The organism is Arthrobacter sp. AFG20, assembly GCF_002892795.1.
In the GTDB taxonomy this organism is placed as follows: domain Bacteria; phylum Actinomycetota; class Actinomycetes; order Actinomycetales; family Micrococcaceae; genus Arthrobacter.
In genome coordinates this window covers 113385-444696 of sequence record NZ_PJMC01000001.1, presented here as the reverse complement: position 1 = coordinate 444696, position 331312 = coordinate 113385, and the positions used below count along the sequence as shown (strand labels likewise).

Here is a 331312-nt window from a genome sequence, read left to right as displayed (position 1 = left end):
GAAACCAGCCAAAAACACCAGACCACACCACGGAGGCGGCACGGTCCGGCAAATTCAACCAATTCATGAAAAAATCGGTATCAACAAACTTGGCACACTATTGAGTTCTCAAACAACAGACACATTCGAATACTCGCGAAACAATTCCGTATAAATACTCGGGAATTTTATTGTTTCGCATTTCTTCGCTGCGATGTTTCCAGCTTATTTCATTCATTTTCACTTTGCAAATCCGGGTTATTCACCCGGCATTTACCCCGTGGAACGAATCCGCCCAGCACTAATGGAAGCTTTTCTTCATTCATGCTTTGAAGTTGAAGAATTGCTTCTCAGTGAAGGGGGTTTGTCACCGCTCAGCGGCGGCGACTCAGAAGACATTACACGCTCCCCCACGGCCGTGCAAATCGGCTGCGGAGGAGCGTGCAATTGCTCGGTTCCGGTGCTAGGCGCCGGTTACCTCAACCGTGGCCAGGTTTTTCTTGCCGCGGCGGAGCAGCAGGTACTTGCCGTGCAGGAGCTGGGACGGAGAGATCACCGCGTCCGGGTCCGTGACCTTCGCGTTGTTGACGTAGGCGCCGCCCTCGCCGACGACGCGGCGCGCGGCGGACTTGCTGTCCGACAGTCCCGAGGCCACCAGCAGGTCGATGATGCCCAGGCCCGCTCCGTCCACGGAAGCAGACGGCAGTTCGGCCGTCGCCGCGGCCAGCGTCTGCTCATCGAGCACCGACAGATCGCCGTTTCCGAAGACAGCGGCAGAAGCGGCAATGACCTTTTCTGTGGCTTCGGCTCCGTGGACCAGGGCCGTCACTTCGTAGGCAAGCTTCCGCTGGCCTTCGCGGGCGAAGGGGCGCTCGGCGACGGACGCTGCCACATCCTCGATCTCGGCACGGGTCAGGAAAGTGAACACCTTCAGCCGGTCCACAACATCCGCATCGGCGGTGTTCAGCCAGAACTGGTAGAAGGTGTACGGGCTGACCATGGCAGAGTCCAGCCAGATGGCGTTGCCCTCGCTCTTGCCGAACTTGGTGCCGTCCGAGTTGGTGATGAGCGGAGTGCCCAGAGCGTGAACCGTCTTGCCCTCAACCTTGCGGATCAGTTCGGTGCCGCTGGTGAGGTTGCCCCACTGGTCGGATCCGCCGGTCTGCAGCATGCAGCCATAGTCGCGGTAGAGCTCGAGGTAATCCATGCCCTGCAGGATCTGGTAGCTGAACTCCGTGTAGCTGATGCCTTCCTCGGAGCTGAGGCGTGAAGCCACGGCGTCCTTGCGCAGCATCGTTCCCACGCGGAAGTGCTTGCCGACCTCGCGGAGGAAGTCGATCGCGCTCAGCGGCGCGGTCCAGTCGAGGTTATTGACCATCCGGGCAGCGTTGGCGCCATCGAAGCTGAGGAAACGGCGGACCTGGGCCTGCAGGTAGCCGACCCACTCGGAAACGGTGTCCTTGGTGTTCAGGGTCCGTTCCGCCGTCGGTCGCGGATCGCCGATCAGCCCGGTGGAACCGCCCACGAGGCCCAGCGGCTTGTGGCCGGCCAGCTGAAGCCGCCTCATGAGGAGGAGCTGGACCAGGTTTCCCAGGTGAAGGCTCGGTGCCGTGGGATCGAATCCGCAGTAATAAGTGACCGGTTCCCCGGCGAGGAGCTTCTCCAGTTCCACCTCGTCGGTGGATACGTGGACAAGGCCGCGCCATTTGAGCTCCTGCCAGATGTTGGCGAAGCTGGGGTCGTTCTGCTGGGATTCGAGGTCGTTTAGTTGTGACACGCCTTCTAAGTTAGCAGGATCAGCGGCCTCCGGACCCTCGTGAAGGGCTGGAGACAGGCCGGGCCGCGAACGACCGGCCTGCCCAGGAGATATTAACGCTCGATGCCCGCCGGAACGTCCGCGGCCGCGATCAGCCGAAGCCGCTGGGTGGGGCGGGTCATGGCGACGTACAAATCACCGACCCTGCCGTGCTCATGGTTCAGCATGGCGCTCGGTTCAAGGACCACGACGCCGTCGAACTCGAGTCCCTTGGCTTCCCGCGGGCTGATGACCACCACGTCCTGTTCGTAACTGCCGGCGCCGGTACCGAGCCTGGAGCCATACTTCGCGCGGAGCGCGGCGGTGGCCTCCCTCAGCAGGTCGCCGTCGGCAATCACGGCGAGCAGGCCGCCGTCGAGCGCTTGGAGCTCCTCGGGAAGGACCTCCACCAGCCGGTTCACGAGGTCCGACTTCTCCACGCGGTCGATGATCGGCGACCAGCGGCCTTCCCGGACGGCCTTCGGGGCGGAGACCACCAGCCCGGCGGCGTTGGCCATGCGTGCCGCCGCTTCGGCGATTTGCGACGGCGTCCGGTAGTTCACCGTCAGCTCCTCCAGCTGCCAGCGGTCGCCGAACATCGGTGCGAGGGCTCCCTGCCATGACTTCGCGCCGGCCACGGAGCTGGTCTGCGCGATATCCCCCACGATCGTGAAGGACTTGAGGGGGCAGCGCCGGACCAGGAGCCGCCACTGCATGGGCGACAGTTCCTGGGCCTCGTCGACAACGATGTGGCCGAAGGCCCAGGTGCGGTCACTGGTGGCGCGCTCGGCGGCCGTCAGACGGGCCTCGCGCTCCTCGTTTTGCTCAACGAGTTCCTCGGCGGACATCAGGACATCGACGCCGGCGGACTCCATGTTGACCAGGGTCTGCCGGGCGTTGGCCAGGGCGCGGGCCCGGTCCTGCTCCTGCTGGGCGAGGCCGCGACCTGCAGCCGGGTCCAGCTCACCGAGCAGTTCAGCTGCTTCGTCCAGCAGGGGGACGTCGGCCTCGGTCCAGGGGGCATCCGGAGCCCGCAGCAGGAGCTCGCGTTCCCTGGCGGTCAGCCCGGGGGTGCAGGCTTCAAGGAGCGCGGGCTTGCTGAGGAGTTCGCCCACGAGCTTCTCGGGCGTCATCGGCATCCAGCAGAGGTTCAGCGCGACACGCACATCGCGAGCTGTCCGGACGTCCTCGGCAAGGTAGGACCGGTCGGCGTTATTGCCGATGTTGCCGGCTTCGACGAGCTCGGTCATCTGCTCGGTCAGCTCGCGGAGCAGGATCTTGACGAACGTAACGCGGGCCTCGTTGTGCGGCTTGCCGGTGGAGCGTGCGCGTTCACGGGCGCGGCGGACCTGACGGGGCGTGAGGGTCAGCTTGCGGCCGTCCACTTCCAGGATCCGGTTTTCGGCCGGAATGCGCTGCCGGTTGGCCACGGCATTCGCGATGACCTCAGCCATCTCCAGCCTGCCCTTGATGGCGGCAACATCCGCCTCCTGCTCCGGCACGGCGTTGATGCCCGGCATGAGCCTGCCCAGGCTGGCCATGACGACGCCGGTTTCACCCAGCGACGGCAGGACGCGTTCGATGTATTTCATGAACGACGACGACGGCCCCACCAGCAGCACGCCGGCGGACTTAAGCCGGTCACGGTGGGTGTACAGCAGATAGGCGGCGCGGTGCAGGGCCACGGCGGTTTTTCCGGTGCCGGGGCCGCCCTGCACCACGAGGGCGCCGGAGATGGAGGACCGGATGATGCGGTCCTGCTCGGACTGGATGGTGCCCACGATGTCCGACATGCGGCCCGTGCGCTTGGAATTCAGGGCGGCCAGCAGGGCGCCCTCGCCCTGCAGCGAGTCGGCGTCGGAGAGCATGTCGGCGTCCAGGACGTCGTCCTCAATGGCCTTGACCTCGCGGCCCTGCAGGATCAGGTGCCGGCGCCGGCGCACTCCCTGGCGGTCAAATGCTGTGGCCTGGTAGAAATGGCCGGCCTCAGGCGCGCGCCAGTCGACCATGAGCCGGACGAGGTCCTCGGTGGTGAGCCCGATGCGGCCAATGTACTGTGCCTCGCCGGAGTCCAGGTCCAGCCGGCCGAACACCAGGCGGTCGTCGACGGCGTCGAGCTGGGCAAGGCGGTCCTCGTACAGGGCCGCGAAGGCATCGCGTTCAGAGACGTTCTGCATGGTGCCGATTGCTCCCGCGCGGCGCACCTGGGCCAGCTGGGCGCGCTTTTCCGCGCGCAATTCATCAAGCCGTGTGTACAGGCCGGCTACATAGTCCCGTTCGTGGGCCAAATCGGCGTCGTGCATCGTTCCCCTATCGCAAAAGACAGACCGTCCATTCTATAACCTTTTCGGCTCACGTGGCGGCTGTTGAGTCGCTTAGAGCAGGTTATCTGACGTGGCGGCTCCGTCCCTCACCGACAAGGCCGCTGGTCAGAGCCGCAACAGTGACCGCACGCGGTGCCCGGCCAGGGCGGAGCGGCCGCGCAGCTCGCCGAGCTCCATCACCACCCCCACGCCCGAGACGTGGACCCCGCAGCGTTCAAACAGGCGGGCGGCAGCCCCGAGGGTGCCGCCCGTGGCCAGGACGTCATCGAGGATCAGCACCCGGCTGCCGCGGGCCAAATCCGTGGTGTGAAGTTCCAGCGTGGCGTTGCCGTATTCCAAGGCGTAGTCCTCGGAGTAGACCTCGCGCGGCAGCTTCCCGGCCTTGCGCACTGTCACCACGCCGGTGCCGGTGGCGTAAGCCGCGGCGGCGGCGAGCAGGAAGCCCCGTGCCTCGACGCCGGCCACGGCATCGAACTGCCCCTTGAACGGTTCCACGAGCGCGTCAACGACTGCCCGGAACGCGGGACCGTCGGCAAAGACGGGGGTCAGGTCCTTGAAGGTGATTCCGGGTTTGGGGTAGTCCGGAACGGTCGCGCAGAGGCTGGTAATGAGTTCGTCCACGGGGACGGGCCGAGGGGCAGGGGCTTGTTCGCTGTGGTTCACCCGTCCAGCCTACGCCCGCGGCGGACGCGCCTTTGCAGCCTTGTAACGGGACACCGTGGGGTCGCCGGTGAGCCAGAACCGCCATGGATAATCGTGCGTGCCGCCGTGGCCGGCTACGCCGACCCGCGGCCCCGTGCTGACGTGGGCGGCTGGTGCGGGCGGCAGCACCAGGCCAAACGGTGTGTCCAGGGCGTCCCGCCCACTGTCCTCGGTAGTCAGCCCGAGTGCGGTGGCCAGCCGCGCGGGTCCGCTGGCCAAGTCCTTTGCGGCTTTCGACGTCGGCCGGCGCGCGAGGGCCAGTTCCCGGCCCTCGACGATTTCACCCGCACGCAGGAGGACAGCGGAGGCGTGGCCCGCCGGGCCGCAGACGATGTTGGCGCAGTAGTGCATGCCATACGTGAAGTAGACGTAGAGGTGGCCGGCCGGGCCGAACATGGGGGCGTTCCTGCGGGTGGGTCCCCGGTAGGTGTGGGAGCCGGGATCAGGGTGCAGTGAATCGACGGGTCCCATGTAGGCCTCGAGTTCGGTGATCCGGACGGCGACGGAACCCTCCTCGCTGTCGTGCGTCAGGACGGCACCCAGGAGCAGCGGGGCGATTTCGCGGGCGTCGCCGGACAGGAACTGCCGCACAGGGCCGCTGGTGGTCATGCCCCGACTTTACCGAAGCGCCTGTTGTCCGGGCCTGATGCCTCGGGAAGCCTTCCATGGCCATGTCCGATTTCCGCTAGCAGGCCCCCTTGGGGACTGGCAGGATGGAGTCATGGACTTCTGGCAGCGCTACCGCGCCATCGACGCGCGGGACACCCGTTTCGACGGGCAGTTCTTCACGGCGGTGCGGACCACGGGCATCTACTGCCGGCCGTCGTGCCCGGCAAGGACGCCCAAGGCGGAGAACGTAACTTTCTATGAGACGTCCGCCGCCGCCCACGAGGCCGGCTACCGCGCCTGCAAGCGCTGCCTGCCTGAGGCCGTGCCGGGCACACCGGCCTGGAACCTCCGTTCGGATATCGCCGGCCGGGCCATGCGGCTGATCAATGACGGCGTGATCAACCGCGACGGCGTTGAGGGGCTCGCGTCGCGGCTTGGCTATTCGTCCCGGCAGCTGAACCGGATCCTCAGCCATGAACTCGGCGCCGGTCCCCTGTCCCTGGCCCGGGCCAGCAGGGCACAGACTGCGCGGACGCTGCTGGTCTCCACCAAGATGAAGCTCGCAGATGTCGCCTTCGCCGCCGGCTTCAGCAGCGTCCGCCAGTTCAACGAGACCGTGGCCGAGGTGTTCGACATGACGCCCACCGCGATGCGCAGCACCGCCCGGCACCATCCGTCAGGCACCGCGAGCACCTCACTCACGCTTGCGCTCCCCTACCGCGAACCGTTCGACCCGGGCGTGTTCAGCTTCCTCGCCGTCCGCGCCATTCCGGGGATCGAGGCCGGAACCGCAACGTCCTATGCCCGTACGCTGCGGCTTCCGCATGGGGACGCGCGGTTCAGCGTGGAGTACACGGGCGTCGAATACTCCGGTGCAGGGAACGGCACAGGAGAGGGTGCAACTGTAAAGTACGACGGCGGGCCGCGCGGGCGGCCGCTGGTGCTCACCATCGGCGCGGTGGACCTCCGGGATCTGCCGGCCCTGCTGAGCAGGGTACGCCGGCTTTTTGACCTCGACGCCGATCCCGTCGCCATTGACGGCGCGCTCGGTGCGGATCCCCGGCTTTCGGCGTCCGTGGCGGCGGTGCCGGGGATCCGCCTGCCGGGCGCCCTCGATCCGCAGGAACTGCTTATCCGGGCGATGGTGGGGCAGCAGATCACCGTGGCCGCCGCGCGCACGGCCCTCACGCAGCTGGCCGCGGCCGGCAGTCCCAGCGCGGCCGCTGGCGACGGGCTTTCCCGGCTGTTCCCGTCGCCGGCGCAGATCGCCGAAGCCGGCCCAGAACTGCTGCGCGGGCCGCGGCGCAGGACTGAGTCTCTGCTGGGCGTTGCCGAGGCGCTGGCCGAAAGCACGCTGGACCTTGGCTACGGGGACGACCTGCCCGGCCTGTCCGCCAAGCTGCTGCCGCAGCCGGGCGTCGGACCGTGGACCGTGGGATACGTGGCCATGCGGGTCATCGGCGCACCGGACATCTTCCTCGCCAACGACGCAGCGGTACGCAACGGCATCCGGGCGCTGTCCGGCGACGACAGCCCGATAACCCGTACTCCGGGACCGGGCGCCGCGCCGTCGCCGGACTTCCGCGAAGTCGGTCCCTGGCGTTCGTACGCCACCATGCACCTCTGGCGCGCCGCTGCAGCTGCGTCCAAAACTGCTGTATCCCGCACTCCCGCAGCGCACAGGGCGCAGCCAACCAAAGCGACAGCGTGAAATGAAAGTGACGAGTGCAATGACAAGCGACAGTGCGATGAAAAGTGACAGTGCAATGAAAGCCCAGCTGCTCACCATGACAACGCCGGACGGGCCGTTCACCATCATCGCCCGCGACGGCGTGGTGCTCGCCTCGGGCTGGACGGCCGACCCGCAGGACCTGACGGGCCAGATCCATCCGCAGCTCCTGCCGGAAGCCTACGAGGCGGTGGAGCATCTCGGGCCGATTTCCGCGGCCGTGGAGGCCTTCTACGCGGGCGATCCTGCTCCTGCCATGAACGTGCCCGTCCTGCAGAAATCGGGCCCGTTCCGCGCCCACGCGTGGGACGTGCTCCGCACCGTCAGCCCGGGGACGCCGGTCACCTACACGGAATACGCTGAGCTGTCCGGCAATGCAAAGGCAGTCCGGGCCGCCGCCAGCGCCTGCGCCTTCAACGCGGCGGCGCTGTTCGTTCCGTGCCATCGGGTGGTCCGCACGGACGGCACGATGGGCGGCTTCCGCTGGGGGCTGCGGATCAAGGAAAGCCTGCTGGCCCGCGAAAAGCAGGGCTCACCGCCGGTTGAGCTGCTGACGTGCGGATAGGGCCCTGGTGCTACTTCGCCGGAACCCCGGAAGGCCACGGCAGCAGTTCCGGCAGGTCCACGCCGTCGGCCGCGGCTGAAGCGCGCAGGCTGCCCAGCGACGGCTCCCGTCCGGCGAGCCACGCGGCGATATCGGTGACCATGCCGCTAATGACCGTAGAGCGGCCGCCAGTCCCGATCGTCACCGGCTGCATGCCAAGCGGCTGCAGCACCAGCTTCTGCTCCTCCGGCACGCGTGCGGCCAGGAAGGTGAACAGGTGCTCGCAGAACGGCCTGCTCCACGTTTCCGGGCCGCGGCCGGTATTGAGGTCGGAGGCGTGGATCACGAGCTCGCGCCATAGCGCCAGGCCGCCGTCCAGCACCACTCCCCCGCGGTAGGAAATGGGCGCGCGCCAGCCCGCCGCGCCAACCGCACCAGCGTTCCCATTGAGCGAGTCGAAGGCGCGCAGCGCCCGCTCCAGTGCTGCGTCCAGGTCCGCGCGGTGCTGGGCCAGAGCATGCCCGGCGCTCATTTCGATGGCCTTCGTGCGGCCCTCATAGCCGCCGTCGTACAGTTCCACCGTTTCGCCGCGCGCGGCGTATTCGAGCTGCCGCGCCATCGCGTTGGAGATGCCCGCTATGTGCGCGAGGACGTGCCCGCGGGTCCAGCCCGGAAGGGCCGAGGGGGCCGGGACGTCAGCCTCGGTGAGTTTGGCCACCAGGGAGGACACGGCGTCGGCCGCCTTGTGGAGTTCGGCGAGCAGAGTGTCAGGTGTGATCGCGGTCATGCCGCAATCGTAGCGGAGGGTTAATCCCGCTTAACGCCAACGAGATGGCACTTCGCGGCAGCAGTTTCGAAAAACATTGCCGCAAAGTGCCACCTCGGTGGCTGGGACGTGCCGGACGCTATCCCGCGTACCCGCGGACGCCGTTAAGCTCGCCTTCCAGCGCAGCTAGCTGGCGCTCGACGGCGGCCGGTGCGGTGCCGCCCTGCGAGTTCCGGCTGTTCAGCGAGCCCTCGGTGGACAGGACCGAGCGGACTTCCGGCGTCAGGTGCTCCGAGATGGCGGCATACTCCTCGTCCGTCAGGTCCCAGAGTTCGACGTTGCGGCTTTCGGCCTGCTTCACGGCCGCGCCGGACAGTTCGTGCGCTTCGCGGAACGGCACACCCTGGCGGACCAGCCACTCGGCGATGTCCGTGGCAAGCGCGAAGCCCTGGGGAGCCAGCGATTCCATCCGCTCGGTGTTGAACGTCAGCGTGGCGATCATGCCGGAGACAGCCGGGAGCAGGAGCTCGAGGGTGTCGGCGGCGTCGAACACCGGCTCCTTGTCCTCCTGCAGGTCGCGGTTGTACGCGAGCGGCAGGCCCTTCAGCGTGGCCAGCAGGCCGGTGAGGTTGCCGATCAGCCGGCCGGCCTTGCCGCGGGCCAGCTCTGCCACGTCCGGGTTTTTCTTCTGCGGCATGATGGACGACCCCGTGGAGTAGGAATCGTGCAGGGTGACGAAGGAGAATTCCTTCGTGGCCCACAGGATGACTTCCTCCGAGACCCGGGACAGGTCAACACCGATCATGGCGGTGACCCAGGCGAACTCGGCGAAGACGTCGCGGGAGGCGGTGCCGTCGATCGAGTTGTGCGTTGCCGAGAAGAAGCCCAGGTCAGCCGCCACGGCCTCGGGGTCAAGGCCCAGCGAGGAGCCCGCGAGGGCACCGGAACCGTACGGCGAAACGCCGGCGCGCTTGTCCCAGTCCTGGAGCCGCTGCACATCGCGCAGCAGCGCCCAGGCGTGGGCCAGCAGGTGGTGGCTGAGCAGGACGGGCTGCGCGTGCTGGAGGTGGGTCCGTCCGGGCATGGCCACACCTTGGTGCGCCTTGGCCTGGTCCACCAGCGCCTCGATCGTTGCCAGCACGCCGCGGGCAATGATCCGGGCGTGGTCGCGCAGGAACATGCGGCCCAGCGTGGCCACCTGGTCGTTGCGTGACCGCCCGGCGCGGAGCTTGCCGCCCAGCTGGGTACCGGCGCGCTCGATAAGTCCGCGCTCCAGCGAGCCGTGGACGTCCTCGTCGGACTCCGCGGGCAGGTAGGCCCCGGAGGCAACGTCGTCGTCCAGCTGAGCCAGGGCAGCAAGCATGCCTTCGAGCTCGGCATCGTCCAGCAGCCCGGCCTTGTGCAGCACGCGGGCGTGCGCCTTGGATCCGGCGATGTCGTAGCGGGCCAGGCGCCAGTCGAAGTGCGTCGACTTGCTCAGCGCCGCCAGCGCGTCGGCGGGGCCGCCGGCGAACCGGCCGCCCCACAGTGCGCCTTCATTTGTCCCCGAGCGCGCCCCAGTCTCGCTTCGCTCGGCTGGGGACCCCTGCGCTCGTGGGCCCAGGTCCTCCATCACTGTCCTGCGACGCGGATATCGCGGCCGGAGGCGACCTTGGCGGACATGCCCCACAGCTCGATGAAGCCGCGGGCCATGGACTGGTCGAACGTGTCGCCGGTGTCGTAGGTGGCGAGGTCGAAGTCGTAGAGCGAGGTGTCGGAGCGGCGTCCGTTCACGATCGCCTGGCCGCCGTGCAGCACCATGCGGATGTCGCCGGAGACGTACTTCTGGGTGTCCTCGATGAAGGCGTCGAGGGAGCGCTTGAGCGGGGAGAACCACTGGCCGTCGTAGACCAGTTCGGCCCAGCGCTGGCCAACGGTGGCCTTGAAGCGGGCCTGCTCGCGCTCGATGGTGATGTCCTCGAGGTGCTTGTGCGCGGTGATCAGCGCCATGGCACCCGGTGCTTCGTAGATTTCGCGGGACTTGATGCCCACGAGGCGGTCCTCGACCACGTCGATCCGGCCCACGCCCTGGGCGCCGGCACGGCGGTTCAGTTCCTTGATGGCCTGCAGCGGGGTGACCTTCACGCCGTCGATCGCCACCGGCACGCCTGCCTCGAAGGAGATGGTGACTTCATCCGGGGCCGGCGGGAACTCCGGGGTGGCGGTGTAGTCGTAGATGTCCTTGGTGGGGGCGTTCCAGATGTCCTCGAGGTAGCCGGTTTCGACGGCGCGTCCCCAGACGTTCTGGTCGATCGAGTACGGGTTCTTCTTGGTGGTCTCGATCGGCAGGCCCTTTTCCTCGGCGAAGGCGATGGCCTTGTCGCGGGTGAGGGCGAGGTCGCGGACCGGAGCGATGCACTTCAGGTCCGGTCCGAGGGTCTGGATGCCCACCTCGAAGCGGACCTGGTCGTTGCCCTTGCCGGTGCAGCCGTGGGCCACGGTGGTGGCGCCGAATTCGCGGGCGGCCTTGACCAGGTGCTTGACGATCACCGGGCGGGAAATAGCGGAGACCAGCGGGTAGTGGCCCTGGTAGAGGGCGTTGGCCTTCAGCGTGGGCACGCAGTATTCGTTGGCGAACTCGTCAGACGCGTCGGCCACGTAGGCCTCGACGGCGCCGCAGCCGAGGGCGCGCTGGCGGATGGTCTCCAGCGATTCGCCGCCCTGTCCGACGTCGACCGCCACGGCGATGACCTCGGCTCCGGTGGCTTCACCGATCCAGCCGATGGCTACGGAAGTATCCAGGCCACCTGAGTAGGCCAGAACAATACGCTCAGTCACGGAATATGCTCCTTAGTTGTTGTTTGTTTTTTTGTTTGTCTGTGTTTATACGTCGTGGAAGAAAGCGGCCGGACGCTACTGGCCCGTGCCGGCTTCCTCGGCGAGCTGCAGGAACCGGGCCGCCAGGTCCGGCCCGCCCAGCGGGTCCCGGGCCACCAGCAGCACGGTGTCGTCCCCGGCGATGGTGCCCAGGATCGAGGGCATCACGGAATGGTCGATGGCGAGGGCGAGGAAGTTCGCCGCGCCCGGCGGCGTGCGGAGCACGGCCAGGTTGGCCGAGGCCTCCGCCGTGACCAGCAGTTCGCCGCACAGCCGTGCCAGCCTGGCGTCGAGGATTTCCTGGCTGACCCCGCTCTTGGCCGCCCGCTCCCCGCCTTCACCGGGGACCGCGTACACCAGCACGCCTTCCTTGCCGCGGACGCGGACGGCACCAAGCTCCACCAGGTCACGCGACAGCGTGGCCTGGGTGACCTGCACGCCGTCGTCCGCGAGCAGCGCCGCAAGCTCCGCCTGCGAACGCACCGATTCGCCGGTCAGGATCGCGGTGATCCGCGCCTGGCGGGCGGTCTTGGTGGCCGGGCTCGCGCCCGGGGCCGCCGGGTTGGTGGACACTAGAACGTGCTCTCCCCGGTGCCTTCAACCGGAGAAAGACCGTCGACGAACGCCAGCCCGGACCGGTGCATGAGCCAGGCCATGAGCCCCTTCTGCGCGTGCAGCCGGTTCTCCGCCTCGTCCCACACGATGGACTGCGGGCCGTCAATCACGCCGGCCGAAATTTCATAGCCGCGGTAGGCGGGCAGGCAGTGCAGCACGACGGCGTCGGCAGCGGCCTGGGCCAGCGCGGCCTCGTCCACGGAGTATTCACGGAACAGCTGCATCCGTGCTTCCTTTTCGGCTTCCTGGCCCATGGAGACCCAGGTGTCGGTGGCAACGACGTCGGCGCCCTTGAGTGCCTCCGCCGCGTCGGTGGTGATGAGGACGGAGCCGCCGGTCTCGGCGGCACGTTCCTGGGCGGCGGCCACGATGCCGGCCGCGGGCAGGTAGCCCTCGGGGCCGGCGATGCGGACGTGCATGCCGGCCGTGACGCCGGCCAGCAGGTAGGAGTTGGCCATGTTGTTGGCGGCGTCGCCGAGGTAGGCCATGGTGAGGCCCTTGAGTTCACCCTTGTGCTCCTTGACGGTCAGGAGGTCAGCCAGCAGCTGGCACGGGTGGTAGTCGTCGCACAGCGCGTTGATGACCGGAACCTTGGAGTTTTCGGCCATTGCAACGAGGCCGGAGTGCGCGCCGGTCCGCCACACGATGGTGGAAACCATGCGCTCGAGGACCTTGGCGGTGTCCTCCACGGATTCCTTGTGGCCGATCTGCGCCTCGCCCGGGTTGATGATCAGGGCGTTGCCGCCCATGTCCGCCACGCCGGTGGCAAAGGAGACCCTGGTCCGGGTGGAGGTCTTGTCGAAGATCACCGCAACGGTCTTGCGGCCGCTGCCTTCGGCGGCGAACGGCTGGACACTGTACGGCGCCGCCTTCATGCGTCCCGCGAGCTCCAGGACTTCCGCCTGCTCGGCAGGGCTCAGGTCCGTGTCCTTGAGGAAGTGGCGGATGGTGCCGGTGGAAGTCACTGTGCGTCCTTTGCGGTTTGCAGGATGGCCGGAAGGGCGGCCAGGAAACGGTCCGCCTGCTCGGTGGTCAGGATGAGCGGCGGGGCCAGGCGGATGGTGCGCGGGCCGGGGCTGTTGATGATGAAGCCGGCGTCCAGGGCCGCGGTCACGGCCGCTGGGGCGACGTCGGCGTCCAGGTCGAAGCCGATCAGCAGGCCCTCGCCGCGCACCTCGGTGACACCGTCGACGGCGGGCAGAGCCTGACGGATATGCTCGCCCACGGCGCGGACGTTGTCCAGCACGTGCTGGCTTTCGATGGCGTGCAGGGTGGCCAGGGCCGCCGCGGTGGCCACAGGGTTGCCGCCGAACGTGGTGCCGTGCTGCCCCGCGGACAGCAGCGACGACGTCTGCGCTCCGAACGTGACGAGCGCACCGATCGGGAAACCGCCGCCGAGGCCTTTGGCCAGGGTGATGGCGTCCGGGACGATCCCGGCGTCCTCGCTGGCCAGCCACTTGCCCGTGCGGGCGATGCCGGTCTGCACCTCGTCCAGGATCAGCAGGGCACCGGCCTCCGCGGTGAACTCGCGGGCGGCCTTCAGGTAGCCGGCCGGAAGGGGCCGGACGCCTGCCTCCCCCTGGATCGGTTCCAAGAAGACGGCAGCCACGGTGTCATCCACAGCGTTGCGCAGCGCTTCGATGTCCCCGAACGGGATGTGCTCAACGCCGCCGGGCATGGGCTCGAAGGGCTCGCGGTACGCTTCTTTGGCGGTGAGCGCCAGTGCACCCATGGTCCGGCCGTGGAATGCGCCTTCGAGCGCGATGATCCGGGTGCGGGGCTTGCCGCTCTCGGTTCCGGAGTTGCGGCGGGCCAGCTTAAAGGCGGCCTCGTTGGCCTCCGTCCCGGAGTTGGTGAAGAACACCTTGGAGCCGGCCGGGGCTGCACTGAGTTCCAGCAGCTTTTCGGCCAGCGCGATCTGCGTGGGGCTGGTGAAGAAGTTTGAAACGTGTCCCAGGGTGGCCAGCTGGCTGGAGATCACCGATGTCACGAACGGGTGGGCGTGGCCCAGCGCGTTGACGGCGATACCGCCCAGGAGGTCCAGGTACTCCTTGCCGTCGGCGTCCCAGACGAGGCAGCCGGCGCCGCGGACCAGCACCCGCTGCGGCGTACCGAAGACGCCCATCAGCGACGACGAGTAACGCGCCAACCAGTCGGCGCCGCTGGAATGGCCCTTGGTTTCGACCAGCTCAACCACCGGGGACTGCTCAACGACTGCGGATTGTTCAAAGTTGCTCATGCGTTCGTCTCCTCGTCCGGGACAACCTGGGTGCCGATGCCCGCCGTCGTAAAAGTTTCAAGAAGCATCGAATGGGGCAGCCGGCCGTCCACGATGTGCGCCCGCTCCACGCCCTCGTCGATCGCCTTGAGGCAGGCGGCCATCTTGGGGATCATGCCTGATTCGAGGCTGGGCAGCATGTCCCGCAGCTCGGAGGCTGTCAGGGAGGAAATGAGCGAGGATTTGTCCGGCCAGTTGGCGTAGAGGCCTTCGACGTCGGTCAGGATGACCAGCTTCGAGGCGCCCAGCGCGGAGGCCACGGCCGCCGCTGCGGTGTCCGCGTTGACGTTCAGGACCTGGCCGGTGGGCTGGAACCGGGCGGTGCCCGTCACGGCTTCCCCGGCGTCGGTGATCTCCGGGGCGACGGTGGAGATCACGGGGATCCGGCCGGCGTCGAGAATGTCCACGATGCCGGCGGGGTCGACTCCCACCACCTCGCCCACGAGCCCGAGGTCCACCTGCTCGCCGTCAACGACGGTTCCGGTGCGGACGGCGCGCAGCAGGCCGCCGTCTTCACCGGACATGCCGACGGCGTAGGGCCCGTGCGAGTTGATCAGGCCCACCAGTTCGCGGCCCACCTGGCCGGTGAGGACCATGCGCACCACGTCCATTGCCTCGGGCGTGGTCACACGCAGGCCGCCCTTGAACTCCGACTCGATGCCGAGCCTGCCCAGCATCGAGTTGATCTGCGGGCCGCCGCCGTGCACCACCACGGGGTGGATGCCCACGTGGTGGAGGAACACGACGTCCTCGGCGAAGGCGCGGCGCAGATCGTCATTGACCATGGCGTTGCCGCCGTACTTGATCACCATGGTGGTTCCGGCGAAGCGCTGGATCCACGGCAGGGCTTCGATGAGGGTGCCTGCCTTGTCTTGGGCATCACTCATGGACGTTGACTCGCGGGTCTGGGTGTTCATGCGGCTGGTTCTCCAGGGTTGCCGGCGGATCTAGCTTGAGTAGGCGCTGTTCTCGTGAACGTAGTCGTGCGTGAGGTCGTTGGTCCAGATGGTGGCTTCCGCCCCGCCGGCCTGCAGATCGATTTCCACGAGCACCTCGCGCGGTTCCAGGTCCACCAGCATGCGGTCCTGGCCGATGCCGCCGTTCTGGCAGATCTGGATGCCGTTCATGGACACGTTGAGCTGGTCCGCTTCGAACGCGGCGTCGGTGGTTCCCACGGCGGAGAGCACGCGGCCCCAGTTGGGGTCCTTGCCGAAGATGGCTGCCTTGAAGAGGTTGGAGCGGGCCACGGCGCGGCTGACGGTTTCGGCGTCGCGCTCAGTGGCGGCATTGAACGTCCGGATCGCGATGTCGTGGCTGGCGCCCTCGGCGTCGCCGATCAGCTTGCGGGCCAGCTCGGCGCAGACCTGGGTGAGGCCCTGGGCGAAGGTCCCGTCGGACGGAACGGCTTTGGAAGCGCCCGAGGCGAGCAGCACCACGGTGTCGTTGGTGGACATGCAGCCGTCAGAGTCGGCGCGGTCAAAAGTGACGCGGGTCGCGTCGCGGAGGGCAAGGTCGAGCAATTCCGGCTGGACGTCCGCATCCGTGGTGAGCACCACCAGCATGGTGGCCAGCCCGGGCGCCAGCATGCCTGCGCCCTTGGCGATGCCACCGATGGTGAATTCATTTCCGTCGGCGTCGGCGCCGGTGAAGACCGCCTGCTTGGACACCGTATCGGTGGTCATGATGGCCGTGGCGGCGTCGGGCCCGCCGTCCGCGCTCAGAGCTGCCGCGGCGGCATCGATGCCCGGGACGATCTTGTCCATGGGCAGCTGCTCGCCGATCAGGCCGGTGGAACAGACAAAGACGTCGGTGGCGGACAGGCCCAGCGCCTCGGCCGTTTTCTCCGCCGTCGTGTGCGTGTTCTGGAAGCCCTGCGGGCCGGTGCAGGCATTGGCGCCGCCGGAGTTGAGGATCACAGCGTCCACGCGGCCGTCCGAGACCACCTGGCGCGACCAGTGGACGGGGGCTGCGGCCACCCGGTTGGAGGTGAAGACGGCGGCTGCGGCCTTGGAGGGCCCGTCGTTGACCACGAGTGCGAGGTCCGGATTTCCTGAGGCCTTGAGGCCGGCCGTGACGCCGGAGGCACGGAATCCCTTGGGGGCGGTAATGGTCACGGGGCAACTCCCTGGAGGTTGAGGCCGGCGGTTTCCGGCAGGCCAAGGGCAATGTTCATGGACTGCACAGCTCCACCGGCGGTGCCTTTGGTCAGGTTGTCGATGGCGCAGGTGACAATGACGCGGCCGACGTGCTGGTCGAAAGCCAGCTGCATGGCGGCGTGGTTGGAGCCCTGCACGGACTTGGTGGTGGGCCACTGGCCTTCGGGCAGCAGGTGGACGAACGGCTCGTCGTCGTACGCCTCCGCCCAGGCACGGCGAAGTTCCTCGGCCCCGACGCCGGGCTTGACCCGTGCGGTGGCTGTGGTGAGGATGCCCCGGCTCATGGGTGCCAGGGTGGGCGTGAAGGAAACAGTCACCGGCTCGCCGGAGGCGTTGGACAGGCCCTGTTCGATTTCCGGCGTGTGCCGGTGGCCGCCGCCGACGCCATAGGGGCTCATGGACCCCATGACCTCGGCGCCGATGAGGTTCACCTTGGCTGCCTTGCCGGCGCCTGAGGTGCCGGACGCGGCGACGATGACGACGTCGTTCCCCTCGAGCAGGCCGCCGGCGAAGCCGGGCGTAAGGGCAAGCAGCGCCGACGTCGGGTAGCAGCCCGGAACGGCAATCCGGTTGGCGCCCTTGAGCTTCTCGCGCTGGCCCGGCAGCTCAGGCAGGCCGTACGGCCACGTTCCGGCGTGGTCCGAGCCGTAGAACTTTTCCCACGCGGTGGCGGACTCCAGGCGGTGGTCCGCGCCGGCGTCGATCACCACCGTCCCCTCGGGGAGCTTGGCCGCGATTTCGGCGGATGCCCCGTGCGGCAGGGCCAGGAACACGACGTCGTGCCCGGACAGGTTCTCCACGCTGGTGTCCTCGAGAATCCTGCTGGCCAGGCCATGGAGATGCGGCTGCAGTTCGCCTAGTCTGGAACCGGCGTTGCTGTGTGCCGTGATGGCTCCGATGGTGACGTCCGGATGGCCGGCCAGGAGGCGGAGGACTTCGCCGCCGGCGTAGCCGCTGGCCCCGGAAACGGCAACAGAAATAGTCATGAAGACGACTATACAGCAAGAGTATGCATAGGTCCCGATATTTATGCATGAACTGGGCGCGCCCGCCCGTCCGCCGCCACTCCCAGCCGCCGTATGATTGACAAAGGGTGATCCACTCCGCGCATGCCGAACGTCGGCAGCAGCGTTGCCCGTAAACAGTTACGAGGCACGCCGTTCATGACGTCCACCATCACTTCCGAGCGCCCGCAGCCCCGGATCAGCCGGGCCAGCAGGGTCCGCCAGGCCAATCCGGTCACACAGAGCTACACCGACCTACTTAAGACGGTGCGGGCCGCCGGGCTCCTGGAACGGCGCCAGGGCTTCTACATCACCGTGTTCTCCAGCCTGGTCGTCCTGATGGCAGCCACCTGGTTCGGTTTCGCGCTGATCGGCCAGAGCTGGTTCCAGCTCCTCATCGCCGCAGCACTCGGCATCATCTGCACGCAGCTGAGCTTTCTGGCCCACGAGGCGGGCCACCGCCAGATATTCGCCTCCAGGCGCGCCAACGACTGGTCAGCACGGCTCCTGGCAACGTCCGTGGCCGGCGTCAGCTACTCGTGGTGGGAGCAGAAACACGGGGCGCACCACAACCACCCCAACGTCATCTCCAAGGATCCGGACATCGCCCCAGGCCCCATCGCCTTCCACCCGGAAGCCGCGGCCGCACGGCAGGGCCGGCTGGCCCTGCTCACGCGAAAGCAGGGCTGGCTCTTCTTCCCCCTGCTCTTCCTTGTGGGGCTCGGCCTGCAGATAGATTCTGTCCGCTTCATCCTCCGGCGCACCAAGGTCACGCACCGCTGGGTGGAACTGCCGATCCTGCTGACCCGCCTCAGCATCCTTCCGGTGCTGGCGTTTTCCTTCCTGCCGCTGGGCATGGCTGCCGCCTTCATCGGCGTGCAGCTCGCTGTTTTCGGGTTCTACATGGGTGCGTCCTTCGCGCCCAACCACAAGGGCATGCCGGTGCTTCCGGCAGACAGCCGCGTCGACTTCCTCAGCCGTCAGGTCCTCACATCACGCAACATTTCCGGCGGCCGGTTCATGGATATCCTGCTCGGCGGCCTGAACCGCCAGGTGGAGCACCACCTCTTCCCCGACATGGCACGCCCCCAACTGCACAAGGCAACGGCGATTGTTCGCCAGCACTGCGAAAAACAAGGGATTCCCTTCACGGAGACCACGCTGGCGGCGTCATTCGGAATCATCGTCAGATACCTCAATGAGGTGGGGCTCGCTGCGGGACGCCACTTCGAATGCCCCATGGCAACGGTCTCCCGGCGCTACTGACCCGCCGCCCCGACTTCGCCTGCACGGCCCCGGTCCCTAGGATGAGGTGAGGAAGGGTGCCGGAGGTCCCGGCCCGGAAAAGGAGAAATTCCATGACGCACGCCATCGTCGCCCGGCAGGCAGGCGGTCCCGAGGTTCTGGACATCACGGAGATCGACCGCCCCGTCCCCGGTCCCGGCCAGCTGCTGGTGAAGGTCGCGGCAACGGGCGTCAACTTCATCGAGACCTACCAGCGCAACGGCACCTACAAGGTGGCCTATCCCTTCACCCCGGGATCTGAAGCGGCCGGCGTCGTCGAGGAAGTCGGCGAGGGTGTCGAGGACGTTTCGGTAGGCAGCCGAGTGGCCACGGCGGAGGGAACTGCGTGCTACGCCGGGTACATCGTGCTGGACGCCGCGAAGGCCCTGCCCGTGCCGGACGGCGTGGACGACCACACCGCCGCTGCACTCCCCCTCCAGGGCATGACGGCCCATTACCTGATCAACTCCTCGTTCCGGGTTGAGCCCGGGCACAACGTCCTGCTCCATGCCGGCGCCGGAGGGGTGGGCCTGCTGCTGATCCAGCTCCTGAAGGCCCGCGGCGCCCGTGTCATCACCACCGTTTCAACGGATGAGAAGGAGTCCCTGGCCCGCGGTGCCGGCGCAGACGAGGTGCTGCGCTACGACGGCTTCGCCGACGCCGTCCGGGACCTGACCCACGGTGCCGGCGTGAACGTAGTGTACGACGGCGTTGGGAAGGACACGTTCGACGGCTCGCTGGCCAGCCTGCGCACCCGCGGTTCGCTGGTGCTCTTCGGCGCAGCCTCCGGACCCGTCCCGCCGGTGGACCCGCAGCGGCTCAATGCCGGCGGTTCCCTGACCCTGACGCGGCCGTCCCTCGCCCACTTCCTCGGCAACCCGCAGGAACGCCTCTGGCGCTCCACGGAAATCTTCGGCGCCGCAGCGGACGGCAGCCTCAACGTCCGTATCGGCGCCACCTACCCGCTGGCTGAGGCACGCCGGGCCCACGAGGACCTCGAGGGCCGGCGTACCACCGGCAAGGTGCTGCTGGTTCCGTAGTAAACCAGCCTCGGATGAACACGAAGGAAACGATGTCACCTTCCGTTCATCTCGCCGGGAAAGAATCCAGCCGTGACTGACCCGCTCCTGCACACCTTGGACACCACCGATCCCTCCGCCGCCGGCAGGCCGGCGGCCGCTGTGCTGCACGCCGCGCAACTCCCGGGTGCTGCTGAGGCTCCGCCGGAGCGGACGCTGGTGGACATCCTGGCCGAGACGGCCGCCCGGTATCCGGACGCTTCCGCGCTCGACGACGGCCGCCGCTCCCTGAGCTATGCCCAACTCCTCGCCGAGGCCAAGGCTGAGGGCCGGCGGCTGCACCAGGCCGGCCTCGGAGCGGGCGACAAAATCGGGGTACGGATCCCGTCCGGCACCAACGAGCTCTACATCGCGATCCTGGCCGTCCTGCTGATCGGCGCGGCCTACGTCCCCGTGGACGCGGATGACCCGGACGAACGGGCGAAGCTGGTGTTCGGTGAGGCCTTGGTGGCCGGTATCCTGCGGGCAAACGGCGAGATCGTCACGGCCCGCAAGCGTCCGCGCCCCTTCCCGGCTCCGCGCCCGGCCGCGCCTGACGACGACGCCTGGGTCATCTTCACGTCCGGTTCCACCGGGACGCCCAAGGGTGTGGCGGTGCAGCACCGCTCTGCGGCCGCGTTCGTGGACGCAGAAGCGCGTATTTTCCTGCAGGACGATCCGGTGGGTCCGCAGGACCGTGTGCTCGCAGGTCTTTCGGTGGCGTTCGATGCCTCCTGTGAAGAGATGTGGCTGGCCTGGCGCCATGGCGCCTGCCTTGTGCCTGCCCCGCGGGCCCTGGTTCGCACCGGCATGGACCTGGGGCCGTGGCTGATCAATCACGGGATCACGGTGGTCTCCACCGTTCCCACGCTTGCGGCGCTGTGGCCTGCAGAGGCCCTGGAGAACGTCCGGCTGCTGATTTTCGGCGGCGAGGCCTGCCCGCCGGAGCTGGCCGAGCGCCTGGCCGTGGACGGCCGTGAGGTATGGAACACCTACGGACCCACAGAGGCAACAGTTGTGGCGTGCGCGGCTCCGCTGGGCGGTACCGGCCCGGTCAGGATCGGGCTCCCCCTGGACGGCTGGGATTTGGCGGTGGTGGACTCCGACGGCGTCCCGGTGGCCGAGGGCGAGGCGGGCGAGCTCATCATCGGCGGCGTGGGGCTGGCCCGCTACCTCGATCCGCAGAAGGATGCGGAGAAATATGCCCCCATGCCCTCGCTGGGATGGGGACGCGCGTACCGCTCCGGCGACCTGGTCCGCTTCGAGCGCGCCGGCCTGATCTTCTTGGGACGCGCCGACGATCAGGTCAAGCTTGGCGGCCGCCGGATCGAACTCGGTGAGATCGAAGCAGCCCTGCAGTCCCTCCCGGGCGTTGCGGGTGCCGCCGCCGCTGTACGCACGACGGCGGCCGGCAACCAGGTCCTCGTGGGTTACCTCGCTCCCGCCGGCGGGACGGAGCCAGCGCCTGACCTGGCCGCGTTCAGAGAACTGCTGTCCGCCACACTGCCCGCTCCGCTCATCCCGATGCTGACGGTCGTCGAGAGCCTGCCCACCAAGACCAGCGGAAAAGTCGACCGGCATGCGCTCCCGTGGCCCCTGCCGGGCGCCGGCGCCGCGGACGCGGACGCCGCGCCGCTGAACCTGCCGGAGGATGGGCAGTGGATCGTTGACCGGTGGCAGGCGGTCCTGGGCAGCAGCGTTGCGGGCCTCGATGCGGACTTCTTCACACATGGCGGCGGTTCGTTGGCCGCCGCCCAGCTCGTCTCCGCCCTGCGGGTCCGCTACCCCACCATCACCGTGGCGGACATTTACGCCACCCCGCGCATCGGCGCGCTGATCGAGACGGCCCGCCAGTCACTGCCCGACGGCGTCTCCGCCGGCCCTGCCCCGGAACGGCCGGTCCGCCCCACGGCCCTGAAGTCACAGGTCTTCCAGACCCTCATGGGCATACCGCTGCACATCCTGGCTGGCATGCGCTGGCTGACCTATCTGATGGCCGCAAACAACGTCCTGTTCACGTTTGCCGGGTTCACGGCCGCACCCACCGTGTCATGGTGGTGGGTGGCAGCGTCCTGGCTGGTCTTCGTCAGCCCACTGGGAAGGATGGCCATTTCTGTTGCCGCCGCACGCCTCCTGCTTCGAAACCTGCAGCCCGGAAACTACCCGCGGGCAGGCAAAGTGCACCTGCGCCTCTGGCTGGCCGAACAGATCCAGGACCTGGCAGGCGCCATCAGCCTCGCCAGTGCGCCCTGGGTGCCGTACTACGCAAGGGCCCTCGGCGCCAGGATCGGGAGCGACGTCCATCTGCATTCCCTACCCCCGGTGACCGGCCTGCTCACCCTGGGCCGCGGCTGCAACATCGAGCCTGAGGTGGACCTGTCCGGGTGGTGGATTGATGGCGACATCGTCCGCATCGGCCACATCCATGTCGGCGCAGAAGCCACCGTGGGAGCCCGCAGCACCCTGATGCCCGGGGCCAGCATCGGTGCCGGCGGCCAGGTGGAACCGGGCTCCGCCGTGCTGGGCAAGGTCAAGTCCGGTCAGGTGGTGGCGGGTTCCCCGGCAGAACGGCGGGGCAAGGCAAAGCAGGGCTGGCCCGCCGCTCAGCCGGTCAGTTCCCTCCTGCGGCATCTCTGGTTCGCGGCCTTCGCCGCCGCGTCCGCCGTGCTGGCCCTGATTCCGTACGCTTCAGCCGTAGCTGCAGCCCTGGTAGTCTTCCTGTTCATCAGGGGCAACGACTCACTGCTCAGTGCCGTGCCGCAGGTGCTGGCCTCGCTTCCGCTCGCCGCTTTGACCTGGTGCCTCACCAATATGCTGCTGATCCTTGCCACCACCAGACTGCTGGGCGTCGGCCTGAAGGAGGGCTACTACCGGGTCCGCAGCCGCGTCGGCTGGCAGGTGTGGGCCACCGAGCGGGTGCTGGACATGGCGCGGGACCTGCTGTTCCCCCTTTACGCCAGCCTGTTCACGCCGGTCTGGCTGAGGTTGCTGGGGGCGAAGGTCGGAAAGAATGTTGAGGCCTCCACCGTCCTGCTGCTGCCGCGCATGACCACCGTGGGCGAGGGCGCCTTCCTCGCCGACGACACCATGGTGGCCTCCTATGAGCTCGGCGGAGGATGGATGCGGATCGCGCCCGCAAAAATCGGAAAACGTTCCTTCCTTGGCAACTCCGGCATGACCGCCGCCGGACGCAGCGTGCCAAAGAACTCCCTGGTCGCAGTCCTCTCGGCGACCCCGGGCAAGGCCAAGTCAGGCACGTCCTGGCTGGGCAGCCCACCGGTCAGGTTGCGGCGCACCGCGGTGGCGTCCGACAGCACGCGCACCTTCCAGCCGCCGGCCAGGCTCAAGGTGGCCAGGACCCTCTGGGAACTGTGCCGGTTCGTGCCGGTAGCCCTGACGGTGGGCCTGGCCCTTGGCGTGCTGCTCGTCTTCGACTGGCTCGCCACCGCCGTGGGCTACGGGGCGGCAGCGGGACTTGGAGGCGTGGTCCTCCTGCTCGCGGGCGGGGTGGCGGCAGGCTGCTCCGCGGCGGCCAAGTGGCTCCTCGTGGGCAGGATCAGGACCGGTGAACACCCGTTGTGGAGCTCCTTCATCTGGCGCAACGAGGTGGTGGACACCTTCATCGAGATGGTGAGTGCCCCGTGGTTTGCCCGGTCGGCCAGCGGCACCCCTGCCCTCGTCTGGTGGCTGCGTGCCCTCGGCGCCAGGATCGGCCGCGGCACGTGGTGTGAAAGCTATTGGCTTCCCGAGGCGGACCTCGTGACCCTCGGCGCCGGCTCCACAGTCAACCGCGGCTGCGTGGTCCAGACCCACCTCTTCCACGACCGCATCATGAGCATCGACACTGTTAGTCTCGAAGACGGGGCGACGATGGGCCCGCACGGCGTGATTCTGCCGCAGGCGAGGATTGGCAAGGGTGGGACCGTTGGTCCCGCGTCCCTGGTAATGCGGGGCGAGACCGTTCCCGCCGGGACGTACTGGATGGGCAATCCGGTCAGCCCCTGGGCCGCCGGGCCCACCGTTCCCGCACCGCGCCTCAAATAACAGCTAAGGAAGTCACACGCAGAATGAGCTCCGGAGAATCGCCAGGCCCGGCCGCCGTCCTCTCTGCGGGCGCCGCCGCCACCGGCGACCCGTACGTCCCGGGCCACGGAACGGACGCCTACCGCGTCCTGCACTATGAACTGGAGCTGGATTACAAGCTGGCCAGCAACCGGCTGACCGGCCGTGCGGTCCTGGCTGCCGTGGCAGCGCGTCCCACAGCCGCCGTCGTGCTTGACATGACCGGTCTCCGGGCCCTCAAGGTGCAGCTGAACGGCTCCCGGGTACGGAAGTTCACCCAGCGGGCGGAACAGCTGGTGGTGCACTGCGAGCAGCCCCTCGAGGCGGGCTCAGAATTCAGCCTCGACATCCGGTACGACGGAAACCCGCGGCCCCGAAGGGGGCTCTGGGGCGAGGTGGGCTGGGAGGAGCTCACCGACGGCGTCCTCGTGGCCGGCCAGCCCAACGGCGCGCCGTCCTGGTTCCCGTGCAACGACCACCCGCGGAACAAGGCCAGCTACCGGATCGCCGTCACCACCGACGCCGGCTACCGCGCCGTGTGCAACGGCCTCCTGGTGGGGCATACCGTGAAGTCAAGCCGGGAGACCTGGGTGTATGAGCAGAACAAGCCCATGGCAACGTATCTGGCAACGGTCCAGATCGGCCGGTACGGCCTGGAGCGCCTGCCGGCATCCGGCGGCGTGCCCCAGTTCGCGGCAGCGCCGGCCCAGTTGGCACCCCGGGCACGGACCGCGCTGGCCCGGCAGGAAGCCATGATGAGCGCGTTCGTCAGCCGCTTCGGCCCTTATCCCTTCCCCGAATACACAGTGGTGGTCACCGCCGATGAGCTGGAAATCCCGCTCGAGGCGCAGTCGCTGTCCATCCTCGGCGCCAACCACCTGGATACCGGATGGGAATCACAGCGCCTGATCGCCCATGAACTGGCCCACCAGTGGTTCGGCAACTCGCTGACGCTCGGCACGTGGAACGACATCTGGCTGCACGAGGGGTTCGCCTGCTACGCGGAATGGATCTGGTCCGAGGACGCCGGCGTGATGCCCGCCCACGAGCGGGCGCGTGCGGCATGGCAGCGGCTCAGCGCCGGCGCTCAGGACATACTGGTGGGTGATCCCGGACCCGAGCTCATGTTCGACGACAGAGTCTACAAGCGCGGAGCCCTGGCTCTGCACGCCCTGCGGCGCCGCTGCGGCGACCTTGCATTCTTCGCGCTGCTGCAGGAGTGGACCCGAACATACGCGCACAGTTCCGTGTCAACGCCCGAGTTCATCCTCACGGCCGACCGTGTCACGGGGCTGGACACGGAATCGCTTCTGCACCCCTGGCTCTACGAAGAAGCCCTGCCGCCGCTGCCTTAGACCGGACGGCATAAAGCCATTCAGGCATAAAGAAAGACCACGCCAGATGGCGTGGTCTTTCTTTATGCACAGCTAGCGCTGGACGGCACCAAACCGCTCGGCTGCGGTGGCGACGGCGTGCTCCCGCGCCTCCGACGCCTCGTCGGCCGTCAGCGTCCGGTCGGTTGCGCGGAACCGCAGGCCGAAGGCGAGGGACTTCTTGCCGTCCTCGATCCCCTTCCCCGCGTACACGTCGAACAGGGCGACGTCCTCGAGCAGCTCCCCGGCGCCTTCACGCAGCGCTGCCAGCACGTCGTCGGCCGGGACGTCCTGCGGCACCACGAGTGCTACGTCCTGCGTGGCCACCGGGAACGTCGAGATGTGGCGCGCCACGACGACGTCGGCCGCCGCCTCAAACAGGGCATCCGCGTTCAGTTCCAGCGCGACGGACCGCGCCGGCATGTCGTGCGCAGCCAGGAGCTTGGGGTGCAGCTCGCCGGCGTAGCCCACCACCTCGCCGGAGCGCAGGGAAAGCTGCGCGGCGCGGCCCGGGTGGAAGGCCTGGTGCCGGCCCTGGGTGACCACAAGCTCCACACCCAGGACGTCACCGGCCAGGCGGGCGATGTCCAGGGCGTCGGCCCAGTCCCACAGGCGCGGGGCGTGGCCGGCGGCAGCCGGCGAATCGTGGCCGGTCAGGACGGCTGCGACGTGCAGCGGCTGGTCCGGAACGCCGTCGTACAGCGCGTCCAGCACCTCATCGGTGGGCTTGACGCCCAGCGGAGGGATGGACGGCGTGCCGAGCGTGTCACCGGGCAGGAACACCATGCCGGCTTCGAAGACGGCGAGGTCGCGGAAGCCGCGGGAGTGATTGCGCTTGGCAACCTCCAGCAGGCCCGGCAGCACCGATGTGCGCAGGTAGCCCTGCTCCTCGCTGATCGGGTTGGCAAGCTTGACCGCAGTCCGGGGTGCACCCTCCTCGGCCACGCCAAACGCCTCGTTGGCGGCCTTCGACACGAAGGGGTAGGCGAGGACCTCGGTGAGACCGGCGTCCGCCAGGGCCTGGACCAGGCGGCGGCGCTGCTGCTGCACGCGGGTCAGGCCCCGGCCGGGGGGCGCCACCGGCAGGGTCGCGGGGATCTGGTCGTAGCCGACCAGGCGGGCTACCTCCTCGGAGAGGTCCTCCTTGGTTTCCAGGTCGTTCCGCCAGCTTGGCGCTGTGACGGTCCAGCCGGCGTCGGTCTTTTCGAGAACGGCACCCAGGTCCTCAAGGGACGTGACGATCTGCTCTTCGGTGAAGTCGATGCCAATCCGGGCGGCGGGGAATTCCCCCGGGAGCGCGATGGTCACCGGATCCGGTGCGGTTCCGACGTCGGTGCCCGACTCATCGGCGGTCCCGCCGGCCAGTTCCACGAGAAAGTCGACGGCGCGCTGGGCCGCGATGTTGGCGATCTGCCAGTCGACGCCGCGTTCAAAGCGCTTGGAGGCTTCGGACGGGAGCTTGTGGCGCCGGCGCGAGCGGGCAATGGAAACTTCCTCGAAGTGGGCCGCCTCGATCAGGACAGCCGTGGTGGCGTCGGTGACCTCGGTGGACGCTCCGCCCATGACGCCGGCGACGCCGATGGGACCGGAGGCGTCGGTGATCAGCAGGTCCTCGGCGTCCAGCGCTCGTTCCTTGCCATCGAGCGTGGTCAGCTTCTCCCCCGTCACCGCACGCCGCACCACGATGTCACCGGACAGCTTGTCCTGGTCGTAGAAGTGCAGCGGCTGGCCGAGCTCGAGCATCACGTAGTTCGAGATGTCCACCGGCAGCGAGATGGACCGGATGCCGGCCAACCTCAGCCTGGAAGACATCCACGGCGGCGTGGGCCTGGTGGCGTCCACACCGCGGACGGTGCGCGCCACGAAGCGGTCGCAGCCCGGCTTGCCGTAGATGGGCGCGTCGTCGTTGATCTTGACGCCGTAGCCGCCGGAAAGGACAGCCGGCGCAGTGACCTTCGACGCGGGATCGGTGAATACCGTGCCGGTGGCGTGGGCGTATTCGCGCGCCACGCCCCGGATGGAGAAGGCGTAGCCGCGGTCCGGGGTCACGTTGATTTCGGCGGCCTGGTCGTAGAGACCCAGGAGCTCCATGGCGTCGGTCCCGATCTCGGGGTCCAGGCCGATCCGTGAAAGCACCAGGATGCCGTCGTGGTCCTCGCCGATGCCCAGTTCGCGGACGGAGGCGATCATGCCCGCGGACATGTGGCCGTAAGTCTTCCGTGCCGAGATCTGGAAGTCGCCGGGAAGGACGGCGCCCGGCAGGGTGACCACCACCTTGTCGCCCTCGACGAAGTTGTGGGCTCCGCAGACGATGCCCTGCACGCCGGACGGATCAATGCCCTTGCCGGTGAGGGTCTGCTCCTGCCCCTCGGGGACGACGCGGACCTGGCACCAGTTGATGGTCTTGCCGTTGGACTGCGGTTCCTTGACCAGGCTCAGGACCTGGCCCACCACGACGGGTCCGCGCAGGGCGTCCGTGGGGCGGTGGACCGCTTCCTCTTCAAAGCCGACTTTGACGAGGTCCGTCATGACGTCTTCGGCCGTGGCTCCGGCCGGTATCTGCGCGAATTCACGCAGCCAGGAAAGTGGGATACGCACTGTTAGATCTCCATCCCGAAGTGCTCGCTGAAACGTACGTCGCCCTCGATCATGTCGCGCATGTCGCCGACCTCGTTGCGGAACATGAGCGTCCGCTCGATGCCCATGCCGAAGGCAAAGCCTGAATAGATGTCCGGATCGATGCCGGCGGCCCGCAGGACGTTGGGGTTGACCATGCCGCAGCCGCCCCATTCGATCCAGCGGGGCCCGCCTTTGGCGCCTGGGTGGAAGATGTCCAGCTCGGCGGACGGCTCGGTGAACGGGAAGTAGTTGGGGCGCAGCCGGATCTGTGCTTCGTCGCCGAACATCTGGCGGGCGAAGTGCTCCAGGGTTCCGCGGAGGTCAGCCATGCTGAGTTTCTTGTCGATGGCCAAGCCCTCGAACTGGTGGAACACGGGGGTGTGGGTGGCATCGAGCTCATCGGTGCGGAACACCTTGCCGGGGCACAGCACGTAGATGGGCAGCTCACGTTCCAGCATGGACCGGACCTGCACCGGCGAGGTGTGCGTGCGCATCAGCAGGTGCGCTTCCGGCGGCTCCACGAAGAACGTGTCCTGCATTTCGCGGGCCGGGTGGTCCGGCTTGAAGTTCAGTGCGTCGAAGTTGAACCACTCGGATTCCACCTCGGGGCCTTCGGCGATTTCCCAGCCCATGCCCACGAAGATGTCCGCGACCCGGTCCTGCAATGTGGACAGCGGATGGCGGGCTCCGGCCCGGCGGCGGCGCGGCGCTGCCGTGACGTCCACGGTCTCCTCAACGAGGATGCGGGCGTCGTTCTCCGCTTCGAGCTCGGCGGTGCGGTCCGCGAGCGCCTTATTAACACGTCCGCGCGACGAACCCATCAGCTTGCCGGCGGCGGCCTTCAGATCCTTGGGCAGGCTTCCGATTCCACGGTTGGCCAGGCTGAGCGGCGACTTCTCGCCGGTGTGGGCCAGGCGGACTGCCTTGAGTTCATCGAGCGTGGACGCGCCGGCAATGGCGGCGACGGCCTGGTCCACGGCGGCGTTGATGGCGGTTTCATCCAGAGGGTTCGGGACGGCGGCGCCCGGCAAAGTTTCAGTCATCTACTGTTCTTAGCTACGAGTCGGGTGATGCCAGCGGCTTGTGCAGCCGCGCCGGTTTCCCCGGCAGCGCGTCCGTCGCTGGCACGTCATTGCAGAAAGTCGCCCAAGGACGTCATACAGAGACGCCATCCCAGGACTAGGGCAGGCTCACCGGCGGATGGCCGGCGGGCACTGTTCCCAGTCTAATTGACGGCGCCGGGCTAATTGACAGTGGGCCCGGCTGCCGCGTGCCCGGGGCTGTCATCGGCCTGTCATGTGCCCGGAATGTGCCTCTCACGCACCGCCGGAGCCGTTGCCTGTCCTGCCCGGCCGCCCCGCGGCTAGCATGGCCTCATGACGCAAGGCCCCCAAACGAGAGGCCCCCTGACGCAAAGACAGCGCCTCAGGCAGCTCGCAAACGTGCTGAACGCTTCCACGCCCTTGGGTCTGGTGCTTGCCGGGCTGGCCGGTACAAGGACGTTTCGGGGTCCCCGCGGCCTGATTGTCGCCACCGGTTACTGCTGGCGGCTGCCGGTGGCTGGTGCTTTCACTGTGGGCAACGTGGTCATCTTCCGCTCGGGCGCCGACGCCGCTTTGACAAGCCGCGCGCTCCTCGGCCACGAGGAGCGGCACAGCACCCAGTACGCGTGGTGCCTGGGGCTGCCCTTCCTGCTGTTCTACTTCGCGGCCGCGGCCTGGTCGGCCGCCCGGTACGGCGATCCGGCGTCGGGAAATCCCTTCGAGCGGCACGCGGGCCTGGAGGCCGGCGGCTACGTGGACCGGAGGCACAGGCGTGACCGGAGGCACAGGCATGAGTGAACCCGCGGGCCGTACGGAAGCCGGGACTGTCACGGTCACCGGAACCGGTACCGCGGAGGCCGCGCCGGACCTGCTGACGCTCTCCATTGGCGTGGAAAGCCGGCGCGACAGCGCAGGTGATGCCTATGCCGCCGCCGGCGAGGCCTCCGCTGCCGTGACGGCTGCGCTGCGCAGCCGGGGCGTGGAGAACCGGGACATCAGGACGTCGGGGCTCAACGTCCGAGCCGACGTCGTCTGGCAGGAGGGCCGGGGTCAACAGGTCACCGCGTACGTGGCATCCAGCATGCTCAGCGTCCGGTTGCGGGATCTTGCCTCCGGCTCAGGGGTCATCGCTGCTGCCGTGGAGGCCGGCGGCAACGACGTCCGCCTGGATGGCATGCAGCTCGGCTTTGCCGATGCCGCAGCCGTAATGGCGCTGGCCCGCGAGGCCGCCTGGGCTGATGCACGGGCGGCGGCCGCACAGCTCGCCGGGCTGGCCGGAGCTGAGCTGGGTGAGGTGGTCTCCGTGCGGCAGCACCCCGTGCCGTCGGCGCCCGTTCCGGTGGGCGGGATGCAGCGGGCCTTCGCCGCCGACGCCATGGCGGTAGAAGCCGGTGAATCCGGAGTCAGCACCAGCGTCACGGTTGAGTGGGAGCTGCGCTTCAGGACAGGGACACCGCCGGTGCCCCAGTGCAGACTGCCGGCGGCGAGCGCGACGTCGGCTAGCTGGGTTACGTCGGACAGCTGGCTTACGTCGGATGGCCGGGACGTGAGCTCGTGAGCAGAATTATGGACCCAGCGCAGTCGCCGGTCCGTGGGAAACGCCGACGGCGGGCCTTGACTTAAGTTCGAACATACCTTCGAATGGAGGGCATGAGATGGGACGCACAGGCACTCAAACCCGCACAGGAAGAGATGCCCGGGACTGCACCGCTGCTGCCCCTGGCCGGCCTGGTGCGGTCTGTGTCCACGCCCGAGTTCGCCGGCGTCACCTTTCACGAGGTCACCGCCAAATCGGTGCTCAACAAGGTGCCCGCCGGCTCCCGGATGCCGTTCGAGTGGACCGTGAACCCGTACCGCGGCTGCAGCCACGCCTGCGTTTACTGCTTCGCCCGCAAGAGCCACACCTATCTGGACTTCGACGCCGGCCTTGATTTCGACAGCCAGGTGGTAGTGAAGATCAACGCGGCCGAGGTGCTGCAAAAGGAGCTGGCCAAGCCCTCCTGGAACCGGCAGCATGTGGCCTTGGGCACCAACACCGACCCCTACCAGCGGGCGGAGGGCCGGTACCAGCTGATGCCCGGCATCATCGGCGCGCTTGCCGATTCCGGGACTCCGCTGTCCATCCTGACCAAGGGGACGTTGCTAGCGCGTGACATTCCGCTCCTGAAGCATGCCGCGGCACAGGTGCCGGTGGGCATCGGGATCTCGCTCGCCATGACGGACGAGCAGCTCTCCGAGGCCATCGAACCCGGCACTCCCGGACCGCGGGCCCGGCTCAAGCTCGTTTCCAGGCTCCGCGACGCCGGGCTGCCCTGCGGGGTGATGGCCATGCCCATCCTGCCGTGGCTCTCGGACAGCGACGAGGCACTGGACTCCCTGTTCGCCGCGCTGGCGGCTGCGGGTGCAACCGGCGTCTCGGCCGGAGCACTGTATTTGAAGCCCGGCACCAGGGAATGGTTCATGCAGTGGATCGCGGCCCGGCATCCGGAACTCGTGGGCCGCTACCGCAGGCTGTACGGCACGGGCTCATATGCCTCCAAGGAATACCGCACCTGGCTGGCGGGCAGGGTCCGCTTCTTCAAAGCACGGCATGGCTTCTCCGGCTCGCACGGGTTCAGCCACCGGGACGTCGACGACCACCATGCTGACGATCCCCGCGGTGAGGAAGCTGCCTACCCCGAGGGAAGCATTCCGCAACAACGGACACGGGCGCATGGACCAGGCCGGCCTGACCACCGCAGCGACCCCCGGACGTCCCAGCCCACACTGTTCTGAGCCTGCAGCAACACTGCCGCCACCAAAAGCGCCCCAAGCAAATAAGCGGAGGGCAGGACGGTCACCGTCCTGCCCTCCGCGGGGTTCCCTGCGGCACAATCCGCAGTAAGCCAGTCAGCCTTAGCCGGTCAGCCTTAGGTAGCCGGAATCACCAGGCCCTTGAACTCCGCCTGGATGAAGTCCCTCATCTCCGGCGACGTCAGGATCTTATAGAGCTTCTGCACCCGGGCGTCGTCCTTCTTGTCGGCGTTCACGGCCAGCACGTTGTAGTAGGCGCTGTCCTTGCCCTCGACCAGGATCTGCTTGTCAGTGCTCAGGCCGGCCGGCAGGGCGAACGCCAGGGTGACAATGGCGGCATCCTTGTCGTTCAGCGCCTGCGGGAGGCTGGCGTTCTCAATTTCCGTGAACTTCAGATTCTTCGGGTTGGCCGTCACGTCCTTGAGCGTGATGGGGTTTTCCGTCACCTCGATGAGCCCCTTGGACGCGAGCAGCTTCAGGGCGCGGGCCTCGTTGGTGGGGTCATTGGGAATGGCCACCGACGCGCCCTCAGGCAGGGCGTCCAGGCTCTTCACCTCATTGGAGTACAGGGCCATCGGCGGCAGGTACACCTTTCCGACGCTGACCAGGTTCTTGCCCGAGGCCTTGTTGTACGTCTCCATGAACGTGGTGTTCTGGAAGAGGTTGGCGTCAACGTCGCCGTCGCTCACGGCCGGATTCGGCGTGTTGTAGTCGCTGAACTCCTTGTATTCGACCGTCAGGCCTTCCTTGGGCGCGAGCTCCCGCTGGACGTGCTTGAGCATGTCGCCGGCGGGCACCGCAAGGGCACCCACCTTGATGGTCTCCGAAGCGCTGGAGGAGCTTGGGCTGCCACAGGCAGAGAGGGCCAGAACGGCGGCGGCTCCGGCAGCAGCGGCCTTGAGGATGGTGGATCGGATCATGCTGGACTCTTTCAGGATGGAGCGGATGGGGATGAAAATCGCGTGGGAGGAATATCGCTGTCAGCGGTGGGACAGCCTGCGGGCGGCAAAGTTGCCCAGCGACTGGAAGAGCTGGACCAGGAGGATCAGCAGGATGACGACGGCGAACATGTACTCGGGGCTGTAGCGCTGGTAGCCGTAGCGGAAGGCCACATCGCCGAGCCCGCCGCCGCCAACCGCGCCCACCATGGCGGAGTATCCGATGAGGCCCACAACCGTGGTGGACAGCCCCAGCGCCAAGGCGGGAACAGCTTCTGCCACCAAGACCTTGGTGAGAATCGTCCACCGGGTGGCGCCGAGCGACTGGGCTGCTTCGATAAGGCCCTTGGGCACTTCGCGGATACCGATTTCCACGAGCCTGGCGAAAAACGGAATGCCGGCAATCGCCAGCGGTACGATCGCCGCCGTCGGACCGATGAAGGAGCCGACCAGCAGGCGGGTGAAGGGAATGAGCAGGATCATCAGAATGATGAACGGGATGGACCGGCCGATGTTCACCACGACGTCCAGCACCCTGTTCACGACGACCCCCAGGGCGCGGCTGCCGAACGGCCTGGCCAGCAGCCCGTGGGCCTCGGTGGTAACCAGCAGCACGCCGGCCGCCAGCCCGAAGAGAACCGTGAGGAGCAGGCTCACGCCCACTGTGTAAAAAGTCTCCCCGGCGCCCTTGAGGATGGTGTCCAGCAGGTCCGCCCAAAAGTACGGATCGTTGCGGTCGATCACTTGATTACCTCCACGTAAAGTCCTTGGGACCGCAGGTCGGCGACGGCGCCGGACACGGCCCTTTCGTCACCCGGCAGTTCCAGCCGGGTCCGGCCTGTCTGACGGCCGTGGATCGTCTCCACGGCGGCGCCCAGGATCCCCACGTCGATGCCGTGCTGGCGTGCCAGCTGGGCTATGACCGGCCGGTCGGTGGCCACTCCGGTGAAGGTGATCTCCACGACCGCGTTGGAGGTAGGGGGGATATCGCCCAGGGGGAAGAGTGCCTGGCCAAGCAGGGACTTCTCGGTGGTCAGCAATTTCTCCACGGAACCCTGCTCCAGGATCCGCCCCTGGCTCATGACAGCGGCCGAATCACAGATGCGCTTGACCACGTCCATCTCGTGCGTGATGAGGAGCACGGTCAGGCCCAGGTCTTTGCTCAGCTGCCGGATCAGGTCGAGGATCTGGCGTGTGGTGTCCGGGTCCAGCGCCGAGGTGGCCTCATCACTGAGCAGCACGGACGGGCTGGATGCCAGCGCGCGGGCGATGCCGACGCGCTGCTTCTGGCCGCCTGACAGCTGGGCGGGATACGCGTCCGCTTTGCCGTGCAGATCCACGAGCTCAAGGATCTCCAGCGCCCTGGACCGCCGCTGCGCCCGGCCTGCACCGGTGATTTCCAGCGAAAGCTCGACATTCGCCCGCACAGTGCGGCCGCTAAGGAGGTTGAAGTGCTGGAAGATCATGCCGATGTCGTGCCGGGCCTGCCGCAGGTCCCGGCCAGCCAGCTTTGTCATGTCCCGGCCTCCGACGTGAACGGTTCCGGAATCCGGCTGCTCCAGGGAGTTGATGGTGCGGATCAGGGTGCTCTTGCCCGCGCCGCTCTGCCCCACGACGCCGAAAATTTCGCCCTTTTTCACTGTCATTGTCACGTCGTCGAGGGCGCGGACCTGTGCGGTCCCGGAGCCGTAGCTCTTGACGACACGGCTCACGGATATCATGCGGTTCCTTCAGGGCTGGGCGTGGAGACCTCCCGGAGCTGTCCAAGGAGTGAGACACCGCGGGGGTGTCCAGCATGTAATTCTGCCCAGCAGTCCTGAACGGCAACAAATCCGAATAATCAGCTCGATGAAGGCGCCGAAGGGTGGCGTTAATTTCCGGGGAGGGAGTCCGCGCGGCTCGCTGCGGTGACGCTGGCAAGCAGCGCCTGGACAATCGGGAGGTCGGCCGGAATCCAGGGCAGACTGAGAGCTTCATCACCTTCGCGGATGCTGACCCAGCGGAGTTCATCATGATCTTCCAGTGGCCGCGGGTCGCCGTCGGCCACTTCGGCGAACCACACGCGCATCGCGGCCCTGTCATTCAGGGGCCAGCCGGCTGGCCCGGGCGCCGCCAGCTCCGCCCCAAGGACGACGCCGATGCCGAGTTCCTCACGGAGCTCCCGGTGCAGTGCGCTCTCGGGGGCCTCGCCCGGTTCCACCTTGCCGCCCGGGAATTCCCACATGCCGGCAAACTGCGGCGGTGCTGTGCGGCGTGCCACGAGAAGCCGGGCGGGAGCGGACAACGAGTCCAGCACGGCCCCGCCGACGACGTTAATCATTTCAGTCACCGGTCCAGTCTATGAGGGCACGGGTTTTTCATGAGGCGGGCCCTCCCCGGGCTGGAATATCCATCTCGCCACGAAGCTTGTTAAAATCAGACATAACGGTGGCAACAAGGCCTACTCCGCAACTCCCCTTCGAAAAGCAGGCACATGACTTCCACTGTCCAGGCTCCCCGCACACCCAAAGCCGCCACGAACATCGGACCCGCCATCCTTGCCCTGGCCATGGGCGGCTTCGGTATCGGTGTCACCGAGTTCGCCATGATGGGACTGCTCAAGGAGGTCGAAGTCGGACTCCGGATCAGCACTCCCGAGGCCGGCCACCTCATCTCGGCCTACGCCTTGGGCGTCGTCGTCGGAGCTCCCGTGCTTGCCGCCGTCGGAGCGAAACTGCCGCGCAAGCTCCTTGCGCTGGGCCTCATGCTGTTCTTCAGTGTTGCCAACCTGTCCGCGTTCATCGCTCCCGACTACGCGAGCATGCTGGTCTCCCGGTTCGCCGCCGGTCTGCCGCACGGTGCATTTTTTGGCGTGGCCGCGGTCATCGCCGCTTCCCTGGTGGCGCCGACCAAGCGGGGCTGGGCCATCTCCATGGTCATGGCGGGACTCACGGTTGCCAACGTGGTCGGTGTCCCCTTCGCCACCTGGCTCGGCCAGACGTTTGGCTGGCGCCTGCTCTTTGTCCTGGTGGGAGTGCTGGGACTGGTGACCCTGGCGCTCATCTGGAAATTCGTTCCGTTCCAAAAGGCGCACGCGGACGCCAGCATCCGCAGGGAGCTGGGCGCGCTCAGGCGGGCGCAGGTCTGGCTGGCTATCCTCATCGGCATCGTCGGATTTGGCGGGTTCTTCGCCACGTACACCTACATCTCCCACACCATGACCTCCGTGGCCGGTATCCCCGCCGCCCTGCTCCCGTTCGTGGTGGCCCTGTACGGCCTGGGAATGGTGGCCGGCAACATCGTCGGTGGCCGGATCGCGGACAAGTCCGTGATGGGGACCATCTACCGCGTCCTGCCGGGTATCGCCGTCGCACTCGTGGTGTACGCCGTGGCCGTGCACTGGCCGTGGTCGGCCTTCGTCATGGTGTTCGTGGTGGGCGGCGCCGGGTCCATGCTCGTCCCGGCCCTGCAGACCCGCCTGCTGGATGCGTCTCCTGATGCGCCGTCGCTCGCGTCCTCGCTCAACCACGCCGCTCTGAACGTCGCCAACGCTCTGGGCGCCTTCCTGGGCGGCCTGGTGATCGCCTGGGGCTGGGGCTACGTTGCGCCCGCCCTGGTGGGTGCTGTTCTGGCCATTCTCGGCCTGGTCGTGGCCCTGTTCAGCGGCCTGTTGGAACGCAAAAAGCCGCTGGCTCCGTAACAGCAGTCACGGAGCCAGCGGCTCAGAATTGCACGGGGGCCGGCGGCCCCAGGGGTAAGCAGCTAGGCGCCTGAGTCGCCCGCAAGGGCGGGCCCGCTGGCCACCTGCGCGCGGCGGATGTCGGGCTCCAGGTAGATGACCCGCGCGATGGGAACCGCCGAGCGGATCCGGGCTTCGGCGTCGTCGATGGCCTTGGCAATATCCAGCCCCGAATCGCCCGCCTCCACGCTGATCTTGGCGGCCACGAGCAGCTCCTCCGGGCCCAGGTGCAGGGTCTTGAGGTGGATGATGGCGGTGCCGTCCGCTTCGATGGCGTGCCGGATGCGTCCGACGTCGTCCTTGGTTGCCGACTCCCCCAGCAGCAACGACTTGGTTTCCATCGCCAGAATCACAGCAATGGCCACCAGCAGCAGGCCGATCATTCCGGTACCGATCCCGTCCCAGATGCCGTCGCCGGTCAGCAGGGTCAGCCCCACGCCGAACAGGGCGAAGACCAGGCCCAGCAGGGCACCGAAGTCCTCGAGCAGGATCACCGGAAGCTCGGGCTGCTTGGCGGTCCGCACGAAGCTGATCCAGCCCTGGCTGCCGCGCACGTGGTTGGCTTCGACGATGGCCGTTCGGAACGAGAATCCCTCGGCGATGATGGCACCCACCAGCACGGCTAGGGGCACCCACCAGAAGTCACCTTCGATCCCGTGCGGATGCTGGATTTTTTCCCACGCTTCATACAAGGCGAACAGGCCGCCGACGCTGAAGAGCACGATGGAAACGATGAACGCATAAATGTACCGCTCGCGCCCGTAGCCGAACGGGTGTTCCGGGCTGGCTGCCCGTTGGGCGCGCTTTCCGCCCACCAGCAGCAGGACCTGGTTGCCCGAGTCGGCGACAGAGTGGATGGCCTCAGCCAACATGGAAGACGACAACGTCAGGATGAACGCGACGAACTTCAAAACGGCGATTGTCAGGTTTGCAGCCAAGGCCGCGACAATCGCCTTGGTACCGCCATTTGCAGCCAAGGGAGGCTCACCTCTTCACGTGGATATTTCAACGGATGGGACAGGGCGGTATGGAACCGCCGTCTAGTAAATACCGTACCCGTCCGGCCCCGGACAGACACCGGACACGGCTTCACACGCCACGAAAAGTGCCAAAAGTAAGCCTGCTGACAAGTAATCACGTGCTGTGTTAGCTTGAAGCCATATCGGGACTGATAAGAATCGATCCCGACGAATATGAAGGAGCAGACAATGGGATTTCTTGCTTGGATTATTCTCGGCCTGATCGTAGGCGCAATCGTTAAAGCCGTCATGCCCGGCAGGGTCGGCGGCGGCTGGGTCACCAGCCTGGTTCTGGGCGTCGTTGGCGCCATCGTTGGCGGCTGGATCGGCAGCCTTCTCTTCGGCAAGGGTGACCTGGCGTTCTTCGACCTTGGCACCTGGATCCTCGCCATCATCGGCGGCCTCGTAGTCGCAGGTATCTACGGCGCCATCACCGGCCGCAGCCACAGCACCCGGGCACCATAACAGGCCCAAGTCACGGGCCCTGGGCCGCAACTGGCCCGGGCCCACAACAGACAAAATAGACAGGAGCGGGGGTCCACCGGACGGTGGGCCCCCGCTCCTTCGTGTACGGCTGCCGACGCTGCCTCCCAGTGGAGTTTTTGTCCAGATATCGCGACTAAAAACGTCTTTTGCGGCCGATATCTGGACAAAAACTCCAGCGCTAGGCGGGCTGCTGGGACCTCGCACTCGCGTAGAGGCAGACGGTGGCGGCCGTTCCAAGGTTGAGGCTCTCAGCGGCGCCATAGACTGGCACCGCCACCCGGTGGTCGGCCAGCGCAAGCTCGTCCTCGGAGAGCCCTTGGGCTTCGTTGCCGAAAAGCCAGGCCGTGGGGTTTTCCAGGGCGTAGTCAGAGCCGGCGGCCGAAGCGCCAAGCCGGCGTGCGGCGTTCTCGTCCTGCAGGCGGTCGAGGTTCAGCTGCCCGTAGCCGTCCGCTGCTAGGACGCCAATCCCCCGCTCCTTGCACAGCGCAGCCAGTTCGTTGACGTCGGCACCGAGGACCACCGGAAGGTGGAAGAGGGAGCCGGCGGTTGAGCGGACCGCCTTCGGATTGTAGATATCCACGCTGGAACCGGTGAGGACCACGGCGTCGGCGCCGGCGGCGTCTGCGGCCCGAAGCACCGTCCCGGCATTCCCGGGATCGCGGACCTGGCAGAGCACGGCAATCAACCGCGGTCCGGCGTCGAGCACGTCCGCCAGGGCGACATCCACGAAATCGCACACCGCAACGATCCCCTGCGGCGTGACGGTGTCCGCCATGGCGGCAAGGACGTCGTCCGTAGCGAGCCGGGCGCTGGTTTCCACGGCCAGTTCTTCAAATTCGGGGTAACGGTCCAGGCAGGCCTCGCTGGCATACACCTCGCGGACTATGCCCGGCTGGCCCGCAGCGATCCGCTTGCCGTGAAGCACCAGGGCCTCACGTACAGCCTGGGGGCCCTCGGCCAGGAACTGCCGGCGCTTTAAACGGGCCGGGCGCCCTGCAAGCTTTGCCACGTCCCTGACCCGATCTGCTCGGGGATTGGAGAGTGGAAAGTCTTGCGGGCGCCCGGTTTCGTTCATATAAGAAACCTTAGTGGCTGTTGCCACCGGTCCTTGAACTGGGAGTTGCCTGCTTACTCAGCAGCTGCAGCAGCCGGCTTCTTCGCAGCGCGTGCGCGGGTAGCCTTGGCCTTCGGTGCAGCCTCAGCCTTGGCGGCCGGAGCGGAAGTGTCTGCAGGCAGGGAGTCCTTGGCAACCTGGACCAGCGCAGCGAAAGCGTTGGCGTCGGAAACGGCGAGCTCGGCCAGCATGCGGCGGTCAACCTCGACCTCAGCGGCCTTCAGGCCCTGGATCAGGCGGTTGTAAGTCAGGCCGTTTGCGCGGGATGCAGCGTTGATGCGCTGGATCCACAGGCGGCGGAAGTCGCCCTTCTTCTTCTTGCGGTCGCCGTAGCTGTACACAAACGAGTGCAGCAGCTGCTCTTTGGCCTTGCGGTACAGGCGTGAGCGCTGTCCACGGTAACCTTTGGCGCGTTCGAGGATAACCCGGCGCTTCTTGTGGGCGTTTACCGCCCGCTTCACACGTGCCACGTGCGTACTCCTTCAAAAATCTGATCCCAAGCGACTACTGCCGGTAACCGGCTGGCCTGAGAAGGCTTATTGGTAGTTGACTGCTGCCAGGCGGCAGTCAGTCAGAATGCTTGGAAATTAGATGCCCAGCATCTTCCGGATGACCTTGGCGTCGCCCTTGAAGACGATCTTGTCGCCGGCGAGGCGGCGGGTCAGCCTGGAGGACTTGTGCTCCAGGTAGTGGCGGCGGTTGGCCTGCTGGCGGCGCAGCTTGCCGCTGCCGGTCAGCTTGAAGCGCTTCTTAGCACCGCTGTGGGTCTTCATCTTCGGCATGGGAACCGATCTCCTTACGTATCCGCGGACAATGTCCGCAGTTCTATCGCGCAGCCGCCCCTGCGGGCGGCATGCTGGTTGCTGGCTGCCTGAAGGCGATGCCTTCCGCAGTTTCGAACTAGGTGGTCTTCTTGCCCGCCGGCTTCGGCGTGGGCCGGGGCGCTGCGGGTCGCGCAACAGGCTTCGGCGCTGCCGGCCTGGCCACCGGCTTGGGCGGGGCCGGGGCAGCCGCAGGCTTCGGCGCTGCCGGAGCAGGCGATTCAGCTACGGGAGCCTTCGGCTCTGCAGGCGCTGCCGCCTTCGGTGCTGCGGCCCGGGGAGCAGCGGGGGCTGCCTTGGGTGCTGCGGCCTTGGGTACCTCGCGCTTCGGCTCGGCCTCCTTGGCAACCTTGGGCGCTTCGGCAACCTTGGGTGCTTCCGCGGGAGCCTCGGCAGCCGGAGCTGCTTCGACCGGAACCGAGGGCGTTTCGACGGCGGCTTCCGGAGCGGCTGCCTCAGCTGCTGCCGGGGCGTCCTGCGCAGCGGCCTCCGTGGAAACCTGGAAGCCTTCCGGCAGAAGGTCGGCAAGCGACTGCGTCAGGGGTGCCTGATCGTCACCGGAGGTGTCCACGCGGCCTGCGGCCTTGGCTTCATTCTGGGCCTTGGCTTCTGCACGCTGCGTTGCACGGCGCGCTTCGGCCTTGGCTTCCGCCTTGTTCTTCAGCGGACCGATGACCATGACCATGTTGCGGCCGTCGATGCGGGGGCTGGACTCGACCACACCGACCTCACCGACATCTTCCGCGAAACGCTGAAGCAGGCGCAGGCCCATTTCGGGACGCTGCTGTTCACGGCCACGGAACTGGATCATGGCCTTGACCTTGTCCCCGGCTCCGAGGAAGCGGAGGGCGTGGCCGCGCTTGGTCTCGTAGTCATGGGTGTCGATCTTCAGGCGGAACCGGATTTCCTTCAAAACCGTGTTGGTCTGGTTCTTCCGGGCCTCACGGGCCTTGACCGCGGCTTCGTACTTGTACTTGCCGAAGTCCATCAGCTTGCACACCGGAGGCTTAGCCTGCGGTGCAACTTCAACGAGATCCAGGTCGGACTCGGCAGCCAGACGCAGGGCATCCTCAATACGGACGATTCCTACCTGTTCGCCGGCAGGGCCGACCAGCCGCACCTCAGGGACGCGGATACGCTCATTGATTCTTGGCTCGCTAATGTTAAAGCTCCTGTGTTCGTGATGGGTGTTCCACCGGCAAAATAGAGAAGGCCCCCAATTGCCGGAGCAATCGAAGGCCTCAAAGGATCGGATGTGCACATCCCGCGAGGGACCGCACGCACTTCCCCGGGCTCCTAACCCGGTGAACCGCCCGACCGTTACCCGGCAACCTTGCTTCCCTAAAACTTCCGGGAAAACGGCTGACGCGGGTGGGAGAGAACTCCGCTTGCAAACTGAATATCAATTCTACATAAAGATGCCCGCTTACCGCACATTCGCGGCAGTGGGTCTCATCCACGGCAAAATAACGACATCCAGTCGGTCTGTGACAAGCTTACCAGTATGAGCACTCCAGACAGCAATTCACACGTCTACCAGGCGCCTGGCGCCGGGGACGACGTGACACAGCAAATCCGCGACATCTCCGAAGTTCCTGCGATCGAGGTCATCACCACGGCGGCCGTGCACCTGATGAGCGCCTCGGCCGTGAAGCTCGGCCTGGCCGCAGAGGAGAACGCCGCTGAGCTGAAGGACCTGGATGAGGCCCGCAAGCTCATCACCGCCCTTGCCGGCCTGGTGACGGCGGCCGCCCCGGAAATCGGTTCGCAGCATGCCGGTCCGTTGCGCGATGGCCTGCGGTCACTGCAACTCGCCTTCCGCGAAGAGTCCATCATTCCGGATCCGCCGGGCAAGGGTCCCGGTGAGAAGTTCACCGGGGCAGTGAACTAAAGATTGAATTACGACGGCGGCGGGCCGGCTCTTCGGGGCCGGCCCGCCGCCGTTTTTGTCTTTTGGGGCACTTCGTCCGGAAGCGCTCCGCAGGGAACCTCTTCCGAATGAAACCCGAGACCGTCAGGATGAGGCGGCGCGGCGGCGCCGCTGCTGCAGGACAAGCCCCACGGCGCAGAGCAGCACCCCTGCCGTCCCGACCGACACGAAGCCTCCCGCCGCGCCAATGCTGTCGATGAAAAGTCCTGCCAGCGGAGCCCCCAGTGCCACGCCGGCGGTCAGCGCGGACCCGTACCAGCCCATGGCCTCGCCCCGCCTGGCCTCGTCAACCAGTTCGGCAACCTTCTCGGATGCTGCCGAGAGCACCGGTGCACAGAGGAGCCCCGGCAGCAGCGACAGCAGGCTGAGGGTCAGTGTGTCGGTGGCAAACCCCATGGGAATGGTCAGGGCAGCCATGCCCAGCAGCAGGAGGATCGGTGAAACGGGGCGGTGCATGGCCCCGTAGACGAGGCCGCCGACCACCGACGCGGCGCACCAGAAGAGGAACACCACGCCAATCTCGCCCTGGCGGCCGCCTGTCTCCAGCGCAGCCACGATTCCCACATCAGTGCCGCTGAGCACCATGCCGGCGCCGGCGGCAACGGCAAACACCGCGGCCACCGCAGGGATGAACCAGCCGAAGCTGTGGGCCACCCTGCGCCTCAGGACTGCCCGCCGCCTGCTGCCCGCAGCCGCCGGACCGAGTTCCGCGGCAGCCTCCTGCAGGTGTGCTGGGGCGGCAGCCACAACGGCCACCTCTGCGGCAACCTGTTCGTCCGCCTCACAGGATTCGCTGCGAACAGTACTGCGGGTGGGCGGGTTGAACGACATGAGGAAGAGTCCGGCCAGCGATGTCGAGACACCGACGGCGGTCAGCCCCAGCACGGAATGCCCGCTCGTGGCCACCACGGCACCCGCGGCCGGGCCGATCATAAACACCATCTCGGTGCTGACTGCGTCCAGCGCGAAGGCGGTCCTGCGCTGGTCGCCGTCCGCCAGGACTCCCAGGGACTGCCGAACCACACTGAAGATGGGAAGCGTCAGCAGGCCGCCCACGAACACGAGCGGCAGCAGCCACTGATAGGAGACGTGCGGCACGATGGACCAGATGACGGTTTCCGAAATCACGGATGGTATCAACGCCGTCCGCAGGCCCACCGTATCCACCCGGCGGCCCCGCCAAGGAGCGCCGACCGCGATGCCGATGGTCATCACGGCGGCTGCCGTTCCCGCGGCCGCGTAGCCCTCGCCGAGGGTAAGGACGATGTGCAGGGTCAGCAGGACGCCCGCCGCCGAGTGGGGAATGCGGGCGATCATGCCGACCGCCAGGAGCCGGCGGATGGGCCGGACGGCCAGCAGCTCCCGGTACAGGCTGAAATTCACAGGTGGGTCCTCAGTTCCGCCGCCGGACAGCACCGGAACGGACCCCACCGGGCCGGCGGCTACTGCGCGGCGCGCCTTAGCTTGACTTCGATCGAATCAACGCGCTCACCAAACAATACATTCCGGCTCCACTCGGTCTGGAGGCCGGCAACGAGGGCCTGGACCGCGGCCGCATCGAGTCCGTCCTCCAGGTAGAGCACCACCCGCAGTTCCGGTCCGACGCCGCCGCCACCGACGCGGTCGCCCGAGGCCGTGGTGGTGGCGACTCCCCCGCCGGGAAGGACCTCGAGTCCGCGGACGGCGGGCTTGCCTTCGGCTCCTGCGCGCAGCACCTCAGCCAGCTCGGTGTCCAGGTAGGCCGGCACCCACTGTTGCTGCTGCGCGAGGGCCCAGACGCCGGGGCGCCGGACCACAAAGGTCATTTCGGAACCGGGGTCCACCACCAGCAGCTCTGCCCCCTCGGCGACGGCGGAGAGGGCTGCCCTCGCGGCGTACACGGCCACTGGCCGAGCCTCCGGGTGCCATGCCGCCAGCGCTTCCGCCGAAGTGAACACGGGCATGGCAAGGCGGCCGTCGGGAGCCTTGAGCGTCACCAGCGCCATGTCCGCCTGCTTGTCGGCGTGCACGCCGTGCGCGCCCTCGGCTTCCTCCGCCAGCTGTGCCACGACGGGGACAAAGACGCGGGCACTGGCCAGCGAGGCAACCACCGCGGCCTCGTCGCCGTCGCCGGCAACAAGAGCGGAGACTGCGGTGAGGTAGCCGGCGTCGGCTGTGCCGTCGTCGTCCTCGAAATTGTGGATTTTGGCGTCTTCACCGGCGAGGCTCCGCCCGGCCCAGGGCTGTCCGGCCGAATCGGCGGCGCCTCCCGCGCCGGCAAGGGCGGCCTCGATGTGACCGGGCAGCCGGCGTGCCGGGGGCAGGTCCGCTGCCTGTCCGCCGCCGTCCGCGGAGTTGCGCTGGTGCTCGGTCACGGCGATGTCCTAGCGGCGGCCGGCGACGTCGAGGGCCTCGGGCAGGGTGAAGGCGCCGGCGTACAGGGCCTTGCCAACGATGGCGCCTTCGACGCCGAGCGGCACCAAGGAGCGCAGGACCTTTAGGTCATCAAGGCTGGAAATGCCACCGGAGGCCACCACGGGCTTGCCGGTCTTCTCCACCATCTGCCGCAGAAGTTCTACGTTCGGCCCCTGCAGCGTCCCGTCCTTGGTCACGTCAGTGACGACGTAGCGGGCGCAGCCGGCCTCCTCGAGGCGGCCCAAAACGTCCCACAGGTCCCCGCCTTCCTTGGTCCAGCCGCGTCCGGCCAAGGTGGTTCCCCGGACGTCCAGGCCGACGGCGATCCGGTCACCGAATCGGTCGATGGCCCGCGCGGTCCAGTCCGGGTTCTCCAGGGCGGCGGTGCCGAGGTTCACCCGGGCGACGCCCAGGTCCAGCGCCTTTTCCAGGGATTCATCGTCGCGGAGCCCGCCGGAGAGCTCAACCTTGATGTCCAGCCGGCCCACCACTTCGCGCAGCAGGTCCGCGTTTGAGCCGCGTCCGAAGGCAGCGTCCAGATCCACCAGGTGGACCCATTCTGCGCCCTGCTGCTGCCAGTTGAGCGCCGCCTCCAACGGCGTTCCGTAGCTTGTTTCGCTGCCGGCCTCGCCCTGGACCAGGCGGACGGCCTGGCCGTTCACGACGTCGACGGCGGGTAGCAGTTCAAGTACCGGCAGCTCGTTTTGGCTGGTCATCAGGGGTCCTCAGTTCTTGTAGGCGCTGGTTCCCGTGGGCGGCGACTTCTGCGCCGCACACGGCGGGTTAGTTGGTTATGTGCCGGGAAGGGTCAGCAGGTAGGCGGCCAGCAGCGACATGGCCGCCAGCACATAGAAACCGATCTGGATCCAGAGCGGCTTGCGCTGCTGCCTGAAGGACAGGCCGCCACCCACCAGGAGACCGGCCAGTCCCATCAGGAGGATTGACCACATCTAGGCGTCCGCCGCCTGCCGGGAACGCGGCCCGCGGAGCCCGTCGACCCAGTTTTTCAGGAGACGCGCGCCGGCGTCACCGGACTTTTCCGGGTGGAACTGGGTGGCGCAGAGGGGGCCGTTCTCCACGGCGGCGATGAAGGGGCCACCGTGCTCGGACCACGTGACGAGGGGCGGCGCCATCCGGGGCTGGATCACGTCGAAGTCCCAGTTTTGGACGCCGTAGGAGTGCACAAAGTAGAACCGCTCGCCCTCGACGCCTTCGAAAAGCCTGGAGCCTTCCGGGACCTTGACGGTGTTCCACCCCATGTGCGGCACCACCTCGGCCGGGAGGAGCTCCACCTTGCCGGGCCACTCCCCCATGCCTTCGGCTTCGGTTCCGTGCTCGACGCCGGCCTCGAAGAGCACCTGCAGGCCGACGCAGATGCCGAGGACCGGACGTCCGCCGGCAACGCGGCGGCCGATCATCCGGATTCCATCAACGGCCTTGAGTTCGCGCATGACCGTTTCGAAGGCGCCGACGCCGGGAACGACCAGCCCGTCGGCGTTCAGCACGTCCTCGGGCTTGGAACTCAGGATGACCTCGGCACCGGCACGTTCCAGGGCACGCACGGCCGAACGGACGTTGCCGGAACCGTAGTCCAGGACGGTGACGGTGGGCTTGCCCTCCGGGGAAGCCAGCTTCAGCGTGGCCGACGGATCGATGATTGCGCCCTCGCGCAGTTCTTTGCCGGTCACAGTGCTCCCTTGGTGGACGGAATGCCTTCGACGCGGGGATCCGGCTCGACGGCTGCGCGGAGGGCCCGCGCGAAGGCCTTGAACTGGGCTTCCACGATGTGGTGCGGGTCGCGGCCGGCGATGACGTTCATGTGCAGGCAGATGCCGGCGTGCAACGTGATGGCCTCGAACACGTGCCGCGTCAGCGAACCGGTGAAGTGGCCGCCGATCAGGTGGTACTCCTGCCCGGCGGGCTCGCCGCCGTGCACCAGGTAGGGCCGGCCGGACACGTCAACGACGGCGTGCGCGAGGGCCTCGTCCAGGGGCACGGTGGCCTCGCCGAAGCGGCGGATGCCCGCCTTGTTGCCCAGCGCGGTGCGCAGGACCTCGCCGAACGTGATGGCTACGTCCTCGACGGTGTGGTGGACGTCAATGTGGGTGTCGCCGGTGGCCTTGACGGTCATGTCGATGAGTGAGTGCTTGCACAGCGCCGTCAGCATGTGGTCGTAGAACGGGACCGACGTGCTGATGTCCGACACTCCGGTGCCGTCGAGGTTGATCTCCACCAGCACGGAGGATTCGCTGGTGGCGCGCTCCATGCGTGCAGTCCGTGCCTCGGCAGCCTTGATTCCGGTGTCGCTCATGGTGATAGATGTCCTTTGACGAAGGATGGGGGCGGACCTGACCCGGTCCATATCCAAGTTTAGGCCGGAAGTGCGGCCTGCCGGGCCAGGATGGTTTCCAGCGCTTCCAGGAAGGCTGTGGTTTCCGTCTCAGTACCGGCCGTCACCCGCAGGTGGCCGGCGATGCCGACGTCGCGGACGAGCACCCCTGCATCCAACAGTCCCTGCCAGACCTCATGGGGCTTCTCCAGCCCGCCGAAGAAGACGTAGTTGGAGTCGGACGCCGCGGGCCGCAGCCCCATCCGCGTCAGTTCCGAGACAATCCGGTCACGCTGCCGCTTGATGTCCTGGACATCGGCCATGAGCGCCTCGCGGTGCTGCAGCGCCGCGAGGGCGGTTGCCTGCGTGACGGCCGACAGGTGGTAGGGCAGGCGCACCAGCCGGAGGGCGTCAGTCACTTCCGGGGCGGCCGCCATGTAGCCGACGCGGGCGCCGGCAAGGGCAAACGCCTTGCTCATGGTCCGGGAGACGATGAGCCGCTCCCGGCCCGGCAGCAGGGTGAGGGCGCTGGGCGTGCCGTCGTGCGCAAACTCGTGGTAGGCCTCGTCCACGACGACGACTGCCTGGCTGGCCTCGCCCGCCTCATAAACGGCTTCCACCACATCCAGGCCCAGGCCGGTGCCGGTGGGGTTGTTGGGTGAGCACAGGAAGACGATGCTGGGCTCGAGTGCGCGCACCTGGCTTGCGGCGGACTCGGCGCTGAGGCCGTAGTCGTCGGCACGTTTGCCGGCAATGTAGGCGGTGTCCGTGCCGCTGGCGAGCAGCGGGTACATGGAGTAGGTCGGCGGGAAGCTCAGGAGCGAACGGCCGGGGCCGCCGAAGGCCTGGAGGATCTGCTGGAGGACCTCGTTGGAGCCGTTGGCTGCCCAGAGGTTGTCCGCGCCGAGCCCGTGGCCGAGGTATTCGGCCAGGGCTTCCCGGAGTTCGGTGAATTCGCGGTCAGGGTACCGGTTGAGCCCGGCCGCAGCCTCGGTTACCGCCGCGGTGATGGCCGCCCGCACGTCGGCGGGCACGCCATGCGTGTTCTCGTTGACGTTGAGCAGGATCGGAACGTCAAGCTGCGGGGCGCCGTAGGGGGACAGCCCCCTCAGGTTGGTCCGCAGGGGCAGTCGGTTCAGTCGCTCAAGCTGGTCAGTCACTAGGACAGTTTAAGTAGTGCGGAGGGCTGGCCGGAAACTGTGACGGTTCCGGCCACGGGGAACGCGCTCCATCGCCCCTACTTGTTGGGCACAAACAGCTGCTGGCCGGGCATGACCTTCCCGGCCTGAAGGTCGTTGAGCTGGACAATGTCCGCAATCACGTCCCGGGGATCGCGGTCCGGGTCGACCTGCCCGGCGATGGCCCACAGTGATTCGCCGGGCTGCACCGTGACCGAAACGGTGGGAGTGACCGTCAGGCCACTGGCATTGTCTGCGGCCTTGGCCGGAGAGTTCAGGAGCCCGGTCAGGGACAGGATAACGGCTGCCAGCAGGACAAGCGGCAGGCCGATCAGGACAATGCGGCCTCGTCGGGTGAGGCGAAGGCGCGGCGGCTTGCCTGGCCGGGACGCTGCACGGGACTGAGACGCCGCGCCGCGCTGGGAATCTGCAGACGGGATTGCCGTTGAAGCCGACACTGCTGTTGAAGCTGACATGGCGTGAGCCCTCCTGGACCAAGTTGTACTGCCTGGTGTTCGAACAAACAGTTCGAACACCGGACTGCCGAGCGGCCCTCACTAGAACACATGTTCGAACTTTGCTTTTCCTAGTTTTAGCACCTATCGACGAATTAAGTCGAGACTCGCTAGAACAAATGTTTGAAAAAGCCCTATGGCTGGCCTACGTTGGAAATCACAGAACAACCACATCTGCAGTTGATCAGCAGGGTCTGACATTTTCAGGCCGGAAGTTCCCGGCCACTGCAGCTACCGCGGCCGGGAGGAACGGAAAGGCGTTGGCGAACATGGCAGCACAGGCCTCTGACGGCAAGGCTCCCCAGCGCAGCCCGCGGTCTCAGCGGACCCCCAAGGGACTCACGGTCCGCCAGAAAAAGATCCTGGAAACCATCCAGCGCTCGGTCAACGACAACGGCTACCCGCCGTCGATGCGGGAAATCGGTGACACCGTCGGCCTGGCCAGCCTGTCCAGCGTGACCCATCAGCTCTCGCAGCTGGAAAAGCTTGGCTACCTCCGGCGCGACCCCAAGCGTCCGCGCGCCATGGAGGTCCTGATGCCGCTCACCCTGGATGCGGGGACGGCGAAAACCGGCGGTGCGGACAAGGCCCCGGCACTGAGCGCGGCAGGCGCTTCAGTCACCGAACTGCCCAGCGCGATGGACACCGCAATGGTGCCGCTGGTCGGCCGGATCGCGGCCGGCGGCCCCATCCTCGCGGACCAGGTGGTGGAGGAGCTGATGCCGCTGCCCCGCCAGCTGGTGGGCCACGGCGAGCTGTTCATGCTCAGGGTCGCAGGCGACTCCATGGTTGATGCAGCCATCTGCGACGGAGACTGGGTGGTGGTCCGGCGGCAGAGCGACGCGGTCAACGGCGACATCGTCGCGGCGCTGCTCGACGACGAAGCCACGGTCAAGACCTTCCGGCAGCGGGACGGCCACACGTGGCTGCTTCCGCAGAACACCCAGTACGAACCCATTCTCGGCGACCACGCCGTTGTCATGGGCAAGGTGGTTTCCGTACTCCGCTCGCTGTAGCCGCTGCAACCTTCGGCCCCGGGCTGTTGTAGCCCGGGGCTTCTCTACGCCTGTGCGCCAGCGAGCCGTTCGAGTGCTGCGACGGCGGTCTTCTTGTCGGTCGTCGGCCAGAACGGCGGCAGGGCGGCCCGCAGGAACCCGCCATAGCGTTCCGTCGACAGCCGGGAGTCCAGCACCGCCACCACGCCCTTGTCATTCGTGGACCGAATGAGCCGTCCTGCCCCCTGGGCCAGCCTGACGGCCGCGTGCGTGGCTGATACTGCCATGAAACCGTTGCCGCCGGCCTGGGCAACGGCCCGGGACCGCGCGGTCATCAGGGGGTCGTCCGGGCGCGGGAAGGGGATCCTGTCAATGACCACCAGGCGGCATGATCCGCCCGGGACGTCGACGCCCTGCCAGAGTGACATCGTGCCGAACAGGCAAGTATCAGGCTCGTCGGCGAACTGCTTCACCAGTGCGGTCATGGTGGATTCGCCCTGGCAGAGAATGCTGACATCCAGCCGCGTGCGCAGGGCGTCCGCCGCCTCCTCGGCGGCCCGCCGTGAGGAGAACAGGCAGAGGGCTCCCCCGCCGGAGGCACGGATGAGCGACTCGAGTTCGTCCAGGGCCTCAGGCGAAGTGCCGCGGCCCGGTTTCGGCAGGTGCCCTGCCACGTAGAGGATGCCCTGCCGGGGGTAGTCGAAGGGCGAACCCACGTCGACGCCGGTCCAGCTCGGCGCACCGTCGCCGACCAGGCCCAGTCCGCCCGCGGCGGGTTCGAAGGCAGAGCCGATGGCCAGTGTGGCCGACGTCAGGACCACTGTATGGCCCGCGAACAGGCCTTCCCGGAGCCTGCCTGCGACGCTCAGCGGGGCGATGTTGACCAGAGCCGGGGCAGTCTCGTCCGGCGCCGAGTATCCCTGCTGGGGATCAAACGTGCTGTTCCGGGAGAACCAGACCACCTCTCGGTTTTCGCGCGCCGCAATCAAACGTTCGCAAAGCTCCAAAATCACCAGCAGGCGGGAGCGCGCAAGCTGCCGCCCGCCGTCGGCCGTTGTGTTGCTGTCCCCCTTGGAGTCCGACAGCGCCGCCCGGCAGGCCTCACCCAGCTGGTCCACACAATCCAGCTGCTCGTCGTTCAGGCCGTTGGGCAGCAAGCCGCTGGGAACGCCGGCGAGAACCACCTCAAGGTTGGCTGCCGCTGTGTTAAGCGCGTCCACAGTGATGCCGGTGTGCTTGCGGGCGCCGGAGGCCGCGGCATGGACCATGGCCACCGACAGCTGCCCCGAAACCGCGCCGGTCACCCGGTCCTGGAGTTCATGTGCCTCGTCCACCACCACGACGTCGTACTCCGGCAGCACCGCCAGGCCTTCGAAGGCGCTGACGGCCAGCATGGCGTGGTTGGTCACCACGACGTCGGCTTCCGTGGCGTTATGGCGGGCAAGTTCGCTGAAGCACTCTTCGGCGACGGGGCATTTCTGCGCGCCGAGGCATTCCATGGACGTGACGGACACCTGCCGCCAGGCACGGTCCGTGACGCCGGGAAGGAGCTCGTCCCGGTCGCCCGTGGTGGTCTGCTCCGCCCATTCCCGGAGCCTGACCACCTCCTTGCCGAGCTGCGACGATGGACCGCCCATCGCCGCAGCGAAGTGCGGGACGCTGGTGTCCTCACCCAGCGAGAAGAGCTGGCCCTCCGAGGGTTCCTCGGAGGGAAAGCCGCCCTCCAGCTTGTGCCTGCAGGCGTAGTTCGCGCGGCCCTTGACGAGTGCCACCTTCACGGGCCGGTCGAGTGCCGGTTTGAGGCTCTCCAGCAGCCGCGGGAGGTCACGGCCCACGATCTGGGTCTGCAGCGCGAGGGTGGCGGTGGAGACGAGGGTCGGCTTATTGCTCTCCAGCGAGTGCGCGATGAGCGGGACCAGGTAGGCCAGTGACTTGCCGGTTCCCGTGCCGGCCTGCACCAGCAGGTGGTCGCCGGTTTCTATTGCGCGCGCCACCTGCCGGGCCATCTCGTGCTGGCCGCTGCGGCTTTGGCCGCCCATGCCAGCCACGGCACGGTCGAGCAGGTCAAGTACACGCTGCTCGCCGGCCGTGGCCGCGGCGCCGCCGGCCGTGGCCGCGGCGCCGCCGGCTGCCGCCCCGTCAGTCATCGATGCTGAAGGATTCCAGTTCAGCCGCGAGGCCTTCCCGGACCATGACCACGGCGCGGGTGCCGCCCTCTTCGTGATCCAGGCTCAGGATCTCCGCGTCGGAGTCGTGCAGCTTGCTGATGAGATCCCCGCGGTGGTACGGCACGAGAAGCTGCATCTTGACGTTAGGCCGCGGGATGGCCTCGCTGATGGCCCTGAGCAGCTCGGCAATGCCCTCCCCCGTACGTGCCGAAACCACCACGTGCCGCGGTTCGCGCTGCTTCAGCCGCTCCACGACAAACGGGTCGGCGGCGTCGGCCTTGTTCAGGACGATGATCTCGGGCACCTTGCGGGCGTCCACCTCGGCGAACACCGAGCGTACGGCGGCGATCTGGCCCTCCGGGTCCGGGTGCGACACGTCCACGACGTGCAGGATCAGGTCTGCATCCGCCACTTCCTCAAGGGTGGAACGGAAGGCCTCCACCAACTGGGTGGGAAGGGACCGGACGAAGCCCACGGTGTCGGCCAGCGTGTACCCCATTCCGTCGGCGGTCTCGGCCTTGCGGACGGTGGGATCCAGGGTGGCGAACAGGGCGTTCTCCACCAGGACCCCGGCGTCGGTGAGGCGATTCAGCAGCGAGGATTTGCCGGCGTTGGTGTACCCGGCGATGGCCACGGACGGGACTTCATTACGACGGCGGTTGGCCCGTTTGGTCTCCCGTGCAGGCTTCATCGCGGCGATCTCCCGCCGCAGCTTGGCCATCCGGGTGCGGATCCTTCGCCGGTCCAGTTCGATCTTGGTTTCACCGGGGCCACGAGAGCCCATGCCGGCGCCGGCGCCGCCCACCTGGCCACCGGCCTGGCGGGACATGGATTCACCCCAGCCGCGGAGGCGCGGGAGGAGGTACTCGAGCTGCGCCAGTTCCACCTGGGCCTTACCTTCCCGGCTCTTGGCGTGCTGGGCGAAGATGTCGAGGATGAGGGCCGTGCGGTCGATGACCTTCACCTTGACGATGTCTTCAAGGCCGCGCCGCTGGGACGGAGCGAGTTCGGCGTCCACCACGACGGTATCGGCGCCGGTGGACATCACCACGTCCTTGAGTTCCAGCGCCTTGCCGGAACCGAGGAAAGTGCCGGGGTCCGGCTTGGCGCGCCGCTGGACCAGTCCGTCGAGGACTTCCGAGCCCGCTGTTTCCGCCAGCGCGGCGAGTTCACGCAGGGAATTCTCGGCGTCGGCAAGCGTGCCTTCGGTCCAGAGACCGGCGAGAACGACTCGTTCCAGGCGCAACTGCCGGTATTCGACTTCGGTGACGTCCTCGAGTTCGGTGGACAGCCCGGCCGTGCGTCGCAGTGCCCGGCGTTCCTCGAGGTCTTGCTGGTCGCCGTCGAACGTGCTGTGCTCTTCGGCGAGCTGCGAAATGGCCTGCGCCTTGCCCAAAACGCCCTGGCTGTCGGCGCGGCTGCCGTTGGCAGGTGTGGCGTTCCTGGCCGGGACGTCTTTAGCGAGGATCCGGTCGATAACAGCCTGGATTTCCTCAGGACTCATGTCCTGGGCTGCTGGCTCGGATCCGGGATTTTGCTGATTGGTCATGGTCTCCTTTGAAGGTTCTGCATCTTCAGAATAGTGCTGATTGCCGCCCTTGGCAGCGGTATTCGCGCTGGGCTGACTGCGAGGGGTCATGGAGGGTCTCCTGAAATGCCGGCAGACGTCAGGCATGGCCGGCGGGAAGCGGTCTGATTGAGTGCTGTTCGGGCTGCGCTCCTGCGGAAGGTCTGTGCCTGCAAAGGGCAATACCTGCGTCGCACTGGAGGGGAGCCATGGGCCGGTGCCGGCGGCTAAAAGGCCGCGGGCAAAAAGAAGTACCGGCTACTCAAAAATCAGGAACATGCCTTCAAGGATACCAGACCGGCCAGCCGGCTTTCCCATTAGCCGGTTTCCCATCGGGCGGGCAGCCCACTAATCTGGCCAGTTATGGAGTCTGCCCACTATTTCAGTGCCTCACCCGCGGGGCCGTTTACCCGCAAGCCCCTCACAGTGGAACTGGCCGGTGAAAGTCGGAAGCTGCAGACCTCGTCCGGCATCTTCAGTCCGGACGGCATCGACAAGGGGACGGCCGTCCTGCTGGCCGAGGTTCCCGCGCCTGCGCCACAGGGTAACCTGCTCGACGTCGGCTGCGGATGGGGACCCATCGCCCTGACCATGGCGCTGCGGGCACCGCACGCGCAGGTCTACGCGGTAGACGTCAATGAACGATGCATCGCGCTCACCAACGGGAACGCCGAACTGCTTGGCCTGAACAATGTCACGGCCAGCACGCCGGAGAACGTGGATCCGGAAATCCGTTTCGACACCATCTGGTCCAATCCGCCGATCCGGATCGGCAAGGATGAGCTGCACTCACTCCTGCTGCTCTGGCTGCCGAGGCTGGCACCGGGGGGTTCCGCCTGGCTGGTGGTGCAGAAGAACCTGGGCTCGGATACGCTTCAGCGCTGGCTGGCGGAGGTTCTGGATGACTCTTTCACGGTGACGCGGGAAAGCACGTCCAAATCCTTCAGGATCCTGCGGGTCAGGAAAGCGTCCCGGTAGCAACGATCGTTGCCGGGCCGCTTAGCTCAACGTGCTCGCGCCCGCCGGCGACGGTGAAGAATTTCACGCCCACGACGCCGCCCGGGACCTTCACCTGCCAGGCGTCCGGGGCGCCCTGTCCGGCCCAGTGACGGATGGCCACCGCCGCGGCGCATGCGCCGGTGCCGCAGGACTGCGTTTCCCCGACGCCCCGTTCGTGGACCCGCATGGTCACCGTGCCCACGCCGTCGTGCACCAGCGGCTCGGCCGGAACAACGAACTCGACGTTCGTGCCATTGGCGGGAGCCGGGTCGACGTGCGGGGCGGTAAAGAGCCGGGTGTCCCGGAGCTCGGACAGCTCGGCCAGGGCTACGACCGTGTGGGGGTTGCCCATGCTGACGGACAGCGCCGGCCGGGGCACTTCGAGTCCGTCTGCGCTGACCAGCGAATCCATGGCGCGGGCAGCTGCTTCCGGGAAGATGAACTCCCAGGGGCCCATGTCGACGGCGTAGCCGTCACCTGTGCGGACAATGGTCTTGACGCCGCCGCGGGTGCCGATGGTCAGTGAGCCGCCGGCAGGCAGCTCAGCCAGGCCCTCGGCCAGGAGGAAGTGGACGAACACGCGCACGCCGTTGCCGCACATCTCCGACAGGGAACCGTCACCGTTGCGGTAATCCATGAACCACTCGGCGTCGGGGTTTTCGGAAAGAATCTGCCGGCCCTCGTCAAGGAGACGGGACGGGACGGCGCGGATGAGCCCGTCACCGCCGATGCCGCGGTGGCGGTCGCACAGCTGGGCGACCTGCTCAGCGGAGATGGAGTGCACGCCCTCGGGGTCAGCGACCAGGACGAAGTCGTTGCCTGTTCCATGGCCCTTGGAGAACCGCAGTCCGCTCAATGTGGTGGCGGCGGGCCGGACTGATTCTGCAAGGGTTTCATTCATGATTCAAGGTTACCCGCCCGCCGGCGGCGCCAGAAAAACGGCGTGGAGCTGCCTCGCCGGCCGCGGGTGCTGGTCAGGAGGATGCCGGCGACGACAATCACACCGCCTGCTATCTGGGCAAAGGTGTAAGGATGTCCGGCGAGGATTGTGAACAGGGCTGTAAAGACGGTGATGAGGTTGAGGAACACTCCGGCATTGCCGGCAGGGATGACCGCCAGCGCGCGGTTCCAGAGCAGGTAGGACAGCACCGATGGGAACAGCGCAATGAAGGCCAGTGAAGCAACCGCACCCTGCGTGGATGGCAGGGCTGGACCGCCGGCAGCGAGGCTGAACGGTGTGAGCACAACGATGGTGATCGCGGCCTGGATGGCCGTGGCGGTTATCGGGGGCAGCGGCGGTGCCAGCCGCCCGGTGATCGTGTAAGCGGACCACGCCGCAATGGCCCCGAGCATGAAGAGCTCACCGGTCCCGAATCCGGCATGCAGCAGCTTGCCCAGGTCGCCGTCGCTGAGGACGAGGAGCACGCCGGTAAGTGCGATCAGGACACCGCCAACTGCCCGGCGAGTCAGGCGTTCGCGCAGGAATGCGGCAGCGGCCAGCGTTATGAGTGCCGGGTTGAATGCATTGATGAGGGAAGCGCTGAACGCATCCGTGTGCTCGAGAGCCGTGTACAAAAGCAGGTTGTAGCCCAGCAGTCCGAACACGCTGAGGGCGATCAGCCATGGCCAGGCGGCCAGCACCTGCCGCCATTGCGGGCGCTCCGCGATCTGTGCGATGGCCAGCAGGGGAACCAGGGCGAGCGACCAGCGCAGCAGGACCAGACTGACGGGGTCGATGCTCTCGACCGCGCCGGCCCCGACGATGTAGTTGCCGGCCCAGAACAGCGTCGCCCCCAGCAGCGAGGTGATCGCAATGGTGAGGGTCCGCCGCGAGGTGCGCTTTGGCGTGGTGGCAACTGCGAGGGTCATTGGGATCTTTCTCCGAGTGCGTTGGTGCGCCTGGCTCAGCGGCAGAGCCCGGCTGCCTTGGCGGCGAGATCAGGGTCCTGCCAGTCCAGCCAGCTGATGCGGGGGTCGGCCCGGAACCAGGTCAGCTGCCGGCGGGCGAACTGCCTGGTGGCCACTATGGTTTCTTCCGCTGCCTGCGTTGCATCCGCTTCGCCGTCGAGCACCCTGAGGAACTGTGCGTAGCCCAGTGCGCGGGGTGCGGTCCTGCCGCGGCGAAGGCCCTGGGCGTCCAGCCGTTCAACTTCCGCCAGCAGCCCCCGCTCCACCATCCGGTGCACGCGGACGGCGAGACGCTCCCGCAGCTGCTCACGGTCAACCTCCAGTCCGATCTGGATGGCCGGCTGATGGTATTCGCGGGTTGGCATGAAGGAGCTGAACGGGCGTCCCGTCAGTTCGAACACCTCCAGCGCGCGGATGATGCGGCGGGCGTCGCCGAGGCGCCCGGCGGAGATGGGATCTACCGTCCGGAGGCGGTCCAGCAGCACCGCAGCCCCGTCCGCGGCGTTCTCCTGTTCCAGCCGGGTGCGGATTTCGGGATCGGTTCCCGGGAAGTCGAGCACATCGAGGGCGGCGCGAACATACAGGCCCGACCCGCCGGCCAGGATGGCCCGCTTGCCGCGGCGGTGGATGTCGGCGACGGCGTCCCTTGCCTGCTGCTGGAAGTCGGACACGGACGCTTCCTGCGTCACGTCCAGGATGTCCAGCAGGTGGTGCCGGACGCCCCGTTGCTCAGCCTCGGTGACCTTGGCGGTGCCGATGTCCATGCCCCGGTAGAACTGCATAGCGTCGGCGTTGATCACCTCGCCGTCCAGGGCCAGGGCAAGATCGACGGCGAGGTCGGACTTGCCCGAACCTGTGGGGCCGACAACCGCTATAACGGGGGGGTGGCCCGCCACCGGGTCAGCGGCTCCGCACCGGGAGTGCGGGCATGCCAAGCGACACGCCGGTCCTGCCCGCGCCCCCCGCCGCACCAGGTGCCGGCACGCCGCAGGAATCGGCCTGCGCCCTGTCCCAGGCATCGCCGGCGCGGGACCGGCGCAGGGAGTAGTCGGCCGCGGTGGCCGGATCGGCGACCAGGTGGAAGGCAGCTGCTTCCGTAATGGTGACGGTCACGAGGTCTCCGGGACGCGGTGCAGGAGCACCCGCGGGGACCGTGAAGTGGACGAGGCGCTGGTCCTGCGAACGGCCTGAGAGGCGGTGCGTTTCCTCGGACTTGCGGCCGGACTGGGCAGTGACCATGACCTCGACGCGGCGTCCCAGCTGCTTGGCGTTCTCTTCCGCGGCGATGCGGTCCTGGAGCGCGGTGAGCCGTTCAAAGCGCTCCTGCACCACCGCCTTGGGCAGTTGGTCCGGCAGGTCCGCGGCAGGCGTGCCGGGCCGCTTGGAGTACTGGAAGGTGAAGGCCGTGGCAAAGCGTGCCTTTTCGACGACGTCAAGGGTCGCCTGGAAATCTTCCTCCGTCTCCCCCGGGAAACCGACGATGATGTCCGTGGAGATCGCCGCATGCGGCATCCTGGCGCGGACCTTGTCCAGGATCCCCAGGAACTTCGCCGACCGGTAGGAACGCTTCATGTCGCGCAGGACTTTGTCCGATCCCGACTGGAGAGGCATGTGCAGCTGCGGCATGACGTTGGGCGTCTCGGCCATTGCGTCGATGACGTCATCGGTGAACGCCGCCGGGTGGGGGCTCGTGAAACGCACCCGTTCCAGGCCCGGAATCTCGCCGCAGGCGCGCAGCAGCTTGGAGAAGGCCTGGCGGTCGCCGAACTCTACCCCGTACGAGTTCACGTTCTGGCCGAGGAGCGTCACTTCGATGGCGCCGTCGTCCACCAGCGCCTGGACCTCGGCAAGGATCTCCCCCGGCCGGCGGTCCTTTTCCTTGCCCCGCAGGGCAGGGACGATGCAGAAGGTGCAGGTGTTGTTGCAGCCAACCGAAATGGACACCCAGCCCGAATAGACAGAGTCGCGTTTGGTGGGCAGGGTGGACGGGAAGACGTCCAACGACTCGAGGATTTCCAGCTGCGCCTCGTTGTTGTGGCGCGCCCGGTCCAGGAGAGCCGGCAGCGCGCCGACATTGTGCGTGCCGAAGACGGCATCGACCCAGGGCGCCTTCTTCAGAATGGTTTCGCGGTCCTTCTGGGCGAGGCAGCCACCGACGGCGATCTGCATCCCAGGGTTCGCTGCCTTGATCGGCGCCAGCTGGCCGAGGTTGCCGTAAAGCTTGTTGTCGGCGTTTTCCCGCACGGCGCAGGTATTGAAGACGACGACGTCGGCCTGGGCACCGTCCGCCGGTACATAACCGGCAGCTTCCAGCATGCCTGCCATGCGCTCGGAGTCGTGAACGTTCATCTGGCAGCCGAAGGTACGCACCTGATACGTGCGGGGCACAGCGGCGTCGCCGGTTGCTGCGTTTTCGGTGACGGGTGCGGGGGAAGGATGGGTCAGACTCACCCAATAAGGGTACCGGCTGCCAGGAGTACCGGCTGCGTTCACTCCCGGCGTTCGATCATTCCCAGGACGCGGCAGCCTCGTAAGTGTCCTCGTCAGACGCGGCGCCGACGGCTGCAGCGTCTAGGACCTCCCCCACGATCCGGAAAGCCTGCGAGGGCTGGTATCCCTTGCGGGCAAGCATGGACGCGAGCCGCCGTGTGGTCTTGTCGCGTTCCGCCCGGTCAGTCAGGTCCGTCCCCGGCCGAAGCTTGCGTTCCACCAAGTGGCGCGCGGCGGCTTCCTCCTCCTCGTCGCTGAGCTGCTCAAGGGCCGAGGCCGCCGTATCAGGGTCAATGCCCTTGTCCGCGAGCTCCCGGCGCAAGGCTCCCTTGGCCAGCCTGCGCGACTGCGACCTGCTCCGCACCCACATGTCCGCGAATTCGGCGTCGTCCACGAGCCGGACCTCTTCGAAGCGGTCGAGCACGGCCGCGGCGACGTCCTCCGGCACGTTTCGCTCGGCCAGCTTGCGTTCAAGCTGCTGCCGGCTCTTGGGCGATGCGGTCAGCTGGCGCAGTACGATGGCGCGCGCCACCGATGCCGGATCTGCGTCCCGGTCCTTATCGGGTTCCGGGCTGGGCTCTGCCTTGCGGCCCCCTCCGGCCTTGGCGAAGGCCGAAGAGGACCGGCGCTTGCTAGAAGCCGTCAACGGCCTTCAGCTTCGGTGCAGCTTCGGCATCCGCCGCGGGCTTGGTTCCCACGCCGAGCTTTTCCTTGATGAGCCGTTCCAGTTCCGTGGCAAGTTCAGGGTTGTCGCGCAGGAAGCGGCGCGAGTTCTCCATGCCCTGGCCGAGCTGGTCGCCGTCGTACGTAAACCAGGACCCGGACTTCTTGATGATGCCGTGCTCCACGCCCATGTCGATGATGCCGCCCTCGCGGGAGATGCCCTGACCGTAGATGATGTCGAATTCGGCGATCTTGAAGGGCGGGGCCATCTTGTTCTTGACGATCTTGGCCTTGGTCCGGTTACCGACGGAATCGGCACCTTCCTTCAGGGTCTGGATGCGGCGGACGTCGATACGCACGGACGCGTAGAACTTCAGCGCCTTACCACCGGTGGTGGTTTCCGGTGAGCCGAAGAACACGCCGATCTTTTCGCGCAGCTGGTTGATGAAGATGGCCGTGGTCTTGGTCTGGCTCAGCCGGCCGGTGATCTTTCGCAGGGCTTGGCTCATGAGGCGTGCCTGCAGGCCGACGTGGCTGTCGCCCATGTCGCCTTCGATTTCCGCGCGCGGCACCAGGGCAGCCACGGAGTCGATGACCACGATGTCCAGCGAGCCGGAACCGATGAGCATGTCCATGATTTCGAGGGCCTGCTCGCCGGTGTCTGGCTGGGACACGAGCAGCGCGTCGGTGTCGACGCCCAGCTTGGCTGCGTATTCCGGATCCAGGGCATGTTCGGCGTCAATAAAGGCGGCAATGCCGCCTTGGCGCTGAGCACTGGCGACGGCGTGCAGGGCAACCGTGGTCTTACCGGAGGATTCCGGTCCGTAGATTTCCACGATGCGGCCGCGAGGCAGGCCGCCAATTCCCAAGGCGACGTCCAGGGCTATGGAGCCGGTCGGAATGACCTCGATGGGCGCACGAACTTCGTCGCCGAGGCGCATGACCGAGCCTTTGCCGAACTGCTTGTCAATCTGGGCAAGCGCTGCGTCGAGCGCCTTCTGGCGATCCGGGGCTGCGGCCATGGTTCACACCTCTAATGCTTTCTCGCTTGGGAGGGCCTCTGCGGCCCTTTGTCTGTCATCACCGACGCTATCGCCACCCGCTGACATTCTTACCGGGCAGGCGTGCGTATGTGGATAACCCGCTGCCAAAAAGCATAGTCGCACCCGAACAGATATTCGAACAATCGGTCGGCGTGTCAGCAGGTTCCCCAGTCGCGTCGGTATTTGCTCAGAGCAGGTCTGCTCCGTTCTGGCGCGGCTTGATGTCGCGGCCGAGGCGGCGCTCCTCAGGGACGTCCTGCACGTCGCACACCGCCAGCCAGATGTCGCGCGGACTGATGCCCGCGGCGAGGGCCTGGTTAGCTGTGCGGCCGCCGACCCCGGCAAGGACGAGGGAGCCGCCCAGCACACGCGAGTAGCCGGCCCCGAATTCGTCGTCCATCAGCCGCCAGAAATCACTAATCCTCACTCGATACAGTCTCTCACGGACCCTGACTCTAGAATGGTTATCATGAGCAACCCCGCTGAAGCCCCCGAAGCCGCCGCCGCCTTCGAGGACACGCTTGATACGGCACTGACCAACGTGGAGCACCAGATCAGTCTTTTCTGGCGACGGGCCCGGTCCATTTCCCAGCAACTTTCGCGCGAGGTTCACCCGGACATGGAGCCGGCCGCCTACGGACTGCTCAGCGTGATCCGCAAGAGCGGCCCCATCCGCCTCACCGACCTTGCATCCAGCATCGGCGTCGGCAAGCCGTCCGTCAGCAGGCAAATCGCATTCCTTGAAAGCATCAACCTGGTGCTCAAGGAAGCCGACCCGCTGGATGGCAGGGCGCAAACGATCCGGCTCACAGCCGAGGGCGAAGAGAAGATGCACCAGGTGCAGGATGCCCGCCGGAAGGTTTTCCGGGAGCGCCTGGGCGAATGGCCGGTGGAGGACCTCGAGGCACTGGCCGCCTACATGGCCAAGCTTAACGCCACGTACGAACGTGACGGATTCCCGCGGGACGACGCCTAGATTAAGAGTCGATTTCAGGGCACGACGAAGGCCTCCGGCAGATTGCCGGAGGCCTTCGCTGCAGTTATCTGGGCCGGGTTACCGGATTCTGTTAGCGGGCTCCGGAGAGCATTTCCGTGGCGAGCTCGTTGTTAAGCTCGCTGTTCAGGTCGCGCTCAAGGTCACGGCCGTAACGCTGGGAGAATTCCTGCGGGACGGTGTCAGGCACGGCAACGCCTTCGGCGACAGCCACGCGGTCGCTGACCTCACGGAGCATGCTCGAAAGCGGAACATCCAAAGCCGAACAGATCGAGGACAGGAGTTCCGAGGAAGCTTCCTTCTGGCCGCGTTCCACTTCACTCAGGTAACCCAGGGACACCCGGGCGCTGTGCGAGACTTCGCGGAGGGTACGCCCTTGACGCTGGCGGACATCGCGCAGTACATCACCGATTTCGTGACGAAGTACAACCATCTTGCGCTCCTTCTGTTCGCTCTTGGCCTGATCGGCGAGGCCCACGTCCTTCCAGCGGACAACGCCGTTTACGGACACGGGCTGCTTTACCATCTGTATCGCCTTGCTCCCTCATGGTTCCGGTTCACGTGACGTAAACCGCATATGTTCTCTTCATCCTAGGCGCCTCCCTGAAGGAGAGGCGACACAATGTGACAACTATTCGGACTCGCTTTTTGTTCCCGGCAACCTTACTCCGGGTAGCTTAGCGCAGTCGATGGGCCAGGCCAGCGTAGCCGGAAACTCAGCTTAACGCAGCCAGTGCCTCCAGAAGCCGCTCCAAAGCAGCGCCACAGGCCAGGCCGCGGATTTCTGCCCGGGTGCCCTGGAAGCGGTAAGGAAAGGTTTGCACACCGTCCGCGGTGGCGAGGCCCACGAACACCGTTCCTACCGCTTTGCCGTCGTGCGCGTCGGGGCCGGCCACGCCCGTGGTGGAGACGGCGAGGTCGGCGCCGCAGACCCGCCGGGCGCCTTCGGCCATGGCGGCAGCCACTGCTTCATCGACCGATCCGACGGCGTCCAGCAGGTCCTGCGGAACGCCAAGGACGTCCCGCTTCACGGTGTTGCTGTAGGAGACCACGCCGCCCTGCAGCATGGCGGATGCCCCCGGGGTGTCGGCCAGTACGGCGGCGACCATTCCTGCGGTGAGTGATTCCGCGGTGGCCACGGTGACGCCGCGCCCAACGGCCGTAGCCACGGCTTCCCCGGCGATCCGGTGCAGATTCGTCACGGCTGGCCCTCCTCGTTCTCCTGCTGGCCGAGGTCCGCAGCCCGCCGCCGCAGCCCCTCCGACCTGACTTTCAGTGCCTGAACGACGTATTCGACGCCGGTCCAGACGGTGATCAGCGCGGCTGCCAGCATTACCGCGAAGGCCACCCAAACCAGCCACGGGGCGATGGATGCCAGCGGAAGGAGGTAGAGGAAGATCGCCACGGTCTGGACGACCGTTTTAAGCTTGCCGCCGCGTGACGCCGGGATGACACCGTACCGGATTACGAAGAACCGCAGCGCTGTGATGCCCCACTCGCGGACCAGGATCACGATCGTCATCCACCAGGGCAGCTCATTCAGGAGGGACAGCATGACCAGCGCGGATCCGGTCAGCAGCTTGTCCGCGATCGGATCGGCTATCTTGCCGAAGTCGGTGACCAGTCCCCTGCTGCGGGCGATGTCGCCGTCGAGCTTGTCCGTGTAGATCGCGACGGCGAACGCCGCCACGGCTGCCCAGCGCCACCCGCCGGACTCGCTTCGCAGGCCCGGGGCATCGGCGACGAGGAACCACACGAAGAACGGCACCAGCACAATGCGGAGCATCGTGAGGATGTTGGGAAGATTCCAGATCCCGGAGCTGTTGGAGCCGGCCGCGGTCGCTTCGGTGCTAGTCACCCTTCTAGGCTACCGTCTTCGGCGCTGCCGCTTTCTTGCCGATCGTCATGAGGACTACCTGCCCGTGAGGGACCAGGCGTCCTCGGAACCGTCCTCGTCGTCACCGGAACTGTCTGCGCCGTCGTAATACTCGACACTCTGGGTGCGGTTGTCCAGGTCGGCGGCAACGAGGTCCTCCGCGTAGCCGCCCTGTGCGATGTTGGCGTTGGCGTTGTCACTGAGCGCGGCGGTCTGAGAATCGGCCGCGGCGGGAGCCTCCTGGCCCTTCATCGCGGCCAGCACCGCGGCGAGGTCGTCCGGCTTGACGAGCACATCGCGCGCCTTGGAGCCTTCCGACGGGCCAACCACGCCGCGTGATTCGAGCAGGTCCATGAGGCGGCCTGCCTTGGCGAACCCGACGCGGAGCTTACGCTGCAGCATGGACGTCGAGCCGAACTGGGTGGTAACAACCAGCTCCGTGGCCTGCAGCAGCACTTCGAGGTCGTCCCCGATGTCGTCGTCGATCTGCTTCTTCTGGGCCTCGGGCGCGACGTCGTCACGGTAGACGGCCTGGAGCTGGCCCTTCACGTGTTCCACAACCTTGTGGATCTCGGATTCGGTCACCCAGGCGCCCTGCACACGCATTGCCTTGGAGGCACCCATGGGAAGGAACAGCGCATCACCCTGTCCGATCAGCTTCTCCGCCCCGGGCTGGTCGAGCACCACGCGGGAGTCCGTCACGGATGAGGTGGCGAAGGCCATGCGGGAGGGCACGTTGGCCTTGATCAGGCCGGTGACCACGTCAACGGACGGGCGCTGCGTGGCGAGCACCAGGTGGATACCGGCGGCGCGGGCCAGCTGCGTGATGCGGACGATGGAATCTTCCACGTCCCGGGGTGCCACCATCATCAGGTCGGCGAGCTCATCGACGATCACCAGCAGGTACGGGTAGGGCCGGATGACGCGCTTGGAATCCACCGGCGGGTGGACCTTGCCGGCGCGCACTGCCTTGTTGAAGTCGTCGACGTGCTTGAAGCCGTAGTTGGCGAGGTCGTCATAGCGGGCGTCCATTTCACGGACCACCCACTGCAGTGCCTCGGCCGCCTTTTTGGGGTTGGTGATGATGGGCGTGATGAGGTGCGGCACGCCTTCGTAGGCGGTGAGCTCCACGCGCTTGGGGTCCACCATGACCATGCGGACCTCGTCGGGCGTGGCCCGCATCAGCAGGGACGTGATCATCGAGTTCACGAACGAGGACTTACCGGCACCGGTGGCACCGGCCACCAGCAGGTGGGGCATCTTCGCCAGGTTGGCCACGACGTAGCCGCCCTCGACGTCCTTGCCAACGCCCATGACCATGGGGTGGTCCGTACGGCGGGCGTTCTGGCTGCGCAGGACGTCACCCAGCGACACGGTCTCGCGGTCCGTGTTGGGGATCTCGATGCCGATGGCCGACTTGCCGGGAATGGGGCTGAGGATGCGGACGTCGCTCGACGCGACGGCGTAGGAGATGTTTTTGGACAGCGCGGTGACCCGCTCCACTTTGGTGCCCGGCGCCAGTTCGATCTCGTACCTGGTCACCGTAGGACCGCGGCTGAAACCGGTCACAGTGGCATCCACGTTGAACTGCTGGAGCGTGTCGGTCAGGGCGGCTACGACGGCGTCGTTGGCTTCCGTGCGTTCCTTGGGAATGGAGCCGGGCGTGAGCACGTCGGACGAGGGCAGCGTGTAGGTGACATCGCCTGCGAGGGACAGCTGCTCGGTGCGCTGCGGAATCGGAGTGGGCGGCGGCGCGGGCGCCACTGGCTTGGACGGCACCTGCACGGCAGCAGCGGGAGTCGCGCCGTGTGGATTAGCCGAACCGGCCATGCCCGGGATCACGAGCGGAATGGCTTCGGTGGCGTTCTCGGCGTCGGCGCCCTTGGCGCCGAGTCCCTGGGCTGCCTTGATCTTCTCGACGGCGATCTCCGCCTGGGTGGGCCGCCGGACTCCGGGGGCCACGGCGGGGCGCCCCTTGCCGGCCTCCCGTGACGGCTCGTCGTCGTCGACCACGGCATGCTCAAAGGCTTCGTCTCCGACGTAGCCTTCCAGCCGGGGGTCGGCTTCTTCGTCCTTGCCAAAGAGCCGTTTGCGCTTCCTCTTGGGGGCGGGCGGGCTGTTCTCGTACAGGTAGCTGCGGTCGTGGGCGTCACCGTCGTTCTCCTGCAGGTCGATGCCCATCAGGTGCTCATAGGCGCCGCGCAGCCGCCGCGGTATGGCGCCGAACGGCGTGGCCGTGACGATGAGGACAGACACGAAGGCCAGCAGCCCGTACAGGACCACGGGGACCGCAGGGTGGATGGCGGCCAGCGGCGAGGCAGCCAGGAAGCCCAGCATGCCGCCGGCCTGCCGCAGCCCGTCGAAGCCCTCGCTGACGGTCGGCTGGCCGCCCACGATGTGCGCGATGCCGCACCCAGCGAACGTCATGATGAGGAAGCCGATGCCCACGCGGTTGTTTCCGCGGCCGTCTACAGGCTGCCGGAACAGCCTGCAGGCGCACACGAAGAGCATGAGCGGCAGGACCAGCGACATCCAGCCAAAGGTGCCGTTGACCACAGCGTAGACGGCGTCCGGGAACCAGCCACGGAAACCCCACCAGGCGAAGGTGGCGATGAAGACCGCCAGGGCCAGGTTGAACAGGGCGGCCCCGTCACGGCGGTCTTCGGGTGCCAGGTCGCTGACGTCCTGGCCGATCCGGCGCACTCCCCCGCCCACCAGGTGGCCGATGCCCAGCCAGGCCCCGCCGGCCACACGTAGCAGCCAGGGCTGCCGGTGTTCGACGGCGGGAAGCTGGCGCGTGCGGGCGCTGCCGGCGGACGATCCGGCACGGCCGGATTTGGCCGCCGAAGAGCCGCTGCGGCCTGCGGATGCGCCCGTTTTACTGCTGGGGGTACGTTTTGGCGCGGGGGAAGTACGTGTGGCCATATCTGCCACGGTACTCCACTGCGGCCGCGGAACCGCGGATTTCCGGGCCTTCCGGGGGCTGTGTTCAGCCCCCCGGGCACCGGCGGTTACGCCTCCAGGACCACCGGGATGATCATGGGGCGCCGGCGCAGCTTGCGGTTGACCCAGGTGCCGACGACCCGGCGGATGATCTGCTGCAGCTGGTGGTTGGTGTGGTCGGCGTTGCTGAGCACGGCATCCTCCAGTGCGGCGTTGATCTTGGGAATGATGTCGTCGAAGACCGAGTCGTCCTCGGCGACGCCGCGGGCGTGGATCTCGGGCCCGGAGACAACCTTGCCGGTGGCCCTGTTGATGACCGTGATGATGGAGATGAAGCCTTCATCGCCCAGGACGCGGCGGTCCTTGAGGTCGGCGTCGGTGATTTCGCCGACGCTGGAGCCGTCCACGTACACGAAGCCGACCTCGACCTGGCCAACAATGTCGGCCTGGTGGTCCCGCAGGTCAATTACGGTGCCGTTGTCTGCAAGCAGGATGCTGGCCGCAGGAACACCCGACTCCTCCGCGATCTTGCCGTTCGCGATCAGGTGGCGCGTCTCGCCGTGAACCGGCATGGCATTGAGCGGCTCGAGGATGTTGTAGCAGTAGAGCAGCTCCCCTGCCGCGGCATGGCCGGACACATGGACCTTGGCGTTGCCCTTGTGGATCACGTCGGCGCCGAGCTTCAGCAGGCCGTTGATGATGCGGAAGACAGCGTTCTCGTTGCCGGGAATGAGGCTGGACGCAAGGATGACGGTGTCGCCCTGGCCTACCACCACGCGGTGGTCGCCGTTGGCCATGCGTGAAAGCGCGGCCATGGGCTCGCCCTGGGAACCGGTGGACATCAGCACCACCCGGTTGTCGGGCAGCGTGTCGATGTTCTTCAGATCCACCACGATGCCGTCCGGCACATGCAGGTAGCCAAGTTTGGCGGCGATGGCCATGTTCCGCACCATGGAACGCCCCACGAAGGCGACGTTGCGGCCATGCTTGGCCGCGGCGTCCAGGACCTGCTGCACCCTGTGGACGTGCGAGGAGAACGACGCGACGATGATGCGCTTGGTGGCCTGGCCAAAGAGCCGGTCCAGAGTGGGGCCGATCTCCTTCTCCGCGGTGGTGAATCCCGGGACGTCGGCGTTGGTGGAGTCGGACATGAACAGGTCCACGCCTTCTTCGCCCAGCTTGGCGAAGTGCCGGAGATCGGTGATGCGGCCGTCAAGCGGCAGCTGGTCCATCTTGAAGTCGCCCGTGTGCAGCACCGTGCCGCCGGCTGTGCGGATGAAGACCGCCAGGGCGTCCGGGATGGAGTGGTTGACCGCAACAAACTCGCACTGGAAGGGGCCGAACTGCTCCACCTGCCCCTCGGTGACCGACAGCGTGTAGGGCCTGATCCGGTGCTCCTGGAGCTTGGCTTCAATGAGCGCCAGGGTCAGCTGCGATCCCACCAGCGGAATGTCGTTGCGGAGCCGCAGCAGGTACGGAACGGCTCCGATGTGGTCCTCGTGGCCGTGGGTGAGGACCACAGCCACGATGTCGTCGATCCGGTCCTCGATGTAGGAGAAATCGGGCAGGATCAGGTCAACGCCGGGCTGGGTTTCCTCGGGGAAGAGGACACCGCAGTCGACGACCAGCAGCTTGCCGTCGATTTCGAACACAGCCATGTTGCGGCCGATTTCGCCGAGCCCGCCCAGCGGAACAATCCGCAGGGTGCCTTGGGGAAGGCTGGGAGGCGTAACGAGGCCGGGGAGGGCTACTTGGGTCATAATGCACTTCTTTCCAGACGGAAGAGTGCCGGTCTCAGTCCGTCAGGAAAAGACCAGCCCTCCTTTCGCCAAGTCCTCGCGGATGGTTTCGATCTCGGCTTCGTCCGGCTCCACGAGGGGCAAGCGGACAATCGAGTTGGGCAGGACTCCCTGCCATTTAAGAATTTGCTTGGCTGCAACGGCGCCCTGGACGCGGGTCATGGTGGCGCGCACTACCGGCTCAAGCTCGAAGTTGATCTTGCGGGCCGTGCCGAGGTCGCTCGCGTTGATCGCATCGATGAGCTCCCGGAAGCGGCGGGTGGCAACGTGCGTGGTGACACCCACGAGGCCCACGGCGCCCAGGGCCATCCACTGCAGGGTCAGTCCGTCGTCACCGGAGTAGAAGGCAAGGTCGGTCTCGGCCAGAACGCGGGTTGCCGCGGCGAAGTCGGCCTTGGCGTCCTTGACGGCAACGATGTTCGGGTGCTGGGCGAGGCGGATCATGGTGTCCGGCGCGATCTCGATGGAGGACCGTCCGGGGATGTCGTACAGCATGACGGGCAGGTCCGTGGCGGATGCGACCGTCTCGAAATGCGCCCGGACGCCGGCCTGGCTGGGCTTGTTGTAGTAGGGCGTGACGATCAGCAGTCCGTCGACGCCCAGCTTGGCGGCTTCCTGGGACAGGTGCACCGAGTGGGCGGTGTCGTTGGTTCCGGTGCCGGCGATAACTGCGGCACGCCCGCCAACGGCTTCCATCACGGCGCGGAACATTCCGAGGTTTTCCTCGTCGGTGAGGGTGGATGTCTCGCCGGTGGTTCCGGTGACAACCAGGCCGTCGCAGCCGTCATCAACGAGCTTGCTGGCCAGTTCCGCTGCCTGCTGGTAATCAACCTTGCCGTCCGTCGTGAACGGGGTGACCATGGCGGTCAGGAGGGTGCCCAGGGCAGGAAGGTTCGCGGAAGTGTCAGCCATGGGAAAAACGTTACCCTGTCACGTGCAGGTTAGGACAATGGCCACCGCGTGATGATCGTCAAATTCCGGTGCGCAAGCTGGCCGCGGTTCCACGCTGGCTACCGGTACCTCTCCAGGGAACCCCGGCGCAGCACAGCGGTGACCACTTCCGTTCCGGTACCGCCAGCCTGCTGCATCGACAGCCCGTCCGGTCCCCAGAAACCGCTCAGGCCGCAGGACGGACCCAGCGGCGTACGGCCACCCAGGTTGGCAAGGACGCCATACATGCGGTTGTCCATGGCCCGCGCTCCGAGATGCAGCCCCAGCCGGTGGCCTTCCTCCTGCGTGTAGAGCGCCGAGACGGCATACACGTCAGCTCCCGCGGCGGCAGCATCGCCGGAGTGTGCGGGATGGGCAGCATCGAAGCAGATGGCCAGTGCAATCTTCCAGCCGTCCACGTCCAGCAGGAGCGGTTCCTGCCCTGCTTCAAACAGGGACTGCTCGTCGCCGTGAAGGTGCGTCTTGAAGCCAGCCTCTTCTGCGCCATCAGGGTGGACGGCCAGGGATGCGAGCCGCGGAGTGCCCTCCGGCTCCCGGAAGGGTGCGCCAATGACGGCGGTGATCCCGGTTCTGCGGCAGATCTCCCGGATGGGGTCCAAACGGCGGTCCCCCGGCGCCACCCACTGGTCCCCCGCATCAATCTGGTGCCCGCTGCGAAGCAGCGGCAGGTCGTACCCCGTTAGCGAGAGCTCGGGGAACACCACGAGCCGGGCACCGTGCGAGTCAGCGTCCTCGATGAGGCGCACATGCTCCGGTGCGTTGGCATCGATGCCGCCGGCCAAGGCCGCGTACTGGATGACAGAGACTGTCAGCGGTGGTGTCACGAGCCCATCCTAAGCGGGCTCTGCGCCCGCGCAGTAACGTTCCACGGCCACCTCCCGCAATGACTCTGCCCATTGGGAAAGACGCTGTGCGGCGCGGACATAGTGGAACAGCTCCGTGGGCGTCAGCGCATCAAGGTCCGTTTCGGACAGCCGCCGCGCCAGCTCTGGCCCCGGCGCCTGCGCCGAAAGCGCAACGCCTTCCCGGCTCCACTGGACGTCCTCCGGCGGCTCCCCGGCCACGAGTTGCCGGAAGAGATAATCCACAACGCCCGGGCTCATGGCCTTCAGGGGATCGCCCTTGGGCGCATCATTCCCGGGAGCAAGATCCTGTGGGGCATCACCCCTGAACCGGCGGCCCCCGGGCGGATATTCTCCCGTTTGATGACCGGCCGGCTGGCGACCCCCCGAACGCCCTGATGACTTCTTCATGCCGAAATCCTATTCGAATATATATTCGAATACAAGGGCTCGCAGAAACTCGGGATCGTACTGCCTGCGGTCCATTGGCCGTGGAATGATCAACATGAATCAGGCCGCGGCGAAGGAGCGATTGTTGACTGTCAGCTGTGCCATCGTGCGCGGCCGGGCATGGTTCGAAGCACCCGGGGACGACGGGGTCAGGCCGCCGGCCCTATTGCTCTAGCCGCAACGGGCTTTCTCTCGGGGAGGGCGCCCTGCGGCCAATCAGGAACCACGCCACCGGTCCAAGCACTGGCAGCGCAAGAACTACCAACGTCCAAACCACCTTGCCGCCGGAGGTGTGCTTCCTGTTCCGAGCAATGCTGATCAGCGCAGCCATGAACAGGACAACGTTCACAGTCAGGACGAATCCCAGGATTCCAAAGGGCGGCATAAACGGTTCTGCCACCTCGGCGGCAGTTGATGCGATCATCTTCGTCCCCCAAAGACCGACCAGCTTGCGGATACAGAAACCCTACCGCCAGCGGTCCTGCTCAGCAGGAAACCTCCCACTTTTGCTGCCGGCCGGACCATGTCCTGTCCCACGGGACACCTAAGTGCTTCGCGGAGGGTACTGCTTCACTCGAAGGTACTGCTTCGCTGGAAGAACGACGGCGACCTGCCGCCTTTGGCGGCCACCTGGAGGTGCTCGAATGCGCAAGATCATCCCGATGATGTCAGTCTCTTTGGACTGATTTTTCGAGGGTCTCGACCGGGCCTGATCGACGAGTTCCGGATTCTCGTCCGTCCTGTGGTTCTGGGGCAGGGCCGGCCACTGTTCAAAGACCCCGATATCCGGATGAGCCTCAGGCCCGAAGGGACGCGGTAGTTCGCAACGGCGTGGTTTTGCTTAGTTACTCGAGCGACCCCGGTTCATGAAAATCAGTGCGCCAATGCGGATGTGAGACGATCACATCATGACCTCGCGGAGCACGGCTGCATCTTCCAAAACAGCGAAGGGGCCGGCCACAGGCGTCCGACTGGCCGGTATCGACGCTGCCCGCGGCCTGGCCCTCCTGGGCATGATGGCCACCCACCTGCTCCCGACCTTCGAGCCAAATGCCGCCCTGACGCCGACCTGGGTGGGCCTGACGTTCTCCGGCCGTGCCGCCGCACTGTTTGCCGTGCTCGCCGGAATCGGCCTCGCCCTGTCCACCGGCAAGCAGCAGCCTCTTGACGGACCTGCACTCACCGCGGCACGGCGCGGCATCGCGATGCGGGCCCTGGTGATTGCCGTCGTCGGGCTCGCGCTCGGCGGACTTGACGTCAACATTGCGGTGATCCTGGTGCACTACGCCGTGCTGTTCCTGTGCGTTCTGCCGTTCATCGGGCTGCGGCTGAAGGCCCTGTGCGCCTGGGCTGCAGGCTGGATCCTGCTTTCCCCGTTGATTGCCTTCCTGCTTCGGCCCTGGCTCATGGCTGCAGATCCGCCGCTGCAGCTCAGCCACAATCCGGGGTGGGAGGATCTCACCACCCCGGGCCAGCTGCTGGGCGACCTGTTCCTGACGGGGTACTACCCGGTGTTCCAGTGGATCTCGTATCTGCTGGTGGGGCTCATCATCGGCAGGCTCGCGCTGACCACGGCAATCGTTCCGGTGTTGCTGCTGCTCGGCGGCATTGCCGTGGCGGCATTCTCCAAGGTCCTGGGCACGGCGGCGATGGAGCAGTGGGGCGGCCGCGCCGCCTTGCAGGACATCCTCACTGACCCCAACTATCCTCTGGACAGCCTCCTGCAGGTCAATCTTGCCGGCGTCCGCCAGGAGGGATCGTGGTGGTGGCTGGCCAGCAGCGCGCCCCATTCCGGGACCACTCTGGACCTGCTGCATACCAGCGGCGTGGCGGCCGCCGTCGTCGGCTTTTGCCTTCTGGTGGGCAGGCTGGGCCAGTGGCTGGCTCTGGACCTGCTGCTTCCGCTGCGCGGACCCGGCGCCATGACGCTGACGCTGTATACGGCCCATGTGTGCGTGGTGGCGTCGTTCCACCTCAAGCCATTGCCTGTGGGATGGACCGAGGACGGGATGTACTTCGCCCACGCGGCGCTGGCCGTGGTGATCGGGATGGTCTTCGCCATCCTGAAATGGCGCGGTCCGCTGGAATGGCTCGGACACGCCGCCAACCAGGTGGGCCGCCACCAGACGGCAAGGATCCGCTAAACCTGCTGTCTGGTTGGGCCTGGTGCCCGGCTAGCGCGCCACAGCGTCGCCGGAGGCGCGGAACAGCCGCACGGCGTCCCGCATGGAAGACCGTGCCCGCTTCCGGTCACCCGACGCGTCATAGGCGCAGCTGAGCCTGAACCAGGAACGCCAGTCGTCGGGGGCCGCTTCGGTTTCCGCGCGGTATTTCTCGAACTCCTGGTCCGCCGCAGCCCGGATAATCCGCCCGGCCGGCGTGCGGGGCAGGTTGTCCTCCGGGAGGCCGCCTTCGGCCTCAAGCACCCGTGCCATCTGTTCCGTCCGGGCGCCGAAGAGGAGTTCCCGGATCAGTGCCCAGGCACCGATCACCGGCAGCACGAGGTACGCCGCGCCGATGGCCTTGGCCACGGGCTCGGGATCGGTCAGCAGCAGGACCGAGCGCTGGAGTGACACCACCAGGTAGAAGACCAGCAGGAGCGTCACCGCGCCCACCCAGATCTTGGTGCGGTTGGTCTTCAGCCAGCCAAGAAACGGTTTCACTGCGTTACAGCCCCAGATCCAGGTAGCCGTCCAGGCCGACGGTCAGTCCCGGGTGGGCGGCAACGTTGCGGACACCGAGCAGGACACCGGGCATGAACGAGGCTCGGTCGAAGGAATCATGACGGAGCGTCAGCTGCTCCCCCGGCCCGCCGAGGAGGACCTCCTGGTGGGCCACGAGCCCCCGGAGCCGGACGCTGTGCACGCGCACGCCGTCCACCTCGCAGCCGCGGGCTCCGGCAAGTTCAGTTGTGGTTGCGTCCGGGCTGGGGCCGACGCCGGCCGCCTCGCGTTCCGCTGCTACCAGCTGGGCGGTGCGCACCGCGGTACCCGAGGGCGCGTCCACCTTGTCCGGGTGGTGGAGTTCGATGATTTCCACGGATTCGAAGTACCTGGACGCCTTGGCGGCAAACGCCGACGTGAGCACGGAGCCGAGGGCGAAGTTGGGTGCAATGAGCACCCCGACTTCCGGGTGGCCTGCAAGCAGGGTCTCCAGCGACTCCAGCCTGCCCAGGTCCCAGCCCGTGGTGCCCACCACGGCGTGCATGCCGTTTTCGACGGCGAAGCGGACGTTCTCCTCGGTGCTTTCCGGAACGGTGAGGTCCACGACGTACCGGGCACCGGCGTCGAGCAGGGAATCGAGGGAGTCACCGCGTCCCAGCGCGGCGACGAGCACCATGTCCGGAGCGGCCTCCACAGCCTTCACGGCCTCGGCGCCCATGCGCCCGTTTGCGCCCAGAACGGCGACAGGAAGTTGTTGGGTCATGGATTCAACACTACCGTTCGGGCGACCGGCGGACGGAACCGGAGCGCATGCGTTACCTCACGCGGGGACGGCGTGTTCCCCGGACGCTGCCGGCCCTACTCCCCTGCCCCGACCCATTCGACGGTGCCGTCGCTGAAGAACTGTTCCTTCCAGATCGGCACCTGCGCCTTGACCCGGTCCACCAGTTCCGAGCACACGGCGAAGGCCTGCCCGCGGTGGGCGGCCGCTACGGCGCAGACGAGGGCAGGGTCGCCAATTTCCAGCGGACCCACCCGGTGCGCGACCCAGATCCGGACCGGCGGAGCCGTGCCGGCGCCACCGGCGCTGTCCTGGCCAGCACCGTCCGCGCCAGCCGGTGCGGCCTGTTCGGCCGCCAGCTGCGCCACAACGTCGTCCAGCACCTTCCGGGCCGTGGGATGGGCGCTGTAGCTGAGCCGGTCAACCGGCTTCCCGCCGTCGTGGTTCCGGACCACGCCGCTGAAGCTGACCACAGCTCCGGCGGTCTCCGACTCCACGGCGGCGATGGCCTGGTCCACGGAGATGGGTTCGGCGCTGAGCACCGCGGTTACTACTTCGAACGAAGCCTCAGTGGCCATGTCCGCCCTCCAACTGGTCGCACAGGTGCCCGATCACCGGGTCCAGGACGGAAAGACCGTCCATGACCCCCTTGGGTGATCCGGGCAGGTTGATGATGAAAGTCCGGCCGGCCGAACCGGCATGTCCCCGGCTCAGCATGGCATGCGGCGTCTTCGCCGTTCCAGCCTGGCGGATGCCCTCCATGATGCCGGGGATTTCGCGATCCAGCAGCGGCAGCGTCATTTCCGGCGTGCGGTCGTCCGGGCTCAGGCCGGTGCCGCCGCTGGTGATGACGACCGCGGGTTCCTGGGTCAGGAGCGCGCGGATCGCCGCGCCCACCGGTTCACCGTCGGGCACCACCATGACCGGAAACGGCACGAAACCGTGTTCGGTGAGCCAGTCGGTGATGACGGGCCCGGTCTCGTCCTGGTAGGCGCCGGAGGCAGCCCGTGTCGAGGCAATGACGACGCCGGCTTTCCGGCCCTGCACCTCGCCGTGGACGTGCGGTGCCGCGGTTTTCGAAGGCTGGTTGCTCACAGGGCCCAGTCCCCGCTCTTGCCGCCGCTCTTGGCCAACACCTTGATGTCCGTGAGGACGGCGTGTTTGTCCACGGCCTTGATCATGTCGTAGACGCTCAGCGCCGCCACGGAGGCGGCAGTCAGGGCCTCCATTTCGACGCCGGTCACGCCCCGGGTCTTGACGGTGGCCAGGATGTCGACGCTCTCGGGTCCGAGTTCGAAGTCGACGGTCACCTTTGAAATCGGGAGCGGGTGGCACAGCGGGATCAGCTCAGGCGTTTTCTTGGCCGCCATGATCCCGGCAACCCTGGCCACCGCCAGCGCATCGCCTTTGGGCAGGCCGCCGGTGCCCAGCAAAGCCAGGACCTCGGCGGTGCTGCGGACCGTGGCCGTGGCCGTGGCCTCGCGCGTGGTTTCCGGTTTTCCTGAGACGTCCACCATCTGGGCCGTGCCGTCACGGCGCAGGTGGGTCAGGGCGCCGTGGTCATTTTCTGCAGTCACAGCATCCATACTTCCACCTCGGCGCCCTCGTCGAGAGCGGCGGTGCCCACGGGTACGTGGACCAAGGCGTTGGAGTGGGCCAGCGCCTGCACCAAATGGGAGCTTTCGCCGCCCTGCAGCCGGACTGTGCCGTCACCCTGCAGGGACCCGCGCCGGACCTGGTGCTTGCCGACCGGGGAAGACAGCGGCTGAGCCAGCCGCGCCCGGACCGCTGGCCTGGGCGCGGGCGCGCCAAACAGTTCGCCCAGCACCGGACGGAGAAACATCTCAAAGGAGACGAGGCAGCTGACGGGGTTCCCCGGAAACGCAAGGAGGGGGACGCCGTCGAACGTTCCCAATCCTTGGGGGCCGCCGGGCTGCATAGCGACGTGCTGGAACGCGACGTCCTGGCCGTCCATGGCCTGCCGCACCACCTCGTACGCCCCCTTGCTGACTCCCCCGGTGGTGACAATCAGGTCCACCGCGGACGTGTGGATGCGCAGCAGCGTCCGCAGGCCTTCCGGGCTGTCGGCGGAATTGCCCGCCCGGGTCACGGCAAGTCCCGCCTGCCGCAGCGCAGACTCGAGGAGGGTGCCGTTGGCGTCGTAAATTTTGCCGTCGCCCAGCGGTTCCCCGGGTTCCACCACTTCATCGCCGGTGGTGACCAGCAGGACGGACAGCTGCCTATTGACCAGGACCTCCGGCAACCCCAGCGCCGCGAGCAGGCCCAGCTGCGCGGGGCCGAGGCAGGTTCCGGCGGCCAGCGCCTCCTTGCCGGCCTCGATGTCGCTTCCGGCGGTCCGGATGAACGTCCCGGAAGCCGTAGCGGGCAGTCTCACCTCCGCCTCATCGCCCGCTGCCGGAAAGATGGAGGGGACGGCCCGTTCAATGGGTACGACGGCGTCTGCCCCGGCGGGCACCATGGCGCCGGTCATGATCGGGGCAGCGGTGCCCGGCTGCAGGGGCGCGGGATGTGCGCCCGCCGGAACCGGTGCCGCGACGCGCAGGTCCGCGCCGCCGTCGGGCACGTCCGTGGAACGGATGGCAAAGCCGTCCATCTGGGAGTTCGGAAACGGGGGCAGGCTCAGCGGCGCGGTGATGTCCTCGGCGAGCCCACGGCCCAGGGCCCGGACCAGCGGAAGCCTTTCGGTCCGCTCCGCGGACAGTAGCGGTTCAAGGAGCTCCCTGACCGCCAGCCGGTGATCCGCGACGCTCCTGTGGGTACCGTGATCGTGGTGGCTGCTGTGCATGGTCCGGCCTTTGGTGGGCTACGTTTTCACGTCCACTCTAATCGTGTGGAAGCCCGTGGCGCCGTCGGGTGCCACCGAACGGTGTTCCTCAGCCTGTTCCGTGCCCTTCAGGTCCGTGGCCCGGACCTGAACCTCGTGCTGCCCGGGCTGAAGGTCCAAGCCGAGCTGCCACTGGTACCACGTGTCCACCGAGATGCCCGGAGCGAGCCGGGCCGGCTGCCAGCTGCCCCCGTCCACGCGCAGCTCAACCTTGCCGATCCCTGTGTGCTGCGCCCAGGCCACACCGCCAAACACCACGGCCCCGGCCGGTACCGAGGCGCCGTTCCGGGGCACGTCGACCCGGGATGAGATCTTGATGGGGCCGCGCTCGGACCAGCCGCGCGGCGTCCAGTAGGCCACGTCGTCGGCAAACTTGGTGACCTTCAGTTCGGTGAGCCACTTGGTCGCGGACACGTATCCGTACAGCCCGGGGACGATCATCCGTACGGGAAAGCCGTGTTCAAGCGGGAGCGGTTCGCCGTTCATGCCCACGGCCAGCAGCGCATCACGGTTGTCTGTGAGCACCTCCAGCGGAGTGCTGGCCGTAAAGCCGTCGGAGCTTCGGGACAGGACCATGTCCGCGTCCGGCTTGGGGCCGGCCATCGCCAGCAGCTCCCGCACCGGCCAGCCCAGCCACCGGGCGTTGCCGATCAGGTCGCCGCCCACCTCGTTGGACACGCAGGCGATGGTAACGTGCCGCTCGATCAGGGGTTTCGCCAGCAGGTCCTCGAAGGTTAGCTCAACCTCCCGTTCCACCAGCCCGGTAACCTTGAGCCTCCACTCGCGGGAATCAAGCACGGGGACGGAGAGCGCGGTGTCAATCCGGTAAAAGTCAGGGTTGGGTGTGACCAGCGGCCCCACCCCGGCCAGTCGGATGTCAGCGCCTGCCGGAATCGGCGGCGCCGCAGACCGCGGCACGGGCAGCCGCAGGGTCCGGCGGACCTCGTTGACGCCTGCGGCCCCGCCCCGCCAGACGGTGACGACGGCGCCGCCGACCAGGACGCCGGCGGCGGTGCCTCCCAGCAGCTGGAAGAAGCCCCGACGGGCCGGCCCCGGGCCGGCATCCCCGCCAACGTCTGCAGGTGCCAGGCGCCTGACCAGCTTCAGCAGCACCGCGATCCCAATCCCGGCCGCAAGGAGCGGAAGAACGACGGCGGCGGCGGTCACCTGGGCGCGGGTCAGGACTGCCGTCAGGCCCACGACGCCGAAGACGGCAAAGACGGCGGCGCCCGCGAAGCGCCGGCGCAGCTCGAGGACACCTGCCGCGGCGGCCAAAGCGGCGATTCCCAGCGCCATGCCGGCCAGCAGCGCAAGCTTGTCTGCTGTGCCAAAGAGGGAAACAGCCCAGTCCTTAACGCCCGGCGGGACAGCGTCGATGACGGCGCCGCCCAGTGCTGTCATCGTGGAAAGTGAAGGGCTGACGAAGCCGGCGATGAGTTCGCTGGCAACGAGTCCGGTGCCGGCTGCCACCACGCCTGCGGCCGCCGCCCACCGGCGCCGGTGCCGGCCTGGCTCATGGGACCCGTTCACCCTTCCAGCATAGGTTCACCAGCGCATTCCGGCACTCCCGTCATCCCGGCGGCCGCCCTGTCTCCGGGTCCGCAGCCACAGCCGCCGGTCACGGGACGGGCCGGGTGTGATCGGCGCCCCATCGTGGCGTAGCCTGAAGTCATGAGTGTTCAGCTAGGAATACCGCAGCGCCGCGAAGGAGGCGCACCCGATTCCGGTTCGCAGCCCCTTTCCGCTGCGCGCCCGGCCGGGGTCCCCGCACGCCGCCCGGCTGACGCTCCCGCTGGCCTCGCGGACCGCTACGGCCGCAGGGCGACGGATATGCGGCTTTCGCTGACGGACAAGTGCAACCTGCGCTGTACCTACTGCATGCCGGCCGAGGGGCTGGAGTGGCTCTCGAAGCAGGCGGTCATGACCGGCGAGGAAATCGTGCGGATCGTCGGCATCGGCGTGCACCTGCTTGGCGTGCGCGAGCTGCGGCTGACCGGCGGCGAGCCTCTGGTCCGGGCCGACCTCGTCGACATCATTGGTGCCCTGCGCCAGGCACACCCCGAGCTTCCCATTTCCATGACAACGAACGGCGTGGGCCTGGACCGGAAGGCTACAGCCCTCAAAGCCGCCGGGCTGACGCGCATCAACGTCTCCCTTGACTCCCTGCACGAGGAAACCTTCACCAAACTGACACGGCGGCCGTTCCTGGACCGGGTGCTCGCCGGGGTGGACGCCGCCTGGGCTGCGGGCCTGGGACCGGTGAAGCTCAACGCCGTGCTGATGCGGGGCATCAACGACACCGAATCGCCATCCCTCCTCGCCTGGGCGCTGGAGCGCGGCTACGAACTGCGGTTCATTGAGCAGATGCCGCTGGACGCCGACCACGGCTGGACCCGCCGGAACATGATCACCGCGGCCGAGATCCGCGAACTTCTCTCCGGGGAGTTCGTGCTGAGCCCGGATCCGCGCGCCCGGGACGGCGCGCCCGCGGAACGCTTTGAAGTACGACGCCGGACTGCCAGTTCCGGTGATCCACACGGCCCGGTGCTGGGAACCGTGGGCATCATCGCCTCGGTCACCGAGCCCTTCTGTTCCGACTGCCGGCGGACCCGGATCACCGCCGAAGGCAAGATCATGAGCTGCCTCTTCTCACGCGAGGAATTCGACCTGCTCGGCCTGCTGAGGCAAGGGGCGAGCGACGAGCAGCTCGCCGAACGCTGGCAGGATGCCATGTGGCTGAAGCCCAAAGCCCACGGCATGGACCACGTGGGACTCGACGCTCCGGACTTCGTCCAGCCGGACCGCAGCATGAGTGCCATCGGAGGCTAATCCTTGAACGTACGCTACTTCGCTGCCGCACGGGCCGCGGCAGGCATGGATGAAGAGCACTTCGAGCTTCCCGCCGGATCCACGGTGGAGTCCCTGCTGGCCGCCGTGCTCGACGTCGAACGTCCGGAGCCTCCGGCCGGGACACCGCCGCTGGAAAGGATCCTGGCCCGGAGCAGCCTCCTGCTGAACGAGGTCGCCGTCCGGGACCGCGCCACCGTCCTGGCAGCTGGCGACGTCGTGGACGTCCTGCCGCCCTTCGCCGGCGGCTAAACCAACTGGGTGGTACGGGCGGATGCCGGGCCCTACCATGGCACTACCTCGCCATTTCACCGCGCCGGAAACGGACCGCGCGGGGACTGGAACGCACCAGGAATGGAGTTCCTGGCGAAGCTGCGCGAAAACGTATGGAACTCCCCCGACGTCGCACCGTCCCTGTCCGGCTCCCCGGAGACACGGGTCATCGAACTGGTGGGCTGAGGACCGCGTACTTACTTTAAGCGCGGTGGCAGATCGAGGTCATGAACGGCTGGAAGTCCTGGGTCTCCCCCAGCCGCAGTTCGGCCGTGTGGGTCAGCATGCCCTGGTCCACCCGGAAGGTGTGCCGGGCGGTGCCGCGGTCGCTGTGCCGCTCCACGGTGAGGGTCGAGTCGTGCCAGACGCCACGGGCCGGGGCTGACGGGGGCCGGCCCATGCTGTCGACGTAATACCAGAGCGTTTCGTCGTGGTCGGGGTCCACTGTGAAGACCCCGTGCCCCTCAAAGTGCGTGCCGTCGGCTTCGGTATGGCGGTAGGACTGGACGACGGCGAACCCTCCGGCGGCGCGGGTGAATGTCACCTCCGCGGTGGCGGTGCGTGGAGGACCCCACGGAGAGGCAGCCAACTCGGTGGTTCCCAGCCAGCGCCCGACGAAGATCTCGAGCGCCTCGTGCGCTGTGCCCGGTAGCGGCTGGTCCATCATTCCTCCTACGCCGGAACTTCCGTAGATTCAGAGCCCGAAGGTTTCCGATTCGTCGAAGGGGCCGACCACCGTCACGGTCCGGGGGGCCGCAGCCAGCTCACTGGCCAGCTCCTGGACCTGTTCCGCCGTCACGGCCTTGATGAGCCGCAGGGTCTCGTCGATGTCCTGGTATTCACCGGAAACCAGCTCGGCGCGGCCCAGCCGCGACATGCGGGAGCCGGTGTCTTCGAGGGCCAAAACGATCCCGCCGCAGAGCTGCCCGACCGCCTTGCGAAGTTCGTCCTCCGAGATGCCGCCGGCCGCGAGACTGTCGAGTTCTGCGCCGAGGAGTTCCAGGACCTGGCGGACCTTCGTGGGCGTGCAGCCGGCGTACATGCCGAAGTAGCCGGCGTCGGCGTAGGACGAGGCGAACGAGTACGTGGAGTACACGAGCCCTCGCTTTTCGCGGATCTCCTGGAACAGCCGTGACGACATACCGCCGCCAAGCACCGCGTTCAGCACGCTCATGACGTAGCGGCGCTCATCAGTGGCCACGATGGTGGGACAGCCCATGATGATGTTGGCCTGTTCCACCGGGCGGGTGACCACATGCAGCCCGGCGGTGCCGGTGATCGCTGCGCGCTCGGTGGAGCGGCGCTCCACCGGGGCCGCCCCGGACTCAAGTGACCACCCTGCTGAGTGGAGGGCATCCACCACAAGCCGGCAGACGACGTCGTGCTCCAAACCGCCGGCGGCGGTGATCACGAGCTCGTCCGGGCGGTAGTAACGGCGGTAGTGGTCCCAGACGGAGTCACGCGCCACGGCCCGGATCGCGTCCGGAGTGCCGCCAATGGGCCGCCCGAGCGGGTGGGTGCCGAGCACGGCGGCGACGAAGTGTTCATGGGCGACGTCCGTGGGGTCGTCGCTGTCCATGGCGATCTCTTCGAGGATGACGTCCCGCTCCTGCTCCATCTCCGCAGGGTCGAGCACGGCGCCGGTGATCATGTCGGCGATGACGTCGATGGCCATCGGCAGGTCAGTATCCAGCACGCGGGCGAAGTAGCAGGTGCTCTCCTTCGCGGTGGCGGCGTTGGATTCACCGCCCACCTCGTCGAACGCCGAAGCAATCTCCAGGGCGGTCCGGCGTTTGGTGCCTTTGAACAGCAGATGCTCCAGGAAGTGGGTGGAGCCGTGCTGCCCGGGAGCCTCGTCGCGGGACCCCACGCCCACCCAGAACCCGATGGTGGCCGAACGTTGCCCCGGCATCGCCTCGGTCAGGACACGCACGCCGCCGGGGAGGACCGAACGGCGGACTTCCGAACCGCCGTCGGCTCCGTGGATCAGGGTGTCGCCGGGATGGTTCTGCTCCAGCGGCAGGGGTACGACAGTCATCAAGGCCTTTCGGGAAGCGGAGCCAAATCTGCCTGCAATCGTACCAGCGGGCCCCGCCGTCGGCGTGGCTCTGACATGGGCTTATTTGCGCCGCAAGCGGGTTTGGGGGTGGGTTAAAAAGGGCGGGGCCGGTGGTACAACCAACGGCCCCGCCTTTATGGGTTCCGGCAGCGTAGCTAGCCGGAGCCTGGAACTACTCGGAAGCGTCCGAGCCTTCTGCCGGAGCGGAAGCGTGAACGCGGTCGGCGTCGCCGGCGCCTTCCTCTTCAGCCACTACCGGAGACAGGGACAGCTTTCCGCGGTCATCGATCTTGGTGATCTCGACCTGGATCTTCTGGCCCACGGAGACGACGTCCTCAACATTGTCCACGCGCTTGCCGCCGGCGATCTTGCGCAGCTCGGAGATGTGCAGCAGGCCGTCCTTGCCCGGGGTCAGGGACACGAAGGCGCCGAAGGTCGTGGTCTTGACGACCGTGCCCAGGTAGCGCTCACCGATTTCCGGAACCTGCGGGTTGGCGATGGCGTTGATCGCGGACCGTGCTGCGTCGGCAGACGGGCCGTTGGTGGCGCCGATGTAGACCGTGCCGTCGTCCTCGATCGAGATGTCCGCGCCAGTGTCCTCCTGGATCTGGTTGATCATCTTGCCCTTGGGGCCGATGACCTCGCCGATCTTGTCCACGGGGATCTTGACGGCGATGACGCGCGGAGCGAACTCGGAGAGCTCGTCCGGGGTGTCGATCGCAGCGTTGATGACCTCGAGGATGTGGAGGCGGGCCTCGCGTGCCTGCTTCAGTGCTGCTGCCAGCACGGACGCCGGGATGCCGTCGAGCTTGGTGTCCAGCTGGATGGCGGTGACGAACTCGGAAGTACCGGCAACCTTGAAGTCCATGTCACCGAAGGCATCTTCGGCGCCGAGGATGTCGGTCAGCGCGGCGTAGCGGGTCTGGCCGTCCACCTGATCGGAGACCAGGCCCATGGCGATGCCGGCAACGGCAGCCTTCAGCGGAACACCGGCATTGAGCATGGACAGCGTCGAGGCGCAGACCGAGCCCATGGAGGTGGAGCCGTTGGAGCCGAGGGCTTCGGACACCTGGCGGATGGCGTACGGGAACTCCTCGCGGGACGGCAGCACCGGGACGAGCGCGCGCTCGGCCAGGGCACCGTGGCCGATTTCGCGGCGCTTCGGGGAACCAACGCGGCCGGTCTCACCGGTGGAGTACGGCGGGAAGTTGTAGTTGTGCATGTAGCGCTTGCGCGTTACCGGCGACAGCGAGTCGATCTGCTGTTCCATCTTCAGCATGTTCAGCGTGGTGACGCCCATGATCTGGGTTTCGCCGCGTTCGAAGATGGCGGAACCGTGAACGCGGGGCAGGACCTCGACCTCGGCGGTGAGCTGGCGGATGTCCGTCAGGCCACGTCCATCGATGCGGATCTGGTCCTTGAGGATGCGCTGGCGGACCACGTGCTTGGTCACAGAGCGGAACGCTGCGGACAGCTCCTTCTCGCGGCCTTCGAACTGCCCGGCCAGGGAGCCAACAACCTCATCCTTCAGCTCGTCCGCTGCGTTGTCGCGGTCCTGCTTGTCGGCGATCTGGAAGACAGCGGTGAGCTTCTCCGCGGCAGCAGCCTCGACGGCGGCGTACACGTCGTCCTGGTAGTCCAGGAAGACGGGAAACTCGACGGTGGGCTTGGCGGCGCGGGCAGCCAGGTCCTGCTGGGCTTCGCAGAGTGCCTTGATGAACGGCTTGGCAGCCTCCAGGCCCTCGGAAACAACCTCTTCGGTGGGGGCGGTGGCGCCCTGTTCCTTGATGAGGCTCCAGGAGTTGTCCGTGGCTTCGGCTTCGACCATCATGATGGCGACGTCGTCACCTGCAACGCGGCCAGCTACGACCATGTTGAAGACGGAGTTCTCGAGCTGGGAGTGCTTCGGGAAGGCAACCCACTGCGAACCCTGCTCGTCGGCGACGAGGGCAACGCGGACGCCACCGATCGGGCCCGAGAAGGGCAGGCCGGAGAGCTGGGTGGACATCGAGGAGGCGTTGATGGCCACGACGTCGTAGAGCTCGTCCGGGTTGATTGCCAGGACGGTGACGACAATCTGGACCTCGTTGCGCAGGCCCTTGACGAACGCGGGGCGCAGCGGGCGGTCCATCAGGCGGCAGGCCAGGATGGCTTCCGTGGACGGGCGGCCTTCACGGCGGAAGAACGAGCCCGGGATGCGGCCGGCAGCGTACATGCGCTCTTCGACGTCAACCGTGAGCGGGAAAAAGTCAAAGCCTTCACGCGGGTGCTTGCCGGCGGTGGTGGCAGAGAGCAGCGCGGTGTCCTCGTCGATGTACACCATGGCTGCGCCAGCTGCCTGCTTGGCAAGGCGGCCGGTTTCGAAGCGGATTACACGCTTGCCAAAGCGGCCATTGTCAATGACTGCTTCTGAGAACTGGATTTCGGGACCCTCCAAGAGAGTCACCTCCGTTTCTTTTTATTTAACGGAAGTCCAGCCGCATCAACCCAGCCAGCATCTGTCTACTGGCCCTGCACCCGGTCATCGATCGAGACCCACGGGCCGGCTTCTGTCAGCGAAGCTTCCCGGGGATCACTACCGAGGACCGCGAATGCGTGATGCGGTTGATCCTCCTGTTTAGTTTTTATGTACTACTGACGGGGCGGCCCGTTCCGGCAAGGAAAGGGCCGCCCCCAAACCAGACTAGCGGCGCAGGCCGAGACGCTCGATGAGCGAACGGTAGCGGGCGATGTCGGTGTTCTTCAGGTAAGTCAGCATGCGCTTGCGGCGACCAACCATGGCCAGCAGACCGCGCTGGGTGTGGAAGTCGTGCTTGTGCTCCTTCATGTGCTCAGTCAGATCCTTGATCCGCTGAGTCAGGACCGCAATCTGGACCTCCGGCGAGCCGGTGTCGCCCTCGGACGTTGCGAAATCCTTGATGATGGACTGCTTTACGGCGGCGTCAAGTGCCACAATAACTCCTAGAGATGTGCCGTGAGGCCCGAGTCAGTACTTCACTGCCGGGGGTGCCGGTGCCGACTTCCGAAGAAGTTTCCGCACAAGGCAGGATCCAGCAACCACGGACTGCAGCCGGATCCACCGCTTAGTTTACCGGCCGTGTTGCAATCTTGTCGAAACGGCAACAGTGCTTCCGGGTTGCGGTTCAGGCCTCCGGAAGCAGGTCCCGGATGGCTGCCATGCCGCGGTGGAGTTCCGCAAAGCCCGTGCTCAGCGGCGAAAGTCCAATCCTGATGCCCTGCGGCGCCCGGAAGTCGGGGATCACATCCCTCTCCCACAGCGCCGCAGTCACCTCCCGGAAGGCGGGATGATCAACGGTGATGTGGCCCCCGCGGCGGTCGGCATTCCGCGGCGTGGCAAGCCTCACGCCAGCCGGCGCGAGCCAGGCATCGTGCAGTTCCAGGGCGTAGGCGGTCAGCTGCCGCGACTTTTCGCGGATGGCCGCCATGCCGGCCTCTTCAATCAGGTCCAGGGTGCCTCGCATGGCGATCATTCCGAAGATGGCAGGCGTGCCGCTCAGGAAACCGCGGATACCGGCGGCCGGTTCGTAGCCGGGCCCCATCTCGAACGCATCCTTCCTGCCCATCCATCCCCAGATGGGCTGCGCGAGTCCGGACAGGTGCCGGTCGTTGACGTAGGCGAAGGCGGGCGAGCCCGGCCCGCCGTTCAGGTACTTGTAGGTGCAGCCCGCGGCAAAGTCAACATTCCAGGCGTCCAGCTGCAGCTCCACTGACCCGGCGGAGTGGCACAGGTCCCAGACCACCAGCCCGCCGGCGTCGTGCACTGCCGCCGTGATGGCCGGCAGGTCCGCCAGGTAACCGGAACGGTAGGCCACGTGGCTGAGGAGGACGACGGCGGTGGCCGGCCCCACAGCCTCCCTCACCTGATCGAGGTGGACACCGGAGGCGGGATCCGACTCGATCCAGCGCAGCGTCAGGCCCTCCTCCCTGGCGATGCCTTCGACGAGGTACCGGTCGGTGGGAAAGTTGTCCGTGTCCACTATGATCTCTGTCCGCGCCGGATCCACGACGGCGGCCAGCGCCGCCCGGATCAGCTTGTACAGCACCACGGTGGTGGAGTCGGCGATGATGGTCTGGCCTGCGGCGGCGCCCAGCACCGCCCGCCCCAGCTGATCGCCGATGGCCTGGGGCATGTCCAGCCATTCCTCGTCCCAGCCCCTGATCAGGCGACTGCCCCAGCCCTCCTGGATGAAGGTGGTTATGTCACCTGCGGTCCGCTTGAGCGGGCGGCCCAGGGAGTTGCCGTCGAGGTAGGACAGCTCGGTGTCCGCGCCGATGAACAGGTCCCGGTACCGGGCCAGGCGGTCTTCAGCATCGAGGCGCGAGGCCTTTTGAAGCAGGGCGTCGGCTGGTTGCGTGCCCAGCTCTCCGGCGCCGGTCAGGTCACCCGAGCCGTCCAGGGCGGTCACTGCCCGATCTCCGTACGCACGGCGAACAGCTCCGGGAAGAACGTCAGCTCAAGGGCCTTTTGCAGGAACGCCGCCCCGGTGGAGCCGCCGGTCCCCGTTTTCATGCCGATGGTCCGTTGCACTGTGCGCAGGTGCCGGAAGCGCCACAGCTGGAAGTTGTCCTCAAGGTCAACCAGCTCCTCGCACGCCTCATACGCTCCCCAGTTCTGCGCAGCGTTCTCGTAGATGTGCTTGAAGAGAGGCACCAGCCCCGGTTCAAACTCATGCGCCCGGGTGACATCCCTGTTGAGTACTTCCTCGGGCACGTGGAAGCCCTGGCGGTGCAGGTAAGCGAGGAATTCGTCGTAGATGCTCGGCGCGTGCAGGACTTCGGTGAGCAGGGCGTGGGCATCGGGGTCCGATTCGAAGACGGGAAGCATCTTCCTGTTCTTGTTGCCCAGCACGAACTCCACGGCACGGTACTGGCTGGACTGGAATCCGGATGAATTGCCCAGGAACCCGCGGAATTCCGCGTACTCGGTGGGTGTCAGCGTGGCTAGGACGGACCACTGTTCGGTGAGGGTCTTCTGGATGTGCTTGACCCGCGCGATGCCCTTCAGGGCCGAACCGAGGTCATCGGAACGCAGCCACTGGGCGGCACTGCGGAGCTCGTGGAGCACCAGCTTCAGCCACAGCTCCGTGGTCTGGTGCTGGATGATGAAGAGCAATTCGTCATGGTGTTCCGGGACGCTGACGGGCTGCTGGGCGCTGAGCAGCGTGGGCAGCTGAAGGTAGGACGCGTAACTCATGCGGGAACTGAAATCGCGCACAATGCCCTCGTCCAGTTTCCTGGTGTTCTTCTCTACGGTCACAGCGTCGCCTTCCTTGCCAATACTGTGTGATGCGGGACGGTGTGTTGCAGGCCCGGAGGTTCAGGCGGGTCAGCGCTTGAGCAGGATGTCGTGCGTCTGCAGGACGTCCTGGCGCATCTGCTCCACGAGGGCTTCAGGCCCACGGTATGCCACCATGCCGCGGAGCCTGGCCACGAACTCCACAACTACTGTCTGGCCGTACAGATCGAAGTCCTCGATGCGCTCTTCGGGCCTGTCGATGACGTGCGCCTCCACCTGGCGGCTCACACCGTCGAAGGTGGGGTTGGAGCCAACGGAGATGGCGGCGGGCCAGCGCGTCCCCGCCTCGTCCACGAGCCAGCCCGCGTAGATGCCGTCCCCCGGAATCAGTCCGCTCGCATCGCTGGAGAGGTTGGCGGTGGGGAAACCGAGGTCCCGGCCGCGCGCGGCGCCGTGGACCACCTCGCCCCGCATCCGGTGTGCGCGGCCAAGGACAGCGCCGGCGGTGCCGACGTCTCCCTCCCGCAGCGCTTCGCGCACCCAGGTCGAGGAGCAGCGGCGGTCCGTCCCGCCGTCGTCATGCAGCGGGAAGCCTTCCGAGCCGAACTCGCTGATCACCAGCACCTCGAAGCCGAACTTCTCCCCCAGATCCTGCATGGTGTTCAGGTCCCCGGAGTTGCCCTTGCCGAAGCGGGTGTCGTGGCCGATGACAACGTGGCTGGCGTGGAGGCTGTCCACGAGGACCGAGCCGACGAACTCTTCCGGGGTAAGGCCGGCGAGCTCCAGGGAGTACTTCATGACCAGAACGGCGTCCAGTCCGAGCTCGCCGAGGGCCTGGAGTTTGTCCTGCAGGCCCATGATCAGCTCTGGCGCGCTTTCCGGCCGGTGGACCAGTGCCGGATGGGGGTCGAACGTCACGGCAACCGACTTGGCGTTGTTCAGCCGCGCGGTCCTGATGAGTTGGGACAGCACCTGCTGGTGGCCGCGGTGGACGCCGTCGAAATTGCCGATAGTGACAACGGAAGGACCAAAGTCTTCGGGGACCTCGGTCGGATCATTCCAGATGTGGACCATCAACCTCGCCTTTTACTGCCTGCCAGAACTTGCTTCCGGCGCGCCAGGCCCGGAACTCTCTAAGGTTACCCGCAATCACTGCCGGTCACGGACGCCCCGGGGTGCGGGCCGGTGGCCTGGTGGACCGCGCTGGGCGCAACCCGGGTCGGCCTACCGTCTGCAGGTACGCCCCGCTAGGATGCAAAGGCAGCGGCCCGGGCAGCACTGCCCTGAGCCTTCGAATTTCATTCGCGTTTCAACTGCACGGATCGCCTGCGAGATGATCGGGCGGGAAGGAGCCACGCCATGAGTGATATCCAGGAGTTGCTGGGACAGATCCCTGTCCAGCAGATCGCCTCCCTGCTGGGGACCGATACGGCGTCCGCCCAGGCCGCCGTGGAAGCCGCAGTGCCGACGCTGCTTGCCGGAATGCAGAGCAACGTCCAGGCGCCGGATGGCGCTGCTGCGCTTGAATCCGAGCTGGCCAGGCACCGGAACGGACTGGCCGACGTCGGCGTGGACCCGTCGCAGGTTGACACCCAGGACGGCGAAAAGATCGTTGGCCACGTCTTCGGCGGCCAGCAGGACCAGGTGGCCAATCAGTTGGCGGGAACAGCGAACCTCGGCGGAGTTGGCGGGGACCTCGTCCGCAAGCTGCTGCCGATCCTCGCCCCGATCGTCATGTCTTATCTGGCCAAAAAGGTCCTCGGCGGCGGGCAGGGTTCCGGAGCGCAGCCCTCCCCTACCGGTGGAGGCGGAATTGACTTGGGAAGCATCCTCGGGGGAATCCTGGGCGGCAGCCTCGGCGGGCTTGGTTCCGGCGGGCAGGGCACCGGTGGACAGGGCGCGGGCGGGCCCGGATCAGGAGGGCTAGGTTCGGGCGGCCTTGGCGATATCCTTGGCGGCATTCTTGGCGGCGGCTCGCAGCCCCAGCAGGCTCCGCTGACGGAGCAGGACCAGGAACCACCCACGCAATCCGGCCCGGCGCAACCGAACGATTCAGGGCAAACTAACGATTCGGCGCCACCCTCGCACCGGTCGGTGACGCCCGGCGAGCTGATCGAAGTGGACCTGCCGGACGAGAACCGCTAGATCCGTGCGGCAGGGGCTGCGGGCCGCCGTCGGTAAAGCCAGATGAGGCCAAGAATCGGCAGGATGAAGGGAACGAAGGCGTAGCCGCGGCCAAACGCGGACCACACGGTTTCGTGCGGGAACTGCACGGGGTCGAACAGGCTCAGCGCCCCCACGACAATGACGCCGACCAGTTCCACCAGGACGGCGACCAGGGACACCTTGAACCAGGTGCGGCCGGCCTTGGCCAGCGACACCGTGGCCACGACGTAGACGACAGCGGCGAACGCGGAGAGCAGGTAGGCCAGCGGGGCTTCGGAGAACTTGGTGAGGGTCTGATAGCCGGCCCGGGCGGTGGCCGAAATGGCAAAGATGGCGTAGACGGCGATGAGGAGCCTGCCGGGACCGGTGTTCCTCGTGTCGGCGGGGCGCTTGCCTGTGTGTTCGGACGTATCAGCCACGTTGCGTGCTTCTTCCACTTCAGTACCAGATCTGATTCATGCGGGCGGCCATGACGAGGGCGGTAACGCCGACGGCGGCCAGGACAAAGTTGCTCCAGCGGGTCCGTTCCAGGACGGACCAGTACACCGCGGCTACCGGCAGCAAGAGCGCGGTGGCGAGGTAGCCCCAGAACTCCCAGGCTTCTCCCGCGATCTGCTCCCCCGCGATGACCCGCACTATCGAGCCAACGAGGTAGACCAACAGGGCCAGTTCGACGGCGGCCACCGAAAGGATGGTGATGTCGTTCGGGGCCTTCTTCATGATGCCCGCCGCCATGCAGATGAGCGTGGACAGCAGGCCGACGCCCAGGATGATGTAGAAATACGCGTCCAACGCTAGGCCCGCCCGCCGCCGTCGGCACCCGGACCGCCAGGAATGCCGGCGCCTGCGCCGGAGCTGGAACCGCCTGTGCCCGAACTGTTGGAGCCGCCCGGTCCCGTTCCCGGGGCGAAGACCAGCACGGGTTTGGCGAAACTTCCGCTGTCAGCGAGAAGCGCCACAAGCGATCCGTCAGGCGCGAACGCGGCTGCTGGCTTTTCGGCTGTCGCGGCGGCCGGTGTGCCCGCAGCGGCTCCGGCCGCGATGCGCCGGCCGAAGGAAATCTCTGTGGTTTCGTCTGCGCTCAGCTCCCGGTTGGGCATGAGCACCCTGGCCGCCTGCGACATTTCGAGGATTTCGAGGTCTTCCGCGAGCTGCTCGAGGGTGCGTGCCTGGTCCAGCGAGTACGGTCCCACGTTGGTCCGACGCAATGCGGTCAGGTGCCCGCCGACGCCGAGGGAGTTACCGAGGTCCCGGGCGAGGGCACGGATGTACGTGCCCGAGGAACATTCCACCGTCACGTCGACGTCCACGACATCGGTGTCGTGTCCGGCCGCCTGGTCCCGGCGGATTCCGTGGATGTCGAAGCGGTGGATGGTGACCGGCCGGGCAGCCAGCTGGACATCTTCCCCGGACCGGACGCGGGCATAGGAGCGCTCGCCGTTGACTTTGATGGCGCTGACGCTGCTCGGGACCTGTTGGATCTCTCCCGTCAGGGACTCTACGCCGGAGCGGACGGCATCCTCGGTCAGGAAGGCAGCGCTGGCGCGGCTGACAACTTCGCCTTCGGCGTCGTCGGTGATGGTGGATTCCCCCAGCCGGATGGTGGCCGTGTAGGTCTTTGACGTGCCCACGATGTACGTGAGGAGCCGCGTTGCCTTGTTGATGCCGAGCACCAGCACGCCGGTGGCCATGGGATCCAGCGTTCCCGCGTGGCCCACTTTCCGGGTACCGGCGATCCGCCGCATCCGTCCAACCACATCGTGGCTGGTCCATCCCTGCGGCTTGTCCACTATTACCAGTCCAGAAAGCACGCCTATCAGTATATCGGGCACCTGGCAGGGGAATTGGGACCCATCGGTGATGCGGCAGGGCCCGGCGCTAGGATGGCAGTCATGCCCGAGCTTTCCGCGCACATACGCGACGTCCCCGTCAACCAAATCCGCGAGATCACCGAGGCGGCGTGGCGCACCCCCGGAGCGCTGATCCTGAGTATCGGGGAGCCCGGGTTCCCGCTCCCCCGCCATGTCCTGGATGCCGGAATAGCTTGCCTGGACCGTGACGAGACCAACTACACCCCGAACGGCGGCATCCCGCCTCTCCGGGAGGCCTTCGCCGCCAGGTTCCGAGAGCAGTCCGGCGTAGATATCGGAGCGGACCGCGTATACGTGGTCGACGGCGCCCAGCAGGGCCTGCACTTCGCTATGAGCCTGCTGCTCGCCCCCGGCGACGAAATCCTGATTCCCAATCCCGGCTATCCCACGTTTGGCATGACCAGCCGGCTGCTGCATGCCGTCCCCGTGGAATATCCCCTGTACCCCGCCCATGATTTCCAGCCCCGGATCGCGGACGTCGAGGCGCTCATCACGGACCGTACGCGCGTGCTGATGCTCAACTCGCCGTCGAACCCCCTGGGCGCCGTTCTCCGGGAAGACCTGACCCGGGAACTGGTTGAACTGGCCCGCCGCCATGACCTTTGGATCATCTCGGACGAGTGCTACGAGGCCTTCACCTACGACGTCCCGCACGTGAGTCCTGCCCGGTTCGACAGCACCGACCCCGGCGAGGCGCGTGTCTTCACGTCGCTGACGCTGTCCAAGACGTATGGGCTCACCGGCCTGCGCATAGGGGCACTGATCTGCCCGCCCGGGCTGGAGCAGCGGATGAACAACGTCATGGAGGCGATCGTCTCCTGTGTGGCCTCGCCGTCCCAGTACGCGGCGCTCGCCGCGTTGACCGGTCCGCAGGACTACGTAGCGCAGGCCCACGCGCATTACCGGGCCAACCGCGACGCGGCGTCGGCTGTCCTGGCGGAGAAGGGCATTCCCTACCTGAGCGCGCAGGGGGCGTTCTACCTGTGGGCGGACGTCTCGCACGTGAGCGGCGGAAATGTCCGGGCCTGGGTCAAACAGTTTCTCGCCGAGGCCGGAGTCTCCTTTGCACCCGGGACTGCCTTTGGTTCGATCGGCGAAGGGTGGATCCGGATCGCCTTGTGCGGCGAACAAAGCGAATTGGTCGAAGGCGTGGGCAGGCTTCCCAGCAGGCTCGCCGGGTAGCGAGCGTCAGTAGTCGGTGCGTTCGGCGTTGTTGCGCCAGGCATCGAACGGATTGCCCGACGTCGGGACCTGGGTATGGCTGACCGGCAACAGTTCGGGCCGTGTGCCGCCGAAGTACTCGTAGAAGACGGCGTCGTCGAATCCCGCGGCGGCTGCGCCGTGCCGGTCAGCGGCGAAGTACACACGGTCGATCCGTGCCCAGAGCGCCGCCGCGAGGCACAGCGGGCAGGGCTCGCAGCTGGCGTACAGGACAGCGCCACTGAGGTCGAAGTTCCGGATCTCCTTGGCGGCGGTCCGGATAGCCACCACCTCGGCATGGGCGGTGGGATCGTTGTCCCGGGTGACCCGGTTGACCCCTTCGTGGACGGTGCCGTCGGCTGTCACCACCAGCGCGCCGAAGGGCCCGCCGCCGGATGCAACATTCCGTTCGGCAAGTGCCACCGCCTCGGTAAGGTATCCGGTTACGTCTGCAGCAGATGGGTGGGCGCGCATGGTCTGATCATAGCCAGCCGGGTGACGCTGCGGGACTGCCGGCTCCCGTTCATTCCTTTTGGGGTCGGGCGTGGAAGTAGTTGTTGCGGCGGGGTTTTCGGTGGGGGTCGAGTTCGGGTGGGGGTTTGAACCACGGCACCCCGCCGGTAACTTCGATGATCCACTTTTCCTTGTGGATGAGGTGGTGGTGGTGGCTGCAGAGCAGGACGCCGTTGCCGGTGCTGGTGGTTCCGCCGCGTGACCAGTAGGTGATGTGGTGGGCTTCGCACCAGGGTGCGGGGATGGTGCAGCCGGGGAACGCGCAGCCCTGGTCCCGGGCCATGATGGCCTTGCGGATGTGGGGCGGGAAGACCCGTGAGGCGCGGCCGATGTCCAGGATCCTGCCCTGGCTGCCGAGGACGATGGGGATGATGTCGGCGTCGCAGGCGATTTTACGGATCGTAGCCGGGATCACTGGCCGCTGAAGGCGAACAGGGCAGTGCCTTGGTTGGTCCGCCCGGTGTAAGCGGGATGCGGTTCTTGGGTCTCCTCGGCCCACTGCGCTTCGTGGTCCCACTGCACGCCTTGGGCCAATTGTGCGTCTTGTCGTTTCCGGAGGTCGGCGAGGAGGTCGCGGTAGTACGACACTATTTGCCCGGCCACAGTCCGACGCGACATTCCAAAGTCAGCTCCGGCCCATCGACATGCCCCGAAGGCTGGGCTTAGAATACGCGCGTCGGGGGACCCGATTTTCGGACCATATATCGGTCTCAATGCTCTGAATGCGCAGCATTGACATTGGAGACGGTATGGAAAAGCAACGAGCACTCTTGGCGGCTGTCGCGGCTGCCTCACTCCTCTTGTCCGCGTCCCCGGCGGGCCACGCAGCCCCGGCCGGCAAAACAGCAGAAAGCCAGTCCGCACCGACCGTGCTCACAAAAGGCCTGCTGAGCCCGCTCCACCTCAGCGACGGACCGGACGGTTCCGTTCTGGTCAGTGAGGAATTCGCGGGGAAGCTGACGAAAATTGCGCGGGACGGCAGCAAGTCGATGGTTTACCGGAACGCAGCCTGGGACGTGGCCGGCACCGATCGGGGTGGCCGCACCATTTACCTGGCCGAGAGCCAGGGCGCCGGACCCATGGATCCTAGGCCGCTGGCCGGACACATCAGAAGCATCGGCGCCGACGGCAAGCACCGCACCTTCGGCGACCTCGCTGCCCTGGAGGTGAAACACAATGCGGACGGCGGCACGAGCTACGGCTTCAAGGACCTTCCCGCTGCCTGCGTTGCCAAGCTGCCGAAGGATGTGGAGGCTTCCTACAAGGGGCACATCGATTCACATCCCTATGGAATCGAGGTTTACGGGAACACCATCTACGTTGCCGACGCCGGGGCCAACAGCATCGTGTCGGTCGACGTGAGGTCAGGCAAGGCTGAAACCGTAGCCGTGCTGCCGCCCCGGCCGCACACGTTCACCACAAAAGAAACCGTGTCACTGAAACTCCCTGGTTGCGTCGCAGGCCATACCTACCGGTTCGAGCCCGTGCCTACCGACGTCGAGCGCGGACCGGACGGCTGGCTGTACGTCTCTGTGCTGCCCGGCGGACCGGAGGACCCGGCACTGGGTGCCCGCGGAGCGGTGTACAAGGTCAACCCCCACAATGGCCGCATCAAGCTGTTCGCGGATGACGTGATGTCACCCACCGGCCTGGACATGGACGACGACGGGAACGTGTACGTCGCGTCCCTCTTCGGCAAGGGTGTGCTGAGGCTGTCCGCACATTCAAGCAAGCAGACGGTAGTGCTTCCGGGAGCGCTCACCGCCGACGTCGACATCAGGGGCGGGACCATCTACGCGACGGTCAACTCACTGCCGGCACCTAATGCGGCGCCGGACGGCCGTGTCGTGAAGGCCCCACTCGACGACTAGCAAAGTAAGGGCAGCAAAAAAGTAAGGGTGCGGCCGGATTGATTAGATCCGACCGCACCCTTTCAGTGCGTGATGGCATGAGCTCTGCGGCGCAGAACCGGCAACGCTAGCTAGCGGTTCCGGTCCTCATCGATTGCATCGTCATCCGCCAGGTCGAGGTCCTCTTCGTCGAAGTCGTCTTCGTCGATATCCACGTCCGGCTGGACGTCGCTCTTGTACGGGTCGGCGTCGCCCGCGGGCTTGGCGTTCCGGGCCAGCTCGGCCACCTCGGCATCGCGCTGCTTCGCGGTGCGGAGCAGTTCTTCGAGATTGGACGCGTTCACAGGAATCTGGTCCGCGACGAACTCCAGCGTAGGCGTTAGCCGGACGGTGATGTTCCGGCCCACTTCCTGCCTCAGCACACCCTTGGCCTTCTCCAGCCCCTTGGCGGCATCAGCCTGCACGGCCTGGTCGCCGAACACGGTGTAGTAGACGGTGGCATGCTGCAGGTCATTGGTCACACGGGCATCGGTGACAGTAATGCCCTCAAGCCGAGGATCCTTCACCTTCCGGCCCAAAGCCTCAGCAACAACAACCTTAATCCGCTGCGCCAACTTGGCAGCGCGTGCCGGATCAGCCATTTTTACTCCTAGAAATTTTGGATGTACGACGGCGCCGGAACGGTGCCCGCACAACTGTTGGGTTTGGTGCCACTCACCTAAGGCGAGTCTACGACGGACTCCCGTTGGATTTTCCCGGGGCCCCCTTGTCGGCGGAAAACTGCGGGGCCGCCGGAAAAATCCAACGGCCCCGCACCGAGACTGCTAAACCAACTTAGACGCGCGGCTTCTCGCGCATCTCGAAGGTCTCGATGATGTCGCCTTCGGTGATGTCGTTGTACGAACCCAGTCCGATACCACACTCGAAGTCCGTGCGGACCTCGGTGGCGTCGTCCTTGAAGCGCTTGAGCGTCTCCACCGTGAGGTTGTCGCCGATGATCTTGCCGCCGCGGCTGATGCGGGCCTTCGTGTTGCGTCGGATGGTGCCCGAGCGAACGATGGAGCCTGCGATGTTGCCGAACTTGGAGGAACGGAACACTTCGCGGACCTCGGCGGTGCCCAGCTGGACCTCTTCGTACTCCGGCTTGAGCATGCCCTTGAGGGCTGCCTCGATGTCATCGATTGCTGCATAGATGACGGAGTAGAAGCGCATGTCCACGCCTTCGCGGTCTGCCAGTTCGGCAACACGCTCGGCGGGCTTGACGTTGAAGCCGATGATGACGGCGCTGTCGACCGTTGCCAGGTTGACGTCGTTCTGCGTGATCGCACCGACACCGCGGTGGATGACGCGGAGCTGGACACCTTCGCCGACGTCGATCTTGAGCAGCGCGTCTTCGAGGGCTTCCACGGCACCGGACACGTCACCCTTGAGGATGAGGTTGAGGGTGTCGATCTTGCCTTCGGCGACGGCCTGGTCGAAGTCTTCCAGGCTGATGCGCTTGCGGCGCTTGGCCAGGGCGGCGTTGCGGTCGGCGGCTTCACGCTTCTCGGCGATCTGGCGGGCCGTGCGCTCGTCGGAGGTCACCAGGAAGGTGTCACCGGCGCGCGGCACGTTGGACAGGCCGAGGACCTGGACCGGACGGGACGGCAGTGCGACGTCGAGGGCGTCGCCGTCCTCGTCGAACATGGCGCGGACGCGGCCGTGGGCCGTGCCGGCCACGATCGTGTCGCCGACGGCCAGGGTACCGGACTGCACCAGGACGGTGGCCACAGAACCGCGGCCCTTGTCCAGGTTCGCTTCAATGGCGATGCCTCGGGCGGCCTTGTCCGGGTTGGCCCGCAGGTCCAGCGCGGCGTCGGCGGTCAGGAGCACAGCGTCAATCAGCTCGTTGATGTTCAGGTTCTGGCGGGCAGAGACCTCAACGAACATGGTGTCGCCACCGTATTCTTCCGGAACCAGACCGTACTCGGTGAGCTGGCCCTTGACCTTGTCCGGGTTCGCGCCTTCCTTGTCGATCTTGTTCACGGCCACGACGATCGGCACGTTGGCCGCCTGGGCGTGGTTGAGGGCTTCAACGGTCTGCGGCATTACGCCGTCGTCCGCTGCCACAACCAGGATGGCGATGTCCGTGACCTTCGCACCACGGGCACGCATGGCGGTGAACGCCTCGTGACCCGGGGTGTCGATGAAGGTGATGTCGCGCACCGCACCCTCGTGCTCGTGGCTGATCTGGTAGGCACCGATGTGCTGGGTGATGCCACCGTGCTCGCCGGCAACGACGTCAGAGTTACGGATGGCGTCGAGCAGGCGGGTCTTACCGTGGTCAACGTGACCCATGACGGTGACTACCGGAGGACGTGCCTCAAGTACTTCGTCACCCTCGGCCTCGAGTTCGGCCTCGACGTCGATATCGAACGTGCTGAGCAGCTCGCGCTCCTCATCCTCGGGCGAAACGACCTGCAGCTTGTAGCCAAGTTCCTCGCCGAGGAGAGCGAAGGTGTCCTCGTCCAGCGACTGGGTTGCCGTTGCCATTTCACCGAGGTGGAAGAGCACGGTAACCAGCGCGGCGGGGTTCGCCTCGATCTTGTCAGCGAAGTCCGTGATGGACGAGCCACGGCGAAGCCGGATAACGGTGTTGCCGTCGCCGCGGGGTACGCTCACGCCACCCAGCGACGGTGCGCTCATCTGCTCAAGTTCCTGGCGCTTTGCGCGCTTCGACTTGCGCTGCTTGCCGCGGCCAGCGCCGCCCTTACCGAACGCACCTTGGGTGCCACCGCGACCGCGGCCACCCTTGCCGAAGCCACCGCCGGCCGGAGCGCCGCCGCCGCCACCGGGACCGCCGGTTCCGGGAGCGCCGGGACGGCCGGGACCGCCGGGACCGCGGCCGCCGCCACCGGGACGCCCGGCACCTGCAGGTGCGGGACGCTCGGTGCGGTTAGGCATCATGCCAGGCGTGGGCCGGTTTCCACCGGCACCCGGACGGGGACCGCCGGGACGGGCGCCGCCTGCGCCAGCCGCAGGACGCGGGCCGGGCGTAGCGCCGGGACGCGGAGCACCGGGGCGGGGTCCGCCTGCACCGGCTGCCGGACGCGGGCCGCCGGGACGCTCGCCGTCAGTGCGGCCGCCGCCGGGACGGGGCATGCCCTGGGAAGTTGCAAACGGGTTGTTGCCCGGGCGCGGCGGACGTTCACCGTCTCCGCCGCGGCCGCGGGGCATGCCCTGGGACGTGGCGAAGGGGTTGTTGCCGGGGCGGGGGCCGCCGGGACGCGGAGCGCCGCCCGGACGTGAGGGGGTCTCAGCCTTGGGCGCGGGACGTGCCCCCGGCTTCGCACCAGTGGAGGGCGCAGCAGGCGTCGAGGCAGCCGGAGCTGCCGGGGCGGCGGGAGCAGCCGGAGCTGCAGGCGCCTCGGCCTTGGGGGCCGGTGCCGGTGCCGGTGCGGGAGCCGGAGCAGGCGCCGCAGCCTTGGGGGCAGCGGGGCCGGGAGCCGGCGCGGGACGGGATTCCGCCGGCTTGGCCGGGGACTTGGGGGCGGCTGCGGGGGCTTCGGACTTCGAAGCGGCGACAGCCGGGAACGCGTTGCGGAGTTTCCGCACCACGGGGGCCTCAATGGTGGAAGAGGCGGAGCGAACAAATTCGCCCAGTTCCTGCAGTTTGGTTACTGCATCTTTGGAAGTAATACCGAGCTCTTTTGCAAGCTCATGTACGCGGACCTTGGCCACATTTCTCCTGTCTCGGTCCGCACCGAGCCAGGCACGAACCGTCTACTTCTTACTGCGGGCCCCCGCTGCGGTTACAGCTGAAAGGCCCATTGCAGAGCGCAACAAAGTTGTCATCGTTACGCGCTCATCGCTGGGAACTCATCGGGTTTCCATCAGATTTCTGACCCGCTTTCAGGTTGGACGGTTGGTACTGCAGACGCCGGGACATCCGCAGCGTGCGCTCCTGCCGTTATCCGGCGTTCGACGGCGGCGGTTCCGGTCGACCCGTTGAGGGCCCTACCGAAGGCTCGCCGCTTGACCGCCAGGGCCAGGCACGCTTCGCTGGGGTGCAGCCATGCACCCCGGCCAGCCATCCGGCGTCGTTCATCCACCACGACGGCGGACGAACCGCCGGTGTCGGAGACGAGCCGGAGCAACTCTGACCGCGGCCCCTTTTTCCGGCATCCGATGCAGGTACGCTGTGGCTGATTCCCGAGTTGTTGCACGTGTGCCACTGCCGAGTATCTTCCTGCCTGTACCTATCTGCCTGCCCGGACACCCGCCACTGCCTTTCGGCAGGACCTGCTTGCGGCAGGAACCCGGGCGCACGAACACGCTGATGCCGGCCGCTGGGCGCGGCCAAGTTCTATTCTAGCCCCTCACGGGCCCCATACCCGAAACCGGAATCCGAAACTGCCCGCCGCTGGGGCGGGCAGATCGGTCGAGGTCAGGGCTCGGTGCCGGACGGTCTGACCTCCGTCCGGAACGGCGCTAGCCGCGGGGAGTGGCGGCGTCGGAGACGATATCGATGCGCCACCCCGTCAGCTTGGCGGCGAGGCGGGCGTTCTGGCCCTCCTTGCCGATGGCAAGGGAGAGCTGGTAGTCCGGCACCACGACGCGGGCCGAGCGGGTGGCCTCGTCGGTGATGGTGACTGAATTCACACGCGACGGCGACAGTGCGCTGGCGATGAAGGTGGCAGGATCCTCGCTGAAGTCGACGATGTCGATCTTTTCGTCGTTCAGTTCGGTCATGACCGCCCGCACGCGCGAGCCCATTTCGCCGATGCAGGCACCCTTGGCGTTGATGCCCTGGGTGTTTGCCTTGACCGCGATCTTGGTGCGGTGCCCGGCTTCGCGGGCCAGAGCAACGATCTCCACGGAGCGGTCGGCGATCTCGGGAACCTCCAGTTCGAAAAGCTTCCGCACCAGGCCCGGGTGCGACCGGGACAGGGTGATGGACGGGCCCTTGGTGCCGCGGTGCACGTCGATGACGTACGCCCGCAGCCGGTTGCCGTGGGTGTACTTCTCCCCCGGCACCTGCTCGGGCGGCGGAAGCAGGGCTTCCACGGCGCCGAGGTTGACCTGGATCATGTGGGGGTTGTTGCCCTGCTGGATCAGCCCGGCAACAAGTTCACCCTCACGGCCCTTGAACTCGCCCAGGACGTTGTCATCCTCAACGTCGCGCAGCCGCTGCAGGATGATCTGCCGGGCGGTGCTGGCGGCGATGCGGCCGAAACCGGCGGGCGTGTGTTCGAATTCGCCGATGGGTGCGCCGTCGTCGTCAATTTCGGTGGCCCAGATGGTCACGTGGCCGCTCTTGCGATCCAGTTCCGCGCGGGCCTTCTCGAAGGCGCCCGGCGACTTGTGGTAGGCGACGAGCAGTGCCTGCTCGATCGTGGGGATGAGGAGATCCAGCGGGATTTCGCGCTCACGCTCCAGGAGTCTCAGCGCGCTCATGTCAATATCCATCAGGCCTCCTCAGAAGGTCCATTGTGCTCAGTTTCCAGACCGGCCTCGTCGAGGCGGCTGAACTCAATTTCGACTTTTCCGCTGCGGATCTTGTCGAAAGGAAGCTTTACGGGGTCGCCCTGCCTGGGCTTCATGCCCTTTTTCACGGCGATTTCGGGGACGAGGGTCACACCGGCGTCGTCAACGGAGCTGATCCTGCCCGTGACGTTCTCGCCCTGGATCACGTTGACCGCAACCATCCGGCCGCGGGCGCGGTGCCAGTGCCGGGGCTCGGTCAGCGGCCGCCCCACGCCGGGCGATGAAACCTCAAGGTCATACGGACGGCTGTCCGTGTTGGGGTCGCTGTCCAGGATGTCGGAGAGTTCCTTAGAGATGTCTGCGATGACGTCAAGGCTCACCCCGCCCGTTTCTTCCTGCGGCAGATCCACCACGACGTGGACCACGCGGTTGGAACCTGCGATGTGGATGGCAACATCCTCGAGGTAAAGCCGGTGCGACTGGACTGCGGGCTCCAGCAGCGTCCGGAGGCGCTCAGCCTCGGGATTGTGGACAGGCGCGGGTTCAGCCTTTCCCGCGTCGGTCCGGTCTGATGAAGTCGTGGCTTCTGCATTGCTCACGATGCCGGCCGCCTCCCGTTAGATGATGTTGTGAGTACTAGCGTAGCGATTTTCCGGGCGGCTTGGTGCACCGACTTCCCCGCGGCCGTGACAACATGGTCTGTTGTGAATGACGACAGCGGGCGAAAAAGAACGCCGGCCAGCTATCTCCGGTATGGCCTGCTGGCGCTCGCCGCATTCCTGGTGCTGAGCCTTGGTTTTGCGCTGATTCCGCGGGAATCCCCGGCACCGGCAGCTCCTCCGTTCTCCGAGCAGGCGCGCGCCGCCGCCCTCGCTCAAACCCTGGAGCTGAGGGCTGCCAGCCAGCAGCTCGCGGACGGGTCCTCCGGTGCGCGGCGGCAGCTGTTTTCGCACACTGTGACTTTGCTGACTACGCAGGCACGGGCTCTCCTTCTTCCGGGCGGCGCCGCCGCCACCTCAGCGGCCGGCGCAGGTTCAACGGCCGGGGCAAATTCAACGGCCGGGGCCCCGGAAACCGCCGGACCGTCCGCCACTGCATCATCGGGGACACCACCGCCGCGCCCGGCCACGCTGCCGGCGCTGGTCGATTCACTGTCCAGGAGCGGCAAGGAACGCCTCGCCCATGCAGAGAAGGCCGACGGCGGGATGGCCCGCCTGCTCGCCGCGGTAGGAACCGCTCAGCTGCTCGAGGCGACGACGCTGGCACAGGTTGCCGGGACGCCGCCCCCTGCCCTTTCGGCGCCGGGGACTACGCAGCGAAACGCAGCCTCGGCGTGCTCTGTCACCAGCCCCTCAGGTGGCAGCGCCCAATCAGGCAACAGCGCCGAGGCAGGCGATGGCGCCCAGCCAAGCAAGAGTGACCAGCCAGCCCAGGCAACCGACCCGTCTGACAGCGCCACGCTCGCCGCCGCCCTGAACCGGGTGGTCCGGACAGAAGTTGAGACGGTGTACGGCTACCAGGTGGCGCTGACGCGCCTGGCCCAGCCCGCCGCGGACCAGGCGAGGGCATTGCTGGCCACGCATGAAACCCTCGTTGGCCAGGCCGAGGCCCATACCCGCGCTCATTGCGTGTCAGTTCCTCCCCGTGAACCGGGCTACACCCTGGGCACCTCGTTCCTGCAGAAGCCGGCTGCGGGACTGGCCAGCCTTGAAGCAGGAACGCTCCCGGTCTACGGCGACCTTGTGGCACTGAGCGAGGGTGAGACCCGGCGGTGGTCTGTCTCCTCGCTGGTCGCGGCTGCCCAGCGGACCATGCGCTGGGGGTCCGATCCCGGCCCCGTACCCGGCATTGTGCTGGACACCGCGCTCCTGCCGGAGCTTCCGGAATCGGCTGAGGCCTCACCGCGCCAGACCGACGGCGGAACAGCGGCAACTCCCGCCGCACCCTAGAATCAGGGCGGCCCACGGCCGAGTGTCCAAGGTCGGCCGATGACATTCCACTGGCAGCCGGCTACCTCCAGGTGGTTTGCTGGAGCCATGGATCCAGCGGACAAGCCGACGTTGCCCCCTGAGGGGCAGCACGCCAATGAGCCCCACAGCAACGACCTTGTGCACCGCCTGAACTGGCTGCGTGCCGGTGTCCTTGGCGCCAACGACGGGATCGTGTCGGTGGCTGCGATTGTGGTGGGCGTGGCCGGTGCCACCAGTGACAACGGTGCCATCCTCGCAGCCGGTGCTGCCGGACTCGTGGGCGGTGCCGTATCCATGGCCCTGGGCGAGTACGTCTCCGTCAGCAGCCAGAGCGACAGCCAGAAGGCGCTGATCGAGAAGGAACGGCGCGAACTAGCCGAGGAACCGGAAGAGGAGCTGCTGGAGCTCGCCGAGATCTACCGAAACAAAGGCCTGAGCGAGGAAACAGCCCGGAATGTGGCGCGGGAACTGACCGAGCACGACGCCCTGGCCGCACACCTTTCCGCCGAGCTGAATATTGACGAACAGGACATCGTGAGTCCCTGGCATGCCGCCTTCGCGTCCGCCATCGCCTTCACCCTGGGGGCCATTCTGCCGATGCTGGCCATCCTGCTGCCTCCTGAAAACATTCGCGTTGCCGTGACTTTCGGAGCAGTCCTGTTGGCCCTGGCCGTAACGGGCGCCGTGGGCGCGTGGATCGGCGGCGGTTCGAAGACCCGGGCGGGCGCACGCGTCGTCGTGGGTGGCGGCCTCGCCCTGGCTGCGACGTTCACCATCGGCAACCTGCTAGGCGCCAGCGGCATCGTGTAGTGCTGCCAGCGGCGTCGTCTATGCGGGAGCTGCCCGGGCAGGAGGGGTCCGGCCTCCCCAATCCGCAAGGACAGCTCCACTACGCTGGAACTGTGAGCCGGCCAGCAGACGTTCCCATCCCCCTGGACCTGACGCGCCGCTACTCGCGCAGCAGCGCCGGCAGGGCCTGGCTGGCGTCCCTTCCTGACATGATCCGCGGCCGGATTGACCAGTGGCAGCTTGAGCTTGACCTGGAACCGGGAGCATTTCCGTGGAGCGGGCACGGCGCGGTTGTGGTTCCGGTCCGCGTGGCGGGATCGGCAGCAGCGTTGAAGGTGGCCTTTCCGCATGACGAAGCCCTCGTGGAACGCCATGCGCTGGCCCTGTGGAACGGCCATGGCGCGGTGAAGTTGCTGGCGTCCGACGCCGGAACGTGTTCGATGCTCCTTGAGCGCCTGGATGCAGGCCGGTCGCTCCGGACAGAACCAATGGACACCGCCCGTGAGGTGTGGGGCGGGCTGATGCGGGAGCTGAGCCTCGTGCCCGACGCCCGGCCCCAGTGGCAGGAATTTGTGCACGTGGCCGCCCGTGCGGAACAGTGGAGCGACGACTTGCCTGCCGAATGGGAACAGCTGGGCCGCCCGTTTCCCAGGTGGCTGCTGGAGGCAGCACTCGAGGTTTGCCAGACGCGAGGCGCCGTGGGCCGCCGCTCCTCTGAGGACGTCCTGGTCAACACGGACTTCCACTACCTCAACATCCTTGCCAGGCCTGACTCCCCAGCGAACAATGCTGCAGGGAACCATTCAGTCCGGAAGACTGTCGCCGATGGCTTTGCCGCCATCGATCCCCAGCCGATGGTGGGTGAGGCGGAGTTCGCCGTGGCTCCCGTGCTCTGGAACCGGATCCCGGACCTGCCGGCATCGGATCCCGCCGCCGGCCTGCTGGCAAGGTGCCATGACTTCAGCGTCGCGGCCGGGCTGGACCCGGAAGTGGCCCGGCAGTGGAGCCTGGCCCGGGAGGTGGACAACGCCCTGCACTACGCCTCGAGGCCGGCGCACGGCGGTGACATGGCCCGGTCCCTGTGGGTGGCGAGCACCCTTGCCGGCCGGACGCTGGACGGGCTTCCGGCTGCCCACGACTTGCCCGAACCCGGCGAGGATGCCATGTACACATTGCGGTCGTAGGGCCCCAGCAAGCACAGGGCCGTCAGGGCCCGCCGGACCGGACGGCTTCGACTGCTGTCCGCACCGCCTCCACCGCGGTGGTGACGTCATCGGCGTCGGTGGTCCAGTTGCTGACAGATATCCGCACCACATCCCTGCCGTGCCAACGGGAACCGGACATCCACACCTTTCCGTCGGCGATGAGCCGCTCCGCCACGAGCCGGGTTGTGGCGTCGTCGCCGAAGGCCACGGAGATTTGGGTGTAGCCGACGTCGTTCAGGACTTCCAGCCCGTCAATGGCCCTGAGCTGTTCCGCGAGCTTGGCAGCGGAGGTGGCAAGGCGGCGGATCTGTCCGGCCACACCGTCCCTGCCGAGGGACTTTAGCGCTGCCCACACGGGCACTCCCCTGGCCCTGCGGGAAAGCTCCGGAACCCGCTGGCTGGGATCAGCCGAGCCGTCGGCATCCTGGAGGAGGTAGCTGGCGTGCAGCCCCATGGCGCTGCGCAACGCTTGCGCATCCCGGACAACTACAACGCCGCAGTCGTACGGGACGTTCAAACTCTTATGCGCGTCTGTGGCCCAGGAGTCGGCCCGTTCCACCCCGGCTGTCAGCCCTGCCAGCTCCGGGACGGCCGCAGCCCAGAGCCCGAAGGCCCCGTCCACGTGGACCCAGGCGCCGTGTGCCTTGGACACCGCAATGGCTCCGGTGAAGGGGTCGAAGGCTCCCGAGTGGAGGTTTCCGGCCTGCAGGCACACCAGCACCGGGGCCGGCCCCGAACCCGGGGATCCGCCGGACTGGGCGGCGCCTGAACGGTCCGCTGCTGCATGCTCCAGCGCGATCCGGTCCAGGGCACAGTCCAGCTCCGCGGCGTCAATGCGTCCCTGGCTGTCGGCCGGAACCACGGTGGGGCTGCCCATTCCCAAGTAACGCAGCGCGAGGTCCACCGTCTCGTGCCGTTCCTCCCCCACAAGACAATGGATCCGCGGAGCGCCGAAGAGCCCGTCACGTTCCAGGTTCCAGCCCGCGTCCTTCAGAAGCCGCCACCGTGCGGCCGCCAGCCCGGTGAAATTGGCCATGGTAGTTCCCGTGACGAAGCCGACGTCGGATTCCTCCGGCAGGCCCAGCAACTGCAGCAGCCAGTGGCCCGCGGCGTCCTCAATGGCGGCGATGGCTGGCGTGGCGTAGCGGAGCCCCGAGTTCTGGTCCCAGGAACTGACCAGCCAGTCGGCTGCCATGGCAGCCGGGAGGGTACCCCCGATGACCCAGCCGAAAAAGCGTCCGGATGGCATGGCCATGAGGCCCGGTTCGGCGCGGCTGGCGAGGTAATCCACGACGTCTGCCGGGGGCATGCCGGACTGTGGCAGCGCTCCGTCGAACGCTGCGGCGAGTTCGCGGGCTGCCAGCTGCGGACCGACCCGGCGGCTGGGCTGGCTTTCCAGCCAGCGAGTCGCATGCCGGACGGCTGCAGCCAAGGCTTCCCGGTACGGTTCCGCACCGGCTGACATAGAGGCATGCTACGCCGTCCCGGGACCGCCCGCGAGAACTTGGCTCCACCGGGAACCTGACTCAGCCAGAATGCCGGCCCAGCCGGAAAGCCAGCTCAGGCGAAGTTCTCCTGCCAGACGTCGAAGGCGAGCTTGACGATCAGGGCGAAAACTACAATGAGGAACACCACACGGACGAATTTGCTCCCCTGCCTTACAGCGGTGCGTGCGCCGAGGTAGCCCCCGGCCATGTTCGCTGCGCCCAGCAGCAAGCCCACTCCCCAGAGCAGGGAGCCGTGCGGGAGGAAAAATATGAGCGCCCCGGCGTTCGTCGCCATGTTGACGATTTTCGCCTTGGCGCTGGCCTCCAGGAAGGCGTACCCCATCGCTGAAACCAGCGCGATCACCAGGAAGGATCCGGTGCCGGGCCCGATCAGGCCGTCATAGAAACCAATCACGGCGCCGATGGCGCATGCCACCACGTAGTGGGTGCGGCCGCCGTGCCGGAGTTCGGTGAGGTGCCCGGCGTCGGGCTTAAGGGCGGTAAACAGCGCGACGGCCACCAGGGCCACCACGATGATCGGCTTGAATACCTCCGCCGGCAGCCGGGTGGCCAGCAGCGCACCGCCGAAGCTGCCCGCCAACGCGATCGCCGCCATCGGCACGGCCGTCCGCAGGTCGGGCCGGACGCGGCCGTAGTAGGTCACGGCGCTGGTGGTGGTGCCGAAAATGGAGCCCATCTTGTTGGTGGCCAGCGCCTGCACCGGGGTGATCCCCGGCACGAGCAACAATGCCGGCAGCTGCAGCAGGCCGCCGCCGCCCACGACGGCGTCCACCCAGCCGGCGGAGAAGCCAGCCACCACTATCAGGACGATAGTGGCGAGCTGGATCGACTCAAACCCCGAAACCACTGGGAGGGCAGGCGTCAGTTGCTGCGGACGGCGTTGACCACGTAGTCAACGGCCTTGTCCACGGCCACGTTCTCAGCCTCGCCGCTTCGGCGGTCCTTGATTTCGACGACGCCGTCCACCAGTCCGCGGCCGACGGCAAGGATGGTGGGCACTCCAACAAGCTCGGCATCGCCGAACTTCACGCCCGGGGAAACCTTGGGCCGGTCATCGTAGATGACCTCCAGGCCGGCGCCCTCAAGCTCAAGCGCGAGTTGCTCAGCGGCGGCGAAGATTTCCTCCCCGCGGCCGACGGCCACCACATGCACGTCGGCCGGAGCCACAGAGCGGGGCCAGACCAGGCCCTTGGCGTCGTGGTTGGATTCCGCCAAGGCGGCGACGGCCCGGGTGACGCCCACGCCGTAGGAACCCATGGTGACCACCACCTGCTTGCCGTTCTGGTCCAGGACCTTCAGTTCCAGCGCTTCGGCGTACTTGCGGCCCAGCGCGAAGATGTGTCCCATCTCGATGCCGCGGGCCGTTTCGAGCGGACCGGAGCCGTCCGGGGCTTCGTCACCGGCGCGCACTTCGGTGCACTCGATGACGCCGTCCCACGTGAAGTCACGTCCTGCCACGAGCCCGAAGACGTGCTTGCCCGCCATGTTGGCACCGGTCACCCAGGCCGTGCCGCTGACGACGCGCGGATCCACCAGGTACAGGAGCTTGGCGGCGCCTTCGAGGCCAAGGAGCGGTGCGCCCAGCGACATGCCCGGGCCGAGGTAACCGCGCACGATGAGCGGGTTGCGGGCCAGGTCCTCCTCGCCCGCGGCTTCCACTGCGATTTCGCCGGCGACCGGAAGGTAGGCGCCGATGTTGGCCTCGACGCGCTTGAGGTCGACACCCCGGTCGCCGGGGACGCCGAGCACTACGATCTGGCGCTCCCCGGTGGGCAGGGTGACGGCGAGGACAACGTTCTTGAGCGTGTCAGCGGCAGTCCAGGGGCCGCCGTCGGCCTCGCTGCGCGGCACGAGCTCGTTGGAGGCAGCCACGAGCGTGTCGATCGTGGGCGTGTTCGGGGTATCGCGGATCTCGGCGGCCGGGGCGTTGGTGAAGTCGATTTCGGCGGGAACCACCGTGGTCACGGCTTCGACGTTGGCCGCGTAACCGCCGGCCGAGCGCACGAAGGTGTCCTCGCCGATGTCGGTGGGGTGCAGGAATTCCTCGCTCCTGGAGCCGCCCATGGCACCTGCGGTGGCCGTGACGGGAATGACTTCCAGGCCCAGCCGCTCGAAGATCTTCAGGTACGCCGCCCGGTGGGCTGCGTAGCTGGCGTCCAGCCCGGCGTCGTCGACGTCAAACGAGTAGGAGTCCTTCATGATGAACTCACGGCCGCGGAGAAGGCCGGCGCGCGGACGTGCCTCGTCGCGGTACTTGTTCTGGATCTGGTAGATGCTCAGCGGCAGGTCCTTGTACGAGGAGTACAGGTCCTTGACCAGCAGGGTGAACATCTCCTCATGCGTGGGGGCCAGCAGGTAGTCCCCGCCCTTGCGGTCCTTCAGCCGGAACAGGCCTTCGCCGTATTCGGTCCAGCGGTTGGTCGCCTCGTAGGGCTCCTTGGGAAGCAGTGCGGGGAAGTGAACTTCCTGGGCGCCGATGGCGTCCATCTCTTCCCGGATGATCTGCTCCACCTTGCGCAGCACGCTCAGTCCCAGCGGCAGCCAGGTGTAGATGCCCGGAGCCGCGCGGCGGATGTATCCCGCGCGCACGAGCAGCCGGTGGCTGGCCACCTCGGCGTCAGCGGGGTCTTCACGCAGGGTGCGCAGGAAAAGCTTGGAGAGTCGAAGAACCACGGGTAGGTGTCCGTTTCTGGGGGAAGTGCTGATTGTCTGGGTACTAATGTACCGGCTGGGCAGCAGCACAGGTTGCGGGCCCTGTGGGAGCTGAACAGGAAAGCCACGCCCCGCAGGAGAAGCCCCTGGCCGTTTACGGCTGGTCATCCCTGTGGCGGCGTGGCTCCGCGGCCGGTCATGCCGCTAATTCTCAAAGACCACCCGGGTCCGAAAACCCGGTTGAAACGAACCTATGTGATAGCCGTCACCGATTTCAAATCCGGGGCGACCGGTGCGGCTTTGGCCGCCGGCTAGAAGAGAACCGTAGCGAAGGTCCCCACCTGCCGGAAACCCACGCGTTCGTAGGTGGCCCTCGCCCGGGAGTTGTAGTCGTTGACGTAGAGGCTGGTGACGGGTGCCATTTTCTGGGCCAGCAGCACCACGGCCGCCATATAGCCGGCGCTCAGCCCGAGTCCCCGGTGGCTGGGGTTCATCCATACGCCCTGCACCTGGGTGACCTCGGCGGTGACAGCACCCAGCTCGGCCTTGAACACGACTTCGCCGTCCTTCAGGTGGACCAGGGAGTGTCCCTGCCGGATCAGGCCTGCCACCCGGCGGCTGTAGAAGTCGCGGCCGCCGAGGTAGGGCGAGTAGCCAACCTCTTCCTCGAACATCGCCGCGCAGGCAGGGAGGATGGCGTCAAAATCTGCGTACTGCCCGTGCCCCAGCTCCCAGTTCGGTTCAACGGCCGGGGGGCCGGATATGGTCATGAGTGGCTGGTCGGGCCGTACCTCGTGGGCCACGTGGCCCAGCTCCTCCAGCCGGCTGTGCAGCGCAAGGACCGTTCCGGCCGGTCCGAAGACCGACGCGTACCGGCGCCCGGAGCGGTGGGCCGCAGCGGCCACCGGTCCTGCCAGCTCGGGATCCAGTTGGACGGGGACCAGGTTGGCGCCTGCCCAGCAGGCGCCAACCAGCACGTCGTCGTCGAAAACGCCCAGGATGTTGGCTCCGCCCGGGGTGGGCGCGGCAGAGCCCGTTGACTCCAGATGCGCCAGGATGAACACGTTGGAGACGGGATCGATCTCTGCCAGTTCGTGCAGTTGACTGGTGTCCGCAACACCCAGTACCCGGACGGTGGCACCGTCCGGCGCGGCGCCGTCCTTATGTGACGCTAACCACGGGGCTACCCTTGACAGCATCTTCGCCATCGGCCTCCCCCATCTCTTCCGCGATACGCATGGCCTCTTCGATCAGTGTCTCAACAATCTGGCTCTCGGGAACAGTCTTGATGACCTCGCCCTTCACAAATATTTGGCCCTTGCCGTTGCCGGAGGCGACGCCGAGGTCAGCTTCCCGTGCTTCACCCGGGCCGTTGACGACGCAGCCCATGACGGCGACGCGCAGGGGGATCTCCATCCCCTCGAGGCCGGCCGTGACCTGCTCGGCGAGGGTGTAGACGTCAACCTGGGCGCGCCCGCAGGACGGGCACGAGACGATTTCCAGCTTGCGGGGGCGCAGGTTCAGCGACTGCAGGATCTGGTTGCCCACCTTGATCTCCTCGACGGGAGGGGCCGACAGGGACACGCGGATGGTGTCGCCGATGCCGCGCGAGAGGAGTGCGCCAAAGGCTGTGGCCGACTTGATGGTTCCCTGGAAGGCGGGGCCGGCCTCAGTGACGCCCAGGTGCAGCGGCCAGTCGCCCTTTTCGGCGAGCATCTCGTAGGCCGCCACCATGACCACCGGGTCATTGTGCTTCACGGAGATCTTGAAGTCGTGGAAGCCGTGCTCCTCGAAGAGCGAGGCTTCCCAGACCGCGGATTCGACCAAAGCTTCCGGAGTGGCCTTGCCGTACTTCTTCAGGATGCCCGGCTCCAGCGATCCTGCGTTCACGCCGATGCGGATGGACGTGCCGTGGTCCTTGGCCGCCCGGGCGATCTCCTTGACCTGATCGTCGAACTTGCGGATGTTGCCCGGATTGACGCGCACCGCAGCGCAGCCGGCCTCGATGGCCGCGAAGACGTACTTCGGCTGGAAGTGGATGTCGGCGATGACCGGGATCTGCGATTTCCGGGCGATGATCGGAAGCGCTTCCGCGTCATCGGCGGACGGGCACGCCACGCGGACGATGTCGCAGCCGGAGGCCGTGAGCTCGGCAATCTGCTGCAGCGTGGCGTTGATGTCCGTGGTGGGCGTGGTGGTCATCGACTGCACGCTGATGGGGAAATCGGAACCGACGCCGACGGAGCCCACCTTGATCTGGCGCGTCTTGCGTCGCGGGGCAAGGACGGGCGGCGGTGCTGATGGCATTCCCAGGCTGACCGAGGTCACGTGGACTCCTTGAATTCGAAAATTGGTGGTGCGGGCGGCTAGGCTGCGTGCTCAGCCAGGAGACCGGTCACGGGTGCCCATTCGGTGGTTCGCGTGCCGGAAATGACGCCCGCTGCCGCGAAGGGATCCTGCCGGAGGATCTCGTTGAGTGCGGCTTCATCGGCCGCCTTGAAAATGAGCAGGGCGCCGGCGCCGTCGCCGTAGGGTCCGCTGGCCAGCAGCCTGCCGTCCTGCGCGAGTCCGGCAGTCCATTCGCGGTGGGCGGGGCGGGTGGCTGCGCGCGTTTCGGAGGACTCGGCGTCGTATACGTACTCAACAGCAAAAACAGTCATAGAGATACCCTATCCCGGGGCCGGGCTAGCCGAGGAGCACGACCTTCGTGACGGCGGCAACTCCCGCAGCCCACAGCATGGAGGTCAGGGTGCCGATGATGAACCGCTCCGCGGCCACCGGCGTTTCCTTGAGTTCCGCGAACCGGCCCAGGCCTTTGATGGCCACCACGTAGGCGATGGCCACGGGCTGCCCGGCCAGAATGGCGAGGCAGACTGCCAGCCGCTCGAGCACCCCGATGATGGCCCCGCCCCGGAGAATCCGTTTGGCCGACGCCTCGCGTCCGGGTTCCGGCGCGGCCGCACCACCTGCGTCCACCGTGATGTCGCCGTTCACTGTATTCACCCTGTCCCCTGCGGCCGGGCGGTCCACCGCGGCGGGGCTGTCCACCGTTACGTCAGCCGAGGGGTCGTCGGCGCCGTCCCTGCCGGCGCTGGCGGCGGCATCGGCTTTGTCGTCGATGGTGCGGGCCAGCCGGAAAACCAGGGCCGTGACGGGCCAGCCCACGAATCCGGCCGTCAGCAGGGCGGCTGCGATCCAGACTGCGTTCACGCTTCTCCTCGGTTGTCGTCGCCGTCCTGAGTCCCGGGGGTGGGGTTCTCCAGGATGAGGCGGTGGGCGGTTGCCAGCAGCATTTCCACCGCCGGCCTTGCGGCCCATTCTTCCTGCCAGCCCGACCGGAGGACGGCCCGGCTCACCGACTGTTCGGTGATTCCCAGTTCCCGCGCCACCTGTTTCTGGCGTCCGTGGCGTCCGGAGCCCTGTTCGGTTGCTGCACCGCTCTTTGCACGGAGGGCATCCACCACGCGCCACTGGGCCTCGGTTCTTGCCTGCACCAGGCCGCCGACCAACCGCAGCACCGCTTCCGCGTTGGCGCACGCCACGGCGGCCTCGTGCTTCCGACTCCCGGCGACCACGGCGGCGGGGACATGGCTCGCGGCTGACTTGGCACGCTCCACCGCCCGGCGGGCAGCGACAAAGGCGGGGCCGGACCCTTCACGCGGGCTCGCGTCCGGCGGGAGGGATCCGGGGCCGACGCCGATTCCGACGTACCAGTGCCCGCTTCGCAGAACCAGCAGGGCCACGTCGACCACCAGGGCAGGGTCCTGCAGGACTCCCTGCACTTCGTCGCCGACGGAGCGTTCAAAGCGGACACCGGCATGGCTGCTGAGGTCTCCGAGGAGCTCGGGCACGCGGTCCACGTCGCTGGTGCTGCCACGCTGGTCGATGGTCAGAACGTACATGGATAAACCGTATTCGGCTTATATTCATAAATCAATCGTTTAGAGCTGATTTTCAGTTATCAGCCATTTGATGCTGAGCCTAAGAGAGCTAGCCGAAGAGATTCACCGGCTTCACGATGTCCGCATAAATCAGCAGCGCACCCATCCCCATAAGCAGCGCCGCCACCACGTAGGTCACCGGCAGCAGTTTCGCGATATCGAAGGCGCCGGGATCGGGTTTGCCGAGCAGCTTTGCCGCCCGCCGCCGCACTGCCTCGTAGAGTGCGCCTGCCACGTGGCCGCCGTCGAGCGGGAGCAGCGGGATCAGGTTGAAGACGGCCAGGGCAAAGTTCAGCCCGGCGAGCAGTCCCACCAAGGCGGCAAGCCGGGCCTGGGCCGGCACTTCCTCCATGGCAGCCACCTCGCCCGCCACCCGGCCCACGCCCACCACACTGATGGGGCCGTTGGGGTCGCGGGGTTCTTCGCTGAACGCCGCCTTGGCCACGCCGACCACCCTGGCCGGCAGATTGAGGACCACCCCGGCAACCTGTTTGATGTTCTCCCCCGCCATGGGCAGGACGGACGACGCCGGCTGGGGAACCAGGGCGGTCTGCGCACCGATGCCCAGGAAGCCAACGTCCTGGTACAGAAGGGTTCCGGCGTCGTCCTTTGCCTGGCGCCCGTCCGGCCCGACGACCGGGCGTGCCGACAGAACAGGGGTGACGGTGCTGGTCACCGGAGAGCCGTCGCGCTCCACAGTGATGGACACTTCCTTGCCCGCGGAAGCACGGATCCAGCCCGTGAGCTGATCCCAGCTGGTCACGGTTTTTCCGTCGAAGGCGGTGATGACGTCGTTGGGCTTGAGCTGGGCGGCAGCCGCCGGAGTCGGTTTGCAGTTGGCCGAGTCCGGATCGACTGTCTCCCCCGCCTTCACCTGGCACTTGGAAACGTCGGCGATGGTGGTGGTGGGCTCGGAGATGCCGAACCCCATGAGCAGCACGGCCGTGAGCACGAGGCCGATCAGCAGGTTCATTGCCGGGCCGCCCAGCATGATGATGATCTTCTTCCAGACCGGGAGCCGGTAGAACACGCGGTTCTCGTCCCCCGGCCCCACATCTTCATGGGCCATGGAACGGGCCTCGCTGGCCAGCGTCTGGAACATGCCCGTGCTGGACGGACGCACCGAACCGTCCTCCTTGTTGGGCGGGTACATGCCGATCATCGAGACGTAGCCGCCCAGCGGCAGCGCCTTGAAGCCGTACTCGGTTTCGCCCTTTTTGGTCGACCAGATGGTGGGGCCGAAGCCGATCATGTACTTGGTGACGCGCACCTTGAACAGCTTGGCGGGTACCAGGTGGCCCACTTCATGCAGCGCAATGGATACCGCGATGCCGACCGCCACAAAGACGACACCAAGGATAAAGAGGATGACGGGACTCATGCTTCAGATCTGCTGCTTCCTAGAGACTGCTCACTGCTAAACGTTCGTGGGTGCGCGCTCGTGCCCATTTCTCAGCATCGAGCACGGATCCGACCGTTAGCCCGGAGGAACCCGAATGTTCACCGAGAACGGCCTCGATGGTGTCCACGATGTCCGTGAAGCGGATCCTGCCCGCATGGAAGGCCATCACGGCCTCCTCGTTGGCGGCGTTGAACACTGCGGGGTACGTGCTTCCCTGTTTCGCCGCGTCCTTGGCCAGCCGGACGGCGGGGAACGCGGAGGAGTCCAGCGGCTCGAACGTCCAGCTGGTGGCCCGGGTCCAGTCGCAGGGCGTGGCCGCATTGGGCACCCGGTCCGGCCAGCCCAGGCCAAGGGCAATCGGCAGGCGCATGTCCGGCGGCGAGGCCTGGGCGATGGTGGAGCCGTCCACGAACTGCACCATGGAGTGGATCACGGACTGCGGATGGACCACCACATCGATCCGGTCCAGGGGGATGTCGAACAGCAGGTGCGCCTCGATGACTTCAAGGCCCTTGTTCACCAGGCTGGCTGAGTTGGTGGTGACCATCAGGCCCATATCCCAGGTGGGGTGCGCCAGCGCCTCCTCCGGCGTCACGGCGAAGAGCTGTTCGCGGGTACGGCCGCGGAAGGGCCCGCCCGAGGCGGTCAGGATAAGCCTGTCCACCTCCGCGGCGGTCCCCGAACGCAGGCACTGGGCGATGGCGGAGTGCTCGGAGTCAACCGGCACGATCTGTCCCTCCGCGGCGGCGGCCTTGACCAGCGAACCGCCAACGATCAGGGATTCCTTGTTGGCGAGCGCCAGGGTGGCGCCGGATTCCAGCGCGGCGAGCGTGGGCGCCAGTCCGATCGAGCCCGTGATGCCGTTGAGCACCACGTCCGCCTTCACGGCAGCGATCCTGGTTGAGGCGTCGGGGCCGGCGATGATTTCGGGCCGGTACTGCCCCAGCCCAGCTGTCCGGGCGGCGTCGTTGATCAGGTCCCGGAGGCGCCCGGGATCACCTTCGGCGATGCCGACAGCGCCTGCCCGGGTGTGCACGGCCTGCCGGGCGAGGAGTTCGAGGTTGCCGCCCCCGGCGCTCAGCGCCACAACCTCAAAAAGGTGCGGGGCGCCGTCGACGACGTCAATCGCCTGGGTGCCGATGGAACCGGTGGATCCGAGGATGACGATGGTGCGCGGCTGGCTGTCTGGACGGCTGGAGCCGGAAGTCTGCATGGCTTAAGTATCCCGCACCGCCAGTGGCCGACGGACGGCGGGGAACGGCGCGGGCGGGCTGGGCGGGCAGCCTCGCAGCACCTTGACGCGCATCGGTGCCGGGGTAACGTGGTGCCCGTGGACTGGGCCGCATGGTTCGATGCGCCGGACTATGAATTCGCCCGGCAGGTGCTGCAGCGCGGGGTCGCCGCACTCTACTTCGTTGCGTTCCTCTCCTCCCGCAACCAGTTTCCCGCGCTCCTCGGTGAGCGCGGCCTCCTTCCCGTTCCGGACTACCTGAAGGCTTTTAGCCGGATGCGCAGGCCCACGCTGTTCCGCTGGCGCTACTCGGACCGGCTGTTGCGGGCCGTCTGTACAGTGGGGCTGGTTATCTCCGGCGTCCTGGTCCTCGGCCTCCCCCAGATGGGCCCGCCCTGGCTGCCGCTGATCGCGTTCCTGGCCTTGTGGCTGCTGTACATGTCGGTGGTCAACGTGGGCCAGACGTTCTACGGGTTCGGCTGGGAGATGCTGCTCCTGGAGGCCGGCTTCACCGTGGCGTTCCTGGGGTCGGACCAGACCGATCCGCCCAGGACTATCCTGATCCTGGTGGCGTGGCTGGTGTTCCGGCTGGAATTCGGTGCCGGCATGATCAAGATCCGCGGCGGCCGGGAGTGGCGCGACCTCACCGCCCTGTACTACCACCATGAGACGCAGCCGATGCCCGGCCCCCTAAGCCGGCAGGCGCATCTGCTGCCGAAGCCCTTCCACCGGCTGGAGGTGGTGGGGAACCACTTCGCCCAGCTGGTGGTGCCGTTCTTCCTCTTCGCGCCGCAGCCGCTGGGCAGCATTGCGGCGGGCATCATCATCTTCACCCAGCTGTGGCTGGTGGCCAGCGGCAATTTTGCCTGGCTGAACTGGATTGCGATTGTGCTGGCCTTCGCCGGCGTCAGCGATCCCGTGGCGCATGCGGTGCTGCCGGTACTTCCGCTGGAATGGCACCCCACCGGGGAGACGCCGCTGTGGTGGCTTCTCATCACGCTGGCCGCGTCCCTGCTCCTGGTGGTCCTCAGCTACTGGCCCATCCGCAACCTGTTCTCCCAGTACCAGCTGATGAACGCCAGCTTCAACCGCTGGCAGCTGGTGAACACGTACGGCGCGTTCGGCACGGTCACCAAGCAGCGCATCGAAGTGGCGGTGGAGGGCACCCTGGACGAGGAGGCGGACGAGGCGGCCGACTGGCGCGAATACGGCTTCAAGGGAAAACCGGGCGAGGTGCACCGGCTGCCCCGCCAGTGGGCGCCCTACCATCTGCGGCTGGACTGGCTCATGTGGTTCCTGCCCCTGCGCACGGTCCACGAGGAATGGTTTTACGCCTTCCTCGGCAAGCTGCTGGAGGCTGACGCAGCCATGCTGCGGCTGCTGCGCCATGACCCGTTCGACGGCGAACGCCCCCGCTGGGTGCGCGCCCGCACCTACCTGTACCGCTTCGCCACCCGGGCGGAGTTCCGGGAGACCGGCCAGCGCTGGATCCGGACACCGCTCTACGAGGCGATCCCGCCCATCTCCCTGAGGGCAGGAAAACGATAACGTCCGGAAAATAGCGAGGACGACGGCGGGCTACCGGGCTGCGTGAACCCACCCGGCCGTGTGCAACCTACCGGGCCCTCCGGAGCACCGACTCCGCGTGCCGGAGGATGGGGCCGTCGATCATCCGGCCCTGGTACTGGAACACGCCGGTACCGGCTTCCTTCGCTGCCTCCAGCAGGTGCGTGGCAGCGGCCACGTCCTCGCCCGAGGGTGCATAGGCGGACCGGACGGCGGCCACCTGGCTGGGGTGGATGCAGGCCTTGGAACCGAACCCGGAGGCAGCGGCGTCCCGGGCCTCCGCGGCCAGCCCGTCAAGGTCGGGGATGTTCACGTAGACCGCGTCAACGGCCTGCTTGCCGGCTGCGCCCGCTGCCAGGAGCACAGCGGAACGGGCGTGCAAGGCAACGGCGCGGTAGCCGCCGTCGTCGTTCCTGCTGGAAGTCCCGCCGAGGGAGGCGAGCAGGTCCTCCGCACCCCACATCATGGCCACGACGTTGGGTTCGGCGGCAATGGCGGGTGCGTGGACCACGCCCGCGGCCGTCTCGCACAGGGCAATCACGTGGAAGTCCGGCAGGGCCCGGAGCTGGCTCGCGCTCTCTGCCTTGGCGAGCATGACGGTGCGGTAGGGCGTGTGCGCCAGGCAGTGCAGGTCCTTCTCGAAGTCCTCGGTGCCGGCCGGGTTGATCCTGATGATGGTCCGGCTGGGATCGAGCTCCGGCCCGTCGCCGGAGCCCCCGAGCTGGGCGAGGATGGCGCCCCGTGCCCGCTGCTTGTCCGGCGCCGCCACGGCATCCTCAAGATCCAGGATGACGGCGTCGGAGCGCTCGGCGGCCTTTTGGAAGCGTTCGGGGCGGTCGGCAGGGCAGAAAAGGAGGGCAGGGCCCATCACGAAAGTCATACAGTCATTGTCCGATTATTTGGCCCGCTGCGCCTCTATATGCGCCTCGCGCGTCCACATCAGGCAGCTCCGCGTGGCCAGCGCCACCACCGTTCCGTCCTGGTTGCGGCCGGTGTGCTGCATGGTGACAACGCCCTGCCCCGGCCGCGACCCGGACAGCCGCTTGCCGGTTATGACGGTCTCTGTGTAGAGCGTGTCACCGTGGTAGAGCGGGTGCGGGAAGGAGACGTCCGTCAGCCCGAGCTGCGCAATGATGGTTCCCTGGGTCAGCTGGCCCACGGACTGCCCCACAACCGTCGCCAGCGTGAACATGGAATTCACCAGCCGCTGGCCGAAGGGCTGGCCCGCACTCCAGGCCGCGTCCAGGTGCAGCCCCTGCGTGTTCATGGTCATGGTGGTGAACAGCACGTTGTCCGCCTCCGTGACAGTCCGGCCGGGGCGGTGGGCGTAAACAATGTCTTCCTCGAGCTCCTCGAAGTAGAGTCCGCGCTGCTCGACGACGCGGGCGGCGCTGCCGCTGCTGGACCTGCCTGCGTCCCCGGCTGTGCTCATACGGTGAGTTCCTGGTCTTCCTCGAACAGCTCCGCACCGGTGGCCGCGGCGACATCCTCCGCGGACACGTTCGGGGCGAGTTCGCGCAGGACCAAGCCGTCCGGAGTCACGTCGAGGACGGCAAGGTCGGTGATGATGCGGTCCACGCAGGCCTTGCCCGTCAGCGGCAGCGAGCAGCGGTCCACGATCTTCGGTTTCCCGCTGCGGTCCACGTGCTCCATCATCACGATCACTTTCTTGGCTCCGAAGACCAGGTCCATGGCCCCGCCCATCCCCTTGACCATCTTTCCCGGGATCATCCAGTTGGCCAGGTCCCCGTTGGCGGCCACCTCCATGGCGCCGAGCACGGCCACATCCACGTGCCCGCCGCGGATCATGCCGAAGGACTGGGCGGAGTCGAAGAACGCGGCCCCCTTGTTGACGGTGACGGTCTCCTTGCCGGCATTGATCAGGTCGGGGTCCACCTCGTCCTCGCTGGGATAGGGGCCGACGCCGAGGATGCCGTTCTCGGAGTGCAGGACCACCTCGACGCCGGCCGGGATGTAGTTCGGGATCAGGGTGGGCATGCCGATGCCCAGGTTTACGTACTGGCCGTTGCTCAGCTCCTGGGCCACGCGGGCGGCGAGCTCGTTGCGCGTCCAGCCCTTGCCTTCCGGGTGCGAGGAGGCGGCGCGGCGGTATTCGTGACGGACGGCCTCGGGGCGTGGCGGCATCCCCAGTGCGCTGTTCGGGTCCATGGCTACGCTCCTGCCTGTTCGGGGGTGGTGGTATCGGTGGTGCCGGTGGTTCCTGCCGCGCCGGCAGTCCCGGACGGGGCCGCGGCACCGGTTGCGGACGCCGCCGACAGTGCGACCGTCCGCTTCTCAATGCGCTTCTCGGGCTCGGACACCACGACCACGCGCTGGACGAAGATGCCCGGCAGGTGGACGTGTTCGGGATCCAGCTCGCCCGGCTCCACGAGTTCCTCCACCTCCGCGATGGTGATCCGTCCCGCCATGGCGCAAAGGGGGTTGAAGTTCATGGCCGTGGCGTGGAAGACCAGGTTCCCGTGGCGGTCGCCCTTCCAGGCATGGACCAGGCCGTAGTCGGGCGTGAGCGACTCCTCCAGGACGTAGTCGACACCGCCGAAGCTCCGCACTTCCTTCGCCGGGGACGCGACGGCGATGCCGCCGTCGGCGTCGTATTTCTGCGGCAGACCGCCGTCGGACACCTGGGTCCCAACGCCCGCTTTGGTGTAAAAAGCGGGGATGCCGGCACCGCCGGCGCGCAGCTTCTCGGCCAGGGTGCCCTGCGGGGTCAGGACCACCTCCAGTTCGCCGGCGAGGTACTGCCGGGCGAACTCCTTGTTCTCCCCCACATACGAGCTGACGGTCCGGCGGATCCTCCCGTCCCGAAGGAGGATCCCCAGGCCCCAGTCGTCCACGCCGCAGTTGTTGCTGACAGTCTCCAGGTCCGTGGTGCCGCGTCGGTGGAGGGCGTCGATCAGCGCCACCGGGATCCCGCACAAGCCAAAACCCCCGACGGCGAGCGACGCGCCGTCGGCTATGTCGGCGACCGCTTCGTCAGCGCTGGCAACAACCTTGTCAATCATCGTTGATCCTTTCGGCGTCTCCACAGACTTTCGACAGACACGGCCACCGGGCCTGTTACAGCCCCAGTTCCCGGGCGATCAGCATCAGCTGGACCTCCGTGGTGCCCTCCCCGACCTCCAGGATCTTGGAGTCCCGGTAGTGGCGCGCCACGGTGAACTCGTTGATGAAGCCATAGCCGCCGAATACCTGGGTGGCATCCCGCGCATTGTCCATGGCTGCCTCGCCTGCGACCATCTTAGCTATGGCCGCCTGGGTCTTGAACGGCTTGCCGGCGAGCATCCGGGCGGCCGCATCGTAGTACGTAAGACGGGCCGTATGGGCACGCGCCTGCATGCGGGCGATCTTGAACGCAATGGCCTGGTGCTTGCCGATATTGGCCCCGAAGGCGCTGCGGTCCTTGGCGTAACGGACCGACAGATCCACGCAGCCCTGCGCAGCGCCGGTGGCCAGGGCAGCGATGGCGATCCTGCCCTCATCCAGGATGGACAGGAAGTTGGCGTAGCCCCGCCCCCGCTCCCCCAGCAGGTTCGCCTCGGGAACAGTGACGTCCCGCAGCGTCAGGGGGTGCGTGTCCGAGGCGTTCCAGCCCACCTTGTTGTACGCCTTCTCGGCCTTGAAGCCGGGTGTGTCGGTGGGAACCAGGATGGTGGAGATCTCCTTCCTGATGCTGCCGTCCTTGCGCTCCTGCTGGCCCGTGACGGCGGTGACGGTCACCAGCTTGCTGATGTCTGTTCCCGAGTTGGTGATGAACTCCTTGTTGCCGTTGATGACCCAGTTCTTGGCGTCTCCGCCGCCTTCCAGCCGGGCCGTGGTCTTCGTGCCGCCGGCGTCCGAGCCGGCCTCCGGCTCGGTCAGGCCGAAGCCGGCGAGCGCCTTTCCGGACGCGAGCAGCGGCAGCCATTCCTGTTTCTGGGCCTCGGTGCCGAACCGGTAGACGGGCATCGCACCGAGCGAAACGCCCGCCTCGAGCGTGATGGCAACTGACTGGTCCACGCGCCCAAGCTGTTCCAGCGCGAGGGCCAGCGCGAAGTAGTCGCCGCCCATGCCGCCGTATTCCTCAGGGAACGGCAGGCCGAACAGCCCCATGTCCGCCATCTGCGAGACCACTTCGTAGGGGAAGCTGTGCTCCTCGTCGTGCTTGGCGGAGACGGGGGCCACCACTTCGTCGGCGAATTCGCGGACTGTCTTGCTGAGGTCCTGGTATTCCTCGCTGAGGTCAAAATCGGCCATGGCTAGGCCTCCTTACGTTCATCTGTTGGATCCTGGCGTGCGGTGCCGGCCGCGTGAATGGTGGCCGTGTGAATCGTGGCGACGACCTGGTCGGCCTTGACCAGGTCGCCCGTGCTGACGCTGATGTGGACCGTGCCGGAGACTTCGGCCACGAGCTGGTGCTCCATCTTCATGGCCTCAACGGACAGCAGCACCTGCCCTGCTGTCACTTGCTCGCCGTCACTCACCGGCACCGCGACGACGGTACCGGGCATGGGTGACCGGACCTCCGGATCCGCGGCGCCCTCTTCCCGCTCGATGGCGGCCAGGATCCGTTCCAGGCGCGACTCCCGGGTGAGGACTTCGAGCTCGCAGGACCAGCCGCCGCTGCCCAGGTAAACCTGCCGCGGCCGCGCTTTCCGCCTATGGTCGCCGTCGGAGTGCTTGTCCCGGGACACCCCGATGGCGAACGTATGCTGCTTGTCCTCCACCTCGAGCCTGATGACGCCGGGTCCGGCGGCGTCATCTCCGCCGGCGTCCGCCGCCGGCCCGAGGACCCGGACTGTCAGTTCCGGCCCGCCGTCGACGCTGACCAGGGCATGGCCGGCGTCAGGGGCGCCGTCGCCCGCCCAGGTGATGGCCACGGTGGCCATGGCACCGCCGGGAAGGCCGAAGCTTATCCGCCACGGCGCCGGAGCGCCGAGGCGCCAGCCCCGGGCGCTGTCCCAAGGCGATCGGGGACCTGTCTGTCCCCCGTTCTGTCCCCCGCCGGGCTCAATTCCACCGGCCTCGCCAAGCCAGAACCACAGGGCAGCGGCCGCGAGCTCCGTGCTGCCGATGTCCCGGAACGCCAGTTCCGGCATCTTCCGGTCAATCAGCGTCGTGTCCAGGCGGCCGGCGCGGACGTCCTCGTGGTTGATCAGGAGCCGCAGGTACTCCACGTTGGTGTCGATGCCAAGAACGGTGTACCGCTCCAGCGCCGCGTCCAGTTCGTCGAGGGCAGCCTTGCGGTCGGCCCCCCAGGCGATGACCTTGGACAGCATGGGGTCGTAGTCGCTGGAGATTTCCAGTCCCGGCAGCAGCGATGAGTCGATCCGCACGTCCCGGCTTTCGAGATCTGGCCGGCCGCGTGGCGTCAAGAGGCTGCCGCGTTCGTCGAGGAGCACCACCTCGCCCGAGGACGGCAGGAAGTTACGGTGCGGGACCTCGGCGTAGACCCGGGCCTCCGCGGCGTGGCCTTTAAGAACGACGTCGTCTTGCCCGACGGTGAGCACGTCACCGGCGGCGATGCGGACCTGCCACTCGACGAGGTCGATGCCGGTGACCATTTCCGTCACCGGATGTTCCACCTGGAGCCGGGTATTCATTTCCATGAAGAAGAACTCGTCCGGGGAATCGTCGGAAACGAGGAACTCCACCGTGCCGGCGCCGGTGTAGTGGACGCTGCGGGCGGCCTGGCACGCGGCCTCGCCGATCTTCGCGCGGACGGCCGCGCCGTCGGCCAGCGATTCCAGCAGGGGTGACGGCGCCTCCTCAATGACCTTCTGGTGCCGCCTTTGCAGGGAGCACTCGCGCTCCCCCAGGTGGATGACGTTGCCGTGCGTATCGGCCAGGACCTGCACCTCGATGTGCCGTGGGGACGTCACCAGTCGTTCCAGGAACAGGGTGTCGTCCCCAAACGCGCTTGCAGCCACCCGGCGCGCGGTGGCCAGGGCGGACGCCAGGTCCCCGGGCCGGTCCACCGCATGCATGCCCTTGCCGCCGCCGCCCGCCGAGGGCTTGATCAGCAGGGGGAACCCCACGGCCGGGGCGGCGGCGATGAGTTCCTCATCCGTCATGCCGGGCTCGGCGATGCCCGGAACCACCGGAACGCCATACCCGGCCACGTGGTTCTTCGAGCGGATCTTGTCCCCCATGACGTCCAGGGCCTCGACCCCGGGGCCGATGAAGGCGATGCCGGCGGCCTCCAGCGCCCTGGCAAAGTCCGCGTTCTCACTAAGGAATCCATACCCTGGGTGCACCGCCTGGGCACCGGTGTCCTGGCAGGCCCTGACGATCGCATCGATGCTGAGGTAGCTTTGGGCGGCCGCGGCGGGGCCGATCCGGACGGCGGCGTCGGCCTCGCGCACGTGGCGGGCGCCGGCGTCGGCGTCGCTGTAGACGGCAACCGACCGGATGCCCATGGCGCGCAGGGTCCTGATCACCCGGCAGGCAATCTCGCCGCGGTTGGCCACCAGGACAGTGCGAAACACGCTACTAATGGTCATCGCCGGCTCACATCCGGAAGAGGCCGAAGGAGGTCTCCGGCAGCGGGACGCGGGAGATGACGTCGAGGGCCAGGCCCAGCACGGTGCGGGTGTCGGCGGGGTCGATAATGCCGTCGTCCCACAGCCGCGCCGTGGAGTAATAGGGGCTGCCCTGGTCCTCGTACTGCTGCCGGATGGGGGCCTTGAACGCCTCCTCATCCTCGGCGGACCACTCCTGCCCGGCCACCTCGAACTGGTCGCGCTTGACGGTCGCCAGGACGCTTGAGGCCTGGTTCCCGCCCATGACCGAGATCCGGCTGGCCGGCCACATCCACAGGAAGCGCGGTGAATAGGCCCGGCCGCACATCGAGTAGTTGCCGGCGCCGAAGGACCCGCCGATCACCACTGTCAGCTTGGGTACGCGCGTGGTGGCCACGGCGGTAACCATCTTGGCACCGTTCTTGGCGATCCCGCCCTGCTCGTAGTCCTTGCCCACCATGAAGCCGGAGATGTTCTGCAGGAAGAGCAACGGAATGCCGCGCTGGTCGCACAGCTCGATGAAGTGGGCGCCCTTGAGCGCAGACTCGCTGAACAGCACCCCATTGTTCGCCACGATGCCCACGGGATGTCCGTGAAGCCTGGCGAAGCCGGTCACCAGGGTGGGGCCGTAGTTCTTCTTGAACTCATGGAAGCGGCTGCCGTCCACCAGCCGGGCGATCACCTCGCGGACGTCGTATTGCGCGTTGACGTCCGTGGGCACGGCGCCGTAGAGCTGGCCGGGCCCGGCAGCCGGCTCGACGGCGGTGTCCACGTCCCAGGCGGGCGCGGCGGGTCCGGGCAGCGTGGCGACGATGTCGCGGACGATCTGCAGGGCGTGTTCGTCGTTTTCGGCGAGGTGGTCCGTGACGCCGGAGATCCGGGAGTGCACGTCGCCGCCGCCTAGTTCTTCCGCGCTGACGATTTCGCCGATGGCGGCCTTCACGAGCGGCGGCCCGCCGAGGAAGATGGTGCCCTGGTTGCGGACGATGACCGTTTCATCGCTCATCGCGGGAACGTAGGCGCCGCCTGCGGTGCAGGAGCCCATGACGGAGGCGATCTGGGGAATCCCGGCAGCGGACATTCGGGCCTGGTTGTAGAAGATCCGGCCGAAATGGTCCCGGTCCGGAAAGACCTCATCCTGTTTAGGGAGGAAGGCTCCGCCCGAATCCACGAGGTAGATGCACGGGAGCCGGTTCTCGAGTGCGATCTCCTGGGCCCTGAGGTGCTTCTTCACCGTCATGGGATAGTAGGTGCCGCCCTTGACGGTGGCGTCATTGGAAATCACCAGCACGTGGCGGCCGTGCACCAGGCCGATGCCGGCGATGATGCCGGCGCCGGGCGAATCGTCGTTGTACATCCCGTTCGCGGCCAGCGGGGCGATCTCCAGGAAGGGACTGCCGTCGTCGAGAAGGCGGTCGATCCGCTCCCGGGGCAGCAGCTTGCCGCGGGCCACGTGCCGCTCGCGGGATTTCTCCGGCCCGCCCAGGGCTGTGGTGGCAAGACGCTTTCGCAGCTCATCAGCGAGCGCGCACTGCGCAAGGCTGTTGGCCTCGAAGGCGCTGCCGGCGGTGTCCAGCAGGCTGGCGAGTGTCTCCATTGACCGCTTCCATTCCCGGGCACTGCCGGCGGCAGTCCCGCCGCATTTCGGTTAGTGCCTCGTAACTGAGTTTAGGTTAGTCTCTAGTAACTGTGATGTCCAACACAGGATGTTGGTAGAGTTCTTGGGTTCCGAGGAGGAAATGTGCCCACCACAGATCACGGAGAGCTCACCGCTCCTGTCCAGGCCGCAGCCGGCCATGAGACATCCGTTACCACGCAGCGCAGCCGGGCGAAGGAGTCCCGCCGGAAGGCACTCCTGTCCGCTGCGGCCACGCTCTTCGCCGTCAACGGGTTCAACCGGGTCTCCCTCGAGGACCTTGGTGCCGCGGCCGGCGTGAGCGGACCCGCCGTGTACCGCCATTTCCCCGGAAAGCAGGCCGTGCTGGGCGCGCTGCTGCTCACCGTCAGCCAGGACCTGCTCGACGGCGGCCGCCACGTGGTGGCCGACGCCTCCGATCCCTCCGCCGCGCTCAACCGTCTGGTGCAGTTCCACGTGGACTTTGCCCTCAGCAACCCCGACGTGATCCGCGTGCAGGACAGGGATTTCAGCAACCTGACCGGCGAGGACCAGGCACAGGTGCGTGCCCTGCAGCGCAGCTACGTGGAGGTGTGGGTTGACGTGCTCGCCGGCATCCATGGCACAACAGACACGGCCGACCTCCGCATGCGCGCCCACGCGACATTCGGCCTGATCAACTCCACGCCGCACTCTGTCCGCAACCACGGCCGGCGGATGGCGATCAAGTCAGCGCGGCCGCTCCTGGAGAACATGGCCCTGGCGGCGTTGCTGGTGACGGCCAGCCCGCTCTCCGACTAACTGCGCTCCCCGGTTGCCTGCCGCTCGAGCGTGAGCGGCAGGCAACCTGGAATCGCGGCTATGCCATCGCTAAGGCCATGCCGGGATCCGCGAGGAGGGCGCCCACGTCGGCCAGGAACCTCGATCCCTGTTCGCCGTCCACCAGCCGGTGGTCGAAGGAGAGGCTCAGCGTCATGACCTGCCTCAGGGCTACCTGGTCCTGGTACTCCCACGGGGTTTTCCGGACGGCACCCATGGCGAGGATCGCGGCCTCCCCCGGATTGAGGATGGGCGTGCCGGCGTCGATCCCGAAGACACCGATGTTGGTGATGGAGATGGTGCCGCCGGAGAGGTCCGCCGGGCTGGTCTTGCCGGCTCTGGCGGTGTCCGTCAGTTCTGCGAGCTCGGTGGACAAGTCAACGAGCGCCAGCCGGTCCGCGTCCTTGATGTTGGGAACGGTGAGACCACGCGGGGTTGCGGCCGCGATGCCGAGGTTCACGTAGTTGAACTGCACGATCTCCTGGTTGGCCTCATCCCACTTGGCGTTCAGGCCGGGATTGCGCCGCAGGGCGATCAGGACAGCCCTGGCCACGAGGGTCAGCGGCGTGAGCTTGTGGCCGGCAAAGGCCTTGTTTTCCTTGAGCCTGGCCAGCAGCTCCATGGCAGGAGTGACGTCGACAGTGAGGAACTCCGTCACATGGGGGGCCGTGAAGGCGCTGCTGACCATGGCAGCCGCCGTGAACTTGCGGACGCCCTTGATTGGTGTCCGCACTTCACGCTCGCCCTGGGCCGGCGCGGGCTGAACTTCCTGTGCTGCCAGCTCCTGGGCGGCCGCGGGAAGATCCCCGCCGCCAACGAAATTACGCACATCGTCACGGGTAATGAGACCGCGGGGGCCGCTCCCCGGGACACTCTCCAGGTCGACTCCGAGGTCCTTGGCCAGCTTCCGGACGGGCGGCGTGGAACGGGGCCGCTCGGCTGTGCTGGTGTTGGCAAACCTGGTTTCGACAGGCTCAGCCAGCGGGGCGGGCTCAGCCAGCGGGGTGGGCTGAACCAGCGTGCGCTGCCGTCGGACGGGACGGCCGGTGCTTTCGACGACGGCGCCGTACCCGACGAGGTTGGGTTCCCTCTTGGGGAGAGCCACCTCAGCCGGAGCGGCAGCGGCTGTCTGGTTACCGGCGTCGTCCTTCACCTCGAACGAGACAATCGGCTTGCCCACCTCCACGACCGTTCCCGGCTGTTCATGCAGGGCCGTGATCACGCCCGCGAACGGTGAGGGCAGTTCCACCACTGCTTTGGCGGTCTCCACCTCGGCGATGATCTGGTTCAGACTGACGGTGTCCCCGACCCCCACTTTCCAGCTGACGATTTCGGATTCGGTCAGTCCTTCCCCGAGATCGGGCAGCCGGAATTCCTTGATCATGGTGGCGGTCATCCTTCCAGCCCGCTTAGCGAATTCGGCCGGCCCAGCGCGCGGTCCACGCCGTCGAGGATCCGGTCAAGATTCGGAAGGTGGTGCATCTCCACCTTCGAATAGGGGTACGGCACGTCAAACCCGGTGATGCGGACGGGCGCCGTCTCAAGGTGGTAGAAGCAGCGCTCGGTGATGCTCGCCGCAACCTCCGCGCCTAGCCCGCCCGACTGTCCGGCCTCGTGGGTGATCACCAGCCGTCCCGTCTTGCGGACCGAGGCCTCCACGGTGGCGAAATCCACCGGAGCGAGCGACCGAAGGTCGATGACCTCAACCGAGACGCCTTCGTCCGCGGCCGCCGTGGCAGCATCACGGGCCGTCTTTACCAGTGGCCCGTAGGCCACGAGCGTGACGTCGCTCCCATCCGTGACCACCCGGGCCTGGCCCATCGGCGGGGCTGAATCGGGATCGAGCGACTCGTCCACTTCGCCTTTGTCGTGATAGCGGCGCTTGGGCTCGAAGAACACCACCGGGTCATCGCAGGAAATGGCCTGCTGGATCATGGTGTGGGCGTCCTGCGGGCTGGCCGGGGTGACCACCCGCAGGCCTGCCGTGTGGGCGAAGTAGGCCTCCGGAGACTCGGAGTGGTGCTCCGGCGACCCGATGCCGCCGCCGAACGGGATGCGGATGGTGATGGGCATTTTCACCGCGCCCCGGCTGCGGTAATGCATCTTGGCCACCTGTGACACGATCTGGTCGAAGGCGGGGTAGACAAAGCCGTCGAACTGGATTTCCACCACCGGCCGGTACCCGCGGTAGGCGAGGCCAACAGCGGTGCCCACAATGCCGGATTCGGCCAGGGGCGTGTCCACGACGCGGTGCTTGCCGAAGTCCTTCTGCAGTCCGTCGGTCACGCGGAAGACGCCGCCCAGGGTGCCGATGTCCTCACCCATGAGAAGCACCTTGGGATCGTTGTCGAGGGATCTGCGCAGGCCTGAGTTGATTGCCCGCGCAAAGGTCATCTGCGTCATCAGCGTGCACCTTCTTCTTGTGTTGCCCCTGCGGGATCGCCGAAGGAGGCAAGGTAACGGGAGTAGTGGTCCTGCTGGCGGTCCAGCCAGGAGTTGGGGGTGCTGTACACGTGCTTGAAGACGTCCAGGGGTTCGGGATCCGGCATGCCAGTGCAGCCGGCACGCAGCTCGCGGGCGACGGCGTCAGCCTTGGCCCGCACGCCGGCCTCGAACTCCTCGGTGAACAGGCCCTTCCGGTCAAGCAGCGCATGGACCCGGCCGATCGGATCCTTGGCCGCCCAGTCTTCGAGTTCGTTGGGGTCGCGGTACCGGGTGGGATCATCCGCCGTCGTATGCGGTCCCATTCTGTAGGTAACGGCCTCGATGAAGGTGGGGCCGCCGCCCCGGCGGGCCCGGTCGAGGGCCACTCGCGTGGCTGCCATGACGGCCAAGACATCGTTGCCGTCGACCCGCATGCTGGGGATGCCGAATCCGGCCCCGCGGTCCACCAGCTGGGTGTGGGACTGGAGGCGCACCGGTTCGGAGATGGCCCACTGGTTGTTTTGGCAGAAGAACACCAGGGGCACCTGGAAGCTGGCGGCAAAGACCATGGCCTCGTTGACGTCGCCCTCGCTGGTGGCGCCGTCGCCGAAGTACACAATCGCTGCGGAGTCGGCACCGTCGTTCTGGATTCCCATGGCGTACCCGGTGGCGTGCAGCGTCTGCGCGCCGATGACGATCTGCGGGATGGCCATATTGACGGTGTACGGGTCCCAGCCGCCGGAGGCAGCGCCGCGCCAGACGCGCAGGATGTCCGCCAGGTCCACCCCGCGGCAGTAGGCCACGCCGTTCTCGCGGTAGCTGGGAAAAATAAAGTCGTCATCCCGCAGGGACCGCACGGATCCCACCTGCGAGGCCTCCTGGCCCAGGAGAGGTGGCCAGAGGCCCAGTTCGCCCTGGCGCTGCAGCGCGGTGGCCTCTTTGTCGATCCGCCGGATCACCACCAGGTCCTCGTAGAGCGAGCACAGCTGCTCGTCTGATACGTCCTTGACCCAGAGGTCATACTCCGGATGGCTGACACGCTCCCCCGCGGGGGTGATCAGCTGGACCATGCCGTGGCCTGCGCCATCCTGGTGCCCTGCATAGTTGTCCTGGCCGGCGGCTGTTCCGCCCTGGCCCGCATCGTCTGTCACCACTGTTGCCGCAACCTTCTGACGTCGTTTAACCATCCCGCGGCAGGACTCGTGATGCCGCCGCGTTCCGGCCTCCCGGGCGCCTTTGCCCCGGTTAATTGTGACCCTACTCACAATGTTCAGGTGGTACAACTACCGTCGATGAAACTGAGCAGAATGCACTGTTTTGCTGCTTCGGACCGTGCTAGCCTTGCGCATTATGCAAGCTTTGGATGGCACAGACACCCGGCTGCTCTCGGCCCTGGCGCAGGACCCGCGCCGCACGGTGGTGGCCCTGGCCCAGAAGCTCGGCCTCTCCCGCAACACCGTCCAGGCGCGGATGGTCCAGCTCGAGAAGAAGCACGCTTTCCTGTCGTTCGAGCGGCGCATCAATCCGGTGTCCCTGGGCTATCCGCTGATGGCTTTCATCTCGGTCCATGTCCAGCAGCAAAAGCTCGGTTCCCTCGCCGAGGACCTGGCGGCCGTGCCGGAGATCCTCGAGGGCTACGGCCTGACAGGCTCGGCCGACCTGCTGCTGCGCGTGGTGGCACTGGACGCCGAAGACCTCTTCCGGATCAACGGGAAGATCCTGGCCTGCGACGGCGTCGAAAGGACCGACACCGCCCTGGCGATGGGTGAACTGATACCTTTCCGGATTCAGCCGCTGCTTGACCGCAACTCGGCGGAAGACTGAGCGCACCTGGCAGTCTGTAACGACGGGAAACCATCGCGGTTCCCGGCGTTTCGATGCAATGCGCCGGCGCTATAGGCTATTCCACAAAAGCAACCGGGCGCCGGCTGTGCCGCGTTAGTTGGAGCGCCGCCGGTGCGGTGCCGGAAAGGCCCAACCCTTGAGCAATCCCCCGCTCCCCCCGCAGCAGCCCGGTCCCTACCAACCCGGTGCGCAGCAGCCCGGTCCCTACCAACCCGGTGCGCAGCAGCCCGGCCGACAGCAACCGCCGGGCCGGCGGTCCCTTCCGCCTTCCCCGTTCGGCTTGCCGGGGCTGCCTCCGGCCAAAAGCCGCAAGGGCCTCTGGATCGTGGTGGGCATTGTGGCAGGCGTGCTCCTGCTGGTAATCGTCGGGGTCCTGCTCCTGGTGAACCTCGTGGGCGGGTCCACCCGGCAGGCAGGGGACCTCGCGGACGACTTCACCAAGCTGGTTATCGCCGGCGACACGGACAAGGCTTACAACGACTACATGGACCCGAGCCTCAAGGAGCAGCTGAGTCGCGAGGAATTCGCGTCAGGCGTCAAGAGCCTCCAGTTGGACCCGTCCTGCACCACCGCCTACGACGACCTCAAAGTCAGCACGCAGAACGACAACAACATTGCGGATGTCGCCGGGCTCATCAAATGCCAGGGCAAGGACATCGAAATGGTGTACCGCTTCGCCGGCAAGGACGAACTGAAGCTGGTCACCATCAAGCTCCGGCCAAAGGCCTGACCCTCTTCCGACCTCGCACCCATCCAAGCGCCAACCGGACCCGAATTGCTTCCGAGAGTCCCAGCCGGGGCTCCGCAAATCTGGCCAGGGCTTCTGCCCCGGGCCGGCAACCGGAAGGAATTTGGGCCATGCGCAACTCACCGAACCGTCTTATCGCCACTGTTTTCGGGGCCGTCTACCTGCTGGTGGGACTCGTCGGCTTCGCCGTGACGTCTGGAGTCGGCTTCTTCTCCACCGAAGGCTCCAACCTGATCATCTTCGAGGTCAACCCGCTGCACAACGTGATCCACCTGGCCATCGGCGCCGCGCTGCTCTACGCCGGCGTCAAGGATGTCCAGCTTGCGCGCACCGTTAACACGGCTGTGGGTGCGGTGTATCTGCTGGTGGGCATCCTCGGTCTGTTCCTGCTCAGCTCGCCTTTGAACATCATTGCCCTCAACGGCGCCGACAACGTTCTCCACCTCGCGAGCGCCGTCCTGCTGCTCGGCGTCGGCCTGTCCCTGGACAAGGTCCCCGCCACGGCCCGCGCGTAACAAATGATGACCAGCCAGGCCATCGCGGCTGTTCCGGCAACACAGGGAACGTACCGTTCCGATGCCGTCAGGCTCTTCGCCGGCTTTGCCGGCCTCGGCGCCGCAGCGGTCAACCTCGCCGTCGCCTCCAGCCTGTTTGCTGCCGCCGGCACCGACTTCCCCGGCAGGGCGGCCGGCGCCACGGCCGCCCTGCTCTGGGGTGCAGCCCTGCTGGGGTGGACCGTTGCCGGGCTGAGCAGGAACCGTTTCCCGATGCCGCGGGCCTCCGCTCTCCTGCTGCCCGCGGCAGCGGCCGCGCACGTGGCGGCCATTGTCTTGGGCGCAGGGAGCGGCATGGCCGGCCTGGGCATCAGCCACCTCGCCGCCCTGCTGCTGACCCTCATGATCCTCGCGGCCACGTCATGGCTCGGCCACAGGGCCCGCAATCTTCCCGGCGGACCGGGCCAGAACACATCGGGCCGGCCGGGTGCGGGAACACTGCTCGCTGCCGCCTTCGCCGGAGCGCTGCTGGTTGCCGCCATCACGACGCCGGGACTCGCCGCATCGACGGCGGGCCAGTTCGCTGTGCCGCATGGTGAACACGCCGGAGGCCACCACTCACCCTGAACGCGCCGACGCATGCCTGGCAGCTGCCAAAACGGCAGGAGCCCCCGAGTAGTGCGCGGGGGCTCCTGCCGTTTTGCTTGTCCAGCGCTAGTGCTCCACGGCCCTCTCAGCGCCGACACCGGTCAGCGACCGGACTTCCATCTCGGCCTGCTTGCTGCGGTCCTCCTGCCTCTTGTCCAGGACCGTGCCGAGCCAGCCCAGCATGAAGGCCAGCGGGATGGACACGATGCCCGGGTTGCTCAGCGGGAAGACGGCGAAGTTGGCGCCCTTGATCATGGAGGTCGCGCCACCGGACACCACCGGTGACAACGCGATCAGGATGATGGCCGACGCGAGCCCGCCGTACATGCTCCAGACCGCACCCTGCGTGGTGAACCGGCGCCAGAACAGGGAGTAGATGATGGTGGGCAGGTTGGCGGAGGCGGCCACGGCGAACGCCAGCGCCACCAGGAAGGCCACGTTCTGGCCGTTGGCAAAGATCCCGCCCAGGATCGCGAGGATGCCAATGACGATCACGGTGCGGCGGGCCACCTTAACTTCGGTGTCGGCGTCGGCCTTTCCCTTTGCGATGACGTTGGCATAGATGTCATGGGCGAACGAGGCGGCGGCGGTGATGGTGAGGCCGGCAACCACGGCGAGGATCGTGGCGAAAGCCACGGCCGAGATGAAGCCCAGCAGCAGCGGGCCGCCCAGGTGGAAGGCCAACAGCGGCGCTGCCGAGTTGACGCCGCCGGGGGCGCCCTTGATGGTGTCCGCCCCCACCAAGGCAGCGGCCCCATAGCCGAGGACCAGCGTGAAGATATAGAACAGCCCGATCAGCCAAATGGACCAAACTACGGACTTGCGGGCTTCCTTGGCGGTGGGCACCGTATAGAAGCGCATCAGCACGTGCGGCAGGGCGGCCGTACCCAGCACCAGGGCCAGGGCCAGGGACATGAAGTCCAGCTTGGACGTTTCGGTCTTGCCGTACTGCAGGCCTGGGTTGAGCAAGGCAGGGTTGTTCGCCGCCTCGGCCGCGCCGCCCAGCAGGCTGGAGAGGTTGAACCCATAGATGGCCAGGACCCAGAGTGTCATGACAGCGGCACCGGCGATGAGCAGGCAGGCCTTGATGATCTGCACCCAGGTGGTGCCCTTCATTCCGCCGATCAGGACATACATGATCATCAGGGCGCCGACGACGATGATCACCAGGGCCTGTCCGCCCCAGTCGCTGATGCCCAGCAGCAGCGAGATCAGGCTTCCGGCGCCGGCCATCTGGGCCAGGAGGTAGAAGAAGCAGACGGCCAGGGTGGAGATGGCTGCCGCGATGCGGACCGGACGCTGCCTGAGGCGGAACGACAGGACGTCGGCCATGGTGTACTTGCCCGTGTTCCGGAGCAGTTCCGCCACCAGCAGCAGTGCCACCAGCCAGGCGACCAGGAAGCCAATGGAGTACATGAAGCCGTCGTAACCGTTGATGGCGATGGCACCGGTGATGCCCAGGAAGGACGCCGCCGACAGGTAGTCGCCGGCGATGGCGGTGCCGTTCTGCGAGCCGGTGAAGGAACGCCCGGCGGCATAGTAATCGGCGGCCGTCTTGTTGTTCCGGCTGGCCCTAAGAACGATGACCATGGTGACGGCGACGAACAGGGCGAAAATGCCCATGTTCAGCAGCGTGGTGTCCTTGAGTGCGGCGACGTCAACCGCTGCGGGAATGGTGATCATTTTGCTCCTCCGCTTACTGAACTGCCCGGCGCGCTGCTGCCTGACTTGTCATACTCGTGGCCTTCAATGCCGTGCCGGATGTCCGCGGCGATCGGGTCCAGGCGCCTGTTCGAGTAGCTGACGTACCAGCCGGTGATGGCGAAGGTGGTCACGAACTGCAGCAGCCCCATGATGATGCCGACGTTGATGTTGCCCCACACCTTGGTGGACATGAAGTCCACGGCGTAGGCGGCAAGGATGACGTACGCGAAGTACCAGAGCAGAAACGCGATGGCCATGGGGAACACAAAGCTACGGTGGCGCTTGCGCAGTTCCTGGAACTGCTGCGTGGCCTGGACTTCCTCGAAGTCCGCGGACGCCGCCGCGGCCGGGGTTCGGGCATCGTTACCCATCATTCCTCCTCGTTGAGACTGACTCACACACGGCCGCGCTTCACCAGCCGATGTGACTGCCATCACTGTGCGTCACAGCGGGGCCGAAGTTCCAGTGGTTGCGCGTTGCCGGTCGGTCAGCGGCGTCGCTGCTGCGCCAAACGGCACGCGCTACGCTGGCAGCATGCCGGACTCCCCTCTCTATTCCGCGGCCGCCGTGGCCGTCATCGCGCTCGCAGTGGCCGCCGTCGTCGCCGTCGGACTCAAGGTGCTGCGCTCCTTCCGCGAGTTGGGAACGGACGCCGAGCGGGCCACTTACAACACCCTCCACGCCGCGTCGAAAGCTGGACGGCACCTGCGGACGGGCTTAAACCCCGCAGGTGCCGCCAAGGCAAGCCGCCAGCTGCGGGCCCTGCTTGGCTGTGATGCGCTGGCCATTCTGGACGTATCCGGCGTGCTGGCCTGGGACGGGACCGCCGAGGAGCTGCGTCCCGGCCTGATGGCGCTCGCCGCGGAAGTGCTCTCCAGCGGCAGGACCCAGGTGTTCAACGCCGCCGACCTGCAGCTCCACTCCCCCAAATCCGGACCCGTCGCCGCCGCCGTCGTGGCCCCCGTCCGGTCCGGTGTGCGCGTGGTGGGAGCTGTGGCGGCCTTCGCACCGCAGGCGGGGGCAGGGCTGGTGCGCGCCACCACCGAAGTAGCAGACTGGGTGGCCACACAGGTGGAACTGGCCGAGCTGGACGCCTCCCGGACGCTCCTGATGGAGGCGGAGGTGCGGGCCCTCCGGGCCCAGATCAGCCCGCACTTCATTTACAACTCGCTGAACGCCATTGCCTCCTTCATCAACACCGATCCGGCCCGGGCGCGCGAACTCGTGGTCGAGTTCGCGGACTTCACCCGGTACTCGTTCCGGCGGCACGGGGACTTCACCACGCTGGCCGAGGAGCTGCGGTGCATCGACAGGTACCTGCTGCTGGAGCGGGCACGGTTCGGCGAACGGGTGCAGGTCAGCCTGCGGATCGCCCCGGAGGTGCTGAGCACGGTGATCCCGTTTTTGAGTCTGCAGCCGCTCGTGGAGAATGCGGTCCGGCACGGCCTGGAGGCGAAGGAGGGTCCGGGCCACATCACCATCTCAGCCAACGACTCGGGCGCGTTCGCGGAGGTCACCATCGAGGACGATGGCGTGGGCATGGATCCTGTGCAGCTGCAGTCAATGCTGGCCGGCCACGTGGACGGTGAGCACGTGGGCCTGCGAAACGTCGATGCCCGGCTCCGGCAGGTGTACGGCGACGATCACGGACTGGTGATCGAGACGGCTCCCGGCGAGGGCACGCTCATCACCATGCGGGTCCCGAAGTCGCAGCCGGACCATGATGCCTGAAATTGTTCGCGCCGGAAGTTTCCTAAGCACGAAGCGGCGGGCCCCGAAAGATAACCTAGGACCATGATTAACGTTCTCGTCGCCGACGACGAACTGCCCGCAGTTGAGGAGCTTGCCTTCCTCCTGGGCCGTGATGAGAGGATCGGCGCCATCCTGCGCGCCTCCTCTGGCGCTGAGGCGCTGCGGGTCCTCGAAGCCGAGGCCGTAGACGCCGTCTTCCTCGACATCCATATGCCGGCGGTGTCCGGCCTGGACATCGCCCGTGCCATTTCCCGCAGCAGCCGCCCGCCCGCCGTCGTTTTCGTGACAGCCGACGAGGACTGCGCGCTGGAGGCATTCGAGCTTGCGGCCGTGGACTACCTGCTGAAGCCCGTCCGGGCCGAGCGGCTGGCCCGCTCCGTGGGCCGGATCAGTGAACTGATCCGCGACGGCGGTGCCACGCCGGAGATGATTACCGTGGACCAGGGCGGCACCACCAGAATGATCCGGCGCGACGACGTCACCTACGTCCAGGCGCAGGGTGACTACGCCCGGCTCCACACCGCCGATGCCAGCTACCTGATCCGGGTTCCCCTCGCCGACCTGGAACAGCAGTGGTCGGACGCGGGCTTCATCCGCACCCACCGCTCCTATCTGGTAGCCCTCGCCCACATCTCGCACCTCAAGCTCGCCGCGGTCCGCCCCAGCGTCTCCGTCGAGGACGCCGAACTGCCGATCAGCCGGCGGCACCTGCCGGCCGTCCGCGAGAAGCTTGAGGCAACCAGGATCCGGCCGCAGGCATGACGCGTGTCAGGGTCACGGCGCCCCGTTCGGCGTCCCGCATTTCGGCCGACTCCTCGGCCGGGCCGCGCGAGTCAGCCGAGGAGTCGGCTGTGGGCCAGGTGTTCGTCCGGTCGCTGATCCGCTCCCAGCTCCGGCTTGCCCTGGTGGTGGCCGGCGGCTTCCTGCTGATCCTCGGCGCTTTTCCGCTGCTGCTTGCCGCCGTACCGGGACTGGCGCAGACGCGGATTGCCGGGATCCCGTTCGACTGGCTCCTGCTGGGCGCCGGGATCTACCCCGTGACCGGGGTCAGCGCCTGGCTGTATGTCCGCAGCGCCGCGCGGAACGAAACCCGCTACCGCGACCTCGCCGGGGAAAAGTAATGCTCCAGAAGGTGATCCTCCGGTGAATCCGGCGGTGGGCATCGCGGCGGTGGCCGCCGTTTCCGTGGCGACGGCGGTGATCGGCTTCTACGGGCTGCGGATCTCCCGCACCACCGGCGACTTCTATGTTGCTTCCCGAACCGTGCCGCCCTGGTGGAACGCGTCGGCCATTGGAGGCGAGTATCTCTCCGCCGCCAGTTTCCTGGGCGTGGCCGGCCTGATCCTGCTGTCCGGCACGGATGCCCTGTGGTACCCCGTGGGCTACACCGCCGGCTACCTGATGCTTCTGCTGTTCGTGGCCGCGCCGCTCCGGCGTTCCGGCGCTTATACCATTCCCGATTTCACCGAATCCAGGCTCGATTCGCGGGCCGTGCGCCGTGTCACCAGCCTTGCTGTGGTTATTGTGGGCTGGCTGTACATCGTCCCGCAGCTGCACGGCGCTGCCCTGACCATCCGGACCACCACCGGCCTGCCGTCGTGGGCCGGATCAACCGCCGTCGTGGTGGTGGTGTGCCTCACCGTGGTGGCTGGCGGCATGCGCTCCATCACCTTCGTCCAGGCCTTTCAGTTCTGGCTGAAGCTTACGGCACTGGCCGTGCCCCTCATCTTCATTTTGCTGGTGCTGGCCGAAGATGGCGCTCCAGCCCTGGCGGCAGTGGCCGCGAACCCGGGCGGGGCGAGTCCGGCCAGCCCCTACCAGAGCATCTCGCTGCTCGTTGCCCTGCTGTTCGGAACGCTGGGACTGCCGCACGTCCTGGTCCGCTTCTACACCAATCCCGACGGGCAGTCGGCGCGCCGGACCACGCTGATCGTGCTGGGCCTGCTGTCTGTGTTCTATCTGTTTCCGACGGCGTACGGACTGGCCGGGCGCCTGTTCGCCCCGGACCTGGCACGGGCCGGGCAGGCGGATGCCCTGGTGCTGTTGCTTCCAGGCCGCCTCGTCGGGGGCCCGGCCGGCGAGCTGCTGTCCGCGCTCGTCGTGGCAGGGGCCTTCGCCGCGTTCCTGTCCACAACGTCGGGGCTCGTCGTCTCGCTGGCCGGCGTGATCAGCCAGGACGTGCTGGGCGGCAGTGTGCGCGGGTTCCGGGTGGCGGCCCTGGTCTCGATCACCGTTCCGCTGGGCCTGGCGCTCATGACGGACTCGCTGGCCCTCGCCGGGAGCGTGGGCCTGGTCTTCGCCTTTACGGCGTCCACCATCTGCCCGGTCCTGCTGCTTGGCATCTGGTGGCGGGGCCTGACCGACGCCGGTGCCATAGCCGGCATGGCGACCGGCGGCCTGCTGTGCGGCGGCGCCATGGTGGCGGGGACGGTGCTCGGGGTGGCGGGGACGCCGCCGTGGCTGGCCCAGCCCGCGGCCTGGACAGTGCCGGCGGCATTCACCGTGATGGTCCTGACGTCGCGTGCCACAAGTTCCCGGGTGCCCCGGACCACCACCAGGGTGATGACCAGGCTGCACACGCCCGAGCGGCCGCTGGTAACGGAACGCTGAGCGGCCAGCCAACGCTGAGCGGGGGGCCGTCAGTCGATGGCGGCCATCAGCTCGACCACCCGGTCGAGGAAGGCGTCCACCTGGGTCTCCTCGTAGCCGTCCTTGCCGGCGGCAGGGCGGAAGACGGCGCGGCGCACATTGTCAACGCTGAGGGGTTTGTCCTGTTCCAGGTAACCGATCAGGTCCAGGCACAGGGCGTCCACATCTTTGATGTTGTAGCTGCGTGCGTTTTTCCTGACCGGGCGACGGAACCTCTCGCCGTCGGGCCGGTGAAGGCGGCCGCGGAGCGTTCCGGAAAGCTGCCCGATCTGCCGGAGCCAGGCGTCCTCGCCCCGTGCGGCGATGAGGTCGTCCCGCTCCCGGCGGGCGAAGGCGTCTTCAAGACGGTCCAGCGCGGCGTCCACGGCGGTGGCGGAGTATCCGCCCCTGATGGGGTCGAAGGACACGGACCGGACATCGGCGCTCTTGATGGGGTGGGCGGCCGCTTCCGGCGTCTCCAGTGAAACGCGGGCCTGCTGCAGGAACTGGTCCACCTGCTTGGCGTTGTAGCCGTAGTCCGTCCGCGCCACGCGTTCGAACGACGCCGGAATCTGCCGCTTGCTGTCCACTCTCACCATGTTTCCTTCGATACTTCTTCGGCGGGTCGTAACCGCATTATTTTAGGTCGTTGCGGAGGGCCGGGTGCCAGAGGCACCTGCAGGGAAGCCCTGCTGGGAAAAGCAAGTCCGGGGGAAACTCAGGCCCCGGAGAACAGGACGAACAGCATGAAGGCCACCGGCGAGGCGAACACAATCGAGTCGAGCCGGTCCATCACCCCGCCGTGTCCTGGCAGGATGCTGCTCATGTCCTTGACGCCGAGTTCGCGTTTGACCATCGATTCAGCGAGGTCGCCGGCGGTAGCGGCCGCCACCATGCCGATGGCCAGCACAACCCCCACCCACCAGGGCTTGTTCAGCAGGAAGATGCTGGCAAGGATCCCGACGAGCATTGCGCCCGCAATGGATCCGGCAAAACCCTCCCAGGACTTTTTCGGGCTGATCTTTGGCGCCATGGGGTGCTTGCCCAGCCGCGCTCCCACGAGGTACCCGAACGTGTCGTTGGAAACCACCAGGAGCAGCAGGATGACAATCTGCCAGGCGCCTTCCGGCACAGTCCCACCCGGCCATGGACCCGCCGGGGAGGCGCCGCCTTCGACGTGCAGCGGCAGCGCGGCGAAACTGATCAGGAAGGGCACCCAAGCGAGGGTGAACACCCCAGCGAAAATGCTGCGGGCCGAGCCGGTTGCGCTCTCCACGGACCGCCAGAGCAGTGCGGCCACACTGCTGGCGAGCATCGCGAACAGCAGGCTTTCCAGGCCGCCGAAGTAGGCCGAGAACGGCATGGCCAGCGTGCCCACCATGACGGGCACGATGGGCAGGCGTGTGCCATTGGCTTCGAGCGCCCGGAAGACCTCCCACACACCGAAGGCGGCGAAGGTGGTAACCACGGCAACAAAGCCGAGCGGCAGGAAGAGCAGCCCGCCAAGCACCGCCAGGAGCATGGCCAGGCCCACGGCGATTGCCGCCGGAAGGTTGCGTCCCGCCCCAGGGGTGGGGTTGGGCCTTGGCTGGCGGGTCCGGGTTCGGGCCCGCGCACCGGGGGCCTGCTGTGCCTGGCCCATCAGACCTCGAGCAGCTCAGCTTCCTTGCGCTTGAGGAGCTCGTCGATTCCCTCGACGTGCTGCTTGGTGATCGCGTCCAGTTCCTTTTCGCCGCGGGTGCCCTCGTCCTCGCCGGCTTCGCCGTCCTTGACAAGCCGGTCCAGGGTTTCCTTGGCCTTGCGGCGGATGTTGCGGATGGACACCTTGGCGTCCTCACCCTTGGCCTTGACGATCTTGACGTATTCCTTACGGCGTTCCTTCGTCAGCTCCGGGATGGTGATGCGGATGACGTTTCCGTCGTTGGACGGGTTGGCGCCGACCTCGGAATCGCTGAGCGCCCGCTCGATGTCCCGCAGGGCGGTCTTGTCGAACGGCGTGATGAGGATGGTGCGGGCATCCGGGATCGCAAAGGATGCCAGCTGCTGCAGCGGAGTGGGGGTTCCGTAGTACTCCACCATGACCTTGTTGTACAGGCCGGGGTTTGCCCGCCCGGTGCGGATCGAGGCGAAGTCTTCCTTGGCGACCTCAACAGCCTTGTCCATCTTGTCCCCGGCTTCGAGCAAGGTTTCTTCGATCACGATCTCTCCTCAGACATTGGTTCCCGGTCAACCGGGGCATTTCACAATCCTGGTCCCGCCCAATGGGCGGAACCATCCTAGAAATATCCTAGCCGTAACTAGGCCGTGACCAGCGTTCCCAGCTTTTCGCCGCGGATGGCACGCGTGACGTTGCCTTCGCCTTCCATGCCGAACACCACCATGGAGAGCTTGTTGTCCTTGCACATGGTCATTGCGGTCTGGTCCATGACGCGGATGTCACGGCGGAGGGCGTCGTCGTAGCTGAGGTTTTCCAGCTTCTCCGCCGTCGGGTCCTTCTTCGGGTCGGCGGTGTACACACCGTCCACGCCGCTCTTGGCCATAAGCACCACGTCGGCGTGCACCTCGAGTGCGCGCTGGGCAGCCACGGTATCCGTGGAGAAGTATGGCAGGCCTGCGCCGGCGCCGAAGATGACAACGCGGTTCTTTTCCATATGGCGGATGGCACGGCGCGGAATGTATGCCTCGGCCACCTGTCCCATGGTGATAGCGGTCTGGACCCGGGTTTCAACACCGGCCTGCTCCAGGAAGTCCTGCAGGGCGAGGCAGTTCATGACGGTTCCCAGCATGCCCATGTAGTCGGCACGCGAACGGTCCATGCCGCTCTGGGACAGTTCGGCGCCCCGGAAGAAGTTGCCACCGCCAACCACGATGGCCACCTCGACGTCGGGAACGGCGGCAGCGATTTCCTTGGCTACTGCGCGGACGGTGTCCGGGTCGACGCCCAGCTTGCCGCCGCCGAAGACTTCACCGGACAGCTTCAGGAGAACCCGTCGCCTGCTCTTCTCAGACTGGACGGGAGTATTGACGGCTTCCATGGTGCCTTCCGGTTGGTGAACTCTGAGCTAGGTTATCGCGCATCCGGCCAGCGCTCACATTTCTTATGTGGCCGGTGCATGCAAAAGGGGCGGCCACCGAAGTGGCCACCCCCTTGCTTGTCAGACTAGGAGCCGACGCGGAAACGCGTGAACGCGGTTCCCTTGACGCCGGCCTCTTCGAGGACCTGCGCCACAGACTTCTTGGCGTCCTTGGCGAAAGCCTGGTCAACCAGGACCTCACCCTTGTAGAAGCCGGTAACGCGGCCTTCGACGATCTTGGTCATCGCAGCTTCGGGCTTGCCCTCGGCCTTTGCGGTTTCCTCGGCGATGCGGCGCTCGGACTCGACGAGCTCGGCCGGAACGTCCTCGCGGGAGAGGTAGTTCGGAGCCATGGCTGCAACGTGAACGGCAACATCGTGCGCGGCGGTGGCAGCTGCTTCGCCTTCGCCGTCAACAGCGAACAGGACGCCGACCTGGGCCGGAAGGTCCTTGGACGTCTTGTGCAGGTAAGCGTCGACCGTAGCGCCCTCGATGCGGGAGATGCGGCGGACGACGACCTTTTCGCCGAGGATAGCGCCCTCTTCGACGACAACCTCGGACAGCGGTTTGCCGTCAACATCGGTGGCGAGCAGGGTCTCGAGGTCGGCAGCGCCCGACTCGACAGCGACGGCCAGGACCTTGTCAGCCAGCTGGATGAACTTGTCAGCCTTGGCGACGAAGTCGGTCTCGCAGTTGACCTCGATCATTACGCCGACGCCGCCCGCGACCTTGGCAGCAACCAGGCCTTCAGCGGTGGAGCGGCCTTCGCGCTTGGTGGCGCCCTTCAGGCCCTTGATGCGGATGATCTCGATCGCCTTCTCGGCGTCGCCGTTGGCTTCGTCGAGAGCCTTCTTGACATCCATCATGCCGGCGCCGGTGCGCTCGCGCAGAGCCTTGATATCAGCGGCAGTGTAGTTCGCCATGTGAACCCCTCTGTCTAGAAAATTTTCGTGTGTACGGACCGACAGGACGGCAGCTCACCTGGTGAGCGGCCATCCTGTCAGTTGCCCGGTCGCTGCGGACAGCGCCCGGAAATCCCGATGAAGTTGTTACTTCGCGGAGTCGGTGCCCTCGGCAGCAGCCGGGGCTTCCTCTGCGGCAGGAGCTTCCTCTGCGGCGGGAGCAGCCTCGGCAGCCGGAGCTTCCTCGGTCTTGCTGCCTTCGAGGAGCTCGCGCTCCCACTCAGCCAGCGGCTCTTCCGGGGTCTCGGTGGTGCCGGTTGCGCGCTGGTTGCGGGCGATGAGGCCCTCAGCAACGGCGTCAGCAACAACGCGGGTCAGGAGGTTGACGGAGCGGATGGCGTCGTCGTTGCCCGGGATCGGGAAGTCGACTTCGTCCGGATCGCAGTTGGTGTCCAGGATGGCCACAACCGGGATGTTGAGCTTCTTGGCCTCGTCAACAGCCAGGTGCTCCTTCTTGGTGTCGACAACCCACAGCACGGACGGTGCCTTGGTCAGGTTGCGGATACCGCCGAGGTTGGACTCGAGCTTGGTGAGCTCGCGGCGGAGAAGCAGCAGTTCCTTCTTGGTGTAAGCGGAGCCGGCGACGTCGTCGAAGTCGATCTCTTCGAGTTCCTTCATGCGCTGGATACGCTTGGCAACAGTCTGGAAGTTGGTGAGCATACCGCCGAGCCAACGCTGGTTGACGTACGGCTGGCCAACGCGGGTTGCCTGCTCGGCGATGGCTTCCTGAGCCTGCTTCTTGGTGCCGACGAACAGCACGGTGCCGCCGTGGGCAACGGTGGCCTTGACGAACTCGTAGGCGCGGTCGATGTAGGACAGCGACTGCTGGAGGTCAATGATGTAGATGCCGTTGCGCTCGGTGAAGATGAAGCGCTTCATCTTCGGGTTCCAACGGCGGGTCTGGTGTCCAAAGTGGACGCCGCTGTCAAGCAGCTGGCGCATGGTTACGACGGGCATGCCGACGCTCCTTCCGGCAGGTCATTCATGAGAGCGGCCGCGGCCGCTCTTACCCTGCCAATAGTTGACGGTTATTTAGCCTTACCCGGGCGGGCACAGGCTCCTGGCATCCATTGCACATCTCATCAGGACCGTTGCCGGGCCTGACCGCAAGAGGCGCAATCCTCCGCAGCAGCAAGCAACTGCTTACCGGTTGTGGAGGGCTGGATACGCGTAGTCAGCTGCCGCTCCCCCGCACTCCTGAATGGGGCGTGCTGACGCTAGCCACGAAATGGAATGCGTTGAGGGCACAGCAAACTGCTCCGTCAAGTGTACTACAGCGGACCGCGGCAAATGCACCGGTCCTGCCGCGCCGGGCGGCGTTTTCCACATAGGCCGGAGGCCCCGTTCCGGCCGGCGGATCGGGCCCCCATGCTGGGGACATGAGAACTTATGTGCTGGCGGCGCTGCTCCTGCTCACGACGGCGGCCGCCGCACCTTCCGCTGCGCCCGCACCGTTCGCTTTACCAGCGGCTTTCCCCGCTCGGTCCACTACGACGGCGCCGGCCGGCTGGAGCTGGCCTCTTGCGCCGCGGCCGGCGGTCCTGCGCCCGTTCGACCCCCCGGACAAACCGTGGCTGAGCGGGCACCGGGGCGTGGACCTTGGAGCAGCGTCCGACGGCGGTCCGGTTACCGCCCCGGAGTCCGGCACCGTCAGCTTTGTGGGCGTGGTGGTGGACCGGCCCGTCATCACCATTGATCACGGCAATGGCCTGCGCAGCAGCTTCGAACCGGTGCGGAGCACGCTCAAGAAGGGCGCTTCCGTGGCCAAGGGCGCAATGGTGGGCACCCTGCTGGCTGGCCACTGCGGTTCCTCACCGTGCGTGCACTGGGGGGTCCGCCGCGGAGAGGAGTACCTCAATCCGCTGTCCTTCATCCTGGACCTGCGGCCCTCGGTGCTGCTGCCGCTGAACTGACTTGCCAGACGGTCGGGGACTAGACGATCGCGGAGACTCCGGTGATGGCGCGGCCGGCCACCAGGGTGTTCACTTCGTGGGTGCCCTCATAGGAGTAGATCGCCTCGGCGTCGGCGAAGATCTTGGCCATCTCGAAGTCAGTCACGATGCCGTTTCCGCCGAGCAGGCTGCGGCCGATTGCAACGCTTTCCCGCATCCGTGCGGTGGTGAAGGCTTTGGCGAGGGCTGACTGCTCATCCTTGGCCTGGCCGGCATCCTCGAGCTGGGCCAGCCGCACCATCATGCCCATGGAGCTGACCGCGTTTCCCAGGATCTGGACCAGCTGGCTCTGCACCAGCTGGAAGGAAGCCAGCGGGCGCCCGAACTGGTGCCGCTCCACGGCGTAGCGCCGGGCAACGTCGAAGGCGGCGAGCTGCTGGCCCACCGCCTGCCAGGCGACGGCGAGGCGGGTGACCTTCAGGACCTTGTTGGTGTCGCGGAAGCTGTTGGCGTTGGCCAGCTTGAAGAATTCCGGAATCACCACATTGTCGAGGGTGATGTCGGCGTTCTGCACGGTCCGCAGCGAGATCTTGTTTTCGATCTTCGTTGCACCGAACCCCGGCAGCGCCGTGTCCACGAGGAAAGCCTTGACCTGGTTGTCGGCCACATCGCGCGCGTAGACCACCACCCAGTCGGAGAATGTTGCGTTGCCGATCCAGCGCTTGGCGCCGTTGAGGATCCAGCGGTCGCCGTCCCGCCTGGCCGTGGTGCGCGTGCCGCCGGCGACGTCCGAACCGCCCAGGGGCTCCGTCAGCCCGAAGGCGCCGATCTTGCGCAGCGAGTAGATGTCGGGCAGCCAGGCATCCTGCTGCTCCCGGGAAGCGAGGGCTTCGATGGAGCCGGTGAAAAGGCCGTCGTGCACCCCCATGAAGGTGGCGATGGACGTGTCCGCGCGGGTGACTTCCGCGTGCACGATGCCGGCGAACAGATTGGAATAGCCCTGGCGGCGCACCGGGCTGACGAGGTCGAGCTCGGCCAGCCTCGGAATCAGGTCCATGGGAAATTCGCCGCGGTTCCAGCAGTCCACAGCTATCGGCTTTACTTCCCGGGCCAGGAAGGAGCGGACCTCGGCCAGCCTGTCCCGCTCTTTGGAAGTGAGCAGCTGCTCGAAGGAGAAGAAGTCGCCGTCGGCGTAGGGCAGGCTCTTGATGGCGGTTTCAACGGCGGACATGGCGCTCCTTCGCACTGGCCAGCGACCGCTATGGAACAAACGACGCCGGCAGGATAGTTACTGACCAGTAACATATCCCAGCAGTGCGGAAAATGGAAAGAGCCCTGATCCGCGTAAACGCAGATCAGGGCTCTGAAGGTAGGGCTACTCGGACTTGAACCGAGGACCTTAGGATTATGAGTCCCGCGCTCTAACCAGCTGAGCTATAGCCCCGTGCACCGGCCCCGCATACCGGGAGGTGCGCCCGGCCAGCGCCGGCCCGGGAAGGGCCCGTCGTCGGCGGGGCAGATTCACTCTAGCAAACCGGCGAAGGGCTTTAGACCACCGCAGACACGGCGAGGCTTCAGACGGCCTGAACCCTAGACGACCTTGTCCTCGTAGTTCGCCCCTAAGTAGAGGTCCTCAAACGTCTGCAGGGTTCCCTGGATGCTGTGCGGTTCCACCATGCATCGACTGGCGTCGCCCATGGCTTTCCGCTCTTCGGCCGGCAGGCGGAGAATCCGGGTGATTTTCGCTGCGAGGTCCGCGCTGTCATTCGGCGTGAACAGGTAGCCGTTTTCGCCGTCGCGCACCAGGTGCGGAAGGGCCATGGCGTCCGCCAGCAGGACGGGCGTTGATGCCGACATGGCCTCCAGCGTGACCAGCGACTGAAGTTCAGCTGTACCGGGCATGCAGAACAGGTCGGCCCGGATGTAGGCCTTACGCAGTTCCTCATCACTGGCCAAGCCCAAAAATTTCACCCGGCCCTGCAGTCCGAGCCGTTCTACCAGGGCCTCCAGTGACGGGCGTACCTCGCCGCCACCGACGATTTCAAGATGGACGTTCAAGTCGGCAGGCGTGTCCGCCACCGCCTTGATCAGCACGTCAACGTGCTTCTCCTCAGCCAACCGCCCGGCAAACAGCACGGTCGGGTGTTCATGTGGCTCAATGACCTCGTCAGGCTTGAGCTCGTATGCTGCCGAGTCGATGCCGTTGGACAGCGGCAGCACCTTGCGCAGGAAGGCATGCTGGTGCATCGCCTTGGCCGCCAGCGGCGTGGGAGTGGTGACGACGTCCGCCTGGCCCATCACCTTCCCCATGTCCCGCCAGGAGATCTTTCCGATGATGTCCTTGAACCACTGCGGGAACGGCAGGAACGGGTTGAGGTTCTCCGGCATGAAGTGGTTGGTGGCGACGATGCGGACGCCGCGCTTCACAGCCTCATACAGGACGTGCTCGCCGATCATGTAGTGGCTTTGGATGTGCACCACGTCCGGCTGGACCTTGTCGAACAGGAGGCTGATTTCCTTCTTGATCTCCCAAGGGAAACAGACCCTGAAGTATTCGTGCGTGAAAACGCTGTGCGAGCGGAGGCGGTGGACAGTGGCTTCGGCGCGGAACTCCGTAAAGCTCTTACCCTTGTCCTGCCGGCAGGCCAGCACGTGGACGTTGTGTCCGCGTGCCGTCATGCCCTTGGCCAGCCGATAGCCGAACTGGGCGGCCCCGTTAACGTGGGGCGGATACGTATCCGCCGCGATGAGGATGGTCAGTGGACGCTGGGCGTCAGGCATGGTCACGTAGAAAGCTCCTGGTGGTCATGGTGGTCGGCTGCGGCTGACCACACCGGCCGGTGCCGGCACATGATGCACCGGCACATTCTTGCCTGGTCCGCAGTAAAACCGGCTAGTGGGGCGCCCTGCCCGTGGCCTTCCGAACATCCTTCTTCCGTTTGGTGACCTCGGGATGGTGTCTTGAAAGGGCGATTACCCCCACGATAGCAAGGGTTGCCGCCGTACCCATGGCAATCGCCAGGACGGCGTGGACATCGGGGCGCAGCTCGCCAAGGATCGTGATGCCGATCGCGATGCCCACGATGGGGTCGACCACGGTGAGGCCGGCAATCACCAGATCGGGCGGACCGGTGGAGTACGCGCTCTGGACAAACCAGGATCCCAGCCCCCCGGCCGCCGCGATGGCCACCACTGAATACCAAGGCACGTTCAGCAGGAACAGGCCGTTCGGGTCCAGCAGGTGTTTGCCGATGATCCGCGTCAGCACGGCCACGAAGCCGAACAGGATGCCGGCACCCAGGATGTAAATGAACGCGCTCATGCGGTTCTTGAACATGGCGGCGAGGCTGCCGAAGATGCCCACCGCCAGGGACAGCAGCAGCACGACGGTGAGTTCGTCCTCAGGCGTGACGTGGTGGCTCTCCTGGGTGACGTTGACGGCCAGCAGGACGAACAGCGCCGATCCCGTGACGCACAGGGTGATCGCCACCACGGTGGCGCGGTTGATGCTCAGCCCCTGGTCCTTGGCATTGACCACGGTGGTGACCACCAGGGCGATGGCGCCAATGGGCTGCACCACGGTGAGCGGTGCCGTGACCAGTGCTACGGAGTTCATCGCCATGCCCATGCAGAGCAGGAGGAGGCCGAAGACCCACCGCGGGTTCCGCAGGAGGCGCAGGAAACCGTTGGAGCTCAGCGCAAGTCCCCCGGTGTCCGCCTTGACGGCACTGCCCTGGCGCTGGGCACCGAAGGCCAGGCAAAAGGCGCCCATGACCGCAAGCAAAACCGCAACCCAGACCATCAGCCGTTCCCGCCGTCGTCGGCCGTCTGCATTTTCCCTTTGCGCCGGATCGCCCAGAAATAGTTGTAGGCAGCAATCCAGTGGCCAACGAGCCCCAGCCCCAGAACCACCCATGCCGCGACCAACCATGCTCCGGCGAACGGAATGGACAGCTTGGACAGCACCAGGAGCGGAGTTCCCAGCAGCAGCAGGCCGGTGCGGGCCTTGCCCACAAGGCTGACGGGAAGGTCGGGGTGACTGCGGAAATAGAACAGGGACATGCCCAGCAGGACGGCATCGGGAACCACCAGCGCTGCCAGGTACCACCACTGCACGACGCCGGCGATCACCAGGGTGACCGCAACGGCTATCAGGGCCAGCCGGTCGGCGATGGGGTCCAGGACGCGCCCCAGTTTCGAGGCCTGGTTGAACCGCCTGGCGACGTAGCCGTCCACCCAGTCCGTGCTGCCCATGATGGCCAACACCAGCACGGCCAATCCGTACTCCTTCTGGGCAAGCACAAGCCAGATGAAGATCGGCACGCCCATGAAGCGCAGTACCGTAAGGAGGTTGGGGACGGTAAAGACCAGATCGCGATCGACATGCGGGCGGCCGGGACGGGAACCAGCGCCGATGAATCTCATCAGGCCTCTCTCTCCACGGCCGGCGGCCTCTTACAGTCTTCGTTCAGGGCAAGGCTCAGCTCTTGAAGAGTTTCCGCAGCAGGGCGAACAGGACGGCGGTTGAGGCTGCGAGGGCAAGCAGCGGCTTCCAGCGGGCCTCCAACTGGCCGGGCAGCGAGGCCTCCGAAGCCCCGGAGCGGGCCGATGCCGACAGGGCGGCGAAGCGTTCGGCGGCACGCTCGCGCGCCTCCTGGAACTTCTCGTTGCCCTCCGCGGCGCGGTGCTTCGCGACGCCGAGCAGGGCCTGGGCCTGGGTCTTGACGTCCAGTTCCTCGCCAAGCTCGTCCCGCACGCCGGTCAGGTGTTCACGGCGCTGCTTTAGCCGGCGGCGGAGTTCAGGCTCGGTGGCCACGGGAACGTCCACGGCTTCAGCCGCCTTCTTGGCTTCTTTATCAGCCTTGGCCCTGGCCTTCTCGGCAGCCTTGGCCTCCGCTGCGGCCTTGGCCTTGGGCGAGTTGGGATCAAGCACGGCGGCGTCGAAGTCCGAGCCCTCCTTGGCTATGCCCAGGTCATGCTTGAGGCCGCGGACCGTGTCCTCCGGAATCAGCGGCATGGCGCGCTTGAACTTCCGGAGTCCGATGAGCCCGCCAATCAGCGCTATGAGCAGGAAGACCGCGCTGACCAGCAGTGCAGCCAGCCAGGCCGGCATGATGGTGGCCAGCCCCATGATGGCCGCGACGATCAGGCCGGTGACCAGCAGGGCCAGGAAAACGGCGGCCACGCCGAAGAAGGCTCCGGCGACCCCAAGCTGCTTGCCTTTGCGCTTCGCTTCGATCTTGGCCAGGGCGATCTCATCATTGAGCTGGCGCGGCGCAAGTTTGAGGGCCAGTTTCACTGTCTTTGGCAGCGCAGTGATACGCAGTCCTTGGTTGGTCCGCCCGCTGTGACGCCCGCTCATAGGTTCCGCCTTACTGGTTCCGTCGTCGAATTTTTCGCTGCTGCGGGGGTTTCCGGTGCGTCCGCGCGCCCCCGCTGACAAAACTATCATTCAGGGTCAGCCTGAACTTCTGGAATTAGCCACGGCGAGCCCTCCAACGCTGTAAAAGTCTGATCTGTCAGCCCTAGGATGGTTCTCTGTGACCACCACCAACCCGGGCGATGCCCTCAGCCGCCGGCAGAAATTCCTGTACATCCTTCTACTCGGCGCCCTCACCGCCCTCGGGCCGTTCACCGTGGACCTTTACCTGCCCGCCTTCCCCGCCCTGGAAGCGAGCCTCAACGTCTCGGAGGCTGCCGTCCAGCTCACCCTGACCGGCACCACTGTCGGCTTTGCCCTGGGGCAGTTGGTGGTGGGTCCTTTCAGCGACAAGTTCGGCCGCCGGCTCCCGCTGATCCTGGCCACCGCGGTGCACATCGCCGCCTCGCTGGGCGCGGCGCTCTCCACCGACATCGCGACCTTGGGCCTGTTCCGCGTCCTCATGGGCATCGGCGCAGCCGGCGGCGGCGTGGTGGCGATGGCCATGGTCCGCGACCTGTTCAGCGGGTACGCCATGGTCCGGATGTTCTCCCGGATGGCGCTGGTCAACGGGCTCGCGCCCATCCTGGCGCCCGTTATTGGGTCCCAGCTGCTCCTGGTCATGCCGTGGCCGGGCATCTTCGTGTTCCTGGCCTGCTACGGCACGGCGGTGATCCTTGCCGCCGTCGTGCTGGTCCGGGAGACGCTGCCGCGGGAGAAGCGGGGCCAGTCCGGCCTGACGGCCCGGCAGCGGTACGGTGTGCTCTTTTCCGACCGCATCTTCGTGGGACTGCTGATGCTGGGCGGAATGAACTTCGGTGGCCTGTTCACCTACCTCTCGGCCTCCCCTTTCCTGTTCCAGGACGTCTTCGGGTTCTCCCCCCAGCAGTACGGCCTGCTCTTCGGCATCAACTCGCTGGGCATCGTTGCGGGGGTCCAGACAAGTTCCCGGCTGATAAGGCGCGTCCCGCCGCAGTGGATCCTGGCCTGCTCCACGGCCTGGATGTTCCTGATGGCCGTGCTGATCGTCGTGTTCGACCAGCTGGGGTTCGGGCTCTGGGGCGTCATGGTTCCGCTGTGGTTCTACATCCTGGGCACCGGGTTCACCTTCCCCTGCGTGCAGGTCCTGGCCCTGGCCAGCCACGGGGCGCAGGCCGGCACCGCTGCGTCCCTGCTCGGCGCGTCCACCTTCCTGATGGCCGGCATCATCTCCCCCGTCGTCGGGTGGCTGGGAGGAAATTCCGCCACACCCATGGGCGCGGTCCAGGCTTGCTGCATCTTCCTCGCAGCGGCCGCCCTGTGGCTTGTGGTCCGGCCCCGGACAGTGCCTTCCATCCACTGAGTTCCCTTGCGGTCACGCCGGGTAGGCTGGCACCATGACCCGCAAACCCCACCGCAACGGCCGAGGACTGTTCCTCGGCGCCATCCTCGGCGCCGTGGCCGGCTTCTTCGCGGGCAGGATGATGGGCAACGCGGCGCTGGGCATCCTGGTGGGCGCCGTCGTCGGCTCCGCCCTGCTGTACCGGGTCAATCCGGGACCGTGGAACCGGCCCTGACCCCCGCATCCCCCAGGCCGCGCCGTACCTCCGGCCCGGGGCGATCCACGCCAGGCCATCTGTTCGCTGGGGTACCTGCGCGATAAAGTTGTTACGTGCCCCACTGGCAGGATCATCCCCCGCTTCCGGCCACGTGGCAGCGGTGCGACTCCGGCATTCTGCCGTTGTGGTGGGACCGGCTGTGCACCCAGACCAGTGCGCAGTCGGCAGCGCTCTATGCGGCGGGACTTTTCACCGAGGACCGGCGCCGGCCCATAGCCCAGTGGTTCAATCCGGCTTTCAATGCTGCCCTGCTGGTGGCCCCCGAGACCTCTCCCGAATGGCCCGTCCAGCGGTTCGGCATCTTCTATGCCCCGCCCGACGGCGGCTTCACGCGCGTGCACTCCTCGCCCCACGAGTGGCACCCCCGCGAGCCGCGGAAGTCCCCCACGGAGCGGGAAGCGTTTGAAGCCGCCATAGCCGAGGCAGAGCGCTTCCTCCAGGTGGAAATGGATTTCGTGTGACGCCGCCCGGCGCGGGTAACCCTGACGACACAAAAAAGTCCCGCGGCCGGCTCTAGGGCCAACCGCGGGACTGTGCGCTCCTCCTGCTGGACTTGAACCAGCAACCCTTCGATTAACAGTCGAATGCTCTGCCAATTGAGCTAAGGAGGAATGAAGCAGGTATGACATTAGCAAACGTTCTGCCGCAATGGGAAATCGGCGCCAATACTGGGCACAAATACCCCTCCCGGGTATAAAAAAGTCCCCGTTCCGGAACCCGGAACGGGGACTGTGCGCTCCTCCTGCTGGACTTGAACCAGCAACCCTTCGATTAACAGTCGAATGCTCTGCCAATTGAGCTAAGGAGGAATGAAGCGGGTACTAGCCTAGCAAACACCCTGCCCGGAAACGAAATCGGCGTCTCTGCCGTCCGTCGACCCGTCCCGGCGGCCCGGCCCTGGCGGCGCCGCCTGGCGCAACCTAGGCATCGGAGCGCAGCGACCGGCGCTCCATTTCGAGCATCATGAGCTCGCGGTTCAGCTGCTGGAACTCCTCAGGGTGGGCAGAGGCATCGAGCCGCTGCAACTGCCCCAGCTTGTCCGCCTTAATGCGGGTGATCTGCAGCTCGAACAGCCTGGCGAGGATGTCCCGGCAGTACTTCTGTACCGCTTCGGCGGTGTTCGCAGGCAGGGGCACCACGGCGAGCTCCGAAACCAGCGGCTGCAGCGGCTCGGGAACCTCCTGCCGCAACGCTTCCACCCACTGCACGGCATCGCCGGAGAAGCCTGGAGCCGTGGCGCGGATGGCGTCGTGGATGGCCTGGTAGGCGGGCGTGGCGAACCTGGCGGTGACGAACCGCTCCCAGGCCGCACCACCCAGCATCGCCGGCTCCTGCAGCGCCACCTCGAGGGCCTGCCGCTCCATGGACGCCACCGGGTCCCGGGGGTCGGGACGGTGGAAGGATGGAAGGACGCCCGACGGCGGGAGCGCAGCTACGCCGGGCACGTTCTGGCCGCTCCCCGGGGCTGGGTTGTAACCGGCTGAGCCGGACCCCTGCGCACCCGCCCCCTGCGCCCCGGGAGCCCCGCGCTTGGCGGCAGCCGCCACAGCCCGGGTGACGTCTTCAATGGGCATTCCCAGCCACCCGGCCAGTTCCCGGGCGTAGCCAGGCCGGAGCCCGGCGTCGCGGATCTGGGCCACCACGGGGGCGGACTCCCGCAGTGCGGCAACCCGCCCCTCCACGGTGTCCAGGTTGTGCCGCCGCAGCGTGGCACGGATGGCGAATTCGAAGAGCGGGCGCCGGGAACTGATCAGGTCGCGGACGGCGGCGTCACCCCGCGTCTGGCGCAGGTCGCAGGGGTCGGCCCCGGTGGGTTCGACGGCGACGTAGGTCTGGGCCACGAAGCGCTGGTCCTCCTCAAAGGCCCGCAGGGCCGCCTTCTGGCCGGCGGCGTCGCCGTCGAAGGTGAAGATGACCTCTCCCCCGGTGCCGTCGTCGGACAGCAGCCGGCGGGCAATCTTGATGTGGTCGGCGGCGAACGCCGTGCCGCAGGTGGCCACCGCCGTCGGGATTCCCGCGAGGTGGCAGGCCATGACGTCGGTGTAGCCCTCCACCACCACCAGCTGCCGGTCCTTGGCGATGTTCCGCTTGGCAAGGTCGATCCCGTACAGCACCTGGGACTTCTTGTAGAGCGTGGTTTCCGGGGTGTTGAGGTATTTGGGGCCCTGGTCGTCCTCGTAGAGCTTGCGGGCGCCGAAGCCGATGGTGTCGCCGGCGATGTCCCGGATGGGCCAGATCAGGCGGCCCCGGAACCGGTCGTAGATGCCCCGGTTGCCTTCGGAGAACATCCCGGTGAGCTTCAGTTCCGGATCGGTGAAGCCCCGGCCGCGCAGGTGCTTGAGCAGCGCGTCCCAGCCCTGGGGTGCGTAGCCGACGCCGAAGTGGTCGGCTGCTGCCCGGTCGAAGCCGCGCTGCTGGAGGAATTTCCGGCCCTCTGCGGCGCCGGCGGTGAGCAGCTGGGCACGGAAGAACTCGTCGGCGATTTTGTGGGCGTCGAGGAGCCGCTGGCGCTTGCCGACTTCCTCGCGGCTGGGTCCGGTGCCGCCGTCCTCGTAGCGGAGCTCGTACCCGATCCGCGCTGCCAGCTTTTCCACGGCCTCGTGGAAGGAGGTGTGGTCCAGCTTCTGCACGAACGAGATGACGTCGCCATCCTCGCCGCAGCCGAAGCAGTGGTAGCGGCCCACCTGCGGGCGGACGGTGAACGACGGCGAGCGCTCGTCATGGAAGGGGCACAGGCCCTTGTACGAGCCGAGGCCGGCGCCCTTGAGCGTGACGTAGCCGTCGACGACTTCCTTGATGTCCGTGCGCTGGCGGACTTCATCGATATCTTCCCGTTTAATCAGCCCAGCCACGAAGCAATCCTAGTCCTTGGCCCACCCGGGACGAGCCCGGGTTGCCACCGTTTATGGACTGGTGCGTCCAATCTCACCACAGGGACGGCAGGCTGCCCACGAGCCGTTCGTACATGGCCAGCGCGGAGCCGTCCGTCAGCGATGCCACCTGGTCGATGATCACGCGGAGCCGGGCGCCGTCGTCGGGAGCTTCCCGCCAGTCCGCCGCAAACATGGGTTCGAGGTGGCGGTCCCCGGAGGCGTTCAGCGCCGTGACCAGGGCGTGGAGCACCTCGCGCTGGCGTTCGTAGATGGGCTGCCGGTGGTCAGTGGTCATCACGAAGGTGGTGGCCAGGCCCTTCATCACGGCGATCTCCAGAACGGTCTCGTCCGGGACCATGAGTTCGGCGTTGTAGCGGGTCAGGTTCGCCGGGCCGTAGACGGCGCGGGTGGTTTCCAGCGCGCTCTGGCAGAACCTGCCGATGAGCTGGCTGGTCATGTCCTTCAGCGCCGCCATGGACTTGCGGCTGCCGTCCGCCTCGCGCACCCAGACGTCGGTGGCTTCCAGCCGTGCCAGGGCGGCGTCGATGGCGGCAGGATCGTTGTGCGGCAGGTACCACTGCTTGGCGTAGCCCACCACGCGCGCCCGGTGGTCCGGGTTGTCCATCCACCGCAGCTGGAAGTGCCCGGCCACGATCGCGTCCTCAACGTCGTGCACGGAGTACGAGATGTCGTCCGCCAGGTCCATGACCTGGGCTTCGAGGCAGGACCGCCGTTCCGGGGCCCCTTCCCGGATCCAGTTGAAGATGGGCAGATCGTCCTCATACGCACCGAACTTACTGGTGCGCTGGCCGTGGATCACGGGGGCGTCCAGGGCGGACCACGGGTACTTCGCTGCCGCGTCCAGGCTGGCCCGGGTGAGGTTCAGGCCGGCCGGCCTGCCTTCCGGGTCGAGCACCTTCGGTTCCAGCCGGGTGAGCAGCCGCAGGGTCTGGGCATTGCCCTCGAAGCCGCCGATCGCGTGGGCCATCTCATTGAGCGCCGATTCACCGTTGTGCCCGAACGGCGGGTGGCCGAGGTCATGGCTGAGGCATGCGGTGTCCACCACGTCGGGGTCGCAGCCGAGGGCGCGGCCCAGTTCCCGGCCCACCTGCGCCACTTCGAGGCTGTGCGTCAGCCGGGTGCGGACAAAGTCGTCAGTGTCCGGGGCCACCACCTGCGTCTTGGCGCCGAGCCTGCGCAGCGCCGAGGAGTGCAGCACGCGGGCACGGTCGCGCTCGAAGTCGGAGCGGTACGTGCTCTTGGGCGGCTCCTCCACCCAGCGGGCGGTGTCGCGGGCTTCATAGCCCGGCAGCGCCTGCGGGGTGGTGCGGGCTTCCGCCAGCCGGCTTTCAGCCACCGGACACATCCAGTTCCGCCGCGGCGATGTCCCGTGACTGGTCCTCGTTCAGCTGGCGGCTCAGCAGCCAGTCCTTGGGCAGGGCCGGTTTCTTGGGCGAGCCGGCGCGTCCCCGGGGCCCTTCGGAGTCGACGCCGGGATACGGCAGGTCCATGTCCAGCTGGTCCAGCAGTTCGCGGAGCACTTCGAGGGTGGGCACGGTGGCCAGTTTCGTCCTCAGGTCGCTGCCCACCACGTAGCCCTTGAAGTACCAGGCCATGTGCTTGCGGATCTCCCGCAGCGCCTTGTATTCGTCGTTGCCGAAGGTTTCGATCATGAGCTCGGCGTGCCGGTAGACGCCCTCGGCCACCTCGCGCAGGCCGGGCCGGTGCCGCTGGTCGCTGCCTTCGAACGCAGCCTGCAGGTCGCCGAACAGCCAGGGCCTTCCCTGGCAGCCGCGGCCGATGACGACGCCGTCGATTCCGGTTTCACGGACCATGCGGACGGCGTCCTCGGCGGACCAGATGTCGCCGTTGCCCAGCACCGGAATGTCCGGAAGGGCCTCGCGCAGGCGGGCGATGGCGGACCAGTCCGCCTGGCCGGAGTAGAACTGAGCCGCCGTGCGGCCGTGCAGGGCGACGGCGGCAACACCGGAATCGCGCGCGATCCGGCCGGCGTCGAGGTACGTCAGGTGGTCATCATCGATGCCCTTGCGCATCTTGATGGTCAGCGGGATGCCGCCCTTGGAGGCCTCCCGGACGGCGGTCCGGACGATGGCGGTGAAGAGGTCGATCTTCCAGGGCAGTGCCGAACCGCCGCCGCGCCGGGTGACCTTGGGCACGGGGCAGCCGAAGTTGAGGTCGATGTGGTCCGCCCGGTCCTCCTCCACCAGCATGCGGACGGCCGCACCCACGGTGACGGGGTCCACGCCGTAGAGCTGGACGGACCGGACCTTCTCGTCGTCGTCGTGCGAGATGATCCGCAGCGATTCCGGCGTCCGCTCCACGAGGGCACGGGAGGTGACCATCTCCGCCACGTACAGCCCTCCGCCATATTCACGGCAGAGCCTGCGGAAGGCGGTGTTGGTGATTCCGGCCATGGGGGCGAGCACCACCGGGGTGTCCACGGTGATGGGGCCGAGTTTCAGCGGCGGAAGTTCCAGCCGGGGGGCGGGAGGCGTTGCTACAACAGTCACCCGTCCATTGTCTCAAAGGCGGGCAAATCGGGCAGAATTCCGGGCGGGATGCAGATGCCGGCACGCAATTCCGCGTCCATTTAATCCCGCTGCGCCGCACGCCGTCCCCGCCGGGTCGCCGGCGGCGCGTCAGCTTGGCCACGTTCCCGGCCAGCCACCGCCGCGGCGGCCGCGAGCGCGCCGGTGTCGTCGACGTCGTCGGCCGTTATGGCGGCATGGCCGCCGGACCGGACGCCCGTGGCCTTGACCACCAGCACGGCGATCAGCGTGGTGACCGGAATCGCCAGGACCAGGCCGATGGAGCCGACCAGCGTGCGGATGACCTCCTCGGACAGTTCGGCGCTGGTCAGCGCCTCCCCCAGCGGCCGGTTGTAGAGCATCACGATGATGAGGATGGGCAGGGCGGCGCCGGCGTAGGCGAAGGCAATGGTGTACACGGTGGAGGCGATGTGGTCGCGGCCGATCCGCATGGCCGAGGAGAACAGCTTCCGTGCACTCGTGTTGGGCGCGAGTTCATACAGTTCCCACACCGCGGAGGACTGGGTGATGGTGACGTCGTTCAGCACGCCGAGCCCGGAGATGATGAGGCCGCACAGGATGATGCCGGAGATGGAGATGCTGTCCGAGATGTTCACGAGCGTGGCGGCGTCGTGGCTTCCCACGCCGGCGAGGTTCGCCGCGTCGGTGGCCCAGGCTGCGAGCAGCGCGGTGATGCCCAGCCCGAAAATGGTGCCCAGCAGCGCCGTCGAGGTCCGCGCCGAGAATCCGTGCGCGAAGTACAGCACCCCGATCATGATCACCGTCGAACCAACCAGGGCCAGCAGGAGCGGCGGCTTGCCCTCCACGAGGCCCGGGAGCATGAAGCTGCCCAGCACAAAGTAGGCGCCGACGAGGCCAATCAGGGCGCGCAGCCCCCGCCAGCGCGCCACGGCCACCACCACGGCGGCGTAGAGAATGGCGAGCAGGATGATCGGCATGGTGCGGACAAAGTCCACAAAAATGTACGACGGCGACCCCTGGGCCGCCGGGGCATCGGCTCCGGTGGCGGCCGCCTGGGCGTGGGACAGGTTCAGGTAGCGGATGTTGTCGCCCACCTTCACCCCGTGCGACTTGGCGATGTCCGGGTTGATCACCACCTTGACCGGGTTGCCGCCCTTGTCGGGCTCGGTGAACGCGAAGGTGCACTGCGAGCCGCCGTCCGTATTGCTTTGGGCTGTGCCGTCCTGGGCCGTGTTGTCTGCTGCTGACGCCGGAGTGCAGCTCTCGGTGACCACCCGCTGGATCCGCCCGGTGTCGAAGGTGACCCCCGGGGCCGCGGCATACGGGTTGGCCAGGGTCAGGCCTTCCTTGCTGCCCGAGGGCCAGAGAGCCGCCATGCCCGCAAGGGTCAGCAGGGTCAGCGGGATTAGCACCGCAGCCAGAATCCTGTTTGCTTTCCTGCGGGCGGCCATCGCTTCAGCGGTTGGCTCCGAATGCCCTGTGTGACCGTGGGAGTGACCTGCGCCCATCAGCAGCTAAACCTCATGCTTGAACTCTACGGCGGCCGCCATAGGGTTGATAAATGAACGACGAAGCGTCGGAGGATGTAGCAGTGAGCCAACACCGAACTGACAACGAAGCGGTGCTGACGGTTCTGGCCCCGTCCGGTCCCACCCGCGGCGTTGCCCTGGTGCTGCATGGCGGCAAGTCGCACAGCTTTGAGCCCGTCCAGGCCCGGCATCTGAGCCCGGCGCGGATGGTCCCGTTCGCCCGCCACCTGCACGGTGCCGGCAAAAAGCACGGCCTGGAGGTCTGGGTCCTGCGGAACAGCGTGCGCGGCTGGAACGGCGAGGAGATGACCCCGCTGAAGGATGCGCGCTGGGCGCTGGCAAGGATCCGCGCGGAGCACCCCGGCGTGCCCATCTACCTGCTGGGGCATTCGATGGGCGGCCTCACCGCGATCTGCGCGGCGGACGAACCGAACGTGGACGCCGTGGTGGCGCTGGCTCCGTGGCTCGATGATGCCACTCCCGTCTCTGCGGTCACCGGACGAAAAGTCCTGATCGTGCACGGCGACGAGGACCGGTGGACGAGTCCGTCGGCTTCACTGCGGTTCGCACGGCGCGCGGCACCGGGCGCGGCGGAGATGCGGTACGTCTCGCTCCGCGGCGCCGGACACTTCATGTTCCGCCGGGTCCGGCTGTGGCACAGGCTGGCCACCGGGTTCCTGATGAAGGCCTTCCTGGAACGGACCGGAGTTCCCGGGGCAGGGCCCTCCGCGTCCGCCGCAGCCCTGGACAGGGTGCTCCCCCCGTCCGGCGAGGCACTGCCCCTTGTCCTCTAAGAATTTGTGTCCTGCGAGAGTTACTGTGAGGCGACCACTGCCATGAGCCCGTTTCCGCTGGAGGCGTTCGTGGCCAGCCTGCCATGGACGGGGCTGGGCGTGGTGCTGGTTCTCGCCGTCACCTATGCCGTGGCCGTAGGCCAAGCGCGGCATTCGGTGATGGACGTGGCATGGGGGCCGGGCTTCGTTGTGATTGCGGTGATCGCGTTTGTCCTCTCGGCCGCGGAGGGCGACAGCGGCAGGCGGGTACTCCTGCTGCTTCTGACAGGCATCTGGGGAATCCGGCTCGGCACGCACATCGGCCGCCGTGCGCGCGGCGGCCATGAGGACCCCCGCTACGTGGCGCTGCTCCGAGGAGCACGCGGGTCCCGGAACGCCTACGCCCTCCGCCGCGTCTACCTGCCCCAGGGCCTCGTGATGTTCTTCGTCTCGCTGACCATCCAGGTGGGCATGTTCGCCACCGGTCCGCTGGGGCTGCTCGCCGTGGCGGGTTCGGCTGTGTGGCTGACCGGGTTCGTCTTTGAGTCCGTGGGCGACCGGCAACTGCAGCAGTTCAAGAACGATCCCGCCCGCAGGGGAACCGTCCTCAACACCGGACTGTGGCGCTACACGAGGCACCCCAACTACTTCGGCGACGCGGCGGTCTGGGCCGGGCTGTTCCTCATCGCGGCGGACTCCTGGCCCGGCGTCCTGACCATCCTCTCCCCTGCACTGATGATCTGGACGCTGACCGCCAAGACCGGGAAGCCGCTGACGGAGAAGGCCATGTCCGGCCGCCCCGGCTACCGTGACTACGTGCAGTCCACCAGCGGCTTTATCCCCTGGCCGCCGCGGCGGCACTGAAGGGCGGCAGGAACCCTATGTCCTGGACCCCAGCTGCCAGCAACCGCTTCTATAGCCTCCTCGTGCGGACGGGTCTGTTCCTGCGGTGGCTGTTCCGGATCCGCCTGATAGTGACGGGACAGGAGAACCTGCCGGACGGGAAAGCCGGTGCCGTCGTAGCTATCACCCACTTCGGCTATTTGGACTTCGCCGCCGCCGAGCTGGTGTTCTGGGCGCACAACCGCGGGCAGTTGCGGTTCATGATCCACCAGGGAGCCGCGGACCACTGGCTCGCGGGTCCATTCATCAGCGCAGCGGGCCAGGTGGTGGTGCGCCACGGTTCGGGATCTGCGGCGTACGACGACGCCGTGGCCAGGCTGCGTGCCGGCGACTACTTGGCCGTCATGCCGGAGGCCGGCGTGAGCCGCAGCTTCAAGGTCCGCGAATGCAAAACGGGGGCCGTTCGGATGGCAGCCGAGGCGGGAGTGCCGCTCATTCCGGTCTCCGTCTGGGGTGCCCACCGGATCCTGACCCGCGGCAACGGCCTTCCGCTGCACCGCATCCGCCGCGCGCCGGTCCGGGTGCACATCGGCGAGCCGGTGCATTTGGCTGCGGGCAGCGACGCCGAGGCTGAAACGGCCCGGCTCCGCAGGACGCTCCAGACGGGAATCGACGCCGCCATCGCCAGCTTTCCCGTGGCGGCGCAGCCCGGCGACTGGTGGATGCCGGCGGACCTCGGCGGCGGTGCCATCTCAGAGGCGGAACGCCAAAGCCTCGATGCCGCCGACCTGGCGAGGGACCGCCGTCGTACTTCCCGAACCACAGCGGCCCCGGAACACCCACGTGAGTAGCAGATCAGGGCGTTCCCAATGCCGGGAACGCCCTGATCTGAGACTTACTTGGGGCTGCTACCTGGTTTGGTCAGTCGGAGACGACGAACGTCTCGGAGCCCTGGCGGCGGGCCTTGCCCGCTTCCATCAGGGGCTCGACGACGGTGCGCAGCGCTGTCATCGAATCGTCCACTTCCATGAGCACCGGGTATTGGTACGCGATGAGTGCCAGCAGGTCGCGGACCGCGGCCTGGGCCTCGTCGGGGTCCAGCTCCGGCTCGTGGCCGACGAACACATCGGAGGGGTGATCGGAATTCCCCTGCGCATAGCTGATCGCGAAGGCCTGGATCCTGCCCTTGCGGGTTGCCGGCACGCCTGACCCGAAAGCGCTGGCCTTCGGTGCGCGCAGCACGATCGCGCCATGCGCTCCACTGAGCTCATCCAGGAACAGCCGCTGCACAGTGCCGATGCCCAGTTCGCCCGGGCTGTCCCAGCCGTGGACGGACGAGTAGTACCGGCCCACGACGTCGGACAGCTCCACCGAACCGGTAGCCAGGTCCTGGATGCGCTCCGACGCCGCTTCCTCGGAACCGTCGCCGAAGACCGGCAGCTTCAGGGCCGCCGGCTCCACCACAACGAGCCGCGTGTGCTGGATCGGGGTGAGCCCCGCAGCTTCCGCGAAGGCGGCACCGGTGGTGCCCGGCTCCACCTTGCAGCGCAGCCGGGTAACGCCCGACGGCGACCCTTCCGCCTCGCGGCGCAGCATCATGAGCAGCGTGGAACCGATGCCTGACCGGCGGTGGTCCCGGGCCACTTCGACGTACACCCACAGCCGCTCCGGGTGCAGGCTGGCCTCGTGGACCACGCCGGCGGCAACCGGAATGGCCACGCCGTCGACGACGTCCTCGGCCACGATGCAGCGCCGCCACGGCACGTTGCCGGAGGGCGCGAGGGTGCCGCGGAACTGGCCCGCCTGGTCGGTTTCCGGGTCGCCCCAGACCTCCAGCAGTGCGAGGTCGTCGCCCTCGCGCCATTCGCGGTATTGGATCGCCACGGCTAGGCGCCGATCAGCCGTGCGGCCAGGTAGCCCTCCACCTTGTCCAGGGACACGCGTTCCTGGCTCATGGTGTCGCGTTCACGGATGGTGACCGCCTGGTCCTCGAGCGTGTCGAAGTCCACGGTGATGCAGAACGGGGTGCCGATCTCATCCTGGCGGCGGTAACGGCGGCCGATGGCCCCGGCGTCGTCGAAATCGATGTTCCAGTTCTTGCGCAGCTGGGTGCCCAGGTCCTTGGCCTTCGGGGAGAGGTCCTCGTTGCGGCTGAGCGGCAGAACAGCAGCCTTGACCGGGGCGAGCCGCGGGTCAAGCTTGAGCACGGTGCGGACGTCCACGCCGCCCTTGGCGTTGGGGGCCTCGTCCTCGGTGTAGGCGTCGATGAGGAACGCCATGAAGGACCGGGTCAGGCCGGCGGCCGGCTCGATCACGTACGGGGTGAACCGCTCGTTGGTGGCCTGGTTGAAGTAGCTGAGGTCCGTCCCCGAGGCCTTGGCGTGCGTGGAGAGGTCGAAATCGGTGCGGTTGGCGATGCCTTCCAGCTCGCCCCACTCGGAGCCCTGGAAGCCGAAGCGGTACTCGATGTCCGTGGTGCCCTTGGAGTAGTGGCTGAGCTTTTCCAGCGGGTGCTCGAAGAAGCGCAGGTTCTCCTCGCGGATGCCGAGGCCGGTGTACCAGGACATGCGCTCCTTCATCCAGTACTGGTGCCACTCTTCGTCCGTGCCCGGCTCCACGAAGAATTCCATTTCCATCTGCTCGAACTCACGGGTGCGGAAGATGAAGTTTCCGGGCGTGATCTCGTTGCGGAAGGACTTGCCGATCTGGCCGATGCCGAACGGCGGCTTCTTCCGGGAGGTGGTGAGCACGTTGTTGAAGTTCACAAAGATGCCCTGCGCGGTTTCGGGGCGCAGGTAGTGCAGGCCTTCCTCACTGGCCACCGGGCCCAGGAAGGTCTTCAGGAGGCCGGAGAATTCCTGCGGCTCGGTCCATTCGCCGCGGGTTCCGCAGTTGGCACAGGCGATGTCCTTGAGGCCGTTCTCGGCGGGCCGGCCCTTCTTCTCCTCGTATTCCTCTTCGAGGTGGTCGGCACGGTAGCGCTTGTGGCAGGAGAGGCACTCGACGAGCGGGTCGGAGAAGACGTCCACGTGACCGGAGGCCTCCCATACCTGTCGGGGCAGGATCACGGAGGAGTCCAGTCCCACCACGTCCTCGCGGCCGCGCACCACGGACTGCCACCACTGGCGCTTGATGTTTTCCTTCAGCTCGGCACCGAGGGGTCCGTAGTCCCAAGCGGAACGCGAGCCTCCGTAGATCTCGCCGGCCTGGAAAACGAAACCTCTCCGCTTGGAAAGGGAAATGACCTGGTCGAGGACGGATTTTGCTGCCATGGGAACTCCAATTTCTACAGGGCCGCTGGGTGCGGTCCGCGGTGTCTGTGGCCCTGGACCGCGGCTGGATGCCGGGCGGGGGCGTGGGAAAGGGAAAACAGTGCAGGAAGCTGCGAGACCTAGCCTACCGGGCGCTGCTCCCGGACGGCGCCCCATCACCTTCGAAAGGCACCCCGCGGCCAGGGCAGGGTGGCCACGACGATGGACGCGAGGGTGAGCAGGGTCCCCAGGACCGTGGCAGCCTCCACCACGGTGCCCGGCGTGGGCGCCAGCAGGTCCAGGCCGAGCGACCCCAGCAGCTGGCCGGCGATCATGCCGAGGCCCGTCACCAGCACCCCGAGGCTGCGCACAAGAAGCGCGCCGAGACCGATGAACACGCAGCCCATGGGCCCGCCGAGGTAGTACCACCACTCCCCCGGCAGCGGGTTGGCAGGCCCGGCGACGGCCACCTTGATGGACCAGGCAACCCACAGCACGCAGGTGCCCGCGATGAAGTTCACCAGCGTGGCGGCGATCGGGGTGCCGTAGTGCACGGTGGCGGTGCCGTTCATTGCCTGCTGGAAGCTCATGAGGAAGCCGGCGAGAACCGGCAGGATGACCGGCAGCAGCAGTGCTGCGGGGTCGGCCGCCCCGCCGCCCGCCGCACTGCCGGCCGCACCGGCCGCACCTGCCGCGCCTGCAGCGCCGCCGGCGAACCGGGGTGACACTGCCCAGGAGACGGCCGCGATGGTGAGGATGCAGCCGATGACGCGGATGCCGGTCACGGACTTCTTGCCGGCCGGACCGATGCCCAGGCGGTCCACGAGCAGGCCGCTGAGTGTCTGTCCGGTGACGGTTGCCACCGTGAAGAGGGCGATGCCCAGCAGCCCCACGGTGAAGGACTGCGCGAACACGAAGAAGGCGCCGATGCCGCCGGCGAGCGCGTAGTACGGCGGGAAGCGGCGTTCCCGCAGGGCGGGCAGGATTTGGGCGAGGCCGGCGCGCCCGCGCGGAGCAAGCAGGGACACGATGACCATCACGATCAGCCCGGTGCTGAAACTGACGACGGCTGCGGCGATGCCGTCACCGAGGCGTTCACCAAGGGCCCCGTTGATCCGCCCCTGGACGGGAATGGCAAGGCCGGAGGCCACGGCCATCGGGAGGCCCACGGCAAGGGGCAGCCGGGGTGCATGAGTCATTGGTTTCACCTTACGTCAGGCATCATTACTGGTATGAGCAACCCGGAATTCGAAGAGATCACCATCCGCGACACCATGATCCGCCTGGGACAGGTCCTGAAGCTCGCCAACCTCGTGGAGGACGGCGTGGAGGCCACGGAGCTGATCAAGAACGGCCTGGTCAAGGTCAACGGCGAGATCGATGACCGGCGCGGCCGGCAGCTTCACAACGGGGACACCGTGACCGTGAACGGTCAGACTGTCCGGGTCAGCGCCCCCCAGACGTAAAGCTTGCTTCGCTAAAAGGGGCTTACTTGTTCAGCACCTCGTGGGTGAGGAACTCGGACACGTGCCCGATCTCCTGGGCGTTGATGCCGTGCCACATGCCGGTGTAGAGGACCTTGGTCAGCTTCACGTGCTTGCGCACCCAGCCCATCGTGTAGTCGATCTTGTCGGGCGTGATGACCGGATCCTGCTGGTCCCGGCCCCAGAACAGCGGCACTGTTCCGTCCAGCTCGGCGTCGCGGAACTCGCCGTCGGACTCCGCGTTAACCACAAAACCTGAAAGTCCGACGACGGCGGCAAAGTCAGCGGGCCGCTGACGGAGCAGCGTGGTGGCCATGGCCATGCCCATCGAAAAGCCGAGAAGGGTGACGGACGGGTGGTTGGCCTTGACCGTGTCCAGCCAGTCCAGCACGTACGCCGACGCGTCCTTGACGGCGTCGACGGAGTATTCGATCGAGCCGGTCAGCGGGAACCAGGAAAAACCCGGCCCCATGGCGATGGGTGCGCGGACCGATGCAACCGTGAACTCGTCCGGGAGCATGTCAGCCAGGCTGAGGAGGTCCTGCTCGTTCGCGCCGTAGCCGTGCAGCAGGACGAGCAGTGGCTTGCCGGCCCTAGCTTCCTCAGGCTTGGACCACAGAACAACGGGGGCAGGAAAGGAGTCGGCTAAAGTCATGGCTCCATTCTTACAGTTACCCGCTGGCAACAACCTACGGTGGCGCAGCCGCGCGGTGCCGGTACAGGATGGGAAGGTGAGCGGAACCGAACCCACCATCACGCCGACGCCGGAACCCGTGTTCGGTCCGGGGGCCCCGTGGGGCTCGGTTAGGCGGCCGGACCGCCAAGGTGACTGAACTGCTAAGGCTGACTGAACTGCCAAAGGTGAGGAGCGGCGTCGGGCATGGAACCCCATGAGGTGCTGCGGACCCGGCTGGCCGGCCAGCAGCTGAGGGAGCCGCGGGCCGCCACGGCGGAGGATGCCCTGAAAAACCTGCTGGCGGTCCAGGCGCAGGAGTTCCCCTATGCGCGCTGGTCGCTGGCCCAGCGGACCACCGGCGCGACGGCCGCCGATGTGGAGCAGGCAGTTGCCGACGGACGGATCCTCCGGACCCACATCCTGCGGCCCACCTGGCATTTTGTGCACCGCGATGACCTGCCGTGGCTCCGGGCCTTGTCCGCACCACGGCTGCACCAGGCGAATGGCGGCACGTACCGCAGGACCGGGATCGACGGTGCGGCAGCGTACCGCAGCGACGACGTGCTGGCGGAAGCGGTGTCAGGCGGGGTGCACCTCACCCGTGAGCAGCTCGCTGCCAGGCTGCAGGGTGCGGGCTTCCCGGTCAAGGGACTCGCCCTTGCATACCTGATCATGCATGCCGAGATCAACGGGGTGCTGGTGAGCGGTGCTCCCGTCCGCAGTCCCGGCGGTGCGCTGCGGCAGACGTACGCCTCGTTCGATGAGCGCGTGGCGGTGGCCGCCCCGCCCGCCGTGCCCTCGCGGGAGGAATCGTTGGCCGCCCTAGCGCTGAGGTATTTCGGGAGCCGCGGGCCGGCCACCGTCCGGGACTGCGCGGACTGGTCCGGACTCACGATGACTGATGTGCGCGAGGGGCTGGCGCTGGCGGACGAGATCGCTCCGGGCGGAATCGTTGCCGCCAGCTTCGACGGCGCCGAGTTCTATCTCCGGCCGCCGGAGTCTGGCGGGGAGGCGCAGCGTCGGGGCGAGAACCTACGCCAGCCGCAGATCGACCTGGTCCAGTGCTACGACGAATACATCATGGGCTATTCGGTCTCACGGCACTATTTCGGCGGAACCGCGCCAGCGTATCCCTTTGGCGACAATCCCATGCACGTGGTCCTGCTCGACGGGGTAATGGCGGGCTCCTGGCGGCATTCCCTCGTCCGGCGGGGGTCGGATGTGCACCGCTGCGAACTGGACATCCGGCTCTCCCGGCCGCTCGGACAGGAGCTGGAAAATGCGCTGGAAGTGGCAGTGGCCGGGTACGGGGACTTCCTCGGCATGCTGACAGTCCGGGTTCCGGCGGGCACCTGAGAGCTTGTTCTCGCAGAGGACTAAGCTGGAATGGACACTCACCGAGAGGCCTCCACCGTGTTCGACTTGTTTTTCTGGATCATCATTCTGGCCGTACTGGTTCCCATGGGCATGCGGATGTACCGGCGGTCGGTCCAACAGCGGAACCAGGGCCCAGGCCTGCCCGGACAGTTTCCGGGCGGGGCGCCCGACCAGTTCGGCAACCAGCCGGGCAGCCCTTTCGGTGGCCCATTCCAGGGCCGCCCGGACAACCGGCCGCGGGACGGCTACTCCCAGCAGGACTACTTCAGCGGTGGATTGGGGTTTCCCCAGCGCGGCGGCCGGGAAGAGCTTCCGCCCCTGAACCAGCCCTACCCGCCGTTCCCGCAGCCCGGTCCGAACCAGCCATATCCGAACCAGCCCGGTCCCGGCGGCACCGGTGCGCCGTCCTGGCAGCAGGGACCGGTCCCCTATGAGGACAGCCCGGAGTACAGGGCCAACCCTCCCCGGGCACAGCAGAATCCGGCACGCTCGGCTCCCCCGCCGCCGTCGGCCCCGCAGGGGTTCCGTGCCCGGAAACTGGCTGAGCTGGACCAGCAGTACAGCGACGGCCAAATTTCCATGGAGGAGTACATGGCCCGGCGCAACGACATCATGAACGGTTAGGCAGCGGGCGCGCACTTGCGAGACGGCCGTAGTGCTCCGGTTGGGGGACCTTCACCGGGCGATAAATCGGGCAGGGCATACGGGCATCCCGACACTAGCCCCTCACCCGGTCGAGAATGCGAGAGGGCGCGCCCTTCTATCGACCGGCTTACGGGCAGAGCTGGTCGCCGGGGCGGTGCACAAGCACCGTCCGACCTATCTGCTGGCCTCCGCCATGGGGCGGCTGTTTCCCGACTCTGCAGAGGAATCGCGCTCAGCGCCTCGTCTCGTACCTGGTCAGGACCACGCCGCCGGGAAACGTCCGCGTCTCCACCAGATCCAGGTTCACCCAGCTGTCCAGCGCAGTGAAGAACGGCGTGCCGCCGCCCACCAGGACCGGATAGGTGGCCAGCGCGTACTCGTCTATCAGCCCGGCCCGCATGGCCGCCCCAGCGAGCGTTGCGCCACCGACGCTCATCGGGCCGCCGTCCTCGGCCTTGAGCCGAGTGATCTCGGCGATCGCGTCGCCGGTGACCAGGCGGGTGTTCCAGTCGACCTTGTCGATCGTCGAGGAGAACACCACCTTCGGCGTGTCCCGCCAGTTCCTCGCGAATTCGATCTCCGCGGGGGTGGCGTTGGGCTGCTGGTCGCCGGTCGGCCAGTAGGAGCTCATCGTCTCCCACAGCTTGCGGCCGTACAGCGACAGGCCGCTCGCCCGCTCCTGGTCGAGCCACCACTGGAACAGTTCGTCGCTCGGCCCGCTCGGCCCGCTCCAACCGATGTCGTCGCCGGCCGCGGCGATGTAGCCGTCCAAGGTCAGGTTCATGCCGTAGATCAGTTTCCGCATGGCGCCAGCCTTCCGTCAGTCAGTCTCCAGCTTATGGACCAGCACGGCGCGGTAACCTCTGCTGTCCCGCACATGATCAGCAGCATCCTGTCCCTCAAAGCGCAACCATAGCGGCAATGATCTGGATGCCATAGCCAACTTAGATCAAAGCTGCCTGATGGCCATCGACGGCTTTGGACAAACCGCTCGGACGTGCCAACGCTGTGGTTCCAGCCTTCGCTCGGAGCGACAGTTTAGGATCGCAGCATCAAATTCCAGGGATGTGGTTAGTGGCTGCTTCGTCGTTGGCCTTCAACTCGACGCTGTTTGTAGCGGCCCAATTAGCCAGCAGCTGCAGTCCGTCGTGGGACGTGGAGCCTGGTTCCGCGGAGAACACGAGCATCTGGAGGGTTCGGTCGGAGGCCAGGTCCAGCCCGAGGTAGTTCAGGTCGAGGTCGCCAACGATGGGGTGGTGAACGCTTTTGATGCCGCTGCGGTGTTCGCGGACGTCGTGGGCTCCCCAGAGTTTCCGGAAAAGGTCGCTGCGGGTTGAGAGTTCGCCCACGAGGTCGCTGAGCAGGCGGTCGTAGGGGGAACGGCCCGCTTCGACCCGGAGGAGGGCGACAATCTGGCGGGTGTTGGATTCCCAGTCCCGGTAGAACGTCTGTGCTCTGGCGTCGAGGAAGGCGAAGCGTGCGGCGTTCACGGGCTGCCGGGAGTTCTCGAACATCTCCGAGAAGAGAGCCCTGCCGAGGCGGTTGGTGGCCACTGCGTCCAGCCGGCCGTTTTGCACGTACACCGGGACGGTGGACATCGCGTCGATGGTCTGCTGCAGGGTCGGGTTGATCTGCGTTTTGCGTGCCGGGCCCCTACGCTGCAGGTGGGCACCGGCGTTGGCTGAGCGGATGAGTTCGTAGAGATGTGAGTGCTCGGCCTCATCCAGCTGCAGGGCCCGGCTGACGCCATCGATGACGGCCTCCGACGCTCCCTTGGCATTGCCGCGTTCCAGGCGTTTGTAGTACTCCGAGCTCATGCCGGCCAGGAGCGCTACTTCTTCCCGGCGCAGGCCGGGGACGCGGCGCCGCCCGCCGAAGTCAGGCAGGCCCACTTGCTGCAGGGTCAGCTTGGCCCGCCTCGAGATGAGGAACTGGCTGAGGTCGTCATGGTTGTCCATGGAATCGAAGGTACCCCGGATCGGCCGCGCCAGCGGGGCCCTGTCAGGGAACCTCTAGGTAGGGTCTCGCTAGGCCCCTCGCCGGCCCGTTGACTTGAAACATCAGCCGCCCCGAACGGGCTGGCGAGCTTCAGAAAGGCATCAGCATGACCAACGTTTGGTTCATTACCGGAGCTGCCCGCGGCATGGGCGTCGATCTGGCCAAGGCGGCCCTCAACGCCGGCTACCGTGTCGTCGGCACCGCCCGCGACGCCGCCAAAGTCACCGCAGCCCTTGGCGAACACGAAAACCTTCTTGCCCTGTCGCTGGATATCACCGACGCCGCAGCCTCGGCGGCCGCCGCCGAAGCAGCAGTGGGACGCTTCGGGAGTATTGACGTTCTCGTCAACAACGCAGGTAACTTTCACGCCGGCTATTTCGAGGAAATCAGCGACCGGCAGTTCCGAGCGCAGATGGAAACAAACTTCTTCGGCCCGCTCAACGTCACCCGTGCCCTCCTTCCGGTCATGCGCAAGCAGCGCAGCGGCCACGTCATCACCATCACCTCCGCCGCAGGCATCATCGGCCAGGAGTTCTGCGCCGCCTACGCCGCATCAAAGTTCGCCCTCGAAGGCTGGATGGAGTCCCTCCAGTACGACCTCCAGCCCTACGGCATCCACACCACCATCGTCGAACCCGGCTTCTTCCGCACCGAACTCCTCGTCGAGGGCGCGTCCTCCATCTGGCCCGAACTGTCCATCGACGACTACGCCGAGCGCACCACCCAGACCATCGCCGCGTGGAAGGCCATGAACGGTAAGCAGGGCGGAGACCCCACCAAGCTCGGCACAGCCCTCGTCACCATCGCCGGCATGGACACCCCGCCGCTGCGGTTCGTCGCCGGAGCAGACGTCGTCGCCGGCGTCGAGCAGAAAGCGCAACTGCTCCTGGAGCAAATCAAAGCACACAGCGAACTGTCCTCCTCCATGGCCCTAGAAAACACTTAGAAATTGATGAAAACGGCCCTGTCCCTTATTGCCCTCGCCTCTTCGGCGCGATCGCCCTCGCGGCGTGTTCCGCCCCCGGGGCCGAAAACACCCCCGCTACCTCCCCGGCCCCGGCAACTACCACGTCCGCGGCCACCGAATTCTCCGCCCCCGCCGAGGCTTCGACCGGCCGGACGCCCATCACCATCACCGCCGGCGATGTGGGGACATCGTTTACTACAACCCCCTCGACAGCATCACCATCATCTACGAGGAGACCAGCTCCGTCCCGACCCTCACCAAAATGGGAGAGATCACCTCGGACCTGAGCGCCTTCGAGAACCTCCCCGACAAAGTGGACATGCGCATCGAGCGGGGCTAACACTCGGCCCACCCGCTTCAGGCTGGCTGGCCACCGTGCTCTGGACAGCGCCTGCCCAAAAAACGATTCCGCCCTCGCCGGTCCTCCATTGCTGAGCACGGGCCACGCCCACGTCCCCGATATGACCCCACACCGAAAGGGACCATCATGAAGAACGCACGCCTCGGAGACCTGGAAGTCTCCGCCATCGGACTCGGCGCCATGACCATGGCCGGCACATACACGAGCGAGGGCGCCCTGGATAACGCGGAGTCGATCCGCACAATCCACCGCGCAGTCGATCTCGGGGTCACCCACATCGACACGGCGGAGATCTACGGGCCTTTCCTGAGCGAAGAGATCGTCGGCCAGGCGGTCAAGGGACGCCGCGACCAGGTCAAGATCGCCACAAAGTTCGGCCTGGTCTCCCATTCCCGCGGCGGTCCCGGCGTGATCGACAGCAGTGCAGCGAACGTGAAGGTCGCCGTCGAAGGCTCCCTCAGGCGCCTCGGCACCGACCACATCGACCTGTACTACCAGCACCGGGTCGACCCCGACACCCCGATCGAGGAAACCGCTGGCGCCGTCACGGACCTGATAGCCGAGGGCAAGGTCCTGCACTTCGGACTGTCCGAGGCCTCCCCGGAAACCATCCGCCGGGCACACGCGGTGCAGCCGGTCACCGCGCTGCAGACCGAGTACTCTCTCTGGAGCCGCGACGTGGAGGACGAGATCCTGCCCCTGCTGCGTGAACTCGGCATCGGCTTCGTCCCATACTCACCGCTCGGACACGGCCTGCTGACCGGTCAAATCCGCTCGGTGGACGACTTTCCCAACGACGACTGGCGCAAGACCAACCCGCGGTTCACTGGCGAGAACTTCCGCCGGAACCTCGCGATCGTCGACGAAGTGAAGGCTATCGGCGCCGAAATCGGCGCGACCCCCGCACAGACAGCCCTCGCCTGGCTGCTGACCCGCGGGAACGATATCGCCCCGATCCCCGGCACCCGTCGGGTCTCCCGCGTCGAGGAGAACACGGCTGCCGACGGCATCGAACTCACCGGCGACCAGCTGGAGCGGCTGAACACCCTGCGGCCTGCCGCAGGGGAACGCCACGACGAGGCCAACATGGCCGCGATCGACCGCTGATCAGGGCAGGTATACGGGCCTGAAGTCAACGTGATGAGCGGAGTCCGGCTGTCCCGAGAGCTGCTGCCCGGGATGGTCGATGCAGGATGGGGCCAGATCATCTTTTTAGGGAGCGAATTAGGGGTAAACATACCCGCTGACATGACGCACTACGGCGTGACCAAGGCGGGGATGCTCGCTTTGAGTAACGGTCTCGCCAAGCTCACCCGTGGAACTGGCGTGACGGTCAACACAATCCTCGGCGGCCCGACCTACTCAGACGGCGTGGCCGGTACCGTCCGCGACATCGCCGAGGCGCAGCGACTCTCGACGGAAGATCTGAAGGCGGTGATCATTGGTGAGAACCAGACGTCTCTCCTCGGCGCTTCATCGAGCCTGACGAAATGGCCAACCTCGCCGTTTATCTCTCGAGCCCGCTTTCCTCGCGACGAACGGAGCTGCCGTGCGCGCTGACGGTGGAGTGCTGACCGCAATGCTGCGCCCGTAAGGGCGGATGTTAATTCTTGTTATTGGTTCCCGCGTGCGGGAACCTTGGTGCGTCAAGTCAGGTCACGTTCTACAGGGAGACCAGCCGTGTCATCCACCCGTGCCAGTGTGGCGTTGCAGGTCTCAGAGCAAGTGGCCGCAGCCGTTGCTAGAGGGCGCCCTGTCGTCGCTCTAGAATCGACCATTTTCACTCACGGCCTTCCCCGTCCGCTCAATCTCGAAGTCGCTTTGGAAGCAGAGGAACGCCTCCACAGTCAAGGGGTCGTTCCTGCCACGATCGGTGTCTTCGCCGGTGTTCCGACCGTGGGGCTCAGCCTTGAGCAGATCACCTCGCTCTCCAATGACGGGCCAGTGAAGAAAGTCAGCCTCCGCGATCTTCCCGTAGCCGCTGCCCTCCAGCTCCATGGCGGCACTACTGTGGCAGCGACGGCGTTCCTGGCACACCGGGCCGGCATCAAAGTGTTCTCAACCGGCGGTTTGGGTGGAGTGCACCATGATGCGGCAACATCCTTTGATGAATCTGCCGATATGACTACCTTGGCTACTACCCCGATCGTCGTCGTCAGCGCCGGTGTGAAGTCCATCCTGGACGTCGCAGCCACCCTCGAACGCTTCGAAACGCTCAGCATCCCGGTCATCGGCTACAAGACCAAGAAGTACCCTGGCTTCTACGTTTCCGACTCGGGGTTTGAAATCGAGTACGCGGTCAACACTCCCGATGAAGTTGCAGCAATCTGCAGCGCACGTGATGACCTGCACATCGAATCGGCCATCCTCTTGGCAAATCCGATCGCAGAGGACAAACAGTTCCCTCCAGCCGAGCTCGCCGACATTCTCTCCCGCGCGTGGGCCCAGGCAGAGAAGAACGGCATCAACGGCAAGGACACCACACCGTTCCTTTTGGACTTCATTCAGCGCGATACGTACGGCCGCAGCCTGACTGTAAATGTCGACGTGTACCGCAGTAACGTGTCCCTCGGTGGCGAAGTCGCTACCGCGCTGACCCGTTAACCGGAGCAATGTGACGATAGTGGCGTGTGGCTTGCGGCGATAAATGGCGGCGTTTCAGCGGCACTACATGTCGCCCTCGTTGCCCCTCCAAGGGTGTAAGAGGAGCCACGTCAGCTCTCTCCCACCTGCCCGGTTGTCTCGAAACTCTAGGGATACGAGGCACGGAGGTTTCGTTTTCTTAGTAGACACCGAGTCGGCCTTTGTTGTCGGAACGGCCATCTATAGGTGGCCTGAACCCGCCTGCCGCTTACTGGCCAACTATAGGGTTCGTGAGTTTTCCTATGCCTTCGATGGAGACTTCGAAGCTGTCTCCTGCTTGCACTTGGCCGATTCCGCTGGGGTTCCAGTCATGATGACGTCTCCTGGCAGCAGGGTGAGTCCGTGGGAGATGACGGATATGAGCTCATTGACGCGGTGGATCATGAGGGCGGTGCTGCCGTTCTGGCGGAGTTCGCCGTTGAGGCGGCCTTGGATGGCAAGGACACAAATATCCAGCGGCGCCCGATGACGGTGCACAGTTCGGCTTCAAAGGTTACTTCTGTAGAGAATTTCGGCAGCATGACTGCTTCGTCCGGGCCTACCACGGCGGTGTGTGGCTTCATGAACAGGAGTGGATGGCCGAACCTTTCAACTTGTGCCAACTCGTTTGCCTGGGCAACGAAGTTCCGTGCAGCACCAATGATTGTGCTGCACGGATAACGGGGGCGAGGAGGCGGACGTCGGTTAGCTTGTGCGGACGAGGGTCCGGTTTATCCCGTCAGAGAAGGGGTTACCGTCTATGACGGTGATTTCTTCGTTCCCTGGCGGGCCTTCGACAATACCGACGAGGGGTTCGGCGCCTGCTGAAAATTGGGCGATGCGCATGCGTGTCCTATGGAGATGATGGCCAGAGTGGACTAGTGCTTTGGTGTTCCGCTGGATTGGCGTGGGATGAGGGTTGGCATGGAGCGCCTGATGAGGGGTTCGGTACCGGGATTGACGATGAGATCGATGGCGGTGGCGGCGATCTGGGCCAAGGGAACTCGGACCGAGCTTAGGGGGGTGGGCAGCCGCGCCGATAGGGGTGTGTCGTTGTATCCGACCAGTGCGAGATCATCGGGGATGGTGATGCCGCTGCGGTGCGCTGCCGCCATGACGCCCATGGCGATGTTGTCATTGGCGGCGAAGATAGCTGTGGGGCGATGGTCGCCGCCCAGGAGTGTTTCACCTGCGCTGTAGCCGTTTTCGATGCCGTAGCCCGCGGCGAGGAGCCATTTGTCCGGCGGGTTGATGCCGGCTTCTTCCATGGCCCTGCGGGCGCCAGCGAGACGGGCAGTTCCGGTGGACGTGAATGCGGGGCCGGTAACAACGGCGATGTCGCGGTGGCCGAGGTCGATGAGGTGGCGCACGGCGAGGTAACCGCCTACTTCGTCGTCTCCGAGCGCTGATGGGCTGATGCCGTCGGTGCGGAGTACCAGTGCATGCGCCACCCGGCGTTCACGCAGGAGCCGGGGTAGTTCGTCATCGAGCCGGGCCGTGGCCAGAATCAAGCCGTCCACGTTTCTGTCCAGGAGTGTTTCAGCTGCGCTGCGCTCCTCGTCAGGGTCATCCCCGCTGGTAGCGACCATGGCGAAGTAGCCGCGGGAGGATGCGGCCTTCTCGAGTTCCTCGAACATCAGTGCCATGACGGTGTCGCTCAGGCGGGGAACAAGAACGCCCAAGGTCCGGGTCTCTCCGCGGCGCAGGCTGGAGGCGAAAGAGTTCCTCCGGTACCCGAGCTCCTCGGCTATCTTCCGCACGTTAGCTGCGGCCGCGGACCGGGAGGTGGTCCGCTCATCCAAGGCGCGGCTGGCCGTGGAGATGCTCACGCCACTGGCTGCTGCGACGTCCTTAAGGGTGACAACATTCCCGGTGGCGGCCGGTTCCATGGCGGGTCTCCTGGTCAGCAAAGGTGTTACAGACACTCTAATCCTCCTTACTTGCAAACGTTCTCTTGACAGTGAGCTGCGACACGTGCAAACTTGAAAACGTTCCCGCAAACGTTCTCATCATAGCGGGACTGCCGACCATCAAAGAAGACAAGAGGTAGCTGTAATGACCATCGATCTCCGCGGACTCAGCCCCGCACCTGTCACCCCGTTCACCGAAGATGGCGCTGTCGACTTCGCTGCGATCCAGCGTCTGGGTTCGTGGCTCGGATCGATTGAGGGCGTGAAGAGCCTCGTCGTCCTGGGGCACGCCGGCGAAGGCACGTTCCTTACCGAAGAGGAGCAGCTGGACGTCATCCGTGCGTTCGTGGCGTCAACCGACGGCCGCGTGCCGGTCGTGGCCGGCATCACGAAGGAGGGCAACAAGACCGCGGCCCTCGAGGCCAAGAAAGCCGTCGAGGCCGGCGCGTCGGCCGGTCTCGTCTACCCCTCGCACGGGTGGCTGCGCTTCGGCTACCAGAAGGGCGCGCCCCAGTCGCGCTACCAGGAGATCTATGAAGAGTCCGGTCTGCCGCTGATCCTGTTCCAGTACCCCGACAACACCAAGGCGACCTACGACCTCGAAACTCAACTGGAGATCGCGGGCCAGGAGGGCGTCTTTGCCACGAAGAACGGCGTCCGCAACATGCGCCGGTGGTACACCGAGATCCCAGCGCTGCGAGCCGCGTACCCCGAGCTGCAGGTGCTGTCCTGCCATGACGAGTACCTGCTGCCGACGATGTTCGATGTCGACGGTCTGCTCGTCGGCTACGGCAACATCGCCCCCGAGCTGCTCGTCGAACTGATTGAGGCTGGCAAGGCGCAGGACTACAAGCGTGCCCACGCCATTCATGAGCGGCTGCTCCCGGTGACCAAGAACGTTTACCACCGCGGGTCCCACATGGAGGGCACCGTCGCCTTGAAGTGGGGCCTCGTGAACCGCGGCATTCTGGACCACGCCACTGTGCGCACCCCGCTCCTGCCCCTGCCCGAGGGCGCCGATAGCGAAATTGCGGAAGCCTTCGCCGCCGCAAACATCGGCAAGGTCACCGTCAGCGCCTGACCGACAACGGGGTGCGTGCGGGAAAAGTTGCACCGCACGCACCCTGGCTCGAACACTGCTCGCGTTTACGCAAGCGATCGGCCACTTCGGTAGGCCGCCCACACGACATTGAGGTCGGAATCAAAAAGTCAAAGAAGACTGTGCGGGAGAATAGTCCCGCGGAAGGAGGGCGCGCTGTGACTGAGCACACGAAGACGCCTAGCATCTCTAAGCCGGGAACCGGCTTCGGACATATGTCCACCAGCAGCGTCCAGACCAACGTCGAGGCCCGAAAGACCCGTCGATCATTCTGGGGCCAACTTGCCCTGATCGGTCCAGCCTTCGTCGCCGGCGCCTGGCAGTTCGGGCCCGGTAACCTCGCCACCGCCGTCCAGGCTGGTAGCGGCTACCAATACATCCTGATCTGGGTGATCATCGTCTCCACCATCCTGATGATCTTCCTTACCGACATGAGCGTGCGTCTGGGCATCAAATCGCCCGTGTCACTTATCCAGTCGATCAAGGACCACCTGGGAAAGAAGGTCGGGGTGATCGCTGGCATCGGCGTCTTCCTGGTTACCTTGTGCTTCTCGGTCGGCAACGCCGTCGGTCTCGGCCTGGGCGCGTCAATGCTGCTTGGTGGATCGCCGGTCATGTGGACGATCATCGGCACCGCCCTGGTCGCCACGATTCTTCTGTTCCGCAATGTCTATCGGGTTATCGAGAAGGTGCTCGTCGTGATGGTTGGGGTCATGGCGATTGCCTTCGTGACATCGGCGTTCATCGCAAACCCCGACTGGGCCGCGGCAGCATCTGGGCTGATTCCCCGCGTTCCTAAGGATGCTTGGTTGCTGGTCATCGCATTGGTCGGCACGAACTTCTCTGTGAACGCCGCCTTCTACACCTCTTACGGCACGAAGGAGCGCACGCGCAGCGAGGACGACTACCGCGACATCACCATGGTCGATACGATTCCCGGCATCGTTGCCCCTGGCATCATGACCTCGCTCGTAATCGTCGTTGCGGCCTCCGTACTCGGTGCCACGGGCAAGGTCGCCGCGACCATGGGCCAGCTCGGCAGCGTCTTCGAACCCCTCGCCGGCCCGATCGGCACCGCGATCTTCGCCATCGGGTTCACCGGCGCCGCCTTCTCTGCCATGACCGCCAACTGCACCGCCGGTGGCACCATGCTCTCCGACGCACTCAACCGGCGCGGCACTAATGGCATCACTTCCGGCACACAGAAACTGATCAGCGCGATCATCCTCGCGTTCGGCCTCATCATCACCGTCATCTTCCAAACCTCACCGGTGCAGGTCATCGTTATCGCCCAGGCGCTGACGATCCTGGTTGCACCTCTGCTGGCAACACTGATCGTGGTGATGGCGAATCGCCGCGACCTGATGGGTTCGCTATGCAATAAGAGGTGGCAGAACCTCTTTGGCGTGGTGGGCCTCCTAGCGGTGCTCACCCTGTCCATTCGACTGATCCTCAACTTCGCGGCCGGCGGCTGACCCGCCCGGTGATCCGGTGCGAGGTGCTCGACATCGCTCGCACTAGATCACAAGCGATGTCGGTCGTTCCGCGATGACCAGCACACAAAGTAGTGCCCCCAACCGAAAGGTGGGGGCATTACTCGTTGCCTCGATTACCGGTATCTGCCGGACCCGCTGTCTGGACCGCTATGGCCTGGATCAAAGGGCCGTTCCACCACGCTCTCCTGCACAGAGCACCCAAAACGACCGGAAGAGGATACGAGATGGGTATCGGGCGGGATGACACCGGTCCCGTACAGATCAATGGCGGACGACTAATGGACCAGCCATTCATCGTAACTAAAGAACACCGGCGCTTCACCGAGTTCGCCAACGCCGTGCGAAAGGAGCGCACCATCGGCACGTGCCACGGGGACGCCGGCGTCGGCAAGACCTATTCCGCCCGCCGCTACGCGAACTGGGATGCCCTGGAGCCCTACATAACAGACTGGCGGACCCGCGACGCAGAAGAAGAGGCCAAGCACTTTTCGCTCGCCAAAAGGCCCGCGCCGTCTTCTACACACCGGAAGTACTCTGCCGCCCCCGGGAACTCATGGCGGAGATATAACAACCCCTCGCATCATGAACGGCATCGTCAAGCTGGTCGAACTGCTCATCATCGACGAAGCCGAACGCCTCACCCCAACGGCACTGGAACTTCTGCGGGACAAGCACGACCGCACACAACTAGGGATCATCCTTATCGGCATGCCAGGCATCGACCAACGATTCCGCCATTACCCGCAGCTTTACGGCCGGCTCGGCTTTTCCCACCGCTACCGCACCCTCGGCCGCGACGAGCTCCTGTTCGTCCTCGATCGGCATTGGAAACGAATTGGCCGATCACTCGACCCCGACGACTTCACTGACGCCCAGGCAATCGCAGCGATCGAGCGGATCACCCGCTGCAACTTCCGGCTCCTCGAGCGACTCTTCCCTCAAATCACCCGTGTACTGAAGATCAACCAACTCGAAACCATCACCGACGACGTCATCGAAGCAGCCGCAAGTACCCTCGTCATCGGCAACTAACGACAAAGAGCGCCGAACTCCACACGAAATTTGGAGGACTTCTCGCCCTATGGGCAGAAACGGTCGTTTTTGACCATAGCGTTTAGCGCCCCCCGTCACCGGGCAGGATTGCGCGCGGCGCTTACGGAAGTGCTAACGATCCAGTTGGGCACAAGATCGCGTGGCGCAGGAACCCGCAAGTTCCGGAGCCATCCGGTGACGTCTAAGATCGCTCTGATCCTCCAAGCGGATTGCACGCCCATCACTTACTCGTTGAAATCAATCATGAAGGACCCGAGCATTTCCGCGTACAATCGGGGGCAGTGAACCCCCGGTTCCTTGTGAACATAAAGGAATCCGTAGGTCCTGAGATATTCCGTGATGTTGAGATTCGCCCTGACCCAGGCGGCGGGCCATCGGACCCCTTCACGGTCAATCGAGGCTGGAGGGCAACTTCTTCAATGTCGCACATAGATCTCAAGGCTCTAGTCTCGGCCGCCATCGGTCTCGTTATCGCACTCGTTCCGGCGTTGCTCGGTGCTCCCGAACTCGCGCCCTTGATCGGATGGGCTGTCGCCGGCTGCGTCTTCCTGGTCTGGGCGTGGACTAAGGCGTGGCCCGCTGGTCCAGACGCCACGGGTGAACTCGCCCGCCAGGAAGGTCGGTCTCGACGGCTCGTTGACTCCCTCATCATAGGCGCGACATTCATCAGTCTCGTGGCGGTCGTCTTTGCATTGATCCGCAGCCAGCAGAAGGACCCCATCGGCGTGGCCGCGGCGCTCCTGGCAGCTCTCGGCGTGGTGCTCGCGTGGGCTCTCGTCAACACTGTCTACGCGTTCAAGTACGCTCGGATGTACTACCACGACGACCGCCATCGCTTCCGCTTCAACCAGAACGAGGACCCGTCGTACAGCGACTTCGCCTACGCAGCATTCTCTATCGGCATGGCATACAACGCGAGCAATGTGAACGAGTCATCCACTCCCTCACGCAAAATCGCCCTGGGGCACGCTTTGCTCTCCTACTTCTTCGGCACCTTCGTGGTCGCAGTGGCGATCAACCTCGTTGTCAGCCTCGGCCAGTCCAGTTGACCACGAAACAATCTTTAATGGGCTATCGCCGAATCAGTGTCCGTACAGCGGAAGTACCCCGCTCCAGTCGCCACTCCCCCATCGCGCCCAAGTGGTCATCCCAGAAACGGTCGTTATTGAAATTCCTGCTGGCTGCGGATTGCTGTATGCGTTTCGCATCCTGAAATTTGGGCACACCTTAGTAAGACCCGAACTGCTAGGCACCGACCCTAAATCACTCAATCACGACCTGGCCGCGCCGGTGGAGCGGAGAATCCATGACGGCGCCAAACGTAGCCGGGTTCCAGGCAGCTTCAACGTCGTCAATGGGAGCTAGAGTTCGTGAGACTCTCAGACCTCGCTGTTGCTGTCTGTTTATCCGCATGATTCCAGGGAATGGATCATCGATGTTTTGGCGGAGTCCGATGACTCCCGGCGCCGCGTAGCCTCCGAGGTTCAGCTCTCATCGCAAAGCCCAGCGAAGTACCGGCGCCGGAGCCAGCGCTACTTCGGTGATGGCCTCTTCCCCATCTCGATCGGGCCCCGCCGGCTGGAGGACAACCTGATCCGCGTCCCATTCTTCGTAACAGGCTTTGGGAAGAGCTCGGAGATTCCGGCCGAACCAGGCAGGTTAATGGACCTGAATGTCACTTGTGACTTCCGGGAGGAGGATACCCTCGGCACCTTGGTGGACAATCTGCTGCAGCGCGGCCACGGCTGGAACCACGGCAGCCCCGAAGACCAGGCGGCACGACACAGGAAAGAGCGGAGCGCGATGCTCGACTCCGGAATGAGGCCAGGCGCCGTCAGGAGGCCATTGATGAGCGCATCGAGGAGATGAACATGGATAGCGCGGCGCCCGAGGCAGCTTTCGGTGCGCACACCGTCCTCACCGAGGACGGTCCCTTCATTTGGGCATCCCTGTCCCTATGCTGGAGATGCGAGCGCACCCTATGCTCCTCTGGGATGCAGAGCCTTCCACGCCCGGCCGACAGGACCTGTCGGCCCTGTCGCCGAGGCCAGGCGAAAGTTTATGGGAACTGCCGCTCCTTATCGGGGCATTTGGGAGGACGAGGGTAAGTCCATAAATAACCGGGCTCCAGGACCCTACCCCCAGCCGACGCCGGTCACTTGTGACTGCCGGCCCACCTCGCGGTGCACTCTAGTGGCATCCAAGGCGACATTGAGCGCCAAAAAAAAGACCGCCCTTTATCGCCGCAAATCACAGATAGTGGCGGTTCTGCGGCCGTCTTGAATGGCCAGGTTTACGAGACACCGGGACGGGGCTTTTTTCTCGTAGGAGGTGAACTCGTTTTCGTAGCCGACGCCGACTTCGTCCCCTACCCGCATGCCGGTCAGCGGGGGCTTAACTGTCCGTTCGCGCTGGAAAAGGTACAGCCCGCGGCCCGCTGCTTGTGGCTGCGGGACGCGGGCTGAGGCATAGGCCGGTCGTGACCGGCCCAAACTCAAGTTTTGATGTCAACCGAGTGTCGAGTTTAGTCGATCTGCGGGAAGCCGAGGTCAATGACCGAGGTGGACGGGTCAGGCCAGCGGGTGGTGACCACCTTGCCCCGGGTGTAGAACCGGATGCTGTCCGGGCCGTACATGTGGGTGTCGCCGAACAGGGAGTTCTTCCAACCGCCGAACGAGAAGGTGCCTACTGGGACCGGAATGGGAACGTTGACGCCCACCATGCCGGCGTCGACGTCGAACTCGAACTGCCGTGCGGCGCCGCCGTCGCGGGTGAAGATGGCCGTCCCGTTGCCGAACTCGTTCTCGTTGACCAGCCGGACGGCGTCGCTGTACGTGTCGACGCGGACGACTGACAGGACGGGACCGAAGATCTCGTCGTCGTACACCTTCATGCCCGGCTTCACGTGGTCCACCAGGCTGACGCCGATGAAGAAGCCGTTCGAATCGAACTGCTGGGAGCGCCCGTCCACGACGACGGTGGCACCTTCGTTTTCCGCTCCCGCAACGTAGGAGGCCACGCGGTCCCGGTGCTCCGCGGTAATCAGCGGACCCATCTGGGAGGCCGGGTCGGTTCCCGGGCCGATCTTGAGGCCCGCCATGCGGCTGGAGATCGCCTGCACCAGGTCGTCGGCGATGTTGCCCACCGCCACCAGGACGCTGACGGCCATGCAGCGTTCGCCCGCCGATCCGTAAGCAGCGGAAACCGCAGCGTCGGCCGCCATGTCCAGGTCGGCGTCGGGCAGCACCACCATGTGGTTCTTCGCCCCGCCCAGAGCCTGGACGCGCTTGCCGTGGTCGGCCGCCCGCTTGTAGATCGACTGCGCGATGGGGGTAGAGCCGACGAAGCTCACCGCCTTCACATCGGGGTGCTCGAGCAGGACGTCAACGGCTTCCTTGTCCCCCTGCACCACGTTCAGCACGCCGGCGGGCAGCCCCGCTTCGGCAAAGGCCTCGGCGATGAAGATGGCGGCCGAGGGGTCCTTCTCGCTGGGCTTCAGCAGCACGGTGTTGCCGCAGGCCAGCGCGCTGCCGATCATCCACAGCGGCACCATGGCCGGGAAGTTGAACGGGGTAATGCAGGCCACGACGCCCACCGGCTGGCGCACGGAGTGCACGTCGATGCCGCTGGAGACCTGCTCGGAGCGCTCGCCCTTGAGCATGTGGGACAGGCCGGTGGCGAACTCAATGTTCTCCAGGCCGCGGGAAATTTCACCCGCAGCGTCGGAGAGGACCTTGCCGTGCTCGCTGGTGAGAATGGCCGCGAGCTCGGGCTTGCGCTGATTCAGGATTTCACGGACCCGGAAGAAGATGTTGGTGCGCTTGGCCAGGCTGGTGGCCCGCCACGCGGGCAGCGCGGCGCGGGCTGCGGCGATGGCCTCCTCGGTCCGCGACGCCGAGGCGAGCGCCACCTGCTTCTCCTGTTCGCCGGTGGCGGGGGTGAAGACGGGGCCGAAACGTTCGGCGTCGCTGACGCGGCTGCCGTTGATGAAATGCGGAATGGTTTCCAAGGGAAGTCTCTTTTCGTGTTTCAGAGTTGGGGGAAGATTTGGTGGCGGGGCTACTTGGCGGAATCCAGTGAGCCGTCGGCGAGCTTGATGATCATTGAGCAGTCTTTGCCCGCTTCGCCGGCGTCGATGAGCTGCTGGAACAGCTGCTGGACGTGCTTGCCGATCTCGAGCGGCGTGCCGGTGTCCTCGGCGGCGCTGATGGCAAGGCCGATGTCCTTGTTCGCCAGTTCGGTGGTGAAGGTGGGCGCAAAGTCGTTGTTGGAAGCGGCGGTGGGGACCACGCCGGGCACCGGGTACCAGGTCCGCAGCGCCCAGGAGTCACCCGAGGAAACGGACGCGATGTCCCAGAAGACCTGCTTGTCCAGGCCCAGCCGGTCGGCCAGGACGGCGCCCTCGGCGGTGGATGCCAGGTTGATGAAGAGCATCAGGTTGTTGCAGATTTTGGCTGCCTGCCCGGTGGTGGCGCCGCCGGTGGGGATGATGTTGGCTGCCATCGGGCCGATGTAGCCGGTGGCGTCTGCGACGGCGCCCTCAGCGCCGCCCACCATGAAGGTCAGCGTCCCGGCCTTGGCCCCGCTCATGCCGCCGGACACCGGGGCGTCCACAAAGCGGAAGCCGGCGGCAGCGGCGGCGTCGTGCAGTTCCTGGGCCGACGCGATATCGATGGTGGAGGAGTCCACCAGCAGCGTGCGGGTGTCGGCATGGGCGAGGACGCCGTCCTGGCCCAGATAGACCGCGCGGGCGTGTTCCCCTTTGGGCAGCATGGTGAACACCACGTCAGCGCCGGCGACGGCCTCGGCAATGCTGCCGGCCGGCTTGACGCCACCCTCCTCGGCGGCGGCGAGCGCCGCGGGATTGAGGTCGAAGCCGCGGACATCGTGCCCGGCGTTCGCCAGGTTGGCGGACATGAAACCGCCCATGTTGCCGAGGCCGATCCAGCCGATTACTGCCATGTCGTAAGCTCCTTTGCTTTGGATCCAGCCGCAGGCCGGAAGGTCTGTGTCCACCATCACACCCTGCTAGAGTGCAATCAAGGGGAAAAATTACAGACCGCATGTGCATCGATGCACACAGATGAAAGGCCTGCCGTGGACCAGAGGCGGCTTCCGAGCCCGGACGACCTGCTGATCCTGCTGACAGTGGCGCGCCTGGGCAGGTTCAACGCGGTGGCGGAGACGCTGGGCACCACCCACACCACGATCTCCCGCCGGATCCTCGCCCTGGACAGGCAGCTTGGCGGGCGCACTCTCGAACGAAGTCCGCACGGCTGGGAACTGACCCAGCTCGGCGCGTCCGCCGTCGAGGCGGCGGAGGCCATCGAGAGCACCCTCGGATCGCTCTCCGGCCTGATCAGCCAGGACCAGAGCGCCCTGTCCGGGCTGGTGCGCGTGGCGACGACGGACGGTGTCGGAGCCGTGTTCGTCACGCCTGCGCTGGTCCGGCTGCAGCAGCAGAACCCGCAGCTGAACATCGAGATGCTGAGCGCCACGCGGAAGGTCAGCCAGAACAGATCCGGGGTGGACCTGGAGATCGTGGTGGGCCGGACTGACGTCAGCAACGCCCAGACCATCTTCCTGAGCAACTACTACCTGCGCCTCTACGCCAGCCCCGGCTACGCCGCGCAGCACGGTCTGCCGGAAACGCTCGACGACGTCGGGCAGCACGGCTTTGTCTCTTACGTTGAGTCTGCGCTCCAGGTGGCGGAGCTGGGGCACCGCTGGTCCTCACAGCTGCCCATGCCCTCTTCGAGCTTTCAGGCCACGAGCGTGTTCGCCCAGATGGAGGCGGTGCGGCAGGGCGCAGGCATCGGGCTGCTGCCGAACTTCATGGTGGCCGGGCAGCCGGACTTCGTTCCCGTGCTCGCCGGCGACTTCGAGCGCCAGCTCCCCATCTGGGCGGTGGCACGGCCGGAATCCCTCCGCTCGGCCGCGGTGCAGGCCGTTGTCGCGTCACTCAAGGAGGAAGTGAAGGCCCGGGCAGGGGTGCTGGCGGGCTGACGCAGGCGCAAAGCGGCGCCCGGCGTCAGGCCTGGAACAGGCGCCGTACCACCTGCCCCGATGCCAATGCATCCAGCCCCTCGTTGATCTCGGTGAGCGGCCTGGTGTCGGTGTGCAGCAGCTCCACCGGCAGCCTGCCCTCGCGCCAGTAGCTGAGGTAGAGCGGGATGTCACGCCCGGGAACGGCGTCGCCCATGTAGGACCCGAGGAGCCGCTTGCCGGCGCCGGCGAACTGCAGCGCCGGCACCGTCAGCTCGGCCGACGGATGGGGCAGGCCTACCGAAACCACGGCGCCGCCCCGCGTGACATGCCCGAGGCAGGCCGCGATCACGCCTGCCGAGCCGACGGCCTCGACAGCGACGTCCACACCGTCGCCGGCGGCGTCCTTGATGAGCCTCGCCGCGTCGTCGGGCGTCCCTACAGCCGTGGCACCGCAATCCAGGGCGAGCTGGTGCTTGCCGGCGTTCGGATCGATGGCGATCACACTGCCGGCCCCCGCGAGGGAGGCGGCCATGACAGCGGAAAGGCCCACCGCCCCGAGCCCGAAGACGGCCACCGACTGGCCGGCCGTGACAGCGGCCGTATTCAGCACCGCCCCCATTCCGGTGAGCACAGCGCAACCGAACATCGCCGCAACGGTGTCCGGGACGTCGTCGTCAACCACCACCACCGATTCACGTGCCACCACGGCGTAGTCGGCGAAGGCCGACACACCCAGGTGGTGGTTGATCCGCTCCCCCGAGGGCGTCCGCAGCAGGGCCTCGCCGTGCAGCAGGTCACCGGAGCCGTTGACCTCCGCCGCCCGGTGGCAGAGCGCAGGACGGCCGGAGCGGCACGCGCGGCAGTCCCCGCAGCTCGGGACGAAGACCAGCACCACGTGGTCTCCGACTGACACGTCGGAGACACCGGCGCCGACGGACACGACGCGCCCTACCGCCTCGTGGCCCAGCGCCATGGGAAGGGGCCGGACCCGCGAACCGTCCACCACGGATAGATCCGAGTGGCACAGGCTGGAGTAGGTGATGGCAACGCCCAGCTCACCGGCACGCGGTTCCGGCCGCTCCAGCTCCTGCACTACCAGCGGGCGTGCGTCCTTGTAGCTGGGTTTCTCCGGTGCAGTATCGGTCTTGGGGACGGTCGAGTAGAGGACTGCTGCTTTCATGGAAATCCTTGGGGTCGGTGAACGGGCAACTGCCCGGCCCGCGTGCATGGCGGTCCGGGCAGTTGCTGAATGCCCGTAGGCGTCCGGGCTAGGAGGCCTGGTTACTTCTTGCCGGCCGCGAGCAGGTCGGCGGTGCCCTGGGCGTCGGCCGCGTCCACGTCGTGGAGCGAGACGCCGCGGGTCTCCTTCAGGAAGAACACGGCGACGGCGGTGATGGCGCAGGCGATGAGCAGGTAGATGGCCACCGGAACGGAGGACTTGTAGGTGGAAAGGAGCGAGGCGGCGATGATCGGGGCGAGTGAGCCGGCGACGATGGAGGTCACCTGGTAGCCCAGGGAGACGCCGGAATAGCGCATCCGGGTGGGGAACATTTCCGCCATGATCGCGGGCTGGCCTGCGTACATGAGCGCGTGGAACAGCAGTCCGATCATGATGGAAGCCAGGATGATCATGTCATTCTTGGTGTCCATCATCGGGAAGGCGAAGAAACCCCAGGTGGCGCCCAGGATGGCCCCGGCCATGTAGACGGGCTTGCGGCCGAAACGGTCCGACAGCTTGCCCACCAGCGGAACGGCGACGAAGTGCACGGCGTGGGCAAACAACAGGAGCAGCAGGATCCGCGTGGTGTCGGCCTGGACCACGGTCTTCAGGTATGTGATGGAGAACGTCACCACGAGGTAGTAGAGGATGTTCTCCGCAAAGCGAAGGCCCATGGCGGTGAAGACGCCGCGCGGGTAGCGCTTGAAGACCTCGGCGACGCCGTAGCCCTTGTGCCCGGCCTCGACCTCTTTGCGGGCTTCGAGGAAGATCGGGGCGTCGTTGACCTTGGTGCGGATGTAGTAGCCGATCAGGACGATTACTGCGGAGAGCCAGAACGCCACGCGCCAGCCCCAGCCGAGGAACGCTTCCTGGGTCAGCGTGGACGACAGAATGAACAGCACGGCCGTGGCGAGCAGGTTGCCCATCGGCACGGCCGACTGCGGCCAGCTGGCCCAGAATCCGCGGGACTTGCTGGGGCTGTGCTCTGCGACGAGGAGAACCGCGCCGCCCCATTCACCGCCGACGGCGAAGCCCTGCGCGAACCGCAGGAACACCAGGAGCGCGGGCGCCCAGTAGCCGATCTGCTGGAACGTCGGCAGACAGCCCATCAGGAAGGTGGAGACACCCACCAGGATGATGCTCAGCTGCAGCAGCTGCTTGCGGCCGAACTTGTCGCCGAAGTGGCCGAAGACGATGCCGCCGATCGGGCGGGCAATGAATCCGACGGCGTACGTGAGGAAGGCGGCGATGATGCCGTCCAGCTCGGTGCCGGCATTGGGGAAGAAGGCCTTGCCAAAGACCAGGGTGGCAGCCGAAGCGTAGAGGAAGAACTCATACCACTCCACGACGGTGCCGGCCATGGATGCCGTGACAACTTTCTTGAGGCCTGAGGCCTTGACGTCGGTTTCCTCTACACGCCTTGCGGCGGAGCTTTCCGTACTCATTGCAAACTCCTTCGGCGTCTTCCTCGACGCCACGGGGACCGGTCAATGGCGAAGGGGGTGTGATGCGCACCACGAACGCCGGATTCAACGAGTATGGTCTGCCAACGAAGCAAGCTCAACGCCAAATAGTGCAGGGCGCATCTGCATTAATGCACACGCGGGGCATTGGTGTTGCCACCATACGGGCGGCTCCGGCCGCCTGGACTTAGCATGAAGTCAGTCGAGGAGGTGCGCCCTGAGCTGGGCGTTCAGCTGGCCAATCTCCGTAAGGAAGCCGTCGTGGCCGATTGGCGAATCGATCATGTGGACATCCACGTTTCCGGGCAGCGACTCGGCCAGTTCCAGCGACTGGGCCGGAAAGTACAGCCGGTCCGACTCCACGGCGGCAATGAAGAAGTCCGCGGAGGCCCGGGCCAGGGCTTCCTTGAGTGTCCCCCGCCCCCGGGTGACGTCATGGCTCATGAGCGCTTCGGTCAGGGCGATGTAGCTGTTGGCGTCGAAGCGCCGGACCAGCTTGTTGCCCTGGTGGTCGAGGTAGCTCTCCACCTGGTAGCGGCCGCGGTCCGCCAGGGCATCAGCCTGCAGCGGCTCTTCAGCGGCCTGGGCGTTCCTGCCGAACCGGAAATCGAGTTCGTAGGCAGACCGGTACGTGATGTGTGCAATCCGCCGTGCGAGCGCCAGGCCATCCGCGGGTTCCGGTCCGCCGTAGTAGTCACCGCCGTTGAAATGGCGGTCCTGCCGGATGGCAAGCGTCTGAGCCTGGGCGAACGCGATTTGTTCGGCCGTGCTCCTGGCGCCGACGGCGATGACACCGCAACGGCGCACACGCTCAGGGAAAGTTACCGCCCACTCGAGGGCGCGTGCCCCACCCATGGAGCCGCCAACCACGGCATGCCAACTGCGGATGCCAAGCCGGTCCGCCAGCCGCGCCTCGGCAACGGTGGAGTCCCTCAGCGTCACCAGCGGAAAGCGTGAACCCCAGGGCTTGCCGTCCGGAGCGGTCGACGACGGCCCGGTGGACCCGTAGCAGCCGCCCAGGATGTTGATGGAAATGACGAAGAACCTGTCGGTGTCTGCCGGCGCACCGGGCCCGGCGAGCTGTTCCCACCAGCCCTCTTCAGTCCCTCCGCCGCCCCGGGTCACGTGTGTGTCCCCGGTGAGGGCATGCTGAACGAGGATGGCGTTGGAGCCGTCCTCGTTCAGCGTTCCCCAGGTTTCGTAGGCCAGGGTCACGTCCGGCAGGAATCCCCCCGCTTCGAGTTCCAGGCTGCCGATGTTCAGGTACTGGACAGTGCCGTCCTGGTTTGCGCCACCGGGAACAGTGCCGTCTGGAGCGGTGCCGTCTGGAACAGTGCCGTCTGGAGCCGTGCCGTTCGGAACTTCGGCGGCGGGTACGTCGGTGCTGACAGAAATCGTCACAGGTAAACCTCTTCTACGCGCTTGCCCGCCGGCAGCTGTCCGGCAGGCCAGGTCCTCACCCGGGGCACCCCACCGCGGAAGGAGGGTTGCCGGCCAGCAAGCCGGGGCTGTCGCTGGCACTCATGACCTGTTGCCAGTTTACGAAACAGTCGGACGGGTGAGCGAAGAATGTGACGGCAGTGTGACTCCCAGCCCCTTCAGAGGATGGGAGTCGCACCGGTAGCGCGGGAAAGTCAGGCGCCCTTCGCCGCCCGGAATCCGGCGTCGAGGTCGGCCAGGATGTCATCGATGTGCTCCAACCCGACCGACAGCCGGACCAGACCGGGGGCAACCCCGGCCACGCGCTGCTGCTCCGGCGTGAGCTGGCTGTGCGTGGTCGACGCCGGGTGGATGACGAGGGAGCGGACATCCCCGATGTTCGCCACGTGAGAGTGCAGTTCCAGGGCGTCCACGAAGCGCTTTCCGGCGTCGGCGCCGCCGGACACCGTAAAAGCCACCACCGCGCCGGTGCCCTTGGGCCCGTACTTCAGGCCCCGCTCATACCAGGGGCTGGACGGCAGTCCGGCGTAGGCCACGGACTCCACGTCATCCCGGGCTTCCAGCCAGCTGGCCACGGCTACCGCGTTGGCCACGTGGCGCTCCACCCGCAGGCTCAGTGTTTCAAGGCCCTGCGCGATGAGGAAGGCATTGAACGGGGACACCGCGGAGCCCAGGTCGCGGAGCAGCTGGACGCGGGCCTTAAGGATGTAGGACAGGTTGGCGCCCAGGGCACCGCCGGCCCCGAGGTCCCGGGCGTAGACCAGCCCGTTGTAGGTGGGGTCCGGCGTATTGAAGCCCGGGAAGCGCCCCGGGTCCTTGCCGAAGTCGAAGTTTCCTGAATCGACGATGACACCGGCGATGGCGGCACCGTGCCCGCCGAGGTATTTGGTGGCCGAGTGCACCACGACGTCCGCGCCCCACTCGAGCGGACGGATGAGGTAGGGCGTGGACAGGGTGTTGTCCACGATCAGCGGCACGCCGGCCACGTGGGCTGCCCGGGCAACGCCCTCGATGTCCAGGACATCCTGCCGGGGGTTGGACACCACCTCGGCAAAGAAGAGCTTGGTGTTGGGCTGCACGGCGTCGCGCCACTGCTCCAGGTTGTCCGGGTCCGCCACGAAAGTGACGGAGACGCCGAACTTCTTCAGGGTGTGGGCCAGCAGGTTGTAGGTGCCGCCGTAAAGGCTGGGGCTGGCCACCACATGGTCGCCGGCCTCGGCGATGTTAAGGATGGCGTACGTTTCGGCGGCCTGGCCGGAGCTCAGGAGCAGTGCCGCAAGCCCTCCTTCCAGACTGGCGATGCGCTGTTCAACGGCGTCCTGGGTGGGGTTGCCGATCCGGGTGTAGATGGGCGCGATCTCGGCGAGCGCGAAGCGGTCCGCTGCACTTTCGGCGCTGGGGAAGACGAACGACGTCGTCTGGTAGATCGGCAGTGACCGGGCACCGGTGGCGGCGTCAGGCACCTGGCCGGCGTGGATCTGGCGGGTTTCGAATGACCATGCGTTGGACATGCAGGCTCCTCTGCTGAAGGGCGTGTGCTGGTCCCGGCACAGGCCCGCGCTTGCCGCACGGCGGGCGCCGCGCAGCCAGGTCTTCACCCGGGGCACCCCGCCGCGGTTGGAGGGTTGCCGGCCAGCGAGCCGGGGCTTTCTTCGCTGGCACTCATGACCTGCGATCAGTGTAGGAATGGGACTGTTACGCGCACAGCTTTGTGAAGAACTTCGTCAAAGTATGGACTTTTCGCAAGGTTAGGTGAACCTAAGCTGAGAGCCACCTCACAAAGTGCCAAGATGAGGGCATGCGCATGGATCACGTCTCTTACGCCTGTGAACACGATGGCCTGGCGGCCACCACCGAACGTATCTCCTCTGCCCTCGGCGTCGAAGCCGTAAAGGGTGGGGTGCACCCCCGGTTTGGGACCCGGAACATGATCATTCCGCTGGCTGGCCACAAGTACCTCGAGGTTGTTGAGGTACTGGACCACCCGGCGTCGGACAAGGCACCTTTCGGCCAGGCCGTCCGGGCCCGGTCCGCGGCGGGTGGCGGCTGGATGGGGTGGTGCGTCGAAGTTGACGACCTCGCCCCCTTCGAGGAACGCCTGGGCCGCTCCGCGGTCAACGGCAACCGCAAGTTCCCCGACGGCCGGGAGTTGGTCTGGAAGCAGATCGGCATCCTGGGCCTGATCGCCGACCCGCAGGTTCCGTACATGCTGAAGTGGGAGGGTGATGCGGAACTGCACCCGTCCAACGCCTATGACAGCAATGTGAAGATGTCCAGCCTCACCATCGCGGGCTCTGCCGAGCGCGTGACCGAGTGGCTCGGCGAGCCGGTCGAAAGGCCGCTGGAGGACGTCGCCGTGAACTGGGTCGCCCCGCACGGTACGCCGGGTATCCTTTCCGTCACGTTCGAAACCGCTGCGGGCGCCGTCACCATCTGACGCCTCCCGCCCTCCACTTCGGCCGCCATCAGCGGGTGCCAACGACGTCACCCGCCGATGGCGGCCGAATCACTTTTAACCGCTGTTCCTGGCCCAGGACCGCTGGCCCCGGATCACTAGCCCAGCCCGACGGCTTTGCCGAACAGGCTGAACCCGACGAATGCGACGATGTCCAGCAGGGCATGCGCGATCACGAGCGGCATCACCCGCCGGGTCCTGGTGTAAATCCAGGCGAAGACCACGCCCATGATGGCGTTTCCAATGAAGGGCCCGAACCCCTGGTACAGGTGGTAGCTGCCGCGAAGCATTGAGGACACAAAGATCGCCAGGGGCATGGACCAGCCGAATTTGCCGAACCGGTCCAGGAGATAGCCCACCACAATGACTTCCTCCACGACAGCGTGGCGCAGGGCGGACAGGATCAGAACGGGCACCGTCCACCAGTAGGCGTCCAGACCGCTCGGGATGATCGCCGTCGTAATGCCCAAGGCCCGCCCGGCGGCGTAGAGGCCCAGCGAGGGGATGCCGATCAGGGCGGCCAGCCCGAGCCCCTGCAGCAGGTCCTTGCCCGGCCGGGCAAGGTTGAATCCCAGCTTCCGGAACGCGGAGCCGGCGTCCTGACCGGAGCCGGACTTCGCCTGGCGCTGGTCTGTCAGAAAGTAGATCACCAGCAGGACCGGCACCAGGGCGAAGATGCTGTCCAGCAGCTGGTAGGTGAGGTCGAAGTACTCGCGCGTGCTTTGCGACCTGTTCAACGTGGACGTCCCCTGCGCCAGCGGTGCCCGGGTCATTTTGTCCAGCAGCTGCACCACGGAGTAGACGGCGGACTGTCCGAGCGACAGCCCGAGGACAATCCAGACTTCGAACCGCAGCCGACGGCGGGAGGGAACCAACATGTTCCTATCTTGCCTGCATCGGCTGGTACTTTCCTGTCAGCCAGTCGGTTCCTGTCCGGCCGCGGGCTGACCCTATGCTGGGGAACTATGAGCGCTCCCGGGAAAATCATCATGATCCGGCACGGCCAGTCGGCGGCCAACGCGGATACCTCCATCTACAACAGGGTGCCCGACTACCGGATTCCGCTCACGGAGCTCGGCCTGGAGCAGGCGAAGGCCGCCGGGGAACGCATCCGGCGCGAGCTGGACGGCCGGCAGGTGAGCGTCTACGTCTCACCGTACCTGCGCGCCTACCAGACCCTCGAGGCGCTGGATCTGGGCCCCCTGACGGAACGGGTGATCGAGGAGCCGCGGCTGCGCGAACAGGACTGGGCCAACTTCCAGATCTCCGGCGACATCGAGGACCAGAAGGAACTCCGCAACGCCTACGGCCACTTCTTTTACCGCTTCCGGGAGGGCGAGTCCGGCTCCGACGTCTACGACCGGATCTCCTCGTTCATGGAAACCCTGTACCGGCACTGGTCCAAGCCGGACTACTCCCCCAACGCCCTGCTGGTTACGCACGGGCTGACCATGCGCCTCTTCTGCATGCGCTGGTTCCACTGGTCCGTGGAATACTTCGAGTCGCTGAACAACCCCGAAAACGCCGAGGTCCGCATGCTGGTCCGCAACAGCCTGGGCAAGTACGAACTCGACACACCGTTCACCCAGTGGGTGGACCGGAGGGTGGACGAAACGGTGCTGGACGCCCCGCCGGTGGTCTTCTAGGCGCCGGCCACGAGCACTTCGGTGCCGCGGGCTTCGAACGCGGCCTTGTCGGCCGCGGAAATGCCCGAGTCGGTGATGAGCCGGTTGAAGTTGTAGCCGTCCATGGTGGCGAAGGCCCGGCGGCCCACCTTCGAGGAGTCTGCGATGACGTAGGACTGGCTGGCGCGGCTGGCCAGCAGGGCGTTGACCGTTGCCTCGGCCTCGCCGGTGTTGGTGGGCCCCACCTCGGGGTCGACGCCGTTGACCCCGATGAAGGCGATGTCCAGCACCACCTTCTGCATGATGATGTCGGTGTACGGGCCCACGAGTTCATAGGACCGCGGGTTGAGGATGCCGCCGGTCACCATCACCTTGATGTTGGGCCGGACGGCAAGCTGCGAGGCGATGTTGATGGCGTTGGTGACCACGGTCAGGGTGGGCTGGTTCGACGGCGAGTTAAGGTCCTCGCGGGTGGCCAGGATCTGCGCCAGCGCGGTGCTCGTGGTTCCGCCGCACAGGCCGATGACCATGCCCGGGGCGATGAGCGCCGAGGCGGCCAGGGCAATCTCCTGCTTGGCCAGGGCATGGTCGTCCCGGTTGTACCTGCCGGGAAGGTCGTAGGCCAGGGCGCCGGTGGTGGCGCCGCCGCGGGTCCGGGTCAGCAGCCGCCGCTTGGCCAGGCTGTCCAGGTCCCGCCGGGCGGTTGCCGGTGACACGCCGAGCCGGGTGACGATTTCCTCGACTTCCACCTGGCCGGCCTCGGCCAGGAGATCAAGGATGGCCGTCAGCCGGTCGGTGCGTGTCATGCGGGGCCTTTCAAGATCTAAACGTCACGAAAATGACGCTTTTTGATTGTATCAGACCCTTAATGATCATCTTGCGTCACCGGCGGCGGGTAACGGCACCGCCTGACACTACCGCGACCGCACCCCTGCACGCCAAACCGCGTGGGTCAGCGGCATGCCGGGACGGTAGGCGAGGTGGGTGGCGGATGGGGCGTTGAGGACGTGCAGGTCCGCCCGGTGGCCGACTGCGAGGGACCCCACGGCGCGTTCGCCGTCGACGTCGTTACCGGACTCGCGCTGGAGCGCCAGGGCGCCACCGTACGTGGCCGCCCGGACGGCCTCATGAACACTCAGTCCCATCTGGAGGACCGCGGTGGTGACGCAGAATGCCATGGAGCTCGTGTAAGACGTGCCGGGGTTGCAGTTGGATGCGAGCGCCACGGGCACGCCGGCGTCCAGGAGCTGACGGCCGGGTGCCAGCGGCTGGCGGGTGGAGAGGTCGCAGGCCGGCAGGCAGGTGGCCACCGTTCCCCGCCCGCCCGTTCCTGCGGCGGCATCCCAGCCCGACCAGCCGGCGGCGAGGTCTGTGACGTCCTGCTCCGAAAGATAGTTGACGTGGTCCACGCTGGCCGCACCGAACTCCACCGCGAGGCGGACGCCGGGGCCGTGCCCCAGCTGGTTGCCGTGCACCCGCAGCCCCAGGCCGGCGTCGCGGCAGGCCTGCAGCACGGCGCGGGACTGCTCCTCCGAGAAGGCGCCCCGTTCGCAGAACACGTCCGCCCACGTCACGTAGGGGCGGACCGCATCCAGCATCGGGCCGCAGACAAGTTTGGTGTATTCATCCGCATCGATCCCGGCCGGCACCAGGTGGGCGCCCAGGTAGGTGACCTCGTCCGCCACCGTCGAGGCGATCCGTGCACTCCTGGCCTCCTGCTCGAGGTCCAGGCCGTAGCCGGTTTTTGTCTCCAGGTACGTCGTGCCCTGCGACACGGCTTCGGCGACGCGCCCCTGGGCCAGCCGCGTGAGGTCGTAGTCGCCGGTGTTCCGGGTGGCTTCGGTGGTGACGGCGATGCCGCCGGCGCTGTATTCCTCCCCTGCCATCCGGGCCTCGAACTCCGCCGTCCGGTCGCCCGCGAAAATCAGGTGCGTGTGGGAGTCCACCCAGCCGGGCAGCACGGCGCGACCGCCCGCGTCCACGGCATCGTCGGCTGCCGGGGCCGAGGATGCCTGGCCCATCCAGGAGATCCGTTCACCCTCGATCACCACTGCAGCGTCCTTGAGGACGCGGTGCTCCGCGTCCTGGGTCATCAGTTCGGCAATGTTGGTGATCAGGGTGCTCATGGATCCCATTCTTCAGCGCCGGATGGACCAGCGCGTCGCAGCCAGCGCATCCGCCGTCCGGGATACCGGACCCGTGCCGGCGCCCTGCCCCGCCAGGATCTGGGCCGCGGCCAGTTCCGCGATGCCCGACGACGTCTGGAAACCGTAGCCGCCCTGGCCGGCGAGCCAAAAGAAACCGCGGGCCTCGGCGTCGAAGCCCACGACCGGCACGCCGTCGGCCGCCTCGGTGCGCAAGCCGGTCCAGGCCGTCCGGACGGGGCCGATCCCCAGCGTCGTCAGCGTATTGAGCCGCGAGATGAGCCGCCCCACGTCCCCGGGACGGGGACGTGAGTCCTCCGCCGCGCTGGCCACGTGTTCCGACGGCGAGATCAGCACGTCGCTTCCTTCCCTGCGGAAGTAGAAGGAATCGTCGGCGGCGGCCACCATGGGGCTGCCTTCCGGCAGCGGATGGTCGACGCCGACAATCGCCGCCGTGCGCCGGTACGGCTGCAGTCCGATCTTCTCGACGCCGCTCAGCACCGCCAGCTCGTCCGCCCAGGCGCCGGCCGCGTTGACCAGAACACCGGCGGAGAAGCCTTCCTGCCCGGCGCCGACCTCCCAGCTTGATCCAAGCCGCTGGGCGGAGTGGACGCGGGCGCCGGTGATGATGTCGACGCCGGCCGCCTCGGCGCGCGCCCGGTGCCCCTCCAAGAGCACCGGCGCGTCGCAGCCAAAGGACCCGGTGTCCAGGCCGGCAGCGGAGAAGGACTCCGGTTTCAGCGCCGGGCAAAGCCCCAGCGCTTCCTCGTGACTGACGCGGCGCATCTGGCCGCTGGCCTCAGCCTGCACGGATTCCTCGTCCCCGATGAGCAGAAAGCTCCGCGGGGAGAGCACGGGCTCAGGTCGTGTGGCGTCCTCTGCCGCGATCAGTTCGAGGGTGCGGACGGTGAGTTCCTGCACTACGGGCGGACCGTAGCTGGGGATGAGCTGCCGGGCCGAGCGCGACGACGTGTGGTACGCCAGCTGCTGCTCCGCCTCCACGAGGGCCACGGTGCATTTGCCGGCCAGCGCGGAGGCCAAGGACAGCCCGGCAATCCCGCCGCCCACAATGACTACGTCATACGTTGATGCCATGGGCTCAATCTTTACAGATGGCCGGACTTTGCAGGTGACCGGGGCCTAGACAGCCACGGCGTCCCGGCTCTTGACGAACGCCTGGACGCAGGTTTCGACGTCGTCAGCGCTGTGCGCGGCGGACAGCTGGACGCGGATCCGGGCGGCACCGCGCGGCACCACGGGGAAACTGAAGGCGGTCACGTAGACCCCGTGCTGGAGCATCTGGTCGGCCACCTTCGCTGCCAGGACGGCGTCACCGAACATGACCGGCACAATGGCGTGCTCGCCGTCGAGCAGTTCGAAGCCTTCCTCCGTCATCCGGCGGCGGAACAGCTCCGCGTTCCGGAACAGCCTGTCCCGCAGCTCGCCCGAGGTCTGCACGAGCTCCAGGGCCTTAATGGTGGCCGCCACGATGGCCGGCGCGAGCGAGTTCGAGAAGAGGTAGGGGCGGGCCTTTTGCCGAAGCATCGCCACCACTTCGCCGCGGCCGGACACGTAGCCGCCCGAGGCGCCGCCCAACGCCTTCCCGAAGGTGCCCGTGAAGATGTCCACGCGGTGGGAGACGCCGGCGTGCTCGGGAGTCCCGGCTCCGGTGGCTCCCATGAACCCGACGGCGTGGGAGTCGTCCACCATCACCAGGGCGTCGTGCTTCTCGGCGAGGTCACAGATCGCCTCCAGCGGGGCGAGGTAGCCGTCCATGGAGAAGACGCCGTCGGTGACGATGATCTTCCGCCGGGCGTCCTTCGCCTCCACCAGCTTCGCCTCCAGGTCGGCCATGTCCTGGTTGGCGTACCGGAACCGCTGCGCCTTGCAGAGCCGGATGCCGTCGATGATGGACGCGTGGTTCAGGGCGTCGGAGATGATGGCGTCCTCGGGGCCGAAAAGCGATTCGAAAACGCCGCCGTTCGCGTCGAAGCAGCTGGAGAACAGGATGGTGTCCTCCGTGCCCAGGAACTTTGAGACCCTGGCTTCGAGTTCGAGGTGGAGGTCCTGGGTGCCGCAGATGAACCGGACACTGGCCATGCCGAATCCGCGCTCGTCCATGGCGGACTTGGCCGCGGCGATGATCTCGGGGTGGTCGGCCAGGCCCAGGTAGTTGTTGGCGCAGAAGTTCAGGACGGGCGAGCCTGATTCACCGATCTGTCCGGCCGTGATGTGGCTGGCCTGGGCAGAGTCGATGTGGCGCTCCGTCTTGTAGAGGCCTGCGGTGCGGATGTCGTCGAGCTCGGCGCGGAGCTGGTTCTTGATGGCTGAGTACATGGCGGGTTCTCCTCGGCTGGGAAACTGTCAAAAAAGATGTGGAAGGGCGGGGGGCTCAGATTCGGGGCCGGATGTCAGGTCAGACTTCCGACCAGTCGAGCACCACCTTGCCGCCGACGCCAGCCTTCGCGATTTCGAAGCCCTTCTCCCACTGGGTGGCCGGCAGCACGTCCGTGACCACGGCGGAGATGCTGGCGTGCACCGCCGGGCTGGAGGACAGCATGGCGCTCATGGCGTACCAGGTCTCGAACATCTCGCGGCCGTAGATGCCTTTCAGTGTCAGCATGTGCGTGACCACCTTGCCCCAGTCGATGTCGATGGACTGGCTGGGAAGGCCCAGCATGGCGATGCGTCCGCCGTGGTTCATGTTGTCAATCATCTCCGGCAGCGCCGTGGGGTGGCCGGACATCTCCAGTCCGACGTCGAAGCCCTCGCGCATGCCCAGCTCCCGCTGCGCTTCCCGGACCCGCGTCTTGGAGACGTCGATGGCCAGGTCCACGCCGAGCTGCCGGGCAAGCTCCAGCCGCGGAGCCGAGACGTCGGTGATGGCGATCTTGCGGGCGCCGGCATGGCGGGCCACGGCGATGGCCATGAGGCCGATCGGCCCGGCTCCGGTGATCAGCACGTCCTCCCCCACCAGCGGGAAACTCAGGGCGGTGTGCACGGCGTTGCCGAAGGGGTCGAAGATGGCACCGAGTTCCGGGGTGACGGACGGGTCCTGGTGCACCCAGACGTTCGTCTCCGGGATGACCACGTATTCGGCGAATGCCCCGTCCCGCTGCACGCCCACGCTTACGGTGTGGATGCACATCTGCCGGCGGCCGGCACGGCAGTTCCGGCAGATTCCGCAGACGATGTGCCCCTCGCCGGACACGCGGTCTCCAACTTTGACGTAGCGCACGTCCTCGCCGGCGGCCACCACCTCCCCGTAGAACTCGTGCCCGGCGATCAGCGGGGCCTCGATGATGCCCTGCGCCCAGGCGTCCCAGGACTGGATGTGCAGGTCCGTGCCGCAGATGCCGGTGGTGAGCACGCGGATCTTGACCTCGCCGGGTCCGGCCTCGGGTTCCGGGCGGTCGGTCAGTTCAAACCCGGCGTGTGCGCCGGCCTTGTAGAGGGCCTTCATTGGCTTCCTTACGTTCGGCATGCAGTGGCATGCGGGAATTCTCCCTTCATTAGAGCCACCTGCAACCCGTTAGCACAAGGGGAATTTTCTCAATCGACGATTAAGGGATTGCTAAGGAATAGGATGGAGCGATGGAGATCCACCAGCTCGAGATGTTGCGGGAGCTTGGCGCGCTCGGAAGCGTCAAGGCGGTTGCCGATACCCTGCTTGTCACACCTTCGGCCGTATCCCAGCAGCTCGCCCAGCTGCAGAAAAGCGTTGAGGTGCCGCTGACCCGCAAGGAGGGCCGGAACCTGGTCCTCACAGAGGCCGGCCAGGTGCTCGCGGACGCCGGCGCCGCCGTTGTCAGCGCCATGGCCGACGCTCGGATGGCGATCGGCGCGTACCACGGCTCCACGGTGGCGCCGGTGACGGTGAGCGGTTTCCACAGTGCGGGGCAGGCGCTGTTTGCGCCGCTGGCCCGGCTCCTGGACGGTCCGGACAAGCCGAAGGTGCTGCTCTCCGACGAGGACGTGGCACAGCAGGACTTTCCCGCGCTGACGGCGCGGTACGACCTCGTGCTGGCGCACCGGATGGACCACAGTCCCAAGTGGCCGGAGGAAAGGGTGGAGGTGATACCGCTGGCGCACGAGCCGCTGGACGTGGCGCTGCCGGCCGGCCACCGGCTGGCGGGCCAGGCGGCGCTGACGGCGTCCGACGTCGTCGGCGAACCGTGGGTGACCAGCCGCGCTGGCTACTCCCCCGCGGACGTGCTGTCCGCCGTCGCCGCGGTGTCCAGCCGGGAGCTGAACATCGTGCATCGGATCAATGATTATTCCACGGTGGCGGCGCTGGTGGCATCGGGAAGCGTGATCGGTCTGCTGCCGCGGCACACAGCACGGCCCGTGCTGAACCCGGACATTGTGCTGCGGCCGCTGCACGGGATCAGCACCCGGCGCCGGATCGATATCCTGGCGCGCCCGGAAAACCTCAAGCGCGCTTCCGTCCGGGTGGTGTGCGAGGCCTTGCAGGACATCATGGCCCGGCTCAGCCACGGTTAAACCCAACTGGGTCGCAGCACAGGGCGTTCTGAGCGCTCAGAACCCCCGCAACTGCGACCCAGTTGGGTTAAAAACCGCTAAACGTTGACGCCGAGCTTCTCCAGGATCAGCTCGCGCACGCGGCCGGCGTCCGCCTGGCCGCGGGTGGCTTTCATGACGCCGCCGACGATGGCGCCGATGGCCTGCACCTTGCCGCCGCGGATCTTCTCCGCGACGTCGGGCTGCGCGGCCAGGGCTGCGTCGATGGCCTCCAGGAGCGGGCCGTCGTCGGACACCACGGCAAGGCCGCGCTTCTCGACGACCTCGGCCGGGGTGCCTTCACCTGCGAGCACCCCGTCGAGTACTGCGGAGGCCATCTTGTTGTTGATCTTGCCCGCTTCCACCATCTTGCTGAGTTCCACAATGGTGGCCGGAGTGACGCCCAGCTGGCCGGGGTCGACGTCGGCGTTCTTGGCGCGGCCAACGATCTCGCCCATCCACCACTTGCGGGCCACGGATGCCGTGGCGCCGGCGGCGATGGTTTCCTCGATCTCGTCCAGCACGCCGGCGTTGACGACGTCGCGGAACTCCAGGTCCGAGTAGCCCCAGTCCTGCTTCAGCCGCTTGCGGCGCTCGGCCGGCGGCTCGGGCAGGGTCGCACGGAGCTCTTCCACCCATTCCCGGGAGGGAACAACGGGAACCAGGTCAGGCTCCGGGAAGTAGCGGTAGTCGTCGGCGTCGGACTTGGCCCGGCCCGACGTCGTCGTGCGCGTGTCCTCGTGCCAGTGGCGCGTTTCCTGGATTACCGGCTCGCCGGAGTCCAGGACGGCGGCGTGGCGCTGGATCTCGTAGCGGACGGCATGTTCGACGGCGCGCAGCGAGTTCACGTTCTTCGTCTCCGAGCGGATGCCGAAGCGTTCGCGGCCGTGCGGGCGCAGGGAGACGTTGGCGTCGCAGCGCACGTTGCCGCGCTCCATCTTGGCGTCCGAGACGCCGAGGTTCTTGACGATTTCACGCACGGCGGCAACGTAGGCCTTCGCGAGCTCGGGGGCGCGGGAACCGGCTCCCTCGATCGGCTTGGTGACGATCTCCACGAGCGGAACGCCTGCACGGTTGTAGTCGACCAGCGAGTATTCGGCGCCCTGGATGCGTCCGGCCGAGCCACCGAGGTGGGTCAGCTTGCCGGCGTCCTCCTCCATGTGCGCGCGTTCGATTTCGACCCGGAACACGGTGCCGTCCTCGAGCTCGATGTCCAGGTAGCCGTCATACGCAATCGGCTCGTCGTACTGGGACGTCTGGAAGTTCTTGGGGGTGTCCGGGTAGAAGTAGTTCTTCCGGGCGAACCGGCAGGACTCGGCGATCTTGCAGTTCAGCGCGAGGCCGATCTTGATGGAGGACTCCACCGCGGTCTTGTTCACCACCGGCAGGACGCCGGGCATGCCCAGGTCCACCTCGTTGACGTTGGTGTTGGGCTCGTCGCCGAAGACGTTGGGTGCGGAGGAGAACATCTTGGTCTTCGTGTTGAGCTCCACGTGGACCTCGAACCCCAGGACGGGGTCGTACTTCTCCATGGCTTCTTCGAAGCTCAGGGTTGCGTCAGTGCTCATTATTTTGCCTCCTGGGTTTCGACAAGCTCAGCCAACGACGGGGCCTTGTCCAGCAGCGGGCCGCCCCATTTCGCTTCCAGCAGGGATTCCAGGACAGCGCCAACCCGGTAGAGGCGGGCGTCCTCGCGGGCCGGTGCCAGCAGCTGGATGCCGACAGGCAGTCCGTCCTCGTCGGCCAGGCCGCCGGGCAGGGACAGGCCGGGGACACCGGCCATGTTGGCGGGGATGGTGGCGACGTCGTTGAGGTACATCGCCAGCGGGTCATCCAGCTTCTCGCCGAGCTTGAACGCCGTGGTGGGCGCCGTGGGGGAAATCAGGACGTCGGCCTTGGCGAAGGCAGCCTCGAAGTCGCGCTGGATGAGCGTGCGCACCTTCTGGGCGGAGCCGTAGTAGGCGTCGTAGTAGCCGGCGGACAGCGCGTACGTGCCGAGGATGATGCGGCGCTTGACCTCGTCGCCGAATCCGGCGGCGCGGGTGGCGCCCATGACGCGCTCGATGGTCAGCGGCGGCTCCTCGGGGAGCACGCGCAGGCCGTAGCGGACGCCGTCGAACTTGGCCAGGTTGGAGGAGGCCTCCGACGGCATGATCAGGTAGTAGGCACCCAGCGCGTACTGGAAGTTGGGGCAGGACACCTCAACGATCTCAGCACCCGCCTCCTTGAGCAGCTCAAGCGATTCGTTGAAGCGGTTTTCGACGCCGGCCTGGTAGCCCTCGCCGTGAAGCTCCTTGATGATGCCGATCTTCATGCCGTCCACGTTGCCGAGGCGCGCCGCGGCCACAAGATCGCCGAGCGGGTCGGGCAGGGAGGTGGAGTCGTGCGGGTCGTGGCCGCCGATGACCTGCTGCAGCAGCGCCGAGTCCAGGACGGTGCGGGAGACGGGGCCGATCTGGTCCAGCGAGGACGCCATGGCGATGGCGCCGTAGCGGGACACGCCGCCGTAGGTGGGCTTGACGCCGACGGTTCCGGTGACGGCGCCGGGCTGGCGGATGGACCCGCCGGTGTCCGTGCCGAGGGCCAGCGGAGCTTCAAAGGCGGCGACGGCGGCAGCGGACCCGCCGCCCGAACCGCCGGGGATGCGGTCCAGGTCCCACGGGTTGCGGGTGGGGCCGAAGGCCGAGTGCTCGGTGGAGGAGCCCATGGCGAACTCGTCCAGGTTGGTCTTGCCGAGGATCGGCATCTTGGCTGCGCGCAGCTTCTTGACGACCGTGGCGTCGTACGGGCTGTGCCAGCCTTCGAGGATCTTGGAACCGGCCGTGGTGGGCTGGCCGATGGTGACGATGAGGTCCTTGACGGCGATCGGAACGCCGGCCAGCTCGTGCAGTTCCTCGGCGGCCTGCCCGCCGGCTGCGCGGATGGCGTCCACCTCGGCCGCGACGGCGAGCGCTTCCTCGGTGTTGACGTGCAGGAACGCGTTGACGCCGCGTTCTCCCCCGTCGACGGCGGCGATGCGGTCCAGGTGCGCCTGGGTGACCTCGACGGCGGTGACCTCACCGGCGGCAAGCTTCGCGGCCAGCTGTGCTGCGGATAGACGGATGAGTTCCGTGCTGTTGGTTTCAGTCATGTTCTAGTCCTCATCCAGGATTGCCGGGACCTTGAAGCGGTCTGCGTCCGAGTCCGGAGCGCCGGAGAGTGCCTGCTCGGCGGTGAAGGTGTGGCCCACCTCGTCCTCGCGGAACACGTTGCTCAGCGGAATCGGGTGCGAAGTTGCGGGAACACCGTCACCTGCGGCCTCGCTCACGGATTTCACCGCGTCTACGATGACGGCGAGTTCGCCGGCCATCCTGTCCAGCTCTTCAGCACTCATCTCAATGTGCGCGAGCCGCGCTAGGTGCGCGACGTCGTCGCGGTTGATCGCAGCCATGGATCTCCCTGCAAGTTCGGAATGGGTTTCCGAACTAGTCTACTGTCACGTTGCCCTGCCACCCCGCACTGTCTTGCCCTGCCCGACTGGTCGCCTTCCGGCGCCAGGCCGGACGATCCTCCGCGTGCTCGCTCGTACACCCCGCCGCCCCCTCCCCTCGCAAGCTCGGGCAGGGAACCCGGCGGCGGGGCACTCACTTAGACGCACGCTTCCGGATGCCCGTCCCGTCGCCGTCGTGCCCCTCTCACCTCGGCACTCACTGGCTCCCGGCTGGAAACGCAAGAAAGCAGAGTGCGGAAATCATTCCGCACTCTGCTTCTTTTTGTTATTTCGTTCGGGCTAGTGGATGCCGATCGCTCCGGTCAGGACTGCTACTGCCAGCATGACGAGGGCTACTACTGCGCTCCTCCAGAGGACCTTCTTATGGTGGTCACCCAGGTCCACCTTGGCCAGGGAGACCAGGAGCAGGATCGCGGGAACCAGCGGGCTCTGCATGTGGAACGGCTGGCCGGTGATGGAGGCACGGGCCATCTCGGCGGCGCTGATGCCGTAGTGGGCAGCGGTCTCGCTCAGGACCGGCAGCACACCGAAGTAGAAGGCGTCGTTGCTCATGAAGAACGTCATGGGGATGCTGAGGAGGCCCGTGATGACTGCCATGAACGGTCCCATGCTGGACGGGATGATCTGGACCAGCCAGGCGGACATGGCCTCGACCATGCCGGTGCCCTTGAGCACACCAGTGAGGACTGCGGCGGCCATGACCATGCTGACGACGGCGACGATGGACGGTGCGTGGGCCACGAGCTGTGCGCCCTGGTCCTTGACGTGCGGGAAGTTCACCAGCAGGGCGATGGCCGAGCCCACCATGAAGACGTACGGCAGGGGCACGAGGTCGGCGATGAGCATGCCCATGACGGCGACGGTGAGGGCCAGGTTGAACCACTGCAGCTTGGGGCGCAGGGTCTTGCGGTTGGGGTCAAGGGCGGTGTCCGCCATGGCGGTGTCGCTGTCGTCGACCAGGATCTCGGTGCGTTCCAGGACAGCGACGGACGAACCTTCAGGGGAACCGCCGAGGGCGGGGCCACCCGTTGCCGGGACAGGTGCAGACCCACGACCGGAACCGACCGAACCACCGCGGCCGCCGCCGGCGGGAGCTCCGCCGTCGAACACTTCAGCCGTGAACTGTTCTGCCGTGGACGGCGTGCCCCAGATTTCCGGCTGCGTGGCGCGGAGGCGGTTGCGTTCCTGCAGGCCGAGGACCCAAGCGAAGACCAGGACGACGGCGAGGCCGGCGATCAGCGACGGAACCATCGGAACGAAGACGTCGTTGACGTCGATCTTCAGGGCGCTGGCGGCGCGGGCCGTGGGGCCACCCCAAGGAACGATGTTCATGGTGCCGTTGGCCAGGCCGGCCACGCAGGTGAGGACCACAGGGCTCATCTTCAGGCGGAGGTAGATCGGCAGCATGGCGGCCGTGGTGAGGATGAAGGTGGTGGAACCGTCGCCGTCGAGGGACACGGCAGCGGCCAGCAGGGCGGTGCCCAGGACCACCTTGGCGGGGTCATTACCGAGCTTGCGCAGAATGAACCGGACCAGCGGATCGAACAGCCCGACGTCGATCATCAAGCCGAAGTAGATGATGGCGAACATCAGCAGCGCCGCCGTGGAGGTCATGGACTTCATTGAGTCCATGACCATGTCGCCGATGCCGAGGCCGGCACCTGCGAAAAGACCGAAAACGGTGGGGACGATGATCAGCGCCAGCACTGGCGTCAACTTCTTCGTCATGATCAGCACCATGAAAACCGCGATCATGGCGAATCCAAGTAATACCAGCACAGCCGGCTCCTTCTAAGTGAACAGCACCACCCCGGTGTGATGCGTACTACAGAGATTAGAGTGGCCCCGATCACGGCAGTGCCTTTGGCTCAATTGATTGGCATACTGCTTATTGGGAGCATTTTGCTCATTCTGCTCAAACGCCCCGCTGCCGGCCCGAACCGCCCTGCAGCCCGCCCGCCCCGACCCACAAAGGAGTGCCATGATGAGCCCGCCCGGCAGGCTTCCGCTCAGGTTCTCCACGCAGACGTTGCTCCTGCAGCTGGGCGTGGTGCTCCTCGTCGTGCTCCTCAGCGGCGCGGTACACGCGTGGCTGACGTTCGAACGGCTGGGCCGCGAGGCGGAAAACCAGGCCCTGACCCTTGCCCGTACCGTGGCCTCGGACCCTTCAGTCCGCGCCAACGTGCAGGCCATCAGCCGGCAGGCGGGCACTCCCCCGCCCGCGGAACTGAAGGCCGGGCCGCTCATGGCAGTGGCCGAGGGCGCCCGGACCAGTACCGGGGCCCTGTTCGTGGTGATCACCGACGAAACGGGGCTGCGGCTGGCCCATCCCGACGCCGACCGGCTGGGCGAGCGCGTAAGTACGGACCCGTCCGAGGCACTTGCCGGCCGCGAGGTGACCACCCGCAACACCGGCACGCTGGGCCCGTCGGCCGGGGCGAAGGTCCCGGTGTTTGCCCCGGGTTCCGGTTCCGGTTCCGTGGTGGGCGAGGTCAGCGTCGGCTATTCCACCGAGTCCATCGGCCAGAGCCTCGCCCGGGACATCGTGCCAATCGTGCTGACAGCGGCCGGCTCGCTGGCCGCCGGGGTCCTGGCGTCATTCCTGCTCCGGCGCCGGCTGCAGCGGCTCACGCTCGGCCTCGAACCGGAGGAAATCGGCGCGCTGGTGCACGACCAGGTGGCGGTCCTGGAAGGGGTGGACGAGGGCGTCGTGGGCATCTCCGCCGACGGCCGGATTAGCGTATTCAACGCCGCGGCCCAGCGGCTCCTTGGCCAGCCCGATCTCTCCGGCCAGCTCTGGCAGGACGCCCCGGTTCCGGCCCGGCTCAAGGCCCTCACGCTGCCCGACGCCCGTGAGGGCGAGGCCGTGGAACTGGTGGCCGGGGAGCAGGTCCTCGTGGCCAGCGCCCGGAAGGCGCTGCACCGCCGTGAAGACCTGGGCTGGGTGGTCATGCTCCGTGACCGCACCGAACTCCAGCACCTGACCAGGCAGCTCGACGCCGTGGGAACCATGTCTACCGCGCTGCGGGCGCAGCGGCATGAGTTCGCCAACCAGCTGCACACGATCGCGGGGTTCATGAGCATCGGACAGCACCAGCAAGCGCGCACTTACCTTGAGCGGATCGCGGCCACAGGGCCGCTGAAGTTCCCTGTGGACCAGGCCGAACTGCTGCAGGACCCCTACTTGCAGGCCTTTATCGGGGCCAAGGGCGTGGAAGCCGATGAGCGGGGGGTATCGTTGCGGATCGGGCCCGAGACCCTGGTGCGCGGCCAGGTTACGGAGCCGCAGGACGTCACCACGGTGCTCGGAAACCTGATCGACAACGCGGTCAACGCGGCGGTGGCCGGCACGGCCGCCGAGCGCTGGGTGGAGCTGGAGCTCCTGGATGAGGAGGGCGGCGGCGGCACCCTGCACGTCGTCGTCGCCGATTCCGGCGACGGGCTGCCGGACGGCGGCGACCCGGAGGCGGTGTTCGCCGAGGGGTTTACGACGGCGGGCGGCGGTGCTCTCCAGGGACAGGTCCGCGCCGGCGGCCAGGGCCTGGGCCTGGCATTGGCGCGGCAGCTGGCGCGGCGGCGCGGGGGCGACGTCACGGTGCTGGAACCCGGCAACGCCGGCGGACCCGGTGCCGTGTTCATGGCCACGCTGCCAGGCACCACCACGGCGCGGAAAGACTGACTGCGCAAAGACTATGAAGACCGGACGGAAGGACGAGGATGTCTGAGGATTTCAGGGTGCTGATCGTGGATGACGACTTCCACGTCGCCAAGCTCCACGCGGCCTATGTGGATTCCGTGGCCGGGTTCCTGGCGCTGCCCCCGGCGGGTTCGGCGTCGCTGGCCCTGCAGTCCATCCACAGCCTGCGCCCGGACCTGGTGCTGCTGGACGTGTACCTGCCGGACGCGTCTGGCCTTGACCTCCTGCATCAGCTGGACGTGGACACGATGATTCTCAGTGCGGCGTCGGATGCGGCGTCACTGCGGACAGCGTTCCGGCGGGGCGCCCTCGGATACCTGCTCAAGCCGTTCACCGCCGAATCCCTGTCGCAGCAACTGCGCTCCTATGCCCGGTACCGTCGTATCCTCGGCCAGCCCGGTTCCCTGGACCAGGACACCGTGGAGCGGGCAAAGCGGGCGCTCATTCCGGGTGATGTCTCGCCGTCGGCCAAGCCCAGATCCGCCACGGAGGCGGCGGTGCTGGAGTCGCTGGTGCCCGGCGAGCAGTACTCGGCAGCCGATGTCGCAAGGCGCGTCGGCGTGTCCCGGGCCACCGCGCAGCGGTACCTGTCCTCGCTCGCGGACGACGGGGCCGTCGAGATCCAGCTCCGCTACGGCACCACCGGCCGGCCCGAACACCGCTACGGCCTCCCGCCGCAGTAGCCCTCCAAATAGCGCGAACTGGCAGGTAACGCCCTCAAGCCCGGGATTTGAGGGCATCTGCTGCGAGTTCGCGCATGGTCAGCTCGCCTTTTAGGCTGCTTCCCTGACTGTCCCCGGCGCTGTCTCGGGAGGAGCGGAGCTTTCGGGCAGGCCGGATTGTTCAGGCACGCCAGAGTCAAGCGCCTTGAGTAGGGCTTGGGTGTGTGGTGGCCAGTGGGGTGGTTCCCAGTCGGGTTGTTCGCTGGGATAGTGCCGGCCGTTGGGCGAGGTCCACCCAGGCGGGTCGTTTGCGCTGGCGGCGGTGGGCGTCCAAGCCGAGTTGTGTTTGAGCCGGTGATGTTTAGGACATGGTTGGGCCAGGTTACTGATTCCGGTAGGTCCACCGCGGGCCCAGGCAAGGAGGTGGTCGGCCTCGTTGTCCAGGGAATGGTTGTTGCAGTTGGGGAACGTGCATTTGGCATCCCGAAGCCGGAGCCACTGCCGCAGTGGTTTGGGGATGCGGTAGCTGGTCCGTCCGATCTCCAACGGTGCGCCGTCGCGGGGGTCTATCAGAACCCTCCGGAACGAAGTCGCCCCATCGGCGACTAGTGCACGGGCCATTGACGGCGGGATCGGCCCATACCCGTCGAGCATGGCAGGTTCCTCAGTCATGCCGAGCAGGGAAAGCGCCGGAACGGTGACCAGGACCTGGGCCACGGGCGAGGGCACACCACCGGCAGGAAGCAAACCGGCCGGATCCGTGCCGGGGAAGCTGCCGTCCGCAGCGCCATCACCGGCTGCGTCCGGGATGGCGGGTGGTAGCTGTTCGAGGCCTGCGGTGAGAAGCCAGGCTGAGGTGACGTCGGCGCGGAGCTGGGTGAGGGTCCTAGCCTCGTCCGGTCCCTGCATGGCCCGCGCCGCGCCGGTGGTGCGGTCCCAGATCCCAGCCGCCTGGTCCGCGGGCAGATAGGCCGAGAACCAGGCCATCCCGTCACGGTCCGGGGCGTACTCCACCCGCCGGTCCGCCGTACTGCGGGCATGGCGTTTTTCGATGCTGACCGGGTGGTGCCGCTCCCGCCAGGTACGCACCTTCGCCCGGAACGCAGGGGACAAGCTCCCCAGCCGGGATGCCGCGGGCCGCCTCCGGCGCGTCCGGGTCCAGGAAGTGTGCCTCCAGCGCCGCAGCCCCGGCAGGATCGAGGTTCGCGGTCTCGTCGACCATGATCCGGGCGTGCTGCCACGACAGGGCCCCTGCCTGCAGCGCGGACAGCGTCAGCGGCCGGACGGTGGTCAGTTCAAGCGCGTCGCACAGCAGTGCACTGGCGGCGCGTTCGCTGATGGTCAGGACACACGCGATCTCCGAGGTCACAGCCATCTCCCTGACGGTGCGGTCCTGCGGGGACTCGGCCGGCGACGCCAAGGCCTTCTCGGCCTTGGCATACCCGGCGACGAGCTGCACCTTCAGCGCCGCGAGCTGAGCCTCGACTTTGGCCAGCTCAGCCAGGCCGTCCAGGTGCGCGTCGGCCTGGTCCCGCAACGGATCAACACCTGCGCTGTCCGGATCACCCGTGAGAGCCACACCGTCTGTCCCGGGGACCGCGTTTCCCGTCGCGCGGCGAACAAAAGCAGCCAGCGCAGAGACCGAGGCGTCGATGGCCTCCACCGTCTCCACAGCTGTACGGCTTTCCATACCCGAAGCCTTTCACGCCCCACTGACAATTTAGCGTCGGGCGAGCCAGGCACCTGCGCCGGGGACTAGGCGTCGGGAAAACAAAAGCGCGAACTGGCAGGAAACGCCCTCAAACCCGGGATTTGAGGGCATCTGCTGCCAGTTCGCGCTTGAGGCAGGGAAGTTCTAGCTGGCGCTCTTCTGCGCGACGAGTTCGATCTCCACAAGCATTTCAGGATCCAGGAACGGCAGCACGTGGACCAGCGACAACGTGGGGCGGATCTCGCCGAAAACCTCGCCGTGCGCTCGACCGGCGTCCTCCCACTTGCTGATGTCCGTCAGGTACAGCTTGGACTGCACGACGTCGGCGAGCGCGAATCCGGCGTCGGCCAGGACGGTCTCCAGCTTCTGCAGGATGAACTGGGTCTGCTCGTAGAAGTCGTTGCCGACGATGCCGTTCTCGCCGCTGGCAGAGGTGGCGGAGATGTAGAGCGTGTTGTCCACCCGGACCGCGCGGGAGTAGCCGAGCTTCTGTTCCCAGACCGAGCCGGTGCCGAACGTCTTGCGCATGCTGCTGCGCCTTTCACTAGGGGTTTTAAGTCGGCTCCACTCTAGGCGGGCTGGACGTCCAGCCTGAAAACCAGCAGCTTTATGTCGGTGCCCGGCACATACCAGTCGCGCTCGGGCGCCCGGCGGAAGCCTGTCTTCCGGTACAGCCCGTGGGCGCTTTCCCAGTCCCCGCCGGTGGTCAGTGCCACGGCACGGATACCGTCCAGCGTCCTGGCGTGCGCGATGATCGCTTCGACCATGGCCCGGCCGGCGCCGCTGCGCTGCACGGCCGGATCCACCACCAGCATGCGGAACTCAAGCTCGTCGTCCAGCGCGATGTCGGCGTACTTCTCACCGGCCAGCGCCAGGGTCACCGAACCGACGATTTGGCCGGCGCGCTCCGCCACCCAGATGGTGGCCCGGTCCGCTCGTGTGGCGACGTCCTGGATCTGCTTCATGTACGGGTGGTCCGCGCTCTCGAAGTATCCCGCCGCCAGATAGGCGTCCCGGGTAATACGGGCGATGGCCGCGTAGTCGGCGGGGACGGCGGGACGGACGGTGATCTGCGGCTGCACCCGTCAATGGTAGTGCCGTCCATCCGATGCGCTCTGCGAAACAGCTGTTTCCGTGACTGAACTATCAGGTCTGCGCCTACAGCGGGAACTTGCCTGACATCTCGAGCGTGCCCGCGCATGTCCAGGCCGACAGCCGTTCCTCGGCGGAGGGCCCTCCTTCAAGCGGGCTGGTAAGCCGGGGGCGCCGCACCCAGCAACCGGCCTCCTCGGCCACCAGGGCGCCAGCGGCGAAGTCGTGCTCATTCAGGCCACGCTCGCCGAAGGCATCGACTGTTCCGTCGGCGACCATGCAGAGGTCCAGGGCAGCCGAGCCGAGCCGGCGGACATCGGCGAAGCCGTCTACGAAGCTGCCCAGCGCCGCGAACTGCTCTGCCCGCACCTCGGGGTCATAGCTGAAGCCTGTGGACAGGATCTGGCCGGTGCGGCCGGAAGCCGGGCCGGTGAGCTGGACCCTTTTTCCGTCCTGTTCCAGCCACGCGCCTTGGCCCCTGGATGCGTAATACACGCGACCCAGCGCGGGGGCGTGGACGACGCCGGCCAGCCAGACGCCGTCGGAATCGGCAACAGCCACTGAGGTTGCGTAGTAGACGATATTGCGGATGAAGTTGGTGGTCCCGTCGAGCGGATCAATGGACCACCGCATCCCCGTCGGTTTCTCGGGGCGTGTTGTCCCGTGCTCCTCGCCGGTGATCACGTCGTCCGGCCGCGCACTGCGGATAACGGTGCGCACGGCTTCCTCGGCAGCCACGTCGAAGGCGGTAACCCAGTCGCCGGCTTCGCCCTTGTTGGTGACGGTCCCCGAGTCCAATGCGCCGTTGCTGCGTTCGCCAAGCACCCCGGCACCGGCAGCCGCGGCGGCCTTGGCCACGGCGAGGAGCCCGGTCACATCGAAGGTGTTTGCGGTATCCGGTGTCATTCGGAATCCTCCCCGTCGGCCCGGTGCGGCGATGCCTCAGAATCCTCAGCCGGGGCTTTCGCAGCAGCACCATCCGCGTCAGCCCCGGCGGGCCCGTTGGCCAGCAGCTCCCGGAACCCGTCCTCGTCCAGGATGGGCACACCCAACTGCTCGGCCTTGTCCCGCTTGGTGCCGGCGTTATCACCGGCCACCAGGTAGCTGGTCTTCTTCGACACCGACCCTGCCGCCTTGCCGCCGCGGACCAGGATGGCCTCCTTGGCCTCGTCGCGGCTGAAGCCTTCCAGGGTCCCGGTGACCACCACGGTCAGCCCCTCGAGGGTGCGCGGTGTGGACTCGTCCCGCTCATCCTTCATCCGGACCCCGGCGGCTGCCCAGCGGTCGATGATGTCGACGTGCCAGTCCTCGGCGAACCATTCCTTGAGGGCCGCGGCGATGGTGGGGCCGACGCCGTCCACCCCCGCGAGTTCCTCCTCCGAGGCTCCCCGGATGGCGTCCATGGTGCCGAAGTGGTTGGCCAGGGCACGTGACGCGCGGGGGCCGACATGCCGGATGGACAGCGCCACCAGGACACGCCATAGCGGCTGGGTCTTGGCCTTTTCGAGTTCGTTGAAGAGCTTCACGGTGGTGGCCGTCGGCTTCGAGGGCGTCTTGGCGGTGCCCTTGCTGTAGAAGTACGGCACCAGCTCGAACTCGCCGCTGGGAACACCCTTGGAACGCTTCTCGCGCCGGATCTTCACCGGTTCGAGGTCCTCGGGTGTCAGGTCAAAAAGGGCCGCCTCGCTGACCAGCGGCGGGACCTCAGGCTCCGTCGGCTGGGTCAGCGCGATCGCAGCCTCCCAGCCGAGGGCTTCGATGTCGAATGCTCCCCGGCTGGCAACGTGGAACACGCGCTCACGCAGCTGCGACGGGCAGGACCTGGCGTTGGGGCAGCGGATGTCCACGTCGCCTTCCTTCCCGGGCGCCAGCGTCGTGCCGCAGGACGGGCATTCCGTGGGCATGACGAAGTCACGCACCGGCGGGTCCTGCTGGTCCCGGAGCGCCAGCACCGGGCCAACGATCTCCGGGATGACATCGCCGGCTTTCCGGAGCACCACGATGTCGCCGATCTTGACGCCCTTGGCCTTGACCACGTCCTGGTTGTGCAGCGTCGCCATTCCCACGGTGGATCCTGCCACCTTGACCGGTTCCATGATCCCGAACGGCGTGACGCGGCCGGTGCGCCCGACGTTGACGGCAATGTCCAGGAGCTTGGTGTGCACCTCCTCAGGCGGGTACTTGTAGGCGACGGCCCAGCGCGGAACCCGCGTGGTGTAGCCCAGGGCGCGCTGGGTGGCGAAGTCATCGATCTTCACCACGATGCCGTCGATCTCGTGGAGCAGGCTGTGCCGCTTGTCCCCGTAATTCTCGATGAACTTCAGCACCTCGGCCGGGCTGCCGAGAACCTCGAAGTACGGACTGACCGGCAGCCCCCACTCCGCCAGCAGCCGGTAGGTCTCCGACTGGCTGGCGGCCTGGAGGCCCTCGCGGGCGCCGATGCCGTGGACGAACATCTGCAGCGGGCGCTTGGCGGTTTCTGCCGGGTCCTTCTGGCGGATCGAGCCGGCCGCGGCGTTACGCGGGTTGGCCAGCGGAGCCTTGCCCGCTTCAATCAGCGCCTCGTTGAATTCGGCGAACGCCTTGGACGGGATGAACACCTCGCCGCGGATTTCCATCTCGGCGGGAAAGCCGCTGCCGCTGAGCTGCTGCGGGATCTCCTTGATGGTGAGCACGTTGTGCGTGATGTCCTCGCCGGTGGTGCCGTCGCCGCGGGTGGCTGCCCGGACCAGTTTCCCGTCCCGGTAGAGCAGGTTGACGGCGAGGCCGTCGATTTTCAGTTCGGTCAGCCAGGCGGCCTCCGGATTCCCGGACTTGGCGACCCCTGCCTCCGCCTTGGCGATCCAGGCCTGCAGTTCCTCGATGGAGAACACGTCCTCCAGGCTGTACATGCGCTGGAGGTGTTCGACGGCGGCAAACGCCGCGGACACTTCCCCGCCAACCTCCTGGGTGGGCGAGTCATTGGAAACGAGCTCCGGATGCAGCGCCTCGAGCTCCTCCAGCCGGCGAAAGAGAGTATCGAACTCGGCATCGGAGACGAGCGGCTCGTCCTCCTGGTAGTACGCGAAGCGGTACTTCCGGACGAGGTCCGCCAGGTTCTCGTACTCATCCCGTACGGACTCAGAGGGAATGGCTCCCGGCTCAAGCTGGTCCGTTCCGGTGGCTGCGCTGTCTGTGGGGCCTGATGGTGTGCTCACAGACCTATCTTGCCCTACAGCCCGGACATTTTGCCGAGGCGGCGGGCCCCCTACCAGTGACCGGGGCGGTTCCGGCTCCACAGGGCGAAGGCCAGTCCGCCCAGACCCACCAGGAGGACGCCGCCCATGACGGCGAACAGGCCGAAGATGCCGATGCCGGGCCCCTTGTCCGCGACTACGACGGCGGCGGCCTGGCTGGCGGCGGGCGCGGCGATCGGTTTGGTCCAGCTGGACTCGGCAGAAAACGCCGACGACGACGGGGCCGGGCTGGCGGAGGCTGGGCTCACCGGCCGTGTTGCAGCGGGGACCGCGGCCACAATCCCGTCATTCGCTGCCGGGACGACGGCGGGAGCGGCGGCCGGTGTGACCGGCGCAGGAGCCATGCGAGTCGCGGGCGCCATGGGCCGCACCGGCGCCGCAGGGGCCGCCGGTCGCACCGGCTGTACGGGCGCGGGAGCCGGCTGTACGGGCGCCGGCGCCGGCGAAGGTGCGGGCGCTTTCTGGGTCGGCGGCGGCGCGGGGGCAGAGGCGGTTGCCGTCGGGGTTGGGGCGGGGGCCGGTGCCGGTGCCGGGGAACCGGACGACGGCGGAGCGACAGGCGTGGACGACTCCGAGCACGGTCCCTCCGGCAAACAGGCAGCCTGGGCAGCCCCGGCGGCGCCGGTCACAACCGTGAAAGCCAGCATCGCAGCGGCAGTTCCGGGCACTAGCGCGCCGCGCAGAAGAGGAAGACGGTTCATGGAGTACCTTTGCAGCCGCGCGGGACCCTCCCGCGCCGAGTTTTGTCCCGGGTATCTTCCTACAGTCCCGCGCGGCGCACCAAATTAACTAATACTCAACTACTGTCGGCTTTCCGGCGGCAGCGCGATCTGGAGCTTGCGCACCTTGCCCCTCCCGACGATGTAGCCGCGGCCCGGAATGAAGCCGGCGCCGACGCGTCCGAGTGACGTGTTGAGGAGGCTGTCGCCGTCGATGTCGCCCGGGTTGATCAGCAGCCCCCTCCTGCCCGACTTGAAAGGCTGCGCGAGCGACCAGGCTGAGGACCAGGTGGACGTTTCGGATTCCCCGACCACCCACTGGTCGGCCTTGATGGACGCCGCCACGAGCCTTCCGATGCCGGACTCGGCCAGGGTGTCCGTAAACTCCGTGAGTCCCTCGATGAAGATGGCCACCTTGCCCGGATTGGCCGAGGCGTGGTCCGTGAGCGCTTCCACCGCCTCCTCGACGTCGTCGGCCCCCACCAGCGAGCGGTCCCAGACCGGCAGGGACGCCACGGCGGACTTCCTGGCGGCAAGGTAAACCAGTTCGGTGCCGGGGTTGGACCGGCGCAGCGCGTAGGCCATGGTCACCAGGGCCACGGTCCGGCCGGCGCCGGGCGGGCCAGCGAGCAGCAGCGGGCCCTTGGCCATGAGCGTGGCGGGCTGCAGCGTTTCGTCGTCCACGCCGACCACGGGAAGGTCCGGCAGCCCGGCAGGCAGGATGTCCAGGTCGATCTGCTCGGGCAGCCGCTCGATCCGCGGAGCCCGTTCCACACCCTGGCGGAGCATGGCCCCGCTGAGCTTGTGGACTTCGCGCGCCTGCAGCGCCAGGTTGGAGTTGCCGCCCAGGACGGCGAGCTGCACCTCGTGGCCGCCCAGCAGCCCCCGTCCCGGAGGCGAGGCCTGGCCCAGGACGTCCTTTGGCACGTCCATGGACAGGTAGTCGTCCTCGGCGTTCAGCCGGAGTACCAGCCTTCGCTGGATGGAGGCAAGCAACGACGCCGGGACGGAGTTGGGGCGGTCACCGGTAACAACGAGGTGGATGCCCAAGGGACGGCCGTCGGTCGCCAGCTGCAGGAAGAGGTCCCAGAGGCCGGAGAGCTTGCTGTACTCATAGGCCTCGCGGAAGGCCGACATGCCGTCCACCAGCACGAAGATGCGCTTTTCATCCGGCAGGCCGGCAAGCTTGCGGTACTCCCCGATGGTGGAGGCGCGGACCTCTGCGAAACGGGCTGCCCGGTCCTCGGCGAGGTCACTGAGCCAGCGCAGCAGCCTGCCCACGCGTTCCACGTCGTCGCCGTTGATGATCCCGCCCACGTGCGGCAATTCTTCGAGCATTTTGAGCCCGGCGGAGCCGCAGTCGATTCCGTAGACGTGGACGGGGCCGCCGCGGGGCGTGACGGCAGCGGCGATGGCGATGCCCCGCAGGGCGGCGGACTTGCCTGAGCCGCCCGTGCCGTAGATGGCCATGTTGCCATCCTTGTCCGGTTCATAGAAGACGGTTGGCTGGTCCTGGCGGGCGGGGTCGTCCGCAACGCCCAGCAGGAGCCGTTCGTCGGTGCGCGGGTTCGGCAGCAGCGAGAAGTCGTAGGTGGTGGCCAGTTCGTTCAGCCACGGCTTCCGCGGCGGTTCGACGGCCAGCAGGTCCGCGGCGGCGATGACGTTGGCGGTCATCCTCGCGATGTCGTTGGGCCCGGCCGGTTCATCCTGCACCGCAGTACCGGGGGCCGGCGCTTCCCAGGCGGGACCGGACCCGAAGGCCATTTCCACGATGTCGATCTGCGGACGCTGCGGGCGTTCGGTGGTCCAGCCGCCGGCGTAGCCGGTCTGGAAACCCTGGATGCGGCCCGGACCGGTTTTCGCCGCACCGCGGCCCGGGATGGAGGGATCGAAGTACGCGGCGTCCGGCACGCCCAGGATGTCCGTGGCGTCGTCCTCATCGGCCATCCGCAGCGCCACCCGAAGGTTCGTGTTGGCGCGCAGGCTTTCCTTGATGACGCCGGCGGGGCGCTGGGTGGCGAGGATCAGGTGCAGCCCGAGGGACCGGCCGCGGGCGGCGACGTCGACGACGCCGTCCACGAACTCGGGCACCTCGGTGGCCAGGGCAGCGAATTCGTCCACCACGATCACCAGGTAGGGCGGGGCCTCGGGATCCGCCTCGCGCTGGAGCGAGAGCAGGTCCTTGGCCTTTTTCCTGTTGAGCAGGTGTTCCCGATAGTGGAGCTCAGCCCGCAGGGACGTCAGGGCGCGGCGCACGAGGTGCGGCGAGAGGTCGGTGACCAGACCCACGGTGTGCGGCAGGTGGACGCAGTCAGCAAAAGCGGCGCCGCCCTTGTAGTCCACAAACAGGAAGCTGACGCGGTCCGGGCTGTACGCAGTAGCCATGCCCATCACCCACGACTGCAGGAACTCGGACTTGCCGGCGCCGGTGGTGCCGCCCACCAGCGCGTGCGGGCCCTCGTTCTTGAGGTCCAGGTGGAGAGGTTCCACACCCTTGGAACCCACCAGGGCGCGCAGCGAGCCGTTGTCCTTGCGGTTGGCTACGGCGGTGGAGCGGACGGAGTTGTTCTCCTGCCAGCGTTCGGCCACGGCCTGCGGATTTTCCAGGAAGTCCTTGCCGATAAGCGTCGCGTAAGACACGGCGCGGGGCAGGTTCGAGTCGTCCTCCAACGGTTTACCGGCGTCGACCACGGGTGAGAGCATGCGGGCCAGCTGGCCTGCCAGTTCGGCGTCGAGGCTTTCACAGCTCACGGGGTAGGTGTGGCGTCCCAGCCGGACCTGGCCGGTGGTGTTGCCGTGTTCGCCGTCCACCGCCAGGAAGTCACGGCAGGCGGCCGGAAGGGATTCGACGCCGGCAGCCACCCACAGGACGTGGACACCGGTATCGGGTCCACGCTCCACGAGCCGGGTCAGCCGGCCACGGTCCACCGGCGCGTCGTCCTCGATGATTACCAGCACCGACGGCAGCACCGGCGCCGGAACATCCGCGGTTTCCTCGGGGATGCCCGGCCGGTGCGCCGGACCCTGCGCTGGACCCTGCGGACGCATCGCAGTTTCCCGGAGTTCCACGAGGTCCTCGAGCCGGGACAGCAGGCTGGTGCCGCCTGCCGAGCCGGCAGCAAGGTGGTCGCCGCTGACCGGGCTGTGGCTCGAGCCGACATGCGGCAGCCACTGCAGCCAGTTCCAGCGTTCCCGGGACCGGGCCGAGGTGATGGCGGCAACAGCTACTTCCGCCGGGGAATGCAGGCCCACGAGCTGCAGCACCACTCCCCGGGCCACGTCATCCACGAGTCCGCGCGGCCCGGCGAGGCCGAACGAGCCGGCGGTCCGCAGCTGCGAAACCACCGGCACGCCCTCGATCTGCCGGAACTGGTCCAGGCAGCCCTCAATTTCGCGCCGGTACTCTGTCTCGGTTTCCGAGGAATTCGGCTCCTCGAACGGAATCCTGGAGGGCACAGTGCCGAGCCCGAACCGGAGCGCCAGGAACCCGGAGTGCTCCGGCCTGTGGGTCCAGAGCAGCGGACCCAGTTTGTAGATGGAGTCGACGGTGTCACTGACGGACGGCGCCTCCTGGAGCCGAACGGCCCGCTCAACGCGCTGCAGCTCGGTGGTGTCCTGCCGGAAGGCGGCCATGGCCGCCCGGAACTGCTTCAGCTGTTCCTTGCGCTCGCGCTGGCTTCGCAGCTTCTGGTCCACGTAGTGGCCCACAATGAACAGGGGCATCATCAGCATGAACAGTACTGACATCATGCTCTGGGTCACCGCGAACAGCACCGCGCCCATCATCAGCGGGGCGATCAGCATGATGTAGGGGAAGGGGTGGTGCTCCTGCCGCTTGGGTCCGGCCGGGGGCACGCGCTTGGCCGGGGCGAACCGTGGGATCACCCGCGGGGATCGGTTGAAGTCCACCAGGGGCGACGTCGGAGTCGCCGCGCCGCTGCGCGCCAGCGGCACCACGGTGAGCTCAGTGTCTCCCAGCGTAACGGTGTCCGAGGAGTTCAGCGTGGCACGGGTGACCGGCAGACCGTCCATCTGGAGGCCGTTGGCGGAGTTCGTGTCGACGATTTCGATGCTCTCCCCCACGGTGATGCGGGCGTGCCGCTTCGACGTCAGGGGATCGGTGAGCCGGACGTCTACGTCCCGGTCCCGTCCGATGTAGCTGGTGCCGGAGGGCAGGGAAAATTCCCGTCCGACGTCGGGCCCGGAGACTATGCGCAGCGTCGCCGCGGCGGGGCCGCGGTCTGCGGCCGGGCCGGCGTCGTTTGGGTTCCCGAACTGGTCGCTGACTTGGGTGAGCGAAACGACCGACCCGGGCCGCAGTCCCGACTCGAGGAGGTTGTCCGCCCGGTCCAGGACGATGCCGCGCATGCCGCCGGCTACGAATGCCTCGTCAATCCGGAGCGAGAGATTCGGCGGAGCAGGCTGCTGCCGTCGGGCGGGGTCCGCCGTCCACAGCTCGGTGGCGATGTCGGCGACGGTGGCCCGGCCGTCCACGGTAACTGCCAGGTCCTTGGCCTCGGCGGGGTCCCGGCGCAGTGTCAGTCGGATCCTCATGCTTCGCTGTCCCCGCGCATCTTTTCCAGGAGGTGAAGGTCGGTGGCTGTGACCAGGTGTGAGGTGACAGCGTGCTCGACGAGGCGTGCCCGGCGGTTGGTGGCCAGCTTCCCGCCGCCTCCCCGGAGGCCTGCCACTCCGGCACGGTCCAGTTTGTCGCACACGTTGTCGAGCTTCCGGTTAAACCGGGTGATGGCCCAGCCCAGGGTCCGGGCCGCCTCCGCGGAGGAGGGAATGGCGGTGAATCCGGTGCCTTCGCGCCGGAGCATGGGTTCGGCAAGCGCCACGATGAGGGCTTTCTGCGAGTCCGTGAAGACCACCGGGCCGATGGTGGTGTCACCGCCGCTGGTTTCGCTGCTGGCCTCCTGCCGGAACGACGGCGTCTTCAGGTGGACGGCAAATTCATAGGTGGTGGGTCCGGCCGTGAAGATGATGCTGGTGTGGCTGAAGACGAGCGGCAGCCGGGCGCCGGGCGAGAGCCAGGCCTGCATGCCGCCGGATCCGTCGGCCACCGTGGCGGAGAGGCGACTGCCCACGTTGCTGAGCCACCAGATGCCGTCATACCTGGCGATCTGCAGGAAGCGTCGGTGCAGGTACGGGTTGTCGTCCACTTCCAGGTCGCCCTCGCGGCCGATGCTGAAGATGTCCTCATCGGCCGGCTCGTACCACTCGCCGCAGAAATCTATGGCCAGGTCTCCCATGTTTCCCTGTCTTGTCGTCGGTGCTGTTTGATGCTGGGCAGCTGTTGACGCCTTACGCGTCTTGCCGCTGCCGGATGTTAAGTCTGCCGGGTGTTGGAGCTGCCATGGCTACAGGCAGGCGATGGAATCCTCGCCCGCCGGTGATGCGGTTCCGTCGCTGCGGACCAGGATGACCTGGACGCAGGTGGGTTCCGCCGGATTCGCAGTGACGTCCACCCGGGTTGCCGACGTCGACAGATAGCTTCCGCCGCCTTTGACCGTTTTGATCCGCCATTTGTACATGTCCCCCGGCTTCGGCTGCGGGTTGGTCCAGGTGAAGCGGACCTTCCCCTGGGCGCCTGCGCTGCCGGCCAGCTTGGCGACGTCGGGCACGGACCCGTCATCGACGGCGTCGGCGGGCGGCTTGCTGACCGTCTCCGTGGGCCGGGCCTGTGTCTGCGGCGCAGCTGATGCCACCACAATGCCCACGATGACCGCCAGAACCAGGAGCGTTCCGCCGGAGATGGCGAGCCACAGGTTGCGCTTCCCATGATCGGCCGGCTGGTCCCCCGCCTGGCCGGGTGCATCATCCTCGGCAGCCTTCGGTTGGTTGCTGCGCAGGACCGTGGCGCCTGCCCAGTCGTCCGCCGGCGTAACCGCCGCAGGCTCCCGGGACGCCGCGGCACCTGCCGTCGAAAATGTGCCCTGGGGCGCCACGCGGGCCGGCCCTGGCGCTGGTGCAGCAGGACCCGGCACCAGCTCCGGCGGGGTTCCCGCGGCAGCTCCTCCGTCCAGCGGCTTGGTGCGGGCCGGGAACGGGGCGCTTCCGGTCCGGTCGGGGTCGATGGAGGCGACGTTGCGGACGCGCGTCTCCTCGACGCCGTCGTCCAGGTCCACGTCCTCCTGATGGCGTTCCTCGAGCACCTCGAACGGCGTAACGGACAGGTTGAGCTCGGCCTGGATCCGCTGCAGGGAAAGGGCAAAAGCATGAGCCGACGAATAGCGCGAGGCCGGCGACTTGGCCATTGCCGTGGCCAGGGCCAGTTCAAGGGATTCCGGCACATCGGCCCGGCCCAGCCGCGGGACGGGCATGCTGGTGATGCGCGAAATGAGCTCGCGCTGGGAGTTGTCGGCCCCCGGCAGCACGAAGGGCGACCGTCCGGCGAGCAGTGTATACAGCGTGGCGCCGAGGGCCCACACGTCCACCATCACGCCGTCGACGTTGCCGTCGCGGAACTGTTCCGGCGGGGACCACGGGATGGACATCCCCGCGTCCTCATCGACGTCGCCGGCCAGCGTGCCGGAGATGCCAAAGTCGGTGAGTGCCGGGCGGTTGTAGTCCGTGACCAGGATGTTGGCGGGTTTGATATCCCGGTGGGCAATGCCGGCCCGGTGGGCCGTCTCGACGGCGGACGCCACCTGGATGCCGACGGCCAGGACCTCGTCGACGCTGAACCGCTGCCGCCGGTACCGGACGTCCAGGCTGGGCCGCGAGCAGTATTCCATGGCGAGGTACGAATGCCCGTCCTCGGTCACCTCGGCCTCGAAGATGGTGACGATGAAGGGGTGCGAGGACAGCTGGGCCATCAGGTTGGCCTCGGACTCAAACCGGCGCCGGGCGCCCTCCGTCTTGAGGCCGGACAGCAGCACTTTAACCGCCACCTTGCGGCGCGGCCGGTCCTGCTCGTAGAGGTAGACGTCAGAGAAGCCGCCCGAGCCGAGCAGGCTCACGTAGCTGAAACCGGGGATGCGGGGCGGTGGGGCCGCCGGCCGCTTGGAACTCACAGGATCTCCTCAAAGCGCAAGGAAACGTCATCGCCGAGTTCTGCGATGTCGCCGTCCAAGATAATGGCCATTTCATTCTGGGCAAGCCGCCGCGGCGGCTGCCCTTCGCGGACCAGCACGGTGCCGTTGGTAGCTTTCAGGTCGCACAGCATCACGTGCCAGCCCTCGAGCCGGACCTCCACATGCGATCTCGAAATGTCGCCGCCGGGGCTGGCCACCTGGACCAGCCGGGGCATGGTGCCGCCCTGGACCCGCGACACGGACGGCTGCCGCCCGATCACAATCGACTCGTCCAGGTCGATCAGCTCGCCCGTGGACAGCCGCAGGCGGCCGAGCCTGGGGCGCGGCACCTGCACGGCCACGTCCGGTAGCTGCATCCCGCAGGTGAAGCACTGGCTGCTGGTGGGAGGGTTGGCATGGCCGCCCGGGCACACCTGGGCGAGCACGAGTGGCCCGTTGCCTGCCACCCCGCCCTGTCCGGGTTCTGCGCCCTGGCCACCTTCGTGTCCCTGTCCTGCCTGCTGCGCTCCGGAGCTGGGGAGCTCGCTCTTGAGGATGGTCTGACCGTCGTGGTCCCCTTCCGCAGCCTCGCGGGAGGCGGGCATGGAGATGAACGACGGCGGGACGTGGGGGCCGGCGAACGACGCCGGGACCTCCGGCGCTGGAAACTGCGGCGGGACTTCCGGTGCAGAGAACTGCGGCGGGACCTCCGGTCCCGGGGCACGATCTCCTCCGGTCGCCCACGGCACCGAGTCGATCAGTCCTGCCTGCGAAGGGGCTGATGGGAGCGCCGGGGCTGGCGCTTCCTGAGCCCCTGTTTCCTCGTCCGCCGTATCCTGACCAACAGTTTCCGGAACTGCCGTGTCCGGAACCGCCGTCTCCCCAGCGGCCGGAGTGCCGCCGTCGTCCTCCTCGCCTGTCCGCACGGCGGCCTCCTCGATGCTGCGCACCACGGTCTTGTCCCAAAGATGGTCGTACGAGCTGGTGAATTCGGTGACTGAACCGGTGAGTTCGGCGGCGGGCTCGTGCTCATCCGCTTGGGCCGGCACCTCGATTGCAGCCACGGCAGCCTCCGGTTCCTCCGGTTCCTCTGCCCCGACGGACGCGTCCTCGGTGAGGCCCACCATGGTCTCAGCCGACACTTCGGAGTAGGCGGCCTCGGCCTCCGGAGCGACGGAAAGCTCGGCGGCAGTATGAGTCCCGGCAGGCAGGGCACCGGCAGGCACGGCGCCGGCTGGCACAGCACCGACCGGCAGGGCAGCGACTGATCCGGCAATATTGACCCGCAGTGACTGCAGGAGAACAGCCCCCTCCACCACAGGCAGCTCTGACTGCCGGGATGCCGCCCCGGCCGGCGCCGAGACGCTGAACCACTCGGGGGCGTCCAGCCAGCGCTCGGTCCAGGTGGTGACGTTCCGGCCGTCGAGGTTCACGGGACCCGACGGAAGCTGGACCGTCAGGTCGATGTCACCGCGCAGGAACACCCGCAGCGAGTCGCTGAACCCGATGATGCCGAACCACGGGCTGGCGGACAGCGGTGCACCGAACCCTCCCGTCACGGCATGCAAAACCTCGGCTGCGTCTGGGCTGGTCTCCAGCAAATCCCACACCGTGCCGACCAGCGGCGCCGGGGTGGCGGGGTCGAGGATCACCGCAGTTCCCGAGCGGATGAGCCCTAGCCATCCGCCGGGGACATAGCTAGCTGCGGCCATCGACAGCATCCTCGGCTCCGGCACGCGGCAGCGTGTCCTCCTCCTCCGCGTCGGCGGCAGTCCGGGGTGCGGTCGTGGCCACACCTGCATCGTTGAGCACGTTCCTGGCATCGACGACGATCACCGTGATGTTGTCCCGGCCTCCGCGCCGCAATGCTGCCTGGATCAGGGCGTCCACCGCCTCCTGCGGGTCCTCGACAGTGCTGAGGACATCCAGAATCTGTCCGTCCGTCAGTTCCCCGTTGAGCCCGTCCGAGCACACCATCACCCGGTCGCCTTCCTCTATGGGCAGGAGCCAGTAGTCGGCTTCAGTCTCGTCGCCAGCGCCCAGCGCGCGCGTCACGACGTGCCGGCGGGGATGCACCGCGGCCTCCTCGGCCGTGATCTCGCCGCTCTCGACGAGCTCCTGGACCTCGGAGTGGTCCACGCTCACTTGGCTGAGCCGGCCCTGGCTCAGCCGGTACGTCCGGGAATCCCCGATGTTCATAACCAGCCAGTAGGGAACACCCATCTGTTCCACCACCACCACGCCGCTGAGCGTGGTCCCTGCCCGCGAGCCGGTGGCGGAACGGATCGATTCGTCGGCGCTGGCCAGATAGTGCTGCACCACTCCCGCGGTGGCCGTCCGTTCCCCCGTGGCCAGCTGTGGCAGCTGTGCCAGTGCCCGCACGCACATGCCGCTGGCCACCTCGCCGGCTTCGTGGCCGCCCATGCCGTCCGCCACGGCGAACACAGGATCCGAGGCTATGTAGGAGTCCTCATTGAGCTCGCGGCGAAGGCCGCGGTCCGTTCCGTAGCCATAGCTCAGCTTGAGGCCGGGCTCGCTGCCGGTCCCTGGGGTTCCGGCCGCCTGCTGTGAATTCATGCGTGTCCTACGTTGAAGGTGCGGTCCCCGAAGTGAACTGTGGTTCCGGGGCTGACAAATGCGGGCACTCCCGGCTGCAGCGCCGTGCGCATGCCGTCGGGTGTGGTGACGGCGCTGCCGTTGGTCGAGTGGCGGTCGGTTATCCAGACCCCGGTGCCGTCCGTGAGCAGGTGGAGGTGGGTCTTGGAAATGGTCCTGCCGGGGTCCGGGACCGGCAGCAGCTGGGCCTGCGATTCTCCAGCAGCGGGGGCAGGGTTCCGGCCGATCAGGACGGTCCGCTCCAGGCGGAAGTCGCGGCCGTCGTCGAGCCTTATCCTCAGCACAGCCTCGGGGGCGTCCTGGCGCGCCCCGGCGCGCACCTGGGTACGGTCCATGGCGTCATCCGGGTGGACGGCGTTGACCGGATGATCGGTGGCGTCCGCGGCCCCAGGGGGTGCCGGCTCAGCGGTGGTGCTGGAAGCAACCTGGGTGTTGGAAGCAACAGTGGTGTTGGAAGCCAGCGGGGTGCGGGAGGCAACCGGCGAGGCCACCTGCTGCACCGGGGGCAGGTCCAGGGGCGCGAAGCTGTACGGCCCTTCAATGCCCCCGGTGGCCACGGGGTTGCGGCCACGAACGACGTCGAACACCAGGGTCTTGGCCGCACGGTCATGCCATCCGCGGAGCCTGCCGTTCCGGTCCCAGGCGCTGGAGAGCACCACCACCACAGCCCAGGCCGTCCCAAGGAGCAGCAACGGCCCCAGGATGAGCAGGGCGGCGTCGAACAACCTGAAAACAGCCATCAATACTGCGGCAAGGACGGTCAGCAGGATGCCGGCTCCGGTCACGATGCCCCGCAGGAACACAGCACCGAGGCCAGGCGCGTAGCCGTCCTTGTCGGCACTGCGGATGCCCATGAGCCGGTTGCCGATGGTGTTGCCGGAGCGGCCCTCGACACTGGCGACGGTGAACGCGTAGACCAGCACCAGTCCGGCGCCAAGGCCCGACAGGATGGCCAGCAGGCTCGTGTCGTAAATGATGAGCCCGGCGCTCCGCGTGCTGGTGATGCCAGCGAACCCGAAGGACATCAGAACGGTCAGGATCGCCACCGGGGCCAGCCAATCGAGGACGGCGGCGCCGAGACGCTTGCCCGGCGCCGCTGGAACCAGCGTGAGCTTGCCTGCCATATCCGTTCCTTCCCCCAGCCCTACCGGGATGCTACCGGGAATCGGAGCCGCTTGCCTCCCGCCCAGGCCGGGCGGAACTCCCGGAGTGCGCGTGGCTCCCCGGTCGAGCCGGGGTCCCCGGTTAGACAGTGGCGTCCCGCACGCGCCACAAAAGCTTGCCCCGGCGCGGACAGGCTGCCCGCAGCGCGGGCACGGCCCGGTGAACTCGGCAGCCCCGGACCCCCCGGCAGCTACGGGTCCGTCACCGGTCACAGGCGAACCGTTCACCGCCGGAACCCCCGCGCGGCCAGGGCGGTCCGGGCCTCGGCCAGCAGCGACCGGGGCGAGAACCGCGCCCGCTGGCGCCGCCAGAAGCCGACCGTCCCGGTCATCTCCTTGAGCGAGCCATCCACCACCTCCCAGTACTCCCGGACCTCATCCTCACTCGGCTGGCCCGCCCCGAAAATGGAGGCGTCAGCCCGGTGCGCCAGCACGGTGGTGGCGGCGCCGGTGGCGGGGAACGCCTCGGCAACTACCGCCGCGGTTTCCCGCCTGGTTGCGCGGCTGTCCACGGCGGCGCCCATGTCCGTTGCCAGGCTGAGGACCTCGTTCCAGCCGCCGCCGACGCGCTGGGCAGGATCGCCGCCGGTGAAACGGGCCTTCCGGCGCCGGGACTTCAGCAGGGCGATGAGCAGCAGCGGCAGGGCAAGGATGCCTAGGGGAATCATGGCGATGCCGATGGCCGTAAGGATGGGACCCCACAGCAGCCAAGGATTGTTCTGCTTCTCGTCGGCGTCGAGCGCGTCGGGAGAGGAGTCCGGCGGCAGGTCGGCGGGTTCCTGCGGCGGGGGCGGCGGCTGCAGGACCTGGGGCTTCGGCTTGGACTTGCTTTCCGGGTCGGGCGGAATGGGAACGTTGTCCTTGGGCGGTGTGGGGTCGAAGGCCACCCAGCCCACCCGGTCGAACGCCACCTCCACCCAGGCGTGGACGTCCTTGCCCATGATCTTGACTTCGCCGGCTCCGTTCTCCGGGCTCTTCGGATCGGGGTAGAACCCCATGACCACGCGGGAGGGAATGCCCAGATGGCGAAGCATCAGGGACATCGCCACGGCATACTGCTCATCGTCGCCCAGCATCTGCTTGGCGGTCAGCAGGTCGCGGATGCGCCCCGCACCGTGCCCGGAGACGCTGGGAAGCTGGCCGTCGGCAATGAGCCCGTTGCTGAAAGCACCCTTCTTCTGGAAATGCGCCTCGATCTGCCGGACCTGGTCCACGGCGGTGGGGGCGTCAGCGGCCAGGTCGTTGGCCTGGGCGCCCACCACCGGCGGCACTTCGCTGGTGTCAGGCAGGCTGATCCTGGCGAAATCGTATTGCGTCAGCTGCCCGTGCTCGAGCTTCACCGGGTCCGAGACCTGGACAGTGTAGGAGTCACCCCGGGACAGGCCCTGGGTGGTCACCGCGGTGTCGGTTCCGGAGTTGAAGTACAGCCCTGAAGCAGCGCCGGACGAGGCCTGGCCGAAGCTGAGTCCGGTGGTCTTCCGTCCGCCCGGAACGAAGTAGCCCTGGTAGTCATCAATGCTGATGTCCAGGCTGTAGTCATTCGTCGGGACCGTGTCCGTGGCGTCGGCGAGCGTGTTGATCGATTTCGCGTCACCGACCTTGCTGAAGCTCCCGGAACCGTTCGGATCCATCGCGTAGTTGGTGCCGTTGAAGGAATCGAATGCTCCGAGCCGGACCCGGGCGTCCTTGGGCAGTCCCTTGACTGTGAACAGGGCGTCGTCCTTCTTGTCCTTGACGAAGTTCCGGAAGCTCGCCAGCGGCGTGACGTAGTCCTTGGGATCAAAGGGCGGAACGACGACGTTGCGGAGGACGCGCCGCTCGTCACCGGCGGCGATGAGCGGCGACACGGCCGCGGTAATTGCCACCGTTGCCGCCAAGACCGCCGCTCCAGCCGCCAGGCGGCGCATGCGTACCTTACCGGCGGTGCCGGCGTCGTATTGGGGACGGTTCACCGAGACCTTGCGGGTGTCGCGCCGGCGCAAGGCGTCCCGCCGGAAGGTTGCCCAGGCGATGCCCACCACCGTCAGCGCGATGCCCCTTTCCACGGTCAGGAATCCGGCGTTGGTGCTGAAGGCGATGCCCGTGACAAACAGAACGAGGACTGGCAGCAGCGGCCAGTAGGGGCTCCGGATCCGCCAGGTCAGGACACCGGCGGCCACGGCCGTGATGAGTGAGCTCAGGAACGGAACGATCAGCACCCCGCCCGCGGTGCCCACGGGCACTCCGACGGTCAGCATGTCCTTCCACGAGAAGGCGACGCCAAGCAGCAGCGTCCGCAGGGATTCCAGGCTGGGGAGGAATCCCGCCACCGCGGCATCGGGAACGGCGAGGACTGTCCCCAGCACCAGGTAGCCGCCAAAAGCGGCGGCCGTGGTGATCACCAGCCCCAGCCGGAAATGGGCATTGCAGGCAGCGATGGCCAGGCCCAGGATGATCCCGCCAAAACCGGCAACCAGGTAATGCGGGTCGCCGCCGAAGCTGAGGCTGAACCCGAGGACACCCAGCCCGAGCAGAACGGTGAGGGCACCGCCGTCGAGCACAAAATGCCACAGCGGCCGGCCATCGGCGAAGGCGGACTGGGCGGCCGGCGTGACCGGGCGGCCGGGCCGGGTTGAACGGCGGGGGCGGAGACCTGTGGCCTCACTCATGCTGCAGCCTTTCGCAGGACGGAGGGAAGGTCGGAGAGGTCACCCACGGTGAGGACTGTGAGGTCGCCTATGTTGGCGCGGGCCGGGGCGGCGCCCAGGTCGGCGAGCACAGCGAGGCTTCGGACGCCGGGCGGCACCGAGGCAGCGGCCGAGCGCAGCTGGGTGGGCGTCACCTGGCTGCCCACCACGAAGAAGACCACGGAGGCGTTGGGCACCGTGTCGGCAAGCGTGCGGGCGAGGTCGACGGCGGTCTTCCGCAGCGGGGTGCCGACGACCCGGGTCATGTCGTCCAGCATGTTGCGGCCGGTCTCGCAGCGCAGCGGACCCCCCTGGGTCAGGACGTCCAGCTCTCGCTGCTCGCGGATGGCCTGGCGTCCGATCGACGCGGCTGCCGAGATAGCCAGCTCGAACTCGTCTTCCGAGGCATATTCGTCGGTGTTGATGGACAGCGAAATGGCAAGGTGGGCCCGGCGGGTTTCCTCGAACTGGCGGACCATGAGCTTGTTGGTGCGGGCCGTGGTTTTCCAGTGGATGTGCCGCCGGTCGTCCCCCGGGACGTAGTCGCGCAGGGCGTGAAAGGAAACATCCGCGCTGGACAGCTCTGTGGTGGGCATGCCTTCCAGGTCGCGGATGAACCCCGCGGCAGAACCGGCCAGCGCCACGGTCCGGGGATGCACGTACAGGTCCTGCGGTTCCGTCCAGAGCACCTGCCGGCGGAGCAGGTGCAGCGGATCGGCACGGACGGAACGCACAGGACCCACCACGATGACGGCCCTGCGCGCCGTCGGGATGGTGAACAGATCCTCGTGCACCTGCTGCGGCTTCATCCGCGGGAGGTGGAAGACGGCGGTGGCTGCCCCGACGGGGAGCTCGAGGTCAGCCGGCAGGAGCGGCCGGGCAGAGGTGTTGGACACCGCAATGCTTCCCACGGCGCTGTCCCCCACCGCAACCCTGGTCCGCGCGAGGTCAAGCAGGACCCCATAGGAGGACCTGCCCAGGATGAAGCCGCCGGCGATGACGAAGAGAACCACCGCCGCAATCGCGGCAGCCTTGGCCTCCTGCCAGCCGAAGGCGTTCCCGGCCGCCCACAGCAGAACTGCACCGGCCAGCACGGACCAGCCCAGGACGCTGACCACGGACAGGACAGGCCCGACACGGCGGGCCCACACGCCGTCGGCCATGCGCCAGGCGGGACCCAGCGCGAGCCGGGCGATGCTGCTGAACTCGGACCACACCCTGGCCGGGCGAATTTGGTGCTGCACCTTGGGCAGCTGCAGCCCGGGCCGCCGCACGCTGGACAGCCGCACCTTAAACCGCTGCACGCTAGACGGCGGCGCGCTGCTGCGGCGCTGCGACATCAGCCAGGACACGTCCCAGAACGGCTTCCGCCGTCGCCCCGGAGAACTCTGCCTCGGGGTCCATCACGAAACGGTGGGTCCAGACGACGCCGGCGAGGTCCTTGACGTCGTCCGGCAGGACGAAGTTGCGCCCCTGGCTCGCGGCCCAGACCTTGGCCGCCCGGACCATGGCCAGGGCGCCGCGGACCGACACACCCAGGCGGGTCTCCGGAGCGTTGCGGGTTTCCTCGCAGAGCCGGGAGATGTACTCGAGCACGGCGGTATCGACGTGCGCGGTGGCGGCAAGGTCCGCCATGTCAGCAACGGCCTGCGTGGTGATGACGGGCTGCAGGTCCCGGGACCGGTCCTTGAGGTTGGATCCGCCCAGGAGCTGGACGGTGGAGGCATGGTCCGGATAGCCGATGGAGGTCTTCAGCAGGAAGCGGTCCAGCTGGGCCTCGGGCAGCCGGTACGTTCCCGCCTGCTCGATCGGGTTCTGGGTAGCCAGCACCATGAACGGCCGCCCGGCTTCGTAGGTGGTGCCGTCCACAGTGACGCGGGACTCCTCCATGACTTCCAGCAGAGCCGACTGCGTCTTGGGCGAGGCGCGGTTGATTTCGTCGGCGAGCACGATGTTGCTGAAAATCGGTCCCTTGTGGAATTCGAACTTCTGGGTCTTCTGGTCGTAAATGGTCACGCCGGTGACGTCGGAGGGCAGCAGGTCCGGGGTGAACTGGATGCGGCTGTTGGACCCCTGGACGGTGGCGGCGAGGGCCCTGGCAAGCGAGGTCTTGCCGGTACCGGGTGCATCTTCAAAGAGGACGTGGCCCTCGGCGAGCATCGCGGTGAAGGTCAGGCGGATGACGTGTGCCTTGCCCAGGACGGCCTGGCCCACATTGGCGACGAGCTTCTCGAACGTCCCTGCAAACCAGTCGGCCTGCTCGCTAGTCATTGTCATGATTGTTCCTCTTCTGTGTAATTGCAGGCTTATTCGTTCTCAGCAGGCGGTGGCGTTCCAAAAGGCGGTGGGGCGGAAAGGTCAGCACTGCCCCACGCCCGGTCCCCTGATGTCCACCGTGGTGCCCTTGACGTACCAGCCCTTGTGCGGCCCGCCGTCCATCAGATACCAGCGGGTTCCGTTGTTGTAGATTTCGGACCAGCAGGTGGTGGGAATCCAGCCGTCGGACCAGGACACCCAGTTGGCGTCGCTGCCGCCGCAGCTGCGCGTGGCGGCGTTGTACCGGTCCGGGACGCCGGGTTTTCCGGGGCAGCTGTTGTTGTCGGACCGCTTGACCCGGACCTCGGTAAGGGGAGGCGTGGGATCAGCACCCGACGTGGCAACGGCAGAGCCCGGCTGTCCGCAGTCCTTGTCGCCATCGGTGCCGTTGCATGCACGGACCCGCAGTGTATGTCTTTGGTTCCAGCCTCCGCCGTCACGGTTGTACTGGCGTTTCAGCCCCACCGACGTAAACCCGCCCCCGTCAAAGCTGACCTCGTAGCGGTTGATGACCCGGCCGTTGTCGTAGGGCGCGTTCCAGGTCCAGTGAACCTGCGGGTCCCCCTTGGCTGACGTCTCGCCGGTGACCACTGGCGTGGCCGGCGCACCATAGGGAACAGCCGAACCAATGGCCTTGGCATCACCTGAAACATTGTTCTTGGTGGAGAAGGCAATGATGTTGACCGTGATGTTCTTGCCGTTCGGCTGCCCATAGATGGTGCCGCCGGGTGCGTTGATGGGGCCCGAGCCGTAGGCAGTAGTCCAGCGGTAGCCAATCTCCGATGTCTGCGATCCATTTCGCTGGGCCTCTGTGAGGGGCGTGAAGGCGACCTTCAGCTGTCCGTTGTTTCCTGGCGCCCATACGCTGCCGCCGTTTACTGTCCCCGGCTTGCCGGCGGCCCGGATGGGAGCGGACTGGGCGCTGGTTCCGGACGTGCCGGCCTTGTTTCTAGCGGAAATGGTGAACGCATAGTCAGCCTCGGAGTTGTCCACGGTGACGTTGAGGGACGTGCCGGAGGCCACCTGCTGGCTCTTGACCACCGCCCCACTGTGCAGGGTGGTGAGTGTGTAGGAGGAGACGGCATCCCCGTTGTTGTTCGGAGCAGTCCAGTTCACCTGCAGCTGGCTCTGGTCCCCTACCGGCGCGACGTCCGAGACGCTCGGGGCTGCCGGCGTCACCGGCACGCCGGCCGGCACCTCGGCCGCGGAGTAGGTGCTCCACTCCGAAGGGTCCTTCGCATCGTTCCGGGCGAGGACGCGCACCTTGTAGGCCACGCCGTTGGTGAGTCCCTTCCAGACGTAGCTGGTGGACGTCAGGTTTTGGATCTGGGGGTTCTGGCCGCTGGGTGCCGGAGAGATTTCCAGATCGTAGGACTTGATCGGCGAGCCCTTGCTGGCCGGCGCCTTCCAGGCAATGGAGAGCTGCTTATCGCCGAACTTCAGACCCGGCGCCAGCGGCATCTCGGGCTTGACGTCCGGCCGGACCTCAGCCGAAGCCGGTGAGCGTTCGGACTCGCCAAACTCGTTCGTCCCCGTCACCTGGAAGTGGTACTTGGTGTTGTTCACCAGGTTGTTCAGGGTGCACGAGTTGGCCGGACAGTCCTGCTTGTATCCGCCTTCGCCGTACACGGTGTACTTGGTGATGGGCGAACCCCGGTCCGCGGGGGCAGTCCAGTTCAGCAGCGCAGTCCGGTCCCCCACACTCTGTGCCTGGGGCGTGGTAGGTGCGAGCGGCTTGTCCTTGACCGTGAGCCGGATGCGGGCGGTGGCGTACCGGGACGAGTCCTCGGTCTTGTCCCCCACCGTGTAGGACACAATCAGGGTGCCGGAGAACCCGGCCGACGGCGTGACCGTCACCGAGTCGCCGCTGATAGCGGCCGCGCCCTGGCCCGTTTCCGTGGCGACGCCGATGATCTTAAGCGGGGTATCCGGGAACGGGTTGGCATCGTTTGCCAGCACCTGGAGAGTCACCGGCTTGCCCGCCGCGGCGTTTGCCTCCACGTCGTCATTGGCCACCGGTTTGGCCCGGTTGGTCGCCGTGACGGCGAGCCGGAACGTGGCGGTGGAGTCAAGGCCACGCGGATCCTTCGCCTTCACCTGCACGGCGCCCCCGTCGCCGGGCCGCAGCCCATCCTTGGCGGAGACGTTCAAGGACGCGCCGTCGATGGCCACGTTGAAGCCTTGGGGAATTGTGCCGGCGATCTCGTACTTCATGTTCGCGGCGTCGTCACTATCCGGGTCGGTGGTCAGCTTGGCCAGGTCCGCGGAGGCGGGGTCACCCAGCGGAACATCCACCGCGCCGCCGAGCAGTACCGGCGGGTTGTTCCGGTTGGGGTCGGGCAGCACCCTGGTGCGGATACTCAGCGTGGATTTGAGTCCGGCGGGGTCGTCCGGGCCGGAACCGTCCGTCACCTCGAAGGTGATGGACCCGGGGCCCACATAGTCCTTGTCCGCGGTATACCTGACGGCTGTGCCGTTGCCGGCCACCGGGTTGCTGCCGTCCGCACCGATGAGCTTGATCCGGTCGGTCTGGGTCAGCCGGGGCGAACGTCCGCCCCGTACCTTGACCCATTCGGCGAGGTCAGCGGTTACGGACTGGCCCGCGACCACTTCGAGGACCTCGTCCTTGGCAAGGGTGGGAACCTGCTGGCCGAGGCCCGGCACCCAGATGATCGCCGTAGACTTCTGGCCGTCGACGTCCTCAACCGTGTAGGGCACCAGCTGCGGCTGGCCGGTCAGTTCGACGATCATGTTGCCCTCCGGACCTGGGCGGGCGGTCTCGGCGGCGCTGCTGATCTTCAGGTTCTCGCCGACGCCGTCAGGGTCCTCGTCGTTCTTGAGGACGGGGACGTCCACGGCGGTCTTGCCAAGCGTCTGCGCAGAGGTCACCCGGTCATCCCGGGCGATCGGTGCCTGGAGCGGAACGTTGCTGTCCACCACCATCCGGATGGCTGCCTGTGCGGAGGCCCCGCGTTCGTCGGCCACCGTGTAGCGGACATTGACGGTGCCTTCGGTGGACGGAGCCTGCAGCAGGATGCGGCCGCTTTGCTTGCTGACAGTGGCCTTCAGCGCGGCATCGGCTTCGATGCCGTCGCTGACGATCCTGATCAGGTCCCCGTCCGGATCGGTGTCGTTGCCGGCGGCGTCGACGGCAATCTGCCGCCCGGGCCGCACCTTGACCTGGTCGTCGACCGGCGCGGGCTTCTGGTTGGTGTCGCTGCGCGGTGCGATGCCGACGGTGACGGTGCCGGTGTTCACGGCGCCCTGCCGGTCGACCACCTTGTAGCGGAACGTATCGGTCCCTGCACCGTTGCCGGCCGCGACGAAGTCGATGAAGCTGCTGCCCGCCGTCGCGGTGCCCATGCCGGGCGTGCTGTCGATGCCCGTCAGTTGGACGGAGTCGCCGTCGGGGTCAATGCCGTCCAGCGGCACCGGGATGCGCACCGTGCCGCCAGCCACCACCCGGGCGGTCAGGTTTTTGGGCTGGGGCCGGGAGTTTTCGGCACCCTCCAGCGGCAGGATGTGGATGGTGACGGCGGCGGCGCTCTTCTGGCCCTGCGGGTCCACGGCGTTGTAGATGGCGCGCACGGTCTTGGGCTGGCTGCCGGCGATAAAACGGAGTGTGTTCTCGGAGACGAAGCTCTTGCCGTCCTCCGCCGTGGCGGCCTGCGGCAGGACCGGGTCAACCGTCAGCTTTTCGCCCTGCGGGTGCGTGTCGTTGTCCAGGACGGGGATGGTCACGACGTCGTTGACACGGACGTTAACCTCATCGGGCTTGGGCTGCGGCGCCTCCACCACAGCCGGGGCGGGAACAGGCACCACCGAGACGCTTCCCGTGGCGGAGGATTTGCCGTTGGACATCGTGTAACGGAACAGGAAGGGATCCTTGGTGCCGGCGATGTCGGTGATCCGCAGGACGCTGTGGTCGATCACGCTCACCGACGCCGTGGCGTTTTCCGGCACCGCAACGGATTGCAGCACCAGGACGCCCCCGGAGGGGTCAGAGTCGTTGGCCAGCGGGTCCAGCAGCACGCTGCCGCCCACCGGCAGGAGTGCCACGTCATGGACGGCGACGGGACTTCCGGAGTCCTTGCCGGATTCCACATCCACCCTGATGAGGCCCTGGCTGCTTTGCGGTCCGTTGCTGGCCAGGTACGTCAGGTAGACCGGGCCCGGGGTCCGGCTGCGGAAGGTGAAGGTGCCGCCGTCGGTGACCGGGCCCAGTTCTGCAGCTCCGCTGGCTTCCACCTGGGCGAGGCGCAAAGCGCCGCCGTTGGGATCGACGTCGTTCTTCAACGGCGCGATGACCAGGTCCTGGCCCACCACCGCCGTGACGTGGTCGGCGTTGACCACGGGGGCGAGTGCTCCCGGCGGCTGGACGTTGACCACCACCTTTCCCGTGGTGGTGGCGCGGCCGTCCCAGACGGTCACCGTGACGCTCTTCTTGCCGGCCGAAGCGCCGGAATCCTGGAAGGTAAGCAGGCCGTCGCGGCGGATCTTGACCTGGTCCTGTTCGTTGTCGGCCGTGGCTGACATGAGGACGAGGTCGTCGCCGTCGGGATCGGCCCAGTCGGTGAGGATGTTCTGGCTGACGGTCTTGCCCTGCTCCACAAGGAGTGTGGTGGGGTCGCCGCGTTTGAAGGACGGGGGCCGGTTCTCGTCCGGCCCGACGACGCTCAAGCTTACTTTGCCGCCGGCGGACAGGCCGCGGCCGTCCGCTGCGGTGTAGTCGAAGGTCTCGGTCCCCGGCCCGGCGTCGGCCGGCACCGTGATCTGGAAGGCGGACCCGCCGTAGATGCTTTCGATGCTGCCGGCCCGCGGCCCTTCTGCGCCGAGCGAGGCGGTCAGGACGTCGCCGTCGGGGTCGGAGTCGTTGTCGAGGACGCTCAGGACAGTGGTTCGCCCCGGCCGGACGCCGACGGCGTCGGGTTTCGTTTCGGGCGGACGGTTCGGTTTGGTGCGGTCCGGCAGAACGTTGATGGTGTTGTCGTCCGCCGACTCCTCATCGGGGTCGTCAGCCTGGTTCTTGGGCGGGACAACGTCGTCCCAGTTATTGACCAGCTGCATGTTCTGGTTGACCAGCCACACGTTTCCCGAGTTCACGTCATTCAGGACCACGAGGTCCCGGTTGACCCGGAAAACGTAGCTGGGCGAGGCACTGGCTTTGGGCACTGCCACGTTCTTGTTGTCCGCGGCATTCGCGCAGTCCCGGACATACTTGTTGGCTCCGGACCATGCCGCGTGGACGCAGCCGCCCAGCTGCACCGGCGCCGCCGGTACCCCCTGGCCGCCGAACGTCACGGCCTTCGCGGCGGTACCGTTCAGCGGCTGCCTGAGGAGTGCCTTGCCGGTGGCCACGGCCACGGTGTCGGACGCCGGGCCCGGCTGCTGGAGCTTCGCCTCCCGCGCGTCTGCCAGCGGCACCACGCGTCCGCCGGGCAGGAACAGTTTTCCGGCGGACGCATCCAGGACCACAGTCTGGTCCCCCACGACGGAGATCTGGAGGTCCCCGGCGCCCTTCAGCCCGTCCCACGTGCTGGACTCGGTGCCGGTGGCTGCCCCCGCGGCGTCCACCGTGGTCACTGTCACCTGGCCCGTCTTCGGATCCGCCGAATAGATCCGGTCATCGGAGCCGACGGCGGACACCAGCCCTTCGGAGCCCGCCACGGCGGGCTCAGTGGACTCCTCGTCGAAGGCATTGACCGTCGATGGCGACATCGCCCACATCTTCCCGGCGGCAGGGTCGGTGACCGAGATGGTGTCGGCGCCGAAGCTCACCTGCGCCGAGCCGGGAAGCTGTTTATCTCCGCCGAGCCTCATGTTGGCGGCGGACACCTGGTTCAGGGTGGAGCCGGATTCGTCGTCGACGAATACCTTTCCGGCGTTCTGCAGGACATCGAACGTGGTGCTGGCCGGGGTCACCGCGCCGTCAAGGACCCGCGAGGGGTAGTTGAGGCGGCCGACGGCGTTCCGTGCCTTGCTGACCACCCAGACGCCGCCGTCGTTAAGGTCAACCTCGGTTGTCTTGAACCCCGGGTAGATCACGGCACCGGCCACCAGCGCTGCAGCAGCAGCGGAAAAGACGGTTCCGGTGACGATCTTGTTGCGGCGGTTCCTCAGCCCCAGCTTGCCGAACAAAGTTGACACAGCGTTATTATTCCCCTGAAATCACAGCCGCCTGAGCGCGGCCTGCTAGCCCCTGATGTTCATCAGGGGCCGGTGACATTCCGCCACTCCCCCGTAGAGACGCCGGAACAATTCTGAGCCTCGACTATGACATGGGCGCTGGCGGCTTGTCCAAGAACAGCCGCCGGGGCCGTCCGTTACCCCGCAAGCCTACCCGCGCAGTCCGGTCCCCGCGATGGGGAGGACTGCCCACGCTGCCTCAGTCCAGGACCAGGCCCTTGCCCCGTCCCCGCGCCAGGGTGACCGGCTGGATCTCCCCGAAACCCCGGACGTTCTCCACGTCCTGGGGAATGAGCACGAACCGCTCGTCCTGGTCCAGTGCCGCCGCCGTCATCGAATCGACCAGCACGGTCCCCGGATCGGCCAGCGTGGTGAGGCGGGCGGCAAGGTTGACGGTGGGCCCGTAAATGTCGCCCAGCCGGGAAAGGATCCGCCCCCAGACCATGGCAACCCGTGCCTCGGGCAGGATCTCGTCCCGGGTGAAGGCTTCGGCCAGTGCAAGCGATATTTCGGCGCCCGCGGCCGGTGTCTCGGCGATGTAGAGAACTTCGTCGCCCACGGTCTTCACCAGCCGGCCACCGCCCACCGAGATGATCTCCGCGCACTTGTTCTCGAACCGCTGCACCAGCTTGGCGAGCGTCTTCTCGTTCATCCGCCGTGAAAGGCTCGTGTAGGACACCAGGTCGGCGAAGCCAACGGCGCGCGCCAACGGAAGCGGCGCATCGTCCTCGTCGCCTTCGCGGCCCTCCTCGCTGGCCTGCAGGCCGGCTTCCGCCCGGACAGCCAGGCGCTGGACACCGGCGTTGAGCTGACGCCGCCAAGAGTAGACAAGCATCTCCTCCAGGGGATCCACCAGGGCAGGCAGTTCGTGGACCAGCCGCTTGCGGGCCTGGGCGTCGGTAAGCCCCTGTTCGTGGACCATGTCCTCAACCAGCGCCTCAATCTGCCACACCACCATGCGGTCCGTCATCTGCCCGATGGCACGGGTGACCGAGATGGCGGCCTCCTCGGTGAGCTTTCCGTTCCGGACCATGCCCACAGCCGTGGACAGGGCCTCCTGGTCGCGCTCGGTGAAGGCGACGTCGTCGTCACCGAAGTTAGGGAAGCCGAGTGCTCGCCACAGCTTGCGGGCAGAGAGCAGCGACAGGCCCACACCGCCCGCCACCTCGCGGCGGCGGAGCTTGCGTTCCCCGCCGAGAAGCCTTGATTCGAGACTCTTTGCCGCAATGCGCTCCGCGGACAGGGTACCGGTGGCCGGATTTTCGACGACGGCGTCCGTCACCTCCCGGTGACCGGTGTCCTGCGCGCCGGACCCGCCTGTGTCAAACCCGTCTGCGCCAAACCCGTCTGTGCCGGCCTCGTGGGTGCCTGTCTGCTGGGCGCCGCGCTGATCCTCATCGTTCATCTCTTCCACCTTCTCTCACATCCCGCGGAAACCGGCGCCGGGCTCATCCGGCGCCTGACCAAATCCAAATGGTTCGTCGTCCGGAAGCTCATCAAGGGCATCCAACAAGAACCTGTGGAAGGTGGCAACTTCCGGCACATCCTTCAGCACGTTGCCGAAATGATGCCCGGCATCCAAGGATATATTCCCCGAACGCAACATCCGCTGGAGCATCGACTGGCTGATTGTGACATTACGCACCGAGGCCAGGAAGACCTGCCGGTCCCGGCGCCGGAGCATGCCGTAACGCGCCAGGACCCGCTGGCTGGTCAGGATATACCTGGTCGTCTGCCACCGCAGCACCCTGGGCAGGCAATACCCCAGAAGGATCCACAGGCCAGCCAGCACACAGCCGGCCACCGCCCAGAACGTCCCTTCCCCGGTGATGGCCGGGGCAAGCGCGGACAGTCCGCCGCGAATGATCCACGCGCTTCCGAATGCGGCAAGGGCGGGCACCACAATGAAAACCACCGCCGGGACGAACAGCACCCTGGGCTGCGGGCGGGTCACCACGATGACCTGCTCGCCGGGGAGGAGTTCCTTACGCATAACCGCTTTCGCCGGACCCCTGCTGGTCAGTGCTGTGCTTGGCAGCCCCATGCTTCTCCGAGCCCTGCGGGGACCACGGCCGCAGGTGGACCACATCCCCGGCGGTCACGACGTGCTCATGGGAAGAGGCATCCACCACCAGCAGCGAGCCTGAATCATCAAGCCGCGAGGCGTGGCCGATGATTTCGTGGTCGCCGGGAAGCTGGGCGCGGACCTGCTGGCCGAGGGTGACCATCGCCGTCTCGACGCGCTTGTGAAGCGACGGCCCGCCAGCCAGGCCGGCCGTGGCATCGCCGTCGGCATTGCAGAAGCTGCGGTAGAGCGTGCAAAAGCGGGAGAGATAGCCCTTCAGGAGCGCCGTGCGGTCCACTGTTCCGGCACCCTGCAGCTGGACGGACGTGGCAGTGGGCACCGGTAGCTCGTCCTCGGTGAGCGTGACGTTCAGCCCGGTGCCCAGAATGACGGGCGGTACCGATCCGTCGCCCAAGGGGCCAAGCTGGGCGAGGATGCCGGCGATTTTTCCGCCGCGCACCAGGACATCATTCGGCCATTTCAGCTCAGCCGGGATTCCCGCCGTCTCGTCCAGCGCGTCGCGCAGCGCGACGGCGGCCAGGAGGGACAGCCATGAGTAGGTCTGGGTGGGCAGGGGGCGGCCGTCAGCATTAACGGGCCGCAGAACCAGCGAGACCAAGACGGAGCTGCGGGCGGGCGCTTCCCAGGCCCGGTCCAGCCGGCCACGGGCCGCAGTTTGATGCTCCGCGGTCAGGACTGCCAGATCGGGGCAGGCCTGGGGATCCGCGGTCACGGCCCGCAAAAGGTCGGCGTTGGTGGACCCGGTTGTCTCCACGACCGTCAGCTGCGCGATGCCGGTGGCGGCGAGGAAGTTGGCGTCGGACAGGGCTTCCCGGTCCAGCGCCGGCCGCTCGGGCAGGCCCTTCGCTCCGGTCAGGTTTTCCTGAGGTCCACGGCTATCGTCGGGGCGTGCGGCATCCATAGTTGAATCCTAGCGACTCGCCGGGCCGCACGGCCGGGAAGGCCCATGGTCAGAGGCAGGCACACAGGGCGAACGTACACTTGTGGCCCCTGCCGGGATGGAAACGGGGCCGCAAGTGTACGTTCGCGCTGGATGACGTCAGATCACAGGAAGATGTCCTGGACGAGGTCTGCTTCGTCAGCTCCCAGGCTGTACGGCCGGAAGTCCGTGACGCCGGCGGCGGCCAGGACCTGCTCGTCCGTATAGAAGTTCCCCGTGTTGACGGTGCCGTTAGTGCGCTCGCCGGCACGGTCCGCGGTACCGGTGAGCACGGCGTGGGCCGCGTCGGCCATGATTTCGGGTCCGCGGGCAGCCCGGACCATTGACTCACCGCCGGCCATGTTCCGGATGGCGGCCGTATCGATCAGCGTCCGAGGCCACAGCGAGTTGACGCAGATGCCATCGTTCCTGAGCTCCTCCGCAAGGCCCAGGGTGGTCAGGCTCATGCCGTACTTGGCGATGGTGTAGGCCAGGTGCCGGCCCGCCCACTTCGGGTCGAGGTTCAGGGGCGGCGAGAGCGTGAGGATGTGGCCGCCGGAGGATTTGCGCAGTGCGGGAAGCGCCAGCTTGGAGAGCAGGAAGGTGCCGCGGACGTTGATGTCCTGCATGAGGTCGTAACGCTTCATGTCCACCGTGTCCGTCGGCGAAAGGTCGATCGCGGAGGCGTTGTTGATGACGACGTCGATTCCCCCGAAGCGGTCGACGGCGGCATCCACGGCGCGCGCGACGTCGTCGTCGTTCCGGACGTCCCCCACCAGCGGCAGGGCACTGCCGCCGGCGGCCTCCAGTTCTTCGGCGGCGCTGTAGACAGTGCCCTCAAGCTTCGCATGCGGCTCTCCGGTCTTGGCGAGCAGCACCACGTTGGCACCGTCGCGCGCCGCCCGCCGGGCGATGGCCAGACCGATGCCGCGGCTTCCTCCGGACATCAGGATGGTCCGGCCCTGAAGGCTGCCGGTGGCCCGGTAAGGCGTTGCCGGAACAGGGTAAGCGTCGCTGCTCGAAGTCATAGGGACACTCTAGCCGCACTTTGCTACCCGCCAGTAACATCGGCGTTTCCGTCGGCGCCACGAACGAAAATTGTAGGAACCCTACAGCGGTCCGGGGAATTTGCGTCACTAGACTAGCCATCAGGGCTTTGGATTTGTACGGATGCTACTTAAGCCGGCAGCCAGAGCCCGCGTCACGCTGCCACAGCAGACAGCTACAGCACAACAGCTACAGAGCCGGAGACACTTCATGAGCCACGATCTGACCACGACGGCGGGAAAGATTGCCGATTTCCGCGACCGCCAGGCCCGTGCTGAGCAGCCGTCCGGCCCTGAAGCCATCGAGAAGCAGCATGCGCGCGGCAAGAACACCGCCCGCGAGCGCATCGACCTGCTCGTGGACGAAGGCTCCTTCGTGGAGTTCGACGCCCTGGCGGTCCACCGCTCCACCGCCTTCGGCATGGAGAAGAAGAAGCCGCTCGGCGACGGCGTCGTGTCCGGTTACGGAACCGTTGACGGCCGGCTCGTGGCCCTCTACAGCCAGGACTTCAGCGTCTACGGCGGCTCCCTGAGCCAGGTCAACGGCGAAAAGATCGTGAAGGTCCAGGAGTTCGCGCTGCGCAACGGCTGCCCGGTGGTGGGCATCAACGACGGCGGCGGAGCCCGGATCCAGGAGGGAGTCGCCTCGCTGGCCATGTTCGCGGACATCTTCCGCAACAACGTCCACGCCTCCGGCGTGGTGCCCCAGATCTCCCTCATCATGGGCCCGTGCGCCGGCGGCGCAGCCTACTCGCCCGCACTGACCGACTACGTGGTCATGGTGGACAAGACCTCGCACATGTTCATTACCGGCCCTGACGTCATCAAGACCGTCACCGGCGAGGACGTGGACATGGAGACCCTCGGCGGCGCCCGGCAGCACAACGCCACCACCGGAACCTCCACCTACCTGGCCTCCGACGAGGCCGACGCCATTGAGTTCGTCCGGGAACTGCTGGACTTCCTGCCCTCCAACAACCTTTCCGAGGCGCCGGTGCAGGAGCACCAGCAGGAGCTGGAGCTCGACGACGACGACCTCACCCTGGACACGCTGATCCCGGACTCCGCGAATCAGCCCTATGACATCCGCAAGGTCATCGAACAAATCGTCGATGACGCCCACTTCCTGGAGATGCAGTCGCTGTACGCTCCGAACGTGATCATCGGCTACGGCCGCGTCGAGGGCCACACGGTGGGGATCGTGGCCAACCAGCCGCTGCAGTTCGCCGGCACCCTGGACATCTCGGCCTCGGAAAAGGCGGCCCGCTTCGTCCGCCACTGCGATGCCTTCAACATTCCGATCATCACCCTCGTCGATGTCCCGGGATTCCTGCCCGGCAAGGACCAGGAGTTCCAGGGCATCATCCGCCGCGGCGCCAAGCTTCTCTACGCCTACGCCGAAGCCACCGTGCCCAAGCTGACCGTGATCACCCGGAAGGCCTACGGCGGCGCGTACATCGTAATGGGATCCAAGAAGCTCGGGGCCGACCTGAACCTTGCGTGGCCCACGGCCCAGATCGGCGTGATGGGCGCGCATGGCGCCGTCAACATCCTCTACCGGCGCGATCTCGCCGCCGTTGCCGAGGCCGGGGGCGACGTCGAGGCCAAGCGCGCCGACGTGATCCGGCAGTACGAGGAAGAGCTGCTCAACCCGTACCAGGCCGCAGAGCTGGGCTACGTTGACGCCGTCATCGCGCCCTCGGACACGCGGCTGCAGATCATCAAGGGGCTGCGGGCGCTGCGCGACAAACGTGCGAGCCTGCCCACGAAGAAGCACGGAAACATCCCGCTGTGAGCGCCCGGAACCCGGCGGTTGACCCGGCCGAAACGGTGGGGCCGGCCGCGGCCCTGTTCTCCGTCACCAAGGGCGAACCGACAGCCGAGGAGCTCGCGGCGCTTACCGCCGTCGTACTTTCCCTGGAGCCGGGCGCAGCAGCCGGCCCGACGAAGCCCAGCACACGCCACTGGGTACGGCGGCAGCAGCTGCGGCTGGAGCCGACGCCGGGTCCGGGGGCCTGGAAGCGGAGCCGGGGCTGACGAAAATTCAGTAAGTCTTTCATAACCGGAACCCCGCGGTTAGTCTCGTGGGGTGACTACTGAATCTGCCGCCCCAGCGCGCCCCCGGACCGCCATCGACGCCGCCGCCGACGCTTACACCGACACGCTTGTCTCCCTGGATCCGAGCCTGGCCACAACGCTCGGCATCCCGGGGCACGACACCGAGTTCCAGGACTTTTCCCCTACCGGACTCGGCAGGTTCGCCGCGGCGGAGCGAAAGACCCTGGAAGCCCTCGAGGGGCTGGAACCCGTTGACGACGTCGACGCCGTCACCCTCGATGCCCTGCGCGAACGCCTCGGACTCCAGCTTGAGATCCACGACTCGGGCTGGGACCTCGCCGAACTGAACAACATCGACTCCGCGGCGCAGAACATTCGGTCGATCTTCGACCTCATGCCCACCGACACCGAGGAGCACTGGGCGAACATCGCTGGCCGCACGCACAGCGTGCCGGCCGCCATCAGCGGCTACATCGAGTCGCTGCGGACGGCCAGGGACAGCGGCAAGGTCTCGGCCCGGCGCCAGGTGTCGATCGTGATCGAGCAGACCACCAAGTACGCCGCGGCGGACGGCTTCTTCGCGAAGCTCGCCGCTGACGCCAAAACAGCAGACGGCCCGCTGCCGGCGGAACTGCAGGAGAAGCTCGACGCCGGTGCTGCCGCCGCCCGGGCGGCGTACGCCGGACTGGCCGCCTTCCTCAAGGACGAACTGCTGCCCATGGCCCCGGAGAAGGACGCCGTGGGCCGGGAGCGCTACGCCCTCGCCTCGCGGGTGTTCCTTGGCGCCGCCGTCGACCTCGAAGAAACCTACGCCTGGGGCGTTGAGGAGCTCGAACGGATCATTGCCGCCCAGGAACAGGTGGCCGGGCAAATCAAGCCGGGTGCCTCCATTGCGGAGGCCAAGGAGATCCTCAACAGCGATCCAGCCCGCCGGCTTGTGGGAACGGAAGCCCTGACGGCGTGGATGCAGGAGCTGTCCGACCGTGCCGTGTCCGACCTGGCCGGCATCCACTTTGAGATTCCCGACGTCATGAAGACCCTCGAATGCCGGATCGCGCCCACCGACGAGGGCGGCATCTACTACACAGGGCCGTCGGACGACTTCAGCCGGCCGGGGCGCATGTGGTGGTCCGTGCCCGCGGGCGAGGACACGTTCACCACCTGGGCCGAGACCACAACCGTGTTCCACGAGGGTGTGCCCGGACACCACCTGCAGATCGCCACCGCCGTTCACCGGCGCGAGCTGCTCAACAGCTGGCGGCGCAACGTCTGCTGGACCTCGGGGCACGGCGAGGGCTGGGCACTCTACGCCGAGAAGCTGATGGAGGAACTCGGCTACCTCAAGGATCCGGGCGACCACATGGGCATGCTGGACATGCAGCGCATGCGCGCCGCCCGGGTGGTGTTCGACATCGGCGTCCACCTGGAACTCGATGTTCCCGCACGCTGGGGATCGGGCACCTGGACGCCGGAGAAGGGCTTCGACTTCCTCAAGGCCAACCTGGACATCAGTGAGGGCAACCTGCAGTTCGAGTTCGCACGCTACCTCGGCTGGCCGGGCCAAGCCCCGTCCTACAAGGTGGGTCAGCGTTTGTGGGAGCAGATCCGCTCGGAGCTCGAAGCCCGGCCGGATTTCGACCTCAAGGCCTTCCACACCAAGGCTCTCAACATCGGCTCCGTAGGCCTCGACACCCTCAAGCGCGCCATGCTCGACCAGCAAGATCCCCGCTGAGGGATCCGAGTTTTTGTCCAGATGTCGCGACTTCGAGGCCTCCGAAGTCGCGATATCTGGACAAAAACTCGTCGGCGGGGGCGAGAGGTTTGCCACACGCGCCGGGGGAATAACTTCACAAAACTCCCGTGTGGCGCCGTTTTTCCGGGCATCCATGCGACGGTCAGCCAGCCAAGGCGCGTAACATTTCTCAATATCGAGTGGAAGCTGTATTTTCTTCGCCCTAACTTGTTCGGGTGAGCAATCAAACCACTTCATCCACGGCCGGGCGTTCCGGCTTCCAGTTGCCGCGGTGGGCAGGTTCCTTCGGGTTCCAGATCATCGCCGCCCTGATCGTCGGGCTTGGCCTCGGCCTGCTGGCCAAGTACACAGGCAGCACCAAGTCGAACCCCAACGGGCTGGGCGCGACACTGCAGACCGTCGGCTCGAGCTACGTGTCGCTGCTGCAGACCGCCGTCGTGCCGCTGATCTTCACCGCCGTGGTGAGCTCCATTTCCAACCTGCGTGAGGTCTCCAACGCGGCACGGCTTGCCTGGAACACGCTGCTGTGGTTTGCCATCACGTCGCTGGTCGCAGTGCTGATCGGCATCGGCCTGGGCGTGCTCCTGCAGCCGGGCGCAAACACGGGCATCGCCGGCGACGCTGAGTACGACGGCAAGCAGGGCGACTGGTGGGCATTCCTCATCGGCCTGTTCCCCAAAAACTTCCTGGGCCTTGGCGCCAGCTCCACTGTCACCGACACCGGCGCCGTGACCACGTCCGTCAGCTTCAACGTCCTGCAAATCCTGGTGATCGCCATCGCCGTCGGCGTTGCCGCCCTGAAGGTGGGAAAGCAGGCCGAGCCGTTCCTGGCCCTCAACGCCTCTGCGCTGGCCGTCATCCAGAAGGTACTGTGGTGGATCATCCGCATCGCACCGCTGGGCACCGTGGGCCTGATCGGCAACGCGGTGGCCGTCTACGGCTGGGACACCATCGGCTCGCTGGGCAAGTTCACTGTTGCCATCTACATCGGCCTCGCCCTGGTGCTGTTCGGCGTCTACCCGGTCCTGGTCCGCTCGCACGGCCTGTCGGTCAAGCAGTACTTCTCAGGCGCCTGGCCGGCCATCCAGCTGGCCTTCGTTTCCCGTTCCTCCATCGGCACGCTGCCGCTGACCCAGCGCGTCACCGAACGCAACCTCGGCGTTCCCCGGGGCTACGCCTCCTTCGCCGTTCCGCTGGGCGCCACCACCAAGATGGACGGCTGCGCGGCAATCTACCCGGCCGTGGCTGCGATCTTCGTGGCCCAGTTCTTCGGAATCCAGCTCGACTTCAGCCAGTACCTGCTGATCGCCCTGGTCTCCGTCCTCGGGTCTGCTGCGACGGCGGGAACCACCGGCGCCGTCGTCATGCTGACGCTGACCCTCTCCACGCTGGGACTGCCGCTTGCCGGCGTCGGACTCCTGCTGGCCATCGACCCCATCCTGGACATGGGCCGCACGGCGGTCAACGTGGCCGGCCAGGCACTCGTGCCCACCATCGTGGCCAAGCGCCAGGGGATCCTCGACGAAACCCTCTACAACGCACCGCGCACCGGGGAGGCCTTCCGCGAGGAAGAGACACCCGCCGCCGTCGAGCGTGAGCTGGCTGAGTCGAAGGCCTGACCTTCACAGAATGGGTGTGCCCCGGGGTTTTCCCCGGGGCACACCCATTTAAAACCGCCGCCCAAATGGGTCCCGGGCGGCAGGCGGCAAGGGTAGGGTACCGGCATGGACATCATTCTGGTTCCCGGGTTCTGGCTCGATGGTTCATCCTGGTCCGGGGTCACTCCCCCGCTGGTGGAGGCGGGCCACCAGATCCATGCGCTGACCCTCCCGGGGCTCGAGGCGAAGGACGCCAAGCGGACCGGCATCGGGCTCCGCGACCACATCAACGCGGTGGTGGAAGCCATTGACGGCATTGAGGGCCCGCTGGTCCTTGTCGGCCACTCCGGCGGCGGCGCCATCATCCACGGTGCTGTGGACGAGCGCCCGGACCGCGTGGTGCGGGTGGTCTACGTGGACAGCGGACCGCTCGGGGAAGGCGGGGTCATCAATGATGAACTGCCTGCCGACGGTGATGAGATTCCGCTGCCTTCCTGGGACCTGTTCGACGACGCCGACCTCACCGATCTCGACGACGGGCTGCGGGAGGCATTCCGGGCACGGTCCATCCCGCAGCCAAAAGCCGTGGCATGCGACAGGCAGCACCTTCACGACGTGCGCCGCTACGAGGTCCCGGCCACGGTGATTGCCTGCGAGTTCCCGTCCTCATTGCTGACGGAGTGGATGGACGCGGGGCACCCCTACGTTGAAGAGCTGGCCCGCATCCGCGATGTGGAACTCGTGGACCTTCCCACCGGACACTGGCCGCAGTTCACCAAGCCGGCGGAGCTCGGAGCGGCAATCCTCGCCGCCGTCGACCGAACAAGCTGACAGACCACTTGGGCACGCTCATCGCATTTCATCACCGCACTGGAACTTCAGTGACCGCCGAATTGCGTGTCCGGCAATTTGGCGCAGCGATATCGACCCACAGTACGGTTAGGGTCAGGTAAAGGTTCGCTAGGGCGGGAGTTTGTCAATATGGGGAATGCATCACTGTCGCCGGCGGCTAAGGGGATGCTCCGCACCGGAAAGCTTGTGTGGGGCTGCATTTTGACAATTGCAGGCTTGTTTTTCTTCACCAGAGATATGCCAGCGTTGGCCGTTGCCCTGCTCATCGCCGGCGTACCGTTGTCACTGGTCGGTCTGACAGCCGGTAGGACGGCCAGGCGATTCAACCGGCATGACGCTGCTGTCGCTGAGAGAATCGGCGAGGAATTCTGGCACATGCTTCAGCGCCCGGCACTTTCAGCCTACGCACCGGATAATCAAGGCGGGGAAATCCAGGAAGCCCGCGTCGTGGAACTTCAGCGCCACTTTGACCAGGAAACCGCAGGAAATCTCGACGGTGCCCTGCATCACAATTTTTCTTCCTTCTCCTCCTCTTTCGGGCTGTCAGTTGGACGAGGAGGGCAAAACTGGTTTGGGGCGGCTTCCGCCGGCAATACCACCGGCCTGCTGACCGGTCTTTCGAATGTAAGTTTGAGCATGCACAGCACAACGCGTGACAACCTCATGGGCGACGCCCTCTTTAGCGTCCTCGAGTTCCCGACCAATAGCGGGGAACTCGACACCATGCGGCTCATCAGCATGTCGCAGCCCGGCGCAGCGGCGTGGATCGGCGATCTGGTCAATGCTGTAGGGCAAAACCTTGGCGGGCACTCAACACACTCCGGCGAAACGGTGCTGAGGCATGTCCCGGACCTTGTAGGCCACTTCACGCCCAAAGACATCAGCTACACGACGGACAGGCTGAAGGCTCTCGAAAGACGTCATCGCGACACAGGCCTAATTCCGACCCTTCACGCCTTCGGGCAGCCCATTGGTCGCAATGCGATGATCGCTACGGAGATCCGTTTCGCGGACGGGCAGCGGTCCCACTTATTCCCGCTGCAGTTCCCGCGGATACTGGGCAACGCCATCGGAAAAGCATCAAGTAGCGCGCTGGAGGGCCTCAGCCAAACTCCACAGAAGGCCGTCGCGCAGAATTGACGCTGCAATTGCCCGGCGACCGGGTGCAATCTGATCAGTGGCCGCCGATCACGCCCTTTTCGACAGCCTTCGCGACCGCGTCGGCTTCGGCCTGCGTCAGTGTGCCATCCTTCACCGCCTGATCCAGCCGGCCCTTCAGGGCAGCCGCCCGGCCTGCCTGTGCCTGGGTGCGGAGTTCCTCCAGTGCTGCCTTGACCTTGGCCTCATCGATCCCCAGCGATTTGGCCAGCGAGGCTGCCAGTGCCGCTTCCCTAGCTGCCTTGTCCGGCTTGGTGCCGTCGGCGCGGCGGCCGGGCGGGTGGTTGGCCTCGCGGAACGCCCTCAGGGCATCCTCCACCTTGGCCTGGTCCACGCCCAGCTTGGCGGCGAGCGCCGCCGCGTCCGCGTTGACGGCACCGTGGCCGCGCCCATGTCCGTGCCCGTGCCCGCCGCCGTCAAAACGCGGTCCGTCATTGGGAGCGCTGAATGGGCTGCTTGAACTTGGTGCAGGCGTGGGAGTGGACGTCGTTGCGGCCGCCATGCCGGTGACACCAAACCCGGCACCCAGTGCCAAGGCTGTGGCGCCCAAGCCGAGAGCCACCTTCTTTGAACGCTCCATGGTTTGCTCCTCGCTCCGCCGGCCTTGAGGCATCCTTGCCGCCGTGCCGGCCACGACAACAGCATGCACCCTCGTCCTCAAGAACGGCTTTAGCCAGGCTGTGTGGAGGCTGTGACTTTACCGCCCAACCTGTGAGGCACGCCAACCGGATTGCCCAGAGTGCAAACTTGCACGTAGTGTAATTGAGTGCCTACTTCCAGTTCTTCCTCGTCGTCGCCTCCGTCGTCATCGGTTCCCGCCCCGGCCGACGCCAGTGGGCCCGTTTCCCGGCGCGAACTGAACAAGGCTGCCACCCGGCAGGCCATCACCGGCTCCACGCTTGCCCTTCTGCGGCGGCACGGCCCCGGCAACTTCACGGTCGAGGACATTGCAGAAGCGGCGGGCATCTCGCGCCGGACCTTCTTCAACTACTTCAGCAGCACGGAAGCCGCCATTGCGTCGGTGACCCACGGTTTCCTGGACAGCGCCCTCGAACAGTTCCGCCGGCGTCCCGCTGACGAACCCATCCTTGAATCCGCCCGCGCCGCTTTGGTGGCACTGGCGGATCCCATGACGGTGGCGCCGCTGGCCGAGCTGTTCGGCCTGACCCAGGGCAACCCGCTCATGGCGCGCTCCGAGCTTGAGGCCTGGGACCACTGCACCGAGCAGATTGTTGCTGCGGCCCGTGAGCGTTCCCCGCAGGGCCCCAGGACTGAACAGGGCACCGGGACTGAACAAGGCCCCAGCACTGACAAGGACGAGCTCTACGTCCGGGCCCTCGCAGGTTCGGTCGTCTCCTGCGGCAAGGCTGCCATGGACGTGTGGTTCCGCCGCTGCGGCCCCGACCTCTCCCCCGAGTCACTGGCGATCCTCCGCCAACTGCTCATCGATTCGATGGGGCTCCTCGGATCCGGTTTCGCCGGGCCGGGATCGGATCCCCCGTCGAATGAATCTTCCGCCAAACCTTCCACCCGCAACGCAGAACGGTCCTGACATGGCACTTCTCCTGTACCGCCTCGGCAAGTTTTCCTACCGTCACCGATGGCTCGTCGTCTCGCTCTGGCTGGCGATCCTGCTGGCAGTCGGCGGCGCAGCGGCAGCCTTTTCGGGCGCGCTGTCCAACAACTTCCAGATTCCAGGCACGGAAACCCAGCAGATGGCCGACAAGCTCCAAAAGGAGCTGCCGACCTCATCCGGCGGCTCGGCCGGGGTTGTCTTTCAGGCAAATGACGCCCAGTTCAGCCAGGCGGGCAAGGACGCGGTGTCCGCTGCGTTGACCAAGCTCAAGGCCCTCCCCGACGTCCGGGGAACCGTCGACCCGTTCGCCACCCAGGCCCAGTTGAATCAGGCGGCCAAAGATCTGGCCGCCGGCAAGGCCAAGGCAACCGCAGGCAAGGCCGCGCTGGCCCAGGCCGCGGCCGAACTGGCCGCCGGCAAGGAACAGCTGGCCGCGGCCGAGGCGCAGATGACCGCTGCCGGACTCCCCGCGCGGGCGATCGAAGCCCGGCTGGGCCAGCAGAAGGCCGCACTGGCCGCCGGCCAGGAAAAGCTCGACGCCGGCACAAAGGAAGCGCAGGCCGGCGCCGCCAGGCTGGAGCTGGCCACGCGCCAGGTCGAGGCTTCGCAGGGGTTGCGTTTCGTTTCGGAGGACGGCAAGGCCGCCATTGCGCAGGTCCAGTTCAAGACCTCCATCAACGGACTGGACCCCAAAGTGCGCCAGGAAGTCCAGGACATCGTGCAGGACGCCTCCTCGGCCGGTGTTACCGCGCTGCCCAGCAAGGAAATCAGCGAGGACGTCTCCGAGATCTTCGGCGTGGCTGAGATCATCGGCATCGGCGTGGCGGCACTGGTCCTGATCATCATGCTCGGGACACTGGTGGCCGCCGGGCTGCCGCTGCTGATGGCCGTGATCGGCGTGGCGGTAGGCGTTGGCGCCACCATGGCACTGAGCGGCCTCATCGACATGAGTTCCATTTCCCCGATGCTCGCGCTCATGCTGGGCCTCGCCGTCGGCATCGACTACTCGCTGTTCATCGTCAACCGCCACCGCGGGCAGCTGCTGGCAGGCATGGACGCGGAAGAGTCGGTGGCGCGTGCCACCGGAACCTCCGGCAATGCCGTGCTCTTTGCCGGCCTGACGGTCATCATCGCCCTCGCGGCACTGGTGGTCCCGGGGCTTCCGTTCCTGGGAGTCATGGGCGTGTCAGCGGCCGGGACCGTTGCGGTTGCTGTTCTGGTCGCCCTGACGCTGACCCCGGCGATCCTTTCCCTCGTGGGCAGGAAGCTGATCTCCAAGCGGGCCTGGGCCAAGGCTGAGCGGCACAATGCCGACCCCAACCGCGAGGCCGAGGACCGTGCCAAGGACGAGCACCGCAGCAGCCATGGCTGGGGCGGACTTGTCACCAGGCACCCGGTCCGGGCCATGCTGGCCGGTGTCCTGGCGCTGGGCATTGTGGCCCTGCCCGCTGCCCAGCTGCGGCTCGCACTTCCCGACGGCGGCTCCGAACCTGTCGATTCCCAGGCTTTCAAGGCCTATGACGCCACGAAGCGCAGCTTTGGCGAAGGCATGACCGGACCGATCATCGTGGTGGGTGATTTCCCTGACGGCCTGAGCGAAACCGAAGCACAGGCCAAGCAGCTGGACGTCGCGGACATCCTGCGCAGGACGGAGAACGTCACCGCCGCCATTCCGGTGGCGCTGAGCGAGGACTTCGGGACGGCGGTGTTCCAGGTCATCCCGAAGGAAGGGCCGGCAAGCGCAAGCACCGTCAACGTGGTCTCCGACATCCGCGCCGAGAAGGCCGGCATTGAGGACGCCACCGGAGTCAGCATCGGCCTGACCGGCCAGACGGCAGGCAACGTTGACGTTTCCAGCAAGCTGGGCGACGCCCTGCCGTCGTACCTGGCCATCGTGGTGGGGCTCTCGCTGATCCTGCTGCTGCTAGTGTTCCGCTCGATCGTGGTGCCGCTACTGGCAACCGGCGGCTTCCTGCTTTCGCTTGCGGCCGCATTCGGCGCCGTGGTGGCGGTCTACCAGTGGGGCTGGCTGGGTGCAATGTTCGGCGTCGACAACCCCGGCGCCGTGCTGAGCTTCCTGCCGATCATCCTGATCGGCGTGCTGTTCGGGCTGGCCATGGACTACCAGGTGTTCATCGCCTCGGGCATGCGTGAGTCCTTCATGCACGGCGAGTCCGCGAAGCACGCCGTCCGCTCCGGCTTCAGCCATGCTTCCGCGGTGGTCACCGCCGCCGCGATCATCATGGTCAGCGTCTTCGCGGGCTTCATCTTCTCGCACCTGAACATGGTCCGGCCGCTCGGCTTTGCGATGGCATTCGGTGTGCTGGTCGATGCCTTCGTGGTGCGCATGACGATCGTTCCGGCGGTCATGTACCTCCTCGGCGAGAAGGCATGGTGGCTGCCGCGCTGGCTGGACCGCATCCTGCCGGATGTTGACGTCGAAGGGGCCAAACTCCGCAAGCGCGTACCCACGGCCCCGGCCTCTCCCGACGCCGAGCCGGATGCCGAGCCCGCGGAGGTGGCCGCGCGCTGAGCAGGGCCGCGGGCATGAATTAGGCTGGAGCCGTGACCCGCCTCATTCTTGCCTCCCAGTCCCCCGCCCGCACCAAGCTCCTGACTGAGGCCGGCATCGAACACGAGGTCCTCGTGTCCGACGTCGACGAGGACGCCGTGCAGGAACGCTACGGCGTCACAGATCCGCACGACACCGCCCTGCTCCTGGCCCGGGCCAAGGCCGAGGCCGTCGCCTCGCTTCCGGAAGCCGAAGGGGCCCTGGTGCTCGGTTGCGATTCCGTTTTCGAGTTCGACGGCGAGTCGCACGGCAAGCCGTACACCGTTGACGTTGCCCGGCAGCGGATGCTGCGGATGAGCGGCAGCAGCGGGGTCCTGCACACCGGCCACTGGCTGGTGGACTGCCGCGACACGGACGACGACGGCGGCTCCGGCGCCACGCTGGGCAGCGTCGCCTCGGCCGAGGTGCACTTCATGGAGATGGAGCTCGCGGAGATTGACGCCTACATCGCCACCGGCGAGCCGCTGCACTGTGCAGGCTCCTTCACCATCGACGGCCTGGGCGGCGCCTTCATCCGGAAAGTAGACGGCGACCCGCACGCCGTCGTCGGGTTGTCGGTGTCCACCCTGCGCTCCCTGCTGGCCCAGGCGAACGTGGGCATCACCGAGTTCTGGCAGGACCTGCCCGACTCGGCAATTCCCGGGGAGTTGTAGCTTCCCTACAAAGGCAGGGCCTCTTACCCGCGGATTCCGCCAGTAATATCGGCGGAATCCTCAAAATCAGGCTAGGCTCCCTGAAGGAAAGAAGGAGACGCCTTGTCAGTAAAGCCGGAGCAGTCCGCAGGTCCAGTGCATTCAAAACTCACCAAGGTTCTGATCGCGAACCGCGGTGAAATCGCCGTCCGCGTCATCCGCGCAGCCCGGGACGAGGGCATCGCCTCCGTCGCCGTCTACGCCGATCCTGACCGGGACGCCCTCCACGTCCGGCTCGCCGACGAAGCATATGCCCTGGGCGGCAACACGGCAGCCGAGTCCTACCTCGTGATGGACAAGCTGATCGAGATAGCCCGCCAGTCCGGCGCTGACGCCATCCACCCCGGCTACGGCTTCCTGTCCGAGAACGCCCAGTTCGCGGCCAAGGTCATCGACGCCGGCATCACCTGGATCGGCCCGTCACCGGAGGCCATTTCCGCCCTGGGCGACAAGGTCCAGGCCCGCCACATCGCCGAGAAGGTGGGCGCCCCGCAGGTGCCCGGGACCGCCGATCCCGTTGAGTCCGCCGAGGAAATCCTGGAATTCGCGGACAAGTTCGGACTGCCCGTGGCCATCAAGGCTGCCTTCGGCGGCGGCGGGCGCGGCATCAAGGTGGCCCGCACCCGCGAGGAAATCCCCGAACTGTTCGACTCCGCCGTCCGCGAGGCCACGGCCGCCTTCGGCCGCGGTGAGTGCTTCATTGAGCGGTTCCTCGACGCCCCCCGCCACGTCGAGACCCAGTGCCTCGCCGACGCCCACGGCAACGTGGTGGTGGTCTCCACCCGCGACTGCTCACTCCAGCGCCGCAACCAGAAGCTCGTGGAGGAGGCCCCGGCCCCCTTCCTGACGGAGGAGCAAAACCGGCGCCTCTACGAATCGTCCAAGGCCATCCTGAAGGAAGCCGGCTACCTCGGCGCCGGAACCTGCGAGTTCCTTGTCGGCCAGGACGGCACCATCTCCTTCCTCGAGGTCAACACCCGCCTGCAGGTGGAGCACTGTGTCTCGGAGGAAGTGACCGGCATCGACCTGGTCCGCGAGCAGTTCCGCCTGGCCTGCGGCGAGGAGCTTGGCTACGGCGACCCGGAGGTGCGCGGCCACTCCTTCGAGTTCCGCATCACCGGCGAGGATCCGGGCCGCAACTTCATGCCCGCACCGGGCACCGTGAGTACCCTGAAGAACCCCACCGGCCCCGGCATCCGCATCGACTCCGGCATCGAAGAGGGCGACGTCATCAGCGGCAACTTCGACTCCATGCTGTCCAAGCTGATCGTGACCGGAGCGAACCGCCCGCAGGCTCTGCAGCGGGCCCGCCGCGCCCTCGAGGAGATGGTGGTGGAAGGCATTCCCACCGTCATCCCCTTCGACCTGGCCGTGGTCAGTAACCCGGCGTTCGCGCCGGCCGAGGGCCCGTTCAGCGTCCACACCCGCTGGATCGAAACCGAATTCGTCAACGACCTTCCCGCATGGACGCCCAACGGCGCCGCGCCGGAGGGTGAGGAAGCCGCTGAGCGCCGCACCGTGGTGGTGGAAGTGGGCGGCAAGCGCCTCGAGGTGGCACTGCCCGCCAGCCTCGGCTTCGGCGGGGCCCCAGCCACCGGCGCAAAGCCGGCCAAGTCCAAGAAGCGCAGCCGCACCGGCGGCGCCACTGCCGCCGCGGGCGGCAACGCCCTGACCTCCCCAATGCAGGGAACCATCGTTAAGGTGGCCGTGGCCGACGGCGACGTCGTCGCCGAAGGTGATCTCGTCGTCGTACTGGAGGCGATGAAGATGGAGCAGCCGCTCACGGCACACCGCGCCGGCACCATCACCGGACTATCCGCCGCGGCCGGCCAGACGGTGGCAGCAGGCGCCGTGATCGCGACGATCGAAGACTAAGCCGACTGACGACCCGGTCGATCGAAAACTGAAGCAGCACATGAAAATGCCCGGTGTGATCCACACCGGGCATTTTTCGTTGATGCATCTAAGCCTGGGAATCAGGCCACGTTGTTCTCGTAGTCCGTGTTCTTGGTTTCGCGGGTGATCCACAGCGCGATGAACGTCAGTACGGCAGCGGCTGCCATGTAGACGCCGACGAGCCAGGTGCTGCCGCCGGTTGCCTGCCACAGGGCAATGGCAATGAACGACGCCGGAGCGGCGCCGATGACGCTGGAGAGGTTGTACGCGACGGCCGAGCCGGTGTACCGCACGTTGGACGGGAACAGCTCCGGCAGGATCGCGGCCATCGGGCCGAAGGTCAGGCCCATCAGCGTGAAGCCGACGATGAGGCCGACGATTGCTGCACCCGGGCCGGGGCCGAACATGGTGAACCAGAGCGCGCCGAACACAAAGATGCCTGCGGTGACGCCCATGAGGAACTTGCGGCGGCCCCACTTCTCGGCCAGCGGGCCGGACACGAGGGTGAAGATACCGAAGAAGACGACGCCGAGGATCAGCATCCAGAGGAAGTCACCGCGGGAAACACCCAGGCCGGGAACGAAGCTGGCGATTTCGGCAGCGGACATCGGCTTGCCGGCCTTCTCCGCGGCGGCCTGGGCGGCCTCAACAGAGGCGGGCTTGGTGCCGTAGGTCAGGGTGAAGGAGGTCATGATGTAGAACAGCACGTAGGTGGCCAGCATGATGAAGGTTCCGGCCAGCACCGGGCGCCAGTGGTTCTTGAAGGTTGCCGCGAACGGAACCTTTACCACTTTGTCTTCTTTCAGGACCTTCTGGAACGAGACACTCTCCACGAGCTTGAGGCGCACATACAGGCCCACGATCACCAGGACGGCGCTGAGCAGGAACGGAACCCGCCAGCCCCAGGCCGCAAATTCCTCCGGGCTGAGGGCGGCGTTGAACCAGATGAAGAGCAGGTTGGCCAGGATGAAGCCGATGGGGGCACCGAGCTGCGGGAACGTGCCGTAGATGGCGCGCTTGCCTTCGGGGGCGTTCTCCGTGGCCAGCAGTGCCGCGCCGGACCACTCACCGCCGAGCGCAAGCCCCTGGGCAAAGCGCAGCAGCACCAGCATCAGCGGCGCGAGGACGGTCCAGCCGGCCACGGAGGCGGTCGGCAGCAGCCCGATGAAGAAGGTGGCAAGGCCCATCGTGAGGAGGGAGGCCACCAGGGTGCCCTTGCGGCCGAACTTGTCGCCAAAGTGTCCGAACAGGACCGAGCCGATGGGCCGGGCGACAAACGCGACGCCGAAAATTGCGAAAGAGCTCAGGAGGGCGTTGATCTCCGTAGCTTGGGGGAAGAACAGCTTGGGGAAGACCAGCACCGACGCGGTTGCGTAGATGTAGAAGTCGTAGAACTCGATCGTCGTTCCGATGAGGCTGGCAAAGATCACTTTGCCCTTGGAGTTCACCGGTTTGGCGGTGCCATGTTCCGTTGACGTTGCAGGCGATGACATGTGGGGACGCTTTCATGAGAGCTGGACGGACCTCGCTCGGAAGCCCCTCCAAACATGGGGATAAAACAGAGTTCAATCTTAGTTCCCGCCGTCCACGCAACGGACAAGCGGTCCAGTATACGGACTTCCTGAGTTGTCTCAACATGAGGTCGTCCTGCAAGCCTAACGCCGCCCGAAGCGGGCTGATAGGCAAATGTCACAGCACGTTAACAAAGGGCGACCGTCTGCGAAACGCGCCATCCCTACCTTGGAAGGACAACATTCCCCAAGGAGGTATACCGTGACTGCTGACCGCACCGCAGACGCCGGAACCCATAATTCCCTCGATCTTGCTGCCGCCACCACCACCGAGGCACCCGCCCTTGAAGAGCGTCCCGGACGCTGGATCGCCAACTGGGACGCCGAGAACAAGCAGCAGTGGGAATCCCAGGGCCGCTCCATCGCGCGCCGCAACCTTAACTGGTCCATCTTCGCCGAGTTCCTCGGCTTCGTCGTCTGGCAGCTGTGGTCCATCGTGGTGGTCCAGCTCCCCGCCGCAGGATTCACGTTCAGCACATCCGAAATCTTCTGGCTGATCTCCATGCCGAGCCTCGTGGGTGCTACGCTCCGGATCCCCTACACATTCATGGTTCCCCGCTTCGGCGGCCGGAACTGGACCATCGTCTCGGCCCTGCTGCTGCTGATCCCCTCCACCGGGCTCGCGCTGTGCGTCTCCAACCCGGAAACACCGTTCGGCGTCATGCTGCTCGTAGCGGCCCTTGCAGGCTTCGGCGGCGGCAACTTCGCCAGCTCGATGGCCAACATCACTTTCTTCTACCCAGCCCGCGAAAAGGGCTGGGCCCTGGGCCTGAACGCCGCCGGCGGCAACCTCGGCGCAGCTGTGGCACAGCTTGCTGTCCCGATCGCCATCACGCTGCTGGCCGCCGGCACTGTCAACCTCCCCGTCGCGGGCCTCATGTGGATTCCGCTGATCCTCCTGGCAGCCTTCGGCGCCTACAAGTACATGAACAACCTCACGAGCGCCAAGGGCGACGTGGCCGGATCCCTCGCAGCGATCAAGGAACCCCACCTGTGGGTCATGGCGCTGCTCTACATCGGAACGTTCGGCTCCTTCATCGGCTTCGCGGGCGTCTTCCCCAAGCTCATCAAGGACTACTTCCCGGCCTTCTCCTCCATCTCGGTCGGCGCCGTGGCCCTTTCCCTGGCCTTCCTCGGCCCGCTGGTCGGCTCGCTGGCCCGCCCCTACGGCGGCCGCATGGCGGACCGCATGGGCGGCGCCCGGATGACAGTGTCAGCGTTCGCGGCCATGGCCGTCATCACGCTGACGATGATCTGGACGCTGCCGCTGAAGAACTTCTGGCTCTTCCTGGTCCTGTTCCTGATGCTGTTCACCGCCAGCGGCTTCGGAAACGGCGCCACCTACCGCATGATCCCGGTGATCTTCGCGACGTCCAGCCGTGCGGCCCGCTCCGGAGCCAGCTCGGTGCAGACCCAGCGCCTGGCGTCCTCCGCACTCGGCCTGATCTCCGCCATCGGCGCCTACGGCGGGTTCGTCATCCCGCAGGTGCTGAACGCCTCCAACACGGCCAGCGGCTCCTACACCCCGGCCTTCTACGGCTTCGTCGGAGCATATGTCCTGATGCTGGCCGTCTGCTGGTTCTGCTACATCCGCAACGCCAACCGAAACGCGATGGGACACGTCTAACATGACCAAAAGCGCCGACACGCACTGCCCTTACTGCGCCTTGCAGTGCGCCATGACGCTCAAGTCCCCGGCGGCTCCGGCCGCTACGGGCCTGACCCCGGCTGTGCAGCCGGGGTCAGGCCCCGTGCCGGCTGTGCCGGCCCTTGAAGTGAGCGGCCGCGACTTCCCCACGAACCGCGGCGGCCTCTGCCGCAAGGGGTGGACGTCCGCGTCGCTCCTGCAGCACCCCGGACGCGTCACCGAGCCCATGTTCAAGGGCCCCGACGGCGTCTTCCGCCCCATCTCCTGGGAGGAGGCCCTGGGCCGCGTTACCGCCGCCGTCAAGGACGCCCGTGCCCGGTACGGCGCGGACTCCGTCGGTGTGTTCGGCGGCGGCGGCCTCACCAACGAAAAGGCGTACCAGCTGGGCAAGTTCGCCCGTCTCGCACTGGGCACTTCGCGGATCGACTACAACGGCCGGTTCTGCATGTCGTCCGCGGCTGCCGCGGGCATGCGGGCCTTCGGCCTGGACCGCGGGCTCCCCTTCCCGCTTGAGGCGCTGGACACCGCCAGCACCATCCTGATGCTCGGCTCCAACGTCGCCGAGACCATGCCGCCGTTCGTCCAGCACCTGCAGGGCGTCCGCGATGCCGGCGGACTCATCGTGGTTGACCCGCGGCGCTCCGCCACCGCCGCATTCACCTCCGACGGCGGCGGGCTGCACCTGCAGCCCCTTCCGGGCACCGACCTCACCCTCCTGTTGGGCCTCTCCCACGTGGTGATCCACGAGGGCCTCCTCGACGCCGACTACATCCAGGCGCGCACCGCCGGCTTCGACGCCGTGGTCCGGTCCGTCAACGCCTACTGGCCGGAGCGGGTCCAGTCCATCACCGGCGTACCCGCCGACCTCATCCGCGAGACGGCCCGGCGGCTGGCCGCCGGCGCCCGCCGGGGCGGCAGCTACATCCTGACCGGACGCGGCGTGGAGCAGCACGTCGACGGCACCGACACCGCCACCGCCGCCATCAACCTCAGCCTCCTGCTGGGCCTGCCCGGCAGCGCCCGCAGCGGCTACGGCACCCTCACCGGCCAGGGCAACGGCCAGGGCGGCCGCGAGCACGGCCAGAAGGCCGATCAGCTGCCCGGCTACCGCAAGATCACCGACCCCGCCGCCCGGGCACACATGGCATCGGTCTGGGGCGTGGACGAGTCCCTCATCCCCGGCCCCGGCCTGCCGGCTGTGCAGCTGCTCAAGTCACTGGGACAGCCCGACGGCGTCCGCTGCCTTTTCGTGCACGCCTCCAACATCGCGGTCGCCTCGCCGGACGCCAACGCCGTCATCCGCGGGCTCCGCAGCCTGGATTTCCTGGTGGTCTGCGACTTCTTCATGTCCGAAACCGCGGCCGAGGCTGACCTCGTCCTGCCGGTGCTGCAGTGGGCCGAGGAGGAGGGCACCCTGACCAACCTCGAAGGCCGCGTCCTCCGCCGCCGCCAGGCGATCCAGCCGCCCGCCGGTGCCCGCAGCGAGCTGTGGATCATGGCCCGGCTGGCCGAGGCACTCGAGGCACCGTCCACCTACAGCGACGATCCGGAGACCGTCTTCGAAGAGCTGCGACTGGCCTCCGCCGGCGGCGCGGCCGACTACTCCGGCATCGACTACGCCATGCTGGACAGCGGCGCAGCCGCGTACTGGCCCTACCCCGCCGGCAGCACCGGAACGCCACGCATGTTCCTGAACAGCTTCGCCCACCCCGACGGCAAGGCCGTCATGACCCCGGTGGCGCCGCGCCGCCGTCGTACCCCTACCGCGAATCCTGACCCTGCCGCCAAACCCATGACGCTCATCACCGGCCGGCTGCTGGAGCACTACCAGTCGGGCGCGCAGACGCGGCGCGTGGCCGAGCTCCTGGCCGCCCAGCCCGAGGCGAGGATGCAGATCCACCCGGCCGCCGCGGCGGCCATGGGTATCACGGACGGCGCAGAGGTCTCGGTGGCCAACGAGCGCGGCGAGGTGGTCTGCCGTGCTGAGCTCAGCACCACCATCCGCCCCGAAACCGTCTTCCTGCCGTTCCACTTTCCCGAACTGGAAAGCGCGAACCGCCTGACGGAAGCGGCAACTGACCCCATCTCGGGAATGCCCGAATTCAAGTTCAACAAAGTGTGGGTCCGGCTGGCAACGGCCACCCCGATCACCAGTCTTCTTCAGACAGCGGAGGTCTCATGAGCGAGCAGATTGTAATTGTCGGATTCGGTCCGGTGGCCGCACGGCTGGTTGACGAACTGCTCCCGGCACTGCGTGCGGGGCAGGTGGGGCTGACGGTCATCGGCCAGGAAGCCGAGGCAGCCTACAACCGGGTGCTGGTGGCCGACCTGGGGGTTGGCCGCACCACCCCCGAGGCGCTGGCCCTCGCAGACGCAGCAGCGCTGGTGGCCGACGGTGTGGACGTCCGGCTGGGCGTAAAGGTCCGGCGCGTGGACCGCGCCCGGCAGTCCGTCATCCTCTCCGACGGCACCTCCGCCCACTACGACAGGCTGGTCTTCGCCACCGGTTCCCGTCCGGTGATCCCCAACCTCACGGGGCTTAACCCGGACCCTGCCGCTCCCGTGCTTCCACCGGGCGTCACTGCACTCCGCGACCTCCGCGACGCCGAGGTGCTCCGCCGGGCGGTAGCTGGCCGCAAGCGCGTGGTGGTGCTGGGCGGCGGCGTACTCGGCCTTGAAACGGCCCTCGCCGCCGCAGAGGAAGGCGCCACCGTCACGGTGGTGCACAACGGACCGCACCCGCTGGGCCGCAACATTGACCGCGGCGGCGGCGCCGTCCTGGCCGCGAGCCTGCGCAGCTGCGGCGTCCGGGTGGCCGGCAACGCCCGTTCCACGGGCGTTGAACACAACGCGCCCGACGGCGGGTTCTCGGCTTTGCTGCTCGACGACGGATCGGCGATCGACGGCGACCTGCTGGTCCTGTCCTGCGGCGTCCGCCCGCGCATTGAGCTAGCCGAGGGCTGCGGGCTCTCCACCGGGACAGGCATCCTGGTGGACCACCGGCTGCGCGCCCACCACGAGCCGCACATCTTCGCCGTCGGCGACTGCGCCGAGGTCCGCTGCCCGGATCCTGCCTGCATCGAATGCCGCACCGCGCGCGGACCGTCCGGCCTGGTAGGTCCCGGCTGGCGGCAGGCCGAATGGCTCGCCGAATACCTCCTGCTCCTTTCCGAGGGTGTCGCGGAGGACGCCGATTCACTGCCCCCGCTCCCCCAGGAAAAGCCCGGTGTGATCGTGCTGAAGGCCCGCGGCATGAACATGGCGGTTGCCGGCGAAAACTCCGCAGAACCCTGGGATGAGGAAGTCCTGACAGCCGGAGCTGTCAACGGCAGGCCGCGGCTGCAGATCGCCCAGTGGGCAGACCCCGAGCACGGGCGCTACGTCAAGATGACCACCCGCGGCGGTGTGCTGGAGGGCCTGGTCAGCGTGGGCATGCCGCGCACCGCGGGAGAGCTGGTGCAGCTCTTCGAACGCGGTGCCGAACTGCCCGCGGACAGGTCCCTGCTCCTGCGCCTCGACGGACCCGACCAAGTGGCGTCCGCGGGTGCCTCCAACGACCCCGAGAGCACGGTATGCCGCTGCGCCGGCGTCAGCGGCGGCAAGATCGCCGAAGCCGTGACCGGCGGCTGCTCCACGGTGGCCGAGGTCTCCGCTTCCACCCGTGCCGGCACCGGCTGCGGCGGCTGCCACGAGGACATCAAGGGACTGATCGAGAAGCACTTTCAGGGGGCTGCAGCGTAGTGCCGCTGCGTAACCGGGCCCTGACAAGTATCTTCGAGGGGCCGCGTCACACAAATCGGGCAAGCCGCGGCTGGCCGGTAGCATCGGTGGCATGAATGCCGACGAAGACGACGACATCACCGAAGAACTGCTGGCCGACTCCGAGAAGCTCACCGGGCTGAGCCTTGAGCTCCTGGGGCTGGACCCGCATCCCGACGACATGACCGCCGAGCAGCGGCTCCAGTTCGACCCCGAGGACCTGGCGGAGATGGCCTCCGCGGGCTCCGACGACCGGGAGCGGTCGGCGCGCCAGACGCGGCTGTTGGCCGGCCTGCTGTGGAATTCGTCCAGCATCCTCATCGACCAGCTGTTCCGCGACCTTGGCACGCTCCACGAACTGGACGCCGTCACGCCTGAGGCCATCGCCGGAACGTCCGTGCTGTCCTCACTGCCCCCGCAGTTCGCTTCCAACTATGACGCGAAGTTCACGCAGCGGTTCATTGTGGTGGCAGCGGACGTCACCGCGTCCCTCGCCCGCGGCTGGGCTGCTCCCGGCTGCCTCGCAGGCGAGCTCGCTGTCTATTGCCTGCTCGACCAGGCCAGGATCACCGAGGACATTTACGAACTGGACCTCCCCGAGGAGTGGCGGGCCATCGTAGAGGAGGTCCTGCTGGAGGACGCCGACTCGGGAACCCTGTACGCGGACGGCGCAGTGCACGCAGACGGCGCCAGCGACCAGGGCACTGGCAAGCTGGATATCCGGCACTGGTTCGAGCCCTTCGCGCCCGGCGACGCCGTTCCTCCTTACGCCTGTTCCTGAGCCACCGGCACTTACCTGCGTCCCTGTCCGGCTTGGGTGGCCGTGAGGTTGAAGGAACCGTCCAGCTTCACTGTGGCCCGGGAGCCGTCAGCCTTCGTGATGTGTGCTTCGTAGACCGCGCCCTCGGCGTCGGTCTCAACCCGGTGGACCGTCGCGCCGGGGTTCGCCGCGAGCACCGCATTCTTCACCCGGGTGGCCGTGGTCCCCGTCAGCAGCTGCTCGGTAATCCCGTTAGCCTGGTGGCCACCTTTGGCGGAGTCCGTACTGGACTGGCTTCCGGTCGAGGAGGCAATGACGGGATACCCCATGGCGAGGTAGGCACCGCCGCCCACGAGGGCCGCGACGAGGGCGGTGTTGATTGCGGCTTTTTGAACAGTGATCATGGCATGCTCCTGGCTTCCGCGGTCCGACCGTCCGGAAGTACTCTCCGCTTGGCTGACCGCTCGTGATCGGTCTGTCGCAGCCCGGTGCCGCCAACCCCGGGGATCGACAGTCTGAATCTTACTCAGCTCGGCCGGTGGCGACTAGGAGCAAGCCGCCATTCACAGGATGTGCGGCACCCCTTAGATGTGCACGTGCAGCCGGCGTGCAGCCTCGGAGATGGAGCCGCTCAGCGACGGGTACACGGTGAAGGTGCTGGCGACGTCGTCGACGTGCAGTTTCTGCTTCACCGCAATGGAGATGGCGAAGATCAGCTCGGAGGCGTTGGCGCCCACCACCACGCCGCCGATCACTGTCCCGGATCCCTTGCGGGCGAAGATCTTGACGAAGCCGTCCTTAACGTTGCGCATCTTGGCGCGGGCGTTGCTCTTCAGGGACAGCTTGATGATGTCGCCCTGGTACTTGCCGGACTCGATCTCAGCCTCGGACACACCCACCGACGCGATCTCGGGCGACGTGAAGATGTTGGACGCCACCTGGTGCAGCTTGATGGGGGTCACCTGGTCGCCCAGGAAGTGCGCAATCGCGATCCGGCCCTGCATGGCGGCGACGGAGGCGAGGGCCAGGACGCCGGTGCAGTCGCCGGCGGCGTAGATGTTCGGGGCAGTGGTGCGGGACACGCCGTCGACCTTGATGTGGCCGCTTTCGGTCAGTGCGACGCCGGCTTCCTCCAGGCCGATGCCGGCCGTATTGGGAATGGAGCCCACGCAGACCAGGCAGTGGCTGCCCGAGACCTTGGAGCCGTCACCGAGGGTCACCACCACGCCGTCGTCGGTCCGTTCCACCGTCTCGGCCCGCGAACGGGACAGCACCTTCACGCCGCGGCGTTCGAAAACCTCTTCCAGCACCTCGGCGGCGTCCGTGTCGGAACCGGGAAGCACGCGGTCGCGGCTGGAGATCAGGGTGACCTTCGAGCCCAGGCCGTTGTAAGCGGAGGCGAACTCGGCACCGGTCACGCCGGAACCCACCACGATCAGTTCCTCCGGCAGCTCGTCGAGGTTGTAGATCTGGGCCCAGTTCAGGATCCGTTCGCCGTCAGGCCGTGCCGTGGGCAGTTCCCGGGGGTGCGCACCGACGGTCAGCAGGATGGCGTCCGCCTCGACGGTTTCGGTTCCATCGGCGGTCAGGACCTCGATGGTGTGGTTGTCCACCAGCTTGCCGGAGCCGTTCAGGATGCGGACGTTCTGGTGCTCCAGGCCGGTCTGGATGTCGAGGGACTGCTGGCGGGCAAGGCCGAGCAAGCGGTCATTGATGTGCTTGAGATCGGCGCGCATGACCGGGACGAAGTCCCCGCCGTCGACGTCGAACTTGACCCCCAGCTCCCCCGCACCGCTGACGCGGGTCATCAGGTCGGCGGTCGCGATCAGCGTCTTGGACGGTACGACGTCGGTCAGCACCGCGGAGCCGCCGAGGCCGGACCGCTCAATGATGGTGACTTGGGCTCCCAGCGAGGCGGCCACCATGGCGGCTTCATAGCCACCCGGACCTCCGCCGAGAATTGCGATTCGGGGGGCGCTGAAATCAGGATGCATAGTCACAAGAAGTCATTCTCCTGCATCCGGCGCCGGACCACCAACCTTCCGGGGCTGGCCGGGCAGCCCGCGAGGGCGCGTTTCTGCTGCCCGCGCCGGCTCCGGCACGGTAGCTTGGACCGGGTGAGCACAACAGATTTCCTCGACACGGATCCCTTCGAAGCAGCGCGCACGGCCGCGGACTACATCGCGGCAGAGACCGGCGTCGAAGCACACGACACCGCCCTGGTCCTGGGCTCGGGCTGGGCCGAGGCCGCCGACCTCATCGGCGAGACCACCGCGACACTGGCGGCCTCGGAGGTCCCCGGCTTTTCGGCTCCCGCCGTGGAGGGACACGTGGGCACGATTCGTTCCGTGCTGACGCGTGAAGGCAAGCGCGCGCTGGTCCTTGGCGCCCGCACCCACTACTACGAGGGCAAGGGCGTCCGCGCCGTGGCCCACGGCGTGCGCACCGCGGCCGCCGCCGGCTGCCGGACCCTGGTGATCACCAACGGCTGCGGCGGACTCAACGAAGACTGGACACCCGGCACCCCCGTGCTCATCAAAGATCACATAAACCTCACCGCGGCGTCCCCGCTCGAAGGCGCAACCTTCGTGGACCTGACCGACCTGTATTCGTCGCGGCTGCGGGATCTGGCCCGGGACGTCGACCCGTCCCTGGACGAAGGTGTCTACGCCCAGTTCACGGGCCCGCACTACGAGACGCCGGCCGAGGTGCAGTACGCCAAGCGGATCGGTGCCGACCTCGTGGGCATGTCCACGGCGCTGGAGGCCATCGCCGCCCGGCATGCCGGCATGGAGGTCTTCGGCATCTCGCTGGTCACCAACCTCGCGGCCGGCATCAGCCCTACCCCGCTGAGCCATGAGGAAGTGCTCGAAGCCGGACACGCTGCGGGGCCGCGCATTTCCAAGCTCCTCGCGGAGATCATCGGCCGGCTCTAACCGCAACGCGGGGTCAGTTAGCGCCCGTTGCGGCCTTCGGAAGGGGCGCTACGTGACCCCGCGTTGTTGTTGCCGAGGAGTTGGGCGAGCGCGTCGGCGCGCGCCTGGGGAAAGCGCCGTTCGAGGGACTGCGCGATGCCTGCCACGGTCTGGCGCGCGAGTTCGGTCCGCCAGGCCAGCTCCGCCTGGCGCATGGACTGAGAAATGATGCAGGTGCGGAAGTAGTCCTCGTCCGCGTCACCGCCGGGGCAGTTCGCCAGGATGCCGTCGCAGCGGAACGCCAGGTCCCGGCCTTCGATGGCCAGCACCACGTCCAGCACCGAGATCCGGTCAGGCCGTCGCGCCAGCTGGAACCCGCCCCGGGGGCCGGACACGGACTGCAGGACTCCTGCCCGCACCAGGCACTGAAGCTGCTTGTTCAGGTACGCGGGCGGCAGCTTATACAGCTCGGCCAGCCGGCCGCTGCTGATCGGTTCACCGGCGGGCGCCCATGCCATGTTGACGCAGCAATGGAGGGCCCACTCCACCCCCTGGTTCAACTTCACAACCAAGACACTACGTGTCCGGAATCTGTTGTCAAGGAGCATTCCGGACGCCATGAACCGGTGAGGTTGTGACCGGACCGCAGCCCCCTCCGGCACCCGCTCCGCCGCACTTTGACGATAGTTTGGATTCCATGACGTCTTCCCAAGCCGATCTGCAGCTGCTCAACGACGCCCGCGCCTGGGCCGCCCAGGATCCGGATCCCCGGACCGCGGCAACGCTGACCGAGCTCGTGAAGCTCACCGAGGCCGGCACACCCGCCGCCCGGCAGGACCTTGAAGACAGCTTCCGGGGACCGCTGCAATTCGGAACGGCCGGCCTGCGTGCCGCCCTCGGCCCGGGGCCCAACCGCATGAACCGCGTCGTGGTCCGCCGCGCGGCGGCGGGCTTCGCCAATTTCCTGGTCCGGGCGGTGGCGGAGGCCGCGCCCGGAACTCGGCCCCGCGCCGTCGTCGGCTATGACGCCCGCTACAACTCCGAAATTTTCGCGACGGAGACGGCGGCGGTGTTCACTGCGGCAGGCATCCAGACGTTCCTGATGCCGGCTCCCCTGCCGACGCCGCTGCTGGCGTATGCGGTCCGGGCGCTGGAGTGCGACGGCGGCGTGATGGTCACAGCCAGCCACAACCCTCCGCAGGACAACGGTTACAAGGTGTACCTCGGCCGGCATGCGGTGGAGGAAAGCGGCCGGGGCGCGCAGATCGTGGCTCCGTACGACGCCCTGATCGCCAGCGAAATCAGCAAGGCGGGGGACCTCGCCTCGATCCCCTTGGCCCAGGACGGCTGGAAAGTCCTGGACGACGGGATCGTCCAGGACTACTGGACCGCCACGGCAGGGCTGGCGGACCGCGGGTTATTCCCCGCGAGGGACCTGAAAATCGTCCTGACACCGTTGCACGGCGTCGGCGGAGCGACGGCTGTCTCCGTCCTCGGGGCAGCCGGATTCACCGACGTAACCCTGGTCAGCGAACAGGCGGAGCCGGACCCGGACTTCCCCACCGTCAGTTTTCCCAACCCTGAGGAACCGGGCGCCCTGGATCTGGCCCTAGCTGAGGCGATGCAGGCGAACGCGGACATTGTCCTGGCCAACGATCCGGACGCAGACCGTGCCGCGGTGGCCGCGAAGGACCCGGACACGGGTGCGTGGCGGATGCTGCGGGGTGATGAGGTGGGCGCCCTTCTGGGAGCGCATGTCGTGGCGCGCCTGGCCGCTTCCAAAGCGGACGCTGCCGGAGTGGCCGCCTCCGGAGCGGAGGCGGGCGGCGGCGTGTTCGCCAATTCGATTGTTTCGTCGCGGCTGCTTTCACGCATCGCCGCCGCAGCCGGGTATGAGCATGAGGAAACGCTGACCGGGTTCAAGTGGATTTCCCGGGTGCCGGGCCTCGTCTACGGTTATGAGGAGGCGCTGGGTTACTGTGTAGCGCCGGATCTGGTCCGCGACAAGGATGGTCTGTCCGCCGCGGTGCTGATCGCGGAATTGGCGGCCGCAGCCAAAGCCGGGGGCAAGACGATCTTCGACACCCTGGACGAGCTGCATCTGGTGCACGGACTCCACGCCAGCGACCAGCTGAGCATCCGCGTGGCGGACCTCGGCCTGCTGGACGCCATGATGAACCGGCTGCGCGTAAACCCGCCCGAATCGTTTGGCGGGTCGGCCGTGGAGTCATTCGTGGACCTGGCCGAAGGCAGCGAACAGCTGCCTCCGACCGACGGGCTGCTCTATGTAACCCGCGACCTCAGCCGCGTGATCATCCGGCCGAGCGGCACGGAGCCGAAGCTCAAGTGCTACCTGGAAGTCATCCAGAGCGTCGGCTCGGCCGCTGAACTGCCCGAGGCCCGGCTGGCGGCGAGGGCCGCGCTGGACCAGGTGCTCACTGACGTGCGCGAGGCCCTGGGGCTGTAGGCGGCCCCCTGCCCGTTACAAGGGGCGGGCCGCTGGGAGCTGGGCCTTAGAGCTCAACCTCGATGAAGCCGTCCACGATGCGCGTGCTGAACGCGGCCAGGCGCAGGTCCGCGTTGCCGAAGCACTCGCCCGTCTCGAGGTCGTAGACCTCCTTGTGCAGCGGCGAGGCGATGGTGGGGCGCGTGCCGCGTGATCCGAGGATGCCGCGCGCCATGACGAAGGCGCCGGTGGCCGGGTCCTCCTGCGCAACGGCGAAAACCTCGCCGGGGCCCGTACGAAACAGGGCCACCTGCCGGCCGGCCACGAGTGCCGCTTCGCCCCAGGCCAGTTCCAGGTCCTCCACCGCGCAGACGCGGTGCCAGCCTGCTGCGTATCCGGTGGCGAGATCCTCAAGTTCCAGTGTTGCCGTCATGTCCGGCTCCTCTCCCTTTTGCGTGCTTTCCGGCGGCGGGCCGGTCCTGCCAGGCATGTGTTTGCGCCTGCTGTTGCCGCCGCTGCGGCCGTATACCAAAGCTAGGGTGACGGTGTTTCGACGGGGTGCAGTCAATGTGTCAAGAACGTAAAAGACACCTCACATGGCCCGAAACAATCCCGTGATGCAGAAGTTAAGTTCACGAAACAATTGGGAAACTGAAGCGAAACTGCGGCTCCCTAGGCTGGAGGCACAAGCTGCAGAGCACCGTCTGCGGCCCAGCGAAAGGCCCACAGTGACCGAACAGACTTCAACCTCATCGACTCCGCGCCGCATTGTGGTCGCCGGCGGCGGCCCTGCAGCCCACCGTTTTGCCGATGCCATGCATGCCCGTGGCCTCGAAGGCTGGCATGTCACTGTCCTCACTGAGGAAGCCCACCTCCCCTATGACCGGGTGGCGCTCTCCAAGGCCCTCACCGATATGGACTACGACCTCACCCTGGGCGACGCTGCCATGTGGGACCACGCTTCCGTGGACCTGAAGACCGGCGAGCGCGTCGTCAAGATCAATGCCGAGGCCAAGACGGTGGAAACCGCGGCCGGCAACACATTCGAATACGACGAGCTGGTGGTGGCCACCGGTTCGAATGCCGCCCGCCTGCCGATCCCGGGCGCCGAGCTCACCCACGTGTACCGCACGCTTGAAGACGTCTGGGCCATTAACAAGGCCATCGCCGAGCTGACGGAAAAGCTCGGCCGCAAGGTCAAGGCGGTCACCATCGGTGGCGGCCTCCTGGGGCTCGAGTCGGCCGCCGGCACGGAGCAGCTGGGCGCCACGCCGATCGTCATCGACGGTTCGCAGTGGCTGATGGCCACGCAGCTCGATGAAGGAGCTGGCCAGGCAATGGGCCGGCTCATCAAGGCCAAGGGCTTCGAAGTCCATGGCGGCGTCTTCCCGTCGGAAGTCCTTTCCGACGGCGAAGGCCAGGTCACGGGTGTCCTTATGGCCGACGGCCGCACCATCGATGCCGACATGGTGATCGTTGCCATCGGCGTCCGGCCCCGCGACGAACTCTTCCGCGCCGCCGAAGGCGAGGAACAGGTGTTCAGCCTTGGCCAGCGCGGCGGCGTGGTCATCAACGACTACTGCGCCACCGAGGTACCGGGCATCTGGGCCATTGGTGAAGTAGCCAACTTCGGCGGCATGTGCCTGGGCCTCGTTGCCCCGGCCAACACCATGGCCGAGATCGTGGCGGACCGCCTGCACGGCGGGGATGCAACCTTCCCCGGCTTCGACACCGCCACCAAGCTGAAGCTGTCCGGCGTGGATGTCGCCAGCTTCGGCGACGCCTTCGCCAAGACCGAGCACGCCCTCGAGATCGTCTACGCCGACCCCGCCCGCGGCGTCTACCAGAAGATTGTCACCACGGATGACGCCAAGACCCTGTTGGGCGGCATCTTCGTGGGCGACGCCTCACCATACATGAGCCTGCGTCCGCTCCTGGGCCGCGAACTTCCCGCCGAGCCCGGAGCGTTCCTCAGCGCGGCCGGCGGCGGCGACGCCCCCGAAACCGAACTGCCGGACGACGCTACCCTGTGCTCCTGCAACAACGTCACGGCCGGAACCATCCGCGACGCCGTCAACGGCTGCGGTGCCTGCGAGGGCAACGCCCCGGTCCAGGAACTCGGTGAGCTGAAGGGCTGCACCCGCGCCGGCACCCAATGCGGTTCCTGCGTGCCCATGCTCAAGAAGCTGCTGGAAACCGAGCTGACCAAGTCCGGCGTCGAGGTTTCAAAGGCCCTCTGCGAGCACATCGAACTGTCCCGCCAGGAACTGTTCGACGCCATCCGCGTCCTGGAACTGACCTCCTTCGAGGAGATCATGGCCAAGTACGGCACCGGCGCCGGCTGTGACATCTGCAAGCCGACCATCGGCAACATCCTCGCAAGCCAGAACAGCGCCTATGTCCTGGACGCCGGCCGCGGCACCCTGCAGGACACCAACGACCGCGCCCTGGCCAACATGCAGAAGGACGGCACCTACTCGGTGGTCCCCCGCATCGCCGGCGGCGAGATCACCCCGAAGAAGCTGGGCGTCATCGCCGCCGTCGCCGAGAAGTACAACCTGTACACCAAGATCACCGGCGGCCAGCGCATCGACATGTTCGGCGCCCGGCTGGAGGAGCTCCCCGAAATCTGGAAGGAACTGGTGGACGCCGGCTTCGAATCCGGCCAGGCCTACGGCAAGAGCCTGCGCACGGTGAAGTCCTGCGTCGGTTCCACCTGGTGCCGCTTCGGCGTCCAGGACTCGGTGGCCATGGCCATCCAGCTCGAGCTCCGCTACCGCGGCCTCCGCAGCCCGCACAAGCTCAAGATGGGCGTCTCCGGCTGCGCCCGCGAGTGCGCCGAGGCCCGCGGCAAGGACGTCGGCGTCATCGCCACTGCGGACGGCTGGAACCTGTACGTCGGCGGCAACGGCGGTGCCACCCCGGCCCACGCCCAGCTGCTGGCCAAGGATCTCGACGACGAGACGCTGATCAAGTACATCGACCGCTACTTCATGTACTACATCCGCACCGCCGACCGCCTGCAGCGCACCGCACGCTGGCAGGAAGAGCTCGACGGCGGCATCAAGCACGTCGAGGACGTGGTGGTCAAGGACACCCTGGGCATCGCCGAGGACCTCGAGGCTGCCATGGCCAAGCACGTCGACACCTACATCGACGAGTGGGCAGACACCCTGAAGGATCCCGAGCGCCTCCGCCGGTTCCGCTCCTTCGTCAACGCCCCGGACCAGAAGGACGATTCCATCACCTTCGTCCCGGACGAGCGCGGCCAGATGCGCCCGGCAACGGCCGAGGAAAAAGGGAAGGTCCTGATCGGCGCTTCCATTCCCATGCGGCCCCGCGATGAGAACGAGGTATAGGCATGCAGCTCAGCATTGATCTCACCGGCCGCGACGTCCTGGTCACGGGCTCGGATTTCGCCGCCCGCCAGGCCGTCCGCCGCTACGAAGCAGCCGGCGCCGTCGTCTCCCGCCTCAGCACCCCGCAGGGTGCCGGGCACGACGGTCCCCTGCCCGAGCGCCCGTTCCTCGTCGCGGCGGTCGACGACGGCCAGACCGGCTGGGAGCCGCTGCTGGACCGCTGCCGCGCCGCCGGCATCCCGGTGGCGGCCGAGCCGGCCGCCGGCCGGGCCGGCCACGTCACGCTGGTTGGCGGGGGCCCGGGCACCGGCGAGCTGCTGACGGTGGCCGCCGTCAAGGCCCTGCGCGATGCCGACGTCGTGTTCTACGACCGGCTCGCCCCCTACCAGGAGTTGGCATCCCTCACCTCTGCCGAACTGGTCGACGTCGGAAAGCGGCCGGGACACCACAAGGTGAGCCAGGGCGACATCGAGAAGCTCATGGTCGCTTCCGCCTTGGAAGGCAACAACGTGGTGCGCCTCAAGGGCGGCGACCCGTACGTCTTCGGCCGCGGCGGTGAGGAAGTTGCTTCCTGCGTCGCCGCCGGCGTCCCCGTCCGCGTCATTTCCGGCGTGACCAGCGCCATCTCCGTGCCGGCTGCAGCCGGCATCCCCGTAACGCACCGTGAAGTCAGCCACATGTTCACCGTCGTGTCCGGCCACGCGCCGCTCACGGAGAAGGAACTGACGCACCTGGCCGGCCTGGGCGGGACCATCGTGGTGCTGATGGGGATCGGCACGCTGCACCACCTCGCCGCGGGCCTGCGCCGCGCCGGGATGCGAACCGACATGCCCATGGCGGTGGTGGAGCGCGGCTACCGGCCGGGCCAGAAGACCACCATCGCGGAACTGGGCACCATCGCTACTGCTGCCGCCGGCTGCAGCAACCCCGCTGTCCTGGTGATCGGTGAGGTGGTGCGGGTGGCTGAGGCCAACCGCGGGCATGCCGAGGCCGCGGCGGAGCTCGACCGCCTGGCGGCCTCGCTGCTGGGTTCGTGATAGGCATGAACGCAATGAATGCACTAGCCCCCGCTCAAACAGCCCCCGCCGAAGCAGCCACCGAAACAGCGCCGGAGGCCGCCACCGAGGCGCCGCTGGAGGGTTTCCGGATCGGAGTGACATCCCACCGCCGTTCGCGGGACCTCATCGAGGCCCTGGAACGCCGCGGCGCCGAGGTCCTGCATGCCCCGGCACTGAAGATCGCCCCGGTGAACGAGGACATCAGCCTCATCGAGGACACGAAGGCGATCATCGCCGCCAAGCCCGACCTGTGCATCGCCACCACCGCCTACGGCATGCGCCGCTGGTGCGAGGCGGCGGACGCTTCGGGGATCGGTGAGGAGCTGCTGGAAACCCTGGGCGCCTGCCGGATGTTCGTCCGCGGACCCAAAGCCCGCGGCGCTGTGCGCGCGGCCGGCCTGGCCGACGTCGGAATCAGCAGCGACGAGACCACCGCAACGCTGGTGGACATGCTGCTGGCGGAGGGCGTGCGCGGCAAGACCGTGGCGGTGCAGCTGCACGGCTACACGGATGTCCGCCAGCTGGAACGGCTGCGGATGTCCGGTGCCACCGTCCTCACCGTGACCCCGTACCGCTGGGTCAAGCCCGACGGCGCCGACCGGCTCCCCCGCCTGATCGAGGCCGCATGCAGCGGCAACCTTGACGTCCTGACCTTCACGAGTGCCCCCGCCGTGGACGCCATGTGGAGCACGGCCCACGAGATGGGGCTGTACAAGCAGCTCGTGGAGAGCCTCAAGACCACTGTGACAACCGCCGTCGTTGGTCCGGTGACGGCGCAGCCGCTGCTGGACGCCGGCATCACTCCGCTGGTGCCGGAACGGTTCCGGATGGGCGCGCTGATCAGGCTGGTATGCGAGCACCTCGCGCTGAACCATGTGCGTCGCCTCGACACGCGGTCCGGAAACGTGGAACTGCGTGGCCGGTCGCTGCGCATTGACGGCGAACCGGTGGAGATCGCCCCGGCACCGCTGCTGCTGCTCCGCGCGCTCCTGGGCGCCGGCGGTGCGGTCCTGTCACGGGAGTCCCTGTCTGAGCTGCTGGAACTCCGCGGCTCGGTGCACGCGCTGGACATGACGGTCAGTCGGCTCCGCTCTTCACTGCCTGACGGCAAGCTCGTGGAAACCGTGGTGAAGCGCGGCTACCGCATCCGCGTCTAGGGCTTTTCCTCATGCTCCAACGCGGGGTCACTTAGCGCCCAATCAACCCCCTGAATTGGGCGCTAAGTGACCCCGTGTTGTTTTAAGGTGGGGCTTTTGTTACCGGTTGGTAAATAGCAGCGAACGGCCGGGGACAATTCCGCAATGGCAGGGAAACACCCCCGAAAAACGTTCCCCCTAGGCTGGGTCCCATCAGCACAACAGGGCCCCAGATCGGCCCGCCTGGTGCAGCACTCGAAAGGGCCCGCACATGTCCGCTCCGGCACAGTTTCCGTCCACCGCCACCCCTGCCGCCAAGATCGTCATCGCCGGGGCAGGCCCGGCCGCCCAGGCCCTCGTGGCCCAGCTGGCCGCAGCACAGTTCTCCGGAACCGTCACGGTGCTGAGCAGCCGCGACGACGCCTCCGACGATCTGATGGAACTGGCCGCCCTGCCGTTCGTCTCCGTGCGCTTCGGCCAGCCCGCCAGCCACATCGACGCCGCCGCCAAGGTGGTCACCACCGCCGACGGCATGGAATTCGGCTACGACCAGCTGGTCATCGCTACCGGCTCGGCCCCGGTGGAGTCCCCTGTCGATGGCTCAGGCCGCTGCCTCAGCTACTCCACCATCGATGATGCCGCGACGATCGGGGACGCCGTCAAGGAAGTCACCCGGCGTCTTGGCCGCAGGCCCTTGGGCATTTTGGTGGGCACGGGTCCCGCCGCCGGGCAGGCCGAAGCGGTGCTCCGCGCCCGCGGCGTCCGGCCGGTCCGCACCACGGCCCGGCCCGCCGCCGTCGTGCCAACGCTCGCAGGCTCCGTACTGCCGGCCGCCGGCGTCGTGTTCGAGGACGGCAGCCGCATGAATGGCGACCTGGTGGTTCTCGCCGAGGACCGCACGCCCCGGGACGGCCTGGCAGCCGCCGCCGGCGTGCAGACGGCGGCGACCGGAGGGATCGTCGTCGGCCGCGACTTCCGCTCCTCCGTGCCGGGCATCTGGGCCCTCGGGGATGCGGCAGCGTTCGACGGCGTGCGGCTGGGTCTGCTGGTGGCGTCCGGGTCCGCTGCCGGCGTCTGCGCGGCCGAACTCATGGCGGAGCTTTCAGTGGGGCAACTAGCCACCGCTGCCTAGCTTCCTGCTGTGGCAGGATGGTTCGCAAGGCGCCGCGACACCCGGGGCGCCGCGGCCAAAGGCCCATGGAAAGGACCAGCATGAGCAACGAAGCCAGCCCCGGAACGGGCACCGCGACCAGCCCCGCAGGATCTGCCGGGGAGGGCAGCGGGGAGCCGGGCATCGCTTCCTTCATTGACCACACGCTGCTGAAGCCGGAGGCCAGCGAGGCGGAAATCCTCAAGGTGTGTGCCGAGGCCGCCGAGTACAAGTTCAAGTCGGTGTGCGTGAACCCGGTGTGGGTCAAGACGGTAAAGACGGCCCTGAAGGGCACCGGCGTGCTCACCTGTTCCGTGGTGGGTTTCCCGCTGGGCGCCACGCCCAGCGACGTCAAGGCGTTCGAGGCGCGCGGGGCCGTGCTGGACGGCGCCGACGAAGTGGACATGGTCATTAACATCGCTGCGGCCAGGGCCTCGGACAAGGGCGCAGTGGTGGACGACATCAAGGCTGTCGCCGAGGCCGTCCACGCCGGAGAGGCAATCCTCAAGGTCATCATCGAGACTGCCCTGCTCAGCGATGACCAGATGGTCCTGGCGTGCGAAGCGGCCGTGGAGGCCGGCGCCGACTTCGTCAAGACCTCAACGGGCTTCAACGGCGGCGGCGCCACCGTCGAAGATGTGGCCCTCATGCGGCGCACCGTGGGCCCCAACTTGGGCGTCAAGGCCTCCGGCGGCGTGCGTTCCCTCGAGGACGCACAGGCTATGATTGCTGCAGGTGCAACACGTATTGGCGCCAGCTCCGGTATTTCAATCGTCAAAGGCGAACAGGGTTCGTCTGCGTACTGACCGGCGGCAGCCACAGTTTGAGCCCCGCGGGGCCGAGGAGGAATGAATGTCCAGCAAGATTGACCAGCAAGTAAAGACGCCCCAGAACGAGAACACCCTGGTTGGCAGCATCGTTCTCTTTGTGGTCATCATGGCCCTGTTCCTGGGCGCCATCTACTCGCTGTCCTTCCTGTCCTTGGAGAACCCGTGGCCGATGGCCGTGTGCCTTGGCCTTTTCGCCCTCGCATTCTGGATCCCGCAGACCATCACGGGCCGCTCCGACTCCGCCGGCGAATACTAAAGACCAACTGAACTAAAAAGCCGAAGCCCCGGACAGTTCAAACTGTCCGGGGCTTCGTCGTTTAAGTAGTGAATCAGGGCAGTCCCAGCAGGCTGCTGGCCAGCCGGCCGGCCAGGGCCAGCGCCGCAGGGAAATGCGTGCCGGCCAGCGACCAGGCCGCCAGGCACATTCCCACCATGGCGTAGCCGCTGACCGGAATCAGCACCAGCCACTCCCGCCGCGACCCGGCCCGGCCCAGCAGCGGGATGGAGAAGGCGCCGTTGGGCCGCCAGAAGTTCCTCAGCACCCACAACCGGCGCAGGAACCGTGGCGGTTTGATCACCAGCGGCCAGAGCAGCGGAACACCCCCGGTGGTCACCATGTCCCCCACAATGTGGACCGCGACGCCGATCAGCATGGACATGGGCAGCCACGTCCACTGGTGCGGTGCAAACCAGGTCACCAGGCCGGCCATGGCCAGGGCGAAGATCCAGTTGCTGATCCACCCGGACTTCGGAAACAGCTTCAGCGCCTTGGCCGCGATGTTGATCATGAACATGCACAGCAGCCCGGCGCCGACGGACAGCACGCCCCACTGCGTGTCCACCTGGATCTGCGCCGCCACCGCGGCGAGCAGCACGAACATGGCCGCCCCCAGCACCGAATGGGTGCCCTGCCGGTGGCCGCCGCTGGCATTCTCGATGCCCACCGCGATCATGTTGGACAGCGGCGGCAGCGAATGCGCCACGGTGCTGGAGCGGTGGTCCCAGTCGCACACGAGGGCGGTGCCCGCCGTCGCCATGCCGCCGATCAGCACCCCGGTGGCATCCAGCGGATACCAGCCCAGGGTGTATGGACCCGTTGAGGCAATAGCCACCCACGCCGCGGCCCCTGACGCGGCGTGGTGTCCTCCCATCACGGCTAGCCCTTCGTGGCTTCGAGCGGGACCGGAGCGTCAGCGAAAATGTTGCGGATGACGCCGTCGGCCCATGCCAGGATTTCGGCGTCCTGCAGGTCGCGGCCGCCGATCCTGGCCGTTTTCGGCTTGGGGATGAGGACGGCGTCGAGGGCGGGCTTGGACTGCGCGCCCGGGTACATGCGGTTGAGCCGCATGGTCTTCGATTCGGGCAGCTGCGCCGGGGAGAACTTGATGAAGTTCCCCTGCAGGGCAACATCTGAAAGCCCGGCTTCGCGGGCACCCACCCTGAAGCGTGCCACGGCGACGAGGTTCTGTGCGGGCAACGGCGGCTCGCCGTAGCGGTCCACGAGCTCGGCGAGGACCTCGTCGATGGCTTCGTTGGTGAGCGCCGACGCCAGCTTCCGGTAGGCCTCCAGCCGCAGCCGCTCCCCCGGCACGTAGTCGTGCGGCAGGTGCGCGTTCACTGGCAGCTCGATCTTCATCTCGGCGGCCTTCTCCTCGGCTTCGCCGCGGTACTCGGCCACGGCCTCGCCCACCAGCCTGATGTAGAGGTCGAAGCCCACGCCCTGGATGTGGCCGGACTGTTCACCGCCCAGCAGGTTGCCGGCGCCGCGGATCTCCAGGTCCTTCATGGCCAGCTGCATGCCCGCGCCGAGTTCGTTGTGGGTGGCCACGGCCTTCAGCCGTTCCAGCGCCACCTCGCCCAGGGGTTTCTCGGAGGGGTAGAGGAAGTAGGCGTAGGCGCGTTCGCGTCCGCGGCCGACGCGTCCGCGCAGCTGGTGCAGCTGCGACAGACCGTACTTGTCCGCGCCGTCCACAATCAGGGTGTTGGCGTTGGAGATGTCCAGGCCGGTTTCGATGATGGTGGTGCACACCAGGACGTCGAATCGCTTCTCCCAGAAGTCCACGATCATCTGCTCGAGGCGGCTCTCGGACATCTTGCCGTGTGCCACCTCTACCCTGGCTTCGGGGACAAGTTCGCGGATCTTGGCTGCGGTCTTTTCGATCGTGGACACGCGGTTGTGCACGAGGAACACCTGGCCCTCGCGCATCAGTTCGCGGCGGATGGCGGCGGAGGTCTGCTTGTCCGTGTACGGGCCCACATAGGTGAGCACGGGGTGCCGCTCCTCCGGCGGGGTGGCCAGCGTGGACGTTTCGCGGATGCCGGTCAGGGACATCTCCAGGGTCCGCGGAATCGGGGTGGCGCTCATGGCCAGGACGTCGACGTTAGTGCGCATCTTCTTCAGCGCTTCCTTGTGCTCGACGCCGAAGCGCTGCTCCTCGTCCACGATCACCAGGCCCAGGTCCTTGAACTCAAAGTCCTTGGACAGCAGCCGGTGCGTGCCGATCACCACGTCCACGGAGCCGTTCTTCACGCCCTCGGCCGTTTCCTTGGCTTCCTTCGACGCCTGGAACCGGGACAGCGGCTTGACGCGCAGCGGGAAGCCGGAGAACCGCTCGGTGAACGTCTCATAGTGCTGCTGCGCCAGCAGCGTGGTGGGCACCAGCACCGCCACCTGTTTGCCGTCCTGCACCGCCTTGAAGGCCGCGCGGACTGCGATCTCGGTCTTGCCGTAGCCGACGTCGCCGGACACCAGACGGTCCATGGGGATCTCACGCTCCATGTCGGCCTTGACCTCGTTGATGGTGGTGAGCTGGTCCGGGGTCTCCACGTACGGGAAGGCCTCCTCCAGCTCGCGCTGCCACGGCGTGTCCGGCGCGAAGGCATGGCCGCGCGACGCCATCCGGGCCGAGTAGAGCCGGATGAGCTCGCCGGCGATTTCCTTGACCGCCCGGCGCGCCTTGGACTTGGTGCTGGCCCAGTCGGCGCCGCCCATCTTGCTGAGCACGGGGGTGTCGCCGCCGACGTAGCGGGTCACCTGGTCCAGCTGGTCCGTGGGCACAAACAGTCTGTCCCCCGGCGCCCCGCGCTTGGACGGCGCGTATTCCAGCACAAGGTACTCGCGGACGCCGTCGCCGCCGCCTGCCACCTTGCGCTGGATGAGCTCCACGAACCGTCCGATGCCGTGCTGTTCGTGCACCACGTGGTCGCCGGCCACCAGCTGCAGCGGATCCACGGCGTTCCGCCGCTTGGACGGCATGCGGCGCATGTCCTTCGTGGAGCCTGCGGAGGTGCGGCCCAGCAGGTCGGCCTCGGTCAGGAGACCGAGCTTCAGTCCGTCCAGGACAAAACCGCGTCCGACGGCGGCAGTGGTCACTTCGATGATCCCCGCCTGGGGTTCGTGGTCCAGTGTGTCCACCCGGGCACAGGGGATGTCCGCGTCGTGGAACAGTTCGGCCAGGCGCTGGGCCGGGCCCGGGCCCTCGGTGGCCACCACGATCCGCCACTGGTCCCGCACGTGCGAGCCGATGAAGTCCATCATCTCCGCCACGTCGCCCTGGTAGCCGCGCGGTTCGCGGGCGTGAAGGTTGAGCACGTCGATGTCCGGCGTCAGTTCCTCGTCCGTGGCCAGCGACGTGATGGACCACCAGGACACCTCGTGCCCGAGGGCCGCCGATCGGGTCTCGGCCAGCGAACGGAAGCTGGCAGAGTGCAGGGCTGCCGAGGCCTGCGAGCTGAGAACTGTGTCCAGCGCCAAAGGCGCAACTCCGCCGTCGGAGGCCGTGGACCACGCTGCTTCCAGGAACTCCTCGTTGGTGGCCGCGAGGTCGTGGGCGCGGGTGCGGACCTTCTCCGGTTCGATGACCACGGAGATGGACCCCGCTGGCAGCTGCTCCATGAACGGGACCATCGCGTCCACCAGGACGGGCGCCAGCGATTCCATGCCCTCCACAGCGATGCCGCCGGCGATCTTCTCCAGCATGTCCGCAGCCGCGGGCAGCTGGGGCTTGAGCGTGGCAGCCCGGGACATCACCGAGGGGGTAATGAGGATTTCCCGGCAGGGCGGGGCGTGGAGCTCGGTGGGGTGGTGCACGCCGGGGGCGGACAGCGAGCGCTGGTCGGCGACGGCGAACCAGCGCATCTGGTCCACCTCGTCGCCGAAGAACTCCACCCGGATGGGGTGGTCCTCGGTGGGCGGGAACACGTCCAGGATGCCGCCGCGGACGGCGAATTCGCCGCGGTGCGTGACCATGTCCACCCGGGAGTAGGCGGCGGCGGCGAGGTTCCGGATCACGTCATTGAAGGGGACCTCCTGGCCGACCTTCAGTGTCACCGGAACCAGTTCCCCCAGGCCGGCCACGATCGGCTGGACCACGGCCCTGGCGGGGGCCACCACCACGCGGAGGTGGCCCGCTGCGTTTTCCGGCTGGGCTGCGTTTCCGGGTTGGCCTGCGTCTCGCGGGTGCGGTGCGTCTTCAGGATGCGCCAGGCGCCGCAGGACCGACAGGCGCCGGCCCACCGTGTCCGAACGCGGGGAGAGCCGCTCGTGCGGGAGGGTTTCCCAGCTGGGGAACTCGGCCACGGCGTTGGCCGGCAGGTAGGCGCGGAGCGCGGCGGCAAGATCCTCGGCCTCGCGTCCCGTGGCGGTGACGGCGAGGACGACACCCGGCACGATGTGATCCGCGGCGGCGCCGTCGCTTTCTGCTGCGTTCAGCAGGCCGTCCGCCATCTCCGCCAGGAGCACGGGCCGCAAACCTGCGGGGGCGCTGATCTGGTAGTCCTCGCTGCGGACGCTGAAGCTCCGCGCCGCCTCGGCCTGCACCCGGGTAAAGGTCCGGTCCGCCTGAAGGGCGCGGCGCAGGCCGTCGAGGGGCAGGCCGTTGGAGGGCTGGCCGGTGGGGCGCTGGCCTTTGGAGCTCATGGGCAGGATCTCCTGGAATCTCATTCGAACGCAGGCAACACGAAAAGCCGAGATTCTTGCGAATGCCGGGGGTTCCAGCCTACCCCCGCGGGCAGGCACGCGGCATCCAGGCGCCGGGTGCGCATTGCTAAGCTTGCTGAGCAAGTGAAATTCAGCACATCCTGAAGTCCAGCACAGCCATGCCGCCGCCCCAAGGAGACTCCCGTGAGCGACCAAACCGGAAATGACAGCAGCGGAAACGACAGCGGCGCTGGCGGCACGGCAAGCCCCGGCGCCAGCCCCGAGGGCCGGACAGCGGAAGGCCGGACAGCGGAGGCCCGGACAGTGCTTGTCACCGGCGCCACCGGGTACATCGGCGGGCGGCTGGTCCCCCGCCTGCTGGACGCCGGCCACCGCGTCAAGGTGCTGGTCCGGTCCCCGAAGAAAATCGCCGGGGTGCCGTGGTTCGACGACGTGGAGGTGGTCCGCAGCAGCCTCGACGACTCCGCGGCGCTGGAGGAAGCCCTGCAGGGCGTGGACGTGCTGTATTACCTGATCCATTCCATGGCGGCGGGGTCCGGTTTCGAGGCCAAGGAAAAGGCCATGGCCGAGCTTGTGGCCGGTGCCGCCGCGGCTGCCTCCGTCCGGCGGATCGTTTATCTGGGCGGCCTACACCCGCGCAACACGGCACTGTCAACGCACATGCGCTCCCGGGAGGCGGTGGGTGAGGTATTTCTCTCCGGCCCGGTGGACGCCATCGTGTTCCAGGCCGGGGTGGTGATCGGCTCCGGCTCGGCGTCGTTCGAGATGATCCGCCACCTCGCCGAAACCCTGCCCCTCATGCCGGCGCCCAGCTGGGTCCGCAACCGAATCGAGGCCATCGCCGTCCGGGACGTGCTCTACTACCTGGTCGGAGCCGCCGCACTGACGGAACCCCTCAACCGCACCTTCGACATCGGCTGCCGGGACGTCCTGACGTACGCCGGGATGATGAAGGAGTACGCGGTCGAGGCAGGCCTGCCGGCGCGGCCGGTCCTGGCACTTCCAGTGCCGGCGCCCAGGCTGGCCGGACTGTGGGTTGCCCTCGTGACTCCGATTCCGCTGTCCATGTCCGTGCCGCTGGTCCAGTCGCTCCAGCACGATGCCGTCTCGGCCGAACATGACATCGACACCTACATCAAGCAGCCCGACGGCGGTCTCACCGGCTACCGCAGGGCCGTGGCCCTGGCGCTCGGCAAGGAACGCGACGGCCAGGTGGAAACCACCTGGGCCAACGCCGGAGCGGACGCCGACCCGCTGCCGAGCGACCCGGGCTGGGCCGGGCACCGGGTGTATGTCGACGAGCGGACCTTTGCCAGCGATGTGGACCGGGCACACGTGTGGACGATCATCGAGGGGATCGGCGGCCGCAACGGCTGGTACTCGCTCCCACTGGCTTGGAGCGTACGCGGCTGGCTGGACAAGCTCTCGGGCGGAGCGGGCCTGCTCCGCGGCCGGCGGCATCCGCACCATCTGGTGGCCGGCGAGGTGGTGGACTGGTGGCGCGTTGAGCGGATCGAGCGGGGCCACCTGCTCCGCCTGCGGGCAGAAATGCGCGCACCGGGACGCGCCTGGCTGGAGCTCTGCGTGGAGCCCGACGGCACGGGAAGCCTTTACCGCCAGCGGGCGATCTTCTTCCCCAAAGGACTCAGCGGGCGGCTCTACTGGCTGGCTGTTCTGCCGTTCCACAGCATCATCTTCCCGGCCATGTCCCGCAACATCACCGCGGCGGCCCGGAGGCTGTCCGCCGAGGAGAAAACCGGCGCCGCAGGGCCCGATGCCCGACGTACCGGTGCCGGGGAAGCGCGGCCAACCCCGTAGGATGTGGTGAGCAAAAAGCGTTCTGACCCCACAACGACGGAGGATCAATGGCACTGAGTGCTTCCACCACCCTTCCCCACGGCGTCGACAGCGTCACCGCAGTCTTCGCGAACGAGGACTTCCAGCGCCACACCAGCGAATACGTCGGCGGCACCCTCGAGTCCTTCACCGTGGCGGGCGACATCGCCGGGGAATTCAGCACCACGTCGGTGCGCACCCTGCCCACCACGCGCCTGCCGGAAATCGCCCGCAAGTTCGTCGGCGAAAGCCTGAAGGTGACCCAGGTGGAGAACTGGGACGCCCCCGCAGCCGACGGCTCGCGCCAGAGCACCATCTCCCTGAAGATCGCCGGCGCGCCGATCGACGTGGCCGCGGTGCAGCGTCTCGTGGCGGACGGCAGCAGCACGCGGGTTGAGCTTGTTGGCAACGTCACGTCCTCCGTGCCGTTCCTGGGCGGCAAGATTGCCGACGCCGCCGAGCCCATGGTGGGCAAGGCACTGAACATCCAGTCGCAGCAGGCCCAGGCCTGGCTCGAAAGCCACTAGTCCCATGGACGTCCCCGCCTTCCTTGCCCTGGTCCTGATCGTTTCGGGCGTTTGGTCCCTGGTGGTGTGGCCGCAGTTCCTGCGCCGCGTCATGAAGGACCCGCGGGCACGGGACGCCGCCGGCAAGGCCACAAAGTTCCTCACCGTCCACGTGGTCCTGGTGACGGTGTCCATGGTGCTGGGTGCCGCGACGGCCGCCATCGGAATCGCAGCGCTCGTCAGTTGACGGCGCGGGCTCACGGTCACGGGCTGGGTCCCTGGTTGGGCTTGTCGAAACCCGGGTTTCGACAAGCCCAACCAGCGAAGACACGCCAAACCAGCGGACCTTCGCCAGTCAGATAAGTTGGGTACAAATGGTGCGCCGGGAAGTCTGGTCGGCAAGTTTTTAGCCGAGCCTGCAGCACTGATCGGGGGCAAGGCCTGGGCGTCTTCGGGGCAACATTCCTGGTCACGAAAACCACCCGCGCGCAGCTCGACGCCGGGCTGAGATGGGTCGACGTCGCCGGGCTGTCCCTCCTGGCAGGCGTGGGCTTTACCGTCTCGCTGCTGATCGCCGAACTGAGTTTCGGCTCGGGCTCAGCCCGGGACGATCACGCCAAGGTGGCCCTCCTCGCCGGTTCGCTGACCGCCGCGGCGTTGGCCGCCGTCGTGCTTAAGGCCCGCAACAGGCACTACCGCCGCCTTGAAGCGGAGGAGACAAGGGACGACGACGGCGACGGCGTGCCGGATGTCTTCGAACGGACCGACCAGGACCGCTAAGTCGGAACCGCCAGGTCCGGTCGGACGGCTAAAGTGGACGGTCAGGCCGCCTGGTTCAGGGCATCCTCTGCCGCAACCCAGGAGATCATGGCGCACTTTACCCTCGCGGCGTAGCGGGCCACGCCTTCGAAGGCGGCTGCGTCGCCCAGGATTTCCGGGTCGGCCGGGATCTTTCCCCGGGACCGCAGTACGTCGCGGAAGTTCCCGATCACCGAGCGGAGTTCGTCCACGGTCATGCCCTCGGCCAGCTCGCTCAGCACGGAGGCGGAGGCCATGGAGATCGAGCAGCCGGCCCCGTCCCACGCCAGCTGAGTCACCGTGCCGTGGTCCACGGCCACGCGAAGGGTGACCTCGTCGCCGCACACGGGGTTGAGCTGGTGCGACTGGCCGGTGGACGCGCCGTCCGGGGCAGCCGTGGCGGCCAATCCGCTGCCGTGCCGGGCCTTGGAGTGGTCCAGGATGATCTGCTGGTAAAGCTGGTCGAGGCTCATGCTCAGGTACCTGTCGTCGGGGATCGGGCTAGTCCTTGGGGGGGCTAGGCCCGGAAGTAGGCGCGGACTCCGGACACTGCGTCCAGGAATTCGTCCACGTCGTCGGTGGTGTTGTACAAGTAGGCGCTGGCCCGGGTGGTGGCCGTCAGGCCAAGGCGCCGGTGCAGCGGCTGTGCGCAATGGTGACCCACGCGGACCGCGATGCCCCGCGCGTCAAGGAACTGGCCGACGTCGTGCGCGTGGACACCGGCAACGTCAAAGGCCGCCAGGCCGATGCGGTCCTGGCCGGCGGCCGGACCCAGCACGCGGACGCCATCGATGGCTTCCAGGCCTGCCACCATCCGCTGGCCGAGATCGGACTCCCAGCGGTGCACCCGGTCGATGCCGGTTTCAGTCAGGTAGTTGACCGCGGCGGCAAGGGCCACCGCCTGCGAAATTTTCTGGGTGCCGGCTTCGAACCGCTGCGGCGCGGGGAGGTACTCGGCGCGTTCCATGGTCACGGTGGTGATCATGGAACCACCGGTCAGGACCGGCGGGAGCACATCCAGGAGCTCCTGCTTGCCGTAAAGCACTCCGACGCCGGTTGGCCCCAGCATCTTGTGGCCGGAAAACACGGCGAAATCGACATCCAGATGCTTGACGTCCAAAGCAAGGTGCGGTGCCGACTGGCACGCGTCCAGCACCACCAGGGCACCTGCCCGCCGGGCGAGGGCCACCAGGTCGCTGACCGGGTTGATGGTGCCCAGCACGTTCGAGGCGTGGGTGAACGCCAGCAGTTTGGTGCGCTCCCCCACGATTTCCGCGGCCTTATCCATCCGCAGCACCCCGGCGTCGTCCAGCGGGATGTGACGCAGCGTGGCACCTGTCCGGTAAGCCAGTTCCTGCCAGGGAATCAGGTTGGCGTGGTGCTCCATTTCGGTGACCACGATTTCATCGCCAGGTCCGAGGGCCAGGTCCCGCAGGCGGGAGTCCCCGCGTCCTTGGGCTGCCCACAGCGCGGCGTTCGACAGCGCATAGCTGACGACGTTCAGGCCCTCGGTGGCGTTGGAGGTCCAGACGATCTCCTCATAGGCCGCACCGACAAAGTCGGCCACGGTCTGCCGGGCATCCTCGAACACCTCGGTGGCCTCCACCGCAAGGTGGTGGGCACCGCGGTGCACGGCAGCGTTCCGCTGCTCGTAGAACTCCTGCTCGGCCTCGATCACGCTCAGCGGATTCTGCGAGGTGGCGCCGGAATCCAGGTAGATGAGCGGGCGGCCGTTGACCGTCTGGTTCAGCACGGGAAAATCGTTGCGGATCCGCAGGACCTCGGCATTGTCCATCGCAGAAAGGGCACGCGTCAGCGTGGTTGGCGTTGATACTACGGCCAATGGGACTCCTTGGGTGCCTTGAGGTACGTCTCAATTGTCCCACAGCAGATTTCGGCGAAGCACGGGCCGGCGCTGCATTCCCGGGAGCCCACACACTAAGGGGCGGCCCTCGTCGGTGCGGGCCGCTCCCTGCGATGCCGATCCTCCGGCGTATTATCTTTAGTTATTACATACCGTCAGTTAAAAGGGCCGGCGACGGCTGGGGGGAGAGCCTCGGTCTCAGAAGGCTCTGACGTCGCCGGCCCCGCCTTGCCCGGACCCTGGGGCCGGAAATCTGGGTGCGAGACCTGGAAAATCTGGTGGCAGCTTCGGAGGGGAGATCAGCCCGGCTTCCGCTGCCACTATTAGTTAATCGCGTACTGGCGCCCGCGGCACCAGTAGCAGGTACTCGTTTTTCTGAGTACTTAACTACTGGTTCCCGCAGGTAGCGATGTCTGGCGCGCAACCGCGCCGAATTTGCCTGGAGAGGGCCGGAAAAAATCAGCTTGGGGAAGCGCTACTTCTTCGGAAGGGCGAGCGCGAGCTCGTCGCGTCGGCGGACGCCGAGCTTGACATAGCTGCGGTACAGGTGCCCCTCGACGGTCCGCACGGACACCATCAGGTGCTGGGCGATCTCCCGGTCGGAGAGGCCCTGCACCGCCAGCTCCACGATGTCCCGCTCGCGGCGGGTCAGGTGGACGCTGGGGACGGAGGCGACAAACGGGCTTTCCCGGAACCGCTCGCCGAGCTCCTGGTCGCATTTCTCCCGGTGCGCGATTGCCTGGCGGGCGCGGCGCCGCTCCCCCGCGGCATCCAGCAGCGCGCCGGCCCGGGCGTATGCCTCACGCGCCAGGTTCAGCATGCCTGCTTCCTCCAGGGCGGCGGCTGTATCCGTGAGGACGTCGGCGTCCTCCGAGGCCCAGGCCTGGGCCAGCTGCCGCCAGCCGGCTGCCCACCGGCCCTCGACGGTGGCGGCGAGCGCGGCGAGTTCCCGCACCAGCGACCGCTCGCCAAGATCCGAGCAGAGGATGAGGCACTCCATCCGGGTTCCGGGATGGTCCGTAACGGCCTCGGAACCCGCGAGCTCACGGAGCCTGTCCAGGCCGCTGCCCTTCCTGTCGAGGTATTCAGCCGCGGCGGCCGCGTAAGCCTCCGCGACGGCGTCGCAGCCGGGTCCGCTGGCGTGCCGGGCCGAGATGAAGTCCTGTTCGAGCCGCTTCGCCTGGGCGGCGTCGCCCAGGCGTGCTGCGGCGTAGAAGGCAAGCGACGAGCCGAACCTGAACTCCTGCAGCGGGTCATTGACCCGAAGCGCCTCAACGGCCGGAAGGAGGACCTGGTAGGCGCGCTCCAGCTGCCCCTGCCGCAGCAGTCCCAGGCCGCGCAGTGCCTGGATCCCGCCCCCGAAGGTCGAAGCACCCTCGGTTCGCTCCGCCGGATAACTGGACAACTCGTGTTCGGCCGACTCCCAGTTGCCGGCAGCCAGGGTGCTGATGGCCAGCCGGGTCAGGACAAACTCATTGAAGAAATACAGGCCGCCGCTGAGTGCGGGCAGGAAGGGGCCGGCGGCCGCCGCGGCGGCGTGCGCCTGGTGTGACCTGCCGGCGGCGACCAGCGTCTGGGCAAGAAGGGCCTGCGCCACGGCGTGCAGTGTCGCTTCGACGCCGGACGCCGTGTCAGGATCCGTGGTCCCGAGCGCCGTGATGACAGCGTTAATGCCTTCGTGATCCCCGGCGGCCGCCATCTCCAGCAGCCCGTGGATCCTGTCCTGCCAGGCATCGTCCGGGGCGATCCCGGCCTCCTCCAACTGGTGGCTTGATTCAGCCCTGAGCGACGGCACGGACTTGCCCAGCGCCATGTGCGATGACGCCCGGAGCATGAGGACCTGCGGAGCTTCCGGATCCTCCGCCAGGTCGAGCCAGCAGCCGTCAAGGAGTTCGGCGGCCTCGCGGTACTTTCCCTCGTTGAAGTGGGCCCGCGCGGTGATTGAGAGCGCATGGGCCTGCAGCTCCGGTGCCCGCACATGACCGGCCATGAGCCGGGCGCCGGCGTTGTTGAACGTCGTCGCGGCCAGCAGCCCCGCGTCCAGCAGGTCCCGGTCGGGCACCTCCAGGCCGCATTCCAGCGACCATTCGACCAGCCGCAGCCTGCCTTCAGCACTTGCGGCGGCGGGATCCAGATAGGCATCAAGCTTCTGCCGCAGCTGCAGGCTCCGCGAGACGGACACCTGGCGCCGCGTAGATTCCCCCAGGATGGCATGGGTAAGCCGCAGCTCGGTATGCATCGCGGCGGATTCGCTCACCACCTGGTTGTCCAGCAGGGAACGCACGACGCCGGCGCCGCAGACGTCCTCGATCAGGCCCCTGGGCACCGGCTCGGCCAAGGCGATCACCTTGAGCGCATCCTGCTCCTCCGGCGTTCTCCGGAGGAGATCCTTCGCCACGAGATCCGAAAGCCTGGGTCCGTCGGCCGGCAACGGTCCGAGCAGCACCCAGATCCCGTTCCGCTGGACCAGGGTTCCGGCGGCTGTTGCGTCACCCAGCAGGCAGTCGAGGAGCAGCGGGTTGCCGCCCGAAGCAGACCACAGCGACTGGACGGTGCTGACCGGAACCGTCCCCTGGAGGGCGTGTTCCACTACCTCCCTGACCTGCTCGCCGCTGAGCGGCCGGAGATCGATGCGTTCGGCGAGGCCGTCATACCAGAGCTGGTTCAGGGCCTGGGGCAGCCCCGGCCGCGGCCGCCCGGCTGCCAGCACGGTCGCCCAACCGGCCGAGGTCATGTCCACCACCATGCTGGCCGTGGCGTCATCAAGGTGATGGGCGTCGTCCACCACCAGGAGCACGGGTGTGTCGGTGCCGCCGTTGAGGTCGCTGATTCCCTTCAGCTCCTGAAAGTGGGCCCAGACGGCCCGTAGCACCGCCACCGGGGAGTCGGCTTCCTCAGGGGCGAGTCCGGAGGTGTAGGGCGCCAGAACACCGTAGGGGACCTTGGCCAGCGAGGAACTGCCGTGGATGCGGAGCACGGTCATCTCTGCCGCCAATTTCTCCCTCACGGCGTCAGTTACGGATGTCTTTCCGACGCCGGGGCCTGCCATCAGGTAGACCGCCTGGCTGGCACGGCTGCGGATGACGGTGCAGACATGCTCTATCGCCTCACGGCGGCCGGTCAGCTGCCGGAGTTCGGATTCCGGTTTGGCGCCGCGGCCATTGGACGCGACGCCGTGGGACGAAGTGCTGGACGAAGCGCTGTGTGCTGAGGAGCTGTTAAACGAGGCCAGGCAGATCACCCCTGGATGTCACGCCGAGCTTGGTGAAGACCTGGTAGAGGTGGCCCTCCACCGTTCGGACTGATACGCCCATCTCCAGGGCGATGTCCCGGTTGGAGACGCCCCTTCCGGCCAGCCGGGAGATCTGGCGTTCGCGGGCGGTCAGGAGCGGACTGCCGCTGCTGGGAACGATCGGGAGGCTGGGCACCGTGGCGGTGAGGGTGTCCAGACGGGCCTGGGCAACACGGGCGGAGGCGGAATCGCCGGAGTGGCGGGCAAAGTCGACGGCCAGGGCAACGCACCGGGCCTCGACGGCGTCGAGTTCCAGTTCCGCGCAGAGGTGGGCGCCTTCCAAAAGAACCTTGGCGTCCTTGGTGCGGGTGCCCACGGCGATGAGGCGTGAGATCTCGGCGAGGGTCCCCTGGCGGTGGCCCGCCACCTCTTCCATCAGGCGGAAGTCCTCATCGGTCCCGTTCACGGTCGCTCCGAGCAGGCTGATGCCCGCCTGCGTGTATCGGCCGGCATCGATATCGCGGTGTGCTGCCTCGAACAGACGTTTCGCGGCGTCGGTGTCGCCCAGCCAGCGCCCTGCCATGTCCGCGCAGAAGTCGGTGACGAATACTGTGCCGTAGTTGCAGTGCCCGCGCACTCCGCGGAGCTTGTCGAGGTACTTGTGTGCCTGCCCGGCGTTGCCGATCTGGGCGTAGGCGAAGGCTGTGGCGGCGTAGGCGGCCTGCAGCATGTTCAGTACAGGGCGGAGCTCGAGCTGGGCTACGGCGGACAGCAGAGAATCCAGGGCTACCGCGCCGCGGCCGGAAAAAACGTAGGCGATGCCGGCGGCCAGTTCCGTGGCGGATGTCCGGTAGGCCAGCCGGCGCTCCTCCTGTCCCTTGGGCGGGCCGACGAGTTCCAGGCACCGCTTCCACTGGCCGGCCTGCAGCAGCACGTTGAAAGCTGTCATCGCGAACCGCTCCCGCAGTCCGGTCTGCGGCTCCGCGTCCGAGAGCTGTCCTCCCACTCGCCGCATCAGTTGGAGGGCGTCCATTTCCCGACCGACGGCCGAGAAGGCTTGCATCAGGATCAGCGCTGCTTGGATCCTCAGGCCCGGATCCTTGTTAACCGCGGCGTCGGTAGCTTCCTCCAGCTCCCCGACCATCGAGGCGTAATCGCCGATGAACGATTTATATTCGAATTCGGCCAGGGTGATGACGTTGGCTGCCGTGGCAAACGGATCGGGCCAGCTCGACGCCACACCAGTGGCAACGTCCAGCCGCTTGCGGGCAGCTGCCAGCTCGTCCGGCACCTTGTCGCACAGCTCCGGCAGCCAGACCATGACCCGGATCTTAGCTGCCACCACGCGGGCAAAGGCCTGCTCGTCGAGCGCGTCCAGCTGTACCCGGGAAATGTCCTCCAGCGCGGCCATGGCCTGCAGCGGCAGGTCAAGCAGCAGGTAGGCGGTTGCCTTGTACAGCTGGGCTTCCACCCACACGGAGTCGGTCTTCTTGATGCCTTCGACGCAGGAGATCGCGAACCGCGGGTCAAAGAGCTGCACCGCCGCCTCCGCCGCCGCCACCGCCATGGCAGGGCTGAGTTCGGCCTGGCATTCCCTGGTCCAGGCTGCGAACTCTATCCGCTCCTCCATACTCAGTGCGGACAATTCGGGCTCGTGGCTGCCCAGCAACAGGGTCCGGAGTTCACGTCGGCGGGAGATGCTCAGCCAAGAGCGCACCACGTCCCCAAGGTACTGCTCCCGCAGGGAGACCCAGCGGTCCTCTGTGACGCCGACGGTGAGAAGCCCGGCGTCCTCCATGTCGGCCACGGTGGCGGTGCCGTAAACTTCGGTCAGCCTGGCCAGAGGGACACGCCGCGCACAGGCAAGCATCTCGATGACCTCGCGGGTTTCCGGTTCTTCCCGGGACCAGCGGGACCGGACGATGTCATCCAGCCCGGTGGCGCCGTCGAGCACTACCCTGTCCCGCAAGGTCCACACGGAATCCGACAGGACGAGGTTTCCCGACTGCCGCTGCTCGGTGACGAGCGCCTTGAGCAGGAGCGGATTGCCGCCCACGATGGCGTGGTAGGTGCTCACGAGCGAGGCCGAAACCCTGTGGCCCAGCAGCGTCAGCAGCACCTGCCGGGTCTGCAGCTCGTTGAGGTTGTCCAGCCGGACTTCCGTCAGCCGCCGGTCGGTGAGCAGCCAGTGGAAGTCCGCCGGAAGGTCGCTGGTGCTGGGGGCGATGGCGATGACGCGGGCGGTGTGCGTCAGCATGATGTTCAGGATGACGCCGGCACTCATGTCATCGATCTGGCCGGTTGTGTCCAGGGTGATGACGCAGTCCCGGCCGGCGGCGTCGGACCGGATCAGGGAGGTGATGCCCTGGAGGATGGCGGTCGGGGAAGCCAGCGCCGACTGCGGAAGCCTGGCCAGGAGGAAGGCGAGGCAGCCGTACGAGGTTTGTGAGCCGGTCAGGGGGCTGCGCAGCTGAAGCGCCCAGGTGTCGGCACCCAGCTCAGCGACGGCGGTGCGCGCCAGCGAGGATTTTCCCACACCGCGGGCACCGGTGATGACTACGCCCAGGGACTCAGGATCTGTCAGGGCAGTGCGGATGGCTTCAAGGTCTGCGCTGCGTGCCGGAACCGACCATCGTTGGAGGTCCGTTCCGCCCGCGACGCCCGCCGGTCCCGCAAGCACGCCCGCCGTAGACCCACGTCCCCAGCTCAGTGGCTCAATTGACATGAACTTTTCCTTACATCCCGCCCGGCAGGATAAAGGCTCCATCGCCTCCCCCGCTTAGAAAGTAGACTACCCCGTTACTTTGCAGGGATACAGGGCACTGCGTTCACATTTCGCAGACCTTGATGCGACCTTGAGGTTTGTGCGGTGGGGAGGAAACCCGGGGCGGAGGCCGCTAGACCTTGGCGGTGTGGAACTGCTGCTGCGCGGCCGTCAGGCCCTCCCTGACCAGGAGATCGACGGCGTCGGCGGCGTCATCGAGCAGGAAGGGCAGTTCCTTCTTTTCCGCAGTGCCGAAATCCCGGAGCACATAGTCGGCCGTGTCCATCCGGCCCGGCGGCCGGCCGACTCCCACCCGGACGCGGAGGTAGTCCTTGGTGGCGAGGGCCTTGGAGATGTCGCGGAGGCCGTTGTGCCCTCCCTCGCCGCCGCCGATCTTCAGCTTTACGGTATTGAAGGGGATGTCGATCTCGTCATGGACGGCCACCACCCGGGACGGCTCGACGTCGTAAAACCTGGCGAGCGCGGACACCGGGCCGCCGGAGACGTTCATGTATGTCCCTGGCTTCGCCAGCACCACCCGGGGACCGCCGATACCGAGCCGGCCTTCCAGGACGAGGGCCCTGGCCTTGTGCGCCTTGAACTTCCCGCCAATGCGCCCGGCCAGCCCGTCCAGCACCATCTGGCCGACGTTGTGCCGGTTGCCGCTGTATTCGGGTCCGGGGTTGCCGAGGCCTACGATCAGCCAGGTGTCAGTCATGAATCAATCCTAAGGCGGGGGTTTGCACACAAGCGGGGCAGGGACGGCAGTGGCCGGGTCCGAAAGGACCCGGCCATCGGTCCGCGCTTCAGTTAGCGCGGGAAGGGGTTCTACCCGAATTACTCGGCAGCAGCTGCTTCGGCCGGAGCCGCCGCTGCGGCGGCTTCCTCGGCTTCGCCCTCTTCGGCCGTTGCGGCGGCCTCGGAGATGTTGACAACCAGGGCCTCGGCGTCGGTCAGCAGGACGGAACCCTTGGGGAGCACGAGGTCGGAGGCGTGGATGTGCTCGCCGGCGGTGCGGCCCTCGATGTTCACCTCAACGGACTCGGGCAGGTGGGTGGCCTCGGCCTCGAGGGAGATGACGGTGAGTTCCAGGTTGTGCACGGTGCCCGGGGCGGTTTCACCGGAAACGTGCACAGCGACGTCCACGGTGACCTTCTCGCCCTGGCGGACGGTCAGGAGGTCGATGTGCTCGATGATCTGCTTGATCGGGTCGCGCTGGATGTCCTTGACCAGGGCCAGGTGGCCTTCGCCGTTGAGGTCGAGGGACAGCAGGGCGTTCGCGGTGCGCACGGCCAGGGTGGTGGCCTTGGCGGGGAGGGTGATGTGGATGGGCTCTGCACCGTGGCCGTAGATCACGGCCGGGATCTGACCGGCCATGCGGGCGCGGCGGGCGAATCCCTTGCCGAATTCGGTGCGGGCTTCTGCTGCGAGCTTCTGCTCAGACATGTGAATCTCCTGGTGGATTTATTGGTTCAGCAAGGGCGGAGGTCTGGAGTGACCTTCAACGCCGGGCGGCCCGAAGGCGGCCCCACCAGAAGGGTGGTTCAGACCCAGTCGATAACGGAGACCAGCGGTCCGGTTTTCCGTGCATACGGATTTCCGGGGCTCTCCCTCGCCAAGGTATCGGGAAAAAGTTTACCAGTGCCCGGCCCGTTTACTGAAAACGAGCCGGACTCTGGCGCAGACAGTGCCGTTAGGCGTTGCCGTCGAAAAGGCTGGTGACCGATCCGTCGTCGAACACTTCCCGGATGGCCCGGGCGATGAGCGGCGCGATGGACAGCACGGTGAGCTCGGGGAAGCGCTTGTCTGCGGGGATGGGCAGCGTGTTGGTGACCACTACTTCGCGGGCGCCGGACTCGGAGAGCCGTCGGCCGGCGGGGTCGGAGAACACCGCGTGGGTGGCGGCAATGATGACGTCTTTGGCGCCGGCGTTCTTGAGCACCTGCACAGCGCCGGAGATGGTTCCGCCGGTGTCGATCATGTCGTCGATGAGCACGCAGGTGCGGCCCTCGATCTGGCCCACCACGGTCTTGGACACGGCCTGGTTGGGCACGGTCAGGTCGCGGCTCTTGTGGACGAATGCCAGCGGCGCGCCGCCGAGGCGCTCGGCCCACTGTTCGGCCACGCGCACGCGGCCGGTGTCCGGCGAGACCACGGTGATGTTGTCGGCGCTGACGCGGGTGCGGATGTAGTCCGCCAGCAGCGGGATGGCCATGAGGTGGTCCACAGGGCCGTCGAAGAAGCCCTGGATCTGCGAGGTGTGCAGGTCCACGCTCATGATGCGGTCGGCGCCGGCCGTCTTGTACATGTCGGCCACGAGGCGGGCGGAGATCGGCTCGCGGCCGCGGCCCTTCTTGTCCTGGCGTGAGTACGGGTAGAACGGCGACACAACGGTGATCCGCTTGGCGGAGGCACGCTTCAGCGAATCAATCATGATCAGCTGTTCCATGAGCCAGTTGTTCAGCGGCGCGGGGTGCGCCTGGATGACGAAGGCATCGGTTCCGCGGACGCTCTCCCCGGCGCGGACGTAGATCTCGCCGTTGGCGAAGTCGTAGGCGTCCACAGGCAGCAGTTCCGTGCCCAGCTCCTTGGCGATCTCCCGGGCAAGCTCCGGGTGTGCACGCCCTGCGGCGAGCACCAGTTTCTTCTCGCCGTGAGCCGTAATTTCGGTCATGGTTGCTAGCCCTCTTCTGTAGATGCGGGGGAATTTGAGGTCTCATTGCGGCCTTCGCGGGCCACGGCGGCTTCTGCCAGTTCCGCGGAGAGCGAGCCGGGGCGGTTGGCCGCGACCCAGCCCTCGGCGTTGCGCTGTGCTGCCATGGACAGCGCCAGGGCACCGGCGGGCACGTCCTTGCGGATCACGGCTCCGGCGCCGCTGTAGGCACCGTCCCCCACCGTGACCGGAGCGACGAATACTGTGTTGGAGCCAGTGCGCACGCCTGAGCCGATCACCGTGCGGTGCTTCTTCTCGCCGTCGTAGTTCGCGGTGATGTTTCCGCAGCCGATGTTGGTGTCCTCGCCGATTTCGGCGTCCCCGGCGTAGCCCAGGTGGGACAGCTTGGAGCCGCGGCCGATCCTGACGTTCTTGGTTTCGTAGAACGCGCCGATCTTGCCCGTCTCGCCCAGGACCGTTCCCGGGCGCAGGTAGGTGAAGGGGCCAACGCTGGCTCCCGCGCCGATCTCCGCGCCGGATCCGTGGGTGCGGGTCACCTTGGCGCCCTCGCCGATGCTGACATCCGTCAGTGTGGAGTCGGGGCCGACGACGGCGTCCCGCGCCACCGTGGTGGCGCCGTGCAGCTGGGTGTTGGGCAGGATCCGGACGTCCTCCGCCAGGGTGACCGTGGAGTCGATCCAGGTGGTGGCGGGGTCAACCACGGTAACGCCGGCACGCATCCAGGCTTCCACGGTCCGGCGGTTGTGCTCCGCGCCGAGGGCGGCGAGCTGGACGCGGTCGTTGACGCCTTCCACCTGCCAGCGGTCGGCGGTGACGACGGCGGCCACGCGGCCGCCTGCGTCGCGGGCCAGCCCGAGGACGTCGGTCAGGTACTTTTCGCCCTGCGAGTTGTCGGTGGTGACGTGGCCAAGGGCGTCGCGGAGGACCGCGGCGTCAAAGGCGTAGATGCCGGAGTTGATCTCACGGATCGCACGCTCGGCGTCGGTGGCGTCCTTGTGCTCGCGGATGCCGGTAACGGTGCCGTCTTCAGCGCGGAGAATGCGGCCGTAGCCGGTGGCGTCGTCCAAGATCGCGGTGAGCACCGTGATCGCGTTGCCCTGGCGCTCGTGGGTGGACACCAGCTCGGACAGCATGTCACCCGTGAGCAGCGGGACATCGCCGTAGGTGACCACGACGGTCCCGGCGACGGGTTCCTTGGCGTCCAGGGCTTCGAGGGCAACTTCGACGGCGCGTCCGGTGCCGGGCACTGCATCCTGGTCCACGATCAGGGCGTCAGGATCGAGTTCGGTGAGGTGGGCGGCGACGCGGTCCCGCTCGTGCCGGACCACCAGGGCCAGTCGCCGCGGGTTGATGCTGCGGGCGGCCAGGAGGGCGTGGCCCACCATGGAGCGGCCGCCGATTTCGTGGAGGATCTTGGGGGTACGGGATTTCATCCGGGTACCGGCACCTGCAGCTAGGACGATTACGGCGGCTGGGCCGGACTTGTCGGGGCTCACGTACGGGCTCTCCTTGCTCGGTTGCGCTGTCCTGCATCCGCGGCTGCCTGCGCGGCGGCGTCCGGGCCTGTGCCCGGAACCGGCAACAGAATTTCATCCTACTGGACAGCTCTGATGCAGCTGTTCCGCCCATAGGATTCGAACCTATACTCCACGGCTCCAAAGGCCGGGGTGCTGCCATTACACCAGAGCGGACCGTGCCCGGCGCTAAGCCTGGGCACGAGAACCAATTCTGCCACGAACGTTGACGCTCGTGCGACCTCGGCGCTTCGGGTGCGCCGGCGCCGGTCGGGGCACGCGCCGGGACCCGCCGCCACCCCTGCCAGCCGCTTGGCGTAGGGCATGATTGGACGGTGAGCAACAGCACAGGGACAACTGACGGTCCGGGGAACCTGCCAGCAAGGCCCGACGCAGCCGCGGGTCGCATCCCCCGGTCGCGGATGACCGGACCCCAGCGGCGGTCCCAGCTCATCGAAGTAGGGCGGGCCCTTTTCGCGGTGCGGGGGCTGGACGGCACAACCATCGAGGAGATTGCGGCCGCCGCCGGCGTTTCCAAGCCCGTGATCTACGAGCACTTCGGCTCGAAGGAAGGCCTGTACACGCAGGTCGTCGAGTACGAGTTCCGGATCCTGCTCGCAGCCATCAATGACGCACTCACCCAGGAAGCCAAGCCGAGGGTCCTCGTGGAACGAGCCGCCCTGGCCCTGCTCACCTACATCGAGGAACGCACCGACGGCTTCCGCATCCTCATGCGGGACGCTCCACCGTCCCAGCCCGAAGGCGCCTTCTCCACGCTGCTCTCCCACGTGACCGCGCGCGTAGAACACATCCTGTCTGACGAATTCGCCCGCCGCGGGTTCAGCGCAGCCGACGGCGCCATGTACGCGCAGATGCTCGTCGGCATGGTGGCGATGACGGGCCAGTGGTGGCAGGACGCCCGCCAGCCCGACAAACGAGCCGTCGCCGCGCACCTCGTCAACCTCGCCTGGAACGGCCTGACCGGCCTCAAAAAGGACCCGGAACTCCGCAGCGAGGACTAGTCCGGCAGATCGTCGTCGGGGTTTCCACCCTGCTCCGCTCCTGATGGAGTTTTTGTCCAGATAATGGGACTTCGGAGGCCTTGAGCGCCCGATATCTGGACAAAAACTCGGAACCCGCTACTCGCCGAGGACTTCCAGGGCCTCGAGCCACTCGAGTTCCAGGGCTTCGCGTTCTTCGGCCAGGGTCTTCAGCTTCTTGTTCTGCTCGGCCATGGCGTCGAAGTCGTTGTCCACCGTGCTCTTGACCATCTGGGCGTGGATCTTCTCTTCCTGCTGCGTCAGCTTGCCCAGCTGGCGGTCGATCCGGTTTTTGGCCTTGCGGGCGTCGCGCTTCTCGGCTTCGGACGGGCCTGCGACGGCCGGTGCCGAACTGCCGCTGGCACCGGTGACGGGGTTGCCGCCGCCGGTGATGGTGGAGCCGGCCAGGGCACCTTCGCGCAGTTCGAGGTACTGGTCCACGCCGCGGGGCAGGGCGCGGATCTTGCCGTCGCCCAGCAGAGCCATCTGGTGGTCCGTGACGCGCTCCAGCAGGTACCGGTCGTGGCTGACCACAACGAGCGTCCCCGGCCAGCCGTCCAGGACGTCTTCGACGGCGGCCAGGGTGTCCGTGTCGAGGTCGTTGGTGGGTTCGTCGAGCATGAGCACGTTGGGCTCGCCCACCAGGAGGCGCAGCAGCTGGAGCCGGCGGCGTTCACCGCCAGAGAGGTCCCTGACCGGGGTCCACTGCTTCTCGTTGGTGAAGCCAAGCTGTTCCACGAGCTGACCGGCGCTGAATTCCTTGCCGCCAACGTTAAAGGACCGCTTCTCGCGTTCGATCACTTCGATGACGCGCAGGTCCTTGACGTCGTCGAGCTCCTTGACCTCCTGGGTCAGTACGGCGGTGACCACCGTCTTGCCGCGCTTGACCTTGCCGGAGGTGGGCTGGATTTCACCGTTGAGGAGCTTCAGGAGCGTGGTCTTGCCGGCGCCGTTGACGCCGACCAGCCCCAGCCGCTCCCCCGGTGCGAGGCGAAGGGTGATGTTGTCGAAAAGCTTCTGCCCGGCGTCGCCACCCAGAAAGTCCAGGGAAACGTGCTCGAGGTCGAGCACATCCTTGCCTTGGCGCGCCGTGGCCATCTTACTCAGCGCCATCGAGTCGCGCGGCGCCGGAACGTCCGCGATCAGGGCATTGGCTGCCTCGATCCGGAACTTGGGCTTTGCAGTGCGGGCAGGGGCGCCACGGCGCAGCCAGGCGAGTTCCTTCTTAACCAGCTGCTGCCGCTTGCCTTCCATCACCGACGCGGCGCGGTCACGTTCGGCACGCGCCAGGACGTAGGCTGCGTAGCCGCCTTCGAAGGGGTCCATGATGCCGTCGTGGATTTCCCAGGTTTTGTTGCAGACTTCGTCGAGGAACCAGCGGTCGTGGGTAACCACCAGGAACGCACCCTGGTTGGCCCGCCAGCGGGTCTTCAGGTGGCGGGACAGCCAGGCGACGCCTTCGACGTCGAGGTGGTTGGTGGGTTCGTCGAGCATGATCACGTCGTGGTCTTCGATCAGCAGCTTTGCCAGGGCCACGCGCCGTTTCTGGCCGCCGGAGAGTGCGTGCACATTGGCGTGCCAGTCAACGTCGGACACCAGTCCGCCCATGATCTCGCGGATTTGCGGATTGCGGGCCCATTCGTAGTCCGCCTGGTCGCCGACGATCGCGGCGCCCACCGTCAGGTCGGCGTCGAGGACGTCGCTTTGGTCCAGGTATCCGATGTTGACGTCCCCGCGCTTGGTGACCCGGCCGGAATCAGGGGTGGACCGCAGTGCGAGCAGCCGCATCAGCGTTGACTTGCCGTCACCGTTCCTGCCGACCATCCCGATCCGGTCACCCTCTTCGAGTCCAAGGGTGATGCCGTCAAGAACGGTGCGGGTTGCGTACGAGACTGTGAGGTTCTCGCCGCCGAGCAGGTGTGCCACGGGGAACTGCTTTCTGATGTGATGGTTGGAAGGTATTAAAGGAGCGTATCGGAGATGATGCGCGCGCCGGGCACGGGGCCGTGGACGGCCAGTGCGTTGAGCCCCTTGTGCTGCAGCTCCCCGGCGAGGTTCTCCGCCGCTTCGGGATTGTGCGCCAGCAGGGCCACGGTGGGCCCGGAGCCGGAAACGATCCCGGCAATGGCTCCGCAGGACTCGCCCAGTCCCAGTGTGTCCCGGAGCCCGGGGGCGAGTTCGATGGACGCGCGCTGGAGGTCGTTGACCAGCACCCGGCTCAGGGCATCGGCGTCGCCGCTGCGCAGGGCCTGCAGGATCTTGGGGTCCACAGCCGTGGGCTCGTCGCCGTCCACGCCCTCGGCATCGCGGAGCCGGTCCAGCGTCCGGAATACCTCCGGAGTGGACAGCCCGAACTCTGCGGTGACAAGGACCCAGTCCATCTGGGCCTTTGCGAGCGCGGGAGACAGCTCATCGCCCACGCCCAGCCCTACGGCCGTGCCGCCCAGCAGGGCGAAGGGAACATCCGCCCCGAGCTCGGCGGCGAGGTGGGCGAGCTCATCCCGGGACAGGCCGCTGTTCCACAGCGCGTCGCAGGCCAGGAGCGTCGCGGCAGCATCAGCGGAACCGCCGCCCATGCCGCCCGCCACGGGCACCCGCTTCGTGATTTCAAGATGCACGCCGCTGGAGTGTTCTGACACATCGGCCATGATGGCGGCTGCCTTGTAGGCGAGGTTCCGTTCGTCGAGCGGGATGTCCACCCCGTCGAGGTCAAGCGTGCTGTCGGGGCTGATGCTGACGGTGATGCCGTCGGAGGCCGTGCTGGTGGCCGCGACTTCCTCGTACAGCGACACTGCCAGGTAGACGCTGGCCACGGAGTGGTAGCCATCCGGCCGCAGCGGCCCGACGTTTAACGAGACGTTCACTTTGCCCGGAGCCTTGACCCGGACGGTCCTTGCCGCAAAGCGCCCCCGCACGCCCTGGACCGCCATCAGGCGTCCGCAGCCGCGCGGGCTTCGGCGATCCTCGCGAACGCCGCGATGTCGATCACTTCGCCCCGCGCGGTGGGGTCGACCCCGGCCGCAACCAGGCACCGTTCCGCTTCGGCGGCGCTGCCGGCCCACCCGGCCAGGGCTGCGCGGAGGGTCTTGCGGCGCTGCGCGAACGCAGCATCGATGACGGCGAAGACCTCCTGGCGGCTGGCGGTGGTGGCCGGGGGCTCGCGCCGGGTGAAGGCCACGAGCCCGGACTGGATCTTGGGTGCGGGCCAGAACACGTTCATGCCGATGATGCCGGCCTTGCGCATGCTGCTATACCAGGCTGCCTTGACCGAGGGCACGCCGTAGATCTTGGATCCCGGTTCGGCGGCGAGCCGGTCGGCGACCTCGTCCTGGACCATGACGAGTCCGTGGCGGAGCGACGGGAAGTGCTGCAGCAGGTGCAGCACCACGGGCACCGCGACGTTGTACGGCAGGTTGGCGACGAGCGCTGCGGGCTCGGCCGGCAGCTCGGTCACCTTCATGGCGTCGGCGAGGACCAGGTGGAAGTCACCGGTTGAGTCGGGCCGCCATTGCCGGATGGTCTCCGGCAGCTTCGCAGCCAGGACGGGGTCAATTTCGACGGCGACCACCGCCTTGGCGGCGTCGAGGAGCCCCAGCGTCAGCGACCCCAGCCCGGGTCCGATTTCGAGGACCGTCTCGTCGGGTCCGATGCCGGCAGCGGCCACGATCCTGCGGATGGTGTTGCCGTCGATGACAAAGTTCTGGCCAAGTGTTTTGGTCGGGCGGACGCCGATCTCCCCGGCCAGCCTGCGGATATCGGAGGCACCAAACAGAGGAGCGGGCGCAGTGCCGGAGGCGGAGGGGGTCGGGTCAGTCACCTAGGTATCCTATCCCGCAGTTCAGTATTGGGCGGGGCCCGCTGTTGGGCGGGGACGTCATTGTTATGAGGGGACGGCGAAGGCCGGGCCCGGAGATTCCGGACCCGGCCTTGGCAGCCTCCGCGGCTGTGGTCAGCTGCCGCAGCGGCAAGGGTTTGTTTTGCGCCGGCTGTTGTTGGCGCCGGTGGCTAGCTGCTGGCAGCCCAGCCGCAGCCCCACGGCTGAAGGCCGCGCTCCGCGTAGATGCGGTTGGCAATGTCGATCTGCTGCGCCTTTGTGGCCTGGCTTGCATTCGGAGCATAGGAGCCGCCGCCGGCGCCGATCCAGGTCTGGACGTCGAACTGCAGGCCGCCGTAGTAGCCGTTGCCGCTGTTAATGGACCAGTTGCCGCCGGATTCGCACTGGGCGATCTTGTCCCACATGCCCGGGTTCATCATGGCCGGGGCCGCGGCCCCGGTGTTCCCGCTGTCGGCCTCGGCGGCTGGTGCCGGCTTGGGCTCTTCCTTGGTGCCGACCGTGATCTTCTCGGTCACCGGCTCGCGGGTGGTGGTCTTGGAAACGAGCGTCCGGGAGGCCTCACGGCCATCGACGAGGACGAGCTTGTAGGTGAGGGTGGTCTCGCCGGGAACGCCTTCCTGGGTGACTTTCTCTTCACCCTTGGGGAGGGTGTCGCTGTCCGCGGTGAGCGTTTGGAACGCGACAGCTTCGGTGACGGTAGTGGTCTTGCCGGTAACGCGGGACACCTTGATCACCATGTTGCTGACCACCGGGGCGTGTGCCGGCTGCGACGTCCGGTCAGCGGCGGCGAGCCGGATCCCTGCGTCCTTGAGGACCTCGCCGACGTTGGCGGCCGTGGTGGTGGTCTTCTTCGCCATGCCGTCGGCGATGATGCTGACGGTCTTCGGCGTCGAGATGGCCACGAACGAACCGTCCACGGCCAGTTGCGCGTCCTTCGGCACGGAGAGCTCCGAAGAACTGGCCACGCCGAGCTGGGTCACGAGCCCGGCCACGTCCTGCGCCGTGGTGTTCACGGTCTTCTCTGCGCCGTCCAGGCTGACCTTCACGGCCTTCGCCATGTTCACGTTGATGACGGAGCCGTTCTGGACACCGGCGTCGAGTGCGGGAGAGACGCGGTCGGCCGGGTGCAGCTCGACATTCGCGCTCTTGACCACCTGTTCGACGGTGCCGCCGAAGGTCTGGACGGAGCTTACTTTCCCGTCGACGTTCAGGGTGACTGTCTTGTTGTTGCCCACAAAGGCAACGAGCCCCAGCACGAGGGCGCAGAGCACCACCAGTTGCGTTCCGACCTTGATGAAACTGAACTTGCCGTCTGACGTGAAGAAGTTGACCACGATTGCCCGTAACTTTTGAGCCATCCGGGCACGGGGAAAAACGCACAGGGGGACCCGCAGCGGTCACCGAAGAGGTGGCTCCGGGCAGGCCGGAGCAGGCCGCAGGCATGTGCGTCGCCACACTCACATGGCAGGACATCCGAAGGCGCCCTGCCTGTCACGAAAGTGAGTTACATCATCCGGAGGCCTTCCCCGACCCCGGCTAATAGTTTTTCACTGTAACCGAAGCGTTATAACCCATCCAAAATATTTGCCTACCAGGTATGCATTTTTCGTCTTATAGCCCGCGAGGCCTTAGTCCCAGGATCCGTAGGCCCGCACGGTATTTGCGCTTACTTGGCCACAAAACTCGGCCAGGTCCGTTTCTGTCAATTCCGCCATCGCCCGCACGGTGTACGGCAGCATGTAGCTGGCGTTGGGGCGGCCGCGGTGCGGGTGCGGAGTGAGGAACGGCGAGTCGGTTTCGGCCAGCACCAACTCCGGGTCCGCCACAGCGAGCGCCTCCCGAAGATTGGTGGCGTTCTTGAAGGTCAGTGTCCCTGCGAAGGACATGAACCACCCTTCGTCGTTGCAGATCCGGGCAAGCTCCCCGTCCCCGGAAAAGCAGTGGAAAACGACCCGCTCCGGGGTGCCTTCCTCACGCAGGACCTGGACCACATCCTGGTGCGCGTCGCGGTCATGGATCTGCAGCGTCCGGTCCAGCCGCTTCGCGATGTCGGTGTGCCGGCGGAAGGAGTAACGCTGATGCGCCAGCCCCTCCCCTTCCGTGCGGAAGAAGTCCAGGCCGGTTTCGCCGATGGCCCGTATCCGTGGGTGGGCCGCGAGCTCCTCGATCTCCGCCAGGGCGTCCTCAAGCTCACCGCGGACCGCATAACCCGGCGCGTCATTCGGGTGGAGGGCCACCGCCCCCAAAAGGCGCGGATCCAGGTCGACGGCGCGGACGGTAAACCTCGAGGATTCGAGGTCACAGCCCACCTGCACGGCGCCACAGACCCCCACCGCTTCGGCTGCATCGAGGGCAGCGGCAATGTCCACCCGGACATCGTCAGTCGGGAAGTCCAGGTGCGTGTGGTTGTCCATCACGGGAACGGGCAACGGTTCGGGTGACGGTGGGAACCCGCGCTTGCCGGAACCGTCGCTGCCGGGCGCCCGGTAGGGCCGGGGAGTCAGGGAATGCCGCATTCCTCCAGCCTATCCGCCGCCCCGGCTGTGCATTTCCACCACCCGGTTGCGCCTCCCCCGCCGCCCCGGCAGCGCTTCTCCCGCCGGCCCCGCCATGACTTCTCCCGCGAGGCGCCACCCGGAGACTACCCTTGGTATTACCGGGAGATTTACGGGGAACTCTCTGTTAGCCACGGCAGTTGTGTTAGTACGCTGGTACGGACGGATGTGAGCGCCCAACGCGGGCAACGGCAGGCCTCCGCCGCTTCGTTCCGCTTCACTCTGGGCTGAAAGGTTGCCGATGGAACCGCACCGACGCATCACAATCGACGAAGCACTTCCGGGCGGACAGGGCTTCACGGGAAGTACTGCGCGCGGCGTCAATTCCTTCAACGGCCACAAGTCTGTTCCCCTGGAAGCTCCGGCTTTCCGCGCCGCGAGCGAACGCATCCTCTCGGCCATCAACACGGTCATCGACGGCAAGGCCGAGGCTGCAAAGCTGGCGCTGACGGTCCTGCTCGCCCAGGGCCACCTGCTCCTGGAGGATGTCCCCGGGGTGGGCAAGACGCTGCTGGCCAAGACCCTGGCACGCACCATCGACTGTTCCGTCAGCCGGATCCAGTTCACGCCCGACCTGCTCCCCTCGGATGTCACCGGCGTCTCCATTTACAACCAGTCCTCGCGCCAGTTCGAGTTCCGGCCAGGCGCCGTGTTCGCGAACATCGTCATTGGCGACGAGATCAACCGGGCCTCCGCCAAGACGCAGTCTGCCCTGCTCGAATGCATGGAGGAGCACCAGGTCACGGTAGACGGACACTCCTACAAGCTCGGCGAGCCGTTCATGGTGGTGGCCACCCAGAACCCCATCGAGATGGAGGGGACCTATCCGCTCCCCGAGGCCCAGCGGGACCGCTTCATGGCCCGGATCTCGATGGGATACCCGGACAAGGATTCTGAGATCGAAATGCTCGAGACCCACCAGGCCACGTCGCCGCTTGCCCGGGTCAAGGCGGTCGTCACGGCAGCGGATGTGGCTGCCATGATCGCCACCGTCCAACAGGTGTTCGTCTCCGAAGCCGTCAAGGAGTACACCGTGGCCGTCGGCCGGGCCACGAGGGACAGCGCCATGCTGCGCCTGGGCGCGAGCCCGCGCTCCCTGCTGCAGCTGATCCGGGCCGCGAAGGCGACGGCGGCGCTGGACGGCCGGGATTTCGTCCTGCCGGATGACGTCGTCGCCGTTGCCGAGGCGGTGCTGGCCCACCGGATCATCCTCGACCGCAAGGCCGCCAGCACAGGCGAGACCCCGCAGGGTGTGATCCGCAGCGTCCTTGCCCGGATCCCGGTCAGCCGGGAGATGACTGACACGGCAAACGCCGGGCGGACCTCGCCCGAACTCCGCCCTAGCCGCTAGTCAGGACCATCGCCGTGGCACTGCTGGACAGCCTTCCCCGACATCTCTTCAGCTCCCGGGGCTGGGGACTCCTGGCGGCCGGCGCCGTCTCGCTGCTGTGTGCCCAGGTCATGGGCCGCCGCGACCTTCTGGCCCTCGGCGTCCTGCTGCTTGTCCTGCCGCTCGTTTCACTGGCCGGCATCAGGGTGGTCAAACCGCGGTTCCGGGTGTACCGGGAGTTCAGCCCTTCCACGGTGGAGACAGACTCGGTCACCACGGTCCGGCTTGCCGTCGCCCGGACCGGGCTGGGCACAGGCCGGGTCATCATGGAGGAGCGGCTGCCGCCCCGGTTCGGTGAATCCCCGGCCTTCCGTTTCCCCGCCAGGTCCGCCTCGGGCGGCACCAGCCGCTATGAGTACCATCTGCGGTCCGGAAAGCGGGGACAGTTCACCATCGGCCCCGTCACCGCCGAGTTCACGGATCCGTTCGGGCTGTCACTGCACAGGCATTCGATCGACGACGGCGACACCCTCACCGTGACCCCGGCCGCCGTCGAACTCCCGTCCACCGGCCTTGCCGGCGCGCGCGGCAACGACGGCATCACGGCCACCCGGACGAGGGCCAATCCCAGCGACGACGATGTCATGACGCGCGAGTACCGGCACGGCGATCCGATGCGCCGGGTGCACTGGCCGGCCACCGCGCGGCACGGCGCCCTGATGGTCCGGCAGGAGGAATCGGTCACCACACCCGAGGCCACGGTGATCCTGGACCACCGGTTCGGGGCCCACTCCTCGGGCTACGGCTCGGTGTTCGGCAGCCAGGCCGACGACGGAAGCGACCTCGTCACCAGCGACACCTTTGAGTGGGCCGTCACGGCGGCCATGTCCGTGGGCGCCCACCTCGCCGAGCTCAATTACACCCTGCGTTTTTTGGACGCGGCGGGTGAACCAGCCTTCCAGCGCTCGTCCTCGGCCCCGGAGCCTGACAACGACCTGTACAGCGGCGCGGCCGGCATCCAGTCCATCGCCGAGAGCCTCGCCGCGATCCAACTGACCGGCCCGCACCATGCGCGCAGGGAACACGACACCGGGCGGCGTGAGCATGCGGGCAGTGCCGATTCTGCCCAAACCGTCTTTGATGACCGGCTCATGGACAAGCTCGCGGCCCACCGGATGCGCGGCCCAGTCCTGGCGCTCCTCGGGAAGATTTCGCTTGCGGAGGCCCGGGCCCTCGCACCCGCGGCGGGCTATGCCGCCAACGCGTTTGCGGTGCTGATCACGGACAAACCCGCGGAGTGCCACGATCTGCTCGAGGCCCTGCGTTTGGGCGGCTGGCGCGCTGTTGCCGTCGAGGCGTCCACGTCGCTGCCGGCCGCCTGGACCTATTTCGACGAGGGCGACGCCGCCCTGTGGACGGCTGCGGCGGACGTCCGCCGCGGGGCGGAGGTGGGGCGATGACACTGACATCACAACCGCAGGCGGGAACCGGAGTACAGCCGCAGCCTGTTCCGGGCTCCCCCGGCAGCGGAAGGTTCGGGGCCGGCGCTTTTCCGTGGGTCATGTCCGGCGCAGTGGCGTTGTCAGTATGCGGCGCGTCACTGTCTCTCAACGGGGTCCTGCGGGGATGGGCATGGTTCCTGCCTGTCCTGACCACGGTGGTGGTGGTCTCGCTGACCATGGCCCTGCTCCGCACGTTCCGCGCCCAGCCCTTGCTGGTGGCCGCCGGAGGCCTTGCATCCCTGGCCCTCATCCTGACGTTCACCTTCTTCCGGCGCGACAGCATTGCGGGATTCCTCCCGTCGCAGGCAACCTTCGATGCGCTGGGCAGGCACCTTCGCCGGGCGAGCGAAACGGTGCTGGCCGAGAGCTCGCCGGTAGCACCCAATGCCGGCATCGTCCTGGTGACATGCGCCGCGCTCGGACTCGTCGTCATCCTCGTGGATGCGCTGGCCCTCCCTTTGGGCATGCCGGCCACGAGCGGACTTGGCCTGCTGGCGGTGCTGGTAGTTCCGGCCATGATCAAACCGCAGAGCGTCGGATGGCTGGGATTCGTGACGACGGCGGCCGGCTACCTGGTGATCCTCGCGTGCAGCCAGTGGTTTGCCCCCGATGCCCGTACACAGGCGGACACGGCCCGCAACCCCGGCCAGGTCAGGCGCGCCGCGCTGACCGGAAGCGTGGCGCTGGTGGTCACGCTGCTGCTGCAGCTTGTGGTTCCCGGCTTCGACCAGGGCACGTTCCCCCAAGGCTCCCGGCTGAACCCCTGGGGTACGGCCACGGGGCTGAATCCCATGATCAGCCTCGGCAACAGCCTGCGCACCCCGACGGGCGAGGGGAGGATCACCTACGCGACCAACTCCACCACGCCGCTCTACTTGCGCTCCGTCACTGTGGACCGTTTCGACGGCGAGTCCTGGTCCCCGGACGACCGCAACGCGAACCGCCGGGCAGGCACCGGACGGATGGACGCGGGACACGAGATCCTGGCACCCGAACAGACCCGGCAGGTGACAGTGGTCAACACCGGCGATTTCACCAGCCCGTACCTTCCCGTCCCGTACGCCCCCGAATCCGTGAACGGGCTGACGGGGCGGTGGAGCTGGGATCCTGCGACCCTGAGCATCAAAGGCACCGATACCAACTCCCGGGACCAGCAGTATCTGGTGCAGTCCTCGGTGCCGAAGCTGACTACGGAGCTGCTGGATGCGTCCTCCGCCCCCGTCCAGGGCGTGCCGGAGGAGTTCATCCGGCCGCCGTCGAATGTTCCGGACATCGTCCGGACCACCGCCGAGTCCGTTACCGCGGACAGCCGAACCGCCTATGCCAAGGCGATGGCGATCCAGAGGTTCCTGCGCGGCCCGGGCTTCACCTATTCCTTGGAGTCGCCCGTCCAGAACGGGTATGACGGCAACGGGTTGTCAGTCCTGGCGGATTTCCTGACCCAGAAGAGCGGCTACTGCATCCACTTCGCCTCCGCCATGGCGGTGATGGCCCGGCTCGAAGGCATCCCGAGCAGGATCGCAGTCGGCTACGCGCCGGGCAGGCAGACCGGCGCCACGGTGTCCGTCGCCGGCCAGGGAGCACTCCCGGAGTACGAAGTCGACGCACGCGACGCCCATGCCTGGCCCGAGCTGTACTTCCAGGGCCTCGGCTGGGTTCCGTTTGAGCCCACTCCCTCACGGGGCGTGGTGCCGGCCTATGCGCAGGATTCCTCGGCGTCCGGCGGAACCAGCACGAACGAACAAAACAATGACGGCCTGGTGCCGAGCAATGGCGCCACAGCACCGTCGTCGGCGCCGGCGCCTGACCCCCTCCCCCTTCCGGGCAGCGGAACCGCCGACGCCGGGAAGCAGTTGGCGCCCGCTCTCTACACCGCCGCCGGGGTTCTGCTGCTGGTCCTCCTGGCCGCCTCACCCCGCCTGGTGCGCGGAGGCATCCGGGCACGGCGCCTCAGGGGAACGGGCACCGGCAGGAACCGGCTGGCCGAGCCGCCGCTCGTCTGGTCGGAACTCCAGGACCTGGCCACTGACTACGGTGTGCGTCCTGAGCCCAGCGAGACTCCGCGGACATTCTCGGCCCGGCTGCGCGGCTCCCTGGCCATGCGCCTGCGGGCCGAATCAGACACCAGCGGCGCTCCAGACACCGGCAGCGGACCCGGGCACGACGCCGGGACTTTCAATGCCCAGACTGTCCATGCAGTGACGGCACTGACGGATGCCTACGAACGGCATCAGTACGGCCGGCCCGCGGGCCAGGACGCCGCGCGCCACGGCCTTCCGGAGGACGCCGCCGTCGAACACATCGGCCAGGTGCGGCAGGGGCTGCGCCGCAATGCCGGCATAGTCGGCCGGCTCCGCGCCGACTGGCTGCCGCCGTCGGTCCTCTCCCGCTGGGGATCCGTGGCCCGATGGGCTTTCGGCGTCCTTGGCCGGGCGGCATCCCGGGTGGGACACGCCGCCTCGGCCCTGTGGCGCAGGACCCGCAACGGCCTCCGCCGCCTGCGGGCAGGCTAGCCGCCGCCCCCCGAAAGGCTCAACGCCTGCCGGAACGCCAGTAGCGTACAGGCCGTTCCCCGCGGACGCGCCGCCCGGCGGCAGGCAGTCCCGACGTTTGACATGTGACCGGCACCACCCTATCGTTGAGGAACGGGAAAGCGCATTCCGGACGGTTTCCCAAGGCGTGGCCCAAGCAAAATGCCTGCGGACCGTAGCGGCCCTGGCGAGGGCAACCTTTCTGCCTGATCCGGCACCCCACGACGGGTTGATTCGGCGGAGCAATCGATTGTCCAAAGGAGGACGACATGAAGAGCGACACACACAAGCCGCGGACTTCGACTGAACCGCAGCAGTCCAGCTCGCGCCGCTCAAGCAGCACCAGGAAGGCTGCCGCCAGCGGCTGGGTGGGCAGCGCCCTTGAATACTACGACTGGTTCATCTACGCCCAGGCCGCTGCCCTGGTCTTCCCTACCGTCTTCTTCCCCGCCGGAAACCCGACCGTCGCGCTGATCGCATCGCTCGGCACGTACGCAGTGGGATACATCGCCCGCCCGATCGGAGCATTCGTCCTCGGCCAGTGGGGCGACAAGCACGGCCGCAAGAACGTCCTGGTCCTGGCCATGCTGCTGATGGGCGCCTCTACCTTCGCGGTCGCCCTGCTGCCCACCTACGACCAGGTTGGCATCCTGGCCGCGGCCCTGCTGCTGGTCCTTCGCCTCATCCAGGGATTCGCCGTGGCCGGGGAGCTGAGCGGGGCCAGCGCCATGATTGTGGAACACGCACCGTTCGGCCGCCGCGGCTTCTATGCGAGCTTCGCCCTCCAGGGCACCCAGGCCGGACAGATCATCGCCGCCGCCGTCTTCCTTCCGCTCTCGGCTGTGCTGTCCGCTGAAGACTTCCACGCCTGGGGCTGGCGCATCCCGTTCCTCCTCAGCGCCCTGGTGGTGTTCGCCGGCTATATCATCCGACGCCGGGTCGAGGAAACGCCCGTCTTTGTGGAGGAGAAGGCGCACCGCGACGTACCCAAGATGCCGGTGGTCCAGGTGCTGCGGGAAAGCGGGCTGAACGTCGTGCGGGCGGTCTGCATGACGCTGGTCAACGTTGTGGGCGTCACCGTGGCGGTCTTCGGCGCAGCCTACGCCACCCAGCCGGGGTACGGCATCGGCATGAGCACCACGGTCTACCTCTGGATCCCGGTGCTGGCCAACGTCGTCGCGCTGGCCCTTATCCCCTGGTTCGGGGACCTTTCGGACCGCTTCGGACGGCGGCCTCTGATGATCGTTGGCTCGCTGGGATCCGGCGCGCTGGCCTACGGGTACCTGTACGCGGTCAGCCAGAACAACGTGCCGCTGACCATTGTCCTGGCGATCCTGATGTGGGGCACGCTGTACCAGGTTTGGAACGCCACCTTCGCCAGCTTCTTCCAGGAGCTCTTCCCCTCCCGGACCAGGGTCACCGGATTCGCCATCTCGCAGAACATCGGGCTCCTCATCACGTCCTTCCTGCCGAGCCTCTTCGCGGTGGTCGCTCCCCCGGGTTCGGCCAATGTTCCGCTCACCGTCGGGTCCATCTGCTTCGGCATCACGGTTGTCGGGGCGATTGCGGCCTGGTCCGCGAAGGAGACGCACCGGATTCCGCTCAGCGAGCTGGGATCACCGGACGCCACCCCGGTCTCCCGCCAGGAGTACGCAAGCGTCCGGGCCGCAGCCCGCTGAGCTCTGCGGCAACTACCCGTCGCAAAAAAACGCACTGGCCCGCAGGGATTCCTGCGGGCCAGTGCGTTGTGTCGCTGTGCCCGGCGTGTCCGGCGCTGGCCTTGTTAGCCGGCGTAGGGGTCGGCGATGCCGATGTACTGGGTGTAGAGGTATTCCTCGATGCCTTCGAGGCCGCCTTCACGGCCCAGGCCGGACTGCTTGACGCCGCCGAAGGGTGCTGCGGCGTTCGAGATGACGCCGGCGTTCAGGCCGAGCATGCCGGTCTCGAGCCGCTCCCCCATTCGGATGCCGCGGTTGAGGTCCTTCGTGAAGACGTAGGCCACAAGGCCGTATTCGGTGTTGTTGGCCAGGCGCACGGCCTCGTCCTCGGAGGAGAACGTGATGATCGGGGCGACCGGGCCGAAGATCTCCTCGGAGAGGATCCGGGTTCCCTCGGTCACGCCCTTGAGGATGGTGGGCTGGTAGAAGTAGCCCGGCCCTTCGACCGGGGCGCCGCCCACGACGGCGGTGGCGCCGGCGGAGACGGCGTCGGTGACCAGTTCGTGGACCTTGTCCCGGCTCTTCGCATCGATCAGCGGGCCAACCTTGGATTCGGGCTCGGTGCCGCGGGCGGTGGTCATGTCCTTCATCTTCGCGGCGAACTTCTCCGCGAACTCGTCGGCCACGGACTCGTGCACGATAAAGCGGTTCGCGGCGGTGCAGGCCTCGCCCATGTTCCGCAGCTTGGCCAGCATGGCGCCGGCGACGGCGGCATCGACGTCGGCGTCCTCGAACACCACGAACGGGGCGTTGCCGCCCAGTTCCATCGAAGTCCGCAGGACTGTTTCGGAGGCGTCGGACAGCAGGCGGCGGCCCACCTCGGTGGATCCGGTGAAGGAGAGCTTCCGGAGGCGGGAGTCCTTGATCAGCGGGCCGGTGGTGGCGCCGGCCGTGGACGTGGGGATGACGTTCAGGACGCCGGCGGGCAGTCCGGCTTCCTGCATAACGGCAGCGAAGAGTTGTGAAGTCAGCGGGGTCAGGTTGGCGGACTTCAGCACCATCGTGCAGCCGGCCGCGACTGCGGGGGCGATCTTGCGGGTGGCCATGGCCAGCGGGAAGTTCCACGGCGTGATCAGCAGGCACGGACCCACCGGCTTCTTAGTCACCAACAGACGGGATTTGCCGTCCGGGGAGACAGAGTAGCGGCCGAAGGCACGGACGGCTTCCTCGGAGAACCAGCGCAGGAACTCGGCTCCGTAGGTGACCTCGCCGCGCGCCTCGGCCAGCGGCTTGCCCATCTCCAGGGTCATCAGCAGCGCGAAGTCCTCGGCCCGCTCGGTGACCAGCTCAAAGGCGCGACGCAGGATCTCCCCGCGCTCCCGCGCCGGCACCTTGGCCCAGGACTCCTGGGCAGCGGCGGCCGCGTCCAGGGCAGCGGCGCCGTCCTCAGCGCCGGCGTCGGCGATGCTCAGCAGTGTCTTCCCGGTGGCGGGATCCTCGACGTCGAACGTCTTGCCCGACGCCGCGGGACGCCACTCGCCGTTGATGAGCAGGCCTGTGGGAACAGACGCGAGCAATTCGCTTTCGCGTTCTGCGGTAGCAGTGGACTGTGTAGTAACAGACACGGTGACTCCCTCGTCAGCAATCGGATTGCCGGTTATGTGCAGCTCCTGCATACGGCGTGCCGCCGCCTGCCGCCCGCTGCTTGCTTGGCTGGATTAAAAGCCACGCTACTGCCCGTGTCTTGGCAGTGTCTACGCATCGGCGCACTGCCCGTCCCGCCACTCGTTGTGCAGCTGCACAGCGGTCCGGCGGGCTCGCCGGAGCGGGGATGCTACCGCGCCGCGAGGACGGCGGAGTACAGTTCCCGCTTGCTCACGCGGGTTTCTTCGGCGACGGCAGCGACGGCTTCCTTGAGCCGGACACCCTTGGCCACGAGTTCATTGACGGCGGCGACGCCGTCCTCCGGCGAGCCGGGCGCACGCTCCGGCGCACCTGCCACCACCACAGCGATCTCGCCGCGCACCTCGTTGGTCTCAGCCCACTGCAGCATCTCCCGGAGCGAGCCGCGGAGGACCTCCTCGTACGTCTTGGTGAGTTCCCTGCAGACCGCCGCGCGCCGGTCCGGGCCGAAGCGCTCGTGCAGCGCCCGCAGCATGGCCTGAAGCCGGTGCGGCGCCTCGAAGAAGACCATGGTGCGGCGTTCGGCGTCGAGATCCGCCAGGCGGGCGGCGCGTTCGCCGGCCTTCCGGGGCAGGAACCCTTCGAAACAGAACCTGTCGGTGGGCAGGCCTGACAGGGCCAGAGCGGTGAGGACGGCGGACGGCCCGGGGACGGCCGTGACGGTGAGGCCGGCGGCCACCGCGCCTTCGACCAGCCGGAAGCCGGGGTCGGAGACTGCGGGCATGCCCGCGTCGGTGACCATGACAAGGGTTTTTCCGGAGCGGACCTGCTCCAGGAGTTCCGCGGTCTTGGTGGCCTCGTTGTGCTCGTGGTAGCTGATGATCCGCCCGCTCACGGCGACGTTCAGGCTTTGCACCAGGCGGTGCAGGCGCCGGGTGTCCTCGGCAGCCACGATGTCCGCCGTCGCCAGCAGCTCCACGAGCCGGGCGGAAGCGTCGCCCACATTGCCGATGGGTGTTGCCGCAAGGACAATCCGTCCCGGACCGGCGCGGCGGAGGTCCTGATCCCCACTGCCGGCACTCGGTTCTGAACTGCCGGCCGCCTCTGAATTGCTGCCGGGGTCGGAACTGCTGTCAGGGGCGGTGCTCGCTTCATGGTCCACGGATCCAGCCTACTGCCGTCCGGCGAACTCCCTCGCCGCAAACGGTAGCATGGGCTCGTGACGCAGACCTCCGTGCGGCCTGACGGGGCCGAACCCGCAAGCACCCCGGCTTCCGCACCCGCCACCGAAGACCGTGGCCCGCACCGGAAGCGCTGGATCAGCCGTCCCTCGGAGGCATTCACGGCAGATGCCCTCACCCGGCGCCTGATCGGCGGCATCCGCACCTGGCGGGACTACCCGCCGTCGCTCCGGCTCTGGTTCTGGCTGGTTCCCGCCTTGACCGCCGTCGTGGGCGGGATCCTGAGGTTCGTCCGGCTGGACGTCCCCCGCAGCCTCGTGTTTGACGAGACGTACTACGTCAAGGACGGATACTCCCTGCTGGTGAGCGGCTACGAGCGGAGCTGGCCGGACAAGGCCAACGACGCGTTCGTGGCCGGCAACCCCAACGTGCTGCTGACCACTCCCGAATACGTGGTGCACCCGCCCGTGGGCAAGTGGATGATCGCCGCGGGCATGGGGCTCTTCGGAGCAGACAACCCCTTCGGCTGGCGGTTCGCCGCGGCACTGACCGGCACCCTGTCCGTCGCCCTTCTCGCGCTGATAGCCCAGAAGCTTTTCGGCTCCCTGGTCCTTGGCGGCGCAGCTGGGCTGCTGCTCGCCGTCGACGGCCACCACCTCGTCATGTCCCGCACGTCGCTGCTGGACATCTTTCTCATGTTCTGGGTCCTGGCGGCGTTCGGCGCGCTGTTGCTGGACCGCGACGACGGCCGGCGCCGGCTGGCCGCCAGGCTCGGCAGGCAGGCGGCCGCCTCCCCCACCGGCAGGCCATCCACGCTCCAGCTGCTGTCCGGGCCGTGGCTGGGAGTCCGCTGGTGGCGGATTGCGGCGGGCATCTGCCTGGGCCTGGCCGTCGGCACCAAGTGGTCGGCGCTGTTCTTTGTGGCCGGTTTCGGGCTCCTGACGGTGTTCTGGGACCTGAGTGCGCGCCGGATAGCCGGCATCCGCGGCTGGGTCAGCGCCGGAATCATCAAGGACGGGATCCTGGCCTTCCTCAGCATCGTTCCCGTGGCCGCCGTGACGTACACCGCCAGCTGGACTGGATGGTTCCGGTCCACGGATGCCTACTACCGGCGGTGGGCGGAGACGAATTCCAGCGCGGAATGGGGCTGGCTGCCGGACTCCGTGCGGTCCCTGGCGCACTACCACCTTGAGGCCTACAAGTTCCACCAGGGGCTCAGCTCGGAGCACCCCTATGAGGCGAGCGCCTGGAGCTGGCTGGTGATGGGCAGGCCCACGTCGTTCTTCTACGAGTCCCCCAAGCAGGGCACCCCCGGCTGCGATTTCGCCGGCTGCACCTCGGCCATCCTGTCCGTCGGCAACCCGCTGATCTGGTGGAGCGGCGCCATTGCACTGGTCATCCTGCTGTTCTGGTGGGCGGGCAGGCGCGACTGGCGGGCCGGGGCCGTGCTGGCCGCCGTCGCCTCCGGCTACCTGCCGTGGTTCATGTACCCGGAACGCACCATGTTCTTCTTCTACGCGGTGTCCTTCGAGCCGTTCCTGGTCCTGGCGCTGGTGTACTGCCTGGGCCTGGTACTGGGGAAAACCACCGACCCGCCGTGGCGACGGCGCTCCGGGCTGTACGGCGTCGCCCTGTTCCTTGTGGCCGCGGTCCTGGTCTCCTCCTTCTTCTACCCCGTCTGGACCGCCGACATGATCACGTACCAGGACTGGCGCCTCAGAATGTGGATGCCTTCCTGGATCTGAGGCACGATTGCAGGTGTAGCCCCGACGTGATCATCTACGAAATGGAGACCCGCCTGTGAGGGAAGCAAGCACGGAACTGATGGTTGCAGTGGATGACAGCAGCAACGTCACCGACCTGCTCCTGGACTGCTACCGGCACAATCCTTCGCACGCCGTCTACGCCCGCCGGGACGCCAGCGGCTGGCAGAACATCACCGCCGGACATTTCCTTGACCAGGTCACAGCCCTGGCCAAAGGCCTCATTGCCGGCGGTCTGGCACCCGGGGACACCGTCGGAGTCCTCTCTGCCACCCGCTACGAGTGGACGCTGGTGGATTTCGCCATCTGGTTTGCCGGCGGCGTGACCGTGCCCATCTACGAAACCTCCTCGGCGAGCCAGATGGAGTGGATCCTGTCCGACTCCGGCGCCGGGCGGGTCTTCGTCGAAGACCGCCGGAAGGCGGCGCTGCTGGACCAGGCCCTGTCCGCTTCCAGCGTCCTGGCCGGCCGTTTGGTGCCGGTGGTCCGGATGGATTACGACGGCGAAGCCCCCAACCTTGCCAGCCTCGCCGCCGCGGGGGCAGGGGTGACGGACGCCGAACTGGAGCGGCACCGCTCGGCAGCCGTACTGCAGGACGTGGCGTCCCTCGTCTATACCTCGGGCACCACCGGCAGGCCCAAGGGCTGCGAGATCACGCATGGAAACTTCGCCCTTGTTGCCAGGAACATCGTGGCCGTCCTTCCCGAACTGCTGCAGCGGGAGGACGCCAGGACACTGATGTTCCTGCCGCTGGCCCACGTGTTGGCCCGGGCCGTCCAGGTGGTCTGCCTGACGGCCGGAGTGACTCTCGGCCACACCTCCGGAGCCACCCAACTGCTTGATGACCTGGGAACCTTCAAACCGACCTTCCTGCTGGCTGTCCCCCGCATCTTCGAGAAGGTCCACGCCGGAGCCGAGCAGAAGGCAAAAGATGCCGGGAAGTCACGGCTCTTCGGCACCGCCGCGGGGGTGGCGGTCCGCTACTCGGAGGCGCTGGATGCCGCCCGGCGCGGGAAGGGCAGCGGGCCGGGCGCCATGCTGCGGGCGCAGCACGCGCTGTTCGACCGCCTTGTGTATCCCCGGCTGCGTCAGGTGTTCGGCGGCAATATGGAGTACGCCGTTTCCGGCGCGAGCCCGCTGAACGCCCGCCTTACGCACTTCTTCAGGGGCGCGGGGATAGCCGTCCTCCAAGGCTACGGTCTGACGGAGACCACCGCGCCCTGCACGGTGAACACCGCCGGCCTCGCCCGGGTGGGCACCGTGGGGATCCCGGCGCCGGGCACCACCATCCGCATCGCCGAGGATGGTGAGGTCCTGGTCAGCGGCATCGGCGTGTTCAAGGGCTACCACGCGAACGAGGCCGCCAACGCCGAGGCCTTCGCGGACGGCTTCTTCCGCACCGGGGACCTGGGCTCCCTGGACGCCGACGGGTTCCTCACCATCACGGGCCGCAAAAAGGACCTGCTGGTCACGGCCGCCGGTAAGAACGTTGCGCCGGAGCCGCTCGAGGAGAAGATCCGCGAACACCAGCTCGTGGGCCACGCCGTGGTGGTGGGTGACGGGAAGCCGTTCATTTCTGCCCTGGTCAACCTCGACCCCGAGGGCCTCGAGCACTGGTGCACCGCGCGCAGCGTTCCGCTGCTCAGCCCCGCGGAAGCCCGCACGGACCCCGTGGTGCACAGTGCCATCCAGGAAGCGGTGGACCAGGCCAACAGCCTCGTGTCCCACGCCGAATCCATCCGCAAGTTCCGGGTCCTGGATGCAGCCTTCACCGTGCAGTCCGGGCACCTGACACCGTCCCTCAAACTCAAGAGGGCCGCCGTCGTCAAAGACTTTGAAACGGAAATCGAGGAGCTGTACGGCTGAGCAGTCGTCCCTGCCGAAAGGCCGCTAAAGGTTCACGGGACGGATGTTGCCTGTCCGCGGAGCCTCGTCGGCGCCGGTGTCGTCCTTCATGTCGCTGCCCTCTGCATCGCCCTCAACACCGGCACCCTTGCGGCCCTTCCTGGCCGGGGCCAGTCCGCGGCGCCTGCGGGTGGGCCAGGTCAGGATCAGCGTCACCACCGCTGTGATGAGGACAAGGGCGGCGATGACCAGGCCCGCGTCGATCCAGAACTGCCCGGGGAAGAGCCGGATCAGCGTATCCTCAAGCGCAAACGTCCAGGAGCCGGCAGCGAAGAAGATGCGGTGGAACTCGGTGAAGAACTGCTGCCACCCGAGGGCGGCGAGGGTGCCCAAGCCGATGATGAGCACCAGCGTCACGATGGATCCGGCGAACAGCCCCCGGCGCACTCCTCCGGGCGTACGCCGCCGCAGGTAGATGATGGCGATGATGCTGATCAGGATCAGCAGTGCCCCGGCTCCGAACGCGGACAGGAAGACGAGCTTCACGTCGGCCATGTGGCTGACCTCGCCGTCCTTGAACAGCTTTTCGCCGCTGCGGTTAACCAGTTCGCCCAGGTAGCGCGGACCGGACCAGTTGCTCAGGTAGTCCACGGCGTAGGAACCGTACGTCATGCGGTCATCCGCATTGAAGCCGTAGCCGTCCCCGGGGAAACCGGGCCGGTGGTACTCCACCCAGAGGAAGAGCGGGCTGGTCACGGCGCGCACGGCGAGGACCAGGAGGATGATGGGATAGAAAACGGCCAGCAGTACCTGGAGGAACCGGGGCAGCACCGGCTTGGCCCTGGCTGCCTGCTCGCGCTCGGCGTTGCGGCGTTCCACTTCCTCCTGCGGAGGGCGTACCTGCAGGGCGGAAGTGGGGAGCGGTTCGCTGTAGTGGGTGCCCCTGGACGAGGAACCGACCGAAGACGGCTGGCGGAACTCCGTCTTCCGGTCTGTCGCAGCGTCCCGGCCCGCCTCCGCGTGGTCTGACCCGGCGCCGTCGGCGGCAGCCGCCTCCGCCGCCTTGCGGTCGGCACGGCTTTCCGGCTGGGGCGCGGCAGGACCGGCGGCGCCCTCCTCCTCGGCGGCGCCTGCTGCAGGCTCGGGCTTCATCCAGTCAAACGCCGGCTCGTCGGTGTCCTCCGCGGGATCCAGCGCGGGGTTTGCCGCCGGATCCAGCCGCGGATCAAGGCGTCCGGACGGGGTCGGAGTATTGTCTTTCACTGCAGCTTCACTTCCGTAGGCGTCCACGCTCCGAGGCCACCGGGAATGCCGGGGCCGGGCAGCGCTTTGTATCTCCCCAAGAGCCTACCGTCAGCCGCTCCGGCACCGCGATGTGCCACCCCGCCACCTGCGCGAATATTCAGCCGGCAGTAATAATCAGGCTGCAAGTTCCGTATAGCCGGCGTCCTGGCTACCCAGGTCGCCGCGGGCGCCGGCGCGGTAAGCGCGTCCCCCGCAGACCAGCACATACCACCAGTATGCCGCCAGCACCGCCGCGCCGATACTGATCTTCGCCCACACCGGCAAAGTGCTGGGCGTGACGAAACCCTCCACGAGGCCTGAGGCAAACAGCACCAATACCAGGCCAAGCGCCACCGTGATCATGGAGCGGCCCTCTGCTGCGACGGCGCGGGACCGGGTCCGGGCGCCGGGCGCCACCATGGCCCAAAAGATTCTCAGCCCGGCCGCGCAGGCCACGAATACCGCCGTCAGTTCCATGAGCCCGTGCGGCAGGATGTAGCTGAAGAACACGTCCGTCTTTCCCACCGCGGCGAACATCCCGGCCGCCATACCCACCCCCTGGGCGTTGGCGAACAGGATCATGGGCACCCAGAAACCGGTGATGCCCAGGGCCACGGCCTGGGCACTGATCCAGGCGTTGTTGGTCCAGACGGCTCCGGCAAAGGACGCCGCCGGGTTCTCCGAGTAGTAGTCAATAAAGTCCTGCTCCACGTACCGCTGGACTTCCGCTTCCGTGGCAACCGCACGCAGGGCCTCGGGCGAATTGCCGATCCACAGGGCGAAGGCGCAGCCAACGAGGCAGAACGCAGCGCCGCAGGCCACTGTCAGCCAGCGGATTCGGTACAGCGCGGCCGGGAGCGCCAGCACGAAGAACTGCGCCAGGTCCTCCATGAAGTTCGACCTTGCCCCGGTGAAGCGGGTGCGCGCCTGCGCCAAAGTAGCAGAGAGGGATGCGGACAGGCCGCTTTCCGGCCCGGTGGAACGCAGCAGGGAGAGGTGGGCGGAGGTCACCTGGTAAAGGCGCAGCAGTTCATCGGCGTCGGCACCGTTCAGGCGCCGCTGGTGCGCAAGGTGATGCAGCCGCGACCACGTGTCAGAGTTGACGGCGGAGAAGGCGTCCATGTCCACGCTCCTACCCTAGCCTGCAGCGAACTAGACTTTAGGCGACCGGTGGCCGGAACGACGTACGGGGCAGGAATTGAGTCCACTCATCACAGGCGAGGCAGTCGTCCTTGAACTCCGTCCGGCGTCCTTCGCTGCCCGTTCCCTCGGCCTGTTGCTCGACGTCGTGGTGCATTCCGCCCTGCTGATAGCAATACTCATGGCAATGGGCGCCGCCCGGGATGAACTGGACGAGGCGGCAGCCGGGGCACTCACCCTGGTCAGCGTGGTGCTGTGCTTCGTCATTCTCCCGGCAACGGTGGAGACCCTGACCCGGGGCCTGACACTCGGGAAACTGGCGGCCGGGCTGAGGATAGTGCGTGACGACGGCGGGGCCATCCGTTTCCGCCACGCGGTCATCAGGGCACTGATCGGCTTCCTGGAGATCTACCTGACCTTCGGCGGTGTTGCCATCGCCGTCGCCCTCTTCGACGGCAGGTCCCGCCGGCTGGGCGACATTGTGGCGGGCACCTACTCGCTGCGGCGCCGGGTACCGGTGGAACCCTCAATCGTCCCCGTCACTCCGCGGCACCTGGCCGCCTGGGCTGAAGCCGCGGACATCGGCCGGATTCCGGACGCCCTGGGACGGCGGGCCGCGCAATTCATGCGCCAGGCGCCGCGGATGTCGCCGCTGTCGCGCAGCGGCATGGCCGCTTCCCTCGCCACCGAAATGTCCGGATACGTGGCACCGTCACCGCCGCCAGGGACCACTCCCGACGACTACCTGGCGGCGGTCCTGGCCGAACGCCGCATCCGCGAACTCCGCCGTTTGGGCGCGGCACGCACGGAAAGCAACAGGATCGGGGAACGGCTGCGCCGGCTGCCGTTCACGGTGTCGCAGGACAGTTAACGCTTCGCGTACTGGGCCCAGGGGATGTTCCAGTCGCCGTAGCCCTCGAGCGGCTCCACCGGCGCGGCCCCCGTGTTCAGGACCTGGACGACGTCGCCGGACTTCATGTTGTTGAAGAACCAGACAGCGTCCACGGGCAGCAGGCCGACACAGCCGTGGGAGACGTTGGATACACCCACGTAGCTCCATGCCGACTCGAGCGCCTGATGGACATAGACGCCGGAGGACGTGAGCCTGTTGGCATACTCAACGGTCAGCGGCGGGTAGTACCCCTTGTCGCCTGGCTTCAGGCCGATACTCCCGGCGTTGAACTTGGAATGCCGTTCCTGCTCCATGATCACGGCGTAGCCGGACGGGGAGAGCCAGTCGGAACCGCCCAGGGTGACGGGCGCGGTCCTAACCAGCTTGCCGTCGAAGTAGACCTTCATGGTCTTGGTGTTGTCGTCCACCACTGCCAGGCGCTGCTGGCCCACCTTGAACTGCATTTTGGCGTTGAAGTTGCCGATCATGCCGTTGCCGAAATCGACGCCGAACAGCTTCATGTCCACGGTGACCTGGGCGTTGGATGCCCAGAACTTCTCGGGGCGGATGCGCACCTTCTGGTCCGAGTACCAGTGCCAGGCGACGGGCTGCTTGGAGGAGACGGTGATCTTGACCGCCTTTTCAACCGCCGCCTTGTTGGTGACAGGTTCGCTGAACACGATGTCGATGGGCTGCCCTGCGCCGACCGTGGAGCCGTTCTCCGGGTACACGGCGGCGTCCGCCTCATTGGCGGGCTCCACGGTGGTGAATGTCTGGGCCTTCTTGGTTTCCCTGCCCGCCTCATCCACGATGGTGTAGCTGTAGTTGTAGGGCGTGTTGAAGAGCAGCGGGTCCACGGCTGTCCATGTGCTGCCGTCGGCGCTGACGGTGCCCTTGACGGCCTCTCCCCCGGCGGCCGGCACCAGCACAACGTCCTGGACGCGGCCGTTGACCGCCTTGACCGAGGGCGCCACCGCGGGATTTACGCCTTTGGCGCCATCGAGCGGCGTCACACCCAGTTCCACGGCCTTGACCACGGGGGTGGCCAGGCCCGGCTCGTTGCGCACGGGGCTGGAGGCCTCGGATTGGGGCGCTGGGTTGGCCCAGCCAGGAGCGGTGGCGACACCGATTCCGCCGGCGGCAACCGCAGCGCAAATGGCGACGACGGCGATGATCTTGCCGGTTTTGCGGTTGTTCTTTTCCGTCATGACTGGTTTCTCCGTGTCCCACCGGGCTGCCGATCGGCATCCGTCCGGGTGCCCAGCGGCAACGCTGACCAGTCGATTTTATCGCACGGCGGCGCTGCCCCTGACGCGGAGACCCACGGCGCGCCGGGTTGCCATGACGCGCAGCGGCCGCCACGGCGCACTGCGGTGCGCCGTGGCGGGCTACTTTTAGTAGCGGTAGTGCTCCGGTTTGAACGGGCCGGCCACGTCCACGTCCAGGTACTCAGCCTGGTCCTTGGACAGCTCGGTCAGCTCAACACCCAGGGCACCGAGATGCAGCCGCGCCACCTTCTCGTCCAGGATCTTGGGGAGCACGTAGACCTGGTTTTCGTATTCCCGCTCGCCTTCGGGCTGGTCCTTCTTGGTGAACAGCTCGATCTGGGCGATGGTCTGGTTGGCGAAGGAGTTGCTCATGACGAACGACGGGTGGCCGGTGGCGTTGCCCAGGTTCAGCAGGCGCCCTTCAGACAGGACGATGATGGACCGGGTGGCGTCCGCCGCGTCGCTGCCGAACACCCATTCGTGGACCTGGGGCTTGATTTCGATTTTCCGGATGCCGGGGATCCGGGCGAGGCCCGCCATGTCGATTTCGTTGTCGAAGTGCCCGATGTTGCCCACGATGGCCTTGTTCTTCATGCCAGCCATGTGCTCGGCCATGATGACGTCCTTGTTGCCCGTGGTGGTGATGAAGATGTCGCCCTGGTCCAGCACGCTCTCCAGCTTGGCCACCTGGTAGCCGTCCATGGCGGCCTGCAGTGCGCAGATGGGATCGATCTCGGTGACGATCACGCGGGCGCCCTGGCCGCGGAGCGCCTCGGCGGCACCCTTGCCGACGTCGCCGTAACCACAGACGACGGCGACCTTGCCGCCCATGAGGACATCGGTGGCCCGGTTGAGGCCGTCCGGCAGGGAGTGCCGGATGCCGTACTTGTTGTCGAACTTGCTCTTCGTCACGGAGTCGTTGACGTTGATGGCCGGGAAGAGCAGCTTGCCCTGTTCGGCGAGCTGGTAGAGGCGGTGCACGCCCGTGGTGGTTTCCTCGCTGACACCGTGGATGCCGGCGGCGAGCCGGGTCCACTTCTTCGGGTCCTCGGCCAGCGTCCGGCGCAGGACGTCAAGGACAATCCCGTATTCCTCGGGGTCGTTGGCGGCGGCGGCCGGAACGGCGCCGGCTGCCTCAAACTCCACGCCGCGGTGCAGCAGCAGCGTGGCGTCGCCGCCGTCGTCGAGAATCATGTTCGGGCCCAGCTCGGCGTTCGTGTCAGCACCGGGCCAGGTGAGGATCTGCTCGGCGGTCCACCAGTATTCCTCCAGCGTTTCGCCCTTCCAGGCAAACACGGGAACGCCCTGCGGGTCCTCCGCGGTGCCGGTGCCCACGACGACGGCGGCTGCGGCCTCATCCTGGGTGGAGAAGATGTTGCAGGAGGCCCAGCGGACCTCGGCGCCGAGTGCCGTGAGGGTCTCGATGAGCACTGCGGTCTGCACGGTCATGTGCAGCGACCCGGCGATCCGGGCGCCCTTGAGGGGCTGGGTGGGTCCGAATTCCCGGCGCAGCGACATGAGCCCCGGCATCTCGTGCTCGGCGAGGCGGATCTGGTGGCGCCCGGCCTCGGCCAGGGAGATGTCGGCAACCTTGTAATCGAACGTCATGGGAATCCTTTGCTGTATCCGGCGTCTAGCCTTCTGCGGTGCTGGCTGGGTGTTAGGCGGTGGGGGCGGCCGCTGCCGGGCCGGCGTCGTGCTGGTCTGACCGGGCGGCCGTGGCCGCGGCGCGGAGCTCCGGGGGAAGCAGCAGCGGAATGCCGTCTTCGATGGCGTACCGCAGCCGTTCGCCGCCCTCCGCCGCCGACGTTGAGACGAGTTCCTCGCCCTCCTGGGTCAGAGCCGATCCGGTGACCGGGCACCGCAGAACGGACAACAGTTCAGGACTGATCTTTGGCATGGTGGATGCTCCCTGCTGGGCACAAGCGCTGTGGCTGACGGATTTCAGATTCCAGCCTACCGCCAGTTCGGTATGAGGACAGTCGGTGCAGCCTAGGACGGTTCGCGCAGGACGCGCAGGTGGCCGCGGCGGGTGCCTTCGGTTGCGGCGGGCGCTTCCAGCGCCGAGTGGGCGGCGCGCTGCCCCGGGGCCGGGGACGCAGGGCGGGACGCAGCCTCACGGACGGCGTCCGCCAGGGCGAGGAGGTCGTCCGGCCCGGGCTGGGGCGGCTGCGAGGGCATGGCGAGGCGGAGCACTTCCCAGCCGCGCGGGACGGTGAGCGAATTGGCGTGCTGCTCGCAAAGGTCGTAGCAGTGCGGCTCGGCATAGGTTGCCAGCGGGCCGAGGACGGCGGTGGAGTCCGCGTAGACGTACGTCAAAGTTGCCACCGCAGACTGGCGGCAGGCTGACCTGGAACACTGACGTATTGCACCCACGAAAACACAGAATACTCCGCCTCGGGCAGATTTCCCGACATTGACGATTGGCCCGCGCCACGGCAGCGCCGCTCCGGTCCGGTTATGTCGCACAAATCATTCGGCGGGTCTAAAGTCTGTATATGCAGTCATCGCACCATTCTTCGGGTTTCACGGTCCGGTTGGCTGACCCGGAAACGCCCCGGGACGCTGCCGGGGCTCCCGCTGGCCGGAGCTTCGCCCAACGCCGGCGCAACCGGCACGGCCGCGGCCTCCGGGGCGAACTGCTGTTGCCCACGCTCCCTGGCTACCGAAGCCGCTCGGACCGGTTTGATGAACTCGTCATGGACTCCGCCCAGCGGCTCCATGACATCTGGGGCAAGCCGCTCGACGGCGTCCGGTTCGCCGTCGACGAGATCCCGCCCAACCTGGAACAGCTGCTGGCCGACGGCTCGCCCGCTCCCCTGGGCTGCTACACCCCCGCCACGGAGGACGATGGCCCCATCATCACGCTGTACCGCCGCGTGGTGGAACAGGCCTGCCCCGTCAAGGAGGAACTTCAGGACCTGGTGCATGACGTGGTGGTGGAGCACACCGCCGAAATGCTGGGCGTCGCCCCGGAAACACTGGATCCGGTTTACCGCCGCCGCTACTAGGCCAGACACCGTCAGTTCCAGCCCACGGCCCGTTGCAGCACACGGCGGCGAAATCCGAGGCTAGTAGCCCAGCGTCACCGGCACTTTTTCCTGTCCTTCTGCGCCCGGGGCGATGGCCACGGTGGAGACATCGTTCCGGCCTTCCCGTTCCAGCAGTACCGTGCCGTAGGCGGATCCGCCGGAGGCGGACACCAGATAGCCGACGACGGCGGAGTCCCCGATCCGGTCGGCTGCCTCAAGGGTGGTGGTGGTCCCGGCGGCGATGTCCGCGGTAGCTGCCGTGCGGAGTTTCCCGTCGGCTGTTATCGGGGTATAGGAAATGGTGGCCCTTCCTTCCAGGGCTCCGAAGACCAGCAGCCGCTCCCCACCTTGCGGAAGAGGGACCACGTGCTGGCTGCCCAGCTGGGCCGTGGCGGGCGACCATGCGAAATCCAGGCTTTGGCTGGCCTTGAGCCCCCGGCTCACGCGCGCGGCGGCCACGATGCTGACGTCCGACGTGGCTGAAACGGTGTACCGGCCGGCCGGTACGCCGGACAGGGGAACCTCGGCAACGGTGCCTGCCTTGGCCGTGACAACGCCTCCCCCCGGGAGGGCCTGCTGGCCGGCACGGCCAAACAGCTTTATCTCCACCACGGCGTCCGACGGGCCGGGAACAGTGATCTGCAGCGACGGGCCGGCGTCGTCAAAACCGGATCCGCCGGTCAGGGACTTCACGTCCCCGGCATCCTGGATGTCGATGCCTGTCATCACCTGGGACGGAGCCGCGGAGGTCCCCGGTGAGATGAAATCCACGCCGCCGGAGGTCAGCCCGCGCAGCACGCTCTGCTGGATGAAGGCGCTGACGGGTCCGCCGGAGCTCCGGACGTGCACGCTCAGCCGTTCTTCCCCGGGAGCGAGACCGGCCAGGACGATGGAGCGCGTCGACTTCGGTCCCACCAGCAGGCCGCGGCTGCCGGAGGCCTTGACCTGGCCGGACTTCCCGTAAAGCTCGAGGTTAACCGTTGCAGGGGTGGTGGAGGCATTGGTGAGGTTGAGGACGCTGCTGCGGCCCAACGCAGTGTTGGCCCCGCCGAGCCAGAGGTCGTTCGAGGGCGTCTGGCAGGCGGCTGCCGCCGAACCCTGCAGGTCCCCGTCGGTTGCCGTGTAGGCCATGAGGGCTGCCGCCGCCGGCTGCCGGTTGGCCAGGGCATCCGCGGACAGCACGCTGACGTCGTCCACGGCTTCCCCTTCTACAACCCCGGCGAGTACACCGGAGGAGCCTGCGGGAGCCGCCGCCGAGCCGGGCGTCTTGGCGATCCGCCGCAACTCGGACCCCTTCAGGGCGGAGAGCACGCTGCCGGGAAGACTACCGCCCGCCGAGCTGACCACCGCTGCGGACACGGCGCTCTTGGCCGTGGCGGATTCGGGGCTGAACTGGGGGTCGGTCCCGACTGGCGTTCCTTCGAGGAGCCGCGCCGGAGCAGGGCACACGTCCTGGACGCTTCCGGCCGGCACAGCCGCTTCCGCAGGGTCGAGCGTCCTGGCTGCCGACGGCTGCGGCCCCAGGGCGGTTGCCGCGACAAGGCCTCCGCCGGCGGCGAGGATGGCCACGCCGGAGAGCATTCCGGCCACGATGCCACGGCGGCCGGCGATGCGGCTGGCACCGCTGGACCGGGTTCCGGAAGCGCGGGTTCCGGAAGCGTTAGTCCCCGGAGCGGTGCCCCCAGTAGCCCGGGCTACCGGGACGCTGCCCCGCTTCGCCGGCGTCCCGCCGTCGTTCTCTTCCTCATGCATTCTGGTATTCCTTACGCAGGGAGCCTTCGTCCCTGGACAGGCCGGTGTTAGGGCGCCGTGCCGGCATCGGGAGCGCCAGCAGGACCGTCAGGCCGATGACGGCGGCTTGGAGGATGCCGGACCAGAGCGCCCAGGGGCTTTCATACCGGACTGTCAGCTGGCCGGCCTGCGGTGGCAGGGTGAAAGCCTGGGACCAGCCGGAGGTGGTGGAGGTCAGTTTGCGGCCGTCTAGCCAGGCGGTCCAGCCGGGATCTGCCCGCTCGGCGAGCACCAGCAGCCGGCCCTCAGGCCCCTTCGGCACCGAGGCCTGGGCTCCGGTCAGGTCGGAGCGGACCAGCCCGATCGTGGCACCCTTGCTGTCCACCATGCGCACCCGATGGGCGACGTCGGCGGGCTGCAGGACGGCGTCATTCAGCGGTGTCACGCGCCAGAGCCAGCCCGAGTCAGTGGGCCCCACGGCGGTCAGCCCGGGGACCGCGTCCATCCGGCTGGCGGTCAGCTGCGCCGCAGTGTCAGCGGCGCGCAGGACGACGAATCCGACGCCGAGCCGCTCCAGTTCGGGCCGCGGGTCGACCCCGCGGGCAGCCACCAGGGTGGCCACGCTGGTGCGCAGCGCCGCGGTAACCTCGTCGTCGTCGCGGACCGATTCCTGCCCGGGGCTGCCCATGATGTCCCGCGCGGCCGCGATGGTTGAGAGGCTGTCCAGCGTGGTGCCCCCACCGCGCATAAGGGTGGCGCTGTACGTTCCGTCCTCCCCGGTGCTGATCAGCAGCGTCCGGGTCTGCTCGGGTCCCTCACCGCGGTCCACAGCGGTGGCAGGCAGCATCCGCGGGTCCGTGGGGCCCACCAGCCGGGGCGCCCCGAGGTCGGCAGTGTCAGCGTGCACCGCGGCATCGGCCGGCTGCACAACATTCTGCACGGTCCAGGCCGCCAGCCCGGCCAGCGGTCCGGCGAGCAGGAGCACTAGCGCCAGCGCCGCGGCACCGCGGGCCACGGCGGCGGACCGCGCTCTCCCACTGCGGGACACGTTGTCTGATGCGGACCCGGCAAGCGTCAGGAGGCCGTCGCCGCCGATGATGGCCGCTCCAAGTAGCCCGAACACGGCGGCGGAGACTGCCGGACCGGTGAAAGGCGCCACGAGGGCCTGCGGGCCGGCCCCGGTGGCGACGTGTCCTGCCAGCCATCCCCCGGCCAGCACCACCAGCGCCGCGGCCCAAAGGGCCCTGGCGACACGGCCGCGGCGGTCCGGGTGGATCCGGAGCGGAACAAAGAGCGCGGCTACAGCCAGCGCCAGGAGCGGGGCTCCGATCAGGAGGGCCAGCAGCAGCGCCCAGGGGACGGAGCCGCCGGAAAAGAGCGCCAGCCCGGACAGGCCGCCGGCCGGGTCGAAGCCGAGCGGCTGGCCCAGGATCTGCTGCCACACCGCAGCGGCCTCAAAGGGCAGCGGCAGCCCGGGGTCGGCAAGCAGTGCCCGGGGGCGGTCGAGGGTGGACAGCGCAAACGGCACAAACAGCGCAGCGCTCGGCAGCAGTGCCCACCAGAGCGTGCGTCCGCGCCTGCCCAGCAGCAGGCTCAGGACAATGATCACGACGGCGGCCGGCAGCAGGAGCGACGGGGCTGCGGCGGTGATGACCGCCAGCGCCAGCCCGGCGGCTGCGGCTGCCGTCCACGACGGCGTGCCATTGACGCCGGGCTTGGCCGGCGGCTGGTCCGCGAGGCTGCCGGCCGGAACGGGGGCGAAGCGGCCTCGTCCGAGTGCGGAACCTGTGGCCCGCAGCAAAGCCAGGACCAGCAGCGGCATCATGACGTGGGCCAGCAGGGCTCCGACGCGCCCTTGGTTGACAGCGACCTGCAGGGCGGGCGCCGCTGCCCAGACCAGCGCAGCTGCCAGTCGGAACCGGCGGTAGGAGGTCAGGGCGCCGGAGGCGAACCAGGCAGCCAAACCGGAGAGCGGCATGGCCAGCAAAAGCAGCCAGATAACGGCGCCGTTCGCGTTGCCTCCGCCCAACAGGCCGAGGATCCAGAGGACGTAGCCGAAGGGGTCGCCGTGCCCCGGAAGCCCGGCGCCCAGTCCGATCCACCAGGTGGAGGCGTGGTGCCAGATGTCCTCCAGCCGGGCTGAGACGGGCAGGAGTGCGCCTCCGCTGGCAGCGTCGGCCTGGAAAAGCGCGGCAAGGCCGGCGAAGGACGCCACAGATGCGAGAATCACCGCGGCGACGGCCCCGTTGCCAACCCAGCCCCGCTCGTTCGTCGACAGGGCCGCGAAGTCGTCCGTCGAGTCGCCGCTGGGCTGTTCCTCCAGCGGATCATTGCTGTCCTCGGAGGACCGGGCGTCGTCTGCGCCCAGGGCCTCCATCAGGGAGCGCCGGTGGCCCCACACTTCGCGCCGTTCGGTCTGCAGCGCTTTGACCACGGAGCGGCGGACTCGGCGGGTGCGGGCAGCGTTGCGCCGTCCCCGGGCGAGCGCGGCGGGCCTGGCGAGGGCTGCGGCTGTTGACAGGAGCTGCGAGAAGCCGTACCCGGGATCCTTCACGGCGATGCTGAAGATCAGCCGGAGGAGGCTTCCGAACAGGGCGCCGACAGCGTGCAGCGGCAGCGACCACAGCGGTGCGTGCTTGAGCCGCAGGTGCACCTGCGCCCGGCGCGCGGCCGAGGCCGTGCCAAGGGCATGCGGCCGGTGGGACACATGGAACATCCTCGCGCTGGGAACCACCACCACCCGGTGACCGGCCAGCCGGTTCCGCCAGCAGAAGTCGACGTCGTCGCCCGTGCCGGGGAGAGCCGGGTCAAACCCTTTGAGATGCTCCCAGATGTCGCGCCGGACCAGCATGCCGGCGGAGTTGACCGCAAAGGTGTCGGACCGGCCGTCGTATTGGCCCTGGTCGAGTTCGTCCGCCTCGATCAGCGTGAGCCGCTCAGCCCAGCGGCTGGTGGAAAGCCCGACGTCGATCAGGCGCCGCCTGGCGTTCCAGTCCAGCTGCTTGCAGCCCGCGACAGTAACGGACGGGGCGCGCTCCACCGCGTGCAGCAGTTCGGCCAGTGCTTCGGGGTCAGGTGCCGCATCGTCGTGCAGCAGCCAGATCCATTCGGACCGGTCCCGCGCGCCCTGCCGGCTCCATGGAGCCAGGGCGGCGAGGCCGGCCCGCACTGCAGCGCCCATCCCTGCCTTGCCGCCATTGACGGTGAGGACATTGACCTCGCCGACGGCACGCTGCAGGAGGGCAGCCGAATTGTCCTGTGAGCCGGTATCCACCCCGATCACGGTGTCCGCAGGCCGGGTTTGTGCGGCCAGCGCTGAAAGTGTCTTGGGCAGATAGTCACTGCCGTTGTGGGCGACCACAACGGCAGTGACGTGTACTTCCTGAAGAATTAGACTGCTCGCTTCCTCAGCCGTCGGCGCTCACGCTCGGAGAGGCCACCCCAAATCCCGAACCGTTCATCATTGGCCAGGGCGTACTCCAGGCACTGCGAGCGCACGTTGCACGCTCCGCAGACTTTCTTGGCGTCCCGCGTGGAACCGCCCTTTTCCGGGAAAAAAGCCTCCGGATCGGTCTGGGCGCACAGGGCATCCGTCTGCCACCCAAGCTCGCCTTCGTCGTCGAAATCCTGCCCCAGCGGCAAACCGATCCACACCGGCTGGGCCAGCGTGGAGGGTGCCGGGTTCCGGAGCTCCATGGGGGGATCAAGAACGTCTTCGTCCTGCTCCGGCTGACCGGCCAGCAGGGACTCATTCTGGAGGGCGTCGTGCTGGGCCAGGAAGGCCGTGGCCTGGTCCTGCAAAGAGGCAGACGTGTCCTTGTTGTACCGCTCTGCGGCATCCGGATCAGCCGGATCTACATACCAGTCACTGGGTACCCCCCGAGACCTGTACTTTGCTGTGGCCTGGCCGGCCACAAGAGCATCATCATGCATGCGCTCCGCTTGCCCCATGGCGTCCCCTCCTGAGTAGTGCGGCCCCCGGCCCGACGTTCAGGGACACTACGTGGTGTCCCTTAGAGTTCGCCGCGGCTTTTCGATATCTAATTACACGCGTGTAAGTAGGGGGAGTCAAGCCGCGACGGAATAATAATCAATGTCCGAGCCAATCAGCAGGCGCGCCACGCCCGGGAATTTTTTGCCCGCAGCATTCGACTCCCATCCGAAATTTGACAGGAACCTTACTATCTTGCTCGACGCGCGCACAATTCCGGGAATTCTGCCGTCGGCCGGAGCGCTAAGGCAAACGATGTTACAAACTGCTGTGCCCGAGATCACGCAAGAAGGCGTGGCAAGATGAAGCCATGAACATCCCGGCCACTGATCTGATGACGGCCCTACGCTCGGGCCACTCCACGTCCCCGCGCCTGACCTGGTACGGGCCCGATGCCGAGCGCGTGGAACTCTCCGGGCGCGTGCTGGACAACTGGGTCGCAAAGACCAGCAACCTGCTCCAGGACGAACTCGACGCCGAGCCCGGAATGAGGTTGCGGCTGGACCTTCCCGCGCACTGGAAATCCATCATCTGGGCCCTCGCCGCCTGGCAACTGGGGATGGAAGTGGTGCTCGGATCAGGTGATGCAGACCTGCTCGCCACGTCCGAACCGGACGCCGCCGAGGACGGGTTCGACGCCGTCGTCGCCGTTCCGCTGCCGGCCCTGGCGATGCGGTGGCCCGGCGACTTGCCTGCCGGAGTTCTCGACTACGCCGCGGAGGTCCGGTCCCACGGTGACGTGTTCATGGCCCATAACGACCCCGATCCGGTATCTCCCGCGGTTCGGAACGCGGACGGTGCAGCCGTCCGCCATGAAGCCCTCCTGGCGGACTTTGCCGCGGGACACGAGCCGAGCGCGCGGCTCCTGGTGCGCGCCGCCGACGGCCTCGAGGCGGCGCTGGCCAACGCCCTTGGCGCGTGGAAGAGCGACGGCTCAGTGGTCCTGGTCCATGGCGACGTCGAGCTGACGGACAAGCTTCTCGCAGCGGAGCGGATCCACGGCGGCTGAGCCGGCTTGGCCGGACGGGGTCGGGCTGCCGAAACTAACTCGGCCGGACGGGCCGCTCGGGTTCGTCCACGTCCGGTTCCAGGACGTGCCCCGCCTGCCGGGCGGAGTGGTGGTGGACCTCGATGATCTCGTGGTCGTGCGAGAACTCCGGCTCCTGGTCCAGTTCCTGGTTGAACACGAGGAACCGGTAGGCAAAGAAGCGGACCACCGTGGCGACCAGAATGCCCACGACGCCCGCGGCGAAGAGCATGTTCTTGTCCGTGACGCCCATTGAATACTTCGCCAGGGCCGTAAACCCGGTGGAGATGCCGATGCCGATGCCGTTGATGAGGATGAACATCAGGAATTCACGTACGACGTTGGCCTGGCGGCGGTGCCGGAACGTCCAGAGACGGTTGGCGATCCAGGAAAACACGGTGGCGACGGTGGCACCGACAAAGCGGGCCTTGGCCTCGCTGTCCGTCATGGGCCCGTGCATCAGGTAGTAAGTCAGCCCGTTGTCAATGACAAACGCCACACCGCCCACGGCACCGAACTTCGCCACCTCGCGCCAGAAAAGCGAGGCGAGTCCCCGGATGCGCTCTGCAAGTGTGTTAATCATGACCCTCCGTGGCCGTCTGAATAGTGGGGGCCGATGGGCCAAGTTCCCATTTTAGCGCCGTTTGCCGGGAGTAACCCCAAAGCGCCCCGCGCTGGACGGTCCTGTCAGCGGCCGTCTCAGCAAAATCGGGCGACTTCGGGACCTTCTCAGCCATGAAAGACGGCAACCGCGCTCCTTTTCTGTAGGCTGGAAGATGTGACTTTTCCAGTAATCGGCGTGGTTGGCGGCGGCCAGCTTGCGCGCATGATGGCCCCTGCCGCCACTGCCCTGGGCTTTGAACTCCGTGTTTTGGCTGAGGGCGAAGACGTATCCGCGGTCTCTGCTGTCCCCAACGCTCCCGTGGGCGACTACAAGGATCTCGCGGCCCTGATGGAATTCTCCAAGGGCCTGGACGTGATGACCTTTGACCACGAGCACGTCCCGGGCGATCACCTCTATGCCCTGATCGAAGCCGGAGTAAACGTCCAGCCGCGCCCGGAGGCGCTGGTCAATGCCCAGGACAAGCTGGTCATGCGCGCGGCCATCGACCGCCTCGAACTCCCCAACCCCGAGTGGGCCGCAGTGGACGACGTCGCCGGCCTGGTTAGCTTCGGAGACCGGATCGGCTGGCCCGTGGTGCTCAAGACCCCGCGGGGCGGCTACGACGGAAAGGGCGTGCGCATCGTCGGCTCCCCTGAAGAAGCCGCGGAAACCGCCGACTGGTTCGAGGCCATGAGCCCGCTCCTCGCCGAGGCCAGGGTGGAGTTCAGCCGCGAGCTCTCTGCGCTCGTGGCCCGCACCCCGGACGGGGCGTCCCGTGCATGGCCCGTGGTCCACACCATCCAAGTGGACGGCGTCTGCGACGAAGTGATCGCACCGGCACAGAACATTTCCGTTGAGGTGGCTGCAGCCGCCGAAGAGGCTGCCCTCCGAATCGCCAATGAACTCGGCGTCACCGGCGTCATGGCCGTGGAGATGTTCGAGACGCCCGGCACCGGCGCCGGATTCCTGATCAACGAATTGGCGATGCGCCCCCACAACACCGGACACTGGACACAGGACGGCTCCGTCACCAGCCAGTTCGAACAGCACCTGCGCGCTGTCCTGAACCTGCCGCTCGGCGCAACTGACCTCCTGGGCCAGGTTGCCGTGATGAAGAACTTCCTGGGCGGCGACAACCAGGACCTCTTCTCCGCGTTCCCCACCGCACTGGCGGCGGAACCGGGTGCCAAAGTCCACTGCTACGGCAAGTCCGTGCGGCCGGGCCGGAAAATCGGCCACGTGAACCTGGTGGGCGCGTCTGCCGCGGACGTCGACTCCCTCCGGCAGCGCGCCACCACCGTGGCAAACATCATCCGCGACGGCAGACTGCCGGCCGCGGCAACAGGCACCACCGAGGAGACCCCATGAGCCCCGTATCCGATGCAGCACCGGAACCCGGCGCCCCCGCTCCCCTCGTAGGCCTCGTCATGGGCTCGGATTCAGACTGGCCCGTCATGGAGGCGGCGGCTGACGCCCTGGCCGAGTTTGGCATTCCGTTCGAGGCGGACGTTGTCTCCGCGCACCGCATGCCCACGGAGATGATCCGCTACGGGCAGACGGCGCACGAGCGCGGCCTCCGCGTGATCATTGCCGGCGCCGGCGGCGCCGCGCACCTTCCCGGCATGCTCGCTTCCGTCACTCCCCTGCCCGTGATCGGCGTTCCGGTCCCGCTGAAGACGCTGGA

Annotated in this window: 283 protein-coding genes, 4 tRNA genes, 5 pseudogenes and 2 riboswitches (1 of these 294 running past the window's edge); of the genes and pseudogenes, 98 read left to right on the top strand and 194 right to left on the bottom strand. The window is 67.1% G+C overall.

Translation table 11 applies throughout. From position 1 onward, the window contains the following. Positions 1–442 precede the first annotated feature (442 nt). The 4 genes from tyrS to CXZ05_RS01980 all read right to left on the bottom strand — a co-directional run bounded on the left by tyrS (position 443) and on the right by CXZ05_RS01980 (position 5409). Entirely contained in the window at positions 443–1756 is a 1314-nt protein-coding gene (gene tyrS / locus CXZ05_RS01995) for a tyrosine--tRNA ligase (RefSeq protein ID WP_102970924.1), read from the bottom strand. A 92-nt stretch (positions 1757–1848) separates the two neighbouring features. Beyond that, positions 1849–4077, bottom strand: coding sequence for an AAA family ATPase (locus CXZ05_RS01990; RefSeq protein ID WP_102970923.1), 2229 nt, complete (start codon positions 4075–4077; stop codon positions 1849–1851). A gap of 126 nt (positions 4078–4203) precedes the next feature. Further along, positions 4204–4761, bottom strand: a complete 558-nt coding sequence (locus CXZ05_RS01985; protein WP_102970922.1) for an adenine phosphoribosyltransferase — start codon at positions 4759–4761, stop codon at positions 4204–4206. 9 nt (positions 4762–4770) lie between these two features. Next, entirely contained in the window at positions 4771–5409 is a 639-nt protein-coding gene (locus tag CXZ05_RS01980; RefSeq protein ID WP_102970921.1) for a DNA-3-methyladenine glycosylase, read from the bottom strand. Positions 5410–5521: 112 nt separating this feature from the next. Here CXZ05_RS01980 and CXZ05_RS01975 point away from each other — a divergent pair, with 112 nt between their 5' ends. Beyond that, positions 5522–7120, top strand: coding sequence for a DNA-3-methyladenine glycosylase 2 family protein (locus tag CXZ05_RS01975; protein WP_102970920.1), 1599 nt, complete (start codon positions 5522–5524; stop codon positions 7118–7120). A 55-nt stretch (positions 7121–7175) separates the two neighbouring features. Next, the gene (locus CXZ05_RS01970) at positions 7176–7703 is read left to right on the top strand and encodes a methylated-DNA--[protein]-cysteine S-methyltransferase (protein WP_102970919.1); all 528 of its coding nucleotides are present in this window, start codon (positions 7176–7178) and stop codon (positions 7701–7703) included. Between the two features lie 10 nt (positions 7704–7713). Here CXZ05_RS01970 and CXZ05_RS01965 read toward each other — a convergent pair whose 3' ends face one another. The 9 genes from CXZ05_RS01965 to argC form a co-directional block, all read right to left on the bottom strand. After that, positions 7714–8469: a maleylpyruvate isomerase family mycothiol-dependent enzyme gene (locus CXZ05_RS01965; RefSeq protein ID WP_102970918.1), complete on the bottom strand. Its 756-nt coding sequence runs from the start codon at positions 8467–8469 to the stop codon at positions 7714–7716. A 118-nt stretch (positions 8470–8587) separates the two neighbouring features. Further along, positions 8588–10060: an argininosuccinate lyase gene (gene argH / locus CXZ05_RS01960; protein ID WP_102970917.1), complete on the bottom strand. Its 1473-nt coding sequence runs from the start codon at positions 10058–10060 to the stop codon at positions 8588–8590. After that, positions 10060–11265, bottom strand: a complete 1206-nt coding sequence (locus CXZ05_RS01955) for an argininosuccinate synthase (protein ID WP_102970916.1) — start codon at positions 11263–11265, stop codon at positions 10060–10062. Before CXZ05_RS01955 ends, argH begins: the two co-directional genes overlap by 1 nt. Before the next feature lie 75 nt (positions 11266–11340). Then, complete coding sequence (locus CXZ05_RS01950) at positions 11341–11877, bottom strand: arginine repressor (RefSeq protein WP_102970915.1); 537 nt, start codon at positions 11875–11877, stop codon at positions 11341–11343. Further along, on the bottom strand, positions 11877–12884 hold the full coding sequence (argF, locus tag CXZ05_RS01945; RefSeq protein WP_102970914.1) for an ornithine carbamoyltransferase: 1008 nt from the start codon (positions 12882–12884) through the stop codon (positions 11877–11879). The genes CXZ05_RS01950 and argF overlap by 1 nt, the downstream gene beginning before the upstream one ends. Next, positions 12881–14158 (bottom strand): acetylornithine transaminase, encoded by a 1278-nt coding sequence (locus tag CXZ05_RS01940; protein WP_102970913.1) that lies wholly within the window; start codon positions 14156–14158, stop codon positions 12881–12883. Before CXZ05_RS01940 ends, argF begins: the two co-directional genes overlap by 4 nt. Then, entirely contained in the window at positions 14155–15114 is a 960-nt protein-coding gene (gene argB / locus CXZ05_RS01935; protein ID WP_102970912.1) for an acetylglutamate kinase, read from the bottom strand. Before argB ends, CXZ05_RS01940 begins: the two co-directional genes overlap by 4 nt. 30 nt (positions 15115–15144) lie before the next feature. Continuing rightward, positions 15145–16311 (bottom strand): bifunctional glutamate N-acetyltransferase/amino-acid acetyltransferase ArgJ, encoded by a 1167-nt coding sequence (gene argJ, locus CXZ05_RS01930; protein ID WP_102970911.1) that lies wholly within the window; start codon positions 16309–16311, stop codon positions 15145–15147. After that, entirely contained in the window at positions 16308–17339 is a 1032-nt protein-coding gene (argC, locus tag CXZ05_RS01925; RefSeq protein ID WP_102970910.1) for an N-acetyl-gamma-glutamyl-phosphate reductase, read from the bottom strand. Before argC ends, argJ begins: the two co-directional genes overlap by 4 nt. Before the next feature lie 177 nt (positions 17340–17516). Here argC and CXZ05_RS01920 point away from each other — a divergent pair, with 177 nt between their 5' ends. From CXZ05_RS01920 to CXZ05_RS01905, 4 genes are all read left to right on the top strand, one after another. Continuing rightward, positions 17517–18623 carry an acyl-CoA desaturase gene (locus CXZ05_RS01920; protein WP_102970909.1) on the top strand — a complete coding sequence of 369 codons (1107 nt, stop codon included), beginning with the start codon at positions 17517–17519 and terminating at the stop codon, positions 18621–18623. 92 nt (positions 18624–18715) lie between these two features. After that, positions 18716–19681 (top strand): quinone oxidoreductase, encoded by a 966-nt coding sequence (locus CXZ05_RS01915; protein WP_102970908.1) that lies wholly within the window; start codon positions 18716–18718, stop codon positions 19679–19681. A gap of 96 nt (positions 19682–19777) precedes the next feature. Continuing rightward, positions 19778–23743 (top strand): Pls/PosA family non-ribosomal peptide synthetase, encoded by a 3966-nt coding sequence (locus CXZ05_RS01910; RefSeq protein ID WP_374754614.1) that lies wholly within the window; start codon positions 19778–19780, stop codon positions 23741–23743. A 23-nt stretch (positions 23744–23766) separates the two neighbouring features. Then, the gene (locus tag CXZ05_RS01905) at positions 23767–25116 is read left to right on the top strand and encodes a M1 family metallopeptidase (protein ID WP_102970907.1); all 1350 of its coding nucleotides are present in this window, start codon (positions 23767–23769) and stop codon (positions 25114–25116) included. 72 nt (positions 25117–25188) lie between these two features. On the opposite strand, the gene pheT is transcribed toward CXZ05_RS01905, so the two are convergent. Together pheT and pheS are read right to left on the bottom strand one after the other, a co-directional pair. Beyond that, a complete protein-coding gene (gene pheT / locus CXZ05_RS01900; protein ID WP_102970906.1) occupies positions 25189–27732 on the bottom strand; it encodes a phenylalanine--tRNA ligase subunit beta in 2544 nt (847 codons plus the stop codon). A 2-nt stretch (positions 27733–27734) separates the two neighbouring features. Further along, positions 27735–28796, bottom strand: a complete 1062-nt coding sequence (gene pheS, locus CXZ05_RS01895) for a phenylalanine--tRNA ligase subunit alpha (RefSeq protein WP_102970905.1) — start codon at positions 28794–28796, stop codon at positions 27735–27737. Between the two features lie 399 nt (positions 28797–29195). Here pheS and CXZ05_RS01890 point away from each other — a divergent pair, with 399 nt between their 5' ends. From CXZ05_RS01890 to CXZ05_RS01880, 3 genes are all read left to right on the top strand, one after another. Next, the gene (locus tag CXZ05_RS01890) at positions 29196–29594 is read left to right on the top strand and encodes a DUF4157 domain-containing protein (protein ID WP_258006399.1); all 399 of its coding nucleotides are present in this window, start codon (positions 29196–29198) and stop codon (positions 29592–29594) included. Beyond that, positions 29587–30354, top strand: coding sequence for an SIMPL domain-containing protein (locus tag CXZ05_RS01885; RefSeq protein WP_308410974.1), 768 nt, complete (start codon positions 29587–29589; stop codon positions 30352–30354). Before CXZ05_RS01890 ends, CXZ05_RS01885 begins: the two co-directional genes overlap by 8 nt. A 92-nt stretch (positions 30355–30446) precedes the next feature. Beyond that, positions 30447–31571, top strand: coding sequence for an Rv2578c family radical SAM protein (locus CXZ05_RS01880; RefSeq protein ID WP_102970904.1), 1125 nt, complete (start codon positions 30447–30449; stop codon positions 31569–31571). A 134-nt stretch (positions 31572–31705) separates the two neighbouring features. On the opposite strand, the gene CXZ05_RS01875 is transcribed toward CXZ05_RS01880, so the two are convergent. The 4 genes from CXZ05_RS01875 to CXZ05_RS01860 form a co-directional block, all read right to left on the bottom strand. Then, positions 31706–32509, bottom strand: coding sequence for a MetQ/NlpA family ABC transporter substrate-binding protein (locus CXZ05_RS01875; protein ID WP_102970903.1), 804 nt, complete (start codon positions 32507–32509; stop codon positions 31706–31708). A 60-nt stretch (positions 32510–32569) separates the two neighbouring features. Beyond that, positions 32570–33271 carry a methionine ABC transporter permease gene (locus CXZ05_RS01870; protein ID WP_102970902.1) on the bottom strand — a complete coding sequence of 234 codons (702 nt, stop codon included), beginning with the start codon at positions 33269–33271 and terminating at the stop codon, positions 32570–32572. Next, complete coding sequence (locus CXZ05_RS01865; protein ID WP_102970901.1) at positions 33268–34248, bottom strand: methionine ABC transporter ATP-binding protein; 981 nt, start codon at positions 34246–34248, stop codon at positions 33268–33270. Before CXZ05_RS01865 ends, CXZ05_RS01870 begins: the two co-directional genes overlap by 4 nt. A gap of 149 nt (positions 34249–34397) precedes the next feature. After that, entirely contained in the window at positions 34398–34856 is a 459-nt protein-coding gene (locus tag CXZ05_RS01860; RefSeq protein ID WP_102970900.1) for a (deoxy)nucleoside triphosphate pyrophosphohydrolase, read from the bottom strand. 144 nt (positions 34857–35000) lie between these two features. Between CXZ05_RS01860 and CXZ05_RS01855 the strand changes: the two genes are divergently transcribed. Further along, positions 35001–36206, top strand: a complete 1206-nt coding sequence (locus CXZ05_RS01855; RefSeq protein WP_102970899.1) for an MFS transporter — start codon at positions 35001–35003, stop codon at positions 36204–36206. Between the two features lie 62 nt (positions 36207–36268). Here the strand turns inward: CXZ05_RS01855 and CXZ05_RS01850 are convergent, their stop codons facing one another. Then, complete coding sequence (locus tag CXZ05_RS01850; RefSeq protein WP_102970898.1) at positions 36269–37222, bottom strand: cation diffusion facilitator family transporter; 954 nt, start codon at positions 37220–37222, stop codon at positions 36269–36271. 231 nt (positions 37223–37453) lie between these two features. Here CXZ05_RS01850 and CXZ05_RS01845 point away from each other — a divergent pair, with 231 nt between their 5' ends. Next, entirely contained in the window at positions 37454–37729 is a 276-nt protein-coding gene (locus CXZ05_RS01845) for a GlsB/YeaQ/YmgE family stress response membrane protein (protein WP_003798714.1), read from the top strand. Positions 37730–37928: 199 nt separating this feature from the next. Here the strand turns inward: CXZ05_RS01845 and CXZ05_RS01840 are convergent, their stop codons facing one another. The 4 genes from CXZ05_RS01840 to infC form a co-directional block, all read right to left on the bottom strand. Then, on the bottom strand, positions 37929–38825 hold the full coding sequence (locus tag CXZ05_RS01840; RefSeq protein ID WP_102970897.1) for an RNA methyltransferase: 897 nt from the start codon (positions 38823–38825) through the stop codon (positions 37929–37931). A 53-nt stretch (positions 38826–38878) separates the two neighbouring features. Continuing rightward, entirely contained in the window at positions 38879–39334 is a 456-nt protein-coding gene (rplT, locus tag CXZ05_RS01835) for a 50S ribosomal protein L20 (protein WP_003798718.1), read from the bottom strand. A gap of 117 nt (positions 39335–39451) precedes the next feature. Continuing rightward, positions 39452–39646 (bottom strand): 50S ribosomal protein L35, encoded by a 195-nt coding sequence (gene rpmI, locus CXZ05_RS01830; RefSeq protein ID WP_009358635.1) that lies wholly within the window; start codon positions 39644–39646, stop codon positions 39452–39454. A 118-nt stretch (positions 39647–39764) separates the two neighbouring features. Further along, on the bottom strand, positions 39765–40805 hold the full coding sequence (gene infC, locus CXZ05_RS01825) for a translation initiation factor IF-3 (RefSeq protein ID WP_258006398.1): 1041 nt from the start codon (positions 40803–40805) through the stop codon (positions 39765–39767). 384 nt (positions 40806–41189) lie between these two features. Between infC and CXZ05_RS01820 the strand changes: the two genes are divergently transcribed. Next, entirely contained in the window at positions 41190–41576 is a 387-nt protein-coding gene (locus tag CXZ05_RS01820; RefSeq protein WP_003798723.1) for a DUF1844 domain-containing protein, read from the top strand. A gap of 123 nt (positions 41577–41699) precedes the next feature. Here CXZ05_RS01820 and CXZ05_RS01815 read toward each other — a convergent pair whose 3' ends face one another. From CXZ05_RS01815 to CXZ05_RS01785, 8 genes are all read right to left on the bottom strand, one after another. After that, a complete protein-coding gene (locus CXZ05_RS01815; protein ID WP_102970957.1) occupies positions 41700–42998 on the bottom strand; it encodes an MFS transporter in 1299 nt (432 codons plus the stop codon). 59 nt (positions 42999–43057) lie between these two features. Continuing rightward, the gene (locus CXZ05_RS01810) at positions 43058–43969 is read right to left on the bottom strand and encodes an SseB family protein (protein ID WP_258006397.1); all 912 of its coding nucleotides are present in this window, start codon (positions 43967–43969) and stop codon (positions 43058–43060) included. A 9-nt stretch (positions 43970–43978) separates the two neighbouring features. Further along, positions 43979–44725, bottom strand: coding sequence for a bifunctional 1-(5-phosphoribosyl)-5-((5-phosphoribosylamino)methylideneamino)imidazole-4-carboxamide isomerase/phosphoribosylanthranilate isomerase PriA (gene priA / locus CXZ05_RS01805; RefSeq protein ID WP_102970896.1), 747 nt, complete (start codon positions 44723–44725; stop codon positions 43979–43981). A 75-nt stretch (positions 44726–44800) separates the two neighbouring features. Continuing rightward, positions 44801–44959, bottom strand: a complete 159-nt coding sequence (locus tag CXZ05_RS22940; protein WP_180987215.1) for a hypothetical protein — start codon at positions 44957–44959, stop codon at positions 44801–44803. Then, positions 44960–45697: an imidazole glycerol phosphate synthase subunit HisH gene (gene hisH / locus CXZ05_RS01800; RefSeq protein WP_102970895.1), complete on the bottom strand. Its 738-nt coding sequence runs from the start codon at positions 45695–45697 to the stop codon at positions 44960–44962. Further along, complete coding sequence (gene hisB, locus CXZ05_RS01795; protein ID WP_003798736.1) at positions 45694–46320, bottom strand: imidazoleglycerol-phosphate dehydratase HisB; 627 nt, start codon at positions 46318–46320, stop codon at positions 45694–45696. The genes hisH and hisB overlap by 4 nt, the downstream gene beginning before the upstream one ends. A 59-nt stretch (positions 46321–46379) precedes the next feature. Then, positions 46380–47498, bottom strand: coding sequence for a histidinol-phosphate transaminase (locus CXZ05_RS01790; RefSeq protein ID WP_102970894.1), 1119 nt, complete (start codon positions 47496–47498; stop codon positions 46380–46382). 77 nt (positions 47499–47575) lie between these two features. Then, entirely contained in the window at positions 47576–47992 is a 417-nt protein-coding gene (locus CXZ05_RS01785) for a LysM peptidoglycan-binding domain-containing protein (protein ID WP_258006396.1), read from the bottom strand. Positions 47993–48300: 308 nt separating this feature from the next. Here CXZ05_RS01785 and lexA point away from each other — a divergent pair, with 308 nt between their 5' ends. Beyond that, positions 48301–49047 carry a transcriptional repressor LexA gene (gene lexA / locus CXZ05_RS01780; RefSeq protein WP_102970893.1) on the top strand — a complete coding sequence of 249 codons (747 nt, stop codon included), beginning with the start codon at positions 48301–48303 and terminating at the stop codon, positions 49045–49047. A gap of 44 nt (positions 49048–49091) precedes the next feature. On the opposite strand, the gene CXZ05_RS01775 is transcribed toward lexA, so the two are convergent. Beyond that, complete coding sequence (locus tag CXZ05_RS01775; protein ID WP_102970892.1) at positions 49092–51173, bottom strand: ATP-dependent DNA helicase; 2082 nt, start codon at positions 51171–51173, stop codon at positions 49092–49094. Then, positions 51166–52743, bottom strand: coding sequence for a GTPase HflX (gene hflX, locus CXZ05_RS01770; protein WP_102970891.1), 1578 nt, complete (start codon positions 52741–52743; stop codon positions 51166–51168). Before hflX ends, CXZ05_RS01775 begins: the two co-directional genes overlap by 8 nt. Positions 52744–53124: 381 nt before the next feature. On the opposite strand from hflX, the gene CXZ05_RS01765 reads away from it, so the two are divergent. After that, the gene (locus CXZ05_RS01765; RefSeq protein ID WP_102970890.1) at positions 53125–53739 is read left to right on the top strand and encodes a class I SAM-dependent methyltransferase; all 615 of its coding nucleotides are present in this window, start codon (positions 53125–53127) and stop codon (positions 53737–53739) included. Here the strand turns inward: CXZ05_RS01765 and dapF are convergent. The 7 genes from dapF to CXZ05_RS01730 form a co-directional block, all read right to left on the bottom strand. Further along, positions 53720–54661, bottom strand: coding sequence for a diaminopimelate epimerase (dapF, locus tag CXZ05_RS01760; RefSeq protein WP_102970889.1), 942 nt, complete (start codon positions 54659–54661; stop codon positions 53720–53722). The genes CXZ05_RS01765 and dapF overlap by 20 nt on opposite strands. After that, positions 54658–55629, bottom strand: a complete 972-nt coding sequence (locus tag CXZ05_RS01755) for a DMT family transporter (RefSeq protein ID WP_102970888.1) — start codon at positions 55627–55629, stop codon at positions 54658–54660. Before CXZ05_RS01755 ends, dapF begins: the two co-directional genes overlap by 4 nt. Positions 55630–55664: 35 nt before the next feature. Then, entirely contained in the window at positions 55665–56564 is a 900-nt protein-coding gene (gene miaA, locus CXZ05_RS01750; protein WP_102970887.1) for a tRNA (adenosine(37)-N6)-dimethylallyltransferase MiaA, read from the bottom strand. Between the two features lie 4 nt (positions 56565–56568). Further along, positions 56569–58119, bottom strand: coding sequence for a tRNA (N6-isopentenyl adenosine(37)-C2)-methylthiotransferase MiaB (miaB, locus tag CXZ05_RS01745; protein WP_102970886.1), 1551 nt, complete (start codon positions 58117–58119; stop codon positions 56569–56571). 55 nt (positions 58120–58174) lie between these two features. Then, entirely contained in the window at positions 58175–58690 is a 516-nt protein-coding gene (locus CXZ05_RS01740; protein ID WP_180987225.1) for a regulatory protein RecX, read from the bottom strand. A 100-nt stretch (positions 58691–58790) separates the two neighbouring features. Next, positions 58791–59843, bottom strand: coding sequence for a recombinase RecA (gene recA, locus CXZ05_RS01735; RefSeq protein WP_102970884.1), 1053 nt, complete (start codon positions 59841–59843; stop codon positions 58791–58793). 208 nt (positions 59844–60051) lie between these two features. Continuing rightward, positions 60052–60291, bottom strand: coding sequence for a DUF3046 domain-containing protein (locus CXZ05_RS01730; protein WP_102970883.1), 240 nt, complete (start codon positions 60289–60291; stop codon positions 60052–60054). A 42-nt stretch (positions 60292–60333) separates the two neighbouring features. On the opposite strand from CXZ05_RS01730, the gene CXZ05_RS01725 reads away from it, so the two are divergent. Further along, the gene (locus CXZ05_RS01725) at positions 60334–60840 is read left to right on the top strand and encodes a MarR family winged helix-turn-helix transcriptional regulator (RefSeq protein ID WP_102970882.1); all 507 of its coding nucleotides are present in this window, start codon (positions 60334–60336) and stop codon (positions 60838–60840) included. 91 nt (positions 60841–60931) lie between these two features. On the opposite strand, the gene CXZ05_RS01720 is transcribed toward CXZ05_RS01725, so the two are convergent. The 9 genes from CXZ05_RS01720 to CXZ05_RS23630 all read right to left on the bottom strand — a co-directional run bounded on the left by CXZ05_RS01720 (position 60932) and on the right by CXZ05_RS23630 (position 70050). Continuing rightward, on the bottom strand, positions 60932–61384 hold the full coding sequence (locus tag CXZ05_RS01720; protein WP_102970881.1) for a helix-turn-helix domain-containing protein: 453 nt from the start codon (positions 61382–61384) through the stop codon (positions 60932–60934). A gap of 190 nt (positions 61385–61574) precedes the next feature. Then, positions 61575–62060 (bottom strand): CinA family protein, encoded by a 486-nt coding sequence (locus tag CXZ05_RS01715; RefSeq protein WP_102970880.1) that lies wholly within the window; start codon positions 62058–62060, stop codon positions 61575–61577. Continuing rightward, entirely contained in the window at positions 62057–62716 is a 660-nt protein-coding gene (gene pgsA, locus CXZ05_RS01710) for a CDP-diacylglycerol--glycerol-3-phosphate 3-phosphatidyltransferase (protein WP_102970879.1), read from the bottom strand. The genes CXZ05_RS01715 and pgsA overlap by 4 nt, the downstream gene beginning before the upstream one ends. Positions 62717–62770: 54 nt before the next feature. After that, positions 62771–65659 carry a DNA translocase FtsK gene (locus tag CXZ05_RS01705; protein WP_102970878.1) on the bottom strand — a complete coding sequence of 963 codons (2889 nt, stop codon included), beginning with the start codon at positions 65657–65659 and terminating at the stop codon, positions 62771–62773. An 86-nt stretch (positions 65660–65745) separates the two neighbouring features. Continuing rightward, positions 65746–67437, bottom strand: a complete 1692-nt coding sequence (locus tag CXZ05_RS01700) for a ribonuclease J (RefSeq protein ID WP_102970877.1) — start codon at positions 67435–67437, stop codon at positions 65746–65748. A gap of 42 nt (positions 67438–67479) precedes the next feature. Continuing rightward, a complete protein-coding gene (dapA, locus tag CXZ05_RS01695) occupies positions 67480–68388 on the bottom strand; it encodes a 4-hydroxy-tetrahydrodipicolinate synthase (RefSeq protein WP_102970876.1) in 909 nt (302 codons plus the stop codon). A gap of 98 nt (positions 68389–68486) precedes the next feature. Continuing rightward, positions 68487–69251: a carbon-nitrogen hydrolase family protein gene (locus CXZ05_RS01690; RefSeq protein WP_102970875.1), complete on the bottom strand. Its 765-nt coding sequence runs from the start codon at positions 69249–69251 to the stop codon at positions 68487–68489. Between the two features lie 9 nt (positions 69252–69260). Then, positions 69261–69530 (bottom strand): hypothetical protein, encoded by a 270-nt coding sequence (locus CXZ05_RS01685; protein ID WP_102970874.1) that lies wholly within the window; start codon positions 69528–69530, stop codon positions 69261–69263. 352 nt (positions 69531–69882) lie between these two features. Further along, complete coding sequence (locus tag CXZ05_RS23630; protein WP_374754613.1) at positions 69883–70050, bottom strand: PLD nuclease N-terminal domain-containing protein; 168 nt, start codon at positions 70048–70050, stop codon at positions 69883–69885. 577 nt (positions 70051–70627) lie between these two features. Between CXZ05_RS23630 and CXZ05_RS01675 the strand changes: the two genes are divergently transcribed. Further along, positions 70628–71863, top strand: coding sequence for a heparan-alpha-glucosaminide N-acetyltransferase domain-containing protein (locus CXZ05_RS01675; protein ID WP_102970872.1), 1236 nt, complete (start codon positions 70628–70630; stop codon positions 71861–71863). Positions 71864–71893: 30 nt separating this feature from the next. On the opposite strand, the gene CXZ05_RS01670 is transcribed toward CXZ05_RS01675, so the two are convergent. From CXZ05_RS01670 to CXZ05_RS01640, 7 genes are all read right to left on the bottom strand, one after another. Next, complete coding sequence (locus CXZ05_RS01670) at positions 71894–72382, bottom strand: hypothetical protein (protein ID WP_102970871.1); 489 nt, start codon at positions 72380–72382, stop codon at positions 71894–71896. A gap of 4 nt (positions 72383–72386) precedes the next feature. After that, a complete protein-coding gene (gene dapB / locus CXZ05_RS01665) occupies positions 72387–73145 on the bottom strand; it encodes a 4-hydroxy-tetrahydrodipicolinate reductase (RefSeq protein WP_102970870.1) in 759 nt (252 codons plus the stop codon). Positions 73146–73240: 95 nt separating this feature from the next. Continuing rightward, entirely contained in the window at positions 73241–73741 is a 501-nt protein-coding gene (locus CXZ05_RS01660; protein WP_102970869.1) for a molybdenum cofactor biosynthesis protein MoaE, read from the bottom strand. Continuing rightward, on the bottom strand, positions 73731–74258 hold the full coding sequence (locus CXZ05_RS01655) for a MogA/MoaB family molybdenum cofactor biosynthesis protein (protein WP_102970868.1): 528 nt from the start codon (positions 74256–74258) through the stop codon (positions 73731–73733). Before CXZ05_RS01655 ends, CXZ05_RS01660 begins: the two co-directional genes overlap by 11 nt. Beyond that, complete coding sequence (gene moaC / locus CXZ05_RS01650) at positions 74255–74749, bottom strand: cyclic pyranopterin monophosphate synthase MoaC (RefSeq protein WP_102970867.1); 495 nt, start codon at positions 74747–74749, stop codon at positions 74255–74257. The genes CXZ05_RS01655 and moaC overlap by 4 nt, the downstream gene beginning before the upstream one ends. After that, complete coding sequence (glp, locus tag CXZ05_RS01645) at positions 74737–75969, bottom strand: gephyrin-like molybdotransferase Glp (RefSeq protein ID WP_102970866.1); 1233 nt, start codon at positions 75967–75969, stop codon at positions 74737–74739. The genes moaC and glp overlap by 13 nt, the downstream gene beginning before the upstream one ends. An 18-nt stretch (positions 75970–75987) precedes the next feature. After that, positions 75988–77409, bottom strand: coding sequence for a molybdopterin-dependent oxidoreductase (locus CXZ05_RS01640; protein WP_258006406.1), 1422 nt, complete (start codon positions 77407–77409; stop codon positions 75988–75990). 270 nt (positions 77410–77679) lie between these two features. Here CXZ05_RS01640 and moaA point away from each other — a divergent pair, with 270 nt between their 5' ends. Both moaA and CXZ05_RS01630 read left to right on the top strand, forming a co-directional pair. Beyond that, positions 77680–78837 carry a GTP 3',8-cyclase MoaA gene (gene moaA, locus CXZ05_RS01635; RefSeq protein ID WP_102970864.1) on the top strand — a complete coding sequence of 386 codons (1158 nt, stop codon included), beginning with the start codon at positions 77680–77682 and terminating at the stop codon, positions 78835–78837. Between the two features lie 3 nt (positions 78838–78840). Next, entirely contained in the window at positions 78841–79107 is a 267-nt protein-coding gene (locus CXZ05_RS01630) for a MoaD/ThiS family protein (RefSeq protein ID WP_102970863.1), read from the top strand. 223 nt (positions 79108–79330) lie between these two features. Here CXZ05_RS01630 and CXZ05_RS01625 read toward each other — a convergent pair whose 3' ends face one another. The 7 genes from CXZ05_RS01625 to CXZ05_RS01595 all read right to left on the bottom strand — a co-directional run bounded on the left by CXZ05_RS01625 (position 79331) and on the right by CXZ05_RS01595 (position 87518). Continuing rightward, positions 79331–79792: a DUF1579 family protein gene (locus CXZ05_RS01625; RefSeq protein WP_102970954.1), complete on the bottom strand. Its 462-nt coding sequence runs from the start codon at positions 79790–79792 to the stop codon at positions 79331–79333. 30 nt (positions 79793–79822) lie between these two features. Continuing rightward, positions 79823–81166 (bottom strand): pitrilysin family protein, encoded by a 1344-nt coding sequence (locus CXZ05_RS01620; RefSeq protein WP_102970862.1) that lies wholly within the window; start codon positions 81164–81166, stop codon positions 79823–79825. 193 nt (positions 81167–81359) lie between these two features. Then, positions 81360–83624 carry a polyribonucleotide nucleotidyltransferase gene (locus CXZ05_RS01615; protein WP_102970861.1) on the bottom strand — a complete coding sequence of 755 codons (2265 nt, stop codon included), beginning with the start codon at positions 83622–83624 and terminating at the stop codon, positions 81360–81362. A 246-nt stretch (positions 83625–83870) separates the two neighbouring features. Further along, positions 83871–84140, bottom strand: a complete 270-nt coding sequence (gene rpsO / locus CXZ05_RS01610) for a 30S ribosomal protein S15 (RefSeq protein ID WP_102970860.1) — start codon at positions 84138–84140, stop codon at positions 83871–83873. A gap of 190 nt (positions 84141–84330) precedes the next feature. Next, positions 84331–85569: a kynureninase gene (gene kynU / locus CXZ05_RS01605; protein ID WP_180987224.1), complete on the bottom strand. Its 1239-nt coding sequence runs from the start codon at positions 85567–85569 to the stop codon at positions 84331–84333. Positions 85570–85610: 41 nt separating this feature from the next. Then, entirely contained in the window at positions 85611–86465 is an 855-nt protein-coding gene (gene kynA / locus CXZ05_RS01600) for a tryptophan 2,3-dioxygenase (RefSeq protein WP_102970859.1), read from the bottom strand. A 69-nt stretch (positions 86466–86534) separates the two neighbouring features. Next, positions 86535–87518, bottom strand: a complete 984-nt coding sequence (locus CXZ05_RS01595; protein WP_102970858.1) for a bifunctional riboflavin kinase/FAD synthetase — start codon at positions 87516–87518, stop codon at positions 86535–86537. Positions 87519–87803: 285 nt separating this feature from the next. On the opposite strand from CXZ05_RS01595, the gene CXZ05_RS01590 reads away from it, so the two are divergent. Beyond that, positions 87804–88589 (top strand): DUF937 domain-containing protein, encoded by a 786-nt coding sequence (locus CXZ05_RS01590; RefSeq protein ID WP_102970857.1) that lies wholly within the window; start codon positions 87804–87806, stop codon positions 88587–88589. On the opposite strand, the gene CXZ05_RS01585 is transcribed toward CXZ05_RS01590, so the two are convergent. Genes CXZ05_RS01585 through truB form a run of 3 tightly spaced genes read right to left on the bottom strand, consistent with a single transcriptional unit; the run spans position 88586 to position 90421 of the window. After that, positions 88586–89047, bottom strand: a complete 462-nt coding sequence (locus CXZ05_RS01585) for a hypothetical protein (protein ID WP_374754612.1) — start codon at positions 89045–89047, stop codon at positions 88586–88588. The two genes, CXZ05_RS01590 and CXZ05_RS01585, sit on opposite strands and share 4 nt — an antisense overlap. A 1-nt stretch (position 89048) precedes the next feature. Further along, complete coding sequence (locus tag CXZ05_RS01580; RefSeq protein WP_102970856.1) at positions 89049–89402, bottom strand: hypothetical protein; 354 nt, start codon at positions 89400–89402, stop codon at positions 89049–89051. Between the two features lie 2 nt (positions 89403–89404). Then, complete coding sequence (gene truB, locus CXZ05_RS01575; RefSeq protein WP_258006395.1) at positions 89405–90421, bottom strand: tRNA pseudouridine(55) synthase TruB; 1017 nt, start codon at positions 90419–90421, stop codon at positions 89405–89407. Positions 90422–90502: 81 nt separating this feature from the next. Between truB and CXZ05_RS01570 the strand changes: the two genes are divergently transcribed. Beyond that, entirely contained in the window at positions 90503–91663 is a 1161-nt protein-coding gene (locus tag CXZ05_RS01570; RefSeq protein ID WP_180987214.1) for a pyridoxal phosphate-dependent aminotransferase, read from the top strand. 6 nt (positions 91664–91669) lie between these two features. On the opposite strand, the gene CXZ05_RS01565 is transcribed toward CXZ05_RS01570, so the two are convergent. The 3 genes and pseudogenes from CXZ05_RS01565 to CXZ05_RS23315 all read right to left on the bottom strand — a co-directional run bounded on the left by CXZ05_RS01565 (position 91670) and on the right by CXZ05_RS23315 (position 92797). After that, on the bottom strand, positions 91670–92155 hold the full coding sequence (locus CXZ05_RS01565) for a nucleoside deaminase (protein ID WP_102970854.1): 486 nt from the start codon (positions 92153–92155) through the stop codon (positions 91670–91672). Positions 92156–92204: 49 nt separating this feature from the next. Then, positions 92205–92612 (bottom strand): annotated as a pseudogene (locus tag CXZ05_RS01560) (HNH endonuclease); the annotation flags it as partial. Then, positions 92606–92797, bottom strand: a complete 192-nt coding sequence (locus tag CXZ05_RS23315) for a hypothetical protein (protein ID WP_258006407.1) — start codon at positions 92795–92797, stop codon at positions 92606–92608. The gene CXZ05_RS23315 and the pseudogene CXZ05_RS01560, both read right to left, overlap by 7 nt. A 146-nt stretch (positions 92798–92943) precedes the next feature. Here CXZ05_RS23315 and CXZ05_RS01555 point away from each other — a divergent pair, with 146 nt between their 5' ends. Further along, positions 92944–94065, top strand: a complete 1122-nt coding sequence (locus CXZ05_RS01555) for a ScyD/ScyE family protein (protein ID WP_102970853.1) — start codon at positions 92944–92946, stop codon at positions 94063–94065. Positions 94066–94175: 110 nt separating this feature from the next. Here CXZ05_RS01555 and rbfA read toward each other — a convergent pair whose 3' ends face one another. The 5 genes from rbfA to rimP all read right to left on the bottom strand — a co-directional run bounded on the left by rbfA (position 94176) and on the right by rimP (position 100109). Beyond that, the gene (gene rbfA / locus CXZ05_RS01550) at positions 94176–94685 is read right to left on the bottom strand and encodes a 30S ribosome-binding factor RbfA (protein ID WP_102970852.1); all 510 of its coding nucleotides are present in this window, start codon (positions 94683–94685) and stop codon (positions 94176–94178) included. 193 nt (positions 94686–94878) lie between these two features. After that, positions 94879–97764 carry a translation initiation factor IF-2 gene (gene infB, locus CXZ05_RS01545; protein ID WP_102970851.1) on the bottom strand — a complete coding sequence of 962 codons (2886 nt, stop codon included), beginning with the start codon at positions 97762–97764 and terminating at the stop codon, positions 94879–94881. A 152-nt stretch (positions 97765–97916) separates the two neighbouring features. After that, complete coding sequence (locus CXZ05_RS01540) at positions 97917–98249, bottom strand: YlxR family protein (RefSeq protein ID WP_307031735.1); 333 nt, start codon at positions 98247–98249, stop codon at positions 97917–97919. A gap of 265 nt (positions 98250–98514) precedes the next feature. Then, positions 98515–99492 (bottom strand): transcription termination factor NusA, encoded by a 978-nt coding sequence (nusA, locus tag CXZ05_RS01535; protein ID WP_102970849.1) that lies wholly within the window; start codon positions 99490–99492, stop codon positions 98515–98517. Then, a complete protein-coding gene (rimP, locus tag CXZ05_RS01530; RefSeq protein ID WP_102970848.1) occupies positions 99492–100109 on the bottom strand; it encodes a ribosome maturation factor RimP in 618 nt (205 codons plus the stop codon). Before rimP ends, nusA begins: the two co-directional genes overlap by 1 nt. Before the next feature lie 105 nt (positions 100110–100214). Here rimP and CXZ05_RS22935 point away from each other — a divergent pair, with 105 nt between their 5' ends. From CXZ05_RS22935 to CXZ05_RS01510, 3 genes are all read left to right on the top strand, one after another. Further along, positions 100215–101459 carry a DUF4439 domain-containing protein gene (locus CXZ05_RS22935; RefSeq protein WP_180987213.1) on the top strand — a complete coding sequence of 415 codons (1245 nt, stop codon included), beginning with the start codon at positions 100215–100217 and terminating at the stop codon, positions 101457–101459. A gap of 87 nt (positions 101460–101546) precedes the next feature. Beyond that, positions 101547–102290 (top strand): VIT family protein, encoded by a 744-nt coding sequence (locus CXZ05_RS01515; protein ID WP_102970845.1) that lies wholly within the window; start codon positions 101547–101549, stop codon positions 102288–102290. A 92-nt stretch (positions 102291–102382) separates the two neighbouring features. Continuing rightward, positions 102383–103453, top strand: coding sequence for an aminoglycoside phosphotransferase family protein (locus tag CXZ05_RS01510; RefSeq protein WP_102970844.1), 1071 nt, complete (start codon positions 102383–102385; stop codon positions 103451–103453). Positions 103454–103475: 22 nt separating this feature from the next. Here the strand turns inward: CXZ05_RS01510 and CXZ05_RS01505 are convergent, their stop codons facing one another. From CXZ05_RS01505 to dxr, 10 genes are all read right to left on the bottom strand, one after another. After that, on the bottom strand, positions 103476–104939 hold the full coding sequence (locus tag CXZ05_RS01505; RefSeq protein ID WP_102970843.1) for a pyridoxal-dependent decarboxylase: 1464 nt from the start codon (positions 104937–104939) through the stop codon (positions 103476–103478). Positions 104940–105034: 95 nt separating this feature from the next. After that, the gene (locus CXZ05_RS01500; protein WP_102970842.1) at positions 105035–105829 is read right to left on the bottom strand and encodes a TSUP family transporter; all 795 of its coding nucleotides are present in this window, start codon (positions 105827–105829) and stop codon (positions 105035–105037) included. Positions 105830–105843: 14 nt separating this feature from the next. After that, on the bottom strand, positions 105844–107655 hold the full coding sequence (locus tag CXZ05_RS01495) for a proline--tRNA ligase (RefSeq protein WP_102970841.1): 1812 nt from the start codon (positions 107653–107655) through the stop codon (positions 105844–105846). A gap of 290 nt (positions 107656–107945) precedes the next feature. Continuing rightward, entirely contained in the window at positions 107946–108833 is an 888-nt protein-coding gene (locus CXZ05_RS01490; RefSeq protein WP_102970840.1) for a GNAT family N-acetyltransferase, read from the bottom strand. Continuing rightward, positions 108796–109962, bottom strand: coding sequence for a flavodoxin-dependent (E)-4-hydroxy-3-methylbut-2-enyl-diphosphate synthase (gene ispG, locus CXZ05_RS01485; protein ID WP_102970839.1), 1167 nt, complete (start codon positions 109960–109962; stop codon positions 108796–108798). Before ispG ends, CXZ05_RS01490 begins: the two co-directional genes overlap by 38 nt. A gap of 38 nt (positions 109963–110000) precedes the next feature. Next, positions 110001–110294, bottom strand: a complete 294-nt coding sequence (locus CXZ05_RS01480) for a YciI family protein (protein ID WP_102970838.1) — start codon at positions 110292–110294, stop codon at positions 110001–110003. Between the two features lie 25 nt (positions 110295–110319). After that, positions 110320–110844 carry a hypothetical protein gene (locus CXZ05_RS01475; RefSeq protein WP_102970837.1) on the bottom strand — a complete coding sequence of 175 codons (525 nt, stop codon included), beginning with the start codon at positions 110842–110844 and terminating at the stop codon, positions 110320–110322. After that, positions 110841–111536 carry a MarR family transcriptional regulator gene (locus tag CXZ05_RS01470; protein ID WP_102970836.1) on the bottom strand — a complete coding sequence of 232 codons (696 nt, stop codon included), beginning with the start codon at positions 111534–111536 and terminating at the stop codon, positions 110841–110843. The genes CXZ05_RS01475 and CXZ05_RS01470 overlap by 4 nt, the downstream gene beginning before the upstream one ends. A gap of 88 nt (positions 111537–111624) precedes the next feature. Further along, on the bottom strand, positions 111625–112956 hold the full coding sequence (locus CXZ05_RS01465; RefSeq protein WP_102970835.1) for an RIP metalloprotease: 1332 nt from the start codon (positions 112954–112956) through the stop codon (positions 111625–111627). A gap of 19 nt (positions 112957–112975) precedes the next feature. Continuing rightward, positions 112976–114190, bottom strand: a complete 1215-nt coding sequence (gene dxr, locus CXZ05_RS01460; RefSeq protein ID WP_102970834.1) for a 1-deoxy-D-xylulose-5-phosphate reductoisomerase — start codon at positions 114188–114190, stop codon at positions 112976–112978. Between the two features lie 117 nt (positions 114191–114307). Here dxr and CXZ05_RS01455 point away from each other — a divergent pair, with 117 nt between their 5' ends. After that, positions 114308–115756: a lipase maturation factor family protein gene (locus CXZ05_RS01455; RefSeq protein WP_102970950.1), complete on the top strand. Its 1449-nt coding sequence runs from the start codon at positions 114308–114310 to the stop codon at positions 115754–115756. A gap of 67 nt (positions 115757–115823) precedes the next feature. Here the strand turns inward: CXZ05_RS01455 and CXZ05_RS01450 are convergent, their stop codons facing one another. The 7 genes from CXZ05_RS01450 to CXZ05_RS01420 are packed head-to-tail and all read right to left on the bottom strand — an operon-like array spanning position 115824 to position 123889. Continuing rightward, positions 115824–116654, bottom strand: coding sequence for a CoA ester lyase (locus tag CXZ05_RS01450; protein ID WP_102970833.1), 831 nt, complete (start codon positions 116652–116654; stop codon positions 115824–115826). Positions 116655–116669: 15 nt separating this feature from the next. Beyond that, positions 116670–117206, bottom strand: a complete 537-nt coding sequence (locus tag CXZ05_RS01445; protein ID WP_102970832.1) for a MaoC family dehydratase — start codon at positions 117204–117206, stop codon at positions 116670–116672. Further along, positions 117203–117943 (bottom strand): CoA transferase subunit B, encoded by a 741-nt coding sequence (locus tag CXZ05_RS01440; RefSeq protein WP_102970831.1) that lies wholly within the window; start codon positions 117941–117943, stop codon positions 117203–117205. Before CXZ05_RS01440 ends, CXZ05_RS01445 begins: the two co-directional genes overlap by 4 nt. A gap of 2 nt (positions 117944–117945) precedes the next feature. Then, positions 117946–118797, bottom strand: a complete 852-nt coding sequence (locus CXZ05_RS01435) for a CoA transferase subunit A (protein ID WP_102970830.1) — start codon at positions 118795–118797, stop codon at positions 117946–117948. Between the two features lie 55 nt (positions 118798–118852). Then, positions 118853–120028 carry an acyl-CoA dehydrogenase family protein gene (locus CXZ05_RS01430; protein WP_102970829.1) on the bottom strand — a complete coding sequence of 392 codons (1176 nt, stop codon included), beginning with the start codon at positions 120026–120028 and terminating at the stop codon, positions 118853–118855. A 2-nt stretch (positions 120029–120030) separates the two neighbouring features. Further along, the gene (locus tag CXZ05_RS01425) at positions 120031–122274 is read right to left on the bottom strand and encodes a biotin carboxylase N-terminal domain-containing protein (RefSeq protein WP_102970828.1); all 2244 of its coding nucleotides are present in this window, start codon (positions 122272–122274) and stop codon (positions 120031–120033) included. Between the two features lie 7 nt (positions 122275–122281). Further along, positions 122282–123889, bottom strand: coding sequence for a carboxyl transferase domain-containing protein (locus CXZ05_RS01420; RefSeq protein WP_102970827.1), 1608 nt, complete (start codon positions 123887–123889; stop codon positions 122282–122284). Between the two features lie 144 nt (positions 123890–124033). Here CXZ05_RS01420 and CXZ05_RS01415 point away from each other — a divergent pair, with 144 nt between their 5' ends. Further along, positions 124034–124708 (top strand): TetR/AcrR family transcriptional regulator, encoded by a 675-nt coding sequence (locus CXZ05_RS01415; RefSeq protein WP_102970826.1) that lies wholly within the window; start codon positions 124034–124036, stop codon positions 124706–124708. A gap of 58 nt (positions 124709–124766) precedes the next feature. Here CXZ05_RS01415 and CXZ05_RS01410 read toward each other — a convergent pair whose 3' ends face one another. Genes CXZ05_RS01410 through pdhA form a run of 3 tightly spaced genes read right to left on the bottom strand, consistent with a single transcriptional unit; the run spans position 124767 to position 128304 of the window. Then, positions 124767–126122 (bottom strand): dihydrolipoamide acetyltransferase family protein, encoded by a 1356-nt coding sequence (locus tag CXZ05_RS01410; RefSeq protein ID WP_102970825.1) that lies wholly within the window; start codon positions 126120–126122, stop codon positions 124767–124769. Next, positions 126119–127129, bottom strand: a complete 1011-nt coding sequence (locus tag CXZ05_RS01405; RefSeq protein ID WP_102970824.1) for an alpha-ketoacid dehydrogenase subunit beta — start codon at positions 127127–127129, stop codon at positions 126119–126121. Before CXZ05_RS01405 ends, CXZ05_RS01410 begins: the two co-directional genes overlap by 4 nt. Next, on the bottom strand, positions 127129–128304 hold the full coding sequence (gene pdhA, locus CXZ05_RS01400; protein ID WP_102970823.1) for a pyruvate dehydrogenase (acetyl-transferring) E1 component subunit alpha: 1176 nt from the start codon (positions 128302–128304) through the stop codon (positions 127129–127131). The genes CXZ05_RS01405 and pdhA overlap by 1 nt, the downstream gene beginning before the upstream one ends. Positions 128305–128500: 196 nt before the next feature. Between pdhA and CXZ05_RS01395 the strand changes: the two genes are divergently transcribed. The 4 genes from CXZ05_RS01395 to CXZ05_RS01380 all read left to right on the top strand — a co-directional run bounded on the left by CXZ05_RS01395 (position 128501) and on the right by CXZ05_RS01380 (position 130864). After that, entirely contained in the window at positions 128501–128974 is a 474-nt protein-coding gene (locus tag CXZ05_RS01395) for an Lrp/AsnC family transcriptional regulator (RefSeq protein ID WP_102970822.1), read from the top strand. 157 nt (positions 128975–129131) lie between these two features. Further along, positions 129132–129725 carry a hypothetical protein gene (locus tag CXZ05_RS01390; protein WP_102970821.1) on the top strand — a complete coding sequence of 198 codons (594 nt, stop codon included), beginning with the start codon at positions 129132–129134 and terminating at the stop codon, positions 129723–129725. Positions 129726–129853: 128 nt separating this feature from the next. After that, positions 129854–130258, top strand: a complete 405-nt coding sequence (locus tag CXZ05_RS01385; protein ID WP_102970820.1) for a DUF4383 domain-containing protein — start codon at positions 129854–129856, stop codon at positions 130256–130258. Between the two features lie 3 nt (positions 130259–130261). After that, the gene (locus CXZ05_RS01380) at positions 130262–130864 is read left to right on the top strand and encodes a hypothetical protein (protein ID WP_258006394.1); all 603 of its coding nucleotides are present in this window, start codon (positions 130262–130264) and stop codon (positions 130862–130864) included. 87 nt (positions 130865–130951) lie between these two features. On the opposite strand, the gene CXZ05_RS01375 is transcribed toward CXZ05_RS01380, so the two are convergent. Continuing rightward, positions 130952–132568, bottom strand: a complete 1617-nt coding sequence (locus CXZ05_RS01375; RefSeq protein WP_102970819.1) for a cation acetate symporter — start codon at positions 132566–132568, stop codon at positions 130952–130954. Then, positions 132565–132960 carry a DUF485 domain-containing protein gene (locus tag CXZ05_RS01370; RefSeq protein WP_102970948.1) on the bottom strand — a complete coding sequence of 132 codons (396 nt, stop codon included), beginning with the start codon at positions 132958–132960 and terminating at the stop codon, positions 132565–132567. The genes CXZ05_RS01375 and CXZ05_RS01370 overlap by 4 nt, the downstream gene beginning before the upstream one ends. Positions 132961–133123: 163 nt before the next feature. Here CXZ05_RS01370 and CXZ05_RS01365 point away from each other — a divergent pair, with 163 nt between their 5' ends. The 4 genes from CXZ05_RS01365 to CXZ05_RS01350 all read left to right on the top strand — a co-directional run bounded on the left by CXZ05_RS01365 (position 133124) and on the right by CXZ05_RS01350 (position 136951). Further along, on the top strand, positions 133124–134320 hold the full coding sequence (locus tag CXZ05_RS01365) for a sensor histidine kinase (protein WP_102970818.1): 1197 nt from the start codon (positions 133124–133126) through the stop codon (positions 134318–134320). Between the two features lie 63 nt (positions 134321–134383). After that, complete coding sequence (locus CXZ05_RS01360; RefSeq protein ID WP_102970817.1) at positions 134384–135103, top strand: LytTR family DNA-binding domain-containing protein; 720 nt, start codon at positions 134384–134386, stop codon at positions 135101–135103. Then, positions 135100–135462, top strand: coding sequence for a hypothetical protein (locus CXZ05_RS01355; RefSeq protein WP_102970816.1), 363 nt, complete (start codon positions 135100–135102; stop codon positions 135460–135462). The genes CXZ05_RS01360 and CXZ05_RS01355 overlap by 4 nt, the downstream gene beginning before the upstream one ends. Before the next feature lie 22 nt (positions 135463–135484). After that, positions 135485–136951 carry a cation acetate symporter gene (locus CXZ05_RS01350; protein ID WP_102970815.1) on the top strand — a complete coding sequence of 489 codons (1467 nt, stop codon included), beginning with the start codon at positions 135485–135487 and terminating at the stop codon, positions 136949–136951. Between the two features lie 29 nt (positions 136952–136980). Here CXZ05_RS01350 and CXZ05_RS01345 read toward each other — a convergent pair whose 3' ends face one another. From CXZ05_RS01345 to rpsB, 6 genes are all read right to left on the bottom strand, one after another. Continuing rightward, positions 136981–137568 (bottom strand): DivIVA domain-containing protein, encoded by a 588-nt coding sequence (locus CXZ05_RS01345; RefSeq protein ID WP_374754611.1) that lies wholly within the window; start codon positions 137566–137568, stop codon positions 136981–136983. 119 nt (positions 137569–137687) lie between these two features. After that, entirely contained in the window at positions 137688–138611 is a 924-nt protein-coding gene (locus tag CXZ05_RS01340) for a phosphatidate cytidylyltransferase (RefSeq protein ID WP_102970814.1), read from the bottom strand. Next, positions 138611–139168, bottom strand: a complete 558-nt coding sequence (gene frr, locus CXZ05_RS01335; RefSeq protein ID WP_102970813.1) for a ribosome recycling factor — start codon at positions 139166–139168, stop codon at positions 138611–138613. Before frr ends, CXZ05_RS01340 begins: the two co-directional genes overlap by 1 nt. Before the next feature lie 98 nt (positions 139169–139266). Then, the gene (gene pyrH, locus CXZ05_RS01330; RefSeq protein ID WP_102970812.1) at positions 139267–140004 is read right to left on the bottom strand and encodes a UMP kinase; all 738 of its coding nucleotides are present in this window, start codon (positions 140002–140004) and stop codon (positions 139267–139269) included. A 125-nt stretch (positions 140005–140129) separates the two neighbouring features. Next, complete coding sequence (gene tsf / locus CXZ05_RS01325; protein ID WP_102970811.1) at positions 140130–140966, bottom strand: translation elongation factor Ts; 837 nt, start codon at positions 140964–140966, stop codon at positions 140130–140132. 126 nt (positions 140967–141092) lie between these two features. Beyond that, entirely contained in the window at positions 141093–141962 is an 870-nt protein-coding gene (rpsB, locus tag CXZ05_RS01320) for a 30S ribosomal protein S2 (RefSeq protein WP_102970810.1), read from the bottom strand. Between the two features lie 422 nt (positions 141963–142384). Between rpsB and CXZ05_RS01315 the strand changes: the two genes are divergently transcribed. Continuing rightward, positions 142385–142918: a M23 family metallopeptidase gene (locus CXZ05_RS01315; RefSeq protein WP_102970809.1), complete on the top strand. Its 534-nt coding sequence runs from the start codon at positions 142385–142387 to the stop codon at positions 142916–142918. A gap of 19 nt (positions 142919–142937) precedes the next feature. Here the strand turns inward: CXZ05_RS01315 and CXZ05_RS01310 are convergent, their stop codons facing one another. From CXZ05_RS01310 to CXZ05_RS01285, 6 genes are all read right to left on the bottom strand, one after another. Further along, complete coding sequence (locus CXZ05_RS01310) at positions 142938–144128, bottom strand: acyl-CoA dehydrogenase family protein (protein ID WP_102970808.1); 1191 nt, start codon at positions 144126–144128, stop codon at positions 142938–142940. 139 nt (positions 144129–144267) lie between these two features. Continuing rightward, positions 144268–144341: transfer RNA gene (locus tag CXZ05_RS01305), tRNA-Ile, on the bottom strand. 146 nt (positions 144342–144487) lie between these two features. Then, positions 144488–145684, bottom strand: coding sequence for a glycosyltransferase (locus tag CXZ05_RS01300; protein ID WP_102970807.1), 1197 nt, complete (start codon positions 145682–145684; stop codon positions 144488–144490). Positions 145685–145790: 106 nt separating this feature from the next. Further along, entirely contained in the window at positions 145791–146699 is a 909-nt protein-coding gene (locus CXZ05_RS01295) for a DMT family transporter (RefSeq protein WP_102970806.1), read from the bottom strand. Next, a complete protein-coding gene (locus tag CXZ05_RS01290) occupies positions 146699–147322 on the bottom strand; it encodes a CDP-alcohol phosphatidyltransferase family protein (protein ID WP_102970805.1) in 624 nt (207 codons plus the stop codon). Before CXZ05_RS01290 ends, CXZ05_RS01295 begins: the two co-directional genes overlap by 1 nt. 55 nt (positions 147323–147377) lie before the next feature. Then, positions 147378–148259: a phage holin family protein gene (locus CXZ05_RS01285; RefSeq protein ID WP_102970804.1), complete on the bottom strand. Its 882-nt coding sequence runs from the start codon at positions 148257–148259 to the stop codon at positions 147378–147380. 178 nt (positions 148260–148437) lie between these two features. Between CXZ05_RS01285 and CXZ05_RS01280 the strand changes: the two genes are divergently transcribed. The 3 genes from CXZ05_RS01280 to CXZ05_RS01270 all read left to right on the top strand — a co-directional run bounded on the left by CXZ05_RS01280 (position 148438) and on the right by CXZ05_RS01270 (position 150375). After that, complete coding sequence (locus CXZ05_RS01280; protein ID WP_102970803.1) at positions 148438–149658, top strand: multidrug effflux MFS transporter; 1221 nt, start codon at positions 148438–148440, stop codon at positions 149656–149658. A gap of 34 nt (positions 149659–149692) precedes the next feature. Then, positions 149693–149872, top strand: a complete 180-nt coding sequence (locus CXZ05_RS01275; RefSeq protein ID WP_102970802.1) for a hypothetical protein — start codon at positions 149693–149695, stop codon at positions 149870–149872. 95 nt (positions 149873–149967) lie between these two features. Then, entirely contained in the window at positions 149968–150375 is a 408-nt protein-coding gene (locus CXZ05_RS01270; protein WP_076798221.1) for a hypothetical protein, read from the top strand. Between the two features lie 77 nt (positions 150376–150452). Here CXZ05_RS01270 and CXZ05_RS01265 read toward each other — a convergent pair. From CXZ05_RS01265 to CXZ05_RS01240, 6 genes are all read right to left on the bottom strand, one after another. Further along, positions 150453–150525 (bottom strand) — tRNA-Asn (locus CXZ05_RS01265). Positions 150526–150650: 125 nt separating this feature from the next. Further along, positions 150651–150723: transfer RNA gene (locus tag CXZ05_RS01260), tRNA-Asn, on the bottom strand. A gap of 111 nt (positions 150724–150834) precedes the next feature. Next, complete coding sequence (gene dnaG, locus CXZ05_RS01255; RefSeq protein ID WP_102970801.1) at positions 150835–152766, bottom strand: DNA primase; 1932 nt, start codon at positions 152764–152766, stop codon at positions 150835–150837. Between the two features lie 73 nt (positions 152767–152839). Beyond that, a complete protein-coding gene (locus CXZ05_RS01250) occupies positions 152840–154153 on the bottom strand; it encodes a deoxyguanosinetriphosphate triphosphohydrolase (protein ID WP_102970800.1) in 1314 nt (437 codons plus the stop codon). Beyond that, entirely contained in the window at positions 154137–155318 is a 1182-nt protein-coding gene (dusB, locus tag CXZ05_RS01245; protein ID WP_102970799.1) for a tRNA dihydrouridine synthase DusB, read from the bottom strand. The genes CXZ05_RS01250 and dusB overlap by 17 nt, the downstream gene beginning before the upstream one ends. 80 nt (positions 155319–155398) lie before the next feature. Continuing rightward, entirely contained in the window at positions 155399–156826 is a 1428-nt protein-coding gene (locus CXZ05_RS01240) for a YibE/F family protein (RefSeq protein WP_180987212.1), read from the bottom strand. A 53-nt stretch (positions 156827–156879) separates the two neighbouring features. Between CXZ05_RS01240 and CXZ05_RS01235 the strand changes: the two genes are divergently transcribed. Genes CXZ05_RS01235 through CXZ05_RS01225 form a run of 3 tightly spaced genes read left to right on the top strand, consistent with a single transcriptional unit; the run spans position 156880 to position 159314 of the window. Next, a complete protein-coding gene (locus CXZ05_RS01235) occupies positions 156880–157641 on the top strand; it encodes an alpha/beta hydrolase (protein ID WP_374754610.1) in 762 nt (253 codons plus the stop codon). 42 nt (positions 157642–157683) lie between these two features. Continuing rightward, positions 157684–158484, top strand: a complete 801-nt coding sequence (locus tag CXZ05_RS01230) for a DUF1295 domain-containing protein (RefSeq protein WP_102970797.1) — start codon at positions 157684–157686, stop codon at positions 158482–158484. Between the two features lie 17 nt (positions 158485–158501). Beyond that, on the top strand, positions 158502–159314 hold the full coding sequence (locus CXZ05_RS01225; RefSeq protein WP_102970796.1) for a 1-acyl-sn-glycerol-3-phosphate acyltransferase: 813 nt from the start codon (positions 158502–158504) through the stop codon (positions 159312–159314). Between the two features lie 70 nt (positions 159315–159384). Here CXZ05_RS01225 and CXZ05_RS01220 read toward each other — a convergent pair whose 3' ends face one another. From CXZ05_RS01220 to CXZ05_RS01210, 3 genes are all read right to left on the bottom strand, one after another. Continuing rightward, a complete protein-coding gene (locus CXZ05_RS01220; RefSeq protein ID WP_102970795.1) occupies positions 159385–160347 on the bottom strand; it encodes a GNAT family N-acetyltransferase in 963 nt (320 codons plus the stop codon). Between the two features lie 2 nt (positions 160348–160349). Beyond that, the gene (locus CXZ05_RS01215; protein ID WP_102970794.1) at positions 160350–161735 is read right to left on the bottom strand and encodes a glycine--tRNA ligase; all 1386 of its coding nucleotides are present in this window, start codon (positions 161733–161735) and stop codon (positions 160350–160352) included. A 155-nt stretch (positions 161736–161890) separates the two neighbouring features. Then, positions 161891–162913, bottom strand: a complete 1023-nt coding sequence (locus CXZ05_RS01210) for a DMT family transporter (RefSeq protein WP_102970793.1) — start codon at positions 162911–162913, stop codon at positions 161891–161893. 33 nt (positions 162914–162946) lie between these two features. On the opposite strand from CXZ05_RS01210, the gene CXZ05_RS01205 reads away from it, so the two are divergent. Next, positions 162947–163180, top strand: a complete 234-nt coding sequence (locus CXZ05_RS01205) for an RNA-binding S4 domain-containing protein (RefSeq protein WP_102970792.1) — start codon at positions 162947–162949, stop codon at positions 163178–163180. A 22-nt stretch (positions 163181–163202) separates the two neighbouring features. Here the strand turns inward: CXZ05_RS01205 and CXZ05_RS01200 are convergent, their stop codons facing one another. Further along, on the bottom strand, positions 163203–163853 hold the full coding sequence (locus CXZ05_RS01200) for an alpha/beta hydrolase (RefSeq protein WP_102970791.1): 651 nt from the start codon (positions 163851–163853) through the stop codon (positions 163203–163205). Between the two features lie 225 nt (positions 163854–164078). On the opposite strand from CXZ05_RS01200, the gene CXZ05_RS01195 reads away from it, so the two are divergent. Next, positions 164079–165230, top strand: coding sequence for a winged helix DNA-binding domain-containing protein (locus CXZ05_RS01195; protein ID WP_102970790.1), 1152 nt, complete (start codon positions 164079–164081; stop codon positions 165228–165230). 30 nt (positions 165231–165260) lie between these two features. Next, positions 165261–165875, top strand: coding sequence for a hypothetical protein (locus CXZ05_RS01190; protein WP_102970789.1), 615 nt, complete (start codon positions 165261–165263; stop codon positions 165873–165875). A gap of 253 nt (positions 165876–166128) precedes the next feature. Here CXZ05_RS01190 and CXZ05_RS01185 read toward each other — a convergent pair whose 3' ends face one another. Together CXZ05_RS01185 and CXZ05_RS01180 are read right to left on the bottom strand one after the other, a co-directional pair. Then, the gene (locus CXZ05_RS01185) at positions 166129–166701 is read right to left on the bottom strand and encodes a dihydrofolate reductase family protein (RefSeq protein ID WP_102970788.1); all 573 of its coding nucleotides are present in this window, start codon (positions 166699–166701) and stop codon (positions 166129–166131) included. A 247-nt stretch (positions 166702–166948) separates the two neighbouring features. Further along, positions 166949–167854 (bottom strand): helix-turn-helix transcriptional regulator, encoded by a 906-nt coding sequence (locus CXZ05_RS01180; protein WP_102970787.1) that lies wholly within the window; start codon positions 167852–167854, stop codon positions 166949–166951. A gap of 146 nt (positions 167855–168000) precedes the next feature. Here CXZ05_RS01180 and CXZ05_RS01175 point away from each other — a divergent pair, with 146 nt between their 5' ends. From CXZ05_RS01175 to CXZ05_RS01155, 5 genes are all read left to right on the top strand, one after another. Then, positions 168001–168840 carry an SDR family NAD(P)-dependent oxidoreductase gene (locus CXZ05_RS01175; protein ID WP_102970786.1) on the top strand — a complete coding sequence of 280 codons (840 nt, stop codon included), beginning with the start codon at positions 168001–168003 and terminating at the stop codon, positions 168838–168840. A gap of 64 nt (positions 168841–168904) precedes the next feature. After that, positions 168905–169201: a cyclophilin-like fold protein gene (locus tag CXZ05_RS01170; RefSeq protein WP_146033026.1), complete on the top strand. Its 297-nt coding sequence runs from the start codon at positions 168905–168907 to the stop codon at positions 169199–169201. A 147-nt stretch (positions 169202–169348) separates the two neighbouring features. Further along, complete coding sequence (locus CXZ05_RS01165; protein ID WP_102970784.1) at positions 169349–170329, top strand: aldo/keto reductase; 981 nt, start codon at positions 169349–169351, stop codon at positions 170327–170329. Between the two features lie 33 nt (positions 170330–170362). Next, a complete protein-coding gene (locus CXZ05_RS01160) occupies positions 170363–170782 on the top strand; it encodes an SDR family oxidoreductase (protein WP_258006392.1) in 420 nt (139 codons plus the stop codon). Between the two features lie 120 nt (positions 170783–170902). Further along, positions 170903–171826: a pseudouridine-5'-phosphate glycosidase gene (locus tag CXZ05_RS01155; protein ID WP_102970783.1), complete on the top strand. Its 924-nt coding sequence runs from the start codon at positions 170903–170905 to the stop codon at positions 171824–171826. A 247-nt stretch (positions 171827–172073) separates the two neighbouring features. On the opposite strand, the pseudogene CXZ05_RS01150 reads toward CXZ05_RS01155, so the two are convergent. Together CXZ05_RS01150 and CXZ05_RS01145 are read right to left on the bottom strand one after the other, a co-directional pair. Beyond that, a pseudogene (locus CXZ05_RS01150) lies at positions 172074–172690 on the bottom strand (fumarylacetoacetate hydrolase family protein). A 32-nt stretch (positions 172691–172722) separates the two neighbouring features. Beyond that, positions 172723–173733, bottom strand: a complete 1011-nt coding sequence (locus CXZ05_RS01145; protein WP_102970782.1) for a LacI family DNA-binding transcriptional regulator — start codon at positions 173731–173733, stop codon at positions 172723–172725. 166 nt (positions 173734–173899) lie between these two features. Between CXZ05_RS01145 and CXZ05_RS01140 the strand changes: the two genes are divergently transcribed. The 5 genes and pseudogenes from CXZ05_RS01140 (at position 173900) to CXZ05_RS01120 (ending at position 179271) form a co-directional block, all read left to right on the top strand. Next, a complete protein-coding gene (locus CXZ05_RS01140) occupies positions 173900–174835 on the top strand; it encodes a dihydrodipicolinate synthase family protein (protein ID WP_102970781.1) in 936 nt (311 codons plus the stop codon). A 176-nt stretch (positions 174836–175011) separates the two neighbouring features. Beyond that, positions 175012–176328: an Nramp family divalent metal transporter gene (locus CXZ05_RS01135; protein ID WP_258006391.1), complete on the top strand. Its 1317-nt coding sequence runs from the start codon at positions 175012–175014 to the stop codon at positions 176326–176328. A gap of 299 nt (positions 176329–176627) precedes the next feature. After that, a pseudogene (locus CXZ05_RS01130) lies at positions 176628–177381 on the top strand (AAA family ATPase). A gap of 302 nt (positions 177382–177683) precedes the next feature. Then, complete coding sequence (locus tag CXZ05_RS01125) at positions 177684–178451, top strand: DUF1345 domain-containing protein (protein WP_258006390.1); 768 nt, start codon at positions 177684–177686, stop codon at positions 178449–178451. A gap of 343 nt (positions 178452–178794) precedes the next feature. Beyond that, entirely contained in the window at positions 178795–179271 is a 477-nt protein-coding gene (locus CXZ05_RS01120) for a hypothetical protein (RefSeq protein ID WP_146033025.1), read from the top strand. 655 nt (positions 179272–179926) lie between these two features. On the opposite strand, the gene CXZ05_RS01115 is transcribed toward CXZ05_RS01120, so the two are convergent. Beyond that, positions 179927–181411, bottom strand: a complete 1485-nt coding sequence (locus CXZ05_RS01115) for a CoA-acylating methylmalonate-semialdehyde dehydrogenase (protein WP_102970778.1) — start codon at positions 181409–181411, stop codon at positions 179927–179929. Between the two features lie 50 nt (positions 181412–181461). After that, positions 181462–182364 (bottom strand): 3-hydroxyisobutyrate dehydrogenase, encoded by a 903-nt coding sequence (gene mmsB, locus CXZ05_RS01110; protein ID WP_102970944.1) that lies wholly within the window; start codon positions 182362–182364, stop codon positions 181462–181464. A gap of 111 nt (positions 182365–182475) precedes the next feature. On the opposite strand from mmsB, the gene CXZ05_RS01105 reads away from it, so the two are divergent. Further along, positions 182476–183408, top strand: a complete 933-nt coding sequence (locus CXZ05_RS01105; RefSeq protein ID WP_102970777.1) for a LysR family transcriptional regulator — start codon at positions 182476–182478, stop codon at positions 183406–183408. Positions 183409–183433: 25 nt separating this feature from the next. Here the strand turns inward: CXZ05_RS01105 and CXZ05_RS01100 are convergent, their stop codons facing one another. From CXZ05_RS01100 to CXZ05_RS01085, 4 genes are all read right to left on the bottom strand, one after another. Further along, positions 183434–184570, bottom strand: coding sequence for an alcohol dehydrogenase catalytic domain-containing protein (locus tag CXZ05_RS01100; protein ID WP_102970776.1), 1137 nt, complete (start codon positions 184568–184570; stop codon positions 183434–183436). A 101-nt stretch (positions 184571–184671) separates the two neighbouring features. Next, positions 184672–186054 carry an MFS transporter gene (locus tag CXZ05_RS01095; protein ID WP_102970775.1) on the bottom strand — a complete coding sequence of 461 codons (1383 nt, stop codon included), beginning with the start codon at positions 186052–186054 and terminating at the stop codon, positions 184672–184674. 216 nt (positions 186055–186270) lie between these two features. Further along, on the bottom strand, positions 186271–187335 hold the full coding sequence (locus tag CXZ05_RS01090) for a homoserine O-acetyltransferase (RefSeq protein ID WP_102970943.1): 1065 nt from the start codon (positions 187333–187335) through the stop codon (positions 186271–186273). A gap of 150 nt (positions 187336–187485) precedes the next feature. After that, positions 187486–187601, bottom strand: a riboswitch (SAM riboswitch). Between the two features lie 105 nt (positions 187602–187706). Next, complete coding sequence (locus CXZ05_RS01085) at positions 187707–189023, bottom strand: bifunctional o-acetylhomoserine/o-acetylserine sulfhydrylase (RefSeq protein WP_102970774.1); 1317 nt, start codon at positions 189021–189023, stop codon at positions 187707–187709. Positions 189024–189064: 41 nt separating this feature from the next. Then, positions 189065–189182, bottom strand: a riboswitch (SAM riboswitch). A gap of 128 nt (positions 189183–189310) precedes the next feature. Between CXZ05_RS01085 and CXZ05_RS01080 the strand changes: the two genes are divergently transcribed. Continuing rightward, complete coding sequence (locus CXZ05_RS01080) at positions 189311–189949, top strand: VOC family protein (RefSeq protein WP_102970773.1); 639 nt, start codon at positions 189311–189313, stop codon at positions 189947–189949. A 116-nt stretch (positions 189950–190065) separates the two neighbouring features. Here the strand turns inward: CXZ05_RS01080 and CXZ05_RS01075 are convergent, their stop codons facing one another. Then, complete coding sequence (locus CXZ05_RS01075) at positions 190066–190845, bottom strand: CPBP family intramembrane glutamic endopeptidase (protein WP_102970772.1); 780 nt, start codon at positions 190843–190845, stop codon at positions 190066–190068. 87 nt (positions 190846–190932) lie between these two features. On the opposite strand from CXZ05_RS01075, the gene CXZ05_RS01070 reads away from it, so the two are divergent. Then, positions 190933–191613, top strand: coding sequence for a histidine phosphatase family protein (locus tag CXZ05_RS01070; RefSeq protein WP_102970771.1), 681 nt, complete (start codon positions 190933–190935; stop codon positions 191611–191613). On the opposite strand, the gene CXZ05_RS01065 is transcribed toward CXZ05_RS01070, so the two are convergent. From CXZ05_RS01065 to tdh, 5 genes are all read right to left on the bottom strand, one after another. Next, positions 191610–192398, bottom strand: a complete 789-nt coding sequence (locus tag CXZ05_RS01065; protein WP_102970770.1) for a DeoR/GlpR family DNA-binding transcription regulator — start codon at positions 192396–192398, stop codon at positions 191610–191612. The genes CXZ05_RS01070 and CXZ05_RS01065 overlap by 4 nt on opposite strands. 108 nt (positions 192399–192506) lie before the next feature. Further along, complete coding sequence (gene hutI, locus CXZ05_RS01060; protein ID WP_102970769.1) at positions 192507–193718, bottom strand: imidazolonepropionase; 1212 nt, start codon at positions 193716–193718, stop codon at positions 192507–192509. 12 nt (positions 193719–193730) lie between these two features. Then, on the bottom strand, positions 193731–194831 hold the full coding sequence (locus CXZ05_RS01055; RefSeq protein WP_102970768.1) for an FAD-binding oxidoreductase: 1101 nt from the start codon (positions 194829–194831) through the stop codon (positions 193731–193733). 45 nt (positions 194832–194876) lie between these two features. After that, positions 194877–196073, bottom strand: a complete 1197-nt coding sequence (locus tag CXZ05_RS01050) for a glycine C-acetyltransferase (RefSeq protein WP_102970767.1) — start codon at positions 196071–196073, stop codon at positions 194877–194879. A gap of 79 nt (positions 196074–196152) precedes the next feature. Further along, positions 196153–197199 (bottom strand): L-threonine 3-dehydrogenase, encoded by a 1047-nt coding sequence (tdh, locus tag CXZ05_RS01045; RefSeq protein ID WP_102970766.1) that lies wholly within the window; start codon positions 197197–197199, stop codon positions 196153–196155. 131 nt (positions 197200–197330) lie between these two features. On the opposite strand from tdh, the gene CXZ05_RS01040 reads away from it, so the two are divergent. Then, complete coding sequence (locus CXZ05_RS01040) at positions 197331–198239, top strand: LysR family transcriptional regulator (protein WP_102970765.1); 909 nt, start codon at positions 197331–197333, stop codon at positions 198237–198239. A 77-nt stretch (positions 198240–198316) separates the two neighbouring features. On the opposite strand, the gene gatB is transcribed toward CXZ05_RS01040, so the two are convergent. From gatB to CXZ05_RS01020, 4 genes are all read right to left on the bottom strand, one after another. After that, complete coding sequence (gene gatB, locus CXZ05_RS01035) at positions 198317–199825, bottom strand: Asp-tRNA(Asn)/Glu-tRNA(Gln) amidotransferase subunit GatB (RefSeq protein WP_102970764.1); 1509 nt, start codon at positions 199823–199825, stop codon at positions 198317–198319. Continuing rightward, complete coding sequence (gene gatA / locus CXZ05_RS01030; protein ID WP_102970763.1) at positions 199825–201387, bottom strand: Asp-tRNA(Asn)/Glu-tRNA(Gln) amidotransferase subunit GatA; 1563 nt, start codon at positions 201385–201387, stop codon at positions 199825–199827. Before gatA ends, gatB begins: the two co-directional genes overlap by 1 nt. 3 nt (positions 201388–201390) lie before the next feature. Further along, on the bottom strand, positions 201391–201687 hold the full coding sequence (gatC, locus tag CXZ05_RS01025) for an Asp-tRNA(Asn)/Glu-tRNA(Gln) amidotransferase subunit GatC (RefSeq protein ID WP_003802035.1): 297 nt from the start codon (positions 201685–201687) through the stop codon (positions 201391–201393). Between the two features lie 339 nt (positions 201688–202026). Further along, entirely contained in the window at positions 202027–203526 is a 1500-nt protein-coding gene (locus tag CXZ05_RS01020) for a CitMHS family transporter (protein ID WP_102970762.1), read from the bottom strand. Between the two features lie 202 nt (positions 203527–203728). On the opposite strand from CXZ05_RS01020, the gene CXZ05_RS01015 reads away from it, so the two are divergent. Together CXZ05_RS01015 and CXZ05_RS01010 are read left to right on the top strand one after the other, a co-directional pair. After that, on the top strand, positions 203729–205426 hold the full coding sequence (locus tag CXZ05_RS01015; protein ID WP_102970761.1) for an ATP-binding protein: 1698 nt from the start codon (positions 203729–203731) through the stop codon (positions 205424–205426). A gap of 38 nt (positions 205427–205464) precedes the next feature. After that, positions 205465–206127, top strand: a complete 663-nt coding sequence (locus CXZ05_RS01010) for a response regulator (RefSeq protein ID WP_102970760.1) — start codon at positions 205465–205467, stop codon at positions 206125–206127. A 90-nt stretch (positions 206128–206217) separates the two neighbouring features. Here the strand turns inward: CXZ05_RS01010 and CXZ05_RS01005 are convergent. From CXZ05_RS01005 to CXZ05_RS00905, 21 genes and pseudogenes are all read right to left on the bottom strand, one after another. Then, positions 206218–207796, bottom strand: a pseudogene (locus tag CXZ05_RS01005) (DUF222 domain-containing protein). Between the two features lie 165 nt (positions 207797–207961). Further along, positions 207962–208345: a RidA family protein gene (locus CXZ05_RS01000; RefSeq protein ID WP_102970759.1), complete on the bottom strand. Its 384-nt coding sequence runs from the start codon at positions 208343–208345 to the stop codon at positions 207962–207964. 41 nt (positions 208346–208386) lie between these two features. Further along, complete coding sequence (locus CXZ05_RS00995; protein WP_102970758.1) at positions 208387–208899, bottom strand: GNAT family N-acetyltransferase; 513 nt, start codon at positions 208897–208899, stop codon at positions 208387–208389. A 76-nt stretch (positions 208900–208975) separates the two neighbouring features. After that, complete coding sequence (locus tag CXZ05_RS00990; protein WP_102970757.1) at positions 208976–209815, bottom strand: inositol monophosphatase family protein; 840 nt, start codon at positions 209813–209815, stop codon at positions 208976–208978. Continuing rightward, positions 209812–212106 carry an NAD-dependent DNA ligase LigA gene (gene ligA, locus CXZ05_RS00985; protein ID WP_102970756.1) on the bottom strand — a complete coding sequence of 765 codons (2295 nt, stop codon included), beginning with the start codon at positions 212104–212106 and terminating at the stop codon, positions 209812–209814. Before ligA ends, CXZ05_RS00990 begins: the two co-directional genes overlap by 4 nt. Before the next feature lie 50 nt (positions 212107–212156). Beyond that, complete coding sequence (locus CXZ05_RS00980; RefSeq protein WP_102970755.1) at positions 212157–212489, bottom strand: hypothetical protein; 333 nt, start codon at positions 212487–212489, stop codon at positions 212157–212159. Continuing rightward, positions 212431–212724, bottom strand: coding sequence for a hypothetical protein (locus CXZ05_RS22930; protein WP_180987211.1), 294 nt, complete (start codon positions 212722–212724; stop codon positions 212431–212433). Before CXZ05_RS22930 ends, CXZ05_RS00980 begins: the two co-directional genes overlap by 59 nt. Positions 212725–212945: 221 nt before the next feature. Continuing rightward, the gene (locus CXZ05_RS00970) at positions 212946–217418 is read right to left on the bottom strand and encodes an FtsK/SpoIIIE domain-containing protein (RefSeq protein WP_102970753.1); all 4473 of its coding nucleotides are present in this window, start codon (positions 217416–217418) and stop codon (positions 212946–212948) included. Further along, the gene (locus CXZ05_RS00965; protein WP_102970752.1) at positions 217415–218119 is read right to left on the bottom strand and encodes a hypothetical protein; all 705 of its coding nucleotides are present in this window, start codon (positions 218117–218119) and stop codon (positions 217415–217417) included. Before CXZ05_RS00965 ends, CXZ05_RS00970 begins: the two co-directional genes overlap by 4 nt. 108 nt (positions 218120–218227) lie before the next feature. After that, a complete protein-coding gene (locus CXZ05_RS00960) occupies positions 218228–219883 on the bottom strand; it encodes a serine/threonine-protein kinase (protein WP_102970751.1) in 1656 nt (551 codons plus the stop codon). Beyond that, positions 219880–221595, bottom strand: a complete 1716-nt coding sequence (locus CXZ05_RS00955) for a hypothetical protein (RefSeq protein ID WP_102970750.1) — start codon at positions 221593–221595, stop codon at positions 219880–219882. Before CXZ05_RS00955 ends, CXZ05_RS00960 begins: the two co-directional genes overlap by 4 nt. Then, positions 221582–222460, bottom strand: a complete 879-nt coding sequence (locus CXZ05_RS00950; RefSeq protein ID WP_102970749.1) for a PP2C family serine/threonine-protein phosphatase — start codon at positions 222458–222460, stop codon at positions 221582–221584. The genes CXZ05_RS00955 and CXZ05_RS00950 overlap by 14 nt, the downstream gene beginning before the upstream one ends. After that, the gene (locus tag CXZ05_RS00945; protein WP_146033024.1) at positions 222457–223875 is read right to left on the bottom strand and encodes an RDD family protein; all 1419 of its coding nucleotides are present in this window, start codon (positions 223873–223875) and stop codon (positions 222457–222459) included. Before CXZ05_RS00945 ends, CXZ05_RS00950 begins: the two co-directional genes overlap by 4 nt. A gap of 11 nt (positions 223876–223886) precedes the next feature. Further along, positions 223887–226310, bottom strand: a complete 2424-nt coding sequence (locus CXZ05_RS00940) for a transglutaminase family protein (RefSeq protein WP_102970747.1) — start codon at positions 226308–226310, stop codon at positions 223887–223889. Continuing rightward, positions 226307–227611 (bottom strand): DUF58 domain-containing protein, encoded by a 1305-nt coding sequence (locus CXZ05_RS00935; protein ID WP_258006403.1) that lies wholly within the window; start codon positions 227609–227611, stop codon positions 226307–226309. Before CXZ05_RS00935 ends, CXZ05_RS00940 begins: the two co-directional genes overlap by 4 nt. A 22-nt stretch (positions 227612–227633) precedes the next feature. Beyond that, a complete protein-coding gene (locus CXZ05_RS00930) occupies positions 227634–228605 on the bottom strand; it encodes a MoxR family ATPase (protein ID WP_102970746.1) in 972 nt (323 codons plus the stop codon). Between the two features lie 81 nt (positions 228606–228686). Next, positions 228687–234791: an Ig-like domain-containing protein gene (locus CXZ05_RS00925; RefSeq protein ID WP_102970745.1), complete on the bottom strand. Its 6105-nt coding sequence runs from the start codon at positions 234789–234791 to the stop codon at positions 228687–228689. A 238-nt stretch (positions 234792–235029) separates the two neighbouring features. Next, positions 235030–236235 carry an adenylate/guanylate cyclase domain-containing protein gene (locus CXZ05_RS00920; RefSeq protein WP_102970744.1) on the bottom strand — a complete coding sequence of 402 codons (1206 nt, stop codon included), beginning with the start codon at positions 236233–236235 and terminating at the stop codon, positions 235030–235032. A 15-nt stretch (positions 236236–236250) separates the two neighbouring features. Beyond that, the gene (locus tag CXZ05_RS00915) at positions 236251–236823 is read right to left on the bottom strand and encodes a PH domain-containing protein (RefSeq protein WP_308410972.1); all 573 of its coding nucleotides are present in this window, start codon (positions 236821–236823) and stop codon (positions 236251–236253) included. Then, positions 236816–237817 (bottom strand): biotin--[acetyl-CoA-carboxylase] ligase, encoded by a 1002-nt coding sequence (locus tag CXZ05_RS00910; protein ID WP_102970743.1) that lies wholly within the window; start codon positions 237815–237817, stop codon positions 236816–236818. Before CXZ05_RS00910 ends, CXZ05_RS00915 begins: the two co-directional genes overlap by 8 nt. Before the next feature lie 143 nt (positions 237818–237960). Beyond that, positions 237961–238863, bottom strand: a complete 903-nt coding sequence (locus CXZ05_RS00905; protein WP_102970742.1) for an NAD(P)-dependent oxidoreductase — start codon at positions 238861–238863, stop codon at positions 237961–237963. A gap of 229 nt (positions 238864–239092) precedes the next feature. On the opposite strand from CXZ05_RS00905, the gene CXZ05_RS00900 reads away from it, so the two are divergent. The 6 genes from CXZ05_RS00900 to CXZ05_RS22705 all read left to right on the top strand — a co-directional run bounded on the left by CXZ05_RS00900 (position 239093) and on the right by CXZ05_RS22705 (position 246282). Continuing rightward, positions 239093–240676 carry an acyl-CoA carboxylase subunit beta gene (locus CXZ05_RS00900; protein WP_102970741.1) on the top strand — a complete coding sequence of 528 codons (1584 nt, stop codon included), beginning with the start codon at positions 239093–239095 and terminating at the stop codon, positions 240674–240676. Then, positions 240673–240918 carry an acyl-CoA carboxylase subunit epsilon gene (locus tag CXZ05_RS00895; protein ID WP_102970740.1) on the top strand — a complete coding sequence of 82 codons (246 nt, stop codon included), beginning with the start codon at positions 240673–240675 and terminating at the stop codon, positions 240916–240918. Before CXZ05_RS00900 ends, CXZ05_RS00895 begins: the two co-directional genes overlap by 4 nt. 52 nt (positions 240919–240970) lie before the next feature. Next, positions 240971–242671, top strand: a complete 1701-nt coding sequence (locus tag CXZ05_RS00890) for a DUF885 domain-containing protein (protein ID WP_102970739.1) — start codon at positions 240971–240973, stop codon at positions 242669–242671. 236 nt (positions 242672–242907) lie between these two features. Continuing rightward, on the top strand, positions 242908–244311 hold the full coding sequence (locus CXZ05_RS00885) for a dicarboxylate/amino acid:cation symporter (protein WP_102970738.1): 1404 nt from the start codon (positions 242908–242910) through the stop codon (positions 244309–244311). A gap of 105 nt (positions 244312–244416) precedes the next feature. Next, positions 244417–245121: an alpha/beta fold hydrolase gene (locus CXZ05_RS00880; RefSeq protein WP_102970737.1), complete on the top strand. Its 705-nt coding sequence runs from the start codon at positions 244417–244419 to the stop codon at positions 245119–245121. Between the two features lie 237 nt (positions 245122–245358). Beyond that, a complete protein-coding gene (locus CXZ05_RS22705) occupies positions 245359–246282 on the top strand; it encodes a hypothetical protein (protein WP_146033023.1) in 924 nt (307 codons plus the stop codon). Between the two features lie 34 nt (positions 246283–246316). On the opposite strand, the gene CXZ05_RS00870 is transcribed toward CXZ05_RS22705, so the two are convergent. After that, complete coding sequence (locus CXZ05_RS00870; protein WP_102970735.1) at positions 246317–246880, bottom strand: hypothetical protein; 564 nt, start codon at positions 246878–246880, stop codon at positions 246317–246319. Positions 246881–247066: 186 nt separating this feature from the next. Between CXZ05_RS00870 and CXZ05_RS00865 the strand changes: the two genes are divergently transcribed. The 4 genes from CXZ05_RS00865 to CXZ05_RS00850 all read left to right on the top strand — a co-directional run bounded on the left by CXZ05_RS00865 (position 247067) and on the right by CXZ05_RS00850 (position 253015). Then, complete coding sequence (locus tag CXZ05_RS00865) at positions 247067–247852, top strand: TetR/AcrR family transcriptional regulator (protein WP_374754609.1); 786 nt, start codon at positions 247067–247069, stop codon at positions 247850–247852. 1 nt (position 247853) lies between these two features. Continuing rightward, positions 247854–250409: an MMPL family transporter gene (locus CXZ05_RS00860; RefSeq protein WP_102970734.1), complete on the top strand. Its 2556-nt coding sequence runs from the start codon at positions 247854–247856 to the stop codon at positions 250407–250409. 32 nt (positions 250410–250441) lie between these two features. Further along, positions 250442–251101 (top strand): nucleoside triphosphate pyrophosphatase, encoded by a 660-nt coding sequence (locus CXZ05_RS00855; RefSeq protein ID WP_102970733.1) that lies wholly within the window; start codon positions 250442–250444, stop codon positions 251099–251101. A gap of 102 nt (positions 251102–251203) precedes the next feature. Further along, positions 251204–253015, top strand: coding sequence for a biotin carboxylase N-terminal domain-containing protein (locus tag CXZ05_RS00850; RefSeq protein WP_102970732.1), 1812 nt, complete (start codon positions 251204–251206; stop codon positions 253013–253015). Between the two features lie 101 nt (positions 253016–253116). Here the strand turns inward: CXZ05_RS00850 and CXZ05_RS00845 are convergent, their stop codons facing one another. Beyond that, positions 253117–254529 carry an MFS transporter gene (locus CXZ05_RS00845; protein ID WP_102970731.1) on the bottom strand — a complete coding sequence of 471 codons (1413 nt, stop codon included), beginning with the start codon at positions 254527–254529 and terminating at the stop codon, positions 253117–253119. Positions 254530–254809: 280 nt separating this feature from the next. Here CXZ05_RS00845 and CXZ05_RS00840 point away from each other — a divergent pair, with 280 nt between their 5' ends. The 4 genes from CXZ05_RS00840 to CXZ05_RS00825 all read left to right on the top strand — a co-directional run bounded on the left by CXZ05_RS00840 (position 254810) and on the right by CXZ05_RS00825 (position 260795). After that, entirely contained in the window at positions 254810–256234 is a 1425-nt protein-coding gene (locus CXZ05_RS00840; RefSeq protein ID WP_102970730.1) for an MFS transporter, read from the top strand. Between the two features lies 1 nt (position 256235). After that, positions 256236–258437 (top strand): molybdopterin oxidoreductase family protein, encoded by a 2202-nt coding sequence (locus CXZ05_RS00835; RefSeq protein ID WP_102970729.1) that lies wholly within the window; start codon positions 256236–256238, stop codon positions 258435–258437. After that, a complete protein-coding gene (locus CXZ05_RS00830; RefSeq protein WP_102970728.1) occupies positions 258434–259996 on the top strand; it encodes an FAD-dependent oxidoreductase in 1563 nt (520 codons plus the stop codon). Before CXZ05_RS00835 ends, CXZ05_RS00830 begins: the two co-directional genes overlap by 4 nt. Positions 259997–260087: 91 nt before the next feature. Next, entirely contained in the window at positions 260088–260795 is a 708-nt protein-coding gene (locus CXZ05_RS00825) for a hypothetical protein (protein ID WP_102970727.1), read from the top strand. An 11-nt stretch (positions 260796–260806) separates the two neighbouring features. Here the strand turns inward: CXZ05_RS00825 and CXZ05_RS00820 are convergent, their stop codons facing one another. Next, positions 260807–261178, bottom strand: coding sequence for a hypothetical protein (locus tag CXZ05_RS00820; RefSeq protein ID WP_102970726.1), 372 nt, complete (start codon positions 261176–261178; stop codon positions 260807–260809). A 180-nt stretch (positions 261179–261358) separates the two neighbouring features. Next, positions 261359–262774, bottom strand: a complete 1416-nt coding sequence (locus tag CXZ05_RS00815; RefSeq protein WP_102970725.1) for an NAD(P)H-quinone dehydrogenase — start codon at positions 262772–262774, stop codon at positions 261359–261361. Between the two features lie 117 nt (positions 262775–262891). Here CXZ05_RS00815 and CXZ05_RS00810 point away from each other — a divergent pair, with 117 nt between their 5' ends. Continuing rightward, positions 262892–263710, top strand: coding sequence for a purine-nucleoside phosphorylase (locus CXZ05_RS00810; protein WP_102970724.1), 819 nt, complete (start codon positions 262892–262894; stop codon positions 263708–263710). Between the two features lie 17 nt (positions 263711–263727). Here CXZ05_RS00810 and CXZ05_RS00805 read toward each other — a convergent pair whose 3' ends face one another. Next, on the bottom strand, positions 263728–264255 hold the full coding sequence (locus tag CXZ05_RS00805; protein WP_102970940.1) for an Rrf2 family transcriptional regulator: 528 nt from the start codon (positions 264253–264255) through the stop codon (positions 263728–263730). A gap of 131 nt (positions 264256–264386) precedes the next feature. Here CXZ05_RS00805 and CXZ05_RS00800 point away from each other — a divergent pair, with 131 nt between their 5' ends. Then, on the top strand, positions 264387–266156 hold the full coding sequence (locus tag CXZ05_RS00800; protein ID WP_102970723.1) for a phospho-sugar mutase: 1770 nt from the start codon (positions 264387–264389) through the stop codon (positions 266154–266156). A 46-nt stretch (positions 266157–266202) separates the two neighbouring features. On the opposite strand, the gene nirD is transcribed toward CXZ05_RS00800, so the two are convergent. Further along, positions 266203–266568, bottom strand: a complete 366-nt coding sequence (gene nirD, locus CXZ05_RS00795) for a nitrite reductase small subunit NirD (RefSeq protein ID WP_102970722.1) — start codon at positions 266566–266568, stop codon at positions 266203–266205. Positions 266569–266863: 295 nt separating this feature from the next. Between nirD and nirB the strand changes: the two genes are divergently transcribed. From nirB to CXZ05_RS00765, 6 genes are all read left to right on the top strand, one after another. Further along, positions 266864–269494, top strand: coding sequence for a nitrite reductase large subunit NirB (gene nirB, locus CXZ05_RS00790; RefSeq protein WP_102970721.1), 2631 nt, complete (start codon positions 266864–266866; stop codon positions 269492–269494). Between the two features lie 2 nt (positions 269495–269496). Further along, complete coding sequence (gene cobA / locus CXZ05_RS00785) at positions 269497–270531, top strand: uroporphyrinogen-III C-methyltransferase (protein ID WP_102970720.1); 1035 nt, start codon at positions 269497–269499, stop codon at positions 270529–270531. 14 nt (positions 270532–270545) lie between these two features. Further along, complete coding sequence (locus tag CXZ05_RS00780; RefSeq protein ID WP_102970719.1) at positions 270546–271709, top strand: uroporphyrinogen-III synthase; 1164 nt, start codon at positions 270546–270548, stop codon at positions 271707–271709. 250 nt (positions 271710–271959) lie between these two features. Continuing rightward, positions 271960–272820 carry an FAD-dependent oxidoreductase gene (locus CXZ05_RS00775; RefSeq protein WP_102970718.1) on the top strand — a complete coding sequence of 287 codons (861 nt, stop codon included), beginning with the start codon at positions 271960–271962 and terminating at the stop codon, positions 272818–272820. A gap of 80 nt (positions 272821–272900) precedes the next feature. After that, positions 272901–273644, top strand: coding sequence for a deoxyribose-phosphate aldolase (gene deoC / locus CXZ05_RS00770; RefSeq protein WP_180987210.1), 744 nt, complete (start codon positions 272901–272903; stop codon positions 273642–273644). A gap of 46 nt (positions 273645–273690) precedes the next feature. After that, complete coding sequence (locus CXZ05_RS00765) at positions 273691–273924, top strand: hypothetical protein (protein WP_102970717.1); 234 nt, start codon at positions 273691–273693, stop codon at positions 273922–273924. Between the two features lie 73 nt (positions 273925–273997). Here the strand turns inward: CXZ05_RS00765 and CXZ05_RS00760 are convergent, their stop codons facing one another. Next, positions 273998–274819 carry a metal-dependent hydrolase gene (locus CXZ05_RS00760; RefSeq protein ID WP_102970938.1) on the bottom strand — a complete coding sequence of 274 codons (822 nt, stop codon included), beginning with the start codon at positions 274817–274819 and terminating at the stop codon, positions 273998–274000. A gap of 5 nt (positions 274820–274824) precedes the next feature. Further along, on the bottom strand, positions 274825–278586 hold the full coding sequence (mfd, locus tag CXZ05_RS00755) for a transcription-repair coupling factor (protein WP_180987209.1): 3762 nt from the start codon (positions 278584–278586) through the stop codon (positions 274825–274827). Between the two features lie 324 nt (positions 278587–278910). Between mfd and CXZ05_RS00750 the strand changes: the two genes are divergently transcribed. The 4 genes and pseudogenes from CXZ05_RS00750 to CXZ05_RS00735 form a co-directional block, all read left to right on the top strand. Next, a complete protein-coding gene (locus CXZ05_RS00750; protein ID WP_102970936.1) occupies positions 278911–280425 on the top strand; it encodes an SDR family oxidoreductase in 1515 nt (504 codons plus the stop codon). Between the two features lie 47 nt (positions 280426–280472). Then, on the top strand, positions 280473–280970 hold the full coding sequence (locus tag CXZ05_RS00745; protein ID WP_102970716.1) for a DUF2505 domain-containing protein: 498 nt from the start codon (positions 280473–280475) through the stop codon (positions 280968–280970). A 4-nt stretch (positions 280971–280974) separates the two neighbouring features. Further along, positions 280975–281196, top strand: a complete 222-nt coding sequence (locus CXZ05_RS00740; RefSeq protein WP_102970715.1) for an SCO4848 family membrane protein — start codon at positions 280975–280977, stop codon at positions 281194–281196. A 185-nt stretch (positions 281197–281381) separates the two neighbouring features. Further along, positions 281382–281729: pseudogene (locus CXZ05_RS00735) on the top strand (Na+/H+ antiporter NhaA); the annotation flags it as partial. A 41-nt stretch (positions 281730–281770) separates the two neighbouring features. Here CXZ05_RS00735 and sufU read toward each other — a convergent pair. From sufU to CXZ05_RS00690, 9 genes are all read right to left on the bottom strand, one after another. After that, positions 281771–282220 (bottom strand): Fe-S cluster assembly sulfur transfer protein SufU, encoded by a 450-nt coding sequence (sufU, locus tag CXZ05_RS00730; protein ID WP_102970713.1) that lies wholly within the window; start codon positions 282218–282220, stop codon positions 281771–281773. 44 nt (positions 282221–282264) lie between these two features. After that, the gene (locus CXZ05_RS00725; protein ID WP_102970712.1) at positions 282265–283590 is read right to left on the bottom strand and encodes a SufS family cysteine desulfurase; all 1326 of its coding nucleotides are present in this window, start codon (positions 283588–283590) and stop codon (positions 282265–282267) included. Between the two features lie 496 nt (positions 283591–284086). Further along, positions 284087–286852 (bottom strand): LuxR family transcriptional regulator, encoded by a 2766-nt coding sequence (locus CXZ05_RS00720; RefSeq protein WP_102970711.1) that lies wholly within the window; start codon positions 286850–286852, stop codon positions 284087–284089. Next, positions 286830–289568 carry a LuxR C-terminal-related transcriptional regulator gene (locus CXZ05_RS00715; protein ID WP_102970710.1) on the bottom strand — a complete coding sequence of 913 codons (2739 nt, stop codon included), beginning with the start codon at positions 289566–289568 and terminating at the stop codon, positions 286830–286832. The genes CXZ05_RS00720 and CXZ05_RS00715 overlap by 23 nt, the downstream gene beginning before the upstream one ends. 172 nt (positions 289569–289740) lie before the next feature. After that, positions 289741–290325, bottom strand: coding sequence for an aminoacyl-tRNA hydrolase (gene pth / locus CXZ05_RS00710; RefSeq protein ID WP_102970709.1), 585 nt, complete (start codon positions 290323–290325; stop codon positions 289741–289743). Between the two features lie 119 nt (positions 290326–290444). After that, positions 290445–291053 carry a 50S ribosomal protein L25/general stress protein Ctc gene (locus CXZ05_RS00705; RefSeq protein WP_102970708.1) on the bottom strand — a complete coding sequence of 203 codons (609 nt, stop codon included), beginning with the start codon at positions 291051–291053 and terminating at the stop codon, positions 290445–290447. 247 nt (positions 291054–291300) lie between these two features. Then, on the bottom strand, positions 291301–292281 hold the full coding sequence (locus CXZ05_RS00700; protein ID WP_102970707.1) for a ribose-phosphate diphosphokinase: 981 nt from the start codon (positions 292279–292281) through the stop codon (positions 291301–291303). A 5-nt stretch (positions 292282–292286) separates the two neighbouring features. Continuing rightward, complete coding sequence (gene glmU, locus CXZ05_RS00695; RefSeq protein WP_102970706.1) at positions 292287–293777, bottom strand: bifunctional UDP-N-acetylglucosamine diphosphorylase/glucosamine-1-phosphate N-acetyltransferase GlmU; 1491 nt, start codon at positions 293775–293777, stop codon at positions 292287–292289. A gap of 123 nt (positions 293778–293900) precedes the next feature. Beyond that, positions 293901–293972: transfer RNA gene (locus CXZ05_RS00690), tRNA-Gln, on the bottom strand. Between the two features lie 245 nt (positions 293973–294217). Between CXZ05_RS00690 and CXZ05_RS00685 the strand changes: the two genes are divergently transcribed. Further along, entirely contained in the window at positions 294218–294817 is a 600-nt protein-coding gene (locus CXZ05_RS00685; protein ID WP_102970705.1) for a TetR/AcrR family transcriptional regulator, read from the top strand. A 117-nt stretch (positions 294818–294934) separates the two neighbouring features. On the opposite strand, the gene CXZ05_RS00680 is transcribed toward CXZ05_RS00685, so the two are convergent. The 5 genes from CXZ05_RS00680 to CXZ05_RS00660 form a co-directional block, all read right to left on the bottom strand. Next, a complete protein-coding gene (locus tag CXZ05_RS00680; protein ID WP_102970704.1) occupies positions 294935–296761 on the bottom strand; it encodes an ABC-F family ATP-binding cassette domain-containing protein in 1827 nt (608 codons plus the stop codon). A 35-nt stretch (positions 296762–296796) separates the two neighbouring features. Next, on the bottom strand, positions 296797–297765 hold the full coding sequence (locus tag CXZ05_RS00675) for a 4-(cytidine 5'-diphospho)-2-C-methyl-D-erythritol kinase (RefSeq protein ID WP_102970703.1): 969 nt from the start codon (positions 297763–297765) through the stop codon (positions 296797–296799). Next, the gene (rsmA, locus tag CXZ05_RS00670; RefSeq protein ID WP_102970702.1) at positions 297765–298652 is read right to left on the bottom strand and encodes a 16S rRNA (adenine(1518)-N(6)/adenine(1519)-N(6))-dimethyltransferase RsmA; all 888 of its coding nucleotides are present in this window, start codon (positions 298650–298652) and stop codon (positions 297765–297767) included. Before rsmA ends, CXZ05_RS00675 begins: the two co-directional genes overlap by 1 nt. 188 nt (positions 298653–298840) lie before the next feature. After that, entirely contained in the window at positions 298841–300028 is a 1188-nt protein-coding gene (locus CXZ05_RS00665) for a resuscitation-promoting factor (protein WP_258006389.1), read from the bottom strand. 270 nt (positions 300029–300298) lie between these two features. Then, positions 300299–301186 (bottom strand): TatD family hydrolase, encoded by an 888-nt coding sequence (locus CXZ05_RS00660; RefSeq protein ID WP_102970700.1) that lies wholly within the window; start codon positions 301184–301186, stop codon positions 300299–300301. Positions 301187–301466: 280 nt separating this feature from the next. Here CXZ05_RS00660 and CXZ05_RS00655 point away from each other — a divergent pair, with 280 nt between their 5' ends. The 4 genes from CXZ05_RS00655 (at position 301467) to CXZ05_RS00640 (ending at position 308267) form a co-directional block, all read left to right on the top strand. Beyond that, complete coding sequence (locus CXZ05_RS00655; RefSeq protein ID WP_102970699.1) at positions 301467–302576, top strand: MoxR family ATPase; 1110 nt, start codon at positions 301467–301469, stop codon at positions 302574–302576. A 14-nt stretch (positions 302577–302590) separates the two neighbouring features. Beyond that, positions 302591–304015 (top strand): DUF58 domain-containing protein, encoded by a 1425-nt coding sequence (locus tag CXZ05_RS00650; RefSeq protein ID WP_102970698.1) that lies wholly within the window; start codon positions 302591–302593, stop codon positions 304013–304015. After that, positions 304012–306570 carry a DUF3488 and transglutaminase-like domain-containing protein gene (locus CXZ05_RS00645; RefSeq protein WP_102970697.1) on the top strand — a complete coding sequence of 853 codons (2559 nt, stop codon included), beginning with the start codon at positions 304012–304014 and terminating at the stop codon, positions 306568–306570. The genes CXZ05_RS00650 and CXZ05_RS00645 overlap by 4 nt, the downstream gene beginning before the upstream one ends. A 287-nt stretch (positions 306571–306857) precedes the next feature. Then, complete coding sequence (locus CXZ05_RS00640; RefSeq protein ID WP_102970696.1) at positions 306858–308267, top strand: MFS transporter; 1410 nt, start codon at positions 306858–306860, stop codon at positions 308265–308267. 104 nt (positions 308268–308371) lie between these two features. Here the strand turns inward: CXZ05_RS00640 and CXZ05_RS00635 are convergent, their stop codons facing one another. Both CXZ05_RS00635 and rsmI read right to left on the bottom strand, forming a co-directional pair. Continuing rightward, a complete protein-coding gene (locus CXZ05_RS00635) occupies positions 308372–309922 on the bottom strand; it encodes an NAD-dependent succinate-semialdehyde dehydrogenase (RefSeq protein ID WP_374754608.1) in 1551 nt (516 codons plus the stop codon). 158 nt (positions 309923–310080) lie between these two features. Further along, on the bottom strand, positions 310081–310902 hold the full coding sequence (gene rsmI / locus CXZ05_RS00630) for a 16S rRNA (cytidine(1402)-2'-O)-methyltransferase (RefSeq protein WP_102970934.1): 822 nt from the start codon (positions 310900–310902) through the stop codon (positions 310081–310083). 186 nt (positions 310903–311088) lie between these two features. On the opposite strand from rsmI, the gene CXZ05_RS00625 reads away from it, so the two are divergent. After that, on the top strand, positions 311089–312795 hold the full coding sequence (locus CXZ05_RS00625) for a dolichyl-phosphate-mannose--protein mannosyltransferase (protein WP_102970695.1): 1707 nt from the start codon (positions 311089–311091) through the stop codon (positions 312793–312795). Positions 312796–312850: 55 nt separating this feature from the next. Beyond that, complete coding sequence (locus CXZ05_RS00620; RefSeq protein WP_102970694.1) at positions 312851–314680, top strand: long-chain fatty acid--CoA ligase; 1830 nt, start codon at positions 312851–312853, stop codon at positions 314678–314680. Between the two features lie 24 nt (positions 314681–314704). Here the strand turns inward: CXZ05_RS00620 and CXZ05_RS00615 are convergent, their stop codons facing one another. Both CXZ05_RS00615 and CXZ05_RS00610 read right to left on the bottom strand, forming a co-directional pair. Further along, positions 314705–315922, bottom strand: coding sequence for a TIGR01906 family membrane protein (locus tag CXZ05_RS00615; RefSeq protein WP_102970693.1), 1218 nt, complete (start codon positions 315920–315922; stop codon positions 314705–314707). 156 nt (positions 315923–316078) lie between these two features. Further along, a complete protein-coding gene (locus CXZ05_RS00610) occupies positions 316079–317071 on the bottom strand; it encodes a stage II sporulation protein M (protein ID WP_180987208.1) in 993 nt (330 codons plus the stop codon). Positions 317072–317141: 70 nt separating this feature from the next. Between CXZ05_RS00610 and CXZ05_RS00605 the strand changes: the two genes are divergently transcribed. After that, entirely contained in the window at positions 317142–317954 is an 813-nt protein-coding gene (locus CXZ05_RS00605) for an RDD family protein (protein WP_102970691.1), read from the top strand. Here CXZ05_RS00605 and CXZ05_RS00600 read toward each other — a convergent pair. The 4 genes from CXZ05_RS00600 to CXZ05_RS00585 all read right to left on the bottom strand — a co-directional run bounded on the left by CXZ05_RS00600 (position 317951) and on the right by CXZ05_RS00585 (position 321619). Beyond that, positions 317951–319183: an Ig-like domain-containing protein gene (locus CXZ05_RS00600; RefSeq protein WP_102970690.1), complete on the bottom strand. Its 1233-nt coding sequence runs from the start codon at positions 319181–319183 to the stop codon at positions 317951–317953. The genes CXZ05_RS00605 and CXZ05_RS00600 overlap by 4 nt on opposite strands. A gap of 186 nt (positions 319184–319369) precedes the next feature. Beyond that, a complete protein-coding gene (ahcY, locus tag CXZ05_RS00595) occupies positions 319370–320851 on the bottom strand; it encodes an adenosylhomocysteinase (protein WP_102970689.1) in 1482 nt (493 codons plus the stop codon). 52 nt (positions 320852–320903) lie between these two features. After that, the gene (locus CXZ05_RS00590) at positions 320904–321143 is read right to left on the bottom strand and encodes a Trm112 family protein (RefSeq protein WP_102970688.1); all 240 of its coding nucleotides are present in this window, start codon (positions 321141–321143) and stop codon (positions 320904–320906) included. 92 nt (positions 321144–321235) lie between these two features. Then, positions 321236–321619 carry a DUF3499 domain-containing protein gene (locus CXZ05_RS00585; protein WP_102970687.1) on the bottom strand — a complete coding sequence of 128 codons (384 nt, stop codon included), beginning with the start codon at positions 321617–321619 and terminating at the stop codon, positions 321236–321238. A 122-nt stretch (positions 321620–321741) separates the two neighbouring features. Here CXZ05_RS00585 and CXZ05_RS00580 point away from each other — a divergent pair, with 122 nt between their 5' ends. After that, positions 321742–322254 carry a metallopeptidase family protein gene (locus CXZ05_RS00580; RefSeq protein WP_102970686.1) on the top strand — a complete coding sequence of 171 codons (513 nt, stop codon included), beginning with the start codon at positions 321742–321744 and terminating at the stop codon, positions 322252–322254. Positions 322255–322314: 60 nt separating this feature from the next. Here the strand turns inward: CXZ05_RS00580 and CXZ05_RS00575 are convergent, their stop codons facing one another. From CXZ05_RS00575 to CXZ05_RS00565, 3 genes are read right to left on the bottom strand one after another with little or no spacing between them, the layout of a single operon-like run. Further along, positions 322315–324027 carry a DUF5719 family protein gene (locus CXZ05_RS00575; RefSeq protein WP_102970685.1) on the bottom strand — a complete coding sequence of 571 codons (1713 nt, stop codon included), beginning with the start codon at positions 324025–324027 and terminating at the stop codon, positions 322315–322317. Continuing rightward, positions 324020–327367: a glycosyltransferase family 2 protein gene (locus tag CXZ05_RS00570; RefSeq protein ID WP_102970684.1), complete on the bottom strand. Its 3348-nt coding sequence runs from the start codon at positions 327365–327367 to the stop codon at positions 324020–324022. Before CXZ05_RS00570 ends, CXZ05_RS00575 begins: the two co-directional genes overlap by 8 nt. A gap of 29 nt (positions 327368–327396) precedes the next feature. Next, a complete protein-coding gene (locus CXZ05_RS00565) occupies positions 327397–327957 on the bottom strand; it encodes a WhiB family transcriptional regulator (RefSeq protein WP_102970683.1) in 561 nt (186 codons plus the stop codon). 350 nt (positions 327958–328307) lie between these two features. On the opposite strand from CXZ05_RS00565, the gene CXZ05_RS00560 reads away from it, so the two are divergent. Next, positions 328308–329006 carry a TIGR03089 family protein gene (locus CXZ05_RS00560; protein WP_102970682.1) on the top strand — a complete coding sequence of 233 codons (699 nt, stop codon included), beginning with the start codon at positions 328308–328310 and terminating at the stop codon, positions 329004–329006. A gap of 34 nt (positions 329007–329040) precedes the next feature. On the opposite strand, the gene CXZ05_RS00555 is transcribed toward CXZ05_RS00560, so the two are convergent. Then, positions 329041–329607, bottom strand: coding sequence for a GtrA family protein (locus CXZ05_RS00555; protein ID WP_102970681.1), 567 nt, complete (start codon positions 329605–329607; stop codon positions 329041–329043). A 195-nt stretch (positions 329608–329802) separates the two neighbouring features. Here CXZ05_RS00555 and CXZ05_RS00550 point away from each other — a divergent pair, with 195 nt between their 5' ends. Beyond that, entirely contained in the window at positions 329803–330996 is a 1194-nt protein-coding gene (locus CXZ05_RS00550; protein ID WP_102970680.1) for a 5-(carboxyamino)imidazole ribonucleotide synthase, read from the top strand. Further along, positions 330993–331312, top strand: partial view of a 5-(carboxyamino)imidazole ribonucleotide mutase gene (gene purE / locus CXZ05_RS00545; RefSeq protein ID WP_102970679.1) — the 5' portion only. The gene runs 268 nt beyond the window's last position; only the first 320 of its 588 coding nucleotides appear in the window; the start codon lies at positions 330993–330995; the stop codon falls past the right edge of the window. Before CXZ05_RS00550 ends, purE begins: the two co-directional genes overlap by 4 nt.

What these genes read in the sequence shown, in the direction of transcription:
- pyrH (WP_102970812.1), bottom strand. Translation starts at nt 140,004, where the DNA reads ATGGAAGCCGTCAATACTCCCGTCCAGTCTGAGAAGAGCAGGCGACGG.
- CXZ05_RS01465 (WP_102970835.1), bottom strand. Translation starts at nt 112,956, where the DNA reads ATGAGTCCCGTCATCCTCTTTATCCTTGGTGTCGTCTTTGTGGCGGTC.
- CXZ05_RS01875 (WP_102970903.1), bottom strand. Translation starts at nt 32,509, where the DNA reads ATGATCCGATCCACCATCCTCAAGGCCGCTGCTGCCGGAGCCGCCGCC.
- dxr (WP_102970834.1), bottom strand. Translation starts at nt 114,190, where the DNA reads ATGCAGACTTCCGGCTCCAGCCGTCCAGACAGCCAGCCGCGCACCATC.
- CXZ05_RS01250 (WP_102970800.1), bottom strand. Translation starts at nt 154,153, where the DNA reads ATGTGTCCGGTGGCTGAAAGCCGGCTGGCGGAAGCCCGCACCACCCCG.
- CXZ05_RS01675 (WP_102970872.1), top strand. Translation starts at nt 70,628, where the DNA reads ATGACCTCGCGGAGCACGGCTGCATCTTCCAAAACAGCGAAGGGGCCG.
- CXZ05_RS01190 (WP_102970789.1), top strand. Translation starts at nt 165,261, where the DNA reads ATGGACACTCACCGAGAGGCCTCCACCGTGTTCGACTTGTTTTTCTGG.
- CXZ05_RS01405 (WP_102970824.1), bottom strand. Translation starts at nt 127,129, where the DNA reads ATGACGCAGATGACCTTTGCGCGGGCAATCAACTCAGGCCTGCGCAGA.
- CXZ05_RS00665 (WP_258006389.1), bottom strand. Translation starts at nt 300,028, where the DNA reads ATGGCTCAAAAGTTACGGGCAATCGTGGTCAACTTCTTCACGTCAGAC.
- CXZ05_RS01365 (WP_102970818.1), top strand. Translation starts at nt 133,124, where the DNA reads ATGCCGGACTCCCCTCTCTATTCCGCGGCCGCCGTGGCCGTCATCGCG.
- CXZ05_RS00575 (WP_102970685.1), bottom strand. Translation starts at nt 324,027, where the DNA reads ATGCATGAGGAAGAGAACGACGGCGGGACGCCGGCGAAGCGGGGCAGC.
- CXZ05_RS00565 (WP_102970683.1), bottom strand. Translation starts at nt 327,957, where the DNA reads ATGGGGCAAGCGGAGCGCATGCATGATGATGCTCTTGTGGCCGGCCAG.
- CXZ05_RS01395 (WP_102970822.1), top strand. Translation starts at nt 128,501, where the DNA reads ATGCAAGCTTTGGATGGCACAGACACCCGGCTGCTCTCGGCCCTGGCG.
- CXZ05_RS00940 (WP_102970747.1), bottom strand. Translation starts at nt 226,310, where the DNA reads ATGAGTGAGGCCACAGGTCTCCGCCCCCGCCGTTCAACCCGGCCCGGC.
- CXZ05_RS01175 (WP_102970786.1), top strand. Translation starts at nt 168,001, where the DNA reads ATGACCAACGTTTGGTTCATTACCGGAGCTGCCCGCGGCATGGGCGTC.
- CXZ05_RS00760 (WP_102970938.1), bottom strand. Translation starts at nt 274,819, where the DNA reads ATGGGAGGACACCACGCCGCGTCAGGGGCCGCGGCGTGGGTGGCTATT.
- CXZ05_RS01165 (WP_102970784.1), top strand. Translation starts at nt 169,349, where the DNA reads ATGAAGAACGCACGCCTCGGAGACCTGGAAGTCTCCGCCATCGGACTC.
- CXZ05_RS01940 (WP_102970913.1), bottom strand. Translation starts at nt 14,158, where the DNA reads ATGAGCAACTTTGAACAATCCGCAGTCGTTGAGCAGTCCCCGGTGGTT.
- CXZ05_RS01440 (WP_102970831.1), bottom strand. Translation starts at nt 117,943, where the DNA reads ATGGACCCGAACAGCGCACTGGGGATGCCGCCACGCCCCGAGGCCGTC.
- CXZ05_RS01640 (WP_258006406.1), bottom strand. Translation starts at nt 77,409, where the DNA reads ATGACAGCACTGGGCGGCGCCGTCATCGACGCTGTCCCGCCGGGCGTT.
- CXZ05_RS01370 (WP_102970948.1), bottom strand. Translation starts at nt 132,960, where the DNA reads ATGGGTAACGATGCCCGAACCCCGGCCGCGGCGGCGTCCGCGGACTTC.
- CXZ05_RS00715 (WP_102970710.1), bottom strand. Translation starts at nt 289,568, where the DNA reads ATGTCAATTGAGCCACTGAGCTGGGGACGTGGGTCTACGGCGGGCGTG.
- CXZ05_RS01965 (WP_102970918.1), bottom strand. Translation starts at nt 8,469, where the DNA reads ATGACCGCGATCACACCTGACACTCTGCTCGCCGAACTCCACAAGGCG.
- CXZ05_RS01840 (WP_102970897.1), bottom strand. Translation starts at nt 38,825, where the DNA reads ATGAACGAAACCGGGCGCCCGCAAGACTTTCCACTCTCCAATCCCCGA.
- CXZ05_RS01275 (WP_102970802.1), top strand. Translation starts at nt 149,693, where the DNA reads ATGACCCGCAAACCCCACCGCAACGGCCGAGGACTGTTCCTCGGCGCC.
- moaA (WP_102970864.1), top strand. Translation starts at nt 77,680, where the DNA reads ATGAGTGTTCAGCTAGGAATACCGCAGCGCCGCGAAGGAGGCGCACCC.
- CXZ05_RS01505 (WP_102970843.1), bottom strand. Translation starts at nt 104,939, where the DNA reads ATGTCAGCCGGTGCGGAACCGTACCGGGAAGCCTTGGCTGCAGCCGTC.
- CXZ05_RS00775 (WP_102970718.1), top strand. Translation starts at nt 271,960, where the DNA reads ATGTCCGCTCCGGCACAGTTTCCGTCCACCGCCACCCCTGCCGCCAAG.
- nusA (WP_102970849.1), bottom strand. Translation starts at nt 99,492, where the DNA reads ATGGATATTGACATGAGCGCGCTGAGACTCCTGGAGCGTGAGCGCGAA.
- CXZ05_RS01685 (WP_102970874.1), bottom strand. Translation starts at nt 69,530, where the DNA reads ATGAGCCCGGGCGTTGTGGATTATCTCTTCCGGCAACTCGTGGCCGGG.
- CXZ05_RS01210 (WP_102970793.1), bottom strand. Translation starts at nt 162,913, where the DNA reads ATGACTCATGCACCCCGGCTGCCCCTTGCCGTGGGCCTCCCGATGGCC.
- CXZ05_RS01480 (WP_102970838.1), bottom strand. Translation starts at nt 110,294, where the DNA reads ATGACTGTTTTTGCTGTTGAGTACGTATACGACGCCGAGTCCTCCGAA.
- CXZ05_RS00800 (WP_102970723.1), top strand. Translation starts at nt 264,387, where the DNA reads ATGACGTCTTCCCAAGCCGATCTGCAGCTGCTCAACGACGCCCGCGCC.
- CXZ05_RS00700 (WP_102970707.1), bottom strand. Translation starts at nt 292,281, where the DNA reads ATGACCGAAATTACGGCTCACGGCGAGAAGAAACTGGTGCTCGCCGCA.
- CXZ05_RS01625 (WP_102970954.1), bottom strand. Translation starts at nt 79,792, where the DNA reads ATGGACCAGCCGCTACCGGGCACAGCGCACGAGGCGCTCGAGATCTTC.
- CXZ05_RS01205 (WP_102970792.1), top strand. Translation starts at nt 162,947, where the DNA reads ATGAGCAACCCGGAATTCGAAGAGATCACCATCCGCGACACCATGATC.
- CXZ05_RS00780 (WP_102970719.1), top strand. Translation starts at nt 270,546, where the DNA reads ATGAATGCACTAGCCCCCGCTCAAACAGCCCCCGCCGAAGCAGCCACC.
- CXZ05_RS00635 (WP_374754608.1), bottom strand. Translation starts at nt 309,922, where the DNA reads ATGCAGGAGCTGCACATAACCGGCAATCCGATTGCTGACGAGGGAGTC.
- CXZ05_RS00920 (WP_102970744.1), bottom strand. Translation starts at nt 236,235, where the DNA reads ATGAACGATGAGGATCAGCGCGGCGCCCAGCAGACAGGCACCCACGAG.
- CXZ05_RS01865 (WP_102970901.1), bottom strand. Translation starts at nt 34,248, where the DNA reads ATGATATCCGTGAGCCGTGTCGTCAAGAGCTACGGCTCCGGGACCGCA.
- CXZ05_RS01920 (WP_102970909.1), top strand. Translation starts at nt 17,517, where the DNA reads ATGACGTCCACCATCACTTCCGAGCGCCCGCAGCCCCGGATCAGCCGG.
- argB (WP_102970912.1), bottom strand. Translation starts at nt 15,114, where the DNA reads ATGAACACCCAGACCCGCGAGTCAACGTCCATGAGTGATGCCCAAGAC.
- CXZ05_RS01885 (WP_308410974.1), top strand. Translation starts at nt 29,587, where the DNA reads ATGAGTGAACCCGCGGGCCGTACGGAAGCCGGGACTGTCACGGTCACC.
- CXZ05_RS01970 (WP_102970919.1), top strand. Translation starts at nt 7,176, where the DNA reads ATGAAAGCCCAGCTGCTCACCATGACAACGCCGGACGGGCCGTTCACC.
- dapF (WP_102970889.1), bottom strand. Translation starts at nt 54,661, where the DNA reads ATGAATGAAACCCTTGCAGAATCAGTCCGGCCCGCCGCCACCACATTG.
- CXZ05_RS01755 (WP_102970888.1), bottom strand. Translation starts at nt 55,629, where the DNA reads ATGACCCTCGCAGTTGCCACCACGCCAAAGCGCACCTCGCGGCGGACC.
- CXZ05_RS00845 (WP_102970731.1), bottom strand. Translation starts at nt 254,529, where the DNA reads ATGTCATCGCCTGCAACGTCAACGGAACATGGCACCGCCAAACCGGTG.
- CXZ05_RS00555 (WP_102970681.1), bottom strand. Translation starts at nt 329,607, where the DNA reads ATGATTAACACACTTGCAGAGCGCATCCGGGGACTCGCCTCGCTTTTC.
- CXZ05_RS00835 (WP_102970729.1), top strand. Translation starts at nt 256,236, where the DNA reads ATGACCAAAAGCGCCGACACGCACTGCCCTTACTGCGCCTTGCAGTGC.
- CXZ05_RS01000 (WP_102970759.1), bottom strand. Translation starts at nt 208,345, where the DNA reads ATGCGCAAGACGTTCGGCACCGGCTCGGTCTGGGAACAGAAGCTCGGC.
- CXZ05_RS01375 (WP_102970819.1), bottom strand. Translation starts at nt 132,568, where the DNA reads ATGATCACCATTCCCGCAGCGGTTGACGTCGCCGCACTCAAGGACACC.
- pth (WP_102970709.1), bottom strand. Translation starts at nt 290,325, where the DNA reads ATGACTGACACCTGGCTGATCGTAGGCCTCGGCAACCCCGGACCCGAA.
- CXZ05_RS22940 (WP_180987215.1), bottom strand. Translation starts at nt 44,959, where the DNA reads ATGTGGTCAATCCTCCTGATGGGACTGGCCGGTCTCCTGGTGGGTGGC.
- recA (WP_102970884.1), bottom strand. Translation starts at nt 59,843, where the DNA reads ATGGCCGCAGCCCCGGATCGCCAGAAGGCGCTCGACGCAGCGCTTGCC.
- CXZ05_RS01355 (WP_102970816.1), top strand. Translation starts at nt 135,100, where the DNA reads ATGACGCGTGTCAGGGTCACGGCGCCCCGTTCGGCGTCCCGCATTTCG.
- CXZ05_RS01040 (WP_102970765.1), top strand. Translation starts at nt 197,331, where the DNA reads ATGGAGATCCACCAGCTCGAGATGTTGCGGGAGCTTGGCGCGCTCGGA.
- CXZ05_RS00955 (WP_102970750.1), bottom strand. Translation starts at nt 221,595, where the DNA reads ATGGCCGCAGCTAGCTATGTCCCCGGCGGATGGCTAGGGCTCATCCGC.
- gatC (WP_003802035.1), bottom strand. Translation starts at nt 201,687, where the DNA reads ATGGCTGCGATCAACCGCGACGACGTCGCGCACCTAGCGCGGCTCGCG.
- CXZ05_RS00705 (WP_102970708.1), bottom strand. Translation starts at nt 291,053, where the DNA reads ATGTCTGAGCAGAAGCTCGCAGCAGAAGCCCGCACCGAATTCGGCAAG.
- CXZ05_RS01425 (WP_102970828.1), bottom strand. Translation starts at nt 122,274, where the DNA reads ATGACCATTAGTAGCGTGTTTCGCACTGTCCTGGTGGCCAACCGCGGC.
- CXZ05_RS01290 (WP_102970805.1), bottom strand. Translation starts at nt 147,322, where the DNA reads ATGAGATTCATCGGCGCTGGTTCCCGTCCCGGCCGCCCGCATGTCGAT.
- CXZ05_RS01360 (WP_102970817.1), top strand. Translation starts at nt 134,384, where the DNA reads ATGATTAACGTTCTCGTCGCCGACGACGAACTGCCCGCAGTTGAGGAG.
- CXZ05_RS01235 (WP_374754610.1), top strand. Translation starts at nt 156,880, where the DNA reads ATGAACGACGAAGCGTCGGAGGATGTAGCAGTGAGCCAACACCGAACT.
- CXZ05_RS01230 (WP_102970797.1), top strand. Translation starts at nt 157,684, where the DNA reads ATGAGCCCGTTTCCGCTGGAGGCGTTCGTGGCCAGCCTGCCATGGACG.
- cobA (WP_102970720.1), top strand. Translation starts at nt 269,497, where the DNA reads ATGCAGCTCAGCATTGATCTCACCGGCCGCGACGTCCTGGTCACGGGC.
- CXZ05_RS01570 (WP_180987214.1), top strand. Translation starts at nt 90,503, where the DNA reads ATGCCCGAGCTTTCCGCGCACATACGCGACGTCCCCGTCAACCAAATC.
- priA (WP_102970896.1), bottom strand. Translation starts at nt 44,725, where the DNA reads ATGACCAGCCAAAACGAGCTGCCGGTACTTGAACTGCTACCCGCCGTC.
- CXZ05_RS01845 (WP_003798714.1), top strand. Translation starts at nt 37,454, where the DNA reads ATGGGATTTCTTGCTTGGATTATTCTCGGCCTGATCGTAGGCGCAATC.
- CXZ05_RS00655 (WP_102970699.1), top strand. Translation starts at nt 301,467, where the DNA reads ATGGAACCGCACCGACGCATCACAATCGACGAAGCACTTCCGGGCGGA.
- CXZ05_RS00590 (WP_102970688.1), bottom strand. Translation starts at nt 321,143, where the DNA reads ATGCCAAAGATCAGTCCTGAACTGTTGTCCGTTCTGCGGTGCCCGGTC.
- argH (WP_102970917.1), bottom strand. Translation starts at nt 10,060, where the DNA reads ATGGAGGACCTGGGCCCACGAGCGCAGGGGTCCCCAGCCGAGCGAAGC.
- CXZ05_RS00930 (WP_102970746.1), bottom strand. Translation starts at nt 228,605, where the DNA reads ATGACAATGACTAGCGAGCAGGCCGACTGGTTTGCAGGGACGTTCGAG.
- CXZ05_RS01595 (WP_102970858.1), bottom strand. Translation starts at nt 87,518, where the DNA reads ATGGTCCACATCTGGAATGATCCGACCGAGGTCCCCGAAGACTTTGGT.
- CXZ05_RS01445 (WP_102970832.1), bottom strand. Translation starts at nt 117,206, where the DNA reads ATGAGCACAGCCGGGGACGCAGGCAGGTCCAGCAGCGGCAGCGCCGCC.
- CXZ05_RS01430 (WP_102970829.1), bottom strand. Translation starts at nt 120,028, where the DNA reads ATGGCCGATTTTGACCTCAGCGAGGAATACCAGGACCTCAGCAAGACA.
- CXZ05_RS00860 (WP_102970734.1), top strand. Translation starts at nt 247,854, where the DNA reads ATGGCACTTCTCCTGTACCGCCTCGGCAAGTTTTCCTACCGTCACCGA.
- CXZ05_RS01200 (WP_102970791.1), bottom strand. Translation starts at nt 163,853, where the DNA reads ATGACTTTAGCCGACTCCTTTCCTGCCCCCGTTGTTCTGTGGTCCAAG.
- CXZ05_RS00915 (WP_308410972.1), bottom strand. Translation starts at nt 236,823, where the DNA reads ATGCGTAAGGAACTCCTCCCCGGCGAGCAGGTCATCGTGGTGACCCGC.
- CXZ05_RS01880 (WP_102970904.1), top strand. Translation starts at nt 30,447, where the DNA reads ATGAGATGGGACGCACAGGCACTCAAACCCGCACAGGAAGAGATGCCC.
- CXZ05_RS01180 (WP_102970787.1), bottom strand. Translation starts at nt 167,854, where the DNA reads ATGGACAACCATGACGACCTCAGCCAGTTCCTCATCTCGAGGCGGGCC.
- CXZ05_RS00745 (WP_102970716.1), top strand. Translation starts at nt 280,473, where the DNA reads ATGGCACTGAGTGCTTCCACCACCCTTCCCCACGGCGTCGACAGCGTC.
- CXZ05_RS01100 (WP_102970776.1), bottom strand. Translation starts at nt 184,570, where the DNA reads ATGAAAGCAGCAGTCCTCTACTCGACCGTCCCCAAGACCGATACTGCA.
- CXZ05_RS01015 (WP_102970761.1), top strand. Translation starts at nt 203,729, where the DNA reads ATGATGAGCCCGCCCGGCAGGCTTCCGCTCAGGTTCTCCACGCAGACG.
- CXZ05_RS01240 (WP_180987212.1), bottom strand. Translation starts at nt 156,826, where the DNA reads ATGGGCGCAGGTCACTCCCACGGTCACACAGGGCATTCGGAGCCAACC.
- CXZ05_RS00910 (WP_102970743.1), bottom strand. Translation starts at nt 237,817, where the DNA reads ATGGATGCCGCACGCCCCGACGATAGCCGTGGACCTCAGGAAAACCTG.
- CXZ05_RS01140 (WP_102970781.1), top strand. Translation starts at nt 173,900, where the DNA reads ATGACCATCGATCTCCGCGGACTCAGCCCCGCACCTGTCACCCCGTTC.
- CXZ05_RS01195 (WP_102970790.1), top strand. Translation starts at nt 164,079, where the DNA reads ATGGAACCCCATGAGGTGCTGCGGACCCGGCTGGCCGGCCAGCAGCTG.
- CXZ05_RS01380 (WP_258006394.1), top strand. Translation starts at nt 130,262, where the DNA reads ATGATGACCAGCCAGGCCATCGCGGCTGTTCCGGCAACACAGGGAACG.
- deoC (WP_180987210.1), top strand. Translation starts at nt 272,901, where the DNA reads ATGAGCAACGAAGCCAGCCCCGGAACGGGCACCGCGACCAGCCCCGCA.
- CXZ05_RS01065 (WP_102970770.1), bottom strand. Translation starts at nt 192,398, where the DNA reads ATGACACGCACCGACCGGCTGACGGCCATCCTTGATCTCCTGGCCGAG.
- CXZ05_RS01975 (WP_102970920.1), top strand. Translation starts at nt 5,522, where the DNA reads ATGGACTTCTGGCAGCGCTACCGCGCCATCGACGCGCGGGACACCCGT.
- CXZ05_RS00560 (WP_102970682.1), top strand. Translation starts at nt 328,308, where the DNA reads ATGAACATCCCGGCCACTGATCTGATGACGGCCCTACGCTCGGGCCAC.
- CXZ05_RS01070 (WP_102970771.1), top strand. Translation starts at nt 190,933, where the DNA reads ATGAGCGCTCCCGGGAAAATCATCATGATCCGGCACGGCCAGTCGGCG.
- CXZ05_RS00905 (WP_102970742.1), bottom strand. Translation starts at nt 238,863, where the DNA reads ATGACTTCGAGCAGCGACGCTTACCCTGTTCCGGCAACGCCTTACCGG.
- mfd (WP_180987209.1), bottom strand. Translation starts at nt 278,586, where the DNA reads ATGAGCTCCAAAGGCCAGCGCCCCACCGGCCAGCCCTCCAACGGCCTG.
- CXZ05_RS00830 (WP_102970728.1), top strand. Translation starts at nt 258,434, where the DNA reads ATGAGCGAGCAGATTGTAATTGTCGGATTCGGTCCGGTGGCCGCACGG.
- CXZ05_RS01310 (WP_102970808.1), bottom strand. Translation starts at nt 144,128, where the DNA reads ATGTCCGCCGTTGAAACCGCCATCAAGAGCCTGCCCTACGCCGACGGC.
- CXZ05_RS00825 (WP_102970727.1), top strand. Translation starts at nt 260,088, where the DNA reads ATGAATGCCGACGAAGACGACGACATCACCGAAGAACTGCTGGCCGAC.
- CXZ05_RS01855 (WP_102970899.1), top strand. Translation starts at nt 35,001, where the DNA reads ATGACTTCCACTGTCCAGGCTCCCCGCACACCCAAAGCCGCCACGAAC.
- CXZ05_RS01765 (WP_102970890.1), top strand. Translation starts at nt 53,125, where the DNA reads ATGGAGTCTGCCCACTATTTCAGTGCCTCACCCGCGGGGCCGTTTACC.
- CXZ05_RS01915 (WP_102970908.1), top strand. Translation starts at nt 18,716, where the DNA reads ATGACGCACGCCATCGTCGCCCGGCAGGCAGGCGGTCCCGAGGTTCTG.
- tdh (WP_102970766.1), bottom strand. Translation starts at nt 197,199, where the DNA reads ATGAAGGCCCTCTACAAGGCCGGCGCACACGCCGGGTTTGAACTGACC.
- CXZ05_RS01410 (WP_102970825.1), bottom strand. Translation starts at nt 126,122, where the DNA reads ATGACCGCCACCATGATCAAGGAATTCCGGCTGCCCGATCTCGGGGAA.
- CXZ05_RS01820 (WP_003798723.1), top strand. Translation starts at nt 41,190, where the DNA reads ATGAGCACTCCAGACAGCAATTCACACGTCTACCAGGCGCCTGGCGCC.
- CXZ05_RS23630 (WP_374754613.1), bottom strand. Translation starts at nt 70,050, where the DNA reads ATGGCTGCGCTGATCAGCATTGCTCGGAACAGGAAGCACACCTCCGGC.
- CXZ05_RS01095 (WP_102970775.1), bottom strand. Translation starts at nt 186,054, where the DNA reads ATGAGTACGGAAAGCTCCGCCGCAAGGCGTGTAGAGGAAACCGACGTC.
- CXZ05_RS01785 (WP_258006396.1), bottom strand. Translation starts at nt 47,992, where the DNA reads ATGTCAGCTTCAACAGCAGTGTCGGCTTCAACGGCAATCCCGTCTGCA.
- CXZ05_RS01055 (WP_102970768.1), bottom strand. Translation starts at nt 194,831, where the DNA reads ATGGCATCAACGTATGACGTAGTCATTGTGGGCGGCGGGATTGCCGGG.
- CXZ05_RS01420 (WP_102970827.1), bottom strand. Translation starts at nt 123,889, where the DNA reads ATGGAGACACTCGCCAGCCTGCTGGACACCGCCGGCAGCGCCTTCGAG.
- CXZ05_RS00870 (WP_102970735.1), bottom strand. Translation starts at nt 246,880, where the DNA reads ATGGAGCGTTCAAAGAAGGTGGCTCTCGGCTTGGGCGCCACAGCCTTG.
- dapA (WP_102970876.1), bottom strand. Translation starts at nt 68,388, where the DNA reads ATGGCTGACACTTCCGCGAACCTTCCTGCCCTGGGCACCCTCCTGACC.
- CXZ05_RS01215 (WP_102970794.1), bottom strand. Translation starts at nt 161,735, where the DNA reads ATGGCAGCAAAATCCGTCCTCGACCAGGTCATTTCCCTTTCCAAGCGG.
- CXZ05_RS00950 (WP_102970749.1), bottom strand. Translation starts at nt 222,460, where the DNA reads ATGAATTCACAGCAGGCGGCCGGAACCCCAGGGACCGGCAGCGAGCCC.
- CXZ05_RS01050 (WP_102970767.1), bottom strand. Translation starts at nt 196,073, where the DNA reads ATGTACTCAGCCATCAAGAACCAGCTCCGCGCCGAGCTCGACGACATC.
- rpsB (WP_102970810.1), bottom strand. Translation starts at nt 141,962, where the DNA reads ATGCCCGTCGTAACCATGCGCCAGCTGCTTGACAGCGGCGTCCACTTT.
- CXZ05_RS01285 (WP_102970804.1), bottom strand. Translation starts at nt 148,259, where the DNA reads ATGAGCGGGCGTCACAGCGGGCGGACCAACCAAGGACTGCGTATCACT.
- CXZ05_RS00970 (WP_102970753.1), bottom strand. Translation starts at nt 217,418, where the DNA reads ATGAGGATCCGACTGACACTGCGCCGGGACCCCGCCGAGGCCAAGGAC.
- CXZ05_RS01470 (WP_102970836.1), bottom strand. Translation starts at nt 111,536, where the DNA reads ATGTACGTTCTGACCATCGACCAGCGTGGCAGCACCAGCGACGTGGAC.
- CXZ05_RS01905 (WP_102970907.1), top strand. Translation starts at nt 23,767, where the DNA reads ATGAGCTCCGGAGAATCGCCAGGCCCGGCCGCCGTCCTCTCTGCGGGC.
- CXZ05_RS00900 (WP_102970741.1), top strand. Translation starts at nt 239,093, where the DNA reads ATGAGCCACGATCTGACCACGACGGCGGGAAAGATTGCCGATTTCCGC.
- CXZ05_RS00660 (WP_102970700.1), bottom strand. Translation starts at nt 301,186, where the DNA reads ATGCGGCATTCCCTGACTCCCCGGCCCTACCGGGCGCCCGGCAGCGAC.
- CXZ05_RS01080 (WP_102970773.1), top strand. Translation starts at nt 189,311, where the DNA reads ATGCGCATGGATCACGTCTCTTACGCCTGTGAACACGATGGCCTGGCG.
- gatA (WP_102970763.1), bottom strand. Translation starts at nt 201,387, where the DNA reads ATGACTGAAACCAACAGCACGGAACTCATCCGTCTATCCGCAGCACAG.
- CXZ05_RS00740 (WP_102970715.1), top strand. Translation starts at nt 280,975, where the DNA reads ATGGACGTCCCCGCCTTCCTTGCCCTGGTCCTGATCGTTTCGGGCGTT.
- CXZ05_RS00990 (WP_102970757.1), bottom strand. Translation starts at nt 209,815, where the DNA reads ATGACACCGGATACCGCAAACACCTTCGATGTGACCGGGCTCCTCGCC.
- CXZ05_RS00675 (WP_102970703.1), bottom strand. Translation starts at nt 297,765, where the DNA reads ATGGCGGTCCAGGGCGTGCGGGGGCGCTTTGCGGCAAGGACCGTCCGG.
- CXZ05_RS01720 (WP_102970881.1), bottom strand. Translation starts at nt 61,384, where the DNA reads ATGGTAAAGCAGCCCGTGTCCGTAAACGGCGTTGTCCGCTGGAAGGAC.
- lexA (WP_102970893.1), top strand. Translation starts at nt 48,301, where the DNA reads ATGGCAGCACAGGCCTCTGACGGCAAGGCTCCCCAGCGCAGCCCGCGG.
- CXZ05_RS01700 (WP_102970877.1), bottom strand. Translation starts at nt 67,437, where the DNA reads ATGACCCAAGTAGCCCTCCCCGGCCTCGTTACGCCTCCCAGCCTTCCC.
- pheS (WP_102970905.1), bottom strand. Translation starts at nt 28,796, where the DNA reads ATGACTGAAACTTTGCCGGGCGCCGCCGTCCCGAACCCTCTGGATGAA.
- moaC (WP_102970867.1), bottom strand. Translation starts at nt 74,749, where the DNA reads ATGGATGCTGTGACTGCAGAAAATGACCACGGCGCCCTGACCCACCTG.
- hisB (WP_003798736.1), bottom strand. Translation starts at nt 46,320, where the DNA reads ATGAGCGACACCGGAATCAAGGCTGCCGAGGCACGGACTGCACGCATG.
- CXZ05_RS01590 (WP_102970857.1), top strand. Translation starts at nt 87,804, where the DNA reads ATGAGTGATATCCAGGAGTTGCTGGGACAGATCCCTGTCCAGCAGATC.
- CXZ05_RS01705 (WP_102970878.1), bottom strand. Translation starts at nt 65,659, where the DNA reads ATGGCCACACGTACTTCCCCCGCGCCAAAACGTACCCCCAGCAGTAAA.
- argC (WP_102970910.1), bottom strand. Translation starts at nt 17,339, where the DNA reads ATGACTATTTCTGTTGCCGTTTCCGGGGCCAGCGGCTACGCCGGCGGC.
- CXZ05_RS01145 (WP_102970782.1), bottom strand. Translation starts at nt 173,733, where the DNA reads ATGGAACCGGCCGCCACCGGGAATGTTGTCACCCTTAAGGACGTCGCA.
- CXZ05_RS01345 (WP_374754611.1), bottom strand. Translation starts at nt 137,568, where the DNA reads ATGGTGAGAGTGGACAGCAAGCGGCAGATTCCGGCGTCGTTCGAACGC.
- CXZ05_RS01160 (WP_258006392.1), top strand. Translation starts at nt 170,363, where the DNA reads ATGAGCGGAGTCCGGCTGTCCCGAGAGCTGCTGCCCGGGATGGTCGAT.
- CXZ05_RS01340 (WP_102970814.1), bottom strand. Translation starts at nt 138,611, where the DNA reads ATGGGCCAGGCACAGCAGGCCCCCGGTGCGCGGGCCCGAACCCGGACC.
- CXZ05_RS01515 (WP_102970845.1), top strand. Translation starts at nt 101,547, where the DNA reads ATGGATCCAGCGGACAAGCCGACGTTGCCCCCTGAGGGGCAGCACGCC.
- glp (WP_102970866.1), bottom strand. Translation starts at nt 75,969, where the DNA reads ATGCACAGCAGCCACCACGATCACGGTACCCACAGGAGCGTCGCGGAT.
- CXZ05_RS01385 (WP_102970820.1), top strand. Translation starts at nt 129,854, where the DNA reads ATGCGCAACTCACCGAACCGTCTTATCGCCACTGTTTTCGGGGCCGTC.
- CXZ05_RS00685 (WP_102970705.1), top strand. Translation starts at nt 294,218, where the DNA reads ATGACCGGACCCCAGCGGCGGTCCCAGCTCATCGAAGTAGGGCGGGCC.
- hutI (WP_102970769.1), bottom strand. Translation starts at nt 193,718, where the DNA reads ATGAGCACCCTGATCACCAACATTGCCGAACTGATGACCCAGGACGCG.
- rbfA (WP_102970852.1), bottom strand. Translation starts at nt 94,685, where the DNA reads ATGGCTGATCCGGCACGCGCTGCCAAGTTGGCGCAGCGGATTAAGGTT.
- CXZ05_RS01075 (WP_102970772.1), bottom strand. Translation starts at nt 190,845, where the DNA reads ATGTTGGTTCCCTCCCGCCGTCGGCTGCGGTTCGAAGTCTGGATTGTC.
- nirD (WP_102970722.1), bottom strand. Translation starts at nt 266,568, where the DNA reads ATGACGGCAACACTGGAACTTGAGGATCTCGCCACCGGATACGCAGCA.
- CXZ05_RS01490 (WP_102970840.1), bottom strand. Translation starts at nt 108,833, where the DNA reads ATGCTGTCAAGGGTAGCCCCGTGGTTAGCGTCACATAAGGACGGCGCC.
- CXZ05_RS00645 (WP_102970697.1), top strand. Translation starts at nt 304,012, where the DNA reads ATGACACTGACATCACAACCGCAGGCGGGAACCGGAGTACAGCCGCAG.
- CXZ05_RS00965 (WP_102970752.1), bottom strand. Translation starts at nt 218,119, where the DNA reads ATGGGAGACCTGGCCATAGATTTCTGCGGCGAGTGGTACGAGCCGGCC.
- CXZ05_RS01990 (WP_102970923.1), bottom strand. Translation starts at nt 4,077, where the DNA reads ATGCACGACGCCGATTTGGCCCACGAACGGGACTATGTAGCCGGCCTG.
- CXZ05_RS01315 (WP_102970809.1), top strand. Translation starts at nt 142,385, where the DNA reads ATGAGAACTTATGTGCTGGCGGCGCTGCTCCTGCTCACGACGGCGGCC.
- CXZ05_RS01725 (WP_102970882.1), top strand. Translation starts at nt 60,334, where the DNA reads ATGAGCAACCCCGCTGAAGCCCCCGAAGCCGCCGCCGCCTTCGAGGAC.
- CXZ05_RS01450 (WP_102970833.1), bottom strand. Translation starts at nt 116,654, where the DNA reads ATGACTTTCGTGATGGGCCCTGCCCTCCTTTTCTGCCCTGCCGACCGC.
- gatB (WP_102970764.1), bottom strand. Translation starts at nt 199,825, where the DNA reads ATGAGCACTGACGCAACCCTGAGCTTCGAAGAAGCCATGGAGAAGTAC.
- hflX (WP_102970891.1), bottom strand. Translation starts at nt 52,743, where the DNA reads ATGACCAATCAGCAAAATCCCGGATCCGAGCCAGCAGCCCAGGACATG.
- CXZ05_RS01085 (WP_102970774.1), bottom strand. Translation starts at nt 189,023, where the DNA reads ATGTCCAACGCATGGTCATTCGAAACCCGCCAGATCCACGCCGGCCAG.
- CXZ05_RS00580 (WP_102970686.1), top strand. Translation starts at nt 321,742, where the DNA reads ATGCAGTCATCGCACCATTCTTCGGGTTTCACGGTCCGGTTGGCTGAC.
- CXZ05_RS01010 (WP_102970760.1), top strand. Translation starts at nt 205,465, where the DNA reads ATGTCTGAGGATTTCAGGGTGCTGATCGTGGATGACGACTTCCACGTC.
- CXZ05_RS01660 (WP_102970869.1), bottom strand. Translation starts at nt 73,741, where the DNA reads ATGGCCACTGAGGCTTCGTTCGAAGTAGTAACCGCGGTGCTCAGCGCC.
- CXZ05_RS01185 (WP_102970788.1), bottom strand. Translation starts at nt 166,701, where the DNA reads ATGCGGAAACTGATCTACGGCATGAACCTGACCTTGGACGGCTACATC.
- CXZ05_RS00980 (WP_102970755.1), bottom strand. Translation starts at nt 212,489, where the DNA reads ATGGCTCCTGCGCCGGTCACACCGGCCGCCGCTCCCGCCGTCGTCCCG.
- CXZ05_RS01980 (WP_102970921.1), bottom strand. Translation starts at nt 5,409, where the DNA reads ATGACCACCAGCGGCCCTGTGCGGCAGTTCCTGTCCGGCGACGCCCGC.
- CXZ05_RS00765 (WP_102970717.1), top strand. Translation starts at nt 273,691, where the DNA reads ATGTCCAGCAAGATTGACCAGCAAGTAAAGACGCCCCAGAACGAGAAC.
- CXZ05_RS01435 (WP_102970830.1), bottom strand. Translation starts at nt 118,797, where the DNA reads ATGATTGACAAGGTTGTTGCCAGCGCTGACGAAGCGGTCGCCGACATA.
- CXZ05_RS01620 (WP_102970862.1), bottom strand. Translation starts at nt 81,166, where the DNA reads ATGACTGTCGTACCCCTGCCGCTGGAGCAGAACCATCCCGGCGACACC.
- rpmI (WP_009358635.1), bottom strand. Translation starts at nt 39,646, where the DNA reads ATGCCGAAGATGAAGACCCACAGCGGTGCTAAGAAGCGCTTCAAGCTG.
- CXZ05_RS00880 (WP_102970737.1), top strand. Translation starts at nt 244,417, where the DNA reads ATGGACATCATTCTGGTTCCCGGGTTCTGGCTCGATGGTTCATCCTGG.
- dapB (WP_102970870.1), bottom strand. Translation starts at nt 73,145, where the DNA reads ATGACCCAACAACTTCCTGTCGCCGTTCTGGGCGCAAACGGGCGCATG.
- tsf (WP_102970811.1), bottom strand. Translation starts at nt 140,966, where the DNA reads ATGGCGAACTACACTGCCGCTGATATCAAGGCTCTGCGCGAGCGCACC.
- CXZ05_RS01775 (WP_102970892.1), bottom strand. Translation starts at nt 51,173, where the DNA reads ATGACTGACGGGGCGGCAGCCGGCGGCGCCGCGGCCACGGCCGGCGGC.
- CXZ05_RS01295 (WP_102970806.1), bottom strand. Translation starts at nt 146,699, where the DNA reads ATGGTCTGGGTTGCGGTTTTGCTTGCGGTCATGGGCGCCTTTTGCCTG.
- mmsB (WP_102970944.1), bottom strand. Translation starts at nt 182,364, where the DNA reads ATGGCAGTAATCGGCTGGATCGGCCTCGGCAACATGGGCGGTTTCATG.
- CXZ05_RS01225 (WP_102970796.1), top strand. Translation starts at nt 158,502, where the DNA reads ATGTCCTGGACCCCAGCTGCCAGCAACCGCTTCTATAGCCTCCTCGTG.
- CXZ05_RS01555 (WP_102970853.1), top strand. Translation starts at nt 92,944, where the DNA reads ATGGAAAAGCAACGAGCACTCTTGGCGGCTGTCGCGGCTGCCTCACTC.
- ahcY (WP_102970689.1), bottom strand. Translation starts at nt 320,851, where the DNA reads ATGACGTTCGATTACAAGGTTGCCGACATCTCCCTGGCCGAGGCCGGG.
- CXZ05_RS01565 (WP_102970854.1), bottom strand. Translation starts at nt 92,155, where the DNA reads ATGCGCGCCCACCCATCTGCTGCAGACGTAACCGGATACCTTACCGAG.
- CXZ05_RS00600 (WP_102970690.1), bottom strand. Translation starts at nt 319,183, where the DNA reads ATGACGGAAAAGAACAACCGCAAAACCGGCAAGATCATCGCCGTCGTC.
- sufU (WP_102970713.1), bottom strand. Translation starts at nt 282,220, where the DNA reads ATGAGCCTCGACCAGCTTTACCAGCAGATCATCCTGGACCACTCCAAG.
- CXZ05_RS00640 (WP_102970696.1), top strand. Translation starts at nt 306,858, where the DNA reads ATGAAGAGCGACACACACAAGCCGCGGACTTCGACTGAACCGCAGCAG.
- CXZ05_RS01105 (WP_102970777.1), top strand. Translation starts at nt 182,476, where the DNA reads ATGCACACAGATGAAAGGCCTGCCGTGGACCAGAGGCGGCTTCCGAGC.
- CXZ05_RS00820 (WP_102970726.1), bottom strand. Translation starts at nt 261,178, where the DNA reads ATGATCACTGTTCAAAAAGCCGCAATCAACACCGCCCTCGTCGCGGCC.